A 388,498-nucleotide genomic window follows, 5' to 3' on the forward strand; every position below is an offset into this window, starting at 1 on the left:
GCCCGACGGGCTCGAGTCCGCCGAGGGCGCCACGTCGCTGCCCGCCGACGCGGGCCGCTTCTCCGTCACGATGATATCCTACGAGTACGCCAAGCTGGACAACTACAAGGCCAGCTACTGGGGCCACCAGGCCAAGGGCACGGCCGTCATCAACCGGGTGCCCGCCGTGCTCGAGATCGAGGGCGTGGAGTGGGGCCACCTCGACGTCGACAAGCCCGAGGGCGCCTCGGACGCCTGGACGCCCATCGTCGCCGACCAGGAGGCCGGCGGGGTGGCCGGCAACCGCCTGAAGCTCACCTTCAACGTGCGCTCGGCCAACACCACGGCGCTCACCTGCGCCGCGCCCACGGGCGAGTTCCAGGTGCGCATCGACGGCGTGGACGTCGGCGATCCCATCAAGCTCACGGCCGACGCCGTCACCGCGTCGAAGCACTCCACCTTCGAGCAGAAGGACATCGAGGTGAAGTCCAAGACCGGCGGCACCGAGACGCGCCATGCCACCGTGGTCACCTACTACCTCGACCCGGCCAACCGCGACGGGCTGCTCGAGCTTCTGGAACAGGCCGGCGACGGCGGCGAGCACAAGGTGAGCATCGAGTACATCGCCGACAGGAACTACGTCCAGGGCGTCGACAAGAACCCCGACAACGCCAGCGAGGACGATGCCTTCATCGTGCCCGTGCCGCCCAAGGGCGACGTGGGATCCGACGACCCCGACAAGGTGCAGGTCGAGGACACGCCGACCGTGCCGGGCGGCTCCGACCCGTCCGACCCCTCCGACCCGGACAAGCCCGTCGACCCCGACAACCCGACGGGCAAGACCCAGGTCATTCGCAAGACGGTCACCGTCAATTACCGCGACTTCCACCAGGAGGGCGTCGCGCTCGACGACTTCTTCCCCCTGGAGCTCACGTCCACCTCGTCGGTGAAGCCGACCTACGCCGTGTCCAACGCGGCCGTGGCCACGCTCATGCCCGCTGTGGAGGGCACGCCCGCCTACGGGCCGGGCGGCAGCCCCGCCCTGGACGACAAGGGGCGCCTGAAGGTGCAGGTGAACAGCTGCGGCACCTCGGTCATCACCGTGGAGCAGAAGCCCAACGCGCTCTACACGGGCCTCAAGTACATCCTGACGGTCAACGTCAAGCCCGACCCCACCATCAAACCCCAGGTGCAGATCCGCATGACATGGCGCAACCTCACGGCCATCCGCGAGGCGTCGCCCGCCCCGGCCGTGGCCACCTTCGCGCGAGTGCTCGCGGCGGCCGACGCGGCCAACGCCGGCGTGGGCATGAGCTCGCGGATGGCGCGGGCCGTGGCCGACCGCACCCACACCCCGCCGCGCCCCGGCGACGTGCTCGAGTACACGGTGACGGGCCTCAACCTCACGCCCGGGTCGGCCTGGCAGGCCGCCGAGCTCAGAGACGCCATCGACAAGAAGCTCACGTTCGACGAGGACGAGGTGGAGCTGGCTCCCAACTACGCCACCCACAGCGACCAGACCCAGCTCGGCTCCGACGCCTTCTACGCCGGCTTCAACTGGGACGGCCTCGACTGGGCCCCGGTGAGCCGCGGCACGGGCGATGGCGACTATCAGTTCGACGACGCGTCGGCCACGCTCTCCAAGGCCATCGGCACCGTCTACGGCGGCCAGTCGACCTCGGTGCGCTTCCAGGCCGTGGTGGGCGAGGACGAGGGGCTGGGCGACCGCCCGGCCGGTGGCAAGCTGCCCGAGATCGTCAACAAGCCCGAGGGCACGGGCGACTACGGCAAGCCCGAGGGCACGCTGAAGCCCGGCGAGCCGGTTCCCGACCCCAAGCCGCTCGACCCCGGCACCGACATCGTCTACGTCGGCGACGACGACCCCGTGCCCGGCAAGCCCGCCACGCCCGACCCCATCCCCGTGCTGCCGAAAGACCCGGCCGAGCCCGACATCGTCACCACGGTGGACGTGGCGCAGAAGGGCCACGTCGAGGAGCATGACGACGACCGCATCCTGGTGGGCGACACGCTGGGCGTCACCGTCACCTCGAAGAACCAGGGCGCCGACTCGTGCCTGACCAACGCCGTGGTGAAGGTCACGCTGCCCCAGGGCTTCGAGCCCAAGGAGGGCACGATCAAGCTCAAGGACGGCGCAGGGAATACCTACGACGTGCCGATGAGCGCCTACGACCCGAAGACCGGCATCATCGCCGTGAACGCGGGCGACCTCTACGGCGGCGAGGACGCCGTGCTCACCTTCGACGTGGAGGTGACCTCGGTCTACGACCCGGACGACCCGTCGGATCCGAATGATCCCGACGGCCCCGGCAACCCGGGTAACCCCGGCGACCCGTCGGATCCCGGCAACCCCGGCGGCCCCGACGATCCGGACGCGCCCGGCCCCGAGCGGCCGACCTCCCCGGTCATCGAGGGCGGCACGCTCGGCGAGACGCCCACCGACGAGTGGGAGCGCGAGCACCCGACCGACCCCGACGCCGAGCCGGCCGATCCGGACGACAAGCCCAAGCCCGGCACGCCCTTCGAGCCCGGCAGGCCCTGGGAGGACCTGGAGGAGGAGTTCGTCACCCCCGACCCGGTCAAGCCCGTCATGCCGCCGGTGCTGCCGGCCAGCCCCAAGCTGGAGGACGATAAGGACGGCAAGGCCGACGTGACGGTGGCCAAGGACGCCCAGAACCTGAGCAGCGCGGACGGCACCACGCACGTGGGCGACGTCGTCCGCTACACCATCACGGTCACCAACGCGAAGGCGAACACCATCTGGTACGACGTGGTCATCCGCGACGACGTGCCCATGGGGCTGGAGCCGCTCAAGGACTCGATCAAGCTCACCAGCCGCGACGGCGCGGCGCACGACGTGCCCGACGGCGCCTACGACGTGGAGACGCGGCGCCTGGCCGTGACGGCCGGCGACCTGCGCGGCCCGGGCGCGGTCACGCTCGTGTTCGACGCGCTCGTCACCGAGGAGGCCGCCGGCGCCGACATCGGCAACGTGGCCGAGGCGTTCGGCACGCTGCCCTCCGGCGTCGACGCGGGGGCCGTGGGCGAGGGCGTGTCGCGCCCGACCGGCGGCGAGCCCTTCGAGCCCGAGGACGGCTGGAAGCAGTTCGAGCGCGACCACGCGGGCCTGGCCAACCCCGACGCGTCCTACCCCGCGGGGGTCGACGCCAAGGGCGGCGTGATCGCCGAGCCGCGGCCGGAGGACCCGGCGGGCGACGGGACGGGCACGAAGGCGCCCATCCGCCTGGCCCAGACGGGCGACGAGCTCGTGGCCCCGTCGGTGGCCCTCGTCATGGCCGCCGCGGCGGCGGGCGTCATGCTCATGGCGGCCGCGGCCCAGCACCGACGCCGGCGCGAGGCGCTGGTGAGCCGCCACCGCAGCCAGTGGTAACCGCCTAAGGGGGCCGCGCCGAGAGCGCGGCCCCCTTTCCTTGTCCTTTCGCCTACAATGGGGCGATACGCTGACGATCGAAGGAGGACGCAGATGATCAAGGTTGCCGTTGCCGGGTGCGCGGGGCGCATGGGGAGCGCGGTGGTGGACGCCGTCACCGCCGCCGATGACATGGAGGTGGCCTGCGGCATCGACCCGCACGGCGCCGAGGCGGGCTTCCCGGTCTACGCGAGCGTGGCCGAGGCCGTCGCGGCCGGCGGCTTCGACGTGCTGGTCGACTTCACCCAGCCCGACGTGGTGGCTGGCAACCTCGCCGCCGCGCTGCCGGCCGGCGTCGACTGCGTGGTGGGCACGACGGGGCTTGCCAACGACGTGCTCGAGGCCCTGGCCGCCCAGGCGGCGCCCGGCACGTGCCTGTTCTACGCGCCCAACTTCACCACCGGCGCCGTGCTGATGATGGAGTTCGCCCGCGCCGCCGCGCCCTACTTCCCCGAGGCCGAGGTCATCGAGTTCCACCACTGCAACAAGAAGGACGCCCCGTCGGGCACGGCCGTGCGCACCGCCCAGATGATCGCCGAGGCCCGCGCCCCGCGCGTGAGCGCCGCCCCCGGCCGCGAGACCGAGGTGCCCGGCGCCGGGGGCGCGCGCGGCGCGCTCGTCGACGGCGTGCCGGTGCACGCGGTGCGGTCCATGGGCTACGTGGCCTCGCAGGAGGTCATCTTCGGCTCGCTCGGCCAGACGCTCACCCTGCGCCACGACTCGTGGGACCGCAGCTCCTACATGCCCGGCGTCCTGCTGGGCATCCGCAGCGTCGGCGCCCGCGAGGGCCTCATCGTGGGCCTCGAGCAGTTCATGGACTAGCGTCCGCGTACGTCCAAGGGCACGACGGCGCCGGGGCGGGGGAGGATTCTCCCGCCCCGCTTGGGTTCTGGGCGGCGGCGCGGTGCCTTGGGGCGGCCGCGCGGCGGCACGCGCTCGGCGGGTTCGAGGGTTCGCGGGACGCGCGGGCGGTGTATAATCTCATCTCATATACGTTTCGGTAACGGGAGCGTTACGGCCCGGGGCAAGCGGGCCGGACACGCACGGCATGCTGGCAGCCAGCAGAATGAGAGAGAGCCATGAGGAAGACGCACCACGAGAGGCGCCCGCGCCGGGCATTCCGCTGCGCGCTAGCCGCCGTCCTCGCCTGCGGGCTGATGATCCCCGCCGCGGGGATCGCGGCCTTCGCGGACGCGGAGGAATCGCCTACCCCCCCCCTTGCTCCTAAGATAGAGCCCGCGGCCGAAGCCGCCGCGGCCCCGGCGCCGCGCGACGGCGGGTTCACGCCCATCCCGAGCAGCGACTTCGAGATCCGCGGGGGCAAGGCGGCCACGGCCGTCGACGCGAAGGACGGCGACTGGTTCTTCGACGGCACCGTCCTCCACATCCTCACCAGCACCCCGCTCGCCGTGCGCACCACACCCCAGCCGGTCGCCGGCAAGGAGGGCGAGTTCACCCCCAAGCAGACGGCCCAGAGCATCCGCATCGAACCGGGGGTCAAGGCCGACCTCACCCTGGCGGGCGTGACCATCGCCTCCACGGTGGCTCCCATAGACATCATCACCAACAAATGGGACACGGCCGATAAGAGCGCCGCCGTCACGCCGGCGGACATCCTGCATAAGACGATGCTTCACCTCACGTTGGCCGACGGCAGCGTCAACACCCTCACCTGCACCACCACCGGCGTCGGCTCGAAGGGCTCGCCCGCGCTGCGCTGCGGCTACGGGTCGGTGCTCGTCATCGACGATGAGGTGCGCAACCTCGATGCGTCCAACAACATCGTGACCCCCGTCAACGGCGTGGTGCCCTACGACGTGACGCTCGCGACGGGCCAGAGCCTGCAGGCGGGCGATCCGCTCTCCCGCATGGACTCCGCCAATCCCGGAACCCTCAAAGCCACGCACGGCGGTCATTCCGCCTGCATCGGCGGCGGTCCCAAGGAGGATTCCGGCACCATCATCATCAACGGCGGCATCGTCTACGCCAACGGCAACACGGGGAACTCCGATTGCAACACCGGTGCGGGCATCGGCGGCGGCGACGGCGGATCGGGCACGGTGATCACCATCAACGGCGGCGTCATCGACGCCCAGGCGCCCTACCATGGGGCGGGCATCGGCGCCGGCTGGAGCTGGAAGAACCCGGGGAATCTGGCCCATGACGATGCGCTCACCATTCCCAACGCGCCGCAGAACAACGGGTACAACCAGTACGGCGGGGGAGATCCCTCCGACTGCTACCTCAACGTCGGCGGCGACATCACCATCAACGGCGGCTTCGTCAAGGCCAAGGCCGGCGGCCATGGAAATGCGTTCGGCCAGGCCTGCGGCGGCACCCCCAGCTCGAACCGCAACCACATCATGCGCGTCACCGGCGGCACGCTGCTGCCCACGGGCATGGTCGACCGCTTCGACATCGGCGGCAACTACGGCTACCTCATCATCACCGGCGGCTCGGTGAACTGCAACGTGTGGGATCAGAACCGCACGGTCAACACCTACCCGTCCACTAACGTCTACAAGGGTGACTACAAGTTTCAGGGCATCGGCGGCACGGCCTTCAACACCCCCGGCATCACCGAGTGGAGCCAGATCCAGACCCTCGAGGGCGGCGCGCTGCCCGAGAAGGACAAGGTGAAGCTCGTCACCATCGACCTGTCCCCCGATATCGTGGGCGCCGACAAGAACTGCAAGATCGAGGACTGGGAGCTCTACGTCAACAGCGAGAAGCGCACCTACGGCGCCCCCTCCTACCTGGACAACGGCAAGCTGTACCTGTGGCTGTCCAGCGAGGACGCCGTCAAGCCCGTGGCGGTGGAGCTCAAGTACCGCGACGAGAAGGGCGAGGTGGTGGAGCTCGAGACCATCGAGACCCTCGGCGACGGCGGCTCGGCCGCCAAGCGCTGGGTGAAGTTCGACCTGGACGAGAAGAACTTCCCCGGCGGCCTGACCAAGCACTACGACGGGCTGCCCCTGGCCAAGTGGTCGGTGGAGAAGACCCCCATCGAGGTGACGAGCAAGACGGGCATCACCCGCAAGCTGGACAAGGACTTCGACGATGCGGGCAACCCCTACGTTACCTTCGCCTACCAGCTGTACAAGGACGACGGCACGCTCGGCCCCATGTCGGAGGAGGCCACCGAGATGCCGGCCGACGCGGGCCGCATGCACTTCACCATGCACTCGACCCAGTTCGCCAAGGACAAGGACCTCTCCGTCACCTACTGGGGACATGAGACCTCGGGCGACTGCGTCATCACCGAGGCCAAGGCCGTCGTCAACCTGTCCTCGTCGTCCTGGGTGCGGCTGAACGAGGCCGACGGGTCCCACGTCGACGTCAATGAGGGCGACGAGCTGCCCGGCACGCACCTGCGCCTGGTCTTCGACATCCAGAGCGCCTCGTCGGAGGCGCTCACCTGCCGCCAGCCCACCGGCCACTTCCAGGTGCTGGTGGACGGCGAGCCCGTGGGCGAGCAGATCGCGCTCGACGACGAGGCGGTGAAGAAGGCCTCGGGCACGCAGCACTCCACCGTGAGCACCCTGGAGGGCCCGGTCGACGCCGACGACAAGACCAAGAAGAACCGCTGGGCCACCCAGGTGACCTACTTCCTGGATCCGACGCTGCTCGACGGCGAACTCGACGCCGCCGACGGCAAGCTCGACCACGAGGTGACCGTCCAGTACGTCCCCGACAAGAACTACGTGGAGAGCGTGGAGAACAACCCCTCCAACGCGGCCACCGCGCCCACCACCATCATTCCCGTCAAGCCCAAGGAGGAGGTCACCGCCGGCGGCACGAAGCTGGACTTCAAGGAGGACCGCGCCTCGCTCAAGCTGCCCTACAGCCAGTTCAACACCGAGGGCGGCGCGGCCAGCGACTTCTTCAACCTGAGCTTCGACTCCACCTCGGCGGCGAAGGTGAGCTATGTGAGCTCCAACCCCGCCGTGGCCGACATCGAGCGCGACGAGGACGGCAACCCGGTCTTCGACGAGGACGGCAACGTCAAGGTGCAGGTGTTCTCCTGCGGCAACGCCGTCATCACGATGACCCAGGGCGCCAACGCCTTCTACAGCGGGCAGCGGCGCATCCTCGACCTCACCATCACCCCCGATCCCACCATCAGGCCCCAGGTGCAGATCCGCCTCACCCAGCGCAACCTGACCGCGCTCGCCGAGGCGCAGGGCGCGCTCCTCTCGGTGACCCCGTTCGCCCTGGCCGCCGCCGACGCGCTCGGCGTGGAGCCCTACGCCGCCCGTGCCGCGGTCGACCGCGCCAGCATGCCGCCGCGCCCCGGCGACTTGATGGAGTACACGGTGACGGGCCTCAACCTGACCCAGGGGTCGGCCTGGCAGGCCGCCGAGCTCAGAGACGCCATCGACCAGCGCCTCACCTTCGACGCCGAGAGCGTGGAGACGGCCGCCAACTACGAGACGCCCGACTCCGACCCGCTGCTGGGCACGCCCGCCTTCTACCAGGGCTTCGAGTGGGACAAGCTGGACTGGGCCCCGGTTGACCGCGGCACCGGCGACGACGAGTACCGGTTCGACGACGCCTCGGCCACGCTGTCCAAGCTGATCGGCACCGTCTACGGCGGGCAGTCGACCTCGGTGCGCTTCCAGGCCCGGGTGGGGGAGAACCAGGGGCTCGGCGAGCGCCCCGGCGACGACGGCAAGCTGCCCGAGCTGAAGAACGAGCCCGAGGGATCGGGCGGCTTCGGCAAGGACGAGAAGGACCTCGCGCCGGGCGAGAAGCCCGTGCCTCCCGAGACACTCGACCCCGACGTCGACATCGTCGTCGTGGGCGATGACGACCCCGACCCGTCCACGCCGAACGTGCCCTCCTCGCCCAAGCCCACCCCCGTGCTGCCGAAGGACCCGGCGGCGGCCGACATCGTCACCACGGTGACAGTGGAGCAGACCGGTCATCGCGAGGAGCACGACGACGACCGCATCCTGGTGGGCGACACCCTGACCGTGACGGTGACCTCCACCAACAAGGGCCCCGACTCCAAGCTCGTCGACGCCGTGGTGAGGGCCACGCTGCCGGTGGGCATGGAGCCCAAGGACGGCACGATCAGGCTCACGGCCGGCGGCAGGACCTACGACGTGCCGATGAGCGCCTACGACCCGAAGACCGGCGTCATCGCCGTGAACGCGGGCGACCTGTACTTCGGGGAGAGCGCCGTGCTCACCTTCGACGTGGAGGTAGTGTCGACCTCCGAGACGCGCCTGCCGGAGGATCCCGACGGCCCCGGCAAGCCCGGCGATCCCGACGACCCGTCCGACCCCAGCGACCCGTCCGATCCCGGCAAGCCCGACCCGACGCGGCCGGAGGGCCCCGCCATCGAGGGCGGCGCGCTCGGCGGCACGCCCACCGACGAGTGGGGGCGCGAGCACCCGACAGACCCCGACGCCGAGCCGGCCGACCCCGCCGACAAGCCTAAGCCGGGCACGCCCTTCGAGCCCGGCGGGCCCTGGGAGGACCTCGAGGACGACTACGTGGCGACCCTGCCGGCGACCGACCCCGGCATGCCGCCGGTGCTGCCGGCCGACCCCAAGCTGGAGGACGACGAGGAGGGCCCGGCCGACGTCAGGCTGGCGAAGGTCGCGCGCAACCTCGACCGCGACGACGGCACGACCCGCGTCGGCGACGTGGTGCGCTACACGGTGACGCTGTCCAACGCCCGGCCCCACACCATGTGGTACGGCGCCGTCATCCGCGACGTGGTGCCCGTCGGCGTCGAGCCGCTCTCCGAGTCCATCCGCGTGACCGGCCCCGACGGCGCGGAGCATGCGGTTTTGGACGACGCCTACGACCCGGGCACGCGCGTGCTCGCCGTCGCCGTGGGCGATCTGGTGGGCGGCCGGTCCGCCACGCTCGTGTTCGACGCGCTGGTGACCGAGGAGGCCCTCGGCGCCGACGTGGGCAACGTGGCCGCCGCCTTCGGCACGCGGCCCTCCGAGGCCGAGCCGGGCGAGGTGGCCGGCGGCGCGCCGCGGCCGGTGCCCGGCACGCCGTTCGCGCCCGAGGGCGGCTGGGACGAGTTCCTGGAGGGCCGGCCCGGCGTCGACAACGCCCAGGCGCCCGCCTACGCCCCGGGCACGGACGGCGAGGGCGGCGTGAGGCCCGCCGAGCAGCCGGGCGGCGGCGACGGCGCGGCCGGCCCCGGCGCGGGGGCCGGGGACGGCGGCAAGGGCTCGCGCACGCCCATCCGCCTGGCCCAGACCGGCGACGAGCTCGTCGCCCCGTCGGTGGCCCTCGTCCTGGCCGCCGCAGCCGCCGGCGTCATGCTCATGGCGGCCGCCGCCCAGCGCCGCAGCCGGCGCGAGGCCCTGGCCCGGCGCCACGCCGGCCGCTGGTAGGAGCCGGGGGCCGCGCATCCGCCCGAGGGGGCCGCGCATCGCGCGGCCCCCTCTCTCATCTCCACCCCCTCCGTCCAGCGCGCGGCGAGGGAGGGGGAGGGACGCCTTCCGCGCCGTCCGATTGGAGGTTTGGCGAACTTCCCGCGGCGGCGGGGGCGCTACCGTACATTCGTGGCATAATGGCGCATCAGCGAGCCTCGTGCGCCGCGGCATGCGGCGCCTCACGATACCTAAGGAGATGCCCGATGGCAGCTGACGCCCCCCGCTTCGGCCGGATGATCCCGGCCATGGTCACGCCCTTCGACGACGACCGCGAGCTCGACCTCGACCGCGCCCAGGCCCTGGCCGACCGCCTGATCGAGGGAGGCAGCGACGCCATCATCGTCAACGGCACCACCGGCGAGAGCCCGACGGTGTTCTACCCGCAGAAGATGGACCTGTTCCGCGCCGTGGTGTCCGCCGTCGCCGGGCGCGTCCCCGTCATCGCCAACGTGGGCGACAACTGCACGGCCGACACGGTGGACTTCGCCTCGAAGGTGGCCCCGCTCGGGGTCGACGGCCTCATGTGCGTCGTGCCCTACTACAACAAGCCGCCGCAGGAGGGCATGTACCAGCACTTCCGCACCATCGCCGGCTCGGTGGACCTGCCCATCATCCTGTACAACATCCCCGGCCGCTGCGTCGTGAACATGGAGGCCGACACCACCCTGCGCCTGGCCCGCGACTGCGACAACATCGTCGCCGTCAAGGAGGCCAGCGGCCGCATGGACCAGATCGAGCGCATCATCGCCGAGGCCCCCGCGGGCTTCGACGTGTACTCGGGCGACGACTCCGCCACCTACGACATCATGCGCGCAGGCGGCGTGGGCGTCATCTCCACCATCGGCAACGTGGCCCCGGCCCGCATGAAGGAGATCGTGGACCTGTGCGCGGCGGGGGAGTGGGAGCGCGCCGCGGCGGCCAACGAGGCCCTGCTGCCGCTCATGGAGGGGCTCTTCACCACGGCGAACCCCATCCTCGTGAAGGAGGCGCTCAAGCTGATCGGCTTCCCGGTCGGCGGCGTGCGCCTGCCGCTCGTGGACGCCACCCCCGAGCAGTCCGCGACCCTGGCGCAGGTCATGCGTCAGACGGGCGTGCTCGCCTAGGGCGCGTCCCCGTACGTGACGTCCGCCGGCCCCGCATCCCCGCGCGGCCGGCGTTTCTTTGGAAAGAAGGAGAAACCACCCGCTATGACCAACGACAACAAGGACCCCCGGGCCGCCAAGGCCCAGGGCGACGGCGGCCAGCCCGGCCGCGAGGGCGCCAAGCGCCGCACCCGCACCTTCCGCCACGAGAACCTGGAGCGCAAGCGCCCCCAGCTCTCGCGCGATGGCGCGGCCGCGCCCAAGAAGAAGCAGCCCGCCAAGGGCGCCCACGGCGCCGACCGCCGCATCTCGGCCAAGGGCAAGGATCCCAACGCCAAGCTCAAGATCATCCCGCTCGGCGGCCTGGACGCCATCGGCAAGAACATGACCTGCCTGGAGTGCAAGGGCGACATGATCCTCGACGACGCGGGCCTCATGTTCCCCGACGACGACCACCCGGGCATCGACCTCATCCTGCCCGACTACACCCACGTGCTGGAGAACGCCGACAAGCTGCGCGGCATCATCGTCACCCACGGCCACGAGGACCACACGGGCAGCCTGCCCTACCTGCTGAAGGACCTCGACCGCACGGTGCCCATCTACGCCACCAAGCTGACGCTGGGGCTCATCGAGGGCAAGTTCGCCGAGCACAAGGTGAAGAACGCCAAGCTCATCGAGATCAAGCCGGGCGACCAGATCAAGCTCGGCTGCTTCACGGTGGACTTCTTCGCCGTGAACCACTCCATCCCCGGCGCCGTGGGCGTGTTCTTCCAGAGCCCGGCCGGCAACGTCCTGCACATGGGCGACTTCAAGCTGGACCAGACCCCCATCGACGGCGTCCACACCGACTTCGGGGCGCTCGCGCGCTTCGGCGAGATGGGCGTCGACCTCATGATGAGCGACTCGACCAACGCCACCAACCCCAACTTCACGCCGTCGGAGGCCGAGGTGGGCAAGACCCTGCGCACCATCATCTCCCAGGCCAAGGGGCGCGTGATCATCGCGTCGTTCGCCAGCCACATCCACCGCATGCAGCAGATCTGCGACGCGGCCATCGCCAACGGCCGCAAGGTGGTGGTGACGGGCCGGTCCATGATCCAGAACACCGACATCGCCCGGCGCCTGGGCTACCTCAACATCGCCGACAGCGACCTCATCGACGCCTACGAGCTCAAGGGCATCCCGCCCGAGCAGGTGGTCATCATGTGCACCGGGTCCCAGGGCGAGCCCCTGAGCGCGCTCGCGCGCATCGCCAACGGCGAGCACAAGACCATCGACCTGGAGCAGGGCGACACCGTCATCATCTCGGCCACGCCGGTCCCCGGCAACGAGAAGGCGGTCACCCGCGTCATCAACTCCCTCGCCAAGATCGGCGCGGACGTCTACGACAAGTCGCGCGCCCGCGTGCACGTGTCGGGCCACGCCGGCGCCGAGGAGCTCAAGATCGTGCTGTCGATGGTCAAGCCCAAGGCGTTCATGCCCGTCCACGGCGAGGCCACGCACCTGCGTGCCCACGCCGAGCTGGCCGAGGCCACGGGCGTGCCGGCCGAGAACATCTTCGTCATCGAGAACGGCGACGCGCTCGAGCTGTCCGCCAAGGGCGTCGAGCGGGGCGAGGGCGTCCAGAGCGGCATCGTGTTCGTCGACGGCCTGTCGGTGGGCGACACCTCCCAGGACGTGCTCGACGAGCGCAGCGCCCTGGGCGAGCAGGGCTTCGCCTCGGTGGCCGCCGCGGTCGACCTCAAGCGCCGCGAGGTGGTCGGCGAGGTGCAGATCGTCATGCGCGGCATCACCGGCGGCGACGACCATTACCTGGCCGAGGAGGCTCAGGGCGCCCTCAAGGGCGCGATGCGCCGGCAGCTCGGCAAGGGCGGCGGCGTGAAGGAGCTGCGCAAGGTGGCCCGCGACGCGGTGCTGTCGCTGCTGTGGGAGCGCACCAAGCAGCGCCCCATGGTGATCGTCAACATCCTGGAGGTGTAGGACGACGGCGCCCATGCGCTATAATCAGCAGGTTAGCCAGCGGGCGGCGCTCCTCGGGGCGTCGCCCGTGCGCCAGGCGGGCCCGGCCCGCCCCCAAACGCAGCACTGAAACGAGGCACGAAGGAGCAGGGCGTGGCCCGGAAGTCGACACCAACCCAGCAGACCCGCAAGAGCAGCCAGGGGCGCAAGGCGGCGCCCTCCAAGGGGCGCAGGCCCGCCCCCCGCGCGGCCGAGGAGGCCCGCGTCTTCGACGAGCGCACGCGCCGCGACATCGTGGGCGTGCTGTTCATCGTGGCCGCCGTGGTGCTCATGGTGGCCGCTGTCCTGCCGGCCGGCGACGCCATCGTGGCGTCGTTCCTCTCCGAGGCCCTGCGCCTCACCTTCGGCGTGGGCGCCTACGTCATGCCGCTGTTCCTGGCGGCCATCGGCGTCACCTTTCTCGTGCGCTTCGAGCGCGAGCGCGTGCCCGTGCGCGCCGCCATCGGCCTGGCGCTCATCCTGGTGGCCCTGCTCGGGCTGATCGCGCTCGCCTCGCCCATCCAGCCGGGCGCCTACGACCAGCTGTTCCTGCGCCAGCTGCTGCTGTCCCACGGCGGCTACATCGGCGCGGGCATCGCCTGGGCCGGCTACCTGCTGTTCGGCCCGGTCATCACCGGCGTCATCCTGGTGGGGCTCATCGTGGTGGGCGTCATCGTCATCGGGTTCTCCATATCCAAGCTCATCGAGACGGTGCGCCGCAAGCGCGCCGAGCGCGAGGCCGCCCTCGACTCCGCCGAGGCGCCCCCCTTCGCCCGCATCCGCCTGCCCCGCCGCCGCGCCAGCGCGCCGGTGGCCGGCTGGGAGGACGACGGGGACGGAACGCCGGCCGACGACGGCCTGGGATCGGCGCGCACCCGCGTGCTCGGCACGGCCGGAGGCGAGGAGGACGCGTCGGCGGCCAAGACGGTGTCGCTGCTGTCGGCTGAGCGCTCGCACCGCCGCGCCCGGCGCCGCTCCGAGGACCTCGACGGGGAGGAGGCCGCGCCCACCCAGGCGCTCACGCGCCCGCTGGCCGCGTCCGATGCCGGCGCGCTTGACGACGAGGACGACGGGGAGGCCCCCGAGCCGCCCGCGACCATCACCCGCAAGCTCGGCGCACGCCACGCCAAGGCCGCGCCCGCGCCCGATGGCGCGCCGGCCGAGGCGCCGGCGCCCAAGCCCAAGCGCGCCCCCAAGGCGAAGGCGGCCCCCGCGCCCGTCCCCGCCGAGGGCGGCTTCGCGCTGCCGCCGGTGGACCTGCTCGTCCAGGGCGACGGCAAGACGGCCGGCGCGAGCGACGAGGAGCTGGAGGAGACGGCCGCCAACCTCCAGGAGACGCTGGAGGACTTCGGCATCATGGTCAACGTCGTGGGCTGGGTGGCCGGCCCCACGGTGACCCTGTTCAAGGTGGAGCTGCCCCCCGGCGTGCGCGTGAGCCGCATCACCGCCCTGAACGACGACATCGCGCTGGCGCTCGCGGCGCCGGGCGTGCGCATCTTCGCGCCGGTGCCCGGCACCAACTACGTCGGCATCGAGGTGCCCAACCGCGCCCGCAAGACGGTCTACCTCACCGACGTGCTCAAGGACGTGGGCGAGGGCCCCATGCAGATCTGCATCGGCAAGGACGTTGAGGGCCACTCCATCACCGGCGACCTGTCGAAGATGCCCCACCTGCTCATCGCCGGCACCACCGGCTCGGGCAAGTCGGTCGAGATCAACGCCATGATCATGACCATCCTCATGCGGGCGACCCCCGACGAGGTGCGCTTCATCATGATCGACCCCAAGCGCGTCGAGTTCAGCGGCTACAACGGCATCCCGCACCTCTACGTGCCGGTGGTCACCGAGTGCAAGGAGGCCTCGAGCGCGCTCTCCTGGGGCGTGGCCGAGATGGAGCGGCGCCTGAAGCTGTTCAGCAAGGTGGGCGCCCGCAACATTGGCTCGTTCAACGCCAAGGCCAAGGCGGCCAAGGAGGCCGACGAGGCGGCGCGCGCGGCCGGCCGGGAGCCCGAGCCCAACGAGTTCGGCGACCCGCTGCCCTTCATCGTCATCGTCATCGACGAGCTGGCCGACCTCATGATGAACGTCGGCAAGGAGGTCGAGTTCTCCATCAGCCGCATCGCCCAGCTTGCGCGCGCGGCCGGCATCCACCTCATCATCGCCACCCAGCGCCCCTCCACCAACGTGGTGACGGGCCTCATCAAGGCCAACATCACCTGCCGCATCGGCCTCACGGTGGCCAGCGGCATCGACTCGCGCGTCATCCTCGACTCCACTGGCGCCGAGAACCTGTGCGGCTACGGCGATCTGCTCATCGCCAAGCCCGAGTACGCCAAGCCCCTGCGCGTCCAGGGCCCCTACGTCTCGGATGACGAGATCAACGCCGTGGTGGAGCACCTCAAGGCCCAGGGCGAGCCGGAGTACCACTCCGAGATCCTCCAGACCAACGTGGTCACCCTCGGCGCGTCGTCGCCCTCGGGCGACGGCGGCTCGGAGGCGGACGACCCGCTTCTGTGGGAGGGCGCCGAGATCGTGGTGTCGAGCGGCCTGGGCTCCACGTCCAACATTCAGCGGCGCCTGAAGGTGGGCTACGCCCGGGCAGGCCGTATAATGGATCAATTGGAGGAGAAGGGCGTCGTCGGCCCCGCCAACGGCTCGAAGCCGCGCGAGGTGCTCGTCGACGAGATGGAGCTCGAGACGCTCAAGGCCTTCGAGGCCCAGGACGCCGCGGAGTAGCCGCCCCGCGGCCGCCTTCCGGAAAGAGGAGTTGAGACTATGGCGCGACAGATTGCCTTCGGCGACATCCTGCGCGACGCGCGCAAGCGCAAGGGGATGGACCTCTCCGCCGCCGCCCGGCGCCTGCGCATCCGCCCCGACATCCTGCGGGCCATCGAGGACAGCGACTTCGCCCGCATGCCCCCGCGCGGCTACACCACCAACATGGTGAACGCCTACGCGCGGCTGGTGGGGCTCAACGCCGCCGAGATCGGCCGGCTCTACAAGGACCAGGCCTACGCCTTCGAGGTGGGCCGCGTGCGCGACGACGCCCGCGTCGGCGACGGCGCCGCCCGCCCGCGCTCCGGCGCGCGCCAGGGCCGCGCCGCCCGCCCGCGCGAGGAGCAGCGGGCGGTGCGCCACAACGCCCTCGGGCGCGGTCTCTACGACGACCGCACCGACGAGCGCGGCCGCACCTACGCCACCGACCGGGTGCATCCCTCGCGCCACGGCTCGATGCCGTCTGCCCAGTACACCAACCTCTACGCGCCGCCGAAGGTGCCCACGTCCGGCTCGCGGCTGCCCTACGTCATCGCCGGCGCCGTCATCGTCGTGCTGCTCATCGTGGTACTGTTCCTCGTCTTCGGCAACAAGGCCCCCGCGCAGCAGGACGTCCCCCAGGTGCCCATCACGGGCCTCACCGACACGTCCAACCAGGCCGCGTCGAACGGCACGGCCTCCGGCGGCGACGCCCAGGGAGGCGCCGCGACCACCCCGCCGCCGGCCGTGGCCCCCACCAGCGCCAAGTTCAGCTACGCCGTGAAGGAGGGCCAGTCGGCCTACATCGAGGTGTACCTGGACGGCTCGTCGGGCGCCGACGTGGCCCAGACGGTGGAGGGGCCCGCCACGCGGGACTACAACGTCACGGGCACGCTGCGCTTCGTGACGAGCAACCCCGACGGCGTCACGCTCACCCTGGACGGCGAGGAGGTCAAGCCCACCGACAGCCGCGGCAACGGCGTGTACACCTACTCGGTGGACTTCCCGGCCATCCTGCGCGAGTGGCAGGAGGAGCACGGCGGCGGCTCGTCGGCCGAGGGCGGGTCGTCCGGCTCGTCCGGCTCGGGCGAGGGCGGCTCGTCGTCCGGCGGCTTGTCGGCGAGCTAGCGGCCGCCTCCCTTCCGCATCCCTGCCATCCCAGCGGCCCGCGCGGCCGCCTTCCTCCTAGGAGAACCCTGACGAAAGGAGCCATGCCATGGCCAAGGAATCCAGCTTCGACGTGGTGTCGACCGTCGACATGCAGGAGGTGGACAACGCCTTCCAGCAGGCCAAGAAGGAGATCGCCCAGCGCTACGACCTGAAGGACTCGGGCGCCGAGATCAGCCTCGACAAGGCCAACCAGACCATCACGGTGGCCGCGCCGTCCGACTTCGTGGCGGGTCAGGTCATCGACGTGATCGGGTCGAAGCTCGTGAAGCGCGGCATCGACTTGGCCGCCGTCAAGTGGGGCGACGCCCAGGCGGCCGCGGGCCAGTCGGTGCGCCGCGTCGCCAGCGTGGTGGACGGCATCGACAAGGACACCGCCTCCAAGATCAACAAGGACATCAAGGCCACCAAGCTCAAGGTGAAGGTGCAGATCGAGGGTGACAAGCTGCGCGTGTCGAGCGCGAGCCGCGACACGCTGCAGGAGGTCATCTCCTTCCTCAAGGGCCAGGACTACGGCCAGCCGCTGCAGTACGTCAACTACCGCTAGGGGCGCCGCCTTGGATACCGCTGACATCGCGCAGGCGGAGCGCGCCGGGCACCCGGCGCGCTCCGTCGCGTTCGTGACCCTCGGCTGCGCCAAGAACGAGGTCGACACCGCCGCCATGGAGCGGCGCGCGCTGGCCGCCGGCTACCGCCTGGAGGACGACCCGGCCCTCGCCGACGCCATCGTCGTGAACACCTGCTCGTTCATCCAGAGCGCCACCGAGGAGAGCATCGAGGCCGTCCTCGACGCCGCGGGGCTGCCGTCGGTGGCCGAGGGCCGCGCACGCCTGATCGTCGCCGGCTGCATGCCGGCGCGCTACGGCGACGAGCTGGCCGCCGAGCTGCCCGAGGCCGCCGCCTTCGTCCCCTGCTCGCGCGAGGACGACATCGCTGCGGTGCTCGACGGGGCGCTCGGCGTCGAGCGGGCGGGCGCCGCCCCGGAGCCCGGCGCGGGCGAGGCGCGCCCGGCGGGCGCCTTCGGGTACGTGAAGATATCCGACGGCTGCGACCGCTGGTGCTCCTACTGCGCCATCCCGCTCATCCGCGGGCGCTACCGCAGCTTCTCCTACGAGCAGGTGCGCGCCGACGTGGCGCGGCTCGTGGAGGCGGGCGCGGGCGAGGTGGACCTCATCGCCCAGGACACGGGCCGCTGGGGCGCCGACTTCGACGAGCCGCTCGACCTGGCGTGGCTTGTCGACGCGCTGGCCCGGGAGTTTCCCGACACGTGGCTGCGCGTGCTCTACCTGCAGCCCGAGGGCGTGACCGACGAGCTCCTGGCCGTGATGGCGCGCCATCCCAACGTGTGCCCCTACCTGGACATACCCCTGCAGCACGTGAGCGAGCGGGTGCTGCGGGCCATGAACCGCCGCGGCTCGCGCGCGGCCTTCGAGGCGCTCGTCGGCCGGGTGCGCGCGGCGCTGCCCGACGTGACCCTGCGCACCACGCTCATCGCGGGCTTCCCCGGCGAGACCGACGAGGAGTTCGACGAGCTCCTCTCCTTCGTGGAGGAGGGCCTCTTCGACTACGTCGGCGTGTTCGCCTACTCCCGCGAGGAGGGCACCGCCGCCTTCGACCTGCCGGGCCAGGTCGACGACGACGAGCGGGCCGAGCGCGCCCAGCGGCTGCGCGACGCGGCCGACGCCGCCTCCTCGCCGCTCATCGCCGCGCGCGTGGGGCGCGAGGCGTTCGTGCTCGTCGAGGGCGCCGAGGAGGACGGCCAGCTCTACGGGCGGGCCCAGTGCCAGGCGCCGGAGGTCGACGGCGTGACCTACCTCGACGCCGGCGAGCCGGGCCGCATCGTGCGCGCCCGCATCACCGACACGCTGCTCTACGAGATGGAAGGCGAGGTGCTCTAGGCCTATGTCCGCCCCCCAGCGCGCCGAGCGTCTCTGGACGCCGGCCAACGTCGTCACCGTCGTGCGCATCTGCCTGGTGCCCGCCTTCGTGGTGGCGCTTCTGAGCCCGTGGCCCCAGTGGATGGGCCTCACCGACTTCACGGACCAGGCGAAGAGCCTGGTGGCGGCCGGCGTCTTCATCCTCATATCCTGCACCGACTGGATCGACGGGTACCTGGCCCGCAGCCGCGGCGAGGTGACCGACTTCGGCAAGTTCATGGACCCGCTGGCCGACAAGATCCTCGTGGCGGCGGCGCTGCTCGCCCTGGTGGAGCTCGCCGCGCTGCCCTCGTGGCCCGTGCTCATCATCCTGGCGCGCGAGTTCATCGTGTCCGGCGTGCGCATGGTGGCCGCCAGCCGCGGCGAGGTGATCGCCGCCAGCTGGTACGGCAAGGCCAAGACGGTCTTCCAGATCATCGCCATCGTGCTGTTCATCGTGAAGGACGGGCTTGAGCTGCCCGATGCCGCGGCGGCCGTGACGAGCCCCCTCTACGTCGTGTCCTGGGCGGTGATGATCGTCGCCCTCGTGCTGACCATCGTGTCGATGATGGACTACCTGGCCAAGGCGCGCCACCTGCTGGGGTTCGGGCCCCGGGCGGCCGCGGGCGCCGCCGGGGATGACGGTGCCGCCGGCTCCGCGGCCGTTGCGAGCGCCGTCGGCGGGGACGGGCTTGAGGCGTGCGTGGACACCGCGGCGCGGGAGGCGGTGGCGGCCCTCGGGGCGGCCGGGCTGACCGCGGCCACGGCCGAGAGCCTCACCGGCGGCCTCATAGCGGGCGCGCTCACCGCGGTGCCCGGGTCGTCGGCCGTCGTGCGCGGCGGCGTCGCGAGCTACGCGCCCGAGGCCAAGGAGGCCCTGCTCGGCGTGGACGGCCGCGCCATCGCGCACGCGGGCGTCGTGAGCGAGCCGGTGGCCCGGCAGATGGCCGAGGGCGCCCGCGCGCGCCTGGCGGCCGACGTGGCCGTGGCCGTCACGGGCATCGCGGGGCCGGGCGGCGCCGAGCCGGGCAAGCCGGTGGGCACCGTGTGGATGGCCGTGGCCACCGCCGACGGGACGGCCGCCCGCGAGCTGCGCTTCGACGGCGACCGGCGGGCGGTGCGGCTCCAGACGGTGGAGCGCGCGCTCGGGGCGCTCGCGCGCGCGGCGGCGGGGGAGGAGCCGCTGGGCTAGCCCGCGGCGCCGGGGAGGCGCCCGCGCGCGGCCTGCCGTGGCGCGCGAGACGTTCGCGGAGCGCTGCGGCGCGGGCCGCGGGGCGCCCTCCTGCGGCGGGGACGCGCCTCGGCGGCGCTCCCGTGATGCCGTGGCCCCGCGGGGGCGCGTCCTGGCGGCGCCCCCGCGGGGCGGGGGAGGCGCTCCCGCGTCGTCACGGACCCCGGGGGCCGGGCGCGCGGCGTCGCGGGGCGGTCGCGCCTGCGGCGCCCCGCCATCTCCGCGCCGTCGCCGGGGGCGCCTAGGATGGCGCTCGGGGCGACTTCCATGGCTTTCCGAAGTTTTCCCTTGACGTGCAAACAGGTGTTCGTATAATGGACGAAGACCGAAGCCGCGCCCGCGCGGGTACCCTTGAAGGAGTGGGAATGAACGAAGAAAAGTCGAAGATGCTCAAGCTGACCACGGACCAGATCGAGACCAAGTTCGGCAAGGGCTCCATCATGAAGCTGGGGGAGGGCGGCGCCGACCTCAACATCGGGGTCATCCCCACCGGCGCGCTGCCGCTCGACGCAGCGCTCGGCATCGGCGGCGTCCCCCGCGGGCGTATCATCGAGATCTACGGGCCCGAGTCGAGCGGCAAGACGACGCTCGCCCTGCAGATCCTCGCCGAGGCCCAGGCGGCCGGCGGCATCGTCGCCTTCATCGACGCCGAGCACGCCCTCGACCCGGTCTACGCCGCCCGCATCGGCGTCGACATCGACGAGGTGCTCATCTCCCAGCCCGACACCGGCGAGCAGGCGCTCGAGATCTGCGACATGCTCGTGCGCTCCGGCGCCATCGACGCCGTGGTTGTCGACTCGGTGGCCGCGCTCGTCCCCCGCGCCGAGATCGAGGGCGAGATGGGCGACACGACGGTGGGCCTCCAGGCGCGCCTCATGTCCCAGGCCCTGCGCAAGCTGGCCGGCTCGCTGTCCAAGTCCAACACCACCTGCATCTTCATCAATCAGCTGCGCGAGAAGATCGGCGTGATGTTCGGCAACCCCGAGACCACCACCGGCGGCCGTGCGCTGAAGTTCTTCTCCTCGGTGCGCCTCGACATCCGCCGCATCGACTCCATCAAGCAGAACGGCGACGTGGTGGGCAACCGGGTGCGCGCCAAGGTGGTCAAGAACAAGGTGGCGCCGCCCTTCCGCCAGGCCGAGTTCGACCTCATGTACGGCGAGGGCATATCGCGCGAGGGCTGCATCGTCGACATGGCGGTGGAGTGCGGCGTGGCCAAGAAGTCCGGCGCCTGGTACACCTACGGCGAGGAGCGCCTCGGCCAGGGCCGCGAGGCCGCCAAGCAGACCCTGCGCGAGAACCCCGATCTGCGCGACGAGATCGAGGCCAAGGTGCGCGAGGAGTTCGGCATCCCGGTGCTCACGCCCGACCCCGACGCCGCCGACAGCTTCACCCCGGCCCCCAAGGCGGGCACCGGCAAGAAGAAGTAGCCCATGCCCTCCAAGGCCGACCTCATAGCATCCCTGCGCGCCGACATGGAGGCCATCGCCCGCGGCGACGCTCCAGCCGCCGAGGAGGCGTCTGAAGAGGCGCCGCGGCGTATCGGCGCCCTCCCCCTCGACGACGATCGCGTGGCACGGGGTGCCGGAGAGGCGGGGGAGGACGCGCCGGCGGGCGAGGGAACAGCCGGGGACGCGGAGCTCACGGCCGAGCGGGCGTTCCAGAAGATCCTGCGGCTCGCGGCCGCCCGCGAGCAGTCCACCGTCCGCATCCGCGCGCGGCTGGCCCGCGACGGCTGGGGCGAGGCGGAGGCGGAGGAGGCGCTCTCCCGCGCCGTGCGTGCGGGCGCGGTGGATGATCGGCGCTACGCCGAGGCCCTCGTGCGCATGCGCATCGCATCGGGCCGGGGGGTCGAGGGCGTCCTGGCCGAGGTCGAGGACCTCGGCATCGACCCCTGGGACCTGGAGTCCTACGCCGAGTACCGCGCCGCGGGCGACGACGCCGACGTCGACCGCGCCCTCGCCCTGCTGGGGCGCCGCCCGCCACGGGCCAAGAACCAGCGCGACGCCGCCTTCCGCAAGCTCGTCCAGCAGGGCTTCGGCACCGCCACCGCCGCCACCGCCGCCCGCCGCTGGTCCGAATCCCGACAATAGCCCGCCGGGCGCGTGGCCGAGGGGGTGTGCTGTTTTCCCGTCTGCGCTCCAGGCGCGGAGATAATACGCTATACTCTTCCGAAGCTATGAGTGATGCGTACCCGCCGGGTATTTGACTATAGAGACAAACCTATATCGCGCCTACCCTCCGCGTTCATCGCTCATGCCCGTCCCAAGCGGGCTTTTTTACTGGAAAAACCGAACCGTGAACCCAAGACGCAGACGAAAGGGGGACCAATGCCCGAGATCATCTGGCTGGTCATCGGTGCCGTCGCCGGCATCGCCCTCGGCTTCGTCGCCACGCGCCTCCTTGCCAGCTCCGCCACCAAGCGCGCCGCCGAGGAGGCGGCGTCCGTGGTCGAGAACGCCAAGCAGCAAGCCGAGACGATGCGACGAGAGGCCGTCATCGAGGCCAAGGACCAGGCCCTGAAGTACAAGCAGGAGGTCGAGGACGCCAACAAGGAGCGCATGCGCGAGGTGCGCAGCGCCGAGAACCGCATCACCCAGCGCGAGGAGTCGCTCGACCGCCGCAGCGAGACCCTCGACGCCCGCGAGCACCAGATCTCGTCCCTCCAGGGGCAGATCGAGCGCCGCGAGCGCGACCTGGACGAGGCCGAGGCCGAGATGGGCCGCCGCCTCGAGCGCGTCGCCGGCATGACGCCGGACGAGGCCAAGGAGGAGCTGCTCGACACCATCCGCGACGAGGTCACCCACGAGTCGGCCGCCATCATCCGCGACGCCGAGGCCCGCACCAAGGCCGAGGCCGACAAGAAGGCGCGCATGATCCTGTCCCTCGCCATCCAGCGCGTGGCCGCCGACCACTCCGCCGAGAACACCGTGTCGGCCATCCACATCCCCTCCGACGACCTCAAGGGCCGCATCATCGGCCGCGAGGGCCGCAACATCCGCTCCTTCGAGCAGCTGACCGGCACCAACCTCATCATCGACGACACCCCGGAGTGCGTGACCATCTCGTGCTTCGACCCCGTGCGCCGCGAGATCGGCCGCGTCACCATGGAGAACCTCGTCGCCGACGGGCGCATCCACCCGGCCCGCATCGAGGAGATGTACGGCAAGGCCGTCCAGCTCGTGAACCAGCGCGTGCAGGAGGCCGGCGAGCAGGCCGCCTTCGACACGGGCATCCACGACCTGCACCCCGAGCTCGTCCGCACCCTCGGCCGGCTGCGCTACCGCACCTCCTACGGCCAGAACGTGCTCAACCACTCGCTGGAGGTGGCCTACCTCTCCGGCGTCATGGCCTCCGAGCTGGGGCTCGACCCCATTCCCGCCAAGCGCGCGGGCCTGCTGCACGACCTGGGCAAGGCCGTCGACCACGAGGTCGAGGGCAGCCACGCCGTCATCGGCGCCGACCTGGCGCGCCGCTTCGGCGAGCGGGTCGAGATCGTGCACGCCATCGAGGCGCACCACGGCGACGTGGATCCCAACACCGTCATCGACGTGCTCGTCCAGGCGGCTGACGCCATCTCCGCGGCGCGCCCCGGCGCCCGCAAGGAGACGCTCGACGCCTACATCAAGCGCCTCGAGAAGCTGGAGGAGATCGCCAACGCCCACGAGGGCGTCGAGCGCACCTACGCCATCCAGGCCGGCCGCGAGGTCCGCGTCATGGTGAAGCCCGAGGTGGTCGACGAGGCCCAGTCCGTGGTGCTGGCCCACGACATCGCCCACCAGATCGAGAGCGAGATGCAGTACCCCGGCCAGGTCAAGGTCGTGGTCATCCGCGAGAGCCGCGCCGTCGACTACGCCAAGTAGCCCATGGCCGAGGAATCGCTCGGCTCCTTCGTGGAGTCGGTATGCGGCGAGGGTCATCTCCGGGTCGAGGACGACCTCGGGGATGGCTTCGTCCGCCTTCGGAGCTCCGAGGCGGAGCGCCGTCAGGCGGCCCAGGACATCCGCTGCACCGAGGACATCGTCATCGAGATGCTGCGCAACTCCCGCGACGCCGGCGCGCGCAACATCTTCCTGGCCGTGCAGCGCGAGGACACGGCCCGCTCCCTCGTCGTCGTCGACGACGGATCCGGCATCCCGGCCGCCCTCCACGGGCGCGTCTTCGAGCCGCGCGTCACGTCGAAGCTCGACACGGCGCGCATGGACAAGTGGGGGATGCACGGCCGCGGCATGGCCCTCTACTCCATCGCCGTGAACGCCGAGGAGGCGCGCGTGGCCTCGTCGGCGCCGGGCTTGGGCTCGGCCATCGCCGTCACCACCGACCTCACCCGCCTCGGCGAGAAGACCGACCAGTCCACCTTCCCCGTCTTCGAGGCCACCGACGCCGGCTCCCAGGCCATGCGCGGCCCGAAGAACATCCTGCGCACGGCGGCCGAGTTCGCCCTGGAGCACCGCCACGACTGCAGCGTCTACTGCGGCTCGTTCACCGAGGTGGCCGCCACCCTCTACGCCTTCGGTATGGCCACCACCTCGGCCGCGGCCCGCGCCTTCTGCGAGGACGCCCGCGCGCTGCCCGCGTCCAAGCGCCTGGCCGCCGCCGCCGACCCCGCCGTCCTGGCCGAGCTGGCCGCTGACATGGGGCTCTCGCTCTCCGAGCGCAGTGCGCGGCGCGTCATGGACGGCCAGATCGCGCCTCTGCCCTCGCTCATGGACCGCCTGCGCGCCGAGAGCTTCTCCCGCGCGCCGGTCCGCAAGGCCAAGCAGCCGCGGCGCCCCTCCCGCGACGCCCGCGGCCTGGTGCTCGCCGAGGCCGACGTCGCCGAGCTGCGCGAGGAGGTCGGCCGCCTCTTCTCCGAGCTGGCCGGCCGCTACTACCTGGACGCCTCGGTCGAGCCGGAGGTGCGCGTCGCCTCCGACGCCATCCGCATCACCATCCCCGTCGAGAAGCTGCGCTAGGGCGCCGCGCGGCGGGCCGGCCCGGTTGCGCCGTGAGGGGATTACCGGTAAAATGACCGGCAGTCTAACGGTTCGCCCCGTTGCGGGTCATCACGCCGTGAAACGCACCACCGAACGAACGACAAACGAAGCGCACGACAAGGAACAGCACGTGTCTACCACAGACCCCAAGCCGGAGATCGGCTGCCTGAAAGTATCCTCGAAGTCCTCTCCCGCCTCGGTGGCGGGCGCCATCGCCGGCATGATCAAGGACGGCGTGGCCGTCGAGATCCAGGCCGTCGGCGCCGGCGCCGTGAACCAGGCGGTCAAGGCCATCGCCATCTCCCGCGGGTTCCTCTCGCCCATCGGCATCGAGATCGTGTGCGTGCCCTCCTTCGCCGACATCGTCATCGACGGCGAGTACCGCACCGCCATCCGCTTCGCGGTGGAGCCCCGCTACCTGCGCGGAACCGTCGACGGGGGAGAGGCGCGCTAGAGCCTCCCGCCGCCGCCCACCCCAACCCCTAAGGACGCCATGACCCCCACCTTCGACCGGATGACCTTCTGCATCCACACCTTCGGCTGCCAGATGAACAAGCACGACTCCGAGCGCATCGCCGGCATGCTCGAGGGCCTCGGCGCCACGATGGTCGACGCCGTCGAGGACGCCGACATCGTCGTGTTCATGACCTGCTGCGTGCGCGAGGCCGCCGACACGCGCCTCTACGGCCAGGTCGCCTCCCTCAAGAACGTGCCGCTGCGCGCCGGCTCGCCGCTTCCCAAGCGCATCGTCGCCGTGGGCGGCTGCATCGGCCAGCGCGACGGCGAGAAGCTCACCGAGCAGCTGCCGCACCTCGACGTGGTGTTCGGCACCCACAACCTGGGGTCGCTGCCGGGCCTGCTCGCCCAGGCCGTGGCCGACGGCGCGCACCACGTGGAGGTCCTGGAATCGTCGAGCGACTTCCCGACGGAGCTGCCGACGGCCCGTGAGCACTCCTGGGCGGCCTGGCTGCCCATCACCGTGGGCTGCGACAACTTCTGCTCCTACTGCATCGTGCCCTACGTGCGCGGCCGCGAGAAGTCGCGCGCCCTCGAGGACATCGAGCGCGAGGCCCGCGGCTACGTGGAGGCCGGCGTGCGCGAGATCACGCTGCTCGGCCAGAACGTCAACTCCTACGGCCGCGACCTCTACGGCGAGCCGCGCTTCGTCGACGTGCTCGACGCCGTGGACGCCACGGGCATCGAGCGGCTGCGCTTCGCCACGAGCCACCCCAAGGACCTCACCGACGAGGTGATCGCGCGCTTCGGCAGCCTGCGCTCGCTCATGCCGGCGCTGCACCTGCCGGCCCAGTCGGGATCCGACCGCATCCTGGCGGCCATGAACCGCCGCTACACCCGCGAGCACTACCTGGGCCTCATCGCGAAGCTGCGCCGCGCGTGCCCCGACATCGCCCTGTCGACCGACCTCATCGTCGGGTTCCCCGGCGAGACCGAGGAGGACTTCCTGCAGACGCTCTCGCTGGTGCGCGAGGTGGGCTACGGCCAGGTGTTCACCTTCATCTACTCCAAGCGCGAGGGGACGCCGGCGGCGAAGATGGCCGACGACACGCCGCGCGAGGTGATCCAGGAGCGCTTCGACCGCTTGGTCGAGGCCGTGCAGGAGGGCGCCTGGCAGGCGAACCAGGCCGAGCTGGGGCGCGTGGTCCCGGTGCTCGTCGAGGGCACCTCCAAGCGCGACGCGGCCATGCTCACGGGTAAGAGCCCCAAGAACCAGACCGTCCACGCGCCGCTGCCCGCGGGGCTCGACGCGGCTGGCCTAGTGGGGACCGTCGTGGACGTGCGCGTGGACGAGGCCCGCACGTGGTACCTGGCCGGCACGGTGGAGGGGGCGCCGCGCCCGTGAGGCCCGTCGTCTGCGTGGTGGGGCCGACGGCCTCGGGCAAGACCGCCGTCGCGCAGGAGATCGCGCTCGCCCTCGGAGGCGAGGTGGTCAGCGCCGACTCCATGCAGGTCTACCGCGGCATGGACATCGGCACGGGGAAGATCCCGCCCTCCGAGCGGCGGGTGCCCCACCACGGGCTCGACCTGGTCGACCCCGGCGAGCCCTATTCCGCGGCCCTGTTCCAGCCCTACGCGCGCGGCTGCTTCGCCGCCATCGAGGGGCGCGGCGGCTGGCCCGTCCTGGCCGGCGGCACCGGCCTCTACGTGCGCGCCGCCATCGACGACTACGACTTCCCGGCAGGCGAGCAGGTGGGAAACCCCGTCCGCGACGAGTGCATGGCCTTCGCCGAGGCCCACGGCGCCCAGGCCCTGTGGGAGCGCCTGCGCGCGGCCGACCCCGAGAGCGCCGCAGTGGTCCACCCCCACAACGTCCGGCGCGTCGCCCGCGCCCTCGAGCTTCTGGCCGAGGGCGGCTCCTATGCCGAGCAGAAGCGCAACCTGGCGACGCTTCCCCAGGCCGTGCCCGCCGTCCAGGTGGGGCTCGCCGTCGATCCCGGCCAGCTGCGCGCGCGCATCGACGCGCGGGTGGACGCCATGGTCGAGGCGGGCCTGGTCGACGAGGTTAAAGGTTTGTTAAACGGGGGCTTCAGGGCCGGGGTCACCGCGCCCCAGGCCATAGGATATAAGGAGATCGTCGACGCCCTGGAGGGGCGCTGCACCCTGGCCGAGGCCGTGGAGGCCGTCAAGGCGGCCACACGGCGCTACGCCAAGCGCCAGCGCAGCTGGTTTCGCCGCGACGCCCGCATCCGCTGGGTGGACGCGGGATCCGGCGACGCCGCCGCCATCGCGCGGGAGGCGCTCGCGGCCCTGGGCGACGACCTGCACGCGTAAGCGCCGCCGGCCCCGCCCGCGACGCGGGAACGAGGGAGGCGCCCTATGGAGATCGAGTTCGCCAAGCTGCACGGGCTCGGCAACGACTTCGTGATGATAGACGACCGGGCGGGAGAGCTCGCGCTCTCGCCCGACGAGGTGCGCGCGCTGTGCGACCGGCACTTCGGCATCGGCGCCGACGGCGTCATCCTCGTGCGGCCGCCGGTGGGGGAGGGGCATGCCGGCTACATGCACTACGTGAACGCCGACGGAACCCTGGCCCAGATGTGCGGCAACGGCGTGCGCTGCTTCGCGAAGTTCCTGGTGGATCGCGGCATCGCGCCGTCGGGCCCCGAGGGCGGCGAGCTGGTGGCCGACACCCTGGCCGGCCCGCGCCCCATCGCCTTCACCGTGGACGGGGAGGGCCTGCTCGCCGAGGCCACGGTGGACATGGGCGAGCCGGTGCTCGACCCGGCCGCGGTGCCGGTGGGCGCGGCCCCCGATGCGACGTCACCCGAGGGCGCGCCCTACGTCGGCGAGCTCGTCCTCGACACGCCCTGGGCGCCGCTCACGTTCTGCTGCGTGTCGATGGGCAACCCCCACGCCGTGTGCTTCATCGACGACTTCGACGCGCTTCCCGACGCGCTGTTCCCCGACTCGCTCGACAAGCGGCTCGCCACCCTCGACGTGGACGCCGTGGGCGCCTTCGTCGAGGCGCACCCCGCCTTCCCCGAGAAGACGAACGTGGAGTTCGCCCACGCGGGGGACGATGCCATCGCCATGCGCGTCTTCGAGCGCGGCTGCGGCGAGACGCTCGCCTGCGGCACCGGCGCCTGCGCGACGGCCGTGGCCGCCAGCCTCACGGGCCGGGCCGGACGCACGTCCACGGTGCGCCTGCGCGGGGGCGACCTGCGCATCCGCTGGGACGATGACGGCCACGTGCGCATGACCGGCCCCGCCGCCCAGTCCTTCTCCGGCACCGTCACCATCGACCGCGCCCGGTAAGCCGCCCGCGCCGGCCGCGCGGGGGCGCAGCCGGCAGTCCCGCCCCGAGAGAGGAGCCCGCCCATGAGAACCGCCGCCTGCCTCGATGAGATGGCGCCCTACCTGTTCGCCCAGATCGACGCCAAGCGCGATGCCCTGCGCGCCCAGGGCATCGACGTGATATCGCTCGGCATCGGAGATCCCGACCTGCCGACGCCGCCCCACATCGTCGACGCCATGGCCGAGGCCATCCGCAAGCCGGCCAACCACCAGTACCCCGACTACGCCGGCTCGCCCGCTTTCCGCCGCGCCTGCGCCGCCTACATGGCCGACCGGTTCGGCGTCGAGCTGGACCCGGATGCCGAGGTGCTCGCGCTCATCGGGTCGAAGGAGGGCATCGCGCATCTGCACACCGCCTTCGTCGACCCCGGCGACTACGTGCTCGCCCCCTCCATCGGCTACCCGGTGTACTCGGGCGGCGCCACGCTGCAGTCCGCGCGCACCTGGTTCATGCCCATGCGGGCCGAGGACGGCTTCCTCGCCGACTTCGAGGCGACGCCGCCCGAGGTGCTCGAGCGTGCGAAGATCCTCTTCCTCGGCTACCCGAACAACCCCACCGGCGCCTGCGCGCCCGTCGAGTACCTCGACCGCGCCATCGCCTTCTGCCTCGAGCACGACCTGCTGCTGGCCTACGACAACGCCTACGTCGACATCTGCTTCGACGGGTACCGCGCGCCCTCGATCCTCGAGCGGCCGCGCGCCCGGGAGTGCTGCATCGAGTTCTTCAGCCTGTCGAAGTCCTACAACATGACCGGCTGGCGCATCGCGTTCGCCTGCGGCAACGCCCAGGCCGTGGCCGCGCTCGGCACGGTGAAGAACAACCTGGACTCCGGCCAGTTCACCGCCATCCAGGAGGCGGCGGCCGTGGCGCTCACCGGCCCGCAGGACTGCGTGGACGAGATGTGCGCGCTCTACCAGCGCCGGCGCGACCTGGTGGTCGACGCCCTGCGCGCCATCGGGCTGGAGTGCGAGGCGCCCCGGGCCACCATCTACGTGTGGGCGCGCGTGCCCGACGGCGACACCTCGGCGTCCTTCGCCGAGCGGCTGCTGGAGCGGGCCCACGTCATCGTCACCCCCGGCAGCGGCTACGGGCCCGACGGCGAGGGCTACGTGCGCATCTCGCTCACGACGCCCGACGAGCGCCTGGTGGAGGCGGTGCGCCGCATCAAGGAGGCCATGTAGGCGCGGCCGGGCAGGGGATTCTATGCTATGATGGGCGGCGCGCGATCCTGCGCGCGCCTTCTTTCTAAGAGTAGGGAGATTCCATCATGCGCAGCATGTTCGTGATCTAGCGGCGACAGGGCCGAAGGACACCGACAGAGCCTGATCCGCGGGATCGCGGGCGCGCCGACGGGCGGCCCCGCGTGGTCGCGGCGTTGATGAGAGGAATCCCCATGACTGAATTCGAATCCGTGATAGAGCGCGGCCCCCAGACCCTGGCCGAGGAGCGCCGCGAGCGCGCCATCCTGGTGGGCGTCGACCGCCCGGGGCTCAAGTGGCCCCTCGCGTCGTCGCTGGCCGAGCTGGAGCGGCTGGCCGACACGGCCGGCGCCGAGACCGTGGCCGTGACCACCCAGAGGCTCGACGCGCCCAACCCCCGCACCTTCGTGGGCTCGGGCAAGGCCGACCAGATCGCCGAGCTGGCCCGCGCCCACAGCGCCGATCTGGTCATCTTCGACGATGAGCTCACGCCCTCACAGCAGTCGAACCTGGAGAAGGCGGTGGGCCGCGACGTGAAGGTCATCGACCGCACGGCGCTCATCCTCGACATCTTCGCCCTGCACGCCACCTCCAAGGAGGGGCGCCTGCAGGTGCGCCTGGCCCAGAACCAGTACCTGCTCCCGCGCCTGCGCGGCATGTGGGCGCACCTGGCGTCCAACCGCATGGGCGGCGGCGTCGGGTCGCGCTTCGGCGAGGGCGAGAGCCAGCTGGAGGTCGACCGCCGCATGGTGCGCAAGCGCATCACGTCCATCAAGCGCGAGCTGGCGCACCTGGCCGAGGTGCGCGCCGTCCAGCGCGAGGGCCGCTACGCGAGCGGCATGTTCAAGGTGGCCCTGGCCGGCTACACCAACGCGGGGAAGTCGAGCCTCATCAACCGCCTGACCGGGGCGGACGTGCTGAGCTACGACAAGCTCTTCGCCACCCTCGACTCCACCACGCGCAAGTTCGAGCTGCCCGAGGGGCGCGAGATCACCGGCACCGATACGGTCGGCTTCATCCAGAAGCTGCCGACGACCCTGGTGGAAGCGTTCAAGTCGACACTCGACGAGATAACGGGCGCCGACCTGGTGCTGCACGTGGTGGACGCGTCGTCGCCCGAGTACGAGGGGCAGATCGAGGCCGTGCGGGAGGTGCTCGACCAGATCGGCGCCCAGGACATCCCGTGCCTCGAGGTGTTCAACAAGGTCGATTTGCTCGACGACGAGGCGCGCGGGGCGCTCGCGCGGCGCCATCCGCTGGCGCTCGCCGTGTCGGCGGCGACGGGGGAGGGGATCGACGGGCTGGTGGCCCGCATCGCCCAGGCTGCCGCGGCGGCCGATGAGCACCTCGAGGTGCTCATCCCCTACCAGCGCGGCGACCTGGTGTCGCTGGCCCACGAGCGCTGCCACATCGTCTCCGAGGCCCACGAGGAGGCCGGCACCCGCCTCGTCCTGCTGGCAGGCCCCGCCTACGCCCCCACCTTCGCGCCCTTCACGGCAGGGGAGTAGCGCCGCCTCGTCCCAGGACATGCGGTGGGGGAGCGATACGCCTGACGCCCTCGCGCACGCGGCAACGATGCCGTGCGTTGGCAGCATGAACGTGGATGGGGGAGGGATGGCGCTGCTCCATCCGGTGATGTTGCTGGGGTTCCGGCAACGCGAACGCGAGAGGGGGAGGGCGTAGCGCTACCCCCCACTCTCTCCTAGAAAACGCGGTGGGGGAGCGGCCGATGCCGGCGCTCCCCCACCGCGTGTTTGCTCTTCGTTTCCCGCCTTCGCTCCTCGCGTGCTCAAAGCGGCGCGCGCGGCGTCCCTAGAGGCGGCGGAAGACGGCGACCACCTTGCCTGCGATGGAGCAGTCGGTGGTGATGATGGGCTCCATGGAGGAGTTCTCCGGCTGGAGCCGGATGTGGTCGGACTCCTTGAAGAAGCGCTTCACCGTGGCGCCGTCGTCGATGATGGCCACCACGATGTCGCCGTTATTGGCGACGGGCTGCTCCTTGACCACGACGTAGTCGCCGTCGTTGATGCCGGCCTCGATCATGGACTCACCGCGGACGGAGAGCAGGAAGGACGGCGAGTCGCCGACGATGTCGGTGGGCAGCGTGATGGTGTCGGTGATGTTCTCCTCGGCGAGGATGGGGGAGCCGGCGGCCACGTTGCCGACGAGCGGCACGTTCACCACCTTGCTGAAGGTGGGGGAGACCACGTCGGAGGCGTCGTCGTCGCGGTCGAGGTGGTAGGTGAGGGCGATGGAGCGGGACTTGAGCGGGTCGCGCTTGATGTAGCCCTTCTCCTCGAGCGCCTTGAGGTGGACGTGCACCGTGGAGGGCGACGAGAGTCCCAGGGTCTCGCAGACCTCGCGCACCGTGGGGCCGTAGCCCTTCTCGCGAATGCAGTCCTCGATGCAGTCAAGCACCGCCTGCTGGCGCTTCGTGACTTTCTGGGCCATGGTCCCTTCCTTTCGCTATGCAAGAACAAATGTTTTAATTTGTTGTTGACATGAACTTTTGTTCGTCATATTATAGCAACGAACAAAGGTTCTACGCAAGAGCTGGGAGGAAGAAAAATGAGGAATTGCGAAAAGATCTACCCCGTGATCGGCTCCTCGGCGCTGAAGCCCGCGTCCTGCCCGAGGGCCCACGGCGCGCGCATCATCGGCTTCCCGGCGACGCGGACGGCCGATATCCGGCCAGTCGAGGCCCAGGGCCCGACGACGCTCACGCGCGCCCAGTCAGCCGTCCTCTTCGCCGCCGGCTGCGCCATAGCGCTCGGCTCGCTGCTCATGACCCTCTAGCCAATCCCGAGACCGCCCCGTTGCTGCGTTCGCGGGCGGCACGACCGCGCCTGCGCGGGTCCGTCAGCCGGCGGCCCGCGCAGGCGTCACCAAGTGAGGGCGCCGTCGGCGGCCCTGGTCGGCGAATCGGCGCCTCCTGGGCGACGATCTTCCCTCGGCGCGATTCCATGGGGTATCATGGCCGGGTGAACCTGCGTTATTAAGGAGTGCCATGCTCTGTCCTGCCTGCGGCCACCCCGAGTCCAAGGTGGTCGATTCCCGTCCCGCCGATGATGGCGCCGCCATCCGACGCCGCCGGGAGTGCCTGTCCTGCGGTCACCGCTTCACCACCTACGAGCGCCGGGGCGAGAACCCGGTCATCGTCATCAAGTCCGACGGGTCGTCGGAGGCCTTCGACCGGCAGAAGCTCATGAGGGGCCTCCTCAGCGCCTGCGCGAAGCGCCCGGTGACGCCGCACCAGATGGAGAGTCTCATCAACGGCATCGAGAACGACCTGAGCGCCTCGCCGCGGGGGGAGATACGCTCCAAGGACCTCGGCGACATGGTGATGGCGCGGCTCGCCCCGCTCGACGACGTGGCCTACATCCGCTTCATGAGCGTCTACAAGGACTTCCAGAGCGTCGAGGAGTTCGCCGAGGCGCTCAACGACATCTCGTGAGGCCTCTCCCCCATGGCTCTTCCCGTCCCTATACAAATGTTCGATTCTTCGAGCGAGCCGCCGAGCTACGCCCACGAGGGTGACGCGGGACTCGACCTGCGTGCCGTCGAGGCGGTCACGCTCGGGCCCCTGGAGCGGGCGCTCGTGTCCTGCGGGTTTGCGCTGGCCATCCCAGACGGCTACGCCGGCCTGGTCATCCCGCGCAGCGGCTTGGCGGCCAAGCACGGCATCACCGTCGTGAACGCCCCGGGGCTCATCGACAGCGGGTATCGCGGCGAGGTGAAGGTCATCCTCATGAACCTCGATCCGTCCGACCCCTTCGAGGTCCAGCCCGGCGACCGCATCGCCCAGCTGATGATCGTCGCCGCGCCGAAGGTGGATCTCGTGCCCGTCGCCTCGCTGGACGTCACCGAGCGCGGCCAGGGCGGCTTCGGCAGCAGCGGGGTCAGCTCCTAGGGCGCGTTATCCTACGATCTGGCCTCAAACCCGTGCGGCCTCGGTGTAATTCGGACGAAGCGGGTCCACGTATCGGTCGGAGATGGTATATTTGCCCGTCAAGGCCTTCGGAAACCCTCATTTCCATGAGTATTTACCCATGGAGGGGCAAAATAGGGCCTTAGAACGGCTCTCAGAGCCTCGTTTGTAAAACCGCAGGTCAGAAGGCCTGTTTTTTCAGCGAAAGCAGGGAATGATGAGCGAGACGCCGAATCGGGCCCCCAAGACGCCCTATGACGAGCCCCGAAGGCCCGCGAGCCTCGGCCAGCTCAAGTCCGCCCAGACCCTCGTCACGGTGGCGACCATCGCCGGGCCCGTGTCGCTGCTCATCGGCGGCGTCGTCCTGAGCACGGTCGGCCTGGTATGCGCCATCTTGGCGGTGGTCAAGGCGCGCCGCGCGCTCGCGGAGGGGCTGGAGCCGGGTCTCAAGGTGTACGCGTCGCGCATCCAGCGCTCGGGCATCCTGAGCGTCATCATCTGCGCGCTGGCCCTCGTGCTGAACGCCATAGCGCTCGCCACGGTGCTGCCGGCCATGATGCAGGCGCTCCAGACCGGCGACCTGTCGTCGCTCTACGATGCAGCCGGCATCCAGGGCCAGCAGCCCGACGCCTCAGCACCCAAGGACTCGATCTGGGGCTAAGGGCAACGCCAGGACCCCGAAGCTGCCGCCAAACCCAAAACCCCAGATCACCCAGCGAAACCCAAGGCCCGCCAAGTCGTCCCTCTTTTGCGTATCCAAATAAATATCTGATAATATATGTTATGTAAACTAATGAAGAACTGAAGCGAACCGCCCGTCGGTAGCAAGCGGCTACTGGGAAGGCAGGTCGGGCTCGTCTTCCCACACGATCGGCGCGCTGTCTTTTGGGAAGGCCCTGTCGTTCACCATCTCCGAGGGGCTCTCGTAGAGGTGTATTCCCCCGATGCGGAGGCGAAGCCTTCTTGCCCGGGAGATCAGCGTGCCCCCGAATGCCTCCATGATATGGGTGAGCCGAGGCTCGCAGGAGTATATGTCGCAATCATAGGTCTGATACTCGCGCCGCTCCCTTCGCTTGGCGTCGAAGCTCCGCGGCCGAAGGTACACCCTGTTTATCCGGCTGATGACCTCTTCGGTCTTTTCTCCAAACGTCAGGAAGAAGGCCCTCTTCAAGGTCATCAGGTCTTCCTGCTTCTCGTTCAAGTGGTAGAGGCTGACTATGGGAGGGCAGGTTTCCCCGCTGCCCTTGGCCGCATCATAGGCCCAGGCTGCCGACGCGGCCATCGCGCCGGCAAGCTTCTTCGCCAGGCCCGGATCCTCGACCGCGCCGATCGCGTCCTTGAAGGTCTGCTCGCTAATGGGCTCGGGGGCCTTCGGATCCTCGCTCTCTTGAACGCCCGGGAACAGCATGCCGTCGATTATCTCCACCGACTCTTGAAAGGGGTGCCGCGTCTTCATGTCGAACTTCGATGGGAGAAGCCGCAGCTCGTCGAAGTGGATTCCCTCATTTGCCAAGGCGAGCTTGAGCAGGCCCTGCCGGGCGTCGACGTCGCCGCGGATCAAGCTGTCGTCAATGCAGATGGTGCAGATGGCCCAATGCTGGTCCCGGTACTTCTTCTTCACCGGCGCGGTGTCCGTGGTGATGTAGAAGGCGTTTATATGGGCGAGAACATAATGGGCCGCGAACTCGTCCTCCTTCCACACCTTCTTCACGGCGCGCTCAAGCGCCGAATAATAGCCGGAGACCCTGAGCTTCTTCGCAAGCTCGGGGTTCGCCTGGGCAAGATAGTTCGAGATCTCGACATCGATGCGGCCCACGATCCAGCCTCTCCTTCCCGTCGGCGCGCTCACAGGCGCAGGAAGGCCAGCAGGCCCTCGCAGCCGTCGCAGACGTCGTCCCAGGTGGCCTGGAAGTCGCCGGTGTACCAGGGGTCGGCGATGTCGCGCTCGCTGCCGGCGTACTCCAGCAGCCGGTGCACCTTGCCCGCGGGATCGCCACCGAACAGACGTTCCATGTTGCGCACGTTGGCGTCGTCCATGCCGATGAGGAGGTCCCACGCGTCGTAGTCGTCGGCTCGCAGGCGCCGGGCGCGCTTCCCCTCGCAGGAGATGCCGTGGGCCGCCAGCATCCGGCGCGTGCCGGGGTGCACGGGGTTGCCCAGCTCCTCGGAGCTCGTGGCGGCGGACTCCACGACCAGGCGGCCGGCCACGCCGCGGCGCTCGGCCATCTCGCGCAGGACGAACTCAGCCATGGGCGAGCGGCAGATGTTGCCGTGGCAGACGAAGAGCACGCGGATGGGGCGCTGGTGGGGGCTAGGCAAGGCCCGCCCCCAGGTCGTAGGCCTGCTGGAGCCCGGGGTTGCCGGCGATGGCGCCCTCCTCGTAGACGGCCTTCACCACCACCTCGCCGATGCTCTCCTGGCCGCAGTACGCGGTGTTCACGCGGTACACGTCCAAGAGCGGCTCGGCGCGCGCGGCGTCCTTGTCCTCGAAGCACAGCAGAAGCCCCGTTTGCTTGACGCCGAAGGGCTTGGCGATGCCGCAGAACATGCGGTCCTGGAAGGCGCGCAGCTGCGCCGGGTAGTTGTAGCAGTACAGCGGTGTGGCCCACACGATAACGTCGGCCGCGCGCAGGAGCGGGTAGAAGTCCTGCATGTCGTCCTTCTGGCAGCACTCCCCCTCGTGGCTGAAGCAGTACTCGCAGGCCAGGCAGCCGCCGATGCGGGCACGGCCGGCCTCGATGCGCGTGACCTCGTGGCCGGCCGCCTCGGCGCCGCGGGTGAACTCGTCGGCGAGCATCGCCGAGTTGCCGTTCAGGCGCGGGCTGCCGTGCACCACCAGGATCTTCTTTCCCATCGTCCTCTCCCCTCTTCCGGGTCTCTCGCTTGGGGCTATTATACCCGCGCCCTAGGGCGCGAGGTCGAGCAGGCGGCCGTAGAGCTCGTTGCCGCAGAGCCAGCCGCGGTCGGTGGGCTGCCAGCGGCCCTCGGCGCGGCGCACGAGCCCGGCCGCCTCGAGCTCGCGAAAGGCGTCCGGCGTCTCGGGGATGAGGGCGGCCGCGCGGGCCACGAGCGCGTCGTCCACGCCGTCGGCCAGGCGCATCCCCAGCATGAGGTCCTCGGCGGCCATCTGGCGCGGGTCGAGGTCGTCGGTCACCTGCCCGTCGGTCACGCGCATGCGCCGCTCGGCGTTCTGCGTCATGGTGGCCGCCGCCCGGCCGAGCCCCAGGTAGGGCACGCCGGTCCAGTAGGCGATGTTGTGGCGGCACGCGAAGCCGGGCCGCGCGTAGCTCGCCACCTCGTAGCGCCGGAAGCCCGCGGACTCCAGCACGTCGCGGGCGATCTCCATGTGGCGGGCCTCGACGTCGTCGTCGGGCTCGGGCATCTGGCCGCGCAGGATGGCGCGGTCGAACGCGGTGCCCGGCTCGATCGAGAGCGGGTAGACGCTCACGTGCGCCACGCCGAGGGCCACCGCCTCGCGCACGGTCGCCTCGAGGGAGGCGTCGGACTGGCCGGGGATGCCGCACATGAGGTCCACCGACACGTTCTCGAAGCGCTCCTGGGCCGTGGCGACGGCCCGGCGCGCGCCGTCGGCGTCGTGGGCGCGGCCGAGCACGCGCAGCACGGCGTCGTCGAGGGACTGCACGCCGATGGACAGCCGGTTCACGCCGAGGGCCCAGATGTCGCGCACGAGCCGCCCGTCCAGGCTCTCGGGGTTCGCCTCCATGGTGCACTCCACGTCCGGCTCGAGCCGCATCGACAGCGACAGGGCGTAAAGCAGGCTCGACAGGCGCCGCGCGCCCACGAAGCTGGGGGTGCCCCCGCCCAGGTAGACCGTCTCGATGCCGGCGAGCTCGCCTTCGCGGGCCTTACGGCGGATCTGGAGCACCATATCATCGACGTACTCGTCGATGGCCGGCGAGTCGCGCGCGACGGCGCTCGTGGCGAAGTCGCAGTAGCCGCAGCGCCGCACGCAGAACGGCAGGTGCAGGTAGAGCGCCCTATAGGGATCGTGCGGCATCTCCGCCTCCCCTCCCCTCGTCCGGCGCCCCCGCCGCGCAGGCCGCCTGTGCGCCCGCATCGTGCGCGGCGGCGATGGCCAGCAGGTCGTCGAAGACGGCGTCGAAGTCCTCGGGCGCGGTGCAGTAGTTGAGGCGCCCGCGCGCCGCGGCCGCCCCGGGCAGCCCCGCCAGGTACCACATGGCGTGCTTGCGCATGCGCACGATGTTGCGCCCCTCGCGCTGCTCGAGCAGGCGTGCGTGGCGCCGCGCCATCGCGATGCGCTCGGCCACGGTGGGCGCCGCCGGCTCCTCCTCGCCGGAAAGCGCGGCCCTCACCTGGGAGAACAGCCATGGGTTGCCCTCGGCGCCCCGGGCGATCATCACCGCGTCGCAGCCGGTCTCGGCCGCCATGCGCGCGGCGTCGGCCCCGCGGCGGACATCGCCGTTGCCCACGACGGGCATGGCCACGGCCGCGCGCACGCGCGCGATGGCGCCCCAGTCGGCGCTGCCGCGGTAGAGCTGGAGCGCGTAGCGGCCGTGCACGGCGCAGCCGTCGGCGCCCGCGGCCTCCATGCGGCGCGCGAACTCCGGCGCCGTCTCGTCGCCCTCGGCCCAGCCGCGCCGGAACTTCACCGTCACCGGGTGCACCACGGCGCCCTTGACGGCCGCCACGATGGCCGCGGCCAGCTCGGGCTCGCGCATGAGCGCGCTGCCGTCGCCCTTGGAGACGATCTTGCGCGCCGGGCAGCCCATGTTCACGTCGAGATAGGCGAGCGCATCTCCCATCTCGTCCTCTATCCACGCGGCCTCGCGCGCCATCACGGCGGGCTCGTGGCCGAACAGCTGCACGGCCACCCGGTCCTCCCCCGGCGCGAGCGCCAGCAGGTGCCGCGTCTTCTCGTTGGCGAACGACAGCCCCTTGGCCGACACCATCTCGGTGAACGCCATGTCGGCCCCCTGCTCGCGGCAGAGCGCCCTGAAGGCCACGTCGGTCACCCCCGCCATGGGCGCCAGCAGCACCCGGTACCCGAAGATCCCCCTCATAGCCGTCCCCTCCCTCCGCGCAGCGCGCCGAGCACCTGGCGGTGCCAGGTGGCGGCTGCCGCATCGGCGTTCTCCTCGAGGATCTCGCCTGCTGCCAGCAGGGCGACGTGGGTGAGCAGGGCCGTGTTGTCGAACAGGCTGAGCTCGTCGCAGAGCGGTGCGGCGGCGATGAGGTTGGCGATCGAGCGCCGCCAGCGCTCCTCGACGACATCCGGGTCGACGAAGTGGCCGCCGATGGCCGCCCGGTGGGCGATGCGCTCGTTGGCGATGCGGGGGCTCTCGACGCCGACGTAGTGCATGGCCACGCGGTATCCCCGCTCGCGGGCGAGTCGGATGGTGCGCAGCGGCGAGTGTCCGCAGAGCGTCGTCTCCTGGTTGAAGGACCGCCGTGCGGCGAGATGGCCGCGGATGAGGGCCACCGCCTCCCGCCCCGCCCTCAGCTGGGCGCGCGGGTCGGCCGAGTCCCAGCCGCGGGCGACGAGGATCTCGTCGGAGTTGACGCGGGGAAGGTCGGCCGGCACGGCGGGGCCGCGCCACAGCCCCGATCGGTACAGCGTCGACTTGCCCGCGCCGTTCACCCCGGCGAACACCAGGTAGAGGGGGCGATCCGCCATCAGAAGACGCCCTCCTCGATGAGCGTGCGCTGGCGTTCCTGCAAGAAGAAGCTGGAGACGGCCATGTAGAAGCGCGCCTCCTCCGGCGTGCGGGCGGCGCGCACGGTGGCGGCGTCGAACGAGCCGGCCAGCTGCTCGCGGCAGCCGTCGAAGAGGCGGTGGAGCGCATCGGCGTCGGGAGCCGCCGTGTCCCGCGGCGCCTCCCTCCCCCGCCGCGGCCGGCCGGCGCGAGCCCCCTCGCGCACGCGGGCGCCGACCGAGGCCTCGTCCACGACCCAGGTGCGGCCGATCTTCCCGCCCCTCAGACGGCCGGCCTCGAGCAGCGCACGCACGCGGGCCGGCGTCACGCCGAGCCGCTTGGCAGCCTCAGCGGTGCTGATCATGGGAAGCCTCCGATCCATTGCGTGATAAAAATATTTTGCAAACGCAATAATAAATGAAACGCGAGGGGCCGGCAAGGGCAGCCGCCGTCTCCTCCCCTACCGGGCCAGCTGGGGGCCGAGGATGGGGGGTCTACGCCCCCAGGGCGCCGAGGATGCCGGTGAAGGCGAAGGCGATGAGCGCCAGCGCGGCGGCCACCGCGGCGACGAGCCCGCAGCCGAGCGCGGGCGAGGTCTTGGCGCGCTCGAGGTCGGCCGCGGCCTTGCCCTCGTCGAAGGCGTCGTCGAGCCAGCTGCCCTCCTCGGCGCGCGGGGCGTCGGCGGCGCCCTCGTCGCGCGCGTCCCGGCCGTGGCGGCCGCTCCGCGCGGGGCGCGCCTGGGAGAGGGCCTCCTCCTCCCAGGGATCAGCCCCGGGTCCGTCGTGCCGGACGTGGCGCGCCACGGCTACTCGTCCACCTTGAGGATGGCCATGAACGCCTCCTGGGGCACCTCGACGTTGCCGATGGCCTTCATCCGCTTCTTGCCGGCCTTCTGCTTCTCCAGGAGCTTGCGCTTGCGCGTGATGTCGCCGCCGTAGCACTTGGCCAGCACGTCCTTGCGCTTGGCCTTCACCGTCTGGCGCGCGAGCACGCGCCCGCCGATGGCCGCCTGGATGGGCACCTCGAACATCTGACGCGGGATGATCTCCTTCAGCTTGTCGCAGAGCACGCGCCCGCGGTCGTAGGCCTTGTCCTTGTGGACGATGAACGACAGGGCGTCGATGGGCTTGCCGGACAGCAGGATATCGAGCTTGACCAGGGACGACGGCTTGTAGCCCAGAAACTCGTAGTCGAGGGAGGCGTAGCCTTTCGTGTTGGACTTGAGCTTGTCGAAGAAGTCCATGATGAGCTCGGAGAGCGGGATCTCCCACAGCATCTCCACCGTGGTGGGCGAGAGGTAGTTCATGGTGACGAAGGTGCCGCGGCGCGCCACGGTGAGGTCCATCACGGCGCCCACGTAGTCGGGCGGGATGAGCACCTTGGCCTTGAGGTAGGGCTCCTCCACGCGCTCGATGGAGCCGGGGTCGGGCATCTCCTGAGGCGAGTGGAGCGAGACCATGTCGCCCCCCTTGAGGTAGACGTGGTACTCCACCGACGGCGCCGTGGCCAGGAGGTCGAGGCCGAACTCGCGCTCGAGGCGCTCCTTGACCACCTCCATGTGGAGCAGGCCGAGGAAGCCCACGCGGAAGCCGAAGCCGAGCGCGTGGGAGGTCTCGGGCTCCCAGACGAGCGCCGGGTCGTTGAGCGAGAGCTTCTCGAGCGCCTCCTTGAGCGGCTCGTACTGGTCGCCCTCGATGGGGAACAGGCCCGTGAACACCATGGGCTTGGCCTCGCGGTAGCCCGGCAGCGGCTCGTCCACGCCGCCCGTGGCGCTCGTGATGGTGTCGCCCACCTTCACGAGAGACACGTCCTTCAGGCCCGTGACCAGGTAGCCCACCTCGCCGGTGTTGAGCGAGGGCAGGGCGCACTCGGCGGGGCGCCGCGCGCCCACCTCCTCCACCAGCGCCTCGGTGCCGGTGGCCATCATGCGGATGCGGTCGCCCTTCGCAAGGGCGCCGTCCACCACGCGGATGAGGGCCACCACGCCGCGGTAGGCGTCGAAGTAGCTGTCGAAGATGAGCGCGCGCAGGGGCGCCTCGGCGTCGCCTACGGGCGCGGGGATGTTGTAGACGACGGCCTCGAGCAGGTCGTGCACGCCCTCGCCCGTCTTGCCCGACGCGAGCACCGCGTCGTCGGCGGGGATGGCCAGGCCGTCCTCGATCTCCTGCTTGACGCGCTCGGGCTCGGCGGCGGGCAGGTCGATCTTGTTGATGAGCGGGATGATCTCCAGATCGGCGTTCATGGCCAGCATCGCGTTGGCCACCGTCTGCGCCTCGACGCCCTGGGTGGCGTCCACCACCAGCACCGCGCCGTCGCAGGCGGCGAGGCTGCGGGACACCTCGTAGGTGAAGTCCACGTGGCCGGGCGTGTCGATGAGGTTGAGCTGGTACTCCTGCCCGTCGTCGGCCGTGTACATGACGCGGACCGCCTGGCTCTTGATGGTGATGCCGCGCTCGCGCTCGATGTCCATGGAGTCCAGCAGCTGCTCCTGCATGTCGCGCTTGGCCACCGTCCCCGTGAGCTCCAGGATGCGGTCGGACAGCGTCGACTTCCCGTGGTCGATGTGGGCGATGATGGAGAAGTTGCGGATGTGGCTGAGGTCGGTCATGGCTTCTTTCCGTGGCGTAGCGGGCGGGCTTTGTGGACGTATCGCGGGGAATCGCGCCTTCCGGATAAATTTCCTTTGCGCATTGCCGCAGGTCTTTGGTATTCTATCGCATTGTGTATCCAGCGATACGTACGCGCGGTGATTCTACCGCCAAATCTGCAGACGAGGCTGCGCTCATGGATGACGTTCGCTGGCGGCCCCGGGGCCTGGCCCCGCCGCGGCCGAGGGAACGGAGAAATCCCGCCCGTCCCCCATCTCGCACGATTGCCTTGGCGGCCTGCCCGCCGGCGCGTCCGTGTCGTTGGATACCGCATGAGGGATACCGGACGAACGCGAGAAAGGCAACCATCCCATGGCTAACATCAAGTCCCAGAAGAAGCGCATCATCACCAACGAGAAGCGCCGCATGCGCAACCGCATGGTGAAGTCCGAGCTGAAGACCGCCGTCCGCCGCGTCAAGGACGCCGTGGCCGAGGGCGACGGCAAGGCCGCCTACGCCGCCGCCTGCGCCGCGTGCCGCCTGATGGACAAGGCCGCCAGCAAGGGCGTCATCCACAAGAACCAGGCCGCCAACCGCAAGAGCGGCATCATGGCGCTCGCCAACTCCGTCGTGACGGCCGAGGACATCGCCGCCTACGAGAAGGCCGCCCCGAAGGCCCAGAAGACCGGCTCCAAGAAGGCCGAGGCCAAGGCCGCCCGCAAGGCCGCCATGGCCGAGGCGTCCGCCGAGAAGGCCAAGCGCCGCGAGAAGCAGCTCAAGGAGGAGAAGAAGGCCGCCGAGCGCAAGGCGAAGGAGGCCGAGGCGGCCGCCAAGGCCGAGGCTGAGGCCGCTGCCGCCGAGGCGGAGGCCGAGGCTGCCGAGGGCGATGCCGAGGAGGCTGCGGCCGAGTAGCGTGCCGCGCCGCATGTACCTGCCTGATGAGAGGGGCCCGCGCCGATGCGCGGGCCCCTCTTGCGCTTGCTAGGAGGCGGGCCGCCTCACGGTCGCGATGACCCAGTCGAGGAAGGCGGCCTCGGCGTCGGCGCCGCCCTTCATGGCCCGCTCGGCGTCGCGGGCCGACGCCAGCGCGGCGCGCAGCTCGGCGGCCGACCAGCGCCGGGCCCAGCCCGCGTGGCCCTTCACGCGCCAGTCGGGCAGCTTGAGCGCCTTGGCGAGGCCGGCGGTGCCGCTGCCGCGGCGCGCCATGGCCTGGGCGCAGATGAGCTCGCGCAGCCTCGTCACGCACATCGCGATGAGCGCGTGGGGCGAGGCGGACTCCATGCGCGACAGCACGTCAAGGCAGGCCCGCAGGTCGCGGGCGGCGAAGGCGTCGGTGAGCTCCCAGGGCTTCGCCTCGGCCGTGCGGGCGGTGAGGGCGCCCACCTCGGCGTCGTCCACCGCGCCCGTGCCGCGATGCGCCAGCGCGATCTTGCGGATCTCGTTGTCGAGGTGGACGGTGTCCTCCCCCACCAGCTCGATGAGGCGGACGGCGGCGCGGTCGGTGAAGGTGACGCCGTGGGTGACGGCCATGGCCCGCACCTTGCGCGGCAGCTCCACGCGCTTGGGCGGCGCGCAGTCGATGACGGCGGTCTTGCCGAGGGCCGCCACGGCCTTGTAGAGCCGGGTGTTCTTGGCCAGCTTCTCGGCCTCGAGCGCGAGCACGGTGGTGGGGCTCGGCGCGGCCAGGTAGGCGACGAGGGCCTCGGAGTCGGCCTTCTTGAGCTTCTCGGCGTTGCGCACGTAGACGAGCCGCGCGTCGCTCGCGAAGGGCATGGTGTTGCAGGCGGTGACGATGTCGGCGCCTGCGGCCGCATCGCCGTCCAGGTCCTCGGAGTTGAACTCCAAGTCCCCCAGGGCGGCGATGCGCTGGCGCAGGCGGCCGAGCACCGCCTGGCGCTTGAGGGCGTCCTCGCCCACCACCAGGTAGGCGGGCAGGAGCGCGTCGCTTTTCGTTGAGGTAGCCATGGGCGCTATTCTACCCGAGTTTCGCCGGCGGGGCGCTGGGAGTCGACGCGCAGGCGGCCGGCGTCGAACGTGACGGCCACGTCCCCGGACTCGTCGGTGCGAAAGACGGCGGCTCCCGCCGCCTCAAGCGCGGCGAGGGGCTCGGGGCGCGGGTGGCCGTAGCGGTTTCCCTCCCCCACGCTCACGAGCGCGACGGCCGGGGCGAGGCGGCAGGCGAGCTCCCCATCGAGTGAGGCGGCCGAGCCGTGGTGGCCCACCTTGAGCACGTCGACGGCGCCGATGGCGCCGCCGTCGGCCATCGCGCGCAGCTGGTCGGCCTCGGCGTCGCCGGTGAGCAGGGCCGTGAAGCGCCCCGCCCCCTCGCCCGCCGCGGCCGCAAGGCACAGGCTGTCGCCGTTGCCGCCCTCGTCGGCGAAGGCGCGGGGCCACGCCACGCGCAGGGCGAAGGCACCCAGGGACAGCTCGTCGCCCGCCGCAAGGCCCGCGACCGCATCTGCCCCGACCAGCGCCGCCGCGTCGTCGCGCAGGCGAGCGCAGGAGGCGCAGGGGCACGTGAGCGCGTCGGCCGCCACCAGCACGTGCCCCACCTCCATCGCCTGGCCGAGGATCCCAAGCGAGCCGCAGTGGTCGTCGTCGCCGTGGGTGACGGCCACCGCGTCGAGGCGCCAGACGCCCTGGCGCGCGAGGGCGCGCAGCAGCAGGCGGTCCTGGTTGCCCGTGTCCACGAGCAGCGCGGCGCCGCGGCTGCGCACGAGGATGGCGTCGCCCTGCCCCACGTCGAGCATGACGATCTGGGTGGGCGCGGCGAGGGGCGCGAGGGCCAGCGCGAGGGCCGTCGTGGCCGCCAGGGCGCCCCCGCCGGCGAGCAGCGCCCCAAGGCGCGGGCGCGGCCAGGTGCGGTAGAGCAGCGCGACGGCCGCGGCGGAGAACGCGACCATGGGCAGGACGGGCGCGTCGACGGGCACGCAGCCGCCGGGGACGGAGGCCAGGGCGCCCACGGCCGCGGCGAGGGGGCGGGTGGACGCGGCGCCCAGGGCCACGGCCGCGGGGGCCGCCCCGGGCAGCGCGACGGCCGCGGCGGCGCTGAGAAGGCTCCCCAGGCAGGCGAGGGTGAACAGGGGCGCCGCGATGACGTTGGCCGGCAGGGAGACGAGGGGCAGCTGGGCGAAGAGGGCCGTGGCGTAGGGCTGGGTGGCCGCCGCCGAGGCGACGGTGAGCGCCGCCGGGTCGCCCAGGGCGCGCCGCAGGGCGGCCGGCAGGGGCGCGAGCCAGGACGCGACGAGGCCGGCGAGCAGGATGATGCCGAGGGTGGACCCGGCCGACAGGGCGAAGGAGGCCGAGAGCGCCGTCAGGGGGTCGAGCGCCGGGAAGGCGACGAGGCAGGCCCCGAGGGCCGCGAGCGCAGCGGGCCGCCGGCGCGCGAGGAGGGCCCCGGCCGACGAGGCCGCCATGAGCCCGGCCCGCAGGGCCGAGACGGGGAGGCCGGAGAACACGAGGTAGCCGCCGACGAGGGCCGCGAGCGCGGTCTGCCGCGCCGGGCGGGGCAGGCGCAGGGCGCGCAGGGCCCCCTCGGCGCAGAGCGCCACGAGGGTGAGGTGCGCGCCCGAGACCGCCACCAGGTGGGCGAGCCCGCAGGCCTGCCACGCGCCGTAGCCGCCCTGCTCGTCGAGCGGGGCGCGGTAGCCGCAGGCGAGCGCCTGCATGAGCGGGGCCGCCTCGCCGCCGTGCTCGCCGAGGGCCCCGATGGCGGCGCGACGCAAGGCGCGCACGGGCGCGAGCGGGCCCTCGGCCGGCAGCAGGTCCCATGACGCCACGGTCGTCCGCGCGCCGATCCCGCGCTGCCAGGAATAGCCGCCCGCGTCCTCGCCCACGGGCCTGAGCGTCGCGCGCGCCTCGAGGGCGTCCCCAGCGAGCAAGCCCGCGCCGTCCTCGGGAAGCGCGAGGCTCACGGTGACGCCGCGCCCGGCCCCGTCATCGGCCCGTGCCAGCGCCCGCCAGCCGCGGTCGGCGGGGCGGGCGTCCTCGACGAGCTCGAGGCGCCAGGTGCCCCAGGACGGCTCCGCGAGCATCTGCGCCTGCACGCCGATGGCCCCGGCAAGTCCGCAGAGGACGCCGAGCGCCACGCCCAGCCCGAGGCAGGCCGCCGGCCGCGCCCCGCAGCGCAGCCAGAGCACCAGGACAGCGGCCACGAGGGCGAGCGCGCCGCCCGCGAGCCACGGCAGGGCCTCGGCGTCGAGGCGGGCCGCGCCGGCGTAGGCGCCCGCCGTCCCCGCCCATACGCCCAGACCGAGCAGGAGCAGGGGCGGTAGGCTCGGACGCACCGCCGACGCGGCGGGGGCGGGGGCCCTGCGGGCACGGCGCCTTCCCACGAGCCGGCCGCGCGCCGCCTCGCGGGCGCGTCCGGCGCGGCTCGCCAGCGACGTCATACGCAGACCGCGTCGCGCAGGGCGGCGAGCTTGCGCTCCCCTATCCCCGACACGCGCGTGAGCTCGTCGACGGTGGCGAAGGGGCCGTTGGCCTCGCGGTCGGCGATGATCTTGGCCGCCGTCGCCTCGCCGATGCCGTTGAGCGTCGTGAGCTCGGCGGCGCCGGCCGTGTTGAGGTTGACGCGCGCCGCCGCGCCGCCCGCGCCCGGTGCGGCGGCTCCCGGAGACGCTGCCGGCGCCGCGGCCGCCTCCTCGACGGTGGGCACCACCACCTGCTCGCCGTCAACGACGACGCGGGCGCGGTTCACGGCGTCGGGCGCCGCGTCGGCGACGAGGCCCCCGGCGGCGGCCAGCGCGTCGTCGACGCGCGAGCCCTCGGGCACGGCGTAGACGCCCGGGGAGGCCACGGCGCCGCCGACGTGGACGTAGGCGAGGGCGGGCTCGGGCGGCCCCTCCTCCGCATTGGCGGGCGCCTCCTCGGCCGCGGGCGCGTCGGCGGCGCGGCGCACCTCGAGCTGGGCCGGGGCGAACGCGCCGCTCGCCGCCACGAGGGCGCACGCCGTCACCGCGAGCGCCGCCAGCAGCACGCCGATCGCCGCGGGAAGGCGCGCGCCCTCCAGGTGGAGCCTCGAGCGGAGCCCCACCGCCTCGTCTTGGAACGCCATCAGGTCCGCCTCTCACTCGGGTACGCGTCCGCCCGAGCATAGGCGCCCCCGATGGCCGGCGCGCGCCGCGCGGGCGCTCCCACGGCACCTGCCCCGCGTCGCCACGCTCCCGTCCCCGCGGCGCGGGAGCGCGCGGGCGCCCCTCGCCCCGGCGCCGGCGGATGACGCGAGGGCGCCCCGAGCGTCCCGCCCCGGCAGTCCGCGGGCACCTCGCTCGCCCCGCCCCGGCGCCTCGGGAGCGCCGCGCACGCCCGCCCCAGCGACCTGCGGGCGGCACGCAGGCGGCGCCCCCCCGCCCTCGGCCCCAAACGCAAAGGGAGCCGCCCGCAGGCGGCTCCCTGTCGGCGTCTCAGCCTCGGCCCCTACTCCCCCTTGGGCTCCCGCGGGGGCTTGTAGGCGGGGCAGGCGTAGTCGTGCGGCTCGGCCGCGGCGGCGAGCTCGGCCACCCAGCGCTCGACGGGCAGCGCCGCCTCGGCGGCCTCCACGTCCTCGATGCGCGCGTGGGTCTCGGGGGAGCGCGGCATGAACAACGTGCAGCAGTCCGGCGCGTCCATCGACGATATCTCGAAGGTGCCCAGCTCCTGGGCCTGCTCGATGATCTCCAGCTTGTCGTTGCCGATGAGCGGCCGGAACACCGGCATCGACACGGCGGCGTCGGTGGCGCGGATGTTCTCGAGGGTCTGGGACGCCACCTGCCCCAGGCTCTCGCCGGTCACGAGCGCGCCGGCCCGCTCGCGGGCGGCGATGCGCTCGGCCACCCGGAACATGAGGCGCCGGTACAGGATGATGCGCAGAGACGGCGGGGCCAGAAGCGATATCTCGCGCTGGCAGTCGCCGAAGGGCACGACGTAGACGCGCCCGATGCAGCCCGTCTTCTCGAGCACGCGTGCGATGTCGTCCACCAGGTACTCCGAGGCGTCCGAGGTCTGCGGCCGCCCGGAGAAGTGAACCCCCACGGGCACGGCGCCGCGCCGGGCCATGCGCCACAGCGCCACCGGCGAGTCGATGCCCGAGGACAGGAGGCACGCCACGCGGCCGGACGAGCCGACGGGCAGCCCGCCGATGCCGCGCACCGAGCGCGCGTAGACGTAGGCGGCGCTCTGGACGACCTCGACCCCCACGGTGACGTCGGGGTTCTTCATGATGACCCGCTTGTCGGGATGCGCCGCGCACAGGATGGCGCCCACCTCGCGGTTCATCTGCATGGAGTCGACGGGGAAGTCGGTGTGGTTGCGGCGGGCGTGCACCTTGAAGCTGGCGAACTCCCCCGCCTCGGAAAGCGCCAGAAGCGCCGCCTCGCCCATCTGGGCCAGGTCGCGCTCGCACTTGAAGCCGCAGGAGACGCGCGCCACGCCCGGCACGCCGACGATGGCGTCGGCGCAGGCCAGCGCCACGTCGCGCTCGGTGCCCTCGCGGAGGAACACGCACAGGCGCCCGGCGATGCGGTGGATGGTGACCAGGGGGTAGGCGGAAAGAAGCGCCTCCAGGTTTCTCAGGAGGCGCTTCTCGAAGATGCTGCGGTTGTGGCCCTTCAGCCCGATCTCGTGGTAGTGGACCAGGATGACGCGCTGGAACTCCGCCATGGGCCTAGTGGTTCTTGACGTCGATGGACTCCGGGTTGAAGGAGACCTCGCCGCGGGCCACCTCGGAAAACGCCATGGACAGCGGCTTCTTGTCGGCCGCGCGGGCGATCTCGACGGCGGTCTGCAGCTGGATGGCGCGGTCGCGCTGGCCGCGCATCATGTCGTTGATGTCGTGGGCGCGCTTGGACGCCAGGGCGCACAGCAGGAAGCGGTCGTTGTCGGTCTCGCCCAGAAGGACGTCGATCTTGGGTTCGATGATGCTCATGGGTTGGTTATCCTCGCGGTCTCTCGGCTTGCTCGTTCACGTAGGCGACCAGCGCCCGGGCGGCGTCGTCCAGGTCGTCGTTCACCAGCCGTATATCATACTTCATTTTCTGGGAAAGCTCCACCTCGGCGGCGGCCATGCGGCGGGCGATGACCTCGTCGGTCTCGGTGCCGCGTCCGCGCAGGCGCTCCTCGAGCACCTCAAGCGACGGCGGCTCGATGAATACGAGGCGCGCCTCGGGCATCTTGTCGCGCACCTGGAAGGCGCCCTGCACGTCGATCTCCAGGATGACCTGCTCGCCGGCGGCCATGTGCGCCTCCACCGAGGCGCGCGGCGTGCCGTAGCAGTTGCCGGCGTAGCGGGCCCACTCCAGGAGGCCGTCGCGGGCGACCTCGTCGGCGAACTCGTCCTCGGTCTTGAAGAAGTACTGGACGCCGTCGGCCTCGCCCGCGCGCGGGGCGCGCGTGGTAGCCGAGACGGACACCCAGGCGTCGGGCACCTCCTGCAAGAGACGGGCCACCAGCGTGCCCTTGCCGGCACCTGATGGCCCCGAGATGACGAACAGATTTCCGCGTCTCATGGACGGGCTAGCCCAGGCGCTCCAGCAGGGCGGCGCGCTGGCGCTCCCCCAGGCCGCGCAGGCGGCGGCTCTCGGCGATCTGCAGCTCGCGCATGACCTTCTCGGCCTTGGCCTTGCCATAGCCCGGCATCGTCTCGATGAGGGTGGACACCTTCATGCGGCCGACGACCGGGTCGTCGCGCAGGTCGAGCACCTGCTCGATGGTGAGCTTGCCGGCCTTGAGCTCGTCGCGGACCTCAGCGCGGCGGATGCGGGCGGCCTTGGCCTTCTCGAGCGCCTCGGCGCGGGCCTCGGGGCTCAGCTGGGGAATAGCCATGGGGTGTATCTCCTTCTCTCCGAACGGTCTTGAGGCGCGCGCGGACAGGCGCGAGCCATGCTCGGTACTGGGGCCATTATGGGCAGCGCCCGGCGAAAATGGCCCCCAAACGGGGGGAATTCCGCAAATCCACTACAAAATACCCGCACAGGCTGGGGCTTCGCGCCCCAGGCGCCCCCTACAGCCCCTCGAGCTCGGCGGCGATGGCGTCGAAGGCGGCCACGGGGTCGGGGGCCTGGGTGATGGGACGACCGACCACGATGTGGGACGAGCCGGCGCGGAAGGCCTCGGCCGGCGTCATGACACGGCTCTGGTCGCCCAGCTCGGCGCCGGTGGGGCGCACGCCCGGGGTGACGATGAACGCGTCGGGGCCGAGCGTCTCGCGCAGCATGGCCGCCTCGAGGGGCGAGGCCACCACGCCGGAGATGCCCGAGAGGCGCGCGAGCTCGGCCAGGGCCGCCACCTGGTCGGTCAGGGGCCGCGTGACGCCCGTCTCGGCCAGGGCCCCGGCGTCCATGGAGGTGAGCACCGTGATGCCGAGGGTGGCCGGCACTGAGCGCCCCGCGTCGGCGGCGCCGAGCTCGGCGCCGCGCTGGGCGGCCTCCATCATGGCGCGGCCGCCCACGGTGTGCATGGTGATCATGTCGGCGCCCGCGGCCGTGGCCGAGCGGGCGGCGCCCTCGATCTGGTGCGGGATGTCGTGGAACTTCAGGTCCAGGAACACCTTGAAGCCGCGGCGCTTGAACATCTGGATGATGGCGGGGCCCTCGGCGTAGTACAGCGTCATGCCCACCTTCACCCACGACGCCTTCCCCACCAGCGCGTCGGCCATGACGATGGCCTCCCAGCCGGTGTTGCAGTCGAGCGCGACGATGACGCGGTCCTTGGCGGGTAGCGCGCGGAAGTCGGGATTCAAGTTGTTCTCTAGCATTCCAGGGCTCCAATCAGCTCGTTGACGTCGGCGACGCCCTGCTCCTCGCAGTAGTCGATGATGCCGTCGATCACGTCCACCGTGGCGTGGGGGTTGGCGAAGTTGGCGGTGCCCACGGCCACGGCGGTGGCGCCGGCCAGCATGAACTCCACGGCGTCGAGGCCGCATGAGATGCCGCCCATGCCGAGCACAGGCACCCTCACGGCCCGGGCCACCTGCCACACCATGCGCAGCGCCACGGGCTTGACGGCCGGGCCGGACAGCCCGCCCACCACGCGGGCGAGCTGGGGGCGGCGCCGGCGGGCGTCCACGGCCATGCCGAGCAGCGTGTTGATGAGCGACACCGCGTCGGCGCCGGCCGCCTCGGCGGCGCGGGCGATCTCGGCCACGTCGGTGACGTTGGGCGTGAGCTTGACGATGAGGGGGCGCGCGGTGGCCGCGCGGCACATCCCCACCACCTTCTCGACCGAGGGGACGTGGCAGCCCATGGTCATGCCGCCGGCATCGACGTTGGGGCACGATATGTTCACCTCGTAGGCGGCCACCGGCGCCTCTTCGAGCGCCTCGATGACGGCCACGTACTCGTCGAAGCTGTGGCCCGACACGTTGACGACGGCGGTGGCGCCCACCTCGGCGAGCCAGGGCAGCTCATGGGCCTTGAGGTGGTCGACGCCGGGGTTCTGCAACCCGATGGAGTTGAGCATGCCGGAGGGCACCTCGGCGATGCGGGGGCTCGCGTTGCCCTCCCAGCCGTGAAGCGACACGCCCTTGGTGGTGACGGCGCCGAGCGCGGCCACGTCGACGAAGTCGTGGTACTCCCGTCCCGCGCCGAAGGTGCCCGAGGCCGTGGTGACGGGGTTTCTCATGGCCAGGCCGCCCAGGTCGACGGCCAGCCTCACGTTGGTTTCGCGGGGGACGCGCTGCATCACCACACCACCTCCTCGGCGGGAAACACCGGGCCGTCCACGCAGGCCCGGCGCTTGCCGTCCACGGTGTCGACCACGCATGACAGGCACGCGCCCACGCCGCAGGCCATGCGGCGCTCGAGCGACACCTCGCAGAACACCCGCGCCTCGGCGGCAAGCCCCGCCACCAGGCGCATGAGCGGCTCGGGGCCGCAGCAGGCGACGTAGTCGAAGGGGCGCCCCTCGGCCGCCGCCTCCTCGAGGGCCTCGGCGACGAGCGGGGTGCAGAAGCCGGCGCGGCCGTAGGTGCCGTCGTCGGTGGAGCAGAGCGGCTCGCGGCCGAGGGCGGCGCAGAAGCGCTCGCGGGCCACGAGGGCCTCGGCGGTGCCGGCGCCCAAAACGGCGGTCACGTCCGCCCCGGCCGCCGCCAGCTCGCAGGCGAGCGGGTGCAGGGGCGCCGAGCCCACGCCCCCGGCCACGAGCAAGGCGCGGCGCGCGTCCTCGGGCGGCTGCCAGCCGCGGCCGACGGGCCCGATCAGCTCGACGGCGGCCGCGCCGGGCGCGAGCTCGGTCATGCGGGACGTGCCGAAGCCGAGCACCTGGTACATCATGTCGACGGTGCCCGCGGCCGCGTCGGCGGCGTAGATGCCGAGCGGGCGGCGCAGGATGTGGTCGTCCATGCCGGGGATGCGGACGTGGACGAACTGGCCCGGCCGCGCCCCCGCCGCGATGGCGGGCGCCTCCACGGTCATGAGCCAGATGCCGCGCCCGAGTTCCTCGTTGACGAGGAGGGGCGCGTGCTCGTTGACAAGGTGGTTCACTTCCGTCCTTTCCCGCCCCGCGGGGCGCTGTCTCAGGGGACGCTGCGGGTATTGTACCAGGGCCGCCGGCCCGCCCGCCTTCGCCGGGCCTCGCCGGGGAGGGGCAGGGCCCTCCCCTAGCGCGGGCCTAGCCCTCCCACTGGGGGAGGTCCTGGAGGGCGATCACGGCCAGGCCGGCGTCGCGGACGACCTCCATGCCGGCCACCATGGCCTGGGCCCCGGCGAGCGTGGTGACGTAGGTGACGCCGTGGCGCACGGCGGCCATGCGCAGCTCGTAGCCGTCGCCGCGGGTGGCCGTGCCGAAGGGCGTGTTGATCATGAAGGATATCTCGCCGGCGGCGATGCGGTCCATGATCGAGGACGAGCCCTCGTGGATCTTGCCGACCTCCTCGCATTCCACGCCCACGGCGCGCAGGGCCCGCGCGGTGCCCTCGGTGGCGGCGATGGAGAAGCCCAGGCGCGCGATGTCGCGGGCGATGGGCACGAGCTCGCGCTTGTCGCGGTCGTTGACCGAGAGGAACGCCGTGCCGCCGGTGGGCAGCGCGTAGCTGATGGCGAGCTGGGTCTTGGTGTAGGCGGCCGGGAAGTTGCGGGCGATGCCCATCACCTCGCCGGTGGACTTCATCTCGGGCCCGAGCACCACGTCGGCGCCGGGGAAGCGGCCGAAGGGCATGACGGCCTCCTTGACGCTGAAGTAGTCCAGGCGCCTATCGTCGGCGGGAAGCCCGAGGTCGGCCAGCCGCTCCCCCGCCATGACGCGGGCGGCGAGCTTGGCGAGCGGCACGCCCGTGGCCTTGGACACGAAGGGCACCGTGCGGCTGGCGCGCGGGTTGGCCTCGATGACGTAGATCACCGTGTCCTTGATGGCGAACTGGATGTTGATGAGGCCCACCACCCCCAGGCGCAGGGCGAGGCGGCGCGCGATGGAGCGCAGGCGCGCCTGGACGGCCTCGGACAGCGCGAAGGGCGGCGTGCAGCAGGCCGAGTCGCCGGAGTGGATGCCCGCCATCTCGATGTGCTCGAGGATGCCGCCGACGTAGACCTCCTCGCCGTCGCAGAGCGCGTCGAGGTCCACCTCCACGGCGCCTTCCAGGAAGCGGTCGAGGTAGACGGGGTGGTCGGGCGAGATGCGGGCGGCCTCGCCCATGTACTTCTCGAGCTGGGCGCCGTCGTAGACGATGGCCATGCCGCGCCCGCCGAGCACGTAGCTGGGGCGCACGAGCAGGGGGAAGCCGATCTGGTCGGCCACGGCGCAGGCCTCCTCGAAGGTGGACGCCATGCCGGCCGCCGGGTAGGTGATCCCCATCTCGTCCAGGATGGCCGAGAAGCGGTCGCGATCCTCGGCCAGGTCGATGGCCTCGGGGCTCGTGCCCAGGATGGGCACGCCGGCCGCCTCGAGCGCGCGGGCCAGCTTGAGCGGCGTCTGCCCGCCGAGGGTGACCACCACGCCGTCGGGCTGCTCCACGTCGACGATGTCCATGACGTCCTCGAAGGTGAGCGGCTCGAAGTAGAGCTTGTCGGAGGTGTCGTAGTCGGTCGACACCGTCTCGGGGTTGCAGTTGACCATGATGGTCTCGAAGCCCGCGGCCTCAAGGGCGTAGCTCGCGTGCACGCAGCAGTAGTCGAACTCGATGCCCTGGCCGATGCGGTTGGGGCCCGCGCCCAGGATCATGGCGCGGCGGCGCTCCTTGGGCGCCACCTCGGACTCGGCGGCGTCGTAGGTCTTGTAGTGGTAGGACGTCGAGGACGGGAACTCCGCGGCGCAGGTGTCGACCGTCTTGAAGGCCGGGCGCACGCCGCACATCTTGCGGCAGGTGCGCACGGTGAGCTCGTCGGAGCCGGTCAGGTGCGCGATCTGCGCGTCGGAGAGCCCGTAGCGCTTGGCCACGAGGAACGCGTCGTGGTCGAGGTCCTCCAGGCGCATGCCGGCAAGGGCCCGCTCCACGGCCACCATGTCGGCCATGCGGTGCAGGAAGAACGGGTCGATGCCCGTGGCGGCATGCACGGCCTCCACCGAGCGGCCGCGGCGCAGGGCCTCGGCCAGGTACAGGATGCGCTCGGCCGTGGGACGCGCCACCAGGTCGTCCAGCTCGGCGTCGCTGACGGCGGACTCGGGCCCGCGTCCGTCGCCGCCGAGGCCCGCCCGGCCGTTCTCGAGCGAGCGCATGGCCTTGCCGAGCGCCTCCTCGAAGGTGCGCCCGATGGCCATGATCTCGCCGACGGCCTTCATGCGGGTCGACAGCGTGTCGTCGGTGCCCTGGAACTTCTCGAAGGCGAAGCGCGGCACCTTCACCACGCAGTAGTCGATGGAGGGCTCGAAGCAGGCCGGCGTGGCCTTGGTGATGTCGTTGGTGATCTCGTCGAGGGTGTAGCCGACGGCCAGCTTCGCCGCCGCCTTGGCGATGGGGAACCCGGTGGCCTTCGACGCGAGCGCCGAGGACCGCGACACGCGGGGGTTCATCTCGATGATGACCATGCGGCCGTTGTCGGGGCTCACGGCGAACTGCACGTTGGAGCCACCCGTCTCGACGCCGATCTTCTCGAGGATGGCCAGCGACGCCACGCGCATGCGCTGGTATTCCACGTCGGAGAGCGTCTGGGCCGGGGCCACGGTGATGGAGTCGCCGGTGTGCACGCCCATGGGGTCGAGGTTCTCGATGGAGCAGATGATGATGCCGTTGCCCGCGGCATCGCGCATCACCTCCATCTCGAACTCCTTCCAGCCCTCGATGGACTCCTCGACAAGCACCTCGCCGGCAGGCGACAGCTCGAGGCCCTGGGACACGATGAGGCGCAGCTCGTCCAGGTCATGCGCGATGCCGCCGCCGGCGCCGCCGAGCGTGAACGAGGGGCGCAGCACCACGGGGAACCCGAGGTCGGCCACGATGGCCTCGGCGTCGGCCACCGAGTAGGCGTAGCCCGAGCGGGCCGTCTCGACGCCGAGCTCGGCCATGCACTCGTTGAAGAGCTTGCGGTCCTCGCCGCGCTCGATGGCGGGCAGGTCGCAGCCGATCATCTCGACGCCGTAGCGCTCCAGCACGCCGGACTTGGCCAGGTCCACCGCGGTGTTGAGGCCGGTCTGGCCGCCGAGGGTGGGCAGCAGCGCGTCGGGGCGCTCCCGCTCGATGACCTTCTCGACGAACTCGGCGGTGATGGGCTCGACGTAGGTGGCGTCGGCCAGCCCCGGGTCGGTCATGATGGTGGCCGGGTTGGAGTTGACGAGCACCACGCGGTAGCCGTCCTCCTTGAGCACCTTGCAGGCCTGGGCGCCGGAGTAGTCGAACTCGCAGGCCTGGCCGATGACGATGGGGCCAGACCCGATGACGAGGATGGACTTGATGTCTTCGCGCTTGGGCATTTAGGCCACGCTCCCTTCCGCGCCGGCGTCCTCGGCGAAGCGCCAGCCGCCCAGGCGGTCGGTCGCTATATCGATGTCCAGGTAGTCGTCCCGCCCGTCCATGAGGCGCGTGAACGCGGTGAACAGGTAGTGGGCGTCGGTGGGGCCCGGCGAGGCCTCGGGGTGGTACTGCACGCTGAAGGCGGGGATGTCCAGGCACGCGATGCCCTCGGCCGTGCCGTCGTTGAGGTTCACGTGGGTAAGCTGGATGCGGCCGAAGCGCTCGTTGGCGACGACGGGCGCGCACTTGGCCTTGGCCCAGAAGCGCAGGTCGTCCTCATGGCCGCGGAACCCCGCCGAGAGCTCCGGCACGAGCGGGCCCAGGGAGGGGAAGACCAGGCCGAAGCCGTGGTTCTGGGCGGTGATCTCCACGCGCCCGGTGCGCAGGTTCATGACCGGCTGGTTACCGCCGCGGTGCCCGAACTTGAGCTTCTCGATGACGGCCCCGCAGGCCTTGGAGATCATCTGGTGGCCCAGGCAGATGCCGAAGACGGGCACCTTGCCCAGCAGCTGCTCCACCTGGCGGTAGGTGCCCTCGACGGCCTCCGGGTCGCCCGGGCCGTTGGAGAGGAACACGCCGTCGGGGTTCAAGGCCAGCACCTCTTCGGCCGGGGTGTCCCAGGGCACGGCGGTGACGTCGCAGCCGACGCGCACGAGGTTCTCGAGGATGGAGCGCTTGGCGCCGCAGTCGTAGGCGACGACCTTGTAGCGGGGCGCGGCCGGATCCGCCAGGGCGAAGCGCTGGCTCTCCGGCAGGTCGGCGGCCGTGAAGGCGGCGGGCTCGGCGCGCGAGACGGTGGCGGCCAGGTTCACGCCGACGATGGACTCGCTCGCGCGCGCCTTGGCGACGAGGGAGGCCGCGTCGGCGTCTGTCGTGGAGAGCACGGCGCGCTGGGCGCCGTGGTCGCGGATGTGGCGCACGAGGGCGCGGGTGTCGATGCCCTCGGCAGCCACGACGCCGTGGCGCGCGAGGAAGTCGGGCAGGCTCATGGCCGAGCGCCAGTTGGACGGCGTGGCGCACATATCGCGCACGACGAGGCCGCGCAGCGCCGGCGCGTCGGACTGGCAGTCGTCCGGGTTCACCCCGTAGTTGCCGATCTGCGGGTAGGTCATGGTGATGATCTGGCCGGCGTAGGAGGGGTCGGTGATGACCTCCAGGTAGCCCTCGAGCGACGTGTTGAAGCAGATCTCGCCGAACACCTCGCCCTCGGCACCGGCGGCGGTGCCCTCGAACACGGCGCCGTCCTCCAGCGCCAGCACGGCCCGGCCGCGCGCGGGCTTGCTCGTGCCCGCCAGCAGCCTCTCGGATATCTCGCTCAAGGCATCTTCCCTTCTCTCTCGGGCGACCGCCCTCCCCATCCGCTCGCCGCTGCCGCGTGCTGCCGCGGCCGGTGCCCCTGCGTCCGGCCCGGGTGGCCGCGCGCCGGCGTCCCTGCGTCCGGCCCGGCCGCCGTCCCCCGGGCCCGGGCGCGAAAACGCCCCCGTCACGGACGAGGGCGCACTGGTGGTGGGGTTGGGTTTTCGTGTCGCGCACCTTGTCGGTCTCTCTGTACCGCCTTAAAGGCTGTCCGACAGTATACGCCGCCCGGCCGCGAATATGAGCGAGAAGCGGGGAATTCCCCGCCCGGGCGCGTAAGCGGCGCCACCGGCGCGGCGAGCCGGCGGCAGCACCGCCCTTCCGCTCCTCCCGCCCGCCTTGGCCTCGCCCCCGTCCTGGCCCGCACCGCATCGCCCCCTGCCTCGGTGTGGGTCGGGTCGCACCGCCCCTCCTTCCCCCATCGCCTTGCCTCCCGCCTCGGCTCGCGCCGGATCACCCCGCTCTGGCTCGCCTTCCTTGGCCTTCGCCATCTCCGCTTAATTGATGAGCGATACCATCATGGACAAAAAACCGCGTTCTCGCAGCCATTGAGGGCCTGTTTCACGGCAGCTGCTCGCTCCCCTCTGCGTTTTCCCAGCTCAGGGCCTCGCGCTCTTCCCAGCCCCATGTTTCGTCATGGCAATCACCTGCGATATCTCGGCTTTTTGTCCATGCAGATGCGAGATCGCCGGTTTTTGTCCATCTCCCTGGACAAAAAGCTGAGATATCGCATCTGCGGGGAAGCCAGGCGGCGGAATCGGGGCAAGCAGGAGCAGGGGCACCTGTGCCGACGGGCCCGTCGGCACGGGGATGCCGGCTGCCAGCGGCCCGCGGAGCCGGCGTCACCTAGCGGCCTGCGTCCTCGCGCGCCAGGCGGTAGCTTGCGAGGGAGGGGCGACCCGTCCAGGGGTCGGGCTCGACGAGGGCGTCGAGGCCGAACACCTCGCGCAGCATCGCCGGGGTCATCACCTCGCCGGGCGTGCCGGCGGCGCGCACGGCCCCGCCGCGCATCGCGATCATCCAGTCGGCGAAGCGGGCGGCCAGGTTGAGCTCGTGGATGACGAGCGCGATGGTCTTGCCCTGGTCGCGGTTGAGGTCGCGCAGGAGCTCGAGCACCTCGAGCTGGTGGGCCATGTCGAGGTAGGTGGTGGGCTCGTCGAGCAGGATGAGGCCGGTGTCCTGGGCCAGCGCCATCGCGATCCAGGCGCGCTGGCGCTGGCCGCCGGAGAGCGCGTCGAGGGCGCGGTCGGCCAGCGGCGCCAGGCTCGTGATGTCGAGCGCCCAGTCGATGAGGGCGCGGTCGTCGGCGGTGAGGCGCCCGAAGCCGCGCTGGTGCGGGTAGCGCCCGTAGGCCACGAGCTCGCCCACGGTCAGGCCGCCGGGCGCTTGGGGCGCCTGGGGCAGGAGCGCCATCTGGCGCGCCACCTCGGCCGTGGGAAGCTTGGCGATGGCGCGTCCGTCGAGGTAGACCGCGCCGGCGCGCAGGGGCATCGTGCGGGCGAGCGCCTTGAGCAGCGTCGACTTGCCGCAGCCGTTGGGGCCGATGACGGCGGTCACGCGCCCGGCGGGCACGGCCACGTCCATCGGCTCGATGATGACGCGGTCGCCGTAGCCCACCGAGACGCTCTCGCCGCGCAGGGCCGCGTCGGCGAAGCGGTCGCAGGCGCTGTCGCAGCCCTCGCAGAGGACGGGCCCTCCCGCCTCGGCTGTCAGATCGGGCGCCTCGGCCCGGGCAGCCCCGCGGGCCCCCGCGCCCGCCTCCGCCGAGGCCCCGCCCGCCGCCTGGGCGGCCATCGCGCCCACCTGCGCGGCGACCGCGCGGCGGGCGCGCTCCTCGCTTCTCTTCCCCATCGCCCTCTCCTCTCTACGCCTTGGCCAGCAGGTACAGGAAGTACGGCGCGCCGATGACGGCGGCCACGATGCCCACGGGGATCTCGTTGGGCATGATCAGCGTGCGCGAGATGATGTCGGCCGCCAGCATGAGCACCGCGCCCACCAGGATGGTCGCGGGGATGAGCACGCGGTGGCGCGGCCCCACCAGGCGCCGGGCCAGATGCGGGCAGACGAGCCCCACGAAGGTGAGTCCGCCGCCGACGGCGCAGCACAGCCCCGAGCAGCCCACGGCCACGGCCAGAAGGCCGAGGGACGACCGACGCACGTCCACGCCCAGGCCCGTCGCGGCCACCTCGCCGAGGGCGAGCACGTCTAGGGTGCGCGCGGCGCGCAGGGCCACGAGGGCGAGCGCGCCCAGGCCCACGGCCAGCATGGCGACGCCCTGCCAGCTGGCGCCCCAGATGCTGCCCGCTATCCAGTTCTGCACGAAGGCGTAGTCGCCGTCGCCCATGCGCAGCATGAGCAGCGAGGTCACGCTGCCGAGCCCCGTGGCCAGCGCCACGCCGATGAGCAGCAGACGCGCCGGCGACGACGCGCCGCGCACCACCGACAGCTGCCAACCTGCCAGCGCCACGGCGAGCGACCCGGCGAAGGCGAGCACGGGCAGCGCGACCGCGGAGGGGACGAGGCCCGCGGGCACGAAGACGATGAAGGCCGCCACGAGCAGCCCCGCCCCGGCGTTGACGCCAAGCACGCCCGGGTCGGCCATGTCGTTGCGCGACACGCCCTGCAGCAGGCAGCCCGCCAGCGACAGCCCCACGCCGACGAGCAGCGCGGTGAGCACGCGCGGCAGGCGCAGCTCCACGAGCGTGTAGGCGAGCGACTGCGGGGCCGTGCCCGCGATGACCTGGCCGAGCTCCTCGAGGGAGATGCTGCGGTAGCCGGCGTTCACGTCGGCCCAGAGCGCCGCGGCCGCCAGCGCGGCCAGCACGATGAGGACGACGGCCGACCGGGCCGCCTGGCGCGCGTCAGCCAAGGCCGGCCTCCTCCCTGCGGGCGCACCAGATGAAGAACGGCACGCCGATGACGGCGAAGATGAGCCCGATGGGCACCTCGGAGGGCGCCATGACGGTGCGCGCGATGACGTCGGCCAGCAGCATGAACAGCGCGCCGCCGACGATGGAGGCGGGGATGACGGCGCGGTAGTCGGCGCCGACGAACCGGCGCACCACATGGGGCACCATGAGGCCGACGAAGGCCACGGGCCCCGCCAGCGCCACGGCGGCGCCGGCCAGCACCAGCACCGCCACGAGGCAGAGCGTGCGCACGCGGGTCACCGGGACGCCCAGCCCGAGCGCCGCCTCCTCCCCCAGCGAGAGCACCGCCACGCGCCGCGCGAGCAGGCAGGCGGCGACGAGCCCCGCCACGAGGAAGGGCGCCGCCATCGCGAGCGTGCCCGCGCGGATGCCCGCCACGCCGCCGGCCGTCCAGAACGTGAGGCTGTAGCCGACGTTGAAGAAGATGGCGACGCCCTGGGCCAGCGCCGTGAGGAACAGCCCCACCGCGCAGCCGGCCAGCACGAGGCGGACGGGGTCGACCTCGCGGCGGCGGAAGCTCACGGCGCCGTAGACCACGGCCAGCGCGAGCGCCGCGCCGACGAAGGAGCAGCCCACCACCCCGGCGAAGCTCATCCCCGGCAGCAGCGCCAGGCAAAGCGCCAGCGCGAAGGCGGCGCCCGCGTTGATGCCGAGCAGCCCCGAGTCGGCCAGCGGGTTGCGGGTGACCCCCTGCATGACGGCGCCGGCCACGGCGAAGGCGGCGCCCACGAGGATGCAGCCCAGGGTGCGCGGCCCGCGCAGCTCGAGCACGGCCACCTGCTCCTGGTCGGCCATATCGGGGCTCAGGAGCGCGGCGATCACCTGGTCGGGCGGGATGGGCGTGGAGCCGAGGAACAGGGAGAGCCCGGCGGCCAGGGCGACCGCCGCGGCTCCCCCCGCGATGACGAGCGTTGTCCTCAGGCGCGCCACGGCGCTTCCCCGCTCCCCTCGTCCCTAGGCCGCGTCGCCGGCGTGGGCGCGGAAGAAGTCGGTGAAGGCCTCGAGCTGGTGGCTCAGCGTGATGGGGTCGCGGTGCATGAAGGCCACCTGCTCGTAGGGCATCACGCGCCCGGCCTGGACGGCCGGCAGGTTCTGCCACAGCTGCGAGTCGTCCACGTACGCGCTGTCGGCGCCGTCGAGCACGCCGTAGCAGATGAAGTCGCCGGCGTATTGGGGCAGCGCCTCGACGGAGATGACCTGGTAGGCCTCGTCGCCGTCCACCATCGGGCCCTGGATGGCCTCGGGCGCCTTGAGGCCCCACCTGTCGTAGAGGATGGAGCCGCCGCGGGCGAAGTGGCTGCCCATGACGTAGATCTCCTGGGGCCACACCTCCATGATCGACACGGTGCGGTCGCCCACGATGCGCACCATCTCGTCCTTGACCGTGGCGGCGCGGTCGTTGAACTCGGCGAGGTAGGCGTCGGCGGCCTCCTCGCGGTTGACGAGGGAGGCGAGGTAGCGGAACAGCTCCTCGTCGCTGCGCGTGCCGTCGGCGACGTAGACCGTCGGCGCGATCTTGGCGTACTTGTCGTAGTCGGCCTCGGTGATGGTGACGATGAGGTCGGGCTGCTTCTCGGCGATCATCTCGAGGGACGTCTCGGCCGACACGGTGTTGAGCGGCTCGATGCCGTCGCACAGCCCCGCGAGGAAGGGGTTGTCGAGCGCGTAGGGGCTCGCGATGACCGGCTTCACGTCCACGGCGAGGAACTCGCCGAGGTAGTAGTCGCTAACGATGACCTGCGGGTCGACGGGGATGTCCACCGGGCCCTTGTCGGTGTCGACGGTGCGCGTACCCTGCGCGGGCTTATCCGAGGCGCCCGCGTTGGAGCCGGCCGAGGAGGCCGATCCCTCGCCCGAGGAGCAGCCGGCTAGGGGGATGGCGAGGGCCGCGGTTCCCAGCAGGGCCGCGAAGGAGCGACGGGTCATCGACTTCATGGGGTTCCTTTCACACGGGGCGGCGCGAGCGCGCCTTCATCTATTTGTTCACCTAATATAACTTATCTGCCTATAAATTAGCATTGGTTTACTTTTTCTCCACAAGGAGGGTTACCCTTATCTCACCAGGGGAAACAGCAGGCCACTCGCCCATTGTACGCGCCGCCTCGCGGCCGTCGGAGCCCCGTCACCGCCCCGAAGCCAGACCGTAGGCGTCCTGTCCCCGCCCCAAGAGAAGGGGGACGGCCCGCAGGCCGCGCCAAGAGAAGGGGGACGGGACGCAGGCCGCGCCCCCAGACGCCCGCGGGCCCCGCCATCCGGCGGGGCCCGCGGGGCCTTCGGGTATGTCGCGTAAGCGCGCTACTCGACGATGGCGCCGTCCTCCATGGTGGCGTAGCCGCCCACGTAGGTGTCGGTGGCGCGGCCGACGAGCTCGGCGCCGACGAAGCCGGAGTTGTTGGCCTTGGAGCAGAAGCCGCCGGCCTCCACCGTCCAGGCGGCCTCGGGGTCGATGACCGTCAGGTCGGCCACGGATCCGGCCGCGAGGGTGACGGGCTCCTCGTGCAGGATGGCGCGCGGGGCCACGGCCATGAGCTCGACCATCCGCTCGTAGCCGATGACGCCCTCGCGCACCAGGTGGGTGAGCACCAGGCCAAGCGACGTCTCCAGGCCGGTCATGCCGAAGGGCGCCAGCTCGAACTCGCGATCCTTCTCCCAGTCGGTGTGGGGCGCGTGGTCGGTGACGATGGCGTCCACCGTGCCGTCGGCCACGCCGGCGATGAGCGCCGCGGCGTCGGCGGCCGTGCGCAGGGGCGGGTTCACCTTGAGGGCCGTGGGGTAGTCGGGCCCGATGGCGTCCTCGGTGAGGAACATATGGTGCGGGGTCACCTCGCAGGTGACGGGCAGGCCCTCGGCCTTGGCGGCGCGCACCAGGTCCAGGCCGCGGGCGGTGGTCACGTGCTGGACGTGCAGCGCGCAGCCGGTCAGGCGGCAGAGCGCTATGTCGCGGGCGATCTCGATCTCCTCGCCCTCGGCCGGCCAGCCGAGCATGCCCAGGCGCGTGGACGCGACGCCCTCGTTCACCTGGCCCTCGCCCACCAGGCCGTCGTCCTGGCAGTGCACCATGACGGGCAGGTCGAACTGCTTGGCGTAGTCCATGACGCGGCGCATCATGCCGGCGTCCTGGATGCCGCGGCCGTCGTCGGTGAAGGCCTTGGCGCCGTGGGCGCGCATGTCGCCCATGTCGGCGAGCGTGTCGCCGCCGAGGCCCTTGGAGCAGGCGCCGGCCACGATGACGCGGCACTTCCCCACCGCCGCCGCGCGGGCCTTGACGTACTCCACGCCGAGCGCGTTGTCGATGACGGGCGAGGTGTTGGGCATGGCGCAGACCGCGGTGAAGCCGCCGTGGGCCGCCGCGCGGGTGCCCGACGCGATGTCCTCCTTCTGCTCGAAGCCCGGCTCGCGCAGATGCACGTGCATGTCCACCAGGCCCGGGACGACGACCTTGCCGGAGAGGTCGCGCTCGACGCCCTTCTCCATGGCCAGGTCATGGCCGATCTCGACGATCACGCCGTCGCGGATGAGGATGTCGGCCACCTCGTCGAGGCCGACCTGGGGGTCGATGAGGCGGGCGCCCTTAAGCATCAAAGCCATCGTTGGAACCTCCTAGCAGAAGATAGAGAGCGGCCATGCGCACCAGCACGCCGGCATAGACCTGGTCGAGGATGATGGAGCGGCCCGGGTGGTCGGCCATGAAGCTGTCGAGCTCCACGCCGCGGTTGATGGGGCCGGGGTGGCACACGCAGGCGTCGGGCCTCATGAGCCGGTCGCGCTCGCGGGTGAGGCCGAAGAGCTGGTTGTACTCGCGCAGCGACGGGTAGGGCGCGCCCTCGAGCCGCTCGCGCTGGATGCGCAGCATGTACACCACGTCGAGCTCGGGCAGGGCCTCGTCCAAGTCGAAGGTCACGTGGTCGGCGCCGAGCACGTCGGGGCGGGCCGGCATGAGGGTAGGCGGGGCGATGACCGTCACCTCGCAGCCCATGGTCTTGAGGGCCGGGATGAGCGAGCCGCACACGCGGGAATGCCCGATGTCGCCCACGATGCCCACGTGCAGGTTGTCGAAGGACCCCTTGCGCTCCCAGATGGAGTAGAGGTCGAGCAGGGCCTGGGTGGGGTGCTGGTGCTTGCCGTCGCCGGCGTCAATGACCGACACGCCGGACACGTCCGCGATCTTGCGGGGCACGCCGGCGTGCTTGTCGCGCACGACGATGCAGTCGATCTTGTAGGCGCACAGCGTCTCCACCGTGTCCACCAGGCTCTCGCCCTTCACCGTGGAGGTGGACGAGCCGCCGAAGTTGAGCGAGTTGGCGCTCAGGCGCTTCTCGGCGATCTCGAAGGACGAGCGCGTGCGCGTGGACGGCTCGTTGAACATGTTGACCACGGTGAAGCCCTTGAGCGTGGGCACCTGCTTGATGCGGCGCTCGTTGACCTGCTTGAACTTCTCCGCCGTCTCGAGCATCAGCATGAGGTCGTCAGCGGAGTACTCGGTGATGTCTATCAGATGCTTGTGGGAAAAGGCCATCCCCTACTCACCTCCGGTCTTCTGGATGGGTGCGGCGCCGGCGCGGTCGCCGGGGCCCATGGCCAGGATCTCGACGGCCGAGGTGCCGTCGATGTCCTCGAGGAACAGGCGCACGTTCTCGTCGGAGGAGGACGGCACGTTCTTGCCGACGTAGTCGGCGCGGATGGGCAGCTCGCGGTGGCCGCGGTCCACCAGGACCGCCAGCTGCACGGCGGCGGGACGTCCGATGTCCATGAGGGCGTCGAGCGCGGCGCGGATGGTGCGGCCCGTGTAGAGGATGTCGTCGACGAGCACGACGGTCTTGCCGTCGATGTCGAACGGGATGTCGGTCGAGTGGACCTCGGGCGCGAAGTGGGTCATGAAGTCGTCGCGGTAGAAGCTGATGTCGAGCGCCCCCAGGGGCACCTCCACCCCCTCGATCTCGTCGATCTTGGCCGCCAGCATCTTGGCGAGCAGGTCACCGCGCGTGACGATGCCGACCAGGGCCAGCCCCTCGGCTCCCTTGTTGGTCTCGAGGATCTGATGCGCGATGCGCGTCAGCGACCGCTCGATCTCATCGGCGTCCATGCAGATGGACTTGACGGTTCCCGTATCGTTCATACACACTCCCTTCTCCATCGAAAGTGCGTACAGGCGAAACCGGCCGTACCCTGCGGATACCGGCCCGGCGCGTCGGGCCCAGGGCAAAAAACAAGCCCCGTCCCCTTCGGGCCAAGGCTTCCTCCGTCGTGCCCCCGCGGGGGCGTATGGTGCGTGCCTTGTCGGTCTCTCTGTACCGCATTTAAAGGACGCTGCCAGTATGGGCCCCGCGTCGCCGAAGCGCAACCCCCGAAGTTGTGTTTTTTGGGGAAGGGACGCGGGGCGGGATCCGGCGCCGGGCGCCCTCGCGCGCGGATGCGGCAGGAGCGCCCCCCTCGGGGCGCCACAGGCGAGAGGGGGCGCCCCTGCCCGGGACGCCCCCTCTCGCCGCTAGTCCTCGATGCCGTCGTTGGTGCGGATGAGCTTGCGCTTGATCTTGCCGCCGATGGTCTTGGGCAGCTCGTCGGTGTACTCGACGATGCGCGGGTACTTGTAGGGCGCCGTCGTCCTCTTCACGTGGTTCTGGAGCTCGCGGGTGAGCTCGTCGGAGGGCTCGTAGCCCCGCGCGAGCACGATGGTGGCCTTCACCACCTTGCCGCGGATGGGGTCGGGCGCGGCGGTGACGGCGCACTCGACGACGGCCGGGTGCTCCACAAGCGCGCTCTCCACCTCGAAGGGGCCGATGCGGTAGCCCGAGCACTTGATGACGTCGTCGTTGCGGCCCACGAAGAAGCAGTAGCCGTCGGAGTCGCGCCAGGCCATGTCGTGGAGGTTGTAGTAGTTCCCGCCCACGGCCTCGGCCGTCTTCTCCTCGTCGCCGTAGTAGCCGACGAAGAGCCCCGGCGGGTAGGCTTCCCTGAGGCCCGTCACGCAGATGGCGCCCTCCTCGCCGTCGGCCACCTCCTCACCGTCGTCGTCGAGCAGCTTGACGTTCAAAAGCGGCGAGGGCTTGCCCATGGAGCCGGGTCGCGGCTCGACCCACGGGAAGGTAGCCAGGAGCACCGGGCCCTCGGTCTGGCCGAAGCCCTCGCGTATCTTCTTGCCCGTCAGGCGCTCCCACGCGAGCGTCACCTCGGCGTTCAGCGGCTCGCCGGCGGTGGCGAAGTTCTCGACGCTCGACAGGTCGTAGGCGGCCACGTCCTCCTGGAGCATGAAGCGGTACATCGTGGGCGGCGCGCAGAAGGTGGTCAGCCGGTAGTCCTGGATCTTCTGGAGCAGCTTGGCGGGCACGAACTTGTCCATGTCGTAGGCGAAGATGGTGGCGCCGGCGATCCACTGGCCGTAGATCTTGCCCCAGCCGAACTTGGCCCAGCCCGAGTCGGTCACGGACATGTGCAGCTTGTCCTCCTGGACCTGCTGCCAGTACTTGGCCGTGATGATGTGGCCGAGCGGGTGGGCGAAGTTGTGCTCGACCGCCTTGGGGTTGCCCGTGGTGCCACTCGTGAAGTACATGAGCATGATGTCGGACGACGTGACGCCGTCCTCCCCCGTCGGGCGCTCGAAGACGTCGGGCTCGCCGGCGATGAGCGCGTCGAAGTCGACCCAGCCCTCGCGCGAGCCGCCCGCGACGAGCCGCCCGATGATCGAGGGGCACTCGGGGAGCGCCGCCTCCACCTGGGAGCACACGTAGTCGTCGTCGACGCACACGACGGCCTTGACGTCGGCGCTGTTCACGCGGTAGGCCACGTCCTTCTTGGTGAGCTGGAGCGTCGCGGGGATGACCACGGCGCCCAGCTTGCACAGCGCCACCGCGCACACCCAGTACTCCCAGCGCCGCCGCAGGATGCACATGACCACGTCGCCCTTGCCGATGCCCATCCCCCTGAAGGCGTTGGCCGCCTGGTTGGACAGCCGCGAGATGTCGGCGAAGGTGAAGGTGCGCTCCTCCCCCGCGTCGTCGCACCATACCAGCGCCCGCTTGCCCGGCTCGACGCGGGCCCACTCGTCGACGACGTCGAAGCCGAAGTTGAAGTCGGCGGGGACGTCGATGCGGAAGTTCTCGGCGAAGTCCTCGTAGGAGTCGAAGTCGATGCGCGGGCAGTACTTCTTGAGCACGTGGTTCATGGTGTGGTTCCTCGGTTCTCGCTTTCCTGGGTCGGTGCGCGCGCCGGCGCGCTACTCGGCGATGATGGTGACGAAGGTGGCCGGCACGTCGCCGCCGCAGCGCTGGCCATGGGGGATCTCGGGGTTGAAGTAGACGCTGTCGCGGGCGTTGAGCACCAGGTCCTGGTCGCCGATGGTGACGACGACGGTGCCCTCCAGCACGTAGTTGAACTCCTGGCCGTGGTGGGTCACCAGCTCCGCCGGCTCGTCGGTGGGGTCGAGCACGACGAGCAGCGGCTGCATGATCTTCTCGCGGTAGCGCCAGGCCAAATCGTCGTAGCGGTACCCCGGGAAGCGGTCGACGTTGCGGCCCTCGCCCCGGCGCACCACGTGGAAGGTGTCGAGCTTGGCGGCCGTGCCGGTCAGAAGCTCGGTCAGGTCGACGCCGAACTTGCGCGCCATGTGGTAGAGGGCGGATATGGGCACGTCGACGCCCGTCTCCTCCCACGCGCGGTAGGTGTTGGGGCTCACGGCCAGCTCGGCCGCCATCTCCTCCACCGTCACGTCGCAGGCCTCGCGCAGGCCCTCCATGCGCAGGCCGATGTCGGCCAGGCTCTTCTCCACGTCGTCGGTCATGCTAGGCTCCCATCCCCAGGTCGACGGCCTGCTTGTTCTTCTCGATGAGGGCGGCCTTGCGGGGCGGCACGCACTTCTCGATGGCGGCGTCGAGCGTCTCGCGGCTGCAGAAGCCCGTGACGGCGAAGAGCTTGCCCAGAAGCACGATGTTGGCCAGGCCCTTGAGGCCCGCCTCCTCGGCCATCTTGGTGGCCGGCACGCCGAAGGTCTCCACGTCGTCGCGCACGCGCATATCGGCGATCATCGAGGTGTCGGCCACGATGACGCCGCCGGGGCGCACCTCGTCGACGAACTTGTCGTAGGAGGGCTGGTTCAGGGCCACGAGCACGTCGGGCGTGGTCACCAGCGGGCTGCCGATGGGCTCGTCGGACAGCGTCACCGAGCAGTTGGCGGTGCCGCCGCGCATCTCGGGCCCGTAGGAGGGCAGCCACGACACCTCGCGGTCGTCGATGAGGCCGGCGTAGGCGGCCACCTTGCCGGCGAACAGCACGCCCTGGCCGCCGAAGCCGGCCAGCACGATCCTCAGCTCTGCGCTCATCGGGCGCCTCCTTCCTCGGACGCGTCCGGGTTCACGAGCGGGCAGGCCGCCGCGCGGGCGCGGGCCGCCTCGGCGGCGTCGGCGTAGCCGTCGGCCACCACGTCCTTGTACACGCCCAGCGGGTAGTAGGGCAGCATGTTCTCGCGCATCCAGGCGAAGGCCTCCTGGGGGGTGAGGCCCCAGTTGGTCGGGCACGTGGACACGACCTCCACCAGCGAGTACCCCCGCCCGGCCACCTGGGTCTCGAAGGCCTTCTTGATGGCCTTCTTGGCCTTGCGCACGTTCTTGGGGCTGTCGACGCACACGCGCTCGAGGTAGGCCACGCCGTCGAGCGAGCTCAGGAGCTCCGCCACGCGGACGGGGTAGCCCGCCGTGGCCACGTCGCGGCCGTAGGGGCTCGTCTGGGTGACCTGGTTGGGCAGCGAGGTGGGGGCCATCTGGCCGCCGGTCATGCCGTAGATGGCGTTGTTGATGAAGATGACGGTGATGTTCTCGCCGCGGGTGGCCGTGTGGATGGTCTCGGCCATGCCGATGGAGGCGAGGTCGCCGTCGCCCTGGTAGGCGAAGACGACGGCATCGGGGTGCACGCGCTTCACGGCGGTGGCGACCGCCGGCGCGCGGCCGTGGGCCGCCTCGATCATGTCGCAGCCGAAGAAGTCGTAGGCCATGACCGAGCAGCCGACCGGGGCCACGCCGATGGCGTCGCCCTCCACGTCCAGCTCGTCGAGGCACTCGGCCACCAGGCGCTCCACGATGCCGTGGGTGCAGCCGGGGCAGTAGTTCGTCACCACGGGGAGGAGCGCGTGGGGGCGCTCGAAGACCACCTTGGCCTCAGCGTCGTTCGCCATTCCTACTCACCGATCCTCTCGTTGATCTCCTCGATGCGGGCCAAGACCTCCTCGGGCGTGGGGATCATGCCGCCGGCGCGGCCGAGGAACTCCACCGGCGCGCGGCCCTCGACCACCAGGCGCACGTCGTCCACCATCTGGCCCATGTTCATCTCCACGTCCAGGTACGCCCTGGCCGTCCCCAGCGTGGCGCGCAGGCCGTCCACGGGGAAGGGCCACAGCGTGACGGGGCGGAAGAGCCCGGCGCGGATGCCCTTCTCGCGCGCCGCGTTCACGGCCGAGCGGGCCACGCGGGCCGACGCGCCGAAGGCCACGACCACGATGTCGGCGTCGTCGCAGAGGTACTCCTCGAAGCGCTGCTCGGTCGCCTTTATCTGCTCGTAGCGCTCGTAGCGCTCGAAGTTGAGGCGCTCGAGGTCCTCGGCGGTCAGGTAGAGCGAGTTGGCCACGTTGTGGGGCCGGGCGTGCTTGTGGCCGGTGGTGGCCCAGGGCTTGGCCGGCAGGTCGGCCGGGTCCACCGGGTCGGGCAGCACGACGGGCTCCATCATCTGGCCGAGCAGGCCGTCGCCCAGGATCATGACCGGGGTGCGGTAGCGGTCGGCCACATCGAAGGCGTTGAAGGCCACGTCGGCCATCTCCTGCACCGTGGAGGGCGCGTAGACGACGATCTGGAAGTCGCCGTGGCCCGTGGCGCGGGTGGCCTGCCAGTAGTCGGACTGCGAGGGCTGGATGGAGCCGAGGCCCGGGCCTCCGCGCTGGATGTTGATGATGACGCCGGGGAGGTCGGCGCCGGCCATGTAGGAGATGCCCTCGCCCTTGAGCGACACGCCCGGGCTCGACGACGACGTCATGACGCGGGCGCCGGCGGCCGAGGCGCCGTAGACCATGTTGATGGCGGCCACCTCGCTCTCGGCCTGCAGGTAGGTCCCGCCCACCTTCGGCATCTGCTTGGACATGTAGGCGGCCAGCTCCGTCTGCGGGGTGATGGGGTACCCGAAGAAGAAGCGGCAGCCGGCGCGCAGGGCGCTCTCGGCCAGGGCCTCGTTGCCCTTCATCAGGACTTTCTCTGCCATGCCTTCCCTACCTCTCTACCGTGATGGCCACGTCGGGGCACATGAGCGCGCACGAGCAGCAGCCCGTGCAGCGCGCCTCGTCGACGCAGCGGGCCGGATGGTAGCCCTTCGGGGTGATCCGGTCGCGGTCCAGCTCGATGATGTGGACGGGGCAGGCGTCCACGCACAGGCCGCAGCCCTTGCAGAAGCCGTCGTCCACGATGATCCTTGCCATGGGCGTGTCCTCTCTCTCCTCATCGCCCGCCGCGGGCGGGCCGTCTTCCATGCGTGAAAGGCCGCGCGGGGCGGCCGGTGCTAGCTCTCTGTCTCCCAGGGGGTCCTCACCACGACGCCCACAGGATAGACCAACGCGCCGCCCGCCTGCCCGCGCAGCTCGTCGCGCTCCTGGCGAGCGAGCCGTTTGGGGGCGGTAACGAACGCGAGCGGCAGCCCCGCCAGGCGGGCGACCTCGCGCGCCAGCGGGATGGCGCGGGCCACCACGCCGGCGTCGGTCTCGGCCTTGAGGTGCGGGTTGGCCGCCACGGCCGTGGCGACAAGGCGCGATTTGGCCTCCACCTCGCGCAGGACCGCCACCGCGTCCTCGGGGCCGGCGGTGAGGTTGCGGTAGGGGTTGGCCACGTACCACAGCGCATGGGGGCCCGCCGCGACGCGCGCCGCGAAGCGGCCGAGCGCCGTGGCGCCCACGTCGTCGCCGCCCGCGTCGATGATGAGGCGGAAGGGCCGGGCCTCCCCCGCCGCGTCAAGCGCCCGGGCGTGGGCCTCGTCGATGGCGGCGGCCACGCCGCCGGTGAGCGAGGGCACGTCCAGGCTCGCGCCGGCCTCGGAGAACACGGGCGCCACGAGCCGCGCGCCGGCGGCCTCGAGCGCGCCGCGGTACTCGCTCGCGCGGAAGTAGGGGTTCACCACGTCCAGGTCGGCGAGGGTCACCTCGTAGCCGGCCGCGGCCGCGTCGAGCGCCAGGTTGAGCGCCAGGTTGGTCTTGCCCACGCCGTAGTGGCCGCAGATGACGGTGACGGGCGCGAGCGCCGCGAGCACCGCCGCGGCGTCGGCTGCGTCCCGGTCGCCCGCCTGCCCCTTGCGGGGCGCGTCTTCGGCCATCCCCTACACCAGCCCCTCCGGCGTGGCGTCGGCGGCCTCGTCGGCCTGGCGGATGGCCACGCGGCGGATCTTGCCGTTGACGGTGCGGGGCAGCTCGTCCGCGTACTCGATGATGCGCGGGTACTTGTAGGGGGCCGTCTGGTTCTTCACCCAGCGCTGCAGCTCGCGCGTGAGCTCGTCGGAGGGGCTAAAGCCCTCGGCGAGCACCACGGTCGCCTTCACCGCCGCCCCGCGCAGCGGGTCGGGCACGCCCGTGACGGCCACCTCGCGCACGGCGTCGTGCTCGAGCATGACCGACTCGATCTCGAAGGGGCCGATGCGGTAGCCGCTCGACTTGATGACGTCGTCGTTGCGCCCGACGTACCAGAAGTAGCCGTCCTCATCGCACCAGGCGGTGTCGCCGGTGTGGTACCAGCCGTCGTGCATGGCCGCGGCGGTCTTGGCGGCGTCGCGGTAGTACTCCATCATGATGCCGGCCGGGTGCGGGTCGATGCGGATGCAGATCTCGCCCGTCTCGCCGGTGTTGCAGCGGGTGCCGTCCTCGCGCTGGATCTCCACGTCGTAGAGCGGCACGGGCCTGCCCATGGACCCGGCGCGCGGGGTCGAGCCGGTGAGGTTGCCGATGGTGAGCGGCGTCTCGGTCTGGCCGAAGCCCTCGTAGATGGTGAGCCCGGTGTGCTCCTTCCAGAAGTCGAACAGGTCGGGGTTCAGGGCCTCGCCGGCGGTGGTGGAGTACTTGAGGCCCGACAGGTCGAAGGCGTCCACGTCCGCGAGCATCATGAGGCGGTACATCGTGGGCGGGCAGCACAGCGTCGTCACGCCGAGGCGGCTGATGAGCGCGAGGATCTCGGCGGCGTCGAAGCGGTCGAAGTCGTAGGTGAGCACCGCGGCCTCCATGAGCCACTGGCCGTAGAACTTGCCCCACACGGCCTTGCCCCAGCCGGTGTCGGCGATGGTGAAGTGCAGGCCCTCGGGGTCGACGTTGTGCCAGTGCTTGGCGGTGATGAGGTGCGCGAGCGCGTAGCGGGAATCGTGGAGCACCATCTTGGGGTTGCCCGAGGTGCCGCTCGAGAAGTACATGAGCATGGGGTCGTCGCGGCGGGTCTCGCGGCGCGCGAAGTCGGGCGAGGCCAGGCAGACCCCGGTGTTGAAGTCGTGCCAGCCGGGGCGCGAGGCGGCCGCGGCGCAGATGCCGCCCTCGCCGGAGAGGGCGGGCCCCACGAGCTCGCCGTCGTCGACGATGAGGCGCCCCTCGGCGTCGCGGGCCGTGAGGCCGGCGCCGGCCGGGTTCACCAGGACGAGGGTCTCGACGCTCGGACACGAGGGCGCCGCGGCGTCCACCACGTCGGCGATGTCGCCGGCGCTCGTGCAGATGACGGCCTTGATGTCGGCGCCGTTCAGGCGGTAGGTCAGGTCGTGCTCCTTGAGCATGAAGGTGGCGGGCACCATGACGGCGCCGAGCTTGGCCAGGGCGAGGGCCGTGAACCAGAACTGGTAGTGGCGGCGCAGGATGACCATGACGTAGTCGCCCCGGCCGATGCCGAGGCCGGCCAGGAAGCTGGCCGTCTTGTCCGACCACGTCTTCATGTCGGCGAAGGTGAAGACGTGGTGCTCGCCCTCGGGGTTGCACCACACCATGGCGGTGCGGCCCGGGTCGTTGACGGCGATGTCGTCGACCACGTCGTAGGCGAAGTTGAAGTCCTCGGGGGCCTTGACGTCGAACCGGCAGAGCATCCCGTCGGCGTCGTAGGCCTCGTCCACGTAGCGGAGGTTGATGTTTCTCATAGCGCTCAGGTCCTTGGGGGTAGGGCGCGGGCATCCACGGCCCCGCGCCAGGCGGAAGTCATCGAGGAGGGGGCGGCGCCGGCCGGCCCTCCCGTCGCGCGAGTCCCCCTCGCGGGGGCGCGGCGGGGCGCCGGGGCGCCTAGATAATCTTCTCGTCGTGGGGCTTCATGACGACCGCGAGGAACACGCAGGGCTCGCCGCCGATGGCGATCATGCCGTGGCCGCGCCCCGAGTCGTACATGAGGAAGTCGCCGGCCTCGAGCTCCTCCACGTGATCCTCGTAGGCGAAGCGCATGCGGCCGGAGATGATGTAGTCGAGCTCCTGGCCCTTGTGGCGGGACAGGTGGATGGGCGCGTCCTGCTCCTCCTCAAGGTACGGGGCGGTGACGAGGAAGGGCTCGGCGAGCTTGTGGCGGAAGTGGGGCGCCTTGTGCAGGTACTCGAAGCCGGCGCGGCGCTTGATGGACAGCCCGTCGGCGGCGCGGGTGAGCGAGTAGCCCGTCAGGTGCGGGTTCTCGCCGGTGAGCAGCTCGATGACATCGACGCCGAACTTGTCAGCGCACTTGTAGAGGAAGGTGAAGGAGAGGTCCTCCTCGCCCGACTCCTGGGCGGCGTACTCGGCCGTCGAGCGACCGGTGGCGTCGGCCATCTCCTGCAGGGTGAGGTCGAGGTCCTCGCGCAGGGCGCGGATGCGTCCCGCCACCTCCTTGATGTTCGGCTCCATGGGGCGCCCTCCTTCTCCGCTCCGGTGACAGCGTATCCGGTTATTGTAGCGAAGCGGCGGGGGCCTTCGTTTCGAAAGCGTTAAATCATCGGCGGCGCCCTCATAGTTTTCAGCGGACACGGGCCATCGGCCGGGGAGAACGCCGGGGGGCCGGAACGCGGGCTTCCCCCGGCGTTCCGGCCCCTTAGGCCCCCTAGGCCCTGCGGCGCAGGAGCGCCAGGAAGTGCGCGTCGGGGCCGCCGGGCTCGAGCGCCACCGAGAAGTACGGCAGCTCCACGCCCAGATCGGGGCGCGCGTAGGGCACCACCTCGAAGGCCGCGCCCTCCTCGGAGGCGAGAAACGCGTCCACCACCTGGGCGTTCTCCTCGGCCGTGACGGTGCAGGTGGCATAGGCCAGCGTGCCGCCGGGGGCCACGTGGGCCGCCGCCGAGGCGAGGAGCGCCGCGCCGAGGGCCGCCTGCTCGCCGATGGTCTCGGGACGCAGGCGCCAGCGGATGTCGGCGTGGCGGCGCAGGGTGCCGAGCCCCGTGCAGGGGGCGTCGACGAACACGCGGTCGAACAGCCGGTCGCCCACGAGCGCGTCGAGGTCGCGGCCGTCGCCGGTGAGCGCCTCGGCCACCTCCGCGCCGTACTGGGCCGCGCGCTCGGCGAGCAGCTTGGTCTTGAAGGCGTGGGCGTCCACGGTGACGTAGCCGGCCACCTGGCGCCCGAAGCGGCGCCGCGCGCAGGACTGGTCGAGGATGGTCTTGGTGGCGCGCCCGGCGCCCACCTCCAGGAAGGACGCCGGCTCCGCATCGCCCACCACGAGCGAGGCGATGGCCTGGGAGGTGGCGTCCGACACCAGCAGGAGCCCCTGGCTGAGCATCCGGCGCACGCGCCCGTCCAGAAGCGCCAGCCCCGAGGCCAGCCGGTAGCAGCCCTCGACGCGGCGCCCCGCCACCTCCACGGGCTCGGGCTCGCCGTGGGCCGCGGCCAGGACGGAGACGACCTCCTCGTCGGCCGCCTTGCACGCGTTCACCGCGATGAAGACCGGCGCCGGCTCGTTGGAGGCGGCCATGAGGTCATGGGCGCCCTGGGGCCCCAGGTCGCGCACCAGCCGCTCGGCGAGCCAGGTGGGGAACCCGTGGAGCCGCGCGTAGGCGCGGATGTCGGTGCGCGGGTCGCCGAAGGGGAAGCTCTCCTTGGCGCGCACGACGCGGCGCAGCACCGCGTTGGCCAGGCCGCCGGCACGCGGGGCCACCGACTTCACCAGCTCGACGCCCTGGTCGACGGCGGCGTGCGGGCTCTTCTGCAGGAAGATGATCTCGTAGGCCGACAGCGCCAGCGCGTCGCGCACGGCCGGGCTCGCGTCATCGGGCGAGTCCATGCAGCCGTCGATCACCTCGTCGAGGGTGCCGCGGGTGCTCGCCACGCCCAGCACGAGCCGGGTGGCGAAGGCGCGCTCCTCGCGGGAGATCTTGGAGGTGTCGACGACCGAGCCGATCACGTCCTGGGCGAAGGCCCTGCGCTCGCGCATCTGGTGGATCGCCTCGAGGGCGAGCCCGCGCGCCTCGGTGGCGTGGCCTCGCCGCGGGCGCCGGTCGTCGTGCCGGGGCGGGCGGCCCTCGCGCGGGCCGCGCTCGTCGTGCTGCGGCCGGCGGTCGTCCCGCCCGTCGCGGCGCGGGCCGCGCTCGTCACGACCACCTCGGTCGTCTCTGCGCGGGCCGCCCCCCTGGGGCCGGCGGTCATCTCGGCGCCCACCGGGGGCGCGGCGGTCGTCATGCACAGGACCACGTTCCTCTCTCCTCCCGCAGGGCGGGGCATCCGGCCGCGAAGGCGCGGCCGTCCATGGGCTTCTTTCCGTCGGGCTTGAGCGATAGCACCTCCAGGGCGCCGCCCTCGCACGCGATCACGAGGCGCTTGGCCGCCAGGAGCGCATCCCCCGGCGCGGCCGCGGCCGTGGCCTCGGCGGCGGGGCCGTCAGCCTCCAGCGGCGCGACCGCCAGCACGGTGACGGGGCGGCCGGCGATGACGCAGCGGGCGGGGTGCGCCTCGCCCGAGGCCCGCACGCGCCGGGCGTTCTCCTCGGGCGTTGCGGCCGGGTCGAGGTCGAGCTCGCCCTTCGCCACCTTGTCGGCGTAGGTCACGGCTGCCTCGTCCTGGGCCTCCCAGGCCACCTCCGCGCCCGCGGCCAGCGCGTCCAGCACCTCGACGAGCGCCTCGCCGCCCAGGTCGGCCAGCTCGGCCGTGAGCTCGGCGGCCGTACGGCCCTCCGCGGGCACCGGGCGGCATGCGCAGAAGGCGCCCGTGTCGAGCCCCTCCTCCATCTGCATGACGCACACGCCCGCCTCGGCGTCGCCCGCCAGGACGGCGCGCTCCACGGGGGCCGCGCCGCGCCAGCGGGGCAGGAGCGAGCCGTGGACGTTGAGGCACCCGAGCGGGGGCACCTCCAGGATATCCCGGGGCAGGATGGCGCCGTAGGCCGCCACGCACACCACGTCGGGCGCGAGGGCCGCGAGCTCGGCGGCCGCCTCGGGCGTGCGCAGGGTGCGCGGGGTCAGGACGGGGATGCCGAGGGCCTCGGCGGCCTCCTTGACCGGCGAGGGCACGAGGGCCCGCCCGCGGCCGCGCACGGCGTCGGGCCGGGTGTAGGCGGCCACCACCTCGTGGCCCGAGGCGGCCAGCTTGGCGAGCACCCGGGCGGCGAAGTCCGGCGTGCCCATGAACACGACCCGCACGGCTAGCCCACCTCGATGGAGGTGTCGCCCGGGCGGGCGCCCGCGGCGCGGGCCTCCTCGTAGGCGGCGAGCGCCTCGATGCGGGTCATGGGGTCGCAGCTCTCGAAGAGCGTGCGGCCCTCGAGGTGGTCGACCTCGTGCTGCAGGCAGCGGCCGAGCAGCCCGTCGCCCTCGATCTCCCAGAGCTCGCCGTCCAGGTCGTGGTAGCGCACGCGGGCCCAGGGCTGGCGCGAGACGGGCACGGTGACGCCGGGGCACGACAGGCAGCCCTCGCCGCCCAGCTCCGGCTCGCCGCGCAGCTCGACGATCTCGGGGTTCACCAGCACGATGGGCTCCTGCTCGCCCTCGCCGTCCCAGTCGACGTCGATCACGACCAGGCGCTTGGCGACGCCCACCTGGGGCGCGGCGATGCCGCAGCCGTTGTTCTTGTACATGGCGTGGGCCATCTGCTTCGCCAGCTTCCTGAGCGACTTGTCCCCCACCTCGCAGGGCTCGCAGACCTGCGCGAGGATGGGGTCGGGGGAGGTGACTATCTTGAGCATGGGGGCATCTGCCTTTCTGACGTGCGGGAACGCACCGTGCGGGGTGCGGCTTTCGGCTGCCGTCCATTGTGCGGCCCCGCCCGCCCCCTGTCCAGCGCCGGCGCGGAAACGCCACATCCTCCCGGGCGTGCGGCGCAGGCTAGGCGGGGGCAGGGGCTTGTGGGCCCAGCACGTGCCCCCGTGGGGGGCAGGGACCTGCGCCTAGCTTCCGCGCCGCGCAGCAGGGGGCGTGCGCCTCCCTGCGCGGCGCACGCCCCCTTCCCTCCCGCCACGTCCCTCCGCCTCCCGAACGCCCCATCCTCCCCTCTTCTGTTTTCCGAAGCCCGCCCGCGCCTCCCTATCCCTGCGTGTGATAAGTCGCGTTCTTCGGCAGAAGCTGCCAAAAAGGGGGACTTGTCACACGCCGCTGCCAGAAAATGCGACTTATCACACGTACAGGATCACGCCATCGGGCCCTCAGCTCACCTTAGCAGATTCTGACCTGGGGAAATACGGCGCCCGCTGGCCGCCGCAGCGGGCAGCGGGCGATAAACGCCGTCTTTTCGTGTGATAAGTCGCATTTTCCGGCAGCGGCGGAACCGGCGCCCGGCACTCGCGTCGCGCAGGAGGACGCACGCCGCCGCCCTGCTGCGGGGAACCGGGTTTCTGGCCGTTTTGGCCATGAATTCCGCAACAAGGGGACGTAATCGCGTCGCAGGACCCCGCGTCAGATCGCGTGACCTGGGGAAACCTCGCAGCGCCAAGCTCGGAAAAGGCGGGCGCCTGCCGCCTGCTGCGGAATTCATGGCCAAAACGGCCAGAAAACGCCACGTCGGTCTCCGCCGTGCTGCGCGGCGCCTCCCCCTCTCCTCATGCGAGAAGCCCCTCGGACGGCCGGCTCCCTGACCGCCCGAGGAGGGGGAGGATCGGGATCTGGCCACCCGGCTGCCCGGGCCCGCGGCGCGGGCTAGGCGGTGGCAGCGGAGCTTGCGCCCGGCACCCGCGCCACACGGGGCGCGGGCTAGGCGGGGGGCAGGGGCTTGTGGGCCTGGCGGCGGTGGTTGAGGTCGCCCTGCATGCCGACGACGCTCTGGAACAGGGCGTCGTAGTCCTCGGGCGCGAGCTGGGAGGGGTCGGACAGCAGCGCGCGCATGGACGCGATGGCCTCCTCCGCGTCGCCGAGCGAGAGCTCCTCGGCCAGGTAGGCGGCCACGGCGGCGGGGTCCTGCCCCTCGGGCACGGCCGCGGCGGTGAGCGTGCCGGCGGCGCCCGGCACGGCGACCGTGGCGTTGGTGACGAGGGTGCCCGCCGCGGCGCCCGGGTCGGCCGCGAGCGTCTCGAGCAGCGAGGCCGCGATGGCGCCGTGGGCGGACCGGCGCCACTGCACCTGGGCGAGCTCGTCGGCGTGGGCGAGCGCGAGCAGCGGGTGCTGGGCCAGCACCGACAGGAACTCGCGCTCGAAGCGCAGGCGGCTGCGCTCGGCCTGGGTGAGGCGGCGAGTCGGCGCCGGGGCGGCAGGCCGGGGCGCGGGCGCTCCCCCGTCCGCCGGGCCCTCGTCGCGCCGGGCGGGCGCCTCGAGGGCCGCGAGCGCGGCCAGGGCGTCCTCCTCGCGCGCCCGGCAGCGCCCCGCTATCTGGACGGCGTAGTCCTTGGCCAGGAGCGAGTCCTTGATGGGCGCGAGCACCGCCAGCGCCTCGGTGAGCGCGCGGGTGCGGCCCTCGGCCGTGGTGAGGTCGCTGGCCGCGAGCCGGCGGTCGATGCCGTACTTGAGCAGGGGCTGGGCCCGCTCGATGAGCGCGCGCAGGGCGTCGGCGCCCCGGGCGGCCACGAACTCGGCCGGGTCGAGGTCGTCGGGCAGCGTCACGGCGGCCAGCTCCACCTTCGAGCGGCCCGCCTCCGGCGTCATGGACTCGTCGATGAACCCGAGCGCGCGGTCGGCGGCGCGCTGGCCGGCGGCGTCGCCGTCGAAGAGGTAGACGATGCGGTGCTGGGCGTGGCGGGACAGCAGGCGGATGTGGCGCATGGTGAGCGCGGTGCCCAGCGTCGCCACCGCGTTCTTGATGCCGGCCTCGTGCAGGGCGATCACGTCGGTGTAGCCCTCCACGACGATGGCCGTGCCGGTGGAGGCCATGGCCGCCTTGGCGTGGTCGAGCCCGTAGAGCACCTGGGACTTGTGAAAGATCGGGGTCTCCTGGGAGTTGAGGTACTTCGGCTCACCCTGGCCGATGACGCGCCCGCCGAAGGCGATGCACTCCCCCGCCGCGTCGTTGATGGGGAACATCACGCGGTCGTAGAAGCGGTCGCGCAGGCGCCCCTCGCGGCTGCGCGAGGCCACGTTGGCCTCCACCAGCTCGTCGTCGCGGAAGCCGCGCCCGGTGAGGTGGCGCACGAGCGCGCCGCGTCCCGGCGCGAAGCCGAGGTTCCACTCCTTGGGCACCTTGCCGCCCAGACCGCGGCCGGCCAGGTACTCGCGGGCCCGGGCGGCCCCGGCGTCAGGGCTGCGCATGAGCTGGGTGTGGTAGAACTCGGCCGTGGCCGCGCAGATCTCCTTCAGGCGCGCCTTCTTCGACGCCGGAGCCGAGGGGCGCCCGCCCGTCTCCTGGATGTCGATGTGGGCGCGCTCGGCCAGCTTGCGCACAGCCTCGGGGAAGGACAGGTCCTCGGTCTTCATGACGAAGGCGAACACGTCGCCGCCCTCGTTGCAGCCGAAGCAGTGCCACAGCTGCACCGACGGGTCGATCTTGAAGGAGGGGGTCTTCTCCTGGTGCAGCGGGCAGCAGCACCAGAAGTCGCGGCCCTTCTGCTTGACGGGGACGCGCTCGCCGATGACCGACACGAGGTCGCTCGCCTCGCGCACGCGCTGGATGTCCTCGTCGCTGATGGATCCCACGGCTGCCTCCCCCCTTGAAGATGGAAGGGCCGCCCGAACCTCGTCCGAGCGGCCCAGTCTGTCGAAGGCCAGTATAGCGCAAGCGCCCGCGGGGCGCCCCGCGCCCGGCTACCTCCCGCGGCGGACGGGGCGGCGGCGCAGGGCCGCCAGCACGAGCACGGAGAGCGAGCCCGCCACGGCCGCGGCGGCCACCAGCAGAAGCGCGCCGTCGCCCGTCTGGGCGAGCGCGATCAGCTGCGGCACGAGGGCGTCGCCCTTGTCCTTGCCGCCCGCGCCATCGGCGCCGCTGCCGGAGCCGGATCCGCCCTGGGTGCCGTCTCCCGAGCCGGAGCCGTCGCCGCCTCCCTGGGAGCCGTCACCGGCTCCACTGCCACCGTTGCCGTCGCCCTCACCGTCGCCGCCCGGCTTGTTGCCGCCATTGCCGTCGTCGCCGTCATCCCCGCCGGTGCTGTCGTCGCCGTCGTCATCCTTCGGCTCGTAGGGCTCGCCGCCCTCGAACTGGACGTACACCTCGTGCGGGCCGTCGACGTCGTCGAAGGTCACCTCGCCCTTGTCCACCAGGTCGGGCCGGGGCTTTCCGTCCACCCACACCATCACCGGGGGCTTGCCGCCGTCGCCCTCCCAGGTGACGGTGTGGCTGCTGCCGCCGGGGACGTGGACGGGCGGGGCGACCTCGCCCTTGCCCGACCCGCCGGTGGACACCTCGTGGTAGCCGGCCGGGGGCTTGTCGGGCAGCGTCTCGGGCGGCGCCGCGGCCAGCACCACGCGCACGGTGTGGTCGGCGTCGATGTCGTCGAAGGTCCAGGAGCTGTCCTTGGGCAGGGGCACCGCGACGCCGTCCACGTAGACGGCCTTCACGACGCTGCCCTCCTCCACCGTCCAGGTGACGGTGTGGCTGGCGCCCTCGCCGACGGTGACGGCCTCGGAGATGGTGCCCGCGCCGCCGCCGATGGAGGTGCTCACGTTGAAGCGCCGGTCGGCGTCGGGGTCGGCCACGCTGAACACCACGTGCACCTTGTGGTCGGAGCGCACGCCGTCGAAGGTGAAGGCGCCCGCGGCGGCCACCCGCGCCCGCGCCATGCGGGCCGGAGACGCCAGGCTCGCCGTCGCGGGGCCGGCCACCAGGTCGGGCCGCTCGATGCCGTCCACCTGGACGCGCAGCACGTCCTCGTCGGCGTCGGCCTGCCAGGTGACGGTGTGGGACCCGTCGTAGGCGACGGAGGCCGACTTGCCGGCCGTGCCGTTGCCCTCGCAGGTCACGTCAATGGAGTAGTAGCCGGTCGCGTCGAGCGTCTCGGCGGGCTGCACCGACACCACCACGCGGTGGTTCTCGGCGATGTCGTCGAAGGTGATGCTCGTGCCAGTGAGCAGGTCGTCGCGGGGCACGCCGTCGACGTGCACCGACGCCACGCGCCAGCCCGCCGCCGCGGCCCACTCCACCGTGTGACCCGAGCTGTGGGCCTCGAGGTTGCGCATCGAGCCGGTGATGGTGCCCGGGCCGCCGTAGATGGAGGTCTCGATGGCGTAGAGCGTATCGCGCACCCGCTCCTTGGCGGTGAGCACGACCTGCACCCGGCAGTTCTCCCGGATGGCCGCCACGGGAAGCGTGCAGGTCGCCCCGCTTACCGCGTACTCCGACGGGTCGAGCTCGCGGCTCACGTTGCCGCGGGTGACGATGACCCGGTCGATGAGGTAGCCGTCCCCGACGCGCCAGGTGACGGCCTCGGTGGCGCCCTCCTCGACCGTGGTGCTCGGCGATATGGAGCCCGCGCCGCCGACGAGGGACGTGGAGAGCAGAAGCGACGGGTCGTCCGCGTCGGGGTCGTCGGGCTTGGGCGGGGCGGCGTCCTCGTCCTCGAAGGTCACCTCCACCACGTGGTCGGCGTCGACGTCTTTGAACACCTCGGTCGGGGGCGCCTCGGGCGCCGGCTTGCCGGGCTCGCGATCGAGGGCCTGGGCGGCCCGGTCGTAGACGAGCCTGCCGTCCACCACCACGCGGGTGACGCGGGCGTCGGCCGCGGGCTTCCAGCTCACCACGGCATCCGCGCCGCGACCCACCACCTGGGTGTCCGTGACGGCACCCGGGCCGTGCTTGACGGTGGTGATGGTGAACAGGTCGGCCGCCGTGCGCACCTCCACCGAGTGGTTCGACGCGATGTCCCTGAAGCCGAGCGAGCCCGCGGCCGCCGCGTAGGGCCGGCCGTCGACGAGCACCTCGATCAGGCGGAAGCCGGGGGCGAGCGTCCAGGTCACGTCCGCGCTCGACCCCTTGAGGGCGTTGGCCGTGGGCGTGATGAACGCCACGCCCTCGTCGCCCTTGGTGGCGATGCGGAAGACGTCCTGGCCGGGATCGGGCTTGCCACCCGGCTCGTCGGAGCCGGCCGGGTCGTCCTCGGCGAAGGTCACCATCACCGCGTGGTCCGCGCCGGCGACGGGCAGGTCGAGGGAGTCGGCGGCGAGCAGGTCGTCGCGTATCACGCCGTCCACGACGACGGCCGACACGCGCCAGCCCGCGGCCGGCTCCCAGGTGATGCGCGCGGTGCCGTCGGCGTCGAAGAGCCCCGTGGGCGCGTGCTGACCGGTCACCTCGACGGTGCCCTGGCCCTGCTGCGACGCCGTGACCGGGTAGCGCGGCACGTCCGAAGACGTCTTGGTCTCCACGAGCCCCAGGTCCTCGATGACGAAGTCGGAGTGGACGCCATCGCTCTCATCGACGTAGGCGCCCTTGAGCGAGGCCTGGTTCACGTATTCCTGGTAAGTCTGTGTGCCCTTGGCCGTGCCCTCGAAGACGATCTCGAAGTAGCCGCCCGGCTTGATCTTCTTCATCTTGGCATCCGCGGGCGTCTTCACCACCACGGAGTCGTCGGTCAGCTCGGCGACGAAGAGCTCGAAGTCCGCCTCCGCGCCATAGCCGGAGTAGTAGCGCGCCGTTACCTTCGCGCCCTCCGCCTCGCTGTTGAAGATATGAGCGAACGCCGGGGCCTTCACTGTGATGGAGGCGTTCTCCAAGCCCAGGTAGGTATCATCCCTCGAGATGTTCACCGCCTTCACCGTGGCCTTCAGGCGATCGCCTGCCTGGGCGTAGTCGCTCTTCAGGCTGTAGCCCGCGTCGGCGGAGGAGTACTGCTGGGTGAGGTTGGTGACGGTGAGCGAGGTCTCGAACGTCGGCGTGAGGATGTCCGCTGCCAGGCCGAGCGCGCTCAGGAGCGTAGGCGCGTCCGAGGTGGACACGGTGGCCTTCACGGATTCCTCGCCTCCGTCGAGCACCTTCTTGTCGCCAGAATCGCCGAAGCGGAGCCTGTCGAGATCGACGAGGGTGAAGTCGGTGTTGTAGGTGTGCGTGTTTGCGGCTACGTTATCGTTCTTGCTCGTATCCGCCGCGGTGGACGCCTTCGTTCCGCTTGGGCCGGGATTCGTGGACACGTCGCCGTCCTTGTTGAAGATGCGGAAATAGAAGAAGTGCTTGAGGGGGAAGAGCGTCTTGCCCGTCTCGTCCACATAGCGCACGGAGGCGGGCGCCGAGGAGTCGACGCCGAGGTTGAGCTTCTGGAAGCAGTCCATGTCGGTGCCATCCAGCGAGGCAAGCACCTCGCCGGTGGGATTCGGGGCGATGCTGAGCCCGTCGCCCGAGATGGTGGCCGAGGCAGGGGTCGTATTGCTCACCGACGTGCCGCCGAGCATGAGGCGCACCATGCGCACGGGGGCCGCAGCGTCCTTCTCCACCAGGACGAGCTTCCAGGCGCCGAAGTAGTCCGACCCGTAGCTGGCGCTGAAGTCGCTCATCGCCGTGAAGGGGATGTTGACGGCGGTATAGGAGCCATAGCCCTGCTTCTTGACGAATGACGTCACGTCGAAGAAGCAGGATGCGCGCGCGTGGGTAGTGCCCGCGGTGTCGACGAAGATACGGTCCGGGTAGTAGTGGACGACGGCGCCCTGCGGCCCCTTGAGGCCGAAGCCGAACTTGCTGAGCGGGTACTTGGCCCCGCTCCCCTTGTCGCTGACGAAGTAGGAGCCATGCTGGCTGGCGGTCACGATGAGGTAGGCCGCCATGATGTTGTCGGTCGAGCCACCCTCGGGGGCCTCGAGGATCGCCGAGCTCGAGTTCGTCCGCGTGGCGGCCGTCGTCTCGCCGCCGACCTTGGCGCCGCCTTCCGACCCGAGCGCGGGAAGGAGGGCCTCGGCGGCGGGGTCGCTGCTCTTCGGCTGGCCGATCTTCGCGTCGTACTTGCCGAACACGTTGGTGTTGCCGGCGATGTTGAAGCGGTAGGGACCGACGAAGGTGAGGTTGCACAGGGGGTCGAGGGACGGGTCCTTCCCCTTGGCCTCGGCTCCGAAGGTGTCGACGTAGACCATGGCCGCGCCCGGCGTGCCCACCACCGTCACCGACGGGTCGTCGTGGGGCGTGGGGTCGGCCAGGGCCACGGCGGGCACGAGGCCCGCTACCAGGGCGAGCGAGGCCAGCAGGCACGCCGCCCGGTGGGCGAGGCCACGACCCTCAGAATGACGAAGGGGGGGGGTAGTCGATTTCATGGCGCTTGTCTCCCGTCGACGGCTGCCCACTGCCGATTGCCGCGGCGGCGGGGCATGCGTTCCACCAGCCCCGAGGAGCCTGGTGCCTAAACGCTAATTTAACCGCAAATGTGACGGAAGCGCAACAAACGGGTAACGGAAGCGCGTCGGCGATCCAGAAGGATTCGATCGTAATCGAAACGATTGCCGAAAGGGGCGCGGGATTCGACCATGATCGTCTCCTTCGGCCCTGCGCGTCTCGCTCGCCTGCCCGGCGCCCGCCGGGCGCGCTACTTCCTCTTGGGGTAGTCGAGGCGGCGGGCCAGGACGTAGAGGACGACGGCGGCGGCCAGCAGGAGCGCTATGGTGGCGCCGCGGCCGATGGAGAGGTCCTGGTAGCCGATGGCTAGGACGAGGACGCCGAAGACGCCCATGGTGGCGCAGAGCGCCGCCAGCCAGCGCAGGTAGCGGGGGCTATTCCCCATCGCGATCACGCCCCTTCCTCACGTCGCGCACCACGTCGACGGCGTGGGCGTGGCGGACGCGGTCGGCCGGCGGGCGCCAGGACCGGTCCTCCGCGGCGCGGTAGGCCCGGGCCGCCGCCGAGCGGTCCGACACCCGGATGGCGTTGACGTGCCCGTCCTCGAACTCGCGCGCCCAGGCGCTCTTGGGCGGCATCCACGCCACGGCGAGCGCCTCGCCGGCGGTGCCCGCGATCATGGCCAGCGCGTTCGCCCCGGCCGTGTCGCCGGGCATAAGGGCCATCCCCGCCGCCGTCGCCGCGGCGCCCAGGGCGAGGTAGCCGCCGAGCGCGTAGCCGAGCGCGCGCCAGGGGCCCGCGTCGGCGTAGGTCATCCCCAGGGCCACCGCCACGGCCACGATGAGCTCCAAGGTGGGCGCGAGCACGCCGGAAAGCGGCAGGGCGCCCGCAAGCCCCAGGGCGAGGAAGGCCAGCAGCACGCCGGCGAGGGGCACGGCCAGGCGCCCGAGGCGCGCGCCGAAGCCCAGGGCGGCGGGCTCGTCGAGGCAGCGAGTGCGCACGAGCCGGCCGTGGGGCGCCCGCAGCGACCCGCGCGGCGCGGGCCGGCCGCATCCCGCCAGCTCGCCGAGGCGCACGAAGGCGAGCCCGCACGCGGCGGCGATGACGACGATGGCGGCTATCACCATGTTGGCGGTCACGGCCCTCCCCTTCCGACGGCGATTCTGAATTTTCCGTAGCTAATAGTAGCCCAGCGCCCGGGGGAATCGGGGAAAGTACGCCGATTGTTACAATAGGCGCAGACCAGACCGACGAAAGCGAGATGCCGTGAGCGAGACCAGCCAGACCGTCCCCTACCTGACCCTCGACCCCGAGGTGGAGGCCGCCATCCGCGCCGACCGCGCCGCCGGGCGCGCGCATCCCCTGCGCTTCGACGACGCGGACGTGGCGCGCCGCGAGGCCAACCCCCACGACGAGGCCACCCTCACGCGGCCCGCCTTCGCGCGCGACATCGAGAAGATCCTCAACATCCCCGCCTACAACCGCTACGCCGACAAGACCCAGGTGTTCTCGTTCGTCCAGAACGACGACATCTCGCGTCGCGGGCTGCACGTGCAGCTGGTGAGCCGCATCGCGCGGGGCATCGGCGGGCTGCTCGGGCTCAACGGCGAGCTCATCGAGGCCATCGCGCTCGGCCACGACGTGGGCCACACCCCCTTCGGCCACGCCGGCGAGCGGTTCCTGTCGCGCTGCTACCACGAGCGCACGGGCCGGTGGTTCAACCACAACGTCCACTCGGTGCGCGTGCTCGACGCGCTGTACCGGCGCAACGTGTCGCTCCAGACCCTCGACGGGGTGCTCTGCCACAACGGCGAGTTCGCCCAGCAGGAGCTGCGCGTGGGGGACGTGTCCACCTTCGCCCAGCTCGACGGGCTGGTGGAGGCCTGCGCGTCCGACGAGCGGGTGATCGGCACCCTGCGCCCCTCCACCCTGGAGGGCTGCGTCGTGCGGGTGAGCGACATGATCGCGTACCTGGGCAAGGACCGCCAGGACGCGCTGGCCATGGGGGTGCTCGACTCGCTCGACGTGTTCGAGAGCGACTACATCGGCGTGGACAACGCCCGCATCATCAACAACCTCACCGTCGACATCGTCAACCACAGCTACGGCACCGACCGCATCGCGATGTCGCAGGAGGCCTTCGCCGACCTCAAGCGGGCCAAGCGCCAGAACTACGAGGAGATCTACCTCAAGGAGGGCATGGTCGACGGGGCCGAGAACGTCGTGGAGGAGATGTTCGCCGAGATGTACGCGCGCCTCATCGACGACGTGCGCGCCGGCGACGAGTCGTCGCCGGTCTTCCGGCACCACGTCGCGCGCCTCACCGCCACCTCGCGCGACCTCGACGCGGCCGCCTACCTGGCCGAGGGCCCCGACCAGGTGGTGGTCGACTACCTGGCGTCGATGACCGACGGCTACTTCACAGCCCTGCACGACCACCTGTTCCCGCGCTCGGGGCGCGCGGTGGCGCCGCGCGGCTACTGCTTCGACCTGGACTAGGACGGCGCGCCCGCCCGCCGCCGGCGGCTAGAGCAGGCCCTCGGGCTCGAACCCCTCATCCACCCCGTGGCACGACGGGTCGTCGGCCGCGGCGGTGGCCAGCTGGTCGCAGCGCTCGTTCTCGGGATGGCCGGCGTGGCCCTTCACCCACACGAAGCGCACGTCGTGGGGCTCCTTGGCCGCGAGCAGCCGCTTCCACAGATCGACGTTCTTCACCGGCTCCTTCTTGGCGTTTCTCCACCCGCGCCTGAGCCAGCCGTCCACCCAGCGCTGGTTGAACGCGTTCACCACGTACTGCGAGTCGGAGTAGAGCGTCACCGAGCAGGGGCGCTTGAGGGCCTCGAGGGCCGTGATGGCGCCCAAGAGCTCCATGCGGTTGTTGGTGGTGCGCGCGAATCCGCCCGAGAGCTCCAGCTCGCGCACCTCGCCGCTCGCCAGGCGGCAGCGCAGCACGGCGCCGAAGCCCCCCGGGCCGGGGTTGCCGCGGGCGGATCCGTCGGTGTAGATGTCCACGTCCATGGGCCCTCCTTCGGGCGATTAGGTCGGCTGGGAGGCGGCGCGCCCGCCCCGGTCGGCGAGGCGCGGCCCGGCCTCAGCGGGCGGTGGGCGGCAGCTCGCGCTCGACGCGCTCGCCCAGGTCGATGAGCTCCTGGCGCGAGCGCACCCCGCACTTGGCGTAGATGCGCCGCATGTGGGTGTCGACGGTGTTCTTCGATATGAACAGCTCGGCGGCCATGCGCTCGCTCGTGCGCCCGCGCAGGGCGAGCGGCAAAAGCTCCGCCTCGCGCTTGGAGAGTCCCGCGTCGGCCGCGATGCGCCGGCAGGCCTCCTCGAGCCGGTCGGTGCGCTCCACCGCCACCGACAGCGCGCGCAGGTCGCGGTCGGTGAACAGGAACAGGTAGGCGTAGAGCACGGCGATGCCGGCCAGGGCCACCACGGCGAAGGGCGCCTCGCGGCCGAGCGGCAGCCCACCGAGCGCCAGGCCCGCGCCCAGGCCCGCCAGCTCGCCGGCAAACAGCGCCGAGAACCCGCGGGCGAAGGAGAGCGCGGCGTCGCGGCCGGTGAGCCGCCCCATCACCAAAAACAGCGAGATGAGCGCCACGAACACGCCCAGGTAGCCCGCCAGCGCCACGGCCTGCCCCGGGATGCCGGGGATGCCGAGCAGCGGCACGAGCAGAAAGCCGCCCATCATGAGCAGGACGGCCAGGCGCCACGCGCCGTCGAGCGGGCCGGCGTCGGCCGCGCCCGCGACGGGCAGGACCGCCCGCACGCCGGCCAGGGGGCGCTCGCCGTAGAGCTGGAGCGCCGCCAGGCAGTAGAGCACGAAGAAGAAGAGGGTGGGCGCGAGCGAGCCCGCCGCGTCGCCGCCGAGGGCGAGCGCCTCCACCGCGCCGGCGGCCACGCCGTAGACGGCGGTGCCGGCGAGGATGCGGCCTGTGAGGCGCCCGGCGTCCCCGTCGTCGGCGGCGTCGGACGGGCGCACCTCGCCCGTTGCGGGCGCGGCCCCCTCCCCGCCGCCGGCCTCCTCGGCGCCGCCCAGGGCGCGCAGGGCGCCGGCGCTGCCGAGCGGGAGCAGGTAGAGGGCCGCCGGCGCCGCCTCCACGGGCACGGCGACCGCGGCCAGGCACACGGCGGCGCCGAGCGCCGAGCCGATGAGCACCTCGGGCACCGACTGCTCGATGGGCGCGCGGCCGAGCACCCGACCCCACGCGCACAGAAGCAGCGCCGCGGGCACCCCCACGAGCACGCCCTGGGCCGCGGCGATGACCGCGCCCGGCAGCGAGCCCAAGGCGCCCAGGACGGTGACGCCCAAGGCGAACAGGACGAGCGGCACCCCGCACGTCACCACCAAAGACGAGGTGAGCCGCGCCAGGGCGCGGCGCGGCGCGGGCCGCGTGAGGGCGAGGAAGGCGGCGATCATGCACAGGGGCACCGCCACAAGCGAGCCCCAGCGGGCCTCCGGCGCCGAGGCGCCGGGCACGCCCAGGTAGAGCAGGGCCAGGAGGAAGGCCTGATTGCACGCGAACCCCAGGATGGACGCCCGCGCCTGGCGCACGCGCTCCCCGTCTGCCGTCGCCACGGCCATCCCCTCCTCCCGCAGAAGCGCCGCGGGACCAGGTCCGCGCGGCGCGTCGTCACGTCACATGGCGCGGCGGGCCCGTGCCCGCCGGCTCTGGCCATGGTATCAGACGCGCGAAGGCGCCGGCCCTGCGGGCGCGGCGCCTTCGGCGAATCTCTACGGAAGCGGGCCGCCCCGGCGCGGGGCGGGCGGGAAGGCTAGTCCTCCTCGACGGTGACGACCTTCTTCACCACGCGCTTCTTCTTGGGGGCCTCCGCGGCGCCCTCGGCGATCTTGGCGGCGGGCTTGGCCGGGGCCTCCTCCACGACCTCCTCGACCACCTCGGCCTCGGGGGCGTCGTCCTTGCCGGCGCCCATGCCGTCGCGCAGGCTCTTGACGGACTTGCCCAGCGCGCTGCCGAGCTTGGGGAGGTTCTTCGGCCCGAAGATGAGCAGGACGACGACGAGGATGATGACGAGCTCGGGAACGCCAAGGCCAAGGATCTTCATGGGTGTTGCTCCTTCTTACGTGGGAGGGCGGCGCGGGCCGTCGGGCCGGGCGCCATGCTTATCGACAGGCGGCATCATGGCACGCCCGCGGCCGCCGCGCTATCACGCAAAGCCGTGATTTTCCCGCGCACGGCCCCTTCCGCGGTGTCACGCAAAGCCATGACATCCGCTGTTTTACCAGGTCAAGAGCTGTCACATACATTCGGGGACTAAAAAAGGGCGCCCCGGGCCGGAGCCCGGGGCGCCCTTCGAGGCCGTCGGAGCGCGTGCCCTACAGCATCGCCTGGATGACGATGAACAGCGGGCTGAAGGTGAGCGCCACGATGGTCATCAGGTTGATGAGGATGTTCATGGACGGGCCGGAGGTGTCCTTGAACGGATCGCCCACGGTATCGCCCACGACGGCGGCCTTGTGGGCCTCGGAGCCCTTACCGCCGAAGTGGCCCTGCTCGATGTACTTCTTGGCGTTGTCCCACGCACCGCCGGCGTTGGACATGAAGATGGCCATGAGCATGCCGGTGGCCACGGCGCCGGCGAGGAAGCCGCCGAGCATGGCCGGGTTGAAGCAGCCGATGGCCACGGGGACGATGATGGCCAGGATGCCCGGGGTCATCATCTCCTTGAGCGCCGAGGACGTGGAGATGGCCACGCACTTGTCGTACTCGGGCTCGGCCTCGTACTCCATGATGCCCTTGATCTCGCGGAACTGGCGGCGAACCTCCTCCACCATGGCGTGGGCCGCGCGGGACACGGCGCCCATGGTGAGGGCGGCGAACATGAACGGCATCATGGCGCCGATGAAGATGCCGGCCACGATCAGCGGATCGGTCAGCGTCAGCTCGAAGTCGGGGATGGCGTGGTGCATCGTGGCCTGGTAGGACACGAACAGCGAGATGGCGGACAGGCCCGCCGACGCGATGGCGAAGCCCTTGGCGATGGCCGCGGTGGTGTTGCCCACGGCGTCAAGCGCGTCGGTGCGGTCACGCACCTCCTCGGGCAGGCCGGCCATCTCGGCGATGCCGCCGGCGTTGTCAGCGACCGGGCCGTAGGCGTCGACGCCGATGGTGATGGCGGTGTTGGAGAGCATGCCGGTGGCGGCCAGGCCGACGCCGAACAGGCCCACGGCGATGCCACCCTCGAGCGAGGCGTTCGGGAATGCCATGTTGCCGAACGTGAACGCGCCGATGATGGCGAGCGCCACCAGGACGATGGGGGCGATGGTGGACAGCATGCCCGTGCCGATGCCCTCGATGATGACCGTGGCGGCGCCGGTCTCGGCGGCCTCGGCGATCTTGTGGACCGGCTTATGATGGTCGGAGCAGAAGTACTCGGTGATCTTGCCGATGGCAAGGCCCGCCACCAGGCCGCAGATGACGGAGCCGAACAGGAAGATGGGCTGCGCCTCGACGGACTGGGACTGCCAGACGGAGAACAGCGCGAAGATCACGACGATCTCGATGGCCGCGGCCAGGTAGGTGCCGCGGTTGAGGGCCTTGTGCAGGTCGGCGCCCTCCTTGGTGCGAACGGCGAACAGGCCGATGATGGAGGTGATGATGCCACAGGCCGCGATGACCACGGGGGTCACGATGGCCCACACGAAGTCGCCGGTGCCGAAGTAGCCGCCCAGCGCGCCGAAGGTGACGGCGAGGATGGTGGGGGCCAGGATGGAGCCGGTGTAGGACTCGAACAGGTCGGCGCCCATGCCGGCCACGTCGCCCACGTTGTCGCCCACGTTGTCGGCGATGGTTGCGGGGTTGCGCGGGTCGTCCTCGGGGATGCCGGCCTCGACCTTGCCCACCAGGTCGGCGCCCACGTCGGCGGCCTTGGTGTAGATGCCGCCGCCCACGCGGGCGAACAGGGCCACGGCCGACGCGCCGGTGGCGAAGCCCTCGACCATGCCGATGTTCTCATGCATGAGCACGGGATCGAGCACGTTCACGCCGAACACGAGGAAGATGAGCCACAGCGACAGGCCCATGAGGGCGAACGACGCCACGCACAGGCCCATGGTGAGGCCCGACTTGAAGCTGACGTTGAGCGCCTTGGCCACGGACTCCTCGGCCGCGTAGGCGGTGCGGGTGTTGGCGCGGGTGGCCACGTGCATGCCCACGTAGCCCGCCGCGGCGGACATGACGCCGCCGGTGACGAAGGCGAGCGCGGTGACGGGGCTCAGGGCGACGGCCATCACGATGGCCACGACGACCATGAAGATGATGAGCAGCTTGTACTCGCTCATGAGGAACGCCTTGGCGCCCTGCTGGATCTTGATGGAGATGCTGTTCATCTTGTCGGGACCGGGGTTCTGCCTGAGAACCCAGTTCCCGAGGTAGGCTGCCACCAGGATGCCGACGAGGGCACAGATGGGGGCGAGCCAGGCTACTTGTGTAGTCACGGACCTTTCCTCCTTGGGGTATGAGCTTTCGCTTCGAGTACGCAGATGCGGTCTTCGGGCCTGGCATTCGGGGCCGGAAAATCGCAACTGCGCCATTTTAGGGGACTTGGAGGAATTGTGAAGGGGCATCCGCCCCTTTTCCGGCCCAAAGCGCCGCCGGGGCGCCGGGCGGCGGGGGCTGGAGGGCGCCGCGCAGGGGCGCGCGGCGCGTCCTGGCCTACAGGTCGTCGCGGACCTGCTGGATATTGGCGGTGATGGTGGCCACCAGCTCGTCGGCGTCGGCGAACACGCGCATGGGGCGCAGCCACTCCACGAACTCGACGGTGACGTCCTGGCCGTAGATGTCCTGGTCGAAGTCGAGCAGGTGGGCCTCGACGGTGGCGGTGGCGGCGTCGGCGAAGGTGGCGGCCACGCCGACGTTGACGGCGGCCCTGTAGCGCCGCCCGCCCACGGTGGCCCAGCACGCGTAGACGCCGTCGCCGACGGCGCGCAGGCCGTCGGGCACGGACAGGTTGGCCGTGCGGATGCCGAAGCCGCGCCCCTCGCCACGGCCCGGCTCCACCGTGCCGGACACCGCGTAGGGCCGGCCGAGCAGCGCCGCGGCCTCCTCGACGCGTCCCTCGGACAGAAGCCCGCGGATGCGCGTGGCCGTCACGGGCGCGCCGTCGTCGGCCAGAAGGTCGTGGCCCGCCACGGCCATGCCGCGGGGCGCGCCCCACGCCTCCAGGTCGGCCACCGTGCCCGCCCCGCGCGCGCCGAAGCGGAAGTCGGCCCCCACGTGCAGCTCGGCCGGCACGGCCGGCCCGAGGAAGCGGTCGAGGAACGCGGTGGGCTCGAGCGCGGCGAACTCGGGCGTGAAGGGCAGCACCACCACGGCGTCCACCGGCAGTGCCGCCAGGGCCGCGATGCGGTCCTCGTTGGCCATGAGCTTGCGGAGCGCGCCCGGGCGGAACAGCTCGTCGGGATCCACGTCGAAGGTGATGACGGCCGAGCGCCCCCCGCGCGCCCGCGCCGCGTCGGCGGCCGCGCCGATGATGTAGCGGTGCCCCTGGTGCACGCCGTCGAACACGCCGAAGGCGCAGCACGCCCCGGCCAGCGCCGCCTTGGCCTCCTCGCCTGATCCCTTCCTAAATATCCGCGCCACGGATGACCCCCGTCGAGAAGACGCACCGCGGCCGGTAGCGCCCGCGGTCCTGCTCGTATTCGTAGACGGCCGCCAGGCGGTTGCCGGCGACCAGCGACACCAGCTCGCCGCCGCGCGGCGGCTCGCAGCTCTCGCGCACCCCGGCCGTGCAGGCGCACAGCTCGGCGTCCGGCCCGCAGCTGCGCCGCTCGCAGAGGCGCAGCGCCTCGGCGGGGATGGGGTTGCCGTTGGCCAGCAGGCGCGCGGCCTCCCCCTCGGCGTAGGCGAAGCGCAGGCCGAGCAGGCGCACCGGGTCGAGCGCCGCGCGGACGCCGATGTCCTCGAGCACCTCGAGCGTCACGCACTCGTCGAGCCCGATGCGCCCGGCGGCCGTGCGGCGCAGGGCGCCCACGTGGGCCGGGCAGTCCAGGGCCGCGCCGATGTCGCGGGCGAGCGAGCGGACGTAGGTGCCCTTCGACACGTGGAAGGCGATGTCCCACGACACCGGCTCGGACCCGTCGGCGCCGTTCACGGCGAGCAGCTGGGCGCCGTAGACCTCGATGTCGCGCGGCTCAAGGCTGATGATGCGCCCCTTGCGCGCCTCGTCGCACGCCTTGCGGCCGTCCACCTTGATGGCGGAGTACACCGGGGGCAGCTGGCGGTGGCGCCCCACGAGCGAGGCGGTGAAGACCGAGGCGAAGAAGGGGTCGGCCAGCTCGTCGGGCACCGGGGCGGTGCGCGTCACCGCGCCGTCGGCGTCGTCGGTGTCGGTGGCGGCGCCGAAGGCGACGCGCACCTCGTAGCGCTTGTCGTCGCCGGCCAGGTAGGCGTCCAGGCGCGTGGCGGGCCCCACGCACACGGCGAGCACCCCCGAGGCGAGGGGGTCGAGCGTGCCGGCATGGCCCACGCGCCGCTCGCCGAAGACGCGCCGGCAGCGGTTCACCACGTCGTGGGAGGTCATGCCCGAGGGCTTGTCGACGGCCACGACCAGCGACAGCCCCAACTCGCCGCGCCTCATGCGCCCTCCCCCGCCGCCGCGAGCGCGGCCACGCGCCCGCGCAGGAGCGCCACGGCGTCGTCCAGGGGCGCGTCCAGGGTGAACCCGGCCGCGGCGACGTGGCCTCCCCCGCCCAGCTCGCGGGCGAGCGCGGCCACGTCGGTGCCGTCCTTGGCGCGCAGGCTGCCGCGCACCTGCCCGTCCTGCTCGCGCAGCATGCAGGCCACGCGCACCCCCGCGATCGAGCGCAGCACGTCGATGAGCGGCTCGGCGTCGGCGCGCACCGCCCCGGCCGCGGCGAAGTCGTCGAGGGAGAGCCAGCTTACGGCCCCCGCCCCGTCGGCCACAAGCTCCATATGGTCGATGGCCGCGGCCTCCAGGCGCACCGAGGCCGCGCTGCGGTTCTGGTACACCTCGCGCGCCACCCGGCCCGGGTCGGCGCCGGCGGCCACCATCTCCGCGGCCGCCGCGAAGGCCGCCGCGTCGGCGTTCTGGTACTGGAAGCGCCCCGTGTCGGTCATGAGGCCGGCATAGGCGCAGGTGGCGATGGCCGCGTCGCGGTCGACGCCGAGGTGGACCGCCAGCCGCCACACGAGCACGGCCGTGGCGGCCGCGTCGGGGTCTGTGTAGCTGAGCCGGCTCATGGCGTGGGGCACCGCGTGGTGGTCCACCGTCACGGTGAGGGGGGCGGCGCGGCGCACGGCGTCGGCCGCGCCGAGGCGCTCGGGCGTGGGCACGTCGACGGCCACGAAGCACTCGACGTAGTCGCCGAAGCCCGCCGCGGGCATGAGCGTGTCGGCGCCGGGCAGGAAGGCGAGCGTGCGCTCGACGGGCTCGTCGGCCGCCAGCAGGCAGAAGACGCGCTTGCCGAGCTTGCGCAGGGCGCCCGCCAGGGCGAGCTGGGACCCGAGGCAGTCGCCGTCGGGGCTCACGTGGCCGCAGATGGCCACCGAGGAGCAGCCCATCAGGGCCTCGGCGATGCCCTCGAGGGTGGTGTTGGTCTGGGGCGTGACGGTCACGGGCTAGAACTCCTCGCCTTCTCCGATGGTCTTATCGGCCACCGCGCGGCGCGCCTTCTCCTCGGCGATGTACTTGCCCACCGCCTCGGCGGCGTCCACCGAGCTGTCGCGGTAGAAGCGCAGCTCGGGCGCCACGCGCCACGACAGCTTCTTGGCCATGAGGGTGCGGATGTGGCCGCGGGCCTGCTCGAAGGCCGCCTCCACCTCGGGGTAGCGCTCGGGCTCGCAGGTGTAGTAGACGTTGCAGGCGCTGCGGTCGTAGCTCACCTCGCAGCCGGTGACGGTGACCATGTGCAGGCGCGGGTCGGACACCTCGAACAGCAGGATGGACGCGATGACCTCGCGGGCCTGCTCGTTGACCTTGCGGTTGGACGTTCCCTGCTTCATGGGGAAGCTCCTTCCTCTAGACGATGCGTCAAGTATAGGCGCGGGCGCCGCCCCTCCCGGAGCGGCGCCCGAATGTGAGCCGAAACGTCAACGAGGCGATTACTCGGTGCGCTCGACCTCCTTGACCTGGTAGCCCTCGATGGTGTCGCCCACCTTGAGGTCCTGGAACTTCTCGATGCCGATGCCGCACTCGTAGCCCTGCTTCACGGACTTCACGTCGTCCTTGAAGCGGCGCAGGCTGGCCATGGAGCCCTCGAAGATGACCGTGCCGTCGCGGACGATGCGCACCTTGTCGTCGCGGTTGATCTCGCCCTCGGTGATGTAGCAGCCGGCGATGGTGCCCACCTTCGGCACCTTGAAGGTCTCGCGGACCTCGGCGATGCCGGTGTCCTCCTCGATGATGTCGGGCGAGAGCAGGCCCACGCGCGCGGCGTTGATGTCCTCGATGGCCTGGTAGATGACGCGATACAGGCGGATGTCCACCTTCTCCTTCTCGGCCTGGGCGCGCGACTTGCCCGTCGGGCGCACGTTGAAGCCGATGATGATGGCGTCGGAGGCCGCGGCCAGGGTGACGTCGGTCTCGGTGATGCCGCCCACGGCCGAGTGCACGATGTTGATGCGCACCTCGGACTGGTCCATCTTGCCGAAGGCGTCGCGCAGGGCCTCGATGGAGCCCTGGACGTCGGCCTTGACGATGAGGTTGAGGTCGGTCTGCTTGCCGGCCTCGATGCGGTTGAACAGGTCGTCCAGGCTCATGTGGCTCTTGGTCTCCTGCTCGGCCAGGCGGGCGCGCAGCGCGCGCTCCTCGGCCAGCTTGCGGGCGTCGCGCTCGTCCTCGAACACGCGGAACTCGTCGCCGGCGGTGGGCACCGAGTTGAGGCCGAGGATCTCCACCGGGTCGGCGGGGCGCGCCTCGTCGACGTGGGCGCCGAGCGGGTTCACGAGCGCGCGGACGCGGCCGTAGGAGGTGCCCGCCACCACGACGTCGCCGGTGCGCAGGGTGCCGCGCTGGACGAGCACCGTGGCCACGGGGCCGCGGCCCTTGTCGAGGTTGGCCTCGATGACGAAGCCGGAGGCGTCGGCGTCGGGGTTGGCCTTGAGCTCGAGCACGTCGGCCTGGAGCAGGATGGTCTCGAGCAGGTCGTCGATGTGCAGCTTCTGCTTGGCCGACACCTCGACGAACATGTTGGAGCCGCCCCACTCCTCGGGGATGACCTGGTACTCGGTGAGCTCCTGGCGCACGCGGTCGGGGTTGGCGCCGGGCTTGTCGATCTTGTTGACGGCCACGACGATGGGCACGTCGGCGGCCTTGGCGTGGTTGATGGCCTCGATGGTCTGCGGCATGACGCCGTCGTCGGCGGCCACCACGAGCACGATGACGTCGGTCACCTGGGCGCCGCGGGCACGCATGGCGGTGAACGCCTCGTGGCCCGGGGTGTCGATGAAGGTGATCTGGCGGCCATCGATGTCGACCACCGACGCGCCGATGTGCTGGGTGATGCCGCCGGCCTCGCCGGCCACCACGCCGGTGTGGCGGATGGCGTCGAGCAGCGACGTCTTGCCGTGGTCGACGTGGCCCATGACGGTGACCACCGGCGGACGCGGCTTGAGGTCGCCCTCAGAGTCGTTGTACACCACGGCGTACTCCTCCTCGGGCGACACCACGCGCACCTTGCGGCCCATGTCGTCGGCGATGAGCTCGATCATGTCGTCGGCCATGGACTGGGTCAGCGTGAGCACCTGGCCCAGCATGAACAGGCGCTTGATGACGTCGTTGGGCTGCACGCCCAGAAGCTCGGCGAACTTGGCCACCGTGGCGCCCTGGGGGATCTCCACCACCGAGTCGTCGAGCACCAGCGTCGGGTCGAGCCCGCGCTCGATGGCCTCGATCTCGGCGCGCTCGCGGGCCTCGGCCTCGCGCTTCTCCTTGCGCTTCTTGCGCCGGCCCTCGCCCTCGCCGCTCGACGCGGCGGCCACGGCGGCGCGGGCCTCGGCGAGCACCTTGTCGCGCTGGAGCTTCTCGGCCTGGACGGCCATCTGGGCGTAGCGGTCCTCGCCCGCGGCCGCGGCCTGGGCCTCGAGCTCCGGCACGATCTGCACGGCGCCCTTCTTGCCCTTCTTGCCGCGGGCGGCGTCCTTCTTGGCGCCGCGGCCGGCGGGCGCGGCCGCCTGCTGGGCCTCGATGCGCTGCTTCTCGGCCTCGATCTGGGACAGCAGCGAGTCGAAGGAGGCCTTCTTGGCCCCGAGCACCGGCGCCGGCCGGGGCGCGGCCTTGGCCTTCTCGCCGCCCTTGCGGGAGTGGCTCTCGCGCAGGGCGCGCTCGACGGCCTGCTTCTTGGCCACCTCGGCGGCCGCCTTCTCGGCGCGGGCGCGGGCGCGGGCCTCGGCCTTCTCGCGCTCGACGCGCTCCTTCTCGGACTCGATCTGGCGCTCGAGGCTCTCGAAGGCCGACGGCGCCGGCGCCTTCTTGGGCTGCGGGCGCTCGGAGCCGCCCTCGGCGTCGTGGGACTCCTCGGCGCGGCGGGCGCGGGCGGCCTCGCGCTCGGCGAGCTCCTTCTCCACGGCGGCGCGGCGGGCGGCCTCCTCCTCGGCCTTGCGGCGGGCCTCCTCGGCCTGCTCGGCGGCGAGCGCGGCGGCCTCCTCGTCCTCGAGCTGGCCGGCGCGGGCCTTGATCTCGGGCTCGAGGTTCTTGCGGATCTTCTCCACGTAGGCGTCGGCGAGCATGCTCGCGTGGGACTTCGCGGGGATCTTCATCTCGTGGAGTCGGTCGAGAAGCTCCTTGCTGGTCATCTCGAACTCCTTGGCCAACTCATGTACGCGCATGCTGCCCATGTATCACTCCTCGTATCTCAGACGCTCGGCGTCTCGTCGGTGGCGCGGGCCATCTCGCCCGCCAGTCGGTCATAGTCCTCGTCGGTCAGCTTGACCCTCAGCGCGCGCTCCAACTTGCGGCCCCTGCGGGCGGCCTGGAAGCACTCGTCGGAGCAGACGTAGGCGCCGCGCCCGGGGGCGCGCCCCGAGGGGTCGAAGGAGACGGTCCCGTCCGCGGCGCGCGCGAACCGGCGCAGCGCGGCCTTCGTCTCCTGCTGGCCGCATGCTATGCAGCGGCGCTGGCGCTTCCTGTCTTGCTGCTGGGCCACCGACGTACCTCGCTCATCTTCCTACGACTCGTCGAGGTCGGCGTGCACGCCGCAGTAGCGGCTCCCCTCGCGGGCGTGGTTGCGGCAGCGGGTGCCGTCCTCGGCCACGTAGGCGCACGTCTCGTCCTCGGCGGGCTCGTCCTCGTCGATGAGGATGTTCTCGGATGCCATCGGCTCGCCCGCGAAGCTCGCGGACTTGATGTCGATGTGCCAGCCGGTCAGGCGCGCGGCCAGGCGCGCGTTCTGGCCCTCCTTGCCGATGGCCAGCGACAGCTGGTCGTCGGGCACCACGACGGTGGCGTAGTGGTTGTCCTCGTCGATGGAGACGTGGGACACCTTGGCCGGCGACAGCGCGTTGGCCACGTAGGCGGCCGGGTCGTCGTTCCACTGGATGACGTCGACGCGCTCGTTGCGCAGCTCCTCGACGACCATGCGCACGCGGCTGCCCTTGGGGCCGACGCAGGCGCCCACCGGGTCGAGGTTGTCCTCGCGCGACGCGACGGCCACCTTCGAGCGGGCGCCGGGCTCGCGGGCGATGGACTTGATCTCCACCATGCCGTCGTAGATCTCGGGCACCTCGATCTCGAAGAGCCGGCGGATGAGGTCGGGGTGGGTGCGCGACACCACGATGGGCGGGCGCGCCTGCTCGCCGCGGGCGCGGGGCGCGTCGGAGGAGGGGTCGCGCACGTCGATGATGAGCACCTTGAGGCGCTGGTTGTGGCGGTAGTGCTCGCCCGCGGGGCGCTCGTTGCGCTCGCCGGCGGAGCGCTTCACGTCGTAGTGGGGCAGCTCGGCCTCCACGCCGTCGCGAATCTTGATGATGGTGAAGTCCGGGGTACCCTGGAGCACGGTGCCGGTGACCAGGTCGCCCACGCGGCCCGCGAACTCCTCGTAGATGGACTGGCGGCCGGCCTCGCGCACGATCGACGCGATGACGCCCTTGGCGTTCTGGGCCGCGATGCGGCTCACGTCGGCCGGGGTCACGTCGCGCTCCTCGAACTCGGCGTACTCGCCGGTCTCCTCGTCGGGCTCGCCGACGGGCACCAGCTCGTAGACGTAGATCTTGCCCGTCTGGCGGTCGATGGTCACCCGGGCGTCCCACTCCAGGTCCAAGATGCGCTCATAGCTCTTGGCCAGGGACTGCTCCAGGCGCTCGATCAGGTAGAACTCGTCGATCTTGCGCTCGTGGGCGAGGGCCTGCAAGGCCTCGATCAGTTCGGATGTTGCCACGTCTTCGCTTCCTTTCCTAAGAGCCGAAGTCGATCGTGCCCTTGACGTGGGCACGCTTGATGCCTTCCAGCGGCAGCGCCACGCGCTCGCCGTCGACCAGCAGGATGACGTCGCCGCCCTCCATGCCGGCCAGCTCGCCGGTCCACGACGAGCGGCCCCCGACCGGGGCCGCCGTCTTGACGGCGGCCTGCTCGCCGGCGAACCGCGCGAAGTGCTCGGCGGTGCGCAGCGGGCGGTCGATGCCGGGCGAGGACACCTCCAGGGTGTAGGCGCCGGGGAACGGGTCGATCTCGTCCATGATGTCGTTGATCCACGCCTGCGAGCTCGACAGCACGTCGAAGCTCACGCCGTCGGGATGGTCGACGTAGACGCGGATGGTGGGCGCCTTCCGGGCGCCGGCCACCTCCACCGTGACTATCTCGACGCCCTCCTGGGCGGCGCGGGGCTCGAGCGCGTCGAGCAGCTTTGCCTCCGTGGCCGTGAGCACCGGTCCTCCTTGCCGTGTCGTCTTCCTGCCGCGCGCGATCGGGCCTAACAACAAAAGAAAGCGGGACAGGCCCACTTTCTCCGGTAAAAGCGAAAGTTGTTCGGCGCCGAAAGCGCTCAGTGCGAGCATTTATACCACATTATTCGGCGAATGGCTAGGGGGACGGCCTGATATTCGCGAGAAATCGCCGGGAGGGGACGGCCCGCCGCGGATGCACGGCGCCCCCCCCCGACGCGACGACGGCCCCGCGCGGTGCTTCCTACAGCTGGGCGCAGCCTCGGTGACGGCTCGGTACGGGGGCGGCGGGGCGGCGGGGCGGCGCCTATGATGAGGTCAGGGATCTCGACAGACGAGACGAGGAGATGGCCATGACCTCCCGAAACGACAATGCGAGCACCACTCCGACGAAGCCCGCCCCGACGGTCGACCCGGCGTCCCTCGACGAGGGGGAGCGGGCCGCCATCGCGGCCTACCAGGCCTCCGTCGCCACCGAGGCGGCGGCCTACCGGCTCATGGCCGGGCGCGTCGCCGACGACGCCAACCGCGCCACCCTCGAGCGCATCGCCGACGAGAAGGACGCCGACGCCGCCGTGTGGACGCCCTACACCGGCGCCGAGCCGAGCCCCGCGATGGGCCGGGCGCGCCGCTACGCGCGGCTCGCCCGCGTGCTCGGCTTCACCTTCGCCGTGAAGCTGATGGACCGCCAGAAGCGCGAGCTGCGCCGCGGGGCCCGGGCGCTCGCGGCCCGCGTGCCCGAGGTGGCCCGCGTCGAGGCCGACGAGGAGCGGCGCGGCCGCGAGCTCATGGGGATGCTCGACGAGCGGCTGCTGTCCTACGTGGGCGCCATGGTGCTCGGCATGAACGACGCGGTGGTGGAGATAACCGGCACGCTCGCCGGCCTCACGCTCGCCATGCAGAACACGCGCCTCATCGCGCTGTCGGGCCTCATCACCGGCATCGCGGCGACGCTGTCGATGGCGGCGAGCGAGTACCTGGCCGCCAAGAGCGACGGGCGCCCCGACGCCAAGCGCGCCTGCGCCTACACCGGCGGCGCCTACGCGCTCACCGTGGTGCTGCTGCTCATCCCCTACCTCGTGCTGCCCGACGGGATGTACCTCGCTGCCATGGCCATCATGCTGGCCGTGGTGGTGCTCATCCTGGCGGCGTTCAACTTCTACACCTCGGTGGCCCAGGACCTCCCCTTCAGGAAGCGCTTCGCCCAGATGTGCGCCATATCGCTCGGCGTGGCGGCGCTGTCGTTCTTCCTCGGTCTGTTCTGCAAGATCGTCCTGGGCGTGGACGTGTAGGAAACGCGGAGGGGGCGCCGCGGCCTGCGCGGCGCCCCCTCCTTCGGCGGGCGCGCCGTCGCGCGCCCCTCATGCCCGGGATCCTAGGCGAAGAACAGCTTCGAGAGCGTCATCGGGTCAATGTACTCCCCGTCCTTGTAGACGCGCATGTTGCCCGAGGCGATCTCGTCGATGAGGATGACCTCGCCGTCGGAGTCGTAGCCGAACTCGAACTTGATGTCGTAGAGGACGAGGCCCTTCTCCGCCAGGTCGTCGGCGACGATCTGGGTGATCTTCTGGGTCATGTCCTTCAGCGCGTCGTACTGCTCGCCGGTCATGATGCCCAGCACGATCAGGCCGTCCTTGGTGACCAGCGGGTCGCCCAGCTCATCGTTCTTGAAGGTGGTCTCGACATAGGCGGGCAGGTCGGCGCCCTCCTCGATGTACTGGCCGTAGCGGCGGTAGAACGAGCCCACGGCCTTGTGGCGGCAGATGACCTCGAGGCCGTCGCCGAACACCTTGGCCGGCAGCACCTCCATGGTGGTGTCGTCGAGGTCGGCGGACACGTAGTGGGTGCGGATGCCCGCGGCGTTGATCTTCTCGAAGAAGTAGATGGACATGCGCAGGTTCACGTCGCCGACGCCCTCGATGGTCAGCCCCACGGAGTTCTCGCCCGGATCGAACACGCCGTCCTTGCCCGTGCAGTCGTCCTTGAACTTCAGCAGGTAGTTGCCGTTCTCGAGGGCGAACACGTCCTTGGTCTTACCGGAGTACACAGGTTCCATCTTCAATCCTTTCGGGCTCGCGGGCCGCATCGGCGGACCGGGGTTCAACCGTGCTAGTGTACCGCGCGCGAAAACCCCCGCACAACGCCTAATGCCCCCGAAGCGGAATTTTTACGGCTTGTTAACAGTGGCCCCCACCCCCCAGCCCCCTCCCCGCGGGGGAGGGGGTGAGCGAGAGGGAGGGAAGGCGCCACCCCCTGGAAGAACAGACGTGAGGGCGGGGGTCTCCTACCTCACGCCCGCGAGCTCGGCGGCCATCTCGCGGAGCTTGAACTTCTGCACCTTCATGGAGGGCGTCATGGGGAAGTCGTCCACGAAGAAGACGCGCTTGGGCACCTTGTAGCGCGCGATGCGCGGGATGGCCCACTCGCGCACGTCGTCCTCGGTCATGTCCTCGTAGCCGGGGCGCGTGCGGATGAAGGCGCCCACGATCTCGCCGTACTTCTCGTCCGGGATGCCCACCACCTGGGCGTCGAGCACGCCGGGCATGGTGAGCAGGAAGTTCTCGACCTCGAGCGGGTAGATGTTCTCGCCGCCGCGGATGATCATGTCCTTGATGCGGCCGGTGACGCGGTAGTAGCCGTCCTCGTCCACCATGCCCAGATCGCCGGAGTGCAGGTAGCCGTCGGCGTCGATGGCCTCGGCCGTGGCCTCGGGCATCTTGTAGTAGCCCTTCATGACGTTGTAGCCCTTGCAGCACAGCTCGCCGGGCTCCCCCACCCCGCAGATGTGGCCGTCGGCCGGGTCGATGACGCGCACGTCCACGGGCGGGTGGGCGCGGCCCACCGTCTCGCACTTGTGCTCGATGTCGTCGTCGGCCGAGGTCTGGGTGAACACGGGGCTCGTCTCGGTGAGCCCGTAGCAGATGGTGACGTCGGTCATGTTCATGCGGTCCATGACCTCGCGCATGGTCTCGGGCGGGCAGGGGCTGCCGGCCATGATGCCCGTGCGCATGTGCGACAGGTCGAAGCTGTCGAAGTCGGGGTGGTTGAGCTCGGCGATGAACATGGTGGGCACGCCGTAGACGGCGGTCGCCTTCTCCTTGTGGAGCGCCTGGAGCACGAGCCCCGCGTCGAAGTCCTCCACGATGATCATGGTGGAGCGGTGCGTGAGGTTGGCCATGACGCCGAGCACGCAGCCGAAGCAGTGGAAGAACGGCACCGGCAGGCACACGCGGTCGTCGGGCCCGAGCTTCTGCCCCTCGCCGATGTAGAAGCCGTTGTTCAGGATGTTGCGGTGGGTGAGCATGACGCCCTTGGGGAAGCCCGTCGTGCCGGACGTGTACTGCATCATCACCACGTCGTTGTTGTCGAACTGGCGGGTGGCCCACTCCAGGTCGGAGTCGGGGCGGTGCTGGCCGAGCAGGATGAGCTCGGGCACGCTGTAGAAGCCGCGGTGCTTCTCGGGCCCCATGTAGATGAGGTTCTCGAGGCAGGGGTACTCCTCGGAGCGGAGGAACCCGCGCTGGCACTCGAGGGACTCGGGCACCAGGTCGCGGATGATCTGCAGGTAGTCGACGTCGCGGTAGGCGTCGATGATGCAGAGCGCCTTCATGTCCGACTGCTTGAGCACGTAGTCGATCTCGTGGCTCTTGTAGATGGGGTTCACCGTGACCATGACGATGCCCGCCTTGGCGGTGGCGTACATGAAGGTGAGCCAGTCGGGGATGTTGCGCGCCCACACGCCCAGGTGGTCGCCCGGCTTCATGCCGATGGACAGCAGCCCCTTGGCCAGGGCGTCGGTGCGCTCGTCGAAGTCGCGGTAGGTCCAGCGCAGGTCGCGGTCGGGGTAGACGACGAACTCGTGGTCGGGGTCTACGGCCACCTGCTGCTTGAGGTAGGCCCCGATGGTGAGCTCGGAGTGCAGGGGGTAGTCCTGGTCGCCCGGGACGGGCACGCGGTTCTCGTCGGTCATTCCGCCCTCCCCCTAGAACGGCGTGTACACGCAGGCCAGGAACTTGGCGTTCTGCCCGTCGTGGGCGCGCACCTGGTGCGGGACGATGGAGTCGTAGTAGATGCTCTCGCCCGGGTGCAGCACGAACACCTCGTTGCCGTACTCGATCTCGATGCAGCCCTCCATGCCGTAGAGCCACTCCTCGCCCTCGTGGCTGTCGAGCTTGTGGGTGGTCTCGCCGGAGGGCGTGACGGTGATGACGAAGGGGTCCATGTGGCGCGAGGGGCGCCCGGCCGCCAGGCTGAAGTAGCTCAGGTCGCCGGCGTCGCTGGCGGTCTGGAGGGCCTTGACGCGCTCGACCTCGGCCATCTGCTCGCCGTCGATGTAGGCCGGCCCGAAGGCCTCGTCGTCGTCCATGAGGGTGCCCAGGCGCACGCCGAGGGCGCGGGTGATCTTGATGAGCGGCGCGAGCGAGGGCGGCACCTCGCCGGCCTCGAGCTTCTCGATGACCTCCACGTCGCACTGGCAGCGGTCGGCCAGATCCTGGGCCGAGAGGTGGTGCGCCGTGCGCAGCGTGGTGATCTTGCGTCCCAGCTTGTTGTCTTCTGCCATGGGATACCTCCTCCGTGAAAAAGCGTATTCGGAAATGATAGCGGAAAAGGAGGAGGCGGGAAGGCGAGATCGGGGGGCGGCCCGGCCGGGCCTCAGGCCGCCCTGCGCGCCCGCCGGGCGGCGGCGCGGCGCTGCAGGGCGTCGACGCACTGGGCCACGGCGGCGTCGCCGGTGACGTTGACCGTGGTGCGCGCCATGTCGAGGATGCGGTCGACGCCGGCCACGAGCGCCACGCCCTCGACCGGCAGCCCCACCGACTGGAGCACCATGGCGAGCATGATCATGCCCGACCCGGGCACGCCGGCGGTGCCGATGGAGGCGAGCACGCTCGTCAGCACCACGGTGAGCTGCTGGCCGAGCGTGAGCTCGACGCCGAACACCTGGGCGATGAAGATGGCACACACGCCCTGGTAGATGGCCGTGCCGTCCATGTTGATGGTGGCGCCGAGCGGCAGCACGAAGGAGTACACCTCCTTGGACACGCCCATCTTCTCGGCGCATTCCATGTTGAGCGGCAGCGAGCCCACCGAGGACGCCGACGCGAAGGCGAAGCCGATGACGGGCAGCTCGCCTCTGAGGAAGCCGAGCGGGCTTCGGCGCGCCAGGGCCTTGACGAGCGCCGAGTAGACGACGGTGATCTGGCAGGCCATGGCCACGTAGGCCACCGCCACCAGCCACGCCAGCGGCAGCAGCACGTCGGGGCCGTTGGCGGCGATGACCGGCGCGATGAGCCCGAACACCCCGATGGGCGCCACCAGCAGGATGCCGCGCATGATCTGGATGCACACCTCCGACATCGCCTCGACGAAGTCCACGACGACGCGCGCCTTGGGGCCGGCCGCGATGATGCCGAACCCGAAGACCACCGCGATGACGATGACCTGGAGCATGGTGGCGTCGGCCATGGGCTGGAAGAAGTTGGAGGGGAAGATGCCCACGATGGTGTCGATGAGGGAGGGCGCGGCCTGGGCCTCGTAGGCCAGCTCGCCGGAGTCGAGCGAGTAGCCGGCGCCCACGTTCATCACGTTGGCGAAGACGAGGCCGAGGGTCACCGCGCAGGCGGTGGTGGCCAGGTAGAGCAGGATGGTCTTGCCGCCGATGGCCCCCACCTTGCGCACGTCCTGGAGCGACACCACCCCGGCGATGATGGAGAACAGCACGAGCGGCACCACGATCATCTTGATGAGGTTGAGGAAGATGGTGCCGAGGGGCTTGACGTAGGTCTCGGCCACCTCGGGCGCGCCCTGGAGGCCGAGACCGGCCAGGATGCCCAGGACGAGCGCGATGAATATCCAGGTGGTGAGCGACAGGCGGCGGTACCAGCGCCGGGGCGCGGCGGTGCTCTCGGCCATGGGGCGCGGCTCCCCTAGCGCTTGCCCGCCAGCAGGCGGTTCAGGGCGTTGAGGTAGGCCTTGGTCGACGACACGATGATGTCGGCGTCGGCGCCGCGGCCGGTGTAGACCTCGCCGCCGGCCGCCTTCACGCGCACCGTCACCTCGCCGAGCGCGTCGATGCCGCGCGTGACCGAGCTCACCGTGAACTCCGTCAGGTCGTTGGGCATCTTGACGATGCGGTCGACCGCCTTGTAGACGGCGTCGATGGGGCCGGTGCCGTGCTCGCAGACGGTCACCTCCACCCCCTCGGGGTCGGCCAGGGTGAGGGTGGCCGTGGGCTTGAGCGGGAACCCGCAGCTCACCTGCACGCCGCGGAGCGTGTAGAGGGCGTCCTCCTCGCGGCCGCGCTCGTTGACCAGGCTCTCGAGGTCCTCGTCGTAGACCTCCTTCTTCTTGTCGGCCAGGTTGAGGAAGGCCTCGTAGACCTGGTCGAGCTCCTCGCCCTCGAAGGCGTAGCCGAGCTCCTCCAGGCGGTGGCGCAGCGCCGCGTGCCCGCTGCGGGCCGTCAGCACGATCTGGCTCGTGCCGGCGCCCACGTCGGCCGGGTCGATGATCTCGTAGGTGTCGCGCTTCTTGAGCACGCCGTCCTGGTGGATGCCGGAGGAGTGCGCGAAGGCGTTGGCGCCCACGATGGCCTTGTTGGCCTGGACGCCCATGCCGGTGATGGAGCTGACGAGCCGGCTCGCCTTGGTGAACTCGCGGGCGTTGACGTCGGTGTGGGCGTCGAGCTCGTCGCCGTGCATCCGCACGCCCATGACGACCTCCTCCATGGCGGTGTTGCCCGCCCGCTCGCCCAGGCCGTTGATGGTGCACTCCACCTGGGTGGCGCCGGCGCGCACGCCGGCCAGCGCGAGCGCCGTGGCCATGCCCAGGTCGTTGTGGCAGTGGACCGACACGGTGACGTCCTCGATGCCGCGGACGTGCGCCATGAGGTAGGCGATGCGCTCGCCGAACTCCTCGGGCAGCGAGTAGCCCGTGGTGTCGGGGATGTTGACCACCGTGGCGCCGGCGTCGACGACGGCCTGGATGACGCGGGCGAGGAAGGCGTAGTCGGAGCGGCCGGCGTCCTCGGCGTAGAACTGCACGTCGTCGACGTAGCCCTTGGCGTGGCGCACGGCGGCCACGGCGCGCTCGACGCACTCGTCCTCGGTGATGCGCAGCTTGTCGGCCAGATGCGAGGGGCTCACGCCGATGCCGGTGTGGATGCGGGGGCGCCTGGCGTAGCGCAGGGCGTCGGCGGCCACGTCGATGTCGCGCGCGATGGCGCGGGTGAGGGCGCAGACCACCGCGTCGTCGCCGGCCAGCTCGGCGATGCGGCGCACGCTCTCGAAGTCGCCGGGGCTCGAGATGGGGAAGCCCGCCTCGATCACGTCCACGTTCAGGCGCAGGAGCTCGCGGGCGATGACGAGCTTCTCCTCGGTGTTCATGGAGGCGCCGGGCGACTGCTCGCCGTCGCGCAGCGTGGTGTCGAAGATGTGGATCTTGCGGGTCATGGGGCCTTCCTCTCCTTGCTTGCTCGCCCGTCCGGCCGGGGCTCCGGCCGATCGGGCCAGGATAGCCCCCGTATGTTAAGGGGTGGTTTCTACAGCGTGATGTACCACAGGTTCTTCAGGTCGATGGCCTCGCGCAGGCGGCCGAGCACCTCGTCGGGCACCTCGCCCTCGACGTTCATGAAGACGAGCGCGCACTGCTCGGCGGGCTTGTCGCCGATCTGCATGGTGGTGATGTTGACGCCGGCCTCGCCCAGGATGGTGCCGATGGCGCCGATGCGGCCGGGCGCGTCCACGTACTCGAAGAGCAGGGTCTGCTTGGCCGGGGCGATGTCGATCTTGTAGCCGAGGAGCGACACGACGCGGGCGGCCTGGTTGGCGCCGTAGAGGGTGACGCCCACCTCCACCCCGTCGGCGGTCACGCGCACGGCCGAGGCGTACTCCCCCGCCTCGGGCACGGCCTCGCACTCCACCCGGATGCCGTGGCGGTCGGCCACGGCCAGCGCGTTGGCGGCCGACACCGCGCCGATGCGGCGGTAGGCCAGAAGCCCGTCGAGGGCGCCGGCGAGCAGGATGGCCGGGTCGGCGTCGGCCACGGCGCCCATGGCCTCCAGGCGCAGCACCTTGGGGGTGGACCCGAGGATCTGCCCGATGACGCGGCCGGCCATCTGGCAGGCGGGCACGTAGGGGCCCACCGCGTCCATGACCTCGGGCGGCAGCGGGGCGGCGTTGATGGCGGTGGGGACGATGGAGCCCTCGAGGCCCTCCCACACGTACTCGGCGATCTGGGTGCCCGCGCGCACCTGGGCCTCGCGGGTCACGGCGGCGATGTGGGGCGTGAGCAGGGCGTTGTCGAACTCGTGGAGGGGGCTGTCGTGGCAGGGCTCCTCCTCGTAGACGTCCAGGCCCACCGCGTCCACCTTGCCGGCGGCCACGAAGTCGGCCACGGCGTCCACGTCGAAGATGCCGCCGCGGGCGCAGTTCACCAGCACGACGCCGTCCTTCATGGCGGCCAGCTCGGAGGGGCCGAACATCCCGATGGTCTCGGAGGTCTTGGGCAGGTGCACGGTGATGAAGTCGGCGATGGGCAGGATGTCGCCCACCGACTCGAACAGCTCCACCCCCAGGGCCGCGGCGCGCTCGGGGCTGCAGTAGGGGTCGTGGCCCACCAGGCGCATCCCGAACCCGCGGGCGCGCTCGGCCACCAGGCCGCCGATGCGGCCCAGGCCGAAGATGGCGAGGGTCTTCTGGTAGAGCTCGGTGCCGGTGAAGGCGGCGCGCTCCCAGGACCCGGCGTGCATGGAGGCGTCGGCCTGGGGGATGCGCCGGGCGCAGGCCAGCAGCAGCGCCATGGTGTGCTCGGCGGCCGACACGATGTTGGAGGTGGGGGCGTTGCAGACGATGACGCCGCGCTCGGAGGCGGCCTCCACGTCGATGTTGTCGATGGTCACGCCGGCCCGCCCGATGATCTTGAGGTTGGCCGCCGCGTCCAGGAGCTCCGGCGTCACCTGGGTCTGGGACCGCACGATGAGCGCGTCGTAGGGGGCGATGGCGGCCGCCAGCTCCTCGGGCGCCATGTCGAGGCGCACGTCCACCGCGTAGCCCTTGCGCCGCAGGATCTCCAGGCCCTCCTCGGCGATCTTCTCCGTGACCAGCACCCTCTTCTGCGTCATGGCGCGTGCTCCCCTTCCTCGGTAGCGCTTGCAAAGGCGGGCGGCCGCGCGCGGCGGCCGCCCCGTCGGTGAGCATGATAGCGCAGGGCCCGCCCCGCGCGCGCGGGGCGGGCCCTGCTCCGGGGCGCGCGGCCCGCCTGGGGCCACGGCCGGTCAGGACGAGCCGGCCGGCCGGAAGGCGGGCATCTCGTCGCCGCGCGCGGCCAGGTCGGACTGGAACAGGTCGCGCATGATGGCGTTGCGCGTCTTCCACGTGGCGCCGGTGACGGCGTCCACCGTGGCGGCCACGTCCTCGGCGGACACGGCCGCGAGCTTCTGCGCCCGCGCGCGCTCGTCCCTCTCCGCCACGGCGCCTAGGCCCCCTGGGGCGCCCCGTCGGCGACGGGCGCGGGGTCCTTCTCGCCGGTGACGGCCTTGGCCAGGCCGCCGGCGGCCGGGTCGCACAGGAACGCCACGATGACGATGGTCGGCCAGAACTGGAGGCACAGCGCCGCGAAGCGGTCGAGCAGGTTCACGGCCATCATCTGGCCAGTCATGGCGGAGAGCGCCTCGGTCTCGCCCACGCCGGTCATGAAGGCGGTCATGACGATGCCGAGGAAGAGCATGATGAGCGTGCTGAAGAACACGTTCTGGATGAGCCGGAAGGCAACGGTGCCGGGCCGGGCGTCGTAGTAGGCGGCAGCCGCGGCCGAGACGCGGGCGAGCGGGACGACGGCCGTCACCACGAAGGAGGCGACGAAGGCCACCCCGAAGCTCATCAGGTAGAACACCGGGTCGATGTGGGGCATGCCCTGCATGAGGGTCAGGCACACGCACAGGACGGCGGCGACGAAGAGGGAGAAGAACAGCCCGTAGATGAGGTAGTACTTCTTAGAGTGCATGGAACCACGCTCCTCGCTTGCGGCCCCCGGGCACGGCGCCCGGGGGCCTGCGTCGGGCGGTCGGCGGCTAGCCGACCACGAACAGGGTCTGCTGCTTGTCGTCCATCTTGGCGGACAGCTCGGCCACGGGGCCGAACTCGATGCAGCGGGACTGGCAGTGCTGCACGCAGGTGGGCACCTTGCCCAGGCCCCGGCGCATCGCGCAGGTGTCGCACTGCTTGGTGGGGATGGGCAGGTAGGAGAACTGCCAGTTCTCCTCGGCCTCGTCGCCGATCACCCAGGGGCCGATCTTGACCACCTTCACGCCGGTCTGCCCCACGGGGTAGCCGTGCTCCATCTGGCAGGCTATCTCGCAGCTGTGGCAGCCCGAGCACCACTGCGCGTCAATCAGGAGTCCGTACTTGGCCATGGCCTACTCACCTTCCTCAACCTTGTAGATCTTGCAGATGGAGCTCTTGTAGTTCGACCCGAAGCCGCTCTTGCCGGGGATCCAGGGCAGCGTGTTGTTGATGTTGAGGTCGAACACGTCGTAGAACTTCTCGGGGTCGCCCTCGGGGAACCACCAGCCGTGGTCGCAGGAGACCATGCGGCGGTCCATGACGGGCGTGAGCTTGGCCTTGCGCTTGGCGCGGCCGAGCGGGCCCTCCATCCACACCCAGTCGCCGTCGCGGATGCCGTACTTCTCGGCGGTCTCGGGGTGGATCTCCATGAGGGGCCAGGGGCGGTAGTGGCGCATGCGCTCGATCTGGCGGTGCTCAGAGTGGAACATGCCCCAGAAGCGCGCGCCGGAGGTCATGACCAGCGGGTACTCCTCCATGAGGTCGGGGGTCGACCCGGGGCCGGGCTCGGGCTCCTCGAAGTAGGGCAGCGGGTCGAGGCCGGCGCGGCTGTAGAAGTTGCTCCACAGCTCGATGCGGCCCGTCGGGGTGTTGAAGCCGGGCTCGCCGTCGGGGCGCAGCATGCCCTTCTCGTAGCGGTAGTACTCGATGGGCTGGTAGGCCGGGGCCACCTCCTGGAGCTCCTCGAAGGACATATCGGTGGGCTTGAGCATGTCGGTGAACATGTCGTCGACGTTGTCCCACGGCCAGGCCTCGGGGTTCCAGCGGCGGCCGAGCTCGAGGTTGATCTCCATGTCGGACTTCGTCTCGCCGACCGAGGTGACCTTGTTGATGGTCGAGCCGCGCTGGGCGCCGGACACGAACGCGATGCCGTTGCGCTCGGCGAAGGTCTGGGCCGGCAGCACCACGTCGGCGAGCGCCGCGATGGTCGGGGTCTTGAACAGGTCGACCACCACGATGAAGTCGAGCTTGTTCAGGGCCTTGTAGAGGCGCTGGGGGTCGGCGCCCATGCAGGCGATGGGGTTGGTGGTCTGGAGCCACGCGCCGTGGATCTCGTAGGGCTCGCCCGTCTCCATGGTGCGCACCGTCTCGTCGGGCTGGGACACGGCGAAGCCGAAGTTGTAGAGCGGGTAGTCCTTGATGCCGATGCGCTTCTCCTCCTGGACGGGACCCAGGATCTCGCGGCCCCAACCGCCGGCCACCGGCAAGATCTCCGGCGCCACGATCATGCCGCCGGGGCGCTCCATGTTGCCGGTGATCTCCCAGAGGGCGAGTATCGCCTGGCCAGCCGGCATGGCCTCGCGGGTCATGTCGACGGCCACGCCCCACTGCAGCGTCGAGTTGGCCGCGTTGCCCAGGATGCGGGCGGCCGCCACGATCTTGTCCGCCGGCACCCAGGTGATCTCGGCCACCTTCTCCACCGGGAACTCGGCGGCGCGGGCCCTGAGCTCCTCGAAGCCGTAGCACCACTTCTCGACGAACTCGTGGTCGTAGAGGTCCTCCTCGATGATGACGTTCATCATGCCCAAGGCCAGCGCCGCGTCGGTGCCGGGGCGCACGCGCAGGTGCAGCTCGGACTTGGTGGCGAGCCAGGTGACCTTCGGGTCGACGGTGACTATCTTCATGCCGCGCTTCATGAGGTCGATCACCCAGTGGCCGTAGAAGCCCTCGATGTTGGACTTGAGCGGGTAGTTGCCCCAGATGAACATGACCTCGGGCACCTCGTAGTCGGGGTGGTCGTAGCGCTCGGGGAACTGCTGGGCGGCATCGGGGATCCAGGGCGCGCCGGTGGTGGCGGCCATGCCGGCGATGCGCGGCAGGTAGCAGGCCTGGCCGGAGAGCAGGCCCGTGTAGTTGGGGGACCCGAACGACCACGCCAGGCGCGTGATGTAGGCGGCGATGTCGCGGCCGGTGCCCTGGGCGAAGATGACGGACTCGGCGCCGTACTTCTCCTTCATGTCCATGAACTTCTCGGTGATGAGGTCGTAGGCCTCGTCCCACGTGATGCGCTCCCAGATGTCCTTGCCGCGATCCCTCGGGTCGCGCTTCATGGGGTAGAGCAGGCGCTCCTTGTGGTTGGTCACCTCGGGCGCGTCCAGGCAGCGCATGCACAGGCGCCCCTCGGTCCAGGGATCCTCCGGATCGCCCTCGCACTTGACGAACTTGCCGTCGGCGTCGGTGTACATGATGACGCCGCACCCCAGGTGGCACCCCGGCCCCGTCCAGGCGCAGCCGCGCGTCACGTTGAGGTCGCCCTCCTCGTAGCGGAACGGCCGCTCGTGGGGCACGGTCTTGTACTTCTCGCTCATACCTTCCTCCCTTGCTTGAGAGACTCGGGCGCCGGTTCCGCGTCCCCGTTGCGCCGGGGCGCGGCCTTGCGCTAACCTGGTGGCCACGTTAGGCCGCGCCGCGGGGGGCCGCCATCGGCCAAGGGGGTGAAACCGCGGGCACGGGGTCGCGACTATCGGTCGATGCCAAGGGGGAAGCGTCTATGGAAAAAAGTATGAGCGCCGGCGTTGAGCCAGGTCAGGGCCTCAACTGGCCGCTGCTCTTCACCGCCGCCTGCGGGTTCGCCCTCTACTGGGGCTGCTTCTTCACCATGCTCATGCGCAACTCGTTCATGGACGGCGGGGTGGAGCTTCTGTGGTACCACCTGTTTCTGCGCGTCGTGTTCCTGGGCGGCTCGGGGCTCGCCTGCGTCATCATTGCCCGCCGCGCCGACTGGATGGCGTCGGAGCGCGGGGCGCGCGTGCAGAAGGCGGGCGCCTGGATGTTCTCGGTGGTGGCCGCGTCGGCCTCGCTGGCCTTCCACTCGATCGGCGCGGCGCTGCCGCTCGCCTTCGACCTGGTGGCCTGGGGGCTCGCCGGGATGGGGCTCGCCTGCCTGCTGATGCTGTGGGTGGAGCTCCTGGCCGCCTTCCCCGCGCCCGGGCGGACGGCCGCGCTCCTCGGCGCCATGGCCCTCGGCGCGCCGGCCTACCTGGTGATGAACCTGCTGCCCTTTCCCTTCAACATCGGGCTTCTGTGCGTGTCGCCGGTGCTGAGCCTGGGGATGCTGCGCGTGCTCGAGGCCGACCCCGCCACGGTGCCGGCCGCCTTCGTGCCGCTGGCCGAGTCGCGCGGGCGCGCCCGCTGGGGCGCCTCGTTCAAGGGGACGGCGGTGGCCTACGGCGTGGTGTTCGGCCTGGGCATCGGCTCGACCACGCGCATCGCGGCGAGCGAGCCGCTCTTCACGGGCATCGCCTGCCTTTTGGCCCTCGGCGCGGGGGCGGCCTGGTGGGGGCTGCGCCGCCTGCCCGACCGCATCCGCCAGGGCGGCAGCTTCCGGCTCATGTTCCCCGTGCTCATCATCGCGCTCATCCCGATGTCGTTCCTCCAGGGGCTGCCGGCCGTGGCCTGCAACCTGCTGCTCCTGGGCTGCTACGTGTTCTTCGAGGCCGTCGGCATCGACCTGGCGCTCACCCTGGCCGAGGCGCGCCGGGCGTCCCGAGTGCACCTGGCGGCGTCGGCCCAGGCGTGTTTGTACCTGGGGCTCGCGCTCGGCCACGTCATCGGGCTGGCGGCCACCTCGTCGGGGGCGATGGACTACGCGACGCTGTCGGCCGCGGCGCTCGCGCTGGTGGTGGTGCTCGCCGTGTTCGTGACGTTCGCCGCCGTGGCGCCGCTGGCCGGCGAGGGGCCGCGCGGCGCGTCCGTCGGCGCGCAGGGCGAGGGAGGCGGCGCGGAGCCGGGCGAGGGCGGCTTCCAGGCGCGCTGCGAGGCCGTGGCGCGGGGCGCGGGGCTGTCGGCCCGCGAGACCGAGGTGTTCATGCTGCTCGCCCGCGGCCGCGGCGTCGAGCACATCCAGAACAAGCTCTGCATATCGAGCCACACCGTCAAGACCCACGTCTACAACATCTACCGCAAGATGGGCATCGGCTCGCGCGAGGAGCTCCTCGACGCAGTGGAAGGCGACTAGGGGCCTGGCGCCCGGAGCGGGTGGGGCGGGGCTGCGGTCGCCTCCTCGCTTCGCTGCGGGGGTGCTCCCTTCGCCCCGCCCCACCCGCTCCGGGCTCCCTCACCTCCCTGGAGGCGAAAGGGGACAACGGGGACGTAGGCCGTTGTCCCGAAAGACGTGGAGCACCTGGTCGCCCCGAAGGGACGCGAGCCGCGATGGAAGGCGGGGGGCCGCCGGAGCAGACCGGCCGCTCCCCTGCCCCCTGGAGACGAGAAGGGGGCGGGCGCCCTGCGGCACCCGCCCCTCTGGCTGATCGGCTATCGCACGCGGCCTAGGCGTGGGCCTTCTCGAACTCGGCCATGTAGGCGACGAGCGCCTCGACGCCGGCCTTGGGCATGGCGTTGTAGATGGAGGCGCGCATGCCGCCGACGGAGCGGTGGCCCTTGATGGACTCGATGTTGTGGCTCTTCGCCTCGGCCACGAACAGCGCATCGAGCTCGTCGGAGCCGGTGACGAAGGGCACGTTCATGATCGAGCGGTCGCTCTTGCGGGCGGTCGCCTTGAACAGCGCGCTCTGGTCGAGGTAGTCGTAGAGGATGGCCGCCTTCTCCTCATTCTTGGCCTTCATGGCCGTCAGGCCGCCCTGCTCCTTCAGCCACTTGAACACGAGGCCGCACACGTAGATGCCGTAGGCCGGCGGGGTGTTAGAGAGCGACTTCGCCTTGACCTGGGTGGTGTAGCGCATGATGGAGGGGGTGAAGGGCAGCACGTCCTCGCGCACCAGATCGTCGCGGACGATGACGATGGTCACGCCGGCCGGGCCGATGTTCTTCTGGACGCCGCCGTAGACGATGCCGAACTTGGAGACGTCCATCGGCTCGGAGAGGAACATCGAGCTCACGTCGGTCACGAGCGGGACGTCGCCGGTGTCGGGGAGCTTGGGGTAGCGGGTGCCGTAGATCGTCTCGTTCTGGCAGATGTAGACGTAGTCGGCGTCGGGCGAGAACTCGATGGCGTCCACGTCGGGCACGTAGGAGAAGTTCTCGTCCTCGGAGCTCGCCACGCAGCGGGCGTCGCCGTAGAGCTTGGCCTCCTTGAACGCCTTCTTCGACCACGAGCCGGACACGATGTAGTCGGCCACCTTGTTCCGCATGAGGTTCATGGGGATGGCGGCGAACTGCTGGGTGGCGCCGCCCTGGAGGAAGAGCACCTGGTAGTTCTCGGGGATCTGCAGGAGCTCGCGCAGGTCGGCCTCGGCCGTCTCGATGATGCCCGCGAAGGGCTTGGAGCGGTGGCTCATCTCCATGACGGACATGCCGGTGCCGTCGTAGTCGAGCATCTCGGCCGCGGCCTGGCGCAGCACCTCCTCGGGAAGCACCGCCGGACCCGCTGAAAAGTTGTAGACCCTGCCCATGTTCGCTCCTTCTCGTGAGTGCGGCCGGCTTTCCGCCGGCCCTCCTGCGTGGGATAGCTGCTGCCATCGTAGCACCGCGGGCGCGCGCCGGGCGGCGCGCGGCGGATGCGGGCGGCGGGCGGCGGGGCGGCTGCGAGCGCGGGGGCGTGGGCTGATGGCGCGCGGAGCAGGCGCCGACGAGGACGCCGGACGCGGGGCGCCGCGAGCGCGGGGGCGCGGGCGGGGCGCTAGTCCTTCGCGTTGCGCGACATGGCGATCTTGCCGGTGCGGACGATCTCGCGGATGCCGTAGGCGCGGAACAGGTCCTCGAGCCCGGCCAGCTTCGCCTCGTCGCCGGTGGCCTCGATGGTGAGCGAGGACCGCCCCACGTCCACGATCTTCGCGCGGAAAATGTTGGCGATCTCGATGATCTCGCTGCGCCGCTCGGGCTCGGCGGCCACCTTGAACAGGGCCAGCTCGCGCTCGATGGCGCCCTCGTCGGTGAGGTCGGTGATCTTGTGCACGTCGATGAGCTTGTGCAGCTGCTTGGTGATCTGCTCGTAGGCCACCCCGTCGGCCTGGACGATGGCCGTCACCCGCGACATGGACGGGTCCTCGGTCGTGCCGACCGACAGCGACTCGATGTTGAAGCCGCGCCGCGAGATGAGCCCCGTCACGCGCGAGAGCACGCCGGGCTTGTTCTCCACGAGCGCCGAGAGCACGTGCCTCATGGGCTATTCCCCCCTTCCGCCGGCGCCGGTGCGCACGGCCCCCACCGCCACGTCGATGGCGCCCATCATCGAGTCGAGGCCCTCGCCGGGCGCCACCATGGGATACACGCTCTGGTCGGGCGATATGGCCACGTCGAGCAGGTAGGGCCCCTCGGCGGCGAGCATCCGCGCGATGGCGGAGGCCACCTCGGCCGGGCGCTCCACCCGCTCGCCGGCCCAGCCGTAGGCGTCGGCCAGCTTCACGAAGTCGGGCACGGGAGCCAGCAGCGTCTCGGAGTAGCGGCCGCCGTAGAACAGCTTCTGCCACTGGTGGACCATCCCCAGGCAGCGGTTGTCCATGAGCATCACCTTCACCGGCACGCCGTTGGCCGCGGCCGTGGCCATCTCCTGGGAGTTCATCTGGAACGACCCGTCGCCGGCCACGCACACCACCTGGGCGCCGGGGTTGCCGATGGCCGCGCCGATGGCCGCGGGGAACCCGAAGCCCATGGTGCCCAGGCCGCCGGAGGTGACGAAGGCGCGCGGGCGCTCGCGGCCGAGCAGCTGGTGGGCCCACATCTGGTGCTGGCCCACCTCCGTGGCGATGATGGAGCGGTCCGGGTCGATCTGGCGCCCGAGCTCGGCGATGGCCACCTCGGGGACGATCTCGCCGGCTGACTCGGCCTCGGCCATGCGCGGGTGGTAGAACGGCCAGCGCTCGCGCCACGACGCCAGCTGGTCGAGCCATGCCGCCGTGCGCGGGCGGGCGCCGTCGCGGATGAGCTGGGCAGCGATGGCGGCGAGCACGCCCTTGAGATCGCCCACGATGGGCACGTCCACGGCCACGACCTTGCCGATCTCGGCCGGGTCGATGTCGATGTGGACGATACGCGCGTTAGGCGCGAAGTCGGACAGGCGCCCGGTCACGCGGTCGGAGAAGCGCGCGCCGGCGGCGATGACGAGGTCGGCCTCGGTCATGGCGCGGTTGGAGTACTTCGCCCCGTGCATCCCCACCGGCCCCAGGTTGAGCGGATGGGAGGAGGGCACGGCGCCCTTGCCCATGAGCGTGGTGACGCACGGGATGCCCATAAGCTCCATGAGGGCCGCGGCCTCGGGCCCCGCCTCGGAGCTGACGGCGCCGCCGCCGACGATCATGAGCGGGCGGTCGGACTCCTCGATGAGCCGGCACGCCGCGCGGATCTGCCGCGCGTTGCCGCGGTAGGTGGGCTTGTAGGAGGGCAGGTCCACCGCGTCGGGGTAGCAGAAGGCCACCTCGTCGGCGGCGATGTCGGAGGGCACATCGATGAGCACCGGCCCGGGGCGGCCGGTGACGGCGATGTGGAAGGCCTCGCGCACGGTGCGCGCGATGTCGGCGGCGTCCTGGATGAGGAAGGAGTGCTTCACCACAGGCATGGTGATGCCCACGATGTCGGACTCCTGGAACGAGTCGGTGCCGATGACCGAGCGCGGCACCTGGCCGGTGATGACGATGAGGGGCACCGAGTCGAGGTAGGCGGTAGCGATGCCGGTGACGGTGTTGGTGGCGCCCGGGCCGCTCGTGACGATGGCGACGCCGGCGCGGCCCGTGGAGCGCGCGTAGCCGTCGGCCATGTGGACGGCGCCCTGCTCGTGGCGCGCGAGCACGTGGGTGATCTGGTCGGACCCGTAGAGCGCGTCGTAGAGGCGGATGGCCTGGCCGCCGGGGTAGCCGAAGACGACGTCGACCCCCTCGGCCTCCAGCGACGCGACGAGGGCCTCGGCCCCCGGCATCACGCGCCCCTGCTTGGCCGTGCGCGACCCCGCGCCCCGGCACGCGCCCACGCTGGCCGCGGTGCGCTCGGGCGCCTGTGCGCCCGCCGTCCTGCCTTCCCCGTCCACCGGCCCCATCTCCTCTCAACGCCTTTCGGACAGTATAGCGCCCGCGCGCCGGCCACCGCGCGCGGGCGGCGGGCGGCGGGGCGCGGGCGCCCGGCAGCCGGGGTGAGGAGGGCGCGCTTCCGCCGGGCGGCTGGGCGGCTGCGGCCGACGGGATGCGGACGCCACGGCGCCGGCGGGGCCGGCGGACGGGCGCGGTCGCCCCTCCCCTCGCGCGCGCCGCGCTCCCGCCAGGAAGATTCACAGTCGATAACCCACGCGCCGCACTTCCCCTCCCCTCGCGCGCCCCGCGCTCCCGCCAGGCGACGGGGCGCGTGGCGCGGTTTCTGGAGGCGGCGTAGAGGACGGGCGGCAGGGCGGCTACCGGACGGTCACGGGTCGGTGACGGCGATGGCGGGGCGGTAACGGAGGCGCGTTGGGTTCTTGACGGTGGGCGCCCACGGGCACGAGGGGACCGCACCGCCCCCTATGCTGGGCCCCAGAGAGCGTCATCCGCGTCACCGAGAGGAGGGAGCCATGCCGACCCGCCGTCATGCCGACCCGTCCCACCCCTCCCCCCACCGCCGTCCCGCGCCAGATGCGCGCCGGCCCTCCGTCCGCCGCAAGCCGACCCGCCGCCGCGCCAAGGGCCCCGACGGCGTCGCCGCCCGCCGCCGCGCGCGGCTTGGCGCCGACGACACCGCCCTCCCCATCATCGCCCCCGACGGCGCCGCGCAGCCCGCGCCCGCCGTGGGGGAAACGGCCGCCGCGTCCTCCCCCGCCGGCGGCGAGGCCCCCGTGCCCGCCGCTGCGTCGGCGGCCGCCCCCGCGTCCTTCCCCGACGGCGCCGAGGCCGCCGCGCTCGCCGCGGCGATGCTCGCCAGCGCCGGCGCGGCCGACGCGGATCCGGCGGCCGGCGACGCGGCCGAGCCCCACGGGGCCGGGGCCGCCCGCCCCACGCAGCGCTCCTCCGACACGCCGCGGCGCACCGCCGCCGAGCGGGCCCGCGCGCTCCTGCTGGGCCCCGCGCTGCGCGCCGCGCGCCCCCGCGCCGCCGCCAGCTCCGAGGGCTTCTACGTCCCCGCGCGCCAGGCCCACACCCCCGCCGCATCCTCCCTCGTGGCGCCCCACACCCCTGGCACGCCCCTCAACTGGGCCTTCGTCATCGGATTGGCGGGGCTTCTGTGCATGGCGGCCGTGATCGCCTTCTCGTGGGCCGTGCCGCCCCGCAGCGCCGACGCCCAGGAGTACTTCGCCCCCGACCTGAGCGTCGACGTGAGCACGCCCCAGAGCGGCTGGGCGCGCGGCACCGTGCCCGCCGTCTACCAGGGCGACCCGCGCTGGGCCCAGGCCGCCTTCGGCGTGACCACCATCGGCGAGTCGGGCGCGGCGCCCTGCGCGCTGTGCATGGCCTACGTGGAGGAGACGGGCGACGGCTCGCGCACGCCGCTCGACTTCGCCGGCTGGGCCGAGGGCGCGGGCGCGGCCTCGGCGGCCGAGGCCGACGTGACCGTGCTGCTCACCGACGGCGCCGCGGCGGCGGGCCTCGACGCGCGCCCCCTCGATCCCGACGCGCTGGCCCTGCGCCGGGCCATCGGCAACGGGCGGCCGGTCATCTGCGTGACGCGGCCGGGCACCTTCGACGACCACGTCTCCTGCGTGGTGCTCACCGGCATCAACGAGCACAGCCAGCTCGTGATCGTCGACCCGACCAGCTCGGAGCGCTCCGCCGAGAGCTGGACCTTCGACGAGGTGCTCGACGCCTCGACGGCCCTCTACGCCTACGCCCGCGCCTAGCGCGGCGCGCGCGGACGCTTTTCACGCCCTCCGTGGCAATCTATCGAGGTTCGGCATAGCCGGGCGCGCCCGTGCCGCCGGCGCAGGCGGCCGCCCGCGCGCGAAAACCCAGGTCGCCGTCCGCGCGCCCACCCCACGGGCGCCGCGGCACGCCCGACGCGCGCCGTTTCGCATGCCAAACCTCGATAGATTGCCATCCGGTACCCCGAAAGCGTCCCGAGACGCCCCCCGTGGCCAGCCATAGGCCGGCTCGCGCACATTTTTTCAACTTTGTCGCTGAAAACGGCCGCCTGGCGCGCGCGATCCCGCCGAAAGGGGCGCGCATCCCCCGCGAATCAGCCCGAATCGCCGCCAAAGAGGGCGAGGGGCGCCCCCAAGGCGCCCCCGAATAGCGACGAAGTTGAAAAAATGTGCGCGAGCGCGCCGATCCCTGGCCAAGCGCCCGCGCCCGGCAGCCTCACGCCCGGCGTCGCACCGGCGCAGAGGACGGGCACCTCAGCACAGCCCCCCGCCGCCCCGCGAGCGCGCCCAGCGTCCCGCGCAAGGCGCGCTACTCGCCGGCGAACAGCTCGGTGGAGAAGTAGCGCTCGCCGGTGTCGGGCAGCAGGGTGACCACGGTCTTGCCGGGGCCGAGCTTGCGGGCGAGCCGGCGCGCGGCCGCCACGTTGGTGCCGCTCGACACGCCCACCATGAGCCCCTCCTCGCGGGCGAGCTCGCGGGCGCAGGCCAGCGCCTCCTCGTCCGACACGATGCAGATGTCGTCGTAGATGCCCTGGTCGAGGATGGCGGGGATGAGCCCGTCGCCGATGCCCATCTGCAGGTGCGTGCCGATGCCCCCGCCCGAGAGGATGGCCGCGTTCTCCGGCTCGACCGCCCATATCTCCACGTCGGGGTAGAGGCGCTTCAGGGTCTGGCCGATGCCGGATATGGTGCCGCCCGTGCCGATGCCCGAGCAGAAGCCGTGGATGGGGCCCTCGGCGTCCTCGACGATCTCGAGGGCGGTGTGGTACTTGTGCGCGAAGAGGTTGTCCTCGTTCTCGAACTGCTGCGGGACGTAGACGCGCGGGTCGGCGGCCGCCAGGCGCTCGGCGGTGGCGATGCACTCGGCGATGCACTTGCCGATGTCACCGTCGTCGTGGATGACGATCACGTCGGCGCCGTAGTGGCGCACGAGCTTGCGGCGCTCCTCGGAGACGGAGTCCGGCATGATGATGCGGGCCGCGTAGCCCTTGACGGCGCAGACGAGCGCCAGCCCGACGCCCTGGTTGCCGCTGGTGGGCTCGACGATGATGGAGTCCGGCCCGATGTCGCCGCGCTTCTCGGCGGCCTCGATCATCTGCCAGGCGGTGCGCGTCTTGACCGACCCGCCCACGTTGATGCCCTCGTACTTGACGAGGATCTCGGCCGCGTCGGGCTCGCAGAGGCGGTTGAGGCGGATGAGGGGCGTGCGGCCCATGGCGTCGAGGACGGTATCGTAGATCATGTCGTTTCCTTAGGGGATCGGTCAGCGTATCGCGCCGATTCTACCACGGCGCGCCACGCCGGGGCCCCGCCGCGCGCCCGCGGGGCGGGGTCCCGGCGCCCGGCGGCCTAGCGGGCGGCGGGGCCCTCGGCGAGGAGGCCCTGGGCGGCCAGGTCGCGGCCGATGGCCACGTACTCGTCGGCGTTCTCGCGCAGGCCGGCCAGCTCCTCGTCGGTGAGGGGGCGCTTGGCGCGGGCGGGGCTGCCCACCACGAGCATGCCGTCGGGGACATCGGCGCTGCCGGTCACGAGCGCACCGGCACCGATGAGGCAGTCGCGCCCCACGCGCGCGCCGTCGAGCACCACCGCCCCCATGCCCACGAGCGTGCCGTCGCCGATGACGCAGCCGTGCAGGATGGCGCCGTGGCCCACCGACACGTCGGCGCCGATGACGGTGTCACCGTCGAGGGGCACGTGCACGCAGGCGAGCTCCTGGATGTTCGTGCGATCCCCCACGATGATGCGCCCGCGGCAGTCGCCGCGCAGGGTGGCGTTGAAGAGCACCGTCACGTCGGCGCCGAGGGTGACGTCGCCGATGACCACGGCGCTCGGCGCGATGCGGGCGGTCGGGTCGATGGTCTGGGCCTGGTAGTCCATGGGGCGTCCTTTCGACGAGGGATGGGAGGGCGCCATTGTACCCGCCCGGCGCCGCGAGCGCGGCTCGGGCGTCTCCGCCCGCGGCGGGCGGCAGCGGGACGCGAGTGACGCGTGGGGCGCGCGGGGCGCGACGTGGGAGCGCAGCGGCCGCCCGGCGCCTCAGGCAAGCGACACGAGGCGGCTCTGGTAGGCCACCGCGACGGAGGCGGGGTGGCCGGCGGCGGCCAGCGCGGCGGCGAGGCCCTCGGCGGGGCGGCGGTAGTCGTTGTTCTCCTGCGACACGTGCATGGCCACGACGGCGCGCAGCCCGTCGGCGCCGCCCTCGGCCAGAAGCGCCGCCAGCTCGGCGGCCGCCTGGTCGTTGGACAGATGCCCCCGATCCGACGCGATGCGCCGCTTCACCGGCCAGGGGTAGGGCCCGTGCTCGAGCATCGCCGCGTCGTGGTTGGACTCGATGGCCAGCAGGCGCGCGCCGGCCAGCGCCTCGTGGGCCTCGGGCGTCACCACGCCGGTGTCGGTCATGAAGGCGATGACGTCGCGGGCGCCCGCGTCGGGCGCGGCGGACGCCGGCGCTCCCGGCGTCGCGGCCCCGGCGGCCGCCCCTGCCGGCGCACCCGCGTCCTCGAAGCGGAACCCGAAGGACTCGGCAGCGTCATGGGAGGTGCGGAAGGCGTGGGCCTCGATGCCGGCGGCCGACACGGCGTCGCCAGCGCGCAGCGCGCGGAGGTCCGCCCCCACGCTGCCGGCCGCCTCGGCGATGGCCGGCGCCGCCGCGCATACGGCCCCGCTCGCGTACACCGGCGGCACGCAGCCCAGGCGCGCCAGCCCGCGCAGGGCCACGCCCAGGCCGCGCACATGGTCGCCGTGGTCGTGGGTGATGAGGACGGCGGCGATGCGCGCCGGGTCGAAGCCGGCCTCGGCGCAGCGGGCGATGAGGTCGCGCTTGCAGATGCCGCAGTCGACGAGGACGCCCTCGCCCGTGCGCGCGTTCTCCACCACCGCCGCGTTGCCGCCGCTGCCGCTGGCCAGCACGTGCAGCCTCATCATAGGCGCCCTTCCCCACACACGGGCGCCCCGCCGCACGCGGGGCGCCCCATCCGTCTCAGGCGAGAAGGATACCGCATGGGGGCGCCGCCGGCCCCCGAGCAGCCCGAAACCCCATCATCCGCCGAGATTCTGGCCGAAAAGCACGCGAATTCCGCAGCCAGGGCGCCCCCAGCTGCGGAATTCGCGGCAAAAGCGGCCAAACGAGGCCCCGCAAGCGCGACAGCCTGCGGAATTCGCATCGTTTCCGGCCAGAATCCCCCGCTCCCCAGCCGGCACTCGCCTCCCCGGGCGAGGCGCAGGCGCGTTCCGCCTCCGGTGCGGTGCGGCGCGGCGCGCGGGCGCGCCAGGATGGCCCTACGCCTCGGGCGCGGGGGCGGGATCGGGAACCGAGCCGGCGTCCCTCGTCGCGCGGCGCATCGGGCTCGCAGCCACGGCCAGCAGGAACAGCACGCAGGCCACCACGCCGGAGGCCGCCAGCACGCCGAAGCCCATGGCGAACCCGGCGGACTGCATGATGGCCGCGGCCACCAGGAACACCGCCGCCCCGCCCAGGTAGAACGCGCCCATGCCCACGGCGTTGATGGCCGTGTAGTCGCGCATGCCGAACAGCTGCGGGATGAACAGGGCCGGCAGGATCTGCACGGGGCCGATGAGCGCGCAGAGCACCAGGCCCCCGTAGAGCGCGGGCGTCCCCGAGCCCGTCATCCACAGCACCAGCAGCGCGATGCCCGCGGCGAACCCGGCGAACACCACCACCGAAGACGCCGAGGCCCCCAGCTTCTTGGTGACTGCCCCCGACACCAGGCTCACCACGGCCACGAGCAGCGCGAACGCCGACAGCAGCGTCACGGCGAAGGCCGGGTCCAGGCCGCCCGCCGCGAAGAAGTTGGACGCGTAGGCCGAGAACCCGTTGAGCGGGAACGACGCGAACACCATGGCGGCGAAGAACAGGTACAGGGCCGGCGTGCGCAGCGCCTGCTGGAGCGTGATGCCCGGCGCCTCGGGGGCGGCGGCCACGGGCGCCTCCGGCGCGGCGTCGGCCACGAGCGGGTCGCCCTCGGCCGCGGGACCCACGGCTGCCGCGGCCTGGGACGGCAGCCGCCCGATGAGCACGAGGTTCGCGAAGACGCCCAGGGTCAGCACCAGGGCCGCGTAGCCGTAGATGATGGTACGGTAGTCGAGCACCTGCAGAAGCATCGACTCGACGAACACAAGCCCGGCGATGATGAAGCCCATGATGCCCACCACCACGCCGAACACCGTGGGGGTGCGCTCGCCGTAGAACTCGGAGAGCACGCCCGCGGCCGAGGCGTGGGCGCCGATGGCCAGCACCACGCCGTTGATGACGTTGCCGGCGTACCACATGGCCGGCCCGGTGGCCGTGGCGAACAGCACGAGGGCCGCCGCCGTGCACACGCTGCCGATGAGCAGGCAGCGCTTCGGGCCGATGCGGCCAATGAGCTTGGTGCCCACCAGGCTGCCGAGAAACGCGAACACCGTGGCCAGCATCGGCCCGAAGGCATAGGTCACCAGGTCGATGCCCATGCCCTCCACCAGCAGCACGGCGATGGCGTTCAGAAGAGAGGTGGACCCGAGGCCCACCGTCAGGATGATGGCGCAGCCGACGGCCGCCATCATGGGGCGCTTTCCTTGGACTTCCATGAGAAGCCTCCCTTGGTATCAGGGCATGACGAGCCGGGCCGCCGGCAGGCGGCGGCTCGTCACGCGCGGGATGTGCGGAACATGCGGGAAAGGGGGCCGGGGGGCTCCCCGGCGCCTCCGGACGGGCCGCGCAGGGCGCGTGATCCCGCCCGGAGGCCTGAGAGCCCCCCGGCGCGCCGGCTAGCGCCGGCTAGGCCGTGAAGATGGCGCAGTGGCGGCCCTCGGCCTGGGGCACGATCTCAGCCAGCGGCCCGATCTTGAGCGCCTGGGCCGCGCAGCCGGTGACGCACAGCGGGTTGGGGTCGGCCTCGTAGCACACGCGGCACTTGTCGAGCACGGGCGCCACCAGGTGGTACTGGCGCAGCTCGCCGTCCACCACGACAGGCTCGCGGCGCACCACCTTCATCCAGTCCTCATGGTAGGGGTAGCGGTAGGTCTCGCGGCAGGCCGCCTCGCAGCCGAAGCAGCCGATGCAGTCGTCCAGGTCAAGCAGCAGGGCGATGCCGCCCCCATCGATCCGGCTCATTACAGATCACCCCTTCCGGGCTCGATTTTGCAGAGGAACGAGCGCATGGCCGTGGCGCCGTAGCCGGGCTCGGCCGGCTCGGAGGGCACGAGCACGTTGCCATTGGCCTTGTCCCAGCCGTAGCCGGGAAGCCCCAGCGCGCGGCACTCGTCGCGCCACGCCGGGCGCGGAATGAACACGCACCCCTCCTTGGCCTCGCGGGACACGAGGGCCTTGGAGATGATCTTGCCCCGCGGCGAGGAGATGGTCATCCACTCGCCGTCGGTCACGCCGTAGCGCGCCGCGTCGTCGGGATGCACCACCGCGAAGGGCTCGGGGTAGAAGTAGCGCTGGGCGGGCACGTTGGTCCACGCGGAGTGGAAGAAGCTGTAGACGCGATGCCCGGTCGAGCCGATGAGCGGGAACTCCTCGGCCAGCTCGGAGGTGCTCACGGGGCTCTCGGCGGGCTCGGTGTAGTCGGGCACCGGGTCGTAGCCGAAGGCGGCCATGGCCGGGCTCGAGAACTCGATCTTGCCGGTGACGGTGGGGAACCCGGGCTGCCCGTCGGGGCGCAGCAGCCCCTTCTCGTACTTCTTGTACACCGGCTCGGCGCCCGGCTCCCCCATCCCCACGACGCGCACGGGCACGGCCTGGAACTCCTCCCAGGTCAGGTCGAAGCCGTAGAACTCCTTGAGGCGCCAGAGCACCATCTCCTTCTCGTTTGCCCAGGGCCACTGCTCGGGGTTCATGCGCTTGCCCCACTCCAGGAAGAAGCGCCAGTCGTCCCAGCACTCGCCCGGCGCGGGCACGGCCTGGTCGAAGGCGAGGATGAACGGGCCGTCCAGCTCCTCGTCGTAGGTGCAGCGCTCAGACCAGTCGGCCGTGGGCAGCACGATGTCGGCGAGCTGGGCCGTGGGCGACAGGTAGAAGTCCTTCACCACGATGAGGTCGAGGTTGGGGCTGGTCATGGCCTGGTAGGTGAGGTTGGCGTCCTCGTAGCACAGAAGCGGGTCGTCGGCGATGGCCACGAACATCTTCACGGGGCGCGGCTCGCCGGTGATCATGGCCTTGAACACCGAGTTGGGATCGTTGGAGCGGCCGAAGGACTTGTAGAGCGGGTGCTTCTCGCCGCCGAAGGTGAACAGGTCGGGCCGGCCGGGGTCCTTGGCGGAGTCCCACAGGGTGATCTTGTCGTCGAGCATGACCGAGAAGGCCACCGGCACGTTCACGCCGCCGGGCACGTCGATCCAGCCGAGCAGGCCCTGGAGGCACGCGATGGCGCGGCCGTTCTGGATGGCGTTGGTGTGCATGCAGCCGGGCCCGAGGCCCACCATCATGCCGACCGGGCCCTGGGTGCCCATCATGCGGGCGGCCACGCGCACCTGGTCGGGCTCGATCCAGCAGATCTCGGCGACGCGCTCGGGGGTGAACTCCTCCACGCGGGCGCGCAGGTCCTCGAAGCCGTAGGTCCAGTTCTCGATCCACTCATGGTCGTACCAGTCGTTGGCGATGACCTCGCGGATGATGCCGAGCGCGAGCGCGCCGTCGGTGCCGGGGCGCGGCTGGATGGCCAGGTCGGCGTGCTTGGACATGTCCTGGAAGCGCGTGTCGATGACGATGAGGTTGCCGCCGTCGCGCTGGCGGTCGAGGATGCGCCTCATGATGCCGCGCTCCATGGCCGGGTTCTGGCCCCAGAGCACCATGGTGCCCGAGTTGGCCAGATCACCGTCGGCGGGGCTGAAGATGCCCAGCGATATGGCGTTGGGCAGGATGTGGGGCATCAGGCACACGTGGGTGGGCACGAGCGACCAGCCCTCCAGGCCCAGCGTCGAGTTGAGGCGGCAGTGCCAGTGGTTGGTGGTGCGCCCGGTGCCCTGGCCGGTGACGATGGCCTCGGGGCCGTACTCGTCGATGATGCGGCGCGACTCGCTGGCGATGGTGTCGAGGGCCTCGTCCCAGGTGATGCGCTCCCACTCGCCGCTGCCGCGCTCGCCGACGCGGCGCATCGGGTAGAGCAGGCGCCCCTCGGTGTCGTTGTGAATCTCGCGCTGGGACATGCCGGCGCCGCAGATCGTGCCGTAGGACTTCGGGTTGTCCGGGTCGCCCTCGATCTTGACGATCTCGTCCCCGTCGGAGTAGACGAACACCCCGCATCGGGCATGGCAGGTAGTGCAGACGGTCCTCGTCTTCTTGATGGGCATAGAATCACTCCTCTCAAAGTGAAGCCCCCATGGCCGGGTATCCGGCCCCGTCACAGCCGAGCGGCGATAAGAGGCGCTGCCGATCGGCAGGCGCGAAGGGGGGCGCGACCGGAGAACCCGGAGAGAACGTTGCGCGCCCCTCATCCCCCCTTGGGACCAGTATGGGCCGGCGAGCGGTCGCGGGCAAACAGTGAAAGGCAGTGATCCCACAACCGCGAGTTGTGGATACGGTGAGGAAGAGGTGGGGAGGCCGGCCTCGACGCGAGCGCGGGCGGCGGGCGTTTGCTATCCTGTGCGGCAGATTCCGGTGCTACTCGAGGGGGAGCCCATGAGGTTCGAGGCGTTGGAGTACTTCACCGCGGCGGCCGAGCAGGGGTCGTTCACCGCCGCCGCGCGTCAGCAGTTCGTGTCCCAGCAGGGGCTGAGCAAGGCCGTGGCCGCCCTCGAGCGCGAGCTGGGGTGCCGCCTGTTCGAGCGCGACGGCGCGCGGCTGCGCCTGACGGACGCCGGGCGCGCCCTCGTCCCCCATGCCCGGCAGTGCCTGGCCGCGCGCGACGATCTGGCGGCCGCGATGCGCCCGTTCGCCCGGGCCGCCGGGCCCCTGAACCGCCCGGCGGCCTCCCCGCCGGTCCTGCACGCGGCCGCCTTCGTGGCTGATTCCCTGTTCTCCCTGCTCGACCGCGAGCTCACGGCCGCCGGGCTGGACGACGTGGCCATCATCGAGCACAGCTACGCCGAGATCATGGGCGAGCTGGAGCGCGGGGGCACCGACGCCGTGTTCGCGCTGTGCCTGCCCCTCGACGAGGCGCGCGAGCTCGCCCGCGCGCCGCACGTCGCCTTCCGGCCCCTGTTCCTCACCGAGATCATGCTCGCCGGGTCATCGCGGTTCATCCGTCCCGGCAAGGGCGCCTTTTCCCTCGAGCGGGTGGCCGAGCTGCCGGTGGCCTACTACAACGACGCCGTGCTCAACTGGATCGTGCGCGACATGTTCCGCGACTGCCCGCTCGAAAACGTGATCACCCACGCCTCCAACCTCACGCGCATCGCGAACTACCTCACCGCGGGCAAGGCGGTCACGTTCACCGACTCCCTGAGCGTGTTCCTGTCGCAGCCCGACGAGCGGCTCGCCTACGCGCCCATCGAGGGCGCGGCGCGGTTCTGCATGGGGTTCGCGCACCGGTCCGACGAGGCACCCGACGCGGCGGCGCTCGCCTACGTCGAGCGCTTCGAGGCGTGCTTCCGCGCCCGCTGCGCGGCCTACCTGGCCGACCCGGCGCACCAGCCCGCGGCCTAGAGACGTGTACCCAGTGCGACGCGGCGGGGATGCCGGCACGACGCGGAGCGCGTCGGGACGCTGGCACGAACGGCGACGTGGCACGCGAGGCGCGCGTCCGGCGACGCGGCGCGGCACGAGGCGCGCGGGGCTCGCCTGGCGCGCTACATCCGCCCGACGACGCCGGTGACGAGCCGGCAGAAGTCCTCGCCGCGGTCGGCGGCCACCGCGAGCACCTCGGTGTCGTTGGGATTCGCGCCCTCCACGCCGCAGGCCATGTTGGTCACGAGCGAGATGCCGAGCACCCGCATGCCGACGTGCCGCGCGGCGATGACCTCCTCGACCACCGACATGGCCACCGTGTCGGCGCCCCAGCCGCGGAAGGCCCGGATCTCGGCCGGCGTCTCGAAGCTCGGCCCCAGGAGCCCCAGGTAGACGCCCTCCTGGACGCGGATGCCCGCCTCGTCGGCCACCTCATGCGCCAGGGCGCGCAGGGCCGGGTCGTAGGCGTCGAGCATGCTGAAGAAGCGGAAGGCGATGCCGTCGGGGTCGGTGCCGGCGACGGGGTTGCGGCCGGTGAGGTTGATGTGGTCGGCCATGAGGCAGAAGTCGCCCACGCGGTAGGCCTCGTTGATGGCCCCGGCCGCGTTGGTGGTGATGAGCGCGCCCACGCCCAGCTCGTGCATGAGCCACACGGGGAAGGCGACCTGCTGGGCGGTGTTGCCCTCGTAGCCGTGGAGACGCCCCTGCATGGCCAGTACCTGCCGGCCGCCCAGGGTGCCGCAGACGAAGCGTCCCACGTGGCTCGTGGCCGTGGACGTCCTCATGTGGGGGATGTCGCCGAAGGGCACGTAGGCGGCGTCCTCGATGCGCTCGGCGAGCGGGCCCAGGCCCGAGCCCAGGATGATCCCCACCTCGGGCGCCCGCCCGCCCAGGCGCTCCCGCAGCGCCGCGGCCGCCTCGGCCAGCTGCTCCTTGAGGACGTTGCGCTCTTGCGACATGACCGCTCCCTTCCGCCGCCCGCGCCGCGCCCCGGGCGCCCAGCGCCCGCCCGGCCCGCCGCGTCACCCGGCGATAGTAGACATGATCCTATACCCGCCCATTGTACCAGACGCCCCCGGGCGAGGCGGCCCCGCGCCAGCAGACGGCCGAGCCGCGCCCGAGGGCACTCCGGCGAAGCCCGGGCGGGGCCCTCCTCCGGCGGAGCACGAGCGGTTCCTCCTCCGGCGGAGCACGCCCCCTCCAGCGGAGCGCGGGCGGCCCCTCCTCCGGCAGGGCGTGCGCGGCGCGAGCGCCCTAGGCGGGCTTGCGGGCCGTGAGGACGCGGGGGCGGCCAGCGAGGTCGGCGACGATGCGCGCGTCGACGAGGCCGGCGGCGGCAGCGAGGCGGGCGGCCTCGTCGAGGTGGCCCTCGAAGAGCTCGCAGGCCAGCGCGCCGCCGGGGCGCAGGGCACGCGCGGCCCAGGCGACGAGGGGGCGGAACAGATCGAGGCCGTCGGCGCCCCCGTCGAGCGCGAGCGCCGGCTCGAAGGCCGACACCTCGCGCGGCACCTCGGCCATGACGGCGGTGGGCACGTAGGGCGGGTTCGACACCACCAGGTCGAGCCGGCCCAGGTAGCGCTCGGGAATGGGGTCGCCCAGGTTGCCCTGGATCACGCGCACCGCATCGGCCACGCCCGCGGCCTCGGCGTTCTCGCGCGCGAGCGCCACCGCCTCGGGCGCCACGTCCACGGCGATCACCCGGGTGTCGGGCCGCTCGCTCGCGATGGCGCACGCGATGCACCCGCTCCCCGTGCAGATGTCCGCCACCAGGTAGTAGCCGCGCTCCCCCTCCGCATCCGGCGCGGCCGCCGGGAGCGTACCGGCGGGTGTTTCACGTGAAACAACTTCCCCAGCCGCGTCATATTCCCCATCAGGGGCCGAATCGCGAACGAATGTTTCACGTGAAACATTCCGGGTGTCGCCGAGGCCGCCCGCCCCGCCGACCCGCGCACCCGCGCCCGGCGCGTCGGCGCCCAGGGCGGCCAGCTGCTCCTTGACGGCGGCCACGGCGGCGGCCTCCTGCTCGGCGGACTCCGCGCTCCAGGCGGCCTCGCGGGGCGCGGCCGGCGGCAGGCACGCGAGCGCCTCGCTCACGAGCACCTCGGTCTCGGGCCGCGGGATGAGCACGCCGGGGCGCACCTTGACGGTCAGGTAGCGGAAGGGGGCCTCGCCGACGAGGTACTGGAGCGGCTCGCCCTGGGCGCGGCGGGCCACCCAGCCGCGCAGCACCTCGCGCTCGCCGGCCGACAGCGGCCGGTCCAGGTCGAGGTAGAGCTGGACGCGCGTGAGGCCGCACGCCTCGGATATGAGCCACTCGGCCGACAGCCGCGGGCTCTCGTCCCCATGGCGCCCCAGGTAGCCGCCCGTCCACTCGAGCGCCGAGCGCACCGTCCACGTCTCGTCCGCCATGCCGTCCCTCCCCGATCACGCGAGAGGGCGCCGCCCGGCGCCCTCCCCCTCGCTTCCATCCACGCGCGCAGCGCGCCTCGCGCCCGCTGCCAGCACGCGACCCGCATCGCCGTATCCCGCGCGACGCGCCTTCCGCGCACCGCGCCGCCCGCGCGCACCCGGCGCCCCGCCAAGCGCGCCGCAGCGGCGCGCTAGACTGCCGCCTCCAGCTTCTGGGCGCGGTCGGCGGCCTGGAGCGCCGTGATCACGTCGCCCAGGTTGTCGCCCAAAAGCACGCCGTTGTAGGTGCCGTTGTAGCCGATGCGGTGGTCGGTCACGCGATCCTGCGGGCCGTTGTAGGTGCGGATCTTCTCGGAGCGGTCGCCCGAGCCGATCTGCGCCAGGCGCTCGGCGCCCTCGGCGGCCTGCTGCTCGGCGAGCATCTTCTCGTAGAGGCGCGCGCGCAGCACGGCCATGGCCGCGATCTTGTTCTGCAGCTGCGACTTCTGGTCCTGGGACTGCACCACCAGGCCGGAGGGCAGGTGCGTGATGCGCACGGCCGAGTCGGTGGTGTTCACGCACTGGCCGCCCGGGCCGCCGGCGCGGTACACGTCGATGCGCAGGTCGCCCTCGTTGATCTCGACCTCCACCTCGTCGGCCTCGGGCAGCACGGCCACCGTGGCGGTCGAGGTGTGGATGCGCCCCTGGCTCTCGGTCTTGGGGACGCGTTGGACGCGGTGCACGCCGGACTCGAACTTCATGACCGAGTACACCTTGTCGCCCTTCACCTTGAACTGGATCTCCTTGTAGCCGCCGGCCTCGGAGGGCGACACGTCCATGGTCTCGGTCTTCCAGCCCTGGGCGCCGGCGAACCGCTCGTACATCTTGTAGAGGTCGCCGGCGAAGATGGCGGCCTCGTCGCCGCCGGCCGCCGCGCGGATCTCCACGATGATGTCCTTGTCGTCGGCCGGGTCGGCCGGGATGAGCATGAACTTGATGTCCTCCTCGAGCGCCGGCAGGATGCCCTCGATGCGGGCGATCTCCTCCTGGGCGAACTCGCGCATCTCGGCGTCGGCCAGCATCTCCTTGGCCTCGGCCAGGTCGTCGGCCGCCTGCACGTACTCGACGGCCTTCTTGGCGAGCGGCCCCTGGTCGGCGTACTCCTTGGCCAGGCGGTTGTACTCCTTCTGGTCGGCGAGCACGGCCGGGTCGCCCATCTTGTTCTGGAGCTCCTCGTAGGCCTCGATTATCTTCACGAGCTTCTCGCGCATACCTGCTTCTTGCATGTCGGCTCTTCCTCACGTGACGTCGTTTTTCGCACAGCCCTTGATGATACCAGACCGCCGCCGCTCCTTGAAGGCGCGAGAAGGGGAAGAGGGGGAAGGGAGGCGCCGCGCACCGGCCGGCGCGCCGGGTCGCGCCCGACGACCGCCGCGGACAGGCCCGTCCCCGGCGGGCGCGTCGAGGGGGCGGGGGCGCCCACCGAGATCACGAGCGAGGGGTGGGCGGGTGGGCAGGCGCGCCCGCCAAGCACACGAGGGGGCGGGCCGGCGGGCGGCCCGCCCCCTCCCCCGCGCCCACGGGCTACTTGCGCCAGTCGAGGTAGTCGGCGGCGGCGGTGGCGGCGTTGGCGCCGTCGGCCACGGCGGTCACCACCTGGCGCAGCTCCTTGACGCGCACGTCGCCGGCGGCGAAGACGTTGGGCATGGCCGTGCGCCCCATCTCGTCGGCGATGACGTAGCCGGACTGGTCGAGCTCCAGGTCGCCGGCGAGGAAGGCGGTGTTGGGCCGCATCCCCACGGCGATGAACACGGCCGCCACGTCGAGGACGCGCCCCTCGTCGGTCTTGACGTTGCGCAGCCGCACGCCGGCCACGCGGCCGTCCTCAACGACGAGCTCCTCGGCCACGCTGTCCCAGCACAGCTCGACGTTGTCGAGCTGGCGCAGGCGCTCGTGGTAGATGGCCGTGGCGCGCAGCTTGTCGCGCCGGTGGACGAGGTAGACCTTGCGGCAGATGCGCGCCAGGTAGATGACGTCGGCCACGGCGGTGTCGCCGCCGCCGATGACCGCCACGTCGCGGCCGCGGAAGAAGTTGCCGTCGCAGGTGGCGCAGTAGGACACGCCGCGGCCCCGCAGCTCGTCCTCATGCGGCAGCCCCAGCTGGGCGGGCGTCGCCCCCGTGGCGACGATGACCGTGCGGGCCCGGTACGACCCGAACGGCGTGGCGATGAGGTTGGGGGTCACCGACAGGTCGACCGAGGTCACCTCCTCGGTCACCGTGCGCACGCCGAACGCGGAGGCCTGGGCGTGCATCTTCATGGCCAGGTCGAACCCGCTCGTCGAGTCGGAGTAGCCGGGGTAGTTCTCCAGATGCTCGGTGGTGGCGCACTGCCCACCGGGCGAGAGCCGCTCGAACAGCAGCGTCGTGAGCCCCGAGCGGGCCCCGTACAGGGCCGCCGTCATGCCGGCCGGGCCGGCGCCGATGACCGCCAGGTCGACGGTCTCGGGCTCGCGGGCGAGCGCGTCGCCCGAGGTGTTGAGGTCCATGGGTTCTCCTCCCTATGCGAGCGGGCGCCCGGGCCGAGAGGCCGCGGGCGCCCGCGTCGGCGATGCGTCGGGGTATCCTAGGCGTTCAGCAGGGCCAGGATGTTCTGCTTGGGCTGGGCGCCGACGGTCTGGTTGACCACCTGGCCGTCCACGAAGACGACGAGGGTCGGCACGGAGGTCACGCCGTAGCGGGCCGCCACGTCGGGGCTCTGGTCGATGTCGACCTTGTACACCTTGACGGCGGCGTTCTCGGCGGCCACCTCGTCCAGGACGGGGGCCAGCATGCGGCACGGGCCGCACCAGGTGGCGAAGAAGTCGACGAGCACCTTGCCCGGCGCCTCGAGGACCTTCGACTGAAAATCGGCGGAAGAGATGACTTCGCTCATAGTGTCTGCCTCCTTGCAGGTCAGATGTGCGATGGGCTGCCTTGCGTTCACATCGCCCGCGGCGCGCAGCCAGGCCCCGGGCAAGCCATGGGCCCATTGTAGGGCCCTGTTCCCAAGCGTTTCGCCAGCGTTCCCGTAATGGCATGAAACTGAACTATAATGGCAACGAAAAACGAGAGGACAGCCATGGATTCCCACACCCTGAAAGAGGAGATAGAGGCCGACTACCAGCCCGCCGAGGTGGACTTCCCCGTCGCCTGGCGCGGTCACGAGGTGACCCGCGCCAACCTGGTGCTCGAGGGCGGCGCCATGCGCGGCCTGTTCACCGCCGGCGTGCTCGACTGCTTCATGGACCGCGGCCTGTTCTGCGAGCGGGTCATCGGCGTGTCGGCCGGCGCGCTCATGGGCTACAACTACGTGGCCGGGCAGGCCGGGCGCGGCTGCTACGTCAACCTGAAGTACTGCACCGACTGGCGCTACCTGTCGCTCAAGAGCTTCGTGCGCACGGGCAACGCCTTCGGCCGCGAGATGAGCTTCGACGTCATCCCCAACGTGCTCGACCCCTTCCCCTACGAGGCCTTCGACGCCTCCCCCATGGAGCTCATCGCCGTGTCGAGCGACCTGGTCACCGGCGAGGCCGACTACCACCGCATCCGCGACGCCCGCGCCGACGTGCCCTACCTCATCGCCTCCTCCTCGATGCCGCTGGTGAGCGAGATCGTCGAGGTGGGCGGCAGGAAGCTGCTCGACGGGGGCACGTGCGACTCCATCCCCATCGTCTACTCGATGGCCACCGGCGCCTCCAAGCACATCGTCGTGTGCACCCAGGACGCCGGCTACGTGAAGGGCCCCAACAAGCTCATGCCCGTCCTCGACCGCCGCTTCGCCGACTACCCGCTGTTCGTCGACCGCCTGGCCAACCGCCACTTCGAGTACAACCGCGCAAGCCGCGGCGTCGACCGGCTCCACGAGGAGGGGCGCGCCTTCGTCATCCGCCCCGACAAGCCGGTGGAGGTGGCCAGCATGGAGAAGGACCAGGGCAAGCTGCTCGCCCTCTACGAGGAGGGCGTGGCCGTGACCACGCGCGTATGGGACGACCTGATGGCCTACCTGGCCGCTCCCGCGCCGGCCGACCCCGCGCCCGAGACGCTGCTCTAGCCGCGCCCGCGCCGCCCGGCGCGCGCCCCGTCCGTCACAGCCGCGCGCGGCCCTCGCCCTCGGCGGGATCGTCGCGGTCGTCATCGCGCTCGCCCGGGTCGTCGCGGCCGCCGTCCCCATCGCCGCCGTCGTCGCGCCCATCGTCGCCGCGGCCGTCGTCGCGTTCGTCCGCGTCATCGTCGCCATCGCCGCCCCCGGCACCGCCCTCCCCCGCCTTCTGCCGGGCGCGGCCCTTGCGCTCGTCGCGCTCGATGCGGCGCAGGCTCGCGTTCTGGAACTCCGCCACGAAGCCGGCCGAGAAGATGCCGCCGGGGATGGCCACGAGCGCCACCGACAGGAACATGATGAGCGAGCCCACCATGCGCCCGGGCACCGTCACGGGCACGATGTCGCCGTAGCCGGTGCCGGTCACCGTCTCGACCGCCCAGTACAGGCCCGTGAGCAGGCTGTTGAACGCGTCGGGCTGCACGGGGCTCTCGATCTCGTACATGAGGATGCTCGACACCACCACCAGAAGCGCTATGACCAGAAACGACGCCACGATCTCGTGCTTGCGCTTGGAGAGCACCCGCCCGATGGTGCGCAGCCCGCGCATGTAGCGGGATATCTTGATGAGGCGCACGAGGCGCAGCACGTTGATGGCGTCGTGCACCGACGGCGTCACCGGCACGAACCACGCCACCATGTTGGGCAGAAACGAGAGCAAGTCGATGATGCCGAGGGACGAGGTCATGTAGCGCAGCCGCGCGCGGGCCGGCGACACGTCGCCGAAGGCCAGGTCGGCTATCCAGATGCGCGCCAGGTACTCGACGGCGAAGCAGACGGTGGAGAAGGTGTAGAACCGCGCGATGACCCAGGTGGCCACCGGGTCGAGCCCCGGCTGGGCCGACACGAACACGATGGCGGCGTTGGCGAGGATGAGGGCGAACAGCGCGTAGCCGGCCACCTTCGCCATCAGGCGGCCGCGGGAGGCGTTCTCCAGGGCGTAGAAGGTCTGGCGCTTGAGCTCCGAGGCGCTGTCGAGCTTGAGCCGGCGCGCCAGCCGCGCGGCGCGCCGCTCCGCGCCGCCCTTGCGATGCCTCGTCACGGAGCCGCCCTCCTTCCCGGGCCGTGGGCCCTCCCCCGGCGTGACGTCCGCGCAACCCTCTTCGCCGCCGGCGCGCCCGTGTGGTAGGGTGGGTGCCGGCGGGCGCGGCGCCCCGCCCGACCTGAAGTCTAGCACGCGCCGCGTGCGCGCGGCACCCCGTCGCCGAGCGGTAACGGAGCCGTGCGCTACGACCGGAGAGGAGCCCTCGTGGCCGACCTGACCTCGCTCGCCTTCATCACGGCCCTGGCCTTCCTCTGCCCGCTCGTCGCCCAGTCCATCCCCGGCAAGCCCGTGTCCGAGACGGTGTTCCTCCTCATCGCCGGCATGGTCGCGGGCCCCCACCTGGCCGGCATCGTGTCGACGAGCGACGCCATCGCACTTCTGTCCGACCTGGGGCTCGGGCTGCTGTTCCTGCTGGCGGGCTACGAGATAGACCCGGGCAACCTCACGGGGCGCCAGGGGCGGCGCGGGCTCGCCACCTGGGGCGTCACCCTCGCGCTGGCCTTCGCGGCCGTGGTGGCGTGGCCGGCGTTCTCGGCCTTCGACGCCGACGGCATCGCCGTGGCCATCGCGCTCACCACCACCGCCATCGGCACGCTCCTGCCCATCCTCCAGGAGCGGGGCGCCCTCGACACGCCCGTGGGGCGCGCGGTGCTCGCCTACGGCACCTGGGGCGAGCTCTGCCCCATCCTCGCCATGACGCTGCTGCTGTCCACCCGCTCGGAGTGGCGCACCGTGCTCATCCTGCTCGCCTTCCTGGCCATCGCCGTGGCCGCCGCCGTCATCCCCAAGAAGGCGCGGGCCGCCGGCGGCTACGTCTACCGCCTCATCGAGCGCAACGCCGACACCAACTCCCAGATGATCGTGCGCGCGGTGATGGTGCTCCTGGTCGGGCTCACGGCGGTGTCGGCCGTGTTCGACCTCGACATCGTGCTGGGCGCCTTCGCCGCCGGCTTCGTGCTGCGCTACGTCCTGCCCGAGGGCTCCCAGCTCCTCGAGGGCAAGGTGAGCGCCCTGGGCTACGGGTTCTTCATCCCGCTGTTCTTCATCGTCTCGGGCGCCCGCATCGACATGGGGGCCGTCCTCGACCAGCCGCTGCTGCTGGCGGTGTTCATCGCGCTTCTCGTGCTCGTGCGCGCCGTACCCATCTTCGTGGCCCTCACCACCGACCCCGTCGATCGCGCGCTGCCGGTGAACGCGCGCCTGACCGTGGCCATCTACTGCACCACGGCCCTGCCGCTCATCGTGGCGGTGACCACCGTGGCCGTGGCCGCCAGCGCCATGGCGCAGGGCACCGCGTCGGTGCTGGTGGCGGCCGGGGGCATCACCGTGCTCATCATGCCGCTGCTCGCCTCGCTCACCCTGCGCACCATCGACGCCGAGCCCGTGGCCGCCGCCCGCGAGATCCGCCGGGAGCCGCGCCGCATCGGGCCCATCCTGCGCGACCACTACCGGCTGCAGCGCGAGCGCCACCGCCGCGACGCCATCCGCCTCGCGCGCACCTACGGGCTCGACCCCTCCGCCATCGAGGACGCCCTGCGCGACGCGGGCCCGGGCGGCTGCCCCGTCGTGCCCGGAAGGCAGGAGGGCCGCCCCGAAGGCGGCCCCCGCGACGACGATCGATAGGCGGCGCGAGCGAGCGCCGGGCGCGCAGGCGCCTAGTCCGGCTCCACCGTGACGGCGGTGCCCGAGGCGGTCACCATGAGCATGTTGCCCTGGCCGAGCACCTCGTAGTCCATGTCCACGCCGATGACCGCGTGGGCCCCGAGCGCCGCGGCGCGCTGCTCCAGCTCCTGGAGCGCCTGGGTGCGGGCGACCATCAGCTCTTCCTCGTAGCCCTGGGCGCGGCCGCCCACCAGGTTGCGGATGCCGGCGCCGAAGTCCCGCAGGAAGTTGATGCCGGTGATGACCTCGCCGAAGACGATGCCGTAGTAGCCGGTGACCCGGTAGCCCTCGACGGTGGGGGTGGTGGTGACGATCATGGCTGTCCTCCTCGGATGCCTCAGGCGCGCGGCCCGGGCGCCGGCCCGGGCCGCGCGGCGGGTCGGCTACAGCGCCGCCTCGCGGATGACGGACAGGAACCGCTCGCGGTCCCACTTGCCCAGGTCGCCCTCGGCGCGCTCGCGCACGGACACGACGCCCTCCTCGATCTCGGCGTCGCCCATGACGATCATGTAGGGGATCTTCTGGGCCTGGGCCTTGGCGATCTTCACGCGCATGGGCTCGTTCTGGTCGTAGACCTCCACGCGGCCGCCGGCGCCCTTGACCTGGCCGGCGAACTCGGCCGCCGCCTCCTTGTGGCGGTCGGCGATGGGGATGACCACCACTTGCACCGGCGCCAGCCACAGCGGCAGCGCGCCGGCGTAGTGCTCGATGAGGATGCCGAGGAAGCGCTCGATCGACCCGAAGATGGCGCGGTGGAGCATCCAGGGCGTCTCCTCGGTGTTGTCCTCGGTGCGGTAGGTCAGCCCGAAGCGCATGGGCATGTTGAAGTCGATCTGCACCGTGGAGCACTGCCAGGTGCGCCCGATGGCGTCCTTCACCTTGATGTCGATCTTGGGGCCGTAGAACGCACCGTCGCCCTCGTTGATCTCGTAGGCCAGGTGATGGCGCTCGCACGCCTCCATGAGCGACTTGGTGGCGTGGTCCCACATCTCGTCGGTGCCGATGGACTTCTCGGGGCGCGTGGATATCTCGGCCTCGTAGGCGAAGCCGAAGGTGCCCATGATGTGGTCGACCAGGTCGAGGATGGCGACGACCTCCTCGACCACCTGATCCTTGGTGCAGAACACGTGCGCGTCGTCCTGGGTGAACCCGCGGGCGCGCAGAAGGCCGTGCACCACGCCGGACATCTCGTGGCGGTACACCGTGCCGAACTCGAAGTAGCGCAGCGGCAGGTCGCGGTAGGAGTGCAGCTCGTTCTTGTAGAGCATGACATGGCCCGGGCAGTTCATGGGCTTCACGCCGTACTCGGACGGGCGCGGATCCTCCTCGGTGCCCTCGTTGATCTCGAAGAAGTACATGTTGTCGTGGTAGAAGCCGTAGTGGCCGCTCGTCTTCCACACGTCCGCGTTGTAGATGTGCGGGGTGATGACCTCCTCGTAGCCGCGCTCGTACAGATCGCGGCGCAGCCACTCCTGCAGGGTGCGGATGATGCGGGCGCCCTTGGGCAGGTACATGGGCAGGCCCACGCCGGCCATGGGGTCCATCATGTAGATGCCGAGCTCGCGGCCGAGCTTGCGGTGGTCGCGCTTCTCGGCCTCCTCGAGGTTGTGCAAGTGCTCCTCGAGGTCCTTCTTGGAGAAGAACGCGGTGCCGTAGACGCGGGTGAGCATCTCGCGGTCGGAGTCGCCGCGCCAGTAGGCCCCGGCGAGCTTGGTCAGCTTGAAGGCGGGGATGCGCCCGGTGGAGGGCAGGTGCGGGCCGCGGCACAGGTCGGTGAACGACCCGATGGCGTAGGTGGTGATGGGCTCGCCCTCGGGCAGCTCCTCGATGAGCTCCACCTTGAGCGGCTGGTCGGCGAAGGCGGCGAGCGCCTCGTCGCGGGTGACCACGGAGCGGATGAAGGGCTCGTCGGCGGCGATGATCTCGGCCATGCGGGCCTCGATGGCGGCGAAGTCGTCCGGCGAGAGCGCCTTGCCGTCGGGCAGCTTGACGTCGTAGTAGAAGCCGTTCTCGATGGCGGGCCCCACGCCGAACTCCACGTCGCCGTAGAGGTCGGTCAGGGCGGCGGCCATCACGTGGGCCGTGGAGTGGCGCAGAAGCTCGAGGGCCTCCGGGCTCTTGGCGGTGACGACGGCCACCGCATCGCCGTCGGCCAGCGGGGCGCGAAGGTCGACGGGCCGGTCGTTGACGATGCCTCCCAGGGCGGCCTTGGCCAGGCCCGCGCCGATGGCGGCGGCCGCGTCGGCGACGGTGGCGCCCTCGGCGAGGGCCTTGCGCGATCCGTCGGGCAGTACGATTTCCATGGTGCTCCTTTCCTGTGCCGGGCGCGCACAGAGCGCCTGCACGGTCATCACGCGCCGTGTTGAGTGCGGTGCGCTGGGATTGTCCACCCGGTCTTGGGCCGCCGGGTGCTCGGCCCGATAAAGCCCGAAGCCGCCCCGCAGGCGGCTTCGGGATTCACGCGATGGGGACGTGCCGGCCTAGGACTTGGGCCGCGGACGGCTCGAGCCGGAGGGGCGCGGGCGGCGCTGGCGCTGCTGCTGGGGCGCGCCGGCCACCGGGGTGGCGCAGTAGGGGCAGACCGTCCACGAGGGCTCGAGGGCGCGCTCGCAGCGGCCGCAGAGGTTCTTGAGCTGCGTGTGGCAGCTGGGGCACAGCACGTAGTCCGCCTCGACGGGATAGCCGCAGGTGGCGCACTCGCCGTACTTCATGAGCTGGCGCTGCTTGAGCGCGATCTCCAGCTCCTGCTCGTCACGGTCGATCTGGAGCAGGGGCGGGCGCAGCAGGCAGTAGGCGATGACGCCCAGGAGCGGCACCAGCGCCACGATGGCCCAGATGTACCACTGGGTGCCGCGCATGTAGGCGTCCCGCACGACCCACACGATGGAGAGCACGTACAGGATGACCAGCAGCACGACGACCACCGTGAAGGCGGCCTGCAGCTCCGGCGTCCAAAGCTGCGAGAGCAACTCGCTCATGAGAAACCTCTTCTGTCCTCAGGGATTGCGACACAGCCCCGCATTATAGCAAACCCGCGGCCATCCCCCGCCCCGAACCGCCCAACCCCGGCAAACAACCAGACGCCCCGCCCCCGGCCCCCGCACGAGAGCCGCTGGCGCGCCCTCAGGGGAGCCGGGGAAGCGAGAAGGGGCGCCCCGCGGTCGTTGCGGGGCGCCCCCTTCGGAGCGTGGCGGGATCGGGCGCCCTCCTAGCCCAGCTCGGCGAGGGAGGCCTCCACGCGGGCGAGCTTGTCGGCCAGCTCGGCGCGGCGGGCCTGATCCTTGGCGACGATCTCGGGGGCCGCCTTGGCCAGGAAGCCCGGGTTCGCGAGCTTCTTGTCGAGCTTGGCCACGTCGGCGGCGAGCTTGCCCTGCTCCTTGGCAAGGCGGGCCCGCTCGGCGTCGAAGTCCACGTGGCCGGCCAGGCAGGTGTACACCTCGATGCCCGCGCCCACGGCCGCCGACGACCCGGCCGGCTTGGCCACGTCGGCGCCCACGGCCAGCTCGCCCACGTTGGCGAGCGAGCGGATGAGTGCCGCCTGGCCGGCGAGCAGCGCCGCGTCGGCCTCATCGGCGCGCACCGCCGCGTCGAGCACGGTCTTGGGCGACAGCCCGTAGCGCGACCGCGCCGAGCGGATGGCTCCCACCGCCTCGCACACCATCTCGATGGCGCGCTCGGCCTCCTCGTCGCGCAGGCGGGCGAGCGCGGCGGCGTCGGGCCAGGGCGCGATGATGAGCATCGGGGCGTCGTGGACCGGCATCTGCTGGTAGATCTCCTCGGTGATGAAGGGCATCACGGGGTGCAGCAGGCGCAGAGCCTGGTCGAGCACGAACACGAGGTTGCGCTGGCAGGCCAGGCGGTCGGCCGGGTCGGCCCCCTCGGCCAGGCGGGCCTTGGAGAACTCGATGTACCAGTCGCACAGCTCGTTCCAGAAGAAGCGGTACAGCGCGCGGGTCATCTCGCCGAACTCGTAGCCATCGTAGGCCGCGTCCACGGCCTCCACGAGCGCCGCCAGGCGCGAGAAGATCCACTTGTCCGCCGGGGTGACGGCCTCGGGCGCGCCGGGCTCGAAGCCCTCCAGGTGCATGAGCACGAAGCGCGCGGCGTTGCGGATCTTGTTGGCGAAGTTGCGCGAGCCCTCGATCTTCTGCTCGTCGAAGCGCATGGCCTGGGCGCCCGTCACCTGCATGAGCAGGCCGAAGCGCATGCCGTCGGCGCCGTAGTCGGCCATCAGCTGCACCGGGTCGACCCCGTTGCCGCGCGACTTGGACATGGGCTTGCCGTCGGCGCCCATGACCGTCGGGTGGATGATGACGTTCTCGAAGGGGATCTGCCCCGTGCAGCTCTCCGACGCCATCACCATGCGGGCCACCCACAGCCCCATGATGTCGCGGGCGGTGGAGAGCACCTGGGTCGGGTAGTAGGCCGAAAGCTCGGGGGCATCGGCGCCGTCCTCGGCCCAGCCCTGGGTGGCGAAGGGCCACAGCTGGCTCGAGAACCAGGTGTCGAGCACGTCCTCGTCCTGGCGCGTCGGCGCGCCGCACACCGGGCACGTCTCCACCGGGTCGACCGAGGCGTCCTGCCAGCCGCACGCGTCGCAGTAGTACATGGGGATCTGGTGGCCCCACCACAGCTGGCGCGAGATGCACCAGTCCTTCAGGTTCTCCATCCAGTCCAGGTACACCTGGGCCCAGCGCTCGGGGTGGAACTTGACCTCGCCGTCGGCCACCACGCGCGCGGCGGCCTCCTTCAGGCCGTCCACCGCGACGAACCACTGCTCGGACAGCCACGGCTCGAGGGTGGTGTGGCAGCGGTAGCAGTGCATGACCGAGTGGTCGTGGTCCTCCACCGACTCCAGCAGGCCCAGGGCCTCGAACTCGGCGACGACGGCCTCGCGGGCCTCCTCGCGGCTCATGCCGGTGAACCGGCTGTAGCCCTCGATGACGTGCGCCGTCTCGTCGAAGACGTTGATCTTGGGCAGGTCGTGGCGCTCGCCCATGGCGAAGTCGTTGGGGTCGTGGGCCGGCGTCACCTTCACGCAGCCGGTCCCGAACTCCGCGTCCACGTAGAAGTCGGCGAAGACGGGGATCTCGCGGTCGACGATGGGCAGGATCACCTTGGCGCCCACCAAATCGCGGTAGCGCTCGTCCGACGGGCTCACGGCCACGCCGGTGTCGCCGAGCATGGTCTCGGGACGCGTGGTGGCCACCACCAGGTACTCGCGGCCCCCCACCGGCTCGGCCAGCGGGTAGCGCAGGTGCCACAGGTGCCCCTTCTCGTCCTCGTACTCGGCCTCGTCGTCGGCGATGGCCGTGGTGCAGTGGGGGCACCAGTTGACGATGCGCTTGCCGCGGTAGATGAGGCCCTCGTGGTACCAGTCGGTGAACACGCGGCGCACCGCGCGGGAGAACTCGGGGCTCATGGTGAACTTCTCGTCGGCGTAGTCGCACGAGCAGCCCATGGCCGCGATCTGCGACACGATGCGCCCGCCGTAGTCGCGCCGCCACTCCTGGCAGGCCTCGATGAAGGCCTCGCGCCCGATCTCGCGGCGGTTGATGCCCTGCTCGGCCAGGTGCTTGTCCACCTTGGTCTGGGTGGCGATGCCGGCGTGGTCGGTGCCGAGGATCCAGCGGGTCTGGTAGCCCTGCATGCGCGCGCGGCGGATGCAGGCGTCCTGGATGGTGTCGTTGAGGGCATGGCCCATGTGCAGCACGCCGGTGACGTTGGGCGGCGGGATGACGATGGTGTAGGGGTCGTCGGCGTGGGCGCCGAAGCCCGGCGTGCGCTGGAAGTAGCCGCCGTCGCGCCACGCCTCGAACAGCGGGCGCTCGTGGGCGGCGAAGTCGTAGGCGACCTTCCCGTCGCCCGCGGGGGCTGCTTGGTTGTCGGCCATGTCCCTCTTCTCCTCTATCTCTTCTCTCAGGCGGCCGCGCCCACGGGCACGATCTCCACCTTGGTCTCCCCCGTGATGTCGCTCGCGCGCACCGTCACCGTCGAGGGGCCGGCCTGCTCGGGCAGCTCGTACATCACGTCGGTCAGCACGCGCTCGCAGATCGAGCGCAGGCCGCGGGCGCCGGTGCCGTGCTCCACCGCCTCGTGCGCGATGGCCACGAGCGCGTCGGGCTCGAAGGCGAGCGCGGCGTCCTCGAAGTCGAACATCTTCACGTACTGCTTGACGAGCGCGTTGCGCGGCTCGGTGAGGATGCGCACCAGGTCCTCCTCCGACAGCTCCTGGAGCGACGTGATGACCGGGATGCGGCCCACGAACTCCGGGATCATGCCGTACTTGTTGAGGTCCTCGGGCAGCACCTGGGCCAGAAGCTCCGCCTCGCGCAGCTTCTGCGACTCGGGAAGCTCCACGGCGAACCCTAAGCCGCTCGTGCCCTTGCGCTGGGCGATGATGTCGGCCAGGCCCACGAACGCCCCGCCCAGGATGAACAGGATGTTGGTGGTGTCGATGTGGATGAGCTCCTGCTGGGGGTGCTTGCGGCCGCCCTGGGGCGGCACGGAGGCCTCGCAGCCCTCCACGATCTTGAGCAGCGCCTGCTGGACGCCCTCGCCCGACACGTCGCGGGTGATCGAGAGGTTCTCGGCCTTGCGGGCGATCTTGTCGATCTCGTCGATGTAGATGATGCCGATCTCGGCGCGCGGGATGTCGAAGTCGGCCGCCGTGATGAGCTTGAGCAGGATGTTCTCGACGTCCTCGCCGACGTAGCCCGCCTCGGTGAGCGTGGTGGCGTCGGCGATGGCGAAGGGCACCTTGAGGGTGCGCGCCAGCGTCTGCGCCAGAAGCGTCTTGCCCGAGCCGGTGGGGCCGAGGAGCATGATGTTGGACTTCGCCAGCTCGACGTCGCCCTCCTCGGCCTCCTGGCCCATGGATATGCGCTTGTAGTGGTTGTACACCGCCACCGACAGCGCCTTCTTGGCGGCTTCCTGGCCCACCACGTGCTCGGAGAGGTTCTCGTAGAGCTCACGCGGGGTGGGCAGGTTGTCGAGCACCTCCTCGGGCGCCGGCTCGCCGGCGTCGTCCTCGCCCGCGGGCGCCTCCTCGGCGTGGCGGCCCCGGCGGTGGCGCGGCAGCTCGCGGTCCTCCTCGATCAGGTCGATCTCCTGGGACATCGAGAAGCCGAGGTCGCGCATCATGGCGTCGGCGCACACCGATATGCACTCGTCGCAGATGTAGATGCCGTTGGGCCCCGATATCATGGCGTTGACCTGCTGGGGCACCTTGCCGCAGAAGGCGCAGTAGATGTCGTCGTCCGCGCCGCCGTAGCCGGGCGTGTTTCTCTCTTGGGTCATGGGGTACCGCTCTTCCTCCCTACGACTCCGACTTGGCGCCGTGGTGGGTGATGATCTCGTCGACGAGGCCGTAGGCCTGGGCCTCCTCGGCCGTCATGTAGTTGTCGCGCTCGGTGTCGAGCTGGATCTTGTCGATGGGCTGACCCGTGTTCTCGGACAGGATCTTGTTCAGGCGCTTGCGGGTCTTCAGCATGAAGTCGGCCACGATGGCGATCTCGGTCTGCTGGCCCTGGGCGCCGCCGAGGGGCTGGTGGATGAGCACCATGGAGTTGGGCAGGCAGAAGCGCTTGCCCTTGGCGCCCGACGACAGCAGGACCGCCGCCATGGAGGCGCACTCGCCGATGCAGATGGTGGACACGTCGCACTTGACGAAGTTCATGGTGTCCAGGATGCCCAGGCCCGCCGTCACCGAGCCGCCCGGGGAATTGATGTAGAGCTGGATGTCCTTCTCGGGGTCGGCGCTCTCCAGGTGCAGCATCTGGGCGACCACCGAGTTGGCCACGTGGTCGTCGATCTGCTCGCCGAGGAAGATGATGCGGTCGTTGAGCAGGCGGCTGTAGATGTCGTAGCTGCGCTCGCCGCGGGGCGACTGCTCGATGACGTAGGGGATGAGGGCGTTGCTCACGCGTTCTATGCCCATGGTGTGCCTCTCTCTCGCGGGGCGCCCGTCGATGGCGGACGCCGTCAATAGTTCGGGTACCATACTGATATAGGTTCGCCCCCGGCGCAAGGCTCGTGCGCCGAAAGTACACGGAAAAAGGCCGCCTGAGGGCTGTTTTACCACATCAGACGGCCTTTTCTGGTAAGCGGGAGGCTAAGGGTTCGCGCTTACTCCGCCTCGTCGGCGGCCGCATCGGCAGCCTCGTCCTTGGCGGCCTTCTTCTTGGAGGCCTTCTTGGGCTTGGCCTCCTCGGCGGGCGCGGCAGCCAGCTCAACCTCGGTGACGACGGCCTTGTCCAGCACGTCCTCCATGGCCTTGAAGCGCACGACGCCCTCGCGGATGAGGTAGAGGCGGCCGGACTCCAGCCACTCCTTCTCGACGGCGGCGGGATCGGGCACGCCGGCCTTCACGAACTCGGCGCTGACCTCCTCAGGGGTGGCCTCGATGCCGTAGTGGCGCGCCCAGGCCTCGAGCGCCAGCTCCTGCTTGGCGTTGTCGGCGGCCTGCATCTTCACGTCGGCCTTGAACTGGTCGGCGTCGATGCCGGCCTGCATCAGGTAGGTGTCGAAGCTCAGGCCCTGGCGCTGCAGCTGGGTGAAGAAGTCCTGGAGCAGGCTCGCCTCGGCCTCCTCGGCCAAAGACTCGGGCACCTCGCCCTCCAGGCGGGACGCCAGCACGTCGAGGGCGGCGTTCTCCTTCATGCGGGGCAGGATGTCGGCCTTCTGGGCGGCGATGGACTCGGCGATGCGCGCGCGCAGGTCGGCGGCGTCCTCGAAGCCCATGGTGTCCTTGGCCCACTCGTCGGTGACCTCGGGCAGCTCCTTCTTCTTCACGACGTTGCAGGTGACCTCGAAGGCGATCTTCTCGCCGGCGTGGGGCGCCAGCAGCACCGACGCCTCGTCGGCGGGCACGTCGAGGGTGAACTCGCGGACCTGGCCCTTCTTGATGCCCATGATCTCCTCGTCGAAGGCCTCGGAGAACATGCCGGAGCCGGGGCCGTACAGGCGCGAGGCGCTGGTGAGGCCCTCGATCTCGGCGCCGTCGGCGTCCTTGGCCACCACGGCGATGTCGACGAAGTTCTCGGGCTTGAGCTTGGTGGCGGCGGAGGCGTCCTCGAAGGTGCTGTAGTGGGCGCGCAGGGCCTCGAGCTGCTCGGCCACCTCGGCGTCGGTCGCGCCCTCGGCGGGCAGCTCGACGGCGACGGGCTCGTAGCTGCTGAGCTCGAGGGCCGGCTTGACGTCCAGCTCGAAGGAGAACTCGTAGGGCTTGCCGTTCTCGACCAGGCCGGCGTCGCCGAACTCGGGACGACCCACCGGGCAGAGCGCCTCGGCCTCGACCACCTGCGGGAACACGTCGTTCACCAGGTCCTCGGACACGGTGGCGAGCACCGCCTCGGCGCCGAGCGCGTTGTCGATGACCGGGCGCGGGGCCTTGCCCTTGCGGAAGCCCGGGAAGTTGTAGCGCTGTGCGAACTGCTTGTAGGTCTTCTTGATGCGGGCGTCGACGTCCTTCGCGTCGATGGTCACGACCACCTTGACGCGGTTGCCCTCGAGAGCCTCTACCTTAGTCTTCACGTTGTCTTTCCTCCATCGTTTTGCCTTGGGGCGCCGGGTGGTCCGGCGCGTATGCGTCTTGCGCTTCCGCGGCCGGCAGCGCCCCGCGCGGGGCTGACCTACGGGCGCAAGCGCACCAGCACGCGATTATCGCACAACCTAGTCGATCTCGTCCAGTGAGAACGCGTCCTTACCCAGGTGGACCTCCTTGCCGGCCTTGATCTGGGCGCGGTACTCGGCGGTGGCGGTGAACACCACGTCAGACGAGGAGTTGAGCGCCGTCTCGCAGGAGTCCTGGATCACGCCGATGATGAAGCCGATGGCCACCACCTGCATGGCGATGTCGTTGCCGATGCCGAACAGCGAGCAGCACAGCGGGATGAGCAGGAGCGACCCGCCGGCCACGCCCGACGCGCCGCAGGCCGACACGGCGGCCAGCACGCACAGGATGACGGCGGTGACGGGCTCCACCGCGATGCCGATGGTGTTGGCCGCGGCCATGGTCATGATGGCGATGGTGACGGCCGCGCCCGCCATGTTGATGGTGGCGCCGAGCGGGATGGACACCGAGTAGTTGTCCTTGTCGAGGCCCAGCTTGCGGCACAGCTCCATGTTGACCGGGATGTTGGCCGCCGAGCTGCGGGTGAAGAAGGCCGTGATGCCCGAGTCCTTGAGGCAGCGCAGGATCAGCGGGTAGGGGTTTCTCTTGGTGCAGGCGAACACGATGAGCGGGTTGGTCACCAGCGCGATGAAGAACATGCAGGCCACCAGGATGAGGATGATGCGGCCGTACTCGACGAAGATCTCCATGCCGGAGGTGGCCACCGAGTTGTACACCAGGCCCATGATGCCGAAGGGCGCCAGCGCGATGACCCAGCGCACCACCATGGACACGGCGTCGGAGACGGCCGCGAAGACGTCCTTGACGGCCTGCTTGGCCGCGCGCAGGGCGATGCCGAGGACGACGGCCCAGGCCAGGATGCCGATGTAGTTGGCCTTGATGAGGGCGTCCACCGGGTTGCAGGCGATGTTCATCACGAGCGTGGTGAGCACGGCGCCCACGTGCTCGGGCGAGGACTGCTCGACCACCGAGGAGGTGTCGAGCGTGAGCACGGTCGGGAACAGGTAGCTGGCTATGACGGCCACGAGCGCCGCCACGAGCGTGCTCACGACGTACAGGACGACGACGGTCTTCATGGACCCGGCCGTCTTCGCGTTGCACAGCGCGTTGATGACCAGGAAGAACACGAGCACGGGCGCGACGCCCTTCAGCGCGCTCACGAACAGGTTGCCCAGGAGCACGATGAACTGGCTCAGGCCGTCGAGCACGTCGTTGCCCGAGTCGACCGGCACCAGAAACGACAGCGCGACGCCGATGACCAGGCCCACGAGGATGCGCTTGATGAGGCTCACCTCGTTGTACTTCCTCAACACGTCTCTTACGGCCATGGAAAGCCCTCCTACTAATATAAATGGTGCGGGCGAAAGGACTTGAACCTTCACGGGTCTCCCCACCAGAACCTAAATCTGGCGCGTCTGCCAATTCCGCCACGCCCGCACGGCTGACGAAGGGCGGCGCGGCGGCCGCCCGGGCGCGTCTGCGCGCCGTAATCGCCCATGATAGCAGAAGTGCCCGCCGGCGCGCGCGGACCGGGGCGGGCGGCGTCGGCTATACTGGGCGCCATGGGATCGAACGGGACAAGGCAGGCGGGAGGCTACGCCGCGCGGTGGGCGCGGTGGACGGCGCCCCTGCGCGCGCGGCCCGGCGGGGCCCGCGCGCTCGAGGCGGCCAACCGCGCGCTGGCGGCGCTCTTCTACGCCGCCTACCCTGTGCTGCTGGCGTGGGCGGCGCTCGCCGACCCGGCCCGGGCGGCGGCCCTCGCGGCCGTGCCCGCCGCCGGCTTCGCGGCCGTGACGCTGCTGCGCCGCGCCCTCGACGCGCCCCGGCCCTACGAGCGCTGGGAGATCACGCCGCTCATCGCCCGGGACGGCGCGGGCCGCTCGTTCCCGAGTCGCCACGCCTTCAGCGCCTTCGCCATCGCCTCGTGCTGGGCGGGCTGGTGGCCCCCGGCGGGCGCGGCGCTCCTGGCGCTCGCCTGCGCGCTGGGCGCCTGCCGCGTCCTCGGCGGCGTGCACTACCCGCGCGACGTCGTCGCCGGCGCGGCGCTCGGCGCGCTCGTCGGCGCCGCCGCCGCGCTCATCGGGTAGGAAGGGGCGCCGGCGCGCGACACGGGGGCGCGCGGCGCTAGAGCGCCTTGCGCATCCACTGGTGCTCGACGTGCTCGTCGAACTCGACGGGGCCGTAGGCGGCGTAGCCGGCCCGCTCGTAGAAGGGCTGGGCGCTGCACTGGGCGTGCAGGTGCATCTCGGCGGCGCCGGCCTCCCGCGCCAGGCGCTCGGCCTCGGCCAGCAGAAGCGAGCCCAGGCCGCCCCGGCGCGCCTCGGGCAGCACGGCGAGCCGGCCGAACACCCAGCGGCCGGGCGCGTCCTCGAGTGCCGGCTCGAGCGCAGCCGGGAATACCCGCGCGCAGCCGAGCGGCGCCCCGTCGCCGTAGAGCACGATGTGGAGCATATCCGGCGCCTCGTCCTCGGGGCCGAACTCGTTTCGGAACCCCTGCTCCTCCATGAACACCCGCGTGCGCACCGCCGCCGCATCGGGAAACGCGCCCTGCCCGTGTCCGAACGTGATGTCCACCAGAACCCCCTGACCTCTTCCGGGTAGCAAAAAGGCCAGCTGGGAAGCTGGCCTCTCTTGTTTATGGCTCCCCGGGTAGGATTCGAACCTACAACCCTCCGGTTAACAGCCGGATGCTCTGCCGTTGAGCTACCGAGGAATGTCGCGCGGCCTTCCGGCCCCATGCGCAAGATAGCATTATACCCAAAGCGGCCCCGCGCGCAAGACCCAATTTACGCGCGGGGCCGGACGGCGCACACAAAGCGTGAGGCGGATCGGCGCATGCGGAACGCAGCCGGGCCGCTACACGAAGATGAACATCGCCAGGAAGGCCAGGGCCGCCACCCACATGAGCGGCTTCACCTCGGCGACGCGCCCGCGGGCCACCATGAGGATGACGTAGGCGATGAAGCCCAGGCCGATGCCGTTGGTGATGGAGTAGGTGAACGGGATGCCCACGATGACGAGGAACGCCGGGAAGGCCAGCTCGGGCTCCTTCCAGGAGATGGCGCCCACGTCCGTCATCATGAGGAAGCCCACCACCACGAGCGCGCCGCAGGTGGCCGGCCCCGACACCATGCCGAACAGGGGCGCGAGGAACGCGCACACCAGGAACAGCGCGCCCACCACCAGGTTGGACAGGCCCGTGCGCGCGCCCTCGGCCACGCCCGAGGCCGACTCCACGAAGCAGGTGATGGAGCTGGCGCCGAAGAAGCCGCCGACGATGGCCGCCGAGGAGTCCACGGCGAGGATGGGCTGGATGTCCTTCACGTCGCCCTTGGCGTCGGCGAAGTCGCCCTGCTTGCCGATGGCCACCACCGTGCCCATGGTGTCGAAGAAGTCGCTCATGAGCAGGCTGAACACGAACAGCAGCAGCGCCGGCTGCAGGAACACCTGGACGATGGCCATCTGGCCGTCCACCATCTGGAACGGGGCGGCGAAGGTAGTGAAGTCGAGCCCGAAGCTCCAGGAGGTGGGCAGCGCGGTCACGCCGAGCGGGATGCCCACGATGACGGCCACCACGATGGAGATGAGCAGGCCGCCGCGCACGCCCATGATCTGGAAGATCACCGCGCAGACGAGCGACACGAGCGCCACGACGCAGCCGGGCTCCGACAGCTCACCCAGGGCCACGAGCGTCGAGTCGTCGGCGATGACGAGCCCGGCGCCCTTGAGGCCGATGAAGGCGATGAACAGGCCGATGCCGATGCCGATGGCGTGGCGCAGGTCCACGGGGATGGCGTCCATGACCGCCTTGCGCAGGCCGCCGAGCACGAGCCCCAGGATGACGACGCCCTCCAGGAACACCACGGCCATGGCCACGCGCCAGTCGATGCCGAGCGAGCCGCACAGGCCGTAGGCGACGATGGCGTTGATGCCCATGCCCGAGGCCAGCGCGACGGGCCGGTTGGCGATGAGGCCCATGGCCACGGTCATCACGGCCGCGCCGAGGCAGGTGGCGGTGAGCCCGGCCTCGAACGGCACGCCGGCGTCGGCCAGGATGGCGGGGTTCACGGCCACGATGTAGGCCATCGCCAGAAACGTCGTGAGGCCGCCGAGCACCTCCGTCGACACCGTCGACCCGCGCTCGCGGATCTTGAAGAACTGCTCCATTGGGCACTCCCCTTCCGTCTTCGGTTCCCTGAAAAAGCGCCTGCCCGCCACTGTACCACCTTCCGGCACCGACCGGACGAGAACGTCCCCTTTTCGTAGGTTACCAGGGAAAACGAAGGCCGGCGGCGCCTACCTTCCCGCCGGGGCGCGGCGGACGAGGTAGCAGCGGTGGATCTTGGGGTTGCGCTCGAAGTCGTGGGGGATGGTATCGGCCGTGACGTCCTCCAGCTCCACGCCCAGGCGCGCGAGCTCGGCCACGTCCGGCTTGAAGCCGCGCAGGTTGCAGGAGAACACAGCCACGCCGTCCTTGGCGAGCAGCCGGCTCACGCCCACGAGCAGCTCCACGTGGTCGCGCTGCACGTCCCAGGTGCGCCGGCCCATGGCCTTGGAGTTGCTGAAGGTGGGCGGGTCCACGAAGATGAGGTCGAACGTGCGCCGGGCGCGGCGGGCGTCGCGGATCCAGTCCATGACGTCGGCGCGCTCCAGGTGGTGGGCGGCGCGGGCGGGCGCCTTCCCCCCGGCCGGGCGGCCGCCGCGCGCGCCGCGGCCGGGGCGGGCGCCGCCGGCCGGCTGAGCGCCGGCGCCGTCGCAGGGAAAGCCGTTGGCCTCGAGGTTGCGGCGCGCCCAGTCGAGGTAGGTCTGCGACAGGTCAACCGTCGTGGTCTCGGCGGCGCCGCCGGCCGCCGCGTGCACCGTGGCCGTGCCCGTGTAGGCGAACAGGTTGAGGAACCGCTTGCCGCGGGCCATCCGGCCCACCATCGCGCGGGTGTCGCGGTGGTCGAGGAAGATGCCGGTGTCCAGGTAGCCGCCCAGGTCGACCTCGAAGGTGAGCCCCGCCTCGGACATGTGCGTGACGTAGCTGCGCCGGCCGGCGTCGCGGTACTGCGAGCCGCCCTTGGAGCGCGTGCGCACCTTGGAGAACACGTGGTCGGGACGCACGCCCAGAACCACGGGGACGATGGCCAGGATGTCCTCGAAGCGCCGCCGCGCCGTGTCCGGGGCCACCGAGCGCGGGGCCTGGTACTCGGCCACGTGGACGAAGGTCTTGCCCTCCGCGTCGCCCGTGCCCTGGTACAGGTCGATGGCGGCGGCGTACTCGGGCAGGTCGGCGTCGTAGACGCGGTAGCTCGCCACGCCTGAGCGCCGCGCCCACCTGCGGCGCTCGCGGGCCACCTTGAACAGGCGGGCGGCGAACTGGGCCGCGCCCTCGTCGTGCACCTCGACGCGGTGGTCGGCACCGCCGGCCGGGTCGGGCACGGTGATGGCGGCCAGCGCCGCGGGCGGCGCGTCGAAGACCTCGACGACGGCGTCGGCGCGGCCGCGCACCTCGGCGCGCGAGGCCGGCGCGGCGCCGAAGCGGCCCGCCACGCCCGCGGGGCCCGCCCAGGCGAAGCGCGAGCCCGCCGGGGCGTCCGAGCAGGCGGCCATGAAGGCGGCCTCCTCGGCCACGGCGCGCGCGTCGCCCGGGTCGCGGCCCGCCGGCGCCGCGTGGGCGATGACGAGCGCGGGGGCGGCCGGCGCGGGGCGCTCGGTCGATTCCTGGGCGGGCGTCACGGACGTCGCGGGCGGTTCCTGGGCGGGCGCGGGACGCACGGGGCGCATGACCGATTCCCGGCCGCTTTCGCCATGAATTCCGCGGCCAAGGTGCTCCTCGGCCTCGGTTCTGGCCGCTTTCGCCGTGAATTCCGCGGCATCGGGGCCCTCGGCTGCGGAATTCGCGGTGTTTCCGGCCAGATTCCCGCCGGCCGCCACCACGCCGGCCAGTCGGGCGCCGACGGGCGCGGCGCCCCCGGCCGCGGCCGCCTCCACGGACGCGACGCGCCGCAGCCCCGCGGCGCGCAGGTGCCCGCGGGCGCGCGCGACGGCCGGTGACGACGCCGAGGTGCCCACGATGCGTACCCGCGCCAGGTCGGGGCCGTCCGCGGCCGCGCCGGCAGCGCCCGGCGAGCCCGCCCCATCCGCCGGCGCGCCGTCGCCCGCGAGCGCCGCCAGGCCGCGCTCGAGGCGCTCGTCGGCCTCAGCCAGGAGGTCGCCCCAGGCGTCCTCGTCGTGGAGCACCCAGCCGAAGAAGCCCCAGCGCTCGCGCAGGAGGCCCGGCGCCTGGCCGGCCGCCGCGGCCGCGGCCTCGCACACCACGTAGCCGTCGTCGCAGGCCGGGTCGTAGAGCCCCCAGCCCTCCGCGGCGGCCCGCTCCCAGCCCGCCGCCGCCAGAAGCGCCGCGGCGAGCGCGCAAGCCGCCGGCGCGTCGTCGCCGTCGCGCGCGTCGAGGTAGGCGCGGCGGTGGAGCGACTCGCCCGACAAGTCGAGCGACAGCGTCGCCCTCCCCTCGCGCACCCGCGCCTCGATCACCGCGTCGGCGCCGTGCGGGGCGACCTCGGGGCGCTCCCCGCGGCGCGCGAGCAACCGGTCGCACACGGCGTCCTTCAGCTTGAGCTCGGTGAAGTGGCTGTTGCGCAGCGCGGCGTTGGTGCCGCGGGCGCGCACGGCCAGCGATGCGCCGGGCGCGAGCACGTCCTCCCACGGCACCGCGTAGGCGCCGGCGTAGAGCAGCTCGGCGTCGCCCGCGTTCACGCGCGCCACCGTGAGCGTCACGCGGCCGGCCAGGCGCGACCACAGGCACACGCGCTCGGCGTCGAGCGGCGCGCCGAAGAACGTCACGCCGCCCTTGAGCGGGCGCACCCGCCGCACGCCCAGGGCGCGCAGCTCGTCGGCCAGGAGCGCCTCGGCCCCCGGCAGGCACGTCGCGAAGAACTCGAGCGCCTCGCGCCCGCCCTCGCCGCGGGCCGCCCGCGCGCCGCCGTCCACGCTGGCGGCGCGCCCGCCATCCGCACCGGCGCGTCCGGCGCCGCCCTCACGGCCGCCATCGTCCACGCCGTCGCCGGCCCCGCCCGCCTCCGCGCGCCTCTCTTCCACAGCCATCTTCGCTCCCAACATGAAGAGGGCCGGCTCGGCGCCGGCCCTCACGGTTAGTCCTCCAGGTAGTCCTTCAGCTTGCTCGACCGCGACGGGTGCCGGAGCTTCGCCAGCGTCTTCGACTCGATCTGGCGGATGCGCTCGCGGGTGACGCCGAACTCGCGACCGACCTCCTCGAGCGTGCGCGGATGACCGTCCTCCAGGCCGAACCGCAGGCTGATGACCTTGCGCTCACGCTCGGCCAGCCCGTCGAGCACCTTCTGCAGCTGCTCCTGCAGCATGCTGAAGCTGGCGGCGTCGGGGGGCACCACGGCGGCGTCGTCCTCGATGAAGTCGCCGAGCTGGGAGTCCTCCTCCTCGCCGATGGGAGTCTCCAGGCTCACCGGCTCCTGGCTGATCTTCTGGATCTCGCGGACGCGCTCGGCGGGCAGGCCCATCTCCTTGCCGATCTCCTCCGGGGTGGGCTCGCGGCCGAGCTCCTGGAGCAGCTGGCGCTGGATGCGCACGAGCTTGTTGATGGTCTCGACCATGTGCACCGGGATGCGGATGGTGCGAGCCTGGTCGGCGATGGCGCGGGTGATGGCCTGGCGGATCCACCAGGTGGCGTAGGTGGAGAACTTGAAGCCCTTGGTGTAGTCGAACTTCTCCACGGCGCGGATGAGGCCGAGGTTGCCCTCCTGGATGAGGTCCAAAAACAGCATGCCGCGGCCGACGTAGCGCTTGGCGATGGACACGACCAGGCGCAGGTTCGCCTCGATGAGCTGCTGCTTGGCGTCCAGGCCCACCTGCTCGATGCGGCCCAGGCGGCGCTTCTCGCGGCGGTCGAGCTCGACGCCCTCGTCCTCGGCGCGCTCGAGCTCCTCGGTGGCGGCGACGCCGGCCTCGATCTTCATGGCCAGGTCGATCTCCTCCGCGGCGGTGAGCAGCGGAACCTTGCCGATCTCCTTCAGGTACATGCGCACCGGGTCGCCGGTGAGCATGGTGACGTTGGCCTCGGCGTTGCGCTTGCGGGCCTTGGCCTTGGCGGCGCGGGCGGTGGTGCGGACCTTGGGCAGCGACACGTCGGAGGCGGCCTTCAGCTCCTCCTCGGGGATGCCGGCGAGCAGGTCCTCGTCCTCGCCCTCGATGTCCGACTCGATCTTCTCCTCGGCGAGGGACTCGCCCGAGGCCTCGATGGCGCCGGAGGCGGGCTCGGCGTCCAGCTCGTCGTCGTCCGCCGCGTCGTCGGCGTCGTCGACCACGACGACCTCCTCGACGACCTGCGTCTCGGGGGCGGCCTCCTCGGTCTTGGCGGGTTTCTTCGTTGCAGCTTTAGCCACGCGGTCTTCCTTCCTATAAGGCGTCACAAGGCATAGCTTCGCCATTATGGGCGCAAAGATACAGCGGGATATAGTACCACAACCCCGGGAGGGGTACAAGGGCGGGGTGGAGGTGGCCGCGACGCAGGCCGGCGGGCGGGCGACGGGCGACGGGCGGGGTCACGGCAAGCGCGCCGGCGGCGGGCGCCGGGCGCGGGCGCCCGCCGCCGGCTACAGCAGGTCGACCGGGTCGACGTCGACGGCCACGCTCACCTGGGGGTCGGCCTTGCGGGCGCGGAACAGGCGCGTGAGCACGCCGGACACGTCGGCGCCGGGCGGGGCCTTCACCACCACGTGCCAGCGGAAGGCGCCGCGCAGCTTCCCCAGCACGCACGGCGTGGCCGGCAGCACGCACCAGCCCTCGCCGCCGTAGTCGCGCACGAGCACCTCCAGCTGGTCGTGGAGCTGCCCGGCCGCGCGGGCGACGGCCTCCTCGTCGGCGCCCCAGACGAGCACGTTGGCCATGCGCACGTAGGGCGGGTACCCCAGCGCCCGGCGCTTGGGCAGCTCGGCGCGCAGGAACAGCGCGCGGTCGTAGCGCGCCGCGGCACGGATGGCCACGGCGTCGGCCTCGTAGGTCTGCACGAGCACGCGCCCGGGCAGCTCGGCGCGGCCGGCGCGGCCCGCCACCTGCTCGATGAGGTCGAAGGTGCGCTCGGCGGCGCGGTAGTCGGGCAGGTGCAGCTGGGTGTCGGCGTTGATGACGCCGACGAGCGTCACGTCGTCGAAGTCGAGGCCCTTCGCGATCATCTGCGTGCCGAGCAGGACCGCCGAGCCCGCGGCGGCGAACTCCTCGAGCAGCCGCTGGTGCGCCCCCTTGCCGCGCGTGGTGTCGGCGTCCATGCGGATGACGGGCACCGCCGGCCCCACGCCGGGCATCCCGTCCAGGAGCGCCCTGAGCTCGGCCTCGACCCGCTGGGTGCCGGCGCCGAACTTCTTGAGGTAGGGGCTGCCGCACTCGGGGCAGACGGGCGGCGCAGGCACTCGGTAGTCGCAGTGGTGGCAGCGCAGCGTGCGGTCGGTCTCGTGGTAGGACAGCGACGTCGAGCACGACGGGCACTCGGGCACGAAGCCGCAGTCGCGGCACAGCAGGAACTTCGCGAAGCCGCGCTGGTTGAGCAGGAGGACCGCCTTGCGCCCCTGGGCGAGCTCGTCGGCCAGCGCGCGCGTGAGCCGGCCCGAGAACATGGCGCGCGAGCCGCCCTTGAACTCGGCGGCCATGTCGATGACCTCCACCTGGGGCAGCGGCCGGCCGTTGGCGCGCTCGGGCAGCGCCACCTGGGTCCAGGCCGGGTCGGTGGCCGCGGCGTGGAGCGCCTCGACCGAGGGCGTGGCCGACCCCAGCACGAGCACGCCGCCCGCGCGGCGCATCATCCACTCCGCCACGTCGCGCGCCTGGTAGCGCGGCGCCGAGTCCTGCTTGTAAGAGCCCTCGTGCTCCTCGTCGATGACGATGAGGCCCACGTCGGCCAGCGGCGTGAACAGCGCGCTGCGGGCGCCCACCACCACGCGCGCCGCGCCCGAGCGGATGAAGTCCCACTGGTCGTAGCGCTCGCCCTGGCCCATGCGCGAGTGCATGACCGCCACGGCATCGCCGAAGCGGCCGCGGAAGCGCGCGACCGTCTGCGGGGTGAGCGATATCTCGGGGACGAGCACGATGGCGTTGCGGCCGGCGGCCAGCACGTCCTCGATGGCGCGCAGGTACACCTCGGTCTTGCCCGAGCCGGTGACGCCGTCGACGAGCACGACCCGGCCGCCGCCCGCCGCGCGCGCCGCCGCGATGGCGGCCAGGGCGGCGTCCTGCCCGGGCGTGAGGACGGGCCGCGCGGCGGAGCCGGGCGCGGCGGCCGCGGCGGGCGGCGCGGCCCCAGGCGATGCGGCGACGGAGGGCCCGGCGGGCTCCCCGGCCGCCCCGCTCCGCGGCGGCTCGCCCGCCACGGCCGGAGAGGCTTCCGCATCCCGCGGCTCGGTGTCCGCCCCGACCGGGCCGGCCGGCAGTCCGACGACCGCCGGGCTCGCGGCGGCGCGGCCCTCGAAGCCGCGCATGCGGCGGCGGTGCTCGATGCGCACGACGCCCCGCTCCTCGAGCGCCTTGAGCGTGCCGCCCACCGAGGCGCCCAGCTCCAGCGCCAGCTCGGCCACGCGCAGATCTCCCCGGCGCAGCGCCTCGATGGCAGCGGCCTGCTTGACCGCGTTCTTACGCGGCACGTAGTCGGCCGCGGCGGGCAGGAGCGTCGCCCAGCGGTCGTCGACCTCGCCGACGGCGGGCTCCTCCAGCCGCCAGCCGCCGTGGGCGTTGCGCACGAGGCGCGGGACGCCGCCGGGCGGGGTGAACAGGCGCACGCAGGCCGACAGCGGCGCGACGTAGCGCTCGGCCAGGTAGCGGGCGCAGGCGGCGCCCTCCTCGTCGAAGTAGGGCTTGGAGAGCACGCGCTCGACGGGCTTGAGCCGCGCCAGGTCGAGCCCCGCCGCGGCCTGGCGCTCGCGGCGCTCCTCGGCCGCCGTCGCCTCGTACTGCGCGCCGAACCCGAAGTGCAGCTGGCCCGCCCCGTCGCCTGCGGTGGAGGCCGACACGGCCCGCGCACCGTCCGGCGCGGCCGCGGCATCACCGCCCGCGCCGCCCGGCCAGGGCTCGCCCGCGCCCAGGGCGCCCGGGCGGCCCGCGGTCGAGGCGCTCGGCCAGCCCGCGGCCGCCCGGCCGTCCCGCGCGTCGCAGGCGTCGCCGGCGTCCTCGCGGGATCCGAAGGCGCCCCGGGTCTCCCCCGAGGCGCCGGGCCCCGCAGCCGCCTGGCCCATGGCATCGGCGACCTCCGCCCCGGAAGCCTCCCCCACCTCCCCGAGCGCGACGATGAAGCCGACGGCCTTGCGATGGCCGAACGGCACGAGCACGGCGCAGCCCACCTCGGGCGCCAGGCCGCCGGCCCGCAGCTCGTCGGGCACGAGGTAGGTGTAGGGCGCGTCGAGGGCCTGGGTGGGGATGTCGAGTATGACTGAGGCGATTTCCATGCCCGCCAGTATACCGCAGCCACCCCTGGCCGCCGCGGCCGCCCGCCGCACCATGCCCGCCACAGCCGACAGCCGTCGCGCCCCACCCGCCGTGCCGCGTCCGCCGCAGCCGGCAGCCGCGCGCCGGCCGCCAAGCCCTCGCACCACGCACGGCCCGACCACCGCACCGCAGGCAGCCGCCCCAGCCGGCCCGCCGCGGGCCGTCCCCATCCGCCGCATGCGGCCGGTCGGCCATGCCGGACGCTCCAGCTTCCGAAGCCGACCACGCTGCTGCGCCGCCCCCCGTCCGCCCGCATGCCGCCCGAAAACGCGACTTATCACACCGAATTCCGCGCCTTCTCCCCTCCTCCCCGCGAGCCTTCTCCCATTTCCCCAGATCAGAAATCGCCACTCCCCATCCGAACCACCCGACGGCCATAAATCAGGTGTGATAAGTCGCGTTTTCGGGCAGGCGAATGTGATAAGTCGTGAAAAATGGCAGATCCTGCCGCAAATGGCGACTTATCACATCGGAGAAGCGGCACAGGCTACGCGAATTATGGGCCCCTCGTAGTCTTTGGCGCGCGACGGCAACGCCGATCGCCGGCGGGCTTACACTCTCCGCCCGAGATGAGAGAAGTGTAAACGCCATGTTACTCGTGCTGCACGGCCTGTCCGCCTACCGACTCTGGTTCCGCTCCACCCGGCGCCCCGCACCGTCGGGCGCCACCGACGTCCGCGTCCTCGCCGCCGCGTCCCCGACGCGGACCTCCGTCGCCTACCTGCGAGAGGCGATGCCCTGGCTCGGCCCCACCCCGCATCTGCTCTGCGCGCAGAACTCGCGGCGCGTCGACGGGGCGGCGGCGCACCGCTCCTCCTACCGCTATCCGCCGGGCTCGTTCCTGCCCGTGGGCGGCGGGGTCCACGCCGCATCGCCCGAGCTCACCGCCGTCCAGCTGGCCCTGCGCTGCCCGAGCCCGCTTCTGGAGAAGGCGCTCTGCATGCTCCTGGGCACCTGGGCCCCGGCGCCTGACGGGCTCTACGGGACCCTCAGCCGCCCGCCGCTGACGGACGCCCCCGCCCTGGGGGCCTACCTCGCGGCATGCCCGGGGCTCCCCGGCGCGAGCGCGCTCGCCCGCGCGCTGCCCCGTGCGATCGAGCGCGTGGCATCCCCCGCCGAGGCCGACCTGGCGCTGGCGCTGTGCCTGCCCCCGCGGCTGGGCGGGCAGAGCCTCCCGAAGCCGGTCGCCAACCACCGGATCGACCTCAGCCCGCGGGGACGCGCCCTCGCGCGGCAGCGCGTGGCCTACGTCGACCTCTGCTGGCCGGACCGCGGCCTCGTCCTCGAATACGATGCCGACCTCACCCACCTCAACCCCGAGCAGCACGCCCGCGACGCCTCGCGCCGCGCCGCGCTGGAGTCCGACGGCTACAAGGTGATCACCGTGACGACCGAGCACCTCTACGGGCCGCGCTCCCTCGACCCCATCGCCGACGAGGCGGCCCGCGTGCTCGGCATCCGGAGACGGGCGCGCCCGGCGGGGTTCCGGGAGCGGCAGCGCGCCCTGCAAGGCCTCCCGCGCGGCTACGACCTCCCCGACGACCTGTTCGCCTGAGCCGGCCAGCGCGACGCTGCCGCAAAACGCGACTTATCACACGGAAAACGGCGCTTTTGGCCGCTTGACACGGTGACTGGGAAATCTGCTAAACCGTTTTCCCAGGTCAGAAGCCTTCGCATTAGGCAGCAGAACGGAAACGGCGGCGCAGGCGGTGTGATAAGTCGCGTTTTGGGGCACCTGGATGTGATAAGTCCCCGTTTATGGCGCTTTCTGCCAAAAACGGGGACTTATCACACGCGATGGGCGGCGCGGCAGCACCCGCGCGGCGGGGGCGAGCGACGCCGCCGCCCGCGGCGCGGCGGCACCCCCACGCGGCGGACGCGGGCGGCTACGCGAGGCCGCAGGCGGCGCGCAGCTCGTCGACGCGGTCGGTGCGCTCCCAGGTGAACTCGGGCAGCTCGCGGCCGAAGTGGCCGTAGGCGGCCGTCTTGCGGTAGATGGGCCGGCGCAGGTCGAGCGCGTCGATGATGGCGCCCGGGCGCAGGTCGAACACCTCGCCCACGGCGCGCTCGATGTCGGCCTCGGGCACGTGCGCGGTGCCGAAGGTGTCCACCATCACGCTCACGGGGCGCGCCACGCCGATGGCGTAGGCCACCTGTACCTCGCAGCGGTCGGCGAGCCCGGCGGCCACCACGTTCTTGGCCACCCAGCGCGCCGCGTAGGCCGCCGAGCGGTCCACCTTGGTGCAGTCCTTGCCCGAGAAGGCGCCGCCGCCGTGGCGGCCCATGCCGCCGTAGGTGTCGACGATGATCTTGCGGCCGGTGAGCCCCGCGTCGCCCATGGGGCCGCCAATAACGAAGCGGCCGGTGGGGTTGACGTAGATCTCGCAGTCGTCGGCCAGGGCCACGCCCTCCTCGGCGAGCACCGGGCGGACCACCGTCTCGACGACGGCGTCGCGCAGGGCGTCCTGGGCGATGTCGTCGGAGTGCTGGGTGGACACGACCACCTTCTCCACCGCCGTCGGGCGGCCGTCGACGTAGCGCACCGACACCTGGGTCTTGCCGTCGGGGCGCAGGAAGTCCAGCGTGCCGTTCTTGCGCACCTCGGTCAGGCGCTCGGCCAGGCGATGCGCCAGGTAGATGGGCATCGGCATGAGCGTGGGGGTCTCGTCGCACGCGTAGCCGAACATCATGCCCTGGTCGCCGGCGCCCACCGACTCGTAGGGGTCGGCCGCCGCGGCGCCGCGCTGCGCCTCCCAGGACTCGTCGACGCCCTGGGCGATGTCGGGCGACTGCTCGTGGATGGAGCTCATCACGGCGCAGGTGTCGGCGTCGAAGCCGAACTTGGCGCGGTCGTAGCCGATCTCGCGCACCACGTCGCGCACGATGGCCGGGACGTCCACGTAGGCCTGGGTGCGGATCTCGCCGGTGACGAAGACGGTGCCGGTGGTGGTGAGCGTCTCGCAGGCGACGCGCACCTGGCTCACGTCGGCGGGCTGGCCGGACGGGGACACGTAGCCCTCGCGCTCGAGCTCGGCCTCCTTGGCCAGGATGGCGTCGAGGATGGCGTCGGATATCTGGTCGCACATCTTGTCCGGGTGCCCCTCGGTGACGGACTCGGACGTGAACAGGTACGAAGAGCGTGCATCAGCCATGAAGTTCCTCCTTCATCGGTGTCGGCCGGACCACCTTGGCGCAGGCGCCAGGTTGGTGTCGGGATCGTCGAGCCAACTCTCTCCCCCGACTCTGGATAACGGATCGCGCGCGGAAGGCGCGCAGCGGGAATGGTACCCCGAACCGCGCCCCGGCGCAAGGCGGCGCGCGGAGGGGACGCCGGTGTGCGGAAGGCGCCCCGGGCGGGACGGCACGCGCCCATCGCCCCGGCGGGATGGCGCGTGCCCAGCGCCCCGGGCGGGACGGCTGCAGGCGAGCGCCCCGCCCGGGCGGCCGCGAGCACCCGCCCCCGGCCCTCCTGCCCCCCAGACGCGAGGGCGCCCGCCCCACGCGGGCGGGCGCCCCCATCGTCGCCAGGCGCGCCGGCGGCTAGCTCGCGCGGCGCAGCGGCTCGGCCGGCTCAGCGTCGGGCTCGGCGGCCGCCACGGCCTCGTCAGCCTGGGCGAGCGCGGCCCCCTCGTCCAGCGCGCGGCCCAGCTCGGCGTCGAGCTCGGGCTCCAGCGCGTACTCGTCCACCTCGCGGTCGGGGTCGAAGGCGCCGTGGAGAGTGCGGCCCAGGCGGTCGAACTTGTCCTGGTCAGTGTCGGCCATGCCGCTGTAGCGGCGCGCGCGGAAGGGAGCGCGCGGATCGTCGCGGTCAGTCCAGATGCGCTCGGCCACCGGCGCCCAGGCGCGCGCCTGCGGGCGGCACTTCTCGGCCAGCTCGTGGGCGCTCTCGGTGGCCTGCAAATCGGTGCAGTGGGCGCCCGAGCGCTCCACCATCTCCTCCAGGCAGTCCGGGTTCTCGAGCATGGGGCAGGGGCGCAGCAGGTTGTCGTTGAAGGGCTGGCCCTCGTAGTAGGCCATGAAGATGGGCGAGCGCAGGCAGTCGAGCAGCGACATCTCGCGGATGTTGGCGTTGGAGTAGTGGATGAACACGCACGGCTCCACGTCGCCCGCGGCGTTGATGTGCAGGTAGCGCCGCCCGCCGGCGATGCAGCCGCCGACGAACTCGCCGTCGTGCTGGAAGTCGAGGGTGAGGATGGGCTTGGTCTCGCGCACGCGGCGGTTGAAGCGGTAGAGGCGCTCGCGGTCGGCCGGGTCGGGCATGAGCGCGGTGGGCGCGCCGGCGCCGACCGGCATGTAGGAGAAGATCCACGCGAACAGGGCGCCCTTGGCGATGAGCCAGTCGAAGTACTCGTCGCTGGCCACCGACGGCGCGTTGTCGTGGGTGTAGCAGATGGACACGCCGAAGGGCAGGCCGTGGCTGCGCAGCAGGTCCATGGCCGCGTCCACCTTCTGGTAGACGCCCGCGCCGCGGCGCCCGTCGGTGGCGGCCTCGTCTCCCTCGGCCGAGATGGCGGGCACGAAGTTCTTGACGCGGATCATGTCCTGGCAGAACTCCTCGTCGATGAGCGTGGAGTTGGTGAAGCAGAGGAACGCGCAGTCCGGGTGCGCCTCGCACAGGCGGATGAGGTCGTGCTTGCGCACGAGCGGCTCGCCCCCCGTATATATGTAGACGTGGACGCCGAGCTCCTTGCCCTGGCGGATGATGGAGTCGATCTCGTCGTAGGTCAGGTTGAGCTTGTGGCCGTACTCGGCGGCCCAGCAGCCGGTGCAGCGCAGGTTGCAGGCGCTCGTCGGGTCGAGCAGGATGGCCCAGGGGATGTTGCACTGGTACTTGTCGCGCATCTTCTCCTGCACGCCCCAGGCGATGAGGTTGGCGTCGACCAGGAACGTCTTGATGAGGTCGTTGCGCACCGCGGGATTGAGGCCCATCACCCGCATGAGCAGCTGGTACATGTTGTTGGCAGGGTCGGCCATCACGTGCGTGAAGGCCTCGCGCTGCGCGGGGAACAGCGAGTCAGGGCAGATCGCGTTGATCTTGTCCATCACCTTCCCCATGTTTTGCTCGGGATCGGCGCAGAGGTAGTCCACCAGCTTGTTGGCCGCCGTGCGCTTCGCGAAGTCCATCGGTTTCATACGCGTTCGCCTCCATAGGTAGTCGGTGCGTGAGCAACACCTGTCTCTCTCGAGTTCTCGCGATTCTGCCATGACGGGAAAGCTCCGCTTATGCTGCCGCATGGTTCGTTGAGCGCCTGGCCGCCGGCCGTTACAAAGCTGAAATCTGCGTGCTGCGAACCTCTGTGATTAAGGCGTGACCTGCCCAAACGCTTCCTCTACCACGAAAGCGCCCTGATTATCACTTAATTCACGGGTGTTGCATAAGCTATATTCGGGTAGTATAGGAACCGCCTGTTGCGGAAACAATGGGCAATGGAGTCAGCATTGTGGACTATCCCCTCCCCGCCGGGCGGAATGGGGTGAAAGGAGAAGCCGTGGCACCCAGCGACGAGGCCGCGCCCAAGCTCGACCGGCGTGTGGTGAGGACGCGCCGGGCCATCCAGGCCGCCTTCCGCGACCTGGTGGTGCACGAGGGGGCCGGGAAGATCACCGTGAGCGCGATCGCACGCAAGGCCGACATCGACCGCAAGACCTTCTACCTGCACTACGCCTCGCTCGACGAGCTGGCCGAGGAGCAGGGGCGGCTCGTGGTCGACCGCATCACGCAGGTGCTCGTGGTGGGACGCGAGCCCGACGGCATCACGGTGAACCTGCGCACCGTCGTGACCGAGCTGGCCGCACTGTTCCAGGAGGACCCGGCGTTCTACCGCCGCGTCGCCCGCGAGCTGTCCGTCGACTCGATGGTGGACACGCTCTGCGAGCCGGTGCGCCAGGCCATCGTGGCCTCCAACCCGCCGGCCGCCGAGCTGGACCAGCCCGGGCTCGACTACCTCATCCGGTTCTTCCTGGCCGGGACGCTCTCCGGGTTCGTGCACTGGTTCCTCACCGAGCCGGACACCCCCATCGACGAGGTGGTCGACCACATCCAGCGCGCCACGGGCGACTCCCACCTGTTCCACCTGACGGGATAGGCCCGCGCCCCTCGCCGACAACGGCCCGGTGGCGGATGGGCGCCCGGGACGCGGGGCGTGCTAAGATGCTCGGGTCACGACTCCTTCGCCCAGGAAGAGGCCCCATGAACACCAACGCCGACTACACCAGCGCCTACCTGCAGATCATCGACGACCTCGACGGCGACATCCCCAGCCGCCGCGCCGCCTACGACTACATGCGCGCCTCCACCGCCATCGTCCACCACCGCGTGGTGGATTGCTCCTTCGTGCCGCGCCTGTTCAACCGCCGCACCTACGAGGTGATGCGCGACACGGCCGAGACGGCCCACCGCATCCTCTGCAAGGTCATCCAGCGCTACCTGGACGACCCGGCCTACCGCCGCTGCTTCGACTTCGACCCGCGCCTGGAGGAGCTCATCCTGCTGCCGCGAGGCTACGACTCGCTGCTGCCCTTCGCCCGCGTGGACACCTTCCTCGACGAGGACGACTACCGCATCCGGTTCTGCGAGTTCAACGGCGACGGATCGTCGGGCATGAACGAGAACCGCGAGATCACCAACTCCCTCCTGCCTTCCGAGAGCCTCCGCGTGTTCTCCGAGAACCACGCCGTGCGCGGCTGCGACTTGTTCGAGCCGTGGGTAGACGCCTTCCTGCGCATCTACGGCACCTACGAGCACAAGGCGGAGCACCCGCGCATCGCCATCTGCGACTACCTGGAGAACGGCGTGGTGGACGAGTTCCACCTGTTCGCCGGCTTGTTCCGCGAGCGGGGCCATGACTGCGTCGTGGCCGATGTGCGCGAGCTCGCCTTCGACGGCGAAACGCTGCGCGACAAGGACGGCGGGCGCGTGGACGCCATCTGGCGACGCTGCGTGACCAACGACGTGATCGACCACTGGGACGAGTCCCAGGACCTCATCGAGGCGGTGCGCGCCGAGAAGGTGGCGCTCATCGGCAGCTTCGCCGGGCACATCGTCCACGACAAGCAGATCTTCGAGGTGCTGTTCAAGCCCGAGACCTGCGCCTTCCTCACCGCTGACGAGATCAGCTTCATCGAGGAGACGGTGCCCCTGACCGCCTTCCTCGACGAGGGCGCAGTCAACCTGGACCAGATCCGCGCCAACAAGGACGAGTGGATCATCAAGCCGTCGGACCACTACGGGGCCGACGACGTCTACGCCGGCTGCGCCCAGAGCGAGGAGCGCTGGAACGAGCTCATCGACGCCTTCGCCAACGGGGCGGCGGGGCACCCCTTCATCGTGCAGCGCTACATCAAGCCGTTCAAGACCGAGACGCTGCCGCCCGACACCGGCATCGACGAGCTGCCCGACGGCGCCGTGGCCACCGAGCCCGCCTGGTACAACAACCTCAACGGGCTCTACCTCTACGACGGCCGCTTCCAGGGCGTCTTCAGCCGCCTGGGGCCGCTGCCCACCATCTCCAAGGACATGCGCGGCATCACGGCGGCCACCCTCTGGGTGGACTGCGATGGCGAGTAGCGCGCCGGCGGACGGGCGCGAGGCGCCCCGCCCCGCGGGGCCGTCGGCGGACGGGCGCGAGACAGGCGCGAGCACGCCCGCGCCCGAGGCGCCCAAGTCCGAGACGCCCGCGGCTCCGCGGGCAAGGGCGCTCGACCGGGTGCTGGCGGCCGTGGCGGCCGCGGGGCTGGCCGTGCTGCTGGTGGCCGTGGGGTTCGCCGCCTGCGCGGCGCCTCCCACGACCGCGGCCCTGGCCGCCTGGGCGGACACGGGCGCGGGCTCGGCCTACCCCGCCGACGAGCTGCCGGCCCTGGCCCAGGCCACCCGCGCCTACACGGTGGACGCCCGGCCCGCCGGGTACGAGGCGGCGCGCGCGGCCCTGGCCGAGGCGGTGGCCCGCGCCGCCGCCCGCGCCGCCGCCGACGGCTCGCCCACGGCCGGCGAGTGGTCGGCCCGCGCCCGCCAGGCCCTCGCCGGCGGCGACGCCCTGGCCGCCACCGAGGCGCTCGGGCGGCTGAGCGACCGCTACGCCCTCGACGCCGACGCGCTCTCGCACCTGGACGACTGCAACCGCCTCATCGGCGCCGCCGTTCCCGCCGCGGCCGGCGCGGCCGCGCTGGGCCTGGCCGCCCTGGGCGCGCTCATCGCCCGGGACCGGCGCGCGGCGGCCGGGAAGGCGCTCATGGCCGCGCCGGCCTTGGTCATCGCCGCCTTCGCCGTCCTGGGGCTGTGGGGCGCGCTCGACTTCAACGGCCTGTTCGGCGCCTTCCACGCCGTGCTCTTCCCCCAGGGGAACTGGACGTTCTCGTGGGACTCGCTGCTCATCAGCATGTATCCCCTCGCATTTTGGATGGGGATGGCCGGGACGTGGCTTATCGCGACCGGCTGTGTGGCTATACTGTCCCTCGTGGCCGGCCGCCGCCTCGCGCGGCGCGGCTCAAGCCGATAGAAGAAGAAGGAACGACATGACTGACACTCCCAACGCCCCCGTCCGCGTGCGCTTCGCGCCCTCCCCCACCGGCAAGCTCCACGTGGGAGGCGCCCGCACCGCCATCTACAACTGGGCCTTCGCCCGCGCCATGGGCGGCACCTTCGTGCTGCGCATCGAGGACACCGACCCCGAGCGCTCCACCCAGGAGAACACCGACATCATCCTGCGCGCCATGGAGTGGCTCGGGCTCGACTGGGACGAGGGCCCCGGCGTGGGCGGCGCGTGCGGCCCCTACTTCCAGACCCAGCGCACCGACACCTACCAGGAGGCGCTCGACCGGCTCGTCGCCGCGGGAGCCGCCTACCCCTGCTTCTGCACGAAGGAGGAGCTCGACGCCAAGCGCAAGAGGGCCGAGGCCGAGGAGGGCGGTTACGCCGGCTACGACCGCACCTGCCGCGGCATGGACGCCGATGAGGCCGCCGCGCGCATCGCCGCCGGCGAGCCCCACGTCTGGCGCCTGGCGGTGCCCGACGGCCACGGCCCGGTGGAGTTCGACGACGCCGTCTACGGCCACATGTCGTTCCCCCTCGACGTGATGGACGACATGATCCTCAAGCGCACCGACGGCACCTTCACCTACAACTTCGCCGTGGTGTGCGACGACATCAACATGGCCATGACCCATGTCATCCGCGGCGACGACCACCTGTCCAACACGCCGCGCCAGGTGCTCGTCTACGAAGCCCTGGGCGCGAAGGTGCCGCTGTTCGCCCACCTGCCCATGATCCTGGGCCCCGACGGCCACAAGCTGTCCAAGCGCCACGGCGCCACGTCGGTGGAGCAGTTCCGCGACGAGGGTTACCTGCCCGACGCCCTGGTGAACTTCCTGGCGCTCATCGGCTGGTCGCTTGACGGCGAGACCACCGTCGTGCCGCCCGAGGAGCTGTGCCGCGTGTTCTCGCTCGACCGCATCAGCAAGAAGCACGGCGTGATGGATCCGCAGAAGCTCGACTGGATGAACGGCGTGTACCTGCGCGAGATGGACCAGGCCGCCTGGCTGGCCGCCGCGGCGCCGTGGATCGCCCAGGCCGCCGTGCTCGGCGCGTCGGCGGACGACGGCGTGACCGTGGTGCCCACGCCCGTCCCCGGCGAGGAGCCGCCCGCACGCGACTTCGGGCCCGGTCACGAGGGCTGGGATGAGGCCGTGGCGGCCGCGCTGGCCGACATCGAGGCCGACCCCGCCTCCTACGCGCGGGTGTACCCGCTGGTCATCGAGCGCCTGAGCCGCCTGGACGAGATCCCGGCGAAGCTGGAGTTCCTGTTCTGGGGCCCGAACGTGCGCCTTGACGAGAAGAGCATGAGGAAGGTGCTGCTCAAGGAGGGCGCGCGGGCCCAGGAGGCCCTGGCCGCCTGCCGCGAGGCGCTCGCCCGCGAGGACGTGCCCTGGGAGGCCGCCGCGCTGGAGGAGGCGTGCCGGGCGCTGGCCGAGCCGCTGGACCTGAAGGTGAAGAACCTGCTCCAGCCGCTGCGCGTGGCCGTCTGCGGCAACATGGTCTCGCCGCCGCTGTTCGAGTCCATCGAGCTCATGGACCCCGCCGACGTGCTGGCGCGCATCGACGCCGTGGCCGCCGAGGCGTTCGGGGCCTAGGTGGCGCGACCCCGCGTCATAACCGCCGACGAGCTGTGCCTGAACCCCCGCGGCGGCCGCTGCCGGCGCTGCGTCGAGGTGTGCCCCACCGGCGCCGTGAGCCTGGACGCCGAGGGCGCGCCGTCGGTGGATGACGACGCCTGCACCGGCTGCGGGCTGTGCGTGGGGGCGTGCGACGCCTTCTCGCCCGTGCGCGTGACCCTGGCCGACCTGCGCGAGCGCCTGGCGCGCACGGCCCGGGGCGGCGAGGAGCCGGTGGTGGCCTGCGAGCCGCTGGTCGAGGCGCTGGACGGCGAGCCCGCGCCCAACGTGGCGGTGGTGCCGTGCTTGGCAGCACTGCCGGCGGAGCTCTGGGCCCAGGTGCTGGCCGAGGACCTGGGGCCCTGCGCGGTGTGCGACTTCGAGCGCTGCGATGCCTGCCCGCGGGCGGGCGAGGCCGCGGTGGCGCTCTACGCCGAGGCCATCGAGCAGGCCCAGGAGTGGACGGGGCGCGAGGTGCGGGTGCGCTCGACGGTGCCGGCCGACACGTCGCTCGTGGAGCGCATCATGTCGCCGGGAGAGGCCGACCGGCGCGGGTATCTGGCCGGCGCCGTGCGCGGCGTGGCCGACATCGCCTCGGGCGACTACCGGCGCCGCCGCTCCGACGCGCTGCAGGACTTCTACGCCCGCCGCGAGCGCCTGCGCGCCACCGCGCGGGTGCTGCGACCCCCCGACGTGCCCCGGCCCAACCGGTTCTGCGCCGGGGGCCTCGAGCGGCGCGTGATGATGCCCCGGCGCCAGATGCTCCTGGCCGCGGTGGAGGCCGACCCCGAGGCCGCGCCCCGCGTGGCCCTGCGCCTGTCCGCCACCGACCCCGCGCTCTGCGACGACTGCCTGGCCTGCGCCGACGCCTGCCCCACCGGCGCGCGCCTGCCCGGGCCCGACGACGGATCGCTCGCCTGCGACGCGCTCTACTGCGTGGGCTGCGGGCTGTGCGCGGACGCATGCCCCGCAGGCGCCGTGACGCTGGTCGACGCGACGGCGGCCGCGCTGCTCGCGGACGCTGATCCGGCGGGAGCGGGGACGCGCCGGACGATGTGACCCACTGATGCAGACCCCCCTTGCGAGAAAGGCCCGCCATGCTGCCTGACAACCCCACCCTGAGCGAGATCGAGGACTTCTTCAGCGCTGACCGCTTTGCCACCCAGGCCGCCGGCTGCCGCATCGTCGAGGGCTGGCGCGGCCACGGCGTGGCCGAGATGGAGCTGGGCGACATCCACCGCAACGCCATGGGCGGCGTCATGGGCGGGGCCATCTTCACCCTGGCCGACTTCGCGCTCGCCCTGGCCTGCAACATCGGCGAGGTGCCCACGGTGAACGCGGTCACGTCCATCGAGTACCTCTGCGCCACCCGCGGCGCCAAGCTCATCGCCACCGCCGACTGCGAGAAGGACGGACGCCACCTGGCCTTCTACACGGTGAAGGTGACCGATGACACCGGGCGCCTCATCGCCCGGGCCTCCGTCACCGCCTACCGCCACCAGCCCTCCCCCGAGGCCTAGGCCGCCCGGCCGCACCGCGGGGGCCGGCCCGCCGGCGGCGGCGCCGCGGCCGCACGGGGCCCGCAGGCGTCGGGCGCGCCTCCCCCCTTCTTGGCGCCCTCAGGCGGGTCGCGTCCTGGGGCGGCGCGCCCTCCCCGCCCCCTCCCCCCTCTTCTTTTCCGCCGCGCAACCCTCCCCTCCCTCGGGCGCCGGCCCGTTCGCTATAATCAACGGAGCACGAAAAGCCGTCCGCAACCCCGAGGAGGTCTTGATGGATCCCAACGTCCGTCCCGATTCCATGGAACGTATCACCACGCCCGAGCTGGCGAGCGCGTTCATCGACGAGCAGGTGACCGCGCTGCGCGAGCAGATCGGCGACAAGAAGGTGCTGCTGGCGCTGTCCGGAGGCGTCGACAGCTCGGTGGTGGCCGCGCTGCTCATCAAGGCCATCGGCAAGAACCTCGTGTGTGTGCACGTCAACCACGGGCTCATGCGCAAGGGCGAGTCCGAGCAGGTCATCGACGTGTTCCAGAACCAGATGGACGCCAACCTGGTCTACGTGGACGCCACCGACCGGTTCCTCGACCTGCTGGCCGGCGTGGACGAGCCCGAGACCAAGCGCAAGATCATCGGCGCCGAGTTCATCCGCGTGTTCGAGGAGGAGGCCCGCAAGGTGGGCGACGAGGTGGACTTCCTCGGCCAGGGCACCATCTACCCCGACATCCTGGAGTCCAAGGACGGCGTGAAGGCCCACCATAACGTGGGCGGCCTGCCCGAGGACCTGCAGTTCGAGCTGGTCGAGCCGGTGAAGCTGCTGTACAAGGACGAGGTGCGCGTGGTCGGCCGCGAGCTCGGCCTGCCCGAGAACATGGTCGAGCGCCAGCCGTTCCCCGGCCCCGGCCTGGGCGTGCGCTGCCTGGGCGCCATCACCCGCGACCGCCTGGAGGCCCTGCGCGAGGCCGACGCCATCGTCCGCGAGGAGATGGAGGCAGCAGGCGTCGGCGCCTGGCAGTACTTCGCCGTGGTGCCCGACATGCGCGCCACCGGCGTGCGCGACGGCGTGCGCGCCTACGAGTGGCCGGCCATCATCCGCGCCATCAACACCGTGGACGTGATGACCGCCGAGGTGCCCGAGCTCGACTGGGCCCTGCTCAAGCGCATGACCGACCGCATCACCCACGAGGTTCCCGGCATCTGCCGCGTCTGCTACGACCTGACCCCCAAGCCCGTGGGCACGGTGGAGTGGGAATAGGTTTGTGGCTTTGAACTGGGGTTTCTTGATTCTTTATTCCTGTTGATTCGAGAGTAATTTAGTTGAACCCAGTTGACCGAAAGTTGCAAACCACTTGGAAAAGATGGACTTTGCAGAATTGAGAGCGAGCCGCCGGATAGAAACCGGCGGCTCTTCTTATCTGGCCAAACTTCATTCCCGACCCGGCGTTCTGCCGTTTTTTGCTGCTCTCGCTTCGACTGTATTCCACTGCATTCAACTCCGCTCATCTGGACGGGAAGGCGCCGAAGCTGCAAGCCACGTGGAACCGTCGGCTAGGAATAGAGAAACATCCCCTCATCCCCATTTGTTACCACTTTCCGATTTGTCGCGTTTTCGCCCCTCGAAAAGCAAGTTTCCCCAGCTCAGAAACGAGGAGTAAATTTTCGGCAGAATCGGCGTTTTCGGAGAGAATCCCTGCCTCTCAGAGACCGTCCGGGGCTCCCGATTCGAGGGCCGGAAGCCGGTGAATGCTGCGCGGTTTGCAATTTCCCGGGCCCGGCTTACTCCCCGCGCAAAGGAGGAGTATTTTTCCGGCCCGGTAACACGGGGCCCGGCAGCCGGCGCGCCTCCGCATCAGGGCAAAGAAAATGGCGGCACGAATGCCGCCATCTGCGATCTATCGGGAAGGGTTCTCTGCCGCGCTATTCGAAGGTCGCCCTCCAGCGCTCGTACTCGTCCTGGGTCATCTCCCCGGCCTCCAGCTCGTCGAGCGCGCCCCTCCATGCCGCGAGGGCGGCACTCAGCTTCTGGGCGCCCTCCGCCTTGGGGTCGAGAGCGAGCGTCTCGCCGTCCACGGGCTTGAGGCCGAAGGCGTCCTCAAGCCTGAAGAGTGCCTCCAGCGCCTCGCGCGCCGAGGAGAGCTCGTAGTCGTCAAGGGCGGACATCGGCACCCCCAGGGCTTCAGACAGCGCTGCCAGGGTCTCCTGCGAGGGGTCCCGCAAACCCAGCTCGTAATTGCGGACGGCGGATTCCGCGAGGCCGATCTTCTCCGCGAGGCTCTTCTGCGTCAGCCCCTTCATCTTCCGATAGCGCCTTATGCGCTCGCCCCTGCTCAATTCGACCCGCTTTCCTTCCGGTTCTTAACTTGTGCCTCGAATTCTATAACAGCACGTTTCTGTGCGCAATCGCTTGACAGCACGATATTGTGCTGATAAGGTCTGGAATCATCCAACCGCACGGATATGTGCTGTTTAGAAAGGACGGACATGGCAGGACGGGAAAGAATGATGAAGGTGGACGAGGTGATGGAGCGCCTGGGCGTGTCTAAGGCGACGGCGTACCTGGTCATCAAACGCCTGAACGCAGAGCTTGAGGCCAAGGGGCTGCGCACCATACCCGGGAGGGTGAGCGAGAGGTACTTCGACGAGACTTACTTCTCACTGAAGGGGGCTGGCGAAGATGACATCTAGGCAGGAGGCGAACGGCACATGGACGAGCCAGTTCCGCTACGAGGACGCCTACGGCCGCTCCCGCAGCAAGTGCAAGCGCGGGTTCGCGACCGAGGCCGATGCGGACCGGTTCGAGAGGCACTTCAAGGCCAGGGAGAGCAAGTCGCTCGACATCAGCTTCCTCGACTTCATTGAGCTGTACGAGGACGACGTCGCCCCGCAGCTGAAGGAGAACACCTGGCGGACCAAGGAGTACATCATCAACGACAAGCTCGTCCCCTTCTTCGGGCCGATGATAATGACCGAGGTCACGACGCTCGACGCGGTCAGGTGGCAGAACGCCCTCCTGAAGGGCAACCCCAGGACGGGGCGGCCGTACACGGACACCTACCTGCGCACGGTCAACAACCAGGCGGTCTCCATCTTCAACCACGCCGAGCGGTTCTACAAGCTCAAGCCGAACCCCTTCAAGAGGGCGCCGAGGATAGGATCCAAGATCGCGACCGATATGAGCATATGGACCAAGGAGGACTTCCTCCGCTTCTCCAGCACGCTCACGGGCCGACCCATCTACTTCATGGCGTTCGAGCTCCTCTACTGGGCCGGCATCCGCGTGGGCGAACTCCTGGCGCTCGTCCCCGACGACTTCGACCTCCGGAGATCGGAGCTGCGCATCACGAAGTCATACCAGCGCATCAACCGCCGGGACGTGATAACGGACCCGAAGACGGAGAACTCGGTGCGGACCATATCTCTGCCGGAGTTCCTCCGGGACGAGGTGAGGGACTTCGCCTTCGACCCGCCGGGCTTCGACCACGACGAGAGGATGTTCGCGGGCTTGACGAAGGCCTCGCTCTCCGCAGCACTGCGCGAGGGGGCGCAGGCGTGCGGCCTTGAGGTGATCCGCGTGCACGACCTGCGCCACAGCCACGTCTCTCTCCTCGTAGAAATGGGCTTCTCGGTGATCGCCATCGCGGAGCGGCTGGGGCACGACTCGACGGACATCACGCTCAAGTACGCGCACCTCCTCCCGAGCACGCAGCAGAAGATGGGCGAGGCCCTGAACGGCTACCAGGAGGCCGACGATGAGCTGCTATGACCACAACAGGGTCCGGTCTAAGACGATCGCGTTCCGGATCACGCCCGAGCTCAACGAGCAGATCAACCTGATCGTGGCCGCCAGCGGGATGACGAAGCAGGACTACATCACGAGCAAGCTCCTAGACCTGGAGGTGACCATAGTCCCATCCACATACACTTACGCCGCCCTGCGCGACGAGATGCGGGAGGTCTGCCGGCAGCTGAACAGGATCAGGAACGGCTGCGAGCCGAGCGAGAGGCTCCTCGGGCTCTGCGAGAGGCTTTCCGACCTCTTCCTCGGCCTCAGATGCGACGATGCGGGCTCCCAGATCGAGGACGAGGACGACATGGTGCGCAAGATGGAGAGGTGCTGACCATGGCCGCGCGCAGAGAGGAGAACGGGACGTGGAGCAGCTCGTTCCGCTACAGCGACTGGGAGGGCAAATCCAGGCTCAAGCATGCCAGGGGGTTCAAGGAAGAGGCCGAAGCCGACGCGTTCGAGCGGGACTTCAAGCGCATGGCGTCGGGCAAGTCCGGGATGCCCTTCGAGGTGTTCGCGGAGAAGTACCTGGAGGACATCGAGCCGAGGGTTCGGCCCACCACGTACGAGACGCGGGAGCGGATGATCCGCGTGAAGATCGTCCCCCTGTTCAAGGGAAGCCTGGTGTGCGAGATCACGTCGCTCGACGTGCTCCACGCCCAGAACGTCCTGCTCGCGCAGCGCAAGCCCGACGGAAGCGAGTACTCGCCGGTCTACATACGGCGCATAAGCGAGCAGGTATGGGGCATGTTCAACCACGCCGTGGACAACTACGAGCTCGAAGAGAACCCCTGCAGGTCGCTGAGGCAGGCAGGGTCGAAGAAGAACGGCGAGATGAAGATCTGGAGCAAGGCCGAGCTCAACCTCTTCCTGGACGCGGTGTCCGACAAGCCGCTGATCTACTACGCGTTCGAGACGCTCTACTGGACCGGCATCCGTGAGGGAGAGCTCCTCGCCCTCACGCCCACGGATCTCGACTTCCGGGCATGCACACTGACGGTGAGCAAGACCTATCACAGGCGCGGAGGGAAGGACGTCATAGGGCCGCCGAAGACCGCTTGCTCGTACCGAACGATCTCGATGCCGCAGTTCCTCTGCGACGACCTTCAGAGGTTCATCCGCGACGTCGCCAAGACCCAGCCGGACGAGCGCATCTTCGCCGGGCTCAACAAGAAGAAGCTCCTCAGGGCGATGAGCAGGGGCTGCGCCGCATCCGGGGTGAAGGCCATCCGCGTCCATGACCTCAGGCACAGCCACGTGTCCACGCTCATCAAGATGGGCTTCTCCGTTGTGGCCATCGCCGAGCGGATGGGGCACGAGTCCTCGGATATCACGCTGCGTTACGCGCACCTCTTCCCGAGCGCTCAGGCCGAGATGGCGGACGCGCTGCAGGCGGCTAGGGGGAAATAGATTTGCATGGGTGTCCCATTTGCGGGCACCCTCCCTGCACCTCGGGCTATAGACTCGATTAAAACGAGAGATTGCAAGGTGAAGATGTTTCATGCAATGACAGAGCAGGAGATCGACGGCTTCGAGGACTACCTCGCGGATGTTCTATGCGTCTGGGACTGCTATGAGCAGGAGTGGGTTGAGAAGGCTCCGGTAATCCTGCGATTCGAGAAGATGGATGTGCTTATCCAGCGACCTAGCGTTGGCGGTGATGCCAAGCTGTCTGTCCCTACTGCTGGTTCAGAAATCGGCTACCCGGAAAGCGGGAAGACCTGCAATGCGAGCGCCGATTCTTGCGTTTGCTGGCGGAGGGCCGATCACTACTCGTTCCTAATTGGCCGCAAATTCAAGGGAAGGGAAATGCTTAGATTGGCCGTCTTCCAGAGGAGCAGGCAGGCCGCCGAACAATGAAACGCTACGCATATGCGCTCAGCGTCATTCCGGGCTCGTTCTTTTCCACCACTTCCTTGGCACAATTTGGTCGTAGCCCTTATCCAATACGTCGAAGAGCAGATCGACCTCTTTCGATTCTTCATGGCTCGGGAAGTGCTTCCGCGTGATTCCGAACTGCGTCTCGGCTTCCACCACAAAAGCCTCGCATTGCTCTAGGGCGTTGGTCACTAGGGTCATTTCCGCATAGCTGTATTTGCTGTCATCGCGCAGGTTGTCGAGTTGGAGATGGGCTAAACGCTGGTTTCTTATGTCCCTGAACGCCGAAGCGATACCGACTTTCGCGGCCTCCAGCTTCTCAGCGTAGAGACCCGGATCAGCAGCTCCCTCCTTGAACGAATCGAAGCGATTGAGCGTGAATGTGTCGTTGCCGAAAATGCTCTCTCTGTCAACAAGCCGCGCCAATCGAATCGTCATCTCATCGAGCAAAGAATCCTGTATTGTTGCCGACAAAACGCCGGCAACTCGGTTAAGCGCATCTACGCGTGCTTCGTCTTTGCAGAACATCTCTACGTAGTAGTTCTTAATCAGCTCGATTAGGAACAGCTCGTCCAGTAGACATGCCACGAGAAAGCCGATTTCGCTTCCATCGCCATATCTTTCTTCGCACTCTTTGAATAGACTCGATTGCAAAGGTTCGCCAACTCCCTCCGTTCTCTAGCGCCACAGAAGACAGGGAGCTAGAACTCGACGTTGTCGAAGGTGAACGCCTTCAGCGCCAAATCGATGAGCTTTGTCGTGCGAGCTTCGATTTGGTCTCGCGTCCACATTTCCTCCGAAACCAGATCGTCGTTCAGGTTCAAGCCGTTTCGATAGCCCACATTGATGCCGTTTGAGTCTTGCCTGTCCCTCTTCTCGATGAAAGACATGTTGCTTAGCTTGGAGTTGTATCCGGAGATAGTTAGATTGCCCAAGGTATGCACGAGCTCTGCCTGTATGCTCTCAGCCATCGCCTTGTCGCCATCTCCTACCATCTCGATCCAGTCCTTGGGGATGTTCTCGCCCTGAGGGAAGACGTGCTCGATCGTCCATACGTAGTTACCGGATGGATAGCGCTCCCAAAGGCCTTTCATCTCCTTGGTCACACTGGGCTCTGCCAGTGTGGTGAGAATGTACCGGGTCATGTCTGGATTAACGTCGTAGATAGGCCCCGCAAGCCTATCCTCGAACGTCGCGTCGCTCGCGGATATGTCGACGAGCCTCTCCTTTACGTATCGCGCGACGCCCACGCCCGACAAGCCCTTGTCCTCGATGCTCTCACAGATGTTGATGAAGAGGCGCTCCAAGTCGCGCGTCGGCGGCGTGTCGGTGACATTGCGTCGCACGAAGAACAGCGTCAGCAACTCGACAGTCTTCGCAAGAGTGGCTTTATCGATTTCGAGCTCTCCCTGGCGCTTTATCAGGAACAGCAGGAGCAGATATGAGGGCACTCCTTGGGCTCTCGCCAATTCCGTGAGCTTAGCCTCGACCCTCGCATCCATGCCCTCGCGGTTGACCCCGACTATCTGGGAGTAGATTGCGGAGTTCACGATGAGCTCGTCGAGCACGCTCAAAGCGCCCGACTCCTGCCCGATCCTCTTCTCGTAGATCTTCAGAAGGTTCGAGCGCGTGGCCACCGAGCCGAGGGGCAGCTGCGCCCCGCCCTCCTGAATGAACGGCTTATTCACGTCTCTGCGAAAAGCGTCGTAATTCTGGCGGAAGAATCGCTCTTGCGTAGTGTAGTCGTCTCCGAGATTTCGCAGCATCTCCTGCCACTGGTCGAAATAGTAGTCGAGCTCGTTCTCATCTGCATCTGCCACTCTCGCGAGAAGGGTGTTCTTGATCAGGTCGACGGCCGATAGAGGAACCCCGCGATTGTTCAGGGACGCGAATAGCGTATACGCGTCGGCATGGCTGTCGACGCTGATCTGGACGAGCACGGCCGAGCAAAGAAGCTGGCTCATCTCCAGAAGCTTCCTCACCGCCCGCTCATCGTCCATACCCTCGATTTCTTCCCCGATCCGGTCGTAGAAGTAGTCGAAGGCCTTTGACATCTTTCTCACGCCATAGTACTTAGGCTTCTGCACCACAGCTTCAAGCCCAGCGTTCTCCTTGAGCGTCCATCTGTAGTCATCGAGGTTGTGGTTCTGAACCTGCGGCACAACACGGCTTTTACCTTTGTCGGCCTTTAGGATGAGCCTGTTTCTCAGCGGTCTGATGTCGTCTGAGTTCATGTCCTCGTCGATGGCACCCGGATGCTCGTTGAGCCTGGCGTAGAGGGCGGCTAGCAGGAGGCTGATGGTCGTCAGGCGTTGCTGGCCGTCAATGACCTCAAAGTTGATGATGTTGGTTTTGGGATCGATCTCGCTCTGTATGACGATGATGGAGCCGAGAAAGTAGCCAGGGTCGTTGTCGAAGACATCATCGTAGAGGTTGCACCAATCTCGCTGCCCCCACGTGTACTCGCGTTGATACCGCGGGATATTGTAAACCTTCAGCGCGTCTGTAGAGAGGATGTCGGCTATAGAAGGGTCGCTGACGTTCTTGATCATATATTTTTCCTAATCGCATGTATTCGAATTACTGTTTAAGGACTTCAAGCTCTTTGATGGCAGGCAGGCTATCTACTATCTCCATCGTGTTCAGAGAAATCGTCACTACTTTTTTAATCAAATCGACGATGTACCTTTCGTCTTGGCTATACAAATTGGGGTCATTCACAATTCCAGATTTCCCCTTAGTGTCCTCCTGAATGGCATATTCCTTGATGATCCATTCGACTGCACTCCTGCCTTTGATGGTATAGCGATAAGCGCTTAGCGGGATCTCCGAGAGTGTCAGATACTCATTGATAACGATTTTTGACAGATCCTGTTCACCAGAGCGCTTCGGGTGTTTCATTTTCTTGACCGTAAAGTTGCGTTCCTCGCTCTTCCACTCTTCCTGGAGTGGGTAAGGATCAACAGATTCGTAATTAACATGCATACCCAACAGTGCCTTCCCTGCCGTTGCGAATGCTTTGAAATCTTTTGCGAGAGGCACTCTCGGAATCTGCTTCTTGAGATCACTAGCAAATCTCGTTCGATACTCAGGAGAGTGCAAAATCCCGTAAACGTAATTGAAGACATCTTCCTTAGATATTGAGGGAGTACCGTAGGCAGATCTGAATAGGCTCAAGGCATAGTCAGTAATTCCGTCAACCTCTTTGATGGTCTGTTTAGCATGAGTATCCGAAAACAAGCCGCCGATAGGCTCTTCTTTTTCGTACCAATGTTGTGCAACCCACTGGCTGCCCTCAGACCCCCCAAAAGACGAATTGGCGATATTGTTTACTGCGAAGATGAAACTTTCCGTTGAGCCTGGCGAATTAAAACCTATAGATATATTTCGACTGTTTTTGCGAGGATAGTAGGAACCTTGAAGCCCAGGGACTTCGTTAAGTTCGCGACTATAATAGAGGAACCTCCGCGAAAAGGGCCTATATGCTGCCGAATAGATGGCATTGGCATCAAATCTAACCTTTTCACCTCTTTTGGCCCTATTAAGTAAAGCACGTGTCCATTTAATCTGCCCTGGATCGCTATCGACGAAATCGCGTATCCCTGTTTCTGGGTTCGAAGAGATGTATCTCTCGGTCTCTTGATTGTATTTATCGATTAAGCGCTTCATGTTCTCTTCGACAGACGCTCTTGAGTAGTTGAATGCCCATGCGTCACGATTTGTAACTACGCCGTTCGTAATCCTCGAAAAGACACCTCTTCCATCTTCGGAATAAATTGGGACAAACGTTTCAAACGACTCGTCGCGTTGATTTATCCAATCGTGGTGTGCATTTGGATGGATGCTTTTCCAATCTTTAGACTTCGGATCAAAGGGATTAGTGCGCAACAGTGCCAGCTTATCTGCCGCAGAGAGTCCATCGGGCACAGCAAAATAATGGATGTTTGCCTCTCCGACTTTGGAGGGCTTCTTTACTAAGAACGTGATTGCGATGCCAGCCTGAGACCCGCTATCGAATACCTTACCGCCCTCTGCGCGCCAATTCACGCTCTTTTGATTACCCCTTAAATCATAGACGTAGATATCGGAGTATTCCCTTTCGAGACTCTTCCTGAACCCATCGGTGCTGGCTGCGTCCAGCCACCCGGAATTCGTGACAAAACTGACGACTCCCTTATCTTGGATCCGATCTGTCGCCCATCTGAATGCACGTATATAGGGATCGTAAAGACTTTTAACGAGTCCTGCGGCGGAATGCCTTGCGTAAGTGTCCGCAATTCTCTTATCAAGAGTTTCATATTTCATATTCTGGTTGTTATCGTTTGCATTGCTCTGGCCGATCGAATAGGGAGGATTCCCGATTATCACGGTAATAGGAGACTCCATCTCCCGAAGGATTCGCTCCGTATTATCAACAAAGGTCTCAAGATCAAGAGGATCTCCCTCTTCATACATCTGGAATGTGTCGGTTAGAACGGCCCCTTCAAAAGGCGAATAGTCACCCGAAACGCGAGAATGGTATGCGTGTTCGATATTAATTGTTGCGATGTAGTAGGCGAGCAGCAGTATCTCATTGCACCACATCTCACCGTGATATTTCCTTGGGAGCTTATCGCCCGGCATCAGCTCCTTATCCTGGATGAGATTCACCATAAACGTGCCAGTTCCCGTAAATGGGTCAAGTATGTTGATCTCGGGATCGAATAGTCTCTGCCCAAACTCTTCTTGCAGCAATCGATCAGTAGCTTGGAGTATATAGTCGACTATTTCATTCGGGGTGTACACGATGCCCATCTTCTCGGACGTTGCCTTGAACGCCTGGCTGAAGAACTTCTCGTAGAGCTCTTTGATAATCTTCTGCCGGCCTCCGTCGGTTCGCACGCCCTCGGCGCGCAGGCGCACGCTTGAGTAGAGCTCGGCGAGCTCGCGCCTCTCCGAGTCGGTCTCGATGCCGTGGCCTCGGAGGGTCTCGACCATCCCCTCCATGGCGATGGAGACGGGGTTGGAGCTCGCGAACTCGGCTCCTGCGAACAGCGCCTCGAACACCGGCAGCGTGATCATGTGCTGCGCGAGCATCTCCACCGCCTCGTCCTCGGTGATGCCCTGGTTCAGCGAGTCCCTGAGTCCCTTGAGGAACGATGCGAACTCTGCAGAGGCCGGGCCTCCGTCGAGGACGAGCTCGCCTACGCGCTCGATATGCCTCTTGGCGATCTTTCCGATGTCCTTCGCCCAGTCCTCCCAGTAGACCTTAGTTCCGCACTTGCGGACGAGCACGGCGTTCACGGCCTCCTGCAGCTCCTTGTCGGAGAAGTCGAGCTTCATCTGCTGGCCCTCGCCGTCGAGCTCGGGCGGCAACGCGCCCTTGCCCTCGCCGGTTGCATTCGGGGGCTTCTGGCCGTCCTTCGACACGTTGATGACGTCGACGACTGCCGTCGTGGCAGGGTCGTATTCGAGCCCGTTGATGGATCCGTCGAGACGCTCGTCGTGGCTGCGGAGAGCCTGCACGATCTCCCAGACGACCTTGAAGGCGTCCGTGTTGTCAAGGGCCTCCTCGGGCGTCATGCCCGCAGGTATGACGACGGGAAGGATGATGTAGCCGTACTCCTTGCCCTCAAAGCGACGCATCACGCGGCCCACTGCCTGCACCACCTCGATTCGCGACTTCTTGGGCTGGAGGAACATGATGGCGTCGAGGTTGGGGACATCAACGCCCTCGGAGAGGCAGTGGACGTTGGAGAGCACGTGGCACTCGCCTCCGTCCTCGTCCGGGTCGTCGACGTCGGCGAGCCAGCGCAGCTTCTCCTTGCGAAGGCCCATGTCCATGGTGCCGTCCACGTGATCGACGACGCACTCCAGCAGCGGCACGTCGTTGCCCTGCTCGTTCTCGTAGTCGATGTAGGCGTTGACCGTCCTCTGGAAGTAGTCGGTCATGCGCTTGGACTCGGGGATGGTGGAGCAGAAGGCCACGGCGTTCTTCAGGCTCACTCCCTCGTCGCCCTTGCCCTGGTCGGCGAGGCCCTTCCAGCACCCGATGACCTTTGCGGCGTCGGTGATCTCGAAGCCCTCCTCGCTCGCCATCGCCATCTGGTAGACGTCGCTCACGACGTCCTCGGAGACCGTCAGCGCGATGACTCGGTAGTCGGTGAGCAGCCCCTCGTCCACGGCGCGGCCGAACGTGAGGCGGTAGAAGACCGGGCCGAACTTCGCCTCGTCGTCCATGGAGGAGATCTCGTAGTTCTCGGTCTTGGCCTGACGGCGCGCGTTGTCGCCGTAGAGCTTGGGGGTCGCCGTCATGTAGATGCGGCGGTGCGCCGACACGAGCCTGTTGTCGTGGACCTTCGTGAACTCGCTCTGCTTCTTCAAGTCGTCCGCCGCCTCGGAAGCTCCGGTCGTTCGATGTGCTTCGTCCGAGACTATCAGGTCGAAGGGGTCGAGTCCCATGCGCTGGGCGTCGGACACGACCTGTATGGACTGGTAGGTCGAGAAGACCACGTTGATCCCGCTGCCCTTGTCGAATCGCCTCACCTGCGCGCAGAGGTTCTCGGGGTCGGTGGTGGCGGGATACGGGATGTCGGATAAAGAGGTCTCCCAGGTGTCGCCATCGGTGCTCGAAGCCTTCGCATCCGAGCACACGACGGCGCAGCGCATGGCGCGCTTGGACTGGTTCGCCCACTCGCGCATCGTCTGCGCGACGAGCGCGATTGAGGGCGCGAGGAAGAGGACCGTGGATCCTTCGGGCAGGAGCTCCTCCGTGAGCCGGAGGGACGTGAGCGTCTTGCCCGTGCCGCATGCCATGATCAGCTGTCCGCGCTCGCTCTCCCCGAAGCCCTCAAGGCAAGCGTCGATGGCCTCGCGCTGGTGAGGCAGCGGCTCCTTGAACTTGCGTTCGGCGGTCTCGCGGCCCTCCATGAAAGCATCCCAGTCGACCTCGGAGTCGGCCATGCCGTCGGCGAAGAGCCTCACCGTGTCCCATTGCCTCGCGATCTTGTTCAGGTTCGGGCCGAAGTCGGCGCAGGTTGTGACGATCATGTTGTGCTTGTACTGGTCGGTCGCGCCGGTCTTCCCGTAGAAGGTGGCCACGTCGTTGTAGTCGAGTGCCGCCTTCTGGTAGCACTTGCACTGGATCGCCCAGTAGCTGCCGTCCTCCGCATCGAGGGCGACTAGGTCGATTCCCATGTCGATGCCGTCGTTTGTGGGGGCGTCCTTCCACATCCACACCTTGCTGAAGCGCTGGCTGTACACCGGGTCGTGCTCCAGGAAGAAGCGCGTCGCGCGCTCGAACTTGTCGCCCTTGTCGCGCTCGCTCTCCGAGGTCTCCCGGATCCAGTCGATGACGTGGTAGATGGTGCGGCTCGATGACTGGTCGTAGCGGAGCTGCGCGGCGTCGGGGTAATGCCGGCCCTGCAAGCCCAGCACCTCCGCCTCGACCTCCCTGAGCATGGACTCGTCCAAATCGAGCACTGAGACCTTCCAGGCGCATTGGAGGTAGGGGTTGTAGATGCCGACCTTCGTGATGCCCTTGAACTCGGGCTGGTCGGAGTGCAGGCTCAAAAGGTAGTAGAGGAGGACCTGCAGAGTGGAGTTCTTGTTCGGCTGTGCCTTCCTCACCTTGAGGTCCCAGATAGTGTCCGATGTCAGATAGTCGGAGTCGCCCGACTCGATGCTGTCGCTGTAGCCGCCGCTGAAGGTGAAGCCGCTGTCGATCACTGGGCCGTTCTCCTCGAAGAATTCTACGGTCCTCTCGATGAGCGTCCGGATGTCCGCCACGGTCTGATCATCTGGCTCGATCTCGCTCACCGGCTTGTAGGCCCTCGCTCCCGCCCTGAAGGCGGAATCGAACCCGGATAGCTTGCATATGCGCACGATGGAGCCCGAAGACAGTACCCCGTCTTCGCCCGCGATATCGTCAAGCTCGCCCAGGAGCTCTTCCGCCTCGCTCAAGGCACCCACCAATGATGCGCCTGCCAGGGCCACCGAGAACACTTCTCGCGATGGCGCGCCTTGCGCGAGCCTGGTGCCGTAGTCGACGGCCAGCCCGACGATGGCCGGGTGGATGTTGTACTCTCCGCTGACGGACCTCCCGTCGCTATACTCCGTCATATCGAACTTGGATAGAGGCAGGTAGCCCTTACGGGGCTGGTGCGCCGTTCCGACGATCTGGGTTACTGAGGGCATAGGCCCCTCCATTCGGTAATTCTGCTAACCAATCTATATCTAGAGAGCGTCCGCCATCTTAAGTAGATACTCCCTGTACTCCTTCTTCAGGCTCTTCGGTGCATGCAGCCTCACCGTTCCGCCGAGGCCTGCGAGCCAGCCGAAGAACTGCTCGGACTTGTGCACCTTGACTATCGCCTTGGCGGTGCCGCCGTCGTGCCGGTACATCTCGGCTGAATCGCCGAAGCGGTCCATGATGATCTCGACCTTGTCGGCGTTGACGAGCAGTGTTGCCGTGACGGGGTCTCCCCCGAAGCGACCGAACAGCTCGTGCCCATCGCCCTCGAAGGTATGATGCGTTATCTCGTCATTCTTGGTTGCCCGTTCATCGGACACCCTGACGCTTTCCATGCGGTCGATACGGAACTCGGTCATGTTCCCGTGGTCGTCGTTCCAGGCGGTGAGGTAGTAGTAGCCGTCCGAGAAGGCGATGCCGACCGGCGTCACAACGTGCTTCTTGCCGTCATGGGTTGCGTAGCGCGTGCCATCGAGCGCGTATTTGTAGTACTTGAACTCGACCTTCTTCTGGAGCCTCATGGCGTCATGGAGCGTGTCGATGTCCTGAAACACGCTGTCGCGCTTGGAGGTAATCCTCCCGGGGACGTGGATGCGGCGGTCAAGCAGCGCGCGCTCGTGGTCGCTCGCGAGAAGCTTCAGGTTCGTCGTCAACGACCGGGACTGCCTCTTGGTGAGGAACTTGCACGACTCCACGGCGTCCACCAATAGCATAAGCTCCGACAGCGTGAAGTCCCGCGTGGCGATGGCGTACTGCACGGGGTTCCTCTGGTAGGTCTGTATGTCGATGCCGAACTCCCTGAGCGCCTCGATGTCGCGGTAGAGCCCCTTGCGCTCCGCCTGGATGCCGTAGTCGGCGAGCCTCTCGATAATCTGGCGAAGCGACAGGCCGTGCTCGGCATCCGTCTCGTCCTGGAGGATGCGCATCACGTAAAGCGTCTTGAGCTTCGCCTTCGGGTTGTTCGACATGGGATTCCCTCAATTCCTCGCGCCTTGACGTATTACGAAAGCGCCATTGTCCATTCTAGGCGATAATCCGCCCCAAGGTCCCTGGGTGTCCCATGGGCGCACAAACTCTCCCTCCATGCGGTGGTCGCCCGCTTGCCTTCATGCCCGCACGAACTCTTATTCGCCGATCCTCCGAGCGGGCCCGCCCTTGGCCTTTCCTTATTCGACGCACGTTCGCACGGAACCGCTTGGCCTTCGCAAGGGCCGCGATACTTTTCCGATTTCTTCTCGCGGGGAATGCACCGCCGTATGCGCGAGAACAAATCCGAAAACTACCACGGCGGGGACGTTCTTCCCACGTGCCGCTTCGCTTTGACCCCTTGCGCAGGACGCGAACCCGCGCGCCCGCGATCTCACAAGGCAAGCCAAAGGGGCGAGCCGAAAGCAACAGGAGGTCACCGAAATGAAGAACTTCACCAGCAAGGCACTTGAGGCAGCAGAGATGTTCCTCATCCGCAGGGGCTTCGAGATCATCGAGCGCACCTGGGAGACCGAGGGCGACGGAGGGCTCGTGGACATCGTCGCCGAGGATGGCGGCGCAGTCGTCTTCGTCTCCGTCAAGAGCCGCGAGGCAAGCGACAAGGGCTTCCCCGAGAGCACCGCGAGCCGCGAGGAGCTCGAACGATTCGCAATCGACTGGTTCTCCCAGAGCCCGGAGCAATGCGAGGAGTGCATATTCCGATTCGACACGATCGCCCTCATCCTCGTCAGCCCCGACCGCGCGATCATCCGCCACCACATCAACGCAATGGCGCCAGGCTGCGACATCGACTCCGAGGAGGAGTAACGACCTCCTGACATCCTCCTCCGGAGGAAACCCGGCCCCCGCTCGGGCAGGCGCCCGGGCGGGGACGCGGGACGACCGGCCAAGAGAAAGGACACCACCATGGGACTTGACATGTACCTCACCAAGAACCGCCCCGGAACCGACGGATGCGAGCTTCTCGCCTACTGGAGGAAAGCCAACCACGTGCACGGGTGGTTCGAGCGCAACACCTCCGACGGATACATCGAGAACTGCGAGCTCTACCCGGTGTGCCGAGGCGACCTGGTCTGCCTCATGAGCGACTGCCGCAAGGTCCTCGACGATCCCGGATGCGCCGCGAGGGTCATGCCCCGCGAGGACGGCTTCTTCTTCGGCGCCCAGGCCTTCGACGCCGACTACTTCGACAGCCTCGACGAGACGGTGGAGATGGTGCGGCACATACTTGAGGAGGTCGACGAGCGGGACGAGCTCTTCTACCACGCATGGTGGTAGATCGGCTGAATCTCACAGAACAGCACAATATTGTGCTGTTCTGTGCTATACTGGCAGTGTAATACAAATCGCGGGCGCCCCATTCCACCTCCGGGGGCGCCCCCGGTCAAGACGCAAGCAGGAAGGAGCCTTCATGCGCACTATCGCCATATCCAACTACAAGGGAGGCGTGGGAAAGACCACCACGGCGGTGAACCTCGCCGCGATCTACGCCTCCCGGGGCAAGCGGGTCCTGCTCATCGACCTCGACCCGCAGGCATCCGCCACCGACTACTACGGGCTCTACGACAAGGCGAGGTCTGAGGGCCGCACGTCGGTCGAGCTCCTGTACGAGGGGGCGTCCGTGGCCGACATCGCCTACCCGTGCGGGGACGCGGGCCTGTCGGTCATCCCCTCGGTGATCGAGCTCGTCGACCAGAACGAGCTCCTGCTTCGCGAGCAGAGGCTGAAGTTCGCCCTCGACGACGCGGCGGAGGACTTCGACATCGCGATCATCGACTGCTCTCCCGTGCTGAAGCGCCTCGCGTTCAACGCATACCTGGCGGCAGCAGAGGATGGCATCATCGTTATCCCGGTGAAGCTCGACTCAACTGTCATGCGGGGTACGGCTCTCACTGTGGAGGCGACGAGGGCGATCACGGAGGCGCTCCGCCTCCCGCGCCCCAAGTTCCGAATCCTTCGCACCTGCGTCCCGGGGCGCATGACGAACGCGGAGCGCACGGGAGCCGAGGTTCTCGACAGGTACTTCCCGGACGTCATGTTCGACACTGTCATCCACGCATCCTCCAAGGTCTGCGAGGGCAGCTGGCAATGGAAGCCGGTCGCGTCCTTCGAGCCCGGCAGCCGCCCGGCGAGGGATTACGCCGCGCTCGCGGAGGAGGTTTTCCATGAGCTCGCCTAGTGACGTCGCATCCGGCTTCTCCATCTCGGGCCTTCTCGACGAGTCCTCCCTCACCCGGGAGAGGTTCCCCATCGTGGAGATCGACGTCGGCGCCATCGAGGGGCACCCCGCCAACATCGCCTACTCCATGGACGAGAGGTCCATTGCCAACCTCGCCCGCTCGATAGAGAAGGACGGCCTCACCGACATCCCCCTCGTGCGCAAGCTCGACGACGGGCGCTGGCAGATGATCTCGGGGCACCGCCGGCTCGAAGCGTACCGCCTCCTCGCCTCCGGGGACGACTCCTTCGCGAGGATCCCGTGCCGCGTCGTGGAGGGGCTCACCGACTCCCAGGCGGTGACGCTCCTCCACACCGCGAACTACTTCGTCCGGGCCCTCACCGTCACCGAGCGCGCCCGGGCGACGGAGGCGCTCGGGCTTGAGGCGGAGCGCCTGCGTGCGGAGAACCCGGATCTCAAGGGCATGCGCACGGCCGACATCAAGGCCTCGATGGTCTACGAGCAGACCGGCCGCACCGTGTCGCCCAAGACCATCAGGCGCGAGGAGAAGCTCGCGAAGGTCATCAACGAGAGCCTCTCGCGCCACTGGGCGCAGGAGGCCGACGAAGGGAGGCTCTCGGCGTCGAGCGTCGACATGCTGAAGGACCTCCCGAAGGAGAAGCAGGCGCGTCTGTTCGCGGGACGCCCTGCCGGGCTCAACAAGAAGGAGACCACCGACTACCTCAAGGAGGAGCTCGGCGTCGAGGAGGAGGCGGACAGGAGGCTCGTGCGGATCCTCGACGACCTCAGGTCGTACGCCTCCTCGCACCTCGGCGAGGCGAGCAGCGCCGACCGGAAGGCCGTCGCCGAGATCAAGCGTCTGAGCGCCCGAATCGCCAAGTTGGTGGGATAAGTCCCCACCTCGGGGATTATCGGCGCTCAGACGCGAAATCCAGCAAGTAGCCCATGGCGTATTACATTTCCATTCCATCGCCATGGCACTTGCCCCCGGAGGCGTTCGATCAGCTTTGTCGCCGAGCAATTGAGGGGCTCGGCTCCGGCGACTCCGGGGGATGAACCAGGCGGGCTGCCTCGATGCTCGCGAAGCGTCGCTTCGAGGCTCATCGCCCGGCGGGGGATCCCCCGCGCCCCTGAAGACCTAGAGACTTCCGATGGTTAGGAGAAACATCATGACCGATACCAACAAGACCCACACCCTGAGCTTCCGCCTCGCCGAGGACGACTACCAGAAGCTCGTGGAGCGCTGCCGCGAGGCGGAGCTCTCGAAATCGAAGTACCTGCGTTACCTGATCCGCATCCCCGTGGTCACCGAGGGCGAGCATGCGGAGGACGTGCCGTGCCTCGTCCTCGACCGCAAGTCGCTCGCGAGGATCTCCAAGGAGCTCACCCGCTGGGGCTACCACTACAACCAGGCCGTCCACGCCATGAACTCCATCAACTACTACGTGGCGCACGGCAAGGCGACCTCCGACATCCTCGACGGGAAGGCCGAGAGCATCGAGTGCGCGCTCATCGACGTCAACGACAACGCCCAGCGCATCGTCTACGAGATCGCAGAGCTGCAGAGCAAGCAGCTCGTACAGGAGTGACCATGCCGATCCTGAAGGTCATATCCGGGCATGGCGGCACCGGGGGCATCCGCAACTACCTGGAGAAGGACGGTCGCGCGCTCGGCCGGGACTTCCTGAACCTGCCCGTAGAGGAGTGGATCACGGAGGACCGGGGCGGCGCGCCCCTCCGTGTCGAGTGGGACGCCGAGATGGATTCAACTCGCAGGGCCTACGGCACCGACGCCCCCTGGAAGGGCATGCGGGCGAGAACGTTCAAGCACTTCGTGATCTCGCCTGATCCCGAAGACGCTATAGGCATGGCCCAGCTCCGCGAGCTATCGCAGACATGGGCGGCCAAGCACTTCGGGTCGCATGAGGTGGCCATCGTCTACCACAACGACAACGAGGGGAACATCCCGCACGCCCATGTCGTGGTCAACAACGTCGACCTCAAGACGGGATACCGGCTCCACACCGACCATCCCGAGGATCTGAACCGGGACTTGCAGGACATGGCACGGGAGCGGGGGTTCACGGGGCTCTCCAACGTGATGCCGGGTCGCGGGGAGAGGAGCCGTGACGAGGGCAGGCCGCGAAGCCGCCAGGGAGTCTACTTCGGGCGCGCCGAGCGTGAGCTCATGCGCGAGGGCAGCTACTCCTGGGTGGGAGACATACGCGCGCGGGTGGCGCTCGCGAAGAACACCTCCCGAACCGAGGCGGAGTTTCTGGAGGCCCTCGACCGCCTCGGCTTAGAGGTGTCCGACAACTCCGCCAGCGCCAGGCGGGACGACTGGATATTCGCGTTTGCCGACCAGCCCACGCGGAGGGTGTCCGGCGAGAGGCTCGGCTACACGTTCGGCAAGCAGATGCTCCGCAGCCGCTTCGAGCGCCAGTCCTCGTATCGTCCGGAAGCAAGGTCGGGACGAGAGATCAAGCATCGTGCGGCCGAGGCGTTCGAGCTGAACGACCTTCAGGACCTGAGCCGACTCTCGGCCGTGCTTGAGACGTGCGCCAAGTTCGACGTTCGCTACATGGAGGACTTCGACAGGAGGATCGCGACGCTCGCGAGGCGCGGTCATGAGGACTCCGAGGGCTTCAGGCGGCTGGCAGAGGCGAGGGCGTACGTGGCCGATAACCGGCTCATGAACTGGCGCGAGGGAAGCAACGAACCGGCCCCGATGGCTACCCGCAGGCGGGGCGGTCAGGGAGAGGCCAAAAGGCAGAGGGCACAGGAGGCGGAGCGCATGCGCTACCGAGAGAGGGGCGAGCGATGATAGTCAAGATCACATACGACGACAAGCGGCTCGACGTGTTCGACACGTCCACGTTCACCCAGGCGATGCCCCTCGGCAAGCAGAACATGCTCACCAATTTTGAGGTGAGGTTCGACGACATGGCATTCGACGGCCTTTGGCTGACAGCGCACAGCTACCTCGCAGACGAGGCGTTCAAGAAGGAGGCCACCGAAGGAGAAGTGCCGGTTGCGCGGCGCACCAAAGGGTGGCGCTTCCTGCTCGCATCGTCCGAGGAGCTCAACCACGTGGAGCTCGTCGTGGTGGACGGAGAGGCGATCGTCAAACGGGTGCTCGGGGAGCTCGTGGACCTCCAGAGCTTCGACGAGAAGGCATACGAGTGCATCGGCTCATCGTCCAAGGGGCTTCACGAGCGCATCCGCGAGCTCTACCTCTATCTGCAGAAGACGACTGGTGAGATGGAGCCGTGCGTTCCAGGGATCCCGAGGCAGGTTGCAACGAAGGTGATGTCGCTCGGGGCCGAGGAGGTCGCAGAAGACGAGATGGACGAGGAATGGGGTGATCTCGATGAGGCTGGTTGGTAGCTTCGTGCGTTTCTTGATCAAGGCAGTATTCCGATTCATGTAGGGAGTGGTTGATATGAACAAGATCCTCGATAAGCTCAAAGGTGTAAGCACGTGCAGGGTTGCCGCTATTGTCGCAACGCTCCTGCTTGCCGTCCTGGTCGCAGGCTTGGCGGCTTGCTCGGCAGCCACGTTCTCAAGTGAGGCCGGCGCCGTGAAAGCCGTCGGGGACGCGGCTGCAGGCATCATCGACGAGGCGCGAGGGATCGAGTTCCCGGAGCAGGGAGACGAGGACAATGAGGCGTCTGAGTCGAGTCCTCAAGATGCCGAGGACGCAGAACCCGATAGCGGGGACGCGCCTTCGAGGCCTTCGCCGGAGCCAGGAATCGCAGATCGAGCACAGGCATCAGGCGGCACCGGCGACCCCGGTGGCTCCTCACAGAACACGGGAAGCGCCTACTCTGCGGGTTCCGCCCAAGCGCCCGCACAGCAGAAGAAGTGGGTTGAGGACACCGAGCAGGTCTGGGTTGAGGACAAGGCCGCATGGTCTGAGCAGGTGCCCGTCTACGGCACGAAGGAGGTGTCCATCTGCAACATCTGCGGACAGGACATCACGGGCAACACGTCGGCGCACGGCAAGGCCCATATGATCGCAGGAGAAGGCTCGGGGCACCACAGCGAGGTGCGTCGAGAGGTCACCGGCTACAACACGGTGAGCCACCCCGCAGAGGGCCACTGGGAGACCCGCGTCGTCGGTGGCCATTGGGAATGATGCATATAAGCTGCAGCAATTTCAGGCCATAGCCGGACAATGGCCAGACGCCTCGAAGAGAAAGGGAAAGAACTATGACAGATGCAGAGGCATTGAAGCTGCAGGATACGATAGGGTCGGCGCTGAGGGTTTTCGCCGGAGTGGAGCAGTCTCTCGGATACGTCGATGAGTCATCGAGCGATTACCACATGAGCCATATGCTCGCAGATGTTATGAGGGAAGAGATAATGAAGGTCATGAAAGCGTTCCCCGAGAGCTGGAAGGAGGAGATCATCGTCTTCTAGCCTAGGTCTATGCTGCAAGCCGTACATGGCCTCCATTGCGGGCGGGGACGCACCATGCGTCCCCGCCCGTATTCGTAGCCCCGCTATCTCCGCTCAGCGCTTCGGTTCCTTCCGGCAGCCATGTTGAGGGCCCAATAGAGACATCCTCCTAGCATGTAGGCAATGAGATCAAAGGGATCGCCGACGCTGTCAGTCAGGAAAGCAGGGGCAACGAGCTCCCAGAAGAGGCCGCACAGAAAAATGAAAACGAGTATCGTAGGCAAGCGCTTGAACCTGACGTCCGGCTTGACGAGGTCTATCAAGAGATTGGTATAAGCGAGGAAGGCGGTTCCGCCCAGGAAGTCGTTCGCATGGCATTGGAGCAAGTAGCCCACCAGATCGCCATCTGGGGATGAATACCATGGCTTTATTAGGAACTCGTTCGCCTCGAAAAGGACAAAGCAGATAGCGAGAGCGGAAGAGTCCAGAGCAAGGTATCGTCCCGACAGCTTGGCGTTGTGCTGGAGCTGAGAGCAGGTGGCCACGACAAACTTCCTTAGGCCGTTGCGGCGAGAATCCTCCTGCCCCATATCAGAAGGCTGCATGCGCTATCCGCAGAATGCGAACAGGGCAAGCCCGAAGGCGATGCCCAGAGCGATCACGAAGACCCACCAACAGCATCCATGGTTGTTGTTCATGCTAGCCTTTCCCTAGAGATTCGATCGAAACGATTATATCCGCTGAAGCTTCCCGATCTTGCGCATTCATGGGACACCCCCGCACGTGGTAGAAGGCTAACATGGCAGCATGATTCCTTATCCGACAAAGAGGAGCTGCGAATGGCGAGAATAGGCTGCCCTTGCGGCGGGTGTATCTCGAACACCTCCGACGGCGACGAGGTCGAATACTATTTCATGGCGGACGCGATGCTGAAGGAAAACTGGGAATCTAAGGCCTTCTTCGACATCCAGTACAGCGACCTGGCCACCGAGATCTGGAAATGCGACATATGCGACAGGATGCTGTTCTTCGAGGACGGAGCATCCGTGACGAGGTACATGAAGCGCATCGATGTTGACACTCTCACACCCTCCGACCTCGAAGCCGAGCATGTGGAGGGAATCTGCTACAACAACCTTTTGTTCAACGAGGTAGACCGTCACTTCACTTGGAGGAACGAAAGAGACGAATGCCCCGAGTACGCCTTCTTCGAAGACATGCCGGACGGCCACGACCTCCTGACCCCGGAAATCATGTTCAGAGAGGTGTTCAGTCACGAGAACGGCAGGTTCCGCAACTGGTGGTACGCGCGGCTGTATGATGACCTGCTCGTTTTCTATTCTCCCTACAAGGAAGATGGCGGCAAGCCTGTCAAGGCGTGGAGGCGCTACGAGCAGGTGTGGAATTGATGCTTGAAGCCCGGTTAGCTTCCAACTCGGGCGGTTTAAGCAAATCGAGGCCTTAAAATAGTATCCAAGTTTTAGGAGGATCTATGAGGAAGTCTCTGATAATCGTTTGCGGCGATTCCGACAGGAAGTACGCAACTTACATCCAGCAGCTGATAAGCGCCTTCGACGACGAGGGCGACGAAATCGTGGGAACGAGGGACGGCAGCGTCGATGCCGTCGTCTGGGACGAGAAGCACTACCTCGACAACATGAAGAAGTTGAACTCCTCGAACCACATCCTGTTCATCGGGGACACCAATGCCGCCAAGGAAGCGCGTTGCAACATGGACGTGAGATTCGACGAATTAGGCATGAGCTATGGATGGCTCGGCACGCAGGCTTTCATGCGAGTAGCCGACAACTCGCTTAACAAGGACAATTACGAGCACTTCAAAGAGCTGTGCGCGAAGTATGGCAAGAGCTTCGAGAAGGAGCTGGATCTGCATTTCAGCCCCAAGGAAGCTTCGAATGTTGGCAAGACGGCAGAAGAGGTCAAGCCGATTGATTTCCTGCCTGTGCCGCTAGGCTTTCTTTCTCCGGTTCTTGGCGTAGCTTCCGCAGTGGCAATGCACGGGAAGACCGTTGTAGACGCAGCTGGCCAGGCTCTGAACTTCGGAGGTGATCTGCTTCAAGCGGGCCAGGCGAAGGATCAGCAATACTCCCTTCTCTCGCTCATCGTTTACATGGATGCTCTTCCGGAGTTCTTGGGCGAGAGATGAGCGACGGGTTCAAAGACGGCTATGAGTTCTATGTAAGAACTGCTGGCGCACAGCTTGCCGCACTGACCGAGTCAGCGCGCATAGAAGCAATAGACCGTGAGATAGAAAAACTCTATCGCGAGATCGCAGAACTTGGCACGAACAAAACCGTTGAGACGCTGAGCGGCGACATCGCCGAGTTCTACCATGCCGACACCTTCAACATCGACGCGATACTCAACGACTCGTCCAATCGTGCGTACGTGCCACGCATCAACACCTTCGCTTCTCCCGATGTCGTATTGGATACCGGCGAGGCATTTCAGATCAAGTACTACGCAGATGGCGCAAAAAGCGCCAGGGCGCAAGCCGTTTCCCTAGAAGAGGCATCTCGCAATCCCCATACAAGCTCCGGGGCGATTAAGACTCTTGCATCCGATGGAGCAACGGGGTCGGATCCCATCTACGATGGAATGGGGAGGCTCATCCCCGATGGTCAACTGGACGAAGCAGACGTGTTCCTCGACCAGAAGATCGTCAAGGAATCCGTTGTGCGGCCAGATGAAGTAAGGCGCTACTCCGAAACGAAGGAAAAGCTCACCAGCACCGTCTCCGATAGGGACGGGATCTCCTCCAAAGGGCTCTCACGCGAGGAATCGAAGCAGCTCGCGAGGGAGTCGAAAGAGGGCTCGCTCGATCTTGCAAATCACGGCATTTCAGCCGATCAGCTGATGGAGGCGAAGCACATCGCCAAGGCGTCCCTCAAGGCGGGCCTCTCTGCAGCCGCGATCGCGGCATTGTTGCAGGCGGCCCCTAGCATCATTGAGTCTATCCAAGAGCTTGCACAAGAAGGGTCTATCGACCTCGGTCGCTTGCAGGAAGACGGCGCAGACACGGTGGCTGCAGGTGGTTCAGCATTCGTGACGGGTGCACTTACCGCTGCTCTGACCGACATGGCTCAATCGGGAAAGCTCGGCGAGTCCCTTGTAGGGCTTCCCTCTGCAGTGATCGCAAGCGCCACCGTGATCGCATTCAACGCTTTGAAGAACGGCATCAGGATGGCTCATGGCGATATGGATCAACGATCTTACGCCGATGCCATTTTGAACGATACATTCATCGCTTCCTGCGCCCTTGCATCGGGAATGTTGGGGCAGGCAGCATGCCCCATTCCCGCACTTGGTTACATGCTTGGGAGCTTTGTTGGCTCGGCTGTTGGTGGCCTCACGTACCAAGCCGGAAAGCAAGCGTTCATATCGTTCTCCGTGGAGCACGGTGCCACGTTCTTTGGGCTTGTAGACCAAGACTACGAGCTTCCAGACCCGGTCTTGAGCGAGATAGGGCTGGACGTCTTCGAGTATGACCGGTTCGCGTTCGAGCAACCCGCCCTGGATGGCTTCGCCCCAAGCTATGCAGAGATTGAGATGTCCGAAGGGCCGAAGCCCGCCATAACGCTTCCTCGCCGTGGGGTCATCGCTGTTGGGAAAGTCGGCTATGTTCTATAGCATAGACCGTCGTTCTTGAGTTCCAGGTCTGATATGAGCAGGTCGTGAATGCGAAGAGCTGCTCTGCTTCGCCCGGGTCGCACAAAATCAAATCTGACTCAGCGATGCGCTCTGCGGGGGCTACGCCTTGATCGATCCTCAGCGATTCGCGGCTGGCATTCACAACATCAATGGCGATGGGCGCAAGATGAAGGGTCTCGCCGCCGCGTTGGTAGATGATTATCTCATCGTGCTCTTGCGCATAAGCCTCGTCGATGAAGCTTGCGAAGTCGGCGAAGGCAGAGCCGTCCGACATGTGGTGGCCGTAGACCATGACGAAAGACGAGTCCAGCGAGCACTCGCTGTCTATGTAGGGCGTGCCGTAAGCGCCCTGCCCTAGCGCATCCCGATACAGGTATTCGTTGGGCTCGTCGGGGCTTGCCTGAACGACGGGTTCGTCGATTGACGTCCCTGGAACCTCGACCCAAGCGACGACCTCGGGCGGAAGGGACTCCCAGTCGATCTGGCGCACCTGGTCCGCATCCTCGGAACTCGCGATCATCTCAGCTAGTTCGGCGCGCTCGTCCTCCGGTGCCGTGACGTAGGTAACAAGCGCCGCGAAGGCGACGCTCAGGAGGATTACGCTGAGCACGCCCGTTAACTTCTCCAGCTTCTTCATATCCTTCTCCTATGCAACAGGAGCGGGCCGATCGGAAGGCCCGCTCCTTTGGGGATTAGCTGCCAGCTAAGGTTCGCCGACAGCGATGTTCCTTAGCTGCGAGCTAAGATTCGTCCGCGCTCTCGATGGCCTCCTTTTCGAGCGCGTCTATGGCCTTTGCCGTGTTGCGGGAGCGGCGAATATAGGCATATCCCGCTCCGGCGCAGCCGCAGATGGCGATGACGAGGAGGCTTGCGGCCACAGGGTCGACTTCAGCGAAGCCGCCTGTCTTGGGGTAGCCCTTGCCGGGCGATTCGGGCTCGGGCACCTCCTCGGGGAAGGTCACGGTCTGTCCCTCGTCGTCTATGTCCTCGTGGACAGCGATGATGGCTTCGCTCTCATCGGTCAGCTTCTCGAAGAAGACGATCGATTTGCCTGCTAGCTCGCGCGTGTCGAGGCTGACGGTGATGTCGATGGTGCCGTTGGGCGTCTCGGGGGTGAACGTGGTCATGCCGACCCTCGGCAAACCGTCGTCCCCTGTCAGCGCGGCTCCCGACGCCTTCTCCATGAGGGTGGTGAAGATGCGATACTCCTTGCCTGGAGTGAGACCCGTGTAGGCCACGGTGTCGATGAGGACGCCGTTCTCGGTGCAAGTGCCCTCGCTCGTGTTCGTTATGCCGTCGCGCGCCTGCGTGGCGATGTCCACCACGGCGACGGTCTGGTCCACATCGTCGATGTCTGCGTGGACCATGTACTCGATGCCCTTGAACTCCATGGTCTCGAACGCGACGAGCGACTTGCCTGCGAGGCTCGCGCTCTTGAATGTGAAGGTAACGTCCACCGTGCCGCAAGAATCCTCGGCTACGAAGGTGGAAGACGCCGTGATCCCGTTGCCCTCGTCGTCCGTTGCGGGCTCGCCTGTCGCCTTGTCCATGAGGAGTCCAGTCGCGGTGTATTCGTTTCCGGGGACGAGCCCGGTGTATTCGATCGTGTCGACGATGGTGAGGTCATCCCGCGCCTGGGTCTCATGGGCTCCCGTCTCGGGGTCGGCGGCCGTGGTCTTCATGGTCTTCGGCATGTTCTCAAGCTCGAAGGTGTAGGCCTGCGCCATCGATCCGGTGTCGTCCCATTCGATCATGCCCTGGTCGTTCACCTTGAAGTCGACGACGGTCGGGTTTCCCTCCTCGTCGACGTCGGTGATGGCGTAGCCCTCGGGTGCCTCGACCTCCTGCACGTGGTAGTTCCCGTGCTTGGCGTGGGCGAGCGAGATCTTGCCCTCCTCGTCGGTCACCAGCTCCTCGTCGAAGGTGCCCTCGTCGTTCCAGACGTGGAACTTAGCGCCTGCGAGCACCGTATCGTGGTCGAGCGCGTCGACCTTCAAAAGCTCGGGGTCGGTGGGAAGGTCGGTGACGGCTTCCTCGTGGTCGTAGACCGCGACCTCCTGGCCCGCGTAGTCGAGGGCCACCGTCTTCTCGGCCACGTCGAGCGCGTAGCCGTCGGTTGCCTTCGCCTCGTAGACGGTGTAGGTGCCCAGGTACAGCTCGGGGCTCGTGGCGCGACCGTCCTCGCCTGTGGTGAGCGTGGCCACGATCTCACCCTCGGTGGCACGCACGGTGCCGTCGGGCGTGACGATGGCCTCGGCCGCCTTCACGATGTAGACGGAGCCCTCCACGGGTTCGCCCGTCCAGCCGTCGGCCTTGGCGACGGTGATCGTCGCCTTCTGCGCCGTGTTGGGGAACTCTACCACGAGCGGGTCGTCCCAGCTGTTGTACTCTGCTCCCACTGTGAAGGCCTTGCCCTCAAGCTCCTTCACGTAGCCGCAAGGGGCCTCGACCTCGACGAGCGTGTAGTCGCCCTCCTCCAGCAGCATCGGCAGCGTGAGCTCGCCGCGCTCGTTGGCGATCCAGGTGTCGAGCACCTGGGTCTCTGGGTAATGGGCGGTGTAGGTGACAAGGTTGCCCTCCGAGTCGAGCAGCTGGAAGCTGCAGGGCAGCGGGATGCGCTTGCCGGTCTCTGCGTCGACCTTCTCGATCTTCAGCGGCGTCTGCGGGATGCGGTCGTTGACGAGCTGGGGCGGGTCGTACTGTCCCTCCTCGGTGATGGTGGTCTTCCAGTCGTCCACGGGAAGGAGCTCCTTGCCCCACTCTGCCTTGAAGGCGGACGCCACGTCCGCCGGGATCACCTCGTGCACCCGGTAGGTGCCGTAGGCGAGCGCCCCCGTCCAGGCGCTCGGCTTGCTCCAGCCGTTCACCTCGGCGTTGTCGTCCTTGGTGGTCGCGAGCCCGTTCTCGTCGACGGTGATGGTGCACACGCGGTCACCGGGCGCCACGGGCTTGCCCGACTCAGGGGAGAGCACGGGGTTCTCGCTGTCGTTGTAGAGCTCGAACTTCACTCCCGGCACGAGCACGCGCTTGGTCTCCTGGGGCATGTCCCCGGCGGGCTCGTCGTACACGGTGACGGCCACCTCCTTCACGAGGCGGAAGTCCCCGCGCTTCACGGTATCCGGCACCTGGGGCGAGTTGTACGTGTAGACGCTCTCGCCGACGGCGCCGTCGGGCGTGATGCGGATGCAGAACACCTTGGGATCCCCGCCGTGGCCGTCGTCGAGGTTGTAGCCTTGCGGCGCGCGCGTCTCCTGGATCAGGATCGTCCCGAGCGGGATGGAGGCGTCGCCGTTGGTCTGGTAGAAGAGGGGGTCTCCCGAGTGCTTGTAGTCGTCGGCCAGGTAGGCGAAGCCGTCGGCGTCGGTCTCGAAGACCCAGGTGCGAGCGGGCGCGCCCGACGCCTCCGCAGCCTCGGCCGTGGTGAAGTCCCCGGCGTAGTAGCGGACGGTGAACAGGCCTCCTGCGAGCGTCGCGTCGCCCTGCGGCGCAGGCTCTCCGGTGTCCGCGTCGATCTTGCCCAGAAGCATGCCGACCGGGTCGGATTGCGCGATGTCGGAGACCTCCCTGCCGTTCACGCGGGTCGTCTCGTCGGAGACGACGGTCACGGGATAGGTCTCGGGGTCGATGGCGTGCCCGGGCGCCGGCTTCGTCTCCTTGACGTAGTACTTGCCCGGTTCCAGGTCCTCAAGCTTCCCGTACCCCTCGTCGTCGGTCGTGATGGTTCCCACGGCCTCCGTCAGGCCGGAGTTGCGGTAGACGGTGTACACCGCGCCCTTCAGCGAGTAGATCGGGTTGCCCTCGCACATCTCGGGGTTTGCCGAGACCTTCTTCAGGTCGATGTGTCCGTAGGGTACGTACTTGAACGAGAGGATGATCTGCGTTCCCTCCCCGGTGTAGAGCTGGAATGCCTGGAAGCTGCTCGGCACCTCGCCCTGTCGTGCCGCGATCAGGCGGCCGGTGGCACTTGGGTTTGAGAGGTTGCCGGAGGCGTCGAAGCCGAGGATGTTGCTTCGCGCCCAGCTCTTGAACTCGGGGTTGCAGCCGAACAGCGCGTAGGACCCGTCGGATGTGTAGGTGTCCGACACGAGGATGTGTGCGCACGCTGCGTAGCGGGACGCCGTCATCTCGGTGCCGTCGTACCAGGTGCTCGGCCAGAGGCTCTTGTCGAAGCCGGGGCTGCCGTAAGCGAACCAGAGGTCGGCGACCGTTTCGGCCGTCCGCCCCGAGGGCGCGGAGAGGGCGCTCTTCGCGTACGTCCCGGGGCTCGGCGTGGCCGATTGCGGGTCGGCGCAGTAGGCCATCTCGCCGTCTGCGTACATCCATGTGGTGGAGTAGCCCCCGTAGGGGATCTTTCCGCCTGTGGTGAGATTTGCCGACTCGGCGCCGTAGGCGATGCCCGCAGGCAGGGCGGTCCCCACCGAGAGCAGCGACGTCACGGCGAGCAGGACGGCGAGCGCGAGGCGCACGGCTTTGGAGGCGAGGGCCTTGTCGATGCTGGATTCCATGGCGGCCTCCTTAGCGGACGGCGGGCTCGGCGTGCCGAGCCTCGCGGTCCTGGTTCTGCGAGGCCTCTCGCGCCTCCTTGGCCTTCTCGTCGAGGGAGGCGAGGAACTCCTTGCGGCCCTTGTCGACGGCCTCCTTGAGGGCGGCGGGCATGACCTTGACGGTGTCCTTCACGCCCTTCCCGCCCTCGTCCTTGACGGGGTCTCCGTTCTCGTCGAGCTGGGTGCGGGTGAGCCACACCTCCCGCTCCGCGAGGAGGGGGATGTCGCGGAAGTGCTCTCCCTTGAATCGGGAGGGGTTCACGAACAAGGGGCTGAACTGGTAGTAGCCGACATCCACTCCGTCGATGACGGTGTTCTTCGGCAGGGTCACCGAGTTGAAGGTCTTCTCCTCGCCGGTCCTCTGGTCGATGTAGGAGATGTCCTCCCGCACGAACTTCTCGTGCATTGTCAGGTACACGTGCTTCTTGTCTTCCATTTGTGAAGCTCCTTTGCGTCTTGATTGGTCTCTTCGGGCCTTTAGTGGAATGGCCCGTGGTACTGCTGATGCGCCTAGCCCATAGGCACCACCTCCTTTCGGTCGGGCATGTCGCTAGAACCCGCTCACGATGTCGCGCGCCCAGCTTCCGCTCTTCACGAGCGAGAGCACGAGAAGGATGCACATGGCGAGGTACTGCAGCGCGTAGGTGAGGCCGTTCGCGATGGCGTCGATGGGCGTGCCGGTACCGGGGTTCACGGCTACGATGCCGCCGAGGATCGCGGGGAAGCTGATGAGGAGCACGAGGATGATGAGGCCCGCTATGCAGACCGCCCCGAAGCTCTTGAGGTAGCCGATGCCGATCTGGCGCGTCTGGTCGAAGCCGAGGAACGCGAGCGGTATCGGGGAGAAGGCAGCCATGATGTAGAGCTGGATGGCGCGCGCCCAGCAGACGACGAGCGCGACGATGTAGGCGATCAGCACCACCAGCCAGCTGATGACCGCCACGACCAGCAGCGCGAGGAGCGCCGAGAGGTCGTCGTCTGTTGTCACGACGGACACCGTCGCCATGTCGAGAGCGCCTCCCGTGCCGAAGAGCGCCTCGACGCGGTCGATGGCGAGCCCTACCACCTCGTAGATCGCGGCCATGAGGTCGAAGCTGTGCTGGATGAGGAAGAGGAACACGGCGAAGAACACGAGCAGGAACACGACCTCCTTCACGCCCGGCATTGCCTGGTTGCCGTCCATGCGCTGCGATATCTCGATGAGCTTCAAGGTGAAGACGAGCCCGAGCACGCCGCAGCCGATGGGCACGATGGCGACCTGCCAGACTCCGCGCGCGATGTCGTACATGGACACGTCGCCTGCGGTCGTGAGCATGGTCGCGAAGGGCGCGGAGAGCACGCCCTCGGCACCGAGGGACCTCATTACGTCGGTCTGCGCGCCGAAGATCCAGTTGCACCAGTCGCGGAGCACGCCGCAGAGCCACGAGTTGATGTCGTCTGCGATGGACGCCCAGGCGGACTGGGCGGGAACGAGCAGCGCAGCGAGAACGGCGAGCGTGATCGCGAACGCGTACATGAATGCCCTGTTGTGGGCCAGCATCTTGATCCTCTGCATGCCCATCAGAGCGCCTCGATGGAGCCGTCGGCGTTCCTCGTCACCGACACGATGGTGGATGCCCCGTCGTCGAGCGTGAAGCTCGTGGTGGCGGTGTCGTTAGCGAAGTCGATCCACACCTCGGCGTCCCATATCGCGCGGGCGGTATCAGGCGATACCGCTGCGGCACGGGACGCGACGGCGGCCTCGACCTTCGCGGCGTCGACGCCGAGCGCCTCTTCGAGCTTACTGGTCACGCCTGTGAAGGATAGTGACTTGGTCTCGGTCTGGACGGAGGCATAGGTCGTTGCCAAGGCATCGCTTTCGATGAGGGTGCGCCCCGCCTCCTCGTGTACCGTGACGAGCACGGGGCTCGCCGCCTCTGTCATGGACTTGGAGGCGAGGACGGTGGCCGTGATGTCCCCGTTGGACTCCTCTTCCGAGTCGACGGTGAAGTACGTGACGGTGTTGCTGCCCTCCTTGCCCTCGACGAATGCTCCGTCGACGATGGTGAGCGTGAGCGTCGGGTCGTCCGCCCCCACCCATGAGGTGCCGACGAGGCCCGCGAGGCCGGAGACCTCGTCGATGTCGGCGGCCTCGTCGATGTCGGCAGACTCGGCCTCCGGGTCTGCCTCGCTGACGGCCTCCTCCCGCAGCACCGCCTCGGCGCTCTCGGTCTCCTGGATGTCCTCGGTCGCGAGCGAGCAACGCGCGACGCCCGATCCTACCAGCAGGAGCAGCGCTATTGCCGCTGCGGCTGCCATGATCTTGTTCTTCCTAGTCATGTCCGGATCCTTTCCCTATCTGATCTTGATGGCGCTCGTGAAGTACGACGCGCCGCTTGCGATGGTGCAGACCGCCCCTGTGTGCGGCTCGTGTATGTACTGGTCTCCTCCGATGTATATGGCCACGTGGCCCGGCCTCCAGAGGATGTCGCCCGGGCTCGCTTGCGAGACGGGGACCTTCTTTCCGAAGGCGGCCTGGGCCTCCGACTGCCTCGGTATCTGGATGCCTGCCTTCGCGTAGCAGTACTGCGTGAGGCCCGAGCAGTCGAGGCCTACCCCGGGCGTCGAGCCGCCCCACACGTAGGGAACACCCAGCTGGCTGTATGCGGCTTGCACGATGACATCGCCCGAGAGCGCCCCGCGATCAAGGTCCTCGACGCTCATCGAGTCGAACCTTCGCAGGTTGTAGGTGTCCATGATGGATTTCAGGCTCTCCACGTAGCTTGAGCTCGTGGCCCAGCCCGCGTCCTTCAGGCCCTCGGCCATCTTGTCGGACGACTTCTCCGATATCGCCTCGCGGATGAGTGCGTTGTTGCGGTAGTGGGACGCCTGCAGGAACACGCGGCTGCGGAAGCGTATGCACTCGACGTCGCCCTTGAACACCGTGAAGTACGCGGTGATGGTGGTGATCTCGCCGGGCGTGTACTCCTCCTTGGTGGACCATCCGGCCTTTCCCGCGACCTCGGGGGCGGAGGCGAAGCTCGCCGTCCATTTCATGCCGAAGAGGTTGTGGTCGCGCGTCGCAAGTTGGCTCATGGACTCTCCCTGGCCGGACTCGGCGATGATCTGGGCGATGGTGCAGCCTGCGGGATGCCCGTACTCCTCCTGGCAGCGGATGGCCTCCTCGACCATCTCGTAGGTGATGTAGGGCGGAAGGCCCTCCATGGATCGCTTCTTGTCCTCGGCATCCCAGAACCCGAAGAGCGCCGATACCATCTGGCCCACGAGGAGGGCTATGAGCACGAAGGCGATGACTCCGCAGAGGACCCCGCCCGCTGCGGCGAGACCGCTTCCCCCGAGCGTGCCCGCGACCGCCGTGCTCCCAGACGTCGATGCGGAAGCCTTGGCGGCCGTTCCCGCAGCTTGCGCTGCGGCGTGCTGCGTCGCCTGCGCCTGTGCGCCGCTCGCCCCTGACGCCCTGGCAGCCCCTGACTTCTTGGCACCCAGGGCGCTTGCGCGCTTGGCGGATCCTTCGACTTTGCCAGCAGCGCTTGCAGCATCGCTCTTGCGTGCGTTTCGTGCATAGCTCGCTGCGCGCTTGGTCGTCCTCCCGGCATCGTATGCGCCTTGGGCACCCTCGAACTCGTCGGTGTCGTCGAGCTCGGACACTGCTTCCCGCATTGCGATCTGGCGGGCGCGCAGCGCTTTGTCCTTCGCATCGGTCGGCTCGGCGTATTCGTTGGACGATTCGAGGTCTTTGGGTTCAGCGCCCGAACTCGATGCAGACACAGCCTGCTTTGCGCGCGCTGTCCTGTTGGCTTTGTCGCGCTTTCTCGACGCGCGCACGCCGAGCGCGTCTTCCCGCTTTGTGAGCACGGAGAGCTTCTGGGACTCGTCGTCCTTGACGATCCCTGCGCTCACGGCATCGACCTTGCGTGCGGTGACGATGTCCGAGATGGCGCTGCTATCCTGTACGAGCTCCTTTGCATCCATACGATCAAGCGCCCTTCCTGGCGTTGTCGTTGAAGGCCTTGGCGCGCTTTAGCTGCGCGATCTCCTCCGGCTTGGTGTTGAAGAGGTCGTAGAGCAGGCCCTTGGGGAAGTCGTCCCGGATGGGCACGCGCGCTCCTCCCGCCACGAGAAGGCCTTCTCCTGCCTTGATCGACTCGTCGATGTACTCCTTCTCGGCAGCGGAGAGCGAGAGCATCTCCGCCCACGACGCGAGGTCCTGGGCCGCCTGCTTGTGCAGCAGGCAGAAGTCCGAGTTGAGAACCATCGTCCGCGCGCGCTCATGGGTGAGCATGTGGGAGGTGTTCTGGGAGATGCCCGTGCAGATGAGGTTGAACTTGCGCCCCTCCGCCCAGAACTTCGCGAAGTAGTCGATGATGGTGGGATGGCCGAAGAGCGATTGCACCTCGTCGATGTAGAGCCAGGTGGTGACCCCTCGCTCGAAGTTCGCGTACATGCGGTTCCTCACGGTCTCTAGAGCTGTGAGCATTCCGAAGACGCGCATGTTGGTGGAGAGGTCGTGCAGGTCTATGTTGGTGATGCGGTTCGCGAATCCGATGTTGGACTGCCGGTTGAAGAAGGAGAGCGCGCCCGTGACGTAGCGCTCGTATCTGAGCGCGATGTCGCGCGCCTCGCCTTCGGGCTGCTGCAGCAGTATCCCGTGGAAGTCGGTGAGCGTCGGTGTCGCGCCGTCCTCGGCATGCCTTGCGTACGCCGCCTCGACGCAGCGCGTGATGATGGACTTGTCCGCCTCGGGCAGGCCCTCGGACGACTCCGCCATCATGGCTGAGGACAAGGCCAAGAAGGCATCGATTTTGAACGCGAGCTGCGCGGCGTCGGCGCGGCCCTCGACGTCGGTGAGGTCGAAGGGGTTCAAGGCAGTGTCGGCATCGGGCGCTAGCCGCACGTTCACGCCTCCCAGGGCCTCGATGAGGTTCCCGTACTCTCCGGCCGGGTCGAAGATGATGATCTCGTCGTCGGGGTATGCGAGCACTGTGTTGGTGATCTCGCGTTTCACTGAGAACGACTTGCCGGAGCCCGGCTTGCCGCAGACGAATCCCATGGGGCTCGCAAGCTTCTTGCGGTTGCAGATGACGAGGTTGCCGGACTGCTTGGACTGCCCGTAGTAGCCGCCTCCCTCCTGGTTGAGCTCTAACGAGGCGAAGGGCATCTGCATGGCGATCTGGCCCGTGGTGAGGTAGCGGGTGACGTCTATGTGGTTCAGCCCCAAGGGCAGCACCGAGTTCAGCGCCTGGCGCTGTCGGTAGTAGAGGGGCTCGATGCCGAGGGAGTTGCCCTGCCCGACCGAGATGATCTGCTCGACCTGGCGCTCAAGCTCCTCCACCGTGTCGGCGTAGGCGTAGACGAGTCCTGTGTATACGAAGAGGCGCTCGTTCTTGTTGCGCAGGAAGTCCAGGAGCTCTTCCGCCTCCTCCTTGGAGTACCGAAGCTCGGGCGGTAGGATCGTGTAGTCGTAGCCCTTCTTCATCGCGCTCATCTGCTCGTCGATGATCTCCTTGTCCATCCAGTCCAGCTGGCGCTTGACGAGCGCGAGCGCGTCTGATTGAGCGATGGGCTGGATATGGAGGTTCACTGAGAGCGGCATCGGCAGGTCGATGATGTTGGCAAGGTAGTGGTCCTCAAGCATCGAGCCGAACGTGCGGATCGAGAGCACGCAGCCGTACGTCTTGTCGACCTTGAAGATGTCTGATCGACCGTCCGGCTTGAAGTCTATGAGCGCCGGTGCGATGAGGTCCTTGGTGCGCACGTTCGATCTCGGGCTGATCTTGTCCCATGAAAAGGTGAAGGGCGATCGTGGGCGCAGCTGCGACTGGATCGCGCGCAGCCGCTCGGCGCCGTCGAGCGCGTGCGCCTCGCAGCGGATGCGGGAGAGCGTGTCGGTGACGTCTCCCTTGATCCGGGCGAGCTTCGGCACGGCCTCGTCTACGTCGGCAGCTCCCACCATGTAGGTGAGGTAGCGGTGGCGAGTGAGGTTCGAGACGCCCTCGCGCATCTTGTCGTTCAAGATCTGGTTGTACTCCCGGGCGTATCTCGCCGTGTCCTGGTCGGACTCCGGAAAGAAGCGCTTGTTGCCGATCTCCTCGTCGGGGATCGGGACGTTCGCTATGGTGAGCTGCACGGAGGAATCCGCGCCGAAGTAGTTGTAGAGCGAGGAGAGCACGGTGAAGATGTTCTGCTGGCTCTCCTTGCGCGCCGATTGGTAGGAGATGTCGGCGAACTCGACGGTTTGGGAGAAGAGCCCCTCCTCGACCTGGGCGATGCCGTCGCGATAGATGGCGTCGTAGCCGATGAAGGAGGATATGTCCCGCGCGGCGGCGCGCGCCCTCTTCTGGCCCGCGACCTTCTCCTCGTGCGCCTTCCTGCTGCGGTCGGCGTTCGATGAGCCACCCATCATCTGGCGCAGCATCCCAGCGCCAGCATGCGACCTCGCCTTGCTCCGGGCCGCCTTCCGCTTGCCCTTGAGCGCCTTCTTCTCTTCCTTTCGCTTCCTTGGATCAGATGTCTTCTTATCGGGATGGCTCATTGCCTTCAGCTCCTTTGCGTCGGGCTGCCCGTCTCGCGCGCCTTGTGGGCCTGCCCGCCTCGGCCTTCTGGAGGTCGGGGGCGGCGGGGCACGAGTAGAGCAGCTTCTGGTCTTTCAGGTGGTGGTTAGCGAGCAGCGGCGCGAACTTCTCCGCGCGCATGCCGAAGGGCCGCCAGAAACCGGCGAGCCAGAACGGGATGGATGCGCACATGACGGGAAGTGCTGCGTCCGCGACCTCGATGCCTATCCAGAAGTGGCATAGGGCTGCAACGAGGATCGCCGAGCCGAAGCCTCCTGCCACGCACACGAGCGTGCGGAAGGAGAGCTTGCCGACGATCTTCTCCTCGTATTCGCCGATGTCCTTCTGTATGGGGATCTGCAGTGACATGGCGACCACGCCCCTACGATGGGAGCCAGGATGTGTCTAGCATCCCGAAGTAGACCGCTGCGGCGATGATAATCGCGCCGCCCGCGATGGTGGAAATTGCGGAGGCGATCTGGCTGCCTCCCTGCTGTTCACGGATCGCCAGTCCCAGGCTTACCGCGCCCCATACGACGAGGAAACCGCCGAGGAAGGTCACGCAGCCGGAGACCAGGCTGATGATGTTTGCGAGCATGTTCTTTGTCCTTTGCGTCTTGATTGCCCGCATGCGCCCCTGAAGTGGAATGGGGCCCTTGCGGGCGAGGGTATAATTGGTAGTTGCGAAGGGCGCGATGCGCTCCTTTGCGTCTTGATTGGCTGCGGCGACCGGTGGTGCGTGGAATCATTGCCGGTACTTGGAGGCTTAGCCTGCCGCAGCTTACTCACTCGCCCATGAGCATCCCCTCCCTCCGCGCGCGATACCGCTTGAAGTCGAATGCGCCGCGCTTGCTCGCGGCCTCAAGCGACTCTCGCCTCGGGTGCGCATCCAGCGGGTATTTCTTGTCCAGGTAGGCCTGCGCGCCGTTGATGAGGACGAGCGCCTGGTCGCGGGGCATGCGGGACACCTCGCTCGCTTGCATGAGGTCGCGCTCGATGAGCCCGTAGTTGTGCGTGTAGGTGGGGTTCGCGCCGCGCGAGTCGTTCACGGAGACGTTGGCCACTGTCTGCTTGCCGATCATGTCCGCAATCTTCTGGTTTGTGTCCGCCGACTTGCCCCCGAGGTAGAGCAGCGTGTCGCATGCGTTCATGATGGTCGCCGCGTTGTTCTCCCCGTAGTTCTCGTCGAGCTGGGAGAGCGACTGGCAGATCATGGACACCGCGATGTTGCGGCTTCGAGTCACCGTGATCATCCGCTCGAAGTCTGGGATGGTGCCTATGTTTGCGAACTCGTCGAACACGAAGTGCACGCATCTGGGGAGAGCGCCCGAAAAGCGTGAGAGCGCCGCCTCGCAGAGGGTGTCGAGCGCCTGCTGCATGAGCAGCGCGAAGACGAAGTCGAAGGTGGAGTCCGTGTCCGACATCGAGCAGAAGACCGCCACCTTGGCGCGCGCGTCCCCCAGGTGGTCGAGCGCCATCTCGTCGTAGGCGAGCAGCTCCTTCATCTCGGCGATGTCGAAGGGCTTCATGCGCACGTTGCACGAGACCATGATCGACTTCAGGGTCTTCCCGGCGGCCACCTTGAACTGCTTGTAGCTCGCGAGCGCGAAGTCGTCCTCCGGACGGACGGGCTTCGCGACCTTCACCCAGGCATAGCCGCTCGATGCCGGCTGGAACTCTCGCGATGAGATGTCGTAGCCGCTCGACTCTGCCACCCTCATGAGCCTCTCGCCGGTCTCAATCTCGTGGAAGAGCATGTCGAGCGGGCTCATGTAGTCTTCGTCGTCCTCGCGCGCGTCGGCGAGCGCCAAGAGCGAGAGCAGCCCTGGGACGCTATGGTCCTCCTCGGGGCAGTGGAGCAGAAGGTACGAGATGAGCGCGGTGTAGAGGAGCTTCTCGGCGTTCTCCCAGAAGGGGTCGCCTGAGTGCTGGTCGTCTCCTGTGGTGTTGCGGATGAGGCATTCCACGAAACGGAGCGTGTCAGCCTCGCCCTTGATGTACTCGATGGGGTTGAAGTGGAGGGAGCGGGTGAAGTCGATGGTGTCGAAGGTGCGGATCTCGTATCCGGCGTCTTCGAGCACCCACCCCATGTCGTGGATGAGCGTGCCCTTGGGATCGGTGATGAAGTAGTTGGCGTTGAGCTGCATGAGGTTGGGCTTCACGAAGTAGCGCGTCTTGCCGGTGCCGGGGCCGCCTATGACGAGAACGTTGTTGTTCGTCTCGGTCCTCTGGTCGTGGGTCTTGTCGATGAGGCGTATTCTGGCGTGCTCGGTGAGCAGGATGTTGTTGTCGGCGTCCTTCCTGTCCGAGAACGCCTCCATTTCCTTTTGCGTCGCCCAGCGCGCCGACCCGTGCTCCTCGCCCTTGCGGTAGCGGCCGCGACGCTCCCACCAGCGCACCCATACGAGCCAGACCGCGCAGGCGCATGCCGCGCCGATGGCGAGTGGCAGGGGCTCTAGGGACAGCAGGGTGCCGCTTTGCGCCATGGACAGGGCGGCGCTTGCGACGTCGCCCTCCGAGTTGCCCATGGCGCAGAGGACGGCCGCGGCGGCGTCTCCTGCGAGGAACGCGATGGCGGAGAGCGCTGCGATGAGCGAGAGCTCCGCCCTCATCGGCTCTTCACCTCGACCCGCTCGACCTCGCGCGCGGCGTCCTTCGCCTCATGGGCGGCCTTTGATGCCTCGCGGGCTGCCTTGGCCTTGTCCTCAAGGGGCTCTTGGTCGCGGGCCTCCGTGAGCTCGATCTCGCGCGCCTCGCAGGCGCGCTCAAGCTCTGCATCCACATCTTGCTCAAGCCCGGCGAACACCTCGTCGACCTCCGGCGCGTCCGCGATGCGGAACACCAGGTGGTCGTGGCCGTCGACCTTCGCGAAGTCGTGCTCAATGGCCGCATCGTCGAGCCTCTCGCCAATGATCGCTTTTAGGCTCTCGTAGTCGGGGAGCTCCTCGAACTCGGACATGTCGAGGCGCGCGAACTCGCGCACCTTCTCGTCTTGCTGCGGGGCGGCGTCTTCCAAGTTCCCGCGAAGGTTCTGGATCGCGCCTTTGAGCCTCTCGGCCGAGGCGCGGAGCGCCTCCTCGCTCATGTCCTGGCCCATCCTGAGGAACCAGTCGAAGAGCTTCTCTCCCGACTCGTCTCCGAAATCGCTTGCCATTTCCTGCCTCCTTCGTCTATCTCTCGTTCGATCGCGCATCGCTTGCGCGTTCGGCTTTGCCTTGGTGCTCTGCGGCGAGCCTTGCTTCCTGGCTGCGCTGCTCCAGGGTCGGGATCGCGGGCTCTTTTGTTTGCGCCTCGTACGCCTTGAGCTGGGCGTTGATGGCCTGCAGGAGCGTCATGCCCTCTTGCTCCTCCTCAGGGATGTCGATCAGGTCTATGCCCTTGAAGGTGAGCATCTTGCCCAGGTAGTTGCCCTCCACCGACATGAGGAAGTTCTCGCCCCTGGCTATGACTGAGCCGTCGTCGAGGTAGGGAAAGGCGTTTCCGCCCCAGGTAAGCCCTGCGTTTATCGGCAGGTAGTCGAGGTGCTTGCACTCGTCGACGGTGGCGATCCGCATCCCGGCGACATAGCGCACGAGCTCCGAGTGCTCCTTGGCTATCGCCTGAAGGCTGAGCGACTCGAAGGGCACCCAATCGGGGCCGTCTTGCTTGAGCGTCCACCACTCGTCGCCGCCGTCGACCTGTTGTATGAAGGCGAGGTCGCCGTAGATGACGCCTTGTCGGATCGCCCAGTTGCCTGCCTTGAGGAAGTCCGAGAGGTCGTCCATCGAGAAGCACCTGTCGAACTCGTAGGGGTACTCCTCAAGGTATGGGTCGTCCTGCCAAGCGAAGCCGCCTCGTTTGAGCCAGCCGTTCTTCTGGCATGCCTCCTCAAGGCTCTTCTGCTCTTCCGGGGTTGCCGGTGCCATGTTGTACATTTCCTCATCCTCTGCTTCTGTGTTTCCAGCCGTTCGATCTAAAGGGCGCGGCGGGGTCGCGTGGTTGTCTCGGCCCGTTTCCCTTATTCGTTGCGCTTCGGCTGGCGTCTGCTGCCCCGCCGCTTGGGTGCTTTATAGCCGACGCGCTCGTCGCGTGCGCTCCGCGCTGTGCCGCCTTGCGTCCCTAAGCGTCCCTAAGCACGTCCTCCATCAGATTCACATTCGTGCGCCTCGGCAGTCGCACGAGCCGGCATGTCTCCTTGAGCCTCTCCGTGATCGCGATGGCGCTCTCCTTCTCGCCGTTGCGGGACATCCGCCGCATGAGCTCGTCGGGCAGGTACTGCGATGTGACTATCGTCGGCCGCATCGCCTCGTAGCGCTCGTTGACGATCTGGAAGAGCGTCGTCATCACCCAGGAGTTGGCGTTCTCCTTGCCGATGTCGTCGATTATGAGGACGTCGCACGACGCGAACCTGGCTATGCCGTGCTTGGCGTCGCCGTCGAAGCTGGCCTTCACGGCGTCGAGCATCGACAGGGACGTGGTCATGATCGTCCTGTACCCGGACGCGCAGAAAGCCATCGCTATCGCCGATGCCGCGTAGGTCTTGCCGGCCCTTGAGGGGCCGCAGATGTAGAGGCCAACCCCCGGGCTGTCCGAGAAGCCGTCGAGGTAGGCCGACAGGCCGGCGTGGCAGACCGTCGCGTCGAGGAACCTCCTCTTCACGCCGCATCGGACGAATGCCTCGCGCAGCCTGGACTTCTCCTCCAGCTCCTCGCGCCGCCTCTGCTCCTCGCGCTCCCTGGCGGCGCCCTCGCAGCCGCACGGCTCGGCCCCTATCCAGTGGAACGCGCCCCGGAACCCCGTCATGCCGATCGGCTCCAGGGGGCTTCCGCACCACTCGCAGCTGACGGGATCGGGCTCCGGCACGTCCATCTTCCGCGCCTTCGCCTCGCTGTAAGTCAGCAGCTCCGAGCCCCTCCGCTTGATCTCGTCGCCCATCTTCGTCGCCTTTCTTTTAGAATCCTTTGTTTTCTTCTTTACTTATCAGGTGCCAGGTCTTCACCCCCGCAGGTGCCGGGGTGTCACCTCCCGGCCCTGGGTCGGCGCCCTTGATGTCAGGGGGTGACGTTTTGTCGCCCGTATGGCGCAGTGCGGCGCCGCCGAGCCGGTAGCAGCGGGTGGAGCAGCCGTCCGGCGCCCATGCCGGGCCCTCCTCGACGATCAGGCCGCCGTCCGCGAGCTCGCCCACGGCGCGTATGACGGAGCGCTCGGAGATGCCGAGGTACGCTGCGGTGCTCCTACGGCTCTCGTAGAAGCTGCCGCCGCCTGCGCAGAAGCCGTAGACGCGGGCGAAGACGAGCAGCTGCACGCCCTTGAGCCCGAGCTCCCTCCACATGAACGGCCGGACGATGAGGAACGCGTCGCCGTCGTCCCTCTCGCCGCTGCCGCTCACTTCCTGCGCCTCTCCGAGACGAGGCCGAAGTTGCGCCGCGTCCAGTCGAGCATCTCGTCGCGGAAGACGATCGACCCCCTCTTCATCCCGGCGAGCCTGCGCAGCGGGAAGGGGTCGTCTCCGCCCCTCGCGAGCTCCCAGATCCTGTTCACCTTCATCCCGAGCAGCGCGGCCGCCTCGTGGGGCGAGTAGATGTCCTGGATCGGCACCTGATGCTTCGTCTCTGTCTCTCTGGTCTCTGTCATATCTTCGAAAGTCCTGTCTGCTTGCGAGCAGGCCCGGCCGGATGGCGCCCTAGAGCCCCTTCCTCGATCGCTTCTCTATGAGCTGCTTGTATCCCTTCGGGGTGATGCGCACGAGGCGGTTGAGGTGCACTGCCTCGATCTTGCCCTCGCGGACCATCTTGTAGACCGTGGCGGTGCACACCTTCAGCTTCGAGGCGACGTACTTGACATCGAGCAGCTCCTCGATGCCCTCCTCCGGCACGTCGCCGTCCGGGCGCTTCGCTTCCATGTCCGGGAACGCCGCGTGACCGCGCTGGCTTCCGTTGTCCATTTCGCTTCCTCCTGCTCGATTCCTCTTGATTTCGGTTGAGCGCTTGTGAGCGCTGTTGGTTCGCAGATGGTTGCAGGGTCTTCCGGCGTCGGCAAATGGGAAGTCGCGGTTAGGCGTCCCTAAGCGTCCCTAAGCACGTCTTCCGCAAAATGCGCACAATCGGGGCTTGCGCCGTCGCTTGCGACCCTGCTCTGGTGAATAAAAAAGCCCCGACGTATAGTCGAGGCTATTTGCAGGCTTTGCGGAATCGCGTCAAGGCTTCGTCATCACCGTTCGCGGTTCCTTCGACCGAGTGCTCGCGAGGAGGTGGTGAGAGGGCAGTTCGATCTCCATCGTCACGCCCTCCTTCCTGCGCATCTACTCGTGGTCGGTCATCCTGCCCGCTGCACTCTCGATCGAATGCAGCGATGCGTACATCCTACGCCTGGAGCAAGGATAAAGATGTGCATCCATGGGACACCCCTCTTGAATGTGAAGGACTAGTATGCGATGTTGGCGATCTGTTACCGATTCCGCCCGGATATGACGGGTCGGGCGTGCACGGCTCCCAGGCGGCCGCCCGGGGCGCATCCCCCAGGGATGGCGGGAAGTGGGCGCCGTCGCGCTTTTCGGAAAAAACGCCAGGTCGGAGCTGCGGGGCCAATTTGACCCCGCAGCCGGGCCCCGGCCCCGCACCGGGAAAACACAATTTGTTCGATTGACTAGGTCGTCGGGAAAGCGCATCATAGGTAATTCAAATAACGAACATATGTTCCTATACAATGAGGAGGTGCTCCGTGCGCGAGCGCGTGATCATGCATATCGACATGAACGCTTTCTACGCATCCGTCGCGCAGCACCTCGACCCGCGCCTTCGCGGCAGGGCGGTGGCCGTCGCCGGCGACCCGGAGCGCCGGAACGGGATCATCCTCGCCAAGTCGCGAGAGGCCAAGGCTTGCGGCGTGAAGACGGCGGAGGCGATATGGCAGGCCAGGCAGAAGTGCCCGGGGCTCGTCGTCGTGCCGCCGGACTACGCCGCCTACAAGCGCTACTCGCGCCTCGCCCGCATGATCTACTACGAGTACACCGACCTCGTGGAGCCTTTCGGGCTCGACGAGTCCTGGATCGACCTGACGGGCTCCCTGCAGCTCTTCGGGGGCGACGCGATGCTCGTGGCGAATGAGATATCTGGTCGCGTGAAGGACGAGCTCGGGCTCACGGTCTCCGTCGGCGTGTCGTGGAACAAGGTGTTCGCCAAGCTCGGAAGCGACACCGACCCGGGTGACGGGATCGTCTCGATCACGCGCGAGAACTACCGCGATGTCGCCTGGCCCATGGCGGCATCCGAGATGATCTACGTCGGCCCCGCCACCGCCCGCAAGCTCCGCGCGGCGGGCTACGAGACCATAGGGGACCTGGCGCATGCGGGCGACTACTTCCTCGGCAGGCGCTTCGGCAAGATCGGATTCATGCTGCGCGACTTCGCCAACGGCATCGACGGGAGCCCGGTTCGGCAGATGGATCCCGCGAAGGCCGACGTCGACTATGTGGTGAAGGGCATCGGCAACGGGCTCACCGCCCCGCGCGACCTCGTGTGCGAGTCGGACGTGAAGGCGCTCGTGTGGCTTCTCTCCGAATCGGTCTCCCAGAGGATGCGCGAGTCGCGCCTCAGGTGCCGCACGGTATCCGTGGGCGTGAGGCGCGCGGGGGATCTGTCCGGGTACTCCAGGCAGACGACGCTGCGGATCCCGACGTGCCTGACCTCGGACGTCGCGAAGCTCGCGATGGGGCTCATCGAGGCGAACCAGCCGCTCGACGAGGAGCACGCCATCCGCGCCATCCACGTTCGCGCAACCAACCTCTCCTCGATGGACGACCCGCTGCAGTGCGACATCTTCGGCGACGCCGAGGAGGCGCTCAGGGCCGAGAGGCTCGACCTGGCCATCGACGAGCTCAGGTCCCGCTTCGGCAACCGCTGCGTGCACCGCGCGGTGGAGCTCACCGACGAGGTGATGGGAGGCCTCGACATCAAGCGGGACAACACCGTGCATCCGATCGGGTTTCTGAGGTAGGAAGGAGGTGACGGGCATGAAGGGAGCCGACGGCTGGCGCAAGCGCTACGTGTCCGTCACCGCCCGCATGGACGAGGACGGTCGCGTTCGGCCGCTCTCTATCCAGTGGTACGACGGCAAGACCTACGCCATCGACGACGTGCGCAGCGTCCGCCGGTCCTCGTCGCGCAAGGTCGGGGGCGACGGCATCTGCTACACGATACGCATCGGCGAGCGCATCACCCAGCTCTACTACGAGGACCCGCGCTGGTTCGTGGAGGAGATCGTGCCGGACGAGCTCGTCTCCTAGCGGCTCATATCGACGCGGCGCGGGGCCCCGCCCATCCATTTCTAATATGCGGCTCCAATCCGCTTGCCGGTGCAGCCCGCTTCCAAGCGCCTCCTTGCTTGGCGGCATGGCCCCTCGCACGCCTCTATCCAGATAACGCTCGCACTGAACCCGCGTCACGCCTCAAGGCGCTCATCTCCTCGCGAAACCCGTACAAGCGACGATGCGCCCATCCATGACGTGGTGCAGGTTTCGCGAAGACATGCGCTCTGATCCTTGCGGCGCGCGCAGAACCAGCGCAGGCCATCTGGTCACGAGGCGGTGAGCGAGGGGCTCGCCGCATTAGACCAAGGAGGCAAGACCATGGGAAACAGGGCGGTCATCACGACACCGGACAAGGAGCTGGCGCTATACCTTCATTGGAACGGCGGGCGCGACACGGTAGAGCCGCTGCTTCGGTACTGCGAGCTGCAGGGGTACCGTCCCCCGAGCTCCGACAACTACGGCTGGGCGCGGATCGCGCAGGTGATGTGCAACTTCTTCGGCGGCTCGACGAGCGTGGGCATCGACCGCTTCAAGAACCTCGGCGACCAGGGAGACAACGGCGTCTACATCATCGACGGCTGGAAGATCGTCGGCCGCAGGGAGGTCTCCTACGACGAGGGCTGGAACGTGAACGGATGGCACGACATCCCGGAGTCCCGCGAGCAGCGCGAATACGACTTCGACGAGATGCTGCGAAGCTTCGACGAGGCCATGCCCGAGGCCCTGCGCCTGGGCGATCTCCTCGATGCCGTCGAGGTTCCCACATCCGAAGTCGAGATCGGCGACGTCGTCTTCATGCGCGAATACGAGTCCGGCTGGAAGACGTACCCTGTCGTCGGCATCGGCGAGGGCAATCGCAACAGGCCGGAGCTTGCAGGCGTGCCCTACGTCGAGCGTTACGACCACGACGGCGACTACTCTTGGAACGCGAACAACTACATCCGCGAGGACACGGCCTTCGTCGTCGCCCGAGAGTAGGCCGTCGGGGATCGGCGCCGCCGGGCCATGCTGGGGCGGCGGCGCGCATCCCGGTTGCGATTCGGCTACCGTTCCCGCAGGCACGCGGGCTGGCTGCTACGATGTTGCAATGTGCGGAAGATGCGTCATATTCACATTCGACGAGGTTCTCGAAATCGTGCGGCAGATCGAGGTCGGCGTGCCGCTCAACTTGGAGCCAGACTGGCCTGCGCGAAAGCCGCAGGCGTACCCGAAGTCGCTCGCGCCCCTCATCGTGCCATCGTTCGACACGGCGCAGCCCGCCCCGAACCTGGGCCCGGGGAGCCTTGCCGCCCGCGATCTGTCCTGGGGCTTCGAGGAGTCGTGGAGGCCCGGGGTAGTCTTCAACACGCGCATCGAAAGCGCCATGAAGCCCACCTGGCGCGACTCAATGGAGCACCGTCGCTGCGTCATACCGGTGCCCGCGTTCTTCGAATCCAGCCAGAGCGAGACATTCCCTTCGCCCAAGACCGGCAAGCCAATCAAGCGCCAGTACGAGTTCCGCGTGCCCGGGCAGGTCATCATCCTCATCGGCTGCACGTGGAGGGGCGATGCCTTTTCAATGGTCACCACCGAGGCGAACGCCGACATGGCACCCATCCACCACCGCATGCCTCTCATCGTGAGGCAGGAGGAGCTGCCGCTCTGGCTCGGCCCGGACTACATGGAGCTGGCGGACCGATCGTCGATCCGCCTCGAAGCCCGGCCGACGTAGCTCATCGGGGAGTTTCCAGAGAGAAACACCTGTTCAGGCGCACGGGGTCAATTTGACCCCGTTAATCTGGGAGCCCGAAAGAGCGCATGCTTCGGCGGTCCTTGCGCTTGCCGGAAGCGTCCTCGCAGGCTTTAGATCATGTGGGAGAATATAAGGGATGCAAGAGGAGATTCCGTCTCGATATCCGGTCGGGACCGTTTAGGAGCGCAGTTGCCCGACATCAGATGCAGAGAGTTCTCTGACTTCCTTTCGACCAAGAGGGACCACTACCCGTATTCCGATAGGTATATTGCCGAAGTCCACGATTCGCCGGATAAGACGGGCCGGACAGAGCGCGAGCACATGGTCGTGTGGTTCCGCGCGAACGAGACCAAAGGCTCGGGATCCTATTCAAGGGAGACCCCCAACAGGAGCGCCCGCCGTTGCTACAACAGCCTCATGAACGCGGCATCGCTGCTCTGGATCGCCGAGGCGGTTGGGGTCGACGAGCTGACCGTTCGTAGAGCCTTCGAGGCGGCTGTCGCCGCCGGCGATTATCGGCGCGCATGCGGGGCTATCCGCAAGATAATCACCTGGGACATGATTTATGCCCTTACGTAGCGGGAGTAGATGTCGCCCCGAACGCCGCAATATGCTTCGTCGCATTGCCGAAGGAGGAACACTGTGGGAGTAGTTTCTTTCGATCTCAGCGCGCCACTAGACAAGGCGGGTATGAGCATTGAGGAATTGGCGGACAAGATAGACCTGGGCGATGACAAGCTTGAGCGCGTCAGAAACCAAAAGCTCTCGGCAGTCAGGTTGTCCACATTGGCTGCCATCTGCGACGCTCTCTCTTGCGAGCCAGGAGACGTGCTGAAATACTCGAAATAGCCGCGCGTGGAAGCAAGGAGCTTGTCTCTCTAAGGCAGAGCGTTCCTCGCTCATGGCACGTAATCACTTTTGTGAAGATTGTAATCAGCTTATCTTGTTTCCGCAGTTAGATGGCATTTTCCAGACTGCGATATTTACTCCTTTTCATATTCCCGGGGAGTAAATTTCCTCCATTTTGCCGGTATACAGGGGTGCCTGTAATCAGGCGCTAGCATTCGCGCGGCATCGCCGCACGTCAGCTGCCATTTCCTGGCAAGCCGTCATTTATTCCCCGCGCGCAAAGAATAAATATCCGAAAAGGCAAACCGAGTTCTGGTAACAGAACATCTCGGACAGTCTTGGTCTCCTTGGAATCCATGTCGCCAGGTAGCACGCATAGGACGCGCTATTGGCTTTGTCCCCATGGAGTGGGAGTAGGTCAGCGCCATTAATTGAGCTCCGATAGCTTTCATAATATAAAGCTATCGGAGGCTTTTGCTTCTACCAAGTGGCCGGGGGTGTTCCCCGGCCACTTTTATTTTTGAGTTACAACCCAAAAGCGGCCAGCCGCTAGTGAGACCTCTCAAACCTAATAGCTGCGAAAAAGATCCATCAAAACCTCGGTAGGCCTGTTTCTTCCTAGATGGGCGGATGCCGTCGTCGCGCAGATGCTGCCCGACGGGGCCGTCAAAGGCGGCAGCGCCCTGAAGCTCAGATTCGGCGATGCGGGCACCCGTTTCAGCGAGGACCTCGATACCGCACGAGCCTCTGACATCGGCGAGTACATAGGTGCGCTGAACACCGCGCTTGAGGAAGGGTGGCAAGGCTTTATCGGAACCGCCGTCAGAAGAGAGCCAGCCACGCCAACCGGAATGGCCTCCTCGCATCGTCGCTTACCCCGATTGGGAGATAGGCTATGCAGCCGCCGCAGAGGGGTTGGACGTGCTTGATTTAGAGCAGGCTGTCGTCTGGGAAAATGACTTGATTGATAGCATAAATGGAATTGGATGAACAGGAGGCTTCGTGTCATTCTCAGAGGTATGCATCTATCAGGTGAAGCCTGATAAGGTCGAGGAATTCGAAACCATCATGAACGAGGCGAAGCCGTTCTTGGAAGAGAGGACAGGGCTCTTGCAGCTGCGTCTTATGAGGCGCGGCTACAAGATCGACATGGAGCAAATCCGGGAAGGCCTGCCTCCAGTTGAGCTTACTCGCATCGTGAAATGCGTGAAGTACGTCCTCTTCTGGGAGTTCGCGTCCAAGGAAGACTACGGAAAGGCCCAGAAAGACCTCTACGAGACCTTCTGGAAGCCCATCGACAAATGCCTCATCCAACCACATGATAAATACCTGGGCGAAGCAATCTTCTAGTCGGCCTGTTATTGCCAGTGGCTTGCACGTGATGACGCTTCTTGATCTCTGTGTAGTTCAAGCAACTTAAGTCCGCTGATGCAATTTGTCCCAATGAACCGAGGAGGGCAAGACTATGGATGCAGCGAATTGCAGGCAAACAAGCTTGCTCGCTTTTTGCGCGCTATGTCTTGCCTTCTGCGTTTACGGAGTCATCTCCTCGTCATTCATGCCAAGCCATATCGAAGGCATTATCTTGCCGCTCGATTCTATGGTTGGCATACCTCAGCCGGCGCATCGCCGAGCGCACCGAGGCCACGGCCGCGCTCGAGGAGCCTCCTGCGGTCGTCCCCGACGACGGGATCGACCAGTTCTCCCGCGCCTACAAGCTGTCGGAGAACGAGACCCGGGTGCTCCGACTCACGGTGAGGGGCAGAACGCGCCAGCGCATCGCCGAGACGCTCTACGTGTCAGCGGGCACCGTGAACACCTACCTCCACCGCATCTACCAGAAGGCCGGCGTCCACTCGCGTCAAGAGCTCCTCGACAAGATCGAGGAGTTCCCCGGCATGGGCACCGAGGAACGCTAGGCGAAGGGACCCTGGCCGATGGTGATTCTCATAACGGGCGCGAGCCACACGGGCAAGACGCTGCTGGCGCAGCGGCTGATGGAGCGCTACCGCTACCCGGTGCTCTCCCTCGACCTGCTGAAGATGGGGCTCATCCGCAGCGGGCAGACCGAGCTGACCCCCGAGGATGACGAGCTGCTCGTCCCCTACCTGTGGGGAATCGCCCGGGAGATGGTGAAGACGGCCATCGAGAACGGCCAGAACCTCATCGTCGAGGGCCGCTACATCCCCTTCGACTGGCAGGAGAACTTCGAGCCCGCATACCTGGACGAGAGTCGGTGATGGTCTGCTGCAGCTTGCCGGCGGGGATGCCCAGGGCGGTCTCCAGCTCGGCGATGCTGCCCGCGCTCACCACCTGGTCCTCGAAGCCCGCGGGGATGCCGTGGTGCTCCTCGGTGATGGCCTTGTTCTGGGCCGCGTCCCACACCATGTAGGTGTTGCGCGGGCGCTTGGGGCTGATCCAGCCGCCGTTGCTGGGCACGTGGCCGTGGCGGTTGTAGACGTCCTCGCGCAGGTAGCGCTCGCCGCCGTTGCCCACAACGATGACGCTGCCGGAGAGGTTGCGCAGGTCGTTGAAGGTTTTGGCGTGCTGGCCCAGCTCAACCACGAAGGAGATGCCGCCCGGGGCGAAGCAGTTGCCCTCGAAGGCCTCCATGTGCCACAGGTCGGCGCCCACGCCCATGGCCATCTTGATGCCGTCGCCCGTGTTGAACGTGGTGCCGGCGGGCGCGCTCTTGGTGAGGCCGAGGAAGTCCTCGACCATCTGCGGGTTGTTCTCGAAGCCGCCGCAGGTCAGCACCACGCCGTTCAGGGCGCGCACGTTGACCGGCTTGCCCTCGCGCTCGATGGTGGCGCCGATGACGGTCTTGCTGACCGGGTCCTGATGCAGGCTCAGGGCCGGCGAACCGTACCACACGTCGATGTTGTCGGACATGCTGAGCACCTTGTCGCGGTACACCTTCCACAGGGCGGAGTTGCACACGTTGTCGCTGACGGTCAGCACGTGCAGCTCGTCGCCGCCCTCCAGCTCGGGGTACTCGGGAGCGAACATGCCGATGAGGGGCTGCTTGGAGGAGTCGTACTTCCAGTCGAGGAAGTTCTCCTCCGACACGCCGAAGAAGTCGCGCAGCAAGTCGCGCGTCTGCGTGAGGCCCTCGGCGTAGACGTCGTAGAGCTCCTCGTCCACGTCGAAGTCGGCGGCCATGGCCTTGTTGCAGGCCAGCATGGCGTCCTTGTTCTCCGATCACAGGATGATCTGGCCGCAGAAGCGGGTGTTGCCGCCCTCCATGCCGTTGGGGGCCTTGTCGACCAGCAGCACCTTCGCGCCGGCGTCGGCCGCGTAGCAGGCAGCCACGGCACCCGCGGCGCCGAAGCCGATGACGATGACGTCGTACTCGCCGTCCCAGGCGATGGTGTCGGCGAACGTGTAGGCGCCATCCTTGGCACCCGTGCCCGCCAGCGCGGCGCCCCTCTGCTTCGGAGCGCACCCAGCCAGGGCGCCCATGCCGGCCAGAGCCGCCACGCCCGCGGTTCCCGTCAGAAATTGACGGCGTGAGACAGTGCCCATGTTTCCTCCTTGCTTTCGTGTGATAGAAGATATAAGCGGCCGGCCTCGTCTGGGGCCGTGCCATCGCGTCAGAGCTTCCCCCTCCGACGCCACGCATCCTACCAAGCGCGAGGGCGTCAGCGTGAGAGGTAACCGGGGGTTAATGGGGTGAAGAATTCGCTAACCCAGGTGTTGCACTGTCACTAACCCAGGGGGGTTATAAAGTTGTTCCTGTCCACCCACTGCGTTCTGTGGTTCTATGAGCGCACACGAAGGAGGTGAATGAACATGGGTCGCTCGAATTCCGCCGCGCAGGCGCTGGAGACGAGGTTCGTCCAGCAGTTTGCCGCAGAGGGGTCCGTGAGCCTTTTCGTCGGGCTCGCCTGCAACCTCGCCTTCGCCGGCCAGGTATTCTTCTGACCTGCCATGTGGCATACCTCCGTGTTCACCATCTCCTACACCGATGCCAGCTACGTCGGCCAGCTCATCGGCGCCCTGGCGCTGATCGTCTACTTCAGGCAGACCGGCCGCACCGCGCCGGATCGCGCGACCCTGTGGGCCAGCGCCCTGACGGTGCAGCTCACGCTCGTCGCGTACTTCATCTTCTTCCAGTACAGAGTGGACGTGCCCGACCTCGTCCACTGGCTCTTCGGCGCGCTGTTCGGTGCCTACCTGCCCATCACGCTCGTCGCGTGGATCGGGCTCTTCATCGGGGCCAAGCCCTCGCACGTCATGTGGGACATCATGCTCTCGGCCATGTTCGCCGCGTTCGTCATCTGGCTCTTCTCCGGACTCGACGAGCTGAAGATCTGCGTCTGCATGGGCATCCTCATCGTGGCCGCCACGGCCATCCTCACCCAAAAGCTCCACGCGTAGCAGGCCCCGGCCCTCGACGCCGGGCAGGCGGAGACGCGGTGGGAGTACTCCTACTCGGCGCCCGCGACGTTCCTCTTCAGCGTGGCGTTCGTCATAGCGGTCTCGTTCGCCGGCGTCGACGGCGAGCGCGCCGCGTTCTCGACGGGGGCCTTCTTCGCGCCGATGCTCGTCGTGTGCGTGCTCCTGCTGTTCGTCAACCAGGTGGGCTTTCCCCTCTCGAGCGTGGCTGTGCCGGCAATCGTCACAGCCACCATCGCGGCATCGTCGATGCACTTCGACCCGGCACTCTCGTTCGACATCGCGGCCTTGGGCATGTTCCTGTTCCTCGCCTTCGCCGTGGTGCTGCTCTGCTCGAGCGACTTCGGCGAGAGGCAGCGGCAGATACGCGAGTTCCTCTTCCTGATGGTCGCCTTCGCGAGCGGCTGCCTCGTCGGGCGCGTCATCGTCGCGGCCTGCGTCGCCTGGGCCGGCGGCTTCGCCTCTGAGGCGCTCGTCCTCGTCTCGATCGTCGCGGCGTTCACCGCCATGATCATCCTCATCCGCAAGGGCGTCACCCAGCAGAAGGCCCAGCAGCTTTTCAAAGCCGAGGAGGCCGAGACGGCGGCCCACGACAAGGAGGCCTCCTATCAGGTCAAGATAGACGACGTCGTCGAGCGCCACGGCATCGGCAACCGCGAGAGAGAAGTGCTCGAGCTTCTCCTGGAAGGCAATTCGGCGAGCGAGGTAGCGCGAAGGCTTGTGATAGTGAACGGCACGGCGAAGTCCCATATCCGCCATGTCTACAAGAAGCTCGGCATCCACAACCGAGACGAGCTCTTCGCGATCTTCTCCCTCGACGATCCCCTACGACACCGAGACTAACCCCGAGGACAGGGCTGGGCGTCCGACGCGTGCTTCCCCCACGCGAAGGCGTCATGCGGCCCGAGACCTCGATTCCAAAGAAAGGGGGCGCCCCTACGCCCCCGCCACCGAGCGCCGCCGCAGGCGATGCCTGCCCGACGGCGCCCCGAGAAAAGAAACCAAGGAGGTACAGGAATGAACGAGGAAACCAAGGTGAAGGCCACCGAGGAGGCGGCGGCTGGCGCCGACGCCAAGGCCGCTGGCGCCGCCCCGAAGAGGAAGGGGAAGCGCTGGCCGGTCGTGGTCGGCGTGGTCGCGGTCATCCTGGTGGCGGCCGGCTCCGGCTTCTGGGTGTGGCATGAGCAGCCGAGCTTCTGCAACGCCATCTGCCATACGTCGATGGATCCCTATAACGAGACCTACGACCAGGCCGACGGCGTGACCGGCGTCGACAAGTGGGGCAACGAGGTGTCCAACACCCACGCCATGCTCGCCGTCTCGCACAAGACCGCCGTCGCCGACGGCGGCGCGGACGCCACCTGCATGTCCTGCCACGTCCCGCAGCTGAGCGAGCAGGTGTCCGAGGGCATCGCCTGGCTCACCGGCGACTACTACGCCGAGCTCGACGAGCGCTCGCTCGACGACCTGACGGAGGCCCGCGCCATCCCCAACGATGAGTTCTGCATGAACGAGGCCTGCCACGTCAACGAGGACGGCACGGTCATGACCCGCGACGACCTGATCGCCCTGACCGCCGACTACGAGCGCAACCCGCACGTGGCCGAGCATCAGGAGTACGACTGCGGCACCTGCCACAAGGCGCACCGCGCCTCCGTGGTCGAGTGCTCGCGCTGCCACACCGACACCGAGATCCCCGAGGGCTGGCTGTCGGTCGACCAGGCCAAGAAGCTGGACATGCCCGCGTAAGCATACGCTGACGAGAGCAAGCGGGGCCCCGCGCCAAAGCGCGGGGCCCCGCTGCGTGTTGGGGGGAGTGACGAGCGGGCTTGTTGGGTGCCGCGCAGAACTCGTTCCCAAATTGGCCAAAATCGTCGGTTTGACGACGAGGCGCCAGGAGCGCGTGAGCGAGGGCGCGGCAAAAGCCCAGGTCGCAGAGGACGATTGGGCGGATGAGGGGCGAAAAGGGAGCGAGCGAGAGCTCCCTAGGCGGGGAATCCGTCGTCAAACCGGCTTTTTTGGCCAATTTAGCCGCGGATCTCGCACGGCGCCGTACCGCAGGCCGGCGCTGTCACCCGGGGGCCGCGTTATCACGAGGATCGTCACGGCCGCGCGGGCGCAGCGGGGCTCGGCCGGTTGCGCAGCGCTCGGCGTCTCAGGCGCTGACGCGGGCGTGGTATCCTTGGGGCCGAGCAAGCACAACCCAAGGAGGGCCCGTGACCGCCGCTACCACCACCATCTTCTCCCTCGTCGAGCACCCCGAGGCCACCGAGCGGGCGGCGGCGTGGTTCTCGGATAAGTGGGGCCTGCCCGCCGAGGCCTACCGCGAGAGCATCGAGGCGTCGCGCGCGGACGCGCCCGTGCCCCAGTGGTACCTCGTCTGCGAGGGCGACGACCCGGCCGGGGCGCCCATCGCCGGGTGCGGCATCATCGACAACGACTTCCACGACCGCCCCGACCTGGCGCCGAACCTCTGCGCCCTCTACGTGGAGGAATCGCACCGCGGTCGCGGCTTGGCCCGCGCGCTGCTCGACCACGCCCGCGCCGAGGCATCACGCCATGGCCTGGACCGCCTCTACCTGGTGACCGACCACGACCGCTTCTACGAGCGCTGCGGCTGGGAGTACCTGGGCGACGCCCACGAGGATGACGGCACGCCCATCCGCCTCTACGGCGCCGACACGCTGCCGCCCTCAGCCCCGACCGAGCGGTAGGCGCCGTTGCGCTCCACGGCCAGCTGGGCCTGGGCCAGCACGAAGGACACGAGCGCCAGGTCGGCCTGGTCGAGGTCGGCCTGAGAGCAGTCGACGGCCACCACGCCCAGGGTGCGACCGCGCATGCCGAAGGGCAGGAACTTCTCGGCCCCGTCGCGGTAGCCCAGCTCACCGCGACCCGTGGGACAGTGTTGCTGGTAGCACTCCAGGGCGGCCTCGCCGCGCTCGGGCCCGGGCTCGCCGAGGACGATCTCCACCGGCCGCCCCAGGGACGCCGCGAGGAACTCCTGGGCCGCCTGGCACGCCCCCTCGGCGGTGTCGCTGTCCACCAGCTCGGCCCCCAGGCGGTTGACCCGGCGCAGGGCAGCGGCCGTCCGCTCGGCCGCGGACACCTGGCGGCGCATGCGGTGGGTGACCACGCCCATGATGAGCGCCACCACCAGGAAGATGACCAGGGCCACCACGTCGGTGTAGCTCAGCACCTTCAGCTGGTAGAGCGGCTCGGTGAACAGGTAGTCGTAGGACACCAGGTAGCCCAGCCCCAGCACCGCGCCCCACAGGCCGGAGTCCGACTCCAGGCTGGCGATGAGGATGCCCAGGACGAACAAGGGGAACACCACAAGGGGGCTGACGGCCATGAGGGAGAACCCCCACACCGCCGCCATGCCCGCGCCGTAGAGCAACGCGACGATGGCGATGTTGCGGACCAGAAGCCGTCCCCGGCACCGCCAGGCCGCCGACCGCACGGCCCTCGCCTGCGCGCTATCGCCCATGGCGAACACCTCCTAGGAGAAACGACAGCAGGGCACCGGCCCCCATGAACAGGGGAATGATCTCCAGACGCCCCAGCAGCATGCCCACCGACCCGATGATAAGCGCCGCAGCCCCCGAATCCGGGCCGAGGAACCCCGTCCCCACCCCCGTGTTGCCCAGGCAGGACGCGAAGTCGAACGCCGCCTCCTGCAGGGTGGCACCGCAGAGGATGAACAGGAACGTCCCCACCGCGAACACGAGAAAGTAGAGGGCCACGAAGGCCCGGGCCTCGGCCACGTCGTCGGCAGTGAGCACCGTGCGCTTGCCGAACCGGTTGATCTTGACGCTGGTGATGTGGCGCTTGCTCCCGTAGCGGCTGCGGAGCGTCTGGGCCAGCCCCAAGGAGGCCACGGCGACGCGGTAGATCTTGATGCCGCCCGAGGTGGAGCGCGCCTCGGCCCCGCTGAACATCAGGAGCATGAACAGGAACAGCAGCGCGGGCCCCATGGCGGCGAAGGAGGGCACGGTCTGGAACCCCGTGGAGGTGAGCACCGACACCACCTGGAACAGCCCGTCGCGCAGGGCGTCGCCGGCCCCGTCGCTGATGCCCCGGGCCCAGAACAGCCCGCCCACCACCAGGGTGCCCACGGCGATGATGCCGAAGTACAGCGGCGTCTCGATGTGGGTGGCGAACGCCTTGAACTTGCCCCTCATCAGCAAGAACAGCAGGAGGAAGTTCATGCCGCCGGCTATCATGAGGACGACGGTGACAAGCTCGATGGCCGGACTCTGCCAGAAGGCGAGGCTCTCGGGATGGGTGGCGAACCCGGCCGTGGACACCGCGCACATGGAGATGTTGACGGCATCGAAGGGCGTCATGCCCGCGATGACGTAGGCCACGGCCCCGACGGCGATGATGCCGGTGTAGATGAGGAGGATGAGCCGGGCGGTCTTCGCCGAGCTGGGCAGGAGCCGGTCGGTGTGCCCCTCGGCGTTGTAGACCCCCAGGCCGCCCGTCCCCGTGACCACGCAGGTGAGGATGAGCACGAGCCCGACGCCGCCGAGGTAGCAGGTGAGGCTGCGGTGGAACAGGAAGACGGCCGGGCACGTCGCCACGTCCACCACGCTCAGGCCGGTGGTGGTGAGCCCGCTCGTGGCCTCGAACACGGCCTGAACGGGGGTGAGCAGGCCGGCAACCACGAAGGGCGCGGCGTAGACGACCACCGCGATCACCCAGATCAGCAGCGTGCAGACGGCCGCCTGGCGCCGGGAGAGCGGCACGGCGCGGGCCGGCCAGGCGCTAGCGAAGCGCAGGAGGTAGCCCAGGGCCATGGCGGCCAGGCTCGGGAAGATGAAGCAGGGAGCCAGGGGCACCTCGTCAGGATGGAGCCACAGCACGGCCAGGGGCGCGAAGCCGGCCAGGCCGATGAACAGCGAGGCGGTGCCGACGTAGCGGGCCACCGGCGAGAGCGCGCGCGACCCGCCGCCCCCGGGAAGCCCGAGGGGCAGGGACGCAGGCAGGTCAGAGGGGCCGCGGGACACCATGGGCGTCATCCCCGATCCTTCCCGAGGAGGTGCCATGAGCCGAGCAGCGGCCTCGCCTCGCCAAGCCCGTCGCGGGCCGCGCCGTCGCCGGCGGGGCCGGGGGCGCCGTTGGCGGGCACCTCGGCCAGGGCGTCGCGGATGCCCTGGGCCAGGGCGGCGGTGCCGCTGATGGCGGCCGTCACGCCCAGCTGGCGGAACACACGCACGTTCTCGGGGTTCGCCACGATGCACAGCTGGCGGCGGATGCCCAGGAACTGCCTGGTCACCTGGCAGATGGCCAGGTTGTCGGCATCGCAGCCGGTGAGGGCCACCACCACGTCGAAGCCCTCCACGCCGGCGTCCTCCAGGACGGAGCGGCTGGTGCCGTCACCCCAGATCACCTCGTTGTCGTGACGGCTGGAGAGGTACTCGCAGAAGCCGCGGTCGCTGTTGATGGCCACTATCTCGTCGGCCACGTCGGCCAGGGCGCCCATGAGGTAGTCGGCGCGGGAGCGCCCGCCGACGATGACCGCCCTCATCGCTCCCCCTCCGCCCGCGGCAGGCCCGTGATCTGGAAGAACTCCTCCTCGCAGATGCGGTGGGGACAGATGGGGTCGATGCCCCGCTGCTCCAGGATCTCCACCAGGGAGTCGTCGTCGACGACGGGCAGCACCTGGCGCACGCCAAGCACCTCGCTGGCCAACTCGGCCACCAGGAGGTTGACGGTGTCGCGGCCCGTCGCCACCACCAGGTGGGTGGCGCGCTCGGCGCCGCACTCCCGCAGGACCGACGCGCTGCTTCCGTCGCCGGTGACCGTCTCGCCGTCGAAGTCGTCGCCCAGGCGGTCGAAGGCGTCCTCGCGCATGTCCACGACGATGACGTCGCTGCCGCTGGCGGACAGCGACCGGGCCACCGCCGCCCCGAAGGCGCTGCAGCCCACCACTATGACTCGTGCTCTCCTTGCCATGACCTGCGTCTCCTTCAGCGCAATCTCACTGAGAACAGACTAGCGGCTCAAAGGCCCCGCCACGGCAAAGGATACGCGACTGTTTCCTAGGCGCCCGCCCGGCGCAGGGCAGGCTCGGCGAACACGGCGGCCCCGCGCTCGCGGGCCACCACCTGGCGGGCGGCCTGCAGGTGCAGCTGCACGGCGGCCTCGTCGCTGTGGCAGGTCTCCAGGAGCGCGTCGTAGACGAGGGGCGCCAGCCCCTCCACCAGCTCGCGGCCCTCGGCCGTGAGGGCCAGGGCCTTGGTGCGGCGGTTGTCGGCGTTGCGCTGCTTCAAGACGAGGCCCCGCTCCTCGAGCGCCTTGAGGGGCGCGGTCACGTCGCTGCTCCTCAGGAACAGGTAGGACGCCACCTGGGACGCGGTAGCCCCGGGCCCCAGGATGCGCAGGGCGGCCAGCACGCGGAACTGCGGCGTCTTCAGGCCGTAGCCGGCGAGCTTCGCGGCGGTGAGGGTGCGTGAGATCATCACCGCGTCGAAGAAGGCGGTGTCCAGCCGGTGGCTCCCGTTCTCGATGCGCGAGGCGTGGTGGAGCGCCGCGGCGTTCGCGGAGCTGTCGAGGGCCACCCTCAACTGCTCGGGGGTGAGGTTGCGCCAGTAGCTGCGCAGGAACGCGCCCACATGGCGGTCGGCCCGGCCTATCTCCTCCACGCCGGCCGGGGTGAGCGCCAACGACACGACGCGCATGTCGTCGGGATCCTCGACGCGCGCCACCAGGCGGCCCTCCACCAGCCGGGGCATGGCGGCCGACACGGTGCTCGCGCAGACGCGCAGGTTGTCGGCCAGGTCGGTCGTGCGCAGCGTGCCGCCCTCCGCGCCCAGAAGGCGCAGCAGCATGCGGTACTGGAGCGTCGTGAGCGCGCAGTGCTCGGCGAGCACCTGGCTGATGGAGCGGAACAGCAGGTTCATCACGGTCAGGTAGTCCGACTCCCCCTCGAACGCGTCGAGGTGCCCCGGGTCCGATCGGTCCTCCAGCCGGCGGCGGTGCGGGTCATGGCCCATAGCGCCCATCGCTCCTCCCCTCGCGGTCAGACGGCACAGTTAGTTCAATCACAATATTATCAATTAGACACATTGTCAACGAAGGATGCTTTACGGCCCCCAAGTCGCGGCTATGCTGGGGAATGACGGTCCTCGGCGTCTGACGAGCCCGGGGAGCGCGGCAAGCCTACGGAGAGGAGTTGCACATGTCAGAGGAGTCGTTCGTCTACACGGCCTGCCCCGGATGGGGCGACCACGACTACTGCGCGCTCAAGACCATCGTGAAGGACGGGAAGATCGAGCGCATGGAACGCATCGTCTACTCGGCCCCCGAGGAACCCGACGGCCACATCTGCCAGAAGGGGTGCCTGGCCGGGCGCCAGCCCTACGACCCCAAGCGCCTGAAGGCTCCGCTCAAGCGCGTGGGCGAGCGCGGCAGCGGCATCTTCGAGGAGATCAGCTGGGACCAGGCCCTCGACGAGATCGGCGAGAAGCTCTGCAAGATCCGCGACGAGCACGGGCCGTCCTCGGTGGTGCTATGGAACCTGGGCGCCGGCGTCCCCGCGCAGTACAGCTTCGAGAACCTCATGCCGTTCCGCTTCGCCAACACCTTCGGCGTCACCGTGCCGCTAGGATCCATCGGCCTCGACAACGGCCCCTTCTACGCCGAGTTCTACAACGCCGGCAGCGAGTTCCCCCGCACCGTCATCGACCCGCGCATCATGGTGGGCACCGACCTCATCTACGTGTGGGGCTGCAATCCCATCGAGAACCAGATGCGCTGCGCCCAGAACCTCGTGCGCGCCCGCGAGGCCGGCGCCCGCATCGTCGACCTGGGCCTCATCTTCGACGGCACGGCCGGCTTCGCCGACGAGTTCGTGGCCATGAAGCCTGCCTCCGACGGCTACCTGGCCATGGCCATGGTGAACTACATCCTCGAGAACGACCTGCAGGACGACGCCTACCTGCTGGCCCGCACCATCGCCGCCTACCTGGTCGACGACGAGACCGGCCAGCTGATCCGCGGTGAGGACGGCGGATCGTTCTACGTGTGGGACGCCGCCGCGGGCGCCCCGGCCCCGGTGGCGGCCAAGCGCGGGGCCTACCCCGAGGGCGCCGACATCCCGCTGCTGGGCACCTACGAGGTCGGCGGGCGGCGCTGCTCCACCGCGCTCCAGAAGCTCAAGGACGGCGCGGCGGAATACACCTTCGAGCTGGCCGCCGAGAAGTGCGGCATCAGCGCCGAGGACGCCGAGCGCCTGGCCCGCGACTGGGTAGAGGCCGAGAACGCCTTCATCCTCTCCGGCTACGGCCTGCGCTACCGTAACTCCAACGAGACCTACCGTCAGTTCCTGCTGCTGGGCGCCCTCACCGGTCGCCTCGGCAAGCCGGGCTCCGGCGTGTTCGAGGCGCTCCAGCTCCAGAGCTGGCCGCTCGTGTTCAACGACCTGCCCATCAGCTGCCCTGACGGCGTGGCCAGCGTGAAGTCGGTGCCCGTGCGCATGGCCGAGTGGTTCGCCCGGGCGGAGGCCGACGACAGCCCCTACAAGGCGCTCATCGTCTGCTCCGGCAACCCGGTGCACCAGCAGCCCGACCGCCAGCGCTGGCTCGACGTGGTCCGCGACATGGAGCTGGTGGTGGACTACGACGTGTGGCTCACCGACACCGGCGAGATCGCCGACTACGTGCTGCCCGACCTCATGTCCTTCGAGCGCGAGGACCTCATCACCGGCGCCTGCTACAACCACATCATCCTCCAGGAGCCGGCCATCGAGCCGCAGGTGGACGGCCATGAGCCGGTGTGGGTGTTCAGCGAGCTGGCCAAGCGGGTGGGCCTGGGCGACTACTTCACCCTGGGCATCCCCGAGTACATCGACATCCGCCTGCAAACCCAGTACCCGCTTGTGGCGGGCATCCAGCCTCCCGTGACCTATGAGCGCCTGAAGCAGGAGAAGATGATCCGCGCCGCCGCGCCGCCCGAGCCCAAGTACACCCCCTACCTCAACCCCGAGGAGGTCATGGACAACGAGACCGGCCGCATGGAGGTCATCTACGCCGAGAAGCTGGCTGACCTGGGCATGGCGGTGACCCGGGTGCTCGAGCCCAACAAGATCGGCAAGTCGGCCACCTACCCCTACCAGCTGTTCACGGGCCGTCAGCGCTTCTTCATGCAGTCCAGCTTCACCGACGACCCCATCACGGTGAAGCTCTCCGGCGGCACGCCCGCCACCCGCCTGAACCCGGCCCAGGCCGCGCGTCTGGGACTCGCCGACGGCGACACCGTGGAGGTGTTCAACGACCGCGGCCACGTCATCACGCGCCTGGTGCTCGACGAGAGCGTTCCCGACGGCACCGTGCACGTGTGGTTCGGCTGGCGCCGCCGCCAGTTCGAGGAGGGCACCTACGCCGAGATCACCCACCAGTGCGCCGGCCAGGACTCCCAGGGCCCGCTCGAGGACAAGTGGTTCGCCGACTGGCTGGCCGCCGGCCACCATCCCAACCCCTACGTGGAGTCGATGAGCTCGCTCACGGGCTCGACCGACTGCTACTGGGACTCGTGGTGCGACATCCGCAAGTTCGAGGGCGAGCTCACCCCCAACCCGCAACAGACCATCGTGAAGGAGGCTTAAGCCATGGCGTACAAGATGCTGGTCGACATCGACCGCTGCGTGGGATGCTGGACCTGCGCGATGGGCTGCAAGGTGGGCAACCACCTGGACGACGACGTGTACCGCGTGGAGGTGGAGACCCACGGCTCGGGCCAGGGCATCGACCGCCCCGCCGGCGTGTACCCCGACCTGCACATGTGGTGGCAGCCGGTCTACCTGCCCAGCTGCACCTTCTGCGCGCCGCGCGTGGCCGAGGGCCTGCCCCCGTTCTGCGCCATGGACTGCCCCACCCAGGCGCTCGCCTTCGGCGACGCCGATGACGGGCAGTCCGCCTACGCCCAGGCCCGGGCGCGCGTGGAGGCGCGGGGCGCCCGCATCTGGGAGCTCGACTCCGCCGGCGCCGAGACCCGCGCCAGCGTGGAGTACGCGACGGCCCGCTAGGCCACGCGGCGCCCATCACCTGATCGGGGGAGCGGCCGGGGCATCTCGCCTCCGGCCGCTCCCCTTCTTCTTTCCCGGCGCTAACCGGCAGGCCCAGGCGGCCCTACGCCTTGGCAACAGGAGCGAGCCGGGAATCAGCCGGGGCGCGGGGCGGGGCCATGCTGGGACGTAGCTGCAACCCCGCCGCCTCGCGCGCCCACTCCCGCCCTCGTTCGGGCCCGGGCCGAGAGGGGCCTGACCGAGAGAGGGGCCACCATGTGCACCGGCATCCGCTTCACCGACCCTGAGGGCAACCTGTACTTCGGACGCAACCTCGACTGGACCGTCGGCTACGGCCAGGAGGTGCTCGTCACCCAGCGCGGCTTCACCCACCCCGACTTCATGGAGGGCAAGGTGCCCACCCGCTACGCCGTCATCGGCATGGCCATCGCCCCCGAGGGCTGCCCGCTGTACCTGGACGTCATGAACGAGGAGGGCCTGGCCGTGGCCGGCCTCAACTTCCCCGGCTACGCCCAGTACGCCGACGCGCCGGAGGACGGCAAGGTCAACATGCCCGCCTATGCGTTCCCCTTCTACCTGGCCAGCCAGTGCAAGACCGTGGACGAGGCCGAGGAGGCGCTCAAGGACATCGTCATCCTCAACCAGGCCCCGAGCGACCAGTACGAGGTGGCCCTGCTCCACTGGTTCATCGCCGACAAGAACCGCTCCATCGTAGTTGAGTACCAGGCCGACGGGATGCATGTCTACCACGACGAGCTGGACGTGCTGGCCAACCAGCCCACCTTCGCCTACCACCGCGAGAACGTCCGCAGCTACCTGGCCTGCACGCCGGACTTCCCCGCCGACGCCCACTGGCGCGAGGCGACGCTTTCCCCCTACGGGTCCGGCGCCGGCATGCGCGGCATCCCCGGCGACTACTACTCGCCGTCCCGCTTCGTCCGCGCGGCCTACCTCAACGCCAACTACCCGGCCCAGGAGGGCGAGGAGGCCAACGTCAGCCGCCTGTTCCACACCCTCGGCGGCGTGGCCATGGCCCTCGGCGCGGCCAAGGTGTCCGACGGCGACTACGAGTACACCCTCTACACCAGCTGCTACTCCGGCCGCACCCGCACCTACTACTACAACACCTACGAGAACCCGGCCATCCGCGCCTACCCCCTCGACTCCGTCCCGCTGGACGGCGGCGTGGTGGTGAAGGTGCCTGCTACCCTGTAGCGCCCCCCCCCGCGTCCCAACGACGCGGGGCCCTCGTGCTGCGCTATGGCTACAACTCGACGCGACCGAACCTGGCGAGGATCTCGGTGGCGGCGGTGCAGGCGTCGCAGTCGCACCACTTGGCGCCCTCGGCCTTGCGCTGCTGCTGCGTCGCGAGCATCTGGGCGGCCGCCTCCTCACCGAACAGCTCCTTCGCGAGGCCCTCGGCGAAGGCGATGACGCCGTCGATGGTGGTGGGACGCCCCTCCAGGATGTCGAGGAGCCGCTCGGTGGCCGCGTCGGCGGCGGCCTCTCCCCCGGCCTCGACGGCATCCCTCCACGCCAGCGCGGCGTCCTTGGTCACCTGCGTGCTCGCGCCCGACGTCGAGAGAACCTCGACACGCTCGGCGATGTAGTCGATCAGTTCCTTATCCATGGCATGCCTCCTCGAACGAACTCATGGGGTACGATGAGATCATAGGGCAACGTCGCGCCGCCCGCAATTCCGCGCAGCAGGCGAGCGCCAGCCCGCGCCCGGGCGCCCGACGACCGCGGCAGGCAAACCGGCAGCCCACGCGCCCGGGCGCCCGACGGCCACGGTTTTCCGGACGGTGCCAAGTTGATGGCACTTGGGCGAACAGGCTCGCGGGACTGGTAGCATGGCGCCGTCGCGCAGCCCCGGTGAAGGGAGTCCCCCTATGTCCTACGAGATCGTCGACGCCGCATATGTCCTCGACAACCTGGGCGTCCTGCCCATCGTCGATGTCCGTCCCGGCTTCATGTACGCCGAGAGCCGCATCCCCGGCGCGCAGTCCATCGAGCTGATGGCAGCCAAGGAGGCGCCTGGCGACACGGCGGAATGCTTCGTCGGCAGGTTCGCCGAGGCGGGGCTCGGCCCCGACGACGAGTTCGTCGTCTACTGCCACAACGGCGGCCTGGCCCGCGAGGCATGCGACCTGCTCGAATCACGTGGCTACACGAGGCAGAAGTGCTATGAGGGAAGCTGGGTCGACTGGATAGCGGACGGCACGCGCCCGATCGAGTCCTAGGCAGCCGACGCGGGCGCGCCTACCGCATGCGAGCGCGACGCATGGCACGCCCTGCGTGCGGGCGTCCCAGCCTTGCGCCTGCACGCCCGCACGCGTTTCGTCGCGTCGCGCAGACCCAGCTCTACGCGACGCGCCTGCGTGACGCGCCTGCGCCGTGAACCCCAACCCACGCACGTCGCGCCCAGCGCCACATGCCTGCATGCCCGCACGACGCGCCCGCACGCGCTCGCACTCCCACCCGCACGCCACCCCGCCCTGCGCGACCCACCAGGCAGCTTCCTGGCCCCGAAAGTCGATGCTCGCGCAGAAACGACGGCCAAAATGGCCAGAACGGACGGCTTGACGACGCAAAAGGAGCGTTTCGCGTGTATTTGCGCGGCCTTGCCGTGGGTTGGATTCTCGCGACCTGGGGTTTTGCTGCGCGGGACTTGCGGGGACGGTGGTGCGGCGTCGTCAAGCCGTCCGTTCTGGCCATTTTGGCCGCGGATTTTGCGCGGCGGCCATCGCGGGGCCGGCATGACGTCCAATGCGGCGCCCGGCACGTCACACCGGCCCGCTCTCGCAAGGCGGCCGCGCGCCTCGGGCGCCGGCGTGGGTGCGGCGCCCCCGTGGCCGCGAGAATCAAGCCGAGGAGGATCCGCAGGTGGAGTACTCCCTCACCGAGATAGGCGAGAGCCTGCGCCCGGCGATGGACGCCCTGCGGGCCCGGGCGCGCTAGGCCAGCGCGTGCACGAAGGGCACGCGGCCCGGGACGCGCACCAGGACGGCGGGACCGTCCGCCACGTCGGGCGCCGGCACGCGGAGCCTCCCGCACGCGAAGACCCCGTCCGCGACGTCGCCCTGGATGGCGGACGAGTCGTTGAAGCAGGTCCTGACCGCCTCGTGCGCCGGGCTCAGCAGCATCTCCCGCGGCGTGCCCGCCTGGATCAGGCGCCCGCCGCTCATGAACAGCACGAGGTCGCTCATCACCAGCGCCTCGTCCGGGTCGTGCGTCACCATGACCGACGTGATGCTGAAGCGCTCGTGCAGCGCCGTCACGAGCCGGCGCATGTCGTCGCGCAGCTGCTCGTCCAGGCCGCTGAACGGCTCGTCCAGCAGCAGCGCCTTGGGCCTCGCCGCCAGCGCGCGGGCCAGGGCCACGCGCTGCTGCTGGCCGCCCGAGAGCTCGAACGTGCGCCGCCGCGCGAATCCCTCCAGGCGCACGGCCTCGAGCATCTCGTCCGCGACCCTCTGCCGCTCCGCCTTCGAGACGCCGCGCATCCTCAGCGGGAACGCCACGTTGTCGGCGACGCTCATGTGGGGAAACAGGCGGATGTCCTGGAACACCATGGCCACGTCGCGCCGGTGCGTGGGCACGTCGTCCACGCACACGCCGTCGAAGGTCACGCGCCCCGCGTCCTGCGGCAGGATGCCCGTCACGACCTTGAGCGTGGTCGACTTGCCCGCGCCCGACTCGCCGAGGATCGACACGAACTGGCCGTCCTCCACCGTGAAGCTCACGTCGGAGAGGATCTCCTTCCCGCCGAGCGACAGGCCTATGTTCTCGAGCGCTAACCGCATGAGCCGCCCCCTCGTGCCTCGAAATCCCGCTGCGGCGCCCACGCGCCCGGCCGCATCCGCGTCCGCATGCCCGCGTCGGGCCGCGCGCCTGCGCGCCCCGACGCGACGCCGTTGCCCGCCCTACTCATACAAGCCGCCCCCCTCGCGCACGCCGAAGCGCTTGAGCATCACCTCGAACAGCAGAAACACCGCGAACGTGACCGCCAGGAACACGAGGCTGTACGCGCAGGCGATGGTGCGGTCGCCGCCCGTGAGGTACGGGAACAGCGTGAGCACGAAGGTCTGCACCTTTCCGCCGCCCACGAGCAGCGTGAGGAAGTACTGCGAGAACGACATGATGTAGCACATGGACAGCGACGACATGATGCCGGGCATGAGCTGGGGAATTGGAGTGGGTAAGATAATCTGGACACCAAGTTAAGGGCGGAAGGTGTTCGATATGACCCAAAGAAGGAAGCGATACGACAGGCAGCTCAAGATCTCGGCAGCGAAGGTGGTTCTTTCGGGCGAGATGACAGTGAGGGGCCTCTCGGAAGAGCTCGGCATAAAGGACTCGACGCTCAGACGGCGGGCTTGCGAGTACGATGGGATGGGCGAGGCGGCATTCCCCGGAAATGGGTCTCCGAAGATCAGCAAGGACTACGAGATCGTCAAGCTCGGGAAGAAGATCGAAGAGCCCGAGCGCGAGAACGAGATGCTAAAAAATTTCCGGGCCTTCTTGAGCCAAGACCATGCGTGAGGTTCGAGTTCCCCAAGGCGCATAGGGGCGAGCTCGGCCCCATCAGGAAGGCGTGCGAGCTGATGAGGGTCTCTAAATCCGGCTATTGCGAATACGTCCACAGACGTAAGTCCAACGCGCAAATCGAGCGCGAGGCGCTAGAGGGGTTCGTGGAGGATGTCTTCGAGCGCCATCGTGCAAGATACGGCTACCGGCGCATCAACCGAGAGCTTCGCAGAGCCGGCGTCTTCGTGAGCGAGAAGCGCGTGCTGCGCATCATGCGGAGGTTGGGACTTGTCGCCAAGGGCGCGGCCAGAAAGCGCAGTATCCAGAAGAGGGTCGAGCCGGGAGATCCCCGCCTGAACCTAGTCGAGCGCGTCTTCGCCGTCAATGAGCGCAACAGGCTCTGGGTAGGCGACATCACCTACGCACCGACAAGTGAGGGATGGCTCTACCTCGCGGCCGTCATCGACGCCTTCTCTCGCAAGGTCGTGGGCTGGTCGATGTCGGATCGGATCACCGAGAAGGCGGCGATCGATGCGATAGGGCAGGCAGTCGGCAGAGAGCGTCCAGGCGCTGGCAGACATGACGCTGGCGGACGTCATAGCGGACATGAGGAAGAGGGCGCAGGAAGACGGCGTCCTCTGAGGCGCTGGGGAAGGAGAACACATGGATGTGACGCTCATCGAATTCAGCCCCACCGGAGGTACCGGGAAGGCAGCCCGGGCCCTGGCCGAGGGCCTGGGGCCCGTGACCGCTCGCATAGACCTGGCCGACCGCTCGACGGACTTCGCCTCCGCCGCCGTCGATCCCGGCACCGTCGCGGTGGTGGCCGTGCCGTCTTTCGGCGGCCGCGTGCCGGCGCTGGCAGCCGAGCGGCTCGCCGCCATCGATGGCGCCGGCGCGGCGGGCATCGCGGTGGCGGTTTACGGGGATCGGGCCTACGAGGACACGCTTGTGGAGCTTGTCGACCTCTGCCAAGCCGCCGGCCTGCGACCCGTCGCCACGCTGGCGGCGCTGGCCCAACACTCCATCCTGCCCCAGTACGCCGCCGGGCGCCCCGACGCCGACGACCTCGCATGCCTGGCCGACGCAGCGCGCGCCATCGCCGCCAAACTGGCCGACGGCGACGACGCGGTGCCCTCCGTGCCGGGTAGCCGCCCCTACAAGAAGGCGGGCGCTGCGTCCCTCGTTCCCAAGGCGGGGAGCGCCTGCGACGGATGCGGGCTCTGCGCCGCGCGCTGCCCAGCGGGCGCCATCGACGCGAAGAGCTGCCGCACCGCCGACAAGGCCCTCTGCATCGGCTGCATGCGCTGCGTGCGCGACTGCCCCTGCCAGGCCCGCTCGGTGAGCGGTCTCATGACACGCCTGGCCGCCCTGGCCATCAAGGGCGAGTGCGCCAAGCCCAAGGCCGTCGAGCTGTTCCTTGAGCCCTAGGGGCGGCCGTCGGAAGACTGATTGAGACCCCGCAACCATCCGCGCCTACCCCCTCGACTCCATCCCGCTGGACGGCGGGGCGGTGGTGAAGGTGCCCGCCACCCTGTAGCACTCGCACGGAGCCCATGGAGCAGGGGCAGGGCGAGGTTCCTCCCCCTGCGGCAACTGCCCCGCAGACCCTGTGCGCATTCGCCGAAGAGACTGCTAGAATTCGCATGGAGGAGGGTGTTTCCGACGCACGGCGGCAGCAAGGGGGCCAACATGGGATCGTTGGAGAACAAGATCGCCATCATCAGGGCCATGGATGAGCTCATGGCGGAGCACTCGCTCGAGGAGATACGCACCGTCGACATCTGCGCCCACGCCGGCGTGTCCCGCCAGACCTTCTACCGCAACTTCAGCGATAAGTACCAAGCTGCCATCTGGTTCATGGAGGAGGGCGCCTGGCACTCGGTGCGCCAGATAGGCGTGACCTGCGGATGGAAGACAGGCCATCGCCGCCTGTTCTCCTTCGTGGCGGGCAACCGCCGCTTCATCAAGCGCTTCTTCCAGATGAACGGATCGAGCGCCCTCGGCAAGACCCTCATGGAGAAGACCATCGAGCAGAACTTCGTGGAGCACTATTGCGAGCAGTACGCCGCAGCCACCGGCCGCGAGCCTGACGGACGCGTGGAGTTTCAGATCAAGGCCTTCGCCAAGATGAGCATCGAGTGCATAAAGGAATGGCAGTCCGATCCGCACCCCGACCAGTCGGAGGAGTACATCGACGCCTTCCTCTCCGCCGTGCCGAGAGACCTCTTCGAGGCCCTCGACATCGAAGACAAGCCCTCGGACGCCTCCATCGCCTTCCCCCTCTCCACCCTCGTCGCGGGCTACTAGTCCTGCCCCCATGGAACAGAACCCGCGCTCTGCTCCAAACATGGAGCAGAGCGCGGGTTCTGCAGTCTTTCTGTCCCCCCACCTGCCCTGAATAATGGGTTCCAAGAGATCCGCCGGGTTCGCCCCAGCGTACGCCGGGCCCTGCGGATCGGCAGGAGAGGCATCATCTGAGACAGGAGGAGACCATGGAATTCAATGATGCTGCCGTGGAGATGCGCGACGACGTGGGAAAGCCCTGGCGCTACGAGGAGGACGGCTGCACGGTGACCCGCACCTGCGTATGGTCGGCCCCGGGCTGCCACCCGGTGGGCTGCGGCCTGAAGGTCTACGTCAAGGACGGCGAGGTCGTCAAGGTGGAGGGCGATGAGAACCACCCGGTGACCAAGGGCCGCCTGTGCGTGCGCTGCCTGGCCATGAAGGACTTCCTGTACCATCCTGACCGCATTATCTATCCCATGAAGCGCGACCGCGCCGACCGCGGCAAGGACAAGTGGGAGCGCTGCAGCTGGGATGAGGCCATCGCCATCATTAAGAAGAACTACGACGAGGTGAAGGAGAACTACGGCGTCGAGTCCATGGTCGCCTTCATGGGCACGGGCCGCCAGGGCAACATCGGCGCGACGGGAGCCCACCGCGTGCTCGGCTCGCCCAACGGCTGCTATCCGCTGAGCGGCTTCTCGTGCTACGGCCCGCGCGTCTCCATCACCATGGACGTCGTGGGCTCCTCCTACCCCGAGATCGACTACGCAGGCGGCCTGCCGGGCGGCTATGACGATCCGGCCTACCAGATCCCCGAGATCATCATCCAGTGGGGCAAGGAGCCCATCTACTCCAGCCCCGACGGCCTCTTCGGCCACTCCATCATCGACCTGATGAAGCGCGGGGCCAAGCTCATCAACATCAACCCCCGCATCACCTGGACCGGCTCGCGCGCCATTCTGAACGTGCAGCTGCGCCCCGGCACCGACGCGGCGCTGGCCATGGCCATGCTCAACGTCATCATCAGCGAGAACCTCTACGACCAGGACTTCGTGGAGCGCTGGTGCTACGGGTTCGAGCAGCTGGCCGAGCGCGTGGCCGAGATGCCGCCCGAGAAGGCGGCTGAGATCTGCTGCGTGCCGGCCGAGCAGATCTACCGCGCGGCCCGGCTCTACGCCAACGCCAAGCCGGCCTCCATCGCCTGGGGCGTCTCCATCGACCAGAGCCCCAACGGGGCCCAGGCGGGCCAGGCCATCCTTGCGCTCATGTCCATCACCGGCAACATGGACGTGCCGGGCGGCCAGGTGCTCGTCGACATGACCGCCGGCGACGGCGGCATGCAGGAGGACATCGACTCGGTCGGCTGGCCCGAGATGAAGCAGGAGCTCAAGGACGCCATCATCGGCCGCGAGGAGTTCCCCTTCTACACCGGCGGCCTCAAGATGTCGCAGGCCGACCGCCAGCTCGACGCGCTCGAGACGGGCAAGCCCTACGCCATCCACTTCTGCTGGCTGGGCGAGACCAACCTCATCGCCCCCACCTGCTCGGCCCAGCCCAAGCGTTGGTACGACGCCCTGCGCAAGGTCGACTTCAACTTCGCCACCGACACGTGGATGACCCCCACCATCCAGGGCTGCTGCGACGTGGTGCTGCCGCTTGCCTCCTCCCTTGAGATGGAGACCATCGTCCCCACCCACTACGGCGGCTCGCCCAACTACGTGGGCGCGCTCAACAAGTGCGTGAAGTGCGGCGAGGCCGTGCCTGAGTGGGAGCTCTACCGCATCCTCGGCCTGGCCCTCAACCCCGAGGCCTGGGAGAACCGCGAGAAGGACTTCAAGGAGTTCTACGACATCGCCATGATGCGCGCCTACGACTTCGACTACGACGAGGTCCAGAAGAAGGTGGTCATCCAGCGCGACGTCTCCTATCGCAAGTACGAGACCGGCAAGCTGCGGCCGGACGGTGCCAAGGGATTCAACACCTCCACGGGCCGCATCCAGCTCTACAGCCCCATGTTCGAGGCGGTCGGCGAGGATCCCCTGCCCTACTACTTCGAGGCTCCCACCACGCCCGTCTCCACTCCCGACCTGGCGAAGGACTATCCGCTGACCATGATGACCGGCGCACGCGAGATAGGCTACTTCCACTCCGAGGGCCGTCAGATCGAGAAGCTGCGCGACCTGTGCCCCGACCCGCTCGTGGAGCTGAACCCCGTCGACGCCGACGAGCACGGCATCAAGGAAGGCGACTGGGTGCGCATCGAGAATCCCTGGGGCGTGTGCTTCCTCAGGGCGAAGATCACCCCCATCATCAAGGAGGGCTACATCCAGGCCCAGCACGGCTGGTGGTTCCCCGAGGAAGACGCGGAGGCCCCGCACCTCTACGGCGTGTGGAAGTCCAACATCAACACGCTGATCCCCCACTCCCGCATGGGCAAGCTGGGATTCGGCGCGCCGTTCAGAACCACCCTCGTCAAGATCTCCAAGGCGAGCGAGGAAGACCTCGTCGAGGCCGACCGCTATGGCCTGGAGGGCGCCGACGGCAAGCCCCTCGACCACACCGACAACTTCTTCCGCATCGACGACCCGTCGCTCGATCCGGCGGCCTGCTAGAAAGGATGGGAACCATGAGCCAGTACGGACTCCTCATCGACTACGAGTACTGCACCAACTGCCATTCCTGCGAGGTGGCCTGCGAGGAAGCCCACGACTTCCCGCCCAAGGCGCGCGGCATCCGGGTCTTCGAGGACGGCCCGTTCGAGTACGGCGACAGCCAGTGGAACTGGAACTACATCCCCACGCCCTCTAACCGCTGCGACCTGTGCGCCCAGCGGGTCACCAACCACCAGCAGCCGGCCTGCGTGCACCATTGCCTGGCACAGGTCATGAAGTTCGGCCGCATCGACGATCTGGTGGAGGACTTCAAGGCCAAGCCGCGCCAGGTCCTCTGGATGCCCAACTAGCAGACGGGAAAGGGAGGCGAGAATGTGCGGCTATGCCTGCATAGGATGCGGGAGGTGCGGCAAGAAGCCCGACCGAATTCTGCCTCCCTTCCGCTGCCCAGCCTGCGGCGGCCCGGTCGAGGCCGGCGCCAACGCCTGCCCGGCCTGCGGCCTCTCCCTCGTGCCCGGCGAACCGCTGGGAGTCAGGCGAGGGACGCTCAGGGACGGGCAAACCGAGGCGGGGGACGACGCGGTTGCCTCGTCCCCCGCGCGACAAAGGAGGGAACCATGTTCAAAGGACCCCAAGGGTTCGGAAGGATGATGAACATCCTGATGTGCGCGATCATGTGCGCCGTGCTCAGCATCGCCATCCCCCTCATCATCGAGGGAGCCACCGGCGCCCAGGGGCTGCTCAACCCCATAGGCTTCGTCCAGAGCTTCGTGCTGAGCTTCTGCATAGCCTATCCCTTCGGCGATCTCGTGCCCGCCGTCGCCTGGGGCGGCACCCTGGCGGCGCGGATGGGCGCGAGCGGCCCGGTCGCCTACCTTATCCAGTGCGTCGTGACGGCCGTGCTGCTCATTACCTGCATCGCCTTCACGGTGTCGTTCGTCAACAACATCGCAACGCCCGGCGGCATGGGTGCCGTCACGGGATTCTTCGCCATGATCTGGCCCGGCGCGCTCGGCTTCGGCTTCCTGGCCATCTTGCTCACGCTCGGCCCCTGCATGAAGGTCGCCGCCAAGGCAACGGGCTTCGACCCCGCCGCTGCGGCCGCGGCCGCCTAGGGATAGACGCGCGGCCCGGCCCAAGGAGGGCGATCCGGCCGCGAAGATCCGAGAGAAGGGATGCACCCCATGTGCTTCAGACCTGCCGCCGTATCGGCGGATCGACCCTGCCCGTCCTGCGGCGCCACCTGCGCGCCAGGGCTTTCCGCCTGCCCGTCCTGCGGCGCCGAGCTGCCGGCTGGCGCCGCGCCGGGGATGCCCGCGGCGCCCGGCGCGCCCGGAGTATCCGCGGCGCCGGGCGTTCCAAGCGCGCCCGCGGCCCCAAAGGCCCCCGGCGAGCGCTAAGACCGCAGCCTACGCGACGACGCCCTCCCCGCCGATCGGCGGGGAGGGCGTCGTCGCGTAGGGGAGGGCACCGAATAAGCATCGACGCTCTCTTCTCCGGTTTATTGCCGGTAGCGGCAATAAACCGGAGGTCTCCTACGCCGTTCCCGTAGTTTCTTGCCGATGGGGCGCCTTTCCGTTTCCGAGATTGTCGAAGCCTGGGGCCTGTCCGAGCAGAGCGTTCGGAGCTACCCCGCCAGGTGCCGTCAGGCGGGCGACGGGGCTAGTCGTCGAGCTCGTCTTCGAGGCGGCGGCGGTTCTTGATGGCGTCGCGGAACAGGGAGGCCGAGAACGCCATGGCCAGCACGAAGGCCAGCCCGAAGTAGACGATGCCGATGGCGACGTCGCCTCCCCAGGCCACGGAGGCCACGCCGACGATCTGCACCTCGGCCAGCACGCGCATCACCACGCTGAGCACGGCCACCGCAGCCCCGCACGCCAGGGACGTGAGCAGCACCAGGTCCCACGGGACGCTGTCCACCTGGGCGAAGCGGGCGCGATCGCTCACGATGCCGCGGCGCGCCTGGAGCGCGAGCGGGATGAAGCAGGCCACCAGCAGTGCCCCCATCAGCAGGACGTTGGGGGAAACCACCCCCGCGCCGGCCACCGTGAGCAGCGGCACGTCCGCCACGCAGGCCACCTGCTCGAGCATCACCCCGTAGTAGACGCACAGGACCACGCCCGCCAGCAGCAGGTAGTAGCCGATCCTCAGATAGCGGGCCGACTCGGCCTCCAGGCGCTCGTCCTTGGGGCCCAGGTACTCGTTCCAGCGCTTCATCAGGCTCATCTCAGATCCTCCCTAATCCCAGAACAGGTCGTCGAGCGTGACGCCGAGGGCGCGGCAGATGGCGCGGCACAGCTTGAGGCTGGGGTTGTAGCGCCCCGCCTCGATGAGCCCGATGGTCTGGCGCGTGGCCCCCACCTGCTCGGCGAGCTCGGCCTGGGACAGCCCGCGCTCCATCCGCGCCGTCTTCATCCGCATGTTCTTCCCATCCGCCAAGCCGAATTCCCTTCATGTAATATATATCTGACAATTGCAAAGTATATATTGCATTGCGACGCTGTCAAGAGGAGGGAAAGGGGACGTTGGCGCGATGGGCGTGGTTCTCGGAGGCAAATTGGCCAAAATCGTCGGTTTGACGACGAGGCGGAGGCGCGCCCGCTCGCCACTCTCGGCAAAACCCCAGGTCGCGTTCCACGCTCCCGCGCCAGAGGGCGCCCAGGGTCGCCGAAACCGGGGCAAAACCGGCTCCGATCGTCGTCAAACCGTGGATTTTGGCCAATTTAGACGCGGAAACTGCGCGGCAGCGCCGTGGACGAGCAGGCCGCGGCGACGCGGGCCAAGGCTCGCCGGGCAAGCTGGCGCCGCGAGCAATGCGGCAGGCACCCGGGTCGCAGGCGGGCGGGCAGACGGCCGCGCCGGCCGACCGGGCGGGCGTCAGGCGGAATCGGCCGTCGTCCGGCGCCCCTCGCGGGTCGCCGCGCGGCGCAACTGTGGGATTTGGGCGAGGGATCCGGGGCGAGCAACACGGAGTGGTAGAATTTTCGCGATTATGGTGCGCGGGGCGCGAGGACGCCGCGCGACAAGCTCGAGAGGAGCCCATGGGTTCGCAGAATCCCCACAGCAACGGGCGACCGCACGAGGCGGCCCGCCCGCAGACGCCCTACGACGCCTGCTACGGCACGCCCGGCGCGCGACCGCAGACGCCCGGGGCCGACCGGCGCGCCGCCGCGCGCCCGCAGCAGCCCGGCCCCGCCGCCGGCCCGAGCGCCCCGGGGCCCTCCTCCACACCGCCCGGCATGTCGGAGGAGGACTTCGAGCAGCTCTGCCGCCAGATCAGCGAGACCGTCGACCAGGTGTCGCAGGCCGTGGGGCGCGGCCTGGGCCAGGCGGGCAGCGCCCTCGGCGGCGTCATCAGCCGCGCAGCGGAGCGTCAGCGCCAGGCCGCCGCCGCGCGCGAGGCCGCCGCTCCCCCGCCGGGCGCGCAGGGTGCCGCCCGCGCGTCCGTCCCCGGTGCCGCCCCCGCGCAGGGCAGCCCCGCCGCCTCCGCTTCCGCCCCCTGGGCCGCCGCCTCCACGGCGCTCAGCGCCCGGGCGGCCGAACGTCAGCAGCTCGCGCAGCTCAAGGCGCGCTTCAAGTCCCCCGTCGGCCTCACGGCCGCGGGCGCGGCGCTCACGTTCCTCGGTGCCTATGGCGTCGTCAGCCTCGGCTTGGGAGACGTCTTCTTCACGCTCGGGTCGATCGCCGCCGGCGAAACCGGCTGGCTTCCCGCCTCGCTCGCCATGGGCGCGGGGGCGGCGCTGTGCGTCTGGCCGCTCGCGGCCGGCATCCGGCGCCTCGGCACGGCGCGGCTCGCCCAGGCGTTCCGCCGGGCCTTCAGCCAGCGCGAGGTGTGCACCTTCAAGGAGCTGGCCGTCCAAGCCCAGGTCAGCGAGAAGCGCGCCCTCGCCGCGAGCCGCCGGATGCTGCGCCGGGGGCTGCTGCCCCAGGGCCACATCGACGACGAGGGCACCTGCCTCATGGTCACCGACGACGTCTACCGCCAGTACCGCGCCGCCCAGGCCGCCTACCAGGAGCGCTGCCTCGCCCAGAGCGCTGCCGAGGACGAGGCGCGCCGGCAACGGGCCCAGCGCGAGGCCGACGACGCGCTGCCCGCCGACGCGCGGGCGGTCATCGACGAGGGCACCCGCTCCCTCACGCGCATCGCCGAGCTCAACGACGCCATCGCCGACGCCGCCGTGAGCGCCAAGATCGCCGCCATCGAGGACGTGGTGGCGCGCATCCTCGACCGCGTGCGCGACGAGCCGGAGTGCGCGAGCGCGCTCGACCGGCTGGCCGGCTACTACCTGCCCACCACCATCCGGCTGCTCGAGGCCTACGACGACCTGGAGGAGCAGCCGGTCCAAGGCGAGCACATCTCCCGGTCGCGCCATCAGATCGAGCGTACCCTCGACACGCTGCGCGGCGCCTACGAGAAGCTCCTCGACGAGACGTTCCGCTCCGTGGCCATGGACGTGTCCGCCGACATATCCGTCCTCCACGCGGTGCTCGCGCAGGAGGGCCTGACCGAGAGCCCCTTCGACCAGACACCCGGCGCCCCGCGCCCCGCCCAGGACGCCTAGGCGCCCGAGAAAGGAACCGCCATGACCGACGAGATGGCCAAGATCAGCTCGCTGCCCGTCCCCGAGCTCACCCTCGACCCCCTGGCCGCCGAGGCCCCGGCCGCCCCCATCCTCCAGGCCGAGCCCGCCCAGTCCCCGGCCGCGGCCCCCTCCCTCGAGGACATGCTGAGCGAGGAGGAGCGCGCCCAGGTGGACGCCTTCGCGGGCCAGATCGACCTGGCCGACTCCCAGCTGGTGCTCACCTACGGCGCCGGCGCCCAGAAGAAGATGGCCGACTTCTCCGAGACGGCCCTCGACCGCGTGCGCACCCAGGACCTCGGCGAGGCCGGCGACCTCATCGCCAGCGTGGTGACGGAGCTCAAGAGCTTCGACGCCGACGAGGAGAAGGGCCTCTTCGGGTTCTTCAAGCGCCAGGCCGACAAGGTGACCGCCCTCAAGGCGCGCTACGACAAGGCCCAGGCCAACGTCGACAAGATCGTGCGGGCGCTCGAGGGCCACCAGGTGACCCTCATGAAGGACGCCGCCATGCTCGACCAGCTCTACGAGCTCAACCTGGCCTACTTCAAGGAGCTCACCATGTACCTCCTGGCCGGACGCAAGCGCCTGGCCCAGGTGCGCGAGGGCGAGCTGCGCGAGCTGGCCGAGCAGGCCCGCGCCACCGGCCGCACCGAGGACGCCGAGGCCGCCCAGCGCCTGGAGGCCGCCTGCAACCGCTTCGAGAAGAAGCTCTCCGACCTCGACCTCACCCGCACCATCGCCCTGCAGATGGCCCCGCAGATCCGCCTCGTGCAGAACAACGAGGCCCTCATGATAGAGAAGATCCAGACCACGCTCGTCAACACCATCCCCCTGTGGAAGAGCCAGATGGTGCTCGCCCTGGGCCTGGCCAACAACGAGGCGGCCCTGCGTGCCCAGACGGCGGTCACCGACATGACCAACGAGCTTCTGCGCAAGAACGCCGAGAAGCTGCGCCAGTCCACCGTCGAGGTGGCCCGCGAGAGCGAGCGCGGCATCGTGGAGGTGGAGACCCTGCGCGCCGCCAATGACAACCTCATCCAGACCTTCGACGAGGTCATGCGCATCCAGGAGGAGGGCCGCGCCAAGCGGGCCGAGGCCGAGGCGGAGATGCGCAAGATGGAGGCCGAGCTCAAGGAGAAGCTGCTCTCCTTCCGCGGCTAGCCCTGCCGCGCCCGCCGAGACGCTCTCCGCTCCTGCTCGGATTCGGCGAGGACGGGAGAAGAACGCTCGCCTAGAATGGAAGCCGTAAGGAGACGTTGGCATGAACCTGCTGGAGAACCTCAACGCGGCGATAGCCTACCTCGAGGAGCACCTGGGCGATCCCCTGGACTGGGAGGCCCTCGCCCGCAAGGCGGGCTGCTCGTCGTTCCAGCTGCAGCGGATGTTCCCCTACCTTACGGGGATGACGCTGCCCGAGTACGTGCGCCGGAGGCGCATGACCCGGGCAGCGGCCGACCTGCTGGCGGGCGACGCGCGCGTCGCGGAGGTGGCCCTGCGCTACGGCTACGAGTCGCCCACCGCGTTCAACCGGGCGTTCAAGGCCGTGCACGGGGTGGCCCCCAGCGCGGCGCGCCACGGGGGAGCCCAGCTGGCGACTTACCCGCGCCTCACGTTCACCTTGTCCGTGAAGGGGGCAGAACCTATGGATTACCGCATCATCGAGCAGCCGGCGTTCCGCGTCGTGGGCGTGCCGTCCGGCAATGGCGATTGGAACGTCGAGGACGCCGGGGAGAAGGCCACCGCCTACTGGGCCGAGCTGGGGCCGCGCATCCACGAGATCCTCGCGCTCATGGACGGCAGCGAGCCGGCGGGGCTGCTGGGCGTGCAGCTCTGCCGCGACGGTGCCTTCGACTGCTACATGGCCTGCGTGGCCACGGACGCGCCCTGCCCGCCGGCCATGGCCGAGCGCGTGGTGCCGGCGGCCACCTACGCCGTCTTCGAGTGCGTCGGCCCCATGCCCCAAGCCATGAACGAGCTGTGGCACCGCATCCTCACGGAGTGGCTGCCCGCGTCGGGCTTCGAGTGGGCCACCGGCTCCGACGTCGAGCGCTACCTCACGCCGGGCATGACCGCCCCCGACAGCCGCAGCGAGGTCTGGCTGCCCGTGCGACCGGCCCGCTAGCCCCGCCGCGCCCGCCGAGAAGCCAAGGAGAAGCCCCATGCCCTACGACTACAAGCGCGAGCTCAAGGAGCTCTACCAGCCGCCGCGCACGCCCGGCGTCGTCACCGTGCCGCCGGCGACCTACGTCGCCGTGGACGGCCGGGGTGATCCGAACGAGCCGGACGGCGCCTACCAGCGCGCCCTCGGCCTGCTCTACGGCCTCTCGTTCACCCTCAAGATGGCCCCGAAGGCCGGCGTGGACCTGCCCGGGTACTTCGCCTACGTCGTGCCGCCGCTGGAGGGCCTCTGGACGCTCGACGGCGCCGGCGCGTTCGACCCGGCCCGCAAGGACGACTTCGCGTGGACGAGCTGCATCCGGCTCCCGGGCTTCGTGACGCCCGAGATCTTCGAGTGGGCCCGAGGTGAGGCCGAGCGCAAGAAGGGCGGCGACTTCTCCGCCGTGCGGATGATGACCCTGGACGAGGGGCTGTGCGTGCAGCGCCTCCACGTCGGCCCCTACGACGACGAGCCGCCCGCCATCGATGAGCTTCACCGGTTCGCAGAGGAGGAGGGGCTCACCATCGACCTGACGCCGCAGCGGCGCCACCACGAGATCTACCTCTCCGACCCGCGGCGCACCGCCCCCGAGAAGCTCAAGACCGTCATCCGCCTGCCCGCACGCCCGGCCTAGGGGTTGCGGCGCGTTCACCTTCTTTCTTGCTGCGATTATTTAAGAACACTTGTTTGTAAATAGGTTTGCTGATATAATCGTAAACACGTTTACAGGAGGTGCTGGCAATGGCAACGCGAACGTTCTCGAGCCGGGCTGACGAAGAACAGCTCGCCTTCGCCGATGCCCTCTCGCGCCGCGAGTACGGGATGTCCTACGGGCAGTACTGCGGAACCGTGCTCCTCGGCTCGATCAAGGCAACCGGATCGCTCCCGCGCCCCGCCCAAGCGGAGGAGGACGCAAGAAAGAAGGCGGCAGCGTCCCTCATAAGGGGGTTCTCCGCCCACGTGCGCAACCCCGAGGTGGCATGCCTTTCCGACGAGGGCATACGCGAGCTCATAGCGAGCCGCTATGACTAGGCGCCTGCTCATCGACACCAACATCCTCCTCGACGCGGCGATGGGAGAGCGCCCTGGGTGGACGGCGGCAACGCTCCTCGTCGACGAGCTAGTCTACGAGGACGTCATCGGCTACGTCTCGGCGCTCTCGCTCAAGGACGTCTACTACGTCCTCTCAAAATACGCCGACGAGCGCGCAGCGCGATCCTTCGTCCTCGCCACCATGAACCTGCTCACCGTCGCGGACGTGGATGGCGCGCTCTGCCGGCTCGCCGCGCTTTCAGACGAGCCGGACTTCGAAGACGGCATCATCAGGGCTTGCGCTGAGGATCTGTCCGTCGACTTCATCATATCGAGGGATGAGAAGACGTTCGCGCGCTCCCCCATCAGACGGCTCTCCGCCCAGGAGTACATCGACCTGTTCTGTACGACGGAGGAGATCGACTTACCCGACTGACATGGCAGAAGACAGCCTGCCCCGGCGCCCCGGGCGATGGGCAGCCGTTGCACAGTCTTCTTCTACACCTGGGGCGTCTTCGGCGAGCGCCGCCACGGCTCGCTCTCGCTGCGCTACGTGCTGCTCTTCTGGGCCGGCCTGGCCTGCGACACCACCGGCACCCTCACCATGAGCGCCATCGCTGGGCAATCGGCGGCCACCGGCTTCGGCATCCACGCCCTCACGGGCATGGCCGCCATCATCCTCATGCTCGTGCACGCCCTGTGGGCCACCATCACCTACCGCCGCGGCAGCCTGCAGGCCCAGCGCCGCTTCCACACCTTCAGCACCATCGTGTGGCTGGCGTGGCTCGTGCCCTACATCATCGGGATGCTGGTGGGCATCCCTGCCATCCACCTGCAGTCGGTCTGCGCCATCGGGACGAGCCTCGTGGTGGCGGGCCTGCTGACCGCCGTCATCTTCGGGTTCGACCGTAGGAAGGCCGTCCACGCCCATCGCTAGGCAGCGCCTCGCGGGCCAAGCGCCAGATGCAACGCGTGGGGCCGCGTCCCCGGCATGTCCTCATGCCGCGGGGTGCGACCCTTCGTCACGTTTTGGCGCACGGGCGCGGGCAGGCCGGCAACAGCCGGCGGACGCAAGGGGCGTCCCTGCCGCGGCTCGCTAGAGTAGGGCCATGTGGTACGCGCGGAAGGGAGGCATCGTGGCGAAGGCGGGCGCAGCGGCGGGCGCGACGGGCATGGCAAGCACGGCGGCAACGGGCTCGGCAGCCCCGACAGCAGCCCCGACGGCCTCGGCGCGAGACGCCGCCGACAAGGTGACGTTCGACAAGCGGGGCTGCCAGGCGCTGCTGCGCAAGCACCCGGCGCTCGAGGGGCGCGTGGCCGCTACGGTCGAGTCCCAGCTGGCCCACGGGCTGTTCAAGTCGAAGTTCGCCACCGCCGAGCGCTGGGAGGGCCAGCCCGTCTGGGAGTGCCGCGTCAACGAGGCCTCCGCAGGCTCGGTGCGCGCCGCCTTCAGCGTCCGCGACGGAGAGGCCACGGTCATCTACCTCTCCCCCACCCTCCAGAAGCGCGCCTTCACCGCCGAGCTCGACCGGTTCCTGAGGAGGCGCCCATGAGGCTCATGCCCGCAAAGCAGGCCCAGGCGCGGCTCATGAGCGCGCCCGGCGACGCCGGCCTGCGCACCCTGACCCTGCTCACGTTCAAGAAGGACCGCTCCGTCGCCCTGGAGCGCGACGCCGAGGGCGCCTGGGAGCTCTTCGAGGACGGCTTCGAGCGCGCCCGCACGCCGCTGCCCGCCGGTGGCGCGGGAAAGCGCCTGGTCAAGGACGCCTTCAAGCGCGAGTTCCCCCGGAGCAACAAGCTCTACGTCGACGAGCGCCGCTAGAGGCGCGCCCGCGAGCCCCCCGACCGGAGGTCATCCGCCACGCCCCCCCACGCGAAAAGGGACGCGCCCGACACCGGACGCGCCCCTCGCCAGTCCTGCCGGCAGCGCCGGCATGCGGGCGTCAAGCCGCTACTTGTTCTCCTCCAGCACGCGCTCGTAGGGCCGCGTCCCCGCGTAGATCTCATCCTTGAGCGGGTTGAGGCGCAGCTTGCGGACGCGGACGAGCTGGTAGACCGCCAGCGCCACGTTGGCCGCGAGCGCCACCAGGCTCACCACGAAGAACGCCGTGGGGTTGTGAGTGGTGGGGATGGGTGCCAGCACGTCGGCGAACTGGGGCACCGTCATCACGAACATGATCCACAGCGCGAGCGTCTGCGCCCGGTGCTGCAGCCATGCTCCCCGCTTGATGAGGAACGTGGGGATGGTGCAGGCCAGGAGCAGCGCCAGCCCGCAGTAGGCGGAGTGATCCGAGATGCAGTTGTAGGTGTAGGCGAAGTTCCACAGGTCGTAGGCGATGACCCACGCCCAGATCATGTCGGGCCAGATCATGTCGCGCGCCGGATCCTTGGAGATGATGATGCCGAACCAGCCGCAGATGGTGAGGATGTTGAGGATGCCGGCGATGCCGTTCATGATGTTCCACGGGCCCGAGATGGTCCACAGGTTCTCGACCACGCCGCCCTCCCACAGCGCGAAGCTGAACACCTGGAAGTCGCGCGCCACGGCCTCGGCGATGTTGATGGCCAGGATCAGCGGCGGGAAGCACAGCGCCCACTTCTTCTCGTAGAGGTGATGGACCTTGCCGTCCGCGCCCGTCCACTTGACGAAGCGCAGCGCGATGAACCCGAGGCACCCGGCCAGGGCCGAGTAGGTCTTGACCCAGTTGAACCACGTGCCCGTGCCGTACTCGTTGCCCGGCGCGGCGGTGGTGGGCCACACGAACACGGTGAGCGCGAGCGGCACCGCCGCGAACAGGACGATTCCGCACCAGAGCTTCACGCGCCCGAGCTCGTTGAACGCCATGAGCGCGAACAGGACGAACAGCCAGATGGCCCAGTAGATGGGATCGGCTGCCTCGTAGAGGATTCCCATGATCTGCCTCCTTCGATTACCCCAACCTTTCGATGGCCATAGCCTAAAATGGGCAGACGGGCATTTCTTTCACATATCCCGTTGACTTGTGAAATCCTGAGGCCGGGCAGCCGCGACGCGGCCCGAACGGAAGGAGGTCCGGTGAGGCCCCTGTCCCACTATCCCCAGCGCACGCCGCGCGAGGCGGCGGCCGCCGAGCGCCCCGCCCGCCGCACGCTGGCCGAGAGCCGGCGGCTCACCGGCACGCCCGGCGTCATCCTGGCCGCCGCGCGCAAGCTCTTCGAGCGCGACGGCGTGCGCGCCACCACGGTGGGCGCCGTCGCCCGCGAGGCGAACGTCACCCGCGAGCTGGTGTACTACCACTTCGGCAGCAAGGACGGCCTGGTCGAGGCCCTCATCGACGACTACGTCGAGGACCTGGTGGAGAGCGTGATCGTCTGGAACGAGTCGCGTGTCTTCGGCGACACGGCCGGGTCGCTGCGCGCCTGCGTGCGCACGTTCCGCTACGCGCTCTACGACGCGGAGGGACAGCCGCGGCCCATGATCGGCGTGCTCGAGGAGCTGGGCATCCGCGACGCCTTCGACGTGCGCGCCACCAAGGAGACGGCAGCCTGCCTGAACGACCATATCGCCAAGGAGTACGCGGCCTGGCACGACCTGGAGATAGAGCTCGTCTACGAGATGTTCTGCCTGGTGGTGTTCGGGCTGGTGGGACTCGTGAAGGTCAACCCCCGCATCAGCGACGACGACCTGATGAAGGTGGTCGAGCAGACCCTGCGCCTCGACATGGCGCCGCTCAGCCCGCGCCCGCCCGACGACGGGGGCGGGGATCGGGCCCGAGAGCCCCGCGGCAGCGCGCGCCCGCGCTAGCCGCGCTCGGAGATGAGGCCCTGGCGGTAGGCCGCGAGCAGGCGCTCGAGGTCGGCCACGCGCTGCTTGAGCTCGGCGCCGGTATCGGTGTCGGCCACGAGCGTGCGCCGCTCCACCCGCTCCACCACGCGCCGCGACGAGTGGATGTCGAGCCCGCGCTCCACCGCCGCCTCCGCCGACTCGAGCGGCTCGTGGGCCGCCAGCACGAAGCCGTAGGAGTTGGAGATGAGCGTGTAGCCGGCGATGCCCGTGGTGGGCTGGTAGGCGCGCGAGAACCCGCCGTCGATGGTGAGCACGCGCCCGCCGCACTTCACCGGGTCCTCGCCGTCCTTCGCCTTCACCGGCACGTGCCCGCAGATGATGCGCGACGCATCCGGGTCCATCCCGAAGTCCTCGAAGACGACGGCCATCGCCGCAGGGTCGTCGAGCAGCGAGTAGAACGGGTTCTTGACCTCCTTGCGCGCCTCCTTCTCGGCGATGAGGTAGAGCTCGAAGGTGGCCATCTTGCTCTTGGCGAACAGCGGCGAGCAGGGGCTCAGCCACAGCCACCACAGAAGGTCGCGGCAGCGGCGGCGCTCCTCGGCGTCGGGGCTGAAGAACGCCGCGCGCACGGAGCGCTCGAGCACGTCGTAGAGCTCGCGGCCCTTGTAGCGCCGGCCGAAGACGCTCGCCTCCTTGAGCGAGCCGTCCTCGTTGAGCGGCACGCAGGCGTGGAAGAGCAGGTTGGAGTTGCACACCTTGTAGAGGCTGCCGGCCTCCAGGAACAGACGCATGTGGCGCTGGAGCTTCTCGCTGCCGACGAAGGCCTGCTCGAGCCGCTGCATGACCGCCTCCTCCTCGGGCGTGAGGCGGTAGGGGTCGGCCGGGTCAACCGTGGGGAACACCCGGTCGGTGAGCTCGTAGGTCACGCCGTCGACGACGACGGTGCCCCTCTCGTGGTCGATGAGGTGCAGGAGCTTGCGGTCATCCAGGCCGAAGTCGGGGTTGTCGTCGATGAGGGCCGCCTCCACCTTGAACTGGATGATGGCCATGGCCTTCTGGATCTTCACGTTCAGCTCGCGCTGGGACTCGGTGAGCCCGGGGTCGCCCTTCAGCCCGAAGGCGACGCAGGGGTCGTCGCGGTAGGCGTCCATGGCGAAGCTGGCGAGCGGCAGGATGTTGATGCCGTAGGCGTCCTCCAGGATGGACAGGTTGCCGTAGCGGGCGCAGTTGCGCACGACGTGCGCGATGCAGCCCCACTGCCCGAGCGACGCGCCCATCCACACGATGTCGTGGTTGCCCCACTGGATGTCGAGGCAGTGGTAGCCGGCCAGCGTGTCCATGATGGCGTCGGGCGCCGGGCCGCGGTCGTAGACGTCGCCGACGATGTGGAGGTGGTCGACCGACAGGCGCTGCACCAGGTGGCAGAGGGCCTCGACGAAGGCGGGGCCGCGGCCGGTGCGGATGACCGCGCCGATGATGGCGCGGTGGTAGGCCTCGCGGTCGACGGCGTGGTTGTTCTCGGTCATGAGCTCCTCGAGCGCGTAGGCGAACTCGGGCGGCAGCGCCTTGCGCACCTTGGACCGGGTGTACTTGCCCGACGCCTGCTTGCACAGCGCCACCAGCCGCTCGGCCGCCGTGGTGACCCAGGCGTCGGCGGCGGCGCGGTCGAGCCCGTCGAGCGCGAGCGCCGTCTTCTCGCGCGGGTAGTAGACGAGCGTGGCCAGGTCGCGCTTCTCGTCGGCGGTGAGGATGTCGCCGAAGGCGTCGTCGATCTTGAGGCGCACCGACCCCGAGCCGTTGCGCAGCAGGTGCGAGAACGCCTCGTGCTCGCCGTGGATGTCCGACGCGAAGATCTCGGTGCCTTTCGGCAGGCTGAGCACGGCGCTCAGGTTGATGACCTCGGCCGCCGCGTCGGCGACGGTCGGGAACGACTGGGAGAGCAGTCTCAAGTAGCGGAGCTCGCGTTCGTCCATGGGGGCCTCCTCGGGGCGTAGTCGGCGGATGGCCCCATTGTAGCGCCGCGGCGCGCCGCGCCCCGCCCGCCCCCGGCGAGCCGCCCCGCCCCCTCGGGAGGTGGGCGCGCGGGCGAAGACGCCCGCGTCGGGACCGACCGACCGCGAAGTGCTATAGAATGGGGCATCATAGCCGCCGCTTGAGAGGAGTCCCCATGGCCGCCACGTTCCTGCACCGCTGCACCCACGTGCTCGACAAGGAGAAGACCGTCGCGTTCTACGAGCAGGCGCTCGGCTTCCGCGTCGTACGGGAGATGGGGCCCGACGACGGGTCGTGGACGAACACGTTCATGGAGGCGCCCGGCTGCCCCTTCCAGCTGGAGCTGACGTGGAACCGCGGCCGCGTGGAGCCCTACGACAACGGCGGGCCCGACCAGCACATCGCCTTCGCCGTCGACGACTTCGACGCCGCGCACGCGCTCCACGAGGAGATGGGCTGCATCATCCGCGAGAACCCCGCCATGGGGCTCTACTTCATCGCCGACCCCGAGGGGCAGTGGATCGAGATCCTCCCGCGGGAGGGCCGCTAGGGCCGCGGGGAGGGAGCGGGGAAGATGGGCAGCAGGAAGGGATCGGCCAAGGCGCGGCAGCGGGCGGCCTTCGAGGCCGGGGCGGGTGACTTGGGCGACGCGTTCGCCCGCGAGGAGCGCCGCCGCGACGAGGCCGACGCCGAGCGCGAGGCCGCGACGCGCCGCCGCGCCTGCGAGTCGAAGAACCGCTACGCCACCCGCGCCGACGCCGAGGAGGCCATCGCCTCCTGCGCCGCCCACGGCACCCGCGGCCTCAGCGCCTACCGCTGCCCCCACTGCCGCGGCTGGCACCTCACCTCCCACCCCTGGGACTAGGCGGGGCGCCTTCCGCGCTTCCGCATCATGACGAAGGAGCGCGTCGACGCTCGCCCCCGCAGGGGCGCTCAGAAGAGCCAGAGCTGGAGGTAGGAGACGGCGCAGCAGGCGGCGAAGCCGATGACAAGGATCGCGAACAGGCCGTTGGCCACCGGCGGGCGCAGGCGCGCGAAGCCCTCGCAGGCAAGCGGGAAGATCACCCAGACGTAGACGACGGCCACGAGCCCGATGAGCACGTCGTTGACGAGCCACGCCTGGCCGAGCACGTTGAGCGGCAGGTCCGAGTTGTCCCAGTAGGGGTACTCGCCGGCGACGTCGGGCTGGTTCACCAGCAGGCCGATCACCAGCTCGAGCAGCATGCTGAGCACGACGGTGACGGCGAAGGACTCGAGCACCGCGCCGGCCAGGGTGCGCCGGCGCATGATCAGACGCTCCTTCAGCGGCTCGATCACGAGCGTCATCACCACGGCCCCCACGCCGTAGACCCAGTAGGGGTGGTACCACGGGTCGGTCCAGACGGGGTAGCCCTCCGACACGATGCCGAAGCAGCGGTCCATGAGCAGGCAGTAGGGGATCTCGAGCCAGTGGCCGGCCAGGGCTCCCAGGCAGAAGCAGACGATGAGGGCGCGCCAGAACGGCCAGGTGCGGGGCGCGAAGTAGCCGATCTCGTCATGCTCGGTGATCCTATGCAAACCCAGCTTGGCCATGGCGGCCCTTCCCCTCGCGGCTCCCGCGCGGGCCCGCGCCCGAGGGGCGCCTGCCGGCGGTAGCCCCACTCTAGGCCCCGCAGGCGGGAGGCCGGGCCCGCGCGCGTCCTCCTTTGCCGCGACGCTGCCACATCGTTACCGCGCCGAGCGTCTGCCGCGGGCTGGAGGGCGCGCACGTCGCATCTCCACGCGCCCGCAGGCCGCTCGCGCGAACGCGCTCGCCGGACGCATCCGGCCAGACCAGCGGCCGATTCTTGCACCCTGGGTACAATCGAGTCACCGATGCCGCGCCTGCCGGTCCCCTGGTTGCCCCTCAGGTGCGGGAATCGGCCGCTGGTCTCGGATGAAGACGCCCGCCGGACGCCTCAGGGCCGAGGGAAGGGAGTCGCCCATGGAAGACGATCGCGGCCGCGACGGCTGGCTGGCCGCGCCCCAGCCGCGCCTCGGGGCGCCCGGGCTCGCCGGGCTGCTCATCCTGGCCAACGCTCTCATCCCCTTCTCGCTCGACATCTACACCCCCTCGGTGCCCATGATGCCCGCCTACTTCGGCACCACCGAGGCCCTCGTCAATCTGACCATCCTCGGCTTCTTCCTCTTCTTCGCCGTGGGGCTGCTCGTCTTCGGGCCGGTGAGCGACCGCGTGGGGCGCAAGCCGGTGCTCGTCGGCGGCATCCTCGCCTACATCGCCGGGAGCGCGCTGTGCGCCGTCGCCCCCACCATCTACGTGCTCATCGGCGCCCGCGTGGTCCAGGCCCTCGGGGCCGGCGCGGTGAACGCCGTGTCCATGGCCCTCGTGAAGGACTGCTTCGCGCCGGCGCGCCGCGGCACGATGCTCGCCCTCATCCAGGTGCTCACCGTCGTGGGGCCCGTGCTCGCGCCGCTCCTGGGCGGCGTCATCATCCAGCTCGCATCGTGGCGCGCCATCTTCTGGGCGCTCGCGGCGCTCGGCGGCCTCTGCCTGGCCGCGGCCCTGCTCTTCCGCGAGAGCCTGCCTGCCGACGAGCGCACCAACGACGGCGTCCTGCGCTCGCTGCGCGGCCTCGGGCGCGTCGCGCGGCAGCGGAAGTTCATGCTGATCCTGGCGGCCGCGTCGCTGTTCAACCTACCGTTCATGGCCTACATCGCCGTCGGGTCCTACGTCTACGTCGACCTCTTCGGCGAGACCCAACAGGTCTACACCTACTTCTTCGCCGCCACCGCCGGCTTCTCCACCCTGGGGCCGGTGCTGCACCTGCGCTTCGGACGCGGCGCGTCGCCCTGGCGCCTCACCTACCTCCTGCTGGCCGCGTGCGCGGCGCTGGGGGCGGCGATGCTCGCGGTGGGCGGCCGGTCGGTCTGGGCGTTCGCGGCGCTGATGATGCTCTTCGCCGCGGCGAGCGCCACGGTGCGCCCCTACACCACCAACCTGCTGCTGGGGCTGTGCCGCGGCGACACCGGCGCCGCCAGCTCGATGATCAACTTCCTGAACACGGCCGCCGGCGTGGTGGGCATGGCCCTCATCATGCTGCCCTTCCCCGACTACGTGACGGGCATCGGCGCCATCCTGCTGGTCTCGATGCTCGCGGGCCTGCCCCTCTGGGCCATCGCCTGCCGCGCCCGCTGAGGCACGCGGGCGCACGCCGGCGCCCCGTCCGAATTTGTTTCACGTGAAACGCCTTGAGGCGGACTTGGCGCGCTATCCTATGCCGGAGAGGATGACGGGCACCCCGATGCCTGCGACGCCCGGCGGGCGGAGACGTCGGATGCTTCACGTGAAACGCCCCGCGTCCGATTCCCCGCGGAGAGGGCCGCTGGGGAGAAGAACAACCGGGAAAAGCGGCAGAGGCTGCGGGAAGGGAGAGGGAGGGCCATGGAGATCACGGCGGTTGCGGAGCGCGAAGACGCGCTCGTGGGCGAGCTGCTCGCGCTGTGGCGCGCCTCGGTGGAGGCCACCCACGACTTCCTGACGCCCGTCGAGGTCGACCGCATCGCCGGCTACGTGCCCGACGCCCTGCGCGGCGTCGAGGCCCTCGCCGTGGCCCGCGACGATCAGGGCGGGGCCCTCGGGTTCGCCGGCGTGGACGGCGACGGGCTCGAGATGCTCTTCGTCGCCCCCGCCGCGCGCGGCACCGGCGTCGGCACGGCGCTCCTGCGCCATGCGGTGGGGACGCTGGGCGCGCGGCGCCTCGACGTGAACGAGCAGAACCCGGCCGCCCGCGGCTTCTACGAGCACCGCGGCTTCCGCATCGCGGGCCGCTCCCCCGTCGACGGCCAGGGCGACCCCTACCCCCTGCTCCACCTCGAGCTGGCCGATCCCGCCGCCCTGGGCCTGCCGACCACGATCGAGACCGAGCGGCTCGTGCTGCGCCCCTGGCGCGAGGGCGACGCGGACGACCTCTTCGCGCTGGCCCGCGACCCGCGCGTGGGGCCTCCCGCCGGCTGGCCTCCCCACGGCAGCGTCGAGGAGAGCCGCGAGGTCATCCGCACCGTCTTCTCCGCCCCCGAGACCTATGCGATCACCCTGCGCGGCGACGGCCGCCCCGTCGGCTGCGTCGGCCTGCTCACGGGCGACGCCGGCACCGAGCCGCTGGCGCCCGGCGAGGCCGAGGTCGGCTACTGGGTCGGCGTGCCGTGGCAGGACCACGGGATCGCCACCGAGGCCGCCCGCGCCCTCATGCGCCGTGCCTTCGACGATTTGGGCCTCTCCGCGCTCTGGTGCAGCTACCGTGCGGACAACGGGCCCTCGGCCCGCGTGGCCGCCAAGTGCGGCTTCGCCCCGCACCACGTGACGCGCGGCCTGCCCCGCCCGCTCATGGACGATGCGTGCGACGCCTGCTTCACGCGCCTCGACCGCACGGCATGGCAGGCTGCCCGAGATGGCGCCTCCCGCTAGCCGGGGAGCCCGCCGGCGGGGCGCCGCCCCGCGCGCCAGACGCCGCTTGGTACGCAAGGCAGTGCCCGGGTGTCAGACGGCGCCCGCGCGCAAAGGCGGAGCCCCGGGCGCAAGCACTGCGCCCCTGGTGCAAGGCGTCGCCCCATGCGCCAGGCGGCGCCCCGCGCGCGGGGCGCCGCCCGAACACGCACGCGGCGTTTCACGTGAAACACCGCGCGACCGAAACAGCACGCGGAAGGGAGAGCCGACCATGAGGACGTTCATCGCGCTGGAGCCGCCCGCTGCCTTCGCCGACGAGGCGGCGGGCGTCGCGCGGACGCTCTCGCGCGCCGTCGAGGGCCGCTTCCTGCCGCGGGAGTCCTACCACCTGACGCTCGCGTTCCTCGGCGAGGTCGACGACGCCGGCGCAGCCCGCGCCATGGACGCCCTCGACGAGGCCTGCGCCGGCCGCGGCCCCGTGCCGCTGCGACCCGAGGGCCTGGGGAAGTTCGGTCGCGCGTCCGACGCCACGCTCTGGCTCGGCATCGCGGACGACCCGGCGCTCACGGGCCTCGCCGCCGCCGTGCGCGACGCGCTCGCCGCCCGCGGCCTCCCCTTCGACGAGCACCCCTTCCGCCCGCACCTCACCCTCGCCCGCCGCGCCCGCATCCCCCGCGCGGCCCTCCCGCCGCTTGCCTTCCCCGCCCCGGCCGTCGCGACCCGCGTCGCCCTCCTCAAGAGCACCCTCTCCCGCGAGGGCGCCGAGTACAAGCCGCTCTCTGTAGTTAGCTTAAGGTAACTAATTATCGCGACGCGCTCGGATCGCCTTCGTCTCGCATTCCCGCCCCTCTACCATGCGAGAATGTTTCACGTGAAACATCTGTATGCGCTTTCGGGAAGCGAGGTGGACGCGTCGCCTGGGTGTCTGCATGGCCTCAGGAAGACGAGGCGGACGGCGGGGCCGCGGACGGGGCGGACTTCCACAAGAGGGAGGGAATCGCCCTCACTCGCCTGGCGAGAATGTTTCACGTGAAACATTTGTGCGCTAATGAGAGGCGGAAGGAAGGCGGAGGCCCTAGTCATCGAGAAGCGGGTTGTGGGTCATGCGCAGGCCGCGATCGAGGCCGGCGAGGATGCCGAGCACGGTGAGCGCGCCGTCCGCCCAGGTCGGCAGGCCGAGGGTCGGCAGACGGAAGACGAGGAGCGCCGACAGCTCGCCCAGCGCGTCGGCTGCGTCGGCGAGGACGCCGGCGTCGAGCAGCCCGAGCGCGCCGGATGCCCCGCCGGCCGCGCCAGCGGAGGCGGCGAGCGACCCGGCCGCGTCCGCGAGCGTGCCGGCCGCGCCCCCAGCCAGCGCGAGCAGCTGATTCACCGCGTTGGGTGCCTGCGTGACCAGCGCGAACGCCAGCACAACCCATGCGCCGGCGGCGAGCGCCGCACCACCGCCATCCGCGCGCGGAAATGTTTCACGTGAAACACTCGTTCGCCCTTCTCGCGCCCGCGCGCGAGTGCCCGCATCTCCCACGTGCGCCGTGCCTTCTACGCCTCTCTCGCCGCCTGCGCCTCCCACGCTCCGCACGATTCCCGTGCGCACCGCGCTTCCTGCCCCGCTCTCACTTCCCCCGTCTCCCACGCTTCTTGCGATTCCCGCACCCCCCACGCTTCCCCCAAGAGCCGCGCGAGCCACGCCTCCCGCGCATCCCTCGCATCCCGCGCCGGTCACGCCTCCCGCACGCGCCGCGTCCCTCGCGCCTCCCGCGCTCCCCGCACCGCCCGTCAACGCCTGGCACGCTGCCGCACCGGCGCCCCGCGCGCACCCGTCCCTCCCCGCGGCTGCAGGCCACCCCATCATCCCTTCCATCCTTCTCTCCTTTTATAATACGTTTGTATTTTATACACGTGTATTATAATAGCAAGAGAGAGGAACGCAAGAAGCGAGAAGCCGGGACGCGCGAGAAGGGGGCCACGATGCCCAAGGTCATCGACGAGCGGAGGCGGCGCGAGCGCATCGCCGAGGCGGTATGGGCGATCGTGGCGCGCGACGGCCTCGAGGGCGCCACGGTGCGCGCCGTCGCGGCGGAGTGCGGGCTGTCGGCCGGGGCCGTGCAGCACTCGTTCCGCAGCCAGGCCGAGCTGCAGCGCTTCGCCATGGAGCTGGTCGTCGAGCGCGCCGCGGCCCGCATCGACGCCACCGGCCGCCGCGCAGCGCCCGACGCCGCCACGGGGTCGGGGGCGTCGGCGCTCAAGGCGGTCGAGGCCGTGCTGTCGGAGCTGCTCCCCCTCGACGCCGAGCGCCTGGCAGAGGCGCGCGTGTGGGCCGCCTTCTCGGCGGCAGCGCTCGCCGACCCCGCGCTCGCGCCCCTCAGCCGCCGGATGATCGCCGTCGTCGAGGGGCTCTGCGCGCGCTGCCTCGCCCAGCTGCGCGCCGACGGGGCGCTCGGGCCCGCTGCCGGCGATGCGCTCGCGGCGCCCGCCCTGCGCGCGCTCGTCGACGGCCTGACCGTCGGGCTGCTGGCCGACCCCTCCCCCGCCGCGCGCCGCCAGGCCCGCGCCGTCCTCCACGCCCACCTCGAGTCCCTGCGCCCCTAGCGCGAGACGTGCCCGGCGTCACGCGGCCCGCCCAGCGTGCGCCCGGCCGCGCCTACTCCCCCTGGCCGCCGTGGTCGATCGTCTTGGCCAGCGGGTGCTCGCGCAGAAGCAGCATCAGCCCGAAGGCGGCCACCATGAGCGGCACGAACCACAAAAACAGCGGCACGAGCGCCTCGGAGTAGCCCTGGGCGATGGCCGCCTGGGCCGCGGCCGGCAGCCCGTCGACGGCGCTCGGCGTGAGCGTGGCCAGCGACAGGTTGTCCACGTGCGGCATCTTCCCCGCCAGGTCCGCCGTCAGCCGCGCCGTGAACAGCGCGCCCACCAGCGACGTGCCCACCGACGAGCCGATCTGCCGGAAGAAGTTCTCCGACGCGGTGGCCGTGCCCACCAGCGTGTGCGGGAACTCGTTCTGCACCACCAGCACGAGGATCTGCAGCCCCAGCCCGATGCCGAGCCCCAGCACGAGCAGGTCGGCCACGGGCACCCAGATAGGATCGCCCACCTGGAGCCGCGAGAGCAGCCAAAACCCCACGGCGCACACGGCGCCCATGGCCACCGGCATCCACTTGTAGCGCCCCGTGCGCGAGGCCAGCCAGCCGGTGCCCGTGGTGGTGACGAGGATGCCCGCGCTCATCGCCGTGCACACCAAGCCCGCCATCTCGGGCGACAGCTTGTCGACGATCTGGAAGTACGTCGGCAGGTAGTTGACCGACCCGATGAAGCCGATGTTGAGCAGAAGCCCCGTCAGGCAGCACAGCACGAAGTTGCGGTTGGAGAACAGGGGCAGCGGGATGATCGGCTCGCGGGCGCGCCGCTCGGCCAGCACGAAGGCGATGGCCGCGGCGATGGCCAGCGCGAGCAGCCCGCAGATCTGCCAGCTGGCCCAGGCGAACCGCACGCCGCCCCAGGCGAGTCCCAGCACGAGCGAGGTGACGGCCACGGTCAGCGCCGCCGACCCGGCCCAGTCGATGGCCGGGCGCCCCGCCCGCCGCGGCGACGTCGGCAGGCACAGCCCCAGCACCACGATGGCGAGCACGGCCATGGGGACGGTGAACCAGAAGATCCAGCGCCAGCCCGTCACCTGAACGAACCAGCCGCCCAAAAGCGGCCCGAGCACGTTGGACACGGCGAAGACCGACCCCATCACGCCCATGTAGGTGCCCAGCTTGCGCGGCGGCACCACGTCGGCGATGGCCGCCTGCGACAGGATGATGAGGCCGCCCCCGCCCAGGCCCGACACGCACCGCCCGGCGATGAGCATCCCCATGCCCGTCGCCAGCCCGCATATCACCTTGCCGGCCGCGTAGACGCCGAGCGCCCCCATGAGCAGCCCCTTGCGCCCGATGAGGTCGCCGAGCCGCCCGTAGAGGGGCATCGTGATGGTGGAGGTGAGGATGTAGGCGGTCGAGACCCACTGCATCATCTCGACGCCGCCCAGATCGCCCACGATGGTGGGCAGCGCCGTGGCCGCGATGGTCTCGGACAGCGAGCTGATGAACATGGCCAGCATGAGCCCGAGGAAGACCAGCGCCAGCTGCCGCCCATGCACCCCGCCGGAGGGGGAAGGCGCGTCCGATGCGGAAGCAGGGGGAGAGGACGGGGAAGCCGCGCCGGGCGCGAAAGAGACGGCGGACGCGGGCGCGGATGCGGCCGGCGCGGGCGCGGATGCGGCCGGCGCGGGCGCCGGGGCGCCGGATGCGGCCGTTCCGGGCGCGTCCCCCGCGGGCGGGTTCGTCGCCGCCGTGCCGGGGGACGCCGCCCCCGCCTTCGCCTCGCTCGTCATCTTCCCCGCCTTCCGCCGCGTCCGCCAGGTCTTCATCCCCTCGATTCTAGCGACCGCCTCCCGGCGCCCCGGACGCCGCACGCCACCGGGCGCCGTCCCGTTGCGCGGCCGTCACCGGGCGGAGGGCGGCGCGACGCTCACGAGGACGATCATGGCCACCATGAGGACGAGCCCGCCGGCGTCGGCGGGGCTGACGGCGGTCCCGAGCCACAGGGCGGCCAAAAGCGTCGCGCTCGCGGGCTCGACGGCGCCGAGCAGCCCGCCCGTCACCGGCCCCACGGCGGCCACGCCGACGAGGTAGAGCCCGAAGGCGGCGAAGGTGCCGAGCGCGCCGACGCCCACCGCCAGCACGGCGATGCCGGCGGCGTCGAGGGGGACCAGCGCGGGAGGGGCGCCCCACAGCCCGCCGGCCAGCCACAGCGCGACGGCCACGGCGGCGCTCGCGACCATGCTGCAGCCCACGACGGGCAGGCTCCCGAAGCGGGCGTAGAGGCGCTTGGGGTACATGATGTAGAACGCCACCGCCACGGCGTTGGCGAGCCCCCACGCCAGGCCGTCCGCCGGCAGCCGCAGGGCGCCCGGGTCGCCCTGGGTGGCGATGAGCCAGGTGGCGGCCAGGGCGCAGGCGAGCCCTGCGGCCTCCCGCGGGCGCGGCAGCGCGCGGGCCCGCAGACACGAGACGACCATGATGATGACGATGCCCAGGCTCTGGAGCACCGTGGCCGTGCCGGCGTTGGTGGCCCCCACCGAGGCGGCGAAGGTGATCTGGCTGAGGAAGAGGGCGACGCCGAAGAGGCAGACGGCGCGCACGGCCGCGCCGTCGCCCAGGATGGCGGCCACGGCCCGGCGGTGGCGCGCGGCCAGCAGCACGGCGAAGAGCGCCGCGGCGATGAGGGCGCGGGCGGCCGTGACGAGGGAGGGCGTCACGCCGTAGCCGTCCAGCAGGAACTGCGCGCACGCGCCTGACACGCCCCAGAGCGACGCCCCGGCCAGCGCGCAGGCGAGCCCGCGGCCGTATCCCAAGCGTGTCACGCCTCCTCCTTCCCGCCGCCTGCGCGGCCCGCTACTCGGCGCCCTCGCCCTCGCCCTCACCTGCGTCCTCACCGCGGCGCCGGGCGCGGGCGGCGCGACGGGCGGCCAGGCGCTCGCGGGCGGCCTCGCCCCGCGCCTCGGTGACGGCTCGCCGCCCCGCGCGGCCCCCGGCCACCGCCGACGCATCGCGGCCGGGCGCCTCCCGCGCCGCGTCCGCCTCCGCCGCGCCACGTGAGCCGCCGCCGGCGCGCCCGACGCCCGCGCTCCCCAGCCCGTCGCGCGGGATGGACGACGCGCCGCCCGCGCGGGAGGTGCGCACCACGCTGCTCGTCCCCGAGGTGCGACCGCGCGCGTAGCTCGCCCGCGGCCGCCCCCGGCCCTCCTCGGGCGCATCCGCGCCACGCCGCCCGGCCGCGGCGCCCGCGCCCGCTCCACGCCCCTCGGGCGCGCCAGCCGCACAGCGCGCGCCACCCGCGCCACCCGCGCCCGCGCCGCCCGCGCCGCGCCCCTGGGGCGAGCCCGCGCCCGCTGATGTTTCACGTGAAACACTTGTTCCCTTATCACACGACATTGCGACAAGCGCGCCATCACCCGCGCCGCCGCCATCGCCCGCCGCACCCGACGCGCCATCGCCCGCGCCCGCCGCGCCCTCCCCCGCGAGCTCGGCCAGGTAGGCGGCCACCGGGGCCAGCAGGTTGTCACGCTCTTCCAGCTTGAAGTGGCGCACGGGCAGCGTCAGCTTGCGGCGATCGGCCACGTAGCGGCCGCCGGCGCGGTGCAGCTCCTTGAGCGCATCGCGCGGGACGGCCACCGGCTCCACCACCAGCTTGCCGCCGGTCACCGACACCGTGCGGATGCCGTGCTCGGCCGCGAAGGCCCGGATGCGCGCCTTCGCCATGAGGTTGCGCGCCGCGGCGGGCATGTCGGGCCGCGCAGCGGCCAGATCCCCCTCGAGCGCGTCCACCGCGTCCACGGTGGCCGCCGAGGCGATCCGCCGGTACCACAGCACCCGCTCGTCGGCGTCCGGGATGTACTCCTCGGGCAGGTAGGTGTGCCCCGGCACGTTCACCGTGATGTCCGACAGCGCCGGGGGCAGCCCGTCGACCGCCCCGTCGCCCTCGCGGGTGGCGGCCACGGCCTGAGCGAGCATCTGGGCGAACAGGTCGAAGCCCACGGCCGACATGTTGCCGGACTGCTCGGCGCCCAGAAGGCTCCCCGCCCCGCGGATCTCCAGGTCGCGCATGGCGATGCGCATGCCGCTGCCGAGGTCCTGGTGCTCGTCGATGGCGGTGAGCCGCGCGGTGGCCTCCTCGGTCAAGGGCACGTTCTCGGGGAACATGAAGTAGGCGTAGGCCTGGGCGGACGAGCGGCCCACGCGGCCCTTGAGCTGGTACATCTGCGCCAGCCCCAGGCGCTGGGAGTCCTCGATGATGAGCGTGTTGGTGTGCGGGTTGTCGATGCCGCTCTCGATGATGGTGGTGGCCACCAGCACGTCGAGCTCGCCGGCGGCGAAGTCCTCCATCACGCGCTCGAGCTCCTCCTTCGACATCTGGCCGTGGGCCACCCCCACCCGCGCCTCGCCGGCGGCGGCGTGCACGCGCGCCACGGCGTCCTCGATGGACCGCACCCGGTTGGACACGTAGTACACCTGCCCGCCGCGGCCCAGCTCGTAGCGGATGGCGGCGCTCACCACGTCGGGGTCCCACTCCCCCACGTGCACCTTCACCGGCCGCCGCTCGTCGGGCGGCGTCAGGATGAGCGACATGTCGCGCACGCCCGACAGCGACATCTGCATGGTGCGCGGGATGGGCGTAGCCGACAGCGTCAGCACGTCGATGGACTCGCGCAGGTTCTTCAGCTGCTCCTTGTGGCCCACGCCGAAGCGCTGCTCCTCGTCGATGACGACGAGCCCCAGGTCATGCGGGTTCACGTCGCGCGAGAGCAGCCGGTGGGTGCCCACGAGCACCCCCACGCTGCCGTCGGCGAAGCCCTTGAGGGCGGCGGCCTGCTGCTCGGGGGTGCGGAAGCGCGAGAGCACCTCCACGTCCACGCCGAAGGGCTCGAAGCGCTCGCGGAAGTTGACGTAGTGCTGCTGCGCGAGGATGGTGGTCGGGCACAGCACCATCACCTGCTTGCCGTCCTGGGTGGCCTTGAAGGCGGCGCGCAGGGCCACCTCGGTCTTGCCGAAGCCCACGTCCCCGCAGATGAGGCGGTCCATCGGCTTGGCCGACTGCATGTCGGCCTTCACGTCCGCGATGGCCGCCAGCTGGTCGGGCGTCTCCGCGTAGGGGAACGCGTCCTCCATCTCGCGCTGGGCGGCGGTGTCGGGGCCGAAGCGGTGGCCCTGGGTGGCGGCACGGCGCGCGTAGACGTCCACCAGGTCGAAGGCGAGCTTGCGCGTCGCCTTGCGCGCCTTGGCCATCGCCCGCGACCAGTCCGACGTGTTGAGCCGCGTGAGCCGCGGGCTTCCCCCCTCGGGCCCCACGTAGCGCGTCACGCGGTCGAGCTGCTCCACCGGCACGAACAGCTTGTCGCCCTCGGCGTACTCCAGCTGCAGGTAGTCGCGCTCGGTGCCGTCCACCGAGCGGCGCACCAGGTCGCGGAAGAGGGCCACGCCGTGGGCCGCGTGCACCACGTAGTCGCCCGGCTTGTAGGGGAAGGTGATCTCGGTGATGTCCACCACGCGTCGCGCGCGGGACGCCGTCTGGGCCCCCTGGGTGTCGGCCAGCGCCACGATGCCCAGCCGCGCCTTGGGGATGATCATACCCAGGGGCACGTCCACGTCCACCACGTTGACCACCCCGCGGCGCAGCCGCCGGCGCGCCGAGCCGTCCGCGGGCGCGCCGGCGCCGAGCCCCTCGGCCGCGAGCCCCTCCCCCGGCGCCCCCGCGGCGTCTCCGCCGTCGGGCGCCGCCAGGTCGAGCCGCTCCTGGATGGGGATGCCCCGGTCCACGAGCGCCAGCTTCAGGTCCTCGCGCGCGCGGTAGTTCGGCGCGCTGAGCACCACCGTGTAGTCGGCCTGCACCAGGCTCGTGAGCTTCCCGAACAGCTTGTCGGGGTGCCCCGCCACGTCCGCGCGCTTGACGGGCAGCTCCTCGTCGATCTCGCCGCCCACCCGCATGATCGACACGTAGGTGGCCCGCAGCTCGTCGCCGAAGTCGAGGGCGGCCGGCTCGGCGTAGAGGCCCGCCACCGCGATGCCCGTGCCCTTGGCCCGGGCCGCGATGTCGTCGTAGGCGTGGGACGCGTCGTCGAAGAGCGACCGCGGCTCCACGAGCGCGGTGAGCGTGCCCGGCCCCGCGTAGTCCCCCAGCGTGGCCGTGCGGTCGGCCAGGTAGGGCAGCACCGCGTCGGCCCCGTCGAAGCGCAGGCCCCCCTCCAGCTTCTCGAGAATCGCGCGCAGCGCCGGGTTGGTGAGCGCCGGCGTCTCGAGCGCGCGGCGGGCGCACCGCAGCAGGGGCTCGGTGGTCGGAAACTCCGAGACGGGGAAGACCTCCACCTCGGGCAGCGCCTGGATGGTCTGGCCGGTCGAGGGCACGATGCGGCGGATCTCGTCCACCTCGTCGCCGAAGAAGTCGACGCGCACGGGGTAGGCCAGGTTGCCGGGGAACACGTCGAGCGTGCCTCCGCGCAGGGCGAAGGTGCCCGGGCCGTCCAGCTCGCCGGCGTTCACGTAGCCGCGGGCCTCGAGCGCGCGGGAGAGGTCGCCGAGCTCCTCGACGCCGTCCATCCCCAGGTCGGCCAGCTCATCGCCGGCGCGCAGGACGACCGGGTCGGCCGCGTGGGCGTCGGCTGGCAAGAGGCAGCGCGTCATCGCCCGGGCGCTCGCCACCACGATGCGCGCGCGGCCGGCCTGCAGGGCATGGGCGGCCTCCATGCGGCGGGCCACCTGGCGCGGGTCGGCCGGCTTGGGCGCGAAGGGGGTGTCGGCGCGCTCGGGGAAGCGCAGCACGCGCTCCTCGCCCACGTAGGCGGCCACGTTGCGGGCGAAGGCCACGGCCGCGTCCTCACCGGCCACCACCACGAGCGTGGGCTGGGGCGCGTGGGCGAAGCGGGCCGCCACGAGGAAGGGGCGCGCCGAGGCGGCGACGCCCAGGGTGGCGTCCTCGCCCGCGTCGAGGCGGCCCCAGAACGCGTCGAGGCAGCCGGACCGCTCCAGCGTGAAGGTCAGCGAGTCGATGAGCATGGCGCTTCCTTTCCCCTCGGCGCGAGGGCAACGCGAAAAGCCGCGGGAGGCCCGCGGCGCGGCATGTCGGCACGCGGCCGCCCGCGCGGCCGCGGGGCCAAGTCTACTATAATCGGGATCGGCCGCGCCCCATCGGTCGGCCGCCTGTCACCCATCGGAGAGGAGGGCCCATGGCCCGCGAGTCCCTAGCCTCCAAGCGCGAGCGCGCCGCGACGATCGAGGAGCGCATGTACGCCCACTACGGACCGGGCGAGGCGTCGCTGGACTACCGCACGCCCTTCGAGCTGACCGTGGCCGTGGTGCTGTCGGCCCAGTGCACCGACGCCGCCGTCAACAAGGCCACCCCGGCCCTGTTCGCCGCCTACCCCACGCCCCAGACCCTGGCCCAGGCCGACCCGGCCGACGTGGCCGGGCTCATCCGCTCGCTCGGGTTCTTCCGGTCCAAGGCAAAGAACCTCGTGGCCCTGGCCCAGACGGTGATGGCCGACTTCGGCGGCGAGGTGCCCGCCGACGTCGACCTGCTCCAGAAGCTGCCCGGCGTCGGCCGCAAGACGGCCAACTGCGTCATGTGCGAGGCGTTCAAGGATCCCCAGGGCATCGCCGTGGACACCCACGTCTTCCGCATCGCCCACCGGCTCAAGCTGGCTGGGCCCTCGGCCGACACCCCGCAGAAGGTGGAGGACATCCTGCTCAAGGTGTACCCGCGCGACCAGTGGGGCTACATCAACCACCAGTGGGTTCACTTCGGCCGAGAGTTCTGTCGCGCCCGCTCCCCCCGCTGCGCCGACTGCATCGTCGGCGACCTCTGCCCCACCCGCGGCCGCTGGTAGGCGCCCCGCCGTCACGCAAGAGGGCGCTTGGCCAGCGAAAGCCCCTTGCGCGCACATTTTTTCAACTTTGTCGCTCTATTCGAGGCGGCGAGGGACACAAAGGCCGCCAAATCGGCCGCGAACGCGCCGAGAGCCCGGATCGACACCGCCGAATCCGGGCTCTCGGGCTGAAAGAAAGCGACAAAGTTGAAAAAATGTGCGCGATCAGCGCTCTGGCTGGCCAGCGCTCGCGGCTACTCGGCCTCGGCGGCCGCCTCGATGCAGCTGATGGCGTTGAGCACGCGCGGGTAGCCGATGTAGGGCACGAGCTGCGACACCACGTCGATCAAAAGCTCCTTGCCGTTGCCGACGCGCATGTTGCCGCCGGCGTGGGCCGTGGCCTGGGCCTCGCAGCCGCCGAGGGCCACCAGGTAGCAGAAGGTCACGAGCTCGCGCTCGCGCAGCTCCAGCCCGCCGCGGGTGTAGTAATCGCCGAAGCAGTTGGCGGCGAGCCAGCGGCGGATGTGCGCCGTGTCCTCGGGGCCCTGCTCCCAGGCGTCGCGCAGGCCCTCGCCGAAGATCTCCACCTGCAGGTCGTTGCCGCGGCGCAGGTGCTCGTCGCGGGTGGCCGTCTTCTGGTCGGGCAGCGGCAGCTTCACCGAGCGGCCGCGCAGCACCTCGTTGGTGATGATGATGTAGGGCAGCACGCGGGCCAGGCCCAGGTAGGCCACGCCCTGGTAGACGACCTCCTTGATGGCGGTCGGGTCCACCCCCACCTCGAGGGCGGCGGGCAGCATGGTGCGGTAGGCGTCGGCGCCCTGGGATCCCATGAGCGCCGCGAGGATGGCGAGGAAGCGGGTGCGGTCGTCCAGCTTGCTGTCGCGCACCACGTCGCCGAAGGCGAAGTTCTCGAAGATCTGCACGAACTCCGGGTCGGTGTAGGCCAGCACCGAGTCGTAGTGGCCGAAGAGCCTGGTGCGGTAGTCGTCGGCGTCGCGGATGATGTCGCTGCTCATGGTGCATACCTCCTCTGGGCCGGATCCCCTCCGGCTGCGTTCGTCCCCGTCCTAGCGGCTATGGGGACAGCATACCCCCACCGCGCCCCCCGATCGGCGCCGTCCGCCGAAAAGGCCACGGTTTCTCCTCGCCTCCGGCCGCGCGGCGGCCGGCAGAGGGCGAGGAAGGCGCGCGCCGCGGGGCCCTAGGCCGACTTGCGATGGTGGCGGCGGGCCTCCTTCTCGGCCTCGCGGGCGGCGTCGGCCGCCTCGTCGCGGGCCGTCACCTGCTCGAGGGCCGTGTCGGGCAGCCCCGCCTGGGAGTCCTCGATCATCTGCTGGAGGATCTCGACATGCGAGCGGCGCTTCTGGGTGGCCGTGCCCACGATGGCGACCGACTGGTAGCGCCCGTACTTCTCGAAGAACTGCGGCACGGCGTCGCGCTGCACCATCTCACGGTGGTAGTTGGCGAAGAAGTCCTCCCAGTCCATAGTGCCGCGCAGGTAGCGCTCGAGCACCGTGGTGGCCGGCGAGAACAGCACGTCATGGGCGTAGTCGGCGTGCTGGATCTTCTCGACGAAGTAGGCCAGGTCGTCGCGCTTGGTGAACCCGGCCAGCTGGTTGGTGTTCTTGAGGCGCACGTCGAGCACCAAGTCGGCGTCCCACTCGGCGAGCTTCCCGAAGAACTCCTGGGCGGTGGTCTCGTAGGCGCTGAGGGTATGGATCTGCATGGCGCGTCCTCCTTGGGCTAGAGCTTCACGATCACCAGGCAGGATAGCTCCGAGGCGCCCGAGGCACCGCCCGCGCGGGGCAGGCCTTACCGTGCGGGAAGGCAACTGTTTCCCAGGGGAAACCCTCGCGGGGCCGACAGGAGCCGGCGGCGGGAGGATGGAGGGAGCGGGCGGGATGGCGCCGCGCGGGCCCGCTAGGCCCTCTTGCGCAGGGGGAAGCCGCGGCGGTCGAGCTCGGCGACGACCGTCTCCACCAGCAGCGGCAGGGCGTCGTAGACGGCCGGCGTGAGGCCCACCACGTACTCCTCGGGCTCCATGTTGTCCACCTGCATGCCCAGGCAGTAGCCCTCGGCCTCGTAGCCGAGCAGCGACGCGGCGTCGAAGAGGTCCACCAGCCGCAGGTCGTGGAGGGACGCCATGGCGCCGCAGTGGCGCGCCATGGCGTCGGGCGGGAAGCGGTAGACGGTGCCGGGCGCATCGCCGGTGCCGTCCACGGCGTCCACGGTCAGGATGACGTCGCAGGACTCCACGTAGGGCAGCATGTCCATCGACATGCATCCCACGTCGAAGAGCAGCACCTCATCGGGCACCTCGTAGCCCTCGACGATGGCGTCGTAGGCGGCCGGCCCGACGCCCTCGTCGAGCATGAGGCGGTTGCCCACGAAGAACACCGCCGCCCGCCGCCCCGTGCCCGGCGCGCTCACATCCCCACCGTCGGGCGGATGGCCAGGTTGTAGTAGGTGGCCAGCGCGATCATCGCCGCACCGCCGATGGCGCAGCCCACGGCCCAGCGCCGCTCGCGCCGCAGGTAGGTGGCGCGGTCGACGCCCATGGCCTCGGCCCGGTGCGCGGCGAGCGGCTGGGACACGAGCGCGAAGCCCACCGTCACCGCCACGAGTATCGCCAGCACGACGGCCGCCACCGCCACGGAAAGCGGCGTCGGCTCGGCCCAGGCGGCGTAGAAGCAGTTGTCAGCCAGAAGCCACGCCGGGTAGAACAGGATGGTCGGCATCATGCCGTGGCCGGCGCCCCACACCGGGGGCAGCAGGAGCGCCCCCCAGTTCACGCGGGGCAGCCCGCGCATGAACGCCTCCTCCTGGGCTATCTGCTCGTCGGTCAGCTCGGCGGCCGGTGATGCGGTCGGGGTCATGGGAAGCTCCTCGTGCGTATCGGTTGTCGTCTCGGGCCAGCATAAGGCAAGAACGGCGCCCCGTAGGGCGCCGTTCCCAGCGAACATGCTCAAAACACGTCGAGCGGACGCGGCCGCGGGGGCCGCCCCCCCTAAGGGGCTAGTGGGTCTCCAGGTCCTCGCCGACGATGTCATGCACCTCCGGGGCATAGACCAGGCCGCCATGCTCCTTGTGGATGAACATGAGCTTGGTGGGGGCGAAGCCCTCCACGTTGGCCAGGTAGATGTGGATGAACATGAAGATGATGAACACGTACATGCCGAAGTAGTGGATGATGCGCATGGACATGAGCCCGCCCACCAGGTTGGTGGTGGCGGCCATGGGGGCGGCCGTCATGGTCGGGGCCCACAGGCACAGGCCGGTCCAGAACATCGCCACGATCAAGATCGGGATCAGGAGGTAGCTGATCTTCTGCGGCACGCCCAGCTTCGCTCCCAGCGGGTGGGTCTTGCGCAGGAACAGGTAGTACTTGATCCACTCGATGGCCTGATGGCGGTTGTCCTTCTGGGGCAGCCACGTCTGGTAGTCCGGCACCTGCTCGCGCGTGCCGCCGGTGGGCGAGGTCTTCACGAAGAAGGCCGCGATCACGCGGAACACGCAGTTCAGGAACAGCACGAAGCCGAAGAACACGTGCACGCCGCGGGCGATGCCCATGAACAGGGGCCAGAAGGGGAAGTGGATGCAGAAGCCCGTGATGATCAGCAGGATCATCGCGATGAGGTTGATCCAGTGGGTCACCACGAAGATCATCGGGTGGGCCTCACGGTAGTGTGCGAGATGCGCCATCTTACTTCACCCCCCAGGGGCTCGTCACGGTCTCGAAGTGCTTGCCGGTGGCCGGCTCGCTCACGTGGACCGCGCAGGCGGTGCAGGGGTCGAAGGAGTGAACCGTGCGCAGGGCGTTGATCGGCATCTCGATGTCCTCCACCGGCACGCCGATGAGCGCCTGCTCGAGCGGGCCGTGGTCGCCGGCGCCGTTGATGGGGGCCAGGTTCCAGGTGGACGGGATGATGATCTGGTAGCCCTCGATCTTGCCGTCCTTGACCTTCTCGGAGTGGTAGAGCGCGCCGCGCGGGGCCTCCCAGAAGCCGGTGCCCTCGCCGGTGATGGTCTTGGGCTCGCGGAAGTACTCGGAGTCGCCGGAGGCGAGCGCCTCCATGAGCTCGGTCACCCACTCGCGCATGAGGCCCGCCACGTAGAGGGTCTCGATCTGGCGGATGGCCGTGCGGCCGAGGGTGGACTGGAAGGCGGTCAGGTCGCCGGGCTTGGCGCCCAGGGCCACCAGCAGCTTGTCCACGTTCTCGACGATGAAGGGCACCTTGCGCTGGTAGGCGGCGAAGATGCGGGCCATGGAGCCGGCCTCCATCGGCTTGCCGTCGTAGGTCGGGCACTTCACCCAGGTGTAGCGGTCGTTCACGTCGTACTCGGTGAAGTCAGGCTCGGTGACGAAGTAGGGCGACTGGTAGGTCTCGGTGCCCTTGTACCAGGAGCGGCCCATGTACTCGTCGATGAGGGACTCCTCGACGTCGGACACCTTGAACTGCTCGTCTAGGACGGCCATGGGCAGGTAGCGGTTCTTCATCTGGTCGATGTAGTTGTCGCCGTACGGCCAGCCCGGGCCCTCGAAGACGCCCCAGGCGATGTAGCGGCCGCAGCCCTTGCCGAACTCGAGCACGTTCGGGTAGTAGGTGGCGAGCACCATCGTGTCGGGCAGCATGGTCTCGGCGACCCAGTTGTAGATCTCGTCGACCATGGCCTTGAGGTCATCGAGCTTCTGCTCGGTGGGCACCCACATGGTGCCGCCGGGGACGCTGGTCATGACGTGCGGCATCTTGCCGCCGAGCAGCGCCGACACCTCGGAGGCGCGGGCCTGCATCTTCAGGGCCTCCAGGTAGTGGGCCGTGCAGATGAGGTCGGCCTCGGGGGTCATCTTGTACGCGGTGCCCTCGTCGGCCTCGAACCAGTTGCCCGAGAAGATGGACAGCTGGCCGTTCTTGGCGAAGGCCGCCAGCTTCTTGTGCAGGGCGCCCAGGTCGGAGTGCATGGACGTGCCCGCGGCCTGCGCCAGGTCGATGGCGTCGGCCACGTTGGCGGTGAGCGCGTTCAGCGGGTTCACGTAGTCCAGCGCCGCCAGGTTGTACATCCACAGGATGTTGGAATGCAGGAACTGCGCGCCCTCGAGCAGGTTGCGGATGATGCGCGCGTTGTTGGAGATGGTGATGCCGTAGGCCTTCTCGCCGGCGATGGACGAGGCGTGGGCGTGGGACACGGGGCACACGCCGCAGATGCGCTCGACGATCTGGGCGGCGTCCTCGGGCGTGCGGCCCTGGACGACGAGCTCCATGCCGCGGAAGCAGCCGCCGGACACCCAGGCGTCGGCGACCTTGCCGTTCTGGACTTCCATCTCGACGCGCAGGTGGCCCTCGATGCGGGTAATCGGGTCAATGACAGAGCGGGTCATTAGGCCTGGCCTCCCTTCTCGCTATCGTCCTCGGGAACCGCGTGGCCGCAGTTCTTCTCGGCCAGCTCGGCCTTCTCCTCGCGGGTCAGGTCGTACTTGCCGATGGACTTGTCGGGATGCTTCTCGTCCCACTTGCGGATCTTCTCGAAGTCGGCGCCGCCGTCCATGCGGCCGGACACCTTCATGCCGAACCCGTGCACCACGAGCGCGGCGGCCACCAGGCCGGTCAGCGCGAGCGCGATGGTGCCGGGCTGGAAGGTCCAGTCGCCGATGCGCAGGTCGCGGTGGCGCTTGTAGAACGGGGTGTTCACCTCGACCCAGTTCTGGCCCGGGTTGTTCGGGTTGGCCTCGCAGCAGCCGATGCACGGCGCGCCGGCCTGGACGCACCAGCTGCGGCGGTTGTTCCACAGGATGACGCCGCAGTTGGACTTCGTCTGCGGCCCGCGGCAGCCCAGCGGGTACAGGCAGTAGCCCTTGGCCTCCTCCTCGGAGCCGAACTCGTAGACGAACTCGCCGTTCTCGAAGTGGCCGCGGCGCTCGCAGTTGTCGTGGATGGTCTGCCCGAAGATGTCATTGGGCATCGCCATGTCGTTGAGGCGCGCCAGCAGGAGGCTGGGGTCCTTCATGACCACGACGTCGACCAGCACGGACATGAGCCACTCGGGGTTGGCCGGGCAGCCCGGGACGTTGACGACCGTCGCCTCGACGCCGGCCTTCTTCAGGTACTCCTGGACGCCCATGGCGTTGGACGGGTTGGGATGCGCCGCGCACCAGCCGCCGTTGACCGCGCAGGAGCCCAGCGCGACGACCGCGTTGGCGCTCTTGGCGGCGTCGACCAGGGCCGCGGTGCCGACCTCGCCGGCGACGCGCAGGGCGTTGCCGCCCCAGCCCTCAAGAACCGCACCCTCATACACAAGAATGTAGTTCCCTGCCTCGATGGTCTGGGCCTTGGCCTCCTCCACCGAATGGCCAGCCGCGGCGGACAGCGTCTCCGAGTAGTTCAGGGAGATGAGGTCCAGCACGACCGTGGCGACGTCGGGGGTCTCGATCTGGGCGAAAGACTCCGTGCAGCCGGTGCAGGAGGCGCCCTCGATCCAGATGACCGGATAGAGGTCACCCTTCGTCGCGCCGATGACAGACTCCTCGAGCGCCTGGGCGACGCGCGGCGCGGCGAGCTCGGAGAGCCCGGCCGCCACGGCGACGGCGCCGGCGAGCTTCATGAAGTCGCGGCGGGTCACCCCGCGGGAGGCCAGAATGCTGTCGAATTCTGTGATCGTGGCCTGATTTTCCATGTGTACACCTCCTCAGGTGTCCTCGTCTTCTGACATGCGTCGCCCATTCTGCCCGACCGTGATGATTTTGTGGCTGTGAAATTGAGAAAACGTGTCGGCGGCGGGGCCAATGGGCCCAAAATGTTACGACTTAATCCGGGCGTAACATGAATCTCGTTGCCAAGGCGCTATCATAGGCACCCGGCGCCCGCGACGGGCGCCCGCGTCACCCTATATATGTGATATGTGAGGAGCACCCCATGGCCAACGACCAGTCCATCGCTTTCCTCGGGCCCGTCGGCACCTACACCCACGAGGCCGTGCTCGCCTTCGCGCGCGAGCTGGGGCTCGCCGAGCCGGAGCTCGTGGAGTGCGTGTCCTTCGACGAGGTGTTCGACTGCGTCGACCGCGGGCGGTGCGCCTTCGGCGTGGTGGGCAAGGAGAACTCGCTGGAGGGCCCGGTCACGGCCACCCTCGACAACTTCGCGTTCCGCTCGAGCGCCGCCATCCTGGCCGAGAAGGTGGTCGACATCCACCACTGCCTGGTCGTCCACCCCGACGCCGAGCTCGCCGACGTGCGCACCGTCGCGTCGCACCCCCAGGGGCTCGCCCAGTGCCGCCGCTTCCTGAACGAGCGGATGCCCGGGCGCGCCACGCTCACCGCCACCTCCACCGCCGAGAGCGCGCGCATGGCCGCCGCCGACCCGACCGTGGCCGGCATCGCCAACGCGTTCGCCGCCGAGGTGCACGGGGCGAAGGTGGCCGTCCGCGACATCGAGGATCACTTCGGCAACCAGACGGTGTTCGCCCTCATCGGGCGCCCCGGCGCGGCAGCCCTGGCGGGGGACCGCATGAAGACGTCGCTCGCGCTGTTCATGCGCGAAGACCGCGCCGGCACCCTGCACATGATCCTGTCGGAGTTCGCCTTCGCCGGCATTAACCTGACCATGATCCAGTCGCGCCCCACCAAGCAGCAGCTGGGCGACTACATGTTCTTCATCGAGTTCGCGGGGGCCGCCGACAGCCTGGAGGCCCAGACGGCGCTCAACTGCCTGCGCATGAAGCTGCGCGAGGTGAAGCTGCTCGGCAGCTACCCGGTGTTCTAGGGCGCGCCGGGCGGGCAGGAGCGGAGGGCGGAAGCGCCGGGCGGGCGGCGCCCGCGACGCGCGCCGGGGCGCGGGGCCCTAGCCCAGGACGCCGAGGTGCTCGAGGAGGATCTTCAGGCCGATCAGGATGAGGACGACGCCGCCGGCGAGGGCGGCGGGCCCCTCGAAGCGGGCGCCGAAGCGGTTGCCCACAGCCACGCCGACGAAGGACAGCGCGAAGGTCGTCACGCCGATGACGGCCATGGCCCACCCGATGCTCACGCCGAGGAAGGCGAGCGTGACGCCCACGGCCAGGGCGTCGATGGAGGTGGCCACCGCCAGGAGCGTGAGCTCGCGCAGGTCGAGCGGCGCGCCCTCGGCCGGGCACGACGCCGCCGGGTCCTCGTCGTCGCCGCGGACGGCGTCCCAGATCATCTTCCCGCCGATGAGGGCGAGCAGGACGAAGGCCACCCAGTGGTCCACCGGCGTGATGAGGGCGGCGAACTGGGTGCCCAGGAGCCACCCGATGAGGGGCATGAGCGCCTGGAAGGCGCCGAAGAACAGGGCGATGACCAGGGCGTGGCGCCAGTTGACGCGCCGCATGCACAGGCCCTTGCACACCGACACGGCGAAGGCGTCCATCGACAGGCCCACCGCCACCACCAGAAGCTCCGCGAAGCCCATCAGGACCTAAGCCTCCCCTCCGCGTCGCGGGCGAAGAAGCCCTCGGCCACCAGGTCGGCCACGATGGAGGCGCCGAGGCCCGGGTTCACCCCGTCGCGCCCGGCGGCGCGCTCGGCGGCGTCCAGCTCGGCGATGAGCTCGCCCTCGCCCACGCCGCCGTCGGCGGCCAGCACCCGGCGCACCACCCAGGCGCGCTTCTGGCGCCGCGAGCCCTCGAAGGCCGACTGGCGCGCGTGGTGGGCGCTGCGCCGCGAGGGGTTGGGCACCGTCGCCTTCAGGTGCGCGCCGTAGTCGAGCAGCGCGTAGTACCAACCCCGTGGGTCGGCCGCGTCGCAGGTGGCCTCCACGAGCGGCCTCAGCTCGCGGTCGGGCACGCCCTCGCGGCCTGGGAACAGCTCGTGGATGAACACCGAGCGCACGTTGGTCTCCAGGTAGACGGCGGGGCGCTGATAGGCGAAGGCCATCACGCCGGCGGCCGTGGCGGGACCGATGCCCGGCAGCTCCTCGAGCTCGGCGGCCGTGGCGGGCAGGCGCCCGCCGCGCTCGGCCGCGCACGCGTCGGCGCAGCGCTTGAGGGCGAGCGCCCGGCGGTTGTAGCCAAGCCCCTGCCACAGCTCCAGCACGTCGGAGGTGGCCCCGGCCGCGAGCGCGTCGAGGGTGGGAAACGCCGCCAAAAAGCGCGTCCAGAAGCGCTCCACGCGGGCCACCTGGGTCTGCTGGAGCATGATCTCGGACACGAGCACGGCGTAGGGGTCGTCGACGTTGCGCCACGGCAGGTCGCGGTAGCGCGCGCGGCCCTCCTCCCGCACCCGGGCGGCGAACTCCTCGGGCGGCGGGGCGCCCTCGGGCCACCCGTCGATGAGGCGGCCGCCCTCCCGGGCGGCCGCTTCATCCCCTGCGATCTTCCGGCGCTGGGCCACCCTAGCGCTCCTCGGACAGCGACTCGACGAAGGAGTCGAGCTCGGCCATGTCACGGCGGAAGTCGCTCACGACGGCCTCCTCGAGCTCGTGGTACTCGGCCGAGTCGAGCGGCTGGTAGGCCGCCAGCTTGTCGAAGAGGTTGTCGCGGGTGACCGGGTGGTAGCGGCGCATCATGAGGCCGGCCTTGTAGGCCTCCTCCACCGCCTCGCGGGCGGCCATGTAGATGTCGAAGCGCGGCATGTTGGCCGACAGGCGCACGAGGTCGGCGCGGTTGACGCCGCGCAGCGACGGGTGGTCGCGGGCGATGTCCATCCAGATGGCGACGCGCTCCTCGGGCGTGGGGTAGTCGATGTCGACGACGACGGCCCCCTCCAGAAGCTCCTGGAAGTACTCGTCGATGTCCATGGTCGACGACGCCGAGGCCAGGATGCGCACGTCGGGGTTCTCCACCGCCGAGCGGATGAGGGCGAGCGCCTCGCGGGCGCCGCGCGACAGCTGCATCATGAGCAGGCTGTCGGCCTCCTCCGAGAAGTCGGCCAAAGGCGCACCCCACAGATCGACGTCCTCGAGCACGAGCACGCCGCCGCCCTCGAAGGCGTTGCGCAGCGAGCTCAGGCGCGGCGCGTCCTCGGCCTGGGCCATGACGCACAGCACCGGCATGCCCTGGAGGTTCTCCTCCATGCGCATGCGGATGCTCGGCAGCTTGAGCTCTCCCAAGGTGGCGGCCATGAAGCGGTTGGCGTCCTCGCGGGCCGGCGAGCGGAACAGCAGCGCGTCGGCCGGCGGCATGCCCTCGACGCCATGGCGGCGGTTGAGCAGCTCCACCAGCTCCTGGAAGTCCGGGTCGTCCTGGAGCCCCACGCCCAGCTCGCGCATGAGGCGGATGGCGTCGTCGTAGCCGGCCAGGCTCGCGTAGGTCAGCGGCTCGGCGGCCGGGGCGACGGAGATGCCCGCCTGGCCCGCCGCCCGAGCGAGCATCTCGAGCGCGCCCTCCCCCTCCGGGGCCGCGGCGTCCCCGCCCGCGCCCTCGCCGGGCGCCTCGGCGGCCTCGTCCGCGGCGGGGGCGTCGGCCCCGCCCTCGGGGGCGCGGCGCGCCGGGCGGCCCGGCAGCGGGTGGTCGATGACGTGCTCCACCTTCACGATGCGCGCGTCCATGCCCAGGACGTCCTGGGCGATCATCTCGGTCATGTCCTCCAGGTCCTCGCGCGACAGCCCGAACTCCTCGAGCCGGTCGAGCGCCAGCCCCTGGAGCTGCTCGGCGCAGGCGGCCGTCTCGTCCGGGGTGAGGTAGGGCTCCATCTTCTCGAAGATGTACTCGGCCAGCGAGCGCTCCTTGTGCTTGCAGGCGAGCGCCCAGGCCCGCTTGATCCCGTCGAGGGCGTCCTCGCAGGGCACGCCCGCCGCGCGGGCCGCCTCCTCGAAGGCCGCCAGGTACAGGTGCATGCCCAGCACGGCGTCGCCCGCGGCGCAGGCGTCCACCGCCCGGCGCAGGTAGTCGGCCGCGCCCCCGCGGCAGCCGTCGTCGCGGCTCGGCACGTCAGCATCCGGGTTCTTCTCCACGATGCCACCTCCTGATAGCTCCATCCGCGCCGCCCTCGGGCAGCCGGCACGTACGCGCCGCCTCGTTCCCTCGGGCCCGCGCGCTCTTTTCCACGTTGCATTGTATCGGACGCGCCCGCCCGCGCCCCGCGCAAGGGCGCGAAACACCAAATCCGTAAAGGAAGGGCGTCGCGCGACGGATGCGACAGGTGGCCAGGGACGCGTCAGTCGACGTCCCAGTCGAGGACCTGCCAGCCCTCACGCCGGGCGGTGCGGGCGAGCGGGCGGTCGGGCGTCACCGCGTAGGGGGTGCGGGCGGCCTCGAGCAGCGGCCGGTCGGAGTGGTGGTCGCCGTAGGCCCAGCCCAGCTCCCAGCCGCCCTCGCCGAACTCGGCGTCGCAGAGCCGCCGCAGGGCCACCAGCTTCTCGGCGCCCTCGACGGGCAGGCCCTCCACCTCGTCGGTGTAGTCGCCCGCCGCGTCCACCCGCATCCGCGTGGACGCCTGGTAGTGGACGTAGTGGTCGCGCATGGCCTCCAGGATGATGGGCTCGAAGCTGGCCGATATCCACACCACGACGTGGCCCGCCTCGGCGTGCTCGCGCAGGGCGCGCACGGCCTCGGGCCTGAAGCGGCCCTCGATCACCTCGTGGTAGAACCGCGCGAGGAAGGCGTCCACCCGCGCCTTGGGCTCGCCCCGGAAGGCGGAGAACACCAGCCCGCGCACCCAGCTCTCGTTCTGGGGCAGGCGCACCTTGTAGGCCGCGGCCCACAGGAGGATGCGGAGGATGACCGACTTGCGCAGCATCCCGCGCAGGGCGAGGTAGCGCACGAGCATGACCGGCGAGTTGCCCTGGATGGTGGTGCCGTCGAAGTCGAAGGCGGCCACCTGCACGCGCCCGGCGGCGTCGGGCACGACGGGCAGGTCGGCCGCGCGCGAGGGCGGGCCGTCGTGGCGCGCGGCGTCCTCCCCCGCCTCGCCGGGGGTGAAGGCGAGGGCGGCGGCCACCGTGTCGGTGTCCTCGCGGCCGGCGCGCAGCGGCACGGCCGCCCCCGGGGCGTCCGCAAAGGCGCCCGGCGCGAGGCCGGGCGCGTTCTCGTCAAGCTGGGGCATGGTCGGGCCGCCTAGTCCTCGAGTTCGTCGATGCAGTCTACGAACTGGGAATTATACAGCTCCGCGTAGAAACCTCCAAGCTCCAGCAGCTCCTCGTGGGTGCCCTGCTCCACGATATCGCCATGGTCCATCACCAGGATGAGGTCGGCGGCGCGGATGGTGGAGAGCCTGTGCGCGATGACGAAGGAGGTGCGGCCGGCCATGAGGTTGTCCATGGCCCGCTGGATGCGCTCCTCGGTGCGCGTGTCCACCGAGCTCGTCGCCTCGTCCAGGATGAGCATGCGGTGGTCGGCCAGGAGCGCCCGGGCGATGGTGATGAGCTGGCGCTGGCCCTGGCTCACGTTGGAGGCGTCCTCGTTGATGACGAAGTCGTAGCCGCCGGGCAGAGTCGCGATGAAGTGGTGGACGCACGCCCCGCGCGCGGCCGCCTCCACCTCCTCGTCGGTGGCGTCGAGCCGGCCGTAGCGGATGTTCTCGCGGATGGTGCCGCTGAACAGCCACGTGTCCTGGAGAACCATGCCGAACAGCGAGCGCACCACGTCGCGCGGGTAGTCGCGCACGTCATGGGCGCCCAGGCGGATGGCGCCGCCCTGCACGTCGTAGAAGCGCATGAGGAGCTTCACGAGCGTCGTCTTGCCGGCGCCGGTGGGGCCGACGATGGCGACGGTCTGGCCGGGCGCCACCCGGGCGGTGAAGTCGCGGATGACGGGCGCATCCGGGTCGTAGCCGAACCGCACGTGGTCGAAGGCCACCGACCCGTCGGCCTCGGGCGCGAGGGTGGACTGCTCGGCGGGCTCCTCCGGCTCGGCGAGGAACGCGAAGATGCGCTCGGCGGCCGCGGCCATCTGCTGGAGCACGTTGGACACCTGGGCGAGCTGGGTGATGGGCTGCGTGAAGTTCTTCACGTACTGGATGAACGCCTGGATGTCGCCGACGGTGATGATCCCCGCGGCGGCGAAGAAGGCGCCGGAGACGGCCACGGCCACATAGCCCAGGTTGCCCACGAAGCTCATGATGGGCATCATCATCCCCGACAGGAACTGAGACTTCCAGCCCGACTCGTAGAGGCGCCGGTTGACGGCGTCGAAGTCGCGCACCGTGGCGTCCTCGCGCCCGAAGGCGCGCACCACCGCGTGGCCCGAGAACGTCTCCTCCACCTGGCCGTTGATGGCGCCGAGGGCCGCCTGCTGGGCGTAGAAGTAGCGCTGCGAGCGCTTGACCACCAGCATCACCAGCACCACCGACACCGGCACCATCACCAGCGCGATGAGGGTCATCACCCAGTTGATGGACAGCATCATCACCAGCACGCCCACCACGGTGACGGCCGAGGTGATGGCCTGGGTGACGCCCTGGTTGAGGCTCTGGCCCAGGGTGTCCACGTCGTTGGTGATGCGCGAGAGCACATCGCCGGTGGAGGTGCGGTCGAAGTAGCCGAAGGGCATGCGGTCGATCTTGGCGGCGATGGCGCGACGCAGCTCGTAGCAGGTCTGCTGGGACACGTAGCTCATCACCCAGCCCTGGATGAGCGAGCAGGCCGCCGACAGCAGGTACAGGCCGAGCGTGGCCAGAAGGATGCGCCCAACCAGCCCGTAGTCGATGCCGCCGGTGCCGGCCACCTTGGCCACGATGCCCTCGAACAGCGCCGTCGTGGCCTCGGAGAGCACCTTGGGCCCCACGATGCTGAACACCGTGGACCCGACGGCGAACACGAGGATGACCGCCAGGTGCGCCTTGAAGCGCCCCATGAACGAGAGCATCTTTCGCATGGTGCCCCTGAAGTCGCGGGGCTTCTCGCCGGGCATCATGCGCCCGCCCGGGCCGTGGCCGTGGCCCGGCCCGCGGCCGCGCCCGGGCCCGTGGGGCGCCCGCGCGGCGCCGGCGGCGGGGCCGATGGCAGCGGCGGCGCGCTCGCGCTCGGCCAGCTTGGCGGGATCGGCGCGTCTCAGGCTCATGCCGCATCACCTCCCGCCAGCTCCTCGGCGGAGAGCTGCGAGAGGGCGATCTCGCGGTACTCCCCGCAGCGCTCCATGAGCTCGTCGTGGGTGCCGAGCCCCGCCACGCGCCCCTCGTCGAGAACGACGATGGCGTCGGCGTGGCGGATGGTGGACACCCGCTGGGCGACGATGACCTGGGTGACGTCGCCCAGCGTGGCGGCCATGGCCTGGCGCAGGGCGGCGTCGGTCTGGTAGTCGAGGGCCGAGAACGAGTCGTCGAGCAGGTAGGCCCGCGCGTCGGCCGCCAGCGCCCGGGCGATGGCCAGGCGCTGGCGCTGGCCGCCCGAGACGTTGGAGCCGCCCTGGGCCACCTCGGCGTCCACGCCGTCCTCGCGCTCGTTGACGAAGCCGAGGGCCTGGGCGCAGGCGAGCGCCTGCTCCACCCGGGCCTCCCCCATGGCCTCGTCGGCGTAGGCGACGTTGGACTCGATGGTGCCGCTGAACAGGAACGCCTTCTGGGGCACGTAGCCCAGCTGGGCCCGCAGCACGGCCTGGGGCAGCTCGCGCACGTCCACGCCGTCGATGGTCACCGAGCCGCCCGTCACGTCGTAGAACCGCTCGATGAGCTTGACGATGGTGGACTTGCCCGATCCCGTCGAGCCGATGATGGCGAGGGTCTGGCCGGGGCGCGCCGTGAAGCTCACGGAGTCGAGCACGCGCTCGTCGGAGTCGTCGTAGGCGAAGGACACGTCGTGGAAGGCGATCTCGGCCCCGCGCGGGCCGCCGGAGGCGATGCGGGCCTCGGCGGCGGCCGCCAGGCGCGCCGCGGCCGCCTGTCCAACCGCGGGCTCGGGGTCGCGCACGGCCGGCTCGGCGGCGAGCACCTCGTTCACGCGCTCGGCGGCCACGTCGGCGCGCGGCAGCATGATCGACACCATGCCCAGCATGAGGAAGCTCATGATGACGACCATGGCGTAGGTGATGAAGGCGATGAGGTCGCCGGTCTGGATGACGCCGGCGTCGACGTAGGCGCCGCCCACCCACACGATGGCCACCGAGGTGGCGTTCATGATGAGCATCATGGCCGGCATCATGAAGGTCATGACGCGGTTGGTGAACAGCTGGGTGCGCATGAGGCGCGTCGACGCCTCGTCGAAGCGAGCCTCCTCGTAGGGCTGGCGGTCGAAGGCGCGGATGACCGGCATGCCGGTGAGCATCTCGCGCGCCACCAGGTTCACCCGGTCGATGAGCTGCTGCATCACGCGGAACTTGGGCATGGCCACCTTGAACACCACGGCGATGACGGCGAACACGCACGCGATGGCCACGACGATGATCCAGCCCATCGACGCGTTGGTGGCCATCACCATGACGATGCCGCCCACCGCCAGGATGGGCGCGGAGAGCACCATGCGCAGGAGCATCACCGACACGTTCTGGATGAGCTGGATGTCGTTGGTGCCGCGGGTGATGAGCGAGGCGGCCGAGAACCGGCCGATGTCGCCCTCGGTGAACGACACCACGCGCGAGAACAGCGCCGAGCGCAGCTCGTAGCCGATGCGGGCGCCGGTGCGCGCGGCCACGAGCCCCACGCAGATGGACACGGCCATCCCGAGCGCCGCCAGGCCGAGCATGGCCGCGCCGGTGCGCAGCAGAAACGACATCTGCAGGGCGGCCAGGTCGTACCCGGCGTCCTCGTACTCGGCCCGCGCGGCGGCGAGCGCCTGCTGGCCGGTGAGGCCCTCCCCGTCGCCCAGCTGGGAGCGGGCGGCGTCGGCCAGGGCGAACACGCGCTGCTTGTCCAGCTCGCCGGCGCGGTAGGCGGCCATCATCTGGTCGAGGGAGCCCACGGGCGCCTCGTCGGGCGCGTGGGCGGCGATGAGCGGCAGGGCCAGCACGCGCTCCAGCTCGGCGCGGTGGGCGCGCCCCTCGGCGTTGAGGGCCCAGGTGCCCCCGTCGGCACGGTCGTAGGAGGCGCGCAGGAGCGCCTCGTCATCGGCCGGGGCCAGCGCGCAGGCCAGCTCGAAGGTGCGGTCGGTCATCTCGTCGACGGCGACCGACTCCACGCCGGACTGCTGGATGCCCACGTCGACGATCTGGGAGGTGAGGCCGGGCAGCGCCAGGTCGGCGGCCGCCTGGACGACGAGGAGGGCGAAGACGATCGCCACGGCCGCCTTGTGGCGGCGGAAGTAGCCGATCAGATGCACGGGGCGCCCTCCTCGGGGGCGGGGCCGGCCTCGGGCGCGGGGCCGGCGGCGGGCGCGCCGCAGGGGCGGGCCGCGTCGGGCGCGCCGGGCGCGGACGCCGCCTCGGCCAGGCGGAACTCGACCACCTTGGCCACGCCGTCCATCATCTGGGAGAAGAGCTCGGGGCCCACGTAGTCCACGAGCTCGCGCATGCGCGCGGCGAAGGCGTCGTCGAGCGAGCGGGCCAGCGCGGCGCCGGCAGGGGTGAGCCGCAGCGACACCGCGCGGAAGTCGCCCTCCCCGCGCTCGCGCGTGACGAGCCCGCGTTCCTCGAGGGCCTTGACGACCTGCGAGAACGCCGAGGGCGACACGGCCAGATGCGCGGCGAGCACCCCCGGCCGCGCGTCGTCGGCAGCCTCCCCCTCCAGCACGTAGACGAGGTGGAGGGCCCGGGCCTGGTTGGCGGTGAGCCCCTCGCAGGTGGGCATCCACGGGGGCCCGGCCCGGTGCAGCTTGCGCATGAGGTCGAGGAACTCGACCTTCATCGTCTCGATGGTCCTCTCCATGGGGTGGCGCTCCGTCCGTCTCGGGTTGCGACGCTAAATAGTTTAGCGTCTAAAGTACCCCAAGTCGCCGCCCGCGGCAACGCCCGCGCCCCGCCCGCCATCGAAACGGCACGCTCCGGCTCCGCGCCGCGCGGAGCCGGAGCGCGGAGCCGCGCCCGCCTAGATGCCGCGGGCCACGCGGTAGGCCTCGCGGACGGCGGCCGCGGTGAAGCGCGGCCAGATGAGCTCGCTCTCCACCGGCTCGATCTTCGACGGCGGGTAGGGCGCGTCCACGATGAGCGGGTTGCAGTCGCCCACGGCGTAGACCTCGGGCGCCACGCCGGCGAGCTCGTCGTAGAGCGCCAGGTTGGGCTCGAGCGGCAGCGCCGTCACCACGCTGTCGGCGCGGATGAGGCGCTCGCCCCCGTCCGCGTCGGCCACCACGACGCCCGCATCGGTGATCTCGCGCACCCGCGCGTTCGTGAGCATCTCCACGTCGTTGGCGACGAACCAGCGCAGCATGTTGGGCTTGGGCCCGCAGTCGAGCATGCCGGTGCCGAGCTCGGGCCCCTCCTCCACGATGACCACCTCGCGGCCGCGGCGCATGAGGAAGTGCGCCGTGCGCAGCCCGTGCATGCTGCCGCCCAGGATGACCACCCGCCTGCCCACCGGCAGGTAGAGCTTCGAGAGCCTGCCGAGCCGCTCGACGTTGAACACCTTGAGCGCCGCCCGCAGCTGGCGGTGCAGCTCCTCGCCGGTCACCACGATCTTGCGGTCGATGCCGGGGATGTCCACGGCCGGCTCGGCGCCGCCCACGGCCACGATGACGGCGTCGGGGGCCAGCGACTCCACGAGCGCCCGGTCGGCGACGGTCTTGGTCATCACGCGCACGCCCAGCTTCTCCACCTGGCGCACCTGCCAGCGCGAGAACCCGAGGAAGTCCTCGTGGAAGTCGCAGATCATGCCCGCGAGCGGCAGCGTCCCGCCGAGCTGCCCCTCGCGCTCGACGATGGTGACGTCATGCCCGCGCAGGGCGGCCACGCGCGCGGCCTCGAGCCCGGCGGCGCCCGACCCGATCACCACCACGCGCTTGGACGCGTCGGCCGGCGGCACCTGGGCGTAGTCGGCGCCCTCCATGACGCCGCCGTTCACCATGCACCACGTGTTCACGTTGTGGGCCGACATGTCGTAGCAGGTGTTGCACCCCACGCAGGGTCGGATGTCGTCCCAGGCGCCCTCGGCCACCTTGCGGCAGTAGTCCGCGTCGGCGTGCGCCCGCCGGCAGATGCTGATGAAGTCGATCTTGCCCTCGGCGATGAGCTTGTCGCCGTTGAACGCGTCGGTGCGGCCCGATACGCTCACGGGGATGGACACCGCCGCCTTCACCGCGGCCGCCGCGCCCGACCAGGCCATCATCCCCTTCCCGAAGGAGTTGTCGATGCCCCACTCCGACAGATCCTCGTCCACGTAGCCGGGGTAGAGGTCCACGTCAGGCAGCTCGTGGGCCGTGCGCGGGATGCCGAGCTCGGGGATGCCCTCGTGGTACATCTCGTAGCGGCAGTGGATGGCGTCGGCGCCGCTCGCCTCGAAGAGCCGGGCCAGCTCCACGGTGTCGGCCACCGTGCGGCCGCCCTCCACGTTGTACTCGGCGCCCGACAGGTTGTCGATGATGGGGAAGTCCGCGCCGCAGCGCTCCTTGATCTTGCGGTTGATCTCGCAGACGATGCGGGCGCGGTTCTCGGCCGAGCCGCCGTACTCGTCGGTGCGGCGGTTCCACGCCGGCGACAGGAACGTGTTGAGGCCGTGGTTGTGCCCCGCGTTGATCTCCACGCCGTCGAACCCGGCGCGCTGGAGCAGCTCGGCGGCGTCGGCGAAGGCCGTGGTGATGACGTCGATCTGCTCGCGCGTGAGCGCGGTGGTGGGGTTGTAGTACGGGATGAGCCCGTCGAGGTCGTCCTGGGTGAGCGTCGAGGAGGCGTAGGAGGTCACGTGCGCCTGGTCGAGCTGGCGCGTCGGGTAGCCGCAGAGCAGCTGCCAGAAGGCGTGGGCGTCGTGCTTGTGGATGACCGCGGCGAGCGCCTGGAGCCCCTCGAAGGAGAAGTTGGACTGGATGGTGGTGAAGCCGCGCTCGCCCGTCTCGTCGAGCTTCACGATGCCGCCGCCGAGCGACACGAGCCCGAAGCCGCCGGCCGCGAGCGACTCGTAGAACGCGAGCCAGCGCGGGGAGATGGGCGCGTCGCCCTGGTCGTCCTTCGGGATGGACCCGTGCGACCCCATGTGGATCATGCGGTTCTTCACCTTGAGCTTGCCGATGTAGCACGGCTCCAGGATCTTCTCGAGCCTCCGTCTCGCCATGATAGCCCTCCCCTTCTCGCGGGCCGCGTGACGGCCCATTCCCTCGTAGAATGCCCGGGCCCGCCGAGGCAGGCTCGGGGGCGCGCCCCTTGCGCGCCGTCCCACGACCTCATGGTAGAAGAGCGCCCCCGCCCAGGGAAATTACCCTTTGCCCTCGGTGATGCTAGAATGGAATGACCGATTGGCCGAGCGCGCCTGGGCGGGCGCCGGAGGGAGGCCCCGTGAAGATAGAGCACCTGCGCGAGTTCACCACCTGCGCCCGCGAGGGCAACGTCACCGCGGCCGCGCGGCGGCTCTACCTGTCCCAGCCGGCGCTCAGCAAGCACCTGGCGGCGCTTGAGCGCGAGGTGGGGCTCACGCTGCTCGACCGCACCACCCATGCCGTCACGCCCACCGCGGCCGGGGCGGTGGCGCTCGAGCTGTTCGAGCGGGTGGTCGACGACTACGACCGCGCCATGGCGGCGCTCGACCTGATGCGGGACGGCTACGACCGCCAGGTGCGGCTGGGGTTCCTGCTGCACTCCCTGGGAAACGAGCTGTACCAGGCCACGCGCGCCATCGCCGCGTCCCAGCCCGGCTGCCGGGCGTCGGTGCGCTTCGGCGACGCCGACGAGCTGGTGGCGGGCCTGGCGGCCGGCACCTACGACGCGTGCCTGCTCCTGGGGGTGGCCTACCCCTGCGAGGGGCTCGCCTTCCGGCCGGTGGGCCGCGTGCCGCTGCTGGCGCTGGTGGAGGAGGGCGACCCGCTGTGCGAGCTGGGCGCCGTGGGCGGGGAGGCCCTGCGCGGGCGCGCCCTCGTCCTGCCGCGCGATGAGATGGGGTTCGCCACCACCGTGGAGGCCCTGCTCGCCGAGCGCCTGGGCGTGGCGGGCCCCGTCACCTGGGCGCCTCAGCGCAGCACCGAGCTGTTCGCCGTGCGCGAGTCCGGCGGCGTGGCCGTCATCAGCGCCGTGTCGCGCAAGCGCCTGCCCGCGGGCGCCCGGACGCTCCCCTTCGCCGACGCGGGGCTCGCCCTCGACATCGGCTGGCTCCACCGCGTGCCCGCCGACGGCGCCGAGCGCGACGCCCTCACGGCATTCCTCGACGACGCCGCCCGCATCCTCGCCGACCACGGGGCGCTCTGACGCGCCCGCGGCTCCCGGCCTGTCACGTCGGAGGTCGCAGGGCGGACGCGCCACCGCATGCCGCAGGCGCCACCTCCCGCTCCCCTGCGCCGCGCCCTCGGCGCGTTCCGCCCTCCCCACGCGGCGCCTGGCGCTCCCCACCCCTTCCCGCGCCGCGCCTTTAGGCGCGGCGAAAAATTTCCCAAAATAGTTCTTGCATCGTCTTGGGGTGGTGCGTATACTATACGAGCTGCGAAAGCACGGGGTGTTAGCTCAGTTGGTTAGAGCGCCGGCCTGTCACGTCGGAGGTCGCGAGTTCAAGTCTCGTACATCCCGCCATCGAACCCACTCGCCGCCCACGTCGGGCGGCGTTTTTCTTTTCCGCGCGAAAGGGGGAGGACGCGCTGGGCACCCTCCCCCGTCAGCTCGCCGGCAGCCCCGCGGCCGCGACGCGCGTCACCCTCGCTGATACTCGTAATCGCAGGCCGAGACGACCGTGACCCGGCCGCCCTGGGCCTCGACGGCCATCTCGAGGACGTTCACCAGCATGAGCGCGCTGCCGGGCTTGCCCATGAAGCCGTCGAACCGCGTCCTCCTGATGTTCTCGCCCAGCATGAGCCCCACCCGCCTTCCGTCTCCGGCTCGTCTCACGGCCCCACCCTAGCGCCAACCGCCCGCCGCCTCAAGCAACGCGCGCTAACATCGCCCCCGACCAGGCGGAAGGGGGACGCACCGAGGCACGGTGACCGCGTGGAGGGGGCGCCCCACGCGGCGTTTCCGGGCCGTCGCTTCCCTCCCCTCACGCGAAGTGCTAGGGTACGGGGGAACTGACAGGCGCGTGGCGAGGAGCAGGACATGCCGAAGGTAGGGCCCAAGGGGCTTCTGGGAATAGCGGCGGCGGTGTGGATGGCCGCCGGGACGAGCATCGCGACGCTCGGGGTGCAGGCGCTCATGCAGGAGGGCGCGACGGCGCCCTGGTGGCTCACCGCCCTGCTCGTCGCCGGCGCGCTCGCCGTATTCGCGCTGTTCCACTCCCGGGTGTTCCAGCCCCTCGTGGCCAAGCACGTCGCGCGCATCCGCGCCTACGACGAGCCCCAGGGCGTCCACCGCTTCTTCGACGCCAAGGGCTACCTCATCATGGCCGTCATGATGGGCGGCGGCATCTCGCTGCGCACCTTCGGGCTGGTGCCCCCGTGGTTCATCGCCTTCTTCTACACCGGCTTGGGCGTGGCGCTCGGCTTCGCCGGCATCACCTTCCTCGTCCACTGCCTCCACGGCGACGCGCGTCCCCTGAGCCCCCACCGCTCCCACTTCAGCGCCTAGGCGCCCCGAAGCGCCAGGGGCCGTCCCACCCGGGGCGGCCCCTTTTTCGCGCCCGCGCGGACGGCGCTCGTGCAGGACTCGGGCGCAAAATGGCCGAAACTCACGGTTTGACGACGCTTCCGGGCGGTCCGCGCCGCGCGCCCCACGCAAAACCGCAGGTCGGCGCTTCCCATTCCCTCCCATTCGCCTGCCGGGGCGTCCGAGAGGGCGGGAAAACGTCGTCAAACCGTCGTTTCGGGCCATTTTGTCGCCGGATTCTGCACGGGGGGGGGCAACGCGAGCGCATAGGCGCCGCGGCACCCCCCCGTGCGCGCAGGCGAGCTACGGCGACGCCCCTCGCCCCTTGGCGCGATCCCAGGCGAAATTCCACCGGAGGGTCTTCCCCTCACGGCGGTTATCGCTATAATCCCCCCGTGAAAACCGTATTTTGTAAACACACGGCTACGTTTCTCCTCCGCTCGGGCCGCTTCGGGAGCCGGGGCGCCTCGCCGCGCGCCCTCCTGCGCCCCGACGACGAGCCCCTCTCGGCGCGGCGGGTGAGCGCGCTCGCCGACGACCTGAGCCTTCCGGCCCCGAGGCCGCTCCACGTGCTCGACCTCGACGGCCGGCGGCCACGCTCGACGACCGCGGCCGCGTTCCACCGGTGGGCGGCCCCGCTGCCGATGGGCCAGCTCGTCCCCCTGGGCGGCGACGCGTTCTCGCTCGGGCCCGAGCTGCTCCTGCTCGACATGGCGCGCTGCGTCGACGACCTCGACCTGCTCCTCCTGTGCCACGAGCTCTGCGGGGGCTATCGCATCGACCGGACCTGCGACCAGGGCTTCGCGAGCCGACCTCCCCTCACGAGCGTGCGGGAGCTGCGCCGATGCGCCGAGCGCAACGCCGGCGTCGCGGGGGCCAAGCGGCTGCGCCGGGTGCTGCCCCACGTAGGGGAGGGTTCGGAGTCGCCCATGGAGACCGCGACCGCGCTCATCGTGGGGCTTCCTCCGAGGTGGGGCGGCCTCGGCGCGCCGCGGCCCGAGCACAACCACCGCCTCGATCCCGGCCGGCGCTGGCGGGGCGCGGCGGAGAAGGGGCACTACCGCTGCGACCTCTACTGGCCCGAGCGGCGCGTGGCCGTCGAGTACGACGGGGAGCGCGCCCACACGGGCGCCGAGCGCATAAGCGCCGACGCGCGGCGCCGGGCGGCCATCCAGGCCATGGGCGTGACGACGGTGACGGTCACGCGCGACCAGCTGTACCGCCCCGCCGACTTCCGGCGCCTGGAGAAGACGCTGCGCCGGGTGCTCGGCCTGCGCTCGCGCGTCCGCTGCGCGGACTACCCCGAGCGCCAGCGGCGGCTCCGCGCGCGGGCCCTCGGCTTCGACCCGGCCATGGGCGACGTCTCGCGCCTCATCCGCTTCGGATAGCGCGCCGGCGCGCCGCCCTCGCGCGCCAGGCGGCACTCCTCCGCGGCGGCGCGGCGGGCATCGATGAGTGGCGGGCTCCTTTATATTCTGTTAATGCAAAAGTTAGCGAAACCTTAGGGGCGCGCGGCCCCGCGCTCGCGCGCATGCGCTAGACTTGCCATTCGACCTGAGTCAAAGGCAACGTGGGGCTATCCGGCGAGGGGGAGGTGACGCGGCGATGAGGGGCAAGCTCGGCCTGCGCGCCATCTACTTCCTCGCGCTCACCGCCGTGTCGCTGGCAGCCATGCTCATCTTCGTCGTCTTCGACGTGGAGACGCAGCGGCGCGACACCGAGACGTCCATGGTCGAGGAGGCCCGCACCTTCGCGCGGGAGATGGACGCCGTGTGGAAGTTCATGGACACCTCCCAGGACACCATCAACTACACCTCCGACGGCACCTACGAGTTCAAGGGGCTCCACTGCGCCATCGTGGGCAAGAGCATCGGCGCCATCTTCTCCGCCAACAACGACTACTCCATCCGCTACACCAACCTCAACCCGCGCCGCGTCCACGACCGCCCCGACGAGTTCGAGACGGAGGCGCTCGTCACCTTCAACGAGGACCGCTCGGTGACCGAGTACTACGGCACGGTCGTGGAGGAGGACGCCCCGCAGTTCCGCTACGTGCGGGCCCTCGAGGTGGACGAGAGCTGCCTGGAGTGCCACGGCGAGCCCGTGGGCGAGATCGACATCACCGGGCATGACAAGGAGGGCTGGACGCTCGACTCGGTGGGCGGCGCCATCTCCATCAGCATCCCGGCGGAGCGCGCCAGCTCCATGCTGCTCAACAACGTCCTGCGCGACGTGGTGTTCTTCGCCTGCCTCATCCTGGCCATCGGCGCGGTGGTCTACGTGGTGACGGCCCGCTTCGTGCTGCGGCCGGTGGGGCTCATCAAGGCGGCCTCGGACGTGGAGGCCGGCGGCTACCCGCGCCAGGTGGCCGCCTCGTCCCGCGCGCGGGAGATGGCCCAGCTCATCAACCAGTTCAACGTCATGGCACGCGAGCTGTCGGCCCTCTACTCCGACCTCGAGGCGAAGGTGACCGACCGCACGCGCGACCTGCGGCAGGTGAACCTGGCGCTTGAGCGGCAGCGCGACCACCTGGAGGCGCTCGGCCAGCGGCTGGCCGAGGAGTCGCAGTTCAAGACCGACATGCTGTCCATGGTGAGCCACGAGCTACGCACGCCGCTCACCTCCATCCTGGCCACCACCCACTTCTCCCTCGACGCCTGCGAGGAGGGATCCGAGGCGTGGCATTCCTGGGACGAGGTGCGCCGGAGCAGCCTCGTGCTCTTGGACATGGTGAACAACCTGCTCGACATCGCGCGGCTCGACGCCGGCCGCGAGTCGCTGGCCTGCGAGCCGATGGACCTGGGCGATCTGGTGGCCTCGGCCCAGGAGGCCGCGTGGCCCCTGGCCGAGAGCGGGCACCTGGTCTTCAGCGCCGAGGTGGCCGCCGACGTGTCGCTGGTCTACGGCGACTACGACAAGACCCACCGCGCGCTGGAGAACCTGGTCACCAACGCCATCAAGTTCACGCCCGACGGCGGCAGCGTGCGCGTGAGCGCGTCGGTCGAGGAGGGCACGGGGGACGTGCTCGTGCGGGTGGAGGACACGGGCATCGGCATCGCGCCCGAGGACCAGGAGCGCATCTTCGACCGCTTCGTCCAGGTGGACAGCACCTCCACGCGCCGCTTCAAGGGCAGCGGCCTGGGGCTGGCGCTCGTGCGCGAGTACGCCACGCTCCAGGGCTTCGAGGTGGGGGTGTCGAGCCACCCGGGCACCGGCAGCGCGTTCACCATGCGCATCCCGGCGTGCCTGGCGGTCGCGCTCGACGGGGACGATGACGAGGGCGTCGGGGGACGCCCCGACGGGGAGGTGGGGTAAGGTGTTCAAGGTCATGCTCATCGATGACGAGGAGAGCATCCACGGCGTCATCCGCAAGGCCCTCGAGCAGGGGGGGCTACGCCTACTGCGGCGCCCGTGACGCCGAGGAGGGCCTGGCCCTGCTCGAGCGGGAGCGGCCCGACCTGCTGCTGCTCGACATCATGCTGCCGGGGATGAACGGCTTCGAGCTGTGCGGCCGCATCCGCGAGCGCGAGCGCGAGATGCCCATCATCTTCCTGTCGGCCAAGAGCGACATCGTGGACAAGTCCATCGGGTTCCGCGCCGGCGGGGACGACTACGTGACAAAGCCCTTCGACATCGCCGAGCTCATGCTGCGCATCGAGGCGCACCTGCGGCGGCGGCGCGACGCCATCGAGTTCTCCAGCTGCACCACCCGCGAGGGCACCGCCGTCATCGGCGACCTGGAGATCCGCTTCGACGCCTACCAGGTGCTGGTCAAGGGGCGCCCGGCCAACCTCACGGCCAAGGAGTTCGAGATCGTGGCCTTCCTGGCCACCCACCCCGGCAAGGTGTTCACCCGCGGGCAGATCCAGGAGTACATCTGGGGCGACGGCGAGGTGGACGCCAAGTCCAACTCCATCACGGTCTTCGTGCGCAAGATCCGCGAGAAGATCGAGGAGAACCCGAGCGAGCCGCGCTACCTGCTCACCGTCCCGCGCGTCGGCTACAAGATGACCGATTCCCTGTAGGCCCCGCTTCGCGCACCCCCCACGCCAAGTCCCCGCTCCGCGCGCAGGCTCCTCCCCTGCGCCAGACGCCTGCGCGCGGAGCCGAAACACCGCTCTCACCTGCGACATCTTGTCGTTGCCAATTTGTTAATGAAACGTTAATCAAATAGTTAGCGAAGCCTTATCACCCGTGTATGGCTATTATTCGCGCCGGCTCGTACTCTCTTCACCAGGGGATCCGAAGAGAGAGGAGGGCCTCATGACCCAAGAAAAGCCTGTCGTCTTCGAGGAAGGAGGTCGCGATCCATGTCGTTCGTCCTGACGCTTGTCGTAGCGTTCGCAGCATGCCTCGCCCTGCGCGAGCCGCTCCGACGCTGGCCCGTCGCCTTCTACGCGCTCGCCGTTGTCGCCGTCGCCGTCCAGCTCGCCTCCGCGCCGCTCGGACTGCCCAAGGCGGTCGACCTCGCGCTGCTCGTCCTCATCAAGCGCTGCTACGTGGCCATGGCCCTCTTCGTCATCGTCATGTTCATCGGCGTCCTGCCGCGTGACGGTCGACTGAGCCGCTGGCTGCGTCCCGTGCGTGCCGAGGTCTCCATCGTCGCGTGCGTCCTGTGCGTCGGGCACATCGTCGGCTACGCCGCCTCCTACGTCCCGCGAGCGATCTCCGGCGCCCTGGCCAGCCCGACCGTCGTCACCGGCCTCATCGTCGCCCTCGTGCTGACGGTGCTGCTCATCGCCCTGGGGATCACCTCGTTCCAGCGCGTCAAGCGGGCCATGAGCCTGGCGCAGTGGAAGCGCGTGCAGCGCCTCGCGTATCCGTTCTTCGTCCTGGCCTGCGCCCATGCGCTGCTCATGCTCATGCCCTCGGCCCTCGGCGGCGGCACTGCCGCGCTCGAGGGGGCCATCGCCTACGCGGCGGTGCTCGTCGTCTACGTCGCCCTGCGCGGCGCCCGCGCGCTGTCCGACCGGCGCGTGAAGGACGCTGCCAAGGCGGAAGACCCGATGAGCGACGAGCCTGAGCCACGCGCAGCCTAAGGGCCGTCCGTCCGTCAATCCCGAATCTTTAAGGATGATGTCACATGATTTCTGAATTCCCGCTCTTCATCTTCACGACGCTCGGCGGCCTTTCCGCCGGCCTCGTCATGGCCATGGCGGCCTTCCCGCCGGCGGAGAAGCCGGCGCGCCCCTGGCTCGCACCGCTCACGGCGCTCGTGCTGCTGGGCATCGGCATGCTCGGCGTGCTCTTCCACCTGAAGAGGCCGGCGCTGTTCCTGCTGGCCCTGCGCAACCCCACTGCCGGCATCGCCCAGGAGGCCTACTGCGGCATCGTGCTGGGCGTGCTGCTGCTGGTGCTGCTCATCGTGTGCTGGCGCAAGGGCGAGGCGCCCAAGGCGCTCGTCTGGGTCACGGCCGCGGTCAGCTTGGTCATGACCTTCATCATGGGCTTCGCCTACCTGGCCAACGTGGGCACCGCCGCCTGGGCCAACTGGACGACCATCCCCCTGTTCGTGGTCGGCGACATCGCCATGGGCCTGGCGCTGTGGGCCATCCTCTCGAAGGACGTCCTCGCCAAGCGCCCCTTCACGCTGGCTAACATCGTCGTGCTGGCCGTGCTGGCCGTGGTCATGCTGCTCACCGGTCTGCACTTCGGCTCCGTCGGCAACGACGCCATGCTGATCTACGCCGGCCTGGTCGTGGCCGGGCTGGGCGGCATCGCCGTCTCCGTCGCCGCTCAGAAGGCCCCCGCCAGCTGGCAGGCCGGCGCGCTCATCGCCTGCGTGCTCGTGGGCGTGTGCCTGAGCCGCTACGGCTTCTACGCCGCCAGCATCATCTAGCGAGCCGCCCGCAAACGAAGGAACGACGATCTCCCGCTCAGGGGAGATCGAGGAAAGGAGAGCTTTCATGGAAAAGCAGGAGAGCATGCACAGCTTCTCTCGCAGGAGCTTCATCAAGGGGGCCGCGGCCCTCGGAGCCGCTGGCGCCCTGGCCGGATGCAGCGCCCAGGGCTCGAACCTGGCCGAGACCGGCGGCCCCGTGCCCGAGACCAAGATCTTCGCCGGCGCCTGCCGCTCCCAGTGCGCCAACGGCTGCTACGTCAACGTGCACGTGCGTGACGGCCAGGTGGTCCGCACCACCGCGGGCAAGTTCGACGACGGCCCCGAGTTCAACCGCATCTGCCCCAAGGGCCTCTCGCTGCCGGCCCGCGTCTACAGCTCCGAGCGCCTGCAGTACCCCATGCGCCGCATCGGCGAGCGCGGTGAGGGCAAGTTCGAGCGCATCAGCTGGGACGAGGCCATCAAGGAGATCACGGACAAGTGGAAGGGCTACATCGAGGAGTACGGCCCCACGTCCATCGCGTTCTTCCTCGGCAGCGGCAACACCGGCACCCTGGGCGGCCCGGCTCCCGAGGGCTCGATCATGGCGCGCCTGCTCAACGTCATGGGCACGAGCCGCGTCCTGCCCGACCGCGACATCGCCACGCCGATGTCCCACACCTACATGTTCGGCCCGGGTGCCCACGGCCATCGCGCCGCCGACACGGTGAACGGCGACCACTTCATCATCTGGGCAGGCGACACCGCCGTGTCCGAGAAGCAGCGCACCCACTTCTTCCTCGAGGCCCGCGACCGGGGAGCCGACCTCATCGTCATCGACATCGCCTACCGCACCATGGCCGGCAAGGCTGACAAGTTCATCCCCGTGCACCCCGCCACCGACGGCGCGCTCGCGCTCGGCATCATCCACGAGGTTCTCGAGCAGGGCTGGGAGGCCACCGAGTTCCTCCGCGAATTCACCGAGGCCCCCTTCCTCATCAAGGACGACGGCAAGTTCCTGCGCATGAGCGACCTGGGGGTGGCGCCCACGACCACCACCGATGCACAGGGCAAGGAGACCACCGTCGACCCGTGGGTCGTGTGGGACGAGGACACGCAGACCGCCATGCCCTACACTGAGGCGACCAAGCCCGCCCTCGGCGACGTGCCCGACATCAACGGCTTCCACGTGCGCACCGAGATGGATATGATCCGCGAGGCAGCCGAGCCCTGGACCCTGGAGCGCGCCTCCGAGGTGACCGGCACGAGCATCGAGGACATCAAGTACCTTGCCCACCTCTACACGCAGGAGGGCAACGTGATGACGGACATGAAGTACGGCCTCAATCACTACAACAACGGCATGTACACCTCCAAGTGCATCAACTCGCTGCTCCTGATCACCGGCCAGATGTGCTTCCCCGGCAGAGGCATGTACACCGGCGAGGGCAACTTCGGCGAAGGCAACACCCAGGCGACCATCTCGATGCCGAGCGCCTCGGGCGAGAAGCCGCGGGGCGTTGGCGCCACCCTCAACTGGACCGACTTCTGTAACATCGTCCAGACGGGCAAGAAGATGGGCAAGGACTTTCCCATCAAGTCGTTCTACGCCGTGTGCACCAACATCGTCTCCAACCAGACCGAGCAGAACGAGACCATCAAGGCGCTCAAGGCGATCGAGTTCATCGTCATCCAGGAGATGACGATGAACGACACCTCGCTCTACGCCGACATCCTGCTACCTGCCTGCCACTGGTTCGAGACCTCTGACCTCCGCGTCCGCTACTACGGCAACCCCTACCTGCTGTGGAATGAGAAGGCCGTCGAGCCGCTTTACGAGAGCAAGCCCGACGCTGATATCTACCGCCTCATCGCCGACGCCATGGGCTATGGCGACTTCTTCCAGTTCACCGACGACGAGTACCTCAACGTCCTGCTCTCCACTCCCTGGGGCAAGGCGCACGGGGTCACCATCGACAAGATCCGTGAGAAGAACTACCTGCGCTGCGAGGTCAGCGGGCCGGTCGCCCATCCGAACGGCGAGTTCTACACGCCGAGCAAGCGCGCCTCGTTCTACCGCGAGGATCCCAAGCCCGACTACATGATGGGCCAGGAGCTCGACATCGAGAAGGAGAAGTTCACCCTGTTCTGGGAGCCGGCGCGCGAGGCCGACCTGGACAACCCCATCCGCGAGAAGTACCCCTTCAGCGTCTGCTGCGAGCACATGCGCACCCGTACCCACACCCAGTGGTACGACGTGGACTATATGAAGGAGTTCGAGAAGCAGCCGGTCTGCCGCATCAACCCCGAGGACGCCGCTGAGCTGGGAATCAAGGAAGGCGACACCATTCGCCTGTACAATGACCGCGGCTCGGTGACCCTGCTGGCCACCATCAACCCCGGCGAGCAGCGCAAGGCGCTCCACTGCCCGCGCAGCTTCCTCACCCGCGAGCACATCGACGGCGACCTCGCCACCACCACTTTCAATGACTACAACCAGGCATGCCGCAACCAGTCCTACTTCGACTGCGCCGTGGCCATCGAGAAGCTCTAAGGAGGAGGGAAACATGACCCGATACGGAATGGCCATCGACCTGTACCGCTGCATCGGCTGCCAAGCCTGCACTACGGCCTGCAAGATCTCCAACAACCTGCCCAAGGACATCTCCTACAACGTGGTGTACACCAAGACCGACCACGACTGGGACGGCTCCTTCGGCACCGCGGTGGTGAAGGGCGCCCTCGCCAACGACAACGCTGGCGGCACCTTCCCCAACTGCATCCTCGAGTTCATGCCGATCCAGTGCCAGCACTGCGAGAACCCCAGCTGCCTGCGCGTGTGCCCCACCGGCGCTACGCAGAAGCGCGATGACGGCATCGTCTGGGTTGACCCCGAGCTGTGCATCGGCTGCGGCGCCTGCATCATGGCCTGCCCCTACGAGGGCGTCCGCACTCTGAGCGAGGGCGATCCGGAGTACTACCTTGATGTCGTGGTGGGCGAGTACGACGCCCCCAAGCACATGGCGGGCATCGTGGAGAAGTGCACGTTCTGCAAGAACCTCATCGACCGCGGCGAGGTGCCGGCGTGCATGGACCTGTGCCCCGGCCGCGCCCGCTACTGGGGCGACCTGGACGACCCCAACTCCGAGGTGTCCAAGGCCATCGAGGGACGCAAGTACCACAAGCTGCGCGAGGGAGCCGGCACGGCGCCCAACGTGTACTACCTGCTGCCGCCTGAGCGCTCCTAGCGCTACGGCACCAACCGCCGACCCGCGTCGATCCCCTCCTCGACGCGGGTCGGCCTGATTCTGAGGAGTGACCATGGTCGACGAGAACGAACTGCGCACGGTCGTCGGGAAGGCCGACGCGTGCGAGCTGCTGGCTGCCGCTGCGCCCTTCCCCACCGAGGAGCTGGCACGGGGCCTGGCCGAGGGCACGCTTGCCGCTGACGCGCGGGGCTGCCTCGAGGACTGCGGCATCGCGCCCGATGAGGCCGCGGATGCATGCGCGGCATGGAACGAGCTTGTCGGATGCGACGCCGACGCGCTGCTCGGCAAGCTGCGGCGGGCGCACTCCCTCCTGTTCATGCGTCAAGGCGACGGCGTGGCCGTGTGGCCCTACGAGTCGGCCTTCCGCCATGTCGTGGACGGCAAGGACGGTGAGCCCGCGCTGTTCCGGGCCCCCATCACTTTGGCCGTGGAGGGCTCGATGCGCGACGCGGGCGTGCTGCCCGAGAATTCCCGCGTCGAGCCCTGCGACAGCATATGGAGCGAGCTGTCGTTCCTGTCGTACGCGATCGGCAGCGAGGCGGCAGCGCTCACGGCGGAGGACGAGGAGGGCGCCGCGCTCTGGCGCGAGCGCTCAGAGCGCTTCGTCGGAGAGCACGCGCTTCGCTGGCTCCCCGCGTTCTTCGAGGCCGTGAGCCACGCGCTGCCCGTCGTCGTCGACGACGACGAGGCGCGCACCTTCTACGCAGGGCTCAGCGCCTACGGACTGCGCGTCATGGAGCTGCTGACCGAGCACTAGAGCGCTGCCTGCGGGGCGCTCACAAGGTGCTCACGGGGTGCGCGGCGTCGTCAGGCCCGCGTGCTCCGACGGGCTGGCGGATTACCCGCCGGCGTTGCGGAGGGGGGAGCTCCCCGACGGGTAATCCGCCAGCCCGTCGGGGAGCTCCCCCTCCGCGTTGATCGCCGCAAGGCGAACTCCAGGCCGCTTTCCAGACGAGCACTCGTCTGGCGGATGGCCGAGATCCGCGCGTTCGCATAGGGCGCATATCGCCCTGCGCGAACGCGCGCCCACAGGAGGTGCCGCGTTGCGCAGGGCGCGCATTCGCGGGAAAGCCCAACACAGCGCATGGGCGCGCGCCTGGCATAACGCAGGCCTCCTCCGATTGCCCGTCCCACTCCCCCTTCCCTCTTCCCGTGCGAAATGCCGCGCTAAAATGGCCAAAAGATCCGCTTCGACGACAGAATACGTCCGATAGAGCACCTGGGAGCGCGAAAGTAATTTTTGGTAAACTTCGTGACCTGGGACTATGCGCCTGAGATCCTCGGAAGCTGGTTCCCCTCCGTCGTCAAACCGTCGATTCTGGCCATTTTAGCGTGGCTTTTCGCACGGGCGGCGACGCAGACGCCTCCGACGACCGGCGGCGAGGGCACATGCCCGCACAACCCGAATCGCCTGCGTGACCCGCAGAGGCCTGCCGCGTAGGCGCCTCTGCCCCTTAACTGCAACGATCGCCTGCGCCCAACCGGCAGGCCAGGCCGGGGCCGATGGCAGGGGCCGCCCGCGACAGAAGGCGTCGTGAATCGTCCGCGCGTCTGCCCCCCAGGCGATCTGCGCCGCGCCTGACTTCCGCATGTCGGCCGTGCCGGCGCCCGCGCCGCCTCGCGCACCGCTACGCTGGTGCCCCACGCCGCCTCGCGCACCGCTACGCGTCCGCTAGCCGAAGCGGATGAGGCGGGACAGGTCGCCCGCTTCGCGGTCTACGCCGAGGACCCGCGCGCGCAGCCGATCCTGACGAGCCGGGTAGTCGGCGCAGCGAGCATGCGAGCGCAGCCCGAGCGTCTGCCGCAGCGTCTTCACCAGGCGCTGGAAGTCGCCCGGTCGGTAGAGCTGGTCGCGCGTGACGCTGACCATCGTGACGCCCATGGCCTGAAGCGCCGCCCGCCGCCGCGCGTCGGCGCTGATGCGCAGGGCGCCCGTATGCGCGCGTTCCCCGTCGTACTCGACGGCGACGCGGCGATCCGGCCAGTAGAGGTCGCAGCGGTAGTGGCCCTTCTCCGCTGCCGCGCGCCATCGACGCCCCGGATCGAGACGATAGTTGAGCAGGGGCTTGGGAGCGCCCAGGCCGCCTTGGCTCATGGGAAGGCCCACGATGAGCGCGAGGGCCGTCTCCATGGGGGACTCCGCTCCCTCCCCGATGTGCGGCAGCACCTTGCGCAGGCGCTTCACCCCCGCGACGCCAGCGTTTCGCTCGACGCAGCGCGAAATCGCGCGGACGGTCGTGAGCGGCGCCGCGCTTGCGATTCCCTCCTCGCGGCTCCGGTCGACGCGGTAGCCGCCGCAGAGCTCATGGCCCAGAAGGATCAGGTCGACCTCATCCACCCAACGCGCCATCTCGAGCAAAAGCAGCTCGGGGCCGAGGGCATACGCGTCCCCGCCAAGGGAAACCAGCTGGTTGAGCGGAAGCTCCGCCGCCCAGCGGTGGAACGCAACGCGATCGGCGGAGCGAGGACGCGCGCCCACGAGGTCGAGCACGTGGAGCGGGATGTCGGACGAAAGGCCCAGAGCCTCAGCGCAGGCACGCGCCCGCCGCGCCGTGAGAGGCTCGCCGTCAGGCCTCAAAAGGGCGCGCGACGAGCTCGTCGGAACGTCAAACCGACCCGAACGGAGGATAAACGTAGCCGTATGTTTACAAAACACGGTTTTCACGGAGGGATTATAGCGACTGGCCCCGCAAAGGGAAGTGCCTGGGCGGGAATCCGCCGAAAAAGCCGTCCCGCACGCTCCGCAGGCACGAGGGGACGCCGCACCCCCCCTCTGAAAAGGGCGACCCGACGCCGCCCGGCGATCCCTTCGCCCGAGGACGACGCCGCGCTGCGCCCGCCCGACGTTCCCGCCCCGCGCCCGCCTGCGAGGGATCCCCAGAACGCCCGCTGCCCCTCCCCGAAGACAGCCTAGGGCGCGCTCGAAACGCCCTCTCGCGCAAAACGGCGCTCTAAAATGGACGGAAACGACGCCTTGACGACCGAATTCGTCCACCAGGACACTGCGATTTCCGAAAGTTTGCTAAAGAAAACTTCATGACCTGGGGTTTTGCGAAGCGAAGCGCGGCGAGAAGCCAGGATGCTGTCGTCAAACCGGGTTTTCCGTCCATTTTGGCGCGCCGTTTTGCGCGAGAAGCGCTGACCTCCCCCCCTTGCAGCCCCAGGCTCCCGGAGAAGAGGCGCCCTAAGTTTTCTCGCGCGGGCGCCCCGGAAGAAAAGCCGAACCGGATCCCGCCACGGGGCACATGCCCCGGCCGCGCCAAAATCCTCTTTAGAAGCGCGAACCGGCTGCTTGACGGGCCGTGCCGCATTCTCAACGGCCCGTCGGCCAGCCGCCGGCCGCGCTAGAGCGTCGTCGTCCCGTCGGACTGCGCGATGCGCGTGAGGGCCGCGCGCTGCGGGCGGGATTTCTCGGGCATGAGCGCCAGGCAGGCATCGACCAGCTTGTCGGGGCGCAGCGACCCGGTGGGCTTGGCCTCCAGCGCAAACATGACGGAGCGCCCGTCATCGGCCAGGAGCATCTCGCCCGCCAGGTACTCGGCGACCGCCAGCTCCTTCTCCTTCTTCTTGCGCACGACGGTGACCGCGTCGGGCACCGGCCACTCCCCCACCGGCGCCGTGAGGTCGACGCGGTAGGTGCTGAGGGGATAGGCCACCGACGCAGCCGGCGCCGCGTGTTCCACGTAGGCGCACTCAAGCGCCATGAGGTCGTCAGGGCTCCCGGCCCGCAGCGCCTCGAGGCACTTGGCCGGCGCCACGTAGCGGGTGAGGAACAGGTCGTAGAACTCCCGCTCGCCGCCCACGCCCACGGGCAGCGCGGCGCCGAAGGCGATGCGCATGTGGGGCGAGAATCCCTGGCTCACGGCGAAGGGAAGCCCCGCGCGGCGCACCGCGCGCTCAAGGGCGCGCGCCACCTCGAGATGCGACAGGAGCGCCAGGCGCCCGGCCTTGCGAAAGACCACGCGCAGGCGGAACAGGCTCGGATCAGCCATGGCACGCGCCTCCTTCCGGCGCCCCCGCGCGGGGCGCCCCCTCGTCCGCGCCGCGCGTGGCCCCGGCGCCCGCCGGCGCCACGCGCGGCGCGGCCAGCTCGTTATCCACCCCCAGCGTGGGGCAGGCGCCGCAGCCGGTGCAGGCGCCGAAGGTGCAGTCGGGCGTCGTCTCGCCCGCGGCCGCCCGGCGCCGCTCGAGGGCCAAGAAGCGCGTCGACACGCCGGTCGAGACGTGGGCCCACGGCATGACGTAGCCGGGCTCGCGCGTCACCTGGGCGATGGCCTCGGGCTCAAGGCCCACCTCGGTCGCCGCCTCGCGCCACGCGTCCTCGTCGAAGTGCTCCGTCCAGGCGTCGAAGCGGGCGCCGCGGCGCCAGGCCGCCTCCACCCAGTCCGCCGCCTCGCGGCCGCCGCGGCTCATGACCGCCTCGACGAAGCTCGTCTTCGGGTCGTGGTAGTGCACGTCCACGGCCTTGTACTTGACCGAGCGCTTGAGCAGCCCCACGCGCCGCAGCACCTCGTCGGGGCTGATCTGGCCGTCCCACTGGAACGGCGTCTGGGCCTTGGGCACGAACACCGCCACCGACACGCCCATGCGCACGGACCCGCGCTGGTCGGGCGGCACGGCGGCCTTGGCGCGGTCGTAGGCGCGCTGGGCCAGGCTCGCGATGCCCTTGATGTCGTCGTCGGTCTCGGTCGGCAGGCCGATCATGAAGTAGAGCTTGCAGCGGCGCCAGCCGGCGGCGAAGGCCGCGTCGATAGCGCCGAACAGGTCGTCCTCGGTGACGTTCTTGTTGATGACGTCGCGCAGGCGCTGGGTGCCGGCCTCGGGCGCGAACGTGAGGCCGCCCTTCTTCTGGCCGGCCACCAGCCGCGCCATCTCCACGCCGAAGGCGTCCAGGCGCTGGGAGGGCACCGACACGCGGATGCCGCGGCCGTCGCAGGCGCCGTTCACGCGGGCGAGGATCTCGGCGATCTGCGAGTGGTCGGTCGAGGACAGCGACGTCAGGCTCACCTCGTCGTAGCCCGTCTCGGCCAGGCCGCGCTCCACGGCGGCCACGATGTTGTCGGCGGAGCGCTCGCGCACCGGGCGGTACATCATGCCCGCCTGGCAGAAGCGGCACCCGCGGGCACAGCCGCGCAGCACCTCGACGTTCAGGCGGTCGTGCACCACCTCGGTGTAGGGCACCACGGTGGGCTCCCAGGCGTCGCTTCTCGCGAAGCCCTCGAACACGCGCCGCTCGATGGCGGCCGGCACGCCCGGCTCAATCGGCTCGGCCCAGCTGCCGGCCTCCTGCGCCTCGGCCTCGGTCCGCCAGCGATAGAGCGAGGGCACGTAGGTGCCGGGGATGGCGGCGAGCGCCCGCAGGATGGCGGCGCGCGGGGCCCCGGCGTCGCGCAGCTCGCGGATGCGCGCGAGCGTCTCGGGCGTGGCCTCCTCGCCCTCGCCGATGGTGATGGCGTCGAAGAACGGCGCGTAGGGCTCGGGGTTCAGGGCGCACGGGCCGCCGCCCAGCACGATGGGGTCGTCCTCGGCGCGGTCGGCGGCGCGCAGCGGGATGCCGGCCAGGTCGAGCACCTCCAGCACGTTGGTGGCCGCCAGCTCGTGGGGCAGCGTGATGCCCACCACGTCGAACTCGCCCACGGGCGCGCAGCCCTCCAGCGAGAACAGGGGCAGGCCCTCCTCGCGCATGAGGTCGGCCATGTCGGCCGCGGGCAGGAAGGCCCGCTCGGCGGCCAGGCCGTCTGCGGCGTTCACCGCGTTCACGAGGATGCGCACGGCCTGGTTGGCCTGGCCCAGCTCGTAGGTGTCGGGATAGACCATGCAGAAGGAGAAGGCGTCGCCCGCCGGCGCGCCCGCGCCCCACTCGTGGTCGAGGTAGCGCGCCGGGCGCTCGACGCGCGCCAGCAGGGGCCGCAGCCGCGGCCACAGGTTCGTCTGAGGCACGGGCCCTACCCCCTCGCCCGGCCGCGCACGGCGCGCACAAGGCCCGCCGCCCCGCGCTTGGCCGCGTCGATGACGCGCTCGCCGGCCGGCGTGGCCGCGGCCCGGCCGGCCGCCTCCACCGCCTCGTCACGCGCCCTCTGCACGACGCTCGCCAGTCCCACGATGTCGCCGCCGGCCTCGAAGTACTCGATGGCCGCCCGGCCCATGGCCTCGGTGCCGGCGAAGCCCACCGCCGCCTTCACCGCCCAGCCGAGCCCGGGCACCAGGCCCGCGAACTGCCGCGCGATGTTGCGGAACAGGAAGGCGCCGCCCACCACGGCCGCCAGCTCCTTGATGCGCTCGCCGTTCAGCGGCTGGCCGTAGGCGGCGGCTATCTGGAGGAGCATCTTGGCCTGGTTGAGCGTCATCACCGGCATGTCGGCGCCGGGGATGAACACCACCGCGCCGATGCCGGCGTTCTGCAGCGCCGTGGCGTTGACGGCGTCAACCGCCAGGGGCCGGCGCACGAAGGGGAAGGCCAGCGCGAAGGCGAGCTTCTTCTCGGCGCAGGCCGCGATGACCCAGTGCCCCATGCGCACGTCGAGCGAGGCGCGCGCCGCGTCGTCGAGCGCGATGGGCTCGCGGGCGGCGTCGGCCAGGGCAACCGGCAGCTCGCCGGACGCGGAGGGCGCCGGCGTGTCGGGCGCGGCCACGTCGCCGGCGGGGATGGGGCATCCGGCGGCCTCGGCCCGGGCGCGCACGGCCGACGGGCTCAGCGTGGCCACCATCACCGGCGTGCCGGCGGCGCGCACGGCGGCGGCCTGGGCGCCCACCCGCGGGCCCTCCCCCGCCACGATGACGGCCATGTCGTCGCGGCCGGTCGGCTCCACCAGCCGCTCGCCCTCCAGATACCCGATGGTCACCCGCGTGTTGGCGCCGGGGCTCGCCAGGAGCGCGCGCACGTGCCCGGCCAAATCACCCGGGGCGGTCTCGTCGATGTAGACGCTCACCGACAGCGGGGTGGCTGCCGCGCCGTCGATGTCGGTCGCCGCCTTCAAGACGGCCGGGATGTCAATGGGTAGCTGCATAGGCGCCCTTCCTTCCTAACGCGTTGTGATGGGTGCAGACCGACGCGATCAGCCCGAGCATGGCGAAGTTGACCACCATGAACGACGACCCGTAGCTGACGAACGGCAGCGGGATGCCCGTGATGGGCATGAGCCCGCAGGTCATCCCGATGTTCTCGAGTATCTGGAACAGCCACATCCCCACGACGGCGCACACGATGAGCATGCCGAACAGGTCGTCGGCCTCCCGCGCGATGCGCAGGGCCGCCATGATGAGCGCGATGTAGAGGGCCAGGAGCGCCACGACGCCGACGAAGCCCAGCTCCTCGGCGAGCACGCAGAAGATGAAGTCGGTGGGCGCCTCGGGCAGGTAGCCGTAGGTGGCCTGGGTGCCGTGGAGCAGCCCCTTGCCGAACAGCCCGCCCGACCCGATGGCGATCATGGCCTGGGCCAGGTTGTAGCCGTCGCCGGAGGTGTCGGCGTCGGGGTTGAGGAACACGAGCAGGCGGCTGCGCTGGTAGTTCTTGAGCAGGCGGTACTCGTAGACGCCCGGCGACTTCTCGTACTTGAGGAACTCGTCGATGACGAACACCGCCGCGATGGCCGCGATGCCGGCGAGGAGCGTGATGACGAGGTAGCGGGGCCGCGCGCCGCCCATGAGCAGCGTGGTGGCGGCGATGAACAGGTACACGAGCCCCGTGCCCAGGTCGGGCTGGGTCATGATGCACAGAAACGGGATGAGCAGCAGGCCGAGCACCTTGCAGTACTCGCGCGCGTCCTCGAGCGTGCCGCCGTAGCGGCTCACCAGGCTGGCCGCGAACAGCACGACGGTCACCTTGGCGAACTCGCCGGGCTGCACCTGCATGCCGATCTTGATCCACGACTGGGCGCCCTTGGCCCCCACGCCGATGACGGGCAGGTGGGGCGACAGGATGAGCACCACGTTGATGACGAGGAACACGATGGTCATGTTGGCCAGGCGCCGGTAGTCGAGGCGCCACAGAAGCGCCATGATGACAAGGCCGCCGGCCACGCCCGCCAGCTGGCGCGTGAAGCTGAAGTCGGCGTTGGTCGAGGTGGCCGACCAGCACACCACCAGCCCGTAGCCGACGAGCAGCGCGGCCACGGCGAGGAACCACAGAAGCGACCCGCCGACGCCGCCCAGGAGCGCGGGGCGGCTCGCCCGGGGGGCGGCGGGCGCGACGTGCACGGAGTTGATCTGGGGAAGCTCTGCCACGGGCCCTCCTAGTCCGTTCGCCCGGCGCTCGTGCCGTGGTACTCGACCGACTTGCCCGTGAACCCGGCCACCCGCTGGGGCGCCTCGAGGTCGGCGCCGGCGTCGGCGGCCATGGCCGCGCCGAGCAGCTTCGCCGCCACCGGGGCCGCCACCTCCGAACCGCCGCCGCCCTGGTCGATGATGACGGTGACGACGTACTTGGGGTCGTCGTAGGGCGCGTAGGCCACGAACCAGGCGTGGTCGGCCGCGCCGCTGTTCTCGCCGGTCCCCGACTTGCCCGCCGCCTGCACCCCGGCCTCGGCGAACATCCGGGCCACCTTCTCGTTCTCGACGATGACGCCGCGCAGGGCGTCGCGCACGTAGGCCAGGTGCGACGCGTTGGCGTCCACCTCGGTGACGACCTCGGGCTCGAAGGTCACCACCACGTCTCCCGCGGCGTTGCGCACGTCCTTGAGCAGGTGCGGGCGCATGATCCTTCCCGTGGCCACACCGCCGTAGGCCGCCGCTATCTCGAGCGGGGTCACCAGCACGTAGCCCTGGCCGATGATCATGTTGGTGTAGTCGCCGCCGCGCCAGGGGGCCTCGGAGGGCACGTTGCGCCAGCGCTCGGCCTTCCACGCCGGGGTGGGGATGGTGCCGGCCGCCTCGTTGGCCAGGTCGATGCCGGTGGCCTTGTCCAGGTTGAAGCGGGCCAGGTAGTCCTGCAGCGCCGTCTCGGACACCTGGCCGGTGCCGGCCGGCCCGTGGTCGAAGAACGCCTTCGCTATCTCGTAGAACACCACGTCGCAGGAGTGCACGATGCCCCCGCGCAGGTCGAGCCCGCCGTGGCCCGAGTGGTTCCAGCACATCTGCACGTCGCCCGACCCGAAGCCGTCCCACTTGCCCTCGCACACCCAGCCCGACGTGGGCGAGGCGAAGCCGTACTCCAGGCCCGCGAGCGACGTGAACGCCTTGTAGGTGGACGCGGCCGGGTACTGGCCGGATATGACGCGGTTGCTCAGGGGCTCGTGGGAGTCCTCGCTCGTGTAGAGGTCCCAGATCTCCTGGGGGATGCCGCCGGTGAAGTTGGCGGGGTCGAAGGTGGGGAAGCTCGACAGCGCCAGCACCGCGCCGTCGCGCACGTCCATGACCACGGCCGCCGCGGCCACGCCCCGGCCCCGGCCGATGACGCCGTCGGGCGCCACGAGGTCGGCCAGCGTCTTGTCGGCCACGTACTGCACGCGGGCGTCGATGGTCAGGTGCACGTCGGAGCCCTTGGTGGCCTGGGTCTCGCTCACCACCTCCACCGCCCGGCCGGCCGCGTCGGCCAGCACGCGGCGCTGCCCGTGGTCGCCGGATATGAGGCCGTCGTAGAAGGCCTCGACGCCGCTCTTGCCCACCGTGTCGGTGGCCTTGATCTCGCGGCCCTCCAGCTTCGCCTTGAGCTCGTCCTCCGACGGGGGCCCGGTGTAGCCCAGCACGTGGGCGGCCAGGGCGCCGAAGGGGTACTCGCGCACGGTGCGCGTCTCGACGGCCACGCCGGGGAAGGCGTCGGAGTGCTCGGAGATGAAGGCCACGTCGCGCAGGCGCACGTCGTCGGCCACCACGCGCTGGGACTGGGCGCCGCCCGAGGCGTCCTGGATGCGCTGGCGCACCACGCCGGCGGGCACGCCCAGCACGGCTGCCAGGCGCCGCACCACGTCGCGGTCGTCGGCCACCTCGGCGTCGGCCAGCACCGTCTGGCTCGAGCGGTTCTTCACCAGCGGCGTGCCCTGGGCGTCGCAGATGAGCCCGCGGGGCGCCGGGGTGGACACGGTGGAGTAGAGGTTCTTCTCGGCGTCGCGCGAGTAGTCCGACGACGAGAGCACCTGGAGGCTCCAGAGCTTGGCGCCGAGCGACCCGAACACGGCCGTCGCCAGAAGGCCCAGGGCCACGAAGCGCGACCTGAGGCCGTCGGCGGGCTTCTTCACGGCGGTCTGGCCGCGGGTGACGTGCACGTCGCCGGCGCCGGACGGGGCCCCGTCGAGGGGCGAGGTGCCCACGCCCACGGTGTCGAGCTGCTGGACGTCCTTGCGCGGGGCGGCCGCCGACGCGCGCCGGCTGCGCACGATGGCGACGGCCACGATGACGGCCACGACCACGAGGCCCGCGGCGATGGCCGCGATGATGGCTGCGAGCAAGACCTAAGCCTCCTTAGCGAAGTTGAGGCGACCCCGGGTGCTGCAGAGGCTGCCCGACCAGGAATCGCGCGGCGAGCGGGTAGACCACGATCCCCGCGGCGCAGTCGTAGAGCGCGCAGGGAAGCGCCCGGTAGGCGAGCGCGCCCGGGAGCGTGCCCCCCACGCCGCCGGCCAGGCAGAGCGCCCCGTAGAGCACCTCCACCGCGACGAGCGACGCCATGAGGATGGCCAGGGGCATGAACAGCGTGTCATTGTTGAGGGCCCCCATGGCCCGGGAAGCGGCAAATGTTACCAAGACGAGCAGAAACGCCATGGCCCCCACCGGCCCGCCGCCGATGAGGTCGTAGGCCATGCCCATCACGAAGGGCAGCACGTAGCCGCAGCTCTGGGGCCGCGCGACGGCGGCCGCCACGCAGTACACGGCGATGAGGTTCGGCTGGGCGGGGCCCACGGCCACAACCGGCGCCAGCACGACCTGGAGCACCAGGGCGATGAGCGCGCCTACTATGAGCGCGATGCGCTCGCGTCCGTCGGTCATGACGCGGCACCTCCCTGCGAGCCGGAGGAGCCCGTCGACGCAGAGCCGCCGTCGCCCGCCGCCGGGGAGTCGGCCTTGGACACCACGAAGACCTCCTCGAGGGCGCGGATCGACTCGCCGGGCGCCACGACGATGCGGCGCGTGGCGTCGCCGGCGGCGCCGTCCACGCGGGCGACCGTGCCGATGAGCAGGCCGCGCACGTAGCTGCCGCCCAGGCCGCTCGTCAGCACCACGTCGCCGACCGACACCGTCACGTCGGCGCCGATGTTCTCGAGGTAGAGCAGGCCGTCGAGCGAGCCGCGGACGATGCCCTCGGCGCGGCTGGACTGGATGAGCGCCGCGGCGCCCGAGGCCGGGTCGGACAGCAGGCGCACCGTGGACGAGCCCGGCGCGGTGGCCACGACCTGGCCCGCCACGCCGGTGGGGCCCATGACGGTCATGCCCGTCTCGACGCCCGCGTCGGAGCCGGCGTCGATGGTGACGGTCTGGTTCCAGGCGTCGGTCGAGCGCCCGATGACGCGGGCGGCGGTGCCCTCCAGCTTGTAGGCGTCCTTCAGGTTCAGCAGCTCCTGGAGGCGCTGGGCCTCGAGCCGGTACTCCTCGCCCTGGGCGAGGGCCTGGCGCAGCTGCTCGTTCTGCTCGCGCAGGGCGGTGAGGGTGCCCTCGTCGGCGCCGGCGTCGGCCGCGGCGTCGACGGCGCCGTCCACGGCGGCGTCGGCCGCGGCGCCGGCCGCGCGCAGGGGCGCCACGGCGCCGGCCACGGCGGCCTGGGCGCGATGGAGCACGCCGTCGGACCCCTCGCGGGCGTAGACGGTCATGGTCGCGAGCGACACGACGAGGAAGACGACGAGCAGCACCCGCCTCGCGAGCGCCGATCCCTGGTTTTGGAAGCTGAGGGCCATCGAGTGGGGCGGCCTACTTGGAGCGCATGAGCGTCTGGCGCAGGGCGGTGGGCGTCTCGAGCACCTTCAGGCAGCCGGACACCACGTTGGTGAGCGCCGTCTCCGACACCCACACGGGGATCTCCAGCTCGTTGGTGAGGTAGCGGTCGAGCCCGTGGAGCAGGCCGCCGCCGCCCGTGAGCAGGATGCCGTTCTGGATGATATCGGAGGCCAGGTCGGGGTTGGTCTTCTTGAAGGTCTCCTTGATGTGGAGGACCATCTCCTCGATGGGGGCCTGGAGCGCCGCGCGGACGTCCTCGGACTGGATGGTGACCTCCTTGGGCTGCTCGGTGATCATGTCCTGGCCCGAGATGATCATGTCGCGCTCGCGGCCGTCCTCGAAGGGCAGGATCGACCCGATCTTGATCTTGATGACCTCGGCGGTGCGCTCGCCGATCTTGATGCCCAGAAGGTCGCGCAGGTGCACGGCGATGGCCTCGTCGAGACGGTTGCCGGCCAGGCGCAGCGAGCTGGAGGTGACGATGCCGCCGAGCGAGATGACGGCCACCTCGGTGGTGCCGCCGCCGATGTCGACGACCATGGAGCCGGTGGGCTCGGTGACGGGCAGATCGGCGCCCATGGCGGCGGCCATGGGCTCCTCGATGAGGTAGGCCTGGCGGGCGCCGGCCTGGATGGCGGCCTCGAACACGGCGCGCTTCTCGACCGAGGTGGCGCCGCAGGGGATGCAGATGACGATGCGGGGCTTGGGCTGCCAGGGGTACTTGCGCTCGGACGCCTTGTTGATGAAGGCCGACAGCATGGCCTCGGTCACGTCGTAGTCGGCGATGACGCCGTCCTTGAGCGGGTGCTCCGCCGAGAAGGCCTCCGGCGTGTGGTTGATCATGTTCTTCGCCTCGTGACCGACGGCCAGGACGCGGTGGGTGGACTTCTCTATGGCGACGACCGAGGGCTCGTTGATGACGATGCCCTCGCCCGTGATGGCGACCAGCGTGTTTGCCGTCCCCAGGTCGATGGCCATGTCCGCGGACATCTGGCCGGTCAACCCCGAGAACATGTCTAGAAAGGACATACTAGCTTTCCCCTTGGGTCAGGTTTCGGGCGTGAATCGGTAATCGGTTCAGTTAGATTCGAATTCTATCACAGGCCCGCCCCGCCCCGCGAAACTCCACAGGGCACACACCGCCCCACCAGGCCGGAGGCTCCTACGCGTCGGACGCGCGGCCGTCGTCCCCGGAAAGCGCGGCGCGCACCTCGCGGACCGCGGACTCCGTCAGCTCGAGGAAGCCCTTCCAGAACTCGGTCTTGCAGCGCTCCTCCACCTGCGCGCGGTAGCGCGGAAGCCAGGAGAGGACGTAGCGGTCGATGAACGACGAGAGCGACGCCTCGGCCTCACGCGCCCCCTCGCCGCCGGCGGCGGCCTTGGAGAGCAGGTGCGCCATGAACTCGAGCTCGACGCCCAGGTAGTCGAGGCGGTTGGGCTTCGACCCGCTCGTCCCGAGGCCCTCCGCGACGTAGCAGGAGTTCACGGCGAGCATGACGCCCACGCCCGTGCCGTCATCGCCCAGCCACGCGCCCGCGTAGGGAGGCCGCGGGCCGTGCGCGGGGCTGACGCCGCGAAACGCGAGCGTCCAATCGACGGCCAGCGCCTGCACGAAGTCATCCTCGCCGGCATGCTCCCCCAGGTAGCGGCGCATGCGAGCGCAGCCCGGCGCATCGTCGCCGAGCGCCTCGACCGCCTTGACGAGGGAGGGCGTCCACTCCCCGTCCGGAACCGAGCCCATGACGCCGGAGAGCATCCGCAGCGTCTCGGCGGCGGCCTCGACGCTGACCGCGTCCTCGTCGCTTCTTCTCACTTCCATGGTAAACCCCCTGATAGGTCTTTCTCTCTTGCCGGCAGGCGGGCCCGGCCGGCTCCCCCGCCCACGCAGGGCGAGGGGGCCGGCGGGCCCGCCGCCGTCGAATGCGGGCCCGCCCGGTTGGAGGGAGGAAGCCGGGCTAGCCCTCGCGCAGCGCGGCGCGCACGATGAGGAACAGCAGCAGCGCCAGGCCCAGGCACCCGAGCGTCATGAGGACCTCGACGACGCTCGGCACGTAGAGCAGCGTGGCGAACGACTCGGCCTCGGGGCCGATGTGGTGGAAGGCCAGGCCGACCTCCGCCTCGCCCGCCAGCACGAACCAGAGCTTCTCGCAGGCCAGGCCGACGACGGCGCATGCCGCGGCCGCGACCAGGCTCTTCCCGCCCACCGCGAGGAGCAGCGGAATGACGATGCCCACGATGAGGCTGATCCAGAAGTACGGGGCGTAGGCGCCGGCCACGATGGAGGCCATGAGGCCGCGGGAGAGGTCGGTGCCGGAGATCAGCCCGGTCACCGTCTCCGCGAGGATGACGGCGGCCATGGCGATGAGGCCGGCCACGAAGAGGTTCTTATGGCGCGGGGCGATGGCGGCCAGCAGGGCGGTGCCGCCCGTGAACGCGGCCACGAGGAACGAGGCGACGCTCATGCCCGAGGCCCACAGGGTGTGCGAGGTGTTGTTCGCCATCATGATTCCCTCGATGACGATGACGAGCACAGACGCGGCCATGGCGACCACGCCGATGGCGCGCCCCTGCGACCCGCGGGCCAGCAGGGCCAGGTAGACCACGCCGACGATGACCGCGAGCAGGACCGCCCAGAAGTCGAGCACCGTGAACGAGGTGAGGTTGAGCGAGGTGATGAGGTTGATGAAGGCGCCGGGGTTGCCGAGGTCCATGATGATCAGCACGCCGGCGGCGAGCATCGTCGGAGCCGCGGCGGCCATGGCGAGCTTGCGCTCGTCGACGCTCATCACCGACGGCTTGAACTCCGAGAACCCGCACAGCGCCATCAGGCCGGCGGCGCAGGCCATCATCGCGTAGAACACCGAGACGGACAGGCCCCAGATATAGGTCTGGGTCAGCGAGGTCACCTGCAGCCCCTGGGTTATCTGGAAGATCCACGCCGCGATGCCGGCGCAGGCGAGGACGGCGGCCACGATCATCGGAGCGCGGCTCGCGCCCGCTTTCCTTGCAGCTTCAGTAGACATAGCTCCTCCTTAGCGGGGCAGGTAGTAGACGGCGGGCTGGGTGCGCTGGTCGGGGCGCATGACGTAGGCGCCCCGCCTGATGAGCTCCTGCATCTCGGGCGAGTCGAGGTCGCCGAAGATGCGCGCGTGGGTCGGGCAGGCCTGCGAGCAGGCGGTGGACACGTCGCCGGAGTCGATGCGATCAGAGCACAGGATGCACTTGCTCACCGTGCCCGCGTGGAACGCCCCCTCGTGGGCCGACTCGTAGGGGTTGTCCCCCTCAAGCTCGGGGAAGTAGGTCTTGTCCTCGCCGAAGTCGAAGGTGCGGGCCTCGTAGGGGCACGCGGCGATGCAGTAGCGGCAGCCGATGCACTTGTCCTGGTCCACCATGACGATGCCGTCCTCGCGCTTGTAGGTGGCATGGGTCGGGCAGACCGCCACGCAGACCGCGTTCTGACAGTGGTTGCACAGCGTGGGAACCGACTTGCGGTAGGCCTTGGGGTACTCCCCCTCCTCGGTGGTGGTCACCTTGCACCAGAACGTTCCCCGCGGAGTGGCGTTCTTCTGCTTGCACGCCACGGTGCACGCGTTGCAGCCGATGCAGCGCCCGAGATCTATGACCATTCCATAGTGCATGGTTATTCCGCCTTCCTGATCTTAACGCGAGACGCGATGGAGATGGATCCGCTCACCGTGAAGTAGTCGCCGTCCTTCGCCGAGAGCAGCTGGTTGTAGTTGGTGCCCCGCTGCGCGGCCGGGTTGAGGAACTTCGACACGTGGCCGCCCTGGGCCGGGAAGCCCAGGCAGTCCTCGCGGATGAGGCCCGTCACCTTAACGACTCCCTCAGCCGTGCCGCCGAACTGGGACTCCACCAGCACCTTGTCGCCGGTCTTGAGCCCGCGCGCCTCGGCCGCGAGGGGGTTGATCTGGATGCAAAGGTCGTCGAACTCGTGGTTCTCCACCACCTCGCGCAGCCACACGTTGTTGTCGGCGCCACCCAGCCCGAGGATGCGCGGCGAGATCTTCCAGTTGACGCAGTACAGATCGAAGCCGTCGTCGGTCGAGGCGGTGAGGGAGTTCTCGTGCCACTCGGGGACGGGCGTGTACTCGGCGTACACCTCGTCCATGCGGCCCTCCCAGCCGGGCTGCTCGACGCCCCACTTCTCGCAGTTCGCCTTGAGGTGGCGGCCCACCATGAGGTCGCGGTGGTCGTAGACGGGCAGGCGGCCGGCACCCTGGATGCAGTAGTCGTAGCAGTCCTCGACGGGGCGCTCGAAGGTCCAGAAGCCGTTCTCGCGGAACCAGTCGATGCCCTTCCCGTCGTCCTTCGTCGTGGCCTTGAGGTAGCGGTCGAGCACCTCGGCATAGGTGTAGCGCTTAGTCGGGTCGAGCTGGTAGGGCGTGCCCATCAGGCCGAAGAAGCCGGACGTGGTCATGTTGAGCTGCGGGCCGCGGCCGAGGCGGTAGGCCAGCTCCATGACGAACTCCTCGAACTGCACCGTGTCGTACACGTGCTCGACGGGGCTCTCCTTGTAGTTGACGCCGCCGACGCGCAGCGAGTCGACGCCGGCCGTCATGATCTCCTCGATGGGGTGGATCTGCTGGCGCTCGAGCGAGGAGTGCTCGGGCAGGATGACATCGCAGAACAGCGAGCACTCGTCCATGAGCAGGCCCGTGGTGAAGATGAAGGGCACCTTCTTGTAGGCCTGGACGAACAGGTCGCGGTCGGTGTCGGCCATGAAGCCGTTGGATCCGATGGGGAACAGCACGTCGATGTCGTAGTCGACGAAGTACTTCGCCGGATCGACGATGGCGCCCATGGCCGTGGTGAGCACGGGGAAGCGCGCCAGGGCGGAGAACTGCTTGCCGGTCATGTCGTTGAACGGGATGGTGAACCCGGCGTCGTACTTCTCCAGGTAGGTGGTCAGCTTCTCGGGCAGGATGACGCCGTCCTCCACCTCGAACTTCGGGTGCTCGACGTGGATGAGCGAGCCGGGCACGCCGAGGGCGCCCACGAGCATGTTGACCGTGTCGGCCACGATGTAGGTGCGCTGCCCCTGCATCGTGTTGGCGGAGCCGCGGCCGGCGGCCAGGCAGACGGGGCGGTAGGGCATCTCGACGCCGTCGATGACGATGGTCGAGCCGATCTGGGCCGCCTCGGCGAACTCGGTGGTGACGCGGCGGATGTCCTCGGCGCTGATGCCGGTCTTGCCCTCCGCCCACTCGGGCGTGGTGTCCTTGACCGACGCCTTGATCTTCTCGAAGGCGGTCTCGACGGGCGTGCCGTTCACGGTATAGGCCCCCTCGAGCGCTACCTCGCCGAACTCCGCGTCGTAGTCCTTCGCGACGCCCTCGGCCGCGTCCCACATCATGGGCTTGCCGGTCTCGGGGTTGCGGTAGTAGTCCTGATCCTCCTGGATGAGGTAGGGCAGGTTGGTGCGCTCGCGCAGGTACGGCCCGTCGTAGACGTTGAGCTCGTGCAGCAGCACGTTGATCATCGCCATGCAGAAGGCCATGTCGCCGCCGGGGCGGATGGGCAGCCACTCGCCGTGGGATGCCTCGACGTTGCAGTGCGGGTCGACGACGACCGTCTTCATGCCGCGCTTCCAGGCGTCGGCCATCGCGCGAGACGGGCCGGACGCGAACGCGGCGCTCGCGCCCATGTTGCGCCCGAGCGTGATGAGGTAGTTGCAGTGCCCCACGTCCACGCGGTCGATGAAGGTGTTGTTGAACAGCTGCGGGGCGTGGTGCACCTCGCACAGCGGCCCGCAGGACATGGCGTAGTTCGGCGTGCCCATGATGGCGGTGTAGGTCTTCTGGTAGGGGCCCTCGTGAAGGGTGTCGCCGAAGCCGTACATGAACATGTGGCGGCGCGGGTCCTTCGCGTAGCACTCCTCCATCTTCGTGAAGATGATCTCCTTGGCCTCCTCCAGGGGGATCTCCTGCCACTGGGGATCCACGTCGAGGCCCTTCTCCGGGTTGGTGCGCTTCACGGGCACCTTGCAGCGGTACGGGTCGTACAGGTTCATCAGCTGCGCCGCGCCGCGCGGGCACATCGTGCCCTGGTTGGCGGGATGGTCCTTGTTGCCGCGGATCTCCGTCGCGACGCCGTTGACCACCTTCACCTCCATGCCGCAGTTGGTGAAGATGCACGTGCCGCAGAACGTCTTGACCCACTTCTCCTGGGCGGGGCCCTCGTCGGCCTCGGCGAGCGTGGCGGCCCCGTCAAGCGTGAGCCCCGCGCCCAGCGCCGCCGCCGCGCTGAGCGCGGCTCCCTTCAGGAACGTGCGCCGGGTTGACGTCGTGGAAAGCATTCCCATGCTCCCTCCTCCTCTTTGTTCTCCTGCGCTCCTCTTGCGCAGCCCCATGGTAGGGAGGAGAAGGGGCCAACTGGAATAAGCAACGGCTTAGCCGGGGCGTCAACTCGCCGTTGATGCCCTTCCGACCTGGTATTTCATTGACGAATCGGGGGAATGCCGCCGCAAGGGCCCCTCGGCACGCCGGCGCTAGGACCTGAAGACGCCCTGGCAGCAGTCCCTCATCCGCCGGACGAGGGACGACGTGGGGTTCGCGGCGATGGCGATGGCGTGCACGGTGACGGTGTCGAGGATGGGGATGTCGACGCAGCCCTCTCGCGGGGGCCTTCCCGGGTAGCCGCCCGAGATGGACACCGCGTCGGGGAAGCGCTCCGCCAGATCGCTCACGCTGCCCTTGAAGGCGTAGTCGGCCCCGCCGTAGTCTGCCAGCAGCCAGTCGGTGACCTCCTCGATCACCGGCTCGGCATAGCAGCAGATGCGCTCGCGGGCGAGCTCGGCGCGGGTCACGCTCCGGCGCGTCGCCAGCGGGTGGTCCGCGGACACGCGGATCCCCATGGGGATGTCGAAGAGCCTGGTCAGCAGGTACCGGTCGCCGGAGAGGTAGTCCTTGGCGCGGTACTCGGGCACGGTGGCGATGAGGAGCGTCGAGGACAGCTGCTCGTCCGACAGGTTGCGCGCGTAGCCGATCATGTCGCACGAGTTGTGCTCGGAGACGGTGACCCTGACGTCGGGCATCTCCTCGGCGAGCCGGCCGAGTATGCGCGAGAGCATGTTGGTGATCGTGAAGAGGGGCGGAACCACCAGCTTGAGGCCACCCTCGACGCCGCGCGCCGAGGCCACCGAGAGCTTCGCCACCTCGCGCTCGAACTCCTCGTAGGAGCGCAGGACCTCCTCGGCGAGCGGCAGGAAGCGCCGGCCGTCCTCGGTGAGCTCGGAGCCGCGGTTGGTCCTCGTGAAGAGCACGAGCCCCGCCTCGCGCTCCAGCTGCGCGATCGAGCGGCTCAGCCCCTGCGGCGTGATGTAGAGGTTGGCTGCCGACTGGGTGACCGAGTGGGTCCTCGCCACGTCGAGAAAATGCCTTATCTGGTTAACGTGCACGGCTCCCCTTCTCGCTCATCCCCCATGAACGAGGTTCATTATAACCGACGGAAAGCGCGGGGGCAGGGCGCGCCCGACCAGGACGGGGCGGGCGCGCGGGGCTAGTGCACGCTGCAGGACAGGCAGGGGTCGTAGGCGCGGACGAGCTTCTCCACCTCCAGGCGGATGGCGGCCTCCGAGCGGCCCTCCCCCACCAGCTTCTCGGCCAGGAGGCGCATGTCCGCCTCGAGGTTGGCCACGTTCTGCGCCGTGGGCGTGAGGATGTTGGCGCGGGCGACGCGGCCGTCCGCGTCGATGGCCAGGCGGTGGAACAGCGCGCCGCGGGGCGCCTCGGTGAACCCGACCCCCTCGCCCGCGCGCACCTCGAAGGCCACGGGCTCGCTCGAGCCCTCGAAGCCGTCGGGCTCGGCCAGGCGGCGGCACAGGCCCGCGCAGCGGTCGAGCACGTCCACCAGCTCGACGGCCTGGGCCAGGTTGTTCATGAAGGGGTTGAGCTCGGGCGGGCGCAGCCCCGCCTTGGCGGCGGCGTAGCGGGCCCGCTGGCTGAGCGCGCCCCACGACGCGTTGACGCGCGCGAGGGCGGCGGTCAGGTAGGGCGAGCCAGTGCGGCGGGCGCGGGCCAGGAAGGCCGCCGAGCGCCCCACCGGGTACTCCTCCACCTCGGCCTCCACCTGGGAGCAGTCGAAGTCGTAGCCGGCGCGCACGAAGCGGGCCGTGTCGGAGTCGCACACCGGGTAGCGGCCTGGGGCCACCATGGCCAGCATGTCGCCGGCCGTCTCGATGGCGGGCACCTCGAACCCGTCGAACAGGTCCACCGCCTCCACGGCGAAGTCCGCCATGGCGTCCATCTTGTCGGCCAGGGAGCGGTACTCGGCGGCCGTGAGCTCGTGGGTGAAGCCGCCCGTCACCGCGGTGATGGGGTGAACCGAGCGCCCGCCCACGGCGGTGCACAGCTCGTTGCCGAGGGCCTTGAGCGCGAGCGCCCGGTCGAACAGCGCCGGGTTCTCGTCGGCCAGGGGGAACACGCTGCGGTGCCCCAGGAAGTCGGGCGCGCTGAACACGAACAGGTGGGTGGCGTGGTTCTGGAGGAACGAGCCGTACACCAGAAGCTCGCGCAGGGCCGCCGTGCGGTCGGTCACGGACACGCCGAGGGCCGCCTCGATGGCACGCAGATCGGTGACCACGTGCGACGACGAGCAGATGCCGCAGATACGCGAGGCCACGTAGGGCACCTCCTCGAAGGGGCGTCCCACCACCATCGACTCGAACAGGCGGGCGGGCTCCACCACCTCCATCTGGCAGGTGAGCACCTGGCCGTCCTCGATGACCAGGCGCACGTTGCCGTGACCCTCGATGCGGGCGATGTGGTCGATGCTGATAGCGGTCACAGCCATGGCTATCCTTTCGAGGCGAGGCTCGGGTCGACGGTGTTGAACAGCTCGAGCGCCTTGTCGAGCCGCGCGGGGTCGACGCCGCTGCGCGCGGCGACGGCACGGGCCGAGGCCACGTTGGCGTCAGGCGAGAGGCCCGCGCAGCCGTTGCAGGGCCGTCCCAGGTCGGGGCAGCGGGCGCCGCAGCCGGCGCGGGTCACGAGCCCCAGGCACAGCGTCTCACGCCCGTAGAAGCAGCCGCGCTCGTTGCGCTTGCACTCCCCGCAGAGCGTGGAGGTGGGAACGGCCTTGTTGGATCCGCGCAGCACGCGCTGGAGCGTGTCGACGAAGTCGAGCGGGTCAATGGGGCAGCAGCGCACCTCGTGGTCGACGGCGATGACGCTCGACACGGGCGCGGGCGGGCGCAGCGACCCGCAGGCCTCGGGCGCCTCGTCGCCGTAGACGGACGCCGCGCGCTCGGCGAACCCGGGCGCCGCCATGGCCGGTATGCCGGCCGTCACGGCGCAGGCGCCGATGGCGATGACCGTGCCCGCCCGCTCGCGCAGCTCGCGCACGGTGCGCACGGCCTCCTCGGTGGTCACGGCGCCCTCGATCACGGCCACGTCGAACTCCTCCGGCATGGGGTCGGACGACGTCAGCTGCCAGTAGCGCAGGTCCACCTGGCCGAGCACGTCAAGCAGGTGCCGCTCGATGTTCGTTATCTGCAGCTGGCAGCCGAAGCAGCTGGCCAGCCCCACCACCACCACGCGGGCGGGGGCCTTCTCGTTCGTCGCGCTCATGCTACATCGACCCCTGGATGTTCTTCGCTTCCCAATAGTTGAACACGGGCCCGTCGATGCAGCAGTACTGGTGCCCGATCTGGCAGTGGCCGCACTTGCCCATGCCGCACTTCATGTGCCGCTCGAAGCTCATGTAGATGTGGTCGTAGCTGATGCCCTTCTTGCGCATCTCCTCCACCACGAACCGGTACATCACCGGCGGCCCGCACACGGCGCCGAAGGTGCGGCCCGGATCGACCTCCAGGTGCTCGAAGGGCTTGGTGACCAGGCCCACCTCGCCATCCCACGTGTCGTCGGGGTTGTCGACGGTGAGGTAGAGGTCGAAGTCCTTGCGGTGGCGCCACATCTCGAACTGGCTGCGGAACATCACCTCGGCCGGGCTCTTCGATCCGTAGATGATGGTCACCTTGCCGAAGTCGCTGCGCTCGTCGTGGATGTTGTTGATGAGCGAGCGCAAGGGCGCGATGCCCAGGCCGCCGGCCACGAGCAGGATGTCGTGCCCGCGCATGTCGTCGAAGGGGAACGGCCGGCCGTACGGCCCGCGGATGCCCACGATGTCGCCGCACTGCATCTGGTGGAGCCGCTCGGTGAAGGTGCCGGCGCGACGCACGCACAGCTCGATGAAGCCGCTCTTCGACGGCGAGCTCGATATGGAGATGGGAGCCTCGCCCACGCCGAAGAGCGACAGCTCGACGAACTGGCCCGGCTCATGGCGGAATGCCTCGCGGATGCGCTCGTCGACGAAGCGGAACTCGAAGAGCTTCTCGGTGGCGGTGAGGTCGGTGATGGACGTGATGCGCGCCGGCCAGGGCCGATAGGGGTTCGCACGGACGAGCTCGGCCCCGGTGAGGGGCGCTCCCTCGTCGCGCAGCGGCGCAACGGCCACACCGGGCACGGTCTGGCTAGTCGGCATCGTCTGCCCCCTTCCGCTCGAAGAACCTGAGCACCTCGATGGGCGATATGCCCGCCTTGCAGGCGTAGACGCAGCGGCCGCAGCCCACGCACAGGTTGCGGTCGTGCGCGGCCATGAAGCCGTTGAGCTTGTGGTACATGCGATGCCGCACGCGGTTGCGCCCGTCGGCGCGGAAGTTGTGGCCGCCGGCGACGACGGCGAACTGGGGCGAGGTGCAGGCGTCCCAGGTGCGCTCGCGAAGCCCGTGCACGCCGTCGGGGTCCATGGTGTCGCGGATGTCGAAGCAGTAGCAGGTGGGGCACACGCTCGAGCAGGCCGTGCACGACAGGCAGCGGCCGCCGAGCTCTTCCCAGAACGGGTCGGAGTGGAAGGCGTCCATGAGCATGGGCACCTCCTGGATGTTCGGGATGTCGGGGTTGAACGACGCCTGGCGCCGACGGGTGGCATGACGGAAGGCGATGCGGTCCTCGTCGGTGGCCTCGCGGGGGTTGCACGCCCCCTCCAGGATGTTGGCCGCCTCGACGCTGCCGATGCTCACCAGGTAGCGGCCGCCGATGTCCTGGAGGAACAGGTCGTAGCCGGTGCGCGCCTCGTCGGCGTCCACCAGGTGGCAGAAGCAGCCCTCCGACGGCGTGCAGCTGATGCCGACCACCATGGTGGCGTCGCGGCGGGCCGCGTAGTAGGGGTCGGGGTAGCGTGCGTCGCGGAAGACCAGGTCGAGGCTGTTCAGGGCGTTGATGTCGCAGGCATGGACGCCGAAGATCACCCGCGGGGTGACCTCCTCGACGAAGTCGGCCACCTCGTTGGCCGCGGCGTCGAACTCGAACAGGGTCTCGCGCGGGGGCAGCACGTACTTCTTGGGGGAGGTGATGGTGGTGGGGTAGTCCAGCACGATGTCGTCGAAGGAGCCCACGGCCTCGAAGGCGAAGCTGCGGCCGCTTCGGACGGGGGCGATCACCTCGTAGCGCTCCATGAACGCGTCCACGAGCGCGGGGAGCTCCGCGGCGTCGATCACACGGTAGAGCATGCGTCTTCCTCAGTCTCTCGTCGGCGGGATAAGGCGATTGCCCTCATCCTACTCCCCCGCCGCCGCGCCCCGCCCCACGCCCCGGCGAGAGGGCGATTTATTCAGCCCGGCCGCCTTCGAAAATCGCCCCCGCCCTGCAAATTCGCGCGTTTATGCACTCCCTGTCGCGGGACACGGGGCGCCTATCCGCAGCGGCAGGCGCAAAACCCCAGGTCGCCGTCAGGCCCTGCCCCTAAAACGACCCGAACTCGCGTACGCCGGGTGCATAAACGCGCGAATTTGCAGGGCGGGAGCAAAATGAGGAGGATCGCCCTCCCCTCACGTGCTGCCGGCAAAAAAAGAAGGCCCCCGAGGGGGCCTTCCTCTCTCCTCCTCCCTGGCGGGCTAGTTGAAGAAGATGCCGATCTCGCGCTCGGCGGACTCGGGGGAGTCGGAGCCGTGGATGACGTTCTCGTCCATGATGAGGCCGAAGTCGCCGCGGATGGTGCCGGGGGCCGCCTCGGCCGGGTTGGTGGCGCCCATGAGCGAGCGGCACTTGGCCACGGCGCCCTCGCCGGAGATGACCATCTTCACCACGGGGCCGGAGGTGATGTACGCGATGAGCCCGTCGTAGAAGGGCTTGCCCTCGTGCTCGGCGTAGTTGGCCTTCGCCTGCTCGGGGGGTGACCATGCCCAGCTCCATGCGCTCGACGGCGAGGCCGGCGCGCTCGAAGCGGTTGACGATCTCGCCGATGTGGCCGTTGCGCACGCCGTCGGGCTTGATCATGGAGTAGGTCTTCTGGATAGCCATGGGTTCTGGGTTCCTTTCTCGTTCTCTTCTCGCAGACGGGCCGCCCGCGGGCGGCCCGGTGATGCCTCGGCTGCCCGGGCCTAGTTCTGGCTCGGGAAGTACAGCTCGATGTTCGACACCTTCCAGCCTATGAGGTCGCGCACCATGGAGATGCGGTACTGCACCGCTCCGCCCTCGGGCGTGTGGGCCGTGACGTAGACCGTCGAGTCGCTCATCGACTTGTTCATGCCGTCGATGGTGGGGTTGGCGTCCTGCTGGACGGGCTCGATCATCGTGTCGATGGACGACTCGCTCGTGGCCTTGGAGAACACCTCGGACTTGGCGGCCGACGGGTCGGCGAACAGCTCGCGCACCACCGTCTCCTGGCTGGGGAAGCCGAAGCCCTGGGTGTAGGCCACCACGCCGCCGGCGCAGGCCAGCAGGATGACGATGATGAGGGCCACGAGGATCTTGAGCCCCACGTTGCGGCGCTTGCGGTCCTGCTTGGCCAGGCCCTTCGACCACTGCTCCAGCTCCTCGTCGCTGGCGTTGAAGAAGTGGTCCTCGCCCTGCTCGTAGACGCCGACGTAGCCCGGGTAGGCCTCGTCGTCGTAGGAGGCGCCCTCGTCGTAGTAGAAGGCGTCCTGGGTCTCGTAGTCGTCGTAGCCGTAGCCGTCGTCGTAGTAGCCGTCGTCCTCGTAGGCGGCCATGGAGGTGCCGTCCGCCGCCACGTCGAGGCCCGACATGTCAGCCACGGGCAGCACCTGGGTGAGGGCCGAGGTGTCCGAGGGGGAGGCGGCCAGCGCGGGCGCGGCCGGGGCGAGGCCCTGGCCGACGGTGGTCACGCCCTGGGCGACGGCGCCCACGGCGCGCTGGTAGTCGACGCTCGCCGAGTCGGACAGGAAGTAGGTCTTGTCGGCGATGGCCTGCTCGAAGGCGCTGACGGCCTTGGCCATCTCGCCGCAGGACACGTAGGCCTGGCCCAGGCTCGCGTAGAGCTTGTTGCGGGTGGCCGGGGCCATGTCGAAGGGCAGGGCGCTCTCGTAGGAGGCCACCGCGTCGGCCGGCCGGTCGAGGGCCATGAAGCACACGCCCAGGTTGAGCAGGGCCTTGGTCGGATCCGGGTTCTCCTCGTCGAGGGCGGCCTCGCGGAAGGCGACGCCGGCCTCGGCCGACTTGCCCAGCTTCATGAGCGCGTTGCCCATGCCCATGTAGGCCTTGTAGACCGCGGCGTAGGAGTCGTCGGCGACGGCCTGCTCGAAGCAGCGCACCGCGTTGTCGTAGTCGCGCAGCGAGGCGTAGGCCATGCCCAGGTTGCACTCGACGGTGCCGGCGGCGTTGTAGGTCGCGTCGGCCGTCGCCTGCGTGTAGGCGTGGATGGCCTCCGTGGGGTTCTTCAGCTTGACCAGGCAGTTGCCGATCTGGTGGTACAGCAGCCCCATCTCGCCGGGGGCGAGGGGGCTCGCCGTGTCCTGAAGGCACTGGGTGAAGCTCATGAGGGCGCCCTGGTAGTCCTTCTGCTGGTACTGCCGGTTCGCCAGGTCGAATAGCTGGTTGTTCATGGGGGTCCTTCGGTTAGTCCTCGGCCTCGCCGCGGGCGGGGCGTCCTAGGCGGCGTTCTCGATGACGACGGACTCGATGACGTCGCCGGCGCGCAGGGAGTCGATGACGTCCTTGCCCTCGATGGTGTCGCCGAACACGGTGTAGCCCGAGTCGAGCATGGGCTGGGCGCCCAGGCAGAAGTAGAACTGCGAGCCGGCGGAGTTCGGGTTGGACGAGCGGGCCATGGCCAGGGTGCCGTCGTTGTGCTCGTTATGCGGGTTGGTGGTGAACTCCTCCTTGATGGAGTAGCCCGGGCCGCCGGTGCCGAAGGGGCCCTGGCCCTTGGCGACCTGCTCGGGGGTGGCGTCGCGCGTGGTGGGGCAGCCGCCCTGGATGACGAAGCCCGGCACGTAGCGGTGGAACTTCAGGCCGTCGTAGAAGCCCTTCTGGGCGAGCTCGACGAAGTTGCCCACGTGGATGGGGGCGTCCTTGCCCGCCAGCTGCACGCGGATGGTGCCCTTGGAGGTGGTGATGACGGCGATCTCGTCGCCCGTGGGCTGGTACTCGGGAGTGTACATGGCCATGGTGATGGCGTCCTTTCTCTCTTTCGGCGGCGGCCCGCCCCCAGGCGGGCGCACGCGGCCCTGCGAATGCTCGCATATGAAAGTGGATTCTACCAGCCCCGCCAGGCCGAATGCCAGAATACCGTTAATCTCCACGCCCAGGGGCTAGGCGCGCTCGAAGATGCTCGTGACCTCCACGTGGTAGGTCTGCGGGAACAGGTCCACCGGCGTGGCGCGTGCCAGCCGGTAGCCGGACTGCTCGAAGAGCGCCACGTCGCGCGCCCAGGTCTGCGGGTCGCAGCTCACGTAGGCCACGCGCCGCGGGCGCGCCGCGGCGATGTCGCCCACGACGCCCTTGGCGAGCCCCGCGCGCGGCGGGTCGACCACCAGCGCGTCGAGCTCGCCGAGCTCGGGCAGCTCCCGGGCCGCGTCGCCCCCGATGACCTCGATCTCGACGCCGGCCATCTGGGCGTTGCGGCGCAGGTCGCGCACGGACGAGCCGGCCGACTCCACGGCCACGACGTCCGCGCCCGCCAGCGCCAGCGGCACCGAGAACGTGCCGCCCCCGGCGTAGAGGTCGGCCACGAAGTCGCCCTCGGCCACCTCGAGCCCCTCCAGCACGAGCGCGACGAGCCTCTCGGCCTGGGCCGTGTTCACCTGGAAGAACGACGGCGCGCTCGTGAGGAAGCGGGCGCCGGCGAGCTCCTCGCCCCAGCAGCCCCGGCCCGACAGCGTCTCCACCTTCTTCACCTTGCGGGCGCGGCCGGGCTCGGCCAGCACGCGCACGACGCTCGTGGCCCGGATGGCCGAGCCGAGGGTCTTGGCCACCGCGGCGCGGGGGAAGGGCCCCGGCGGTGTCCAGAGCGCCACCTCCACGTCCTTGGTGCGCAGGCTGCCGCGCACCCCCACCCGGTAGATGCCCAGGTCCTGGGACCCCGACAGGTAGCGCAGCGCCCCGCGCAGGGCCTTGGGCGCCTTCTCAATGACGCGGGCCGCGGCGGGGCAGGCGTCCACCACGTCCACGTCGTGGGTGCCCTCGCGGTAGAAGCCGAGCGCGAGGCGCCCGGCCGCGTCGGCGGTGGCGGCCAGCTCGACCTTGTTGCGGTAGCCCCACTGGCGCTTGCTCGGCACGCACGGGGTCACCAGATCCTCGGCGCGGGCGGCGTCGAGGCGGGCGTTGCGGGTGAGCGCGCTCACCACGTTGGCGCGCTTGGCGGCCAGCTGGGCGTCGTAGGCGAGCGGCGCCCAGGGGCAGCCGCCGCAGGCGCCCGACGCGGCGCAGGCCGGCACCTCGGCGGCGCGGGCCGGGCCCGGCTCGGCCACGCGCACCAGCCGGGCCCGGGCGAAGCTGGGCCGCTCCTCCACGAGGGCCGCCTCCACCACGTCGCCGGGGGCCGCGCCGGGCACGAAGACGGCCTTGCCGTCGGCAAGGCGCCCCACGGCGTCCGGGCCGTAGCTCATGCGCTCGACGGTGAAGGTCTGGGTCTGGTCCATGGTCGTCCTCCCCGGTCAAAATCCCCCGCCGCCCCGGCGGAGGTTGTCGTATAATAGGCGCCACGCCCTCGTAGCTCAGGGGATAGAGCGTCTGCCTCCGGAGCAGAAAGTCGCAGGTTCGAATCCTGTCGAGGGCACCATCCCGCATCCCGAGAACCCCGCCAGGCGGGGTTCTTCTCGTTTTCGCGCCCGCGCCCGCGAGCGGGTTCTCCCCGTGCCTATGAAAAGGGCCCTTCCGAAGAAAGGCCCGTTCATCCGTGGTGCCCCCAACGGGAATCGAACCCGTGTCTCAGCCTTGAAAGGGCCGCGTCCTGACCTCTAGACTATGGGGACGAGAGGCGCGCTGCGAAAACAGCCCGTCTAGTATGGCAGACGCCCGACGGGGGCGCAAGGATTTCCTGCACATTTTCGGCCCCCTCGACCCCTGCGCCCTTGCGCTCGGCGCGCCCTTTCCCCACAATGGCCGCTGGGGCAGGCCGGGCGCGCGCCCGGCCCCCTGACGACGGCACGCGGCGCGAGGGAGTCAGAGGTGCGCAAGCTCATCGAGCAGATCATGAAGTTCGGCGTGGTGGGCGTCATCGCCTTCGTCATCGACTACGGGCTGATGGTGCTGCTCACCGAGGCCTTCGGCGTGGACTACCTGCTGAGCGCGACCGTCTCGTTCATCGTGTCGGTGACGTTCAACTACCTGGCGTCCATGCGCTACGTGTTCACCCATAAAGAGGGCCTGTCGCGCCGGCGCGAGTTCGCCATCTTCGTGGTGCTGTCGGTCATCGGCCTTATCATCAACGACGCCTGCATGTACCTGGGCACCACGGTGCTCGCCGTCGACTACCGCCTCACCAAGATCGGCGCCACCCTCATCGTGATGGTGTGGAACTTCGTGACCCGCAAGAAGTTCCTCGACGCCGGCGACGAGGCCGAGCTGGCCGAGGAGTCCCTCGAGCGGGCCGTCGGCGAGGCCCGCGAGAACCTCGCGACGTCCTGCGAACGTGCCGACGACGAGGCCCACGGCGTCCCCAGCCGCCCTCGCCGCTAGCGCAAACGTAAACGCGCGATTACAAAATACCTAACCTGAACAGGCATTATGCCAAAACAAGCAGCAAAAGTCACGACTGTGATGCCGCCGGTCGGGCTGGTAGCATGGGGCGTGGGAGGCGCGGCATAAGGAGGGCGTCTCGGTTTGCCGACAACCCACCAACCCCCGAGCCGCGCCGCCTATCCCCTGAACTTGCCGGCGGAGTCCGGCCAGCCCCCGCCCTGAACGCGCGGATGTCGCGCCCGACCCGCCCGCGGGCGCCTAGGCGTCGCGGCGGTAGGCCTCGTAGACGTCGATCTCCCACTGCTTGCGGTGGGACTTGGCCACGGTGTCCAGGATGATGCCGGCCGTCACCGACAGCGCGCCGCACAGCACGAGGGCCACGGCGAGCACCGCCGAGGGCACCTTCGACACGTAGTCCGTCGCGAGGTACTCCGCGATGACGGGCACGCCCGCCACCAGGCCCAGCACCAGGAACAGCAGGGCCAGCCAGCCGAAGAAGGCGAAGGGGCGGTAGTCCTTGAACAGCGACGTGATGGCACGCAGCACCCGCGCCCCGTCGCCGAAGGTCGACAGCTTCGAGAAGCTGCCCTCGGGCCGGTCGCGGTAGGTGATGGGCACGTCGGCGATGCGCCAGCGCTTGTCCACGGCGTGGATGGATATCTCCGTCTCGATCTGGAAGCCCTCGGAGAGCACCGGCATCGTCTTCACGAAGACGCGGTTGAAGGCGCGGTACCCCGTCATGACGTCCTCGAAGGCGTACCCGTAGATGGCCTTAATGAGGAAGCGCACCAGGTCGTTGCCGAAGCCGTGGAAGGCGCGGTCGTTCTCCTCGCCGTAGCTGCCGTTGGACAGGCGGTCGCCCACGGTCATGTCGGCCTCGTCGGCCGCGAGCGGCGCGAGCAGGTCGCCGGCCGCCTCGGCCGGGTAGGTGTCGTCGCCGTCGACCATGAGGTAGTAGTCGGCCTCGATCTCGCGGAACATCTGGCGCACCACGTTGCCCTTGCCCTGGCGCCCCTCGAAGCGTACCTGCGCGCCGTGGGCGGCGGCGAGGGCGGCCGTGCCGTCCGTGGAGTTGTTGTCGTAGACGTAGACGACCGCCTCCGGCAGCGCGCGGCGGAAGTCGTCGACCACCTTGGCGATGGTGACGGCCTCGTTGTAGCAGGGGATGAGGACGGCGACGCCCTCGCCCCGGCGGACGCGGTCGATGGCGGCCTGCTGGGCCTCGGTGCGGTAGGCGGCGGGATCGGACACGGCTCGGAACCTCTCGACGGGGATGCGCATAATCCCGCTTATGATACCCCAACACCCGCCGGGCCGCCCTCCCCCGTCGTGCCGAACGTCGCTTTATTGATGACGATGGGCCGCGCCGGGCCGCCGCCGGCCGCCCATGCGCTATGATGCCCGTCATGGATACGCAGGAAAACCCCCAGAAGGCCGTGCCCGAGGCCGGCGCGGCGCCCGGGCAGGACGCCGGGTGCGCCTCCCCCGCCGACGCCCCGTCGGCCGGCGCCCTCGCGCCCGCCGACGCCGCCCTCGCGCCCGCCGACGCGCCCGACGCCGCGCCCGCGACCGGGCCCGCCGGGGCCGCCGCCCTCGCGCCCGCCGCGCCCGAGGAGCTCGTCGCCGCGCCCGCCGAGCAGGATCCGGCGCGCCCGGTCGTGCTCGTCATGCACGCCTCGGTGGGCTCGGGCCACCGCAGCGCGGCCGAGGCCGTCGCCCAGGCCTTCGAGCTGCTCCGCGACGACCCGGCTCACGGCGGCGGCCTGCCCGACGACCTCGACGTGCGCGTCCTGGACATCCTCGACTTCGGCCGCGTCCCCATCGACGGCAACGCCACCGCGTCCATGTTCACGGGCGTCACCCGCCCCTTCTACGACCTGACCTGGCGCTACACCCTGACGGGGCGGCTCCTGTGGGGCGGCGGCACCATCTGGGTCCACGCCATGTTCCCCCGCTTCGCCGACTACGTGCGCGAGTGCCGGCCCGCCGCCGTCGTCGCCACCCACATCACGGCGGCCAACGTCGCCGTGGGCGCGCGGATGCTCACGGGCCAGGACTTCCCCATCGTGTGCGTGCCCACCGACTACGAGGTGGAGGGCATGTGGCCCCATCGTAAGTCCGACCTGTTCTGCGTGGCCAACGAGTACATGGCCGAGACGCTGCGCCCCCGCGGCGTGCCCGAGGAGCGCATCCTCATCACCGGCATCCCCACCCGCCCCGCCTTCGGCGAGGACTACGACCGCGACGCGGTGCGCGCCTCGCTCGGGCTGCCCTCCGACAGGCGCGTGGTCCTCGCGCTCGCCGGCGCGCACCTGCCCCGGCCCTACGTGCACTTCCGCGACGCGCTGGACAAGCTGCTGCCCTACCTGCACTCCTTCGAGGACATGCACCTGGTGGTGGTCGCCGGCAAGGACGCCGCCTACGCCGACCACGTGCGGCGCCAGTGCGAGGACTACGGCCTGGCCAACGTGACGGTGCTCGAGTACGTCGACGCCATCGCGGCGCTCATGGCCGCGAGCGACCTCATCATCTGCAAGTCCGGCGGCCTCACGGTCACCGAGTGCCTCTGCGCGCGGGTGCCCATGGTGCTCATGGGGCGCGCCTACGGCCAGGAGAACGCCAACGTGCGCATGCTCACGGCCTCGGGCGCGGCGCTGCACGTGACCACGGCCCGCGAGCTTCTGGACACGCTGCGCCACATCGACGCGCACCCGGCCAGCACCGACGCCATGCTCATCAACGCGTCGTTCTTGCGCAAGCCGGCGGCCGCCCTCGACATCGCGCGGGCCACGTGGCAGCTGGCGGAGAGCGACGAGCCGCCCGACCCGCGCACGCGGCGCAAGCGCCTGTTCGACTTCTACTGGGGCCGCAAGCCGGCCCACATCCGCTAGGCCGCGCGCCCGCGGACCATCCCGACCCGCCCGCGGCGCTCGCCGCGCGGCACGACCGCGGGGACGCGCCGTCCCCCTGAGAGGAACCCCATGACCACCTTCGCCGACACCGGCCTGTCCCCCGCCGCCCTGGAGGCGGTGTCCCGCCTGGGCTACGAGAGCCCCACCCCCGTGCAGGAGCGCGCCATCCCCCTCGTGCTGGAGGGGCGCGACATCATCGCCGCCGCCAAGACGGGCACCGGCAAGACCGCCGCCTTCTCGCTGCCGGCGCTCGACCGCACGGGCCGCGCCGCGCGCCCCAAGCACCCCGTCGTGCTGGTGGTCACCCCCACCCGCGAGCTGGCCAACCAGATCGCCGAGGTGTGCGGGACCATCGCCGCCGGCGACGGGCGCCGCGTCACCTGCGTGGTGGGCGGCGTGGCCCAGGGCCCCCAGGAGCAGCGGCTGGCCAAGGGCACCGACGTGCTCATCGCCACCCCCGGGCGCCTGCTCGACCTCACGGGGCAGCAGGCGGTGTTCCTCGACGATGTGGAGGTGCTCGTGCTCGACGAGGCCGACCGCATGCTCGACATGGGATTTCTCCCCAGCGTGCGCCGCATCGTGGCCGCCACGCCCGAGAGCCGCCAGACGCTGCTGTTCTCGGCCACCATCGACGAGTCGGTGCGCCGCCAGGTGGACGCGCTCTTGCACGACCCGGCCGTCGTGCAGATCGCGCACGTCGGCGAGACGGCCGACACCGTCGAGCAGTTCATCTGCCGCGTGCCCAAGTCGCTGCGCATGGACCTTCTGCGCTGCGTGCTCGACGAGCACGGCGCCGACCGCGTCATCGTGTTCGTCCGCACCCGGCGGCGCGCCGACGCGGCCTGCCGCAAGCTCAAGAAGTGGGGCTACGCCGCCGAGCCGCTGCACTCCGACCGGTCCCAGAACCAGCGCGACCGCGCGCTGCGCCACTTCGCCGAGGGGACGACCGGCATCCTCGTGGCCACCGACGTGCTGGCCCGCGGCATCGACGTCGACCAGGTGGCCTACGTCGTCAACTTCGACCTTCCCACCGTCCCCGAGGACTACGTGCACCGCATCGGGCGCACGGGCCGCGCTGGCGCCGAGGGCTTCGCGTTGTCCTTCGTCATCCCCGAGACCGAAGACGAGCTGGCGGCCATCGAGAAGCTGACCAAGCGGCGCATCCCGACGCTGGAGGTGCCCTCCTTCGACGTGGAGCAGGCCGCGGCCGAGTCGGCGGCGCGGGCCACCCAGGCCTCCGCCCGCAAGGACCCCGAGATCGCCGAGGCCGCCAAGGAGCTGCGCGCCCGCGAGAAGCGCAAGGCCAAGGCCCGCGAGAGGGCGGCCGAGGAGGGCGCGGCCCCGGGCGGCGCGCCCAAGGCGGGCCGCGGCAAGGGGCGGCGCCCCAAGGACGTGGCGGCCAAGGCGGCCGCGCGCGGTGCCGGCGCGCCCGCGAAGGCCCCGGCGGGCGGAGCTCCCAAGGGCAAGGGAACGCACGGCGCCCAGGCCCCGGCGGCCCGCGGCGGGCGCGCGGCGGGCGGCTCGGCGGGGGCGCGCGGCGCCAAGGCGGGCAGCCGGGGCGACCTCAGGCCCGGGCGCGCGCACCGCGCCGCGGTGGCCGAGCAGCGCCGCTCGCGCGGTGAGCGGTCGGGCCGGCGCTAGCGGCCCCCGCTCGCCGTCGGCGAAACCCGCTTCCCAATGCCTCGCCCCTCCCCCGCCCTCCTCACGGTATCTTAGGGGGCCGAGGGAGACGAAGAGGAACGTGAAAGGTGGGGGCCCATGAAGGTTGCCGTTGCATGCGAGGGCATGGGAGTGTCGCACCATGCCGCCCAGTGCGCCAGCTTCATGTGCTACACCGTGGACAAGGGCATCATCACCGACTGCCGCAACCTCCCGAACATGGGCGTCACCAGCCACGACGCCGCCCAGCTGGTGAAGGACCTGGGCTTCGACGCCCTCATCGCCGGCGGCATCGACATGGACATGGCCAACGAGCTGTGCTATGCCGGCATCGAGGTGGTGGCCGGGGTGGAGGGCACCGCCCGCGAGGTGGCCGAGGCCTACATCAGCCACACGCTCATGGGCGCCACCGAGCTGTGCCACGCCGCGTCCCAGCGCTCCGCCGACCCGGAGGACCGCGACATCGACGCCGCCTTCGACCGCATCTACCGCGACCTCGAGTCCGCCGTCTAGCGCCGACCCGCTGCGCCCGCCGAACGCGCCTGCCGCGCCGCGGCGCATCCCCCCCGAGACGCGAGGCCGCGCGCTGCATCCCAGACGCGCACGCCACGCCGCGTACCCTCCCCTGAAACGCGAAGCATCCCCGTCTCGCCTCGCCCATCCCCTGAAATGCGAAGCCCCCGCCTCGTCCGAGGTGGGGGCTTCTCCCCATGCAGAGGGGCCCGCATCCGAGGACGCGGGCCCCTCTCTCTTCTCTCCTAGGCGCGGAAGGCTAGGCGACGGCCTTCTTGGCGACCTCGGCCAGGGCGGCGAACGCCGTGGGGTCGTTCACGGCCATGTCGGCGAGCACCTTGCGGTCCAGGGTGACGCCGGCCTTCTTCAGGCCGTTCATGAACACCGAGTAGGACAGGCCGTTGATGCGGGCCGCGGCGTTGATGCGGGTGATCCACAGGCGGCGGATCTCGCGCTTCTTGTTGCGGCGGTCGCGGTACATGTACTGCAGCGAGTGCTGCACCTGCTCCTTCGCGGCACGGTACGAGCGCGACTTCGCGCCGTAGTAGCCCTTGGCGCGGGAAAGGACGGTACGACGCTTCTTACGGGCGTGGATGGAACGCTTTACACGAGGCATATCTGAATCACTCCTTGGATGACGGTGAGGTGAGCGGGACTAGCGGAGGCCGAGGTTGCGCTTGACGACCTTGGCATCGGCCTCGGCGATTTCCGTCTCGTGGCGGAAGTTGCGCTCGCGCTTGGGGCTCTTCTTCGTCATGATGTGGCTCTTGAACGCCTTGGCGCGCATGATCTTGCCGGAACCGGTGACGCGGAAGCGCTTGGCGGTCCCGCGGTGGGTCTTCATCTTAGGCATCGTTACTCGTCCTTTCCTTCTTCTTTCTTAGAGTCTTTCTTCTTCACCGCCGCCGGCAGCGGGGCGATGAGCATGTGCATGTTGCGGCCCTCCATCTTGGGCTGGTTCTCGATGACGGCCACGTCCTTGAGGTCGTCGGCGAGGCGCTCGAGGATGGACAGGCCCTGCTCCGGGTGGGCCATCTCGCGGCCGCGGAACATGATGGTGATCTTCACCTTGTTGCCCGCCTCGAGGAACCGGAGCACGTGCTTCTTCTTGGTCGTGTAGTCGCCCACGTCGATCTTCGGGCGGAACTTCATCTCCTTGACCTCGATCTTGCTCTGGTTCTTGCGCGCCTGCTTCGCCTTGATGGCCTGGTCGTACTTGAACTTGCCGTAGTCCATGATGCGGCAGACGGGCGGGTCGGCGTTCGGCGCGATCTCGACGAGGTCGTAGCCGGCCTCCTCGGCGATGCGCTTGGCCTGCGCGGTGGGGAAGATCCCCTGCTGGTTGCCGTCGAAGTCGATCAGACGGCACTCGCGCGTGGTGATCTCGTCGTTGAGCCTGGGCTCCTGAGCAGCTATCGCGCTCACCTCCTCTTTCCGCGCCTTCCGGGCGCAATAAGAAACCCGCGGCGCAGACGGCGCGGCGGGCTCGATCCAAGGATGCGGCCGCGAGGCGGCCAGCCTAACGAGGAACCCATCAGCAGCCGAGGCGCCGAACCAGGTGGAGGGTCTCCCCTCACTTGTCAGACAGCCTTTGCAGTATAGGGCATGGCAAACGCGAGCGCAAGGGGGAAGTTGAGAAGGCGCGCGAGAGGCGGAGGACGGCTACTCCCCTGCCAGGTTGACCACGCGGGTGGCGAGGCGGGCGGTGAGGGCGGGGGAATGGGACACCAGGACCAGGCCCAGGTCGCGGGCGGCCGCCTCGTCGAGCAGGACCTGCCACACCCGTGCCTGGGTGAGGGCGTCGAGCATGGTGGACACCTCGTCGGCGATGAGGTAGCGCGGGCGCGCGGCGAGGGCGCGGGCGATGCAGAGCCGCTGGAGCTCGCCGCCGGAGAGCTCGTGGGGGAAGCGCGCGAGCCACGCCTCGCGGATGCCGAGGGCCTCGCGCAGGCGCGCGAGCTCGTCCTCGTCGGCGCCGGCCTCGGCGAGCGTGGCGCCCAGGCGCAGCCGCGGGTCGACGACGTGCTCGGGATGCTGGCCGATGAGCTGCACGGGGCAGCGCCCGCGCCGGGGCAGCGGCGCGCCGTCGACGGTGACCGACCCCGCCTGGGGGCGCTCGTAGCCGGCCAGGATGCGGCAGAGCGTCGTCTTGCCGAAGCCCGACGGCGCGCTCAGGGCCACGCGCTCGCCGGGGGCCACCGCCAGCGAGAGCCCCTCGTAGAGCGGCCGCCCGCCGTAGCCGAACGTGATGTCGCGCGCCTCTAGCATGGATCCTCCTCGTCGGCCTCGACGTCTGCCTCGGTGAGGGGCGCGCCCGCGCCCCAGGGGCCGTCGGCGGGGGCGCCGACCGCTCCGGGGAGGCCGCCGTCCGCGGCCGCCGCGGGCCCGGCGCCCTCGCCGTCCGTCAGCGCATCGTCGCCCGCGGCGAAGTCGTGCTCGGGCAGGGCGTGCCAGAGGGCGCGGCTGAACGGGTGGGCCAGAAGCGCCGGGTCGGCGAAGCTCGCCACGGCCGTCTCCTCCACCACCGTGCCGTCCCGGAACACCGCCACGCGGTCGGCCACCGCGAGCGCCAGCTCGATGTCGTGGGTGATGAGCATGACCCCGCCGCCGGCGTCGGCGAAGGCGCGCAGGTCGGCCAGGGCGCGCACGGCGAGCGGCAGGTCGAGGCCCGGCGTGGGCTCGTCGGCCACGATGAGCCGCGGCTCGTCCATGAGCGCGCAGCACAGGAGCACGCGGCGCGCCATGCCGCCGGAGAGCTCGTGGGGGTACAGCCGCGCCACCTCCGGCGCCAGCCCGTAGCGCTCGAAGAGCTCCGCCCGTCGCGCGGCCCGGCGCCGGGCGTCGGCGCGCCGGGCGGCCCCACGGCCCCGCGGCGCGCCCTCCACCTGGCGCCCGACGGGCATGAGCGGGTCGAGGCTCGCCGTCGACTGGGGCACGAGCGAGATGCCGCGCCCGCGTAGGGCCGCAAGCGACGCGGCGTCCTGCGGCTCGCCGTCGAACCAGATGCGCCCGCGCACGGACGCGTTGGGCTCGAACAGCCCCATCACCGCGTCGGCCAGAAGCGACTTGCCCGACCCCGACGCGCCCACCACGGCCACCACCTCGCCCTCGTGGACGGATATGGACAGGTCGTGAATGACCTCGACGTCGCGCTGCGGCGCCGTGAGGAACGACCCGGCCGCGTCGTCGTACATCCGGAACGCCACCGTGAGCCCCTCCACCTGGAGGAGGTGGTGGCCGTGCCCGTGGCGCGAGCCGGGGGCGTGGGAGTGGTGGTGGTGCACCGCCGAGGCGCCGTGGTCGAGGGCCTCGTGCGGCGCCGTGCCGGGGTCGCCCGCCGCCGGGGCCGCGCCCGCCGCGCCCGGTTCGGCCGACGACGGGGCCGCGCCCGGCCCGCCCAGCACCGCGCCGGAGCCGCCGCCTGGCTTCCGCATCTCATCCGCGCTCATCTCCCCCACCCCCTACTCCTGGGCCCCACGGGGGTCGACCAGCTTGCGCAGCGAGCCTCCCACCAGGTCGAACAGCATCACGACGGCCACCAGCGCCAGGCCCGGGAACACCGCGAGCCACCACATGCCGGCCGAGAGGTAGCCCATGGCCTCGGACAGGATGATGCCGATGGCCGGCAGCTCGGGCGGCAGGCCGAACCCGAGGAAGGTGACGGCGGCCTCGTGGAGGATGGCGTGGGGGAACAGCAGCACGAGCCCCACCAGGAACTGCGGCAGCACGTAGGGCACGAGGTGGCGCCAGGCGACCTGGGCCGGCGTCGCGCCCAGGCGGCGCGCGGCGGCCACGAAGCCCGACGCGCGGCATTGGAGGATCTCGGCGCGCAGGACGCGCGTGAGGCTCGGCCAGTGGGTGAGCGCCACGCCGACCGTCACGCCCACGAGCCCCTTGCCCAGGGCGAACGAGATGAGGATGAGCAGGACGATGTGCGGGATGCCCATCATGAGATCGACGAGCCACGCCACCACGGCGTCGGCGCGCCGGCCGCCGAGGGCCGCCGCCGTCGCCAGCGCGAGCGCGATGAGCGAGGACGCGACGGCCGCGGCCAGGCCCACGAGCACCGAGGTGGACAGGCCCGCCACAGTGCGCGCGAGCATGTCGCGGCCGAGCCAGTCGGTGCCAAAGGGGTGCGCAGCCGAGGGCGCGAGCCCCTTGGCCGCGAAGTCGACGCGGGCCGCCTCGGGGGCCAGCGCCGCGCCGGCGGCCACCACGGCCGCGAGCGCGACCGCCCCCAGCACGGCCAGCGCCAGCGCCGCGCGGCGGTTGGGCAGGCGACGGGAGCGCGGCGCCGAGAGCACGGGGACGGGAGCGGCGGGGGCGCCTCGCAGGTCAGCCACGGGAGGCCCCCTCCCCCGCCAGGGCCCGGCGCGCGGCGGCGCGGGCCCGCCCGGCCGGCCGCAGGCGCGGGTCCACCAGCCCGTAGATCAAGTTCGCCGCCAGGTTCCCCGCGAACACGATGGCCGCCGAGACGAGCGCGATGCCGGCGAGCAGCGCCACGTCGCCGCCGAGGCCCGCGGTGACGGCCGCCTGGCCGAGCCCCGGGTAGGAGAAGACCTCCTCCACCAGCACCGAGCCGCCGAAGATCTCGGCCACCTGGGCGAACTGGAGCGTCACGGCAGGGAGCGCCAGGTTGCGCAGCCCGTGGCGCGCCATGGCGCGGGCCGGCGAGAGGCCGCGGGCCCGGGCGAAGCGGAACCAGTCGCTTCCCATCACGTCGATGGCCTTGGCACGGGTGTGCAGGGCGATGTTCGCCACCCCGACGAGCGACAGCGTGACGGCCGGCAGCGCCACGTGGCGCAGGGCGTCGGCCAGGGTCACGTCGGCCGCGGCCTTGCCCGCCGGCACCGAGAAGCCGAGCGGCAGCCAGCCGAGCATGACGGCGAACACGGTCAGCAGCAGAAGCCCCACCCAGAACGTGGGCGAGGAGGCCAGCACGAAGCAGTAGGCGCGCACGGCGCGGTCGAGCAGCCGCCCGCGGCTGAGCGCCGCGGCCACCCCCAGCGCGAAGCCGAGGACGCCGCTCGCCGCCCAGGCGATGCCCATGAGGACGAGCGAGTTGCCCGCCCGCTCGGCGATGACCTGGGCCACCGGCTGGTTGTACCGCAGCGACGTGCCCATGTCGCCCTGGAGGAGCGCCTGGGCCCAGGCCAGGTAGCGCTCGGGCCACGGCACATCGGCGCCCCAATGGGCCGCGAGCGCCGCGCGCTTCTCGTCGCTCATGCCCAGAAGCGCCGCCTGGCCGACGTTGGCCTGCACCGGGTCGATCGGCGAGAGGTCCACCAGGACGAACACGGCCAGGCTCACGGCCGCCAGCAGCAGGGCGAGGCGCCCCAGGGCGATGAGGATGCGGCGCGCCACGGCCCTACGCCCAGCTCCACTTGTCGACGTTGTTCACGAGCGACCAGCCGTGCCCGTGGGGGTGCGGCTTCTGGGCGGCCACGCGCAGGCCCTCGCGCGCGAGGTAGAGGTGGTCGACGTTGGCGAGCCACACCCACGTGGCCGCGCCCTGGGGCGCGACGCCCGTATTCGTGGCCGGATCCCACTGGGCCTGCTGGTAGAGCGGGTAGGACGCCTCGACGGTCGGCTGGGCCTGGGCCGCGGTGAGCGCCGCGTCCACCTCGGGGCTGGCGTAGAGCGCGTAGTTGCCCCAACCCTGCGAGTAGGTGAGCTCGAAGAGCTCCACCGGCGAGTTCGACCCCCAGCCCCACAGCACCGGGTCGGCGTACTGGCGCAGGTAGATGTCATCCCAGCTGGCGCCGCGCGGGCTCACGGCGACGCCCAGGGCCGCGCACTGGTCGGCGAAGTCGTAGGCGAGCGCCTGGCGCGCCGAGTCGCCGGCGGGGTACCACAGGTCGAAGGCGCAGCGCACCCCGTCGCGGGCGCGCACGCCGTCGGCGCCCGCGGCCCAGCCGGCCCCGTCCAGAAGCGCCCGGGCGGCGTCGGCGTCGTAGTCGACCCGCATGGCCTCGCTCGCCCAGGGCATCCCGTCGCCCACGCTGTAGGCGGGGGTGCCGTAGCCGTCCAGCACGTGCTCGATCATGCGGTCGCGGTCGATGCCGCAGTTGAGCGCGCGGCGCACGGCCACGTCGCTCGTCACGGCGTTGCCCGCCTCGTAGGCCATGTCGCCCTCGACCACCACCGGGCCGTGGTCGGGGCCCACGCTCGGCAGCGAGATGCCGCGGGAGTCGACGGTGCCGCAGACGAGCAGGTCGTAGCCCGCCGGCGTGCTCGGCGCCAGCGCGGGCGAGGTGTAGGCCACGTCCGCCAGGCCCGACTGGGCGGCCGCCAGCGACGCGTCCTCCTCCATGAACAGGACGACCACCCGCTCGATCTGGGGCGCGTCGCCGTAGTAGCCGGGGTTCGCCCGCAGGATGGCCTGCTGGCCGCGATCCCACTGCTCGAGCACGTAGCGGCCGCTGCCGACGGGGTGCGTCCCGTAGTCGGGCCCGTAGGCATGCTCGGGGACGATGCCCACCACGGCCAGCGTGTAGAGCAGCGCGTTGTTGGGCCGCGCCATGCGCAGCTCCACGGTCACGTCGTCGAGGGCGACCGCCTCGCGTACCATCGAGAGATCTGCCTGGGATCCCGCGCCGTTCACGATGCCGTTCACGGTGAAGGCCACGTCGGAGGCCGTGAGCGGCTCGCCGTCGGTGAAGCGCACGTCGTCGCGGATGGTGAACGTCCAGGTCATGCCGTCGTCCGAGCAGCCGTAGGCGGTGGCGAGGTCGTTCACGAACGCCAGGTCGTCGTCGGTGGCGATGAGCGTGGACTGGATGAGGGGCTCGTGGACGTGCTCGCCGGCGCCCCAGCCCGCCAGCGGGTCGAAGCCGGCCGCCGGCTCGGATCCCGGCGTCATGGTGACGACCACCTGGCTGGGCTCCGGGCCGTCCGCCGGGGCATCGCCGCCGGCGCGGGGCTCCTCGGCGGAGCAGGCGGCCATGACGCCGCCGAGCGACAGGGCGCCGGCCGCGCAGCCGGCCAGCTTGACGAATCCTCTTCTCGACAGGGGGGCCACGGCAAGGCTCCTCTCCCGCCACGGCGTCGACGCCGGACGTGTTACGAATTGAAATTGCGTAACACAGGATACCAGGGATGGGCGCGGGCGGTGTTACGAATACGAAAGACGTAACTTCCGCCGGCGAGCGGCGAAGTAACGATGACCAAGAAGGTCAAGTGTTTCACGTGAAACATCCGTACGCATGGTGTGTGACAGCGCGGGCGCTAGATGAGCGTGAGCAGGGCGTAGGAGGCGACGCCGGCGACGGCGCTCCAGAGGAGCGACTTCGTCTTGCAGGCCACCGCCACGACGCAGAGCGCCGCGACGAGGGGGATCCCCGCGGGCCACAGCCCCGCCGACAGCATCCCCGGCGTCAGCAGGTCGTTGGCCACGAGCGCCGCGAAGGCGGCCGGCGGGATGAACCCGAGCGCACGGCTGAGCGTCGGCGGCAGCTCGCGCCCCTTCAGCAGGAACAGCGGCAGCACGCGGCACGCGAGCATCGTCAGCCCGCACACCACCAGCACGACCCAGAACTCCCCCCAGCTCATCGCCGCACGCCCCCCTCGGCGCCCGCGCCGCCGGACGCGCCGTCGCCCGTGCCGGCCACGCCCACGGCGTCCGCCCGACGCGCGGCGTCCATCTGGGCCGAGCGCTCCACGATGCGGCGGTCGCGCGCGCTCGCGTAGGCCATGGCACCGGCCACGCCCAGAAGCGCCCCCACCAGGATGGCGGGGCCGGTGAGCCCGACGGCCTTGCACGCGTAGACGCCCGCCATCGCCAGCACGATGGCGACGATGTTGGCCGAGGTCATCCGCTGGGTCACCAGCAGGCAGATGAAGATGGAGGTCATGGCGAAGGCCGCGATGTTGAGCGGGATGCCGATGGCCCCGCCCAGAAGCGCACCCGCCACGTTCGACAGCGCCCAGGAGCTCTGCGAGAGCAGGTTCACCATGAGCGCGCGGTCGACCGACCAGCCGCCCTCGGCGAACTTGGCGGTGGACACGCCGTAGGACTCGTCGGTCACCGTGGCCGCGAAGAAGAACGCCAGGCGCTTGGACACCCCCTGGCACTCCGGCGCGAAGGACGCCGAGTAGAGCATCTGGCGCGTGTTCACCAGCGACACGCTCGCGATGATGGAGGCGAGCGGCGACGCCGCCAGGTACATGTTGGGGATCATGAACTGCCCGGCCCCCGAGTAGAACAGCGCCGACAGCAGGAAGACCTGCAGCGGGCCGAGGCCGATGGAGTCGCACAGGATGCCGCAGGGTATGCCGATGGCCACGTACCCCAGCATGATGGGCACGGCGGCGTGGAAGGCGTCTCGTATGTGCTCGCGGCAAATCACAGCCTGCCCATTATAACCATTCGCCCCGCAGCGCGCCCGCGATCCGGCCGGCGGCGCGCCCCTCCCCTAGTAGTGGATGGAGTTGGGCACGAAGATGTCCTGGAAGGTGGCCTTGGCGTAGCGGTCGGTCATGCCGGCGACGTAGTCGGTCACGGCGCGCACGTCGTCGCCGTCCGAGATGGCGCGGTACTCGGCGGGCACCTCGGCGGGGTGCTCGATGAAGTAGCCGAAGAGCGCCTCGATGAGCCGCGTCGCCTTGTCCACCTCCACCATCACCACCGGCGCTTGGTAGACATGGGAGAACAGAAACGCCCGCAGCTCCATCATGGCGTCCCACACCGCATCGCTCATGCGGATGTCGTCGCCGGCGGCCGAGGTGCGCACCATGTCGGTCACGAGGGCCTCGATGCGCGAGGAGTGGTCGGGGCCGAGCACCTCGTGGGTGCTCTGGGGCAGCTCGTCCTCGCGCAGGAGCCCCGCGCGGATGGCGTCGTCGATGTCGTGGTTGACGTACGCGATGCGGTCGGCCGTCGCCACGATGCGCCCCTCGAGGGTCTCGGCGCGCGTGGGGCCGGTGTGGCAGAGGATGCCGTCGCGCACCTCGGCGGTGAGGTTGAGGCCCTTCCCGCCGTTCTCGATGAGCTCGACCACGCGCAGGCTCTGCTCGTTGTGGCGGTAGAGCGCCGCGGCGGCGGGGCTCTCAGGGTCGATGCCGCGCCGGCGCGCCACGCAGCGGGCGAGCGCGTCCTCGCCGGTGTGGCCGAAGGGGGTGTGCCCCAGGTCGTGGCCGAGCGAGATGGCCTCGGTGAGGTCCTCGTTCAGGCCGAGCGCCCGGGCGATGGTGCGCGCGATCTGGGCCACCTCGAGGGTGTGGGTGAGCCGCGTGCGGTAGTGGTCGCCCTCGGCGGCCAGGAACACCTGGGTCTTATGGGACAGGCGGCGGAACGACTTCGTGTGCAGGATCTTGTCGCGGTCGCGCTGGAAGTCGGTGCGCAGGAGGTCGGGGTCGCCCGACCGCTCGCGCCCCTCGCTGTCGCGGGCGAGCGTGGCGTCGGGGGACAGCGCGTCGATCTCGCGCTGCTCCAGGTCCTCGCGCTGGCAGATGTTCATGGCGGCGCTCCTCTCGTCTCAGGCGCAGGCGCGGGCGATGTCGGCGGGGGCGAAGGCGCCCCGCTCGGTGATGATGGCGGTGATGAGGCCGGCCGGGGTCACGTCGAAGGCCGGGTTCCACACGTCCACGCCGGGGATGGGCGCGGGCAGCACCTCGGCCGGGTCGCGCTCCTCGATGGGGATGGCGGCGCCGTCGGGGACGGCGAGGTCGACGGTGGAGGTGGGCGCGGCCACGTAGAAGGGCACGCCGTAGCGGTCGGCCAGCACGGCCACGCCGAGGGTGCCGATCTTGTTGGCGGCGTCCCCGTTGGCGGCGACGCGGTCGGCGCCCACCACCACGGCGTCCACCGCGCCCGACGCGAGCAGCGAGGCAGCCATGTCGTCGCAGATGAGCGTGACGGGCACGCCGGCGCGGGCGAGCTCCCAGGCCGTCAGGCGCGCGCCCTGGCCCACCGGGCGCGTCTCGTCGGCGAAGACGCGGGCCACGCCTCCCCGCTCGGCGGCGGCGTAGACCACGCCGAGGGCCGTGCCGTAGAAGGCGGTGGCGAGGCTGCCGGCGTTGCAGTGGGTGAGGATGGTCGCATCGCACGGCAAGAGCGCCGCGCCGTGGGCGCCGAGCGCGCGGTTGGCGGCCTCGTCGGCCGCGGCCAGCTCGACGGCGAGGTCGGCCAGCGCCTCGGCGACGACGCGGGGCGGCTCTCCGGCGGCGGCGAGGCGGCGCGCCTCGCCGAGGGCGCGGCCCACCGCCCAGGGCAGGTTCACCGCCGTGGGGCGCGCCTGGGCGATGGCGGCGCCGTCGGCCTCGAGCCCGGCGAGGAAGGCGGCCGCGTCGGCAGGCTCCGGGCCGGCGGCGCGCTCCCAGGCGGCCAGCGCCACGGCCGCCGCGCCCGCGACGCCGATGGCCGGCGCGCCGCGCACGGCGAGCGCGCGGATGGCGTCGACGGCCGCGCGCCAGTCGCGCAGGCGCACGGTGCGCTCCTCGGCGGGCAGCAGCCGCTGGTCGAGTAGCACGAGCTCGGGCGCGCCGTCCGCGCCCCGCTCGAGCGCCACCGTCCGCGGCAGTCGCGAGACGTCCACCTTGCCTGCCATAGGGCCTCCTTCGCTCACCGGGGATCTCGCGCCCATTCTAGCGCAACCGCGGGAAGGCGGCCGGCGCGGGAGGACGTCCTACGCAAAAGGGCCCCGCGGTCTCCCGCGGGGCCCTGGGCGGTCGGCCCTTCTCGCGCTAGCGCTGGCGCAGGGCCGCCTGGCCGGCGGCCAGGCGCGCGACCGGCACGCGGTAGGGGGAGCAGCTCACGTAGTCGAGCCCGATGGCGTTGAACGTCTGGATGGAGTCCGGGTCGCCGCCGTGCTCGCCGCAGACGCCGCAGACGATGTCGGGATTGCCCTCGTGGCCCAGCTCGACGCCCATCTTCACCAGCTTCGCCACGCCGGGGTCGATGGTGGCGAAGGGGTTGAAGGGCAGCAGGCGCTCGGTCAGGTACTGCGGCACGAACTCGGCCTCGACGTCATCGCGGCTGAAGCCGAAGGTGGTCTGAGTGAGGTCGTTGGTGCCGAAGGAGAAGAAGTCGGCGTACTGGGCGATCTCGTCGGCGGTGACGGCCGCACGCGGCAGCTCGATCATGGTGCCGACGGGGATGTCCAGCTCCACGCCCTCCTCGGCGGCCACCTCGGCGATGGCGGCCTCGGCCTGGGCGCGCAGCTTGGCCAGCTCGGGCGCCACGGACACGAGCGGGATCATGATCTCGGGGCGCGGGTCGAGGCCCTCCTTCTTCAGGCGGGCGGTGGCGGTGGCGATGGCGCGCACCTGCATGGTGGGCAGGATGGGGTAGACGATGCCCAGGCGGCAGCCGCGCATGCCCAGCATCGGGTTCTGCTCGGCGAAGGAGTCGATCTTCTCCATCAGGTCGCGCTTCTCGGCGATGGCCTCGGCCGCGGCGCCGGCCGCCTCCATGCGGGCGATCTCGACGTCGAGGGCGCGCGGGCTCTCCAGGAACTCATGCAGCGGCGGGTCGAGCAGGCGCACGATCACCGGGTAGCCGTCCATGGCCTTGAACATGCCGTAGAAGTCACCGGTCTGGGCCGCGAACAGGTCGGCCACGGCCTTCTCGCGGATGAGCTCGTCGTCATGCAGGATGAAGGACTGGATGATCTGCTTGCGGTCGCCCAGGAACATGTGCTCGGTGCGGCACAGGCCGATGCCCGCGGCGCCGAAGTTGCGGGACAGCTCGGCGTCCTCGGGGTTGTCGGCGTTGGCGCGCACGCCCAGGGTGCGGAACTCGTCGGCCCACTCCAGGATGGTGTCCAGATCGCCGGTGAGCTCGGGCATCACCAGGTCGACGGCGCCGAGCACCACCACGCCGGTCGTGCCGTCGATGGACACCATGTCGCCCTCGCGGATGACGATGTCGGTGCCGGTGACGGTGGCCTGCTTCTTCTCGGCGTCGATCTTCAGGGCCTCGACGCCGCAGACGCAGGGCGCGCCCATGCCGCGGGCGATGACGGCCGCGTGCGAGGTCTTGCCGCCGTGCGAGGTGAGGATGCCCTCGGCGGCGATCATGCCGGCCAGGTCGTCGGGGTTGGTCTCCCAGCGGACGAGCACGCACTTGCGGCCGGCCTCGGCCAGCGCCACGGCCTCGGCGGCGGAGAACACGGCCTCGCCGACGGCGGCGCCGGGGCTGGCGTTCAGGCCGCGGGCGATGACGTCGTAGGAGGCGTCCTTGTCGAACTGCGGGTGGAGCAGCTGGTCGAGCTGGTCGGGCTCGACGCGCATGACGGCCTCCTCCTTGGTGATGAGGCCCTCCTTCTCCATCTCGATGGCGATGTGGAGCGCGGCGGCCGCGGTGCGCTTGCCGACGCGGGTCTGGAGCATCCAGAGCTTGCCCTGCTCGATGGTGAACTCGATGTCGCACATGTCGCGGAAGTGGTTCTCGAGCGTGACGAAGACCTCCTCCAGCTGACGACCCGCGTCCTCCAGGCCCTCGACCTCCTTGAGCTCGGCGATGGGGCTCGTGTTGCGGATGCCGGCCACGACGTCCTCGCCCTGGGCGTTGACCAGGTAGTCGCCGTAGAACTCCTTGTCGCCGTTGGCGGGGTTGCGCGTGAAGGCCACGCCGGTGGCGCTGGTGTTGCCCTTGTTGCCGAACACCATGGACTGCACGTTGACGGCGGTGCCCAGGTCGTCGGCGATCTTGTTCTTCTTGCGGTAGAGGACCGCGCGGGGGTTGTTCCAGGAGCCGAACACGGCCTCGATGGCCAGCTGCAGCTGCACCATCGGGTCCTGCGGGAACTGCGCGACGCCGTCGACCGCGAGCGCCGGGTAGTCGGCGGCCGGCACGTTCTCGGAGAAGATGCGCTTGAACTCGTCGACGAGCTCCTTGAGGTCGTCGGCCGACAGGTCGGTGTCGGAGGCCACGCCGCGCTCGTTCTTCATGGCGGTGATGGCGTTCTCGAACAGGTCGCCGTCCAGGCCCATGACCACGTTGGAGAACATCTGGATGAAGCGGCGGTAGGAGTCCCAGGCGAAGCGCGGGTTCTCGGTCTGGGCGATGAGCCCGTTGATGGACTGGTCGTTCAGGCCCAGGTTCAGCACGGTGTCCATCATGCCGGGCATCGACATGGGGGCGCCGGAGCGGACGGAGACGAGCAGCGGGTCGGCCGCGTCGCCGATCTTCTTGCCCATGCGCTCCTCGAGGTCGGCGCGGTACTCGGCGATGGTGTCGAGCGCGCCCTCGGGCCAGGTGTTGTCCGCGTTGGCGTACTCCATGCACGTCTGGCAGGTGATGGTGAACCCGGGAGGCACCGGAAGGCCGATGTTGGCCATCTCGGCGAGGTTGGCGCCCTTGCCGCCGAGGATCATCTTCATGTCGGTGTTGCCCTCGGTCACGTTGTTGCCCTGGGCATCCTTGCCGAATGCGTAGACGCGCTTCACTTCTTCGGTCACCTTTTCTCTCCTTCACGCTGTGCACGGCGGGCCGTGCGGTTACCTGGGTCGCCGGCGCCTGCGGTGAGGAGCCGCGCGAATGCGGAAGCGCACCCGCGCGGGCGGGTGCTACTCAATGATATCAGTGGCGGAGGGGTGGGATCGCTCGTAGTAGCGCAAAATCTCCTGAGCGGTCTCTTCTACGGCGCGTTTCTCCGTGTGGATGACGATGCAGCCCAGCCGGCGCATGAGGGCGCGCGCCTTCTCGAGGTCCTCGTAGATGTACTCGGGGTCGGCGTAGCTGGCGGCGACCACCGCGGCGTTGCCGAGGCGGCGCTGGCGGATGTCGGTGAGCACGTCGGCCGTGGTCATGAGGCCGAACAGCCGCGTGCGGTCGACGTCGTAGATCTCGCGCGGGGGCTCGGTGGACGGGTCGAGCGGGATGTTGGCCACCTTGTAGCCCTGCTGCGACAGGTAGATGGAAAGCGGCGTCTTGGACGAGCGCGACACGCCGAGGAGCACGATGTCGGCCTCGGTGAGGTCCTGGGGGTTGCGCCCGTCGTCGTGGGCGATGGTGAACTCGATCGCCTCGATGCGGCGGAAGTAGCCCTCGTTGGCCTCGCGTAGCGAGCCGGCGCGGCTGGTGGGGCGCATGCCCGACAGCTCGGCGATGGCCTCGACGGCGCCGGTCATGATGTCGACGCCCAGGATGTTGTCGTGCTCGGCGATGTAGGCGGCCGTCTGCTCGGACATGGAGCGGTCGACCAGGGTGAAGAAGACGAGCAGCCGATCGTCGCCCAGGGTGTGCACGTGGTAGGCCGCGTGCTCCTCCAAGAAGGAGCGTATCTGGCCGAAGCTCTGCACCTTGGGCAGGACCTCGATCTTGGGGTCGTTCACGCCGAACTGCGCCGCGGCCGCCCGCGCCACCGCCTGGGCGGTGACGCCGACGGAGTCGGAGATGACGTGGATGGTGGGCACGCGCGCGGCGCGCTCCTGCGGCGAGTGGTTGTCCACGGGATCCTCCAATGGTCAGCGGGGAGGGTGGCGCGGGGTCTCGCGCGCAGTTCCGCAGCGACTGCGACAGCCCGGTGGGCTGTCGCACCAAGCGAGGACTGTTTGAGCACGAGGCCCCGCGCCACCCTCCCCGCGGGGCGTGCGAGCTACTTCTTGGACATCAGGCCGAAGTCGGCCAGGTTGGCGAAGACGCCGGTGAAGCGGTTGAGCAGGCGCAGGTGGTTGGCGCGCAGGGCGAGGTCGTCGTCCATGATCATCGTCGCCTCGAAGAAGGCATCGATGGGCGCGCGCAGGGCGGCCAGCTGGGCGAGCGCGGCCGGGTAGTCGTCGGCGGCGAGCGCCGCGGCCACGGCGGCGTCGGCGGCGTCGACGGCGGCGGCCAGCGCCGCCTCCTCGGCCGAGAACAGCGCCGGGTCGCAGTCGGTGCCGGCGTCGGCGTCGCGCAGGTTGTTGGCGCGGGCGAAGGCGACGGCCAGGTCCTCGAAGGTCTCGGGCGCGTCGGCGCGGGCGGCCTCGAGGGCGCGCACGCGGGCGATGAGCGCCATGGGCTCGGCCACGCCGGTGGCGAGCACCGCGTCGATGGCGTCGGCCGCGGCGCCCTCCTCGCGCAGGAGCACCTTGACGCGGGCGATGAAGAACTCCACCACCTCGGCGCGCACGGCCGCCTCGTCGAAGGCGATGCCGTCGGCGGCGATGCCGGCCAGGGCGGCGTCGATGGCGTCGAGCAGCGACACGGGCAGCCCCGCCTCGAGCATGGCGATGACGCCGATGGCCGCGCGGCGCAGCGCGAACGGGTCGGACGAGCCGGTCGGGGCCTGGCCCACGGCGAACAGGCCGCAGATGGTGTCGACCTTGTCGGCCATGGCCACCACCTGGCCCACCCGGCTCTCGGGCAGGTCGTCGCCGGCGAAGCGCGGGCGGTAGTGGTCGGCGATGGCCTGCGCCACCTGGGGCGTCTCGCCCGCGGCCAGCGCGTAGTAGCGGCCCATGATGCCCTGGACGCTGGTGAACTCCACCACGGCGCCCGTCACCAGGTCGGCCTTGCACAGGTACGCGGCGCGCTCGGCGTCGGCGGCGTCCTGGCCGGTCAGGCCCGCGTCGACGGCCAGGTGCGCGGCCAGCTTGACCACGCGCTCGGTCTTGGCCAGCGTCGAGCCCAGCGACTCCTGGAACACCACCTGGCTCAGGCCCTCGACGTAGTCCTCGAGCGGCTTCTTCAGGTCCTCGTCGTAGAAGAACTTGGCGTCGTAGAGGCGCGGCGCCACGACGCGCTGGTTGCCGTCGATGATGTTGGCCTCGTAGCGCGCATCGCCGTTGCTGGTGATGAGGAACTTGTTGGCCAGGGTGCCGTCGGCGTTGAACAGCGGGAAGTAGCGCTGGTGCACCAGCATCGCGTCGACGGTGATCTCCTTGGGCACGGCCAGGAACAGCTCGTCGAACTCGCCCACCATGACCGTGGGGTACTCGACCAGGTTCACGACCTCGCGCATGGTCTTCGCGTGCAGCTCGGCGGTCAGGCCCGACTCCTTTTCGGCCTTCGCCACCTGCGCGCGGATGAGCTCCTCGCGCTCGGCCTCGCTCGGAACGACGTAGGCGCCGCGCAGCACGTCGATGAGCTCGTCGGCCGACGCCACCTTGTGGGGGCCGGGCGCCAGGAAGCGGTGGCCGCGCGTGGTGTCGCCGGCGACGAGGCCCGCGAACTCCACCGGCACCACCTCATCGCCCAGCAGCGCGAGGAGCCAGCGCACCGGGCGGCTGAACTGCTCGCCGCGGCTGCCCCAGCGCTGGGTCTTGGGCCACGGGATGGCGCGCACGACGTCGGCGAGCAGCTCGGGCAGCAGCTCGGCCACGTCGCGCGAGGGCGTGCTGACCACGGCGTACACGTACTCGGTGCCGTTCTCGTCGCGGCGCTCGAGCGCGCTCGCGTCGACGCCCTTGCCGCGGGCGAAGCCCAGCGCGGCCTTGGTCGGGTTGCCGTCGGCGTCGAAGGCGATCTTGGCGGAGGGGCCGCGGAAGCACTCTTCGGTCGCCTCGGTGCGCTCGGGCACGTCGGCGGCCACCACGATGAGGCGGCGCGGCGTGGAGTAGACCTCGATCTCGCCGTGCGGGATGCCGGCGCCGTCGAGCGCCGCCGCGGCGATGCCGCCCAGCTTGGCGGTGGCCTCGTGCAGGTCGAACGCGGGAAGCTCCTCGGTGCCTATCTCGAAGGCAAGGGTCTTGGTGCCCATGGCTTACTCCCCCTTCTCTTCCTCGAGGGCGGGCGCCTGGCCGACCACGTGCTCCAGGTAGCTGGCGCAGCAGGCCTTGGCGATGGTGCGCACGCGCAGGATGTAGCCCATGCGCTCGGTGGCGGAGATGACGCCGCGCGCGTCGAGCAGGTTGAACGCGTGGCTGCACTTGAGCACGTAGTCGTAGGCCGGCAGCGGCAGGCCCGCCGCGAGCGTGCGGTTGCACTCGCGCTCGTAGCGGTCGAACTCGCCGAACAGGAAGTCGGTGTCGGCCACCTCGAAGTTGTAGGCGGAGAACTCGCGCTCGTTCTCGAGGAACACGTCGCCGTAGGTGAACACCGTGCCGTCCTCGCCGCGGCTCCACACGATGTCGTAGACGCTGTCGACGCCCTGGATGTACATGGTCAAACGCTCCAGGCCGTAGGTGATCTCGGCGGGCACGGGCCGGCACTCGAAGCCGCCCATCTGCTGGAAGTAGGTGAACTGGGTGCACTCCATGCCGTCGATCCACACCTCCCAGCCCAGGCCCCAGGCGCCCAGCGTCGGGCTCTCCCAGTCGTCCTCGACGAAGCGCACGTCGTGCTCCTCCACCTTGATGCCGATGGCGCGCAGGCTGTCGAGGTAGAGCTCCTGCACGTCGTCGGGCGAGGGCTTCAGGATGACCTGGAACTGGTAGTAGTGCTGCAGGCGGTTGGGGTTCTCGCCGTAGCGGCCGTCGGTGGGGCGGCGGGAGGGCTGCACGTAGGCGGTGCGCCACACGCCCGGGCCGAGCGAGCGCAGCGTGGTGGCGGTGTGGAAGGTGCCGGCGCCCACCTCGTTGTCGTAGGGCTGGAGGACGACGCAGCCCTGGTCGGCCCAGTAGCGCTGCAGGTTCATGATGACGTCCTGGAACGTGGGCGGCAGCCCGGCGTCCAGCGGTTTATCGGTTGGCATGGCTCTCCTTCTCGTCTCGTCTTCCCCTCGCGGGCGGCCGCCGCCGTCCGCGCCTGATTCGCGTGGCGCCCCGCGGGCGCCGGGCCCTAGGCGGGCGTGAGCAGGCCGATGTTGCTGATCGGCCAGTAGATGAGCACGGCGCGGCCCGTGACGGTGTCCTCGCCGATGGGGCCGAAGTAGCGCGAGTCCTGGGAGTTGGTGCGGTTGTCCCCCATGACCCACAGCTGCCCCTCGGGCACCGTGAACGGGTAGCTGATGGCCTTCCCGTAGACCGGCGTGAGCGGGTAGGACGGCTCGCCGTCGGTGTAGGGCTCGTAGAGCGGCACGCCGTCGACGACCACCTTGCCGTCGACCAGGTCGACCGTCTGGCCGCCCGTGGCGATGACGCGCTTGATGAGGATGCGGCTGGGGATCTCCGGGTCCTGGAAGGTGACGATGTCGCCCGGCTCGGGCTCGTTGAAGTAGTAGGTGACCTTCTCCGAGAACACCATGTCGCCGGTCATGATGGTCTCCTCCATCGAGCCGGAGGGGATCTCGTAGGCCTGGAACACGAAGGTGCGCAGCCCCCAGGACAGCGCCACCACCAGGCCGATCATCACGAGGATGCGGACGAGCGTGCGCAGGAAGGTGGGGCCGCGGGTTTCAGCATGCTGACCAGAGTACATGGGCGTGGCGCTCCCCTTCTTCGACGCGTGTCCGAGCTGCCGGGCGGGCTCTCGTCCCCGCGCCGGCGCCGCGCAGCCGCCGTGCGGGCGCAGCAAGCCCTCATGATACCGCTTGGGCGGCCGCGGCCGGCGGGCTATCGGAGGTTCTTCAGAAATTCCCGATCATCGGGGGTGAGCTCGGCGGCTTCGATGAGGTCGGGGCGCAGCGCGGCCGTACGCGCCAGGCTCTGCTCGCGGCGCCAGCGGGCCACCGCGCCGTGGTCGCCCGAGAGCAGGACGGGCGGCACCTCCATCCCGCGGAAGGAGGCGGGGCGCGTGTACTGCGGGTGCTCGAGCAGCCCCGCGGCGAAGGACTCCTCGGCGGCGCCGTCCGGGGCGCCGAGCACGCCAGGGAGCTTGCGCACCACCGCGTCGATGACCACCATCGAGGCCAGCTCGCCGGAGGTGAGCACGTAGTCACCGAGCGATATCACGCGGTCGGCCAGGGCGTAGGCGCGCTCGTCGATGCCCTCGTAGTGGCCGCAGACGAACAGCAGCCGCTCCTCGGCCGCCAGCTCGCAGGCGAGCGCGTCGTCGAGGCGCTCGCCCTGGGGGGCCAGAAACACCACCGTCGGCCGCGGCCCGCCCGCGTGGCGCGGCGCCGGCCCCGTGCGCGGGCACGCGGGCACCCGGGGAGCGGGGGGAGCGTCCACCAAGCGAGTTCCGCACGAGCCGGAGGCGCCGGTGGCGCCTCCGTGCGAGCAGGACTGTCTGAGCGACTGGGCATGCCCGTGCGCGAGCCCCTCCCCGAGCTCCGCGCCGGCGATGGCCTCGACGGCCTCGAAGAGCGGCTCGACCCTCATCACCAGGCCGGCGCCGCCCCCGTAGGGGTCGTCGTCGGTGGTGCGGTGGCGGTCGTAGGTCCAGTCGCGCAGGTCGTAGGCGGTGAAGTCCAGGATCCCCTTGTCCTGGGCGCGGCGCATCATGGAGGCGCCCATGACCGAGTCGTACATGCCCGGGAAGGTGGAGAGGGTCTCGATGATCACGGGTGGCTCCTACAGGTCGAGCAGGCCGGCGGGCAGCGCGACGTCGATGCGGCGGGCGTCCTCGTCCACATCCGCGATAAGGTCGTCCACGAGCGGGATGAGCGCCTCGGAGCCGTCGGGGCGCGCCACCACGAGCAGCGACTGCAGCGGCATTTCGGTGATGCCGGCCACCGTGCCCACGGGCCCGGCCTTAGCGTCGACGACCTCCCAGCCCTCCCAGGCCGGCCACGCGCCCGCCGGCTCCAGGTCGGCCGGGTCGAGCTCGTCGCGGGGCACCAGCACGTGGCAGCCCACGAGGGCATGGGCCACGTCGGCGTCGGTCACCTCCTCGAAGAAGACGAGGGCCTCGTCGTCGGCGCGCATCTGGACCGAGGCCACGGTCACGTCGCGCGGGGCGTCCAGGCGCGGCGGCACGAGGGCCGCGCGCATGCCCTCGGACAGCAAAAACGGAAGGCCCGCGGCGCTACGCGCGACGAGCCCTCCGTTCAGGTTCTTCGTGGTCGCCAGGTAGGCGACGTCTGCCCAGGCGCGCATCTAGTCGATGAGCTCCACCTCGACGGGCGTGCCCGTGCGGGACGCGGCGGCGCGGGCGAGGGTGCGGATGGCCTTGATGACGCGGCCCTGGCGGCCGATGACCTTGCCGGCGTCGGCCTCGTTGACGCGGACCTCCACCATCACGGCCTCGTCCTCGGTCTCGTACGAGGTGATCTCCAGGTCGTCCGGGAACTCGACGAGCGGGGCCACGACGGCCTCGACCAGGCCGGCGAGGTCTTCCGTAAGCTCGGACATGGCGGGTTACGCCTCTTCCTTGGCCGTCTTCAGCAGGCGGGCGACGGTGTCGGTGGGCTGGGCGCCGTTGGCGATCCACTTGTCCACCTTCTCCATGTCGAACTTCACCAGGTGCGGGTGCACGCAGGGGTTGTAGCGGCCGACCTCCTCGATGAAGCGGCCGTCGCGCGGGGCGCGGGAGTCGGCGACGACGATGCGGTAGTACGGGCGCTTCTTGGCGCCATGGCGAGCGAGGCGAATCTTAACAGCCATGAAGTTGTGCTCCTTCTAGTTTCCTTCGACTTGGGTCATGCGTACGCCGCCCCGAGCGGCGCAGCGAAAACAGCAGTTGCTTATGATACGGCTAACGGGCGCCTTTTGCAAGCGCGCGCCGCCCGCCGGCCGCGCCCGGCGCCTAGGCCAGGTTCACCTTGCGGCGCAGCACCCACAGGCAGATGAGCCAGCACGCCCCGCAGGCGACGAGCTGCAGGCCCGTCCCGATGACCGAGGTGATCGCCAGGTAGGCCTCCAGATCTCCCAGGCCGTCCGACGCGAGGACGCCCATCACACTCACGGCCCCGGCCAGAAGGCCGTAGCCCCACGACAGCGCCACGTAGAGCCCGATGCCCGCGGCCACCTTGTGGCGGGAGGCGAGCGCCGCGCCCAGCGAGAAGGCGGCGTAGGCCATGAGCAGGCCGAAGGCCATCTGCACGAGGGTCTGGACGAAGGTGCCGGCCACCTCGAGGGCGCCGGGGGTGCCGTAGAGGCCCGCCATGCCGTGGCCGGACGAGGCGCTCATCACCCAGTACGGGATGGATCCGGCGATATCGAGCGAGCCCGACAGCGGGTCGGCCGATAGCACGATGAGCATCATCCCCGCGAACACCACCACCAAATCGACCGCCATCCAGATGAGGCCGGCCAGCACCTTCGACCCCAGCTGCTGGGACGGGTCGGCCGGCAGGGTGAGCGTCAGGTAGCCCTCGTCGGTGAACAGGTTCCCGTAGAAGCGCCACAGGACGGTGACGAAGGTGGCCGCCGCCACGCAGGCCAGCGCCAGCACGGCCATGACCAGCACGAGGGCCGCGAGCCCCGTGAGGACGTCCGCGAGCGACGACGACGAGGCGCCCGGCATCTCGCTCGCCGTGTAGCCGGTGAGCCCCGCCCCGCAGCCCACCGCGATGACGGCGAGCGCCGCCAGGTGGACGGGGATGAGGATGCGGTTGAGCGCCTTCAGGTCGTACTTGAGCAGCTTCCCTAGCATCGAAACGCCCTCCTGAAGTAGTCGTCGAGGCTCGCGTAGCCCTGCTCGCGCACGAAGGCGACGGGGGCGTGGACCACCATGGTGCCGTACTGGAGGAAGATGAAGTCGTCGAGGACGGCCTCCACGTCGGCGATGAGGTGGGTCGAGATGAGGATGGTGGAGTCGCGGTGGTACTGGGCGATGATGGTGTCCAGAATGTAGTCGCGCGTGGCCGGGTCGACGCCGCCGATGGGCTCGTCGAGCAGGTAGAGGGCCGCGTGGCGCGCCATGACCAGCACGAGCTGCACCTTCTCCTTGGTGCCCTTCGACAGCGTCCCCATGGGAGAGTCGGCCGGCACGCCGAGCCGCGCGAGCATGTCTTGGGCGAGCGGCTGGTCGAAGTCGGCGTAGAAGTCGGCGAAGAAGGCCACGCAGTCGCGCACCCTCATCGACGGGGCGAAGTAGGGGCGCTCGGGCAGGTAGGACAGGAGCGCCTTGGCGCGGGTGCCCGGCTCGAGGCCGGCGACGCGCACGGCGCCGGAGGTGGGCGTGAGCAGGCCCGCGGCCAGCTTGATGAGCGTCGTCTTGCCCGAGCCGTTGGGGCCGAGCAGGCCCACCACGCGGCCGGCGGGCACCGAGAAGGTGACGTCGGCCAGGGCCGCGCGCGCCCCGAAGGACTTGGTCAGGTGCTCGCAGGCCAGCACCGGCGCGAAGCCGGGCGCCGGGTAGGGCGCGGCCGGGGGTGGCGCGGCGACCCGCGGCGGCTGCCAGGCGGGCTGCGGCTGGGCGTAGGCGCCGGCCGGGGCGCCCCAGGCGGGCGGCGCGGCAGCGGGCGCCGGGGCGCCGTAGGGCGGCGCCGGCTGGGCGGCCGCGACCGGGGCCGCCGGCTGGGCGGCGGGCGGCGCGGCGGCCGGGGCCTGGGATGGGATGTCGTAGGGCTGGTCCATGCTACTCCCCCATCATGTCCTGGATCTTCTTGAGGTCGGACAGGGACATGCCGCCCATGCCGGGCAGCCCCCGGCGGCGGCGCGCCTTGCCCCTCTTCCCCTTCTTGCCGGCCTGCTGCTCGATGCCGGCGGTCATCTTCCGCATCATCTTCTTCGTCTCGTTGAACTTCTTGATGAGCTGGTTCACCTCGGTGACGGTGACGCCGGCACCGGCGGCGATGCGGGCGCGGCGGCTTCCGTTGAGCACCTCGGGGCGGGCGCGCTCCTCCTTGGTCATCGAGTTGATGATGACCTCCATGGCGTCAAGCGCCCCCTCGTCGACCTGGCCCGAGCCGAGCGCCTTGTCGCCGCCGGGCAGCGCGCTCACGAGCTTGGACACGCCGCCCATCTTGCGGATCTGGCGGTTCATGGTGACGAAGTCGTCGAGGGTGAGGTTGCCCTTGGCCATGCGCTCGGCCTCGACGGCCTCCTCCTCGGCCTGCTGGACGCGCACGGCGCTCTCGATGAGGGAGACCACGTCCCCCATCCCCAGGATGCGCTTGGCCATGCGGTCGGGGTGGAACTCCTCCAGGCTGTCGGGCTTCTCGCCCGAGGAGATGAACTTGATGGGCTTGCCGGTGACCTCGCGGATGGACAGCGCGCCGCCGCCGCGGGCGTCGCCGTCCATCTTGGACATGATGACGCCGTCGAAGTCGACCTCGGCGGCGAAGGCCTCCACCACGTTCACCACGTCCTGGCCGGTCATGGCGTCGACCACCATGAGGATCTGGTCGGGCCTCACCGCGTCGCGGATGGCGCGGGCCTCGGCCATCATGTCGTCGTCGACGTGGAGGCGGCCCGCCGTGTCGATGATGACCACGTCGCGCAGGCTGTCGATGGCGTCCTGGACGCCCTCGCGCGCGATGGCCACCGGGTCGCGGCCGTCGCCGCGGTAGACCCGCGCGCCGATCTCGTCGCCGAGCGTCTGGAGCTGGTCGGCCGCGGCGGGGCGGTACACGTCGCAAGCCACGAGCAGCGGCGCGTGGCTCTCCTGCATGAGGCGGTAGGCCAGCTTGGCGGCGGCCGTCGTCTTGCCCGAGCCCTGCAGGCCCACGAGCATGATGACGTTGGGGATGCGGCTGCCGAGCACGAGCTTGGAGTCGGTGCGGCCGAGGAGCTCGGTGAGCTCGTCGAGCACGATCTTGATGACGTTCTGGGCCGGCGTGAGCGAGTCGAGCACGTCGGCGGTCAGGCAGCGCTCCTTGGTGCGCTTGACGAAGGCCTTGACCACCTTGAAGTTGACGTCGGCCTCCAGAAGCGCCAGGCGGATCTCGCGCATGGCGTCGTTGATGTCGTCCTCGGTCAGGCGTCCCTTGGACCGGAGTCCGGAGAAAATGCCCTGGAGGCGTTCGGAGAGGTTCTCGAGCATGGTCGCTCCCGTCGGGTTATCGGTGGCACGGGGCGCGCCGGGGCCGGGCCGCGGGCGCGCGTCCCCCGATTATACCAGCGGCCCCGCCCCGCCCGGAAATCTCGACGCCGCCCCCACACCCCGCCACGCAGGCGGGGCCGGGCGGGCGGCGGGCCGCCGCGTCAGAGCAGCCGACGGCGCAGGTAGTCGCGGAAGCGCGGGATGCCGATGGACACCATGCCGTGCCCGTGATCCTCCAAGACCCCCTGGGCCATCAGGCGGCGCTTGTACTGGGACACGTAGTTCCCCTTCTTCCCCAGGCGGCGGCCGATGTCCACCGTGCTGCTCTCCCCGCCCTCGTCCTCGAGCATCGCCGCGAGGAACCTCAGGTCCCCGCGCGACAGCTCGCGGAAGGTGGTCTCGAGGATCTTCCGCTCGATATCGTGCTCCGCGTACCCGATGCCCCGGAGCACGTCTTCCACGGATATCTCCCGGTCGTCGGGGGACACGTCCCACATCCGATAGCCCACCAGCTGCATCATGTAGGGAAAGCCCTCGATGGCGCGCACCGCCTCATCGAGGGCGGCGGAGCCGATGGAGCGGCCTCCCGCCTCGACGGTCTTTCTCAGGGCGTCGAGCACGGCGTAGTCGTCGACGCGACCCAGGTAATGGTAGCTGGAGCGGCGCAAGAACGAGACCGAGTCATCCCTGAGCAGGGCAGACACCTTGGAGGGGAGGCCCGCCATGAGGAGGGCGACCTTCCTTCCCTCCCGCACGAAATGCTGGTAGACCGAGGCGAGCTGCACCATCTCCTCGAGGTCCACCCGGACCTCGTCCACCACGATGACGAGGCCCACGTCGTGCTCGGCCAGCATGTCGAGGATGACGCCCATACGCGTGCGCCAGTTGCCCGCCGGGGCTTCGCGGGTATCCCACTCGATGCCGAGGAGCTGCCCCACGCTGATACCTCGCAGGCGCATCCTGTCCGGCGTCTCCACGAACTCGCCCGCCGCGACGAGCGCCCGCTCCTCGATGTCCTCGAGCATGCCCGGCACCGCCGACACGCTCGCCGTCACCCAGCCCCGCGACAAGGCCTCCTCGGCCAGATAGGTAAGAAGCGCCGTCTTGCCGGCGCCGCGGGCGCCCACCAGCAGCGAGACGAGGTTCGGGTCGCCCATGCCCCGGTCGAAGGCGCGCACCACCTCGCCGATGACCTCAGAGCGGCCCGCCATGAAGGGAGGGATCTGCCCGAACGTCGGCGTGAAGGGATTGGGGACGCAGCCTGCCTCCATGGCTTCTCCTTTGCTTCTTTTGCTCGCCTTTGCTTCTTTTGCTCAGTTTTGCATTTTTTGCCTGAGAACGCAATGAGGCGAGGAGGCCGCCTTGGGCACAGCCGGGCCGGGCGGGCGGCGGGCTAGTCGGCGGGGTGGTAGAAGAGGTGGATGTCCTCGTAGGCGCCGTCGGGGTTGAGGAAGCCGCCGGGGACGGTGCCGACGCGGGCGAAGCCGAGCGACTCGTAGAGGGCGATGGCGCCGGCATTCGAGGCCACCACGGCGTTGAACTGCAGGCCGCGGAAGCCGCAGGGGGCGAGGGCCGCGAGCGAGTCGGCCACCAGCGCGCGCCCGATGCCGCGCCCACGCGCGGAGGCGGCCACCGCGTAGCTCGCGTTGGCGACGTGCGCGCAGCGGCCCACGTTGTTGGGGTGCAGGACGTACAGGCCGAGTACCTCGCCGGACGCGCCGGCGGCCACGGCCGCGCGCGTCTGGGCGCCGAAGAAGGCGGCGGCCGCGTCGGCGCCGGGTAGCTCGTCCGTCTGCGGGAAGGCGCGGCCCTCGCGGACGACCTCGTTCCAGATGGCCGTCATCGCATCCAGGTCGGCTGGCTCCCAGGGGCGCACCGCGACGGCGGGCGCGGCCCCCTCGCGCGCGTCCACCCTAGAACCAGCGCTTCCAGAAGCCGCGCCGCTCCTCGGACTCCGGCTCCGGCTCAGCGTCGTCCTCGGCGGCGGCCAGGGCGAGCTCGGCCAGCTCCTCGTCGGTGAGGGGCGTGTCGTCATCGTCGGCGACGCCCTCATCGGCGCAGTCGTCCTCAGGCTCGAGGAGGTCGTCCTCGGCGGGCTCGGACGCGGCGGCCGGCTCCTCCGCGGGGACGGAGGGCTCGGGCTCCGGCGCGGCGTCGTCGGCGACCTCCGGCGCGTCGGACGCCGCAGCGGCGGGCGCGGCGAGCGCGCCCTCCTCGGCATTCCCGTCGGGCTCAGCGGGCGCGGGCGCGTCCCCGTCGTCCTCCTCCGCCGCGGCGGGCGGCGCGGCGGGGGCGCCCTCGATCACGTCGCGGCGGCGCTCGCCGGCCGTGACGGCGGCCTCCTTGGCGTTCTCGCCGCGCAGCGAGCCCCCGTCCTCGTCGAAGCGCTCGTCGAAGCCGCCCACCAGGGCGGAGGCGAACTCGGCGGCGTCGAAGTCGCGCAGGTCGTCGATCCCCTCGCCCACGCCGATCTTGATGATGGGCAACCCCAGCTCGTGGCTCACGGCCAGCGCGATGCCGCCCTTGGCCGTGCCGTCGAGCTTGGTGACGATGAGCGCGTCCAAGTCGAGCGCGCGGTTGAACTCGCGGGCCTGCTGCAGGCCGTTCTGGCCGGTGGTCGCGTCGATGACGAGCACGGTGTAGACGGGCAGCTTCGCGCGCTTGCGCACGACGCCCACCACCTTCTCCAGCTCGCGCATGAGGTCGGCCGAGGTGTGCAGGCGCCCGGCGGTGTCCACCAGCACCAGGTCGGCCCCGACCGCCTCGGCGCGCTCGATGGTGTCGTAGCACACGCTCGCCGGGTCGGCTCCGCGCTCGCGCGTGACCATCTCCACGCCGGCGCGGCGCGCCCACACCTCCAGCTGCTCGATGGCGGCGGCGCGGAAGGTGTCGGCCGAGCCCAGCAGCACGGCGCGCCCGGCGTCAACCTGCTCCTTGGCGATCTTGCCCACCGTGGTGGTCTTGCCCGTACCGTTGATGCCCACGAACAGCACGAGCGCCGGCTCGCCGCCGAGGATGGCCTCGCCGCCCTCGGTGAAGGCGCCGGCTATCTCGTCGTTGAGCAGGTCGAGCACGGCGTAGGCGTCGGGCAGCGCGCGGCGCGTGGCCGCGTCGCGCAGGTTCTCCACGATGGAGTCGGCCGCCGCCCCGCCCACGTCGGCGAGGATGAGCGTCTCCTCGAGCCCCTCCCAGAACCCCTCGTCGAGGTCGGGCCCGCGGTCGAGCAGGACGTTCATCGACTCCTTGAGGCGGTCGCGCGACCGCGAGAGCCCCTCGCTGATGCGGTCGAGAAATCCCATGGCGTCTCCTTCCTCCCCGCGCCCGGTCGCCCGGGTGCGGCGCGCTACTCGGCGTACTGCAGCGCGCGGTCGAGCTTCTGGCTGATGACCTTCGTCACGCCGTCGGCCTGCATGGACACGCCGAACAGCACGTCGGCCGTCTCCATGGTGCGGCGCTGGTGGGTGATCATGATGAGCTGGGTCGAGTCCCGCAGCTGCTCGATGTAGGCCACGAGCCGCCGCAGGTTGGTGTCGTCGAGGGCGGCCTCCACCTCGTCGAGGATGTAGAACGGGGTCGACCGCGTGCGGTACACCGCGAACAGGAGCGCCAGCGCCGTGAGCGACTTCTCGCCGCCGGACATGAGCATCATCTTGGTGATGCGCTTGCCGCGGGGCTGGGCCGTCACCTCCACGCCGGTGTTCTCCACGTCGTCCGGGTCCACGAGCGACAGCGACGCCGAGCCGCCGGGGAAGAGTATCGCGAAGATCTCCTGGAAGTTGGCGTTGACCTCCTCGTAGGTGCGGGCGAAGTCGTCGCGCATGCGGGCGTCGATGACGCGGTTGATCTTGGCGAGCGACTTGCGCGCCGAGTCGAGGTCGGCCAGCTGGCCGGCCAGGTAGTCGAAGCGGGCCTTGAGCTCGTCGTACTCCTCGGCCGCGTCCGGGTTGATGGTGCCGAGGTTGGCGATGCGCCGCTGCAGCCGGAAGGCCGTCTCCTCGGCGAGCGGGCGGTCCTCGAGCGGCGGCAGGACGAGCGCCGTCTCGAGCGGGGTGCCGCAGTCGCCCGTGATGACGCCCACGGCCGCCTCCACCTTGAGCTCCAGGCGCCCCTTCTCCACCCGGGCCGCCGAGAGCTGCTCGTTCACGGCGTCGAAGGCGTCGTGCGCGCGCCGGGCGGCGGCGCGGGCCTCGGTGATGGAGGCGTGCAGGCCGGTGGAGGAGTCCTGGGCGGCGCTCGCGCGCTCCTCCAGATCGCGCGTCCAGCGGCGGGCCGACAGCGTCAGCTCCTCGAACACGGCGAGCAGGGGCTCCAGGCGCCGGGCCGACACGGTCTTCACGGCCAAAAGCGCGCGGGACTCGGCCACCGACTCGGCCAGGGACTCCAGGTCGCGCAGGCGCGCGTCGCGCACGCGCGAGGCGTAGGTGTCGCGCTCGGCCAGCTTGGCAGCCTCGAGCTTGGCCTCGGCCAGCTCCTCGGACACGCGGTGCGCCTCCGAGCGCAGGGGTGTCAGCTCGGACTGGATCTCCTCCTGCTTGGCCTTGGCGTCGGCCAGGCCCTGCTGGCAGGCGGCTATCTCGGCCTCGTAGGTCTCCACGTCGGGCCGGGCGCTCGAGATGATGGCCTCGGCCTCCTCGCGCTGGCGGGTGACCGACTCCAGCTCGCGGCGCACGGCGGCCAGCTTCTCCTCGGCGCGGTCGGCCTGGGACCGGGCCGCCTCGGCGCCGCCGCGCAGGGCGGCCAGCCGCTGGCTCAGGTCCAGGCTCGCCGCCTGGGCGCGGCGCAGGGACTCCTCGGCCTCGGCGGCCTCGGCGCTCGCGCGGGCCGTGGCCTCGCGGGCCTCGGCCAGGAGCGCCCGCAGCTCCTCGACGCGGCGCACGCGGGCGAGCACGCCCTCGGCGCCCTCGTCCACGGCGGTGCCGAGGGTCACCTTGCCGCCGGGCCACACCACCGACCCGTCCGGGGCGGCGAAGCGCAGGCCCAGGCCGTCGGCGGCGTGGGCGTCGAGCGCGTCGTCGAGCGTGGCGCACACCACCACGTCGCCGAGCACGGCGCGCACGGCGCGGGCGGCCGCGCCGGGGAAGGAGAGCCGGTCGATGAGCGGGGTGCCGGGCGCATCGGCGGGGTAGGCGGCCGCGCGGGCCTCGCCCGGGCTGTCCGGCGAGGCGTCCTCGCGCAGAAGCAGCGCCACCTCGCCGTCGAGCTCGGCGGCCGCGAGCACCGAGGCCACCGAGGCGGCGCACACGGCGTCGTCGACGAGCAGCGTCGCCACGTCGGGGCCGAGCAGCGCCTCGACCAGGGCCTCGTAGCCCTCGGCGGCGCGCACCACGTGGGCCAGCGGCTCGAGCGCGCCGGCCAGCTCGCCCTCGTGCTCCATGAGCCAGGCGCGCGCCGGGCCGGCGGCGGCCACCGAGGCGCGCTCGACCTCCTCGAGCGCCTGGATCTGCGCCGCGTGGGCGCGCTCGGCGTCGCGGGCCTCGTCGAGGGCGGCGCGCGCGGCCTCGCGGGCCTGGGTGCACGACCCCACCAGCTTGCGCGCGGCGGACTCCTGCTCGTCGAGGGCGGCGAGCGCCTCGTCGGCGGCCTGGGCCTCGGCGGCCAGCGACTCGGCGTCGGCCTGGGCGCGCGCCAGCGACAGCTCAAGCTCCGCGCTGTGGCCCTCGATCACCTTCACGTGCGCCAGCCCGTTGGTGAGCGCCTCCTGGGTCTCGGCGTGGCGGCGGCGCGCCACGTCCATCTTGGCCTCCAGCTCGCGCGCGTCGCGCCCGAGGGCCGACGCCTCGCGCTCGAGGCTGCCCCGGCGCACCCCCAGGTCGCGGTAGGCCTGGTCGAGGGCGGCCACGCGGCCGTCGGCCGCCGCGCGGGCGGCCCCCACCTCCGCCAGCGTCGCCTCGGCGCCGCGCAGCTCGGCCTCGGCGCCGGCGCGCTTGGCCTGGGCGGCCTCGATCTCCAGCTCGATCTCGCCGGCGCGGGCGGTGGCGGCGCGGCGGCGCTCGTGCATCACGAGCGCCGCGGAGTCGAAGCGCTCCACGGCCGCGGCGGCCTCGCGGTACTGGCGCGAGAGCTCCCCGGCGTCCACCGTGTCGAGCCGCATGCGCTCCTGGAGCTCCTCGACGGCGGCCTCGGCGGCCTCGATGGCGCCGCGGCGCTGCTCCATCTCGGCGGCGAGCGCCGCCTCGCGGTCCTGGGAGGCGTCCCAGGCGCGCTGGAGCGCGCGCAGGTCGTCCACGGCCAGCCGCAGGCTCACGTCGGCCAGCTCGCCGGCCAGCTCCTGGTAGGTGCGGGCCTTCTTCGCCTTGCGCGACAGCGGCCCCAGCTGGCGCTCGACCTCGGCCACCACGTCGCGGGCGCGGGCCAGGTGCTGGTCCATCGAGGCGAGCTTGCGCTCGCTCTTCGCCTTGCGCTGCTTGTGCTTGAGGACGCCGGCGGCCTCCTCGATGAGGGCGCGGCGGTCCTCCGGCCGGCTCTGGAGGATGGAGTCGAGCGAGCCCTGGGAGATGATGGAGTGCGTGCCGGTGCCCAACCCCGAGTCGTGCAGGATCTCCAGCACGTCCATGCGGCGGGCCACCGTGCCGTTGATGAGGTACTCGCTCTCGCCGTTGCGGTACATGCGGCGGGTGATGGCCACCTCGTCGTAGTCGATGGGCAGCGTGCCGTCGGAGTTGTCGAGCACGAGGTCCACCTCGGCCAGGCCCGTGGGCTTGCGCGCCGACGAGCCGGCGAAGATGACGTCCTCCATGGCCTGGCCGCGCAGGTGCTTGGCGTTGCGCTCGCCGAGCACCCACAGCACCGCGTCGGATATGTTCGACTTGCCCGAGCCGTTGGGGCCCACCACGGCGGTGATGCCGGGCTCAAGCGCCATGACGGAGCGGTCGGCGAAGGACTTGAATCCCTTGAGGACGAGTGACTTGAGGTACATGGGCGGCCCTAATCCTGCTTCTTCTTGGCGGCCTCGCGCTCGCTCTTCTTGCGGGCGCGCTCCTCGGCCTTGGCGGCCTTGGCCGCGGCCTTCTCGGCGGCCTTCTCCTCGGCCTTGGCCACCTTGGCGGCCTTGTCGGCGGCGGCCTTCTCGGGGTCGGCCCCGATGCCGAAGAACTCGGAGAGGCGCGCGAGCGTGGTCTTGGCGGCCTGGCTCTCGGCCTCCTTCTTGGTGCGGCCGGTGCCGCGGGCGAGCCCCTGGTCGCCGGCGTAGACCTGGGCGACGAAGGTGCGGTCGTGGGGCGGGCCCTGGGTCTCCACCAGCTTGTAGGTGGGGGTGATGCCGTCCTCCTGCAGCTTCTCCTGCAGGGCGCTCTTGGGGTTCTCGGGCTCGCTGGCCATGTCGAGCGACATGCGCGGCACGAGGGTGCGCTCGACGAAGGCGACCGCCGCGTCGAGCCCGCCGTCCAGGAACAGCGCGGCCACCACGGCCTCGTAGACGTTCTCGAGGGCCGAGTGCAGCCCGCGCTTGCCGGTGCCCGTCTCCGACGAGCCGAAGACGATCACGTCGGCGAAGCCGAGCCCCGCGGCCACGTCGGCCAGCGACGCGCCCGACACGAGGGCCACCTTGATGCGCGTGAGCCCGCCCTCGTCCAGGTCGTGGAAGCGGTGGAAGGCGGTGGACGCCACGATGGCGCCCAGGATGGAGTCGCCGAGGAACTCGAGGCGCTCGTAGGAGAACTTGACCGACTTGCCCTCGGTGGCGGAGGGGTGGGTGATGGCGGAGAGCAGCACGCTCTCGTCGCCGAAGCGGTAGCCGAGGATCTCCTGGGCGCGGTCGAGCTTCGAGCGCTGCTCGTCGGTGAGCGTCATGCGCGCTCACCGTCCTCGGCGACGGCGGCGGCGATGACCTCGGACACGTGGGAGCGCACGGTGCGCGCGGTGGCGAGCACGCCGTTCTTGACCGCCTCGGCGCTCGACGAGCCGTGGCCCACCACGCAGGCGCCCCTGACGCCCAGAAGCGGCGCGCCGCCGTGGGTGTCGGGGCTCAGGCGGCCCTTGAGCTCGGCCAGGTCGCCCTTCACCAGAAGCGCGCCGAGCTTGCCTTTGGCCGAGGCCATGAGGGCGTCCTTCATGTAGCGGAAGAGCACGCTCGAGGTGCCCTCGATGGTCTTGAGGCAGACGTTGCCGGTGAAGCCGTCGGTGACGACGACGTCGAAGGAGCCCGCCAGGATGTCGCGGCCCTCGGCGTTGCCGGCGAACTCGGGCAGCTCCGCGCGCAGAAGCGCGTTGGCCTCCTGGGCGAAGACCGAGCCCTTCGCGTCCTCCTCGCCGATGTTGAGCAGGCCCACGCGCGGGGCGGGCACCCCCATGATCTCGCGGGCGTAGACGGCGCCCATCTGGGCGAACTGGAGCAGGTAGTCGGCCTTGCAGTCGGCGTTGGCGCCCACGTCCAGAAGCAGGACGGGGCGGCCGTAGGCGGGCAGTACCTGGCCGAGCGCCGGGCGCTTGACGCCCTTGACGCGGCCCATGACGAGCGTGGCGGCGGCCAGGCACGCGCCGGTGGAGCCGGCGGAGAAGAAGCCGTCGGCGCGGCCCTCCTTGACGAGCCGGCAGCCCACCACGATGGACGAGTCCTTCTTCCGGCGCACGGCGTTGGCCGGGTGCTCGTCCATGGCGATGGACTCGGTGGTCGCCTGGGCCTCGCAGCGCCCGTGGGCGTCGGCGAAGGGCCCGACCACCTCGGCCGGGCCGCACAAGACGACGGTCAGGTCGGGGTCGGCCGCCAGCGCCTGCTCGACGCCGGCCAGGACCACCCCGGGGGCGTCGTCGCCGCCCAGGGCGTCCACGGTGATGGTGACGTTCTCTGCCACGCTACGCTCCTTCACGTCTCGGGCTCGCGCAGCCCGCGGGCCTGACCGCCGCGGGGCGGCCGGGCACGCCCGCGGGCGCGGGGGCCTACAGCCAAAAAGCCCCCTGGCGCGTCCGGCGCGGCGCCGGGCGTGCTAGGAGGCTTGCGGGGACCTCATGCGGATGGGATGCCCGACCGCATGGCGTCGCCAAGCGGGCGCGCTACTCGGTCTCGATGACCTCGCGGTTCTTGTAGAAGCCGCAGCTCGGGCACACGCGATGCGGGAGCTTGGCCTCGCCGCACTGCGGGCACACGGAGCGGGCGGGAGCCGCGATCTTGTCGTTGGTGCTGCGGCGGGCGTGGGTGCGGGCGCGGCCGGTCTTGCGCTTGGGTACTGCCATGGTCGATTCTCCTTCATTACATCCCGGAGACGCGGGCCGTCACCGGGCTTTGCTTCAGTAAACGCACGAAATGGTATTCTACCAAACCGATTTGCCCCCCGCAAGGCCCCATCCCCGGGTTTTTGCGCAGCGCCCGGGCGGCGGCGCGGCGGGGCGGCGCGAGCCGGGAGACGTCCCCGTCCGGCCGCGGGCGGCACGCCGGGCGCGGCCACGTTCGCGCGCGAGCCGGACGCAGGCGGCGACGTGACCCGGGCGGCGGCACGGGCCGAGCGGGGCTACTCGCCGAACTGGAGGCGGTAGTAGCGGGCGTAGGTGCCGCCGCGGGCGAGGAGCTCGTCATGGGTGCCCTGCTCCACCACGCGCCCGCCCTCCACCACGGCGATGAGCGAGGCCGAGCGGATGGTCGACAGCCGATGCGCGATCATGAGCGTGGTGCGCCCGCGCGAGAGCTCGGCCAGCGACGCCTGGATGGCGCGCTCGCTCTCGTTGTCGAGCGCGCTCGTCGCCTCGTCGAGGATGAGGATGCGCGGGTCGCGCAGAAACACGCGCGCGATGGCGATGCGCTGCTTCTGGCCGCCGGACAGGCGCGCGCCGCGCTCCCCCACCAGCGTGTCGTAGCCGTCGGGCAGCGCCGCCACGAAGTCGTGGACGTTGGCCCGGCGCGCGGCCTCCTCGATCTCGGCGTCGGTGGCGCCGGGGCGGCCGTAGGCGATGTTCTCGCGCACGGTGCCGCCGAACAGGTACACGTCCTGCTGGACGATGCCGATGGCCGCGCGCAGCGACGCGAGCGTCACGTCGCGCACGTCGATGCCGTCGATCTCCACCGCGCCCGCGTCCACGTCGTAGAAGCGGGGCAGAAGCGAGCAGGTGGTGGTCTTGCCGCCGCCCGAGGGCCCCACGAGCGCGACCGTCGCGCCGGCGGGCACCTCCAGGCTGAGCCCGTCGAGCACCGGCGTGCCGTCGCCGTAGGAGAAGCGCACGTCGCGGTAGCTCACGCGCCCGCGCGGGACGGCCCCGCGCCCGGGCCCCGTGCCTCTCCCGCGGCGCGCGCCTCGCTCGCCTTCCGCGCCTTCCGCACCTCGCTCGCCTTCCAAATCCCCGGCGCAGCGCACGCCTTCCGCGCCTTCCCTGCCCTTCCCTTCCGCGTCCTGCCCGGCCGCGCGGCGCGCCTCGGCCTCCTCGAGCGTCACGGCGCCCGGGCGGTCGGCCACGTCGGGGCGCTCGGCGAGCACCTCGATGAGGCGGCGGAAGCCCGCGTAGCCCTTCTGGAGCGTCTCGGTGAAGTTGATGAGCTGCTCCACCGGCGCGATGAAGATGCCGATGTAGAGGGCGTAGATGGCCAGGTCGGCCACGCTGAGCGTGCCCTGGGCCACGAAGTAGCCGCCGCCCACGACGGTCACGCCGTAGAGCACGCCCAGGAACAGCGAGCTCATGGCGTGGAAGGCGCCGAGGAACTTATACGAGCGCCGCTTCGTGTCGAGGAAGGCCTCGTTGGCGCCGCGGAACTTCTCGCGCTCGGCCGCCTCGCCGCCGAAGGACTTCACCACGCGGATGCCGCCGAGGGAGTCCTGCACGGCGGCGTTGATGCCGGCCATGCGCTCGCGGTTCTCGCGGAACACGGCGCGGCGGCGGTAGTTGAGGGCGAACGACAGCGTCGCCATCACCAGCGTCGCCGCCAGCATGATGGCCGTGAGCGGCACGTTGATCATGAACAGCAGGGCGAAGGACCCCACGATCTTGAGCGTGCAGATGAGCAGGTTCTCCGGCCCGTGGTGCGCGAGCTCGGATATGTCGAACAGGTCGGTGGTGATCTTGGACATCATGGCGCCGGTGTTGTGGCGGTCGTAGTAGCCGAACGACAGGCGCTGGTACTGCTCGAACAGGTCGCGGCGCATGTCGGCCTCCATGCGGGCGCCCATGATGTGGCCCCAGCAGGTGATGAACCACTGGCAAGCGGTGCGCGCCAGGTACAGCGCGGCGAACAGGGCCGCGATGGCGCCGAGCGAGGCCAGGATGACCTCGGGCGGCTCCAGGAAGAACTCCTTGGTGAAGAAGCCGAGCAGCTGGGGGAAGGCCAGGTCGACGGCGGCGAGCGCCACGGCGCACAGCAGGTCGGCGGCGAGCAGCCCCTTGTAGGGGCCGTAGTAGCCGATGAAGCGGCGCAGGACGCGGCCGGCGGTCACGTCGGCGTGGGATTCCTCCGCCGCGGCCCGCGCGGGGGCCGACAGCGGCCCGCGGTGCGGGTCCTTCGGGGTCTGTCTCATAGCATCCTCCATGGGCCCATTGTAGCCCTGCGGCCGCGCGCTCACCCCTGCGAGCCGGAAGTCGGCTCGTGGCGGCGCTCCAGCTCGGCCTCGATGGCGCCCATCGCGCGGTGGGCGCGCTCCACGTCCTGGGACAGCGCGTCGGCCACGGCGCGACGGTCGGCGCGGGCGGGAGCCGCGGGCGCCGCGCCCGTCTGGCGGGCGCGCTCATCGACGATGGCCCGGTCGGCCGCGCCCACGGCGGCGGAGACCACGGCGGCGCGCTCGGGGTCGCGCACGCGCAGCGCGGCGGCGCGCCCCAGGTGGTAGACGGCCGAGGTGGCGCCGAGCCCGTACATCCCCACGTCACGCCCGAAGGGGAACGACACGGCCACGGCGATGGCGAACAGCGGCGCGCCCTCCCAGCCGAATATCTCGCAGCCCATGAGGATGGCCGCCAGCGGGCAGCGGCTCATGGCGGCGAAGAAGGCCACCACCCCCACCGCCGCCGACCAGCCCGCGTCGCCGCCGGTCATGGCCGTGCACGACGCGCCGAGCAGCGCGCCGATGGTGAACGAGGGCATGATCTCGCCGCCCTTGAACCACAGCCCGAGCGCGAGCGCGGTCACCACCGCCTTGACGGCGAAGTCCCAGGTGCCCGCCCTCCCCGCCAGGGCGTCGGCCAGGAGCGGCCCGCCGGTGCCGCCGAAGGGCTGCCAGCCGAAGGCCAGCGTGAGCCCGGCGATGAGCAGGCCACCGGCCGCCACCCACAGGTAGTAGTCGCGCGAGCGCCGCGCCGTGACGCGCTGGAGCCCGTCGATGGCCTTGACGAACAACGTGCCCACGATGGCGCAGGCCACGCCGATCACCGCGCACTGGCCCACCGCCGGCCAGCTGAGGGCGGGCAGGGCCACCTTGGGGATGACGTCCCCGATGCCGACGGCGCTGGCCAGGGCGAAGGCGACGAAGCAGGCGAGCAGGATGGAGAGCAGGTGCTTGGTCACCGTCCGCTTGAAGCGCGCGAGCTCCAGCACGAACATGCACGAGCCGAGCGGCGCGAAGAACAGGGCCGCGAAGGCGGCGGCCATGCCGGTGGCGGCCGCGTAGCCGGCCATGGACTGCCCGGCGTCGGCGCGGTGGACGGGGCGCAGCTTGAAGGGGCGGGCCACCAGATCGCCCAGCGACGCGCCCATGTGGAGCGCGCCGGCCTCCTTGCCCACCGAGGCGCCGCCCAGGATGGACAGGCACGTGCCGATGAGGATGCCGGGGGCGAGCCAGGGCGACACCTCGCGGTCGTCGCGGATGTAGCCGACCACCTTGTGGGTGGTCATGTCGAGCGGCAGGTGCCACGCGCGGTAGAGCAGAAGAGAGAGAATGCCCAAGGCGGGCAGGGCGAAGATGAGTTGCCAGCATGCCTGGTAGGCGTCCCAGGCCAGGCCCACGCACAGGCACAGCACGATCGACGCCGCCGCGCCCGCCACGCCCACGGCCACGGCGAACAGCGCGTGGCGCGCCACCTGGCCGCCGTCGATCACGCCCATGGCGCCCCCTTCCCGTCGGTTGTCGTCCACCCCCACCTTAGGCCGGCGGAGGAGGACGAAAACCCCGGGCGGCGAAGCGTTTCCGCAGCGCCGCCCGGGGTTTTCCGGGACGTTACGTTGGGTTGGCGGGCGATAGGCGCGCCGGCCGGGGGCGCTTCCCCGCTCGACCTCGCCCGCAGCGGGCGCGCAAGCGGCGCAAGCGGGCGGCGTGAGCAACGCAAGCGGGCGGCGTGAGCGACACCGGAGGCGCCGGGGGCGCGAAACCTCGGAAAACAGCCGGCCGCCCGCAAATTCGCGCGGTTTTGTACCCCTCCGACGCTCCGGAGGGCCGCCTATGCGGCGTCTTTCCTCCCCCTCCGGGCCCCAAGGGCTCCCCCGGGCCCAGGCAGGGGGCATCCGGGAGTGCAAAACCGCTCCGATTTGCAAAGGAGGGCGCGATTCTCAAGGTCGAGCTGCGCGGGGGCGCTACTCGGCGTCGCCCGCAGCGGGCGCGCCGCCCAGGTCGAGGCCCTTGAGCACGGCGAACGGGTTGCCCGCGTCGGGCTCGTCGCCGGCCGGCTCGCAGCCGCACGGGCCGTCGTTGAGGTTTGCGCCGCAGGTGGCGCACAGGCCCGCGCAGTCGTCGCGGCACAGGGGCACGAGCGGCACCTCCAGGCGCACGGCCGCCTCGATGAGCGGCGCCAGGTCGATCTTGTTGTCGGCCGGCAGCAGGTCGAACTCGTCCTCGTCCATGTCCTCGGGGGCCTCGGCGTCCTCGCCGCCGATGAGGAAGTAGCCCTCGATCTCGCCGGTGACGGGCAGGTCGACATCGTCGAGGCAGCGGGCGCAGGCCGTGCGCGCGTCGCCCTCGACGGTGCCGGTGACCAGAAACGCGTCGCCGGTGTTGGTCACGTCGACCGACCAGGAAAGCGGCGCGGCGAAGGTGTACAGGTCGGGCCCGGCCTTCATCACGCCCATGTCGACGGTGCCGTCGAAGTGGGTCATCTCGGCCGGCGAGAACAGCTCGTTGGGGATGGCTATCTTGATGGGTTCCATGACGTCCCTCCTCGGGGATCGGGGGTAAAAAACAGCCGGCCGCGGTGGGCGGCCGGCGTCGGTGCTGGTGATGCGGCGCCCTGGCGCCACGTGCGGGCCGCTCGCGCGGCTAGCGGACGCTGATGGAGTTGGCGTTCAGGCGGTCGCGGCAGCGGCGCGCGTTGTTGAGCAGGGTGTCGAGGCTCTGCTCCACGTGGCCGAAGACCTCGTCGGCGTAGTCCTCGGCGCCGGCGCGGGTCTGGCGCTCCAGCTCGCGGGCGTCGGCCAGGATGGTGTCGGCCTGCTGCTGCGAGATGCGCACGATCTCCTGCTCGGAGGCGATGGTCATGGCCTGGGAGCGCGCGTCCTCGATCATGCGGTTGGCCTCGGCCTCGGCGTCGTCGAGCAGGCTCTGGCGCTCGCGGACGATCTGGCGGGCCTGGGAGAACTCGCTCGGGAAGGTGTCGCGGATCTCGTCCATGATCTCGAAGGCGGCGGCGATGTCCACCTGGCGCAGGTTGTTCTTGCCGAAGACCGGCTTCGAGTCCTCCAGGAGGATAGAGAGCTCCTCCAAAAGTCCCAAGACTCCCGTTTCGTCCATGTTCGTCCTTCCAGCCGTCACGTGCCCGAGGGCACCGGGTCTATCGCGTCATCTGCGCGGCTGCGTTCGCACAGAAGTCGTACCATTCTAGCACGCTCGAACCACCCCCTAAAACCACACACAAACCGCACACGTTTTAGAAGGCAAAGCGACACCCGAGCGGTGCCCCAATCGTCATTTTACGCCGCCCTGACTTAACGTTTTACGCCAATCCCAATCGATGTTTTACGCCAAGCCTCCCTCAAACCCGAGAACCTCCCGACCTTCCGTTAGTCCGGCGCATGATATAACCTTCTCATGGTTAAGACGCCAATCTGCCGGAGCAACTATAGCCGTCCGACCAAGCGGCGCTAAAATAGCTACTTGGAATAGGTGATGAATTGATCGTAAAGTACGAGTGGAAAACATATGAAATGACCTTCGGGAAAGCAATTTGCTTTCAATTTCAAAAGCTTTGGTTCCCCAGTCGAAGGTTTTTACGTGCAGTAAAGCGGTGCGTGATGTATTTGAAGGACTGGCTACCCGTATTGGCCGTTTTCACCCCTATCGCCATCGGAGCCTTATTCGTTCTCTGGAAGGCCGATTTAATTAGTCATTCCAGCGCAATCGTTGAGCTAGTCCTTCTCTTTCTCGGCTCCTTCATGCTGCTGGCAATACGTGAAATCAGAGAAAAGGAAATCAAGCGCCATCAGAGCCTTTTGCGCCAGTGGGAGATTTGCTCGGAATTACGCGGGCGTTTTGGAAGAGATTTCGAAATAATCGGATCTCCCTTTAAGGCTCAATTTACGAAATGGGAATCCATGGCCAACCTTAATGCGCTGAACGAAGCACTCAGTACCGTACGCGCACCCGCTTCTATAACCGAAAAAGAAATAAACTGCATAAAAGATGCGATTGATGACCTAAAACACTCTATCCAGCTCATAAAAGACGAAAGGAGGCAGATCGGCTTCGTCGATTGTTTCATTGCAAGCGGGGATTCTTACTTTCTATCGAATGCAGAATCTGAAGCATTGGAGTTGCTAAACAATTTGAGTGCACGGAATTACGAAAAAGCCGCCCAGTCCTTACGAGAAATGTCTTCGTCTTGCTTTTGGATTCTTAAAGACTTTCGGACACCCTGGAAGTATCGAATGGATATAGCCCGAAGGGAACTTATGGAAAAGTATTTAATGCAGCATGGTGTCGAGTACCAGATTTGAGCAATGCCTACATGTTGACAAAGACAAACCAAACTCGAGAGACCGCATTTTGCGCGAAAGGCATTTCAACGGGAATAACTTATCGCAAAACCACCGTAAGAATCTGGGAGATATGACTTCCAAATTGGCACAATTACCTGAGCCCCAAAAGCGCTTTTGTGATTACAAGCCACTCAAGAGCTTCCTCTCATCCTCGCTTTGAGGCGGGCACCGATCGCGTAATGAGCATATCCGATGGCAGTGCATGCCACCACTGAGAAGACGATGGAGCCGACAAGGCCCATCGCGTCGAACCAACCCATATGGGCGTTCATGAAGTAGAAGAAGAGCATCTGGAATATGTAGATGTGCAGCGCCGCCTTGCTCACCGACTCGAAGAACAAGGCGACCCGCGATGGCGGGCGCTGCTCTCCGAGTCCGAGCAAGTCGAGCCGCCCCGTACGATGGCATGAGAACATGGCGATCATCATAGTCCCCGCCGCGTAGGCAAACGACAGCATCGAGGAGTTCCTCCAGCCCTCCCCGCAGGGCAGGTGGACTCCCCAGATGTTGACGGAGGCCAGGTAGAGCGCGCCGACAACGACGAGGGAAGCCCCGGCAAGGAGGAACTTCGATCCCCCACCCGCCCCTCTCGGTACCAATCGCAGATGACGATGCCCGCGAGGAGGTAGAACCCGTACCGAATCAGCACCAGGCGATACGCCTGCGTCGAAACCAGGCCCATCGACGCAGCGAACTCCCACGCGATAATGGCCAGGGCGCCAACCGCCAGGGTCGCCTTCGGCCAGCGCCTGCGCCATGCGCAGAGGAACGGCAGCACGAGATACATCTGGAAGAGCATCGGAATGTAGTACCCTCCCGGCCCGTTTCCGCCGCAGAGGTAGTCCACCACGATCGCCGGCACGAGCATCAGCCGGCTATGGGGAATGCCAACCCCTATCAGCTGGCTTGCCGATGAGTAGATATCAGATTGCGCAAAGACGAGGAAGAGGAGGAGGGCGAACACTATGGTATAGGGCACGGCCACGCGCTTAAGCCTGGGAACGAGCCTACCCCCCAGCTCATCGCACGACCGCTCCGACCCATGGCGGTAGAAGGCGAGGTTGAACAGGAAGGCGCTTATGAGCCAGAAGAAGGGGACGGCCTGGTCGATCCAGAACGCGAACTGCAGGTCGGCGCGCATCGCCCCCGTAATGAGGGGAACGTGGGTGACGATGATAAAGGTCTTCATGAGCACCTTTATGTAATCGAAGAGAACTATGCGCACGCGTCTTCTCCGTAAAGCGACTTCGGCGAAGCACCCCCAGGCGAACCTGCGGCTATCGCCACGACATCGCCCTCGCGATCTCGTCCCACTTGGATCGGGTGTCGGGATCGGCGAAGCGCGGGGAGAGGCCGAAGGGGCGCTCGATCAGGTCTCCCAGGTAGCCGCGCTCACCCAGCGCCTCGTCGGCCACATCGCTCGTCAGCTCAAAGGCCAGGCAGATGACACCGACCAGGCCGTCGAGACTCGCCCTGCGGTCGTCGGGCCCGAGGCAGCGACGCTCGCGGAAGCCGACCATCGCCTCGTCGGAGATCCCCCCGCGGGCGAACTCGTCCGGTGCCAGCCCCAGTATCGCCTCGCACTCACCCTGCGAGAACACGCGCACTATGTCGACCTTATCGGCATCGCGCACGATCTCGCAGAACGCCCGCACGCGGGGATCGAGGCCGTCCGGCAGACGCAGGTCGCTGTGCAGACCGACCGCGGGCTTGATGACCGATGCCCATGCGGGATCGCCCGTGAACCGCGGCAGGAGGCCCTCCCCGTCTCCCAACTCGGCGCCCGTGAGCCCGGCGCCCTCGAGGATGGTCAGCCCGAGCCTCGCGTGGCTCACCGACTCGGAGTCCCGGAACGTCCCCCACATCCGCAGCTGCTCGAAGCGGCCGATGTCGTGCAGGAGCCCGCACAGCCACGCCAGGTCAACGTCGTCGGGGCCCATGCCGCCGCCACGCGCTATCTCCGCGCACAGCTCCGCGACGTTCAGCGTATGCTCGTATTTGAGGGCGATCTGGGGGTCTCGGAGGTCGAAGCCTCGGACGTACCCCTCGAATACGCCGAGGGCCGCGGACCGACCGAAGCTAGGCGAGGGCAACTTCGATCTTTCCCAAGGCCCATTCGGCGAGACCGGCGGCAACCTCGGCGTCATCCCCCGAGCATATGACATGGCCGATCCTGTCATTGCTGGAATGCGGTGCCCCGATGCGATCCCCGGGAGAGAGGTAGAGGCTGACCTCCTCGACGCCCTCGGCGCCCTCCACCTCATCGGGGACGGAGACGGACTCGACGACCCCAGGCTGTGACGCCGTGATGAACCTTATGGCACTTCCCCGGCGATCCTTCGGGGAGAAGTCGTAAGGAAGGCCGAGCGCCACGGCGACGGATCCCTCGACCACGTCGATGCCGGTCGACAGCGGCACGAGGCGCGATGTGATGAAGTCCCCTCCGAGCCGCGCGGCCGTCTCGATGATCTTCGGGCCGTCATCCGTCAGCATCACCTCCGTGTGGGAGGGGCCGGACACGATCCCGATCGCCTCGACGGTCCTGCGCGCGATGGCGCGAATCGCCTCCTGGGCATCAGGGGGAAGGCATGAGGGCTCGGAGTGCCCGAGCTCGACGAAGTACGGAGGCTCCGTCGTCATCTTATCGGTAATGGAGAGCACCACCGTCTCCCCGCCTACCGTCATGGCCTCGACGCTGACCTCGGATCCGGAGATCCGCTCCTCGACCATGACGGTGCCCTTCCGGGAGAACGCGCAGAAGGAGGCGAACAGCTCGCCGACGGGCCGGCCCCGATCGGCGGGCGCGATCAGCCTCACGCCCCGGCTCGCCGCGGAGTCGGCCGGCTTGGCGATGCAGTCGTATCCGAAATGGTCGAGCGCGGCGCCGAACTCCTCCACCGTGTCGCAGGCGAAGAACTCCGGTATGGGAACGCCGCGCTCGGCGAGCCGCGCCCTCATGGCGTCTTTCTGCGTGGCGCAGACGGCGTCCCCCGAGGAGATCCCCGTGGGCAGCCCCAGCCTCTCGGAGACGAGGGCGGCCACCCTCACTGGGGCGTCGCTCGTCGAGGTGATGACGAAGTCGGCCCCCTCACGCCTCGCAAGCTCCTCGATGGCGTCGACGTCGAGGGTGCTCGTGAGAGAGGCCTTATCGGCAACCGCGAAGCCGGCTGCTTCCGGGTCGTAGTCAGCGCAGACCACGCGAAAGCCGAGCCTCTGGACAGCCTCTATCGCCGGGATCTGGAGCCTGCTCCCGCCAAGCATGACAACCGTCTTGCGCCCATCAAGCTGCGTCATAACGTGATGATCTCCTTTGCAATCCTGTCCGCCCCGCGGCCATCGATGAGGGCATGGGCGCGCAGGGCAAGCGCATGGGCCCTCCTCGGCTCCGAGACGAGCCCCTCGAGCCGGGTAAGCGCCCTCCTCGCGACCTCGGAAGCGGAATCTCCCGCACATCCCGCATAGGCGACCGCGCCGAGCCTTGCCAGCGACTCAGCGCTAGGGACCTGCTCCTCCACCATTGCGAACGTAACCGCCGGCAGGCCGACGGCCGCCATCTCGTAAACCGTCGTTCCGTTTGCCGATACCGCAGCATCAGCTGATGCCATGAGCTCCGCCATATCCGAGACACCGCGATGCAGCTCGACGCGAGGATGCGCCGACGCGATGCCCTCGATCTCCGAGACGTCATCGAACATTCCGCCGACGACGACCGCGAACGAAACATCCCTGAGCGCCTCCGACTTCAAGGCTGCTTCTAGAAACGTCGGCACGAACCTCATCGGATCAGTGCTTCCCGTAGTCACTAAGACCCTGTCGACCTCACCCGTTCGATCCTCGTAGGAGTCGGCGAACTGAGCCCGCAGGGGCGCGAAGGAGGGGCCGAGCAGAAGTCGCGTCCCGCGACTGCCGTAAAGCATCTCGCAACCTCGCACGTCAACCTCCGTCGAGTAGTTGGCCAGGAGGGCGAGGCTGCCCAAATCCCCGGCCTTGCTCCCAAGGTAGCACACCCGGCAGCATCGGGCGAGGCGGTTCACGTAGGAGCTCGTGATCGCGTAGGTGTCCACCAGCACGACCGGCCTCTCCGACTCCTCAAGGCACCTGGCCTCGAGGAGCTCGGCGCCTTCTTCGATTCGCCGCCAATCGGTTCCGAGGATAAGCGCCTCATAGCCCCTCTCGCGTATGACCCCAGCGGGCCCGTTGTCCGACAGAACGAATTCAACGCCAGCCCCTCGGCCCCTCAAGGCATCGGCGACCGACAGGCAGCGCATGACGTGGCCCGACGCGATCATTGCATTGGCATCCGTCCTTATAAACACCTTCTTAGGGGAAGAGCCGCACATGATCACTCCGGCAGAACGCGCTCCCCCTCGTTGCCCGCAGAGCCACCTCCGCGAAAGAGCGCCGGCATCACCCCGCGCTCCTCCTCGTATCTCCAATCCGCCATCAAGTCGCGGAAATCAGCAAATGCCGGCGAGTAGCCGAAATCGCGTCGGGCCCGGCCTATGTCAAACCGATACGATGTGATTCCGTTCGGCTTATCGGGATCGACGCTCACCGCGGACTTCCCCATCGGCCCGGCAAATACGTCGGCTATGGCCTCGGCCTGCTCGAGCAGCGACACTGCGCGACCAGAACCGATGTTGTAGAGCCCCGACGTCTTCTCGCTGCCAGCAGCCCTGACGAACGCCTGGGCAACGTCCTTGACATAGACAATATCCCTCACTGCAGCCTCGGCGTCGCCGAAGACGGTTATGGGCTCGCCGGCCTTCGCCTTATCGACAAACAGCCCGATACCTGATTTCCTCACCGCGCCATTCACGCGAAGGGAGTCATGGGGGCCGCACCCGTAAACGGGAGGGAGCCTGAACGCCGCGTTCTTCATCCCGTACTGGTTGTTGTAGTACGTCAGCAAGTCGCATGCCGCGTTCTTCGATATAACGTAGGCGGCATGGTCGCCGCTCAGCCTGAAGTCCCTCGGCCATGTCTCAAGGACAGACTCATGAGCGCTCCAGCGATTCTGAACGTCGGCGTAAGACGTGGTGGAGATAATCCTGCCGATGCCGCTCCTTCTGCACCACTCGAGCAAGGAGGCCATCCCCAGCGCATTGGTTCTCAGGTAGTTGCCAGCATCGTCCTCCGACTCCAAATCAAAAGTAGAGTTTGCGGGGAGACGTCCCGCCAGGTGAACGACTACGTCGACATCGGTCGGCAGGACATCCATCCCTGCCGGATCATCGAGGTCGAGCGGCAGGTACCCAACGCCGACGGAGGCGTAGTGCTCCTTGAAGCGGGGGTTGCGCCCCGTACCGACCACCTCATAGCCGGCCTCGCGAAAGGCATCGACGGTATATGCCCCGATGAAGCTCGAGGCGCCAATTACCAAACATCTGCCCATGCACTACCTCATCTCTCTTTTAGCACAGCGTCGCCGTGCGCTTGATTGGAAAAAGCATCTCCGCGCCATAGGGGCGAGCTACCCGTCCAGGTCGGATGACACGATGGGTGACCCGAAGGCGATATCGCGTCGCGCCGCTCGACCGAGAAGGTCGTCGAGGTGCTTCGGCGCGATGCCGTATGCCGGCCTGATGCTGCGAACGTTTTCCGCCGTGAACAGCTCCCCCTTGGCGATGGGTCTCACGGCGTAGAGGGAGCGGCGACCGGCAAGCCCTCGCTCCTCCTTCTCGGAGCGCTCATAGGTGGCCGAGCCAATGGCGGCTCTGGCAATCCGCACGTCGCGCACCATGGAGGCGAACTCCTCCGGCTCCATGGAGAACTCGGAATCCACGGTCTTGTCCTCGCGTGAAAGGCAGTAGTGCTTTTCGATGACGCCGGCGCCGAGCGCGGCGGCGGCCACGTCAACCGCCCAGCCCATGGAGTGATCGGAAAGGCCCACGTGGCATCCGAACCGCTCCCTCATATCGACTATGGTCGCGACGTTCATGTCCTCGTAGACCGCAGGGTACTCGCTCGTGCACTTGAGCAGCACGATCTGGTCGTTGCCAGCCGACCGGCAGGCGTCGACTGCCTCGGCGATCTCCTCCTCGCTGCCCATGCCGCACGAGATCACCATCGGCTTGCCCTTGGAGGCCGTATAGCGTATGAGGGGAACGTCTACCAGCTCCGGGGAGGCGATCTTGTACATCTCGACGCCGATGGACTCCAGAAAATCCACTGACGTGGGGTCGAACACCGATGAGAGGAAATCCATGCCAAGCCGTTCGCACTCCTGCTTGATCTCCGCCTGCCACTCCCAGGGTGTGTGAGCCTCCTCGTAGAGGTCGTAGAGGGTCCGCCCCTCCCAAAGGCCGCCCGCCTGAGTCTGGAAGTCAGGCGAGTCGCAGTCGATGGTGATAGTGTCGGCAGTATAGGTCTGAAGCTTCAGGCAATCGGCGCCTGCCGCGGCAGCGGAGCGCACGATCTCCATCGCGCTCTCGATGCTGCCCCCGTGGTTGCCCGACATCTCCGCGATGAAGTAGACATCCCCCTTCGCCATGGTCTCGAAGAGCCTCATGAGGCATCCCTCCCAATCATTGCTCGGTACTTCTGCTCGGCTACCTCCCAATCCTCCGGTGTGTCGATGTCCTGGACGAATCGGGCGGGAATCCAGAGCGCCTGGGTCTTCTCCGTCATGAAGCTGCCGGCGCTTTGGAACGCATCGGTCGTGGCAAGGTAGAACCGCCCGCAGTCGTGGGCCATCGCCGGAAGATCCTGGCTTCGCATGGCGGCGTACTCGGGGAAGGCGTAGGAAAGCGACCCGTCCACATGAATCTTGAATCCTCGCAACGGTGGGTAGTCATAGGACGTCACCGGTATGACCGACGTCGCGCCCTCCCTCATCAGATCGAACGCCTCGCGAAGCTCTGGCGCCCTGACGAAGGGAGCGGTCGGGTAGAGGCAGCACACCGCGTCGAACCTCTTGCCGATGCGCTCGTAATCGTCCAACACCTCGCGAACCGCCTCGGAGGTAGCCGCGTGATCGTCGCTGGCCGCCACGCTCCTCATGAACGGAACCGACGCGCCGTACTCCCGCGCAACCGCCGCGATGGCCTCGTCGTCGGTGGACACCATGACCTCGTCGAAGAGTTCGCTCGCAAGCGCCGCCTCGATGGAGTAGGCGATGATGGGCTTCCCGCAGAATTCCCTGATGTTCTTGTGCGGGATGCGCTTCGAGCCGCCGCGGGCCGTGATGATGCAGATCGCGGAAGCCACTACGCGTCCCGCCCCCTCTCGCGGCACCACTCGACGACCTTCGCCACGGCGTCTACCACGTGCTGGGCGTCCTCGTCGGTGAGGCCGCAGTGCAGCGGCAGCGTGACGGCATGGTCGTAGTAGTCCTCCGCGTTCGGGCACTCGCCCCGCCTGTGGCCCAGGTCCTGGTAGTACGGCAGCAGGTAGACGGGCAGGTAGTGCACGTTCACGCCGATGTTCTCCGCCTTGAGGGCGTCGAAGATGAACCGGCGGGACGCGCCGAGGGCCTCGGTGTCGAACTTCAGGCAGTAGAGGTGGCGCGTCGTCTCCTCGGGGGTCGCGTCGATCTGGAACGACACCTCAGGGATCTCGGCGAACCGCTCGTCGTAGAACGCGACCAGCTCCCGGCGACGGGCCGAGAACTCGGGCAGGCGCCTGAGCTGGCTCGCGCCGAGCGACGCCTCGATGTCGCTGATGCGGTAGTTGTAGCCCAGGGCCAGCTGCTCGTAGTACCAGCCGCCCTGATCCTTGTCGCGCAGCAGGCCGCGATCGCGGGTGATGCCGTGCTTGGCGTAGAGCTCCGCCATCCGGGCCAGCTCCGGGTCGCTCGTGACGACCGCGCCACCCTCCCCCGTCGTGACCGTCTTCACGGGGTGGAAGCTGAGCGTCGTGATGTCGGCGAGGGATCCCACCGGCACGCCCCCGCGCGCGGAGCCGAGCGAGTGGGCCGCGTCCTCGATGAAGACGAGGCCGAACTCGTCGCAGATGGCCCGGATCTCATCGGCGGCCACGGGCACGCCGCCGAAGTCGACCGCGACGATGGCCCGCGTCCTATCGGTAACCTTCTCGCGGATGGACGCCGGAGAGATGTTCCAGGTGTCGGAGTCGATGTCGGCGAACACCGGGGTCGCCCCGCAGTAGCGCACGCAGTTGGCCGACGCCGCGAAGGTGATGGGCGACACGATGACCTCGTCGCCCGGCTTGATCCCCGCCGCGAGGCAGGCGATGTGGAGCGCCGCCGTGCCGTTCGCCACGGCGGTCACGAACCCCGCGCCCGTCACGCCCCTGAGGGCCTCCTCGAACGCCTCGGTCGCCGGGCCGCAGGTGAGGTAGTCGCTCCTCAGGCAGTCGACGACCGCCCGGATGTCCTCCTCCGAGATATCCTGATGCCCGTAGCCCAGGTACCGCTCGCTTGCGGGGAGGCCGCCGTTGATGGCAAGTTCCATGGCCGGCCGCCCTAGTACTTGATGGTCATGCCGGACAGGAGCTCGCGCAGCTGCTCGACCGAGAGCCAGTCGGTGTTGGTGGCCGAGTCGTAGACGAAGCCCTGCTCGACCTTCTTGCCGCCCGCCAGGTCGATCTCGGACAGGTCGCACCACTCCATGTGCGGGTAGATGATGTAGTTCTTCTCGTACTCGTAGGTGGTCATGCTGTCGGCGGCGGGGACCATGCACTCCGAGAGCTTCTCGCCCTCGCGGATGCCGACCTCCACCTGCTTGGCGTTGGGCGCCATCGCCGTGGCGAGGTCGGTGACCATGAACGAGGGGATCTTCGAGATGAACGTCTCGCCGCCCTCGGCCTCGGCGAGCGCCTTGACCACCAGCTGGATGCCCTCGTCGAGCGAGATCCAGAAGCGCGACATGCGGAAGTCGGTGATGGGGAGCTCCGTCGCGCCGCCCTTGATGAGGTTGTCGAAGAACGGGATGATCGAGCCGCGCGACCCGGCGACGTTGCCGTAGCGCACGACCGAGAACGTGGTGCCGGACTGGCCCCGGTAGGCGTTGGCCGCGATGAAGAGCTTGTCGGAGACGAGCTTGGTGCCGCCGTAGAGGTTCACGGGGTTGACGGCCTTGTCGGTGGAGAGCGCGACGACCTTCTGGACGCCGGAGTCGAGCGAGGCGTTGACCAGGTTCATGGCGCCGTCGATGTTGGTCTTGACGGCCTCCATCGGGTTGTACTCGCAGGCGGGGACCTGCTTGAGGGCGGCTGCGTGGATCACGTAGTCGACGCCGACGAGGGCGCGGCGCAGCCGGGCCTCGTCGCGCATGTCGCCGATGAAGTAGCGCAGCTTGGAGTCGTAGTCCTTGCCGGCGACCTTGCCGAGCTCGATGAACTTGTTGCGCATGACGAACTGCTTGTACTCGTCGCGCGAGTAGATGATGATCTTCTTGGGGTCGTAGCGCTCGAGCACATACTGCGTGAACGCGTTGCCGAACGACCCGGTGCCGCCCGTTACGAGAATCGTCTTACCGTCTAGCATTGTTCTATTCCTTTCATCGTAGGCGTCATCGACGAGCGCCGGCTGGGCGCCGCCGCTCGGCATCTGACGACATTGGGAACCAGATCAGCTCTTCCTCCGAAGCAGACCAGAGGCGACGTGTGTCACCTGATCGAGCTCTTTAAAATGAAGGAGCTTGGCGCCCCCGAGGAAGACAACGCCGAACACGAGAGACTGGAGAAGCAGCTCGGCAACGTAGGGAATCTGGAGGCAGCTGGTGAAGAAGGCTGCGGAGAACGCGATGATGGCGAGCAGGAATATGGGCATTTGATCCCGGATCTGATCGAGGGCGCCATAGCCGAGGATTCTGCGAGCAGGCGCCATATCGACCACGAGCACCGAGAGGATCCCCACGACGAACGTGGCGATGGCGGTAGCGTAGATATCATGCGAGATGACGGCGGTGGCCCATATGGCCCCACCGCCTCCAAGCACCTTGATGATCTGCAATTTCAGGTAAAGGGCACTATTGCCAAGCGCCATATAGGCGCGAAGATTGACGAGCTGAAACATGAGAACGGAGTTAGAGAGGCACGTTAGCTGGAAGATGGGCACACACGGGAGCCACTTCTCAGTAAGCAGGATCGCCACCAAAGGCTCGGCTAAGGCCGCGAAAAGGAGGGACAGGGGGGCAACCATGAACGACCCTACCGCAAGAGACTGCTTAAGCCTTTCCCTTAGTACCTCCTTTTCATTCTTTACCAATGAGAATGTAGGAAAAAGCACGTTGGCAATAGAGTTGCTAATGACGCCGATAGCAGCCAGGGGGTATTTTCGCCCTTGGCTATAGAGGCCAAGATCGGATGCCGAGCAGGCACGACCAATTACGAGCTCAGAAACACCTGAATAAAGTACGTTGAGAATTCCTGTGACGCATATTTTCCAACCATAGCCAAACAACTCCCAAGCCTCTCTGCCGCTGAAGAACAGGCGAGGTTTCCACCGAAGTTGGAATCTCATTACCAAGCTCGTTACGACGCTCTGCAACAGAGATTGGACGACAAGCGCCCAAACGCCAAATCCGAGAAATGCCAGTACGATGCCTACGACTCCGGAAGCGAGCGCGGCGATCGTTGTTGATTTAAAAATGGGTTTAAAATTTAAGGATCGTTGAAGATGAGAGCGCTGTATCGAAATCGCTGAATTAAAGAAGACGACTATACCGAGAACTCGCAGATACCCTTCGAGATCCGGTATCCGATAGAGCGATGCCACAAACGGGGCAGAAGCAAAAATTATCACGTAAAGCACAGCTGCAAGAACAAGGCTTATCCACCAGGCCGTCGAATAGGATCTATCGTCCGCATCTGTCTTCTGCACTAACGCCATTCCAAGTCCGCTTTGTGCTATAGAATCCGCGATGCTCGTAACAACCAGCACGATGGCCAATACGCCAAATGCCTCGGGAGACAGTATTCTCGCAAGGACGATCTGGACGATCATGAGAACAGCCTTGGAGCCCCCTTGTTCCAAGAAGCTCCAGGCGAAGGATCGAATAGTGCGACCGTCACCCGCCAAACTGAGGAAGCCTCCCGCCTTCCTCTAGTCGAAGAAGGCATTCGCGAATAGTAGGCCCACTGCCGCTGATCTCGTTTCTCTTCAACAGCTCATATCCAGCTCGAAAACGATCGATCGAGAATGACTCGATAAGATCAACCTCTTCCTCGGAAGAAAAAGATAGGGGGATCAGGTTGCGATACTCATTGAAATACCCATCCCCACAATCTCCCAGAATAACAAGCGGGGTGCTTAAACATATGACATCTAAAACTGCCGTCGACTGCTCAACTACGGCAAAATCAAAATCCAGATCCTCTATCCTCTCTTCCTTGTACAACTCGATCGTTTGCCCGCACGTGGAGCGCTTTAAATTCTCAAACGAAAACATGCTTCCTGGATGCATCTTGACCATGAGATCGAATCCGTACTTCTCCTGAAGCAACAGAAGAGGATCGAGGCGTTTCTGTATCTCATCTACACTCTTACTTGAAGAGAGACACAGTAAAACCTTCTTCGCAGATGCAAAAGTCGCGCTCGCGTTATCCCAACACCCTTTAGCGGTGAACTTATAGGTACCGGTTGGAATAGCCTTTCTCGAGCATACTAGGCTCACACTTTTCTCGCTCCACGCGAAAAAGTGATTTGCCCTAATTGGCTTATAAAACCTCTCGTCTTGTATCAAACCATGCTGAAGAACAACGCTCTCAAGATGGGGCTGCATTGCAGCCACCGCAGAAAAGAAGTGATGATCCGACATCAGCACTATTACCCGAGCATCAGCCAGCCTAGAAACATACTGTTCGAACCACCAAATCAGGAAGACCATGAGCCGTCTATTGACTCCTTCCTTCTTTCCCGCAAAAAGAGCTACGAGGAAAGAGGAAGCTATCGCAACCCCGAGAATGGCCCCCGCTGTCCAGATCGCCCCCGTTCGACAATGATTCTCATGTTCGATCCTATTAAAGACGAGAAAACGCGCGTTTTCTCCATGGGTTATCGCCGCGGTCTTCCTTAGGTTCTCGCGCATGCTCAGATTGTTGACTTCGTCAACATATACTGTCTTTTCCCACCCTCTTCTGCCAAAGGAGTTGATGAGAAGAACGAGAAACTTGGCAACAATATCCATCCCGCATCGCCGAATCCACGATTTTTTGCCCATAGCGACGACGTTTTCCCAATCTTCAAGGCAAAGCTGAAGGATGTGTTCTCTAGCAAGACGAGTCATCGAAAACCTTGATCCCTGCTAGTACCATTCCCAGATAAGTCGAGGATATGGCCTCAAAAAAGACATGGCCACCAAAGCATCCGAACACAACAAGAACAACGAGCGCAATCAGATAAAAGGGCTTCTCTCCTGAAATACAGAATGCTTTGTGAATTATTGATGCGATAAAACCATATACAACTGCCGTTGCAATGATTCCGTAGGAGAAGAGCAAATCCGCCCAGTCAAACTCAATCGGACGAACAGCATTGGTTGAGAGGTAGTCCGATGCAACCGCTAGCTCATGATGGAACGTATAGTATCCGCTTCCCAGTAAGAGATTGAGAGGATTCCCTCCGCTCAGACGAATATCCATTGCAGCCTCAAGCATCCACGCCCGGCCGCTAGTTAAGTAGTCGAAAAGGGATCGAGTCTCGAAAAGATATGCCTGTCGCTCGAGAGTACTCGTAAACGAATCGCGCAAAAAACTGATGCTGCTGAACGCTAAGACCACGGCAACGCATGCACACCCGATAACAAATAGACGCTTTATGCGGTTCTCTCCAGCAAAAAGGGAATAATACGCAATAACAACAAGAGCAAATAGGAGACTCGATTTTGTCCCCAAGAGAAGAAGCGAGACTAGATTTAATGCTGCCGGCACTCCCCACTTTCTATCTCGAGATGAGAAAACCTTGTCTAGTGAGTAAATGAACAGCACAAGCATTGCTATGTTTATGCTGTTCAGCGAAAGAAAGACACTCTTAAAGCCAGATCCATTGCTGTAGCTCGCAATCCCTACGCCAAGAAAGAGCGTCATTAAGTAGAGCAGGGGTGTGTATATTGCCGCGAAGCCGAAGACTGCCTCGATCTGTTTTCCATCCAAAAGACCCTTGCGGTTAAGTGCGGTAAGAGCTGAATAAACGCAGTAAAACAGGAGTATTTTTAAACCAGCGGAGATGTCGTAGAAAAAGGAGTTCCACGACAAAGATGTACCCGAAAATGCTTGAGTAATAAATGAATTCAACACGATAAGACCGAATAGAGCAGTGATGAAAGAAAACTTCTTCACATCTAATCTCATAATTACATAAAGGAGCGCAGCTAGAAGCAGTGCACGCGCAAACTGCGAAATCACGCTGGCTTTCAAAAGCCCGGCAATAAAATCAAAGAAAACAGTCGCGCCCAAGAGCACGAGGATGAGGTTCCGAAGAGAGATCAGGTTGTATCGCCAACGAATCCTAGTTGGATTGAAGGCAACCAGGTTGCAGGCAGCTGTCTCAACCACCTTAGTTTCGGTCACATCGTTCCCCAGATCGACAGGCTGTTCCAAAACCCCTACAAGAATTCCTAAAAAGCGCCTCGTATTGAGCAGCAATGTACTTCCACGAGAACCGCTCTTCTATGGTTGACTTGGCAGCCGCACCCAAGCGCTGGATCTCCTTTGCGCCCAGCGCCTCGGCCCCCTCTATCAGCCCCGCCAGGGAGCCCTCCTCCTTGGTCCAGTAGAGGGCGGCGTCGCCGGCGACCTCGCGGTTGAAGCCCACGTCGAGCAGCAGGCACAGGCCGGTGGAGGCCATGCCCTCGAGCAGGCTGGGGTTGGTGCCCCCGACCTCGTGGCCGTGGAGGTAGGCGA

342 protein-coding genes, 5 tRNA genes, 4 pseudogenes and 1 riboswitch (1 of these 352 cut by a window edge) are annotated in these 388,498 nt (G+C 69.5%); of the genes and pseudogenes, 121 read left to right on the forward strand and 230 right to left on the reverse strand.

Annotated features, from left to right (window positions below; genetic code table 11):
• The 20 genes from LPT13_RS06175 to hflX all read left to right on the forward strand — a co-directional run.
• Positions 1 to 3,388, forward strand: partial view of an isopeptide-forming domain-containing fimbrial protein gene (locus tag LPT13_RS06175; RefSeq protein WP_242164674.1) — the 3' portion only. 2,138 nt of this gene lie to the left of the window's left edge; the window shows 3,388 of its 5,526 coding nt (coding positions 2,139-5,526); the start codon falls outside the window, past its left edge; it ends in the stop codon at positions 3,386 to 3,388.
• A gap of 93 nt (positions 3,389 to 3,481) precedes the next feature.
• The gene (gene dapB / locus LPT13_RS06180) at positions 3,482 to 4,249 is read left to right on the forward strand and encodes a 4-hydroxy-tetrahydrodipicolinate reductase (RefSeq protein ID WP_242164676.1); all 768 of its coding nucleotides are present in this window, start codon (positions 3,482 to 3,484) and stop codon (positions 4,247 to 4,249) included.
• A gap of 257 nt (positions 4,250 to 4,506) precedes the next feature.
• A complete protein-coding gene (locus LPT13_RS06185) occupies positions 4,507 to 9,792 on the forward strand; it encodes a hypothetical protein (RefSeq protein ID WP_242164678.1) in 5,286 nt (1,761 codons plus the stop codon).
• Positions 9,793 to 10,037: 245 nt separating this feature from the next.
• Complete coding sequence (gene dapA, locus LPT13_RS06190) at positions 10,038 to 10,937, forward strand: 4-hydroxy-tetrahydrodipicolinate synthase (RefSeq protein ID WP_242164680.1); 900 nt, start codon at positions 10,038 to 10,040, stop codon at positions 10,935 to 10,937.
• An 84-nt stretch (positions 10,938 to 11,021) separates the two neighbouring features.
• Positions 11,022 to 12,899, forward strand: coding sequence for a ribonuclease J (locus LPT13_RS06195; protein WP_242164682.1), 1,878 nt, complete (start codon positions 11,022 to 11,024; stop codon positions 12,897 to 12,899).
• Positions 12,900 to 13,031: 132 nt separating this feature from the next.
• Positions 13,032 to 15,653, forward strand: coding sequence for a DNA translocase FtsK 4TM domain-containing protein (locus LPT13_RS06200; RefSeq protein WP_242164684.1), 2,622 nt, complete (start codon positions 13,032 to 13,034; stop codon positions 15,651 to 15,653).
• Positions 15,654 to 15,692: 39 nt separating this feature from the next.
• Positions 15,693 to 16,799 (forward strand): helix-turn-helix domain-containing protein, encoded by a 1,107-nt coding sequence (locus tag LPT13_RS06205; protein ID WP_242164686.1) that lies wholly within the window; start codon positions 15,693 to 15,695, stop codon positions 16,797 to 16,799.
• Between the two features lie 88 nt (positions 16,800 to 16,887).
• Positions 16,888 to 17,385 carry a YajQ family cyclic di-GMP-binding protein gene (locus LPT13_RS06210; RefSeq protein WP_242164688.1) on the forward strand — a complete coding sequence of 166 codons (498 nt, stop codon included), beginning with the start codon at positions 16,888 to 16,890 and terminating at the stop codon, positions 17,383 to 17,385.
• A 10-nt stretch (positions 17,386 to 17,395) separates the two neighbouring features.
• Positions 17,396 to 18,736, forward strand: coding sequence for a 30S ribosomal protein S12 methylthiotransferase RimO (gene rimO / locus LPT13_RS06215; RefSeq protein ID WP_242164690.1), 1,341 nt, complete (start codon positions 17,396 to 17,398; stop codon positions 18,734 to 18,736).
• A 4-nt stretch (positions 18,737 to 18,740) separates the two neighbouring features.
• Positions 18,741 to 19,946: a CDP-diacylglycerol--glycerol-3-phosphate 3-phosphatidyltransferase gene (gene pgsA, locus LPT13_RS06220; protein WP_242164691.1), complete on the forward strand. Its 1,206-nt coding sequence runs from the start codon at positions 18,741 to 18,743 to the stop codon at positions 19,944 to 19,946.
• Between the two features lie 404 nt (positions 19,947 to 20,350).
• Positions 20,351 to 21,415 (forward strand): recombinase RecA, encoded by a 1,065-nt coding sequence (recA, locus tag LPT13_RS06225; protein WP_242164692.1) that lies wholly within the window; start codon positions 20,351 to 20,353, stop codon positions 21,413 to 21,415.
• Positions 21,416 to 21,418: 3 nt separating this feature from the next.
• Positions 21,419 to 22,078, forward strand: coding sequence for a regulatory protein RecX (locus LPT13_RS06230; protein WP_242164693.1), 660 nt, complete (start codon positions 21,419 to 21,421; stop codon positions 22,076 to 22,078).
• Between the two features lie 237 nt (positions 22,079 to 22,315).
• A complete protein-coding gene (gene rny, locus LPT13_RS06235) occupies positions 22,316 to 23,848 on the forward strand; it encodes a ribonuclease Y (protein WP_242164694.1) in 1,533 nt (510 codons plus the stop codon).
• Between the two features lie 3 nt (positions 23,849 to 23,851).
• Complete coding sequence (locus tag LPT13_RS06240; RefSeq protein ID WP_242164695.1) at positions 23,852 to 24,940, forward strand: ATP-binding protein; 1,089 nt, start codon at positions 23,852 to 23,854, stop codon at positions 24,938 to 24,940.
• Positions 24,941 to 25,091: 151 nt separating this feature from the next.
• Positions 25,092 to 25,415 carry a stage V sporulation protein S gene (locus LPT13_RS06245; RefSeq protein ID WP_430622564.1) on the forward strand — a complete coding sequence of 108 codons (324 nt, stop codon included), beginning with the start codon at positions 25,092 to 25,094 and terminating at the stop codon, positions 25,413 to 25,415.
• A 39-nt stretch (positions 25,416 to 25,454) separates the two neighbouring features.
• Positions 25,455 to 26,822: a tRNA (N6-isopentenyl adenosine(37)-C2)-methylthiotransferase MiaB gene (gene miaB / locus LPT13_RS06250; RefSeq protein WP_242164696.1), complete on the forward strand. Its 1,368-nt coding sequence runs from the start codon at positions 25,455 to 25,457 to the stop codon at positions 26,820 to 26,822.
• The gene (gene miaA / locus LPT13_RS06255) at positions 26,819 to 27,751 is read left to right on the forward strand and encodes a tRNA (adenosine(37)-N6)-dimethylallyltransferase MiaA (RefSeq protein WP_242164697.1); all 933 of its coding nucleotides are present in this window, start codon (positions 26,819 to 26,821) and stop codon (positions 27,749 to 27,751) included. The genes miaB and miaA overlap by 4 nt, the downstream gene beginning before the upstream one ends.
• A gap of 45 nt (positions 27,752 to 27,796) precedes the next feature.
• Positions 27,797 to 28,735, forward strand: a complete 939-nt coding sequence (gene dapF / locus LPT13_RS06260; RefSeq protein ID WP_242164698.1) for a diaminopimelate epimerase — start codon at positions 27,797 to 27,799, stop codon at positions 28,733 to 28,735.
• A gap of 63 nt (positions 28,736 to 28,798) precedes the next feature.
• The gene (locus LPT13_RS06265; protein WP_242164699.1) at positions 28,799 to 29,956 is read left to right on the forward strand and encodes an LL-diaminopimelate aminotransferase; all 1,158 of its coding nucleotides are present in this window, start codon (positions 28,799 to 28,801) and stop codon (positions 29,954 to 29,956) included.
• A gap of 212 nt (positions 29,957 to 30,168) precedes the next feature.
• The gene (gene hflX / locus LPT13_RS06270; protein ID WP_242164700.1) at positions 30,169 to 31,482 is read left to right on the forward strand and encodes a GTPase HflX; all 1,314 of its coding nucleotides are present in this window, start codon (positions 30,169 to 30,171) and stop codon (positions 31,480 to 31,482) included.
• Positions 31,483 to 31,786: 304 nt separating this feature from the next.
• Here hflX and lexA read toward each other — a convergent pair whose 3' ends face one another.
• Positions 31,787 to 32,425, reverse strand: a complete 639-nt coding sequence (lexA, locus tag LPT13_RS06275) for a transcriptional repressor LexA (RefSeq protein WP_242164701.1) — start codon at positions 32,423 to 32,425, stop codon at positions 31,787 to 31,789.
• Positions 32,426 to 32,542: 117 nt separating this feature from the next.
• On the opposite strand from lexA, the gene LPT13_RS06280 reads away from it, so the two are divergent.
• The 4 genes from LPT13_RS06280 to LPT13_RS06295 all read left to right on the forward strand — a co-directional run bounded on the left by LPT13_RS06280 (position 32,543) and on the right by LPT13_RS06295 (position 34,563).
• The gene (locus LPT13_RS06280; protein ID WP_242164702.1) at positions 32,543 to 32,770 is read left to right on the forward strand and encodes a hypothetical protein; all 228 of its coding nucleotides are present in this window, start codon (positions 32,543 to 32,545) and stop codon (positions 32,768 to 32,770) included.
• Positions 32,771 to 32,981: 211 nt separating this feature from the next.
• A complete protein-coding gene (gene nrdR, locus LPT13_RS06285; protein WP_242164703.1) occupies positions 32,982 to 33,428 on the forward strand; it encodes a transcriptional regulator NrdR in 447 nt (148 codons plus the stop codon).
• Positions 33,429 to 33,440: 12 nt separating this feature from the next.
• The gene (gene dut, locus LPT13_RS06290; RefSeq protein WP_242164705.1) at positions 33,441 to 33,884 is read left to right on the forward strand and encodes a dUTP diphosphatase; all 444 of its coding nucleotides are present in this window, start codon (positions 33,441 to 33,443) and stop codon (positions 33,882 to 33,884) included.
• Positions 33,885 to 34,116: 232 nt separating this feature from the next.
• Positions 34,117 to 34,563, forward strand: a complete 447-nt coding sequence (locus LPT13_RS06295; protein WP_242164707.1) for a hypothetical protein — start codon at positions 34,117 to 34,119, stop codon at positions 34,561 to 34,563.
• A 171-nt stretch (positions 34,564 to 34,734) separates the two neighbouring features.
• Here the strand turns inward: LPT13_RS06295 and LPT13_RS06300 are convergent, their stop codons facing one another.
• The 9 genes from LPT13_RS06300 to lepA all read right to left on the reverse strand — a co-directional run bounded on the left by LPT13_RS06300 (position 34,735) and on the right by lepA (position 42,185).
• The gene (locus LPT13_RS06300) at positions 34,735 to 35,718 is read right to left on the reverse strand and encodes a hypothetical protein (RefSeq protein WP_242164709.1); all 984 of its coding nucleotides are present in this window, start codon (positions 35,716 to 35,718) and stop codon (positions 34,735 to 34,737) included.
• 29 nt (positions 35,719 to 35,747) lie between these two features.
• Entirely contained in the window at positions 35,748 to 36,221 is a 474-nt protein-coding gene (locus LPT13_RS06305; RefSeq protein ID WP_242164711.1) for a low molecular weight protein-tyrosine-phosphatase, read from the reverse strand.
• Positions 36,214 to 36,756, reverse strand: a complete 543-nt coding sequence (locus tag LPT13_RS06310) for a flavodoxin family protein (protein WP_242164713.1) — start codon at positions 36,754 to 36,756, stop codon at positions 36,214 to 36,216. The genes LPT13_RS06305 and LPT13_RS06310 overlap by 8 nt, the downstream gene beginning before the upstream one ends.
• A 51-nt stretch (positions 36,757 to 36,807) precedes the next feature.
• Positions 36,808 to 37,920 carry a radical SAM family heme chaperone HemW gene (gene hemW, locus LPT13_RS06315; protein WP_242164716.1) on the reverse strand — a complete coding sequence of 371 codons (1,113 nt, stop codon included), beginning with the start codon at positions 37,918 to 37,920 and terminating at the stop codon, positions 36,808 to 36,810.
• Positions 37,901 to 38,944, reverse strand: coding sequence for a tRNA dihydrouridine synthase DusB (gene dusB, locus LPT13_RS06320; RefSeq protein WP_242164719.1), 1,044 nt, complete (start codon positions 38,942 to 38,944; stop codon positions 37,901 to 37,903). The genes hemW and dusB overlap by 20 nt, the downstream gene beginning before the upstream one ends.
• Entirely contained in the window at positions 38,941 to 39,558 is a 618-nt protein-coding gene (locus LPT13_RS06325; protein WP_242164721.1) for an ATPase, read from the reverse strand. The genes dusB and LPT13_RS06325 overlap by 4 nt, the downstream gene beginning before the upstream one ends.
• Positions 39,558 to 39,941 (reverse strand): helix-turn-helix domain-containing protein, encoded by a 384-nt coding sequence (locus tag LPT13_RS06330; RefSeq protein WP_242164723.1) that lies wholly within the window; start codon positions 39,939 to 39,941, stop codon positions 39,558 to 39,560. The genes LPT13_RS06325 and LPT13_RS06330 overlap by 1 nt, the downstream gene beginning before the upstream one ends.
• Positions 39,942 to 40,071: 130 nt before the next feature.
• Positions 40,072 to 40,380: a hypothetical protein gene (locus LPT13_RS06335; protein WP_242164725.1), complete on the reverse strand. Its 309-nt coding sequence runs from the start codon at positions 40,378 to 40,380 to the stop codon at positions 40,072 to 40,074.
• A 2-nt stretch (positions 40,381 to 40,382) separates the two neighbouring features.
• Positions 40,383 to 42,185: a translation elongation factor 4 gene (lepA, locus tag LPT13_RS06340; protein ID WP_242164727.1), complete on the reverse strand. Its 1,803-nt coding sequence runs from the start codon at positions 42,183 to 42,185 to the stop codon at positions 40,383 to 40,385.
• Between the two features lie 352 nt (positions 42,186 to 42,537).
• On the opposite strand from lepA, the gene rpsT reads away from it, so the two are divergent.
• Positions 42,538 to 43,077, forward strand: coding sequence for a 30S ribosomal protein S20 (gene rpsT, locus LPT13_RS06345; RefSeq protein ID WP_242164729.1), 540 nt, complete (start codon positions 42,538 to 42,540; stop codon positions 43,075 to 43,077).
• Between the two features lie 69 nt (positions 43,078 to 43,146).
• Here the strand turns inward: rpsT and holA are convergent, their stop codons facing one another.
• From holA to LPT13_RS06520, 35 genes are all read right to left on the reverse strand, one after another.
• Complete coding sequence (holA, locus tag LPT13_RS06350; protein WP_242164731.1) at positions 43,147 to 44,130, reverse strand: DNA polymerase III subunit delta; 984 nt, start codon at positions 44,128 to 44,130, stop codon at positions 43,147 to 43,149.
• Between the two features lie 5 nt (positions 44,131 to 44,135).
• Positions 44,136 to 46,556: a DNA internalization-related competence protein ComEC/Rec2 gene (locus LPT13_RS06355; protein WP_242164733.1), complete on the reverse strand. Its 2,421-nt coding sequence runs from the start codon at positions 46,554 to 46,556 to the stop codon at positions 44,136 to 44,138.
• Positions 46,553 to 47,221 carry a ComEA family DNA-binding protein gene (locus tag LPT13_RS06360; RefSeq protein WP_242164735.1) on the reverse strand — a complete coding sequence of 223 codons (669 nt, stop codon included), beginning with the start codon at positions 47,219 to 47,221 and terminating at the stop codon, positions 46,553 to 46,555. The genes LPT13_RS06355 and LPT13_RS06360 overlap by 4 nt, the downstream gene beginning before the upstream one ends.
• Positions 47,222 to 47,583: 362 nt before the next feature.
• Positions 47,584 to 48,804 carry a tRNA uracil 4-sulfurtransferase ThiI gene (gene thiI, locus LPT13_RS06365; RefSeq protein ID WP_242164737.1) on the reverse strand — a complete coding sequence of 407 codons (1,221 nt, stop codon included), beginning with the start codon at positions 48,802 to 48,804 and terminating at the stop codon, positions 47,584 to 47,586.
• A 4-nt stretch (positions 48,805 to 48,808) separates the two neighbouring features.
• Positions 48,809 to 49,069 (reverse strand): DNA-directed RNA polymerase subunit omega, encoded by a 261-nt coding sequence (locus LPT13_RS06370; protein WP_242164739.1) that lies wholly within the window; start codon positions 49,067 to 49,069, stop codon positions 48,809 to 48,811.
• A 7-nt stretch (positions 49,070 to 49,076) separates the two neighbouring features.
• Entirely contained in the window at positions 49,077 to 49,649 is a 573-nt protein-coding gene (gene gmk / locus LPT13_RS06375; RefSeq protein ID WP_242164741.1) for a guanylate kinase, read from the reverse strand.
• Positions 49,650 to 49,656: 7 nt separating this feature from the next.
• Positions 49,657 to 49,965, reverse strand: a complete 309-nt coding sequence (mihF, locus tag LPT13_RS06380) for an integration host factor, actinobacterial type (RefSeq protein ID WP_242164743.1) — start codon at positions 49,963 to 49,965, stop codon at positions 49,657 to 49,659.
• 178 nt (positions 49,966 to 50,143) lie between these two features.
• Positions 50,144 to 50,896: an orotidine-5'-phosphate decarboxylase gene (pyrF, locus tag LPT13_RS06385; protein ID WP_242164745.1), complete on the reverse strand. Its 753-nt coding sequence runs from the start codon at positions 50,894 to 50,896 to the stop codon at positions 50,144 to 50,146.
• Positions 50,890 to 51,822 (reverse strand): dihydroorotate dehydrogenase, encoded by a 933-nt coding sequence (locus tag LPT13_RS06390; protein ID WP_242165339.1) that lies wholly within the window; start codon positions 51,820 to 51,822, stop codon positions 50,890 to 50,892. The genes pyrF and LPT13_RS06390 overlap by 7 nt, the downstream gene beginning before the upstream one ends.
• Positions 51,822 to 52,622 (reverse strand): dihydroorotate dehydrogenase electron transfer subunit, encoded by an 801-nt coding sequence (locus tag LPT13_RS11830; protein ID WP_242164747.1) that lies wholly within the window; start codon positions 52,620 to 52,622, stop codon positions 51,822 to 51,824. The genes LPT13_RS06390 and LPT13_RS11830 overlap by 1 nt, the downstream gene beginning before the upstream one ends.
• 127 nt (positions 52,623 to 52,749) lie before the next feature.
• Positions 52,750 to 55,980, reverse strand: coding sequence for a carbamoyl-phosphate synthase large subunit (gene carB / locus LPT13_RS06400; RefSeq protein ID WP_242164749.1), 3,231 nt, complete (start codon positions 55,978 to 55,980; stop codon positions 52,750 to 52,752).
• The gene (carA, locus tag LPT13_RS06405; RefSeq protein ID WP_242164751.1) at positions 55,981 to 57,339 is read right to left on the reverse strand and encodes a glutamine-hydrolyzing carbamoyl-phosphate synthase small subunit; all 1,359 of its coding nucleotides are present in this window, start codon (positions 57,337 to 57,339) and stop codon (positions 55,981 to 55,983) included.
• Between the two features lie 883 nt (positions 57,340 to 58,222).
• Positions 58,223 to 59,227 carry an ABC transporter ATP-binding protein gene (locus tag LPT13_RS06410; RefSeq protein ID WP_242164753.1) on the reverse strand — a complete coding sequence of 335 codons (1,005 nt, stop codon included), beginning with the start codon at positions 59,225 to 59,227 and terminating at the stop codon, positions 58,223 to 58,225.
• Between the two features lie 13 nt (positions 59,228 to 59,240).
• Positions 59,241 to 60,245, reverse strand: a complete 1,005-nt coding sequence (locus LPT13_RS06415) for a FecCD family ABC transporter permease (protein WP_242164755.1) — start codon at positions 60,243 to 60,245, stop codon at positions 59,241 to 59,243.
• Entirely contained in the window at positions 60,238 to 61,236 is a 999-nt protein-coding gene (locus LPT13_RS06420; RefSeq protein WP_242164757.1) for a FecCD family ABC transporter permease, read from the reverse strand. Before LPT13_RS06420 ends, LPT13_RS06415 begins: the two co-directional genes overlap by 8 nt.
• A gap of 24 nt (positions 61,237 to 61,260) precedes the next feature.
• Entirely contained in the window at positions 61,261 to 62,241 is a 981-nt protein-coding gene (locus tag LPT13_RS06425; protein ID WP_242164759.1) for an ABC transporter substrate-binding protein, read from the reverse strand.
• Between the two features lie 360 nt (positions 62,242 to 62,601).
• A complete protein-coding gene (locus LPT13_RS06430; protein ID WP_242164761.1) occupies positions 62,602 to 63,894 on the reverse strand; it encodes a dihydroorotase in 1,293 nt (430 codons plus the stop codon).
• Positions 63,878 to 64,822 carry an aspartate carbamoyltransferase catalytic subunit gene (locus LPT13_RS06435; RefSeq protein WP_242164763.1) on the reverse strand — a complete coding sequence of 315 codons (945 nt, stop codon included), beginning with the start codon at positions 64,820 to 64,822 and terminating at the stop codon, positions 63,878 to 63,880. The genes LPT13_RS06430 and LPT13_RS06435 overlap by 17 nt, the downstream gene beginning before the upstream one ends.
• A 3-nt stretch (positions 64,823 to 64,825) precedes the next feature.
• On the reverse strand, positions 64,826 to 65,422 hold the full coding sequence (gene pyrR, locus LPT13_RS06440; RefSeq protein WP_242164765.1) for a bifunctional pyr operon transcriptional regulator/uracil phosphoribosyltransferase PyrR: 597 nt from the start codon (positions 65,420 to 65,422) through the stop codon (positions 64,826 to 64,828).
• A gap of 369 nt (positions 65,423 to 65,791) precedes the next feature.
• Complete coding sequence (locus tag LPT13_RS06445) at positions 65,792 to 67,465, reverse strand: AMP-binding protein (RefSeq protein ID WP_242164767.1); 1,674 nt, start codon at positions 67,463 to 67,465, stop codon at positions 65,792 to 65,794.
• Positions 67,466 to 67,516: 51 nt separating this feature from the next.
• The gene (locus tag LPT13_RS06450) at positions 67,517 to 68,080 is read right to left on the reverse strand and encodes a helix-turn-helix domain-containing protein (protein WP_242164769.1); all 564 of its coding nucleotides are present in this window, start codon (positions 68,078 to 68,080) and stop codon (positions 67,517 to 67,519) included.
• A gap of 1 nt (position 68,081) precedes the next feature.
• Positions 68,082 to 68,618 carry a 2-oxoacid:ferredoxin oxidoreductase subunit gamma family protein gene (locus LPT13_RS06455; protein WP_242164771.1) on the reverse strand — a complete coding sequence of 179 codons (537 nt, stop codon included), beginning with the start codon at positions 68,616 to 68,618 and terminating at the stop codon, positions 68,082 to 68,084.
• Entirely contained in the window at positions 68,615 to 69,466 is an 852-nt protein-coding gene (locus tag LPT13_RS06460; protein WP_242164773.1) for a thiamine pyrophosphate-dependent enzyme, read from the reverse strand. The genes LPT13_RS06455 and LPT13_RS06460 overlap by 4 nt, the downstream gene beginning before the upstream one ends.
• Before the next feature lie 2 nt (positions 69,467 to 69,468).
• A complete protein-coding gene (locus LPT13_RS06465; RefSeq protein ID WP_242164775.1) occupies positions 69,469 to 70,539 on the reverse strand; it encodes a 3-methyl-2-oxobutanoate dehydrogenase subunit VorB in 1,071 nt (356 codons plus the stop codon).
• Between the two features lie 7 nt (positions 70,540 to 70,546).
• Entirely contained in the window at positions 70,547 to 70,753 is a 207-nt protein-coding gene (locus tag LPT13_RS06470; protein ID WP_242164777.1) for a 4Fe-4S binding protein, read from the reverse strand.
• A gap of 80 nt (positions 70,754 to 70,833) precedes the next feature.
• Positions 70,834 to 71,637, reverse strand: a complete 804-nt coding sequence (locus LPT13_RS06475; protein WP_242164780.1) for a nucleotide-binding protein — start codon at positions 71,635 to 71,637, stop codon at positions 70,834 to 70,836.
• 3 nt (positions 71,638 to 71,640) lie between these two features.
• Complete coding sequence (locus LPT13_RS06480) at positions 71,641 to 73,422, reverse strand: AMP-binding protein (RefSeq protein ID WP_242164782.1); 1,782 nt, start codon at positions 73,420 to 73,422, stop codon at positions 71,641 to 71,643.
• A gap of 139 nt (positions 73,423 to 73,561) precedes the next feature.
• Complete coding sequence (locus LPT13_RS06485) at positions 73,562 to 74,146, reverse strand: helix-turn-helix domain-containing protein (protein ID WP_242164784.1); 585 nt, start codon at positions 74,144 to 74,146, stop codon at positions 73,562 to 73,564.
• A gap of 193 nt (positions 74,147 to 74,339) precedes the next feature.
• A complete protein-coding gene (locus tag LPT13_RS11835; RefSeq protein ID WP_242164787.1) occupies positions 74,340 to 75,911 on the reverse strand; it encodes an RsmB/NOP family class I SAM-dependent RNA methyltransferase in 1,572 nt (523 codons plus the stop codon).
• Positions 75,904 to 76,863, reverse strand: coding sequence for a methionyl-tRNA formyltransferase (fmt, locus tag LPT13_RS06495; RefSeq protein ID WP_242164788.1), 960 nt, complete (start codon positions 76,861 to 76,863; stop codon positions 75,904 to 75,906). The genes LPT13_RS11835 and fmt overlap by 8 nt, the downstream gene beginning before the upstream one ends.
• Positions 76,864 to 76,865: 2 nt before the next feature.
• Positions 76,866 to 77,405 (reverse strand): peptide deformylase, encoded by a 540-nt coding sequence (gene def / locus LPT13_RS06500; protein WP_242164791.1) that lies wholly within the window; start codon positions 77,403 to 77,405, stop codon positions 76,866 to 76,868.
• Positions 77,406 to 78,405: 1,000 nt separating this feature from the next.
• Positions 78,406 to 80,274: a DNA primase gene (gene dnaG, locus LPT13_RS06505; protein WP_242164793.1), complete on the reverse strand. Its 1,869-nt coding sequence runs from the start codon at positions 80,272 to 80,274 to the stop codon at positions 78,406 to 78,408.
• 108 nt (positions 80,275 to 80,382) lie between these two features.
• Positions 80,383 to 84,804, reverse strand: a complete 4,422-nt coding sequence (locus LPT13_RS06510) for a hypothetical protein (protein ID WP_242164796.1) — start codon at positions 84,802 to 84,804, stop codon at positions 80,383 to 80,385.
• A gap of 269 nt (positions 84,805 to 85,073) precedes the next feature.
• Positions 85,074 to 85,268 (reverse strand): preprotein translocase subunit SecE, encoded by a 195-nt coding sequence (locus LPT13_RS06515; RefSeq protein WP_242164797.1) that lies wholly within the window; start codon positions 85,266 to 85,268, stop codon positions 85,074 to 85,076.
• Complete coding sequence (locus LPT13_RS06520) at positions 85,258 to 85,962, reverse strand: hypothetical protein (protein WP_242164799.1); 705 nt, start codon at positions 85,960 to 85,962, stop codon at positions 85,258 to 85,260. The genes LPT13_RS06515 and LPT13_RS06520 overlap by 11 nt, the downstream gene beginning before the upstream one ends.
• A 127-nt stretch (positions 85,963 to 86,089) precedes the next feature.
• On the opposite strand from LPT13_RS06520, the gene LPT13_RS06525 reads away from it, so the two are divergent.
• Positions 86,090 to 87,322, forward strand: coding sequence for a deoxyguanosinetriphosphate triphosphohydrolase family protein (locus LPT13_RS06525; protein WP_242164801.1), 1,233 nt, complete (start codon positions 86,090 to 86,092; stop codon positions 87,320 to 87,322).
• A gap of 27 nt (positions 87,323 to 87,349) precedes the next feature.
• Here LPT13_RS06525 and rnhA read toward each other — a convergent pair whose 3' ends face one another.
• The 12 genes from rnhA to LPT13_RS06585 all read right to left on the reverse strand — a co-directional run bounded on the left by rnhA (position 87,350) and on the right by LPT13_RS06585 (position 100,665).
• A complete protein-coding gene (rnhA, locus tag LPT13_RS06530) occupies positions 87,350 to 87,841 on the reverse strand; it encodes a ribonuclease HI (protein ID WP_242164803.1) in 492 nt (163 codons plus the stop codon).
• A gap of 73 nt (positions 87,842 to 87,914) precedes the next feature.
• On the reverse strand, positions 87,915 to 89,402 hold the full coding sequence (locus tag LPT13_RS06535) for a helix-turn-helix transcriptional regulator (protein WP_242164805.1): 1,488 nt from the start codon (positions 89,400 to 89,402) through the stop codon (positions 87,915 to 87,917).
• A 197-nt stretch (positions 89,403 to 89,599) separates the two neighbouring features.
• On the reverse strand, positions 89,600 to 89,890 hold the full coding sequence (gene tatA / locus LPT13_RS06540) for a twin-arginine translocase TatA/TatE family subunit (protein WP_242164807.1): 291 nt from the start codon (positions 89,888 to 89,890) through the stop codon (positions 89,600 to 89,602).
• Between the two features lie 271 nt (positions 89,891 to 90,161).
• Positions 90,162 to 92,282 carry a sodium-translocating pyrophosphatase gene (locus LPT13_RS06545; RefSeq protein WP_242164809.1) on the reverse strand — a complete coding sequence of 707 codons (2,121 nt, stop codon included), beginning with the start codon at positions 92,280 to 92,282 and terminating at the stop codon, positions 90,162 to 90,164.
• 217 nt (positions 92,283 to 92,499) lie between these two features.
• Complete coding sequence (gene ribF / locus LPT13_RS06550; RefSeq protein WP_347264053.1) at positions 92,500 to 93,426, reverse strand: riboflavin biosynthesis protein RibF; 927 nt, start codon at positions 93,424 to 93,426, stop codon at positions 92,500 to 92,502.
• The gene (gene truB, locus LPT13_RS06555; RefSeq protein WP_242164812.1) at positions 93,410 to 94,423 is read right to left on the reverse strand and encodes a tRNA pseudouridine(55) synthase TruB; all 1,014 of its coding nucleotides are present in this window, start codon (positions 94,421 to 94,423) and stop codon (positions 93,410 to 93,412) included. The genes ribF and truB overlap by 17 nt, the downstream gene beginning before the upstream one ends.
• Positions 94,420 to 95,421: a DHH family phosphoesterase gene (locus LPT13_RS06560; protein ID WP_242164814.1), complete on the reverse strand. Its 1,002-nt coding sequence runs from the start codon at positions 95,419 to 95,421 to the stop codon at positions 94,420 to 94,422. Before LPT13_RS06560 ends, truB begins: the two co-directional genes overlap by 4 nt.
• A 3-nt stretch (positions 95,422 to 95,424) precedes the next feature.
• Positions 95,425 to 95,808, reverse strand: coding sequence for a 30S ribosome-binding factor RbfA (gene rbfA, locus LPT13_RS06565; protein WP_242164816.1), 384 nt, complete (start codon positions 95,806 to 95,808; stop codon positions 95,425 to 95,427).
• Between the two features lie 99 nt (positions 95,809 to 95,907).
• Positions 95,908 to 98,640 (reverse strand): translation initiation factor IF-2, encoded by a 2,733-nt coding sequence (infB, locus tag LPT13_RS06570; protein ID WP_242164818.1) that lies wholly within the window; start codon positions 98,638 to 98,640, stop codon positions 95,908 to 95,910.
• A gap of 17 nt (positions 98,641 to 98,657) precedes the next feature.
• Entirely contained in the window at positions 98,658 to 98,948 is a 291-nt protein-coding gene (gene rnpM, locus LPT13_RS06575; RefSeq protein ID WP_242164820.1) for an RNase P modulator RnpM, read from the reverse strand.
• A 21-nt stretch (positions 98,949 to 98,969) separates the two neighbouring features.
• Entirely contained in the window at positions 98,970 to 100,178 is a 1,209-nt protein-coding gene (gene nusA / locus LPT13_RS06580) for a transcription termination factor NusA (RefSeq protein WP_242164822.1), read from the reverse strand.
• Between the two features lie 16 nt (positions 100,179 to 100,194).
• The gene (locus LPT13_RS06585; RefSeq protein WP_242164824.1) at positions 100,195 to 100,665 is read right to left on the reverse strand and encodes a ribosome maturation factor RimP; all 471 of its coding nucleotides are present in this window, start codon (positions 100,663 to 100,665) and stop codon (positions 100,195 to 100,197) included.
• Between the two features lie 368 nt (positions 100,666 to 101,033).
• Here LPT13_RS06585 and LPT13_RS06590 point away from each other — a divergent pair, with 368 nt between their 5' ends.
• Positions 101,034 to 101,972 (forward strand): VIT1/CCC1 transporter family protein, encoded by a 939-nt coding sequence (locus tag LPT13_RS06590; protein WP_242164825.1) that lies wholly within the window; start codon positions 101,034 to 101,036, stop codon positions 101,970 to 101,972.
• An 83-nt stretch (positions 101,973 to 102,055) separates the two neighbouring features.
• Here the strand turns inward: LPT13_RS06590 and LPT13_RS06595 are convergent, their stop codons facing one another.
• The 10 genes from LPT13_RS06595 to LPT13_RS06640 form a co-directional block, all read right to left on the reverse strand.
• Entirely contained in the window at positions 102,056 to 102,736 is a 681-nt protein-coding gene (locus LPT13_RS06595) for a phosphoribosylaminoimidazolesuccinocarboxamide synthase (RefSeq protein ID WP_242164828.1), read from the reverse strand.
• Positions 102,737 to 102,964: 228 nt separating this feature from the next.
• Positions 102,965 to 104,650: an AMP-binding protein gene (locus LPT13_RS06600; RefSeq protein ID WP_242164830.1), complete on the reverse strand. Its 1,686-nt coding sequence runs from the start codon at positions 104,648 to 104,650 to the stop codon at positions 102,965 to 102,967.
• A 12-nt stretch (positions 104,651 to 104,662) separates the two neighbouring features.
• Positions 104,663 to 105,241, reverse strand: a complete 579-nt coding sequence (locus LPT13_RS06605) for a helix-turn-helix domain-containing protein (RefSeq protein WP_242164832.1) — start codon at positions 105,239 to 105,241, stop codon at positions 104,663 to 104,665.
• Positions 105,242 to 105,333: 92 nt separating this feature from the next.
• Positions 105,334 to 106,593, reverse strand: coding sequence for a dicarboxylate/amino acid:cation symporter (locus tag LPT13_RS06610; protein ID WP_242164833.1), 1,260 nt, complete (start codon positions 106,591 to 106,593; stop codon positions 105,334 to 105,336).
• 14 nt (positions 106,594 to 106,607) lie between these two features.
• The gene (locus tag LPT13_RS06615; RefSeq protein WP_242164835.1) at positions 106,608 to 108,128 is read right to left on the reverse strand and encodes a 2-isopropylmalate synthase; all 1,521 of its coding nucleotides are present in this window, start codon (positions 108,126 to 108,128) and stop codon (positions 106,608 to 106,610) included.
• Between the two features lie 89 nt (positions 108,129 to 108,217).
• Complete coding sequence (gene serA / locus LPT13_RS06620) at positions 108,218 to 109,798, reverse strand: phosphoglycerate dehydrogenase (protein ID WP_242164838.1); 1,581 nt, start codon at positions 109,796 to 109,798, stop codon at positions 108,218 to 108,220.
• Positions 109,799 to 109,951: 153 nt separating this feature from the next.
• On the reverse strand, positions 109,952 to 110,146 hold the full coding sequence (locus LPT13_RS06625) for a hypothetical protein (protein WP_242164840.1): 195 nt from the start codon (positions 110,144 to 110,146) through the stop codon (positions 109,952 to 109,954).
• A gap of 5 nt (positions 110,147 to 110,151) precedes the next feature.
• The gene (locus LPT13_RS06630; RefSeq protein ID WP_242164842.1) at positions 110,152 to 110,679 is read right to left on the reverse strand and encodes a hypothetical protein; all 528 of its coding nucleotides are present in this window, start codon (positions 110,677 to 110,679) and stop codon (positions 110,152 to 110,154) included.
• Between the two features lie 67 nt (positions 110,680 to 110,746).
• On the reverse strand, positions 110,747 to 111,088 hold the full coding sequence (locus LPT13_RS06635; protein WP_242164844.1) for an oxidoreductase: 342 nt from the start codon (positions 111,086 to 111,088) through the stop codon (positions 110,747 to 110,749).
• Between the two features lie 3 nt (positions 111,089 to 111,091).
• The gene (locus LPT13_RS06640; RefSeq protein WP_242164845.1) at positions 111,092 to 113,326 is read right to left on the reverse strand and encodes a molybdopterin-dependent oxidoreductase; all 2,235 of its coding nucleotides are present in this window, start codon (positions 113,324 to 113,326) and stop codon (positions 111,092 to 111,094) included.
• A gap of 182 nt (positions 113,327 to 113,508) precedes the next feature.
• Between LPT13_RS06640 and LPT13_RS06645 the strand changes: the two genes are divergently transcribed.
• Complete coding sequence (locus LPT13_RS06645; protein WP_242164847.1) at positions 113,509 to 114,975, forward strand: helix-turn-helix transcriptional regulator; 1,467 nt, start codon at positions 113,509 to 113,511, stop codon at positions 114,973 to 114,975.
• Between the two features lie 310 nt (positions 114,976 to 115,285).
• Here LPT13_RS06645 and serC read toward each other — a convergent pair whose 3' ends face one another.
• The 3 genes from serC to ilvB form a co-directional block, all read right to left on the reverse strand.
• Entirely contained in the window at positions 115,286 to 116,368 is a 1,083-nt protein-coding gene (gene serC, locus LPT13_RS06650; protein ID WP_242164849.1) for a 3-phosphoserine/phosphohydroxythreonine transaminase, read from the reverse strand.
• A 227-nt stretch (positions 116,369 to 116,595) separates the two neighbouring features.
• Positions 116,596 to 117,078 carry an acetolactate synthase small subunit gene (gene ilvN / locus LPT13_RS06655; RefSeq protein WP_242164852.1) on the reverse strand — a complete coding sequence of 161 codons (483 nt, stop codon included), beginning with the start codon at positions 117,076 to 117,078 and terminating at the stop codon, positions 116,596 to 116,598.
• 3 nt (positions 117,079 to 117,081) lie between these two features.
• The gene (gene ilvB, locus LPT13_RS06660; RefSeq protein ID WP_242164854.1) at positions 117,082 to 118,935 is read right to left on the reverse strand and encodes a biosynthetic-type acetolactate synthase large subunit; all 1,854 of its coding nucleotides are present in this window, start codon (positions 118,933 to 118,935) and stop codon (positions 117,082 to 117,084) included.
• Between the two features lie 513 nt (positions 118,936 to 119,448).
• Here ilvB and LPT13_RS11725 point away from each other — a divergent pair.
• Positions 119,449 to 120,708 (forward strand): papain-like cysteine protease family protein, encoded by a 1,260-nt coding sequence (locus LPT13_RS11725; RefSeq protein WP_277926941.1) that lies wholly within the window; start codon positions 119,449 to 119,451, stop codon positions 120,706 to 120,708.
• 550 nt (positions 120,709 to 121,258) lie between these two features.
• Here LPT13_RS11725 and LPT13_RS06670 read toward each other — a convergent pair.
• From LPT13_RS06670 to LPT13_RS06695, 6 genes are all read right to left on the reverse strand, one after another.
• Positions 121,259 to 122,191 carry a PLP-dependent cysteine synthase family protein gene (locus LPT13_RS06670; protein WP_242164856.1) on the reverse strand — a complete coding sequence of 311 codons (933 nt, stop codon included), beginning with the start codon at positions 122,189 to 122,191 and terminating at the stop codon, positions 121,259 to 121,261.
• A gap of 107 nt (positions 122,192 to 122,298) precedes the next feature.
• Positions 122,299 to 122,826 (reverse strand): gamma carbonic anhydrase family protein, encoded by a 528-nt coding sequence (locus tag LPT13_RS06675; protein ID WP_242164858.1) that lies wholly within the window; start codon positions 122,824 to 122,826, stop codon positions 122,299 to 122,301.
• A 159-nt stretch (positions 122,827 to 122,985) separates the two neighbouring features.
• Positions 122,986 to 123,873 carry an MBL fold metallo-hydrolase gene (locus LPT13_RS06680; RefSeq protein ID WP_242164860.1) on the reverse strand — a complete coding sequence of 296 codons (888 nt, stop codon included), beginning with the start codon at positions 123,871 to 123,873 and terminating at the stop codon, positions 122,986 to 122,988.
• 354 nt (positions 123,874 to 124,227) lie between these two features.
• Positions 124,228 to 125,535: an MFS transporter gene (locus LPT13_RS06685; protein ID WP_242164862.1), complete on the reverse strand. Its 1,308-nt coding sequence runs from the start codon at positions 125,533 to 125,535 to the stop codon at positions 124,228 to 124,230.
• Positions 125,536 to 125,725: 190 nt separating this feature from the next.
• Complete coding sequence (locus LPT13_RS06690) at positions 125,726 to 126,061, reverse strand: 4Fe-4S dicluster domain-containing protein (RefSeq protein ID WP_242164864.1); 336 nt, start codon at positions 126,059 to 126,061, stop codon at positions 125,726 to 125,728.
• Positions 126,061 to 128,241 (reverse strand): molybdopterin-containing oxidoreductase family protein, encoded by a 2,181-nt coding sequence (locus tag LPT13_RS06695; protein WP_242164866.1) that lies wholly within the window; start codon positions 128,239 to 128,241, stop codon positions 126,061 to 126,063. The genes LPT13_RS06690 and LPT13_RS06695 overlap by 1 nt, the downstream gene beginning before the upstream one ends.
• A gap of 328 nt (positions 128,242 to 128,569) precedes the next feature.
• Between LPT13_RS06695 and LPT13_RS06700 the strand changes: the two genes are divergently transcribed.
• Positions 128,570 to 129,535 (forward strand): LysR family transcriptional regulator, encoded by a 966-nt coding sequence (locus LPT13_RS06700; protein WP_242164868.1) that lies wholly within the window; start codon positions 128,570 to 128,572, stop codon positions 129,533 to 129,535.
• A 143-nt stretch (positions 129,536 to 129,678) separates the two neighbouring features.
• Here the strand turns inward: LPT13_RS06700 and LPT13_RS06705 are convergent, their stop codons facing one another.
• From LPT13_RS06705 to trxA, 5 genes are all read right to left on the reverse strand, one after another.
• Positions 129,679 to 130,515: a purine-nucleoside phosphorylase gene (locus LPT13_RS06705; RefSeq protein ID WP_242164871.1), complete on the reverse strand. Its 837-nt coding sequence runs from the start codon at positions 130,513 to 130,515 to the stop codon at positions 129,679 to 129,681.
• A gap of 295 nt (positions 130,516 to 130,810) precedes the next feature.
• Positions 130,811 to 131,965, reverse strand: a complete 1,155-nt coding sequence (locus LPT13_RS06710) for a N5-glutamine methyltransferase family protein (RefSeq protein ID WP_242164873.1) — start codon at positions 131,963 to 131,965, stop codon at positions 130,811 to 130,813.
• Between the two features lie 191 nt (positions 131,966 to 132,156).
• Positions 132,157 to 133,230 (reverse strand): peptide chain release factor 1, encoded by a 1,074-nt coding sequence (gene prfA, locus LPT13_RS06715; RefSeq protein ID WP_242164875.1) that lies wholly within the window; start codon positions 133,228 to 133,230, stop codon positions 132,157 to 132,159.
• A 298-nt stretch (positions 133,231 to 133,528) separates the two neighbouring features.
• On the reverse strand, positions 133,529 to 134,491 hold the full coding sequence (gene trxB, locus LPT13_RS06720; protein WP_242164877.1) for a thioredoxin-disulfide reductase: 963 nt from the start codon (positions 134,489 to 134,491) through the stop codon (positions 133,529 to 133,531).
• A 77-nt stretch (positions 134,492 to 134,568) separates the two neighbouring features.
• Positions 134,569 to 134,877, reverse strand: coding sequence for a thioredoxin (gene trxA, locus LPT13_RS06725; protein WP_242164878.1), 309 nt, complete (start codon positions 134,875 to 134,877; stop codon positions 134,569 to 134,571).
• A gap of 186 nt (positions 134,878 to 135,063) precedes the next feature.
• On the opposite strand from trxA, the gene LPT13_RS06730 reads away from it, so the two are divergent.
• Positions 135,064 to 136,035: a patatin-like phospholipase family protein gene (locus LPT13_RS06730; protein WP_242164881.1), complete on the forward strand. Its 972-nt coding sequence runs from the start codon at positions 135,064 to 135,066 to the stop codon at positions 136,033 to 136,035.
• A gap of 34 nt (positions 136,036 to 136,069) precedes the next feature.
• Here the strand turns inward: LPT13_RS06730 and LPT13_RS06735 are convergent, their stop codons facing one another.
• Positions 136,070 to 137,122 carry an ion transporter gene (locus tag LPT13_RS06735; RefSeq protein WP_242164882.1) on the reverse strand — a complete coding sequence of 351 codons (1,053 nt, stop codon included), beginning with the start codon at positions 137,120 to 137,122 and terminating at the stop codon, positions 136,070 to 136,072.
• Positions 137,123 to 137,329: 207 nt separating this feature from the next.
• Here LPT13_RS06735 and LPT13_RS06740 point away from each other — a divergent pair, with 207 nt between their 5' ends.
• Positions 137,330 to 138,748 (forward strand): cation:proton antiporter, encoded by a 1,419-nt coding sequence (locus LPT13_RS06740; protein ID WP_242164885.1) that lies wholly within the window; start codon positions 137,330 to 137,332, stop codon positions 138,746 to 138,748.
• A 32-nt stretch (positions 138,749 to 138,780) separates the two neighbouring features.
• Here LPT13_RS06740 and LPT13_RS06745 read toward each other — a convergent pair whose 3' ends face one another.
• The 9 genes from LPT13_RS06745 to LPT13_RS06785 all read right to left on the reverse strand — a co-directional run bounded on the left by LPT13_RS06745 (position 138,781) and on the right by LPT13_RS06785 (position 149,858).
• Positions 138,781 to 139,104, reverse strand: coding sequence for a heavy metal-binding domain-containing protein (locus LPT13_RS06745; protein ID WP_242164887.1), 324 nt, complete (start codon positions 139,102 to 139,104; stop codon positions 138,781 to 138,783).
• 66 nt (positions 139,105 to 139,170) lie between these two features.
• The gene (gene thrS / locus LPT13_RS06750) at positions 139,171 to 141,090 is read right to left on the reverse strand and encodes a threonine--tRNA ligase (RefSeq protein ID WP_242164889.1); all 1,920 of its coding nucleotides are present in this window, start codon (positions 141,088 to 141,090) and stop codon (positions 139,171 to 139,173) included.
• A gap of 177 nt (positions 141,091 to 141,267) precedes the next feature.
• The gene (locus tag LPT13_RS06755) at positions 141,268 to 141,765 is read right to left on the reverse strand and encodes a zinc ribbon domain-containing protein (protein WP_242164891.1); all 498 of its coding nucleotides are present in this window, start codon (positions 141,763 to 141,765) and stop codon (positions 141,268 to 141,270) included.
• Positions 141,766 to 141,995: 230 nt separating this feature from the next.
• The gene (locus LPT13_RS06760; RefSeq protein ID WP_242164893.1) at positions 141,996 to 144,680 is read right to left on the reverse strand and encodes a valine--tRNA ligase; all 2,685 of its coding nucleotides are present in this window, start codon (positions 144,678 to 144,680) and stop codon (positions 141,996 to 141,998) included.
• 26 nt (positions 144,681 to 144,706) lie between these two features.
• Positions 144,707 to 146,086 (reverse strand): ATP-dependent Clp protease ATP-binding subunit ClpX, encoded by a 1,380-nt coding sequence (clpX, locus tag LPT13_RS06765; RefSeq protein WP_242164895.1) that lies wholly within the window; start codon positions 146,084 to 146,086, stop codon positions 144,707 to 144,709.
• A 19-nt stretch (positions 146,087 to 146,105) separates the two neighbouring features.
• Positions 146,106 to 146,726 carry an ATP-dependent Clp endopeptidase proteolytic subunit ClpP gene (clpP, locus tag LPT13_RS06770; RefSeq protein ID WP_242164897.1) on the reverse strand — a complete coding sequence of 207 codons (621 nt, stop codon included), beginning with the start codon at positions 146,724 to 146,726 and terminating at the stop codon, positions 146,106 to 146,108.
• 188 nt (positions 146,727 to 146,914) lie between these two features.
• Positions 146,915 to 148,321, reverse strand: coding sequence for a trigger factor (gene tig / locus LPT13_RS06775; protein ID WP_242164898.1), 1,407 nt, complete (start codon positions 148,319 to 148,321; stop codon positions 146,915 to 146,917).
• A gap of 138 nt (positions 148,322 to 148,459) precedes the next feature.
• Positions 148,460 to 149,749 (reverse strand): serine/threonine transporter SstT, encoded by a 1,290-nt coding sequence (gene sstT / locus LPT13_RS06780; RefSeq protein ID WP_242164899.1) that lies wholly within the window; start codon positions 149,747 to 149,749, stop codon positions 148,460 to 148,462.
• Positions 149,750 to 149,773: 24 nt separating this feature from the next.
• Positions 149,774 to 149,858 (reverse strand) — tRNA-Leu (locus LPT13_RS06785).
• 125 nt (positions 149,859 to 149,983) lie between these two features.
• Here LPT13_RS06785 and LPT13_RS06790 point away from each other — a divergent pair.
• The gene (locus LPT13_RS06790; protein WP_242164900.1) at positions 149,984 to 150,508 is read left to right on the forward strand and encodes a phosphatase PAP2 family protein; all 525 of its coding nucleotides are present in this window, start codon (positions 149,984 to 149,986) and stop codon (positions 150,506 to 150,508) included.
• A 37-nt stretch (positions 150,509 to 150,545) separates the two neighbouring features.
• Here the strand turns inward: LPT13_RS06790 and LPT13_RS06795 are convergent, their stop codons facing one another.
• The 7 genes and pseudogenes from LPT13_RS06795 to LPT13_RS11840 form a co-directional block, all read right to left on the reverse strand.
• Entirely contained in the window at positions 150,546 to 150,995 is a 450-nt protein-coding gene (locus LPT13_RS06795; RefSeq protein ID WP_242164901.1) for a GNAT family N-acetyltransferase, read from the reverse strand.
• Positions 150,996 to 151,059: 64 nt separating this feature from the next.
• A tRNA-Asn gene (locus LPT13_RS06800) sits at positions 151,060 to 151,134 on the reverse strand.
• A 143-nt stretch (positions 151,135 to 151,277) separates the two neighbouring features.
• Positions 151,278 to 152,588, reverse strand: a complete 1,311-nt coding sequence (locus tag LPT13_RS06805; protein WP_242164902.1) for an NCS2 family permease — start codon at positions 152,586 to 152,588, stop codon at positions 151,278 to 151,280.
• Between the two features lie 129 nt (positions 152,589 to 152,717).
• Entirely contained in the window at positions 152,718 to 155,507 is a 2,790-nt protein-coding gene (locus tag LPT13_RS06810) for a class I SAM-dependent methyltransferase (RefSeq protein ID WP_242164903.1), read from the reverse strand.
• A gap of 47 nt (positions 155,508 to 155,554) precedes the next feature.
• Positions 155,555 to 156,676, reverse strand: coding sequence for an RNA polymerase sigma factor RpoD (rpoD, locus tag LPT13_RS06815; protein WP_430622573.1), 1,122 nt, complete (start codon positions 156,674 to 156,676; stop codon positions 155,555 to 155,557).
• A gap of 354 nt (positions 156,677 to 157,030) precedes the next feature.
• Positions 157,031 to 159,316 carry a replication restart helicase PriA gene (gene priA / locus LPT13_RS06820; RefSeq protein WP_242165346.1) on the reverse strand — a complete coding sequence of 762 codons (2,286 nt, stop codon included), beginning with the start codon at positions 159,314 to 159,316 and terminating at the stop codon, positions 157,031 to 157,033.
• A 378-nt stretch (positions 159,317 to 159,694) separates the two neighbouring features.
• Positions 159,695 to 160,084 (reverse strand): annotated as a pseudogene (locus LPT13_RS11840) (primosomal protein N' family DNA-binding protein); the annotation flags it as partial.
• Positions 160,085 to 160,494: 410 nt separating this feature from the next.
• Here LPT13_RS11840 and LPT13_RS06830 point away from each other — a divergent pair.
• The gene (locus LPT13_RS06830; RefSeq protein ID WP_242164905.1) at positions 160,495 to 161,460 is read left to right on the forward strand and encodes an endonuclease domain-containing protein; all 966 of its coding nucleotides are present in this window, start codon (positions 160,495 to 160,497) and stop codon (positions 161,458 to 161,460) included.
• Between the two features lie 331 nt (positions 161,461 to 161,791).
• Here the strand turns inward: LPT13_RS06830 and metK are convergent, their stop codons facing one another.
• Together metK and LPT13_RS06840 are read right to left on the reverse strand one after the other, a co-directional pair.
• Positions 161,792 to 163,057: a methionine adenosyltransferase gene (gene metK / locus LPT13_RS06835; RefSeq protein WP_242164907.1), complete on the reverse strand. Its 1,266-nt coding sequence runs from the start codon at positions 163,055 to 163,057 to the stop codon at positions 161,792 to 161,794.
• A 9-nt stretch (positions 163,058 to 163,066) separates the two neighbouring features.
• A riboswitch (SAM riboswitch) is annotated at positions 163,067 to 163,159 on the reverse strand.
• A gap of 286 nt (positions 163,160 to 163,445) precedes the next feature.
• A complete protein-coding gene (locus LPT13_RS06840) occupies positions 163,446 to 165,038 on the reverse strand; it encodes a radical SAM/SPASM domain-containing protein (protein WP_242164910.1) in 1,593 nt (530 codons plus the stop codon).
• 356 nt (positions 165,039 to 165,394) lie between these two features.
• Here LPT13_RS06840 and LPT13_RS06845 point away from each other — a divergent pair, with 356 nt between their 5' ends.
• The 7 genes from LPT13_RS06845 (at position 165,395) to guaA (ending at position 172,802) form a co-directional block, all read left to right on the forward strand.
• Positions 165,395 to 165,991, forward strand: coding sequence for a TetR/AcrR family transcriptional regulator (locus tag LPT13_RS06845; protein WP_242164912.1), 597 nt, complete (start codon positions 165,395 to 165,397; stop codon positions 165,989 to 165,991).
• 104 nt (positions 165,992 to 166,095) lie between these two features.
• Positions 166,096 to 167,472, forward strand: a complete 1,377-nt coding sequence (locus LPT13_RS06850; protein ID WP_242164914.1) for an ATP-grasp domain-containing protein — start codon at positions 166,096 to 166,098, stop codon at positions 167,470 to 167,472.
• Positions 167,462 to 168,400 carry a lipoprotein intramolecular transacylase Lit gene (locus LPT13_RS11730; RefSeq protein WP_277926943.1) on the forward strand — a complete coding sequence of 313 codons (939 nt, stop codon included), beginning with the start codon at positions 167,462 to 167,464 and terminating at the stop codon, positions 168,398 to 168,400. Before LPT13_RS06850 ends, LPT13_RS11730 begins: the two co-directional genes overlap by 11 nt.
• 16 nt (positions 168,401 to 168,416) lie before the next feature.
• A complete protein-coding gene (gltX, locus tag LPT13_RS06860) occupies positions 168,417 to 170,030 on the forward strand; it encodes a glutamate--tRNA ligase (RefSeq protein ID WP_242164916.1) in 1,614 nt (537 codons plus the stop codon).
• A complete protein-coding gene (locus LPT13_RS11845) occupies positions 170,031 to 171,110 on the forward strand; it encodes a 4Fe-4S binding protein (protein ID WP_242164918.1) in 1,080 nt (359 codons plus the stop codon).
• Between the two features lie 38 nt (positions 171,111 to 171,148).
• On the forward strand, positions 171,149 to 171,571 hold the full coding sequence (locus LPT13_RS06870) for a PaaI family thioesterase (protein WP_242164920.1): 423 nt from the start codon (positions 171,149 to 171,151) through the stop codon (positions 171,569 to 171,571).
• Between the two features lie 250 nt (positions 171,572 to 171,821).
• Positions 171,822 to 172,802, forward strand: coding sequence for a glutamine-hydrolyzing GMP synthase (guaA, locus tag LPT13_RS06875; RefSeq protein WP_242164922.1), 981 nt, complete (start codon positions 171,822 to 171,824; stop codon positions 172,800 to 172,802).
• Positions 172,803 to 173,464: 662 nt separating this feature from the next.
• On the opposite strand, the gene LPT13_RS06880 is transcribed toward guaA, so the two are convergent.
• Positions 173,465 to 173,878, reverse strand: coding sequence for a helix-turn-helix domain-containing protein (locus LPT13_RS06880; protein WP_242164925.1), 414 nt, complete (start codon positions 173,876 to 173,878; stop codon positions 173,465 to 173,467).
• A gap of 177 nt (positions 173,879 to 174,055) precedes the next feature.
• Between LPT13_RS06880 and LPT13_RS06885 the strand changes: the two genes are divergently transcribed.
• The 5 genes from LPT13_RS06885 (at position 174,056) to LPT13_RS06905 (ending at position 177,191) form a co-directional block, all read left to right on the forward strand.
• The gene (locus LPT13_RS06885; protein ID WP_430622565.1) at positions 174,056 to 174,232 is read left to right on the forward strand and encodes a hypothetical protein; all 177 of its coding nucleotides are present in this window, start codon (positions 174,056 to 174,058) and stop codon (positions 174,230 to 174,232) included.
• Positions 174,222 to 175,310: a site-specific integrase gene (locus LPT13_RS06890; RefSeq protein ID WP_242164929.1), complete on the forward strand. Its 1,089-nt coding sequence runs from the start codon at positions 174,222 to 174,224 to the stop codon at positions 175,308 to 175,310. Before LPT13_RS06885 ends, LPT13_RS06890 begins: the two co-directional genes overlap by 11 nt.
• Positions 175,297 to 175,665, forward strand: a complete 369-nt coding sequence (locus LPT13_RS06895) for a plasmid mobilization protein (protein ID WP_242164931.1) — start codon at positions 175,297 to 175,299, stop codon at positions 175,663 to 175,665. The genes LPT13_RS06890 and LPT13_RS06895 overlap by 14 nt, the downstream gene beginning before the upstream one ends.
• 2 nt (positions 175,666 to 175,667) lie before the next feature.
• Positions 175,668 to 176,741, forward strand: a complete 1,074-nt coding sequence (locus LPT13_RS06900; RefSeq protein ID WP_242164933.1) for a site-specific integrase — start codon at positions 175,668 to 175,670, stop codon at positions 176,739 to 176,741.
• 96 nt (positions 176,742 to 176,837) lie between these two features.
• A complete protein-coding gene (locus LPT13_RS06905; protein WP_242164935.1) occupies positions 176,838 to 177,191 on the forward strand; it encodes a hypothetical protein in 354 nt (117 codons plus the stop codon).
• A gap of 24 nt (positions 177,192 to 177,215) precedes the next feature.
• Here the strand turns inward: LPT13_RS06905 and LPT13_RS06910 are convergent, their stop codons facing one another.
• From LPT13_RS06910 to LPT13_RS06925, 4 genes are read right to left on the reverse strand one after another with little or no spacing between them, the layout of a single operon-like run.
• Positions 177,216 to 177,863, reverse strand: a complete 648-nt coding sequence (locus tag LPT13_RS06910) for an AbiU2 domain-containing protein (RefSeq protein WP_242164937.1) — start codon at positions 177,861 to 177,863, stop codon at positions 177,216 to 177,218.
• 47 nt (positions 177,864 to 177,910) lie between these two features.
• Complete coding sequence (locus LPT13_RS06915; protein WP_242164939.1) at positions 177,911 to 179,761, reverse strand: DUF262 domain-containing protein; 1,851 nt, start codon at positions 179,759 to 179,761, stop codon at positions 177,911 to 177,913.
• Between the two features lie 28 nt (positions 179,762 to 179,789).
• Positions 179,790 to 185,384 (reverse strand): DEAD/DEAH box helicase, encoded by a 5,595-nt coding sequence (locus LPT13_RS06920; RefSeq protein WP_242164941.1) that lies wholly within the window; start codon positions 185,382 to 185,384, stop codon positions 179,790 to 179,792.
• 39 nt (positions 185,385 to 185,423) lie between these two features.
• Positions 185,424 to 186,407 (reverse strand): helix-turn-helix transcriptional regulator, encoded by a 984-nt coding sequence (locus tag LPT13_RS06925; RefSeq protein WP_242164943.1) that lies wholly within the window; start codon positions 186,405 to 186,407, stop codon positions 185,424 to 185,426.
• Between the two features lie 442 nt (positions 186,408 to 186,849).
• On the opposite strand from LPT13_RS06925, the gene LPT13_RS06930 reads away from it, so the two are divergent.
• The 9 genes from LPT13_RS06930 to LPT13_RS06970 all read left to right on the forward strand — a co-directional run bounded on the left by LPT13_RS06930 (position 186,850) and on the right by LPT13_RS06970 (position 193,027).
• A complete protein-coding gene (locus LPT13_RS06930) occupies positions 186,850 to 187,233 on the forward strand; it encodes a YraN family protein (protein ID WP_242164946.1) in 384 nt (127 codons plus the stop codon).
• 99 nt (positions 187,234 to 187,332) lie between these two features.
• Complete coding sequence (locus LPT13_RS06935) at positions 187,333 to 187,704, forward strand: hypothetical protein (RefSeq protein ID WP_242164948.1); 372 nt, start codon at positions 187,333 to 187,335, stop codon at positions 187,702 to 187,704.
• A gap of 133 nt (positions 187,705 to 187,837) precedes the next feature.
• Positions 187,838 to 188,605, forward strand: a complete 768-nt coding sequence (locus tag LPT13_RS06940; RefSeq protein WP_242164949.1) for a ParA family protein — start codon at positions 187,838 to 187,840, stop codon at positions 188,603 to 188,605.
• Positions 188,592 to 189,497: a ParB/RepB/Spo0J family partition protein gene (locus LPT13_RS06945; protein WP_242164951.1), complete on the forward strand. Its 906-nt coding sequence runs from the start codon at positions 188,592 to 188,594 to the stop codon at positions 189,495 to 189,497. The genes LPT13_RS06940 and LPT13_RS06945 overlap by 14 nt, the downstream gene beginning before the upstream one ends.
• Positions 189,498 to 189,774: 277 nt before the next feature.
• The gene (locus LPT13_RS06950) at positions 189,775 to 190,194 is read left to right on the forward strand and encodes a plasmid mobilization protein (protein ID WP_242164954.1); all 420 of its coding nucleotides are present in this window, start codon (positions 189,775 to 189,777) and stop codon (positions 190,192 to 190,194) included.
• Between the two features lie 2 nt (positions 190,195 to 190,196).
• Complete coding sequence (locus LPT13_RS06955) at positions 190,197 to 191,429, forward strand: relaxase/mobilization nuclease domain-containing protein (RefSeq protein WP_242164956.1); 1,233 nt, start codon at positions 190,197 to 190,199, stop codon at positions 191,427 to 191,429.
• Positions 191,426 to 191,992: a hypothetical protein gene (locus tag LPT13_RS06960; protein ID WP_242164958.1), complete on the forward strand. Its 567-nt coding sequence runs from the start codon at positions 191,426 to 191,428 to the stop codon at positions 191,990 to 191,992. The genes LPT13_RS06955 and LPT13_RS06960 overlap by 4 nt, the downstream gene beginning before the upstream one ends.
• A 55-nt stretch (positions 191,993 to 192,047) precedes the next feature.
• Positions 192,048 to 192,743 (forward strand): hypothetical protein, encoded by a 696-nt coding sequence (locus tag LPT13_RS06965; protein WP_242164959.1) that lies wholly within the window; start codon positions 192,048 to 192,050, stop codon positions 192,741 to 192,743.
• Between the two features lie 74 nt (positions 192,744 to 192,817).
• A complete protein-coding gene (locus LPT13_RS06970) occupies positions 192,818 to 193,027 on the forward strand; it encodes a hypothetical protein (protein ID WP_242164961.1) in 210 nt (69 codons plus the stop codon).
• An 83-nt stretch (positions 193,028 to 193,110) separates the two neighbouring features.
• Here the strand turns inward: LPT13_RS06970 and LPT13_RS06975 are convergent, their stop codons facing one another.
• Positions 193,111 to 193,551: a hypothetical protein gene (locus LPT13_RS06975; protein ID WP_242164964.1), complete on the reverse strand. Its 441-nt coding sequence runs from the start codon at positions 193,549 to 193,551 to the stop codon at positions 193,111 to 193,113.
• A gap of 294 nt (positions 193,552 to 193,845) precedes the next feature.
• On the opposite strand from LPT13_RS06975, the gene LPT13_RS06980 reads away from it, so the two are divergent.
• The 3 genes from LPT13_RS06980 to LPT13_RS06990 all read left to right on the forward strand — a co-directional run bounded on the left by LPT13_RS06980 (position 193,846) and on the right by LPT13_RS06990 (position 196,657).
• Positions 193,846 to 194,415, forward strand: coding sequence for a hypothetical protein (locus tag LPT13_RS06980; RefSeq protein ID WP_242164965.1), 570 nt, complete (start codon positions 193,846 to 193,848; stop codon positions 194,413 to 194,415).
• Between the two features lie 83 nt (positions 194,416 to 194,498).
• A complete protein-coding gene (locus LPT13_RS06985) occupies positions 194,499 to 195,173 on the forward strand; it encodes a hypothetical protein (protein WP_242164967.1) in 675 nt (224 codons plus the stop codon).
• Positions 195,170 to 196,657, forward strand: coding sequence for a hypothetical protein (locus LPT13_RS06990; protein WP_242164969.1), 1,488 nt, complete (start codon positions 195,170 to 195,172; stop codon positions 196,655 to 196,657). Before LPT13_RS06985 ends, LPT13_RS06990 begins: the two co-directional genes overlap by 4 nt.
• Here the strand turns inward: LPT13_RS06990 and LPT13_RS06995 are convergent.
• From LPT13_RS06995 to LPT13_RS07070, 16 genes are all read right to left on the reverse strand, one after another.
• Positions 196,623 to 197,315 (reverse strand): class B sortase, encoded by a 693-nt coding sequence (locus tag LPT13_RS06995; RefSeq protein ID WP_242164971.1) that lies wholly within the window; start codon positions 197,313 to 197,315, stop codon positions 196,623 to 196,625. The two genes, LPT13_RS06990 and LPT13_RS06995, sit on opposite strands and share 35 nt — an antisense overlap.
• A 103-nt stretch (positions 197,316 to 197,418) precedes the next feature.
• Positions 197,419 to 201,183: a VaFE repeat-containing surface-anchored protein gene (locus tag LPT13_RS07000; RefSeq protein ID WP_242164973.1), complete on the reverse strand. Its 3,765-nt coding sequence runs from the start codon at positions 201,181 to 201,183 to the stop codon at positions 197,419 to 197,421.
• A 10-nt stretch (positions 201,184 to 201,193) separates the two neighbouring features.
• On the reverse strand, positions 201,194 to 201,658 hold the full coding sequence (locus LPT13_RS07005; RefSeq protein ID WP_242164975.1) for a DNA gyrase: 465 nt from the start codon (positions 201,656 to 201,658) through the stop codon (positions 201,194 to 201,196).
• A 114-nt stretch (positions 201,659 to 201,772) separates the two neighbouring features.
• Positions 201,773 to 202,777, reverse strand: a complete 1,005-nt coding sequence (locus LPT13_RS07010) for a VirB6/TrbL-like conjugal transfer protein, CD1112 family (RefSeq protein ID WP_430622574.1) — start codon at positions 202,775 to 202,777, stop codon at positions 201,773 to 201,775.
• Positions 202,778 to 202,782: 5 nt separating this feature from the next.
• A complete protein-coding gene (locus LPT13_RS07015) occupies positions 202,783 to 203,541 on the reverse strand; it encodes a hypothetical protein (RefSeq protein ID WP_242164980.1) in 759 nt (252 codons plus the stop codon).
• Positions 203,542 to 203,556: 15 nt separating this feature from the next.
• Positions 203,557 to 204,504: an NlpC/P60 family protein gene (locus LPT13_RS07020; RefSeq protein WP_242164983.1), complete on the reverse strand. Its 948-nt coding sequence runs from the start codon at positions 204,502 to 204,504 to the stop codon at positions 203,557 to 203,559.
• A gap of 694 nt (positions 204,505 to 205,198) precedes the next feature.
• Entirely contained in the window at positions 205,199 to 207,637 is a 2,439-nt protein-coding gene (locus LPT13_RS07025; RefSeq protein WP_430622575.1) for a VirB4-like conjugal transfer ATPase, CD1110 family, read from the reverse strand.
• Positions 207,638 to 207,737: 100 nt separating this feature from the next.
• Positions 207,738 to 208,142, reverse strand: a complete 405-nt coding sequence (locus LPT13_RS07030; protein WP_242164987.1) for a PrgI family protein — start codon at positions 208,140 to 208,142, stop codon at positions 207,738 to 207,740.
• Between the two features lie 13 nt (positions 208,143 to 208,155).
• Complete coding sequence (locus LPT13_RS07035; RefSeq protein ID WP_160325015.1) at positions 208,156 to 208,371, reverse strand: hypothetical protein; 216 nt, start codon at positions 208,369 to 208,371, stop codon at positions 208,156 to 208,158.
• Between the two features lie 187 nt (positions 208,372 to 208,558).
• Entirely contained in the window at positions 208,559 to 210,385 is a 1,827-nt protein-coding gene (locus tag LPT13_RS07040) for a VirD4-like conjugal transfer protein, CD1115 family (protein ID WP_242164989.1), read from the reverse strand.
• On the reverse strand, positions 210,382 to 210,927 hold the full coding sequence (locus tag LPT13_RS07045; protein ID WP_242164992.1) for a hypothetical protein: 546 nt from the start codon (positions 210,925 to 210,927) through the stop codon (positions 210,382 to 210,384). The genes LPT13_RS07040 and LPT13_RS07045 overlap by 4 nt, the downstream gene beginning before the upstream one ends.
• A 16-nt stretch (positions 210,928 to 210,943) precedes the next feature.
• Entirely contained in the window at positions 210,944 to 211,687 is a 744-nt protein-coding gene (locus LPT13_RS07050) for a hypothetical protein (RefSeq protein WP_242164994.1), read from the reverse strand.
• A gap of 184 nt (positions 211,688 to 211,871) precedes the next feature.
• Positions 211,872 to 212,687 (reverse strand): ATP-binding protein, encoded by an 816-nt coding sequence (locus LPT13_RS07055; RefSeq protein ID WP_242164996.1) that lies wholly within the window; start codon positions 212,685 to 212,687, stop codon positions 211,872 to 211,874.
• Positions 212,688 to 212,703: 16 nt separating this feature from the next.
• Positions 212,704 to 213,141 carry a helix-turn-helix domain-containing protein gene (locus LPT13_RS07060; RefSeq protein WP_242164998.1) on the reverse strand — a complete coding sequence of 146 codons (438 nt, stop codon included), beginning with the start codon at positions 213,139 to 213,141 and terminating at the stop codon, positions 212,704 to 212,706.
• Positions 213,138 to 213,386 (reverse strand): helix-turn-helix domain-containing protein, encoded by a 249-nt coding sequence (locus tag LPT13_RS07065; protein WP_242165000.1) that lies wholly within the window; start codon positions 213,384 to 213,386, stop codon positions 213,138 to 213,140. Before LPT13_RS07065 ends, LPT13_RS07060 begins: the two co-directional genes overlap by 4 nt.
• A 49-nt stretch (positions 213,387 to 213,435) precedes the next feature.
• Entirely contained in the window at positions 213,436 to 213,696 is a 261-nt protein-coding gene (locus LPT13_RS07070) for a helix-turn-helix domain-containing protein (RefSeq protein WP_242165002.1), read from the reverse strand.
• A 776-nt stretch (positions 213,697 to 214,472) separates the two neighbouring features.
• Here LPT13_RS07070 and LPT13_RS07075 point away from each other — a divergent pair.
• The 10 genes from LPT13_RS07075 (at position 214,473) to LPT13_RS07115 (ending at position 220,881) form a co-directional block, all read left to right on the forward strand.
• A complete protein-coding gene (locus LPT13_RS07075) occupies positions 214,473 to 215,747 on the forward strand; it encodes a Y-family DNA polymerase (RefSeq protein WP_242165004.1) in 1,275 nt (424 codons plus the stop codon).
• Between the two features lie 16 nt (positions 215,748 to 215,763).
• Positions 215,764 to 216,036, forward strand: a complete 273-nt coding sequence (locus LPT13_RS07080) for a hypothetical protein (protein ID WP_242165006.1) — start codon at positions 215,764 to 215,766, stop codon at positions 216,034 to 216,036.
• 342 nt (positions 216,037 to 216,378) lie between these two features.
• Positions 216,379 to 217,038 (forward strand): hypothetical protein, encoded by a 660-nt coding sequence (locus LPT13_RS07085; RefSeq protein WP_242165008.1) that lies wholly within the window; start codon positions 216,379 to 216,381, stop codon positions 217,036 to 217,038.
• 109 nt (positions 217,039 to 217,147) lie between these two features.
• Positions 217,148 to 217,771 carry an SOS response-associated peptidase family protein gene (locus tag LPT13_RS07090; protein ID WP_277926948.1) on the forward strand — a complete coding sequence of 208 codons (624 nt, stop codon included), beginning with the start codon at positions 217,148 to 217,150 and terminating at the stop codon, positions 217,769 to 217,771.
• A 210-nt stretch (positions 217,772 to 217,981) separates the two neighbouring features.
• Positions 217,982 to 218,371 (forward strand): hypothetical protein, encoded by a 390-nt coding sequence (locus LPT13_RS07095; RefSeq protein ID WP_242165011.1) that lies wholly within the window; start codon positions 217,982 to 217,984, stop codon positions 218,369 to 218,371.
• A gap of 63 nt (positions 218,372 to 218,434) precedes the next feature.
• A complete protein-coding gene (locus LPT13_RS07100) occupies positions 218,435 to 218,641 on the forward strand; it encodes a helix-turn-helix domain-containing protein (RefSeq protein WP_242165013.1) in 207 nt (68 codons plus the stop codon).
• A 647-nt stretch (positions 218,642 to 219,288) separates the two neighbouring features.
• On the forward strand, positions 219,289 to 219,570 hold the full coding sequence (locus LPT13_RS11920; protein ID WP_430622566.1) for a nucleotidyl transferase AbiEii/AbiGii toxin family protein: 282 nt from the start codon (positions 219,289 to 219,291) through the stop codon (positions 219,568 to 219,570).
• A 73-nt stretch (positions 219,571 to 219,643) separates the two neighbouring features.
• Positions 219,644 to 219,991 (forward strand): hypothetical protein, encoded by a 348-nt coding sequence (locus LPT13_RS07105; RefSeq protein ID WP_242165015.1) that lies wholly within the window; start codon positions 219,644 to 219,646, stop codon positions 219,989 to 219,991.
• 254 nt (positions 219,992 to 220,245) lie between these two features.
• Complete coding sequence (locus LPT13_RS07110; RefSeq protein WP_242165017.1) at positions 220,246 to 220,560, forward strand: response regulator transcription factor; 315 nt, start codon at positions 220,246 to 220,248, stop codon at positions 220,558 to 220,560.
• 18 nt (positions 220,561 to 220,578) lie between these two features.
• Positions 220,579 to 220,881 carry an AAA family ATPase gene (locus LPT13_RS07115; protein WP_242165020.1) on the forward strand — a complete coding sequence of 101 codons (303 nt, stop codon included), beginning with the start codon at positions 220,579 to 220,581 and terminating at the stop codon, positions 220,879 to 220,881.
• On the opposite strand, the gene LPT13_RS07120 is transcribed toward LPT13_RS07115, so the two are convergent.
• The gene (locus LPT13_RS07120) at positions 220,805 to 221,824 is read right to left on the reverse strand and encodes an FAD-binding protein (protein WP_242165022.1); all 1,020 of its coding nucleotides are present in this window, start codon (positions 221,822 to 221,824) and stop codon (positions 220,805 to 220,807) included. The two genes, LPT13_RS07115 and LPT13_RS07120, sit on opposite strands and share 77 nt — an antisense overlap.
• An 18-nt stretch (positions 221,825 to 221,842) precedes the next feature.
• Entirely contained in the window at positions 221,843 to 222,166 is a 324-nt protein-coding gene (locus LPT13_RS07125; RefSeq protein WP_242165024.1) for an FAD-binding protein, read from the reverse strand.
• Between the two features lie 261 nt (positions 222,167 to 222,427).
• On the opposite strand from LPT13_RS07125, the gene LPT13_RS07130 reads away from it, so the two are divergent.
• The 5 genes from LPT13_RS07130 (at position 222,428) to LPT13_RS07150 (ending at position 225,753) form a co-directional block, all read left to right on the forward strand.
• Positions 222,428 to 222,565, forward strand: a complete 138-nt coding sequence (locus LPT13_RS07130) for a hypothetical protein (RefSeq protein WP_242165026.1) — start codon at positions 222,428 to 222,430, stop codon at positions 222,563 to 222,565.
• Positions 222,566 to 222,571: 6 nt separating this feature from the next.
• Complete coding sequence (locus LPT13_RS07135) at positions 222,572 to 223,021, forward strand: hypothetical protein (RefSeq protein WP_242165028.1); 450 nt, start codon at positions 222,572 to 222,574, stop codon at positions 223,019 to 223,021.
• A gap of 81 nt (positions 223,022 to 223,102) precedes the next feature.
• Entirely contained in the window at positions 223,103 to 223,882 is a 780-nt protein-coding gene (locus LPT13_RS11850; protein WP_242165030.1) for a LuxR C-terminal-related transcriptional regulator, read from the forward strand.
• 174 nt (positions 223,883 to 224,056) lie between these two features.
• A complete protein-coding gene (gene cgr1, locus LPT13_RS07145) occupies positions 224,057 to 224,788 on the forward strand; it encodes a cytochrome c-type protein Cgr1 (RefSeq protein ID WP_242165033.1) in 732 nt (243 codons plus the stop codon).
• Between the two features lie 467 nt (positions 224,789 to 225,255).
• Positions 225,256 to 225,753, forward strand: coding sequence for a GNAT family N-acetyltransferase (locus LPT13_RS07150; protein WP_242165035.1), 498 nt, complete (start codon positions 225,256 to 225,258; stop codon positions 225,751 to 225,753).
• Here LPT13_RS07150 and LPT13_RS07155 read toward each other — a convergent pair.
• The 5 genes from LPT13_RS07155 to LPT13_RS07175 form a co-directional block, all read right to left on the reverse strand.
• Positions 225,708 to 226,526 carry a DUF4118 domain-containing protein gene (locus LPT13_RS07155; protein WP_242165037.1) on the reverse strand — a complete coding sequence of 273 codons (819 nt, stop codon included), beginning with the start codon at positions 226,524 to 226,526 and terminating at the stop codon, positions 225,708 to 225,710. The two genes, LPT13_RS07150 and LPT13_RS07155, sit on opposite strands and share 46 nt — an antisense overlap.
• Positions 226,516 to 228,060 carry a TrkH family potassium uptake protein gene (locus LPT13_RS07160; protein WP_242165039.1) on the reverse strand — a complete coding sequence of 515 codons (1,545 nt, stop codon included), beginning with the start codon at positions 228,058 to 228,060 and terminating at the stop codon, positions 226,516 to 226,518. Before LPT13_RS07160 ends, LPT13_RS07155 begins: the two co-directional genes overlap by 11 nt.
• On the reverse strand, positions 228,057 to 228,569 hold the full coding sequence (locus tag LPT13_RS07165) for a potassium channel family protein (protein WP_242165041.1): 513 nt from the start codon (positions 228,567 to 228,569) through the stop codon (positions 228,057 to 228,059). The genes LPT13_RS07160 and LPT13_RS07165 overlap by 4 nt, the downstream gene beginning before the upstream one ends.
• The gene (locus LPT13_RS07170) at positions 228,566 to 228,997 is read right to left on the reverse strand and encodes a potassium channel family protein (protein ID WP_242165043.1); all 432 of its coding nucleotides are present in this window, start codon (positions 228,995 to 228,997) and stop codon (positions 228,566 to 228,568) included. Before LPT13_RS07170 ends, LPT13_RS07165 begins: the two co-directional genes overlap by 4 nt.
• A gap of 86 nt (positions 228,998 to 229,083) precedes the next feature.
• Complete coding sequence (locus tag LPT13_RS07175) at positions 229,084 to 230,046, reverse strand: MarR family winged helix-turn-helix transcriptional regulator (RefSeq protein ID WP_242165045.1); 963 nt, start codon at positions 230,044 to 230,046, stop codon at positions 229,084 to 229,086.
• A 176-nt stretch (positions 230,047 to 230,222) separates the two neighbouring features.
• Between LPT13_RS07175 and LPT13_RS07180 the strand changes: the two genes are divergently transcribed.
• The 3 genes from LPT13_RS07180 to bsh all read left to right on the forward strand — a co-directional run bounded on the left by LPT13_RS07180 (position 230,223) and on the right by bsh (position 234,281).
• Positions 230,223 to 232,646, forward strand: a complete 2,424-nt coding sequence (locus LPT13_RS07180) for a molybdopterin-containing oxidoreductase family protein (protein ID WP_242165047.1) — start codon at positions 230,223 to 230,225, stop codon at positions 232,644 to 232,646.
• A 3-nt stretch (positions 232,647 to 232,649) separates the two neighbouring features.
• Positions 232,650 to 233,066 carry a 4Fe-4S dicluster domain-containing protein gene (locus LPT13_RS07185; protein WP_242165049.1) on the forward strand — a complete coding sequence of 139 codons (417 nt, stop codon included), beginning with the start codon at positions 232,650 to 232,652 and terminating at the stop codon, positions 233,064 to 233,066.
• Positions 233,067 to 233,321: 255 nt separating this feature from the next.
• Positions 233,322 to 234,281, forward strand: a complete 960-nt coding sequence (bsh, locus tag LPT13_RS07190; protein ID WP_242165051.1) for a choloylglycine hydrolase — start codon at positions 233,322 to 233,324, stop codon at positions 234,279 to 234,281.
• 49 nt (positions 234,282 to 234,330) lie between these two features.
• On the opposite strand, the gene LPT13_RS07195 is transcribed toward bsh, so the two are convergent.
• Entirely contained in the window at positions 234,331 to 234,696 is a 366-nt protein-coding gene (locus LPT13_RS07195) for a 3-hydroxyisobutyrate dehydrogenase (protein ID WP_242165053.1), read from the reverse strand.
• A 262-nt stretch (positions 234,697 to 234,958) separates the two neighbouring features.
• Here LPT13_RS07195 and LPT13_RS07200 point away from each other — a divergent pair, with 262 nt between their 5' ends.
• Together LPT13_RS07200 and LPT13_RS11925 are read left to right on the forward strand one after the other, a co-directional pair.
• Positions 234,959 to 235,309 (forward strand): rhodanese-like domain-containing protein, encoded by a 351-nt coding sequence (locus LPT13_RS07200; protein ID WP_160707887.1) that lies wholly within the window; start codon positions 234,959 to 234,961, stop codon positions 235,307 to 235,309.
• A gap of 526 nt (positions 235,310 to 235,835) precedes the next feature.
• Complete coding sequence (locus tag LPT13_RS11925) at positions 235,836 to 236,027, forward strand: winged helix-turn-helix transcriptional regulator (protein WP_430622567.1); 192 nt, start codon at positions 235,836 to 235,838, stop codon at positions 236,025 to 236,027.
• Here the strand turns inward: LPT13_RS11925 and LPT13_RS07205 are convergent.
• Positions 236,024 to 236,869, reverse strand: coding sequence for an ABC transporter ATP-binding protein (locus tag LPT13_RS07205; protein ID WP_242165055.1), 846 nt, complete (start codon positions 236,867 to 236,869; stop codon positions 236,024 to 236,026). The two genes, LPT13_RS11925 and LPT13_RS07205, sit on opposite strands and share 4 nt — an antisense overlap.
• 120 nt (positions 236,870 to 236,989) lie before the next feature.
• The gene (locus LPT13_RS07210; RefSeq protein WP_160707883.1) at positions 236,990 to 237,244 is read right to left on the reverse strand and encodes an ABC transporter permease subunit; all 255 of its coding nucleotides are present in this window, start codon (positions 237,242 to 237,244) and stop codon (positions 236,990 to 236,992) included.
• A 64-nt stretch (positions 237,245 to 237,308) separates the two neighbouring features.
• On the opposite strand from LPT13_RS07210, the gene LPT13_RS07215 reads away from it, so the two are divergent.
• The 8 genes and pseudogenes from LPT13_RS07215 to LPT13_RS07240 all read left to right on the forward strand — a co-directional run bounded on the left by LPT13_RS07215 (position 237,309) and on the right by LPT13_RS07240 (position 243,609).
• The gene (locus tag LPT13_RS07215) at positions 237,309 to 237,608 is read left to right on the forward strand and encodes a transposase (protein WP_242165057.1); all 300 of its coding nucleotides are present in this window, start codon (positions 237,309 to 237,311) and stop codon (positions 237,606 to 237,608) included.
• A pseudogene (locus LPT13_RS11930) lies at positions 237,584 to 238,147 on the forward strand (IS3 family transposase); the annotation flags it as partial. The gene LPT13_RS07215 and the pseudogene LPT13_RS11930, both read left to right, overlap by 25 nt.
• Positions 238,148 to 238,256: 109 nt before the next feature.
• A complete protein-coding gene (locus tag LPT13_RS07220) occupies positions 238,257 to 239,024 on the forward strand; it encodes a 4Fe-4S binding protein (RefSeq protein ID WP_242165060.1) in 768 nt (255 codons plus the stop codon).
• Between the two features lie 261 nt (positions 239,025 to 239,285).
• Positions 239,286 to 239,903: a TetR family transcriptional regulator gene (locus LPT13_RS07225; RefSeq protein WP_242165061.1), complete on the forward strand. Its 618-nt coding sequence runs from the start codon at positions 239,286 to 239,288 to the stop codon at positions 239,901 to 239,903.
• Positions 239,904 to 240,088: 185 nt separating this feature from the next.
• Complete coding sequence (locus LPT13_RS07230) at positions 240,089 to 242,494, forward strand: molybdopterin-dependent oxidoreductase (protein ID WP_242165063.1); 2,406 nt, start codon at positions 240,089 to 240,091, stop codon at positions 242,492 to 242,494.
• Positions 242,495 to 242,508: 14 nt separating this feature from the next.
• Entirely contained in the window at positions 242,509 to 242,844 is a 336-nt protein-coding gene (locus LPT13_RS07235) for a 4Fe-4S dicluster domain-containing protein (RefSeq protein ID WP_242165065.1), read from the forward strand.
• A gap of 22 nt (positions 242,845 to 242,866) precedes the next feature.
• Complete coding sequence (locus LPT13_RS11935; protein ID WP_430622568.1) at positions 242,867 to 243,145, forward strand: zinc ribbon domain-containing protein; 279 nt, start codon at positions 242,867 to 242,869, stop codon at positions 243,143 to 243,145.
• Positions 243,112 to 243,609, forward strand: coding sequence for a hypothetical protein (locus tag LPT13_RS07240; RefSeq protein WP_160707871.1), 498 nt, complete (start codon positions 243,112 to 243,114; stop codon positions 243,607 to 243,609). Before LPT13_RS11935 ends, LPT13_RS07240 begins: the two co-directional genes overlap by 34 nt.
• Before the next feature lie 547 nt (positions 243,610 to 244,156).
• On the opposite strand, the gene LPT13_RS07245 is transcribed toward LPT13_RS07240, so the two are convergent.
• Together LPT13_RS07245 and LPT13_RS07250 are read right to left on the reverse strand one after the other, a co-directional pair.
• Positions 244,157 to 244,720, reverse strand: coding sequence for a hypothetical protein (locus LPT13_RS07245; RefSeq protein ID WP_242165067.1), 564 nt, complete (start codon positions 244,718 to 244,720; stop codon positions 244,157 to 244,159).
• 12 nt (positions 244,721 to 244,732) lie between these two features.
• Positions 244,733 to 244,933 carry a helix-turn-helix transcriptional regulator gene (locus tag LPT13_RS07250; protein WP_347264093.1) on the reverse strand — a complete coding sequence of 67 codons (201 nt, stop codon included), beginning with the start codon at positions 244,931 to 244,933 and terminating at the stop codon, positions 244,733 to 244,735.
• A 602-nt stretch (positions 244,934 to 245,535) separates the two neighbouring features.
• On the opposite strand from LPT13_RS07250, the gene LPT13_RS07255 reads away from it, so the two are divergent.
• From LPT13_RS07255 to LPT13_RS07295, 9 genes are all read left to right on the forward strand, one after another.
• Positions 245,536 to 247,056: a 5-bromo-4-chloroindolyl phosphate hydrolysis family protein gene (locus LPT13_RS07255; RefSeq protein WP_242165069.1), complete on the forward strand. Its 1,521-nt coding sequence runs from the start codon at positions 245,536 to 245,538 to the stop codon at positions 247,054 to 247,056.
• Positions 247,057 to 247,077: 21 nt separating this feature from the next.
• Positions 247,078 to 248,235 (forward strand): toxic anion resistance protein, encoded by a 1,158-nt coding sequence (locus LPT13_RS07260; protein WP_242165071.1) that lies wholly within the window; start codon positions 247,078 to 247,080, stop codon positions 248,233 to 248,235.
• Between the two features lie 100 nt (positions 248,236 to 248,335).
• Positions 248,336 to 249,196, forward strand: a complete 861-nt coding sequence (locus LPT13_RS07265; protein ID WP_242165073.1) for an AraC family transcriptional regulator — start codon at positions 248,336 to 248,338, stop codon at positions 249,194 to 249,196.
• Positions 249,197 to 249,233: 37 nt separating this feature from the next.
• A complete protein-coding gene (locus LPT13_RS07270; protein WP_242165075.1) occupies positions 249,234 to 249,866 on the forward strand; it encodes a GyrI-like domain-containing protein in 633 nt (210 codons plus the stop codon).
• A 107-nt stretch (positions 249,867 to 249,973) separates the two neighbouring features.
• Positions 249,974 to 250,264, forward strand: coding sequence for a hypothetical protein (locus LPT13_RS07275; protein ID WP_242165077.1), 291 nt, complete (start codon positions 249,974 to 249,976; stop codon positions 250,262 to 250,264).
• Positions 250,257 to 250,700, forward strand: a complete 444-nt coding sequence (locus LPT13_RS07280) for a PIN domain-containing protein (RefSeq protein ID WP_242165079.1) — start codon at positions 250,257 to 250,259, stop codon at positions 250,698 to 250,700. The genes LPT13_RS07275 and LPT13_RS07280 overlap by 8 nt, the downstream gene beginning before the upstream one ends.
• Before the next feature lie 36 nt (positions 250,701 to 250,736).
• Positions 250,737 to 251,201, forward strand: a complete 465-nt coding sequence (locus LPT13_RS07285; RefSeq protein WP_242165081.1) for an HsmA family protein — start codon at positions 250,737 to 250,739, stop codon at positions 251,199 to 251,201.
• A gap of 199 nt (positions 251,202 to 251,400) precedes the next feature.
• On the forward strand, positions 251,401 to 251,817 hold the full coding sequence (locus LPT13_RS07290; protein WP_242165083.1) for a hypothetical protein: 417 nt from the start codon (positions 251,401 to 251,403) through the stop codon (positions 251,815 to 251,817).
• Entirely contained in the window at positions 251,814 to 252,086 is a 273-nt protein-coding gene (locus tag LPT13_RS07295; protein WP_242165085.1) for a hypothetical protein, read from the forward strand. The genes LPT13_RS07290 and LPT13_RS07295 overlap by 4 nt, the downstream gene beginning before the upstream one ends.
• A 129-nt stretch (positions 252,087 to 252,215) precedes the next feature.
• Here the strand turns inward: LPT13_RS07295 and LPT13_RS07300 are convergent, their stop codons facing one another.
• Positions 252,216 to 253,178, reverse strand: a complete 963-nt coding sequence (locus LPT13_RS07300) for a DUF5692 family protein (RefSeq protein ID WP_242165088.1) — start codon at positions 253,176 to 253,178, stop codon at positions 252,216 to 252,218.
• Between the two features lie 141 nt (positions 253,179 to 253,319).
• Between LPT13_RS07300 and LPT13_RS07305 the strand changes: the two genes are divergently transcribed.
• Positions 253,320 to 254,048 carry a TetR/AcrR family transcriptional regulator gene (locus LPT13_RS07305; protein ID WP_242165090.1) on the forward strand — a complete coding sequence of 243 codons (729 nt, stop codon included), beginning with the start codon at positions 253,320 to 253,322 and terminating at the stop codon, positions 254,046 to 254,048.
• On the opposite strand, the gene LPT13_RS07310 is transcribed toward LPT13_RS07305, so the two are convergent.
• Complete coding sequence (locus tag LPT13_RS07310; RefSeq protein WP_242165092.1) at positions 254,045 to 256,003, reverse strand: fructose-1,6-bisphosphatase; 1,959 nt, start codon at positions 256,001 to 256,003, stop codon at positions 254,045 to 254,047. The two genes, LPT13_RS07305 and LPT13_RS07310, sit on opposite strands and share 4 nt — an antisense overlap.
• 194 nt (positions 256,004 to 256,197) lie before the next feature.
• Here LPT13_RS07310 and LPT13_RS07315 point away from each other — a divergent pair, with 194 nt between their 5' ends.
• Both LPT13_RS07315 and LPT13_RS07320 read left to right on the forward strand, forming a co-directional pair.
• On the forward strand, positions 256,198 to 256,572 hold the full coding sequence (locus LPT13_RS07315; protein ID WP_242165094.1) for a VOC family protein: 375 nt from the start codon (positions 256,198 to 256,200) through the stop codon (positions 256,570 to 256,572).
• Between the two features lie 24 nt (positions 256,573 to 256,596).
• Positions 256,597 to 256,887: a hypothetical protein gene (locus LPT13_RS07320; RefSeq protein WP_242165096.1), complete on the forward strand. Its 291-nt coding sequence runs from the start codon at positions 256,597 to 256,599 to the stop codon at positions 256,885 to 256,887.
• A gap of 68 nt (positions 256,888 to 256,955) precedes the next feature.
• On the opposite strand, the gene LPT13_RS07325 is transcribed toward LPT13_RS07320, so the two are convergent.
• Positions 256,956 to 257,594, reverse strand: coding sequence for a putative ABC transporter permease (locus tag LPT13_RS07325; RefSeq protein WP_242165098.1), 639 nt, complete (start codon positions 257,592 to 257,594; stop codon positions 256,956 to 256,958).
• A 391-nt stretch (positions 257,595 to 257,985) separates the two neighbouring features.
• On the opposite strand from LPT13_RS07325, the gene LPT13_RS07330 reads away from it, so the two are divergent.
• The 3 genes from LPT13_RS07330 to thpR all read left to right on the forward strand — a co-directional run bounded on the left by LPT13_RS07330 (position 257,986) and on the right by thpR (position 261,244).
• Positions 257,986 to 259,197 carry an MFS transporter gene (locus LPT13_RS07330; protein ID WP_242165100.1) on the forward strand — a complete coding sequence of 404 codons (1,212 nt, stop codon included), beginning with the start codon at positions 257,986 to 257,988 and terminating at the stop codon, positions 259,195 to 259,197.
• 246 nt (positions 259,198 to 259,443) lie between these two features.
• On the forward strand, positions 259,444 to 260,466 hold the full coding sequence (locus LPT13_RS07335) for a GNAT family N-acetyltransferase (RefSeq protein ID WP_242165102.1): 1,023 nt from the start codon (positions 259,444 to 259,446) through the stop codon (positions 260,464 to 260,466).
• 250 nt (positions 260,467 to 260,716) lie between these two features.
• A complete protein-coding gene (gene thpR / locus LPT13_RS07340) occupies positions 260,717 to 261,244 on the forward strand; it encodes an RNA 2',3'-cyclic phosphodiesterase (RefSeq protein WP_242165104.1) in 528 nt (175 codons plus the stop codon).
• Positions 261,245 to 261,520: 276 nt separating this feature from the next.
• On the opposite strand, the gene LPT13_RS07345 is transcribed toward thpR, so the two are convergent.
• The gene (locus tag LPT13_RS07345; RefSeq protein WP_242165106.1) at positions 261,521 to 261,817 is read right to left on the reverse strand and encodes a hypothetical protein; all 297 of its coding nucleotides are present in this window, start codon (positions 261,815 to 261,817) and stop codon (positions 261,521 to 261,523) included.
• Positions 261,818 to 262,413: 596 nt separating this feature from the next.
• Between LPT13_RS07345 and LPT13_RS07350 the strand changes: the two genes are divergently transcribed.
• Positions 262,414 to 263,034 carry a TetR/AcrR family transcriptional regulator gene (locus LPT13_RS07350; protein ID WP_242165108.1) on the forward strand — a complete coding sequence of 207 codons (621 nt, stop codon included), beginning with the start codon at positions 262,414 to 262,416 and terminating at the stop codon, positions 263,032 to 263,034.
• Between the two features lie 52 nt (positions 263,035 to 263,086).
• Here the strand turns inward: LPT13_RS07350 and LPT13_RS07355 are convergent, their stop codons facing one another.
• The 3 genes from LPT13_RS07355 to mfd form a co-directional block, all read right to left on the reverse strand.
• Positions 263,087 to 264,583 carry an MFS transporter gene (locus LPT13_RS07355; RefSeq protein ID WP_242165110.1) on the reverse strand — a complete coding sequence of 499 codons (1,497 nt, stop codon included), beginning with the start codon at positions 264,581 to 264,583 and terminating at the stop codon, positions 263,087 to 263,089.
• Between the two features lie 345 nt (positions 264,584 to 264,928).
• Positions 264,929 to 265,849, reverse strand: coding sequence for an EamA family transporter (locus LPT13_RS07360; protein ID WP_242165111.1), 921 nt, complete (start codon positions 265,847 to 265,849; stop codon positions 264,929 to 264,931).
• A 31-nt stretch (positions 265,850 to 265,880) separates the two neighbouring features.
• Entirely contained in the window at positions 265,881 to 270,035 is a 4,155-nt protein-coding gene (mfd, locus tag LPT13_RS07365) for a transcription-repair coupling factor (protein WP_242165113.1), read from the reverse strand.
• Between the two features lie 170 nt (positions 270,036 to 270,205).
• Between mfd and nth the strand changes: the two genes are divergently transcribed.
• Positions 270,206 to 270,865, forward strand: a complete 660-nt coding sequence (gene nth / locus LPT13_RS07370) for an endonuclease III (protein ID WP_242165115.1) — start codon at positions 270,206 to 270,208, stop codon at positions 270,863 to 270,865.
• Between the two features lie 233 nt (positions 270,866 to 271,098).
• On the opposite strand, the gene LPT13_RS07375 is transcribed toward nth, so the two are convergent.
• The 7 genes from LPT13_RS07375 to LPT13_RS07405 all read right to left on the reverse strand — a co-directional run bounded on the left by LPT13_RS07375 (position 271,099) and on the right by LPT13_RS07405 (position 277,513).
• The gene (locus LPT13_RS07375; RefSeq protein ID WP_242165117.1) at positions 271,099 to 271,860 is read right to left on the reverse strand and encodes a carboxymuconolactone decarboxylase family protein; all 762 of its coding nucleotides are present in this window, start codon (positions 271,858 to 271,860) and stop codon (positions 271,099 to 271,101) included.
• Positions 271,861 to 272,045: 185 nt separating this feature from the next.
• Positions 272,046 to 272,570, reverse strand: a complete 525-nt coding sequence (locus LPT13_RS07380; RefSeq protein WP_242165119.1) for a DUF488 family protein, N3 subclade — start codon at positions 272,568 to 272,570, stop codon at positions 272,046 to 272,048.
• A 194-nt stretch (positions 272,571 to 272,764) separates the two neighbouring features.
• Positions 272,765 to 273,274 carry a hydrogenase maturation protease gene (locus LPT13_RS07385; protein ID WP_242165121.1) on the reverse strand — a complete coding sequence of 170 codons (510 nt, stop codon included), beginning with the start codon at positions 273,272 to 273,274 and terminating at the stop codon, positions 272,765 to 272,767.
• Positions 273,271 to 273,720 (reverse strand): viscotoxin-A3, encoded by a 450-nt coding sequence (locus tag LPT13_RS07390; RefSeq protein ID WP_242165123.1) that lies wholly within the window; start codon positions 273,718 to 273,720, stop codon positions 273,271 to 273,273. The genes LPT13_RS07385 and LPT13_RS07390 overlap by 4 nt, the downstream gene beginning before the upstream one ends.
• Positions 273,721 to 273,859: 139 nt before the next feature.
• Complete coding sequence (locus LPT13_RS07395; protein WP_242165125.1) at positions 273,860 to 274,546, reverse strand: cytochrome b/b6 domain-containing protein; 687 nt, start codon at positions 274,544 to 274,546, stop codon at positions 273,860 to 273,862.
• A 1-nt stretch (position 274,547) separates the two neighbouring features.
• Positions 274,548 to 276,221, reverse strand: coding sequence for a nickel-dependent hydrogenase large subunit (locus tag LPT13_RS07400; RefSeq protein WP_242165127.1), 1,674 nt, complete (start codon positions 276,219 to 276,221; stop codon positions 274,548 to 274,550).
• A complete protein-coding gene (locus tag LPT13_RS07405) occupies positions 276,221 to 277,513 on the reverse strand; it encodes a hydrogenase small subunit (protein ID WP_242165129.1) in 1,293 nt (430 codons plus the stop codon). Before LPT13_RS07405 ends, LPT13_RS07400 begins: the two co-directional genes overlap by 1 nt.
• Before the next feature lie 239 nt (positions 277,514 to 277,752).
• On the opposite strand from LPT13_RS07405, the gene pheA reads away from it, so the two are divergent.
• Positions 277,753 to 278,598, forward strand: coding sequence for a prephenate dehydratase (gene pheA / locus LPT13_RS07410; protein ID WP_242165131.1), 846 nt, complete (start codon positions 277,753 to 277,755; stop codon positions 278,596 to 278,598).
• A 78-nt stretch (positions 278,599 to 278,676) separates the two neighbouring features.
• On the opposite strand, the gene LPT13_RS07415 is transcribed toward pheA, so the two are convergent.
• The 8 genes from LPT13_RS07415 to LPT13_RS07450 all read right to left on the reverse strand — a co-directional run bounded on the left by LPT13_RS07415 (position 278,677) and on the right by LPT13_RS07450 (position 289,856).
• A complete protein-coding gene (locus LPT13_RS07415) occupies positions 278,677 to 279,261 on the reverse strand; it encodes a manganese efflux pump MntP (protein WP_242165133.1) in 585 nt (194 codons plus the stop codon).
• Positions 279,261 to 280,121, reverse strand: a complete 861-nt coding sequence (locus tag LPT13_RS07420; RefSeq protein ID WP_430622576.1) for an HhH-GPD family protein — start codon at positions 280,119 to 280,121, stop codon at positions 279,261 to 279,263. The genes LPT13_RS07415 and LPT13_RS07420 overlap by 1 nt, the downstream gene beginning before the upstream one ends.
• 61 nt (positions 280,122 to 280,182) lie before the next feature.
• Positions 280,183 to 281,766 carry a ribonucleotide reductase subunit alpha gene (locus tag LPT13_RS07425; protein ID WP_242165135.1) on the reverse strand — a complete coding sequence of 528 codons (1,584 nt, stop codon included), beginning with the start codon at positions 281,764 to 281,766 and terminating at the stop codon, positions 280,183 to 280,185.
• A 179-nt stretch (positions 281,767 to 281,945) separates the two neighbouring features.
• Positions 281,946 to 282,833 carry an HAD family hydrolase gene (locus LPT13_RS07430; RefSeq protein ID WP_242165138.1) on the reverse strand — a complete coding sequence of 296 codons (888 nt, stop codon included), beginning with the start codon at positions 282,831 to 282,833 and terminating at the stop codon, positions 281,946 to 281,948.
• A gap of 11 nt (positions 282,834 to 282,844) precedes the next feature.
• On the reverse strand, positions 282,845 to 284,641 hold the full coding sequence (locus tag LPT13_RS07435; RefSeq protein WP_242165354.1) for an ABC transporter ATP-binding protein: 1,797 nt from the start codon (positions 284,639 to 284,641) through the stop codon (positions 282,845 to 282,847).
• 143 nt (positions 284,642 to 284,784) lie between these two features.
• Complete coding sequence (locus LPT13_RS07440) at positions 284,785 to 286,977, reverse strand: ABC transporter ATP-binding protein (RefSeq protein ID WP_242165140.1); 2,193 nt, start codon at positions 286,975 to 286,977, stop codon at positions 284,785 to 284,787.
• The gene (locus LPT13_RS07445) at positions 286,968 to 287,522 is read right to left on the reverse strand and encodes a MarR family winged helix-turn-helix transcriptional regulator (protein WP_242165141.1); all 555 of its coding nucleotides are present in this window, start codon (positions 287,520 to 287,522) and stop codon (positions 286,968 to 286,970) included. The genes LPT13_RS07440 and LPT13_RS07445 overlap by 10 nt, the downstream gene beginning before the upstream one ends.
• A 159-nt stretch (positions 287,523 to 287,681) precedes the next feature.
• Complete coding sequence (locus LPT13_RS07450; protein WP_242165143.1) at positions 287,682 to 289,856, reverse strand: oxidoreductase; 2,175 nt, start codon at positions 289,854 to 289,856, stop codon at positions 287,682 to 287,684.
• Positions 289,857 to 290,077: 221 nt separating this feature from the next.
• Between LPT13_RS07450 and LPT13_RS07455 the strand changes: the two genes are divergently transcribed.
• Entirely contained in the window at positions 290,078 to 290,980 is a 903-nt protein-coding gene (locus tag LPT13_RS07455) for a LysR family transcriptional regulator (protein WP_242165146.1), read from the forward strand.
• Between the two features lie 241 nt (positions 290,981 to 291,221).
• A tRNA-Asp gene (locus LPT13_RS07460) sits at positions 291,222 to 291,298 on the forward strand.
• Positions 291,299 to 291,415: 117 nt separating this feature from the next.
• Here the strand turns inward: LPT13_RS07460 and LPT13_RS07465 are convergent.
• Positions 291,416 to 291,610 (reverse strand): hypothetical protein, encoded by a 195-nt coding sequence (locus tag LPT13_RS07465; RefSeq protein WP_242165148.1) that lies wholly within the window; start codon positions 291,608 to 291,610, stop codon positions 291,416 to 291,418.
• Positions 291,611 to 291,814: 204 nt separating this feature from the next.
• Here LPT13_RS07465 and LPT13_RS07470 point away from each other — a divergent pair, with 204 nt between their 5' ends.
• The 9 genes from LPT13_RS07470 (at position 291,815) to LPT13_RS07510 (ending at position 302,144) form a co-directional block, all read left to right on the forward strand.
• Positions 291,815 to 292,282 (forward strand): hypothetical protein, encoded by a 468-nt coding sequence (locus tag LPT13_RS07470; protein WP_242165150.1) that lies wholly within the window; start codon positions 291,815 to 291,817, stop codon positions 292,280 to 292,282.
• A 536-nt stretch (positions 292,283 to 292,818) separates the two neighbouring features.
• A complete protein-coding gene (locus tag LPT13_RS07475; protein WP_242165151.1) occupies positions 292,819 to 293,688 on the forward strand; it encodes a PDDEXK family nuclease in 870 nt (289 codons plus the stop codon).
• A gap of 217 nt (positions 293,689 to 293,905) precedes the next feature.
• Positions 293,906 to 295,615, forward strand: coding sequence for a c-type heme family protein (locus tag LPT13_RS07480; RefSeq protein WP_242165153.1), 1,710 nt, complete (start codon positions 293,906 to 293,908; stop codon positions 295,613 to 295,615).
• Positions 295,616 to 295,638: 23 nt separating this feature from the next.
• Positions 295,639 to 296,325, forward strand: a complete 687-nt coding sequence (locus LPT13_RS07485) for a response regulator transcription factor (protein WP_242165155.1) — start codon at positions 295,639 to 295,641, stop codon at positions 296,323 to 296,325.
• 285 nt (positions 296,326 to 296,610) lie between these two features.
• A complete protein-coding gene (locus LPT13_RS07490; RefSeq protein WP_242165157.1) occupies positions 296,611 to 297,339 on the forward strand; it encodes a ferric reductase-like transmembrane domain-containing protein in 729 nt (242 codons plus the stop codon).
• A gap of 44 nt (positions 297,340 to 297,383) precedes the next feature.
• Complete coding sequence (locus tag LPT13_RS07495) at positions 297,384 to 298,139, forward strand: hypothetical protein (RefSeq protein WP_242165159.1); 756 nt, start codon at positions 297,384 to 297,386, stop codon at positions 298,137 to 298,139.
• Positions 298,140 to 298,206: 67 nt separating this feature from the next.
• Positions 298,207 to 300,672 (forward strand): molybdopterin-containing oxidoreductase family protein, encoded by a 2,466-nt coding sequence (locus tag LPT13_RS07500; RefSeq protein WP_242165162.1) that lies wholly within the window; start codon positions 298,207 to 298,209, stop codon positions 300,670 to 300,672.
• 13 nt (positions 300,673 to 300,685) lie between these two features.
• The gene (locus tag LPT13_RS07505) at positions 300,686 to 301,366 is read left to right on the forward strand and encodes a 4Fe-4S dicluster domain-containing protein (RefSeq protein ID WP_242165165.1); all 681 of its coding nucleotides are present in this window, start codon (positions 300,686 to 300,688) and stop codon (positions 301,364 to 301,366) included.
• A gap of 73 nt (positions 301,367 to 301,439) precedes the next feature.
• Positions 301,440 to 302,144 carry a TorD/DmsD family molecular chaperone gene (locus LPT13_RS07510; RefSeq protein ID WP_242165168.1) on the forward strand — a complete coding sequence of 235 codons (705 nt, stop codon included), beginning with the start codon at positions 301,440 to 301,442 and terminating at the stop codon, positions 302,142 to 302,144.
• Between the two features lie 915 nt (positions 302,145 to 303,059).
• Here LPT13_RS07510 and LPT13_RS07515 read toward each other — a convergent pair.
• From LPT13_RS07515 to rlmD, 22 genes and pseudogenes are all read right to left on the reverse strand, one after another.
• Positions 303,060 to 303,878 carry an endonuclease domain-containing protein gene (locus LPT13_RS07515; RefSeq protein WP_242165170.1) on the reverse strand — a complete coding sequence of 273 codons (819 nt, stop codon included), beginning with the start codon at positions 303,876 to 303,878 and terminating at the stop codon, positions 303,060 to 303,062.
• Positions 303,879 to 304,731: 853 nt separating this feature from the next.
• Positions 304,732 to 305,379, reverse strand: coding sequence for a TIGR03936 family radical SAM-associated protein (locus LPT13_RS07520; RefSeq protein WP_242165172.1), 648 nt, complete (start codon positions 305,377 to 305,379; stop codon positions 304,732 to 304,734).
• Positions 305,372 to 307,327 carry a TIGR03960 family B12-binding radical SAM protein gene (locus tag LPT13_RS07525; protein ID WP_242165174.1) on the reverse strand — a complete coding sequence of 652 codons (1,956 nt, stop codon included), beginning with the start codon at positions 307,325 to 307,327 and terminating at the stop codon, positions 305,372 to 305,374. Before LPT13_RS07525 ends, LPT13_RS07520 begins: the two co-directional genes overlap by 8 nt.
• A 5-nt stretch (positions 307,328 to 307,332) precedes the next feature.
• Positions 307,333 to 308,394, reverse strand: coding sequence for a YcjF family protein (locus LPT13_RS07530; protein ID WP_242165177.1), 1,062 nt, complete (start codon positions 308,392 to 308,394; stop codon positions 307,333 to 307,335).
• Positions 308,378 to 309,610, reverse strand: a complete 1,233-nt coding sequence (rodA, locus tag LPT13_RS07535) for a rod shape-determining protein RodA (protein ID WP_430622569.1) — start codon at positions 309,608 to 309,610, stop codon at positions 308,378 to 308,380. The genes LPT13_RS07530 and rodA overlap by 17 nt, the downstream gene beginning before the upstream one ends.
• Positions 309,611 to 309,618: 8 nt before the next feature.
• Positions 309,619 to 311,769 carry a penicillin-binding protein 2 gene (gene mrdA, locus LPT13_RS07540; protein ID WP_242165179.1) on the reverse strand — a complete coding sequence of 717 codons (2,151 nt, stop codon included), beginning with the start codon at positions 311,767 to 311,769 and terminating at the stop codon, positions 309,619 to 309,621.
• Positions 311,770 to 311,782: 13 nt separating this feature from the next.
• Positions 311,783 to 312,307, reverse strand: coding sequence for a rod shape-determining protein MreD (gene mreD / locus LPT13_RS07545; RefSeq protein WP_242165181.1), 525 nt, complete (start codon positions 312,305 to 312,307; stop codon positions 311,783 to 311,785).
• A complete protein-coding gene (gene mreC / locus LPT13_RS07550) occupies positions 312,304 to 313,209 on the reverse strand; it encodes a rod shape-determining protein MreC (protein ID WP_242165183.1) in 906 nt (301 codons plus the stop codon). Before mreC ends, mreD begins: the two co-directional genes overlap by 4 nt.
• 13 nt (positions 313,210 to 313,222) lie before the next feature.
• Positions 313,223 to 314,278: a rod shape-determining protein gene (gene mreB, locus LPT13_RS07555; protein WP_160709828.1), complete on the reverse strand. Its 1,056-nt coding sequence runs from the start codon at positions 314,276 to 314,278 to the stop codon at positions 313,223 to 313,225.
• Between the two features lie 133 nt (positions 314,279 to 314,411).
• Positions 314,412 to 315,068, reverse strand: a complete 657-nt coding sequence (locus LPT13_RS07560; RefSeq protein WP_242165185.1) for a TorD/DmsD family molecular chaperone — start codon at positions 315,066 to 315,068, stop codon at positions 314,412 to 314,414.
• Positions 315,069 to 315,204: 136 nt separating this feature from the next.
• Positions 315,205 to 316,272: an NrfD/PsrC family molybdoenzyme membrane anchor subunit gene (gene nrfD / locus LPT13_RS07565; RefSeq protein WP_242165186.1), complete on the reverse strand. Its 1,068-nt coding sequence runs from the start codon at positions 316,270 to 316,272 to the stop codon at positions 315,205 to 315,207.
• A 9-nt stretch (positions 316,273 to 316,281) separates the two neighbouring features.
• Positions 316,282 to 316,887 carry a 4Fe-4S dicluster domain-containing protein gene (locus tag LPT13_RS07570; protein WP_242165189.1) on the reverse strand — a complete coding sequence of 202 codons (606 nt, stop codon included), beginning with the start codon at positions 316,885 to 316,887 and terminating at the stop codon, positions 316,282 to 316,284.
• Between the two features lie 2 nt (positions 316,888 to 316,889).
• Complete coding sequence (locus LPT13_RS07575) at positions 316,890 to 319,571, reverse strand: molybdopterin-dependent oxidoreductase (RefSeq protein ID WP_242165190.1); 2,682 nt, start codon at positions 319,569 to 319,571, stop codon at positions 316,890 to 316,892.
• Between the two features lie 186 nt (positions 319,572 to 319,757).
• On the reverse strand, positions 319,758 to 320,666 hold the full coding sequence (locus tag LPT13_RS07580) for a LysR family transcriptional regulator (protein ID WP_347264115.1): 909 nt from the start codon (positions 320,664 to 320,666) through the stop codon (positions 319,758 to 319,760).
• A gap of 101 nt (positions 320,667 to 320,767) precedes the next feature.
• Positions 320,768 to 322,060, reverse strand: coding sequence for a Ni/Fe hydrogenase subunit alpha (locus tag LPT13_RS07585; RefSeq protein WP_242165194.1), 1,293 nt, complete (start codon positions 322,058 to 322,060; stop codon positions 320,768 to 320,770).
• 2 nt (positions 322,061 to 322,062) lie between these two features.
• Positions 322,063 to 322,836: an NADH-quinone oxidoreductase subunit B family protein gene (locus LPT13_RS07590; RefSeq protein WP_242165196.1), complete on the reverse strand. Its 774-nt coding sequence runs from the start codon at positions 322,834 to 322,836 to the stop codon at positions 322,063 to 322,065.
• 1 nt (position 322,837) lies between these two features.
• Positions 322,838 to 323,749, reverse strand: a complete 912-nt coding sequence (locus LPT13_RS07595) for an FAD/NAD(P)-binding protein (RefSeq protein ID WP_242165198.1) — start codon at positions 323,747 to 323,749, stop codon at positions 322,838 to 322,840.
• The gene (locus LPT13_RS07600) at positions 323,739 to 324,776 is read right to left on the reverse strand and encodes a 4Fe-4S dicluster domain-containing protein (protein ID WP_242165200.1); all 1,038 of its coding nucleotides are present in this window, start codon (positions 324,774 to 324,776) and stop codon (positions 323,739 to 323,741) included. Before LPT13_RS07600 ends, LPT13_RS07595 begins: the two co-directional genes overlap by 11 nt.
• A 384-nt stretch (positions 324,777 to 325,160) precedes the next feature.
• Positions 325,161 to 325,566 (reverse strand): annotated as a pseudogene (ndk, locus tag LPT13_RS07605) (nucleoside-diphosphate kinase).
• Positions 325,567 to 325,646: 80 nt separating this feature from the next.
• Positions 325,647 to 327,107, reverse strand: coding sequence for a tetratricopeptide repeat protein (locus tag LPT13_RS07610; protein ID WP_242165202.1), 1,461 nt, complete (start codon positions 327,105 to 327,107; stop codon positions 325,647 to 325,649).
• Between the two features lie 45 nt (positions 327,108 to 327,152).
• Positions 327,153 to 327,671: a peptidylprolyl isomerase gene (locus LPT13_RS07615; protein ID WP_242165204.1), complete on the reverse strand. Its 519-nt coding sequence runs from the start codon at positions 327,669 to 327,671 to the stop codon at positions 327,153 to 327,155.
• 144 nt (positions 327,672 to 327,815) lie between these two features.
• The gene (gene rlmD, locus LPT13_RS07620; protein WP_242165206.1) at positions 327,816 to 329,144 is read right to left on the reverse strand and encodes a 23S rRNA (uracil(1939)-C(5))-methyltransferase RlmD; all 1,329 of its coding nucleotides are present in this window, start codon (positions 329,142 to 329,144) and stop codon (positions 327,816 to 327,818) included.
• Positions 329,145 to 329,208: 64 nt separating this feature from the next.
• Between rlmD and LPT13_RS07625 the strand changes: the two genes are divergently transcribed.
• A tRNA-Arg gene (locus LPT13_RS07625) sits at positions 329,209 to 329,284 on the forward strand.
• A gap of 118 nt (positions 329,285 to 329,402) precedes the next feature.
• Here the strand turns inward: LPT13_RS07625 and LPT13_RS07630 are convergent.
• Positions 329,403 to 329,477: transfer RNA gene (locus LPT13_RS07630), tRNA-Glu, on the reverse strand.
• A gap of 196 nt (positions 329,478 to 329,673) precedes the next feature.
• On the opposite strand from LPT13_RS07630, the gene LPT13_RS07635 reads away from it, so the two are divergent.
• Positions 329,674 to 330,183 (forward strand): GtrA family protein, encoded by a 510-nt coding sequence (locus LPT13_RS07635; RefSeq protein WP_242165208.1) that lies wholly within the window; start codon positions 329,674 to 329,676, stop codon positions 330,181 to 330,183.
• Between the two features lie 261 nt (positions 330,184 to 330,444).
• Here LPT13_RS07635 and LPT13_RS07640 read toward each other — a convergent pair whose 3' ends face one another.
• Complete coding sequence (locus LPT13_RS07640) at positions 330,445 to 331,437, reverse strand: glycosyltransferase family 2 protein (protein WP_430622570.1); 993 nt, start codon at positions 331,435 to 331,437, stop codon at positions 330,445 to 330,447.
• Between the two features lie 155 nt (positions 331,438 to 331,592).
• Between LPT13_RS07640 and LPT13_RS07645 the strand changes: the two genes are divergently transcribed.
• From LPT13_RS07645 to LPT13_RS07655, 3 genes are all read left to right on the forward strand, one after another.
• On the forward strand, positions 331,593 to 333,077 hold the full coding sequence (locus tag LPT13_RS07645; protein ID WP_242165230.1) for an MGDG synthase family glycosyltransferase: 1,485 nt from the start codon (positions 331,593 to 331,595) through the stop codon (positions 333,075 to 333,077).
• A 90-nt stretch (positions 333,078 to 333,167) separates the two neighbouring features.
• Positions 333,168 to 334,739 carry a DEAD/DEAH box helicase gene (locus tag LPT13_RS07650; protein WP_242165233.1) on the forward strand — a complete coding sequence of 524 codons (1,572 nt, stop codon included), beginning with the start codon at positions 333,168 to 333,170 and terminating at the stop codon, positions 334,737 to 334,739.
• A gap of 117 nt (positions 334,740 to 334,856) precedes the next feature.
• Complete coding sequence (locus LPT13_RS07655; RefSeq protein WP_242165235.1) at positions 334,857 to 335,270, forward strand: NifB/NifX family molybdenum-iron cluster-binding protein; 414 nt, start codon at positions 334,857 to 334,859, stop codon at positions 335,268 to 335,270.
• 259 nt (positions 335,271 to 335,529) lie between these two features.
• On the opposite strand, the gene rplT is transcribed toward LPT13_RS07655, so the two are convergent.
• The 35 genes from rplT to LPT13_RS07830 all read right to left on the reverse strand — a co-directional run bounded on the left by rplT (position 335,530) and on the right by LPT13_RS07830 (position 373,448).
• Positions 335,530 to 335,886, reverse strand: a complete 357-nt coding sequence (gene rplT, locus LPT13_RS07660) for a 50S ribosomal protein L20 (protein WP_242165237.1) — start codon at positions 335,884 to 335,886, stop codon at positions 335,530 to 335,532.
• A gap of 39 nt (positions 335,887 to 335,925) precedes the next feature.
• Positions 335,926 to 336,123 carry a 50S ribosomal protein L35 gene (gene rpmI, locus LPT13_RS07665; protein WP_160710541.1) on the reverse strand — a complete coding sequence of 66 codons (198 nt, stop codon included), beginning with the start codon at positions 336,121 to 336,123 and terminating at the stop codon, positions 335,926 to 335,928.
• Positions 336,124 to 336,125: 2 nt separating this feature from the next.
• Complete coding sequence (infC, locus tag LPT13_RS07670; protein ID WP_160710540.1) at positions 336,126 to 336,695, reverse strand: translation initiation factor IF-3; 570 nt, start codon at positions 336,693 to 336,695, stop codon at positions 336,126 to 336,128.
• Between the two features lie 237 nt (positions 336,696 to 336,932).
• Positions 336,933 to 337,538 carry an ABC transporter ATP-binding protein gene (locus tag LPT13_RS07675; protein WP_242165239.1) on the reverse strand — a complete coding sequence of 202 codons (606 nt, stop codon included), beginning with the start codon at positions 337,536 to 337,538 and terminating at the stop codon, positions 336,933 to 336,935.
• On the reverse strand, positions 337,532 to 338,719 hold the full coding sequence (locus tag LPT13_RS07680) for an ATP-binding cassette domain-containing protein (RefSeq protein ID WP_242165242.1): 1,188 nt from the start codon (positions 338,717 to 338,719) through the stop codon (positions 337,532 to 337,534). Before LPT13_RS07680 ends, LPT13_RS07675 begins: the two co-directional genes overlap by 7 nt.
• Before the next feature lie 12 nt (positions 338,720 to 338,731).
• Positions 338,732 to 339,613: an ABC transporter permease gene (locus LPT13_RS07685; protein ID WP_242165244.1), complete on the reverse strand. Its 882-nt coding sequence runs from the start codon at positions 339,611 to 339,613 to the stop codon at positions 338,732 to 338,734.
• Positions 339,606 to 340,634 (reverse strand): ABC transporter permease, encoded by a 1,029-nt coding sequence (locus LPT13_RS07690; RefSeq protein ID WP_242165246.1) that lies wholly within the window; start codon positions 340,632 to 340,634, stop codon positions 339,606 to 339,608. Before LPT13_RS07690 ends, LPT13_RS07685 begins: the two co-directional genes overlap by 8 nt.
• Before the next feature lie 4 nt (positions 340,635 to 340,638).
• Entirely contained in the window at positions 340,639 to 342,291 is a 1,653-nt protein-coding gene (locus tag LPT13_RS07695) for an ABC transporter substrate-binding protein (RefSeq protein ID WP_242165248.1), read from the reverse strand.
• 206 nt (positions 342,292 to 342,497) lie between these two features.
• Positions 342,498 to 342,821, reverse strand: coding sequence for an AzlD domain-containing protein (locus LPT13_RS07700; RefSeq protein WP_242165250.1), 324 nt, complete (start codon positions 342,819 to 342,821; stop codon positions 342,498 to 342,500).
• Positions 342,818 to 343,618 carry an AzlC family ABC transporter permease gene (locus tag LPT13_RS07705; RefSeq protein ID WP_242165252.1) on the reverse strand — a complete coding sequence of 267 codons (801 nt, stop codon included), beginning with the start codon at positions 343,616 to 343,618 and terminating at the stop codon, positions 342,818 to 342,820. The genes LPT13_RS07700 and LPT13_RS07705 overlap by 4 nt, the downstream gene beginning before the upstream one ends.
• 66 nt (positions 343,619 to 343,684) lie before the next feature.
• Positions 343,685 to 344,728 (reverse strand): deoxyguanosinetriphosphate triphosphohydrolase, encoded by a 1,044-nt coding sequence (locus LPT13_RS07710; RefSeq protein WP_242165254.1) that lies wholly within the window; start codon positions 344,726 to 344,728, stop codon positions 343,685 to 343,687.
• Positions 344,729 to 344,746: 18 nt separating this feature from the next.
• Positions 344,747 to 345,817, reverse strand: coding sequence for an S-methyl-5-thioribose-1-phosphate isomerase (mtnA, locus tag LPT13_RS07715; RefSeq protein WP_242165256.1), 1,071 nt, complete (start codon positions 345,815 to 345,817; stop codon positions 344,747 to 344,749).
• Between the two features lie 136 nt (positions 345,818 to 345,953).
• Entirely contained in the window at positions 345,954 to 348,671 is a 2,718-nt protein-coding gene (gene ppdK, locus LPT13_RS07720) for a pyruvate, phosphate dikinase (protein WP_242165258.1), read from the reverse strand.
• A gap of 108 nt (positions 348,672 to 348,779) precedes the next feature.
• A complete protein-coding gene (locus tag LPT13_RS07725) occupies positions 348,780 to 349,664 on the reverse strand; it encodes a pyruvate, water dikinase regulatory protein (protein WP_242165260.1) in 885 nt (294 codons plus the stop codon).
• A 146-nt stretch (positions 349,665 to 349,810) separates the two neighbouring features.
• Entirely contained in the window at positions 349,811 to 351,892 is a 2,082-nt protein-coding gene (gene glyS, locus LPT13_RS07730; RefSeq protein ID WP_242165261.1) for a glycine--tRNA ligase subunit beta, read from the reverse strand.
• A 3-nt stretch (positions 351,893 to 351,895) separates the two neighbouring features.
• A complete protein-coding gene (locus tag LPT13_RS07735) occupies positions 351,896 to 352,825 on the reverse strand; it encodes a glycine--tRNA ligase subunit alpha (RefSeq protein WP_242165263.1) in 930 nt (309 codons plus the stop codon).
• A gap of 86 nt (positions 352,826 to 352,911) precedes the next feature.
• The gene (gene lepB / locus LPT13_RS07740) at positions 352,912 to 353,490 is read right to left on the reverse strand and encodes a signal peptidase I (protein ID WP_242165265.1); all 579 of its coding nucleotides are present in this window, start codon (positions 353,488 to 353,490) and stop codon (positions 352,912 to 352,914) included.
• Positions 353,491 to 353,624: 134 nt separating this feature from the next.
• The gene (gene trmD / locus LPT13_RS07745; protein ID WP_242165268.1) at positions 353,625 to 354,515 is read right to left on the reverse strand and encodes a tRNA (guanosine(37)-N1)-methyltransferase TrmD; all 891 of its coding nucleotides are present in this window, start codon (positions 354,513 to 354,515) and stop codon (positions 353,625 to 353,627) included.
• Positions 354,516 to 354,524: 9 nt separating this feature from the next.
• Positions 354,525 to 355,049 (reverse strand): ribosome maturation factor RimM, encoded by a 525-nt coding sequence (locus LPT13_RS07750; protein WP_242165270.1) that lies wholly within the window; start codon positions 355,047 to 355,049, stop codon positions 354,525 to 354,527.
• The gene (locus LPT13_RS07755; RefSeq protein ID WP_242165273.1) at positions 355,050 to 355,304 is read right to left on the reverse strand and encodes a KH domain-containing protein; all 255 of its coding nucleotides are present in this window, start codon (positions 355,302 to 355,304) and stop codon (positions 355,050 to 355,052) included.
• A gap of 6 nt (positions 355,305 to 355,310) precedes the next feature.
• Positions 355,311 to 355,556 carry a 30S ribosomal protein S16 gene (gene rpsP / locus LPT13_RS07760; RefSeq protein ID WP_242165275.1) on the reverse strand — a complete coding sequence of 82 codons (246 nt, stop codon included), beginning with the start codon at positions 355,554 to 355,556 and terminating at the stop codon, positions 355,311 to 355,313.
• Positions 355,557 to 355,698: 142 nt separating this feature from the next.
• On the reverse strand, positions 355,699 to 356,547 hold the full coding sequence (locus tag LPT13_RS07765) for a hypothetical protein (protein WP_242165277.1): 849 nt from the start codon (positions 356,545 to 356,547) through the stop codon (positions 355,699 to 355,701).
• The gene (locus tag LPT13_RS07770) at positions 356,541 to 357,473 is read right to left on the reverse strand and encodes an ABC transporter ATP-binding protein (RefSeq protein WP_242165280.1); all 933 of its coding nucleotides are present in this window, start codon (positions 357,471 to 357,473) and stop codon (positions 356,541 to 356,543) included. Before LPT13_RS07770 ends, LPT13_RS07765 begins: the two co-directional genes overlap by 7 nt.
• A 1-nt stretch (position 357,474) precedes the next feature.
• Positions 357,475 to 358,881 carry a signal recognition particle protein gene (gene ffh / locus LPT13_RS07775; RefSeq protein ID WP_242165282.1) on the reverse strand — a complete coding sequence of 469 codons (1,407 nt, stop codon included), beginning with the start codon at positions 358,879 to 358,881 and terminating at the stop codon, positions 357,475 to 357,477.
• Between the two features lie 161 nt (positions 358,882 to 359,042).
• Positions 359,043 to 360,152, reverse strand: coding sequence for an ATP-binding protein (locus LPT13_RS07780; protein ID WP_242165284.1), 1,110 nt, complete (start codon positions 360,150 to 360,152; stop codon positions 359,043 to 359,045).
• Between the two features lie 122 nt (positions 360,153 to 360,274).
• Complete coding sequence (locus LPT13_RS07785) at positions 360,275 to 360,793, reverse strand: GNAT family N-acetyltransferase (protein WP_242165286.1); 519 nt, start codon at positions 360,791 to 360,793, stop codon at positions 360,275 to 360,277.
• Between the two features lies 1 nt (position 360,794).
• Entirely contained in the window at positions 360,795 to 362,180 is a 1,386-nt protein-coding gene (ftsY, locus tag LPT13_RS07790; protein ID WP_242165288.1) for a signal recognition particle-docking protein FtsY, read from the reverse strand.
• A gap of 44 nt (positions 362,181 to 362,224) precedes the next feature.
• Positions 362,225 to 365,797, reverse strand: coding sequence for a chromosome segregation protein SMC (gene smc / locus LPT13_RS07795; protein WP_242165290.1), 3,573 nt, complete (start codon positions 365,795 to 365,797; stop codon positions 362,225 to 362,227).
• 8 nt (positions 365,798 to 365,805) lie between these two features.
• Complete coding sequence (gene rnc / locus LPT13_RS07800) at positions 365,806 to 366,669, reverse strand: ribonuclease III (RefSeq protein WP_242165291.1); 864 nt, start codon at positions 366,667 to 366,669, stop codon at positions 365,806 to 365,808.
• A complete protein-coding gene (gene plsX / locus LPT13_RS07805) occupies positions 366,666 to 367,670 on the reverse strand; it encodes a phosphate acyltransferase PlsX (protein ID WP_242165293.1) in 1,005 nt (334 codons plus the stop codon). The genes rnc and plsX overlap by 4 nt, the downstream gene beginning before the upstream one ends.
• A gap of 199 nt (positions 367,671 to 367,869) precedes the next feature.
• Entirely contained in the window at positions 367,870 to 368,049 is a 180-nt protein-coding gene (gene rpmF, locus LPT13_RS07810) for a 50S ribosomal protein L32 (protein WP_242165295.1), read from the reverse strand.
• 275 nt (positions 368,050 to 368,324) lie between these two features.
• A complete protein-coding gene (locus LPT13_RS07815; RefSeq protein WP_277926957.1) occupies positions 368,325 to 370,313 on the reverse strand; it encodes an ABC transporter ATP-binding protein in 1,989 nt (662 codons plus the stop codon).
• Positions 370,314 to 370,354: 41 nt separating this feature from the next.
• A complete protein-coding gene (locus LPT13_RS07820) occupies positions 370,355 to 371,833 on the reverse strand; it encodes a chloride channel protein (protein ID WP_242165297.1) in 1,479 nt (492 codons plus the stop codon).
• Positions 371,834 to 372,298: 465 nt separating this feature from the next.
• Complete coding sequence (locus tag LPT13_RS07825; RefSeq protein WP_242165299.1) at positions 372,299 to 372,868, reverse strand: YceD family protein; 570 nt, start codon at positions 372,866 to 372,868, stop codon at positions 372,299 to 372,301.
• Between the two features lie 109 nt (positions 372,869 to 372,977).
• Entirely contained in the window at positions 372,978 to 373,448 is a 471-nt protein-coding gene (locus tag LPT13_RS07830; RefSeq protein ID WP_160709696.1) for an ATP synthase subunit B family protein, read from the reverse strand.
• Between the two features lie 380 nt (positions 373,449 to 373,828).
• Between LPT13_RS07830 and LPT13_RS07835 the strand changes: the two genes are divergently transcribed.
• Positions 373,829 to 374,650, forward strand: coding sequence for a hypothetical protein (locus LPT13_RS07835; RefSeq protein WP_242165301.1), 822 nt, complete (start codon positions 373,829 to 373,831; stop codon positions 374,648 to 374,650).
• A gap of 173 nt (positions 374,651 to 374,823) precedes the next feature.
• Here the strand turns inward: LPT13_RS07835 and LPT13_RS07840 are convergent, their stop codons facing one another.
• The 14 genes and pseudogenes from LPT13_RS07840 to LPT13_RS07905 form a co-directional block, all read right to left on the reverse strand.
• Positions 374,824 to 375,150: a hypothetical protein gene (locus LPT13_RS07840; RefSeq protein ID WP_242165303.1), complete on the reverse strand. Its 327-nt coding sequence runs from the start codon at positions 375,148 to 375,150 to the stop codon at positions 374,824 to 374,826.
• Positions 375,117 to 375,917 carry an acyltransferase family protein gene (locus LPT13_RS07845; RefSeq protein WP_242165305.1) on the reverse strand — a complete coding sequence of 267 codons (801 nt, stop codon included), beginning with the start codon at positions 375,915 to 375,917 and terminating at the stop codon, positions 375,117 to 375,119. The genes LPT13_RS07840 and LPT13_RS07845 overlap by 34 nt, the downstream gene beginning before the upstream one ends.
• Positions 375,918 to 375,969: 52 nt before the next feature.
• Positions 375,970 to 376,872 carry an HD domain-containing protein gene (locus tag LPT13_RS07850; protein ID WP_347264131.1) on the reverse strand — a complete coding sequence of 301 codons (903 nt, stop codon included), beginning with the start codon at positions 376,870 to 376,872 and terminating at the stop codon, positions 375,970 to 375,972.
• On the reverse strand, positions 376,772 to 377,986 hold the full coding sequence (locus tag LPT13_RS07855) for an ATP-grasp domain-containing protein (RefSeq protein WP_242165309.1): 1,215 nt from the start codon (positions 377,984 to 377,986) through the stop codon (positions 376,772 to 376,774). Before LPT13_RS07855 ends, LPT13_RS07850 begins: the two co-directional genes overlap by 101 nt.
• Positions 377,983 to 379,032 carry a PseG/SpsG family protein gene (locus LPT13_RS07860; RefSeq protein WP_242165311.1) on the reverse strand — a complete coding sequence of 350 codons (1,050 nt, stop codon included), beginning with the start codon at positions 379,030 to 379,032 and terminating at the stop codon, positions 377,983 to 377,985. The genes LPT13_RS07855 and LPT13_RS07860 overlap by 4 nt, the downstream gene beginning before the upstream one ends.
• A gap of 2 nt (positions 379,033 to 379,034) precedes the next feature.
• Positions 379,035 to 380,087, reverse strand: a complete 1,053-nt coding sequence (locus tag LPT13_RS07865) for an NAD-dependent epimerase/dehydratase family protein (protein WP_242165313.1) — start codon at positions 380,085 to 380,087, stop codon at positions 379,035 to 379,037.
• Between the two features lie 78 nt (positions 380,088 to 380,165).
• Positions 380,166 to 381,203, reverse strand: a complete 1,038-nt coding sequence (gene pseI, locus LPT13_RS07870; protein WP_242165314.1) for a pseudaminic acid synthase — start codon at positions 381,201 to 381,203, stop codon at positions 380,166 to 380,168.
• Positions 381,200 to 381,901 (reverse strand): pseudaminic acid cytidylyltransferase, encoded by a 702-nt coding sequence (gene pseF, locus LPT13_RS07875; protein WP_242165317.1) that lies wholly within the window; start codon positions 381,899 to 381,901, stop codon positions 381,200 to 381,202. Before pseF ends, pseI begins: the two co-directional genes overlap by 4 nt.
• Positions 381,901 to 383,106: a UDP-4-amino-4,6-dideoxy-N-acetyl-beta-L-altrosamine transaminase gene (gene pseC, locus LPT13_RS07880; protein ID WP_242165318.1), complete on the reverse strand. Its 1,206-nt coding sequence runs from the start codon at positions 383,104 to 383,106 to the stop codon at positions 381,901 to 381,903. Before pseC ends, pseF begins: the two co-directional genes overlap by 1 nt.
• An 11-nt stretch (positions 383,107 to 383,117) precedes the next feature.
• Complete coding sequence (gene pseB, locus LPT13_RS07885) at positions 383,118 to 384,140, reverse strand: UDP-N-acetylglucosamine 4,6-dehydratase (inverting) (RefSeq protein WP_242165321.1); 1,023 nt, start codon at positions 384,138 to 384,140, stop codon at positions 383,118 to 383,120.
• Positions 384,141 to 384,224: 84 nt separating this feature from the next.
• Positions 384,225 to 385,676: a lipopolysaccharide biosynthesis protein gene (locus LPT13_RS07890; protein ID WP_277926960.1), complete on the reverse strand. Its 1,452-nt coding sequence runs from the start codon at positions 385,674 to 385,676 to the stop codon at positions 384,225 to 384,227.
• Positions 385,666 to 386,883 (reverse strand): hypothetical protein, encoded by a 1,218-nt coding sequence (locus tag LPT13_RS07895; protein ID WP_242165324.1) that lies wholly within the window; start codon positions 386,881 to 386,883, stop codon positions 385,666 to 385,668. Before LPT13_RS07895 ends, LPT13_RS07890 begins: the two co-directional genes overlap by 11 nt.
• Positions 386,867 to 388,165 (reverse strand): O-antigen ligase family protein, encoded by a 1,299-nt coding sequence (locus LPT13_RS07900; RefSeq protein WP_242165326.1) that lies wholly within the window; start codon positions 388,163 to 388,165, stop codon positions 386,867 to 386,869. Before LPT13_RS07900 ends, LPT13_RS07895 begins: the two co-directional genes overlap by 17 nt.
• A pseudogene (locus tag LPT13_RS07905) lies at positions 388,152 to 388,498 on the reverse strand (hypothetical protein); the annotation flags it as partial. The pseudogene LPT13_RS07905 and the gene LPT13_RS07900, both read right to left, overlap by 14 nt.

This window comes from Adlercreutzia faecimuris (genome assembly GCF_022669055.1).
In the GTDB taxonomy this organism is placed as follows: Bacteria; Actinomycetota; Coriobacteriia; order Coriobacteriales; family Eggerthellaceae; genus Enterorhabdus; species Enterorhabdus faecimuris.

Excerpts from the sequence above, each read along its gene's own strand:
- LPT13_RS07300 (WP_242165088.1), bottom strand. The coding sequence starts at position 253,178 with ATGGGAATCCTCTACGAGGCAGCCGATCCCATCTACTGGGCCATCTGG.
- LPT13_RS07485 (WP_242165155.1), top strand. The coding sequence starts at position 295,639 with ATGACGAGGAGAGCATCCACGGCGTCATCCGCAAGGCCCTCGAGCAGG.
- ftsY (WP_242165288.1), bottom strand. The coding sequence starts at position 362,180 with ATGGGATTTCTCGACCGCATCAGCGAGGGGCTCTCGCGGTCGCGCGAC.
- LPT13_RS07175 (WP_242165045.1), bottom strand. The coding sequence starts at position 230,046 with ATGGGCGCTATGGGCCATGACCCGCACCGCCGCCGGCTGGAGGACCGA.
- mreC (WP_242165183.1), bottom strand. The coding sequence starts at position 313,209 with ATGGCCCTCAGCTTCCAAAACCAGGGATCGGCGCTCGCGAGGCGGGTG.
- lepA (WP_242164727.1), bottom strand. The coding sequence starts at position 42,185 with ATGACCGACCTCAGCCACATCCGCAACTTCTCCATCATCGCCCACATC.
- LPT13_RS07405 (WP_242165129.1), bottom strand. The coding sequence starts at position 277,513 with ATGGAAAATCAGGCCACGATCACAGAATTCGACAGCATTCTGGCCTCC.
- LPT13_RS07850 (WP_347264131.1), bottom strand. The coding sequence starts at position 376,872 with ATGACAGGATCGGCCATGTCATATGCTCGGGGGATGACGCCGAGGTTG.
- serC (WP_242164849.1), bottom strand. The coding sequence starts at position 116,368 with ATGGGCAGGGTCTACAACTTTTCAGCGGGTCCGGCGGTGCTTCCCGAG.
- LPT13_RS06955 (WP_242164956.1), top strand. The coding sequence starts at position 190,197 with ATGCCGATCCTGAAGGTCATATCCGGGCATGGCGGCACCGGGGGCATC.
- LPT13_RS07610 (WP_242165202.1), bottom strand. The coding sequence starts at position 327,107 with ATGAACAACCAGCTATTCGACCTGGCGAACCGGCAGTACCAGCAGAAG.
- rpmI (WP_160710541.1), bottom strand. The coding sequence starts at position 336,123 with ATGCCTAAGATGAAGACCCACCGCGGGACCGCCAAGCGCTTCCGCGTC.
- LPT13_RS07160 (WP_242165039.1), bottom strand. The coding sequence starts at position 228,060 with ATGACGCCCATGGTGTCCCGCGGCCCCTCTGACCTGCCTGCGTCCCTG.
- tatA (WP_242164807.1), bottom strand. The coding sequence starts at position 89,890 with ATGAAGATCCTTGGCCTTGGCGTTCCCGAGCTCGTCATCATCCTCGTC.
- LPT13_RS07450 (WP_242165143.1), bottom strand. The coding sequence starts at position 289,856 with ATGGCGAGACGGAGGCTCGAGAAGATCCTGGAGCCGTGCTACATCGGC.
- LPT13_RS07130 (WP_242165026.1), top strand. The coding sequence starts at position 222,428 with ATGAACATGGGTCGCTCGAATTCCGCCGCGCAGGCGCTGGAGACGAGG.
- LPT13_RS07165 (WP_242165041.1), bottom strand. The coding sequence starts at position 228,569 with ATGAGGGCGGTCATCGTCGGCGGGCGCTCCCGCGCCGACTACCTCATG.
- ilvN (WP_242164852.1), bottom strand. The coding sequence starts at position 117,078 with ATGAGGCACGTGCTCTCGGCGCTCGTGGAGAACAAGCCCGGCGTGCTC.
- LPT13_RS07595 (WP_242165198.1), bottom strand. The coding sequence starts at position 323,749 with ATGCCGACTAGCCAGACCGTGCCCGGTGTGGCCGTTGCGCCGCTGCGC.
- LPT13_RS07220 (WP_242165060.1), top strand. The coding sequence starts at position 238,257 with ATGGATGTGACGCTCATCGAATTCAGCCCCACCGGAGGTACCGGGAAG.
- LPT13_RS07085 (WP_242165008.1), top strand. The coding sequence starts at position 216,379 with ATGGGAAACAGGGCGGTCATCACGACACCGGACAAGGAGCTGGCGCTA.
- LPT13_RS07505 (WP_242165165.1), top strand. The coding sequence starts at position 300,686 with ATGACCCGATACGGAATGGCCATCGACCTGTACCGCTGCATCGGCTGC.
- LPT13_RS07600 (WP_242165200.1), bottom strand. The coding sequence starts at position 324,776 with ATGCTCTACCGTGTGATCGACGCCGCGGAGCTCCCCGCGCTCGTGGAC.
- LPT13_RS06960 (WP_242164958.1), top strand. The coding sequence starts at position 191,426 with ATGATAGTCAAGATCACATACGACGACAAGCGGCTCGACGTGTTCGAC.
- mihF (WP_242164743.1), bottom strand. The coding sequence starts at position 49,965 with ATGGCTATTCCCCAGCTGAGCCCCGAGGCCCGCGCCGAGGCGCTCGAG.
- LPT13_RS07350 (WP_242165108.1), top strand. The coding sequence starts at position 262,414 with ATGCCCAAGGTCATCGACGAGCGGAGGCGGCGCGAGCGCATCGCCGAG.
- LPT13_RS07280 (WP_242165079.1), top strand. The coding sequence starts at position 250,257 with ATGACTAGGCGCCTGCTCATCGACACCAACATCCTCCTCGACGCGGCG.
- LPT13_RS06940 (WP_242164949.1), top strand. The coding sequence starts at position 187,838 with ATGCGCACTATCGCCATATCCAACTACAAGGGAGGCGTGGGAAAGACC.
- LPT13_RS07080 (WP_242165006.1), top strand. The coding sequence starts at position 215,764 with ATGAAGGGAGCCGACGGCTGGCGCAAGCGCTACGTGTCCGTCACCGCC.
- LPT13_RS11935 (WP_430622568.1), top strand. The coding sequence starts at position 242,867 with ATGTGCGGCTATGCCTGCATAGGATGCGGGAGGTGCGGCAAGAAGCCC.
- nrfD (WP_242165186.1), bottom strand. The coding sequence starts at position 316,272 with ATGTCTACTGAAGCTGCAAGGAAAGCGGGCGCGAGCCGCGCTCCGATG.
- LPT13_RS06915 (WP_242164939.1), bottom strand. The coding sequence starts at position 179,761 with ATGATCAAGAACGTCAGCGACCCTTCTATAGCCGACATCCTCTCTACA.
- metK (WP_242164907.1), bottom strand. The coding sequence starts at position 163,057 with ATGGCTGATGCACGCTCTTCGTACCTGTTCACGTCCGAGTCCGTCACC.
- mtnA (WP_242165256.1), bottom strand. The coding sequence starts at position 345,817 with ATGGCAGGCAAGGTGGACGTCTCGCGACTGCCGCGGACGGTGGCGCTC.
- LPT13_RS07235 (WP_242165065.1), top strand. The coding sequence starts at position 242,509 with ATGAGCCAGTACGGACTCCTCATCGACTACGAGTACTGCACCAACTGC.
- pseB (WP_242165321.1), bottom strand. The coding sequence starts at position 384,140 with ATGCTAGACGGTAAGACGATTCTCGTAACGGGCGGCACCGGGTCGTTC.
- LPT13_RS06435 (WP_242164763.1), bottom strand. The coding sequence starts at position 64,822 with ATGGCCTTTTCCCACAAGCATCTGATAGACATCACCGAGTACTCCGCT.
- LPT13_RS06755 (WP_242164891.1), bottom strand. The coding sequence starts at position 141,765 with ATGAGCGAGTTGCTCTCGCAGCTTTGGACGCCGGAGCTGCAGGCCGCC.
- LPT13_RS07050 (WP_242164994.1), bottom strand. The coding sequence starts at position 211,687 with ATGTACAACATGGCACCGGCAACCCCGGAAGAGCAGAAGAGCCTTGAG.
- dapB (WP_242164676.1), top strand. The coding sequence starts at position 3,482 with ATGATCAAGGTTGCCGTTGCCGGGTGCGCGGGGCGCATGGGGAGCGCG.
- LPT13_RS07375 (WP_242165117.1), bottom strand. The coding sequence starts at position 271,860 with ATGAGCAGCGACATCATCCGCGACGCCGACGACTACCGCACCAGGCTC.
- LPT13_RS07530 (WP_242165177.1), bottom strand. The coding sequence starts at position 308,394 with ATGCAGCTACCCATTGACATCCCGGCCGTCTTGAAGGCGGCGACCGAC.
- LPT13_RS06210 (WP_242164688.1), top strand. The coding sequence starts at position 16,888 with ATGGCCAAGGAATCCAGCTTCGACGTGGTGTCGACCGTCGACATGCAG.
- recA (WP_242164692.1), top strand. The coding sequence starts at position 20,351 with ATGAACGAAGAAAAGTCGAAGATGCTCAAGCTGACCACGGACCAGATC.
- LPT13_RS07185 (WP_242165049.1), top strand. The coding sequence starts at position 232,650 with ATGGCGTACAAGATGCTGGTCGACATCGACCGCTGCGTGGGATGCTGG.
- LPT13_RS06870 (WP_242164920.1), top strand. The coding sequence starts at position 171,149 with ATGCTGCCTGACAACCCCACCCTGAGCGAGATCGAGGACTTCTTCAGC.
- LPT13_RS06600 (WP_242164830.1), bottom strand. The coding sequence starts at position 104,650 with ATGACCGACGAGAACCGCGTGCCCGTCCCGGGCGACCAGGACTACCCC.
- holA (WP_242164731.1), bottom strand. The coding sequence starts at position 44,130 with ATGGCTACCTCAACGAAAAGCGACGCGCTCCTGCCCGCCTACCTGGTG.
- pseI (WP_242165314.1), bottom strand. The coding sequence starts at position 381,203 with ATGAGGCTCTTCGAGACCATGGCGAAGGGGGATGTCTACTTCATCGCG.
- sstT (WP_242164899.1), bottom strand. The coding sequence starts at position 149,749 with ATGGCCGTAAGAGACGTGTTGAGGAAGTACAACGAGGTGAGCCTCATC.
- LPT13_RS06615 (WP_242164835.1), bottom strand. The coding sequence starts at position 108,128 with ATGACCCGCAAGATCCACATCTTCGACACCACGCTGCGCGACGGCGAG.
- LPT13_RS07895 (WP_242165324.1), bottom strand. The coding sequence starts at position 386,883 with ATGACTCGTCTTGCTAGAGAACACATCCTTCAGCTTTGCCTTGAAGAT.
- LPT13_RS07120 (WP_242165022.1), bottom strand. The coding sequence starts at position 221,824 with ATGCTGGCCTGCAACAAGGCCATGGCCGCCGACTTCGACGTGGACGAG.
- LPT13_RS11730 (WP_277926943.1), top strand. The coding sequence starts at position 167,462 with ATGGCGAGTAGCGCGCCGGCGGACGGGCGCGAGGCGCCCCGCCCCGCG.
- lepB (WP_242165265.1), bottom strand. The coding sequence starts at position 353,490 with ATGTACTCTGGTCAGCATGCTGAAACCCGCGGCCCCACCTTCCTGCGC.
- rpsT (WP_242164729.1), top strand. The coding sequence starts at position 42,538 with ATGGCTAACATCAAGTCCCAGAAGAAGCGCATCATCACCAACGAGAAG.
- LPT13_RS11920 (WP_430622566.1), top strand. The coding sequence starts at position 219,289 with ATGCTGCCCGACGGGGCCGTCAAAGGCGGCAGCGCCCTGAAGCTCAGA.
- LPT13_RS07155 (WP_242165037.1), bottom strand. The coding sequence starts at position 226,526 with ATGGGCGATAGCGCGCAGGCGAGGGCCGTGCGGTCGGCGGCCTGGCGG.
- LPT13_RS07765 (WP_242165277.1), bottom strand. The coding sequence starts at position 356,547 with ATGCTAGGGAAGCTGCTCAAGTACGACCTGAAGGCGCTCAACCGCATC.
- LPT13_RS06185 (WP_242164678.1), top strand. The coding sequence starts at position 4,507 with ATGAGGAAGACGCACCACGAGAGGCGCCCGCGCCGGGCATTCCGCTGC.
- LPT13_RS06515 (WP_242164797.1), bottom strand. The coding sequence starts at position 85,268 with ATGGGGAATAGCCCCCGCTACCTGCGCTGGCTGGCGGCGCTCTGCGCC.
- LPT13_RS06695 (WP_242164866.1), bottom strand. The coding sequence starts at position 128,241 with ATGCCCATCAAGAAGACGAGGACCGTCTGCACTACCTGCCATGCCCGA.
- LPT13_RS07240 (WP_160707871.1), top strand. The coding sequence starts at position 243,112 with ATGTTCAAAGGACCCCAAGGGTTCGGAAGGATGATGAACATCCTGATG.
- LPT13_RS07295 (WP_242165085.1), top strand. The coding sequence starts at position 251,814 with ATGAGGCTCATGCCCGCAAAGCAGGCCCAGGCGCGGCTCATGAGCGCG.
- LPT13_RS06630 (WP_242164842.1), bottom strand. The coding sequence starts at position 110,679 with ATGCACTCTAAGAAGTACTACCTCATCTACGGGCTGTTCTTCTCCCTC.
- clpX (WP_242164895.1), bottom strand. The coding sequence starts at position 146,086 with ATGACCCAAGAGAGAAACACGCCCGGCTACGGCGGCGCGGACGACGAC.
- LPT13_RS06710 (WP_242164873.1), bottom strand. The coding sequence starts at position 131,965 with ATGGCGGACGAGACGTGGACGGTGCGCTCGGCGCTCGAGTGGACGGGC.
- LPT13_RS07255 (WP_242165069.1), top strand. The coding sequence starts at position 245,536 with ATGGGTTCGCAGAATCCCCACAGCAACGGGCGACCGCACGAGGCGGCC.
- LPT13_RS07865 (WP_242165313.1), bottom strand. The coding sequence starts at position 380,087 with ATGGGCAGATGTTTGGTAATTGGCGCCTCGAGCTTCATCGGGGCATAT.
- LPT13_RS07180 (WP_242165047.1), top strand. The coding sequence starts at position 230,223 with ATGTCAGAGGAGTCGTTCGTCTACACGGCCTGCCCCGGATGGGGCGAC.
- LPT13_RS07855 (WP_242165309.1), bottom strand. The coding sequence starts at position 377,986 with ATGACGCAGCTTGATGGGCGCAAGACGGTTGTCATGCTTGGCGGGAGC.
- LPT13_RS11725 (WP_277926941.1), top strand. The coding sequence starts at position 119,449 with ATGCCGACCCGCCGTCATGCCGACCCGTCCCACCCCTCCCCCCACCGC.
- LPT13_RS06985 (WP_242164967.1), top strand. The coding sequence starts at position 194,499 with ATGAGGAAGTCTCTGATAATCGTTTGCGGCGATTCCGACAGGAAGTAC.
- LPT13_RS06690 (WP_242164864.1), bottom strand. The coding sequence starts at position 126,061 with ATGAGCCGGATCGATGGGGGCGGCATCGCCCTGCTGCTTGACCTGGAC.
- LPT13_RS06605 (WP_242164832.1), bottom strand. The coding sequence starts at position 105,241 with ATGGCAGAAGACAACAAGCTGGGACGCAAGATCACCACGCTGCGCACG.
- LPT13_RS07025 (WP_430622575.1), bottom strand. The coding sequence starts at position 207,637 with ATGCTGCGCCAGATGATGGGTGGCTCATCGAACGCCGACCGCAGCAGG.
- nrdR (WP_242164703.1), top strand. The coding sequence starts at position 32,982 with ATGCTCTGTCCTGCCTGCGGCCACCCCGAGTCCAAGGTGGTCGATTCC.
- thrS (WP_242164889.1), bottom strand. The coding sequence starts at position 141,090 with ATGGAAATCGTACTGCCCGACGGATCGCGCAAGGCCCTCGCCGAGGGC.
- serA (WP_242164838.1), bottom strand. The coding sequence starts at position 109,798 with ATGACGCAGAAGAGGGTGCTGGTCACGGAGAAGATCGCCGAGGAGGGC.
- LPT13_RS06410 (WP_242164753.1), bottom strand. The coding sequence starts at position 59,227 with ATGGGGAAGAGAAGCGAGGAGCGCGCCCGCCGCGCGGTCGCCGCGCAG.
- LPT13_RS07315 (WP_242165094.1), top strand. The coding sequence starts at position 256,198 with ATGGCCGCCACGTTCCTGCACCGCTGCACCCACGTGCTCGACAAGGAG.
- ffh (WP_242165282.1), bottom strand. The coding sequence starts at position 358,881 with ATGCTCGAGAACCTCTCCGAACGCCTCCAGGGCATTTTCTCCGGACTC.
- LPT13_RS06470 (WP_242164777.1), bottom strand. The coding sequence starts at position 70,753 with ATGGCAAGGATCATCGTGGACGACGGCTTCTGCAAGGGCTGCGGCCTG.
- LPT13_RS07400 (WP_242165127.1), bottom strand. The coding sequence starts at position 276,221 with ATGACCCGCTCTGTCATTGACCCGATTACCCGCATCGAGGGCCACCTG.
- LPT13_RS07860 (WP_242165311.1), bottom strand. The coding sequence starts at position 379,032 with ATGTGCGGCTCTTCCCCTAAGAAGGTGTTTATAAGGACGGATGCCAAT.
- def (WP_242164791.1), bottom strand. The coding sequence starts at position 77,405 with ATGCTCAAGATAGTCACCTCCCCCGACCCCATCCTCGCGCAGGTCTGC.
- LPT13_RS06790 (WP_242164900.1), top strand. The coding sequence starts at position 149,984 with ATGGGATCGAACGGGACAAGGCAGGCGGGAGGCTACGCCGCGCGGTGG.
- LPT13_RS07320 (WP_242165096.1), top strand. The coding sequence starts at position 256,597 with ATGGGCAGCAGGAAGGGATCGGCCAAGGCGCGGCAGCGGGCGGCCTTC.
- LPT13_RS06810 (WP_242164903.1), bottom strand. The coding sequence starts at position 155,507 with ATGGCTGTGGAAGAGAGGCGCGCGGAGGCGGGCGGGGCCGGCGACGGC.
- LPT13_RS06925 (WP_242164943.1), bottom strand. The coding sequence starts at position 186,407 with ATGTCGAACAACCCGAAGGCGAAGCTCAAGACGCTTTACGTGATGCGC.
- thpR (WP_242165104.1), top strand. The coding sequence starts at position 260,717 with ATGAGGACGTTCATCGCGCTGGAGCCGCCCGCTGCCTTCGCCGACGAG.
- LPT13_RS07135 (WP_242165028.1), top strand. The coding sequence starts at position 222,572 with ATGTGGCATACCTCCGTGTTCACCATCTCCTACACCGATGCCAGCTAC.
- LPT13_RS07755 (WP_242165273.1), bottom strand. The coding sequence starts at position 355,304 with ATGTCCGAGCTTACGGAAGACCTCGCCGGCCTGGTCGAGGCCGTCGTG.
- LPT13_RS07480 (WP_242165153.1), top strand. The coding sequence starts at position 293,906 with ATGAGGGGCAAGCTCGGCCTGCGCGCCATCTACTTCCTCGCGCTCACC.
- LPT13_RS07275 (WP_242165077.1), top strand. The coding sequence starts at position 249,974 with ATGGCAACGCGAACGTTCTCGAGCCGGGCTGACGAAGAACAGCTCGCC.
- LPT13_RS06370 (WP_242164739.1), bottom strand. The coding sequence starts at position 49,069 with ATGAGCATCATCGAACCCAAGATCGACGTCCTTCTGGGCGAGACCGAC.
- LPT13_RS06610 (WP_242164833.1), bottom strand. The coding sequence starts at position 106,593 with ATGGCCGAGAGCACCGCCGCGCCCCGGCGCTGGTACCGCCGCCTGTCG.
- clpP (WP_242164897.1), bottom strand. The coding sequence starts at position 146,726 with ATGGGCATAGAACGCGTGAGCAACGCCCTCATCCCCTACGTCATCGAG.
- LPT13_RS07115 (WP_242165020.1), top strand. The coding sequence starts at position 220,579 with ATGGTGATTCTCATAACGGGCGCGAGCCACACGGGCAAGACGCTGCTG.
- hflX (WP_242164700.1), top strand. The coding sequence starts at position 30,169 with ATGACTGAATTCGAATCCGTGATAGAGCGCGGCCCCCAGACCCTGGCC.
- LPT13_RS07500 (WP_242165162.1), top strand. The coding sequence starts at position 298,207 with ATGGAAAAGCAGGAGAGCATGCACAGCTTCTCTCGCAGGAGCTTCATC.
- LPT13_RS07200 (WP_160707887.1), top strand. The coding sequence starts at position 234,959 with ATGTCCTACGAGATCGTCGACGCCGCATATGTCCTCGACAACCTGGGC.
- LPT13_RS07820 (WP_242165297.1), bottom strand. The coding sequence starts at position 371,833 with ATGGGCGTGATCGACGGCGGCCAGGTGGCGCGCCACGCGCTGTTCGCC.
- LPT13_RS07570 (WP_242165189.1), bottom strand. The coding sequence starts at position 316,887 with ATGCACTATGGAATGGTCATAGATCTCGGGCGCTGCATCGGCTGCAAC.
- LPT13_RS06430 (WP_242164761.1), bottom strand. The coding sequence starts at position 63,894 with ATGGCTTTGATGCTTAAGGGCGCCCGCCTCATCGACCCCCAGGTCGGC.
- mfd (WP_242165113.1), bottom strand. The coding sequence starts at position 270,035 with ATGCTCATCGACTCGCTGACCTTCACGCTGGAGCGGTCCGGCTGCCTC.
- LPT13_RS06475 (WP_242164780.1), bottom strand. The coding sequence starts at position 71,637 with ATGGCCGAAGACGCGCCCCGCAAGGGGCAGGCGGGCGACCGGGACGCA.
- LPT13_RS06850 (WP_242164914.1), top strand. The coding sequence starts at position 166,096 with ATGAACACCAACGCCGACTACACCAGCGCCTACCTGCAGATCATCGAC.
- rpsP (WP_242165275.1), bottom strand. The coding sequence starts at position 355,556 with ATGGCTGTTAAGATTCGCCTCGCTCGCCATGGCGCCAAGAAGCGCCCG.
- LPT13_RS07390 (WP_242165123.1), bottom strand. The coding sequence starts at position 273,720 with ATGACCCCGACCGCATCACCGGCCGCCGAGCTGACCGACGAGCAGATA.
- LPT13_RS07195 (WP_242165053.1), bottom strand. The coding sequence starts at position 234,696 with ATGGATAAGGAACTGATCGACTACATCGCCGAGCGTGTCGAGGTTCTC.
- LPT13_RS06675 (WP_242164858.1), bottom strand. The coding sequence starts at position 122,826 with ATGGACTACCAGGCCCAGACCATCGACCCGACCGCCCGCATCGCGCCG.
- LPT13_RS06890 (WP_242164929.1), top strand. The coding sequence starts at position 174,222 with ATGACATCTAGGCAGGAGGCGAACGGCACATGGACGAGCCAGTTCCGC.
- mreD (WP_242165181.1), bottom strand. The coding sequence starts at position 312,307 with ATGACCGACGGACGCGAGCGCATCGCGCTCATAGTAGGCGCGCTCATC.
- LPT13_RS07825 (WP_242165299.1), bottom strand. The coding sequence starts at position 372,868 with ATGGAACCCATCAAGATAGCCATCCCCAACGAGCTGTTCTCGCCGGCC.
- rny (WP_242164694.1), top strand. The coding sequence starts at position 22,316 with ATGCCCGAGATCATCTGGCTGGTCATCGGTGCCGTCGCCGGCATCGCC.
- bsh (WP_242165051.1), top strand. The coding sequence starts at position 233,322 with ATGTGCACCGGCATCCGCTTCACCGACCCTGAGGGCAACCTGTACTTC.
- LPT13_RS06965 (WP_242164959.1), top strand. The coding sequence starts at position 192,048 with ATGAACAAGATCCTCGATAAGCTCAAAGGTGTAAGCACGTGCAGGGTT.
- rplT (WP_242165237.1), bottom strand. The coding sequence starts at position 335,886 with ATGCCTCGTGTAAAGCGTTCCATCCACGCCCGTAAGAAGCGTCGTACC.
- LPT13_RS07040 (WP_242164989.1), bottom strand. The coding sequence starts at position 210,385 with ATGAGGGCGGAGCTCTCGCTCATCGCAGCGCTCTCCGCCATCGCGTTC.
- LPT13_RS07560 (WP_242165185.1), bottom strand. The coding sequence starts at position 315,068 with ATGGAAGTGAGAAGAAGCGACGAGGACGCGGTCAGCGTCGAGGCCGCC.
- LPT13_RS07435 (WP_242165354.1), bottom strand. The coding sequence starts at position 284,641 with ATGATGCCCGGCGAGAAGCCCCGCGACTTCAGGGGCACCATGCGAAAG.
- LPT13_RS07225 (WP_242165061.1), top strand. The coding sequence starts at position 239,286 with ATGGGATCGTTGGAGAACAAGATCGCCATCATCAGGGCCATGGATGAG.
- LPT13_RS06265 (WP_242164699.1), top strand. The coding sequence starts at position 28,799 with ATGAGAACCGCCGCCTGCCTCGATGAGATGGCGCCCTACCTGTTCGCC.
- LPT13_RS07285 (WP_242165081.1), top strand. The coding sequence starts at position 250,737 with ATGGGCAGCCGTTGCACAGTCTTCTTCTACACCTGGGGCGTCTTCGGC.
- LPT13_RS06640 (WP_242164845.1), bottom strand. The coding sequence starts at position 113,326 with ATGAGCGAGAAGTACAAGACCGTGCCCCACGAGCGGCCGTTCCGCTAC.
- LPT13_RS06745 (WP_242164887.1), bottom strand. The coding sequence starts at position 139,104 with ATGATCGTCACCACCACCCCCACCGTCGAGGGCTACCGGGTCACCGGC.
- LPT13_RS06970 (WP_242164961.1), top strand. The coding sequence starts at position 192,818 with ATGACAGATGCAGAGGCATTGAAGCTGCAGGATACGATAGGGTCGGCG.
- dapA (WP_242164680.1), top strand. The coding sequence starts at position 10,038 with ATGGCAGCTGACGCCCCCCGCTTCGGCCGGATGATCCCGGCCATGGTC.
- rnhA (WP_242164803.1), bottom strand. The coding sequence starts at position 87,841 with ATGGACGTGGACATCTACACCGACGGATCCGCCCGCGGCAACCCCGGC.
- LPT13_RS07335 (WP_242165102.1), top strand. The coding sequence starts at position 259,444 with ATGGAGATCACGGCGGTTGCGGAGCGCGAAGACGCGCTCGTGGGCGAG.
- LPT13_RS07675 (WP_242165239.1), bottom strand. The coding sequence starts at position 337,538 with ATGCTAGAGGCGCGCGACATCACGTTCGGCTACGGCGGGCGGCCGCTC.
- LPT13_RS07650 (WP_242165233.1), top strand. The coding sequence starts at position 333,168 with ATGACCACCTTCGCCGACACCGGCCTGTCCCCCGCCGCCCTGGAGGCG.
- LPT13_RS06280 (WP_242164702.1), top strand. The coding sequence starts at position 32,543 with ATGAGGAATTGCGAAAAGATCTACCCCGTGATCGGCTCCTCGGCGCTG.
- dapF (WP_242164698.1), top strand. The coding sequence starts at position 27,797 with ATGGAGATCGAGTTCGCCAAGCTGCACGGGCTCGGCAACGACTTCGTG.
- LPT13_RS06830 (WP_242164905.1), top strand. The coding sequence starts at position 160,495 with ATGTTACTCGTGCTGCACGGCCTGTCCGCCTACCGACTCTGGTTCCGC.
- LPT13_RS06480 (WP_242164782.1), bottom strand. The coding sequence starts at position 73,422 with ATGAGAAACATCAACCTCCGCTACGTGGACGAGGCCTACGACGCCGAC.
- LPT13_RS07395 (WP_242165125.1), bottom strand. The coding sequence starts at position 274,546 with ATGGCGCATCTCGCACACTACCGTGAGGCCCACCCGATGATCTTCGTG.
- dut (WP_242164705.1), top strand. The coding sequence starts at position 33,441 with ATGGCTCTTCCCGTCCCTATACAAATGTTCGATTCTTCGAGCGAGCCG.
- LPT13_RS07270 (WP_242165075.1), top strand. The coding sequence starts at position 249,234 with ATGCCCTACGACTACAAGCGCGAGCTCAAGGAGCTCTACCAGCCGCCG.
- LPT13_RS07815 (WP_277926957.1), bottom strand. The coding sequence starts at position 370,313 with ATGAGACAGACCCCGAAGGACCCGCACCGCGGGCCGCTGTCGGCCCCC.
- dusB (WP_242164719.1), bottom strand. The coding sequence starts at position 38,944 with ATGAGGGGGATCTTCGGGTACCGGGTGCTGCTGGCGCCCATGGCGGGG.
- LPT13_RS06595 (WP_242164828.1), bottom strand. The coding sequence starts at position 102,736 with ATGGAACCTGTGTACTCCGGTAAGACCAAGGACGTGTTCGCCCTCGAG.
- LPT13_RS07520 (WP_242165172.1), bottom strand. The coding sequence starts at position 305,379 with ATGGCTGATCCGAGCCTGTTCCGCCTGCGCGTGGTCTTTCGCAAGGCC.
- LPT13_RS06950 (WP_242164954.1), top strand. The coding sequence starts at position 189,775 with ATGACCGATACCAACAAGACCCACACCCTGAGCTTCCGCCTCGCCGAG.
- LPT13_RS07380 (WP_242165119.1), bottom strand. The coding sequence starts at position 272,570 with ATGCAGATCCATACCCTCAGCGCCTACGAGACCACCGCCCAGGAGTTC.
- LPT13_RS06230 (WP_242164693.1), top strand. The coding sequence starts at position 21,419 with ATGCCCTCCAAGGCCGACCTCATAGCATCCCTGCGCGCCGACATGGAG.
- smc (WP_242165290.1), bottom strand. The coding sequence starts at position 365,797 with ATGTACCTCAAGTCACTCGTCCTCAAGGGATTCAAGTCCTTCGCCGAC.
- LPT13_RS06700 (WP_242164868.1), top strand. The coding sequence starts at position 128,570 with ATGAGGTTCGAGGCGTTGGAGTACTTCACCGCGGCGGCCGAGCAGGGG.
- pyrR (WP_242164765.1), bottom strand. The coding sequence starts at position 65,422 with ATGAACGATACGGGAACCGTCAAGTCCATCTGCATGGACGCCGATGAG.
- LPT13_RS07735 (WP_242165263.1), bottom strand. The coding sequence starts at position 352,825 with ATGCCAACCGATAAACCGCTGGACGCCGGGCTGCCGCCCACGTTCCAG.
- LPT13_RS07590 (WP_242165196.1), bottom strand. The coding sequence starts at position 322,836 with ATGAGCGCGACGAACGAGAAGGCCCCCGCCCGCGTGGTGGTGGTGGGG.
- LPT13_RS06905 (WP_242164935.1), top strand. The coding sequence starts at position 176,838 with ATGACAGAGCAGGAGATCGACGGCTTCGAGGACTACCTCGCGGATGTT.
- LPT13_RS07655 (WP_242165235.1), top strand. The coding sequence starts at position 334,857 with ATGAAGGTTGCCGTTGCATGCGAGGGCATGGGAGTGTCGCACCATGCC.
- LPT13_RS06930 (WP_242164946.1), top strand. The coding sequence starts at position 186,850 with ATGAAGAACTTCACCAGCAAGGCACTTGAGGCAGCAGAGATGTTCCTC.
- rnc (WP_242165291.1), bottom strand. The coding sequence starts at position 366,669 with ATGACGCTCACCGACGAGCAGCGCTCGAAGCTCGACCGCGCCCAGGAG.
- LPT13_RS07750 (WP_242165270.1), bottom strand. The coding sequence starts at position 355,049 with ATGCGCGCCTGGGCAGACGTCGCCTACCTGGCGACCACGAAGAACCTG.
- LPT13_RS07030 (WP_242164987.1), bottom strand. The coding sequence starts at position 208,142 with ATGTCACTGCAGATCCCCATACAGAAGGACATCGGCGAATACGAGGAG.
- LPT13_RS06390 (WP_242165339.1), bottom strand. The coding sequence starts at position 51,822 with ATGCAGCGCGTCCCCCGCGAAACCAACGTGAGGCTGGCCGTCGACCTG.
- LPT13_RS06980 (WP_242164965.1), top strand. The coding sequence starts at position 193,846 with ATGGCGAGAATAGGCTGCCCTTGCGGCGGGTGTATCTCGAACACCTCC.
- LPT13_RS07330 (WP_242165100.1), top strand. The coding sequence starts at position 257,986 with ATGGAAGACGATCGCGGCCGCGACGGCTGGCTGGCCGCGCCCCAGCCG.
- LPT13_RS06935 (WP_242164948.1), top strand. The coding sequence starts at position 187,333 with ATGGGACTTGACATGTACCTCACCAAGAACCGCCCCGGAACCGACGGA.
- LPT13_RS06730 (WP_242164881.1), top strand. The coding sequence starts at position 135,064 with ATGGATTCCCACACCCTGAAAGAGGAGATAGAGGCCGACTACCAGCCC.
- LPT13_RS07780 (WP_242165284.1), bottom strand. The coding sequence starts at position 360,152 with ATGGAGGCAGGCTGCGTCCCCAATCCCTTCACGCCGACGTTCGGGCAG.
- LPT13_RS07680 (WP_242165242.1), bottom strand. The coding sequence starts at position 338,719 with ATGAGCGCGGATGAGATGCGGAAGCCAGGCGGCGGCTCCGGCGCGGTG.
- glyS (WP_242165261.1), bottom strand. The coding sequence starts at position 351,892 with ATGGGCACCAAGACCCTTGCCTTCGAGATAGGCACCGAGGAGCTTCCC.
- trxB (WP_242164877.1), bottom strand. The coding sequence starts at position 134,491 with ATGGACCTCAACACCTCGGGCGACGCGCTCGCCCGCGAGCCCGAGACC.
- LPT13_RS06995 (WP_242164971.1), bottom strand. The coding sequence starts at position 197,315 with ATGAAGAAGCTGGAGAAGTTAACGGGCGTGCTCAGCGTAATCCTCCTG.
- LPT13_RS06325 (WP_242164721.1), bottom strand. The coding sequence starts at position 39,558 with ATGGCGGATCGCCCCCTCTACCTGGTGTTCGCCGGGGTGAACGGCGCG.
- LPT13_RS07170 (WP_242165043.1), bottom strand. The coding sequence starts at position 228,997 with ATGGCAAGGAGAGCACGAGTCATAGTGGTGGGCTGCAGCGCCTTCGGG.
- rpmF (WP_242165295.1), bottom strand. The coding sequence starts at position 368,049 with ATGGCAGTACCCAAGCGCAAGACCGGCCGCGCCCGCACCCACGCCCGC.
- pyrF (WP_242164745.1), bottom strand. The coding sequence starts at position 50,896 with ATGCTAGAGAACAACTTGAATCCCGACTTCCGCGCGCTACCCGCCAAG.
- LPT13_RS07445 (WP_242165141.1), bottom strand. The coding sequence starts at position 287,522 with ATGGAGAGGACCATCGAGACGATGAAGGTCGAGTTCCTCGACCTCATG.
- guaA (WP_242164922.1), top strand. The coding sequence starts at position 171,822 with ATGGATCCCAACGTCCGTCCCGATTCCATGGAACGTATCACCACGCCC.
- LPT13_RS06355 (WP_242164733.1), bottom strand. The coding sequence starts at position 46,556 with ATGACGTCGCTGGCGAGCCGCGCCGGACGCGCCCGCGAGGCGGCGCGC.
- LPT13_RS07840 (WP_242165303.1), bottom strand. The coding sequence starts at position 375,150 with ATGCTGTCGTTTGCCTACGCGGCGGGGACTATGATGATCGCCATGTTC.
- pseC (WP_242165318.1), bottom strand. The coding sequence starts at position 383,106 with ATGGAACTTGCCATCAACGGCGGCCTCCCCGCAAGCGAGCGGTACCTG.
- LPT13_RS06645 (WP_242164847.1), top strand. The coding sequence starts at position 113,509 with ATGGAAAAAAGTATGAGCGCCGGCGTTGAGCCAGGTCAGGGCCTCAAC.
- LPT13_RS07470 (WP_242165150.1), top strand. The coding sequence starts at position 291,815 with ATGCCGAAGGTAGGGCCCAAGGGGCTTCTGGGAATAGCGGCGGCGGTG.
- pgsA (WP_242164691.1), top strand. The coding sequence starts at position 18,741 with ATGTCCGCCCCCCAGCGCGCCGAGCGTCTCTGGACGCCGGCCAACGTC.
- LPT13_RS06840 (WP_242164910.1), bottom strand. The coding sequence starts at position 165,038 with ATGAAACCGATGGACTTCGCGAAGCGCACGGCGGCCAACAAGCTGGTG.
- LPT13_RS07645 (WP_242165230.1), top strand. The coding sequence starts at position 331,593 with ATGGATACGCAGGAAAACCCCCAGAAGGCCGTGCCCGAGGCCGGCGCG.
- LPT13_RS06920 (WP_242164941.1), bottom strand. The coding sequence starts at position 185,384 with ATGCCCTCAGTAACCCAGATCGTCGGAACGGCGCACCAGCCCCGTAAG.
- LPT13_RS07415 (WP_242165133.1), bottom strand. The coding sequence starts at position 279,261 with ATGGGCTTCGCGGAGCTTCTGGTGGTGGCGGTGGGCCTGTCGATGGAC.
- prfA (WP_242164875.1), bottom strand. The coding sequence starts at position 133,230 with ATGCAAGAAGCAGGTATGCGCGAGAAGCTCGTGAAGATAATCGAGGCC.
- pheA (WP_242165131.1), top strand. The coding sequence starts at position 277,753 with ATGGCCAACGACCAGTCCATCGCTTTCCTCGGGCCCGTCGGCACCTAC.
- LPT13_RS07425 (WP_242165135.1), bottom strand. The coding sequence starts at position 281,766 with ATGGAGCTATCAGGAGGTGGCATCGTGGAGAAGAACCCGGATGCTGAC.
- LPT13_RS07325 (WP_242165098.1), bottom strand. The coding sequence starts at position 257,594 with ATGGCCAAGCTGGGTTTGCATAGGATCACCGAGCATGACGAGATCGGC.
- rlmD (WP_242165206.1), bottom strand. The coding sequence starts at position 329,144 with ATGGACCAGACCCAGACCTTCACCGTCGAGCGCATGAGCTACGGCCCG.
- LPT13_RS07035 (WP_160325015.1), bottom strand. The coding sequence starts at position 208,371 with ATGCTCGCAAACATCATCAGCCTGGTCTCCGGCTGCGTGACCTTCCTC.
- LPT13_RS06465 (WP_242164775.1), bottom strand. The coding sequence starts at position 70,539 with ATGGCAGAGAAAGTCCTGATGAAGGGCAACGAGGCCCTGGCCGAGAGC.
- LPT13_RS06705 (WP_242164871.1), bottom strand. The coding sequence starts at position 130,515 with ATGTCGCAAGAGCGCAACGTCCTCAAGGAGCAGCTGGCCGAGGCGGCC.
- LPT13_RS07215 (WP_242165057.1), top strand. The coding sequence starts at position 237,309 with ATGACCCAAAGAAGGAAGCGATACGACAGGCAGCTCAAGATCTCGGCA.
- LPT13_RS07260 (WP_242165071.1), top strand. The coding sequence starts at position 247,078 with ATGACCGACGAGATGGCCAAGATCAGCTCGCTGCCCGTCCCCGAGCTC.
- LPT13_RS06455 (WP_242164771.1), bottom strand. The coding sequence starts at position 68,618 with ATGAGCGCAGAGCTGAGGATCGTGCTGGCCGGCTTCGGCGGCCAGGGC.
- LPT13_RS06805 (WP_242164902.1), bottom strand. The coding sequence starts at position 152,588 with ATGGAGCAGTTCTTCAAGATCCGCGAGCGCGGGTCGACGGTGTCGACG.
- LPT13_RS07700 (WP_242165250.1), bottom strand. The coding sequence starts at position 342,821 with ATGAGCTGGGGGGAGTTCTGGGTCGTGCTGGTGGTGTGCGGGCTGACG.
- LPT13_RS06990 (WP_242164969.1), top strand. The coding sequence starts at position 195,170 with ATGAGCGACGGGTTCAAAGACGGCTATGAGTTCTATGTAAGAACTGCT.
- cgr1 (WP_242165033.1), top strand. The coding sequence starts at position 224,057 with ATGAACGAGGAAACCAAGGTGAAGGCCACCGAGGAGGCGGCGGCTGGC.
- rbfA (WP_242164816.1), bottom strand. The coding sequence starts at position 95,808 with ATGAAGCAGGGAACGTCCAACCGCAAGGTCAACGAGCAGGCCCGCGAG.
- LPT13_RS06760 (WP_242164893.1), bottom strand. The coding sequence starts at position 144,680 with ATGGCCGACAACCAAGCAGCCCCCGCGGGCGACGGGAAGGTCGCCTAC.
- LPT13_RS06685 (WP_242164862.1), bottom strand. The coding sequence starts at position 125,535 with ATGGAAGTCCAAGGAAAGCGCCCCATGATGGCGGCCGTCGGCTGCGCC.
- LPT13_RS06295 (WP_242164707.1), top strand. The coding sequence starts at position 34,117 with ATGATGAGCGAGACGCCGAATCGGGCCCCCAAGACGCCCTATGACGAG.
- miaB (WP_242164696.1), top strand. The coding sequence starts at position 25,455 with ATGACCCCCACCTTCGACCGGATGACCTTCTGCATCCACACCTTCGGC.
- LPT13_RS06895 (WP_242164931.1), top strand. The coding sequence starts at position 175,297 with ATGAGCTGCTATGACCACAACAGGGTCCGGTCTAAGACGATCGCGTTC.
- lexA (WP_242164701.1), bottom strand. The coding sequence starts at position 32,425 with ATGGCCCAGAAAGTCACGAAGCGCCAGCAGGCGGTGCTTGACTGCATC.
- LPT13_RS06205 (WP_242164686.1), top strand. The coding sequence starts at position 15,693 with ATGGCGCGACAGATTGCCTTCGGCGACATCCTGCGCGACGCGCGCAAG.
- LPT13_RS06450 (WP_242164769.1), bottom strand. The coding sequence starts at position 68,080 with ATGACCGACGACGTGGAGAAGAGCCTGGCCGACATCGGCCTGCGCATG.
- LPT13_RS07125 (WP_242165024.1), bottom strand. The coding sequence starts at position 222,166 with ATGGGCACTGTCTCACGCCGTCAATTTCTGACGGGAACCGCGGGCGTG.
- hemW (WP_242164716.1), bottom strand. The coding sequence starts at position 37,920 with ATGCCGCACGATCCCTATAGGGCGCTCTACCTGCACCTGCCGTTCTGC.
- LPT13_RS07055 (WP_242164996.1), bottom strand. The coding sequence starts at position 212,687 with ATGGGCGACGAGATCAAGCGGAGGGGCTCGGAGCTGCTGACTTACAGC.
- nth (WP_242165115.1), top strand. The coding sequence starts at position 270,206 with ATGGCCCGCGAGTCCCTAGCCTCCAAGCGCGAGCGCGCCGCGACGATC.
- LPT13_RS06460 (WP_242164773.1), bottom strand. The coding sequence starts at position 69,466 with ATGGCGAACGACGCTGAGGCCAAGGTGGTCTTCGAGCGCCCCCACGCG.
- LPT13_RS07770 (WP_242165280.1), bottom strand. The coding sequence starts at position 357,473 with ATGGACCAGCCCTACGACATCCCATCCCAGGCCCCGGCCGCCGCGCCG.
- LPT13_RS06945 (WP_242164951.1), top strand. The coding sequence starts at position 188,592 with ATGAGCTCGCCTAGTGACGTCGCATCCGGCTTCTCCATCTCGGGCCTT.
- LPT13_RS06240 (WP_242164695.1), top strand. The coding sequence starts at position 23,852 with ATGGCCGAGGAATCGCTCGGCTCCTTCGTGGAGTCGGTATGCGGCGAG.
- LPT13_RS07495 (WP_242165159.1), top strand. The coding sequence starts at position 297,384 with ATGATTTCTGAATTCCCGCTCTTCATCTTCACGACGCTCGGCGGCCTT.
- LPT13_RS06330 (WP_242164723.1), bottom strand. The coding sequence starts at position 39,941 with ATGATCAGCACCGCTGAGGCTGCCAAGCGGCTCGGCGTGACGCCGGCC.
- LPT13_RS07070 (WP_242165002.1), bottom strand. The coding sequence starts at position 213,696 with ATGGACAACGGAAGCCAGCGCGGTCACGCGGCGTTCCCGGACATGGAA.
- LPT13_RS07210 (WP_160707883.1), bottom strand. The coding sequence starts at position 237,244 with ATGCCCGGCATCATGTCGTCGCTGTCCATGTGCTACATCATGTCGTTC.
- LPT13_RS07005 (WP_242164975.1), bottom strand. The coding sequence starts at position 201,658 with ATGGAAGACAAGAAGCACGTGTACCTGACAATGCACGAGAAGTTCGTG.
- LPT13_RS07265 (WP_242165073.1), top strand. The coding sequence starts at position 248,336 with ATGAACCTGCTGGAGAACCTCAACGCGGCGATAGCCTACCTCGAGGAG.
- LPT13_RS06900 (WP_242164933.1), top strand. The coding sequence starts at position 175,668 with ATGGCCGCGCGCAGAGAGGAGAACGGGACGTGGAGCAGCTCGTTCCGC.
- LPT13_RS07615 (WP_242165204.1), bottom strand. The coding sequence starts at position 327,671 with ATGGCCATGTACACTCCCGAGTACCAGCCCACGGGCGACGAGATCGCC.
- LPT13_RS06670 (WP_242164856.1), bottom strand. The coding sequence starts at position 122,191 with ATGATCTACGATACCGTCCTCGACGCCATGGGCCGCACGCCCCTCATC.
- truB (WP_242164812.1), bottom strand. The coding sequence starts at position 94,423 with ATGAGGCGCGGCGAGTTGGGGCTGTCGCTGGTCGTGGCCGTCGACAAG.
- LPT13_RS06360 (WP_242164735.1), bottom strand. The coding sequence starts at position 47,221 with ATGGCGTTCCAAGACGAGGCGGTGGGGCTCCGCTCGAGGCTCCACCTG.
- LPT13_RS07045 (WP_242164992.1), bottom strand. The coding sequence starts at position 210,927 with ATGGCAAGCGATTTCGGAGACGAGTCGGGAGAGAAGCTCTTCGACTGG.
- LPT13_RS07205 (WP_242165055.1), bottom strand. The coding sequence starts at position 236,869 with ATGCGGTTAGCGCTCGAGAACATAGGCCTGTCGCTCGGCGGGAAGGAG.
- LPT13_RS06590 (WP_242164825.1), top strand. The coding sequence starts at position 101,034 with ATGACCTCCCGAAACGACAATGCGAGCACCACTCCGACGAAGCCCGCC.
- LPT13_RS07015 (WP_242164980.1), bottom strand. The coding sequence starts at position 203,541 with ATGACTAGGAAGAACAAGATCATGGCAGCCGCAGCGGCAATAGCGCTG.
- LPT13_RS06635 (WP_242164844.1), bottom strand. The coding sequence starts at position 111,088 with ATGGCCAAGTACGGACTCCTGATTGACGCGCAGTGGTGCTCGGGCTGC.
- LPT13_RS07010 (WP_430622574.1), bottom strand. The coding sequence starts at position 202,777 with ATGCAGAGGATCAAGATGCTGGCCCACAACAGGGCATTCATGTACGCG.
- LPT13_RS07230 (WP_242165063.1), top strand. The coding sequence starts at position 240,089 with ATGGAATTCAATGATGCTGCCGTGGAGATGCGCGACGACGTGGGAAAG.
- LPT13_RS06310 (WP_242164713.1), bottom strand. The coding sequence starts at position 36,756 with ATGGGAAAGAAGATCCTGGTGGTGCACGGCAGCCCGCGCCTGAACGGC.
- LPT13_RS06680 (WP_242164860.1), bottom strand. The coding sequence starts at position 123,873 with ATGATGAGGCTGCACGTGCTGGCCAGCGGCAGCGGCGGCAACGCGGCG.
- LPT13_RS06195 (WP_242164682.1), top strand. The coding sequence starts at position 11,022 with ATGACCAACGACAACAAGGACCCCCGGGCCGCCAAGGCCCAGGGCGAC.
- mreB (WP_160709828.1), bottom strand. The coding sequence starts at position 314,278 with ATGTCCTTTCTAGACATGTTCTCGGGGTTGACCGGCCAGATGTCCGCG.
- LPT13_RS07710 (WP_242165254.1), bottom strand. The coding sequence starts at position 344,728 with ATGAACATCTGCCAGCGCGAGGACCTGGAGCAGCGCGAGATCGACGCG.
- thiI (WP_242164737.1), bottom strand. The coding sequence starts at position 48,804 with ATGGCGGAGTTCCAGCGCGTCATCCTGGTCCACTACCACGAGATCGGG.
- LPT13_RS07490 (WP_242165157.1), top strand. The coding sequence starts at position 296,611 with ATGTCGTTCGTCCTGACGCTTGTCGTAGCGTTCGCAGCATGCCTCGCC.
- LPT13_RS07585 (WP_242165194.1), bottom strand. The coding sequence starts at position 322,060 with ATGGCTGTGACCGCTATCAGCATCGACCACATCGCCCGCATCGAGGGT.
- gmk (WP_242164741.1), bottom strand. The coding sequence starts at position 49,649 with ATGAGACGCGGAAATCTGTTCGTCATCTCGGGGCCATCAGGTGCCGGC.
- LPT13_RS06485 (WP_242164784.1), bottom strand. The coding sequence starts at position 74,146 with ATGGAGCCGAACATCAAGGAGGTGGCGGGACGCATCCGCGCCCTGCGC.
- LPT13_RS06510 (WP_242164796.1), bottom strand. The coding sequence starts at position 84,804 with ATGAAATCGACTACCCCCCCCCTTCGTCATTCTGAGGGTCGTGGCCTC.
- LPT13_RS07065 (WP_242165000.1), bottom strand. The coding sequence starts at position 213,386 with ATGACAGAGACCAGAGAGACAGAGACGAAGCATCAGGTGCCGATCCAG.
- LPT13_RS07000 (WP_242164973.1), bottom strand. The coding sequence starts at position 201,183 with ATGGAATCCAGCATCGACAAGGCCCTCGCCTCCAAAGCCGTGCGCCTC.
- LPT13_RS07430 (WP_242165138.1), bottom strand. The coding sequence starts at position 282,833 with ATGCCCCAGCTTGACGAGAACGCGCCCGGCCTCGCGCCGGGCGCCTTT.
- gltX (WP_242164916.1), top strand. The coding sequence starts at position 168,417 with ATGACTGACACTCCCAACGCCCCCGTCCGCGTGCGCTTCGCGCCCTCC.
- LPT13_RS07510 (WP_242165168.1), top strand. The coding sequence starts at position 301,440 with ATGGTCGACGAGAACGAACTGCGCACGGTCGTCGGGAAGGCCGACGCG.
- trxA (WP_242164878.1), bottom strand. The coding sequence starts at position 134,877 with ATGAGCGAAGTCATCTCTTCCGCCGATTTTCAGTCGAAGGTCCTCGAG.
- LPT13_RS07830 (WP_160709696.1), bottom strand. The coding sequence starts at position 373,448 with ATGGACGAAACGGGAGTCTTGGGACTTTTGGAGGAGCTCTCTATCCTC.
- LPT13_RS06445 (WP_242164767.1), bottom strand. The coding sequence starts at position 67,465 with ATGAACCACGTGCTCAAGAAGTACTGCCCGCGCATCGACTTCGACTCC.
- LPT13_RS06425 (WP_242164759.1), bottom strand. The coding sequence starts at position 62,241 with ATGAAGTCGATGACCCGTCGCTCCTTCGCGGCCCTGCTGGGAACCGCG.
- infB (WP_242164818.1), bottom strand. The coding sequence starts at position 98,640 with ATGGGCAGCATGCGCGTACATGAGTTGGCCAAGGAGTTCGAGATGACC.
- carB (WP_242164749.1), bottom strand. The coding sequence starts at position 55,980 with ATGCCCAAGCGCGAAGACATCAAGTCCATCCTCGTCATCGGGTCTGGC.
- LPT13_RS07090 (WP_277926948.1), top strand. The coding sequence starts at position 217,148 with ATGTGCGGAAGATGCGTCATATTCACATTCGACGAGGTTCTCGAAATC.
- LPT13_RS07310 (WP_242165092.1), bottom strand. The coding sequence starts at position 256,003 with ATGGACGAACGCGAGCTCCGCTACTTGAGACTGCTCTCCCAGTCGTTC.
- LPT13_RS11925 (WP_430622567.1), top strand. The coding sequence starts at position 235,836 with ATGCGGCGCCCGGCACGTCACACCGGCCCGCTCTCGCAAGGCGGCCGC.
- LPT13_RS07245 (WP_242165067.1), bottom strand. The coding sequence starts at position 244,720 with ATGAGCCTGATGAAGCGCTGGAACGAGTACCTGGGCCCCAAGGACGAG.
- LPT13_RS07575 (WP_242165190.1), bottom strand. The coding sequence starts at position 319,571 with ATGGGAATGCTTTCCACGACGTCAACCCGGCGCACGTTCCTGAAGGGA.